Below are 461,373 nucleotides of genomic sequence, written 5' to 3' on the forward strand. Positions count from 1 at the left end.
ACATTTGATTTTGCTCAACATTCCTCTAATCGGTGGTCTGATTGCAGATATTGTACGTATCGTTGAAACTAAAAACGGCATATAAATCTGAATAGATTGATGGGAGGACTACAATGATTAATAAAGATTAACAAACCGGACGCAATTTGAAGTGCGTTCGGTTTTATTCTTTGCAGTACCATAAGTAGTTGTCTTTCTCGATAAGTGAAGGATTTTGTTTATTTATGTATAACTTATATTAAAAAATTTCAGTTTGGGATATGCTTATTTTAGTTGTTATATCCTGATAGCGCTTAAAGGGGAAGGCTTAATGGAAAAACCGGAAACCCAGCAACCGTTTTTATATTACATAAAATTAAGTGTTTTGGTTCTAATAATAGCTTTTTACCTATATTTACCCGGAGTACAAAACTTCGTCACCAGCGGAATTTTTTACTTACATCACAGGGATTTTGATGGTTTGCGCCTATTTATTCTGTCTTACGGCATTTGGGCGCCTGTTACAAGTGTTGCCTTAATGACTTTACAATCCATTGTGCCGTTAGTACCAGGATTGATTATTACCCTTACCAACGCTTGGATTTTTGGCTGGAAATTTGGCGCCCTCTATTCGTGGGCAGGTGCTTTGTTAGGAGCCACGCTGGATTTCGGAGTAGCCCGCTGGTATGGTCGCCCAGTGGTTGAGCATTTTCTTAATATAAAATACCTTAAATACCTTGACTGGATGGACACTTTTTTCAAGCGCCATGGAGTATTAACGATATTCATTACCAGACTTACTCCGGTCGTACCTTTTAAAGTTATCAGTTACGGTGCAGGTCTTACTGCCATATCCTTGCCTCAGTTTAGCATTGCTACGGCGGTTGGACAAACTCCGGCGATCGTACTATACTCAATACTTGGCCAAAACTTAACTCATAATGTATTTTCGTTAATTACCGTCACATCTTTACTCATCATCGCCGGCGCTGTGGCTTTTTATTATCGCAAAACGATCGAGCGGTATTTATTAAGTAATAAAGGCGGCAAGTAAAATGCTTCTTTACCCTATTTACCCTCGGGTAAAAATCAGGTAATATGTATGATATACTTAATTTACTTACTTTCGGGACAGGAGGAACAAGGATGTCTATGTTCTTAGTAGCGCTTATAACAATTACTACGATAATCATCGACCAAACTGTGAAATATTATGTTCAGTCACAAATGCTGCCTGGTCAGTCAATTCCGGTAATAGAGGGCATTTTTCACATTACATATATTCTCAATCCTGGTGCAGCCTTCGGGGTTTTAGAAAACCAAACTATTTTTTTTGTTACGGTTGCTTTTTTAATGCTGGGAATTAGCATCTACTTTTTTTCCCAAATACCACAGCACTATCGGTTGATGCGTTTCGGCCTCAGTTTGATGGCTGGTGGAGCAGTCGGCAATGTCATTGATCGAGTTAAAGCAGGCGTTGTAGTAGATTTTTTTGATTTTCGTATTTGGCCCGTGTTTAATATAGCCGATATGGCAATCGTAACGGGAGTCAGTTGTATCATTTATTCAATTATATTTTTAATCCCGCGTAGTGAGTTAAAGGAAAAAAACGGATAAGGAGCGTGTTTCAAAAAACACGCAACCATAATGTAGGTAAGGGTGGTTCAAAATGCCTAGTGGCCTGTCTACATTGAAAGCGTAAATGAATTCGCGGGAATTTTTTCGCAAGGCGAGGCGGAGGAAGCGCACATATCGGACATATGTAAGCTGACGACAACGAAGCATGGCGGAAAAAGGCCCGCGAAGTAATTATGATTTCAGTGTAGACAGACCACTAGATGCTAGGCGCGATGAGGACGTGAGCGGAACAGTACAAGTAAGTACGTGAAGCGATCGCCCGCAAGGAGCAACAACGCAGATGGGCGTTTTGAAACAGCCTTGATAAGGAGCGAGCTTACCTAGTGCATGAAAACTGGTCGGATTTTAATGCCACATATCGGTTCGAAGCAGCTCACGCTGAAAAAGGAACCAGACTTGATGTGTTTATCGCAGCCAAAATACCTTCTCTATCCCGATCTCATATTCAAAGGTTGATAGCCGCAGAATGCGTATGGGTCAATAGTAAAACGGTAAAAGCAAACTATAAAGTACAAATAAATGATAAGATTGAGATAACCATCCCTGAAGTTGAGCCGATTGATGTAATCCCGGAAAGCATTCCGCTGGATATATTATATGAAGATCAAGATATTATTGTTATCAATAAGCCGCGCGGTATGGTAGTACATCCGGCAGCCGGCAACTACAGAGGAACTTTGGTAAATGCTCTGTTGGAACACTGTAAAGATTTATCCGGAATTAATGGCGTCATTCGTCCCGGGATAGTACATCGCCTGGACAAAGATACTTCCGGCGTTATTGTGGCTGCCAAGACAGATCGCGCCCATCTTAACCTGGCCGAACAAATCAAATCCCGGGTCGCCAGCCGTAAATATTTGGCGATTGTTCATGGAAATATCATAGAAGAGCAGGGAGTTATTAACGCCCCTATCGGCAGACATCCGTCGGACCGGAAAAAAATGGCTGTTACTTTTAGCAACAGCAAAGAAGCGGTAACCCGCTTTCGGGTGCTGGAACGATTCGGTAATTATACATTGGTAGAATGTAAATTACTTACCGGACGCACACACCAAATCAGAGTACATATGAGTTATATTGGTCATCCGGTAGCCGGTGATCCCAAATATGGTCCTGAACGCCGGCATTTTGATATTGCAGGTCAAGCGCTGCATTCCGCCGAACTATCCATAATACATCCGGTCACCGGTCGGCCAATGAGCTTTAGCGCCCCTTGTCCCCAAGATATGACGAATATTATGTCAATATTACATAAGAATAATAACAATTAATTATGGGAGGAAATTAGATTATGCGCAAAACAATTGTTGATAAAACTATCATCATGGATGCTCAGGCAATCAGAAGAGCGCTAATCCGGGTTGCACACGAATTAGCTGAAAAAAACAGGGGTGTGGCAAATTTGGTGCTTGTAGGTATACGAACCCGCGGTGTACCTATTGCCTACAGCTTGGCAGAAGAAATAAAAAAAATTGAAGGGATAGAGGTTCCGGTCGGCATTTTAGATATTACACTTTACCGTGACGATTTATCGACTCTAGATTATCAGCCGATCGTCCACGAAACGCAAATTCCATTTGACATTAATGGGAAAATAGTGGTTCTGGTGGATGACGTATTATTCACCGGCAGAACAGCACGGGCAGCTTTGGACGCAATTATTGATATCGGACGCCCGGCGGCAATCCAGCTTGCAGTACTTATTGACCGCGGTCACCGCGAGCTTCCTATTCGAGCCGATTACGTAGGTAAAAATGTTCCGACCTCCCGTAAAGAAATTGTTAGTGTACAAATAAACTCTATTGATGGGGCGGAGCAGGTTATGATCAAAGAAATAATCGACTAGACAGTATTGACGGCGTTAAGTGGGGAACTGCTTAGAAACCGCCATCTGCGTTGTTGTTCCTGCGGTCCTCACTACAGCGTACGACCAGTACGCTTCCGTTCCGGTCCTCGTCTCGCCTAGCATCTGGCAGTTTCTAAGCAGTTCGTGGCATTTAATAAACTGGGCAAAGGCAAGTAACGTTTAGTTTAATTATTGTTAATAAGTGCGGTTACAGCGGTTTCATCAGGTGTAACGAAAATAGTGGTTTGGTTTTCGTAGTAGACAAATCCCGGTTTGGCGCCGGAAGGTTTACGGACATGTTTGCGGCGGGTATAGTCTACCGGCACGGTGGCGGAATGTCTGGCTTTGCTGTAATAGGCGGCCAACAGAGCTGCCTCTGACAGCGCCTGGTCTGACACCTGCTTGTTCTCGGTCCGTAAGATTACGTGGGAGCCGGGGATATCTTTGGTGTGCAGCCAGATGTCGTGGGGGGAGCTATGTTTAAAAGTGACCAAATCATTCTGGCGGTTGTTTTTTCCTATCAGGATGGAGAAACCGTCCGTGGTCTTAACTGTTAAAGGTTGCGATGCGGCAGCGGGTAAGCGGCGCTTACCTGCTTCTTTTATGTATCCGGCTGAAATAAGTTCTTGGCGAATGTCTGATACCTCCGCCGAGTTTTCGGCGTTTTCCAGGGCTGCGGCGATACTTTCCAGATAGAGGATGTCATCCCGGCACAGTCCAAGCTGGATTTCCAGCGTTTCCCGGGCCCGTTTGGCTTTATTATATTTATGATAATAGTTTTGGGCGTTTTCCAGCGGTGAGCAAGACGGCTCCAGGGGGATTACGATTTCTGCGTTCTCTGTAGCACAATCGGGAGAATCATTGTAAAAGTCGTATAGAGTAACCGTGTCTATTCCCGGCGGAATGTTATATAAATTGGCCATTAATATATCGGCATATTTCTTTAACAGGTGGCTTTGTTCCGCTTCCGCTATTTCCTGAGTCAATATACCTTGTTTTTTGGTGAGGCGCGTCAATTCAGTTGTAAGCAGTTTTTTTAAAATATCCCTGTCAGCAATGACAGGGCGTCCTTTTGTCCGGGAAAAGAATTCAACCGCTGCACTCATAGTATCAAAACGGTGAGTAGTGTATTGCTTGAGATGCTCAATTAAAAAGGCGGCTATGCCTATAGCCCGGCCTGAATCCATCACTACATTGGGAACCATCCCGCTCCCTGATTGCATCGGCTCTATCACACTTAAAACAGCTTCATGCAAAGCAGCCATATCGGCTTCATCCAGGTCGTTAACCTTTATATCGGCGGAAAATCCGGCCCGCCAGGCAATTTCTTTAGCAGTCAGGGGACCCAAACCGACTGCCGTATTCATAATTGCTTTGGCTAATGAATTGCCGGAATTAGATTGTACCATATGTTGTACAAACTGATTTACGGGTGTGGAGAATAAATTGATTCTGTCCTGCCCGGGCGGGTAAACATATTCTCTGCCGGGCAAAACCTGGCGATACCGGCTGGTATTAAAGCCGACCCGCTTGATGGAATCTATTATTAGATTATCTTGCAGCAATATAATATTGCTATGTTTGCCCATTAACTCAACAACCAACTGCTTTGTTACGATCACGCCCCGCTCTCCCAGCACATCCACCGCGATAACAACAATCCGGTCAAGACTGTGTTGGCATACTCCCGCTACCCGGCCGTCTTCCAGATGCTTTCTGAGCAACATGCAAAAATTCGGCGGAGTAGCCGGGTTTTCTGGTAAAGTCTCAGTCAGATGAATTTCAGAGCGCTCCGGGTTGACCGATATCATTAGGCGGAGGCTGGCCCCGGGCTGTCGCAGCCACAGCAAAAGTGAATGGGGTTCAGGCTGAAAAATCTTTTCCACCCGTCCGCCGGCCAATTTATTATGTATTTCCGCCACCAGCGGCGCCAGCGACAATCCATCCAAACTCATAATATCCTCCATCATCAGTATTTACCCAGATCATCGATTATCAATTTGGCACTAGTATACCATCACGCCACCATGCGGTCAAACCGGTCTAATTCCCAACTGTCAAGAATAACATGATTAATAAGTAATAAGCTTGTATTCGCTAGCTTACCAACTGCCCCGAACTGCTTAGAAATCGCCAGATGCTAGGCGTGACGAGGAGCACAGCGGAGGCGTACTGGGATGTACGTTGGAGCGAGCACCGCAGGAACAACGACGCAGATGGCGGTTTATAAGCAGTTCCCAACTTTAAGTGAACAATCATTATATATTGCGAGGTGGCGGCATGGATAAAGAAAAGTGGTATGCTCGTTCTGCAGATGAGGTTGTTGCTTTTTGGCAGACCTGTTTTAATGATGGATTGTCGTCGGCAGCAGTAAAAAATCGTCTAAGCAAATTCGGCTATAATGAAATTGCTGAAAAATCAAAGGAGCCTTGGTGGAAAAGGTTTTTGTCACAATTTCAGGATTTTATGGTCTTGATTCTTTTAGCCGCCACGTTAATTTCAGGTTTTTTAGGTGAATATGCGGATGCAATAACAATCTTAGCCATCGTATTACTCAATGCCCTATTAGGTTTTTTTCAAGAATACCGGGCCGAGCAATCCCTTAATGCTTTAAAAAAACTATCGGCGCCGACGGCGCGAGTGATTCGCAACGGTATAATCCAACAAATCCCGGCACGTGAACTGGTTCCGGGCGATATTTTGGTTCTTGAAGCAGGAGACAAACTGGCAGCGGATGGCCGTTTACTCAGTGTTCATAATTTGGAAGTTGAAGAAGCTGCCCTCACCGGTGAATCATTACCTGTCAGAAAGGTTGCCGACAAAAAATTTTCTGAAAATGCACCGTTAGGAGACAGGAAAAATATGATTTTTGCCGGTACAAGTATTTGTCGCGGCAGAGGGAAAGCAGTGGTCTGCGCAACTGGTATGTCAACCGAAGTTGGACACATTGCCAATATGATCCAAGCCGCTGCGGTTGAGCCAACACCTTTGGAAAAACGCCTGGAACATTTGGGACGCTGGCTAGTCTGGGGTTGTCTCGCCATATGTATGATAGTTGTCATTACAGGCATAATGAAGGGTGAATCCCTGTTTCTTATGTGCATGACCGGTATTAGCCTGGCAGTGGCGGCTATACCGGAAGGACTGCCGGCTATTGTAACAGTGGCCTTAGCGCTTGGCGTTCAGCGAATGATCAGACAACACGCCATTATCCGCAAGTTGCCGGCAGTGGAAACTTTAGGCTGCACAACTGTAATATGTTCCGACAAAACAGGTACCTTAACCCAGAACGCTATGACAGTACGTCAGGTCTTCGCCGGCAATGATATTTTTGAAGTAACCGGATTAGGTTACGATATAAAGGGATCATTTTTGTTAAATAACCAGCCGGTCTCCGCAAACAAACACCCGTCATTGCTTCAGTGCTTAAAGATTGGGGCTTTATGCAACAATAGTTCATTAAAGCAAAATAATGTTATCATTAGCGGGACATGGCGAAAAAATGAGGTAAGCGGTCTTTCAGTTGAAGGTGACCCAACGGAAGGCGCTATTACGGTAGCAGCCGCGAAAGCAGCCGTATGGCGGCAAGATTTTGAAAAAAACAGTGACCGGGTAGGGGAAATACCTTTTGAATCTGAACGTCGCCGTATGTCGGTTGTTTATCATGATAAAGACACCGATACACATTGGCTCTATGCCAAAGGAGCTCCCGATACAATTATTGACTTATGCCGGCACTGTCTAACTGAAAGCGGAATTATTCCTCTTAACCAAGAAATCATAAAAAAAATTTCTGCTGTTAATGAATCAATGGCAGGCAAAGCACTCCGGGTACTGGCTGTTGCCTACCGCCCCTTTGATAAAAATCAAGTAGAATTATTGAATGAAAACCATGAAAACAATCTTATATTTGTCGGCTTACTAGGCATGATCGATCCGCCGCGGGAAGAAGCTAAAAAATCTATCACTTTATGTCTTCAGGCCGGCATTAAAACTGTAATGATTACCGGCGACCACCGGGATACGGCGGTTGCTATCGCGCGTGAGCTTCAAATTTATCAAGAAGGTAAACATAAGGCGCTAACCGGCCATGACCTCGACACCATGAGTGACAAGGACCTGGCGGCGGTTGTAAATGAGATCACGGTTTATGCCAGAGTGTCACCGGCGCACAAACTAAGAATTGTTAAGGCCTTAAAACGGCGCGGTCATATTGTTGCCATGACGGGAGACGGCGTTAACGACGCCCCAGCCATAAAAGAAGCCGATATCGGAGTAGCAATGGGGTTAACCGGAACTGATGTATCCAAAGAAGCCTCGGCAATGATATTGGCTGACGACAACTTCGCCACTATTGTAGCAGCAGTGGAAGAAGGCAGAGGCATATATGACAATATTCGAAAATTCATCCGCTATTTGCTGGCATGTAATATTGGGGAAGTACTCACCATGTTTTTGGCTGCTTTGTCGGGACTGCCCATGCCGCTGCTTCCGGTTCAAATATTGTGGGTCAACTTAGTAACCGATGGATTGCCTGCCATGGCCCTGGGTGTTGACCCAAATGATCCTCATATTATGCAACGCCCGCCCCGCCATCCGAAAGAAAGTGTATTTTCCAGAGGCTTAATCCGAAAAATTATCAGCCGGGGATTTCAAATCGGTTTAAGCACACTTTTGGTGTTTAGTGTGGTATACTATCTTAAAAACGATTTACCTCTGGCCCGGACGGCGGCATTTACCACCCTGGTATTCTGCCAGTTATTCCACGTTTTCGATTGCCGCTCGGAAATCTTGACTATATTCGAATTAAAGTTTACTACTAATAAATATCTGCTGGGAGCTGTCTTTTTTTCCACTGTCATGGAGTTAGCCGTAATATACGTGCCAAGTTTACGATCAATATTTTCGACTGTTCCACTGTCATTATCTGATTGGACACTTGTCCTGATTGCTTCAGGCTGGTCACTCATCCTGAACGGGGTTAAACATGTTTTTAGACAGCGACGGCTGGCGAATCGTCCGGCATTTAATAAAGTCCGCTAAATAATTAACAAACCATAATTAACAAAGCACAATCTGGAGGAATGAAAATGGAATTTAGTAAGTGGCATGGCTTAGGTAATGATTTTATTTTGGTTAATGGTTCTAAAGAAACGATTTCCAATTATCAGCAATTGGCGACACAACTTTGTAACCGCCATTTCGGAGTTGGCGCCGACGGGTTAGTCATCGTTTCTCCAGGCGATTCAGCCGATTTCAACATGCGCATATTTAACTCAGACGGCAGTGAAGCAGACATGTGCGGCAATGCTACCCGCTGTGTTGCCAGATATGTATATGAAAACGGTATGACAGATAAAACCACAATAACGTTAAGTACTTTAGCCGGAATTATTACACCGGAGTTACTCTTCCGGGATGCTGTTCTCGAAACTGTTAAAGTTGATATGGGTGAGCCGCGTTTGACCAGAAAAAAGATTCCGATGACGGGAAATCCGGACGAGCAAGTCATCAATATCCCAATAACTGTGAACAACAGCGTTTATAACGTCACTGCAGTATCCATGGGTAATCCCCACTGCATTATTTTTGTCGATGATGTAGAATCTATCAATTTAACAGTTATAGGACCGCTCCTTGAAACTCATTCCTTTTTCCCCAGAAAAACGAATGTAGAATTTGTTCAAGTGATAGATCGAAACACAGTCCGAATGCGGGTTTGGGAGCGAGGGGCGGGAATAACCCAAGCATGCGGCACCGGGGCTTGCGCAACATTAGTGGCAAGCGTTCTGAACGGACATACCGAGCGTCAGGCTGTAATTAAGCTTGACGGCGGCGATTTGTATGTGGAATGGGGTGCTGATAACCATCTGAGCATGTCCGGTCCTGCTGTTGAAGTATTCCGTGGCAAATTCCTTCTTTGATCTTGGTACCCGGCTACCGCTGGCCGGGTTTTTTCTTTTGGATAAAGGAATTTTATCGCAAACAGCGTAATATAATTACGCCAGAAAGTTTTGGGAAGGTATTAAACTTCGGAGGTGTTAAGGTGAAAATTAAAAGCTGCATCGTCATCTCTTTGTTCATCCTGCTGATTGGCCATAATATGTCTTGGGCAATATCGCCAATTAACCAAACCGTGATTAAAGATGCTCAGAAATATGGAATGTCAAATATCCAGAAGCCTCTTACGGATTTTTTGTTGCCATGGGTTGCATACGAAGAACAAGCGAATATATTAAACGCAACGACTGAAAGCGCTTATCTATATACTCCTTATCTACTGATTGCAGCAGATGCCAGGGATAAAGCATTAAATCAGCAAACTGTCAAACTTACCGATACCGAAAAAATTTTGTCAGATTATGCCGGTTATTTGGTATTTAGTGTTACTTTATACAGCGACGGGCCATCTTTCATGGATGATTACCAAATAATTTTACGGCAGGAAAAAACCACACTAAAACCCTATCAATCCTTAACTAATCCAGTTGTAAAATCACCCTGGCACCCTCAGAATCCTCAATTTATGTCCCAGTGTTACTTCTATTTTTCGCAAAAGACTGTCAACTTAACTAAAGTGGTATCTTTGATCCTTATTACCGGCGACAAACGGGAACATAGATTTCATTTTGACCTGTCAAAAATCAAATAATTAATTTTGAATGGGGCTTAGCCCCATTTTATATTGTTATCATATCGTCGAAAAAAGGATTTAGGATGAGAAAAGCGAAGTAAAGGATATATATTAAAAAAATACGGGTTAAATTTGCCGTTATAGTCAATAATAACATACGCAAAGGAAGGTGCTCTATTCGTGCTAAAAAGTATGACCGGCTTTGGTAGGAGCGAGTACATAGATTCGACTCACCGTTTTATTGTTGAAATTAAAGCCGTAAACCACCGCTATAATGAAATTGTAATTCGTATGCCTAAAAACTTAGGCAGCTTGGAAGATAAAATCCGCCGTAGCGTTGCCAACACATTGCTTAGAGGGAGAATAGACGTATATGTCACTGTTGACGAATATGGGGAAAAGAAACGAACTATCAGGGTTGACAAAGAATTGGCAATCGCTTACCATAATGCAATAAGAGAATTAGCCAGTCTGCTGGCAACCACTACTGTCGATAATGTTTATCATATAGCGAAATATCCTGATATTTTAAAGGTTGAAGATGTTTCCGACGATATAATGGAGCTTTGGCCCAAACTATCCGAAGCAATAAACGGAGCCGTGGCTAACTTGATGTCCATGCGTCTTGCTGAAGGTGCCAGCATTGAAAAAGATTTATTAGGCCGCATTGAAAAACTAAACGGTTGGATAGCCACCATATCTGAACAGGCACCCCAACTGTTGGTCGACTACCGGGAAAAACTTTTAGGCAGAATGCGTGATCTTTTATCTGCAGTCGGTATGGAACCGGATGAAACAAGAATAATACAGGAAACCGCCCTGTATGCTGATCGTATTAATTTTACCGAAGAACTAGTCCGCTTGCAAAGCCATCTGGACCAATTTCGTGCTACCCTGAACTCAGATGGTGCAGTCGGCCGAAAACTTGACTTCATCATTCAGGAAATCAATCGTGAAACGAATACAATTGCTTCCAAGGCCAACGATTTTACCATTGCCAATGTAGTTGTGGAAATTAAAAGTGAAATAGAGAAGATCAGAGAGCAAATCCAAAACATAGAGTAATATAGGAAGATCAATTAGTGACGACTTGTAGCATGACAAAAATACTGTAATTTCAGTTATGTATAGAATTCATATTACAGGAGGAATGATTATGGAAATCAAACTTATCAATATTGGCTTTGGCAATATCGTTTCTGCTAACCGGATTATTTCAATTGTCAGCCCTGAATCAGCGCCGATTAAACGGATTATTCAGGAAGCCCGGGATCGTGGCATGCTTATAGATGCTACATATGGCCGCCGCACCCGCGCGGTTATTATTACGGATAGCGATCATGTCATATTATCTGCGGTCCAGCCCGAAACGGTCGCTCATCGTCTGACCAATAAAGAAACAACCGATGAACCCGCTGAGTAATCCTGGGAAGGGAGATATGCGAACCAATATGACGCAGCAAGGAATTTTGATAGTTCTCTCCGGCCCATCCGGTGCCGGTAAAGGAACCATTTGCCGGGAATTGCTGCGTAGCAATCCTAATTTACAGTACTCAATATCAGCAACCACCCGCCAGCCTCGCGCCGGAGAAGCTAATGGAATAAATTATTGGTTTCTCTCAAAACATGAGTTTGAATCAATGGCCGAACAGAATGATTTACTGGAGTGGGCAGAAGTTTACGGAAATTACTATGGAACTCCCCGCCGCTATGTAGCAGAGCAATTAGAAAGTGGTAAGGATGTTGTACTGGAGATTGATATTCAGGGTGCTATGCGGGTCAAAGAAAAATTTCCTGAGGGAGTATATATTTATATAATTCCTCCTTCTTCCGATGAGTTGGCAGAGCGTATAAATAAACGCGGTACGGATAGCCCGGATTCAATAAAAAAACGGCTTGGTTGCGCCAGTGAAGAATTATCATGCGTTTATAATTATCATTACTTAGTTGTTAACGATAAAATAGCTTCTGCCGTAAGGAATATTGAAGCCATTATTGCAGCAGAAAAATGTAAAGTGCAGCGCAATCACAACTTAATTGAGAATTTTTTCCGCCACAGTTGTGTGAGAAAAGAAGATTTATAGTTTAAAACAGGGGGGAACTCCGTGATTCATCCTTCGCTAGATATTCTTGTAGGAAAAGTGGATAGCAAATATACGCTAGTGGTTCTTGCTGCCAAGAGAGCCCGTGAAATCATGGACGGACAGTCACCGCTTGTTGAAAGCAAATCAAATAAGCCGGTAACCATCGCTCTTGAAGAAGTATCTCATGGAAGAATTACATACGAACGTACCAAAACAGGTATAAAGTAGGAGGCAAGAATGTCTCAGTACAAAAATGTTGTTATGGGAGTAACGGGCGGAATTGCTGTATATAAATGCGTAGAGGTTGTCAGCCGGCTTAAAAAAGCCGGCTGCCGGGTACATGTCATAATGACGAAAGCGGCAACTCATTTTGTGACGCCTTTAACGTTTAGAGAAATTAGCGGTAATCCAGTTGTGGAAGACATGTGGGAAGATCCGAAAACGTGGAATATTGAACATATTGCTTTGGCAACGCTAGCCGATATATTTCTAATCGCTCCGGCTACCGCTAATATCATTGGCAAGATTGCCAACGGTATCGCCGATGACATGCTTACCACTACAGTAATGGCTACGAAGGCGCCGGTTTTGCTGGCCCCGGCTATGAACGTCAACATGTATTTAAATCCGATTACACAGCATAACTTGTCCAAGCTACGCAATTTAGGTTATCAAGTGATGGAACCTGATTCGGGAATGCTGGCTTGCGGCGTGGAAGGACTAGGACGTTTACCGGAGCCGTCGGTAATAGTTGACAAAACACTGGGTTTACTTAATACAGGGAACAACTTTACAGGTAAGCGAATCTTGATCACCGCCGGCGGAACTCGTGAGCCGGTCGACCCGGTTCGCTATATAGGAAACCGTTCCAGCGGCAAGATGGGTTATGCGCTGGCGCAGGCTGCAAAATCCCGGGGGGCAGAAGTAATCTTAATTTCAGGGCCAGTAAGCCTTTCTCCGCCTGCGGGGGTTGAATTTGTTAAAGTTGAAACAACTCAGGAAATGCGCGAAGCCGTCCTGGCTAATTTTAATCAAGTGGATATTGTAATCAAGGCGGCGGCTGTTGCCGATTATCGCCCCCTCGAACCGCAAGAACAAAAGATTAAAAAAACCGGTGAAATAGTAACCTTACAGCTTGCCAAAAACCCGGATATATTAAAAGAATTGGGAACGTTGAAAAAACATCAGTTATTAATTGGTTTTGCAGCCGAAACAGAAGAGTTAATTGCCAATGCTGCAGAAAAAATTAGACTTAAGAAGCTTGATATGATAATAGCCAATGACGTTACTCTACCAGGCGCCGGGTTTGACGCCGATACTAATATTGTTAAACTCCTTTACCCCAGCGGAAGGGTGGAGGAGCTTCCCCAAATGTCGAAAACCGAGCTTTCAGCTGTCATTTTAGATAAAATCTATAATTTAATGATAAATTTAACTTGATTTTTATGCGGATATAAATTAAAATTTTTATGGTGTAAATTACATATTCAATTCTCATCAAGAGTTGGTGGAGGGACTGGCCCGATGAAACCGCGGCAACCCTTGGGCGGCAAATTGCCCAAAACGGTGCCAATTCCTGCGGATTTCCGCAAGATGGGAGAGTGACAAAATCACCTCCCTTCGGGAGTTTTTTTATTCTTTTTTTGATACGATAAGGAGGTAATATGTTTAAATGACCAAAAAAAGTGTACTTTTCACCTCAGAATCTGTAACCGAAGGACATCCTGATAAGATTGCCGACCAAATTTCCGACAGTGTACTTGACGCTATCATTGCACAGGATCCTATGGGTCGCGTGGCTTGCGAAACATTAATAACAACCGGATTAGTCCACGTTGTTGGTGAAATCACTACAAATTGCTATGTTGATATCCCGAAAATTGTACGTGAAACAGTAAAAAGCATTGGTTATACCAGGGCTAAATTCGGGTTTGACGCTGAAACCTGCGGCGTGCTCACTTCAATTGATGAGCAATCTTTAGATATTGCGCTTGGTGTAGATAGAGCACTGGAAGCCAAACAGGGAGAAATGGATGCCATTGAAGCGATCGGCGCCGGTGACCAGGGAATGATGTTTGGTTATGCAACAAACGAGACGCCGGAATATATGCCTCTGCCGATTTCGTTGGCGCATAAGCTAGCCCGCCGCCTCTCCGAAGTTCGTAAAAACGGCGATTTAGCTTACCTTCGTCCCGATGGAAAGACGCAAGTCACTGTAGAATACGTAGACGGAAAACCGGTTAGAATCGACACCATCATTGTGTCTACACAACATAGTCCGGATGTTGACCAAAAGACCATTGAGCAGGATCTGATCACCAAAGTGATTACTCCCATTGTGCCCCATGAACTTCTTGACGCCCAAACAAAATATTATATTAATCCTACCGGCAGATTTGTAGTGGGTGGACCTCAAGGTGATGCCGGTCTTACCGGCCGTAAAATCATTGTAGACACATACGGTGGTATGGCCCGCCATGGCGGCGGAGCATTTTCCGGTAAAGATCCAACAAAAGTAGACCGCTCCGCAGCTTATGCCGCCCGTTATGTGGCAAAAAACGTTGTTGCTGCCGGTCTGGCTGATAAATGTGAAATACAACTTGCTTATGCCATTGGTATCGCCCGTCCTGTTTCTGTTATGGTAGAAACTTTCGGGACGGCCAAAATTGATGAAGACCAAATTGTAGAATTAATTAATAAGCACTTTGATTTAAGACCAGCAGGCATCATTCAATCCTTGGATCTTCGGCGCCCAATCTATAGGCAAACAGCGGCGTACGGCCATTTTGGCCGTACAGACGTTGATTTACCGTGGGAGCGTACTAATAAAGCTGAAATTCTACGCAAAGAAGCCAATATCTAAGAGCTAACATATTTCATAACAGTCTATGGTAATACTAAGATTGCTAGGTGAACAAGCGTCATCAAAGGAGGTACTACCATTGGCTGATCAAAATACCTTAAACCGTTCAGTGTTCCGCGTCGGCGGCCTAAAAGGCGATCATTGCCGCGAGCGCATAGAACATACCCTATCCCATTTACACGGCGTTGTATCAGTAAAGATTGATCTAACTGGTAAACAAGTCTCTGTCGATTATGACTCATCTGTAACGCCCAGCGGCTACATTGAAGAAACCCTACAATCCCTTGGCTACTCGATTCAAGAATAACATGTCTCGAATGCGACTTCATTTTTCCCCTTTGGGCCTGGGTAAACGCAGATTAAAGCGGTTTTACAAACGATTAGAGATGGATACCGGTATGGAATGGGATATTGTGTCCACTACTTTCACCGAAGCTAAAAAAGCAGGTATTTGACTTTACAACGCGAATATAATTATTGAGTTGACATGAAAGGGGACTTTAAAAAGTCCCCTCTCTTTATAGCTCTTTCCAACCATAAAACTTATATAAACTTATAACTTAAGTGGTGTAAAATGAAAAAGATTGCCCAAGTCATAGTCAATATACCTACACGCAATATTGATAAAGCGTTTTCTTACATCATTCCGGATCATTATGCTTATATTGATATAGGTTGGCGGGTCATAGTACCATTCGGTCAACGCACTGTGGAAGGGTTTATAATTAATATATCGGATATATCGGAAAGGGATGAAACTGCTTTAAAACCGATCACTGACATTCTGGACGATTTCGCCTGGTTTGGCAATCACATGCTTAAAACTGCCGAATGGTTGGCCGAGTATTATTTAACTTCTTTAGCTGAATCTTATAGAATGTTTATTCCTGGAAAAGCAGGGGTAAAGACTCAGGAGTTGTACAAGATTGCCGACAGTGTCAGTGAAGTACAACTGGCTGAACTTAAGGAGGCAAGCAAGGATAATGATAATAAGGATAATTTTAAGATAATTGAACACATATATAAAAAAGGACCGCTGAAATTATCGGAATTAAGAAAGGAATTTAGGCACACAATCAGCGATTCTTCTTTAGAAGATATAATTAAATCTTTACTGCGCCAGAAAATACTCTGTAAACACAGTAAAATATATAAATCCGGTCTTCCGCGCCTTACCACGGTATACTCACTTGCTGTAGATGCGGCAACAGCTATTAATACCATTAACGCCACTTCAAAAAGAAAGCCGGCTCAACTCCGGTTAATTGAAGAGCTCCTTAAGTACAACAGCCTTGACAGCAGTCAATTGCGTCAATTAAGCATCACCCTTGATACTGTCAAAAGACTGGTCAAATTAGGACTGATCCATACCAAGCAAGTCCAGATAATCCGTGATAGTTATGCAGACAGAGAATTTTCCGCGCCCAAACTTAAGCCCACCCAAGACCAGGAACAGGTCCTGGGCCAAATAATACCCGCTATATTAGAAAAAAAATTTAAATCATTTCTTCTTCGCGGCGTCACAGGCAGCGGGAAAACACAAGTGTATATAGAAGCAGTACGTACTGCCAGAAACTTAGGAAGGCAAGCAATTGTTCTTGTTCCGGAAATTGCCTTAACCAGTCAAATTGTCTCCCGTTTTAAGGCAGCCTTTAATAATGATGTTGTCGTTATTCACAGTAGATTATCCCTGGGGGAAAGATATGATGCCTGGCAACGGTTGCGATGTAATCAAGCCGGTATTGTAATTGGAGCAAGATCCGCCATATTTACACCGGCAGACAATTTGGGCTTAATCGTTATTGACGAAGAACACGAATTTACATACAAACAAGAAGAAGCACCCAGATACCATGCCAAAGAGGTGGCTTTAACCCGGGCGAAGTTTTCAGAAGCTGTAGTGATCTTAGGAAGTGCCACTCCTTCAGTAGAAACATATTTTCAAGCATTGCAAGGTGAGCATAGTCTTGTTTGTCTAACCAGAAGAATTGACAGCGTTCCCCTCCCACCCGTTACGGTTGTAGACATGCGAAATGAATTAGCGCAAGGAAGGCGGGGAGTTATCTCGCCGGCCATGCAAGATATGCTTAGTGAAACATTTTCCAAGGGTGAGCAAGCTGTAATTCTTCTTAATCGCCGCGGCTATTCCACTTTCATTATGTGTCGTGAATGCGGTCACGTCATTAAATGTCACCACTGTGATATCGCCATGGTGTATCACGCAGCAAATACTTCCTTACGTTGCCATTACTGCCAGGAACGTCAGGCAATCCCTGACTGCTGCCCGGTATGCGGCAGTCGATATATTCGCTATTTCGGCACTGGTACCCAAAAAGTTGAAGAGACTCTAACCCAATTGTTCCCCCAGGCGAAAATAGCAAGAATGGATCAGGATACGACCAGCGGCAAGACGTCTCATGAAAAAATACTCAGTGACTTTGCAAAAGGAAGCTATGACATCTTATTAGGAACCCAAATGGTAGCCAAAGGACATGATATAAAAAATGTTACAGCAGTTGGTATCATATCGGCAGACACTGCTCTCAATCTACCTGACTTTAGAGCCGCTGAAAGAACTTTTTCGCTTATCACACAAGCCGCCGGCAGAGCGGGAAGAGGCAATAGACCGGGTAAAGTGGTTTTGCAAACATATAACCCGGAACATTTCGGGATTCTATCTGCATCCACACATGATTATGAAACTTTTTTCAGATCAGAAATTAAACTGCGTGAACAGCTTGATTACCCGCCATTCACACAGTTGATAAATATATGTGTTCTTTCTAAAGACAATACTGAGGCGGACTCTCAGGCTAAAGCAATTGTTGCTGAACTTAAATGCACATTACGTGGTTTAAATCATACGTCAATAATTGGCCCTTTTCCTGCTCCTATAAGTAAAAAGAAAGATGTTTACCGAATCAATATTCTGCTAAAGACCAGGCAATTGAGTGAAGTTAGAAACCGGTTGTCAGAACTCAAGCTACACACGCGAAAAGGTATAATTATTGATGTTGATCCATTAAATGTATTGTAATGTCATGACAGGGAGGAATATTAATGGCAATAATGGATATTAAAAAAGCCGGAGACAGCGTTCTGAAAAATGTTTCAGCTCCGGTTGGCAAAATTGATAAAAAAATTAAGCAGCTTCTCGATGATATGGGCAAAACAATGTATGAGGCGGACGGAGTAGGCCTAGCTGCTCCCCAAGTAGGGATATCCCTTCGTCTAATTGTAATTGACGTCGGCGAGGGTATCCTCGAACTTATTAATCCCGAAATCCTTGAGTATGAAGGAAGCAACTTAGGAACCGAAGGATGCTTAAGTATTCCCGGAATGTACGGAGAAGTAGAAAGATATGCTAAAGTTACGGTTGAGGCACTAGACCGGAGCGGCAAAAAAGTTAGAATCAGTGGTGACGGTTTATTGGCTCGCGCTCTGCAACACGAAATTGATCACCTTAACGGCATCCTGTTTATTGAACGTGCCAAGAGCGTATTTAAGGAGAAAGATAAGGAGCAAAGCTAATGGCGGCCTTACGAACCGTATTCATGGGTACTCCCGATTTTGCCGTTCCCTGCCTTAATATGTTGGTAAATGAAAATTACGATATTGCGTCAGTGGTTACGCAACCTGACCGGCCAAAGGGAAGAGGGCAGAAACTAGCCTTTTCCCCTGTGAAAGAAGCGGCTTTAGCATACAATTTAACACTCTGGCAACCCGCAAAGATTAAATCTGATGAATTTATCCGCCAACTGGAAGAGGCGAGGCCGGATGTCATCGTCGTCGTAGCCTTTGGTCAATTGCTGCCGAAAAAAATCCTGGCTTTACCTCCTCTTGGCTGCATCAACGTCCATGCTTCATTGCTGCCTGAGTACCGTGGGGCAGCCCCGATTCATTGGGCGGTGATCAATGGTGAAACACAGTCCGGAATAACTACCATGTATATGGACGCAGGCTTAGACACAGGTGATATGATTCTAAAGGCGGAAATCCCAATTGCTCCTGACGACACTACAGGCAGATTGCATGACAAACTGAAGGAGTTAGGAGCCAAGCTGCTTTCCGAAACGCTGAAACTCATGGCATTAGGCAAGGTCCCGCGCCAGGCCCAGGACAACAGCAAGGCGACTTATGCCCCCTTATTAACTCGCGAAATTGAAAAAATCAATTGGCAAATGCCTGCACCATCAATTCATAATTTAGTCCGCGGATTAAACCCCTGGCCAGGGGCTTATTGCTGCCATAATGAAAAAAAGCTAAAAGTCTGGCAGACAAAAGTTGCCAATACCGATTCAATGTGCTCAATGCCAGGGCGAATTGCAGCACTCGGCAGTGAAGGAATTATTGTGGAAACAGGCAAGGGTTTGTTGGAACTTGTTGAAGTACAGCCTGAATCCAAGCGTAAAATGAAAGCATGGGAATGCGTTCGTGGTTATTGTTTAGATGTGGGAACCTTTTTAGGGTAATTTGAGGTGAATTAAAGTGATAGAAGCAGTTCCGCGCCCCAAAAAAAGATTATTTCTGACCTTAATTTTGCTGAGTTTATTCTTAGCTGCTTTGTCAACTTACGGCCTTTGGATTGTGAGTTCTCCCGGTTTGTCTAACATTAGCGCCTATCTCCCCTTAATTCTCGGTACATTGCTCGCGGTAGCAATTTTAGCTATTGCCAGCGGAGTTGTGGGTATAATATTGGCAATTCTCGGATTTCCCACATTAGGGATCTTCCAGGGTTTGGCCTGGTCGGCCATTAATCTCCTCTTCCCGTTAGCTATCCGTATTGGAAAAGTTTTTGAAGTGGATAAAGAGCGGGTCGAAAGATCATTCATTGAGGTAAGCAATCATCTCGTACTGAAAAAACAGATTAAAGTGACGCCGGACAGACTTTTGCTTCTCACGCCTCATTGTATTCAGCAAGAAACATGCCCCCACAAAATTACTCGTAATGTGGCGAATTGCCATCACTGCGGTCAATGTCAAGTCGGTGACTTATCTGAAATGGCTAAATCATACGGAGTTAACTTAGCAGTCGTAACCGGCGGAACGTTAGCCCGCAAAATCATTAAGTCATTACGCCCCAAGGCTGTGCTGGCCATTGCTTGCGAGCGTGACCTAACCAGCGGCATACAAGACGTTTTTCCGCTACCGGTCATTGGCGTTTTAAACGAGCGTCCTTATGGTCCCTGTTGCAATACGCGGGTGGATTTAAAAAAAGTGGAGAAGGCAATACAGAGTTTTTTGGCAGAAAAACAATAAAAATAATATGGTGATTAGTCATGTCTTGGAAAAATAGTAAAAATGGAAGAAAAGTTGATGCACGGGAAGTAGCTCTCCGGGTTATTAATGCCGTTGATATTGAAGGCGCATATGCTAATATTGCTTTGGCCCAGGAGATTAACCGGCTAACCAAAACCGGCGAGTTGAACAACCAGGATCGTAAGTTTCTCACCGAACTGGTTTACGGCACAATTAAAGCCGGTAATACGCTGGATTGGCTACTGGAGCATTACCTCAGCCGGCCGCTTAATAAAATCACTCCCATAATACGTAACATTTTACGACTCGGGATGTATCAGCTGTTCTTTTTGACCAAGGTACCACCATCTGCCGCCTGTAACCAGTCGGTAGAACTGGCTAAAAAGTACGGTCATGCCGGAACGGTAAAGCTTGTTAACGCAGTTTTAAGAAATGCCGCCCGAAACCCGGAAAAGGCGGTTTATCCCAACAAAGATGAAATGCCGGTAGAATATCTGGCGTTAAAATATTTTCATCCTGATTGGCTAGTAAAAAGATGGCTTGATCGCCTGGGATTTGAAAGTTGTGAAGATCTCTGCAAGACAAATAACTGCAACCCGCCTTTGTCAATTCGCACCAATACAACCAGGATCGGACGCGAAACGCTGTTAGCCCGCTTAGAAAACGAAGGTGTGGTTGCCGAGCCTTCAGCTTGGACGCCGGAAGGAATTGTCTGCCATGAATACCCGGCGCTAATGTCTCTTAGCTCTCTGCAAGCAGGACTATTTCAAGTGCAAGATGAAAGCTCAATGCTGGTGGGACACATTCTCGACCCTAAAGCAGGTGAATTTATTATTGACGCCTGTGGCGCTCCCGGGGGGAAAAGTACTCATATTGCTTCCCTCATGTCCAATCAAGGCCGGGTGCTTTCTACCGATATCTACCCGCATAAGCTTGCGATTACCGAAGAGAACGCTAAGCGGCTCGGTCTGACAATTATCGAAACACAAACACTGGATGCAACTAATTTAGGTACAACATTTCCGGCACAAGCAGACCGCGTCCTTGTCGACGTTCCGTGTTCGGGACTAGGCGTCTTACGGCGCAAACCTGATTCCCGTTGGCGAAAATCGGAAAGTATGCTAAAGGAACTACCCAAATTGCAAACTGCAATATTGAGCAGCTGTGCCCAATGCGTTAAGCCTGGCGGCATATTAGTGTATAGTACTTGTACAACTGAACCGGAAGAAAACTCACAGGTTATTAATTCTTTTTTACATACTCATCCGGAATTTGCACTGGAAAAAACCGGGCGGTATCTTCCCATCCAGAAGCGTTCTGATGACATGGTTCAATTATGGCCGCATATTGATGGTATTGACGGCTTTTTTATCGCGCGCATGACCCGACTTAAGTAAGTAGGACTATTCACTTTAAGCAGGGAACTGCTTAATAAACCGCCATCTGCGTCGTTACTCCTGTGGTCCTCACTCCGACGTACAACCAGTACGCCTCCTTTCCGGTCCTCGTCGTGCCTAGCATCTGACGATTTCTAAACAGTTCGCGGCCTTTGATAGCTGAGCAATATAAAGGGATGGGGGTATGCTATGGTGCCTGATAAATCTGATCTATTCGGCCTGTTTGCCGACGAAATCGCAGCTAAAATAAAGCCTTTGGGGTTAGAAAAATACCGGGGACAGCAAATTGCCGAATGGATGTATTTACGCGGTGTAAATACATTTGCGGATATGACGAATATACCAAAGGCTAAACGATTATTATTAGACAGTAACTTCATTATTGGCAGCGTATCGGTCATAGCCGAACAACACTCGGCCGACGGTCTTACAAGCAAATTCCTGCTGTCATTTGCTGATGATCTGGCTGTTGAAACTGTACTTATGCGGCAACCATATGGGAATAGTGTGTGTGTCTCCTCGCAGGTGGGGTGCGCTATGGGATGTACGTTTTGCGCTTCAACATTGTCAGGAGTAGCCAGAAATTTATCAGGAGGAGAAATACTTTCTCAGGTTTTGTATGTAAACCATTTGCTCGCCCAGCAGCAAGAAAAAGTTGATTCAATAGTGATAATGGGTGCAGGAGAACCTCTGGCCAACTATGACAATGTCCTCCGCTTCATCCGATTATTGCATGAAAAATATTGCTTAAATCTAAGTTACCGTAGTATCACACTATCTACAGCGGGTCTTACTCCGGAAATAGACCGCCTGGGTAATGAAGGTCTGCCAATAACTTTATCAATATCACTGCACGCACCCAATAATAAACTTCGTTCTCAGCTTATGCCAATAAATAACAGATATCCGATTGAATCTTTGCTTGCCGCAGCCGACAGATATGTAAACAGGACTGGAAGACGCATAACATATGAGTACATACTTATTAAAGGTGTAAATGATCGCCCTGGGCACGCCAGAGATTTAGCCCGCATTTTAAAAGGGAAACTAGCCAATGTAAATCTTATACCTGTCAATCCAGTTCCCGAGCGCGGCTTACTCCGTCCCTATGCAAGTGAAATAACGTGTTTCGAGCAAATACTGCAAGAGAAATATATTAACGTTTCAATTCGAAAAGAAATGGGAAAAGAGATTGACGCGGCTTGCGGACAACTTAGACGCAAAGTACTAGGGGATTAAACGAAAAGCAGTTCGTAGCAGTTGATAAACTGAGCCGATACAAAAATCTTTCAGGGACATATTTCTAAAAAATATACTGTTTTTTGACTATAAGAAAAAGATAACGTATAATTAATTTTAGGCATTCCGGGCAAATCCCAATATTTATTTTACCATTTATTATTTTATTATTTTTTGGAGTGTTAACATTGAAATTTGTCCGTAATCTGGAAAATTTTTTTGAAAAATACATAGAAGGATTTTTTAATAAGTATATGTCAAGCGGTTTACAACCGGTTGAAATTGCCAGAGAACTCATACGCCGTATGGAAGATGACCGGATGGTAGGGGTGTCCCACATCTTTGTTCCAAATTACTATGCTGTTTACGTAAGTGCTGAAGAATACAAGCGCATTGAATCTTACCTCCAAACAGTTTGCCAGGAACTAACTGAGTATTTATATGCGGAAGCCGGATCAAAAGGCTATACATTTGTTGGTAATCCCCAAGTTGAGATACTTGTGGAAGAGCTTTTGGAAAAGCATTCGTTTTCAGTTGTCACCAAATTTACCGAGGCTTTGCCAATCGATAACGAAAGCTGTAGCTGTAAGGTAAAAAAAAGTGAAGGCAAAGAAGATACGCGCATATTTAATAAATTCGACCTGCCACTTGCTGATTTTACCAAAAAAACTTTATTACATGGAGTGCTTACGGTATCCGAAGGCCTCGATACCGGCCTTTCAGTAGACATAACTGCTGGCCGGGTGAATATTGGCCGCCGTGAATCAAACGAATTGCCTTTAAGTGATATGAATACATCTCGTTTACATGCTTACGTCATATATGAAGACAACCATCATATCATACTTGATGCTAAAAGTCTTAACGGTACTTATGTTAATAACCATCGTGTCTACCGCAAAACTTTAAAAGATGGCGATAGAATCAAAGTAGGCAATACCGTCATTGTTTATGGGGTGAAGTGAGTTGCCTAACAGGATACAATTTTTATCAATCGTCGGTATTATGATGCAGTACGGTTTAGTGATGTTGCTTTATTACTTCCTTTACCGGGTACTAAAGGTTGTCTCACTAGATATCTTAAAAGGTTATAATAATTATAATCAATCAACTACAGAAAGTAATGCCCAGCCAGCTAAAATTGTTGTGGTAGAAGACGCTCAAAAAAAACTGTCACAACCGGTCTTTGATCTTACAGATAGTATGACGATTGGCCGCGGCGCTTATAATGACATAGTTATTAATGATTCTTTTGTTTCCCATGAACACGCTTGTATTTCCAGATTGAGAGACCAATACTTATTGACTGACTTGAATAGTACAAATGGCACACTGCTTAATGGACGAAAAGTGGAAGAAGATATCGTGCTTTTGAGTGGCGACCAAATTAAAATCGGAGCAGTTATTTTTAAATTCGTGAGGTGATTACGATTGCTGGCATATGCAGGAACAGACATTGGGCTGTTGAGAAAGACCAATGAAGATAGTTATATTTATTCCCCGCCACATTTATTTGTGGTTGCTGACGGTATGGGTGGGCATGTCGCAGGTGAAATCGCCAGCAATTTAGGTGCTAATACGATAAACGAGTATATAAAAAAATGTTCTAACATATCGGAGTGGGAACAGGTACTTCTGTCAGCCATTGCCCATGCCAACATGATGATTTATCAAATGGCACAGTGTAAAATTGAGTGTTCCGGCATGGGAACAACAATCACGTCAATTTATATTGATAATAAGGATGTATATTGGGGCCATGTTGGAGATAGCCGCCTATATTTCATTCGTAATAACCGGCTGCAACAAATTACAACCGACCATTCTCTGGTATGGGAATTAGTACAAAGCGGCAGTATCACAAATGAAGAGGCTCAAGTTCATCCTCACCGTAACATACTCACCCGGGCAGTCGGCACCAGTGAAGAAATCCGTATAGATACGGGTAAGCTGGAGTGGCGGCAAGGCGATAGCTTGCTTCTTTGCACCGACGGACTTACAAACATGGTAAGTGAAAATACGATTCAAGAGACAATAAACATGCATCCGGCGGATGCCGAGGCAGTCGTTAACGCTCTTATCCAACGCGCCAATCTATCAGGCGGCCATGATAATATTACGGTTATTTATATTTATTATGAGAAATAAAAATAGTGATACAATAAAGCAAGAGCGCACTTTGTTGATAATAGCAAGTATAATCCTTTTTTTGGGTTGGCTGGTGATCAGCCTTTCTCAGGGAAAAATCCAGGCACCTGTCACAATTGCTGTTTCGGGATTAATCGTTACTTGGTTTTTAGTTCATTTTATTATCCGGTATCTACTCAAGTTATACGGGGACCCGTTATTATTGCCGCTTGGCATATTTCTTTCTGCTATTGGTTTAACGATGATTTTGCGTCTCAAACCCGATCTATTTATAATGCAAGTCTTGTGGCAAGCAATTGGCTTATTGGGATTTGTTATATTTTCATTTGTTTTCCGGCAAGCCGAACCACTCGCAAAATATAAATACACAAGCGGAATGATTGGCATAGGTCTTCTCTTAGCTACAATATTGTTTGGCACTGATATTGGGGGTAACAAAAACTGGATCATCTTAGGACCCGTCATGTTTCAGCCAGCAGAATTTGCTAAGTTGTTTGTTATTATTTTTTTAGCTGCATATTTGAGCGAGCGCCGTCAATTACTTTCTTACGCAACTAGACACTATGGGCCGTTCATCCTGCCACACCCCCGCTTTATTGCTCCTTTAATCGCTCTTTGGGGGTTAGCAATGCTGATGTTGGTAACCCAAAGAGATCTTGGGTCCGCACTATTGTTTTTTGGAACAACAATTATCATGACTTATATTGCCAGCGGCCGGCTTTTATACATAGTTCTGGCAGCAATTTTATTTATCATAGGTTCATTTGCTTGTTATAAGTTATACCCCCACGTGCAGGTTCGTATAGATATATGGCTTAACCCTTGGGTTGACCCTACCGGGAGAGCTTATCAGATTGTCCAATCTTTATTTGCTCTTGGGTCAGGAAATGTTTTAGGAAGTGGGTTAACCTACGGCTTCCCGCAGTTCATACCGGCAGTTCATACCGACTTTATTTTCGCAGCAATTGCTGAAGAATTGGGTTTTGCCGGAAGTTCAGCAGTAATACTAGCATACATCTTTATGGTCTACCGCGGGTTCAAAATTGCCTCCCTGGCCCGAACGCCGTATACTATTATTCTCGCCAGCGGGCTTTCGGTCCTGCTTGCAATGCAAGTATTTATTATTATAGCCGGCGTAACTAAGTTCCTGCCGCTCACAGGCATAACCCTGCCGTTAATAAGTTATGGCGGCAGTTCGACAGTATCGAGTTTCATTTTATTAGGCATGCTGTTTGCCTTGTCAGAAGTGAGGCCAGACTATGCTCAGTAACCATTCGCCGGATAGTCACGACAATATTTATGACAATATTCGCCGCAACGTTCGTTTTACAGGCTTATGTTTAATTGTGCTGTTGACTTTGCTATTTATCTACGTTTCATATCTGCAGGTCGTACAAAGCGAATATCTAGCCTTTCATCCTTTAAATCGCCGTTTCGCTGAAGCATCCCGTAAAATTGAAAGAGGAAAAATTTTGGATGCTAAACATAATGTGTTGGCATATAGTAAAATTATCAACAATAATAATGATAATAATGAATACGGACGCCAATATCCTTATGGCGCTATGTATGCTCCCGTTATTGGCTATGATAGTATAAAATATGGTAAAAGCGGCATTGAAAGCGCTGGAGATATTTACCTATCCGGACGAAATACCCCTGAATATCGGCTTGGTCCAATAAACCGTCTGTTTGGCAGCAAACCTGGAAATACCGTACTGTTAACGGTTGATTCCAACTTGCAGGAAACTGCTTACCGCGCCTTAGGAAGTTCACAGGGAGCAGTCGTTGTGCTGGAGCCACACACAGGCGCGATCTTAGCATTAGTGAGTAAGCCAAGCTTTGACCCGGATTCTATTGACAGCAACTGGGCAAATATATCGCAAGCACAGAACAGTCCATTGCTCAATAGAGCTACTCAAGGGCTATATCCTCCCGGTTCTATTATCAAAGTACTGATTGCGGAATTGGCATTAAGTGCGAACATAGCTGACAAGGATACCCGTTTCAACTGTTCCGGCTCGCTAAAAATAGGCCCGGACTATGTTCTGAATGAAACAAATTCTCAGGCTCACGGAAGAGTTTCTCTGGAACAGGCCTTGGCTGTTTCGTGTAATGTTACCTTTGGAAGTTTAGCACTGGAATTGGGAAGAAATAAAATAGCACAGGGATTCGAGAGCTTTGGATTCAGTCGACTATTGGACGGAGAATTTATAGAATCTCCCGTTCATTTGCCTGAATTTGATCGGTTAAGCGATGGTGATTTGGCGCAAATAGGTATTGGTCAAGGCAGCTTGCTTGTAACACCGCTCAGAATGGCGATGCTAGCGGCGACAATAGCCAATAACGGCACAACTATGAAACCTTTTCTGATTCAGAAAGTTATAACCCTTGACGGAACAGTGATCAAAGGACACGTTCCGGAAAAATGGCTGTCGCCTGTGAGTCCTAAATTGTCCGACTCCTTGTCTAAAATGATGGTCAAGGTCGTCCAAGAGGGAACGGGAACTTCTGCTAATATATCCGGCATTACAATAGCCGGAAAAACGGGTACGGCGGAAAATCCCCATGGCGCAGCCCATGCATGGTTTATCGGTTTTGCGCCGGCTGACAATCCTAGGGTTGCTATGGCAGTAATCGTTGAAAATGGTGGTTCCGGCGGCAGCGTTGCTGCGCCAATTGCCCGCCAAATCTTTGAACAAGCATTACGTTAAGGGGGTGAATACTTTGCTTAATCGTACACTGGATAATCGCTATACAATTATAGAACGAATCGGCGGCGGGGGAATGGCTGACGTTTACCGGGCGCACGACAAATTGCTTGACCGGTCGGTTGCGGTAAAAGTTCTGCGCGCGCAGTTCACCGATGATGATGAATTCGTAAGCCGGTTTCGCAGAGAAGCCCAGGCCGCAGCCAAACTTTCCCACCCAAATATTGTAAATATCTATGACGTTGGTTACGAAGAAAACACCTACTATATCGTCATGGAATACATTTCAGGTGAAACTCTGAAAGACAAGATTGAGCGGGAAGCGCCTCTTCCGGTGGAAACGGCAGTCCGTATTGCTATAGAAATAGCGGAAGCGCTTGAACATGCCCATCAAAACAACCTGGTGCATTGTGATATAAAACCGCATAATATCTTAATGACTCGTGCAGGAAGAATAAAAGTTACCGATTTTGGAATTGCCAGGGCCGTGACGTCGGCCACAATGACCCAATCGGGTACAATAATCGGCTCTGTACACTACTTTTCACCCGAACAGGCCAAAGGCTCGGCAGTTGGCGCCAAATCCGATATTTACTCACTGGGAGTCGTTTTATACGAGATGCTGACAGGCACTGTGCCTTTCTCCGGCGAAACGCCAATTAGCATTGCTCTTAAACACCTCCAGGAAGAACCACGTCCTATCCGGGAATTCAACCCCGATATACCACCTTTAATTGAGGCTACCGTAGTTAAATCCATGTCTAAGGATCCAATTAACCGGTTTACCGACATCAGTGAGATGATCACCGACCTTAAAATGTCCCAAAACTATTTGCAGGATGATCGTACCAGAAGACTCTCCCGAACGGATTTTCCCACTCAGGTTTTGCCGCAGATCCCGCCAACAGCCGCTGACGCTGATATTCCCGCAGGAAAAAGGCAGAATGACGTTCTGGCTGAAACTTCACCTAAAAATAAAAAAGTAAAACCCTGGCTGTTAGGTCTTGCTCTGTTGCTGCTGGTATCCGCCGTGGCAGCTTATCTGGGTTTTGGCAAGTTCTGGAGCCTTAATGAAGTGGTTGTACCGGATGTAGTCGGCAAACAAGTAGATACAGCCCGCAATATTTTATTGAGTCAAAACTTAAGAGTAGTAGTTTCGGATTCTTTTAGCGATAAAGTCCCGGCCGGGTACGTGATTTCTCAACAACCGGAAGCCGGCACAACTGTAAAAGAACAACGCGCCGTTACGCTCATTATAAGCAAAGGCGGCGAAACTACCGTTGTTCCTGATCTGAGAGGAATAAACCGCCGGGACGCCGAACTGCAACTACAAAACGCCGGGTTAAAACTGGGAAGAGTAGATGAGCAGTTTAGTTCCGATGTTGCCCAGGATACAGTAATAAGTCAAAATCCCAGGCCGCCGGCGCAAGTATCCAAAGGTACTGCAATTGACATAGTCATCAGTAAGGGAGCCGGTCCTCGGAAAATCGTGCTGCCGGATTTCCAAGGCTCCTCTCTTAATACCGTTACTACCCAGTTAGACAGCCTGAAATTAAAACTGGGAAAAGTAACTGAAACTCCTAACGATAAGTATCCACCCGGTACTATCATCGGGCAAAATCCACTCCCGGCATCGGAGGTAACAGAAGGTTCTGCCATTGATTTTTCAGTTGCGAAAGGAATATCTGGCGCCGTCAGGCGGGCGTCCGTTCAAGTCACCATTCCGAATGGATCGCCGAAACAGTCGCTTCAAATCGTAGTTACTGATTCCAACGGCCGCCGAATTGTATATGAAGGCGCGCATAAACCTGGCGAAAAAGTGGAAAAAACCGTTGAAGGTGTTGGCCAAGTTCGGGTTCAAGTCTACATTAACGATAAACTGTTGCAAGAACAAACAATTTAGCAGGAGGCGTTCAAGTGCTTAATGGTGTTGTAGTAAAAGCTTATAATAGTTATTACTATATACAAACAGGCGATAAACTCATTTCCTGCTCACTTCGCGGCCGCATCAAAAAAGAACGTTTCTCCCTGTTGGTCGGAGACGAAGTAACTTACTCTTTAGTCGGTCCGGAAAAAGGAGTAATTGAAGAAATATTACCCCGGCGCAACATGCTTAAACGGCCAATGCTGGCCAACGTCGACCAGGTAATTCTTACTTTTGCGGCAGTAAATCCCGACATAAATCCTAGTCTTATCGACCGTTTTCTGGTGATTGCCGAACATTCGCAACTGGATATTATTATCTGTATCAACAAATTGGATCTTGCCGATGGGGATACGATTACCGAACTGCTTGATCGTTACCGGAGTATTGGCTATCCAATATTGACCGTATCGGCTAAAACCGGGCAGAATATTAACGCCCTTCGCGCCCTGCTTTTTGACAAAATATCCGTTTTGGCCGGTCCTTCAGGAGCAGGAAAATCAACTATTTTAAATGCGGTGCAGCCCGGTCTGGAACTAGTGACAGGAGAGGTGAGCTCAAAAATTGGCCGCGGCAAGCATACTACCCGCTTTGCGGAATTACTTCCTTTAGCCGGCGGTGGGTTTGTTGTAGACACACCCGGGTTCAGTTATACTGAATTTCAAGAGCTGCCGTCGCCGGAACTGGCATTTTGTTTCCCTGAAATTGTTCAATATGCTTCCGGGTGCAAGTTTACTACCTGTTTGCATTTTAAAGAACCCCAATGCGCAGTTAAACAAGCTGTGGACGATGGCAAAATTCATACCGACCGTTACCAATCCTATATAGAAATTTTAACTGAAATTAACGAGAATAAGAAGGGATTTTAAATCATGAATCAGCCCGTTAAAATTGCGCCGTCACTCTTATCTGCTGATTTTTCATGCTTGGCAGACGAAATTGGTAAAGTTGAAAAAGCCGGGGCCGACATGCTACACCTTGATATCATGGATGGTCACTTCGTACCTAATCTTACTTTTGGTCCACCTGTTATCTCAGCTATCCGAAAAGTAACCAAGCTACCGTTTGATGTGCATCTTATGATTACCAATCCGGAAGATTTAATTGATCCTTTTATTAAAGCCGGCGCTGATCTGATAACTGTGCATGTAGAAACTGCGCCCCACCTAAACCGCCTCGTTCAAAATATAAAAGAATACGGTATTCGCGCCGGGGTGTCGCTCAACCCGTCTACGCCCCTTGTCATGATTGAGGAATTATTGGCTGACGTCGATATGATCCTCCTTATGAGCGTAAATCCAGGATTTGGGGGACAACAGTTCATTCCGGGAGTAATTGACAAGATTGCCCGCCTAAAAAAGATGATTAGTAAGCTAAACGTTGATGTAGATATTGAAGTAGACGGTGGCATTAATCCGAATACAGCGAGACAAGCAATAGCCGCAGGCGCAAATATACTGGTTGCCGGATCGGCAGTTTACGGCTCGCCCGACGCGAAAGAGGCGATTCGCTTGCTCAGAGGGACTTGATTTTCAAAGACGATAATGGTAACATATATTATATACACAGATTTATTTTATCAAATGAAAATTTTATACGAGCCTTTGGGGCAAGGTGAAAAAGAGTAATCTTTTATATACTCAGATCATGGATTGTCTCGAACTGCTCAAAAATTGTCAGATGCTAGGCGCGACGAGTACTGGAATGCAAGCGTACTGGACGTACGCTGGAATGAAGCACGCAGGAGCAACGACGCAGATGACGGTTTTTCAGCAGTTCCAATCTTTAAGCTGAGTAGTTACATCTTTTGATTCCTGACCGGCGGTATAGCCCGCGAGCCGTTATGGCTGATCCGGTTGAATTCCGGAGCCGACAGTATAGTCTGGATGGAAAAAGGCTAGTATTGAGAGCCATAGCGGCTTCAATACTTTTATTGCCTAAAATCCAGCTGCTGACAGCCCTAAAAGCGTCAGCAGTTTTTTATTTCCGTTTAACTATAGGCTTAAAGTAGGGAACTGCTTATAAACCGCCATCTGCGTTGTTGCTCCTGCGTGCTTCATTCCAGCGTACGTCCAGTACGCTTACATTCCAGTACTCGTCGCGCCTAGCATCTGACGATTTCTAAGCAGTTCGTGGCAATGCAGGTACATTTCTTCAAACATATTAGGGAGGCTGTTATGGACGAATACTATATGCGGCAGGCCTTGACCATAGCCCAATATGCGCTGGGACGTACCACTCCCAATCCTTTAGTTGGGGCGATCGTCGTAAAAGACGGTAGAATCGTCGGCCAGGGTTGGCACAGAAAAGCAGGGACCGCTCACGCGGAAATTCACGCTTTAAACCATGCCGGCGAGTTGGCGCGTGACGCTACTCTGTATGTAACCCTGGAACCATGTTCACACTGTGGCCTGACGGGTCCTTGCACCGATGCAGTCATTCAGTCCGGCGTAAAAAAAGTTGTTGTGGCCATGGCAGACCCCAATCCTTTGGTTGCGGGTAAAGGAATTGCTCTGCTGCGTAACGCTGGCATCGAGGTAACAGAAGGTGTGTTAGCGCAGGATGCCGCCAAGCTAAATGAAGTGTTCATCAAATGGATCTCCTGCGGCCTGCCTTTTGGCGTTCTAAAAACTGCAATGTCCCTTGATGGAAAAATTGCTTGCCACACTGGCTGTTCCAAATGGATAACGGGTACAGAGGCAAGATCCTATGTCCACAGGTTAAGAGACCGTTATGACGGTATTATGGTGGGGATTGGCACCATTCTTGCCGATGATCCTGAACTTACAGTCAGATTGCCGGCGGGAGGGCGAAACCCGGTCCGCATTATTGTCGACAGCTATGCTCGCACCCCGCTTACGGCCAAAGTGGTAACTGATCGGAAGGCGCCCACCATTATTGCCGTTACTCCCGGGGCGCCAGCGTCGCAAGTCGCATCACTGCAGGACGCCGGCGTGGAAGTATTGACAATAGAGCCCGGGCCAAACGGAGTGAACTTGCATGCCTTATTCCAATCACTGGGTTGTCGTAAAATAACCAGTGTATTGGTAGAGGGCGGCGCCCAAATTAATGCTTCGGCCTTAGCCGCAAACATTGTGGACAAACTATATTGTTTTATTGCCCCGAAACTTATCGGCGGAGTTAATGCTCCCGGCCCGATAGGCGGCTGTGGAGCCGCAATAATGGATCATGCCATCTCTCTTGAAGACATTGAATATGAGCACATCGGCGAAGACATACTGGTTATTGCCAATATTTTTAAGCGGGAGGGAAGAAATGTTTACCGGACTTGTGGAAGAATTGGGTAAAGTCAAGAATATTAGCAGCGGGGCTAAATCAGCTCGCCTTACGGTCAATGCCCATAAAGTGTTGCTCGATATCAAACTAGGAGATAGCATAGCTGTAAACGGTACCTGTCTCACAGTAGTTGCCATCGGTGATTCCTGGTTTACAGCCGACGTCATGCCGGAAACCGTTGAGCGAACCGCGCTGTCAGGACTGAAAGCGGGAGATACGGTTAATCTTGAACGGACTCTCAGAGTTGGCGACCGTCTTGGCGGTCATATTGTAAGCGGCCATATTGACGGCGTTGGCAAAATTGTGAGCAAAGAACAAGATGATAATGCGTTTGTCATACGCATTCAGGCAGGACTGGAAGTGATGAAATATATCATTCGCAAAGGCTCAATCGCCATTGACGGAATTAGTTTAACGGTTGTAGAGTATGGCAGGGACTGGTTTACCGTGTCCTTAATACCCCATACCGCCGCTCTGACAACACTGGGAATAAAAAAGACCGGTGATCCGGTTAATTTAGAAGCCGATGTAATCGGCAAGTATGTGGAGAAACTGCTGGACAACGCAAGCGAGAATCAGGTGAAGCAGGGATTTACCGCAGATTTTTTGGCAGAACATGGCTTTACTTTATAATATCAGGTGACTTATATAGACAGGAGGGTCCAAAATGAAATTTAATACCATTGAGGAAGCTGTTGAAGACATTAAAAATGGTAAAATAATTGTGGTTGTTGACGACGAGGACCGGGAAAACGAAGGAGACCTCTTAATGGCTGCAGAAAAAGTAACTCCTGAAGCCATAAACTTTATGGCGACTTATGGTCGTGGTCTAATCTGTATGCCCGTTATCGGCGCCAGACTCGACCAGTTGGAAGTTGGGGCAATGGTTACAGATAATACCGATGCACTCTGTACGGCTTTTACCGTATCAATTGATGCCAAAAATGTGACCACCGGTATTTCCGCCCATGAACGGGCTGCTACTATCAAAGCCGTTTTAGATCCTGATACCAAATCTGAAGATCTGCGCCGCCCCGGACATGTTTTTCCGCTTCGTTCCAGCGAAGGCGGCGTATTACGCCGGGCCGGGCACACAGAAGCTGCTGTTGATTTAACTAAATTAGCAGGCTTATATCCCGCGGGCGTCATTTGTGAAATTATGAATGAAGACGGTACAATGGCCCGTGTTCCGCAGCTTTTGGAATTTGTCCACAAACATAATCTTAAGATTATTACAATCGCCGAGCTTATTAACTATCGCAAAAAGCATGAGAAATTCGTCACCCGGGCAGCCGAAGCCAAGATGCCTACAAAATACGGAACGTTTAAAATAATTGCTTATGAAAATTCACTGGACAATCAATGCCATATAGCTCTTGTCAAAGGCAATATCGAAGGTAAACAAGACGTCCTGGTGCGGGTGCATTCCGAATGCTTAACCGGGGACGCACTAGGTTCGCTGCGCTGTGACTGCGGCGAGCAGTTGGGCAATGCTTTAAAACGTATCGAAAAAGAAGGTACAGGAGTTCTGTTATACATGCGCCAGGAAGGCCGGGGAATAGGCCTTGCCAACAAGATTAAAGCCTACGCCTTGCAGGATAAGGGTAAAGACACTGTTGAAGCTAATGAAATTTTAGGCTTTCCTGCCGATATAAGGGATTACGGCATTGGCGCACAAATACTGGTTGATTTAGGTTTGACAAGCATCCGGCTGCTTACGAATAATCCACGCAAATTAGCTGGATTGGACGGATACGGTTTGAAAATTAAAGAGCGAGTTCCCTTGGAAATAATAGCTAATCAATATAACCGCCGTTATTTATCGGTGAAAAAAGTAAAACTAGGCCATTTACTTAAACAATATGAGGAGGCAAAGTAGCATGGATGTAAAAGTGCATGAAGGAAAACTGGTAGCTGAAGGGCTAAAGTTTGGTATTGTAGCAGCAAGGTTCAACGAATTTATTACGAGTAAATTGGTAGGAGGAGCCCTCGATGCCTTAAGTCGTCATGGTGCTGACCCGGCGAACATCGAAATAGCCTGGGTGCCTGGAGCTTTTGAAATTCCAATGGTTGCTAAAAAAATGGCCTTCAGTAAAAAATATGACGCTGTAATCTGTCTGGGTACTGTCATCAGAGGAAGCACTTCCCATTATGATTATGTATGTGCCGAAGTATCCAAAGGTATTGCTCATGTAGGTTTGGATAGCGGTATACCAACCATATTCGGGGTATTAACTACTGATACGATTGAACAAGCTGTTGAACGCGCCGGCACCAAGGCAGGCAACAAGGGTTTTGATGCTGCCGTGTCAGCAATTGAAATGGCAAATCTGCTGAAAACGATCTGAATCGCAATACAATTATTTCCAGGAAATAATTGGGAGGTGACTTAATAATGAAGGTAGGTATCATCAGTGATACACACGGATGTTGTGAAACTTGGCAGAAAGTTTTTAGCAAGTATTTTCATGATGTCGATCTGATTATTCATGCAGGCGATGTATTGTATCATGGACCACGCAATACTATCCCCCCAGAGTATGATCCTAAGCAATTAGCCGAGATCATCAACAACTGTCCGGTACCTATCGTGACAGCGTGCGGCAACTGCGATGCGGCAGTTGATCAAATGGTGCTTAAAATACCTATTCAATCACCCTATGCGTATATTGTACTTAATAATATCCGAATCGTTGTTACCCACGGCCATGAGCTTACGGACACTGCAAAATCAGAACTGGCAAAACAATTTAAAGCAGATTTATTCATCACTGGCCATAGCCATCTCCCGGCTCTCACCAAAGCCGATGATATTGTATATCTGAATCCAGGTTCGCCTGGGATGTCTAAACGCAGTGACGGACATGGTACAATCGCTCTGCTAACGAAAAATATTGTACAAGTATTGGATATTACTAATGAGAAAGTATTATTCTCAGAAATCATCGATTAATTGATTAATTATGGAGGGAACTTATGGCTGATCATCTCATGCGGGCAACTGTTCCCGGCGCCCGTGGTTTTGCCGCAGTAACGACCACCCTTGTGGAAGAAGCCCGCAAAAGGCATAATTGCTCACCGGTAGCAGCCGCCGCTCTTGGCCGAACCTTGACTGGCGCAATACTTCTGGCAGCAAACCTTAAAACAGCGGAAGCATTGACAATCCGTATTGCAGGAAGCGGACCACTGGGTGAAATTGTTGCTGACGCTTACTCGAATGGCAGTGCCCGCGGTTATGTACGTAATCCATATGTTGATCTGCCGTTAAAAAATGGAAAATTAGATGTGGGAGGAGCAGTCGGGGCCGGCTTCATCCATATCACCCGGTTTACCCAGTTAAAGCATCCGTTTACCGGAAGCTCTGAGCTAGTTTCCGGTGAGATTGCCGAAGACATTACTCATTACCTTACTGTTTCAGAACAGACGCCTTCAAGCGTTGCTCTGGGAGTTCTTATTGCACCTGACACAACCGTAGCGGCTGCAGGAGGTTTTTTTATCCAGGCCCTGCCCGGGATAACAGATGACATTCTTACATTGCTGGAAAACAATATATCTCAAATCCCACCGGTCTCCCAACTTGTAAGTGAAGGCTATAATGCCAAATCTATCTTAGAAACAGTGTTTAAAGGCATACCTATTACTCTTTATGAGGAAACTCCGGTAGTATTTGACTGCCAATGCGACAGAGAGCGAGTAAGCAATATGCTGCAAAACCTTGGTCAAAAAGAATTGGAAGCTATGATAGAAGAAGAGGGACAGGCTGAAGTTACCTGTCATTTCTGTAACGAAAAATACCATTTTGACAAAGCAGAATTAGCGGCACTGTACGCAAAAGCAAAGTAGAATCCAGACAAACAGGGGAGCAATAGGCTGTTGCTATTGCTCCCCTGTATTTTTAAGCTTATATAATTATTTTAAAATAACAAAAAGGACTGGGTAATTTACCAGCCTTTTTACCAATCATACCGCCCGTTGAACTTTACCGGAACGTAAACACCGGGTACAAACATTCATTGTTTTGGTTTCACCCTCAACTACCGCTTTGACTTTCTGTATGTTAGGTTTCCAGGTACGCTTGGTTTTCAGATGTGAGTGGCTGACATTAAAACCGCTGCGCTCACCTTTACCGCAAACTTGACAAACATTTGCCATCTGTTCCACCTCCTCATGCAGGACAACTATTTAATTAAGTACTTAACATGCATATTTTATCAAATTCACTTATAGGATGCAAGGCCTAAATGAATCTTATTATTTATTCACTATATATTCACTATACTGTAAGTAAAATTGAAGTCACCCACGTATAAATTAGCTAAATAGTCACACAAATAGAGGAATTTCCGCATATAATATTGAAGTGATGCTTTAAATCAACAAACGAGGGGGGACGTATTATGATCACCAAGAACACTCCTATTATAGAGGTATTACGTTCACATCCCCAAGCCCGAGAAATTTTTGCAAAACATGGTATGAGATGCATCAGATGCATGGGATCGTCAACTGAAACGATAGAAACCAGTGCCAGGATGCATGATATTGACATTGAATCGTTGCTAGACGAGTTAAATTATCTATTGCAGCCTATATAGGAAAAGTATACTCCGCTTTGCTTGTTTAGAGTGGGGTTGGCGATAAACAGAAGGTGGTTTAACTGAAAAATTTATTGTCTACTAACATAAAATTTCTCAAAGGTGTAGGTCCCGCCAACGCCGTACGATTATCGAAACTTAATATCTTTACTGTCGGTGATCTGCTTACCCACTTTCCCCGCCGCTATGAAGACAGAAGCCAAATCAAACTGGTTGGCAAGCTTACCGATGGAGAATATGCAACAATCCACACTATAGTTATAAACGTTCGCGAATTGAAACCTAATCGCAGGTTAACCATCATCAAACTATCCGTAAGAGATGAATCCGGTATGGCGTTTGTCACATGGTTTAACCAATCTTATATGAAAAACAAATTTAAACCGGGAATGGAGCTGATTATCTCCGGCAAAGTTCAAAAAAAACAGTTTGGCGTGGAATTTAATAAGCCGGAAGTAGAATTAGCTGCAGATTTTTTTCAACAGCCAGGGCACATTATCCCGGTATATCCTGCAACGGAAAATATCTCACAATGGCAGCTGCGTTCCCTCATCCGTCAAACGCTGAATCTGCTGACAAGTTTATCTGAATCAAGCCAGGATTCCCTGCCACGAGAGATAACGGCTCAATTTAATATTATCGATCCTATTTCCGCCCTCAACAATATTCACTTTCCTGCAGATCACAATGCACTGGCTCAAGCCAGACGTCGCATCGTTTTTGAAGAGCTTTATCTGCTGCAATGCGGGCTATCTTATTTAAAATATAGAAATAAACATGAATCCATTGGTATTAAGCACGCCCCGGATGGCGATTTGACAGCTGCAATCGAAAAAAATTTGCCCTTTGAACTAACTAAGGACCAACTTATAGCAGTACAAGAGATTAAGTCCGATATGGAGGAAGCCGTCCCCATGCAACGCCTGGTGCAGGGAGATGTGGGCTCCGGAAAAACGGTCGTTGCTGCAATCGCCTTAACCAAAACTGTGGAAAACGGGTTCCAAGGAGCAATGATGGCTCCGACAGAAATACTGGCAGAACAACATTATCATAGTCTCGCCCGCCTATTGGCGCCTCACGGGGTCCGGTTGTCCTTGCTAACCGGGAGCTTGACCGGCCGCACCCGGGAAAAAATATTGTTCCATATCCGCGAAGGCCTCATAGACATAGTCGTCGGCACTCATGCTTTAATCCAGGATGATGTTGTGTTTAAGCATTTAGGTTTAGTCGTCACAGATGAACAACATCGTTTTGGCGTTCGTCAGCGAGCCTGCCTGCAAGCCAAAGGTTCGAAGCCCGATGTGCTTGTAATGACGGCAACACCCATACCACGTACAATGGCATTGACTGTGTACGGTGATCTGGATGTCTCAATAATCCGGCAAATGCCCCCGGGACGGAAGCCGGTTGCCACCTATGTACGATCATCTGATCGCCGGGAAAAGGTATACCGATTTGCAACAGATCAAATTAAAGCAGGCCGGCAAGTATACGTTGTTTGTCCTTTAGTGGAGGAATCGGAAAAGCTGGAAGGCAAATCGGCCGTCACGCTGTATGAGGAGTTGTCTAATTCCTTTTTTCGCGGTATCCCTTGCGGCTTAGTGCACGGCAAAATGAAATCCGCTGACAAAGAAAAGGTAATGACAGACTTTTACCACGGTAACCTTAAAGCTTTGATTTCCACTACAGTAATCGAGGTAGGGGTTAATGTACCAAATGCCACCGTTATGATTATTGAAAATGCAGACCGGTTTGGCTTAGCACAGCTGCACCAATTGCGCGGACGCGTAGGCAGAGGAGAAGATCAGTCTTACTGTATATTATTGTCGGACGGCAGAAGTGCCGAAACTCGTGAACGCCTGAATCTCATGGTTCAAGTTGCCGATGGCTTTAAACTGGCGGAACAGGATCTGATAATACGGGGTCCAGGTCAGTTTTTCGGGACAAACCAGCACGGTTTGCCTGACTTGAAAGCCGCGAATATTGTTAAAGATGTAGATATATTGCTTGAGGCCCGACGGGCAGCAGAATTAACTATCAAAAAACCGGAACTGTTCATGCAGCTGAAAGAACCGTTATCTCAATTGTACAAAAATAATTTTGATTTATATATGTCGCATTAAAGATAAGTTAAGCTGCAAATAAGCAAAAAAAGGGGCGGCTACTGCCGCCAATTATGGGAGAGGAGAAAATTTACATTACTAATATGTTCAAATCTTGAAAGGTTTATACTCTAATTTCCCAATTTTTTTTAAATTTATTTAATTTTTTTATTAATTTTTTTACTCCGCGCGCACACTATATATGTCACATTAAAGAATTGACGAATTGACATCCGGGTATTAGGATAAGCTGAGGTTAAGCGCTAGCGTCGAAGCGTTCTTTAATTCATTCCATATAGTAAAAAGTACTAGGAAAGTGAGGGCAGCATGTCAAAATATACTGAAAAGCAATTGGAAAGCATTGCAGCCGAATGCCAGGAATTCGAACATATCATTAACGCCATGGGATATGGGTATTCTTTGCTCAACGTTTCACCGGACAAGTATATACGGCGATGCACGGACTGCGTACATTGGTTTGACGGATCTTGTGGTATATTTCAGAAAGAAATTGCTCTTACAAACTCTTAAAAAATAGATTGGATTAACGACCATTAAAATACGCTATAGTGATTATAACGTATGATTTATTTTTTTGAACATATATTCACGGCAGGGATTATAACTTTTGATAGCGAAGGAAGATAAAGGTAATAGAAGGTAAAGGTAATAGTAAGTAAAAATATAACAAAATAATGGAGGGAAGCAAGAAATGCCAATCGTTCAGATTGATATGTTGGAAGGACGTACTGTTGAACAAAAACGAGAAATGGTAAAAAGGATTACAGCCGCTATATGTGAAACAACTTCATGTCCGGCCGAAGCTGTAACGGTTATTGTCCGGGAAGCATCCAAACAGCATATTGCCAAAGCCGGCGTTCTGATGGGCGATAAATAAGCAAACCATTTCGCTACCCGCAATGGTCTCATTTTTATAAATTTGTATAAAAATGAAAGGAGAAACTCTATGCTGCCAATGAAATTCGCAGTTCTTTTAGAAAAAAGCATTAACAAAAACTTGGAAAAAGTGCGACTAGATGTCAGTGCTGAACTTCAGCCAATCGTAACCCTAATCCAGCAAACCCAGTCTCTAATATTTGACTTATTGCAGGAAACATCTGATGTTAATATAGATTATGCCAAGCTGCCGGAAGTCAACCTCACCGTTTTGATAGCAGCGGATGATCTATGGCAGAAGGCCGTTAGCAGTTATACAGACGCTCCCCCTATAAATACTGATGATTTAATCCAAATGTGGACTATTTATGCATCAATCGAAAAATCCGCGCAATACTATCAACAAGCGTCACTTAACAGCCCGCATCCGGCCACCAGATTATTCCTAAGCTCACTGAGTGAAATCAAAAATATACTTAGGAGACGTGTATCCGGCGTGCTACGAATGATTTACAACGATGTATGGTCAGAAGTGGGCTTTGCTCCTTTTGTACTAGGAAAAGAATAATTTTAACCATGCATATAATTGACGCCGTGCCCACCGTTCGGGTAGGAAAATCCAATATTATTCCCAGGACATATTAAACGACAGGCCCCACACTCCACACATTGTTTATATAGAACCATTATTTCAGTTCCTATCTCATAGTTCCACTGAAAAACGCGGGTTGGGCAAACCGTAAGACAGGGCCTAGTACGACACTGATTACAGGCTCCCTGGTCAACAATTGCAACATGTTGGTGATTATGATCGGGCCTAATACTTATCAGCGAAATTTTATCAGTCAATTCATCCTTCATCTATATCATTCCTTATCGTCATCACCTTATCACCTTATCACCTTTAACGTTTTCCAGACATCTTTACATATCTTGAGCAGCGGCTGCATGCTTGTCACTTTTTTAAAAATGAGCACCCGTTTAGCCCGCTTGGGCATTGTAGGTACTTTCGCTACTTGATATGCCGTTTCATTGGCAATACGAGTGTACAAATCAAACGCATAGGGAATATCCTGCATAAGCCTGGCTGTACCGGCATTTGCTTTTAAATCCTGCATTATAAAGCTTTCATCAAGCAAAGTTTTATATAGATACAACTTTTTAACCGAATAATCCCCGCTGACTTTCGCGGCATATGCGGCCTGCGCTGCGAAATATCCCGACCACATTGCTAAATTAAATCCATGAGTACCATTTACCAATGACGCGGCATCTCCGACAATCAAAAGTCCCGGATGCACCAATTGGGGTATAGCGTTATACCCTCCCTCAGGAATCATTGCACCGCCATATTCTAATGTAACGCCCCCGGTTAATAAAGGATACATATGGGGGTGTTTTTTTATGCGCTCTAATAAGTCATTGGGACTGAGTCCGGCTTGAGCCAAACAGGCTAACGACATGCCAACACTAAGATTAATACTCTCACGGAAGATATGAAGGGACGCTGTGCCATTAAAACCGGCTGTAGGATAACCAATTAATCTAATAATACTTCCGTTGCCAGGCGGAAGATTAAATCGCTCCTCGATCACTTTTGAAGGTAAGGCAATTGATTCTTTCACATACAAAGAAGTATCCTGGGGAGATATTCTTGGTATAAGACCGCTCCGTTCTGCTAATAACGAATTTACACCATCCGCCAAGACAATAATATCAGCCCAAAAACAATATTTCTGCGGGGGAGAAATTTGGACGCCTACCGCTTGCGCCTGGGACTGACACTCATCAAACAAAACTTCGTTTACATAATGATCAAGTAACAAAGTTGCTCCGGCATTTACGGCTTTGTTTGCTAACCATTTATAGAGGCTGGAACGTTTAATGGAAAAACGGTTGTAGGGGGCAGCTGCAAGTTTAGTGCTGCGAAATCTGACCGATAGTACAGAATCATCCGTTAACCACCAATATGCATGGTCGGTAATCAATCGCTCACATTCTACTTCGTCCCAAAAATTTGGAAATAGTTTATGAGTATGTTCAGCAATTATGGAAGAACCGCCACAATTCTTTGCTCCGGGATATGGTCCCCGTTCCAATAAAACTACATTCAGGCCTTGTTTCGCCATAAAATATGCTGCTGAAGATCCGGCTGGTCCTGCTCCAACAACAATGACGTCATATTTTTTTATTTCCGATTCTAAGGGAAAGGGAATTTTCTTGGTATTAAAAAATTGCTTACCGGGCTTAATGGTTATCTTCTTGGGTTTAGTCATTTGCTACCTTCTTTAAGCATCTATTCTTACTTTATATTTATTATATTTATTCTTTACTATCCTATGGTAATTCATGCTGCGAAACAAAAATCTTCATTTGGTAGCAAACAGGAGTATAAGCCAGTATTGTTTACATAAAAAATAATATTTAATATTATTCCGTTTATACGGAATTTGCATCTATCCTTACAAACATGTATAGTAAGGTACATGCCTAATTTCCGGCCATACTTCGGAAAACGGAGGAACCAACAGTGGGGTGAATCCGCATTGCGGTAGGGGCGTCCCTTTGCTCCGAACCCGTCAGCTAACTTCGTAGGCATTTAGAAAGGGGAAATTTAAAATGAAAAATATTAAACAAATTCTCTTCAGTGTAGTAACGATTGCTGCTCTGGCACTAGCTGTGTGGACACCGATAGCCTCTGCCGGAGTTAACTCGCAGCAAGGTATAAGCCACAACTCTCCGGAAAACTATAAGAATGTTCTGAACGCGGTAGCTACCGCTTACGCACCGGGACCTCATGATAACGGAAAATGGGGTAATCTAACTCACATCGGTACGCAAGTACGTCCTGGGGTTATTGCTGTAGATCCCCGTGTTATTCCCCTCGGCACCAAGCTCTATATTGAGTTTGCAAATGGTCAAGGCATGTATGGTGTGGCTGAAGATACCGGCGGTGCAATTAAAGGGAACCGTATTGATATCGCCATGTGGACGGTAAAAGAGGCGTATAAGTTTGGTATCCAAGATGTCAAAGTGTATGTTCTTAAGTAACATCCAGAACACCCGGAATTATCCGGGTGTTTTTTCATAATTGAGTGATTATACTATTTTTAAGTAATCACATAAAAAGTGGTAGATTTGGCCAGTTTATTTATGTTATTATAATTGAAATACATACGCACTTTATTATCAAATTACGAAAGGAGTTTAATAATGTGTTTGACAATAAATTCGGTCCGGAAGGATTAACTTTTGACGACGTACTTTTAGTGCCGGCTAAATCTGATGTTCTACCCCGTGATGTGAATGTTAACACTAATCTTACAAAAAATGTCAAGCTTAATATACCACTTATTAGCTCGGGTATGGATACAGTTACTGAGGCGAGAATGGCGATTGCGATGGCCCGTGAAGGAGGGTTGGGCGTAATACATAAAAATATGCCCATTGAACGTCAGGCTAATGAAATTGATAAGGTAAAACGTTCTGAGCATGGTATTATTGTTGACCCCATATTCTTATCGCCAACCAACACCTTGCAAGATGCCCATAAATTGATGGAAAAATACCGAATATCCGGGGTACCGGTCACAGAGAACGGCAAACTTGTCGGCATACTAACGAATCGGGATTTGCGATTTGAAACCGATCTTACTCGCAAGATTAGCGAGTGCATGACCCGGGAGCACTTAATAACTGCCGCCGTAGGCACTTCGTTAACAGAGGCCAAAGAAATCCTGCATCAGCATCGAATCGAAAAACTGCCACTTGTGGATTCCAATGGCTATTTAAAAGGCTTAATTACTATTAAAGATATCGAAAAGGCTCAAAAGTATCCTAATTCGGCAAAAGATGCGAAAGGAAGATTATTAGTTGCTGCTGCCATTGGTGTCGGGGCAGATTCAATGGACCGTGTTGAGGCCATAGTGGCGGCTAAAGTCGATGTAATTGTTTTGGATACTGCTCACGGCCATTCCCGCGGAGTAATTGAAGCCGTTAAAAAAATTAAAGCTGCGTTTCCTCATATTGATCTTATTGCCGGCAATGTAGCCACAGGCGAAGCCACCTTTGATCTCATCGAAGCTGGCGCTGACGCAGTTAAAGTCGGTATTGGCCCAGGTTCAATTTGTACTACACGTATTATTGCCGGTATTGGGGTTCCGCAAATCACTGCTGTCTATAATTGTGCCCAAGTAGGTAAACGTTTTGATGTGCCAATTATCGCCGACGGCGGCATCAAATATTCCGGCGATATTGCTAAAGCCATTGCCGCCGGAGCCAATGTAGTCATGGTTGGCAATTTATTGGCAGGCACCGAGGAAAGCCCGGGTGAAATGATCATCTATCAAGGACGCAGTTATAAAGTTTACCGGGGAATGGGATCTCTTGGCGCTATGGCCCAGGGCAGCAAAGACCGTTACTTCCAGGAAAACATGGATAAGCTGGTCCCGGAAGGCATAGAGGGAAGAGTTCCATATAAAGGATCGGTAGCCGATACCGTTTTTCAGTTAATTGGCGGATTAAGAGCAGGAATGGGATACTGTGGAGTACGCAATATCGATGAATTAATTAATAAGACTCAATTTATAAAAATTACTGGTGCCGGATTAAAAGAAAGTCATCCCCACGATGTCAGCATTACCAAAGAAGCACCAAATTACAGCTTATAAATCAGTAAACCGTTCTGGATTTTCCAGAGCGGTTTTGTCTCACTAAATAGGTAACTTAGAAATCTGCACTCTTATATGTAAAAGTTTAGTAACCTTGGGAGATACTATTTGTATTAGAGGAGTGTGGAACAAATGCGCAAGTATGCTACTCGCTGTATTGTAATATTATTAATATGTATGATTTATTTACCACTCAATATAACCTACGCATTCTTCGGTTTACCGGATACAGATAATCTTGAAAATTTGCAGCATGCTGCAGCCACCCAGGTTTTTGATATAAATGGACAGCTTATATCAAAATTATTTTTTGAAAACCGTATTGTAGTAAGTATAAATAATATTTCCCCTTATATACAACAAGCTATCATCGCCAATGAAGACAGTCGTTTTTATAGTCATTGGGGTATAGATCCGGTCGGAATCGTGCGGGCAATATGGGTAGATATCCGTCAAGGCAGTTTTATCGAAGGCGGTAGTACGATCACTCAGCAACTGGCCAAAAATATGTTTTTGACCCAAGAACGGACGTTTACCCGTAAGTTGAAAGAAATATTACTTGCCCTGGTAATTGAAAGAAAGTTTTCCAAGCAGGAAATACTGCAAGCTTATTTAAATCAGGTATATTTTGGTGAAGGTGCCTATGGAGCGGAAGCTGCAGCCCAAGTTTATTTTGGCAAGCGCGCCAAAGATCTTACCTTGGCAGAAAGTGCTTTAATCGCCGGTCTACCCCGGGGTCCTAATATTTACTCACCTTATGTTGATACCAAAGCCGCATTACAGCGTCGCTCTGAGGTGTTAACAGGAATGGTAAAAGAGGGATACATCACACCTGAGCAAGCACAGCGTTCGCAAACCGAACCCATAGTTTTAGCAGGCAAAAAAAAACGGGTAGTCCAAGCTTCTTACTTTCTTGACTTTTTATCGCAGGAACTAGTTGGACGTTATGGCGCCAATCGTGTATATAAGGGTGGACTAAAAGTTTATACAACACTAGATATCAAACAGCAACAAGCTGCCGAGGCCGTTCTCGGTCAATACCAGGGAGCGGTATTGGCCCTTGATCCCCGGAATGGGTATATTAAAGCTATGGTTGGGGGAAGAAACTACGAAGAAAGTCAAATTAACCGGGTAATAGCGGAAATACGCCAGCCAGGTTCGGCCTTCAAACCCTTTCTTTACGCGGCTGCTCTTAATCAAGGCTTAACAGCAAGCTCTGTTATCGTAGATGAACCGATCAATATCAATGGTTATAAGCCACAAAATTATGATAAAAAAAACCGGGGACCAATAACTTTAAAAAAAGCATTACGCTGGTCTGTCAATGTAGCCGCGGTTAAATTAGGACAACAAGTTGGAATGGATCAAGTATTAAATTTGGCAAGAACTATGGGTATTTCAACGTTGACTGCCGAAGATAACAACTTGGCTGCAGCCTTAGGTGGATTGACGCAAGGGGTTAACCTCTTTGAGCTAACGGCTGCTTATACGGCGTTTGCTAATTCAGGTATCCTATCCAAACCTATTGGAATAATAAAGGTTCTTGATGAAAAGGATCAGGTGCTTGAAGAAACGCGCCTGTCGCAACAGGCGGTTTTAAAACCGGAAACCGCATATATATTAACCGACATGTTAAAAGGTGTTATCGCAAACGGGACTGGTACCACAGCTAATATTGGACGTCCGGCAGCAGGAAAAACAGGAACAACCGATAACTATGAAACAGCATGGTTCATTGGTTATACTCCCGATTTATTATTGGGAATCTACGTTGGCAATGATGATCGGAAACCGGTAGGTATCTCCGGAACTGAAGTTGCCGGCATGTGGAACAAGATGATGAGTCAAGTTACCGCCGGCACCCCATCTAGCGACTTTGCCATTCCTCCCAATGTAATATCAGGTATAGCCATTTGTGCCGATACGGGAAAACTCGCAACCAAAGCCTGTCCAGAGATCGAATATAGTGCATTTGTCAAAGGCACACAACCAACAACTTTTGATACCCGTCCATCACTAGTCCCAATCCCTAAAGAGCAACCCAGCACGCCTGCACCGGAACGTAAACCGTTTTGGAAACTTCCTTGGCGATTGCCGGGACTATAAAGTTATGGTACAATGTGCTAGGAAGTTATATTTATTATTACTCAATGATTTCTAAACAGTTCGTGAATATTCTGATAAGCTGGGCCAATACCAATACTGTGATAACCATGATATTGGATAAAGGAGACTTTTGAGTAGTGAGCAATCAAGCTACCGTGCTTGACGTAAAGATTGATTCAGTAACAATGAATAGTGCTTTGTCAATTGCAGAACGCTTCATCGCAGAAAAGAAACCTCATATGATTGCAACAGCCAATGCGGAAATGGTAATGCTTGCCCACCAAGACAGTGAGTTAGCCGGGATTCTTGGGCAATCCGACTTGGTACTTCCTGACGGAGCAGGGGTTGTATGGGCTGCACGTTATCTAGGATATACTATGCCTGAACGGGTTGCCGGTTATGACTTTACACAGCAACTTTTGGCTCGCTCTGCCGAAAAAGGCTATCGAGTATATATGTTTGGCAGCAAGCCGGAAATTATTGAAAAGGCAAGGGAAAATGCAATCACCCGCTACCCTGGTTTAAACATTGTAGGAGTACGTCATGGATACTATACCGCTGCGGACGAGCAGGCCATCATCGATGATGTTATAGCAAAAAATCCGGATATTTTGCTTGTTGCGCTGGGCATTCCCAAACAGGAAAAATGGATTGCCAAAAATATGTATACCTTAAAAATACCAATAAATATAGGAGTTGGCGGAACATTTGATGGTATGGCGGGTGTAGTAAAACGGGCGCCACTTTGGATGCAGCAAGCCAACTTAGAATGGCTGTTTCGCCTCCTTCTCCAACCTCAACGTATTGTTCGCATGCGGGCACTACCTGAATTTGCTCTCCGAGTTATGTTATCAGGCAAAAAGTGTTAGACAAAGTAAATTATGTGTATTATACTGATATATTAGAGTGGAATGGTTATGTAGATATATAGCAAGTTTCTACTTGCTTTTTGTTTTGATTACAGTGAGGGAGGTTTTGTGCAGGGAGGTGTGAGGTATATAGATGGTAAAAACTCCTATTGTTAAAGAAGGGTACATTTACATTGCAATTCTTGGCTTGATAACAGCCCTAGTAGCGTTGGCAGTTAACCCATATTGGAGTATTATCCCGGGAGTTCTAATGACATTTGTTACCTTCTTTTTCCGCAATCCAAATCGAAAAGCACCGGATGATGACTCATTAATACTTTCTCCGGCAGACGGCAAAGTAATGAGTGTATGTGAAGTATACGACGATCAGTTTCTAAATGATGTTGGCTATAAAGTAACAATTTTCTTGTCTGTTTTTGACGTGCATATAAATAGAAGTCCCATATCAGGCGAAATAATATTTCAGCAATATACATGCGGTCGATTCCGTCCTGCTTATAAGGAATCCGCAGGTTGTGAAAATGAACGTCATGCAATTGGATTAGAAAACGAAAAAATGAAGGTGTTAGTTACTCAAATTGCTGGCATTCTTGCCCGCCGCATTGTATCATGGGTTACCCTTGGTAGCATACTTAAACGGGGCGAAAGGTATGGTCTTATCAAATTTGGCTCTTGTACCGAGTTAATCGTGCCCAAAAACGTGGATATATTAGTAAAAAAGGGGGACAGGGTAAAAGGCGGCAAGACAGTGATAGGGAGGTTGCTGCAGTAGTGAGAAATATTATTCCTAACATGCTGACTGCATTTAACTTAATATTAGGTGTTTTTGCGATTATTGCTTCTTTCCATAATAATTTTTTTTATGCGGCGCTGCTGATAGTTGCCGCTATGGTAGCTGATGGGTTGGATGGCAGAGTTGCGCGACACTTCCAGGCTAGCAGCGATTTCGGCAAAGAATTGGATTCTTTATGTGATTTGGTTTCTTTCGGCGTAGCACCCGCTGTACTTGCTTATGTTTTTATGCTAAAGGACTTTGGACTGGCAGGCTGGATTATTGTTGCTCTTTTTGCGACTTGCGGCGCTTTACGCTTGGCTCGCTTCAATGTCGATGCTACAAAAATCAAAGGTTATTTTATGGGCTTGCCTATTCCAGCTGCCGGTTGCGTTGTAGCTACTTTTGTAATGCTTGATATTAAACCATCCGGGTGGTTATTCCCAGTTATGATTACGCTGTTTGGATATTTGATGATAAGTACTGTAAAATACCCGGATTTTAAGGGAAAAGGTGAAAAACTTAGATTCGTTCCTGCTACCATAACTTTAGTTGTCGCAGGCTACATCCTTTATTTGATTCCCCAGAGTATATTATTTGTTTCCTTTTTTGCTTATGCCTTATTTGGAATTTTGAATACACTGTTTTCCTTGTTTGACTAAGTTTGACTAAGAAATCAACTGTCTAAACCTTGGGCTTTCTAAACAAAGTTTGTTTTGTATAGTATAAATTACGTCCTTTAACCTCATAGTAAACATTTTAATTCATAATTAATATTAATAATTAATTACCTTGATTATCTTTGATTATTCTTTGATTAATTACCTTGAGGCAAGAAGCATATTATATTATCGTTACAAGCTTTTTAAAGAAATACCAATAAAAAATCCTGAAATTCTGTAATATAATAAAGTATAATGGAAACCGCAATCAGGATTTTTACAAGGAGCATATTAACTCATGAACTATATTTTTGACTACATAATGGTTCCAATACAACTTATAATCGTATTTTTTACATTATATTATTTTATTCTATCCTTATTTGGCATATTTAAATTTAAAGAGAAAAAGATCCTAACCCCTAGGAATACTTTTGCTATCATTGTTGCTGCTCATAATGAGGAACAGGTAATTGGTCAATTGATCGAAAATCTGCATGTTTTAAATTATCCCCGCGAGTTATATGATGTTTACGTGATAGCAGATAACTGTAAGGACCAGACAGCGCAGATTGCCCGTTCGGCTGGCGCATTAGTCTACGAGCGTTTCAACACCGAGTTCAAAGGTAAAGGTTATGCATTGGAGTGGATGTTTGAAAAACTTTTCCAATCGAAACGCCAGTACGAGGCTGTTGTTATTTTTGATGCCGATAATCTCGTTGATCCTAACTTTTTGCTGGAAATGAATAGCCGTCTATGTAAAGGGGAAAGAGTAATTCAAGGTTACCTGGATGCGAAAAATCCAAATGACACCTGGATTTCCGCAACTTTCGCGCTTTCATTTTGGGTAGTTAACCATATCTGGCATTTAGCAAAATATAATATAGGTTTATCCAGTGTACTTGGTGGTACAGGTATGTGTATCGCCACGGATGTTTTGAAAGAATACGGTTGGGGTGCAACTTGCCTTACTGAAGATATGGAATTCACCATGAAAGTGCTTCTCAAAGGAATAAGAACAACCTGGGCTCATGATGCCATTGTTTATGACGAGAAACCGCTGACATTTCGGCAGTCTTGGAATCAGCGTAAACGGTGGGCCCAAGGTCATTTCGATGTTGCGGGACGTTATATTCCCCGCCTTTTGGTTGAAGGATTCAAACGGCGTGATATCCGAATTTTAGACGGTGTTCTTCACCTGCTGCAACCGCATTTTCTGCTTCTGTCCACTACATTTTTGCTATTTAGTTACTTGTACCATATCGCACCTTTTTACACTAATATTTTGTATATGATATTGCCGGTCGAGGTTTGGACTATTATCGCCATTGGGCAGTATATTTTTCCTGTCATTGTTTTATTCAAAATACGTGCCCATTGGAAATCCTGGTTTTATATGCTGTTTTATCCCTTATTTGTTTATAGCTGGATACCAATAACCTTTTTTGGATTTTTGCACCGGAACAACAGGGTCTGGAGCCATACACAACATACTCGCGGTCTCAGCTACCAGGACATTTTGTTAAGCAATTCTGATGAATTCTCTAAGGAAAATCCCTTCTAAGCAGGCAGGCTATCAAAAGAGGTGAGTTTCTCTAACTCATCTCTTTTTGTAACTATTCGCCTTAGTAATTACTTTTTTTGTCCTATAGGGGATGCTTTGAATATTTACAGGCAGGGTGTTAAACTATATTGCCAAGGAAAGGTGGATATCTATGTATGAATTGACAATAATAGCAGAATTTGAGGCTGCTCATCGTCTTCCTGAATATCCGGGTAAATGCTGCCGCTTGCATGGCCATAACTGGAAAGTTGAAGTTACCATTGCAGGTACGAAACTAAATAAACAAGGTATGGTAATAGATTTCCGGGAATTTAAATCAGCGGTAGGTAAAGTAATTGATCAATTGGACCATTATTACCTTAACGAGCTTGAGGCTTTCCAAGAAGTGTATCCAACCGCCGAAAACATCGCCAAATATATTTATGATAAATTAAATGACCATCCTTCCTTCACCGATGCCAGTGATTTAAACGTTCGCTGCATAACCGTGTGGGAATCGCCCCGTTCCGCCGTGAAATATTGCCCTGGAGAATAATAATGACGGAAAAACATATGACTGGTAATAATACAATTAATCTAGTCGAAGTTTTCTCTTCCATTCAAGGAGAAGGTCTGTATGTTGGCTGTAGACAGCTTTTTGTCCGCTTGGCGGGATGCAATTTGGCATGTTCCTATTGCGATACCCAGGACTCCAAAATTATGCCGCAACAGGCAAAATTTGAACAATTCCCGGGGAAACGCAATTTCCGGGCTGTTAATAATCCGCTGAACATTGAAAAACTGGCGGAGCATCTCAATTGCTTGCTTCGTCTGCCGCATCACTCCGTTAGTATAACCGGAGGAGAACCGCTATGCCAGCCGGTTGCCATTTCGCAATTGTTACCTTTACTAAAGGCGCCTATATATTTGGAGACGAATGGGACTCTGACCGACAATTTGGCCTTGATCTTGCCCTATATTAGAATAATCAGCATGGATATAAAACTGCCAAGTTCAACCGGCAAATCCTATTGGCAAGAACATTCTTCTTTTCTTGAAATAGCAAAACAGCGTGAAGTCTTCGTCAAAATTGTGATTACATCTGCAACCATGCAGTCTGAAATGGAACAGGCAGTAGATTTAATTGCATCTATTGACTACAGTATACCTCTAGTTTTACAGCCGGTAACTCCATATAACGGCTATGAAGCTATATCACCTGACGATATGCTTTTTTTTCAAGAAAAAGCATTATCAAAACTTGCCGATGTACGTGTAATTCCGCAAACTCATAAATTTATAGGACAAATGTAATTCCTCTTTAGGAGTGATGATTCTTTTGCATATTTTGCTAACGAATGATGATGGTATCAACGCCCCGGGTATCCAAACTTTATGGCAGGAATTATCCAAAATAGCGAATATCACCGTCGTCGCTCCTGACAGTGAGCGTAGTGCCTCCAGTCAGGCAATCACTGTCCACCACCCAATTCGCGTTGACCGTCACTGTGTTGAAGAACCGCCAATTTGCGCTTGGCAAGTGGGCGGAACGCCCACTGATTGTGTTAAAATAGCTTTAGATGCGTTGCTGACTGAACCACCGGATGTTGTCGTTTCGGGTATCAATCAAGGTTCCAACTTGGGAACTGACGTACTATACTCTGGAACCGTGAGTGCAGCAATCGAAGGAGCATTGCACGGGATTCCTGCCGTAGCTGTATCTTTAGACAGTTGGCATCCTTTTGATTTTGGCCCCGCGGCCAAAATTACATCAAAAATTGTTTTGTCTTTAATCGAAAAAAAGCTGCCGCCGAATACATTATTAAATGTTAACATTCCAGCACTGCCAGAAAGCCAACTGGGCCAAATCTCGATTACAAAACTCGGGTCGCGAAACTACGAAAACACCTTTGAACGCCGTGAAGATCCACGGGGAAGAATATATTATTGGATGGGTGGCAGAATAGTTGACAGTGATAACGATCCTGATACCGATATTATAGCAATCAAGCAAGGTAAAATTTCTGTGACGCCGATCCATTTTGACTTGACAAATTACAGGATTATGAATTTATTAGCGACCTGGGAAATGTAAATCGTAAATCGATCTGTCTGGCATATTATTAAAAATTCTGCATAATATTTACAGTAGAATGCTATTAGGAGGGAGTAGCGTGGCTAAAATCTCCCGGCGTATGCACAACTACTCTGATACCCCAAGATCAGTAAGCATTCCCCTGGCTATATTCAAAGGAGTCATCGTCAGTATTACCTCATCTCTAGTTTTTGCCCTTTTTTTTGCTTTAATCAGCATGGTATCGGATTCTAACTATATAGATAAATATTTGGAGTATATCGTGGTTGCAATTACTTTGACCAGTATTTTTATTGGCAGCGTCTACGCCACTCAGCAAATAGAATCTAAGGGTCTCATTATTGGAATTACTGTTGGTCTGATTTATGTGCTTTTTTCTGTAGGAATTGGGATGGAATTAGGGCAGGAGCCGGTTTCGCTTCTGGTTCTTGGAAATAAGCTTGCTGCCGGAATCCTCGCTGGGGCACTCGGGGGATTTATCGGAGTAAATTTATAAATTTTGCTTTATTTTTATATTCTCAAGGTATCCAAACAGTTTATTGCGTCCCGGGAGAGACGCATAAGTACAATCTAAATGTGTAACTGAACAAACAGGAGCTGAACGGCTCCTGTTTGTTCAGTTACACACATTATACTCTAATGGCGATAGTTTGAAACATCTGTTAACATCTGTTATACAGATGTTAACATTCAACAAATAAAATAAATTCTGCAGGGAATGAAGAACCTCATGACGAATATTATTTTTTCGGGTAACGTCGCCCAAAACTTGGGTATTGTCATCTATGCACTGAAAGTCCCCGTTTGGGAACCCCGGCTGAAATCTCCATGTTTTCCAAAATTGGTGGAGACCTGGTTGGTATGACAAATGTTCCGGAGGTGATCATTGCCCATGAAGCCGAAATGTGTTACGCTACCGTTTCTGATTCTGAATACCTTAAAAAATAAGTGGTGATATTAGCTTGAACACTATGGTATGGTCAAACAATTGTCTGAAATTATTGGATCAAACACTTTTGCCCGGGCAGGTTGAATATATTTATTGTCACAGTTGGGAAAGGATAGCAGAAGCGATAAAGAAATTGGAAGTAAGAGGAGCGCCGGCAATCGGAGCGGCAGCCGCCTTTGCTATGGTCTTTGGCGCCCGCGAGGCGGCGGCGGCAAATTCCTGGAACGCTTTCAAAACTGCTTTGTTGTCTGTTTCAAAGCAACTTGCGCAAACTCGCCCTACCGCAGTAAATCTTTTCTGGGCATTAAAACGCATGGAAGAAGTAGTCGAGCGCTTCGATGAGAACAGTAGTCCTGGCGAAGTATTGACTGCTTTGGAACAAGAAGCTATTGCCATAGCGGAAGAAGATAAAGCAGTTAACCAAAAGATATCTAAATACGGCGCATCACTATTCACCGCACCCCAAGCCGTCTTAACCCATTGTAACGCCGGCGCCCTGGCAACTGTTGCTCTGGGGACGGCCCTGGGAGTCATCCGTGAGGCGAAAGCACAAGGGAATATTACCAAAGTATTTGTTGACGAAACAAGACCTTTACTTCAGGGAGCCAGGCTGACAGCCTGGGAACTTCACCAGGATGGAATCCCGGTGACATTAATAACGGACAATACGGCAGGCTGGGTTATGAAGAATAAAATGGTACAGTCGGTAATCGTTGGAGCGGACCGAATTGCCCGTAACGGAGATGTTGCCAACAAAATTGGCACTTACAGTGTGGCCGTTCTGGCTAGAGAACACGGAATTCCGTTTTACGTAGCCGCGCCTGTCTCAACTTTTGATTTTTCCATCAAAACCGGCAACGATATTCCCATTGAAGAACGCTGTGCCAATGAAGTTAAATCTTTTGGGGGATGCTGCATTGCTCCGGAAGGCATTTCCGTTTTTAATCCAGCATTTGATGTCACTCTGAATTCTCTCGTCACGGCTATTATTACCGAACACGGTGTATTACGTGCGCCGTATGAACAAGCCATTGAAAAATTGTATCAAATAAGCAAGAAATCTAAATAAGTAAAAGAAAGGTGGTAATATTATGGAATCCCTTATCCGCGATCTTTCTCTAGCTCCTCAAGGTCAGGACAAAATTAACTGGGTAAAAGAATTTATGCCTGTGTTGAATGTATTAAATGATGAACTATCTCAAACCAAGCCTTTAGCAGGGAAAAATATGGTTATTACCATGCATTTGGAGGCTAAAACAGCTTATTTGGCACTCGTTATGAAGAATGCCGGGGCCAATGTCACGGTAACCGGCAGTAATCCGCTTTCTACGCAAGACGATGTTGCCGCAGCGCTTGCCTCCCAAGGTGTTAAAGTATTTGCCTGGTATAACTGTACCGCGGAAGAATATGAAAACTTCCTGCACAAGGCCCTTGACACTAAACCGGAGATTATCATTGACGACGGCGGTGACTTGGTTTCTCTGCTTCACGGGGAACGCAGCGATTTGGCGGCAAATATTTTAGGTGGCTCGGAAGAAACTACTACCGGCGTCCTGCGTCTCAGAGCCCTTGCGGCAGCCGGTCGCCTCAAGTTTCCCATGATTGCGGTGAATGACGCCTATTGCAAATACCTTTTCGATAATCGTTACGGTACCGGTCAATCAACCTGGGATGGCATTATGAGAACTACCAATCTTACCGTTACCGGCAAGACAGTCGTTATCGCCGGCTACGGGTGGTGCGGCAAAGGGGTATCGATGCGCGCCAAGGGATTGGGAGCCAATGTGATCGTTACTGAAATCGATCCCATCAAAGCCATTGAGGCGGTATTTGACGGTTTTATCGTTCTGCCGATGCAGGAAGCAGCTTCCCGCGGCGATATTTTTGTAACTTTGACCGGCTGTAAAGACGTAATTCGCCGCGAGCACATGGAAGTGATGAAATCCGGCGCCGTTATGGCCAATGCCGGCCACTTTGATGTGGAAATTAATAAACACGACCTTGCCGCTCTGTCAAAGTCCCGCCGAGTTGTGCGTAAAAACATAGAAGAGTTTGCCATGACCGACGGTCGTAAGCTATATCTGTTAGCCGAGGGACGCTTGGTCAATTTAGCTGCCGGCGATGGTCATCCTACTGAAATTATGGATCTCTCCTTTGCCATGCAAGCCTTGGCTGCGCTTCATATAGTTGAGAACCATAAACAGATGGACAAATCCCTCTATACTGTGACTCCGGAAATGGATAATCGCGTTGCGGCGCTAAAACTAAAAGCAATGGGGGTTTCAATTGACAATTTGACGGAAGAACAGGCCGCATACCTAAGTCAAGCCTAACATGATGAAACAGGTCATTCAGGATAGTCTGGATAGTGTGGAATATGCACAAAAAGAAGTATTGGCCATAGGCTGTATGCTGCTGGATAAAGGTCTTGTATCAGGAACGTGGGGAAATGTCAGTACTCGCATTCCTGATGCGGACTGTATCGCTGTCACTCCGTCAGGAAAGCCCTATCACGAACTTAAGTTTGAAAATATTGTTATTGTCGATAAAACAGGTAATGTTATTCGCGGTGACTTCAAACCAACATCCGAATTATCTTTACATCTCACCATTTATAAAGCCAGACCAGATATAAAAGCCATCGTCCACACTCATAGCGTATTTGCCAGTGCTTGTGCTGTGGCACATCGATCTATTCCGCCGATTATTGAAGATTTGGTACAACTTGCAGGCGGAAGTATTGATGTAGCCCCTTATGCGCTGCCGGGGACCGCCGAACTTGCGCTTAATGCGGTAAATACCTTGGGAAATAAGCAAGCTGTGCTATTAGCAAATCATGGTGTGGTTGGCTGCGGCCGATCGCTGCCGGAAGCATTCATAGCCTGCGAACTAGTCGAGAAAGCCGCGCAAATATATATCCATGCAAACATTTTGGGCGGGGCAAAAACATTAAGCCCCGCGGACGTAAAAGTAATGCATGACCTATACCTCAACAGTTATCAAAAGCACCCGTAGACTGAATCTTGGAGGGTCTTAAATGACAAAGCTACTGCTTAAAGGTGGAGAAGTATTATGCGCCGACGGTCAAATTCGAACCGTCGACGTTGCAATTGCAGACTCTGTCGTTGCCCAGGTGGGCAACGTAGACAGTACATGGATGGCGGAACAAATAATTGACTGTAAGGACAAGCTGATACTTCCGGGTTTTGTTAATACCCATACTCACGCCGCCATGACTCTTTTGCGTAGCTACGCAGATGATATGAAGCTAATGGACTGGCTTGAAAACAGAATTTGGCCGGCTGAAGATAACCTCACTGGTGAAGATGTCTATTGGGGCACAATGCTGGCAATAGCGGAAATGATTAAAACAGGCACTACCACTTTTGCGGATATGTATTTCTTTATGCCGGAAGTAGCAAAAGCCGTCTCTGAAAGCGGTATCCGAGCCGTTCTGGCAAGAGGAATGGTGGGAGTAGCTCCTACTGCCGACAAGTCATTGACCGAAAGCGAAGAGTTCTATAACGAATGGAATAACGCCTGTGACGGTAGAATAACCGTTATGCTCGGCCCGCATGCTCCTTATACCTGTCCGCCGGAGTATCTTAAAAAAGTAATTTCATTGGCGGAACGCTTAGGCGCGGAAATTCATATTCATCTGGCTGAAACAGCAGGCGAAGTGGCTGAGTGTATTAAACAATACGGTATGTCTCCCATTGCGCTGATGAAAAAAGTTGGATTGTTTGATTTTGGTACACTCGCTGCTCACTGTGTACATATCTCACCCGAAGATATTTCTATTCTGCGGGAAAAAGGAGTGCGGGTTGCTCATAACCCGGGAAGCAATATGAAGCTAGCCAGCGGAGTAGCTCCTGTACCGGACATGCTGGAAGCAAAGATTTGTGTCGGTCTGGGAACAGATGGCGCCGCAAGCAATAATAATCTCGACATGTTGGAAGAAATTCGTCTGGCAGCTATGCTTCACAAAGTTCATCGACTTGATCCTTTAGCTGTTCCGGCGGCAACAGCCATTGATATGGCCACAGTACAAGGTATACAAGCATTAAATCTCGACAAACTAGGTAAAATTGAGGTTGGCTATAAAGCCGATATCACCGTTTTTGATATGCAAAATCCACACTGGTACCCCAGACACGATCGTCTTTCACTTCTGGTGTACGCGGCGCAAGGAAATGATGTACACACTGTCATAGTTAACGGTAAAATACTACTTAATAATCGCCAACTCACAATGATTGATGAAGAACGCTTGTTCCGGGAGTTACAAATCAGAGGAATGAAACTGGTAAGCAATATCAATAAGTAAAATAAGTAAAATGCAATTAAGAAAAATTGCTTGACTATTCATTTGTTAACAGGAATTTAAGCTTAGGCATGGAATATACCTACTATTCGTTTGTCCAGATAGGCTCAAACCAAATGACCGGAGGAAATGGAATGTTTGAACAGGCTGACCGAATGCAGGGTTTGTCTTCAGCAATTTTTTCGCAAGTAGATGACTTACGAAAATCCGAAACTGCCGCCGGCAAAGATGTAATTACGCTCAGTATAGGCAGCCCCGACATGTCGCCAGCGCCTCATATAATTGCAGCCTTAAAGCAATCCGCTGATTGTTGCTTCAATTACGGGTACACACTGACTAAAGGTTCTACCGACTTGCTGCAGGCAATAACGGCTTGGTATGAAAATAAATTTGGCGTAATATTAGACCCGCAAACTGAAGTTCACTCACTGATCGGATCACAAGAAGGATTGGCTCATATTTCCTTATGCCTCATAAATCCCGGTGATGTGGTCTTGATACCTGACCCTGGCTATCCCATTTACAGTGCCGGACCTCTGATTGCGGGGGCAGAATTATATCGCCTGCCGCTCACGGCAGCTAACAACTACTTGCCTGATTTGTCTGCCATTGATCCTTCAGTACTCCGCAGAGCGAAAATGATGATCTTAAACTATCCCAATAACCCATTAGCCGCGACAGCGCCGCGTGAATTCTTGCAGGAAGTCGTTCACTTTGCCAGGCGCTACGAAATATTGGTCTGTTATGATTTTGCCTACAGTGATCTGGTTTTTGACAATTACCGTCCCGACAGTTTTTTATCCCTCCCGGGAGCAAAAGATATCGCCATTGAGTTTAATTCACTTTCCAAAACCTATAGTATGGCAGGTTGCCGGGTTGGGTATGCAGTAGGAAATAGCAAGGTATTATCCTTACTGGGACGGCTAAAATCGAACTTTGATTATGGCATCTTTTATCCCCTGCAGCAAGCAGCCGTTGCAGCATTAACCGGTCCTCAGGATTGTATTATTGCAACGGCCGCCTGCTATCAGCGAAGAAGAGATATCATTGTGGACGGTCTCAACTCTATGGGTTGGAAAGTTTCCCGCCCGAAAGCCTCTATGTATGTTTGGGCGCCTGTTCCTACAAAGGAATCTTCATTTAATTTTACCGTATCTTTACTAAAAAACACAGGAGTTGCTGTCATCCCAGGCAGCGCCTTTGGCAACTGCGGCGAGGGATACGTCCGAATTGCACTGGTCCAGCCGGAACATCGTCTGGAAGAAGCAGTTCTCCGGATAAAAAAATGGTTCAACACTCTCAAATAGGAGGATTTGGTAATGCGGGCATTGAATTTCTATTCATCAAACTATCATAGTCAGCTAGTTTGCCGACGTAAAGCCTGTACCATCCGGTTGGGTGATAAAACCAATAAATATTCGGAAGGGGATATAGTCTGGATAACCGTTGGTAAGCGGTTTTCACAAAAGAAAAGAATATATACCGCAGTTATAGACCGTATACTCGTCAAGCCTATCTCGCAATTAACCATGGATGACTTGCACGGAGAGAACCCGGATATTGCCAGCATCGATGATTTAATGGTCTTTCTCCAATCAATTTATGATAAGACACTTACATGTGGTGACATTGTTACTGTCGTGTATTTTTCAGAAATCATCGAATAGCGAGTGTAATATAAAATCATAATAATAAAGGGGTGTATTTCGTTGTCGAAACAAATTCCAGTTGGTATTTCAGCCCGCCACGTACATGTAACCCGTGAGCATCTTGATATTCTGTTTGGCGAAGGATATCAACTTACAGTGAAAAAAGATCTCTCCCAGCCTGGCCAATATGCTGCCAATGAACAAGTGGATATCGTAACTGAAAAAGGCACTTTCAAGAATGTTCGCATTCTTGGACCCGAACGCAAACAAACTCAGGTAGAAATCGCTTTAACTGACGCCCTGAAACTGGGAGTTAATCCCCCGGTACGCGACTCAGGTGATCTAAAAGGATCCGTCGGAGTCACTGTTATCGGACCTAAAGGTCAAGTCAAAATTGAAGAGGGCGTTATTGTAGCCTGTCGGCATATTCACATGACGCCTGCCGATGCCGCAGAATTCGGAGTTAAAGACAAGGAAATTGTCAAAGTTTGTGTCGGCGGTGATCGCGGTTTAATTTTTGACAATGTTCTGGTCAGAGTGAACGATAATTTCAAGCTTGAACTGCACCTTGACACAGATGAAGGAAATGCAGCCAAAGTTTCTACCGGCAGCACGGTCGCTATTGTTAAATAATTGTTGTCTATCCAAAACCCCGTGTTGAACAAACATGGGGTTTCCATTTTATCCCCATCCTTAACATTTATGACATTTAGGACATTTAGGAGGTAATGTCATGCCGAGACCCGTCTTCAACGAAGAAAGATGTAAAGGCTGCGAACTATGCACGGTAGTATGCCCCCATAAAATTGTAGTGATCGCCAACCATTTTAACAGCAAAGGCTATCGTCCCGCCACCTGTGAAGACGAATCGAAGTGTGTAGGCTGTGCTTTATGTGCGAAAACTTGTCCGGATGTAGCTATTGAAATCCATAAAACCGAAAGTAAAGATTCGCTTTAAGCAGGGAACTGCTTAGAAGCCGTCATCTGCGTCGTTGCTCCTGCGGTTCTCACTACAGCGTACAACCAGTACGCTTCCGTTCCGGTCCTCGTCACGCCTAGCATCTAACGACTTCTAAGCAGTTCGTGGCACTTGATCACTGGTTACAACTTAAGCATATTAGAATAAAGGTGTGATTTTGTGGCAGAAAAAATTTTAATGAAGGGCAATGAAGCAATCGGTGAAGCAGCTATCGTTGCGGGGTGCCGCCACTACTTTGGTTACCCCATTACCCCGCAAACCGAGCTTACTGAATACCTGTCGAAAAGAATGCCCCAAATTAATGGTGTATTTGTTCAGGCCGAAAGTGAAATAGCAGCTATTAATATGGTCTTTGGCGCTGCCGGCGCCGGGGCCCGGGCCATGACCTCTTCATCAAGCCCGGGCATTAGTTTAAAACAAGAGGGTATCTCGTACATCGCCGGTGCGGAACTGCCTTGTGTTATTGTTAATATGGTGCGAGGCGGCCCTGGTCTTGGCGGTATACAACCGGCGCAATCCGACTATTTTCAAGCTACTAAAGGAGGAGGCCATGGGGATTATCGGACCATCGTATTGGCACCTAATTCTGTACAAGAACTTGTCGACATTACAATTCTTTCCTTTGACCTGGCCGACAAATACCGCAACCCGGTATTGATTTTAGGCGACGGAGCATTGGGGCAAATGATGGAGCCGGTGGAGTTTACCGGCATTGACAGCAAGCCTATGGAAAAACCGTGGGCGGCAACAGGACTGAGAGGACGGACCGAGCCCAATATCATTACCTCCCTGCATTTACAGCCGGAGAAATTGGAACAGCATAATATTCACCTGCAAGAAAAATATGCGAAAATTAGAGAGAACGAAATCCGTTATGAAGAGTTATATACCGAAGATGCGGAGCTAATATTGGTTGCTTATGGCATTACTTCCAGGATTGCCTGTTCGGCAATGGAAAAGGCAAGATCAGAAGGATTGAAAGTCGGTATGCTGCGTCCTATCACTTTGTGGCCTTTTCCTGATTTACCGTTGGCCCGGTTGGCCAAAACCACCAACGCTTTTCTGGTACTTGAATTGTGCGCCGGTCAAATGATCGAAGATGTACGTCTTGCGGTCAATGGCCTTAAACCGGTCTACTTTTACGGGCGCATGGGCGGAATGATGCCAAGTCCCAAAGCCATATACAACCAAGCTGCAAATATTCTTGCCGGTAAGGAGGGAAAGTAAGAATGGAGGAAAAAATAGAAAAAATATTTGCCAGACCTCACGGTTTAAAAGACCTGCCTTTTCATTATTGCCCTGGTTGTCACCATGGTATCATACAACGCCTGGTGGCTGAAGTAATTGATGAATTAGGAGTTCATGCTAAAGCCATTGCTGTAGCTCCGGTCGGATGCTCGGTTCTTTTATATGAATATTTCAGCTTTGACGCCTGTGGAGCTGCTCACGGCCGAGCTCCGGCCGTAGCAACCGGCGTAAAGCGGGTACATCCTGATGCCGTCGTTTTTACCTATCAAGGGGACGGCGACCTTGCCGCCATTGGCTGCGCTGAAATCATACATGCGGCCGCCCGCGGCGAAAAGATTACAACGATATATGTAAATAATGCCATTTACGGTATGACCGGCGGTCAAATGGCACCTACAACCTTAGTCGGGCAAGTAACCACTACATCACCCTATGGCAGAAACGCCGAAACTGCCGGTCACCCTGTTAAAGTCGCGGAAATGCTTGCTACTCTGGATGGAGCTAAATTTATCGCCCGGGCAGCCGTCAACACCCCTGCAAATATGACTAAAGCCAAGCTGGCAATTAAAAAGGCTTTTGAAGTTCAATTGAACGGTGAAGGGTTCTCTCTAGTAGAATTATTATCAACTTGTCCGACAAATTGGGGGATGTCGCCCATTGAAGCGTCAAAATGGCTCCAGGATAAAATGATACCCTACTACCCTCTCGGAATATACAAAACTGTCAACGGGGTGGGAAAATGATCTATGAAATAATTATGGCTGGGTTCGGCGGCCAGGGTGTTATGTTAATGGGACAACTATTAACCTATGCCGGGATGCTTGAGGATAAAAAAGTTTCTTGGATTCCGTCCTACGGACCGGAGATGCGCGGTGGAACAGCAAACTGTTCGGTAATCATTTCCGATGAACCTATTGGATCTCCGATCGTGACCGAGCCTACTTTGGTTGTAGCAATGAATCTGCCCTCAATGGATAAATTTGAATCTGCTTTGCAGTCAGGGGGCGTACTCATCATAAACAGTTCATTGATTGAGAGGGAAGTTAGGCGAGATGACATAAAAGTTTTTAAAGTTCCGGCTAATGATATAGCAGCTGAGTTAGGTAATATAAAAACTGCTAATATGGTAATCGTTGGCGCTCTTATCGGCGCAACCGGCATAGTGGCGGCAGAAGCCGTACTTAAGGCTTTTGCAAAAATGTTTGCAAAAAAACCTGAATTGCTTGCTATTAATGAACAGGCAATAAAGCGAGGTATGCAGTTTATACAAAAATAGCAAGCAATAAGTAACTACCTTGCAGCTTAGCTGATGGGGGCAGTTACTTATTGCTTGCTCAGTTAACTTAACAAATATTAACAAATAAAGAAATAAAGGAGGATTTTTAGCCCAAATAACGAAATCCTTATACTTATACAGTAAGCTTTTGGTATTTGATAGTTTAAGCTTCTTAGTTAAAGTTTAATATTGGTGGTGTCAATAGTGGCTCATGATTTACTAGGTGATTTCAAAGCGTATTCTTTAGCCGGAACAGAACGAGAAGTGCGCTTTATTACCAGTGTATTGAATTTGCCAACAGGAGCAGCAATCTTAGACCTATATTGCGGTTACGGACGACACGCTATCGAACTGGCCAAATTAGGATATCAAATTAAAGGAGTAGATGGCACTCAAGATTTTTTGGATATTGCCTTACAAAAAGCAAAAGAAGCTCACGTCGACATTGATTTTTTACAATGCGATATGCGCTTACTAAGTTTTTACCAGCAGTTCGATGCTGTAATCAATATGTTTGCTGCCTTTGGATACTTTAGTGATCAGGAAAATGCTGATGTTATTAAACTCGTTGCCCAATCTTTACGACCTAGCGGATTATTTTTGATCGACTTGCTAAACCGAGACTGGATGGTTCGTAATAATCTTAACCGTTATTGGCGTCACCCAAATGGTGAATATGTACTTTCGTATAAGGTTGAACTGCAAAATGGTATTGCTACAATGAAACGTCAATTAATCAATCAGGTCACCGGTAATAAAATTCAGTATGAATTTGTTTTACGGGCCTACTCTCTACCGGAAATGACCAATATTTTAGCCAACAGTGGTTTCAAGATCCTTGCGGCATATGGCGGTTTTGACGGCCGGACCTATAGTGCCGAAACCCCGCGTATGATTATATTGGCAGAGAAGGAATAACCTGCAAAATAAAGTTAAAGTCCTGAAGATCAGATAGAGACTATTGGGTCTCTATTTTTTTGTATCCTTGCTTATGAGATTGAGTCACCCTCCCGGGTTGTTTATTCATAACATAAGAAAGGAGGGAAACGAGGTGGGATAAATGATAATCACTATAAATAACCATAAACGACAAGCACATAGGAAAAAAATAGGGGTAGCTCTAAGTGGCGGCAGCATCCGCGGTTCAGCTCATATTGGAGTATTACAGGCACTCAATGATCATAACATTCCTGTAGACTTTATTGCTGGTTCCAGTGCGGGAGCGATAGTGGCCAGTCTATACGCCTGCGGCTATAGTCCCATACAAATGAAAAAACTTCTTCAATCGCTTCAGGTACAGGAATTAATCGACTTAAAAGTAACAACAGCAGATCTCTTCAAACACGGACTTAAATGGATGCTTAGCGGCAAAGTCCATTTTTGGTCTGTATTTCCTACCGGTCTTATCAAAGGGGAAAAAATTGAACGTTATTTAGCGGACTTGCTCCAGCAACGTACCATAAGAGATACAAAGATCCCGCTTGCCATTACAGCTGTGGATATTATTTCTGGAGATACCGTATTTTTTACCTCACCACTCCCAAATAACAGAACAATACTAAACGCCAGATACTACCATAATGCGCTTCTTTATGAGGCGATTAGGGCAAGTATTTCCATTCCCGGTATTTTTTTTCCCAAAAAATACCGTAATATGGCATTGGTAGATGGAGGCGTCAAAAATAATCTGCCAACTGATATTTTAAAATATATGGGGGCGGACGTAATTATCGGCGTTGATCTTGGCTACAACGGTCAACAGAACTATGAAATAGAAAAAATGGGCGAAGTATTGCTCCGTTGTATAGAGATCATGGGAAGAGAAGTTACATTATTAAAAGGCCAGCAATATGCAGACATAATGATTCGCCCGCAGACGATTGAAGTCAGTTTTAAAGACATGAAACAAGCGTTAAATTGTATATATCATGGCGAATTAGCAACTTTAGAAAAAATTCCGGAAATAAAAAAATTATTATAAGCGGGGTTTCCGAACATACACCCTTTGATATACTTTGGTTCAGAAAAGTTTAAGCTTTTATTGTCGACGTTACTTCCCTTTGTTCTAATGCATATCATAAAGTAAATTTTCTAATGGTATTAAAACGAGGGGTGGAAGAATGAAAAAGCTGGACATTCCACTGTTATTTCGCGAATTAGTAAAGCAGGATCAAGATGAGAATATTGTAGGTGCCGGATTAGGGCATAAATATATGCGGGGAAAAGATACAGGAGAAAATGCCGTAACTGTTCTTGTTAGAAAAAAAGTACCAAGAAACGAATTAAAACGAGGTTCAATCATTTCAAGAAAAATCGGGAATCTTCCGACAGATGTTATTGAAGTGGGTGACATCCAACTGCAAAACGACCGTGACGACCACAATGATCGTACAAAAGCATTACGTCCGGCCCAACCCGGGGTGAGTATCGGACATTATAAGGTATCGGCAGGAACTTTTGGCGCAGTTGTACGAGATAGAAGTACAGGTGAAATACTCATCTTATCAAATAACCATGTACTTGCTAACTTGACTAACGGCACAGATGGGCGCGCCATAAAAGGGGATCCGGTTTTGCAGCCTGGTTTATATGATGGAGGAGAAAAGGAATCATCTACGATAGCCTACTTGCATCGTTTTATTCCGTTATATCGTGATATAAACCGTCCAAACTGTAAAATTGCTCACATGTTTGAATCATTTTTAAATGCCGGTATCCGATATTTTCAACCTCATTATCGAGTGCAAATATTGAGAGAAAGCGAAAAACTAAATCGAGTTGACTGCGCGGTTGCAGTTCCGGTACATCCGGATGCAATAAATCCAGAAATTCTAGAACTGGGATTAATCAAAGGAGTAAAAGAACCGCAAATCGGAATGAAAATAAAAAAAAGTGGCCGCAGTACGGGAATTACCTCAAGTCATGTAATTGCCACCGATGTAACTTTCAAGGTTGGAATAAGCCAACATGAATATGGGATATTTACCGACCAAGTGCTGGCAGGTCCAATGAGTATGCCTGGCGATAGCGGGTCAATCATACTAACTGACGACAACTACGCTGTGGGACTTTTATTCGCCGGTTCCGAACAAGCTACGATGCTTAATAAAATTGCCAACGTATTGGATAGTCTAAATATTATATTTTAGTTGATAATCAATTAAAATTACTGATTATGAACTAAAAAACCAGGAAACTAATCCTGGTTTTTTATTAGAATTGAATTGATTTTGTTTTTGCTTTATTCATGATAGATTTTTTACGATTTTGTAGGAACTTTTGTTTTCTGGTTTCATTATTATTTTCATTATTATATTGATCTGTATTATATTGATCTGTTTGCTTGCTTGATGGATTATACCAGTCACGTTGCTGCATAGCCTGAAATAAGGTAAAGGCGTTATCATGCTCATCACGCTGCATATCTTCCATAAAATTGTAAACATGAGAGTGTGTTGATTCCATAATCGCATGTTCATATAGATGCGAAATATGTTTTTCAGTATTTATCAGATCGGCTAACATGTCCCGATCGGATAAGCGGTTTTGACGACTCTCACTGCTATAATATCGTCTCATATAAGACATTTATATCACCTCTTTATAATCTTTTGATTTAGGCTTGGTAATCCTAACATTTGTTTTATTTTATCCGCATGCTGGCGTTTATTTTTAGCTATGCTGAAAAGCATATTCTTTAATTCCCGATCTTCGCATTGATCGGCATAAACACTATATTTCGTTAATATTAGATTTTCCATCTGAAGCGCATCTTCAAGGTAGGTTTTTTCTTTTTGTGAAAGCTGTTGAAATGCAATTCCCTGAGACATTCTAATCACCTCATTTATATTCTAGATATGTACTTTCCTGAACCCATTTTAGTATCTGGCTAACTTCCAAAAGATATACAGGTAAATTTCGGTGATATCGGTAATTATAGCCAAGTTTTATTTTATTAGTCCACAAGTATAGCTTAGGAATCCCCTTCATAATATTGTAAAATTCAACAAAAAGTATGATATAATTATTGCATACAGCCTAATTGGGGGATTTATAATGAGCAATATAATCGATTTTGACAGCAGAAAGAAAATTCAAAATGAAGCTAAAGCCGCGCAAACTCTTCAATTAACATGCCCATGTCGTAACAATACATTTACATTTTCACTCCTTAATCTCAAAACCAGAAGATTTGTCTTACAATGTACAAGATGCAGTCAAATAATCGATGTTGGAGAAATGCTAAAAGAAATATTGAATCAAGATAAAAACCAAACGTATTAAGCGAAGATTGAAGACAAGAATAAGTAAAAGAGATTAATTGCGAGTTAGATATGCTAATGAGCATGGCTTATGATGTCTGGACTTATGGAACTTCAGCAATTCAACATACGTGAAAATTGCCAAACCGGGCTTTGACTGAATGAAAATATTTCGTTTAATGTGGTGCAATTTTATGGCGGTTTTGGAACTTCATATATAGCGAGTCCCCTCTCTTGCTCTATTTTACATAATAGATATTATCGGACGTATTTTCAAGAATACCTCAAGGGCATTATTGAGCTACCTGTATTTAATTTCATATTGGATCGTTACTTGAATCGTTATTATACACATTTTGTTTTACGGTTTTAAAACCATCCGATGGCTTAACTGGTATTTTTAGAACCTGCCCAGGAAAAACCTGAGCAGTATGATTCAATTGATTAATCTTAATAATTGTATTAACTACCTGACGAATATCATCCTGTTTCGATATATAGTTTCCGGCAATAGTCCACACAGAGTCACCAAATTTAACCTGAACGGTCCGATACTGATATTCCGCTGATCCTGAATTAAAACCGAAACCATAATTATGTACGGCTAAAGCATCAGAGTAACCGCTGCCAAAAAATAATAAGGCTAATATACCGATCACAAATTTAAAGACTGATTGGATTCTTTGGTTTCTTCGCCCATATTTCATAGAAATACCGCCTCCAGAACATATGTTTGTAACTATTATAACACGCACATATGTTCTGGTCAACAAAATACGAACGAATGTTTGCAATATGAGATTATGATGCTATAATATATAATATAAATAATAGTAATAGATAAGAATAGGCGGTGCAAAAAGAGTGAGTGTTAATAATAAAGAATTTCTACTAAATACTCGCCAGAAACAAATATTAACATATATTAAAGATACACTACGCGCTAAAGGGTACCCCCCCTCGGTACGGGAGATTGGTGAAGCTGTCGGATTAAGTTCCAGTTCAACAGTACATAGCTATTTATCAAAATTAGAGGAAATGGGCTTTATTCGTCGCGACCCTACCAAGCCCCGTGCTATTGATGTCTTGGATGAAGCCCCATGGCGCTATAAGCGAATGGTACCGGTACCGCTTGTCGGGCGTATTACTGCCGGCGAACCAATATTAGCGGTTGAGAATATTGAAGAAACATATCCGTTACCTACAGAATTAATTGGGAATGATGAGAATATTTTTATGCTGACTGTTCAAGGAAACAGCATGGTTGATGCGGGCATTTTAGATGGCGACTATGTTCTGGTAAGGGAACAAAACGTAGCTAGAAACGGTGAGATAGTCGTTGCGCTTGTAGACAGAGAAGAAGCTACTGTCAAGCGTTTTTATAAAGAAAAGGACTATGTTCGGCTACAACCTGAAAATGCTGCTTTTCAGCCTATTTTCTCCCGTGATGTCACTATTTTGGGTAAAGTTGTTGGGATATTTCGCAAATTATAAAAAATTTATAAATATGTTAAATTATATATTTATAAATATAAATATATAAATATATAATTAGGATAATAAAAAGCGGGTCTTATCCAGACGCGCTTTTTATTATCAATTAAAAGAACAATTAATAATTATTATTTAATTTTAGTGCCCATACGTACTACTCTGTCTACTGGTGGAAATTCATCTATAGCCAGTAGTTCTTGCTTAACAACTTTACCGTCAATTTTCTTGATCCGATATGTGGTAACGCAAAGGCCCTTTTCTCCTTCATCTTCAACAATTTCTTTTCCGTATTCCAAATTAGAATCCTGTCTAATAACCGTATTGGGTTCGACCACTTTTTGGTCGGCAGCAATTATTTGTATTTGCGGAGGATCAGTGATTCGTTTTCCGTATATATTTATAGTCAAATGATTACCCATAACTTCACTTGTAATATATATATTGTGCGGTGAGTTATTTTTAAATTTAAAATCCAGCAGATTATCAGCAACTGTAGCATCTTGTCCAATGGGTACGTACGCAGGTGGACGAAAGTGGGCCGTACGTTCTTCAATGTCATAATCTGCCAGTAGTATTGCATTATACAGGGTACTGCTCACCTGACACACCCCGCCGCCCCAGTCGGGAACTAGTTTACCGTCAATATAAACAGGAGCTTCTTTATATCCATGCCGGGCTAAACGAAGTCCTACCGTATTATTGAAAGAAAATATTTCTCCAGCTCTAACCAGAATATCACTAACACTTTTAGCCGCCAATAGTATATTTTGAGTCCGGTTTTGATCTGCCGGGTTAAAATATGTCGTGTAAGATGAGACCAAGCCGTCAATTTCAGTTAAATCCTTTGCACAAACCGCCGGAACAATTTCCTCTACAGTTAAGTTAAGATTTAAAAAAGGGCGAGTATTTAAATTGGCAGCTGCCTCTGCCATGCTTTTTGCTAAATCAACTTTATAACCGACAACTTCCGGAACAACCTCAATTGTTTTTCCGACTCCTGTAACTTTTAGTTTCGCATCTTTTGCTTCGCGGTCAACGGTCCGCGCAATCGTTCGAAATATACTATATAGTTTGTCTTGGTTATAAGTTAAAGCCAGCTGCAATTGGTGGCCCTGGTTAATACTCAAATACCTTTCTTTGAATCTCGTAAAGGTGCTCCCTGTTCTACCAACTAGATAAGCTTCTTTTGCCAGTTTGGCTGCATCAATGTTAAGATCAATGTCCTGAGCCGATATAGATCGGACATTATCTTGAAAGATCACCTGAATATACGGTCTCTCAAATTTGACCTTAAAAAATGCTAATATCTTTTGTTCAGCTTGTTGTACCGACAAGCCGCCAACATTAATATCGCCAACGGTAACACCCTGGTATATCTCGTCGGTGACTAAAAAAGCAGTACTAGCTGCCAACACACTGACTGAACTAAAAAGCAGAATAATATTCAAAAAGATTATTATATTTACTCTTTTCGATGTTATCGCCTGCGCAGACACAATTAATATTCCTTTCAGCAGATTAATTCAGCTAATCTTTAGTATAGAAAGTCATGCTCGTATTGTATGCTCATTGAAAGTTCAACAAGCTTACCTGCTACTTTTGCCTTTTGGAGTACTTCTTCCGTAACGTCTTCTCCCCGGTCGATAATTAATGTTCCGTTGTCAGCTTCAACCGGCCGACTTGCTTTTTTACCCAGCAAGAACTTGCGGTGTTTGTCATCAAAACGTTTTGCAGAATCATCAGCAGAATGCTCTTCAGATTGCTCTTCGCCAGCAGAAGGAGTCACAGTTGGAACAGCTGCTGTTGTTTCCATTACAGACTGTTGCACTCTAATCTCTGTAATTGGCTCGGATATATGAGTAGGCTTACTCTCAATTATAGATTGATCTGTGACACCAGCAATGTCGTTTTCCTCCACGATAATCAATACGTCCTTACCAAATGTCAAAACTCGTTCAGCAGGTATATGGACTATTTCTCCGTCGTCTTTCACCATCTCGCATATGCTGATTTTCCCGGTAGGATCAACAAAAACTTCCGTTATTTTTCCTAAAATTTGGCCACCCTTAGTAAGAACTTTAGTATCTATTACCTTAATATCAGCTAAAAGAAGCTTTTCTAGCTCTTCCTGTTCTGTTACGGGTAACAAATCACTGCTATTATCAATGGTTACGGCATATTCCCCGATCCCATTAATCACTTCAAATGGCAACAGCTTCGCACCAAAATACCATTTTCCATCGTCAATTACCAAAGCAGCAACCGTACCGTGAGTGTGGTCAATCAGAATATCTTTTACCCTACCGCATTCCTTGCCTTCAGTAATGCTTACGACTGACAAACCAACAATTTCAGCACTTTTTTTCATCTTTATATTCCCTCCCGTTACTATATAACGTATGACCATATGGCAATTGACAATGGAAAACGGAAAATTCCTAAGTTAATTTTCTCCATTCGCGAAACTCTTCGTCAATTTCATATCGAATTGATTCGGGAATCAAACTATAGGGGATTGAACCTAAGCAATGTTGAACTAATACATTTTTTATTATTCTCAGATAAGCAATGGTGCTGATAAACTCTTGTTCAAGTAATACGTCGTTTTTTAATTGGGGTAAATTTCGTCCTTCTATAAAAATACTGATTGCTTCGTCGTATGCTCCTCTATGTTTAAACAAGTCCCCAACTTCCACCACTAAAAACGGAGCCGCTTCACTCCCTGGATAAAGCTTCAAAGCTTTCTGAAAAGCGCTTAGTGCCGAATCAAAATATCGCCTTTCTTTGTGCCAAAAAGCATAGTCAAGTAAATCATCCAAAGAATCAGAAGCAGGCTTAGTATCGTTTAATGGTCCATCCGCTATTGTTGCCGGCTGTTCATTTTCCACTATATTGGGATTATCCTCTCCCTCTGCTTGGCTAAAATTACCTTCACGGGATACGCCGCTGGTATTATTTTTGTTTTCGCCACAAGTGACAGCAACTTCTTTAGCTTTATTACTTTGATCACTTGTGATTTCATTGACTGCAACAGCATAAATTGAACCGTCAGTAATGGTACGAATCTTAACTTGCGCCGAAATATGTTTTTCATCTTTAATTTCAAAATCTCTATCTGTAACTGCAGCGGAAAGCTCACCTAAATCAGACAACGGGATGTGTATTCGTAAATCATCTGAATGATTTTGCAGATTAGTTTTCTCATGTTGCTCAACTAAATTCCCATCATAATAGGCAACAAAATAGGCAAAAAATAAGGCAAACACAGCTAACAAGGCCAAGGTACCTGTGAGGCCGGCAAAACCTACAACCATGTGCGGCAGAATAAGGCTTAATATCATAGAAAAACCAGCGCACAAAATCAACGGGCGCAGCCGCAGGTTAATACCTAATATGCAATTAGCTAATTTGTAAACAATAAGCGTTGTAGCCAAAATTGCCACTAAACCGATTATTACATATTCCACGCCAATACCACCAACAAACAAATCTGATAGCCTTTTTGTCGATATATGCCTTATATCGTCATATTATTTTTACATTCGACATTAGCGATTATTTTCCTGTCTAAATATTTACATCTAACGAGAAATATGTTGTAAAATAAATCGTTTACAGTTTAAGAACGGCGCTTGCCGCTCCTAGCACTCCTATTACTGTATGTTCAAAAGTAAGGCCCCCCTGAATATAAACGGTGTATGGACTGCGTAGAGGTCCATCGGCACTTAATTCTATTGATGAACCTTGCACAAACGTCCCCCCTGCCATAATCACTTGATCGCTATAACCCGGCATTGGACTAGGCACAGGGCAAACATGAGCATCCACCGGTGAGTAACGTTGTAACCCTTGGCAAAAAGCAATCATTTTTTGAGGTGAACCTAACTCAATAGCCTGAATAATATCACTTCGTCGGTCATTCGGCCGGGGAAGTGTACGATAGCCTATCTGGGTGAATAAGGACGCTGCAAATATAGCTCCCTTCAGAGCTTGGGCCACAATATGGGGAGCTAAGAATAAACCTTGAAACAATAAGCGGGGTTCAATCAGCGAAGCTCCAATCTCACCGCCAAGGCCAGGAGCTGTTAAACGATAACCTGCCAATTCAACCAGTTCTGTACGTCCCGCTATATATCCACCCGCGGGAGCTATACCGCCACCTGGATTTTTGATTAAAGAACCTGCCAGGATATCAGCGCCGCCTGCGGTGGGTTCTATCGTTTCCACAAATTCACCATAGCAATTGTCAACAAAGCAAATACAGTCAGCCTTTATGCTTTTAACAGCGTTACAAATCTCGCCAATTTCTTCAATACTTAATGGCTTACGCATACTGTAACCACGGGAACGTTGAATTAGGACCATTTTGGTCTTTTTATTGATATATTTCGCTAAGCTTGCAATATCCACGCCATTTTCTACCATTGGAAGTTCGGCGTAACTTACACCTTGCTCTTTCAATGACCCGGGGACATGTTTTTTGTTGCCGATAACAGTTTGCATGGTGTCATAGGGAGCGCCTGTAACAGCTAACAATTCATCTCCTGGGCGTAATATCCCAAATAGGACACATGTCAAAGCATGTGTTCCAGAGGCAAATTGAGTTCTTACCAATGCTTTTTCGGTTCCGCATAAATCCGCCCATACTTCATCTAATTTACTGCGGCCGGCATCGCCATATCCATAACCGGTGGTAGTACGAAAATGATAATCAGAAATCTGATGTTTGCGAAACGCTTGTAATACCTTGGCAGTATTTTGTTCAGCAATTTCTTCAACAGAGGTAAATGTTGCCTTAACCTGTTCTAATGCTTCGTGCCGCATCTTCATTAACTCTCGCGAAAATTCATACGAAAATTCATACATTGTACTCATCTCCTGCCACATATGTTTCATAACGCCCCCTTGTCTCAATAGGTAAGGAGGCAAAAACAAGAATACCTTCCGGTCTGTATTCCGTGCGATTAACAATTGCCGTCTCATAAAGCTCCGCCACAAGACCACTTTCAGCATAAGGAATTAGCAGCACTGCGTCCCTGCTATACCTCTTTGTACCAATTTCAAGCATATCCAGTAATTTATCCAGATTTTCACCGGTCAGGGCCGAAACAGCAACACTACTTGGTTCACGAAGCATCCGTTCAATCACGGCGGGGTTGTCTTGCTTATCTATTTTATTGAACACAGTAAAAATAGGTTTCTTACCAACATTAACAGCATTAACAGCATTAACAGCATTAACAGCATTAACAGCATTAACAGCATTAACAGCATTAAGTTCTTTCAAGACTTCATAAACTGCATCGCTTTGCTGCTGATATTGAGGATGACTTGCATCAATTACATGCAACAATAAATCAGCCTGAACTACTTCTTCTAAGGTTCCGCGAAAAGCGGCAATCAACTGATGAGGCAGTTTTTGGATAAACCCCACAGTATCACTAAGTAACGCCTCTTTTCCATTAGGCAGCCTAATTTTCCGGGTAGTTGGGTCCAAAGTCGCAAATAGCTTGTCCTCAGCCAAAACGCTCGCGTCGGTCAGTTTATTTAATAAAGTAGACTTACCGGCATTCGTATAACCCACTAGCGCTATTGTAGGAATACGTGATTCCTGTCGTCGTTCCCTATGCAATTTGCGGTGCTTCTTATGGGTTTCGATTTCTCTTTGAATTTCAGTAATTCGGGTCCGTATACGCCTGCGATCAACTTCAAGCTTTGTTTCCCCCGGTCCCCTGGTTCCAATGCCACCTCCTAAACGAGATAACACAAGTCCTTGTCCACCTAAACGAGGCAAATTATACTTCAATTGCGCCAGTTCAACCTGCAGCTTTCCTTCATGTGACCGTGCGCGCTGAGCAAAAATGTCCAAAATTAGTGCGGTACGATCGATAACTTTTGAACCAAGCGCTTGTTCCAAATTTCTCTGCTGGGCCGGGGAAAGTTCATCATCAAAAACAATGATATCCGCGCCTTTCGCCTGCCTTAGCAGGTTAATCTCCTGCACCTTGCCCTTTCCAATATAAAAGGCCGGGTCAGGCTGACTACGTTTCTGCCAAACAGAGCCTGCAACTTCGGCACCGGCCGTCTCAGCGAGTTGGCCTAATTCTGTTAAAGAATCATGAATATCCCAATCTCCTTGTCTCTCAATTCCGACAGTAAGAGCTCGTTCAGTCTCCAATAGTTCCGAAGCTTTTTCCCTGTTTTCCAATTGACGTTCAATCTGGCTAACCAAGTAATTAAAATCTGCCTGAATGAAGTCATTAATGTCTAACGGGCCAACCGTCTGAATTTCATAACTGTCTTGTTTGTAACCGCTAATGTAGCCGAAGCTTACCTCACGTATTTCGTTTTTCCCCACTCCTAAGGCAACCATCAAATCAAACCGCATTTCCTTGAGGGAAGCCGCATCCACTGAACTGAGACGGCTGTCTCCTCCCGGATGGGTATGAATGCAACGAATGCCGCTCAAGCGGTTTAGAGCCCTTCGCCCTTCCGGGTCAGCCAGTGATACCGTACGGGCGTCTCCCACCGTTATCCGTATAATTAAGCCACGTCTGTTAATGTAAACGGCGATTTCACGCTTCAATAAAGTAGTGAATTCGGCAAGAGCGCCGGCTAGTTCGAGACTTATCGTTTGTCCGTGTGGTACCGACATATCATATATCCTTTCCAAAGTACTAATAATACTTTGTTTTATGCCGTGCGTTTCGCCGTAAATTTCCGTCACTGGCAACACTCCTTATCTCCCTATAGTTCATCTTTTATTACTATTAGTCGCGGGTTGAGCTTTCCCTGCAATGCAAGCTATTTGAATAATCAGCAAAAAGTTCTTGGCAAATTAGGCAGCGTCCGGATTCTAATGATTTTTGCCGCATTAACAGCGGTAATTCAGCTGCCGCTTCTTTTCTTCCAATTACGCGGCCCTGATACTTTCCGGCTATATATCCCAAAAGGAAAGCAGCAATAACAGCGATAATCAGCTCCAAATTCATGAGCGTCCTCCTTGCTGGCGCATTGACCACATGTAAACAGAGGCAGTGCCAATAAACGTAGGAATGATTAAACTTTCAGCGGCAACCCATGCCAGTAAAAAGCCGAGGAGGGCTGTAAGCATACATTCAGTCTTCCCAAAATGATTGGCCATATTTCTTTGTCCGGTTAAGCGGTCGGTATAGGCATCTATACAATCATCAATAAGTTGAACTGCAAAAACGAAACATAGGGAAAAAAACATCATTCGCCAGCCAAGCAGTATCATCCCAAGTACCACTGCTAATACCGACTCGTAGAAGCCGGTAAGACGGCTGGGATACAAAGTATTAAGATCGTTGAACATACCGACAACATAACTTCCAATAAACAATGACAGACTCAACTTAGCATTAATTCCTGCTGCTATTGCCAAGAACAGCATCGCATACACCATCGTTCCCGGACCAAGTCTCTCTGCCCAGTTAACTTGACCGCCAGTCAAATCAGAAACCCTGTCAAGATAATCATCCGCCAATTTCACAGCAATTGAGCAACATACAACTGCAAAAAAGATTGAACCAAAATCAAATATTTCTTGCCACACAAAGTTTCACCTCTTTAAAACCTTGTCCGTATAGAGAAGAAACCGGAATAATACTGGCATGAGGAAAAGCAGCTGACAACTTGCCGAGGTTCTCTTTGGCTGCCGGCAAATCAACTTTATTAGCCAGCAGGATATACGCGTTCTTACTTATTCCATAATTGTAAAAATCCTGGTCCACATTAGTATGGTCTGCGTATTTTGGGAATATTGATAAATCCACAATATGGATAATAAAATCGGCATAGCGGAGCAAGCCGATGGTTTGAGCCATCCCCTTACGAATGCCTTCATCCTGATGAATATGCTCAACTATGCCGCAAGTATCAGTTAGTTTAAAGTTTACGGCTGTTTTACCAACAGCTATTTTTAAAACCATCGACTGGAGGCAACGAGTTTTGTGTTTGGTTGATGAGCATAATTCACGCTTCGCTTCGTCAATGGAATAATGGCGGCAGGTCGTAAGTCCGTCATAGGTTCGAAAAGTAACGTCCACATTTTTACTGCCAAGATATCCTGCAAAATTTAAAGCAAACATTGTTTTGCCGGAGTTAGGTTTACCAACGATTACACACTCTCGCATTGTCCCACCTCCGCAAGATCACCCGGCTCAATTAGCATTAGTTCTTCTCTACTGATATGCTGTTTCGAAATCAAACGAACTGCTTGCCGTCTAATGGCTTTTTCAATTATATTTCGTACCGTTCTAGCATTACCGAAATTTTCTTCAGCACCTTTCTCTGACAAATTTAGAACTTTTATTAGGGCTGCTTTTGTTTGACTGGTCAGTTGATATTGCCGTTTTAGGCACATTTGTTCAGCTATCTGCATTAATTCGGGTTCGTGATAATCGGGAAAATTAATATGGATAGGAAATCTCGATTTGAGGCCTGGGTTGGTCTGTAAAAAATTCTCCATTTCTTTTTGATAACCAGCTAAAATGAGGATCAATTCATCCTTATGATCCTCCATTGCTTTCACCATACAATCTATAGCCTCTTTACCAAAATCTTTTTCTCCCCCCCGTGCTAAGGAGTAGGCTTCATCAATAAACAGAATACCGCCGTAAGCTTTTTTTAACTGTTCTCTGGTTTTTTGAGCAGTATGGCCTATATACTCGCCTACCAAATCGGCCCGCTCTACTTCGATCAAATGCCCACGGGATAATACACCCATTTCGTTGAATATTTTGCCTAGAATACGGGCAACGGTAGTTTTTCCTGTTCCCGGATTTCCTTTAAATATCATGTGCAAGACCAAAGGCTCGGTATTGAGTTTTTCTTTTTCCCGCCGCTTTTGTATCTCAATGAACGCATATATTTCCCGCACCAATTTTTTTACTTCCGTAAGACCTATCAAATTATCTAATTCATGCAAAATGTTATCAATTCGTTGGGCTTGCGAATACTGAGCGCCAGCCGAATCGGCACGCGGGACGATATTATCCATCTCCTGCAATATGCGAAAGGCTTCTGACGGAGAAATCTCTCCGGATTTTATAGCCGACAGCACATCCTGGGGCCACGGATATGTCATCACTTTCACCTCACTGTGGCAAGGTGTATCGTGATATACATTATACGCAGAGCATCTGAAAAAGTGCCAAAAAAAAAGCGAAAGGTTTTTAAGCAAGAAGAAACAGGCCTGCTTCTCGATTCGAAACCGACAAAAGTACCCCAGGTAAAATTACCTGGGGTACTTTCATACTGTTTGAATTAATAGTTTAACCAAATTCGAAGACCCCCAAACTTCGCTGGAGGCAGACTCCCCCCACCGCAACCTCGAAGTTAGCTGAGCTAAAACGGGTTCACTTATCCACCTTTACGAGATCTTCTTTTTTCTCATGGATACTGGCAGATAGCGGACGAAAGGGAGTAATGGTTGAAATTGCATGTTTATATACCAATTGCTGCTTACTATCGTTTTCGATTATAACAGTAAAATTATCGAATCCCTTTACTGCGCCACGCAATTGAAAACCGTTAACCAAATATATAATGACGGGAACATTTTCTTTGCGTACTTGATTGAGGAAACTATCCTGAAGATTAATTACTTTATTGGTCAAAAGAAACCCCTCCGATATAATATTTACCTGTTGTTATTCTACCCTATACCATACTTTTCCGCAATATAATTGTAAACTATTTCCAATATTTTATCGTACTCATCAAATTTGCCAAGATCAATCCACTCTATGTAGGGCATCTTCCGGTACCAGGTCAACTGTCTTTTAGCAAAGTTTCTGGTAGCTTTTTTAATGTTCTCAATAGCAACGGCCAAATCCACTTGTCCCGCAAGATACTCGACTATCTCTTTGTAGCCAATGCCTTGCATAGCCTGAGACTCACTGGGTACACCCCTATTTAATAAATTGGCTACTTCCTCCACCAAGCCTTGAGAAATCATACAGTCGACGCGTGTGTGTATTCTTTCATAAAGAATCGACCGGTCAATATTGAAACCTAAAACTAGAGCATCGTAAAGAAGTCCTGTTTCCGGAAGTTTATTTTGAGATATTTTTTCGCCCCCTAGGTAATATACTTCTAAAGCCCTGATAACTCGTCGGACATCGTTGGGATGAAGACGATTAGCCACTTCCGGCAATACTTCTTTAAGTATATTATGGAGGTACGGATTTCCCCGTTCTTTCGCGATAGATGCCAGCTTGCCACGCAATTCTTCATTGCCATTCGCATGACTAAACTGATAATCTTCAATAAGAGCTTTAACGTATAGCCCGGTTCCACCTGCCAAAATCGGGATTAGCTGTCGATCATTAATATCAGAAATAAGCTTTCTTGCCCGTTGTTGAAACTCTACAACACTAAATTCCTCATAAGGCTCTAGAATGTCAATCAGATGATGGGAAATACCTGCGCGTTCCCTAAGGTCGGGTTTGGCAGTTCCAACATTCAGCCCACGATAGACTAACATCGAGTCGCCAGAGATGATTTCAGTTTTTAATAATTTCGCCAAATCTATACTAATCTTGGTTTTTCCAACGGCTGTAGGCCCGATGATGGCTATTAGGCGTTCCATCTCTCAGCCTCCCTAACCTTTTGCCCTAGAGATGACTGATCGCAATGAATGATCCCGTATTTGATGCGGCTGTATTTGCCTCCGAAAAAACGGTTAATACCTAATTTGGCAAATTGCTCACTATCCCGCCCATCTTTAATGACTACCCGTTTTTTTGCTATTCGCATAGCTTCCTCAACCGCATCGACGGTAACCGGCTGCTTGTCTGTCAAATACCTTAACGGTTTCATGCAGGAACTTCTATAAACAGGCTGACGAAACATTGGGTCAAAATAAACTATGTCAAAACTATTATCCGGAAGAGAATGAAAATAGTCCATGTAGTCTATATTTTTAACTTCAATTCGCCGCAAAGATTCAGTAATCTTAAGTTCATCATTTGCAAGTATAAAGCGACTGAGCCCGCTACCGGTGACTAGAGCAATAACAGGGGAACTTTCCAATCCAACAACACGACCTTTGCTTCCTGCCACAAAATTTGCAACTATGGCGTCGGTGGCTAAACCTAAAGTACAGTCAAGCACCGAATTGCCAAAGGCCAATTCCATTGCGTCTATCATATGGTCATGTTTTCCAATTATGATATTTTTTATTCGCAATTCAGCCATGCTTAAATGAAAAAAATACTCTCCCCCTGGTGTGTGCACTACCGGTCCGTTACTGGTAGCCACCAATACCATGTCTGCATGAAATTGATCTTTGAGATTGTTGAGAGAAGTCCGTCCCCGTGGAGTAAAAGGAACAGCCAATTTTTTCGCAATCTCCCGCCCGCAATCGATTATTTCCCAAGACGGCTCTTGTATGGTAGTAACTACAATATCCATATAACCACCTATTAAAGCGTGTTTCAAAAAACACGCAACCTTAATTTAAGGAGGCTGGTTCAAAATGTTCAGATGCTAGGCGTGACGAGGACGCGAGCGGAACAGTACAGTTAAGTACGTGCAGTGAGCGCCCGCAGGAGCAACAACGCAGATGGGCGTTTTGAACCAGCCTCCTCAGGTACGTTTAAACATTTTAGCCAGCTCCGCGAAGCTCACTCTTATCGTGGTAGGTCGTCCATGCGGGCACGTATAGGGAAATTGTATACTTCCCAGTTCAGTAAGCAGGGCTTGCATCTGACGCATATTCAAAAGATCTCCGGCTTTAATCGCAGCCCGGCAGGCGGCAATTTGCAGATAGGAATGGCGCAGTGTTTCCGGAGTTGGCTGGTGCATGTTTTGCATTAAACTTAATACTTGTCGAATTATAGGCTCAGCTTCATCTACCGGAATGTCGGCAGGGGTTTCTTCTAACCGCATTGTATCAGGCCCCGTTTGTTCTAACGTAAACCCCAAGTCATAAAAGAGAGGTTTATGTTCAGCGATGATATCACAATCAGATGAAGAAAATTCAAGAAAGACAGGAACCAATAGTTGTTGCGAGGGTATTCGTCCTGCCGCTCTGCCTAATCGTTCATACATTATTCTCTCATGGGCGGCGTGCTGATCAATAATATAAAGGCCGTCATCACCTTGCGCGATAATGTAACAAGAGTCAATTTGCCCCAGAGGCACAAGTTGGAGCGATGCTGCACCGGTTTCGGGCATGGGGTCCTGGTGCCCATAGTCTTTCTCCTGCCTGATTATGTCCCTGGCTTCTGCGAACGAGAGTTTGTCAGGATTATCCTGCCACAATAGCTGCGGTTTTGGCAGAGTATGAAAATATGTTTTTCCTGCTGTATTGGGAGAAGAGATTCCCTGATCATGAAAAAAGTTATTATGAGTCGGTGCAACAGTGGCTGCTGCTATACTTCCTTCTTTTGCATCCTTATCCGGCAATTTATTGGCAAGGGCTTCTAAAATCGCTTTATAGACGATTCGGTATATTTGCTGTTCATCACTGAATTTAACTTCCTTCTTCTGAGGATGGACATTTACATCAATACTGTTCAGAGGAATCATTACGTCTAAAACAACTAACGGATTACCATTTTTGGGAACCAGCGAAAAATAGCCATTGTCTAATGCTTTTACAAGCATTCGATTGTTTACTACCCGTTTATTTACAATGAACGTTTGCCATTGTCTACCGCTTTTTAATAAAGCCGGTTTCCCCACAAATCCCGCTATGGTGATCTCATCTTGAAAATACTGAACAGGAATAAGATCCGGCGCTACCTTATGTCCGTACATACAGGCGATTACATCTTGTAGCTTTCCATTTCCGGTAGTCAGCAGTACTATTTTCTTATTATTTATAAATTTAAAAGCAATATTGGGGTTCGATAAAGCCAGCTTGCCAATAATATCGCTGATATGGCCACTTTCAGCAGTAACTGATTTCAAAAACTTTCGTCTGGCAGGTGTGTTAAAGAAAAGGTCTTCGACGACTACCGAAGTACCAATCCCGGCGCCGACTTCCTGAATAGGTTCGACTATGCCGCCGTTCAATGCCACTTGTGCAGCCAGATCGTCTCCCATCTGCCGGGTAGTCAGAGTAAACTTGGAAACCGCTCCAATACTGGGAAGGGCTTCACCGCGAAAACCTAACGTAGAAATAGCCGTAAGATCAGCAGCATTTTTAATTTTACTGGTAGCGTGCCGCAGGATGGATAACTCGGCATCTTGACGACTCATACCTATTCCATCATCAGTAACCCTGATATAACTGGTGCCACCCTCGGCAATTTCAACCTCAATGCTCTTACTGCCGGCATCAATAGAGTTTTCAACCAGTTCTTTGACAACCGCCGCCGGACGCTCAACCACTTCACCGGCGGCTATCTTATTCGCAGTATTTTCATCAAGTACCTTTATTCTTGCGATCATATACTACCGGTTTCCTTTCTTGCCTTATTCTGCAGACGATAAAGAATGTTTAAAGCCTCTAACGGAGTTGTTGACAGTATATCAATTGTCAATATTTCGTCGGCAACGCTGGAAGAAAACAGCGATACAGGCGTGATAGTGCTTGTAGCAGCTATTTGCTCCCTGCTTTGCTGCGAAACCGACACTATACTCTTACTGGCCTCTAATTCCTGCAATACCTGTTGGGCCCGTTCAATAATACGTTTTGGCAGACCGGCAAGTTGGGCTACGTGAATACCGTAGCTTTTGTCAGCTCCGCCAGGGACGATGCGTCGTAAAAAAACAATATCACTGCCACGCTCTTTTACCGCAATGGAATAATTCTTTATTACCCTGCTGGTGTCAGCCAAGTCCGTAAGTTCGTGGTAATGAGTTGCAAACAACGTTTTCGCTCCGACTTTGTCCCGGATATATTCAACTACCGCCCTAGCAATACTCATTCCATCAAAGGTGCTGGTTCCCCTGCCGATTTCATCAAGAATGATTAAACTTCTGGCTGATGCATATTTTACAATTTGCGCTACTTCATTCATCTCTACCATGAATGTGCTTTGACCTGTAGCCAAATCATCACTTGCGCCCACACGGGTAAAGATTCTATCCACGGTGCAGATTGAAGCTTCACGGACAGGTATAAAGCTGCCGGTTTGTGCCATAAGGGTTAATAACGCCACCTGACGCATGTAAGTCGATTTACCTGCCATATTAGGCCCTGTAATGATCATAATTTCGCTGTCATTATGATTCAAGGTTGTGTCATTGGGTACAAACATTTCACGTTTTAGAAGACGCTCCACTACCGGATGACGGCCATCTTTAACAATAATTTCCGAGTTATGATTTAATTGCGGTCGAACATAATTATAGCGGGCAGCCGCTTCAGCCAAGCCTGTGATTACATCAAGTTGGGCAATTTGTCTTGCTGTCAGTTGAATGTCCTGTAGACGTTCTTTTATATAATCGCGAATGGTGAGAAAGAGCTGATACTCAATATTGACAATTTTCTCTTGCGCACCTAAAATTTTAGTTTCAAAATCCTTTAATTCCGGCGTAATATACCGCTCTGCATTTACCAGTGTCTGCTTACGTACATAGTTGGGGGGTACTGCCGCGGAATTGGCGTGAGTTACCTCAATGTAATAACCAAATATTTTATTGTAGCCAACCTTTAAAGACTTGATGCCGGTAATTTCCCGCTCCTTTGCTTCCATTTCCTGAATTAATTGTTTGCTATCCCGGGCCAAGCTACGCAGTTCATCTAACTCCAGATCATAGCCCTGTCTGATAATATTGCCCTCCCGAACTGACAGAGGCGGGTTATCCACAATGGCTGCAGCAATCATATTAACAACATTGGCATGAGTGTTAAGGGAAAGATTTATGTCTAGCCAAAATTTCGCTCCACAACTGTTGAGACGCTCTTTAATTGCCGGCAGTACCGCAAGGGAAGCTTTCAACGACACTAAATCCCTGGCGCTGGCCGTCCCCACTTCGATTCTGGTCATGATCCGTTCGAAGTCGTATATTTTCCCCAATTCTTCAATCATCTGTTCCCGCAGGGTAGGCTTTTGCACAAACTCCTCGATTGCATCCTGGCGTCGGATAATTTGTAAGGGATTAATCAGGGGAAATTCCATCCATTTTTTCAGAAGACGTCCGCCCATGGCTGTTTTAGTGAAATCCAGCACTGATAATAAAGTGTCTTTTCGTCCTCCATCCCGCATGTTTCTAGTAATCTCAAGATTGCGTAAAGTAGCGGCATCCAAAACCAGGTATTCCTTAGTGTCCAAATTAATGAGCCGATTAATATGGGATAGGTCATTCTTAACTGTATAGTGGAGATAATAAAGCAAATACCCCAGCGAAGATAACACACAAGGGTTTCCGGGTAACTCTTCCGGTGAGAAATGCCGTTGAGGAAGTTGCTCCGCCTGGGTGACATCATCTACAACCAATGTGGTTTGGGCACAACTGGGAATCCGCTGGGAAACAAAAGAACTAATAGTATCTAAACTATGTATCTTGCCAACAGTCACTAATTCAGACGGCATCAGGCGGAATAATTGATCACAAACTGCCGTCAAACGGGAGTTCCCGGCAAATAAAGTCCATAGGCACTCCCCTGTCGATATGTCGGCAGCGGATAAACTGATAGTATCATCTTCTTCATATAGAAGGACAAGATAATTGTTCCCTGTTTCTGAGAGTAAAAGTTCGGATAGAATAGTACCGGGTGTAATGATTTTGATAACTTCCCTGCGTACAATTCCTTTTGTTTGTTTGGGATCCTCAACTTGTTCGCAGATGGCAACTTTATAACCTTTATTAATCAGCTTGGTAATGTAACTCTCAACCGCGTGATAAGGAACACCGCACATCGGAACCCGGATGTTATGCCCTCCCTCCCGGGAAGTCAAAGTAATTTCCAGCTCTCTCGCAGCCAATTCAGCATCTTCAAAAAACATCTCATAAAAGTCACCCAGCCGGAAAAACAATATTTCATTGGGATGTTTACTTTTAATATCCCGATATTGCTCCATCATGGGAGTATAACTTGCCGTCATGAATCAATTCTCCTCTTCCCTGTCGTTAAAAGTCAGGCGTCCTTTTAATAGCCAGGTCTGCGCACTTGTAACATTTATATTCACCAACTGGCCAATCTTTTCCGGACCGCCTTTTTCCCAAATAACGATTTTGTTGGTTCTCGTTCGTCCCATCAATTTTGACTCATCGGTTTTACTAAAACCTTCGACAAGAACTTCAACAGTTCTATGTATCAATTGCTTATTGATTGTCAGACTTACTTGATTTTGCATATCCATAAGCTGTTTCAGGCGAGCCTTTTTTACCGCCAGTGGAATTTGATCTTCATATTGAGCGGCGGGAGTACCGGAACGCTGAGAGTATAAAAAGGTATAGGCAGCATCAAAACCAATTAATTTTACAAATTCTAGCGTTTCTTGAAACATTTCATCCGTCTCCCCTGGGAAGCCGACAATAATGTCCGTCGTTATACTCGAACCCGGGATCAAATCGCGTATTTTTTTAACTAACTGGCAATAATATTCTGTCGTGTATCCCCGATTCATTCGGTCCAGTATTTTGTCGCTTCCCGCTTGGATCGGCAAATGAAAATGTTCGCAGATTTTTCTGCTGTCTTGAATGACCTTTATTACTTTATCATTCATATCTCGCGGATGGGAAGTCATATAGCGGATTCTTGCAATGGATTGTATACTGTCGCTTTCTTTAAGCAAATCGGCAAAATCGGCCCCTTCTTCACTATCTTTACCATAAGAATTGACGTTTTGGCCAAGAAGGGTTATCTCCTTAAATCCTTCTTTCCCCAATTGTTCAATTTCTGAAATTATGTCTGCCAGCGGTCGGCTTCTTTCCCGTCCACGCACGTAAGGAACGATGCAGTATGTACAAAAATTATTACAGCCATACATTATAGGAACCCAGGCTGATATCTGGCCTTTACGCACTGTAGGTACATCAGGAGCTAAACGCTCCGCCTGGTCCCATACCGCCAGAACCTTTTCTCGCTTTGCCTCCACCGTCTGTACCAATTCTGCTAATTGGTGAATATTGTGGGTGCCAATAACTATGTCCAAATGAGAAAATTTTTTTAGAAGTTTTTCCCGCTCTTTCTGAGCCATACACCCGGCTATAACAATAATTATATTAGGATTTAAAGCCTTATAACGTTTTAATTCACCAATTTTTCCATGTATCTTTTTTTCGGCGCTTTCCCTGACGCAGCACGTGTTAATCACTATAAGATCGGCTTTCTCCAATTCTGTTGTCGAGTGATACCCCAGCCTTTTTAGTTGACCTGCAAATCGTTCGGAATCATTCTCGTTCATCTGACAGCCGTATGTCAGAACTATATAGTATTGGTCGCCAAACTTATTTGAATCCCGGTCTGGTTCAATCGATATATGCGTATTGACTTCCCTGACTATCACTGATTATCACTCCGATAATTCTAATGTTCTATGGATGATATTATAGCCTAAATATGGATGTTATACAAATAATACCCGCCCGGCTTCCACCAGACAGGTATCCGTCAAACTTCTTTATTGTAAACCGCCCAATAAGCTGTCTAATTAGGGAAGTCATTCCAGCAAGCATACTTTTTTATGAAATGAGCAAGATATCACGTACTTGTAAAATACAGCAAGATATCAATGTAGGAGGAGTTTAGCATGTATGTACAAGCACTAACAACGCTTCTCAACCTTAATGAAAAATGGGACTATCTTAGTGATCAGGAAAAACGAGTGACCTTAGAAATAGCTATTGAAGAGTTAAATCAATTTATACTTGACTATGATTGTACTGCCACTGGAAATGCTCCCGTCAAGAGCGAGGAGTAAGTTCCAGTATATAAAACTCCACCTCTAGGTATTATCGATACTTAACCTCTTGACAGCAATGTTAACTTCTCTGACTATCATTCCGGTCATATATTCGACCATATCTTTAATTCGATGCTGGGCATCGTGAACTACATTCCAGATAGATTGCCCATACTTGATGGTTACATCCAAAGATATGGAAATCCCTTTTTCTCGTTCATGAGAATTTTTGATTGTTATTTGGTTGGTTTTAGTAATTAACAGGTCGCCGGTAGCCACATGATCAACAATAGCCGCGATTGCCGCATCTGAGATGAGTAACTTGCCATAATAGCTGAATGTGGGTCGCACAATAGATTTTTCACCCAGTTTTCGCCGTTTGTTTTGAGGTTTTTTAAAAAAAATTTCCAAAGGATCGATTAAATAACCGGAAAAATGCGGTTTTAGTTCTATTGTCGGCACAGGAATTATATGTTTTCCTTCTTTTACCCTGCTTTCTCTGGCCTTTGCAATTTCGGTTCTGGTGGCAATATCTTCGATTCTAATAACCTTACTAATTTTAGGTAAATTGAGTACGTCTACTATTTTTTGTACCATATTGTTTGAAGTGCCGAGAATTAAAATTCGCTCAGGCTTTACTTCTGCAATTGCTTTTCGCACTTCTTCAGCATGATCCTGATGCATAAATATGGCACGTTTTACAGCCTGTATCTTGCTGGGTTCCTTTTTAGCGGAATAACCGGCAATAATTTTGCTGCCTTTTATTAACAAACCGTCGTCAATGATTGTATCTATATTATGTTCATGGGCTACAATAAGGGCACGGTGGCTTTTACCGGTACCACTAGGTCCTACCAAGGCGATGACGTCCATAAAAGACAGCCTCCCGCTAGAGTATTAAATAGATTCTGTCTTCAAACTATTTACTAAATTTCCTGGTATGGTAAATACCCCAAGGCGCTCTGGAAATCGGCCCGTTATAGCGTGAAAATCGGAACCTCCAGTTATTTTTAATTGATATCTTTCGGCCAATACCAGATATTTTTGGAGCATCTTATTATCGTGTTTCGGGTGATATACCTCTAACCCGTCAATACCCGCATTAATAATATCAAATATGATTTGGTCGTCCCCAATTAATCCCGGATGAGCAAGTATCGCAATTCCGCCGGCATGATGTATTAAGTCAATAACTGTCTTGGGGAGAAGCTTATAATGCGGAACATAGGCAGGGCCGTTTTTGCGTAGAAGAGCTTCAAATACTGCTGAAATGTCGGAGAAATATTTTTTTTCTACAAGCGCTTGGGCAATATGCGGCCGCCCAAGCGAGGTAGCTTGTCCGGCAATCTCCATTACCCGCTCATATTCTATATGAAATCCCAGTTTTACCAGTTTACTAATCATTCTTTGCATCCGTAATACCCGGTCTTCAGCAATGGCAGATAATTGGGCCCGCAATTCATTGTTATCAACATCAATAAAGTATCCCAGTATATGGACTTCACTATAAAACATGTCTGTGCTGAATTCAATGCCGGGAATTATTGTAATATTATCATCGCAATTGGCAAGGTAACCGGCACTGCGTAACATGATATATCCATCGACAGTGTCGTGGTCGGTAATTGCAATATAACGCAAACCTGCTGCTTTGGCTTGATCTACAATTTCCAAAGGGTTAAGTCTTCCATCTGAGAAAGTAGTATGAATATGGAGATCAGCGGTATTCATTTTACTGCTCCAAATCAAAGGCCAACTGAACCAAGGAGCGAATTCCGACACCAGTTCCGCCTTTTCGGTTGTAACCTTTATCTTTATCAGTCTCGGCAGTACCCGCAATATCAATATGGACCAAAGGAGTCTTATCGGCAAATTGCTCTAGGAACAAGCCCGCAGTTATGGCACCGGCCGGACGTCCGCCACTGTTTTTCAGATCAGCAATGCTGCTCTTAATTTGTTCGGTATACTCAGGAAAACTGGGCAATTCCCACATTTTCTCGCCGGTTTTTGTTGCCGCTTTCAGCACCATTTGGCACCATTCCTGATCATTGGCGATGACAGCCGAAGTAACTGTACCCAGAGCAATAACACAAGCACCTGTTAGGGTAGCCAAATCAACAATACGGGTAGCACCAAGCTTTTTGGCATAAGTTATAGCATCAGCAAGTATTAGTCTTCCTTCCGCATCAGTGGTTATAATTTCGATGGTTTTACCGCTCATAGCCGTGATGATATCACCTGGTCTAAAAGCACCTCCTGAAGGCATGTTTTCTACGCAAGGAATAATACCGACAATATTTGATTTGGGTTTAAGCCGGCCTATTGCCATCATAGCCCCCAAAACAGCAGCCCCGCCAGCCATATCACGTTTCATCTCATCCATATTTTGACTGGGTTTAAGTGATATGCCGCCGCTATCAAAGGTAACTCCCTTGCCCACAAAAGCCGTCAAATCTTGACTAGTAGGGTTTCCAATATACTTCAGTATGATTATCTTGGGTTGCTCCACGCTCCCTTGGGCCACTGCCAAAAGGGCACCCATTCCATGACACTGCATCTCCTCCCTGCTCAAACATAAATATTCGATATCCAGCCTTTTTGCCAATTCACATGCTAATGATGCCATCTTGGAAGGAGTCATGTAGTGAGCCGGGTGATTGATCATATCTCTAGCATAATTGACACTTTCGGCAATTATACGGGCGGTATTGATGATTGCAGTTAATTCATTAGGTTGTCCTTCCGCACCAATAATGGTAAATGTTTCAATGGCCGTTTGATTATTGCGCTCAGATTTGTAATAGTCGAAGTCATAAGTACCTAAAATTGCTCCCTCAACCATGGCATGAATAGCCTGGTGTGCCGTTATTCCTGCAACCCCAATACCATAAATAGTGGAAGCAACTGACCGTGAACATATTTTTTGCGCTGTTCTCATTACTAATGCTGTTAGTGACCGTATCCTATCTATGGTTAAATCTTCCTTTTTCCCTAAACCAAGCAATATAATTTTTTTCGTTTTTAATTTGCCAAGTGTATGAATAACGGTTGTTTCTCCATACTTGCCACAGCAAGGCATTTCCTGTATGACCTCACTAAATTGGTCATTTAACACTGTATCTAGAGTATCTAAAGTATCTAAAATTTTAGTTGTTTCATTAGCAGCCAACTCGCCTTCGAATATGTTTAAGATCAATGTGTCACATACCACATCCGTTCCTGGCCCTATATCAATGGCAATATTCATTATCTCATGCTCCTTCTTAATACATTTATTAATACTTATTATGCCATAAATTAAATTAGTTTACAAAAACAATAAAACCTGTTCAATCAAGAACAGGTTTTTTTCTTAAATTAACGTCAAAATATTTTGTAAAGTTCTTATCTGGGCTCTACAATCAGCTTGATCGCAGTTCTTTCTTCTCCATCTATCAATATATCAGTAAAGGCAGGGATACAAATCAAATCTACACCGTGAGGCGCAACGAACCCTCTTGCAATTGCAACTGCCTTTACCGCCTGGTTGAGCGCTCCGGCACCGATCGCCTGTATCTCGGCGCCTCCTCGCTCTCTAAGCACACCAGCCAAAGCTCCGGCTACAGAGTTAGGATTGGATTTTGCTGATACTTTTAAAACATCCACGTTTTGTGCCCTCCTTCGATTAAAAGCCTCATAAAATTAGATCTACAAATTAGATATTCGTTGCTCCCCAAAAAATTCCTTTTTTATATCCAAAAAAATCTAACAATTTCAACAAATTTCATTATATCGTAAAATCGTGAAAATGCGCTATTTGTTAAATACAAACACTCTTCCGTCTTCGCGGATACCAATTAAGCTATTATGGCCATTATTCTCTTGCCGCATATTTTCCAGCATATCCTCTATCAGTTCATCCTGCATCAGAAGATCTTCTTCCAGCATGGCGTCATTCCGGTCTGCTACCAACCGGTCTATAAACTGCTCCCGCAATAATTTTATAGCCAAAGCGATTTCTCCGCGGGAGAGAGTATGTACATCCCGTAAAATCGTCAGGATTGTCACCTGCCTGTAAGAGCTAATTTCAACATCAATATGGCTATTTCTCAATCCTACAAGCATATGATAGGCCAAAGCGCTGTCTGTAAGCATCTTTTTCGTCGCTTTATAATCTTTATCAGATAATATGCCGGAGATCATAAACGTTAGCTTAAGTGAATTGGAATCAGGTTCAAAATTAATAGTACCAATTTCAGGATATCGAACCAGCATTGAAATTAAGAGATTTACACCGTCAGAAACCTGCTGGTCTTCGTGAGAAAACTCAGGCATGAAATTCACCGTCCAAATTTTCAATTCGATCTGATTAAGTATTCTCTAGAAGCTATATAATTCCTGCTTTTAAATATTGGAAGACTCAAACTGGTTTTAGAAATAAAAACGACCTTGCAACTAACGATAAGCAAAGTCGTTTTTAAGCCGGCTCACGTATTATTTTGCGTAATCTACGGCGCGGGTTTCACGAATAACTGTTACTTTAATCTGGCCAGGATATTCAAGTTCACTTTCGATTTTCTTTACTATATCGCGAACCAAACGAACGGCAGACAAGTCATCGATTTTTTCCGGTTTTACCATGATGCGAATTTCCCGTCCTGCCTGGATTGCAAATGATTTTTCAACACCTTCGAATGACTCGGCAATTTCTTCCAATCGTGTCAATCGCTTTAAATAACTTTCTAGAGTTTCCCGACGAGCTCCCGGTCTAGCAGCCGATACGGCATCTGCCGCGGCCACTAATACGGCTTGGATTGTTTTTGGTTCTTCGTCGCCGTGATGAGCACCAATAGCATTAATAATTTCCGGGGCTTCCCGATATTTCTTAGCTAAATCAGCTCCAATAGTAACATGCGGTCCCTCAACTTCATGGTCAACCGCTTTACCAATATCGTGGAGTAATCCAGCCCGTTTAGCCATCATAACATCTACTCCGAGCTCGGCAGCCATAACTCCCGCGAGATGGGCAACTTCTATAGAGTGCTTCAGTACATTTTGGCCGTAGCTCGTGCGGAACCTGAGTCTTCCAAGAAGTTTTATCAGTTCAGGATGTAACCCATGAACTCCGGTTTCAAAAGTAGCCTGCTCACCAGCTTCTTTAATTTTCTGTTCAACTTCTTTTTGAGCTTTTTCCACCATTTCTTCAATACGGGCAGGATGAATACGTCCGTCAGTAATAAGTTTCTCCAGCGCAATTCTGGCAACTTCCCGTCGTACCGGGTCAAACCCCGACAGGATAACTGCTTCAGGCGTGTCATCAATGATAAGATCGATACCGGTAAGAGTCTCCAAAGTACGGATATTGCGACCTTCCCGCCCAATAATCCGACCTTTCATTTCATCGTTCGGTAAAGCTACTACCGATACGGTAGTTTCAGCCACATGGTCTGCAGCGCAACGTTGTATAGCCAAAGAAATAATTTCTCTTGCTTTTTTATCTGCCTCTTCCTTAGCTTGCTGTTCAAGGTCTTTGATCAACATTGCGGTTTCATGTTTTACTTCTTCCTCAACATTAGCTAGTAACAAATTTCGCGCATCATCAGAAGTTAATCCTGATAAACGCTCTAATTCCGTTAGTTGCTTGGCATACAATTCATCAATTTTTTCTTGACTTTTATCTAGCTCGGTCTCTTTTCGACTAAGAATCTCTTCCTTTTTTTCAAGGGAATCGATTTTGCGGTCAAGATTTTCTTCTTTTTGTACTAACCGGCGTTCCAAACGCTGCAGTTCAGTGCGACGCTCTTTCGTTTCGCGCTCCAGTTCACTCCTGAGCTTGTGTATTTCTTCTTTGGCTTCTACCAGTGCTTCCTTTTTCTTGGCTTCGCCGTGTTTTTCCGCATCGTCAAGAATTTTTCTTGCAGCGTCCTCTGCTGATGCAATTTTAGCTTCAGCAATATTTTTTCTTATCCAGTACCCAATGCCAGCCCCAGTTAATCCGACGATAATTGCTGTAATTATAAACTCGAGTATACATTCCACCTCCTTTTCTTAATAACTGATATTACGGGTAAAGCCGAGTATAACTCGGCTTTTAAAAGCAACTTAACTGATTGCTTTTCCTTACAGCGCTCAGGCTCTTCTAAAAGTTGTTTTTACTGCGGTATCGGGTTACACGATTGGTTAATTTTATTGTAAATGTTTTTCAAAGGAGTGTCAAGGTAACCTCTCCAGTCACTGCCATTGTTAGCCTGCTATAATCATTCTGCCAATTTTTCTCTTACTTTTGAATTTTTTGAAGTTCCGTCAGTACTCTGACTATAGTTGCACGAGTAAATCCTTTTGCTGCTAGATAACGGCATACTTTGGACAAGTCGCTTGCATGTTTCAACTTTTTCTCAACAAGACGCAATGCATGTTTGTATTCGATATATTCGATATCAATATCGGCGATATCCATATCGAAACGTTTCACTGCCGCGGTAATATAAATATCCGGTATACCTCGCTGTTTGACTCTGGCAACGGCACCACGCAAGCTATAATTTCCATTAACATAATATTTATTTAGCAACAAATCACAAAGCGCGGCATCATTAAGATAGCCGCGCTTAGACAAATGGTTTACTATCTTATCAATATCTTCCTGGGTATAGCCGCCCTTTTTCAGTCTATGGCACAACTCTTGCACACTATATGATTTACCTGCTAACCACCGAACGGCTGTATTCAACGCATCTGAGTCTTTATTATTGGTCATTTTTACCCCTCGAATGCGTCATCTATTATGTCTGCATCACTTGCTCTGGCACTTATTTTTACTTCGCCCACAGTTAGAGTCTCCCGAATTTTTCTCTCTATCTCGTCAGCTATAGCAGAATTTTCTTTCAGGAATTCTTTTACGTTTTCTCGTCCCTGACCCAATCTTTGCTCCCCGAATGAATACCACGTACCGCTTTTGCTTAAAATATCAAGCTCAGTACCGATATCAACCAGACTTCCCTCGCGAGAAATTCCTTCGCCGTACATGATGTCAAACTCAGCCTGTTTGAAGGGAGGAGCAACTTTATTTTTAACAATCTTTACCCTAGTCCTGCTGCCAACTACTTCATTGCCTTGTTTTATGCTGTCTGCCTTGCGCACGTCCAAGCGAACCGAAGCATAAAACTTTAACGCTCTGCCGCCGGTAGTTGTTTCAGGGTTGCCAAACATAACTCCTACCTTTTCGCGAATCTGGTTAATAAAAATTACCGTAGTCCTGGATTTACTGATAATACCCGTTAGTTTACGCAAGGCCTGTGACATTAAACGGGCATGAAGACCTACGTGAGAATCTCCCATTTCCCCTTCAATCTCAGCCTTCGGTACCAATGCGGCGACTGAATCAATAACAATTACATCTATGGCGGCGCTGCGTACCAATGCTTCGGCAATTTCTAAAGCTTGCTCACCATTATCGGGTTGGGAAATAAGCAGATTATCGATGTCAACTCCCAGTTTTCTGGCATAAACCGGGTCCAGCGCATGTTCAGCGTCAATAAAAGCGGCAAATCCTCCCATTTTTTGCGCTTCAGCGACTATATGTAAGGCGACAGTGGTTTTACCGGAAGATTCCGGCCCAAAGATTTCAACTGCCCTTCCCCTCGGTATTCCACCTACCCCCAGTGCGGCATCCAATGACAACGCGCCGGTGGGAATAATCTCAACATTCATTTTCGCTGCAGCTTCCCCAAGTTTCATAATGGCGCCTTTGCCAAAATCCTTTTCTATCTGACGCATCGCGTTTTCCAGCGCTTTGAGCTTGTCCATCAATCTTTTCCCTCCCTTAAACTACTAGCCTTAAGTCTGACTATGTCTACCCTGTGACATATAAATCGGCGGTTCGCAATAAGTTAAAACTATACAACTATATTGGCGCCACAGGGATGAAAATGGAGAACGTTTTACCGCAGAGGGATTGATTATTTATGTTTTTTAACGCTCTTCGTTATCTTTTCTCTGTGTCCCTCTGTGTCCTCAGCGTCTCTGTGGTTCCGGTTCCTTTGTCTTATGACGTTTTAGATTTTCAGGATAGTTCGTGGCATTTGTAAGCTAAGCAGATACAAGTCTACCTCAATTGTACAAACGTTTGTTCGCTTTGTCAATATAGGAAACGCATTAAAGAATTGAAATTATATCCGGTATTAGGAACGCTTCGACGCTGTCGCTTAACTTCAGCTTATCCTAATACCCGGACCCGAATGTCAATTCTTTAATGCGAATAATAGGGCAGGAAGTTATCTGCCTTTAGCCGGCTCAATATTAATCCGGTAACCTTTTATGGTATTCTTGTTCATAACGGACAAAACACGCTCGGCAACATCTTCCGGAACCTCTACGAAGGTAAATTTGTCATAGATATTGATTGCCCCGATAACGCTACCTTCAATATCAGCTTCTTCGGCAATTGTGCGCACAATATCCTGGGGCTGAATTTTTTGTATCCGGCCGGCATTAATAAATAAGCGCACCATCCCGGGTTCAGCTCCGGTATTGCCAAAAGAAACTCGCTCTTCCGGCGATTGCGATTTTTCTTTAAAGCCTTCTTGGAACAGCTTCAACGCTGCGGACGCAATATCAATTGGATCATAGTCTTCCGCCATATCCGCAATTAGATTGCTATAGGCCTCAAAGCCGCCTTGGGCAATAGTCCTAGCCAATTGTTCCTTAATTACTTCTATCTGACGTTCCAGGATATCGGCAGGTGAAGGTAATTGCTTACGGATAATTCGGGTTTTAATTTGTTTCTCGATCAGTTTGAGTTGCCGGTATTCACGCGGCTGAATAAAGGTTATTGCCACACCTTTTTTCCCGGCTCTACCGGTACGGCCGATACGATGGACATAAGACTCGGGATCTTGCGGAATATCAAAATTGATAACATGGGTAACTTGGTCAATGTCCAGCCCTCTGGCCGCCACATCAGTGGCAATCAATATATCCAGTTTTCCATCCCGGAACCTTTTCATCACACGGTCTCTTTGCGCTTGGCTCAAATCGCCGTGCAACCCGTCAGAAATATATCCGCGGGCGGATAGTGAAGCAACCAAGTCATCCACACCTTTTTTCGTGCGGCAAAAAATAATCAGGCGACCAAATGCTTCGGTATCAAGCACCCGGCACAATCCTTCCAGCTTGTCGCGAGTTTCATAATAAATCTGATCAATCAAAGGAACGGTCAGTTGTTCTTTACTAATCGTTACGGTTACCCGGTCGTGCATATATCTGTCTGCCAGCGCCATGATTTCCGTCGGCATAGTAGCAGAAAATAGTAACGTTTGCCGTTCTTTAGGAACATGTTCCAAAATACTCTCAATATCTTCAATAAATCCCATATCCAGCATCTCATCAGCTTCATCAAGTACTAAAATGTTAACATGATCAAGTTTTATGGTGCCGCGGCGAATGTGATCAAGCAATCGTCCGGGTGTCCCAATGACTACTTGCACTCCCGATTTCAAAGTTCTAATCTGCCGGTCAATCGCTTGCCCACCATATATTGGTAATGTTTTAATTTTTTTAAATTTACCTATTTTGGCTAATTCCTCCGATACTTGTATGGCGAGCTCACGGGTAGGAGTCAGTACAAGGGCCTGTACTTGCCGGAGTTCAGAAATCTTCTCCATAATAGGAATGCCAAACGCTGCCGTTTTTCCGGTTCCTGTTTGCGCCTGGCCAAGCACATCGTTTCCGGCTATAACCAAAGGAATGGTTTTACTCTGAATGGGGGAAGGTTCTTCAAATCCCATTTGCGTAATGGCCGATATAGTTTTTTTGCTAAGCGGAATATCGCCAAATGTAGCTGAATCTTTAAACATATATAATCCTCAATCCTCCTAAAGTGAAAGCAAGTATTTTCGCAATTCATTCAATGCGGTTAAAGCTGTACGATTCTTAATATCTAAGCGGCTACCGTTGAAAAAATGTTCATGAAGGGCCGTACCTTTGGGGCCGGAAACAGCTATGTAGACAAGGCCTACCGGTTTATTGGGCGTAGCTCCGCCAGGACCGGCAATACCGGTAATTCCTATTCCAATATCAGCTGAAAACTTACGTTGAATTCCCTCAGCCATAGATAAAGCCGTTTCTTGGCTGACTGCCCCGAATTTTTCCAATATTGCGGCGGAAACTCCTACTTCTTCAATTTTAATATGATTACTATAACAAACAACTGAACCTGTAAAATAATTGGAACTGCCCGGAATATCAGTTAATCGACTGGATACCAGCCCGCCGGTACATGATTCCGCCAGCGCAATGGTAAAGTTCTTTGCCGCTAACAAACGCCCGGTAATGTATTCCAGTGTTTCACCATCAAAACCAAAAATATAATCACTGATATAAGGATATATTTTATTTTCTAAATCGGTGATCAATTTTTGCGCCTCAGCATGGCTTTCCCCTTTGGCCGTTAATCGGACGTGAATTTCACCACCCTTAGCAAGTAAAGCAATAGTGGGATTACCCTGGGCTAAAATAAACTGGTGTATACGCTCTTCCAGCAACGGTTCTCCCAAACCATAGGTACGAAGAACTTTGGAGACAATCGACCCTTGAACGCCAAAACGCCGATTAAGATAAGGAATGACCGATTGATCAAACATTACTGTAAGTTCTCTTGGCGGCCCGGGTAAATGAATAATAACTTTACCGTTTGCCAGTTCCAAAATTACCCCCGGCGCCGTACCACAAGTATTATCAACAACAATTGCCCCTTCCGGCATCATAGCTTGGCGCAAGTTGCTATGCGCCATACCTAAGTGACGCTGAGCAAAAAAACGCTTAATGCGCTCGACACTTGCTTCATGTAGGTACATAGACAAATTTAACACAGATGCCGTTACTTCTTTGGTAATATCCCCCTGAGTTGGTCCTAATCCCCCACTGGTAATGACTATATCAGACCGTGACAGGGCAGTCTGAATAACTTGGGACATGCGCTCCCGGTTATCTCCCACAGTGGACTGAAACAATACACTATATCCCAGTTCATTTAATCTTTTGGCTAAATATGGAGCATCCGTATTTATTTGCCCGAGCAACAATTCAGTTCCGGTACTAATAATTTCAACAATCATACTCTTTTACCCCCCAACTATGCATTTATGCATTCGTCATAAAAGTTACCAAATCCTCTACGATATAATAAAGCTCAATTATTCAAAAAAAATTTACAATTAGCTAACATCTAACTAACACGTAGCTAACACCATGGATTGAAGAAAAAATAGTAGGACTGAAAGTCTCTACTATTTTTTCTTCAATCCGTATATCTATTCAGGACGGCAACTTTTCCCCTAGCAAGTCATAGGTAAACCCTTGAACAATCTCCACCGTAATTATATCCCCCGGTTGGGCTTCAGTTGCTCCTTCAACATAAACTTTGCCATCTACATCAGGAGCTTCGCGATAAGATCGTCCGAATCCTACTTCTGGTTGTTCGCTACTACGACCTTCGATAAGAATATCCAGTTTCCTACCTTCCATCTGTTGGTTTAGTTCTTCAGATATTTGACATTGTAACGCCATTAACTGATGATACCGTTCTTCTTTCACTTCATCAGAAACCTGCTGGATCATGGAAGCGGCCGGAGTTCCTTCTTCTTGCGAATAGGTAAATATGCCCATTCTTTCGAACTTATGTTTCATAACAAACTGTTTTAATGCGGCAAAATGTTCCTCTGTTTCCCCAGGAAAACCTACAATAAACGAAGTACGTAATACAACTCCGGGAATATTCATTCTTAATTTCATAAGTAATGTTTCGATATCGCTTTTTCTATCGCGCCGATTCATCGCCAATAGTATATCATCATGACAGTGTTGTAATGGCAAATCAACGTATTTACAAATTTTAGGCTCAGCTGCAATCATTTCGATTAATTTGTCCGTAAAGTATTTAGGATAACAATACAATAACCGAATCCATGTTATATCTTCAATCTGAACGAGTTCTTGGAGTAATTTTGTTAAGCAAGGTTGACCATAAAGATCTCTTCCATAACTGGTTGTATCCTGTGCTATCAGATTAATTTCCTTTACTCCCCTGCGTACAAGATCTTTTACTTCTTTTACAATAGACTCCATATGGCGGCTGCGAAAATTCCCCCTAATGGCTGGAATCACACAATAAGAACAACAGTTACTGCACCCTTCGGCAATTTTAACATAAGCACTATACGGTGGCATAGTATTTATTCTTGGCATGTTCTCATCATATATTACATCCAATTTGCTTGTTAGTACGACCCGCTGCCCGGCAAGCGTAGCCTGAATTGCCTCCATTATCCGGGGCCAAGCACCTGTCCCTACAATGGCTGATACTTCCGGTAACTCATCTAATAGCTCCTGCTGATAACGCTGCCCCAAACATCCGGCAACTATGATTCCCCGGCACTTGCCATTTTGCTTATACTCAGCCATTTGCAATACGGTAGAAATCGACTCTTCCTTGGCGGAATCGATAAAACTGCAGGTATTAATAATTATAATATCTGCTTCCCATGGGTCAGCGGTAATTGCAAAGCTATTTTCAAGCAAAATTCCAAGCATGACTTCGGTATCAACAAGGTTTTTGGCGCAACCCAAACTTACGAAACCGATTTTTAACATGTTCCCCCCTAATTCGGCTACTACTGCTATTTAAGCCCCAAACGAACAGTTTGAACCCATTTATCTAATAATTTCTGCTGCTGTTCGTTTGATAATGCATCATTATAATCAATCAGCTTGATATTCTTCTCTGAATATTCCTGATACGTTACAGTTTCCGGGTTTGTAGGAATAAAGTAAAATTTGTTCTTAATCAATACTTCCTGGGCACGATCCTGAGTCAGCCATTCGATAAAGGCTTTGGCCTCTATATTGTGGGGAGATCCTTTAACCAGAGCAGCGGCAGTCAGAATATAGGACGTCCCCTCTTCAGGATAAAATATTTTTACAGGAAATCCGTCATTAACATAACGTTTCGCTTCACTTTGTACCGTAATACCCAGGTGAACTTCACCTAAAGAGACCATCCGCGCCGGTGTAACCAAAAATTTAGAGTATTGAACAATTTGGGGATGAATTTTTTTTAAGTAAGCTAGTGTCTGTTCTTCTCCCTGAACGGAAACCAATGAGTACAATAAATTGGCAGATGCTTCAGCTGCCAGAAAATCGGTAATGGCCAGACGCAGTTTGTCATTTTGATAGAGCTCAGACCATTTGAGCGGAACTCGCCCGTTATTCTTTATGTAATCTTGATTAACGGCAAAAATAACCGGATCATACCAGATACCTGTCCAATAGCTTTCACTATCGCGGAAGCGTGAAGGTATAATATCCAACTGTTCCGAAGCATAGGACTCCAATAAATTGTATTTTCGCGCCTGCTTTACTATAAAACGGTTAGTAATAATTACATCGGCCTGAAACTGCCCATCACCTTGAAGCCTTTGAAGTAATTCCCGTTCTGTCAATGGCGTCACATTTACCTTGACATTCATGGTTCTCCCATACTCTTCCGCTAAGACTGCAATCTGTTCGACAGGTAAAGTTGTATATAAGTTAACGTTTTTTATCTCCTGCTCCGGCTGTCTACCAGCATAGCCGGCCAGAAAAGTAGTTACGGAGAAAGCTAATATTGTTAAGAAAAAAGACATTAACAACGGTAGATAACGGCGCATTAATCATGACCTCCACCGCAAAAGTATAATTTTTATACACTGTCTTAAAATTACTTTTTCGTTACGCAAGTCCAAAATCCTACTAAAAGTAATTATAGTAATTATGATAATTACTTTAAAATGCTATCCCTCACCCTCATATAGTAAATCTGACTGTAAAAACGGCTCAATACGCTATACGCTCCTCATCCATGCTATTTCCTCCCTAGAGGCTAGATGGTTATTCTTTGTAGTATGACAGCTTGAATGCGAAGTTATGCTGAAAAGTTTATAAATTATGATACAATGTACGATGCATCGCTACGTGTCAGGTTAGCCCTTTTGTCATTTATTTCGCGCTGCCGGCAAACGCCGTTGTTTATCCGGTTTTTTCTTTTGCGACGCTACGGGATAATCCTGATTTTTAGGCGGCCGGATCAAGCATTTCGGACTATAGCCTATTAAATCCTTTCTTCCGTCTTTTATCAAAGCCTCGTATACTAAATGATAATTTTTAGGATCCCGATACTGGATCAGTGCCCGTTGAAGTCTCTTATCGTGAGCCGACTTAGCAACAAAGACCTGTTCCCCTGTTAGCGGGTTCACCCCTGTATAATACATGCAAGTTGAAAGACTGCCGGGAGTGGGAATAAAATCCTGAACCTGCTCGGGATGATAACCTAAATCTCTGACAAATTCCGCTAATTCAATTGCTTCTTTGAGTCCAGCCCCGGGGTGGCTTGACATAAAATACGGAACAAGATACTGTTCTTTCCCCAGTTTATTATTGGTTTCCTGGTAGACACGCGCAAATTTTTTAAATACATCAATGCCTGCTTTTCCCATTAAAGCAGTTACATGAGGCGATACATGCTCAGGCGCTACTTTAAGTTGCCCGCTTATATGGTGCTCGCATAATTCCCTCAGAAAATTGGAATCGTTGGCAGCCATTAAATAATCATAACGTAATCCCGACCGAACAAATACTTTTTTTATTCCCGGAAGTTGTCTGAGTTTTTGCAGGAGTATCAGATAATCGTCATGATTTTTATTCAAGTTATTACATGGTGTAGGATATAAGCATTGTTTTCCTTTGCATGTGCCACGATCAGCTTGGTAATGACAGGCCGGCACCCGAAAGTTTGCCGTGGGGCCGCCAACATCGTGAATATACCCTTTAAAATCGGGTAGTTTGGTGAGATTGATTGCTTCTTTTATGATTGACTCGTGACTGCGGCTTTGTATTATTCTTCCTTGATGAGCGTACAACGCACAAAACGAACAGCTTCCATAACAGCCGCGGTGACTTACCAGGCTAAATTTCACTTCCTGAATAGCTGGAACACCACCGGCCTGTTCGTACACCGGATGATATGTTCGCTGATACGGCAATTCGTAAATTTCATCCATTTCCGCCGCAGTTAAAGGAAATAAGGGTGCATTTTGCACAACATAGGCCGCACCATGCCTCTGAACAACTATTTTCCCACGAATAGGATCTTGTTCGTAATATTGAATTGCAAATGCATCGGCAAAATCTTTCTTACTGGTGCTTACCGCCTCATAACCTGGCATTTCTATAAATTCCCACAGGTGGTCAAGAGATTCGGCAATATAGCATGTCCCTCGTACAGTTCGGATATCTGATACATTAATACCATTGGCTAGTTGTGAAGCAATGTCCTTTACCGGTTTTTCACCCATGCCATATATTAAAAGATCAGCTTTACTATCAATTAATATTGAGCGGCGGACAGTATCCGACCAGTAGTCGTAGTGCGCAAATCTTCGCAGGCTGGCTTCAATCCCGCCGATAATAAGCGGGACGTTTTTCCAAAGTTCCCTAACACGGTTGCAGTACACAATGGTGGCCCGTTCCGGCCGAAGCCCGGTTTTGCCGCCAGGAGAATAACTATCGCTGCTGCGTATTTTTTTGGCGGCGGTATATTTATTCAGCATGGAGTCAAGATTGCCAGCAGAAACCAATACACCTAAGCGAGGCTTGCCAAGTCTTTTAAAATCCTGGGTTGATCTCCAATCGGGTTGAGGCAGGATGCCAACCCTGAAACCGCAGCTTTCCAATAAGCGGCAAATAATAGCCGGACCAAAACTGGAATGATCAACATACGCATCGCCGCTTATACATAAAAAATCCAGTTGATCCCAGCCTCTGTCAGCCATATCCTGCTTGCTTATTGGTAAGAAACCGTCCATAGTCACTGTTCCTTTTGGAGGGTGGCTCAAAACGCCCATCTGCGCTGCTGTCATCTGAACATTTTGAACCACCCTCCCTAAATTAGGGTGTAACTGAATTGGCAGTAAATGTTTTGTCAATCACTTCACCGTTCGTTCCGGGGGTTCCTATTTGTTTCCCATTATATATCAAATTAACGGCACCCGCGTTACCCAATTTCATTGTGATTTTATTGTCAGCTTCCCACGTTAACGTCTCACCCGGCTTGGGAATGCCTTCATATATTTCTCTGCCGTCGGCAGTCACTAAAGTCCAACAATCATTCGAGAACTTGGCCGTTACAACCACAGGTTTAGCATTAGCGGGTTTAGCAGGAGTTGTAACTTGGGGTTGAGAGGTAGAAGGTGTAGTAGGTTGGGGAGAATTTTGAGTTGGGTTTATTTGCTGAGCAGTAGGAGGCGGTGGTGTAGGAGCCGGTTGCTTGACATTTGAAGACCACCATGCATAACCTGCAACTCCTCCGGCCACAAGAGCAACGATCAACCACTTGGCAATCGAGTAGTTCCACGACTTTTCCGCCGCTGAAGTTGCCCCTTGTTTTTTGAGACGGGATTCCTCTATAACAGAAGCAGATGTAACTGTTGCAGGCTTTTCTTTACTCTGGCGATATACTGCCATTATCTGCTGCACATCTAATCCCAAAAAGTTGGCATAGTTCCGAATAAAACCCTTTAAATAAACTTCACCGGGAATGATAGAATAGTTACCTTCCTCAATAGCATTCAGATAAAGCGCTCTAATACTGATTTCTCGCTCAACATCCTTGATGGAAAAACCTTTTTTTTCCCGCTCACTTCTCAATATTTCCCCTACTGTCGGCATAACAAGTACCTCCCAACTGATTTAAATATTCGATAATTTTCTCTGCAGCATTATGTAGGTCATCAGCAAAAATCGTTTGGTCAAAATATGACGCCGCAGCGCCCTCGTAACCATACAACGGATCATAATATTTCACAAGCAGAGTTCTAACAACCTCCCGCACGTGACCCTGTCTAAAATCATCCAGCAACCGTTCTGTCTTCTTATTGCCTAATCGCTTGCGCAAAGTTTCAATACAAGCCAGTATCTCCGGCTGATTTTTATCGTATGTGTCCAGGTATTCTTCCATGAGTCGCGATATACGCGTCTCTATATCGGTAATTAATAACAGCTTTTTACCTTGCTTGATCGCATCATAGAGAAAATCAGGAAGATACACCTTACCGACTCGTTTACTCTCACATTCTACAACAATAAAAGGCCTGTCATTATAACGCTCTAATTCGTCTAATAACGCCACATCAAAATTTGGGGCTGTAGTTGCGGAACCCAAACCAATCTGCCCAAAAACTGATCCGCGGTGATTAGCCAATTTCTCAAGATTAATGACCGGAATACCTTTACTGCCTAACAACTCCAAAACAGCAGTTTTTCCGGTTCCGGTTGATCCACATAAAACAACCACTTGGGGGTTGAGACTAAAGGCGCCTAGTTTATCTAAGATATGACGCCTGTATGCTTTATATCCGCCTAACAGCTGATAAGCCGCTATTCCCATAATATCTAAAATGCCTACCACTGATCTTGATCTCATCCCGCCGCGCCAGCAGTAGACTACAACTGTACTGCCTTTTTGGGATATGGTCCTGATTTGTTGGACAATAGCCGGTAATTTGCCGGATACGATTTCAAGGCCTTGCTGTTTAGCATCCTCTGCTCCAACCGACTTATATGTCGTTCCTACCAATACCCTCTCCTCGTTGCTAAAAAGAGGAATATTAACCGCGCCTTTAATACTTCCTATCTGAAATTCGGAAGGTGATCGCATATCGACAAATATTGGATCCTCTAATTGTAGTGCATTTGCAACTGTTATTATTTTATGCAACCTGTTCACCAACACATTATAAAAATCAGCAATTTAGTTTTCCCTTATTGCCTAAGTTTATTTTACTAAAAAACATTCCATCTGACTTACTAACTTACTGACTTATTTTATAAAATATCTCGCATAGATCTGATCCGATGTCATGATAATATCACGGGCTTTGCTTCCCAAATTAGGACCCACTATCTTCATTTCTTCCATTGTATCAATGAGTCTTGCCGCCCGTGTATACCCAATGCGGAACTTCCGCTGCAACATAGATACAGAAGCCTGCCCAGTCTCAAGTACCATTTTGACTGCTTCTTCCAACAACTCGTCTTCAAAATGTTGTTCAGTGTTTTCGCTGGTGCTTTCAGCCGCAGTAACCCCTTCATTATATTCCGGTTCAGCTTGTTGTCTAATAAATTCCACAAGCTCTTCTACTTCGCTGTCACTGATAAATGCACCCTGAACTCGTAAAGGTTTCGCCGCCCCTACCGGGTAAAACAGCATGTCCCCTTTTCCTAATAGCTTCTCAGCCCCTGCCATATCGAGTATTGTGCGCGAATCAACCTGCGACGAGACAGCAAAGGAAATCCGGGAGGGAACATTCGCTTTGATAGTTCCGGTAATCACATCGACTGATGGACGCTGCGTAGCCAATACTAAATGCAGTCCGGCTGCCCTGGCTTTTTGGGCTAATCTGCATATGGCATCCTCAACATCAACCGGCGCTACCATCATTAAATCGGCCAACTCATCAATGATAATAACAATAAAGGGTAGTCTTCCCTCAAGATTAACCTCATTGTACCTTGTAATATCCCGCACGCCTCCAGTTGCAAAAAGGGCGTACCGGCGTTCCATCTCCTGTACAGCCCAATTCAATGCCGATGCTGCTTTTTTGGAATCGGTTACAACTGGACTTAATAAGTGCGGTATACCGTTATAGTTGGTTAGCTCAACCATTTTAGGATCGATTAGCACCAGTTTCACTTCATCCGGTTTGGCTTTAAACAGAATACTGGTTATCAGTGTATTGATACAAACACTCTTCCCTGATCCCGTTGCTCCCGCAACCAGCAAATGGGGCATTTTGGTCAATTCGGCAGTGACCGGTTGACCAGCAATATCTTTTCCGAGAGCAACAGTGAGTCGGGACGAAGATCGTTGAAAGTCATCACTTTCCAACACCTCTCGCAACATCACTCCGGCCAATTCTTTATTGGGAACCTCAATGCCGATGGCGGCCTTTCCGGGAATAGGAGCTTCAATTCTAACACCGGAGGATGCCAGTTTTAACGCCAAATCGTCTGCTAAGTTCACAATTTTACTCACCTTGACGCCAGGAGCAGGTTCTAACTCGTATCTTGTTACAGTAGGCCCCTGACAGGTATTAATCACCTTGGCACTGACCCCAAAGCTCTCCAGTGTTTGTTCCAGTATCCGCGCGTTATCCGAAATCTCTTTGGGCAATTTTGATGATCGCGGTTTGTTTGGTTTGTTTAATAACGCTAAAGATGGCAATTTATAAGCAGAATTAGTATCATTTTGTATTTTATGTAATACCTCAGTTGGTTTTTCTCCATGAATCTGAAATTCCTCTGCCCCCGTTTTCTGATAAGGCATGCTGGGTTCCGGTTCACTATGACCATCGTTTTCGTTAGAAATAAATGAAGCTGAATCCTGTTGCTGATCGTAAAACTTGGTAGAATGCTTGTCACATCCCATTTCTTCGGTAGCAGACGCTATTGCCTCACGTGCCTCCATAATGCTCTCTATCGCCTTTTGCTTTGCGGTCAACAGAGTCTGAGCCAGTGACCAGGTAGTCGCCATCAAAACAGCGCAAATCGATAAAGCAACCAAAACTACCATTGAACCGTCCACCCCTAAAAGTTTTCGGAGTGTAAACAGGATCATTCCGCCGACAAGCCCGCCGCCTGGAGCCAAGCTATCCGGCATGATTTCTTGCCCCGGAATTGTTTTAATGTGATGAAAGATTGACAAAAGCAAGAAGTATAACAGCAGTATTCCCCAAAATTTCACGGAGTAGACAATTTCCCGCTTTGTCATAATATAACGCAAACCAATGATGATCAGTACAATAGGCATCAGTAATGCGCCGATGCCAAAAGTATACTTAAGCAGTTTGGTAAAAAATAGTCCCATAGGTCCCACGTTTAACCCTAATAAACTGATAATCGCCAAAATGCCACTGGTTATTAATATTACTCCTAAGATTTCAAACTTTAACTCCGGAGATAATTGAGCAAACCATCTAGGCAAACAAAATCACCTCTAACTTTATACTGTTCTATATAATAATTGGAAATCCTTTATTTTAAGTCAGCAAAAAATTTACAGAACTAATAATAAAAATTAACGCTCTCATTTAGTTTGAGAGCGTTTGAAATAACTTTTTGGCAACAATGATTGTACCGGGCTGAAGATCTTGCTGCAAGTATTTTGCAGGATCAGTCGTTAATAAGCGAAGAATTTTGTACTGGTCGTCTGAAACTTTGGTGACCTGTACCTGGCAACCCCCAAAGTCGACTTCTTCTATTTCTTCGCATTTTCGGTTTTCTGTTAAATCTGAGACGGGGAAAATCATCTCTTCTGGTATAATTGTCCAAAGAAGCATTATTGTTTCAGCCCCTTATTCTCATTTTGGGCTTTTTGGGCCGCAATAAGTTCTTTCAATTTGCTGATGGCTTGAGCAACTCCACCCACTTGATCAATAATTCCAAATTTTACTGCGTCTTTGCCACCAACAGATGTTCCGATATCTCTGGATAGCTCTCCTGTCTTAAATAATAGTTCCTTCCACTTTTTCTCAGTCACATTAGAATTCGTAACGACAAACTTATTCACCCGTTCCTGCATTTTTTCGAGGTAATCAAACGAACTGGGCGCGCCAATCACCAATCCGGTAAGGCGAATAGGGTGAATGGTCATAGTTGCACTTTCAACGATGTAGGAGTAGTTGGCGGAAACAGCTATCGGCACGCCAATACTATGCCCGCCTCCTAAAACTATCGAAACTGAAGGCTTAGACATACTGGAGACCATTTCGGCAATAGCCAATCCGGCCTCAACATCGCCGCCAACGGTATTGATGACTAATAACAGTCCTTCAATTTCATCGGCTTGCTCAATAGCCACTAATTGCGGCAATAAATGCTCATACTTTGTCGTCTTATTCTGAGGCGGCAGCACCATATGGCCTTCAATTTGACCAATAATAGTCATAACGTGAATATTCGTTTTGGCCATAGGTACTTCTGTTGACCCTAGTTCCTGGATATTGTCGGTAACAGAAGCAGCCTTGCGGGCCTGCTTGGTTCTTTTCGCAGGAGCCGGTGACGGCATAGTTTGCGGCTGTTCCGGGTTTGTCCCGGGAGGAGCTACTACCGGATTATCATTATTAAGCATTTCGAAATTCCCCCAGCGCTAAAATGTCAGATACATGAGCTTACATTTATAGTATTGGCGTGGGTGGAAATTTCATTCTGTTAAACTTCCATAATTATCGGTAATATCATCGGCCGCCGGCGCGTTCTCTCATAGAGATATTTACCTAACGTATCGCGAACATTCGATTTAATGGCGGACCACTCAGTCACTCCGCCAAGCTCACATTTTTCAAGTGCCTGTTTAACCCGTTCTTTGGCTTCTTCCATCAACTGCTCAGATTCCCGCACGTAAACAAATCCCCTTGATACAATATCCGGGCCAGCCACGGCTGAGCCACGCTGCTTATCCATCGTTACCACAACAATCAAGATTCCGTCTTGGGACAACTGTCTGCGATCACGAAGAACAATATTGCCGACATCACCCACTCCCAGACCATCGACAAGGACGTTGCCGGATGTAACCTTACCGACAATACCGCCTTTTTCAGCAGTAAATTCTAAAACTTGGCCATTCTCGGCAACAAAAATATTTTCTTTAGCCATTCCAAGGGCCTGAGCCAGTTTGGCGTGTTTAATCAAGTGCCTGTACTCGCCGTGTACCGGTATAAAAAATTTCGGACGAATAAGGTTATGAATGAGTTTTAACTCCTCTTGGCTGGCATGCCCGGAGACGTGAATACCCGACGTGGATTCATACACGACCTCAGCGCCTTGACGGAAAAGATAGTCTATGGTTCTCGATACCAGCTTTTCATTGCCCGGTATCGGGGTCGCCGATATAATAACCGTATCCCCCGGGACGATTTCCACTTTTTTGTGATCAGACATTGCCATTCTGGTTAAAGCCGACATTGGTTCTCCCTGACTGCCTGTGGTTAGAATTACTATTCCCGCTGCAGGGTAATTGTTAATTTCATCAATATCAATTATTACACCTTCCGGTACAGTCAGGTATCCTAATTCTAAAGCAATATTTACAACATTAACCATACTGCGGCCCAAAACAGCCACTTTTCGTTTGTGCTTGCAGGCTGTATCTATGGCCTGCTGAATTCTATGGATGTTGGATGAAAATGAAGCAATAATGATACGTTCATGGGCATTGCGAAAAGCTTCATCAAAGGTAGCTCCAACCGACTTTTCGCTTAACGTATAACCTGGTCTTTCAGCATTTGTACTGTCTGCAAGTAAAACTAACACTCCTTGATCGCCAAGTTCGGCAAACCTATGAAAATCAGTTACCTTTCCATCCACAGGCGTCTGGTCAAGCTTGAAGTCGCCAGTATGAACAATGGTTCCGATCGGGGTCTTAATCCACAGAGCAACTGAATCGGCAATGGAGTGACTAACTCGAATAAATCCGACTTTTAATGCACCGATTTGTATCTGATCGCCGGCCTTAATCGCATGTAAGTTATTCGCCGATACATTGTTTTCTTTCAGGCGTCCTTCTAATATTCCCAGAGTAAGCCTTGTACCATAAACCGGCACATTCAATTGCTTAAGAACGTAAGGTAATGCACCGATGTGATCTTCATGTCCGTGGGTGAGTACGATAGCCTTAACCAAATCACGATTGTCAAGTAAGTAGGTAATATCCGGAATGACTAAATCTATACCTAGCATATCGTCTTCCGGGAACATCAAACCAGAGTCAATAATGATAATTTCATCCCCATAGCGGACTATTGTCATATTCTTGCCGATTTCTCCCAGTCCCCCAAGAGGAATGATTTGTATTTTGTTTGATTGTTTTGCCAAAAAAAAGTACACCTCCAAATATACAATTATTTACAGTTATTAGTGAGAGACGTGCCGCTTCTTTAATCTGATATAAGGTTGATTCGAAACGTTCATATGCGAGGCGCAACGAGAACGCCAGCGTGGCTGTACATGGTGGTACGTAAGAGATTGTCGCCATAGAATGCGCTATGTGAGATGCGTCTATCATGCTAAGAAAAGCTTGCATACTAGACCGGGCCCGCAAGAGCAATGAAGCAGAGGGGCGTTTACAAGCAGACTTGATACTGCAAGAAAAACCAAACGAGTTTTTAAGCAGGAAAAAAGTAAACTACTTTCCGGCTCCATGGAAGCAAAGTGCCTTGGATAAATCCCGAAAAGTTATACTTTCTGGCGCCGCACGTAAGACCCGCAGGGTCTTTAAGCAGAAAGAATAAATTTTTCGATTAGGAAGATTGGGAAAACAATTATACTGTTTTTCACCTTCCCGAAAAGCCATAAAGTCCGAACTATTGGGAAAATCTCCGAAAAGTGAAACTCTGATACTGAAAAAAACAAATTGTATTCAGTTTTTTACCGCTCGCTCATAATAAACTAGATAATTAGTTCAAAAAACCAGCCGTACCGTCCACTTATAATTATTATACCCGATTTGAAAGATGACAACAAGTGGCAAGCTCTTTCCGTCTAAATATTATATGCAAATCTTGGTATTTAATACAAAAATCCCGGCGGTATACCGCCGGGACTTATTAATTATTGTAAGATACCCAGACTTTGCATAACTTTTTTGATTTGATTGGATTCTGTTTCCATTGGCGGAACTAAAGGCAATCTTACCTGTCCTGCCTTAAATCCGGTCAGATTGAGGGCTTCTTTTATAGGTATCGGATTGGTTGTTATAAATATGACTTTAAAGAACGGCAATAACTCCAAATGAATTGCCTGAGCTTTGGAAATATTGCCGGCGAAAAAGGCAGTTACCATTTCCTGCATCCTATTGCCGACAATGTGGGCAGCAACACTTATGATCCCTACACCGCCAAGAGCAAGAAGAGGCAATGTGAAACCGTCGTCACCGCTATATACCAAAAATTCGTCAGGGGTGGTTCTGATTATTTCAGATACTTGCTCAAGGCTGCCGCTAGCTTCCTTAATAGCGACAATATTTTTGATTTCAGCCAATCTGGCGATAGTCGGCGGCAAAATATTAGAGGCGGTACGCCCTGGAATGTTGTAGAGGATAAGTGGTAGTCCCGTTGACTCGGCAATGGCTTTAAAGTGTTGGTAATATCCTTCTTGTGGCGGTTTATTATAATATGGACCGACCGCCATAGCTCCATGGACGCCGGCTTTTTCAGCTTCCTGCGTTAGAGCAATTGATGCCCGGGTATCATTGGACCCGGTACCGGCGATCACAGTAGCTTTATCGCCAACTGCGTCAAGCACAGCTGCAAATAGCTTTACCTTCTCTTCTTTCGTTAATGTGGCTGATTCGCCGGTACTACCGGCAAGCACAAGTCCGTCGGATCCGTTTTGTACAAGATATTCGGCAAGTCTGGCAGCTTCGCGATAGTTTACAGATTGATCATCATTAAACGGCGTGACCATAGCGGTAAGAACCCGCCCGAAATTTTTCATTCTTCCCCCTCCAATCTAATTACACAAGCCAAACTTCTCGTGTAAAGCTTTAACGGCGGCTTCTACATCACCTTTTTGGACAAGCACTGAAATGGAAGTATGAGAATCTACTGTTTGTAGAATGGCAATCTTCTTCTTTGACAGAGCCTCAATAAAATTAGCCATAACACCGGGAACCTCTCTCATACCACCACCAACGACAGATACTTTAGCACAGCTTTCAACCATTTCCACGTCATAACCCTGCCGCTTGAGTTTCGCTATTGCCCTCTCAGCAAAATCAGAATCAATGGTAAACATGATTTCACCGGGATGGACATTGATTAGATCGACACTAATGCCGCTGTCGGCCATGGTTTTAAATACTTTGTAGCTGTCATCGCTGGAAATATCCTCATCCAAATGAATTTTTATCTGAACAATATTTCCCAAATAAGTGACTCCAGTTGCCACCCGGTCCGTTACTGTAGTCCCGTCAGCATCCTCTTTCCCTATGTTTGTTATCAGAGTACCGGGCGCATCAGAAAATGTAGATTTAACAACTAACGGAATATTTTTTTGCATCGCTATTTCTACCGCCCTCGGATGTATTACTTTAGCCCCTTGGTGCGCGAGTTGGCAAACTTCCCCATAACTAATACAATCCAGTATTTTGGCATTGGCAACAATTCTCGGATCAGCTGTCATAATGCCGTCAACATCAGTATATATTTCCACCAACTCAGCATTTAAAGCGGCGCCTAATGCCGCTGCCGTAGTATCACTGCCGCCACGTCCTAATGTAGTAAATTCTCCCTCGGAAGTCATTCCCTGAAAACCGCATACTACAGGTATTTTTCCTGCCTTTGTCAGCCCAAAAAGGCGGGTAGGGTCGCATTTTAATATACGCGCATGATTAAAGCTTCCATCGGTTATGATACCGGCCTGCCCACCGGTAAGCATGATTGCATCCATACCGGCAGCTTGAAGAGTTCCCGCCATTACCACAGCCGATATCATTTCTCCACAGTACATGATATGGTCCAGTTCTCGTGGCGCAATGTATTTATATGTGTCCCGGGCCATGTTAATAAAGGTATCGGTCGCATAACAATCGCCCCTTCGTCCCATGGCTGATACGACAACTACCGGATGGAACTCTTGTTCACGCGCTTTTTCTATTTTTTTTAATACAAGCTCCCGAACCTCAGGTGAGGCAACTGAGGTTCCCCCAAACTTTTGGACAATTATTCGCATTTGCCACACCTCAAATTAAATTTTGATGAATCATGTACTCCGCTATTTGTACAGCATTAAGGGCTGCACCTTTTCTAATTTGATCACCAACTACCCACATATTAAGTCCGTGTTTTACAGACTTATCTTCGCGAATTCTCCCCACAAACACTTCATCATGACCAGATGCCAACAGCGGCATTGGGTAAATCATTTCAGCCGGATTATCTTGTACAATAACTCCTGGGAATTTAGCCAAAAGTTCTTTGGCTTCCGGCGGCGATAACGGACCGTCAAGTTCCAGATTTATGGATTCCGAATGGGCGCGGTATACCGGCACCCTGACCGTTGTGGCCGAAATGCCGATGCTAGGATCGTTTAATATTTTATGCGTCTCATTAACCATCTTCATCTCTTCTTTTGTATAGTCTCCATCTACAAATATATCGATATGCGGAATGAGATTAAATGCGATTTGATAGTGCTTGTCAAGGCTCGCACTTGGCAATACACGCGCTTTTACCGGACGTTCTTCCATGACGGCTTCAACCTGATCCGTCAATTCGTCAATTGCTTCTTTACCCGCTCCTGATACTGCCTGATAGGTTGAAACTACCACTCGTTTGATTTTTACACTGTCATATATGGGTTTCAAAGCCATAACCATAATGATTGTTGAACAGTTGGGATTGGCAATTATGCCCCGGTGCTGCTTAATAGCTTCCGGATTGACTTCAGGCACAACCAAAGGCACTTCGGGATCCATGCGAAAAGCACTGGAGTTGTCGATTACTACAGCACCAAACTTAACAGCTTCCGGCGCAAGTGTCTTGCTAATAGATCCCCCGGCAAACAAAGCAATCTGTATTTCTTTAAATGAATCAGGCCGGGCTTCCTCTACAGTATACTTTTTGCCTGCAACTTCAATCTCTTTACCCGCTGAACGTTCCGAGGCCAGTAACTTAAGTTCATTGTACGGAAAATTCCGTTCTTCGATTAATTTAATAAATTCGCGGCCAACAGCTCCAGTAGCGCCTAAAATTGCCACATTATACTTTTTCATATGCGACACCCTCTCTATAATAATATATATATAACTAGTTCGTTTCGGCCTCTTCCCGCCTTAATCCAGAATGTTCTCCAGCCCGTAAACCAGGCCGTCAATTGTTAGAATCCGCTTACAGGCCAGCGTTACACCAGGCATAAATGATTCTCTGGAGATTGAGTCGTGACGAATGGTTAACGTTTGACCCAGACCGCCAAAAATAACTTCCTGATGGGCCACATAGCCAGGAAGCCGGACACTGTGAACCCTAATGCCGGCTAGCTCGCTCCCTCTTGCGCCGGCCAGTTTTTCAAATTCATCCGGATGTCCTTGGCGTAAAGTTCCCCGAACCTGAGCGATTAATTCCGCCGTTCTCAAGGCAGTTCCAGACGGCGCATCCAGTTTTTGATCATGATGAAGTTCAATAATCTCGACTTGGGGCAGATATTTTACCGCCTCTTGCGCCAATCTCATCATTAGTATGGCCCCAATTGAAAAATTAGGCGAAATAATAGCATTTACTTTTGTATATTCGCATAAGTCACGCACTTCTTGAAGATCTTCTTCCGATAGTCCGGTAGTCCCAACCACCGGACACACGCCGTTATTGATTGCGATTCTGATATTATTCATAACAGCCTCCGGATTGGTAAAATCAACCATAACTTGGGGTTTCGTTTCATTGATTACCATACTCAAGTCATTGCCGACAATAACCCCGGTTTTCCCCGCACCTATAATATCCCCAACATCGTTAAAATCAGATTTTAAATCGACAGCGCCAACAATGCTTAAATGTTCATCTTTATGTACGGCTTTCAACACTTCCCGTCCCATTTTTCCGTAGGCGCCGCACACTAACACTCGTATCACAACAATACCACCTCTTTTAACAAATAAAATAACAGCCGGTGAGTGCTGTTCTCACCCGCTGTAAAATACAGCCTTACGGCATAGGAAAATATTTATATCTTCCCTTGCCAGACGAGATAGCTCTCCACCAATAATTTTTGGTGACAGTCTTAAACTTATTCAGTATAAGACCAGCAAGAAAAACGCCGGTAGTTCTTCCCACTTCGGCGGTTGACCCTTTCCCTTCAGATCATTGGTACCACTCTCCCTGAAAGTACTTTTGACTCCCGCACCTCTACTTCATCCTGCCCAGGATGTTGCTTATTCATTTTACGTTCATTGTATAATAAAGGTTCCTAAAGTGTCAACAATAATAAAAATTAATAAAAAAATTAAAAACCGGGAATTCATCCCGGTTTAAGCTACCTTGAATTAGCGGAATTAGCGAATTAACCTTTGAATAACTGATTTAACTTTTAAAACTATTTGATCGAATGAGTTTCAACATCCTTGGCGCCGTATTGGCGAAGAACTTGCGCCGCCTGCTGAACTTTGTTCTCACTGGTACGGATGACGGTCAATATTCCTCCTTTGGCCACTTGTTCTTCATAATGCTTACCTGCTTCGGCCGGAATTCCCCAGTCGATCAGTCCGCCAGCAATTCCGCCGGCGACTGCGCCGCTTAGGGCTGCTGCAATAGGACCTGCGGCCAAAACCGGACCAACTCCCGGGATTGCTAAAGCCCCTGCTCCTAAAAGCAGTCCTCCTATCCCGCCAAGAGTACCGCCTGTCAAGGCACCATCAGTCACATCGTCCTCAAAATATTGATTTTCCCGGTTGCGGGTACTTTTATTTTTTGAGACGATATTAATTTCCTCAATACCGAATCCTTGTGATCTTAACGCATTAACAGCTTTTTCCGCGTCATCATGGGAATTAAATATCCCCACAACAGTTTTCACACCCTGCCCGACATTCTGCCCCCCTGATAAAGTCTGCTGAACTGCCGAACTTTGCGAATTAGAATAGCCGGTGACCAAAGAGTCGTTTTCAATGTGAGTATTTCCAGTTGCTGTGCTATTGGAATTGTATGTAGCCATGATTTTACCTCCTAACTTAGAATAGATTTTGTGATGCAATGTTAGTTTATCCCGCTAAGCAAGTCATATACCATAGAATCAACGAACTTCGGCACCAAATTCCAGTATTATTATCCCAATATACGTTCGTACGATTCGTACGAATTATTTAAATCAACGATAATTACTTCCTCTCCAATTCGTTTAATTGCTTGCCATGGAACAACAGTGCTTTGTAGATCCGCCAAAAAATTTAACAGATTTTTTCTTTTGGGCAATATAATTCCTAAAATTTGGCCTGTCTGGCTATCAATAGACAGTTCACATTCATTAATTATTCCTAAACGCGCCCCATCCCCAAGATTGATTACCTCTTTTCCTGTAAACTCACTAATCCGCACTACCTCTCCCCCCATTACTAACTGATATTGTCTATGACTCTTGCGACCAAAGGCTGAACAATCGCCAAGCTAATTGCTGTAACAGCAAGAGGATCAAAAGAAAACTCACCCAGGCCAATAATATTAGGAATATTCAATTTTAAAAATGATACAATCATGACCAGTGATATATATATGCCACCAGCGGTAGCTACTAAATCTTGCACTGCTGTTGACAAAGGTGTGGGCTTTGGTTCTATCCCTGATGGCAATCCACCTGAATTAACCCGCGAACGACAGATTCGCAGCCATATTGACCAGACACTTAGCAGACATACAGCCAATAACGCTCCCCATGTATACATAAGGATCTCCTCCCCAGTCAACATCTATGATATGTATATGAAAGAAAAATAGTAACTATTCAGGAGTCCTAATCCAGGGATTTAGAAAAAAAGACAGGAAAACCCTGTCCAAAATTATATTATTCTATTCGTTGCCCGTGCTTCCGAATCCCCCGCTGCGAGATTCATTAGCATCATCGTTATCTGCCAGTAAATATTTATAAAAAACGCCTTGCGCTATACGTTCACCTTTTTGAATGTGTACCGAACTAGAACTGTGATTATATAAGGCAATCATAATATGGCCTTCATTTTCCGGATTATTATAGTAATCCGAATCAATAATACCTTGTCCGTTGATGAGACTCAGACCACGCTTGACAGAAAGTCCTGATCGGATATGAATTCCCAGATATTCGTCAGGTTGCATGTACGCTTTTAAGCCGGTAGGTACCAATATTATTTGGCTGGGAGGAACAACAACATCCTCGGCGGCAGCCAGGTCGTAACCGGCGCTTTGCTTTGTCTTGCGCCCAGGTAGGGAAATGCTTTTATGTTCATATGTGCTAATCTTCTCAAAACCACGCATCATTATATCCTAATCTCCTATCATCAATTCCGGCAAAGTATTTATTCCCGAGGCTTGCGAACATCAGGAATAGAATCTGACTGAATCGGACCGAGAGCTGTGAGGCAAAGTGACTCAGAAACAAACATTTTTTTTATCATTCGCCAAATATCTTCTTCCGCAACGCGTTCGATCTTGTCAACAACTTCATCTAGGGAAATGTATCTACCCAAAGTAATTTCCATTTTGCCAATGCGGGACATGCGGCTACTGGAACTTTCTAATCCAAGTAAAAGATTCCCTTTAATTTGCTCTTTCGCTTTAATAAATTCTTCTTTGGTTACGCCGCCTGCTTGCAGATCCATGATATTTTTCATGATCAGTTCCACGACCTGGCCGATATTATTGGGGCGGGTGCCTGCGTAGACTGTAAAAAGTCCTGCATCCCTGTAATTTGCCTGATATGAATAGACAGAGTATGCCAGCCCCCGTTCTTCCCGGATTGATTGAAACAAACGCGAACTAATTCCGCCACCCAGTATATTATTGATTATATGGGTAGGGTAAATATCAGGAGAACTTTGCGATACACTGGCGGTACCCAAACATAAATGCACTTGTTCAGTCTCTTTGGAGTGAATTAATCGTGTAGGAGTATACTGCGGCGGATGTACAAGAGCATCTTTTTTGTTTCCCGAAAAACCGCCAAAATGTTTTCCGGCCAATTCAACCAGCGCCTCGTGCTCCAAATTGCCTGCCGCCGCAACAACTATATTATCCGCAGTATAATGCGAGTGGTAAAAGTCCAAGACTAATCTGCGATCAAATCCCTCTATTGACTCTTCCGCCCCCAGAATATTTCTTCCCAATGGATGTCCGGGCCAAACCGCATCAAGATAGATATCATGAACTAATTCATCAGGGGAATCCTCATACATGTGAACTTCTTCCAAAACGACCTGACGTTCGCGCTCAATATCTTCAGCTGCGAACTTAGAATTTAACAGCATATCACTCAGTATATCCATTGCTAGTTCCCGGTGAACATCCAATACTTTGATGTAATAGCAGGTATACTCTTTGGCGGTAAAAGCGTTTAACTGCCCGCCAACCGCGTCGATGGCTTCGGCGATGTCTTTAGCTGAACGCCTGCCGGTTCCCTTGAACATAAGATGTTCGAGAAAGTGTGAAATACCGTGACTCTTCTCATCCTCAAAGCGGGACCCCGTTCCTATCCATACGCCTAAGGTAACTGATTTCACATAGGGAATTGTTTCCGACACTATCCGGATTCCATTAGGTAATACCGATTTACAATACATATATTGCCCCTTTTCTTAAAATGAATATAATTAATTCATCTATATGAACCGCATTAAAGAATTGAAATTATATCCGGGTATTAGGAACGCTTCGACGCTGTCGCTTAACCTCAGCTTATCCTAATACCCGGATGTCATTCTTTAATGCGACATATATAATACAATGTATTAACATTATTATACCGAAATACTATCCGAAAACAAAGAAAAAAACAGAGACTGAGTAACTCCCGAGTCTCTGTTTGATTTTTTAATGGTTGTTGAAATACCTTACTATGCCGTTATAGATTCCCTGAGCAAGCTTCGTACGGTATCCCTCGTCCTGCAGCCTGGCAGATTCTGCTTTGTTGGTGACAAAACCCATCTCGACCAAAATACTTGGCATGGATGTGTTCCGAAGCACATAATAAGTTGCAGGGGATACGCCTTTATCAACAGTGGCGGTTTCCTGAATTAAAGCACTCTGTATGCTGCGTGCGAGCTCAGACGATCTACCGCTAGGGTAGAAAGTCATAGCGCCAGCAATAGTTGGGTCAGTATTATAATTGGAATGAACACTGACAAACATATCAGCATGATTTGATTCAGCAATATCAACTCTGGCAGCAAGTTCTTGACCAAGCGTGCCGCCTTCAGCCGCAACAGTGCGGTCGGTTTCCCGCGTCATGATTACAACCGCCCCGGCTTTTGCAAGTTTATCTCTTAATTTCAAGCTTACTGCTAAGTTGTTATCTGATTCACGAGTACCGTAAGCCATGGCGCCGGGGTTGCTGCCTCCGTGCCCTGGATCAACAACAATCACTTTTCCTCGCAGTACACCGTTGTCTACAACCTGTCCATAATTTCCTTTCGACGGCAGGGGAGTAACTTTTATCAAAGGGTCGACCGGATTGGCAGCGGATTTTCCCCCACCAATAATATTTAATATCGGCCCTAAAATTTTATCAAACAGTAAACTAAAAACCTGCTCAAAAAAACTCGTGCCGCTAATATTGCCATCAGTTCCTGACTGATTCGGCATTGTAGGAGAGGTTAAAGCATTCATTGTACTGCTAAGTCCATTTCCAGATGCAGCATATGCAACCGGCACCGATCCCAAAATGTTAAGCAACATCAGTAACGCCAGAATATATGACATTAGTTTTTTGTTATGCACTATAACCTCCTAAACTCCTGAAAGTGTCGGGAACTTTTACTTGTCATCTGATTCTATTAAATTATGTTATGTTAACAATATTATCATAGAAATGCAATTATAGCAATAAAAAAAGCAGGCTATTGCCTGCCTTTTTTTGTTATTGAAGTATATCACTCACCTTAACGACTGTATATCCTTTATTTTTTATTTCCCTTAGAAGTTCAGGTAAAGCTTCTGCAGTTGGTGCCGTCGGATGCATCAAAATGATTGCTCCATTGTGCAGTTTACTTATCACCCTATTTTTTATTACCTGTGCCGGAGGGCGTTTCCAGTCAATGGTATCGATACTCCACATAATGGTCCTGTAGTCTAACTCGTGCGCCGCCATGAGAACGGTATTATTATATTCACCGTAAGGAGGAGCATAAAGATTAGTTTTGATTCCAGTAATGCTATGTACCAATTCCTCTGTTTTAATAATTTGCTCTTGATTTTTCTCTTTACTCAAATTATTGGGATGGGGGTGACTATAGGTATGATTGCCAAGTTCATGTCCGCCATCAGCTATGGTCTTAACCATCTCCGGATATTTTTTCGCCCAACTCCCGCCAATAAAGAACGTAATCTTTGCATCCTGTTGCGCAAGCGTATCAAGCATTTGGGGCAAAAACTCCTCGCCCCAAAACACATTACAGGCCAAAGCCACTTTAGGTTCCGCCGTGTTTCCCTGAGAAATCGGCTGCAAGCCGGTATGCAAAAAATTATTTGTGTACCAAGGCTGCAAATTCCCGGATAGCATGGCAACAAATAGACAGAAGGCCGCCGAAAATAGTACATACCAAGCAGGAATTTTTCGTATAACTATCGTATTCCATTTCCGCCGCATTGAATCAACCCCCGTCCAGCTACTAAATGTATTATTACAATTTATTAACCGGACTCAAAAATTATGTACGTACCTGTCGTTTTATTTTATGCGGAACGGATTAAAGAAAAAAACATAACCAAATCTGATTATGTTTTTTTTATCAAAATCGCTATTTTCTTATTCTGAAGTTTTGTCCCGATCATGTTGTTCAGCTTTCAGCAATTCTTTACGTGAAAGATTAATTCGTCCCTGACGATCAATTTCTGTTACTTTTACAAGAATTTCATCACCAGGCTTTACAACATCCTCAACCTTTGCTACCCGCTCTCTAGCTAACTGGGAGATATGGACAAGACCTTCCTTGCCCGGCAAAATTTCAACAAATGCACCAAAGTTCATTAAGCGGGTAACCTTACCCATGTATACACCGCCAACTTCCACGTCTCGCACCAATGTTTCTATGATGCGCACAGCCTTTTGTCCAGCTTCAACGTCAACTGCGGCAATAAAGACCTTGCCGTCGTCTTCAATGTCAATAGAGACACCCGTATCTTCGATTATCTTCTTGATCGTCTTACCGCCTGGTCCAATAACATCGCGGATTTTATCAGGATCAATCTCCATCGTGATGATGCGCGGAGCATACGGAGACAATTCGGCTTTCGGTTCACTAATCACCTCAAGCATTTTACTAAGAATATGCATGCGGCCCCGTTTAGCCTGCGCCAAAGCATCCTGCAGTATTCCCTTGCTGATACCGGCGATTTTAATATCCATCTGTACCGCTGTAACTCCGTTAACAGTGCCGGCAACCTTAAAGTCCATATCACCTAAAGCGTCTTCCATTCCTTGAATGTCTGTTAAAATGGTGTAATGGTCTCCTTCTTTAACTAAACCCATCGCTACGCCGGATACAGGCGCCTTTATCGGCACCCCTGCATCCATTAAGGATAAAGTACTGCCGCAAACACTTCCCATGGATGTAGATCCGTTAGACTCCAGCACCTCCGAAACCAGGCGGATAGTATAGGGGAACTCGCTTTCAGGAGGAATAACCGGTACCAAAGCACGCTCGGCCAGGGCACCATGCCCAATTTCCCGTCTTCCGGGTCCCCGCGACGGGCGGGTCTCCCCCACACTGAAGGCAGGAAAATTGTAATGGTGCATATATCGTTTAGATTCCTCAACTCCCAAACCATCCAGTATTTGCTCATCGCCGATAGCCCCAAGAGTAGTGATGGTAAGTACCTGCGTTTGTCCGCGGGTGAACAAGCCCGAGCCATGAGTACGGGCCAGCAATCCAGTTTCGCATGTAATTGGCCTGACTTCCTCCACTTGCCGGCCATCAGGACGAATCTTATCAATTGTAATCATCCTTCTGACAATTTCTTTGAGAATTTTTTGTATCATGTAGGAAACATCTTTTTCGTTTTCAAGGAAAATAGCAGAAAAATGCTCCGCTGTTTGGTTCTTTATTTCTTTTATCTTTTCTTCCCGTTCCAGTTTATCCGGGTTTGATACCGCCACTTGCAATTTGTCAGTGACAAACTCTCTTACAGCAGTGTCTATTTCTGCCGGAACTTCATAAAGCGGTTTTTCTTTCTTTTGTTTTCCTACTTTAGTAATAATATCTTCTTGGAAATTAACGATTTGGCGAATGATATCATGCCCAAACATAATTGCATCTAAAACAGTTTCTTCCGGCAGCTCGTTGGCACCGGCTTCGACCATAAGCACGGCATCTTCGGTGCCGGCTACAACCAGATTAAGTTCACTGCAGCCCTGTTGGGAAACAGTAGGATTTACAACAAATTGATTATTAATAAGTCCAATACGTACCCCGCCAATTGGGCCGCCAAAAATAATGTCCGATATGCCTAAAGCGCAAGAAGCGCCAATCATTGCCGGAATATCAGGGGGATTATCCTGATCAACAGATAATACCGTCGCCACGATTTGAACATCATTACGTAAACCATCAGCAAACAAAGGTCGAATCGGACGGTCAATCAACCTGCCGGCTAATATTGCCGATTCACTGGGTCTGCCTTCACGCTTAATAAAGCCACCGGGAATTTTACCTACCGAATACAGTCTTTCTTCATAGTCAACGGTTAAGGGAAAGAAATCTATACCAAGCCTGGGTTCCGCCGACTGAGTGGCAGTAACCAGTACTGCCGTGTCACCGTATCGGACTAGCACTGCTCCATTTGCCTGTTTAGCCATCTTGCCCGATTCAATAGTCAAAGCACGACCGCCTATCTCCAATTGAAATACTTCCATATTTTGTTTTCCTCCTCTTATACCCCTTTTCTTTTTCACAAAGAATTCAACTTCGACATTTTTCTTATTATTCCCTTTTTTATTTTGGTTTAACCTGTAAATAAATAAAAAAGCGGCAGACCGCTTTTTTATTTTCTGAGATTGAGTTTTTCGAGAATTGTGCGATAGCGCTCAATATCGTTGTCACGCAGATAATTCAACAATCCTCTGCGTTGACCAACCATCTTCAAAAGACCGCGCCGTGAATGATGATCTTTCTTATGCTCTTTCAAATGCCCGGTCAAATAGTTGATTCTTTCGGTCAGAATTGCAATCTGTACTTCAGGCGATCCTGTATCGTTAGGGTGCATACGATATTTTTCAATGAGCTGTTGTTTATTTTCCGGCGTCAACATGTGGTCACCTCCTCTTCCTCTAATCCCCTCTAGCCAAGACAATCGCCGGAGAATCGACTATCCTCGCCATGGTTCATGATGTATCTAGTGCTATGCTATGCACTGAAGTAAATATTACCACAAACATGTAGTCAATGCAAATATTATTTGTTGCTTTTTAGGAATTCAGAATTCAGAATTCAGAATTCTGAATTCGGTAGTCAGAATCTGATTGCTTTGAGACGACCGTTCTCTTTTCTCGACTCCTGACTCCTGACTCCTGACTCCTAACTCCTAAATAATTACATTTGTCTGGAAAAGATCCGGTTTTGGGCCACAGAAATATCGCTGGCAATTTGCGTCGTCAGTTGCTCTACACTGCTAAAAGCAATTTCGTCCCGAATTCTATCTACAAACTCAACCAGCAAAAATCGGCCGTAAAGGTCACCGGAATAATCCAAAATATACACTTCGATTCGCCGATCACTGCCAGTAAAGGTGGGATTGGCACCAATATTGGCAATTGCATTACGTCTTATACCTTCAATTAAAACTCTTACGGCATACACACCATCTTTGGGAACCAGCAAACCAGTTGGAATGGAGAGATTAGCAGTAGGATATCCCAATGTACGCCCGCGGCCATCGCCCTTTATTACTTGTGCTTCAATGGTTAGAACTCGGCCTAATAATTTGGACGCAAGTTTGATGTCACCAGCGGCGATTAATTGCCGAACCGCAGTACTGCTCACTGGCAGGCCGTCTACACATACAGTATCAATTATCTCTACTTTAAAACCATGCTTAATACCTGCTTCGCATAAAGTTTCAGCAGTACCGGCGCCGCGAAAACCGTATGTATAATTAGATCCAATAATGACGTACCTCAGATCAAAGTATTTAAGAAGCAAGGAAATAAAATTATCCGGGCTCAAATGTAGCATTTGTTCCGTGAACGGGATATTGAGAAAGATGTTAATTGACAAAGCCTCAATAAGACGTGCTTTTTCTTGCGCTGTAATAATTTGCGAGGGACAGCGCTCAGGATCAATAATACAAAGTGGATGATTGCTGAAAGTGAAAACCACACTCGTACCGAAAATAACTCTGGCTAACTCTGCCGTATGAGAAATAATTCTTTTGTGTCCCACATGCACGCCATCAAATGTACCAAGTGCCATTACCGTTTGATTGAGTCTAAAAATATCACAAATATCACGAATATCACTAAGGTGAGTAAATACTTTCATAAAGCAAAATACTCCTAAAATATCAGTTTGACAACTTAATTTAAAACTTTTACCGGACTAAGAACGTGCTGTCCTTCCGTCTTCTTAAAAAGCAGTCCAATTCCAATGAACGTATTAGACTGATCATATATTTTGACACTTTGTTTCAAAACTTGAATCTCATGATTATAAGCATAGGGAACGCTCCGGCCGTTGCAAATGGCTTTAGCCTCATCAGGTGTCAACACTACGGAGGGTATTGTTAAAACACGGTCGGCCGGCAGTATAGCTTCTTCTTTCGCGGCGGCAATTTCTTCGATAGTCCAAGAGTTTTCTAGAAAAAACTGGCCGACACGCGTCCTCACCAAAAAAGACATAACGGCCGGACACCCGAGTTTTTTACCAATATCAACGCATAGGGAGCGTATGTAAGTACCTTTAGAACACGTGACATCAAATAAAAGTTTATGGTAATTGGCTTTGACCAATGAAATATCATAAATTATAATATTTCTTGGCTTTGGCTCAACATCCACTCCCGCCCGCGCAAGTTCATAAAGCTTTTTACCACCAACTTTGATAGCAGAATATATAGGTGGAATCTGCGTAATTTCGCCTAAGAATGAAACAAGCACCTGTTCGATCCGACTCGGCTCAGGAACAGCGCAATCAATAGCAGTATAAGTGATCCTGCCGGTGTCGTCTGCGGTATCCGTTTCATAACCGAAAGTCACTTCGGCCCGGTAGCTCTTGTCATCATTCGTCGTGTATTCAATTAACCTGGTGGCATTGCCGATAAATACCGGCAATACTCCGGCCGCAGCAGGATCAAGGGTTCCGGCATGCCCAACCCGTTTAATCCCATAGATCCGGCGAATGAAAGACACAACGTCATGAGAGGTCATGCCTGGCGGTTTGAGAATATTGAGTACCCCTGAGATCATTATCCTGATCTCCCATCATTTTTCGACAGTTTCTCAATAGCAGAAATAAGTTGATCTTTCACCAGGTCCACCGGTCCATTAATTGTGCAACCGGCGGCGCGAGCGTGCCCACCGCCGCCAAATGTAAGGGCAACACGACTAACATCAGTAATTTTTGATCGCAAGCTGACTCTAATTACATTATCATTAACCACTTTTAATAATACGGCAATTTCCACACCGGCAATGTTTCGCGGATAATTAATAAGCCCCTCAGTATCGTCATTTAGTTCTTGAAGAAGTGACGGCATAACTGTTAGAAAAGCAACCTGTCCGGTTGCGCTCAATTCGCGAATTTCAAGCGTCTCTAAAATTTTCGGTAAGACCTTAATTGCGGCTAGCGGTCTTGTATCAAGACACTCCGCAATTTTACTCGGCTTGGCTCCGTACTCTACCAAATCCGCTGCATAACGGAGAGCATTGGGCGAGGTATTGGCATAACGGAAGAAACCACAATCAGTAGCTATTGCTGTAAATAGACATGTTGCCATTTCCTTAGTGATTGAGGCTTTCTCCAGTTCTAATAGCTGCATAATAATCTCGCCTGTAGCCGCTGCAGCGCTATCGAGGTATAAGTAGTCCGCATATTTGGTGTTGGAAATATGGTGATCAATATTGAGAATCGGCGCCTTTACCATATGTTTAACCTTGCCTATTCTCTCGGCATCGCTTGCATCCAAGACAACAAGCAAATCAGCAGTTTCGGGGGTTTCAGGCAGCTTTTGAATCTCTTCGGTGCCAGGTAAAAAAGCTAGCGAGGCTGGTATATCATCATCTAATAACAAACGAATACATTTTCCTGTGGACACTAAATAGAAATACAGCGCCAATAATGACCCTAGGGCATCGCCGTCAGGATGAATATGAGTGGTTAGCACAATATTAAACGCTTTACGCAGTAATTGGGCACTAACTGCGAGTGATATCTCCATAACGCTACTAACCGCCTTCTTCCTGCTTAATTTTAAGCAATAGTTCTTGAATTCTGGCACTATGATCAAGAGACTCGTCAAGATGCAGTGACAACTCGGGAGTAAAGCGCATGCGGATTCTCTTGCCTATTTCCGTACGTAAAAAACCTAAAGACGATTGTAATCCTTGCCATGTTACCAGTTTCTGATCTTCGTTTCCCATTAAGCTAAGATATACTTTTGCGCTGCGCAAATCGCCGCTTGCCTCTACCCGGGTTACCGTGACAAAACCGATCCGGGGATCCTTCAATTCACTTAATATAATCTGACTGATTTCTTGTTTTATAAACTCTTGTACCTTCTCTACCCGCAGTTGACCCATGATATCCCTCCAAGCAGAAACCCTAGCTGGGCTTTTGCGCGACTTCTTCCATGGAAAAAGCTTCCATGATATCGCCTTCTTTAATATCCCGGTATTTCTCAAGGGAAATACCGCATTCATATCCTTGTGCAATTTCTTTTACATCATCTTTAAAACGACGCAAAGACTCAACTTTACCTTCATGTACTACAATTCCGTTACGAATCAGCCGAATCTGAGAAGTACCGGTAATTTTGCCTTCCAGAACATAAGAACCTGCTACCACTGCCTTAGGCACATTAAACACCTGCCGTACTTCCGCCCGGCCATGAATCACTTCTTTCAATTCCGGCGCCAGCATACCGTTGATCGCAGCTTCCACATCGTTAATAGCATCATAGATTACCCGATACGTTCTGATGTCAATATTTTCGTTTTCAGCAGCTTTCCGGGCATTGCCATCAGGGCGAACATTAAAGCCGATAATCAAACCATTAGACGTTGAAGCCAGCATGACGTCGGATTCATTAATAGCTCCAACACCGGCATGAATAATATTTACCCGCACTTCCTTATTTTGTAAGTTAACCAAAGATTGTTGCAATGCTTCAATCGATCCTTGAACATCAGCCTTTACAATGATATTCAAGTCTTTTAAGTTACCTTCCTGAATTTGCTTAAACAATTCATCCAGAGATACTTTTTGCGATTGCTTTTGTTCTTCCGTGCGTTTTTTAGCCAGACGTTTCTCGGCAACTATGCGGGCCGTTTTCTCGTCAACAGCTACTAAATTATCGCCGGCCTGAGGTACCTCAGCTAAACCTAACACCTCTACCGGTGCTGATGGCTCAGCTTTTTTCACTTTCTCGCTGCGGTCGTTGATCATCGCCCGTACTTTGCCAAAAGCAGTCCCGGCAATAATCGAATCCCCAATTCTAAGCGTTCCTTTTTGTACCAGAACTGTAGCTACAACACCCCGGCCTTTGTCTAATTTGGCTTCAATGATGGTACCATAGGCCGCCCGGTTAGGGTTGGCTTTCAGGTCCAGCATTTCAGCAACTAATAGTACCATCTCCAATAATTCATTCAAACCTGTCTTTTTATGAGCAGAAACCGGAACCATGATGGTATCTCCCCCCCAGTCCTCGGGGATAAGTCCATGTTCCGAGAGTTGTTGTTTAACCCGGTCGGGATTGGCGCCCTCCCGGTCTATCTTATTAATCGCCACGATAATCGGCACTTGGGCCGACTTAGCATGGTTGATGGCTTCAATGGTCTGCGGCATAACGCCGTCATCAGCCGCTACTACTAAAATAGCAATATCGGTGACCTGAGCGCCCCGTGCCCGCATAGCTGTGAAGGCCTCATGTCCGGGAGTGTCCAAAAATACAATTTTTTTGCCTTGGCACATCACTTGATAAGCGCCGATATGTTGCGTAATTCCACCGGCTTCTTGGGCAGTAACATTAGTTTGCCGTATTGTATCAAGTAAAGAAGTTTTCCCGTGATCGACATGACCCATTACAGTCACCACCGGGTGCCTGTAGACAAGGTCTTTAGGATCATCTTCGATTTCCGGAATTTCCGTAGGATCCTCTTCCGGCGGCAACTCTTCAACGGAAGTTCCAAACTCACTGGCCAAAATGCTTGCTGTTTCAAAATCCACCTCTTGGTTTATACTGGCCATTATACCTAACAACATGAGCTTTTTAATTACTTCGCTAACTTCACGTCCTAGCTTACTCGCCAAATCCTTTACTGAAATAGATTCCCCCAGTTTGATAACTTTTGGTTTAGGCGGCTCGGCTTTAGCAGGAGCCGGTATATTAGCCTGCGGGTTACGGGAATTTTGTATGTGGCGGTTTTGGTGCTGATTCTGTCTACCCCCTTGCCCCCCCGTACCAGAGGACTTAGGACCAGAACTATGGGGAGTCATAGGACGACGGCCTTGCGAATGTTGCCCTTGCTGTTTATCCGTCCGCACGTTGCTTGGACGATTATTGTGCGCCGTCTGCTGAATTTGAGAAACTCCGGCTGTAGATGCAACAGGACGGTTTTGTCCTGGGCGATCTTGATTTTGATTTGACCATTGTGGACGCTGCTGGTTGAGCCTATTCGCTTGAGCTTGAGGATTCGAACGATAGTTATTATTCTGTTGTCCCCCGCTAAAACCTTGATTGTTTTGCTGGGAACGCTGTTGATTTGGACGGTCGGTCGGATATTGTTGACGTTGTTGTGGTGACTGGTTTTGTGGTGACTGGTTTTGGCGTTGAAATGGTCGTTGCTGCTGAGGTAGCCCCCCATTCTGCCCGCGGGGTTGATATTGTTTATTGGAGAACTGCTGTCGCTGTACATTTTGTCTGTCTGACTGATGGTGTTGAAGTTGCTGTACTTGAACTTGTGGTGTTGACTGTTGCGATTGTTGTGACTGGTGTGGCCGTTGCCGCTGATTGTCGACAGGTTGATTGACTTGGGCATTAATAGGTTGTTTTTCAGACTTATTCTCTTCAACCGGACCTGTTTTTCTCGCAAACGTGTGTTCTATCACCTGTTTCGCGTCTTCATCAACACTACTCATGTGGTTTTTGGCGGTGACGCTGTGTCTACCCAAGATATCTATAATAACCTTACTGGAAGTATTAAATTCTTTAGCCAATTCATATACTCTGTATTTTGACATTGATCCACCCCCCAATTTTCTTTCTCTCCCCTGGCGGTATCTAACCCATATGATTAGAGCAATGAAACGATTGATTTTGCAAAACCGTCATCAATAATTGCTATCGCCGCTCGTCGAGCTTTTCCGATACATCGACCTAAATGATCCTTGGATGACGCTTCATAAGAAGCAATTTTATAGTATGCAGCTTGATCACGATAGGTCTGCTTGGTACTTTCCGATGCGTCAGAAGCAATCAGTAGAAGCCTGGCTTTTCCTGATTTTATAGCTCCTTGAACAGCGAATTCCCCGGATGCCAGTTTCCCTGCTTTTTGGGCTAGGCCAAGAATTGACATAAGTTTCTGCTCATTCATTTGTTATACCTGAGCGTAACAACTCGTAAACCTCCGCCTCAATAGTTTGTTTAAGTGCGCGTTCCAGTCGCTTCTCTTTAAATGCTTTCGCAAAGCATTGCTCGCTACGGCAAACATATGCTCCTCGTCCGGCTTTTTTTCCTGTCGAGTCTAAGATAACTTCGCCGTTAGGAGTACGTACAACTCTTAATAATTCCTTCTTGTTTTTCATTTCCTGGCAACCAACGCACATTCTTTGGGGTATCTTTCGCGGTTTCACACCAGTTCCTCCTCAGCAAGCAGAGGATCCTGCCCAGATGAATTCCCTAATTGTGCAGCCTGAGATTCACTTTTGATATCAATTTTCCACCCTGTTAATTTGGCAGCCAGCCTGGCATTCTGTCCTTCCTTACCAATTGCAAGCGACAATTGGTAATCAGGCACAATAACCCGGGACATTTTATCGTTTTCCTGCACATCCACAGATACTACTTTGGCAGGGCTTAACGCATTGGCTATATATTTGGCTGGATCAACATTCCACTTAACAATATCAATTTTTTCACCTTTTAATTCATTGACAATAGTCTGGACGCGCATTCCTTTGTGACCGACGCAGGCGCCTACAGGGTCAACAGTTTCGTCGCGGGAATGGACAGCTATTTTAGATCGTAGTCCGGGCTCGCGCGCCACGGATTTGATTTCCACTATACCGTCATGGATTTCCGGCACTTCTAATTCAAACAACCGTTTTAACAGGCCGGGATGAGTGCGCGAAACCAGAATCTGCGGCCCTTTGGTAGTTTTTTTAACCTCAATGATATATGTTTTCAGCCGATCACCATGTTTATAGCTCTCATCAGGCATTTGCTCGGAGGGACCCAAAATGGCTTCGGCTTTGCCTAGGTCTATGTATACATTCTTTTGCTCCATACGTTGGACAATGCCAGTAACAATATCACTTTCACGGTTAGAAAACTCTTCGTAAATCATACCCCGTTCAGCTTCCCGTATACGTTGTACAACTACCTGCTTGGCTGTCTGTGCTGCTATTCTGCCAAAATTCTTGGGAGTAACTTCAAGTTCGACAACATCTTCCAGCTCGTAGCGAGGATCCATAGCTTTGGCTTCATTTAAATTGATTTCGAGACGAGAATCGGCCACGTTATCAACAACAGTTTTACGAGCATATACGTGGATTTCACCAGTAATACGGTCTAAAGACACACGTACATTTTGGGCAGAGCCGAAATTTCTTTTATAGGCTGATATCAAGGCGGCTTCAATGGCATCAAACAGAACTTCCGGCGTAATCCCCTTCTCTCTACCTAATTGCTCAAAAGCTTGCATAAATTCAGCATTCACCAATATTCCCCCTATTCAATTTTCTTGATTTAAAAGTCGATATGGAGTCTGACCTGCGCCACTTTTTCTTTAGGAAGGTGTACTTCGGCCCCGCCGATATTAATTGTAATAATGTCGTCAATCAAATCTACCAGCGTTCCGATAAGAACTTTCTGTCCATCTACAGGTTCATAGGTCTTTATCTCCACTTTGTCCCCTTTATGGCGAACATAATCGCGATTTTTTTTGAGAGGACGATCCAAACCTGGCGAAGAGACCTCTAAATAATATCTTTCTTTAATAATGTCAAGTTCATCCAATTTGGCTTCCACCCGCTCACTTACCCACTGGCAGTCATCTAATTCAATACCTTTTTCTTTATCTAAAAAAATCCTTAAGTACCATTCTCGTTCCTTTATGTACTCAACATCCACAACCTCAAGCCCGGTTCCAGCAATAATATCATTGACGATTTTTTCTACAGCTTCTTCAATTTTTTCTCTGGCCAAAATACCACACCCCCAATATTAAAGTGATTCAGCGAAACGCTACATATCCGGTATCTTTATTGTAACCTATTGCTATGTATGCTTATACCCTGATATTGGAAATGGCGAAATACAGCAATAAGATGAAAGAGTGGGCTTTTCACCCACTCTTGAAACAGTTAAAACTTTAATTCTACAATATTATAACACCTAGAAACAAATAACACAACAAATTTAACGTAAATTTTGCCTATTAGGAAAATCATGCAAACAACATAATTTGGTCTGTTTCATCCATATCGTGCAAACAGCCATGTTCTTTCAGTATGTCGATGACTGCCCTCGATATTCGGGCCCGTGAACGTAAATCTTCCAAAGATGAAAAAGGTTTTTTCCGCCGGGCTTCAGCGATATTGTGAGCCGCCGCATCTCCAAGTCCCTGCAGTGACGCAAGCGGCGGCAAAAGCCCATCATCAGCTATGATGAACTTTGTTGCGTCTGAGGTATATAAGTCTACTCGCCGGAATGTATAACCCCTTAAATACATCTCAAGTGCCATCTCCACAATTGTCTGCAGACCTTTTTCCTTAGCCGTCATAGCATTGCCTTTTTGCTCAAATTCCAATAACTTAGCCCTTAAGGCACCTTCACCTTGAATAATAAGGCCGGCGTCAAATTCCGTTGCCCGAACGGTAAAATAGGAAGCATAAAAAGCAAGCGGGTAGTGGACCTTGCAATAAGCAATACGAAATGCCATCATAACATAAGCAACGGCATGGGCTTTGGGAAACATATATTTAATTTTTTGGCAGGACTCAATGTACCACTCCGGAACATTTTTAGCCCGCATCTTTTCTACATCGTCCGGTTTGACTCCTTTTCCTTTGCGTACGCCCTCCATTATTTTAAAAGCAGTTTGCGGTTCTACACCTTTATGAATGAGATAAACCATAATATCATCACGGGTAGAAATGGCCTCGGAAAGCCTGACCGTACCACTCTTTATCAAATCCTGAGCATTATTCAGCCAAACATCTGTACCATGGGAAAAACCACTAATACGAACTAGCTCACTGAATGTTTTCGGTTTAGTATCTTCAAGCATTTGACGGACAAATTTAGTGCCAAATTCGGGAATCCCAAAGGTCCCCACCGTACTGCCCAGTTGCTCCGCTGTAAGCTTTAGCACCTCAGTCGATGAAAATAAACTCATTGTTTCCCTATCGTCAAACGGCAGTGATTTTGCATCAATGCCGGTCAGATCTTCCAGCATTTTTATTACCGTAGGATCGTCATGTCCTAAAATGTCCAATTTAACTAACCTGCTGCTAATAGAATGATAATCGAAGTGCGTCGTGATGGTAGATGAATTCTTATCGTCGGCAGGAAATTGAATAGGAGTAAAATGGTGCACGTCCATATCTCTCGGAACAACCATAATCCCCCCCGGATGCTGACCGGTTGTACGTTTTACCCCTGTGCAGCCTGCGACCAATCGGTCAATATGTGCGTTTCTAGCTACAATCCCCTTTTCGGCGCAATAGTTTTTAACAAAGCCATACGCGGTTTTTTCCGCAATAGTCGCGATAGTTCCAGCTCTAAATACGTTATCTTTTCCAAACAATTCTTCTGTATATTTGTGGGCAACCGGTTGATAATCCCCGGAAAAATTGAGGTCAATATCAGGTACTTTGTCGCCATGAAATCCCATAAATACCGCAAAAGGAATGTTATGCCCGTTTTTTACCATCAGAGTTTGACACTTTGAACACACCTTATCAGGCAAATCAAAGCCGCCGCCGTAACTGCCATCGGTGATAAATTCACTGTTCTTACAGTTAGGACAGCGCCAGTGTGGCGGTAAAGGATTTACTTCCGTGATGCCGGTCATGGTAGCAACAAAGGATGAACCGACAGAACCCCGGGAACCAACCAGATAACCATCATCCATTGATTTCTTTACCAGTTTGTGAGCGATTAGATATAAAACCGCAAAACCGTTATTAATAATTGAGTTCAATTCATACTCCAAACGCTCAGCCACTATTGCCGGCAGGGGACTGCCGTACAAAGCCTCGGCGTTTTGGTAAGACATGGACTTTATTTCCTCTTCCGCGCCTGGTATCTGGGGCGAATAAAGTTCGTCCGGAATGGGTTTAATGGATTCCACCATATCATTAATTAGACGGGGGTTTTCCACTACAGCCTGAAATGCCAATTGGGTCCCAAGATAGCTGAACTCTTCAAGCATCTCTTGCGTTGTCCGAAAATAAAGCGGCGGCTGATTATCGGCGTCATCAAATCCTTGGCCTGCCATTAGAATTCGGCGATAAATCTCATCTTCAGGATTCAAAAAATGAACATCACAGGTTGCCACTACCGGTTTATTCAATCTAGCTGCCAATTCACAAACTTTTATATTGATTTGCCGCAAACCATCTTGATTGGCAATTTTTCCTTTGCGAACTAAAAATTCATTATTTTTAATAGGTTGGATTTCCAGATAATCATAAAAGCCGGCTATCGCCAGCAAGTGTTCGTCCGGTGCACCGTTTACAATGGCCTGTATTAATTCGCCGGCTTCACAGGCAGATCCCAAAATGAGTCCCTCCCGGTACTCGTTTAAGACTGCCCTGGGAATGCGGGGAGTGCGATGCAGATATCTTAAATGGGATATAGAAACCAGTCGATATAAGTTGCGCAAGCCAATATTATTTCTCGCTAAGATTACAATATGCCGGGCTTGATTAATATCTTCATCAAAAAGGTAACCTTCCATACCATAAATAATTTTAATCCCAGCTTCAATCGCTTCTTCGTGGGCTTCCGGAAAGGCTTGAACTACCCCGTGGTCAGTAATGGCTACAGCCGGATGGCCCCACTTAGCCGCTGTTTTGATTAAACTTTTGATAGATACTACGGCGTCCAAAGTGCTCATCCTAGTGTGCGCATGAAGTTCGATCCGCGGGGTTTCACAGGTATCCTCTCTCTCCACCCGTTCTACCCGGCACATGCTGTCTGTAAACAAAACAAGTTCATTGGAAAACTTATCAAACTGAACGGTTCCCTTCACTTTTACGTATAGTCCGTTTTTGATAACTGCCGATACTTTTTTAAATTGCTCTTCATTGTCAAAAAATACTTTATTGCTTATACCGTCAGTATTATCAATAAGATCATAAGTAAGTAAGAAGCGGCCTGAGCGTAGCTCTTTCCCTTCCAAATTCATAATCTGGCCTACAATAACCACATTGCGGACTTCATCCTGAATTGAACTGATTGTTTGTTGTCCGGCATCACTAATGTTGCGGATATTACGCCCAAAGATGACCGGACTGTCATTATTCCTCACTTTATTCGGAGCGGAATTTTCAGATAAAGCCTCCACATATTCGGGAGTCATGAGAGAAGACTCACAATCATCAGGAATTTCGGCCAGTCCTGAGTTGGTAAAACGTATTTCACAAATGCGACCATACTCACGCAGGATAAAGGATTTTATGGTATGATCAATGCCACGGTCGGCCACAATTGCTGCCGATAAATTACCAACTGTTTCAATTGACAAAATTTCGCCGTCAAAGCTGAATGAGGCATTTAACAAAATATGTCGCACAGCCGGATTATCTTGAGATACTTGACCGACAAACTCAGTCCAGCATTGAGACAGATACGCCGCTAAATCCCCAAGTTGTTGAACGAATGCTACTTTTGACAATCCACAACGACTGCAAAGGTATTTTTCTGCCGGCGCTAAAATCGAATCCGGAATATTTTTTTGAACATTAAGAAAAATCTTCCATGATCCTGAACTGCCATATTCCGTATTGATTTCAACCTTACTGATTCTGGCAGACCGTAAGGCCTCGTACCCCGAATCTACAATATTAAGTTCAAGTCCTGCGATAAATTGATATAAATTCGATATTCCTTCAGGAATTACACAATAGCTAGACATACTCGTCTCCCTACTAAGTATCACGCCTTTTTAAAATTTAAAGTCCGGACATCAATTGGGTAATGCTTCCAATATAATCTTCGGCTTTAAAAAAGGAGGTTTCACCAGTACGGCGTATTTTGACTTCGATCAGGCCTTCGCTTAAAGCTTTCGGTCCAACCGTTATGCGTAAAGGATAGCCAATTAGGTCGGCGTCCTTAAATTTAACGCCCGGTCGTTCATTACGATCATCCAACACTGTTTCGATGCTGTTACCGTTAAGCTCTGAATATATCTTTTCCGCTAAGGACATCTGCGCTTCATCTTTTGCGTTAACAGGCACTACTACCGCCTGGTAAGGAGCAATAGGTACCGGCCAAATAATGCCGTTCTCATCGTAATTCTGTTCAATAGCAGCAGCCATTGTCCGGCTGACCCCAACCCCGTAACACCCCATGACCATCGGCTTTTCTATGCCATTCTCGTCGATGAATGTCGCCTGAAGCGCCTTACTGTATTTAGTGTATAATTTAAATACCTGACCGACTTCAATCCCTCTGGTAGTTTTAACCTTGATGCCACAGCGGGGACAAGGATCATTTTCCCGGATTAAACGAATATCAGCAACAAGAAACGGGCTGAAGTCACGCTTCGGATTAACGTTAATGTAATGCCGCTCCGGTTGGTTGGCTCCACACACCGCGTTGTACATGTTCATAACAGAGTGATCAGCCACGATTGCAACTTTTTCTGAATTTTGAACACCGACGGGTCCCAGATATCCTACCGTACTGCCGGTTATTCTGGTAATGACATCTTCCGTAGCTAAATCAATACGCAAACATTTCAACTTATTTAACAACTTAATTTCATTAACTTCATGATCCCCGCGAACAAGCGCAAAAATCAGCTGTTCCCCGTCGGTAATGTAGGCAAGAGTCTTTATAGTTCTCGCGGGAGCAACACCTAAATATTTGCTAACAGCCGCGATAGTTTTTGTACCAGGAGTGTCTGTTATTGTTAATGGTAACAATTCTTCGTCAGCGTGAATAATTGGATGTAATTCAGCTTTTTCCACGTTGGCGGTATACTCACAGGATGGACAATAAACAATTGCTGCTTCACCGGAATCAGCAATTACCATAAATTCATGGGAACCACTGCCGCCAATAGCGCCTGAATCGGCTTCAACGGCCCTAAACGTAAGTCCGCAGCGGCTAAAGATTTTTGTATAAGCATCATACATTTTATCATAACTTTCATCAAGACCAGCTTCATCCTTGTCGAATGAATATAAATCTTTCATAATAAATTCGCGCCCCCGCATCAGACCAAATCTAGGCCGGATTTCATCACGATATTTATTTTGAATTTGATACAAGCGAAGGGGTAATTGACGATAAGAACGAACATCTCCTCTTACAAGAGTAGTAATCATTTCCTCGTGAGTCGGACCTAAACAGAAGTCACGATTATGGCGGTCTTTTAAGCGAAACATTTCATCGCCGTATACGCTCCAACGCCCTGTCTCCATCCACATTTCCGCCGGCTGAATAACAGGCATGAAGAGTTCCTGCCCCCCCTTCGCGTCCATTTCTTCCCGTACAATATTTTCGATTTTCCGCAGAACCCGCCACGCTAGCGGCAGATAGGAGTATATACCTCCAGCTGCTTTTCTGATAAAACCGGCTCGCAGCATCAATTGATGACTAATTACTTCGGCTTCGGCAGGAGTTTCCCGCAGAGTCGGAGCATAGAGTTGTGAAGCTCGCATCGTTATATATCCTCCCTAATGATTGCATCGATTTCCTCAAATAATGAATTGACAAGTTCCGTTTCGGAAACTTTTCTTATGATTTGTCCTTTGCGAAATATAAGGCCCTGTTCTGTGCCGCCGGCAATGCCAACATCTGCTTCTTTGGCCTCGCCCGGTCCATTGACCACACACCCCATTACAGCGACTTTTATGGGTTTACGTATTGCAGTGAGCCGCTGTTCTACCGCTTCCGCGATGGATTGCAAATTAATCCTGCAGCGTCCGCAGGTAGGGCAGGAAATTAGAGTTGGTCCATATTCCCTAAGCCCTAAAGATTTTAAAATTTCACTGCCTACTCTGACTTCTTCCACCGGATCGCCAGTAAGAGAAACCCTTATAGTGTCGCCTACACCCTCTGCCAGCAGCGCCCCCAGGCCTACGGCGGATTTTATTACTCCTGATTTGACGGTTCCCGCTTCGGTAATTCCCAAATGAAGCGGGTAGTCTACAGTTTCCGACATCATACGGTAGGCCTGAACAGTAAGCGGTACATCGTGGGCTTTTAATGATATTTTTATATCATGAAAGCCTAATCTTTCCAATATATTCACATGTCCCATAGCGCTTTCAACCATGGCGTCAGCAGTTGGTCTCCCCCCGTACTTGGCTAGTATGCTTTGCTCTAATGAACCGGCATTTACGCCAATCCGGATAGGAATTCTACTCTTTTTTGCTTGTTTGACAACAGCCGCAACATGATCTGCAGCCTGAATATTACCTGGATTAAGGCGTAAAGCATCTATCCCGCGCTCCATCACGGCAATCGCCAAACGAAAATCAAAATGAATATCAGCAACTAAAGGCACTTTCGTTGCTTTTTTTATTTGCTCAACAGCTTGTGCCGCAGCCATATCAGGTATCGCAATTCTCACAATGTCGCAGCCGGCAGTTTGTAACTGTTCTATTTGTTTCACAGTCGCATCAACATCATCGGTCCTGGTATTGGTCATAGACTGGACGGATATTGGAGCTTCACCGCCCACTGTAATATCGCCGATACGGATCGGGCGCGTTTTTTTTCTTTGCATAGTTATCACGTTATCAACCATCAACCGACACCACCATAAACCAATAGTTTCAACCCAATTTCTCCAGCCATCTTGATATATCCTTAAATGTTGCAACAATCATGAGCAGCAATAATAAGGCAAAGCCAATCATCTGAATAAATTGCATATGATTTTTGTTTAACGGTTTACGCCGGATGCCTTCTACCGCTAAAGTTACTACATGTCCGCCGTCTAAAACAGGGACAGGCAGCAAATTAATTAGCCCCAGGTTAATGCTTAAGAATGCGGCAAATTGCAATAGCGGAATTATGCCCAGCTGAGCAACTTCGCCTGCCATTTGAGCGACTCCGATTGGACCGGCAACGTCTGCCGGAGCTTTACCTGTAAGCATTTCACCAATGCCAACCAGCATACTGCCGCCGATACTATACGTCTGTTTGAATGCAAGTCCTAATGACTCAAATGCTTCGGGTTGATCATGAATAATTAGGGGAGTAATTCCGATAATACCTCGTTTAGCTTTGGTATCGTATTCAGGAGTTACTGTGATTGTTTGAAATTCCTTCGCCCCGCTTCGCTCGATATTTACAACCAGCTTGCTGCCTGAATTGCTTTGAATTACCTGAACAAATTGACGCCAGGAATCAATTTTTGCGCCATTAACGGCTATGATACGGTCTCCGGCAACTAAACCGGCAAGCATTGCGGGCCTATCATGAAACACTGTACCAATAATTGGTTGATCAGAGGGGGTGTCTACACCTGCACTTACGAATACGATAAAAAATAAAATGACCGGCAAGACAAAGTTCATCGCTGATCCCGCTACGATTACAAGCATTCTGGCCCAAACCGGTTTAGTATTAAAAGACCTTTCATCCTGCTCTTCGTCTGGATCCATCCCGGCAATTTTATTAAAACCGCCAAGGGGCACAATGCGGATGGAGTATATTGTTTCACCAACTTGACGGCTAACCAGTTTGGGGCCAAAGCCGATAGCGAATTCGTCAACCCGCATACCGACAAGCTTAGCGGTTATAAAATGACCAAGTTCATGGAACAAAATTAACAGCCCGAAGACAAAGATAGCGGCAATTATAGGAATTATGGTAGCAATCAACATTGATAACAGACATTCCACAACCTTTCATTAATTAATCGTAAATTAATCGTACTTTTCTCAGGAGTCAGACTTCCATGCTGTCTGCAACGGCACCAGCAAAGAAGATAAAAGAAGATAAAAGAAGATAAAAATAGTCATTTTTATAGAACAATCAACATTGCTTTATTGCTTTCGCCATATGCTCGATCATTTGACATGCGGATTGTCTTGCCCACGAATCACAGGAAATAATCGCAGTTATATCCGGGTTCATAACGCTCTGATGCTGGGACATGGTATCTTTTATAACCCGTGGAATGTCCAGATAGCTAATTTTTCCGTTTAAAAAGGCGTATACTGCTACTTCATTTGCGGCATTATACACGCACGGTAAAGTACCGCCGCTACGTCCTGCAAGGTAAGCCAGGTTTAAGGCTGAAAAAGTATTAATATCTGGAGATTCAAATGTTAAGGCGCCAATTGATGTAAAATCCAGTTTGGGGAAATCAGTCACCAGTCGTTCGGGATAGGTAAGAGCATACTGGATGGGAACACGCATGTCTGGTTGGCCTAGCTGAGCTAAAACGCTCCCATCAATAAATTCTACCATCGAATGAATGATGCTTTGCGGGTGAATCGTCACTTCAATTTGATCATAATCAACGCCAAAAAGCCACCTGGCTTCAATTACTTCTAATCCTTTATTCGCTAAAGTAGATGAGTCTATGGTAATTTTTCTCCCCATAGACCAATTAGGATGGTGCAGACAATCGGCTACGTTTACGGAAACCAACTGCGCCGCTGTGAAGCCACGAAAAGGTCCCCCGGATGCGGTTAAAATTATTCTGCGAATTTTTTCTGTATTTTCTCCCTGCAAACATTGGAAAATGGCGCTATGCTCGCTATCTACCGGCAATATACGAACATTATAACGCTTAGCGAGCTTCATAACAAGTTCGCCTGCCGCCACCAAAGTTTCTTTATTAGCAAATGCAATATCTTTCCCGTTTTCTATGGCTGCTATCGTCGGCTTCAGGCCGGCAAAGCCCACTAATGCCGTCAATACTATATGAGTAGATTTTTCCGTAGCCGCCGCCAGCAACCCTTCCTCACCGGTTAGTATCAGGGTAGAGCCACGATACCTGCGAACAAGACGGTCCGCTGCCTGTTTGTCTACCAATACAGCTATTGCGGGTTTAAAATACTCAATCTGTTCCTCAAGCATTTGATCATTGTGGTAAGCTGCCAAAGCACTGATAGAAAGCGTTGCTGGGTTCTTGGAGATAACTGTCAAAGCTTGGGTTCCGATTGAACCTGTACTTCCTAAAATTGAAACATATCTCATGCTGCCAATGTCTCCTATGTCTCCTATTTCCCCTATTAAAAATAAAAATCAGTAAAACTGCGCGCTTCCCAAACAAGAACTTATAAACTTAATGGAGAACGAAAAAATTTATGTAATAAAATACTGCGGGAACTGTTATCATCATAGCATCAAACCGGTCAAGAATGCCCCCATGTCCCGGTAAGATGTTTCCTGAATCTTTTACGCCAGCATATCTTTTTAAAGCGGACTCAACTAAGTCGCCTAGAGGCGCGGCAATTCCAATCAATAACCCAATTAATACTAAATGGATATACGGAAGATAAGCTAGGGATCCAAATGCCAAGACTCCTGTCAGACTACCGATGAATCCCCCAATAACTCCTTCATATGTTTTGCCGGGGCTAACAGCCGGACAAAGCCTGTGTCTGCCAAGCTTGGAACCAATAAAAAAAGCAAACGTATCGCTAGCCCAAGTACCTATGAATGCCAGCCATACGTAAATAGCACCAACTGATAATTCTCCCATGTTTGTATTGATATATTGGGATTGCTCAGTAAACCGTAACATAAGAAGATGGGCAAAAGTTAAACCAATATAACAAATTCCCAAAACAGTAAAAGCCGCGTCAGCAATGGAAAAATGAGAATACGAAAAAACAGTTCCGGCCAGCACATAAATAATAAGTAGCATGATAACCAGAATAGTTTCGTCAGCATTTCCTAGCCAGGAACAACCAACAAAAAAAACAATTATTATCATACCCGGGTAATACCCAACATTTATCTCTTTTTTCTTCATCATTGTTGAGTACTCATGCCAAGCAATCAGCGCCAGCAACATTACGGCGATCGCAAACACCCATTGTCCGTAATTAATGGCATATATTATAATCGGTATTCCAACAATTGCCGTTAGTATTCTTTTGCCAAGCATCGAGCCACCTGCCAACCTTCATTTATTTTTGGTTAAACCGCCAAATCTTCTGTCGCGTTGTTGATAGTCAATAATTGCTTGAATCAAGTGCTCCGGTTTAAAGTCAGGCCAGTTCGTATTAGTAAACCAAAACTCGGAATAGGCTAATTGCCAAAGCAAATAATTGCTTATCCGGCAGTCACCGCTAGGTCGGATTAATAGATCAGGGTCTGGTAAATCTGCAGTATATAAATATGCCTGAATGGTAGATTCCTTTATCTCATCAAACGCTAACTCACCGTTGTGCACTTTTTGTGCAATTTTCTTTACAGCACGTGTAATTTCGGCACGACCACCGTAATTTACAGCAAGATTTAATGTTAATCCATTATTGTCGGCTGTATGCGTCTGAGCTTTTTCAATTTTCTTTTGCAGGTTAAATGTTAATTCTTCAACTTTTCCGATAAATCGGATCTGTACATTATTTTCATGTAATTCCTCGATTTCATTGTCGAGGTATTCTGACAAAAGTGTCATAAGGATATTAACTTCTTCAGCGGGCCGCTTCCAGTTTTCCGTAGAAAACGCATAAGCAGTTAAAACTTGTAAACCGATTTCAGATGACGCCTTAACAATTTCCCGTAATGTTTCCGCGCCGGCGCGATGTCCAAATGTACGCGGTAAACCACGCTTTTGTGCCCAGCGTCCATTACCGTCCATAATTACAGCAATATGTTTTGGCAGCCTATTTTTGTCAATCAGATCATAATTAGATATTTTTCCCTCTGAACTGTTTTTATTACGGCCAAGCCACTTTTTCCACACCCTATAGCCCTCCAGCCATGTTAAAAAAAAACTGGTCAAATTAGTGGTCTGTAATGATTGACTATATTTTGGCACAACCGAGTTAAATTTAAACCCCCTCTCGCGAGGGGGGTTTAAATTATTCTGGAGCTTTAATTGCACCAGTAGGGCAAACCGCCTCACAGGCACCACATTCAACACACTCATCTGTAATCACATAAGTTGGTTCCCCTTCTTGGATCGCACCAACCGGGCAAGTGGCCGCACAAGAACCGCATGCAACACACTCTTCAGTAATTTTGTATGCCATGATTTAGAAACACCTCCTTTCCCATTTTAGCAGCAGCTATCAAACAAATAGTACCATCAGCATTTAATCGTTGCTGAATAACGTAGAAAGTATCTGAGTCAAGACAGAAATGTTTACGGGCGGGTGAAGTATATTGAACAATGTATTTAGTGTTCGCTGCATCTAGATCCTGAATCGCATCTGATAAATGTTGACCAATATAATTCACTCATTACACTTCCATAATTTCTTTTTCTTTCCCTGTCATCACTTGATCAATTTCTTTAATAAATTTATCAGTCAATTTCTGAATATCATCCTGAGCCTTTTTAGTATCATCTTCAGAAATCGTTTTGTCTTTTTCAAGTTTTTTAATAGTATCGTTAGCGTCCCGACGTAAATTTCGAATAGCTACCCGGGTTTCTTCGGCTTTTTTGTGTACAACCTTTACAAGCTCCGTACGACGCTGCTGGGTTAGCTGTGGTATGGTCAATCTTATCACAGAGCCGTCGCTATTGGGAGTTAAACCTAAATCCGATTTCTGTATGGCTTTGTCAATTGCCGCCAGCATATTCTTTTCCCAAGGCTGGATCACGATCATTCTCGGTTCTGGAACTGATACATTGGCGACCTGATTAATTGGTGTCGGTGTACCGTAATAGTCAACTACTATCTTTTCTAAAAGTGCCGGCGTGGCCCTGCCTGCTCGTAAGGTACCATACTCTTTACGCAAGGCATCCATTGCTTTTTTCATTTTATCTTCATGACTTTCAAAGATATCCTTAACTGTCACTCTTTTCTCCCCCCACAATAGTTCCGATATCCTTGCCGAGAGCCGCTTTTAAGATATTACCCGGCTCGTCAATACTAAATACCAGAATGGGTATCTTATTATCCATACACAGCGAGGTTGCCGTAGAATCCATTACGCCTAATCCTCGCATTAATATCTCAATATGATCAAGTTCTTTAAATTTTTTGGCTTCAGGATTATAGCGGGGGTCAGAATCATAAACTCCATCTGCATTTTTCTTAGCCATAAGTATAACGTCGGCTTCTATTTCAGCAGCTCGGAGCGCCGCAGCAGTATCTGTCGAAAAATAAGGATTCCCGGTACCGGCAGCAAATATAACAACGCGCCCTTTTTCCATATGCCGTATGGCCCTCCGCCTGATGTAGGGCTCGGCAACCTGCTGCATATTAATCGCACTTTGCACCCTGGAATCAACACCACAATGCTCCAAGGCATCCTGTAAAGCCAACGCATTCATTACTGTGGCTAACATACCCATGTAGTCGGCTGTAGCTCTATCCATTCCTTTGGCACTTCCAGCCAAACCACGCCAGATGTTTCCACCGCCAACAACTATGGCAATGTCCAGTCCATAGGATTTAACTTCTTTTATTTCTTTCGCAATTAAATCAACAACAATAGGATCTATACCATAGCCTTGCGTTCCAGCCAAAGCTTCACCACTTAATTTTAAGACTACGCGCTTGTATGTAACTGTAGTCAAGAGGGGAAACCTCCTTTAGAAAAGTATTTTCTACAGGTAAATTAATAATCCTTTATGTTAGTGTATATTTAGTGTAATTTTTTTAGAAAAAAGAGAACACACTGTGTTCTCTTACTTCTTAACTGCAGCCATAACTTCGGCGGCAAAATCGTTAGATTTTTTCTCAAGTCCTTCACCCAGCTGAAATCTGGCAAATCTACGGACTGAAATATTTTCACCTATTTTAGCAATGCTTTCTGTAATAAGCTGTTGGAGAGTTTTATCAGGATCTTTAATATAAGGCTGTTCCAATAAACATACTTCCTTATAAAATTTCTCCAAACGACCTTCAATCATTTTCTCAACAATATGAGCAGGTTTTCCTTCATTGAGAGCTTGGGCTCGCAAAATCTCCCGCTCGTGATTGAGAATAGCTTCAGATACTTCCTGCCTTGCTACATAAGTTGGATTAGCGGCAGCAATCTGCATAGCGATATCACGGACTAGAGCTTTAAAATCGTCCGTCTTGGCTACAAAGTCAGTTTCGCAATTAACCTCCAACAATACCCCTATTCGTCCGCCGCCGTGTATATAAGACTCAACAAGTCCTTCGGATGCAATCCGACTGGATTTTTTGGCAGCAGCAGCCAAGCCTTTTTCTCTTAAAAAATCTATCGCTTTATCTAAGTCTCCATTTGTTTCAGTAAGAGCTTTTTTACAATCCATCATACCAGCGCCGGTACGCTCACGCAGTTCCTTAACCATTTCAGCCGTTACCATATGCCAATCCTCCCATTATATCCTTTTCTACTGTCAAAAAGGTAAGGAGGCAAAAATGTCATCCCCCCTACCTTTCAATAATTTATTCAGTCATTTGTTCGCCTTGGCGCCCTTCGAGTACAGCGTCAGCCATTTTTGCGGTTAATAGCTTAACCGCCCGGATTGCGTCGTCATTCCCCGGGATAATATAATCAATTTCATCCGGGTCACAGTTGGTATCAACTATCCCGATAATTGGAATGCTTAACTTGCGCGCTTCGGCCACCGCGATGCGCTCTTTGCGGGGATCAATAACAAACAAAGCGCCGGGAAGCTTTTGCATACTTTTTATACCACCAAGAAATTTCTGTAATCTTTCCATTTCATGGCGAAGTGTAATCACTTCTTTTTTGGGAAGTACTTCAAAAACACCTTTGATTTCCATGTCTTCCAATTCTCGCAGACGATTAATGCGTCTTTGAATGGTTTGGAAATTAGTAAGCATTCCGCCAAGCCATCTTTCATTCACATAAAACATTTCACATTTGATGGCCTCTTCTTTTACCGCGTCTTGTGCTTGCTTTTTTGTACCAACAAACAAAATTGTCTGACCTTGAGCCGCGATATCCCGCACAAAGTTGTATGCATCCTCTACCTTTTTAACGGTCTTTTGCAGATCAATAATGTAGATACCGTTACGCTCCGTAAAAATGTACGGAGCCATTTTGGGATTCCATCTTCTGGTTTGATGTCCGAAATGAACACCAGCCTCCAAAAGCTGTTTCATAGAAATAACTGACAAAAAAACACCCCCTGTTAATTTACCGCCGCCAATCGCATTTTTTGCCGCCACCTATAAGAAGGCACAGGAGACAAAATTGATTTGCGTGTGGAATTGCACCGAAAAGTAGTATATCATATCTTTTTAAAGATAACAAGACATTCTATACTATATTCTATACTATATTTTCTCATAATTTTACTGTTCTTATACCAAACTATAGTTTCTGATACTGAAAAATGCTATTTCTTACCCAACTGTAAGAATAGCATTATTTCTCCCTTTGCCATCCCGGTAGCTTTAGCGATCTCTGTGACATTATACCCTTGCGCGGACATACTTAGGACCAATCTCTGTCTATCATTGTTAGCCAAATCTTTATTGGAATGTTTCAAATACTCGTTAATCGCTAAAGTGTCGGGAACGGCACTGATTTGTATAGAATTTTTTCCATTTGTTTCATCTATTTGCGAACAACAGTCTAAGTACTCTGTATTATTTTCTTCTTCCTCGCGGTCTTTGATTTCTCGGCTTTTCATCGCCAATAATATGTATTCCGCTTGCTTTAATTGCTCATTAAGTAAATTCGATTTTGTTTGTGCCTCTTCCAGCAGGAATTCGAGATGAACAATTTTATCTTCCAACTGTTTGATAATCGTATCGGCAGTGCTCTCCAACTGCTGTTGTAGTTGAGTGGTCGGGTTGGTAAGATCAATGGAAAGCATTTTAATAAACACATCTTTTTTATATATGATAAGGAAAACAAAAAATAATAATAAAGTAAACGTAAAAATAACTCCTGTCAGCACAATTACACCTCTGGATTTTAGGTTTTGATGTCAATGATGTGACCCCTTACCGGATCAATTTGTATATCGGTTTCCGCGTCCGTCTTCGTTGTTGTATCTGAGTCATCAGAATCTGATGGCTTCATCTGAGAATTGTGTTGAGATTTTCCTTGCTTTTCCTTGGAAGCATTCTCTCTCTTTATTTTGCCGCCTTCACTCTTAGTGGCATTTTCTACTTGGCTCTGACGTTCCGCAGATACTTTTTGCATTTGTTCTGCAAACTGTTGCTGCTGAAGTGATGTTTGGTTTTCCATATGTTGCTGGCTTCTCCCCACGTCGGTTGAACGTGGAATGACGACTTGCATATCAATGGGTCGAATGCTCATACAATCACCACCGCTTTGACCTGATGCCGAAGAAGAATGAATCTATTGATACGAACCAACTTTTACTTCCCCGTCCTCGGCGTAAAATGACGCAAACTTTACAAGTTCCCGTATTGGCTTAACTAGAGTTCCTACAACAACCTTCACTCCCGGAAATACACTGTCAGCCACCTTTATTCGTCCATGGCGCATTTCCTCAAGTTGCAGTTCGATTTCGGTAATCCGGTTACGCATCGTTTCCAGCTGGCCCATTAGATGAAATTGCGCCTTAGTTAACTTCAGCAGCATCTCGCGTTTATCCGGAGGCAAGGTGGCTTGGTTCATAGAACGAAGTAAATTTAAGGCTTTCTGAGTTTGCTCCAGGCTTAGTTCAACCTTTTTTACCTCTTTACGAATCTGCTGATATTCTTCTCGCAAAGCAGGATTGACGCCAACTTCCAAATCAGTATTGGTAGCCAGGTTGGTTCCAACCACTTTAGCCTTGATCTCTTCGCCGGCACTGACATGACCCCCAACAATCAAGCCACGTTTGCCAAGGACGGTAACGTGCTTGCCGGCACTAATCCGGCTATGTAAAACAACGTCATCGACAATAGCATCTTTGCCGGCAATTATTGTTGCATTCTCGGCAAACTTAGCAACAACATTTTCGCCGGCTTTAACATAACCGCGATTCATCCCTTGAATTCCCATTCTTATGATAATATTCTTTCCTTCAACAATGCCGCCGCAAACGTTCCCCCCGATCTCCACATCCCCCTCAGCTTTCACACTAAATCCAGTTTGAACAGAACCGCGAATAACTACGCTGCCGACAAATTCAACATTTCCCGTCGATAAATCTACGTCCTCTTTGATTTCAATGACTGGGATCACGTGTATTTTATTGCCCTGAACCACCACTTGCCCCGCCTGCCCAGCCACAATACTATACTTATCAATAGCGACGACATTTTTGCCCAGAGGTAATACTACGTCTTTGCCGGGCTTGGCGACAACTTCATTGCCTAATACGTCTGTGCCGGATTCTCCCGGGGTTGCGGGAATTTTTGCCGCCAGTAACTGATCTTTCTCAACAGTAATAAACATATTTAAATTCTTGTAGTCCACTCTGCCGTCTTCCAGCTCAACCGGACGCCCTTTATTCTCAAAATCAATGGCATATTTGATGCTTGCATTAGTACCATTCTCTTGTTTTTTCCCCTGGGCAAAAACCACCATAACGCCGGGTTTTTCGAAAGCTCGTTGAATGATAGCCTGATCAATCCCGAAAACGACGCCCGCCTTTTGAATTTTTTCCATTACCTCTTCCATGGATACCTGACGGCGGCATCCCTTAGGGATGACAATATTTAAAGAGGCTTCCATCCGGTCCCGTGAAACTACTACTTCAATATCAGGTTCAGCTTCAACGGGTTTCTCCCCGAATTTAACCGGAGTTCCGGCAGCCTCTTTTACGGTACGAATGAGTAGTGCATTGTCAACTTTATCAATTCCCAAGTTTGAAAAAGCGTCAAGGATAGCCTGTGACTTAACCGGTTTGCCAGAACCTTGAGGAGGAAAAACTGCTAAAAATATCCCCTGCTCATCAGTCGTTATATTGAAGTATCCATCCAGAGTGTCAATTTCATTTTCTGCCTGTTCCAGCAGGCGCTCTTCTGTATCACTCATGCCTAAATTCCTCCTAAGGGTAAAAACGTCGCTTTACTACAATAAACTGGATTTAATTCTTGACAGCGCGCCTCGCAGTCGAAAAATAGCTTTTGTATGAAGCTGAGAGATGCGGGCTTCCGATAGTTTTAAAATAAGACTGATCTCTTTCAGGGTCATCCCCTCATAATAGTAAAGGCTCACAACCAAACGTTCCCTCGCCGGCAGCTTATCAATCGCTTTTACAAGCGTTTCCTTAACCTCTTCTTCTTCTATATGCGCGGAAGGGCTGTTGGTATGACCTGATGCGGTTTCTGTCCTGGTAAACTCCTCTAAAGGAATCAGCGTACTTGTATTAAGATGATTAATTAGGGCATGAAGTTCTCTTAGCGTAATCCCCATTGCTTGAGCTATTTCTTCGTCGGTAGAAGACCGCCCGAACTGATGCTCTAAGTCTGCTACTATTTGCTCATACTGACGCGCTTTTTGCCTTATCGTGGCCGGTATCCAGTCTTGAGCTCTTAGAGAATCAATAATTGCTCCTCGAATCCGTACTGCCGCATAAGTTTCAAATTTGACTCCCCGGGTTGGGTCAAATCTTTCAATCGACTCCAACAACCCAAAAAAACCATTGCTAACTAAATCATCTTTATCTACATGCTGCGGCAAACTAACAGCTACCCTTCCCGCTACCAGCTTTACCAGAGGTAAATAGTATTCAATTATCTTATCTTTTAATTCTATTTTATGATAAGTATAATATTCTACCCACAAGCTATTAGCTTCCCCAGTCCTTTGCTCCTCCCTGGGCGTCATGCCGGATTACCCCCTACGTCACTGTTGAATTTTTCTTTATATTTTCAAAGTTGTCAGGAGTCAAAGGTTGAAATTGTGGGCTCTCAGCAGTATGCTTGGTGGTTTTGCCGGTTTCATCATATGTATTGTCACTTAATATATCGACAATATTTCCTTTTTTAGTAATATCGTCCCTCAACTGATGCTGAAAAAACCGCTCAATAATTTCTCCCAAAACATAACCGAATACTGCAAACAAAACCATCGAAACAGTGGTACGGTATAAAATCGTAGATAATCGTCCATCATTTATAATACCGATGAGTAAAGTCAAACTGCTGGTGATCAATGATAATAAAAAACTTAGGCGTAGTTTAAACATCATGCCAATCCCTCTTATCCCTCTTATCCCTCTTATCCCTCTTTTGGATGCTAAAATTATTGGGATGCTAATTTTAAAACTCTTTTTCACCTTTATCTATCGTCTTTACCCGAAATATTCCATTATCCAGTTTTAATTCAACCGTACGTCCATAGTTGCCGCCGGTATCTTCAGCCAGCAGCCGGATTTCCATTTTTTTTAAAATCATGCGCACAGCTTCTGCATTTCGTTCCCCAACCCGCATAATATCAGTTGCATTCGCAAAAGTAAACATTTGAGCTCCGCCGGCAATTTTTGCGACAATTCTAGACTTTACACCACCTAGTTTTATGATTTCATCAAACATAAAAGGTAAAGCCGTATCTGCAAATTTGGCGGGATTCTCATTTGAGCGGGCCTGAGTACTATCAGGAAGCATAATATGAGCTAACCCCCCAACTTTTGTACTCGGATCATAAAGCGCTATTCCGACGCACGATCCCAGTCCATAACTAATTAAACTGGACGGACTGTGCCCGACTTTGTAATCCGCCATTCCCACCTTGATAAGTTCTTCCATTAGTCCTTCACCCCGATTGCCGCCATAATTATTGCTAAAGAACCGGGGTCGGGAATAAGGAAGAAATGACCTTTTACGCCATCAAACTCAGTGGTAAACTCAGTTTCAATGACTAAAGCGTGATCACCCATTTGGCCTAGTTGGATAAGAATTACACTTAAAATTGCTCCGGCCATGTCAATTGCTAAAGCAGGAATAGACGGCAGCAAAGTAAGTTTTGTAAAATGAGATAGTGCATTTAAATAGGCACCTGCCAGAATATTGCCAATTTCCATTAAAGCTGATTCATCCATGGAATTAAGCAGCTGCGTATCACCGTGGTTACGTCCCATAAGCATGTCTACTAAATAAAAAGCACTGTCCCGCGGCAACAGAAATAAAATGCTTCCGGGAGCAGGACCAAAAACTCGCAAATAAACTCCGGCGACCATGGCGTCTGGTCCCCCCACTACGTCGGGAACATCTCCAAGCGGCAGAATGGATACCTGGGGAACAGTCATGTCAATTTTTCGGTTGATGATTTGTGATAATGCCGTAGCAGCATTACCTGCGCCCACGTTGCCAATTTCCCGTAAAGCATCTAACTGTAGAGCCGATAGTTTCAATATATCTTCTGACAAAATATCCACTCCTCCAGTGTCAAGCTGCCTAAGCTTAGCCAGCCTTAACGGTATCCGCCCCAATCCCAATCCCGATGATAGCTTCTACGTTTAATAAAATTAATAAGCGATTTTCAGCTTTCCCTACGCCGGTAAGATAATCAGCTGCAATCCCGCCAACTACAGTTTGGGGAGGTTCGATATGATCGCTGTCCACCGCAGCAACCTCGGAGACAGCGTCAACTATCATACCTACTGTGATATCTTCGACTTTTACAATGATAATCCTAGTGTCATCGGTATAGTCTTGAGGTGGCAGACTTAGTCTTTTCTTCAGATCAATAACGGGCAATACACTACCGCGTAAATTCATTACCCCTTTAATATATTCAGGGGTATGGGGTACCCGGGTAATGTCCGTCATTCGTTTAATCTCCTGTACTTGAAGAATGCCGATCCCGTATTCTTCCCGGCCAAGCTTAAAAACAACCAGTTGTATTTCGTTGCTGGAAAAATTCTTCTCTGACATTTACGCCGTCCTCCTCATTACTGCTTTAGTGACCCAACATCAAGAATCAATGCTACCTGTCCATTACCCAGGATAGTGGCTCCAGCTATTACTTTAATTCCAGCTAATAGCTTACCGAGTGACTTGATCACGATTTCTTGTTGACCAATCAGGGTATCAACGATAATCCCCGCACGGCTTTCTCCCATATGTACGATAACCACGAATAATTCTTCTTGATTGTTCAAACAAGCCGCAGGAACATCCAAGACAGTCGATAGTCGGACAATCGGGATAATCTGCCCTCGTAATAAGATAACTTCTTGATTTTGAATGGTTTTTATATCATCAGGCGTAATATTAATAGTACTGTCGATAGAACCTAACGGAATTGCATATATTTCTTCGCCCACTTTTACGAGTAAAGCTTGAATAATTGCCAAAGTCAAAGGTAAACGAATCTTAAATTTACTTCCCCCGTTAATTTTAGTTTCAACGTCTACCATACCGCCCAGTGATTCAATTTTAGTTTTAACCGCATCCATACCAACACCACGGCCGGAAACGTCCGTTACTGTGTCAGCGGTTGAAAATCCTGGCATAAAAATTAAGCGAACGGCTTCGGATTGATCCATCTTTTCCGCTTCGACAGCAGTAATTAATCCTTTCTCTAAAGCTTTTTGTTTGATAACCTCATGATTAATACCTTTTCCATCATCTTCCACCATTATGATGACATTGTTTCCTTCATGATGGGCAATCAAACGAATTTCGCCAAGGGGATTCTTGCCCTTGGCTTGTCTTTCATTTGGTTGCTCAATTCCGTGGTCAATGGAATTTCTCAGCAAATGTACCAAAGGATCGCCGATTTCATCAATTACCGTACGGTCCAGTTCAGTCTCTTCCCCTTGGATAATAAGATTTACCTCTTTATTTAATTCACGGGACAAATCCCGCACCATCCGGGGGAAGCGATTAAATACCTGTCCCACGGGAACCATTCGGACTTTCATCACAACAGCCTGCAAATCAGTAGTAACTCGATCCATCTGCTCAATTGTTTCCACCAAATCAGTCAGCCGGTGGGTAATCCCAATTTGTTCCAATCTGGTTTTGTTAATAACCAATTCACCGACAAGATTTAACAGGGAATCTAATTTATCAATATCTACACGCACAGACTGACCGCTTTTAAGTTTTTTATCAGCAGTAGTATTATTTGCCTCACCTGTAGATTTCTGGGAATTGTCAACAGATTCCCGGATGGTTTTTTTGGGATCTAAAGCAGCAGGATTCTCACGTTTATTATTGGCTGCAACTGGAAAACTTTCAGTCACTGCAATTGGCAATACAGTGACTTTTTCAATTTCCGAAATTGAAGTAAGAGCATCTTCAATTCTCTCGGGTTCAATCCCGGTTACTATCACTGCCTGAAAACTGAGGTCAAAGTTTTCTTTTTCCAGATCCTCTACTGACGGAATGCTCTTAATAATTTCGCCAAATTCATCCAAAGCGCTCATCACCATATACGCCCGGGCGGATTTAAGTAAACATCCTTCTCTTAAATTTATGTTTACTTCGTAAGTCTGCATACCTTGATCTTTAGCCGACTTTACTACATGAATTTCTGTATCGGTAAGCTGAACCGCTACTTCCGTACCGGTTTCCTTTACCAAACATACGGTAGTGTCAGTTGCCGCCGCAAGTTTCGCGGGCTGGTTTTCTCCTTTGGCGATTGCATGCAATCTAGCAACTAACGGCTTAATGTCAAACGATGTATCACCGTTTGTAGCAACTGCCTCAATCAACTGTTCTAAAGTATCAACGCATTTGAACAGGGTGTCAATTACATCATTATCAGCTTTTAACACTGCTTTACGCAGCAAGTCCAGTACATTCTCCATCTCATGTGTCAGTTCAGCGATAGTAGTAAATCCCATGGTCGCTGACATTCCTTTAATGGTGTGAGCGCTGCGAAAAATTTCATCAAGTACAGATAGATTATTAGGGTCGTTTTCTAAATCTAATAAACAAGTGTTCAGTGCCTGCAGATGCTCCCGTGATTCCTCTAAAAACATTGCCAAATACTGATTTACATCCATCTTTTTGCACCTCCATATTAATAATTATATTCTTCGTTAATTAGTTACTGCCTTAACAATCTCCGCCGCAATACCGGTAACAGGTGCAATTTTATCAACAACACCCAATTCAATAGCTGCTTTGGGCATTCCAAAGACAACTGCAGTTGACTGATCTTCGGCAATGGTATACCCATGTTGGTCCTTAATGGCTCGCAATCCTTTTGATCCATCATGCCCCATGCCAGTTAGGATTACTCCTATTGCCTTGTTACCAAAAACTTGGGCAACTGATTCCAGCATCGGATCAACAGCGGGACGATGTCCGCCGATTGGTGGATTTTGATTCAGTTTTATTATCGGCTTACCCCTTTCACGTGTAAGCGTCATATGATAATCGCCAGGGGCTATCAATACCAATCCGGGAAGAACAATATCATTATCCTCTGCTTCCTTTACGGCTAACGCAGATAAGCTATTTAAACGTTCCGCTAAGGATTTGGTAAATCCAGGCGGCATATGTTGAACGACAAGTATACCGCAAGGCAGGTTGCCTGGTAAGTTGGTGATAATATCTTGTAACGCGCGCGGTCCGCCGGTTGAAGCGCCGATAGCAACTATTTTTCCCGCGATTAACGAATCGGAAAGAGTAGCGAGTGAAGAAACAGCCGGCTTAGAATGACTGCTAAAAGTTGGCGGATAGGGCCGTTGTATCAAGCGCTTTATATTTACTTTCGCAGCCGCCCTGCACTTCATTAAAATTTCATTCTTAACATTGCTGATATTGGCTATCGGACCTTTGGCTTTAGCGACAAAGTCAACTGCTCCAAGCTCCAATGCCTTAAGTGTCGCCTCAGCCCCCGTCTGGGTCAAACTGCTGATCATGACCACTGGCGTAGGATTTTCCCGCATTATAGTTTCTAAAGCCTGAATACCATTTAAAACCGGCATTTCAACATCCAATGTAATTACATCAGGCTTTACCCACCTTATCTTGTCAATAGCCTCCCTGCCGTTACGGGCAGTATCAACGACGAGATAATCAGACTCCTCAGCAAATAAATCCGTTAACAACTTACGCATAAACACTGAATCATCTACTATCAAAACTCGTATCATGAATTCACCTACCAATTGAGATATGCCGGTCACAGTTCTTTGCGGCGTTGCTCCAATTGCTTTTTGAAAATATATTTTATAATTATGTTACGATCCTTTTCGTCAATATCCACAAAATTTACCGCCGTCCAAAATACGGGCTTGTCAGGCTGAGGTTGCTGCACCCGAATAATTTGACCGGTGACGCAAATGGAACCTAGCCCGGGAAAGTCGATTGCAATCTTTAATTTTGCACCCGCAGGAAGCTGTTGCTTAACCACCAGTTGCACTCCGCCGCCGCTGATATCTTTGGTCAAGGCATCCAGGAACGCACTATCAGCCTTATTGTCATTGCCATCGTCGAGTATTTTAACCCGTACAGGAATCATGGCTTCATAACGTACAAAAGATCTTTGCTGAATTTTGGTTATATCGGTCGGTAAAGTTACAATCCATAAAGGTATTGGATTCATTAGTTTGTTAATAAATGTGCTGGTGAACTTGTAAATAACGCCGTCACTTACCGTTTGTCCGTAAAAAGATTCACCCCGCACCAAGAATACCGGCGCACCTTTTTTCATTGGCATGGCAATCGCTATACGCTGCGAATTTATCTCCTCGACTCTGGACCGATACTGCTCAAAAGTGCCATCTTTTCCGGGTAAGATAACATCCATTAACTGGTTAATTCTCAGAATAGATTCGTTTTTTTTGATACAGAATCCCTCCCCTCATTAAAATTTATCGCCTGAAATTGAAAATTTTTTCCAAAAAAACCCTTATACCAGAAGGCTGTGCAGTTTTTTCTCCTTTCAATAACCGGCTGGCAATGCCCTGTATACAACGGGAGGCTATACTTTGGGGAAAAGAAATCAAGAGAGGAGTTTGCATCTTAACTGCCTTAACCATATTACGATCCTCAAAAACGAACCCCAGATTATTAACAGGCAATGTGAGAAAGCGTAAAGATACCTGGGTTAGTTTGTCAACAACCATTTGACCTTCAGCTAATTCAGTAATTCGATTTACAACCAATCGCAACGGGGCATAACCTTGATTACCGGCATAGACTTTCATCATTGCATAAGCATCGGTAATTGCTGTAGGTTCAGGAGTTGTAATAACGATTACCTCATCGGCGGCCATTACAAAGTTAAGAACATTTTTACTCAGCCCCGCCCCGGTATCAATTAAAATAAAATCAGCCCAATCATCAAAAAAGGAAATTTGTCGAATAATATACTGTAATTGTATTTCGCTTAAATTAGCCAGATGATACATACCCGATCCCCCGGCTATAAACTTGATACCTCTGGGACCGTCAGATACAATGTCACCCATGGTTTTGCTGTCTTCAAGCAAGTTTAATAAGCTGTAGGGAGTGGAACACCCTAACACTACCCCTATATTAGCCATGCCTAAATCAGCATCAATTACCAATACGTTTTGCTTTAAATCTGCCAGGGCGAGAGCCAAATTGATGGTAAAGTTAGTTTTACCTACCCCGCCTTTACCGCTTGTGACGGTAATGACTCTGCTATTGTTGCTATGGCAGTTTTTTTTTATGATTGTTCCTTTGGTAATTGCATTGGAGCTTAAAGCCAATTGTCGCAATTTTTCAGCCTGGTCATGCATCATAAATCCCTCAAAATCATATTCGCCAGGCAGTTAGAGTCAACCAATTCTATATCCGTCGGTACATTTTGTCCGGTGGTTATATAAGATAAGGCAGTCGGAAAGTGATATAAAAGATTCAATATTGTACCTAGGTTGCTGGACTCGTCAATTTTGGTAAATAAAAATTTCTGGGGAGAACAAAGAGAAAACTTATTAACGATCTCGACAGCATCTTTATATTTCGTATTTGCGCTTAATACAAGGTGAGTCTCAATACAAGAATCAACCGCCAGCAATTCCTTAAGTTCTTCCAATTGCTGAGAATTGCCGGGACTCCGGCCGGCAGTATCAATCAATACTAATTGTTTGTCTCCATGCCGATATAGAGCAGCTTTAAGGTCATCAGGAGTGTAAACAATTTCTAAAGGTATGCCGATTATATCAGCGTAGGTTTTCAATTGTTCCACGGCAGCAATACGGTACGTGTCAGCCGTCACCAGGGCAACCTTGTAACCTTCTTTTATGGCAAAATTAGCGGCCAATTTGGCAATGGTTGTAGTTTTTCCGACACCGGTAGGACCAATAAAAGCCACAATTTTTTTACCTGCCGGCGGAATAGTAATTCCATCTATGTTTTGAAGATAACTCATGATTCGTTCAATTAGTAACTTACGTCCATTATTTTTATTGCTTACTAAACTATTCTTCTCATTGGGAATACCATTAATTAAGTCAGCGGCAATCAATGGCTCAACATCATTTTTTACAAGAAGTTCCATTAAGGGGGAACTAGCTGTATCGCCAACAGGCAACTGATAGAGCATACGCTCAACCATTTTGCGCATATGGCCCATTTCAAACTGAATTGCCGATAATCTCGCTTCATTTTGGCTGGGAATATCTACGGAGGTATTTGCCGGCGCCATCCCTTTTTCCGCAGCTTGCATCTTAGGAGCAGTCTCAAGGGCAGCCATGACTTCCACCATGTCTTTGGCAAAAAAGCCGAAAAATCCACCTTTACGCAAGCGGCGAGTATGCAGTATAACAGCATCCCGGCCTAAATCATGTTTTACCTGGGCCATTGCTTCATTCATCGTCTGGGCAGTAAACAGTTTCACTTTCAAGTTACAATTTCACCATCCCTAATGCTTGCACTTCAATTTTAGATTCCAGTTCAGCGTAAGATAAGACTGTTAGATTTGGCGCTGCCCGTTCCGTCAGTTTACGAAAATATAGCCTGACGCCAGGACTGGTGAGAACAATCGGCTGGTAACCCAAGTTTGTTATTTTAGACAGTTCGTTGGTAAGACTGTTCATAAGCGATTGTACAGTTTGCGGCTCAAGCGCGACGTAGGATCCCTGCTCAGTTCGTTGAACCGCGTTTGTTATTGTATTTTCAAGTTGAGGATCAACAGTTACGCAGGTGAGAACGTTATTTATAACGTACTGTCGTGATATTTGACGGGCAAGGGAATGCCGAACGTATTCCGTCAAAAATTCCGTATCTTTCGTGATCGGGGCGTAGTCGGCCATAGTTTCTAAAATAGTTACCATGTCACGTATGGAAATTCGTTCGCGTAATAAGTTCGCCAACACTTTTTGTATCTCTCCCAATGATAATAGGTTTGGTACCAATTCATCCACTATAACCGCATTATTTTGCCTAACTGCGTCAATAAGGGTCTGAACCTCCTGACGCCCAAGAATTTCTGCAGCGTGGGACTTGATAATTTCCGTCAAGTGAGTCGCCAATACTGAAACGGGATCAACTACTGTATAGCCGGAAAGTTCGGCTTGCTCACGATAAGAGTCTTGAATCCATAGTGCCGGTAGTCCAAAAGCCGGTTCAACTGTATCAATACCGGGCACCGGTTCCGAAATAGTACCGGAATCCATAGCCAGATAATGGTCCAACAGCAGCTCTCCTCTTGCAATTTCAATACCGCGCAGTTTAATAACATAGACATTAGGTTTTAACTGTATATTATCCCGAATGCGGATTGTAGGTACAATTAACCCCAATTCTAATGCACATTGTCTCCGAATCATCACAACGCGATCAAGGAGATCGCCGCCTTGACTCACATCAACCATTGGGATCAAACTATAACCAATCTCAAGTTCCATAGGATCCACTTGCAATAAGGAAACCACATTCTCCGGCTTCCTAACTTCCGCTTTCTCCTTTTCTTCCGCTTGCGAAATTTCCATTTGAACTTCCGTCTGGGCGCTTCTATACAAAGTATAGCCAATGATGAATACCAAACCGCTTAGTATAAAAAAGGGAATACCCGGCAACCCAGGCACCAGTCCCAACAAGGCGAGAACCCCGGCAGCAATAAAGAAAACCCTCGGATTCCTAACAAGTTGGCCGATCAGGTCCTGGCCCAGATTGGCTTCCGACGCAGCCCGCGTAACGATAATACCAGTCGCCGTTGATATAAGCAGGGCTGGAATCTGGTTTACCAGGCCTTCACCAACTGTCAGCAGGGTATACGTCTGAAGCGCCTGCATAATATCCATATCGCGCTGCAACATACCGATAGTAAAACCGCCTACAATATTAATAATAATGATGATTATGGCGGCAATTGCATCCCCTTTAACAAACTTACTGGCCCCATCCATAGCACCATAAAAGTCAGCTTCCCGCTGGATTTTCTTCCGCCGCTGCCTAGCTTCGGCATCGCTGATAAGTCCGGCATTTAGGTCGGCATCAATACTCATCTGTTTTCCCGGCATCGCATCCAAAGTAAATCTTGCTGCGACTTCTGCAACCCGTTCAGCCCCGCGAGTAATTACAATAAATTGAATGATTATTAAAATTACAAATACTATAAAACCGACAATAGCGTTACCGCCAACTACGAAATTGCCAAAGGCAGTAATAACTTCGCCGGCATACCCGTCCAGCAAGATAAGTCTTGTGGAGGAAACGTTTAAAGCCAGTCGAAATAGGGTGGTAATAAGCAACAGCGAAGGGAAAACAGAAAATTCCAAGGTATCAACATTATAAATGGATACCATTACTATTATTAAGGCAATTGTAACATTGGAGGTTAAAAATAAATCCAGCAAGAATGGTGGCAAAGGTATAATCATCATTATCACAATAGTAATAATCGCTACAGCCACCATTATATCGCTATATTTGGATATACCGGCAAACACTGATTGTTGTACAGCCATTGAATTCGCTCCTCAGCTTAAACTAAGACAAACGTTTTTTTAGACGGTATACGTGAGCCAATACTTCCGCAACTGCCTGGTACAACTCCGGCGGTATAGGTTCGCCAATTTCCACCACTGGGTACAAAGCCCGGGCTAACGGTTTGTTTTCCACAATTACTACCCGATTCTCCCTGGCAATATCTTTAATCCGCTGAGCTAAAAAATCTTGCCCTTTCGCCACAACGACCGGCGCCGTCATGGTTTTATCATACTGTAAGGCAATAGCCAGGTGTACCGGATTGGTAATAACCACATCGGCCTGAGGCACCTGTTGCATCATTCGCCGCATCGCTAACGCGCGCTGCTTTTCTTTGATTTTTCCTTTTATTTGCGGGTTGCCTTCGGTCTGTTTGTATTCCTCTTTCACCTCTTGTTTGGACATTTTTAAGCTTTGATTATGTTCCCACCATTGGTACAAAAAATCGAGAACAGCTAAGACAAACATAACGGCGATAATTTGAAAAACCAAGTCAACAATAAGAGTTGAGGCTAATTTTAGTGAATCTATCAACTCAAAACTAATTAACTTAGGAATTTGGGCAGCATTTATCAAGGCGAAACGATAAATAAAATATCCAATGACGGCTACTTTGCATATAGATTTAACCAGCTCGGCCAAAGAACGCTTGGAAAAAAGCCGTTGAAAACCGGATATAGGATTAAGTTTGCTAAGATCCGGCATAAGGATTTGCGGCGAAAAAATAAAGCCAACCTGCATAAAGTTAACGGCCAAAGCTATTACAGAAATCGCGAACATCAGCGGCAAAATTGTTTTGGCAATAACCCAGCTTAAATCAAAAAACAGGATTTGTACTGCCTGGATAGTAAGATCACTTTTTACCAGATTGGAAAAAATAAGCACCATATACTCTTCCAGCTGTGAATATATAACCGGCCCTAACATTTTCAGAGTAAAAAAAGCGGCCAGAATAACAAAAACTGCGTTAATCTCTATGCTTTTGGCAACTTGTCCTTTTTTACGGGCCTCCTGTTTGCGTTTTGGGGTAGCATCTTCCGTTTTTTCACCGCTAAAAAGTTGCAAATCAAAGTTATTGAAAACCCAGGCCCTGGATCCAGATAGTCTAAAATCAGCTTTCGTATGGTTATAATCTTCCCATACTGGCCATGAGGTGGTAAATATTGCGGAACATATCATTAAAAACCACCTCCAGAAACATAATATAAAATGGTAACGCTAAAGATAGCACAAAAATGCCGACAATTATTTTGCCTGGCATGCCAACTATAAAAATATTCATTTGCGGCATAGTCCGGGACAATATTCCTAAAGCCACATCTGTAAGCAACAGGGAAACCAGAACCGGCAGGCTGATTTTTAACGCGATTACGAAGATGCCAACTACCATATTAACTATAATATCAGATATACTCGGATGATAGACGGCTTTTGTAACCGGTATCAGCTGGAAACTGGAAAACAAAGCAGACAGCAACAGATGATGACTATTAGTGGTTAAAAAAATCACTAGCGCCAAAATGTATTTAAAGTTGCCAATCAAAGGGGTCTGCTGTCCAAACTGAGGATCCAAAACATTAACAATGCCAAAACCAATTTGGGTATCAATGATTGAACCGGCCATCTGTATAGCATTAAAGGCCATAGAAGCTGCAAATGCAATAATCAAACCAACTAAGAACTCACTGATAACCAATAAAATGTAAGCAAATAATGCATTAGGAATGGTAAAATCGGGATACGCAAGGAGAGGTACTAATATGTAGGTTAACAATAAAGACATCCCTGCTTTAACAGCTAAGGGAATATTGCGGGAACCAAAAATCGGAGCGACGGAAAATATTCCACTTATACGGGCAAAAACAAGTAAAAATAATCCAAACTGATTTTGCATAATAGCATACAAGTCCAAATAACAGTCTACCACCTATCGTAGAATATCCGCAATTCTAACTCAAATCGGTCCTAGTACCTTGTTACATTTAAAACAACTTTCTATTTAATTAAGTTCGGTAAGCTAATAAATATATCACGAGTATAATCGGTGAGTATCTTCAGCATCCAGGGCCCGAAAATTAATACGGCAAAAAAAACAGCAATTATTTTCGGGATAAATGCAAGTGACTGTTCTTGAATCTGAGTTGTAGCTTGAAAAATACTTACCAGCACCCCTACTATCAATCCTAGCCCGAGCATCGGTGCAGAAACCAACATGACCATGGCTAAAGCGTCGCGACCAATTTGAATAGCCATATCTCCTGACATATGAGAACTCCTCTGTCATCGTTAATTGAAACTTGTAACCAACGATCTAATAATTAAGTGCCAGCCGTCCACCAATATAAACAATAGAATTTTAAACGGCAGCGATATCATAACCGGCGGCACCATCATCATACCCATTGCCATTAAGGTGCTAGCCACAACCATATCGATTACAATAAAAGGTATATAAATCAGAAAACCAATTTGAAAGGCCGTTTTTAGCTCGCTAATAATAAATGCTGGAATCAGCACACTTGCGGGTACATCTTCCGGCGAATTCGGGCGTTCTTTGTCAGATAAATTAACAAATAAAGCCAAGTCATTTTCACGGGTCTGTTTAAGCATAAATTCCCGCATTGGTTTCATCCCCTGGGTCATAGCGCTTTCCTGATCCATCGTTCCAGCCAAATAAGGCTGCAAGGCATTATTATTTATTTGTTCAAAATAAGGAGACATGGTAAAGAATGTTAAGAATAAAGCTAACCCAATCAAAATCTGGTTGGGAGGAACCTGTTGCGTTGCGAGAGCACTGCGTATAAATGATAGAACGATTATGATCCGGGTAAAGGAAGTCATCATGATAAGAATTGACGGCGCCAAAGACAGCACAGTTAACGTAAATAATATCTGTAAACTTAACGCGACATCCTGGGGATTATTCGCGGCCTCAACTCCAATATTTAGATTTGGCACGGGGATAAGAGGCGCAGCTAATGCCGAATGGGGGATAACCAAAACGAACATAAGCGCAAAAATAGCAAGAACAATCTTTATACGCGTCACCACATCTTTTTACCTCTTCTCCCGTTCGTTTTCATTTCCCCTCTTATTCTCCGGGTATAAGTAAGACCCAAAAACAGAAGGAAACTTATTCGACATTTGTTGTAGAGAGGCAAGGTGCCGATGAAACATAGTGCTAAATTCACCACTTGGCAAATGGGAAACATGATTCGTTTTAAGTTGCTCAATCTCTTCTACAGCAGTTATCTCTTTCAGCAAGGTTATACTATGGTCAGTCACACCCAGAATTAGGTATTTTCCAGCAATCTCTACCACATAAATCCCACGATTTGGTCCCATAGAAAGGGAAGCATATATTTTGCTTTCCCCCGTTCCGAAACCAGTACCTAATTTATTTGCCAATAATCGGGAAGTAAGATAGGCAAGTCCAACTACAAGCAAAAATGTAAGAAAAAGTGAGCCTACATAGGCGCTGGTATTAAACCACGAGATTGTGGTTGATTGAGGTGCCTGATAATTAAGATAATGATTGCTTTGATCATCTGCAAATACCTGACCGGTCAACACCAAAAACGGTAACATCCAGACAAGCATATTGCCAAATAAATGGGTAATGTTCATTTACGTCGTTCTTACCCAACGGCCTTACGGACAGCCTCTAATACCCGGTCAGGTTGAAACGGTTTTACTATAAAGTCTCGCGCGCCTGATTGAATTGCTTCTATTACCATAGCCTGTTGACCCATGGCGCTACACATAATTATTTTGGCGTTGGCATCAATGTTTTTAATTTGTTTGACAGCAGTAATACCATCCATTTCAGGCATCGTAATATCCATAGTTGTTAAATCAGGGCGCAATTCTTGAAATTTTTCAACAGCTTTAAGTCCATTTTCAGCTTCACCTGCAATTTCATAACCGTTTTTGGATAAAATATCTTTAATCATCATTCTCATAAATGCTGCATCGTCAACAATCAAGACCTTTATAGCCATTAGCAGACCTCTCCTTATTCGATAATAATACTGATTGAGTTATAAACCGGCAGAATTATATCCATTCCTATTTATTGCAGATTGTTTACCCGATCAATTTGGCTCACAATATCTGTAATACGAACACCAAAATTTTCGTCGATGACAACTACTTCACCTTTGGCAATCATCTTGCCGTTAACAAGAATATCAACCGGTTCACCTGCAAGTTTATCTAGTTCAACAACTGAGCCCGGAGCAAGTTCAAGAATCTCGCGAATCAATTTCCGGGTACGGCCAAGCTCAACCGTGACCTGTAAAGGTACGTCAAGTATAAGCCCGATATTAGTATCGCTCATCGCAACGGAAGGTTTAAGGGGAGCAAACTGTACGGGCTGAACAGTGACGCTTTGAACCGGCTGAGCTTTTGGCACGGAGAGAGATGGCGCCGGCGCAATCGGCTGCTGCTGTTGAGCTGGCGCAACGGTTGCTTGCGGTGCAGCTGGGTTCTGCGGCGCACCTGGCTGTTGTTTCACAGCTTCCATAAGGTTATTCACCATCTCTTTCGCCACTTTGATAGGAATGATTTGCATCAATTCGCTATCGATAATATCCTCTACTTCCATACGGAAGGCAACTCTGACAATAGGTTCCTGGTCGGAAATTAAGTCCGAGATAGCCGGATTGTTTGAGAAATCGAGCAAATTTACCTTAGGCGGAGCAATATCTACTTTTTTCTTAAAGATAGTCGAAATCGATGTGGCTGTTGATCCCATCATTTGGTTCATTGCTTCGGTAACGGCACTCATGTATAGTTCATTTATCTCTGTAGGCGGGTTTGTCCCATCGCCCCCCATCATCAGATCAGCAATAATCAAGGCGTCCTGCTCTTTCATTGCTAAAATGTTACTTCCGAGAACCCCCTGGGTATAACCGACCTCAATAACCAGATATGGCAAGGGATACTGCTTTTTTATCTCTTCAATGGAAGAAATACATACTCTCGGGGTAGTAATCGACACGCGTCTTCCCAGCAATACCGAGAGGGTAGTCGCGGCAGTGCCCATGGATATGTTCCCGATTTCCCCCAAAGCATCATTTTCCATATCATTGAGATTGGGTATTTCCGGAGATGCGGGAGATTCAGATGCAGCTGAAGTTGCCGGTGCGGCAGGCTCCCCTCTCAGTAAAGCGTCGATTTCTTCTTGCGACAAGAATCCATCACTCATCATTATCATCTCCCTGGGAAATTATTTGTGTAATCTGCACGGCTGTCCTATTTCCTGAAACACCTGGTTTACATTTAAACTTTTCGCGAGTACCGATGATTACACTTAAATCATCATTAGTCCTCGAATTCAGCTGCAGAACGTCACCGACAGCTAAATTCAGCAATTCCTGGACTGTTATGCTGACTTGTCCTAACTCCACAATTGCGGGAATCCGGGTTTTTTCAAGCTTACGCTGCAAAACACTCATCATTTCCGGCGACGACTGCTTAGCCATGGATGATGCCACCCAAAAAGTAGTGGTCAGTTTAGACATAATAGGTTCAAGCATCAAATAAGGGATACATATACTAATAAATCCTTCCGCCTGACCAATTTTAGCCTGTAAAGTGACAAGCACAACCATATCGTTCGGCGGTACAATCTGCGTAAACTGAGGATTGGTTTCAATTGCATCCAATCTGGGTTCGATTACAAAAACCTGCTTCCATGCTTCCTGCATACTTTCCAGCGCTTTGTTAATAACTCGACGAACAATTACTTCCTCAATATCCGTAAGCGGTCTAGGTTTAGCGGGTGATAATCCGGGTCCGCCAAACAGCCTGTCAATGAGAGCCAATATAATATTGGGATTAATTTCCAATATGGCATTACCTTTTAAGGGTCTCATCTGAAAAATACTGATAACGCTAGGGTTTGGCAAAGACCTGATAAATTCCTCATAAGTTAATTGGTCAACTGATGCAACATCAACGTGCACGATAGTCCGCAGATGCGCCGAAAGATAAGTATTGATCAACCGGGCAAAATTCTCATGCAACATGTAAATAGTGCGAATTTGATCTTTGGAAAACTTGTCCGGCCGCTTAAAATCGTAAATCTTAATCTTGCGTTGCCTTTGTTCGGTTTTAATTTCTTCGGCGGAAACAACACCAGTTGATAGTGCGGATAACAGGTCATCTATTTCCGACTGGGACAATACATCTGACCCGGCCAATAACTCCCCCTCCTTCCAAGCCACTTTAAAATGATAATATTCGTCATTTTTTTCCTTGTATAAGTTTATTATACTAAAAGAAACTATTGGATTCTACTGTAAAACGAAATTAGTAATATAGACTTCTGCTACCCAGTCGTCACCAAGATTCTTATTAATTTCGTTTTTTAACAATTCCTTCAGTTGTTCTTGCTTGGCTGGATCAAAGCCTTCCAGTTTTTGTGAACGCAGTACATATACGGTTGTATCAAGAATTCTCACTTCCTCCGGCGATGGCATTTTGCCCTCCCGGAGGGTAACCTTCTTGTCCGGCCTTAACCCGACGATTAAACCGATCTTTAAATACCGGCCGCTATTTACACCCCCAATATTTAAAACAAGACCATCCTTGGCATCGCCAAGTCTGATTAAATCCCCGAGTTCATGCTGGCCTTTGCGATCAACCGACTTATCCGCAACAACCTTGGTGGCTATCAGATACGAAATACCTCCGGCTAATATTAGACCTATTACAATGAGAGTGACGACCAGCGTCATCGACATCTTTTTTCCGTTTTCTTCCTCGGCCACTATCGCACCTCCAATGCTAATTCGGCATACTGTCTATCGCAGATTGCGATACAAAGCCCTTCGATAATCCATAACCCTATGTACGATTTCATCCATGGACTCTTCCACAATCAATTTTTTCCCATTCGTCAGCGTTATCACGGTATCAGGAGTTTCTTCAATGGTCTCAATCAACTCGGCGTTCAGCACCAACTCTCTGTCCTGTGATTTTAAGCGGGTGACTTTTATCATGCTTTTCTCCTCCAAGTCTTTAATCAGACTTTTTAAAAATCAAGGGCGGGAGGGAGGTTGTCCTCCCGCCAAAAATAAACTAACAAAATTATATCTATATATTTGCTATTTACCGTTTAAGATTAGTGAGATCCTGCAGCATTTCATCCGTAGTGGTAATAATTCGGGAATTTGCCTGGAAACCGCGCTGGGTAATAATCATATTACTAAACTCTTCAGCTAAATTCACATTGGACATTTCCAAGGATTCTGGCCTAAAGGATCCGCGGCCACCGGTGTTGGCAATGCCAATTCTCGGTTCACCCGAATTGTTTGACTTAGAAAATAAAGTATCAGCTTCTTTAACAAGACCACCAGGATTATTGAAGGTAGCCATTGCTATTTGGGCCAAATCCATTGACATACCGTTAGAGAAGCGTCCGGTAATAACCCCGTCGGTACTGATCGTTTTGTTCAAAAGTGACCCAGCCGCGTACCCGGTCTGTGTAACGGAGTTAGCTGTACTTTCTCCACCGAACTGAGTTAAAGCGGAAAAATCAGGATTAAACGTAAATGCGGGTGCTCCAATCGGTGCAACTGGTGTTACCGTAATCGCACCAATAACTGTAGCACCTTCGTAAGTACTTGTCGTAGTATCGAAGCATCTGCCAGTAGCGGCATCGAATACTATTGTTGAAGCACCAGCGACCGTTGCCCCGGTATCCGCCGTTGCATTAGGGGTCCAAGTCCAAGTATTCGCACCTGTTTTAGCAAATGTACCACCAATCTTATGTGCGTTCCCCTGGGCGTCATAAACGGTTATTGTGGTATTTGTGAGGGAAGCATTGGGATCAACCGCAGTAGTTTCTACGTCTGCCGCTAAGTTGCCTTGAAAAGTTACGCCACCCTTGGGAAAACTGGCCGGAACTGGATCGCTTGTTGCTTTTGCCGGCATGGCCTGGCCCACAGGAATGGTAATTCCTGTCAGCGGTGTGCTAGTGTCTATCACACCGTTTGCATCCGCCATCCAGCCCTGAACTTTCAGACCGTTACCTTGCATAGTGTAATTGCCCAATGTGTCATAGTCAAAATTCCCCGCCCGGGTATAGTACTGATTGTTGCCGTCAGCCAAAATAAACAAGCCATTGCCCTGAATGGCCAGGTCTTCCTGCTTGCCTGTCGGTTGAAAGCTGCTTTCGGTGAAGAGAGTGTCGATACTGGCGACACCCACGCCAAGACCGACCTGCATCGGGTTGCTGCCGCCCCGGTCGCCTTGCGGCGCTGAAGCGCCCTGCATGGTTTGGCTTAACACATCCTGGAAGGTAACGCGGGAAGCCTTGAAGCCAACGGTATTGACGTTGGCAATGTTATTGCCGATAACGTCCATCCGGGTTTGATGATTTTTCAAGCCGGCAACGCCGGAAAACAATGAGCGCATCATAGTTGAAAACGACCTCCTCAAATAATAAACATGTGCCACTGCGTCTGTCATTCGGCAGTGAAAGACTCCCTCGCCAGAGGTCCAGCCTTAAATAATTACCGCACTGTCGATATTGGTAAAAACGTTATCCTTAATATTGGCGCCATCCACAGCAGTAATAACCGTTCGGTTTTTTACGCTTACCACCAAGGCCAAAGCACTGTCCATAAGAATCAGAGCTTCCTTAGCCCCTTTCTGCGCCGCTTTATCCACAGCTTGATTCAACTTGTTCATTTGATCGTTATCCAGTTGAATTTTACGGCTCTCCATCCGTTGCAGCGCATGCTGGGAAAATTTTACCCCCAGTTCCTGGGTAAGAAGCTGATTAAAGGTTGCACTATTGGCATTAACTTTGTTCGCGTTATTGGCATTCTGAGGTTTAGTTGCAGGTGCAACCGGCTGCAGTGGCTGTATGGACTGGTACTTGAAATTATCTGTCATGGCACCTTACCTCCTCACGCGACAGATAGCGGCCTAGGCAATTGCTGTCACATTCTCCAATTTAACGACCTGATCACCAACCTGAAGTTGCGGCGTACCATTAACAATCTTAACCAGGCTAACGGTCCCGGTTTGCAAATAACCGTCAGCATCGGTCCAGCTGATATCTTTTCCGATTAAGGCCGTCGCCTGTGTAGTCAGCATACTGCTATTCATGTTCTGCATTTGTTCCAGACTGGAAAACTGGGCCATTTGCGCGATAAAGTCCTTGTCTTCCATCGGACTCATAGGATCTTGGTACTGCAACTGGGTAATCAGCAACTTTAGGAAGTCGTTCTTTCCCAATTCATCATTTGCCTTTGCAGTTGTTGGGGTAGTACTGTTATTTGTTGAGTTATCAGTATTAACATAAATTGAACTCATCATTTCACCTCCTAAAACTGAAACTGTGCAAAAATATTTTATACCCGGTAGTCAATACCGGCATCCGGACTGCTGGGCCCACTGGAAACTATTCCAGATTCTACGGTTTCAACAAGCTCATCAGCCTGTTTTTTCCCCAGTGGCTGAAAAGTAAATTGTTGCTGGGCATAACTTCTGCCATTATTGGGCAAAAACTCGTTAAGGCCTGCGTACACACTAACATTATCCACTTTTAAACCGCTGTTGGCCAAATCTTGCTTAAGCTGAGGCAGAGATGACTCAATAATACTGCGAACTTCAGCGTTATTTGAGTGGAAACTGGCAGTTACAACCCCGCTGTCAACCGAAATCTTTAATATCAATTCGCCAAGATGTTCAGGCTTAAGTTTAATAATCATTTCCGGATTGTTAGGCCGATTGATCAACTTCGCTTGCTGTACAATTTGGTTCATGACCTGATAGTCGTCTTTGGTTGTCGGTTTAACAACCGAATTTTCAGCCGATGCTGCCGTTTCGCTGACATAATTTTGCAGCGTAGCTTCAAAACTAAAGGTGTGAGGATTTTGCGGACTTACTGCATCTGAACCATCCGCATTTGGTAAAGCTAAAGACAAGCCCAATGTGTCTTGAAAACCACCATGATTCTCTTTAGCCGCCGCAATAATTGGCGTAATTTTTTCATTCACTGACATTGCAGCAGGTTCAACGGCGAGCTTCTCGCCTGCATCACTATTCTTAAGATCCAGAGTGGGTTGGGGATTGATAGCAGCAGCGGAAGCGGAAGCGGCATTTATCGAAAGACTATTCCCTTGATTAAGCAAACTGTTACTAACGTTTGTTGGTGCAGCAAGATTAACCGGTTGCTTAGAACTCCGGGGTTGATTCTGCTCATCCGGATTTGTCTGGCCCAGGCCGGCAACAATCTTTACAGGCTGCTGATTCTGTGTCAATGCGGCTTGTAAAATTTCTCCCGCAGCAACGGCTGCCTGTGAAGCGGTTTGCGAAACGGTTGCCTGTGGTATGATTTGGCCGCCTGTTGTCGCCGAACCTGACAATTCGCCGGCAGCATCAGCCAAACTCTGGGCGAAGGCCTGGTCAAATTCCTTAGAAGGATTGACCGGCATCACGCCATTACCTGCCGCATTGATTTGATTATTAGGTACTGTGCCTGCATTCAACTGAACTGAACCGGCACTATCCGCAGATCCCAATTCAACCGTAAAAGCCGCCGATAACCCGGCTGGAATTTGAGCCGCCAATTGTAAGGCCAAAGGATTGATTCCGGCCGGATTGGCCTGGTCGGAACTATTGTTGTTTTCTTTCGCGTCACCATCGGCGCCTTGTTGTTTCTCTGCGTTGGCCTGTTCAGAATTTGATTTAGTTTCGGTCACAACTTTTTCTTCCGGTTTATTATTGACAGCCTGCTGTTGTCCGGAATTTGCAGCATTATTGGCTGTCTCGGCATTAGACGGTTGACCTTGCTCTTTCGCTGCAGTGGGAGTATTTTGCTGGGAAGCATTTGTAACTGCGTGGTTAAGTCTTTCTGAAAAACTATCTTGGGGATTGGATTGGTACCTACTGCGGCTGTTATTGTTATTTGTGGCGGCAACGGGTGCCTGCATTCCGGGAAACTGAACGGTAGCCATATATTTTTCACCTCCTTTCCCTAATGATTAGATAGTCAAGGCTCAAGGGGCTGTTTTTGACCTTTAAGCATCTCACGGGTTAAATCAGCAGCCTTGGCGGGATCAAAAAGCGCTAAAATTTTCGCTACTTGCTCGTCTTCCATTTTATTTAAAATAGCCGTAACAGTATTATCATCCAGCTGTTTCAGGATTGCAGCGGCCTCTGCCGGTTTCATACTGTCATAAAGGCGAGCCATCTTGGACCACCTTTTGGCTTCTTCCTGTTGTTTTTGTTTTGTTTCTTTTTGAATATCTTCCAAAGTGAGAACATTGGCCTGGTTGGGATCAAGCCCGGCCGGAATATTGTCCGGCGTTAATACCCTGGGATTGGGAACAACCGTATTGGTACTGGTTTTATCGTCCAAGTCGACCGGTTCAAAATTGGTCTGCGGCTTTGCAAAATACCTGCCAACAACCGGATATTCATGGAGCTTCATGTCATCAGCGATTTTTTGCATGTCAATAAGCCTTAAATATATTCCCACCGCAAAGCCAACCCCGACTACCATAATAAGTAAAAGTGAAACAGCGATAATTTTAAAGAGTCTGCCTCGTTTCTTATTTGACGGTGACTGCTCAACTGGGCTATCCCGCCTGGTTTGGGAATCTAATCCTTTTTCAGCCATGTTAGTTCATGACACCCCTATTTTGCCAGCATACTTACTCTGGCAACGTATTCCTGTGTCTCTCTGTAAGGAGGTATACCACCATACTGCTTAACAGCTTGCGGTCCGGCATTATAAGCTGCCACAGCCTTATTGACGTCCCCATTGAAAATATTTAACATTTGCTTTAGGTATCGTACCCCGCCATCAATATTTTCCCGGGGGTCGGCGATGTTTTGAATTCCTAGTTCGCTGGCAGTTTCAGGCATTAATTGCATAACGCCTGCCGCTCCTGCCGGCGATACAGCGTCAGGCGCCAGATTGGATTCGGTTTTGGCAACAGCCAAGGCTAGCATAGGATTAACACCATATTTTAAAGCAGCAGAATGCACTATCGATGCAATATCACTGTTCATTGTGCTGTCCCCGGATATTGCAGTTGTTTTCGGGGAGCTTTTTTGTGCCGCCTCAAAAAGCGAGGCAAAATTCAGTGAATGATTTGCAGCCTTTGCATGCGGCCCAAAGCGATTTTCTATATTCCTTATTTTTTCAATAACCTGGTTAACACCGTTCATCTAGATCACACTCTCTTTGTCCCGTACACTTATTTGCGTTCCAATCTCGTCAAGATATTTTTGCTCCTCGTGCAGGAGTTCTTCCCGGTATTGCTCTAACCGTTTATTCCGTAGATTATCTACTATTTTTCTTTTCTTCATAGCATCTTCCAATACCTGAAGGCAATCTTGACGGCAACTAGTCGCTTGATTTACTTTTTCAGTCTGAACAACAAGGTCCTGTTTAACCTTATTAATAAAATTGTCGGTCATCTGAAGGATTTCTATTTTGGGATAACTTAGCTGTTGGGTGGTTTGCAGTTTCATCACCCTGAGCATGCTGGCCTCCAAATTATTTAACAGTTCCTGTTCGGCGTTCAACCTGTTGCTAGCTTCAGCCAGCTTGATTTGTGCCTTTTCTTCCTGTATCCGCCGGAATCTGAGCAGGGTTTCCAGCCGGAATTGAAATATTTTCATTCAAAATGACACTCCAAGTTCTGTTAAACTCAATTTGTCGGTAACTCAACCGACTTTAATCGCTGCAGTGTTTCCGCCAGGGAAGTGCAGTCATAAACGTCCTGCCGTAAAAAATCTTTGATAGCTTGAATACAGGTAATGGCCTGATCAATATTAGAATTGCTTCCGCTTACGTAGGCGCCAATATTAATAAGATCCTCAGCCTCTTTATAAACTGCCAGCAGTGTTCTAAGGCGTTGGGCTGAACGCAAATGCTCCTCATCTGCTATCTCCGCCATAATCCTGCTTACACTGGCAAGTACATCAACGGCAGGATAGTGGTTCCGGGCCGCCAGATTGCGGGATAGGACAATATGTCCGTCAAGAATGCTGCGAACAGCATCAGCGATCGGTTCATTCATATCATCGCCATCAACAAGGACCGTATAAATGCCGGTTATTGAGCCGGTATCACCGGTTCCGGAACGTTCAAGAAGTTTAGGTAACATGGCAAAAACAGAAGGTGTATAGCCTCTTGTAGCAGGAGGTTCGCCGACAGTCAGCCCAACTTCGCGCTGGGCGGAAGCAAACCGGGTAACGGAATCCATCATCAAAATAACATCTAATCCTTGGTCGCGGAAGAACTCGGCAACTGCAGTTGCGGTCAGTGCCCCCTTAATCCTGACCAAAGCCGGCTGGTCCGAAGTTGCAACAATCACAACCGAACGCCGTAAGCCTTCTTCGCCTAAATCCCGTTCAATAAACTCTCTAACTTCTCGGCCGCGTTCCCCAACTAGCGCGATTACACTAACGTCAGCCTCAGTATTTCTGGCGATCATGCCAAGCAGGGTGCTCTTACCGACTCCGCTACCGGCCATAATACCTATTCTCTGGCCACGCCCTATGGTAAGCAAACCATCAATCGATCGAATGCCAACCGATAATTTTTCCGTTATGCGTCGGCGGGTTAAGGGAGGCGGCGGTAAAGTATGAAGGGGATATTGTATATTGGTATACAATGGCCCCTGCCCGTCAATCGGGTTGCCAAGACCATCCAGAATTCTACCCAGCAACTGACGGCCAACGTTTACTTTTAGGGTTCTATGCCCGGAAATCACTTCACAGCCGGGTCCAATGCCCTGGATTTCGCCAATAGGCATTAGCAGCACCCGACCTTGTCTAAAACCAACAACCTCTGCCGGGATGGGCAAACTATTACCCCGCGGATAAATATAACACAGTTCGCCCAGATTGACGTTTGGCCCTTGCGATTCTATTACCAGGCCAATTATTTGCGTTATCCGGCCATTCAATTTAAGGGAGTCAGCATTGTGAATTGCCGACAAATATTTATCGGCGCTGAATTTTGCGATCACGGCGACACATCCTGAATGGCTTTGTGTATCATTTCAAATTTAGTGTCCAACCTTGCGTCCACTGTGCCGAAAGCTGTATCGACAACACAGCCGCCGGCAGCGACGGTCTGATCTGATACAATGGAAACGGCTTGCTCGTTTCCCATCATCATTTGCAGATCGCCCTTGGCCATGAGCACCATTTCAAAGTCTTCCGGATTAACACGAACAGTGACGCTTTCCTGATCACGAACTTTATTCAGCGCTTCCTTAACTATAGGTAAAATCGCAGTTGGGTTTTCTTCAAGTTCCCGCGCCACAATTTTACGGGCAATGGCTACCGCCATATCTATGATTTTTCGTTCGGCATCTGTAATCATATTTACTGCTTCTTGCTCGGCGGTGGAAATAATTTTTTGCGCCTTCTCGGCTGCAGTGTGAATTGCCTGCTTCATTTCTTCACGGGCCTCGAGATTGCCGTTTTCATAGCCCTCTTGCTTACCCAAGTCATAGGATTCCTTATACGCCTGTTGTTTTATCGCTTCTGCCTGTATTTGGGTTTCATCCATTAAATGTTGCGCTTTCTCTTCTGCCGCGGCGACTATTCTCTGCGCTTCAATTTTAGCCTCATTAATACATAGCTCCATTTCTTCCCTAGCGGCGGCGTAATCAAATTCCGGTTCCAATTTCGGCTCAGGCTCAGAATCATTTTCAGGTCCCTGTTCGGGAAATACAATACTTTCAATAATAACCGGAGTATGATTTACTGATACAATTTTAAACAAGTTAGACAATTATTTCGTCCCCTTTACCACGTGAAACAATTATCTCGCCGGATTCTTCGAGACGCCGGATATTATTAACGATTTTTTGCTGGGCCTCTTCCACATCCCTGATGCGGACAGGTCCCATATATTCAATCTCGTCGCGCAACATTTCACCGGCGCGTTTGGAAATATTTTTATAGATCTTACTGGATACGTCCTCGGAAGAAGCTTTTAAAGCCAATGCCAAATCCTTGTTGTCAATCTCCCGCAGTACCAGTTGCAGCGAACGGTCGTCAAGCAAGACAATATCTTCAAAGACGAACATCCGTTTCTTGATCTCTTCGGCTAATTCCGGATTTTGAACTTCCAGGTTTTCGATGATAGTCCGTTCTGTACTGCGGTCAACTCTGTTTAATACCTCAACAATGGAGTCCACCCCGCCGGCTGCGGTAAAATCCTGGGTTACTAAGGACGAAAGCTTTCGCTCTAAGATTCTCTCCACGTCTTTAATTACATCCGGTGACGTACGGTCCATGGTAGCAATACGCTTAGCCACATCAACCTGTCTTTCCGGCGGTAACGCAGAAATGATAGCTGCCGCTTGTTCAGGCTGAAGATATGCCATAATCAAGGCAATAGTCTGCGGGTGTTCATTCTGAATAAAATTTAATAGTTGCGCCGGGTCAGTCTTGCGGGCGAAATCAAAGGGTCGAATTTGCAAACTGGTTGTTAAGCGGTTTATGATATTTACCGCTTTTTCCGCCCCTAAAGCCTTTTCCAATATTTCGCGGGCATAGTCAAGTCCACCGGTCGTGATATATTCTTTAGCCAAACACATTTGGTGAAACTCGTTTAGCACTTTATCCTTTACTTCCTGGGAAAGTTTTCGTTGGTTGGCTATCTCAAGGGTCAATTTTTCAATTTCCTCTTCACGCATGTGCTTAAGCACCTGGGCGGATATATCAGGTCCTAAAGCAATCAAAAGAATTGCCGCCTTCTGTTTGCCGGTCAATTCATTTGATTGATACATTATGTTACCCCCCATCTACTATTCCTCGGCCAGCCAAGCTTTTAAGAGCTGAGCAACTTCTTCCGGTCTGGATTTAGCTAATTTCTCGATGGATCGACGCGTCTCATCTCTTTCTTCTGATTGGGAAATAAACGCTTCATCTTCGGCCGCAGCCAACTCATCCAATGTCTGCGACTCGAAAGCCGCAGCTTTTGCTTCTTCTTTTTGACGACGTTGTACGTACAGTCGCAGTAAGTACAGAGCAACAAGGATGGCCAGCACAACCAAGCCTGCTTTTAACAAAAATGCTTGCTGTTGCTGTTTAGCCAGCTCTTCTTCGTCTTTTCGCTGCTTGTCCAATACATCGTTGCCGAAGGGGATGCTTTCCACAGCAATCGTATCGCCCCGGCTGGCATTAATGCCAATAGCAGACGCTACGGTTCTCGCAATGCTGTCCTGCTGCGGCCTTGGTACAGCGGTATCGACTAAAACGGCAACAGTAAGCCGTTTAATTGTTCCCGGGGCACTGACCACTTTTTCCTTAGTTTCATTAATTTCATAATTACGGGTAACTTCTTTTTTCTCATAATTGGATTGAGTATTATTGCTTGTTACATAGCCAGGAATATTTGTTGTCGTACCCGGCACTCCCCCCACCGGATTAGGAGTGGTTCCATTATAATTTTCAGCTAATTCCTGTGAGCTTCGTATAATGCCTTTGTCATCAACCACTGGCTCAAAAGTCTGTTTGTCAAAAGTACGCTGATCGAAATTCAATTCCACATTTACTCGCGCCGCCGACCGTCCAACCCCGATGGTTTGGTCCAGCAAAGACTGCACATTCTTTTGCAATTCATCTTGTATTTTTTTTGTCAAATCAAATTGGGTCAGCGTTTGCGGTCCGGCTGATTGCGGCGAATCGCCCTGGTCATTTAAAACTCTGGCATAATTGTCAACAACAGTAATGTTTTCCGGTTTCAGCCCCTGCACGCTGTGAGCAACCAAATTCACGATTCCCTTTATTTGATCATGAGTAAGTTGGGCCGAGGGGCGTAATTTTAACATAATAGAAGCGGTAGCGGGTTTTTCATTCTTTTTATACAGGCTGTCTTCAGGCATTACAATATGTACCCTAGCTTTCTCAACCTCGTCCATCTGCTCAATGGTCCGAGTCAACTCTCCCTGAATAGCCTGTAATAGATTGACTTTATTCTGAAATTCGGTAGCCCCAAACTTATTTTGGTCAAACAATTCGAATCCCTTATTTCCCCGCGGTAAACCTTGTCGGGCCAGTTCCAATCGAACCTTATGCACGTCTTTGGAGGAAACCAGAATGGCAGACCCATTATTCCCGATTTCATAAGGGATTTTCATTTCTTTTAGCTTAGCAGCGACTTCACCTGCATCCTTAGCGTCTAAATTAGTAAATAAGGGCACATTGTCAGGCCTGCCGCCCCACCAATAGCTCCAAACTAAAATCGCCAAAAAAATAAATACCGCTGAGCCAATGATAAAGTATCGCTGTTTTTTGCTTAGATTTTGCCACAGTCGCAGAGACTGTTCCTTCCACTCGGCCATGGTCTCCACCCTTTCAATTCAGGAAAAGTATCCAGAATAGTTGTGACTGTTTTGTTCGAGTAGGTATGTCGCGTAATTCAACAATTATCATACCTGCATTCTCATTACTTCCTGGTAAGCGTCAATTATCTTGCTGCGTACCTGCATGGTAAGTTGTAAAGCTACGGATGCCTTCTCGGCCGCAATTGTTACTTCTGAAATATCCTGAATTTTACCCAGGGCCAAATTCAAAGAGGCTTGTCGTGATTGCTGTTGCAAGTTATTAACTTCACTTAATGCTTCAGATAAGAATTGTGTAAATGGCTTTTCAGGTTTTTCTGTACTAACAGCAGTATTAATTTCGGGAGCAATTCTGCCGGTTACCGGTTGTAGCGCCAACTGCTCAATCCCCACTTAGTTCCCCCCTTATTTACCAATTTCCAAAGCCTTGGCAGCCATACTCTTGGCAGCATTAACGGTTGCAACATTCGCTTCATAAGCCCGCGTAGCGGTAATCATATCCACCATTTCTGCAACTATATTTACGTTCGGCATTTCTACATAACCATCACGGTTTGCATCAGGATGATTAGGATCAAAAACCAGTTTAGGCGGAGAATCATCTTTGCTAATTTCCACTACCCGTACGCCGGACCCTACTGTCTCCATGTTGTTAGATAACATCTCTCCAAATGACATCTGCCCCTCTCGCGGTTCGAAAACTACCATTTGCCGCCGGTAAGGCCCGCCGGCAGCAGTCCGAGTGGTATTAACGTTAGCAATATTGTTGGAAATAACATCCATTCGAAGACGCTCGGCAGTCATTCCGGATGCTGCGCAGTCAATAGCCCGGAACATATTCATTACTATCGCCTCCCTTCATTAATAGCCGATTTAATTCCGGAAAAATAGCGATTCATTTGCTGGGCTAAAGCGTCGTAATATATACTGTTCTTTGCAAGACTTGCCATTTCAATATCAATATCAACATTATTCCCGTCGTTTCTGAGTGATGTATTCGTTATTGTTTGAATTTCCGGCGCAATATCGGTACCTTGCAGTGGTAGAGGCAAGTGGCGTCCATTCGTTCTAACCAAAGGCAATTTCTTTTCATTATTCACACCGATTGCCTTATTCAGCTGATCTTCAAAACTAACCTCACTTTTCTTGAAACCCGGTGTATCCACATTCGCAATATTGTTACTAATAACCCGCTGACGGAATGATGACGCATTCAAAGCCTGCTCCAGCACTTTAACTTGAGTCGACCCTACAAGCGAATTTAGCACCTGCAAACCCCCCATAATTATCTCCCAGAATAATAACCAATTTTGTGGAATTATGATGTATTTTGTAAAATTCAATTCCAATCTTATGCATAGTTCTCCATTTCTCGCAAAAATCCTTTCTGATATTGTTATGTATTCATTAACTTGGCATAGGTCTTTTGTCTTATTTTGTTGTAATTCAACAAAAAACGGCCGTTTTTTTATAAACGGCCGCCAAATTTCGACAAAAATTGTTGCTTGCTTGTCATTTATTGTTGTTTTTGAGCTTCTTAAGCTCATCAAGCAAACGCTCGTTCAACACCTTTATATACGTGCCTTTCATCCCCAAGGATTTAGACTCAATGACACCGGCACTTTCAAATTTCCGTAAAGCATTTACGATTACAGAACGGGTTATACCGACCCGATCGGCAATCTTACTTGCAACAAGCAGCCCTTCATTGCCTTCCAGTTCACTTAGTATATGCATCACAGCTTCCAGCTCGGAATAAGACAAAGTCCCCAAAGCAACTTGTACGGTAGCTTTCTTACGAGCCTCTTCCTCAATCTTTCCACTGCGGTCTCTTAATATTTCCATCCCGACGACAGTTGCCCCGTATTCTGCCAGGATTAAGTCATCATCTGTAAATTGATTATGAAATTTGGCCACGATCAAGGTGGCAATTCTCTCGCCAACCCCATGAATTGGCACAATTGTAGTAAATTTGTCATTGAACAGGCATTGAACGCCACTGCTAAAAGTGCACTCCCCAGCTTCAAGAGGAAGATTGGGAGACGTCTGATCAATTTTTAGCAACCATTCTACATAACGTTCAGGAAACAGACCTTTTTGCAATACCTTATCTTTCATGACATCACATTCAAAATCATCGAGAAGAGCATAGCCTAATATAGTTCCATCCTTGTTTACAATATAAACGTTTGCGGCCATAACATCGCTTAGTACGTGAGAAATCTCGCCATATTCCACATTCTCCGACTTTTGAAGCAGTTTGTTAATCGCACGAGTACGTTCCAATAACAACGACATTTAATTCCCGCCTTTCGACATCAATCTCATAATATAAAATGACTTAAGTCTTGGTTCACAACAATAGGATCCAATTTTTGTTTTACATATAACCGATCAATTGTTACCGTTTTTTCCTTTACATCGGGCGCCTCATACGCCAGATCTTCCAATAATTTTTCCAATATGGTATGTAGCCTTCGAGCGCCGATATTTTCTGTTTGAGCATTTACCTTAGATGCCGTCTCAGCCAATTCATCGATAGCATCCTCGGAAAATGAAATTGCTATCCCTTCTGTTTCCAAAAGGCTTACATACTGCTTAATTAAGGCATTTGCAGGTTCTGTCAGTATTTGTTTAAAATCTTCTTTCGATAGGTTGGTTAATTCGACCCGAATCGGAAATCTTCCTTGAAGCTCAGGTATAAGATCAGATGGCTTAGATACATGGAAAGCTCCCGCCGCGATAAACAATATATGGTCCGTTTTTACAGGACCGTATTTTGTCACCACAGTTGACCCTTCGACTATCGGCAGAATATCACGCTGTACACCCTCCCGCGAAACATCAGGGCCTGAAGAATGTCCTCGTCCTGCTATTTTATCAATTTCATCAAGAAAAATTATACCAGAGTTTTCAGCTATAGCGACAGCTTGCATAGTCACTTCATCCATGTCAATAAGTTTTTGAGCTTCTTCCTGGATAAAGATTTTACGCGCATTTGCCACACTTACTTTTCGCCTTTTTTGTTTCTTGGGTAACAAATTCCCTAACATGTCCTGAATATTGATACCCATCTCCTCAATGCCCGAGCCGGCAAACATCCCCATAACAGGTTGCGAATTATCCTCAACCGTTATTTCAATCAGTTCCTCCTCCAATTCACCGCTCTCAAGACGTGTTCTCCACCATTTACGTCCCGTTTCAAGGGCGGGTTCTTCTTCAGAGCCTTCCTGTTTGGACGGATTAGCTGCTGTGCCGCCGGCAAACAGAATCTCAAAAGGATTCCGCGGACTTTCTTTTTTGCCAGACGGCACAAAATACTCAACTATACGCTCGTTAGCAAGCTCTCTTGCCTTATCCATAACCTCCGTCATTTTATCCTGTTTTACCATACGAATAGAAGTTTCAACCAGATCACGAACCATAGATTCGACATCACGGCCAACATAACCAATTTCAGTAAATTTAGTAGCTTCAACTTTCACAAAGGGAGCATTGACCAGCTTTGCTAAACGCCTGGCAATTTCTGTCTTACCTACTCCGGTAGGTCCTATCATTAATATATTTTTGGGAATAATTTCTTCCTTTATCGCATCAGGAAGTCTTTTACTCCGCCATCGATTCCTTAATGCTATAGCCACCGATTTTTTAGCTTGCCGCTGACCGATAATAAACTTGTCAAGTTCGGCAACGATTTGTTTAGGCGTTAGTTCTTGCAAACTCATCCCCCCTAAAAATTCAAAGTTCTTCCACAGTAATATGGTTGTTAGTGTACACGCAGATTCCGGCAGCAATTTCCAGTGCGTTATAGACAATCTCCGCCACTGTCAGTGTTGAATATTTTAATAAGGCCCGGGCTGCCGCCAGTGCATATGGTCCTCCCGAACCGATGGCGGTTATGCCGTCGTCGGGCTCTATGACCTCGCCATTTCCTGAGATGATCAGTAAATGCTCCGAATCTACAACAATCAATAAAGCTTCCAGCCTTCTTAAAACCCGATCCATCCGCCACTCTTTCGCCAGCTCAACAGCAGCGCGCATCATATTTCCATTATATTCATCGAGCTTTCCCTCAAATTTAGTAAACAATGTAAAAGCGTCAGCTACAGATCCGGCAAATCCTGCCAAAACTTTCCCATTATAAAGACGGCGAACTTTTTTTGCATTATGTTTCATAACAGTGTTACCACCAAAGGTAACCTGTCCGTCGCCGCCAATGGCGGTTCGTCCCTCGTGCCGAACCGCAACAATCGTAGTTGCGTGAAACATGGTAACACCTCCGTTTCAGAATTTTCATGCCCGTGGGTGAGCTCCTTTATACGCAGCTTTTAATCTTGCAGTTGTAACGTGGGTGTAAAGTTGAGTGGTTGAAAGATTCACATGGCCCAGTAATTCTTGGACAGTCCTTAAATCAGCCCCGTTGTCAAGCAGGTGTGTTGCAAAGGTATGGCGAATGGTATGCGGACTTACTTTTTTGGCTATAGCCAATATATGGACATATTTCGAAACTATCCTTCTTATACTCCGATCTGTCAATGCTCCTCCCTTATTATTCACAAAAAAAGTATCATGCTCGCGAATAGACGTCAAATTTCTATTGCAGTAAAAATGCGGGCGGGATTGGAGTAAATATTGCTCCAGAGCTGCCGCGGCCGATCTTCCCATTAAAACGATACGTTCTTTTGATCCTTTGCCCGAGACCAGAACACAGCGGCTAACTAAATCGACGTCCTTTAAAGTAAGTCCGGCAACTTCACTTACCCGAACACCGGTTGCATACAAAAATTCCAGTAAAGCCTTGTCACGAATGCCGAATGGGTCCCCGGCCGGTAATTGAAGTAAATCTTCCATTTCTATTGCATCTAAAAATTCCGGCAGTTTTTTTTCTAGCTTCGGAGTACGTATCGAATTACATGGGTTTTCTATGAGAATGTTTTCTCGGCACAGGTAGCGAAAAAAAGATCTTAAAGCTGCAATCTTCCGCATTATAGTAGATCTGGCGTAGTTTTCGCCTTTCAGATTCGCCAGGTAACTTCGGATATGTATAGGAGAAATGTCAGGAAAAAGAAGATATGCAGTACTACCCGATGTTTCGGCAAAGGTAAGGAAATGCAGCAAGTCTGCTTGGTAATTTTTTACAGTATGAGGTGATGCGTTTTTTTCAACTTTTAAATAAAAAATAAATTTATCCAATAACCTATATGCTTGTTCCAGTTTATCAGAATTAGTCATAGCTTCCTGCCCAAAACAAAATTTAAATTTTTAAAATTTTGTTAAATTTTTATCCATAAGAATTAATTACTAATACAATACCACTAGCACAACACAATACTAACACAATAGGATAAATTGCGCAACCAATATTGTCATATTATTCAATAAACTCTTTCAGGGCATCCAACGACCGGATAGAAATCATATTATTTTTTTGTTTTTTATCTTTGATCTTCTGTTGTAAAGGCGGCAAAAGGCCAAAGTTTATATTCATCGGTTGAAAATTTTCCGGATTGGCCGTTGTTATATAATAACATAATGATCCGTGAGCTGTATCCCTTGGGAAAACCCGCGGGGTTAAGCCTTGACACAGGCGGGCGGCATTCATTCCAGCTACCAAACCGACGGCGGCAGATTCTACATATCCTTCCACCCCTGTTATCTGCCCGGCGAACAGAATTCCTGGCTCCTTGACTATTTGCAGCGTCGGCTGCAAAATCCGCGGCGAGTTTATGAAGGTATTGCGATGCATAACACCAAACCTGACAAACTCTGCCTTCTCCAGCCCGGGAATCATTCGAAAAACTCGCTGCTGCTCGGACCACTTTAAATGAGTCTGGAAACCAACCAAATTATAAAGCGTACCGTCAAAATTATCCTGCCGCAGTTGAACAACGGCAAAAGGTAATTCTCCCGTTGCGGGATGCCTTAGACCTACGGGTTTTAAAGGCCCGTAACGCATGGTATCAATACCTCTGGCTGCCATTGCCTCAATCGGCATACATCCTTCAAAAAATATAGCCTTCTCAAATTCTTTGATCGGCGCTGCCTCCGCATGCGTCAATTCAAACCAAAATTGTTCATATTGTTCTTTATTCAGCGGGCAGTTTAAATAGTCCGCATCACCCTTGTCATAACGGGAAGCTCGATAAATTTTTTGCCAGTTTAGGGAATCGGAACTTACTATGGGTGCGGCTGCATCGTAGAAATATAAGTATTCGCATCCAGTCAGTTTGCCAATGGCTTTCGAAAAAGCGGGGGACGTAAGGGGACCAGTGGCAATAACCAGCGGACGGCCGGTAGGAATATCCGTAATTTCATTATAAAAAATTTTTACTTTATTGTGATTAACCAGCGAATTTGTTATATAGCTGCTAAACGCCTGGCGATCCACCGCCAAAGCGCCACCGGCGGGAACACTCGTAAGATCAGCCGCTTTCATTACAAGTGAATCCAACCGACGCATTTCTTCCTTGAGGAGTCCCACGGCGTTATTTAGCCCGGCCGCCCGCAATGAGTTGCTGCATACTAACTCTGCAAACATGCCGGTATGATGAGCCGGAGTCATTACTCCCGGACGCATCTCATATAATTCCACTTCAATTCCAGCCTGAGCAATCTGCCAGGCTGCTTCGCTTCCTGCCAGGCCTGCCCCAATTACTGTTACCTTAGACACTCTTTTTCCCCCGCTTGACCTTTGTTGACTTTTCTTCGTCATTCCTCATGGCCGCCTGATTCCCTGGACAAGCGGCATTGGAACAGCGGGATGTAACTCCACCATTTTTGAATCTATGACGTACCATGAAGGAACCGCATTGCGGACATTTTTCCGCCAGCGGAGTGTCCCAGGTAGTAAAGTCGCATGCGGGATAATTTTCACACCCATAGAATGTTTTCCCCCGTTTAGTCCTGCGCTCAACTACAGCGCCTTGACATTTAGGACATTTTGCTCCGGTTTCCTTTACTAAGGGCTTTGTATTCCGGCATTCCGGAAAACCAGGACAGGCAAGGAAATCTCCATACCGCCCCTGCTTAATTACCATCATTCTGCCACAATTTTCGCATTTCACGTCCGACACTTGTACCGGAAGCTCAACATGTCCAATAGCTTCTTCGGCGTGGACTAAATCTTTGTTAAACGGTTCGTAAAACTGTCGCAGTACTTCCAGCCAGGATATATCTCCATCGGCAATATCATCTAACTGGTCTTCCATACCGGCGGTAAACTCCACGTCGACTATTTTTTTAAAATAGTCTTTTAGTAAATCAACAACCACAAAACCAAGTTCTGTGGGTTCAAATTTTTTTTCAACCCGTCTTACGTAACCGCGAGTAACAATGGTCTCTATTGTCGGTGCATAGGTGCTTGGCCGGCCAATGCCTTTTTCCTCCAAAATTTTTACTAAAGAGGCTTCCGTATAGCGCGGCGGGGGTTCAGTAAAGTGTTGAGCAGGCAATAATTTAGCCAGCTTTAATTTTTGCCCGACAGTTAATTCCGGCAACAGATTATCTTTATCCAACTCGGATATGCTGCTGTCTTCGTTTGTTTCCCCGCTGCCGGCACCGCCCTTGCCCGTATGGGAAAATGCCGCCAAAAATCCGGGGAATTTTAGTTGCGAGCCGGTTGCCCGAAATTTGTACCGGCCAGCCATTATTTCAATGGTCATAGTATCGTAGACGGCTGCCGTCATTTGGCTGGCGATAAACCGCTCCCAAATTAGGGTGTACAACTTCAACTGATCTTTGGTAAGATGCGATATCAATGCCTCCGGCGGAAGTTCAACACTAGTTGGCCTAATGGCTTCATGCGCATCCTGTGACCTTTTATTGGCGTAAACCGGCGGCTTCTCAGGCAAATAACTTGTTCCATGCTTACCGGCGATATATTGACGGGCATCCTGCTGCGCCAATTCCGACACCCGAGTTGAATCTGTTCGCATGTAGGTAATGAGACCAACATGCCCGGAACTGCCGATATCCAGCCCTTCATACAGTTGTTGGGCTACTGTCATGGTTTTGCGGGAAGTAAAGCCAATCCGGCGCGCCGCTTCTTGCTGAAGGCTGCTAGTAATAAATGGCGCGTAAGGATTACGTTTTCGCTCACGTTTTTTGACATCGGCAACTGAATATTCTGCCTGGCTTAATTCCGTCACCGCTGCGGAAGCTTGCGTTTCATCCTGTATTGAAATTTTTTGCCCGTCAATGGATACAAGTTCAGCGTCAAACGGTTTGCTGCTGGATTTTTCTTTTAGTTTTGCTGTTATTGTCCAGTATTCTTCCGGGACAAAGTTCTGAATTTCTTTTTCTCTATCACAAATAAGGCGAACGGCAACTGACTGGACCCGGCCGGCGCTTAAACCCTTACGAACCTTACGCCAGAGTAAAGGGCTCAATTTATAGCCGACGATTCGATCCAGTATTCTTCTTGCTTGTTGAGCAAACACGCGGGATAAATCAATGGGCCGCGGTTTTTTTACCGCCTGCTGGATAGCAGGTTTGGTAATTTCGTTAAATTCGATACGGCAAGCATTGACTACCGGAATATTAAGCAAGTGAGCCAAATGCCAGGCAATGGCTTCCCCTTCACGGTCGGGGTCTGTTGCCAGGTATATAGAACCAGCATTTTTGGCTGCTTCTTTCAAACTCTTGATAAGATCTCCTTTACCTCTGATATTGATATATTTAGGCTCAAAGTTATTTTCAATATCAACACCAAATTGACTTTTGGGCAAGTCCCTGAGATGCCCCATTGAAGCTTTAACAGTATAGTTTTTACCCAGAAATTTCTCAATCGTTTTGGCTTTGGCTGGTGACTCTACTACGACTAAAGCCTTACTCACCTAATTCCCTCCCTGGCGGCACGAATATAGCGTTGCCCGCTATGTTCAACCGTCAATCCGCGTAGTCCCAATTGCATTAATATATATGCAACCGTTGACGGCGATAATTTCGTCTTTATCACTATTTCTTCAATTCCCATAGGTAATTCAAAGTTTAACAAAGAGTAAACAATCTTCTCTTCCTCTAAAAGCTCCGGCGGCTTAGAGAAATTATCATCATCCTGTTCTTCATCCCACCCATACTCTTTCAACACATCTCCGGCAGTATCCACCAGTTTTGCCCCTTGTTTAATCAACCAGTGGGTGCCCCGGCTAGTTTCCGAGAAAACGCTGCCTGGTACGGCAAAAACGTCACGACCTTCTTCCAGGGCAAAGTCGGCAGTAATCAAAGCTCCACTTCTTTCAGCAGCTTCTACTATAATAACACCAAGGGCCATGCCGTTAATAATCCGATTGCGGGCCGGAAAGTGACCTGGGCTCGCCTTTGTTCCCGGAGCATATTCCGACACAACGGCGCCGCGCTCTTCGATCCTGGCTATCATTTTAGCATTTTCAGGCGGGTAGCATATATCCACTCCGGATCCCAGCACTGCCACCGTATAACCTTTCTCCAACGCCCCCTGGTGCGCTGAAGAATCAATTCCCCGGGCCGCGCCGCTTACAATGCCAACGCCGCTGCCAGCCAGCTCCGCCGCAAGCAGGCGTGCAATATTCTTGCCATACGCCGATGCCCGCCGTGACCCTACAACAGCAATCATTTTATCGTTGGCGGGCAATGTCCCCCGATAAAATAAAACCTGAGGCGGGTTAAAAGTATTTCGTAGTAGCGCGGGATAGTTATCATCTTTGAGACTGCATATTTTTATTCCTTGTTTGTCCCATTGGTCAGCTAAATGGTATATATCTATCTTATCCCGATATCCAATCAGATTATTACAAATATTGTTATCCAAGCACTTGGATAAAAATAAATCGCGCCGGTCAGCCAGCCAAGCTTGCCGGGCGCTACCAAAATAATCTTCCAGTGATTTAATTCGTGAGCTGCCAATACCTGGAACCATCTGCAAGGCAGCCAGATATAAATTCTCCATACGCTTTGTCCTCCGTGGGTGAGAGCTGCGAAAACTAAGATAAATATAATTATTAATTATATTAATTATCATTAGTTAATTGCAATACTTTGCAATATTATAACTGGCAAAAAAAGCAGGCGTCAAGAGCCGGACGTCCTAATTTGTATAATTTTTTGAACTTTTTACATGAAAATAATTTTTTGCAATATCATCCACTATGCTATAAGCAGCGTTTGGTTTCGCCATATTGAGAGCCTGCCGGCTGATAATGCCAAGCTGTTCCGGATTATTGATCAATAGCCTGTGCAGAATTAATTTTAGATCAGCAAGAGAGTCGGCGCAAACCGCAACTCCGTTCTTAGTAAGAAAGCGGGTGTTTGCTTCTTCTTGACCCGGTATAGGCCGAAATATTATCAATGGCAACCCGGTTGCCATAGCCTCGGCAGCACTCATCCCACCCGGTTTCGAGACGAAAATATCGGCAGCCGCCATTAACTCGTACACGTTATCAACATAACCATATATATGGGCCGGACGCCGCAGTGTATTTTTTAATTTGTTTAATTTATCATAAAGAGTCGTATTCTTTCCTGTAACCAGGACTAACTGCAAGGAAACGTCCAGGTTATTACATAAAGATAGGATTTGTTCCATGGGTAGTACGCCGGCGCCTCCACCCATAATTAAAATAGTTTTAAGGTCTTCTTTAAGTCCTAACTTTTTACGGGTTTGTTGTTTATTCAGTTTTTGCGTAAAGACAGGCAACACCGGAATACCGGTAATTCCTATTGACGACGGTTCAACTCCCTGCTGAATCATTGAGTCGCGTAACAATATGTCGGCCACATAATATCGTGCAATTTCCCGATATATCCATAACCGGTGCACGACGTAATCAGTAATAACAGCCGCAGCGGGAATGTTTATCTTACCTTGCCTTACAAGCCAGGCCACAAGACCCGCAGGTGTAGCATGAGTGCATACGATTACTGTCGGTTGGTAATCGGCTATGAATTTAAACATCCTCCCTGCAAGATAGCGGCTTAGCAAATCCCGGCTGTAAAGCGCCATACCGCTCGCATTTCCCCAGTCATACATCCTCCCGTAAGCTTGAGGATAATATTCCAGTATTTTTAAATACCCTTTCAGCAACAGCTCCCCGAATTGCGGACTAAAAAAATCAAAAACATTACAAATACAAGTTTCCACATCTGGATAGTGGTCAATTATAACGTCTGAAACAGCTTGCGCTGCCCGGGTATGCCCTGCACCGATAGGTGCGCTGATAAACAGAACTTTATTGGGGGCCATCTGCGTTCCTTTGCCCAGAAAAATTTAGTGGACCATAGAAAGTTATAGCCGTATGATCCGGGGTCTTCCTTAATAATTCGTCCACTGTCAGTCCTTTATACACCGGCTCATTACCAGCGATTTCCCGTAAGGGTATCAATACAAAACGCCTTTCAGGAACTCGCGGATGGGGCAGTTCCAGCGTGTTGGTTATAATTTGGATGTCGTCATACACCAAAAGGTCAATATCTATGTTGCGTGGTCCCCAGCGCACCTCTCTAATACGTCCCATTTGTTTTTCAATATCTAAACAGACGTTGAGCAGTTCTTCCGGGGCTAATGAAGTCATAATACTAACAGCCGCATTGAGGAAATTGGGCTGTTCCTTTAAACCTACCGGCTCAGTTTCATATAAAGATGATATTTGCTTGACTTTTATTTGAGGATGCTGGTCCAGCAATTCAATAGCATGGGCAATGTTTTGTTCGCGTGTTCGGCCAAGGGTATCAAGGTTGGAACCCAGTCCCAGTGCGATCATCGCTGTTGTCTCCGGGTGGCTTCAACTTCCACATAATCAAGCGCCGCAGCAATAGGCACCGAGGGCTTGCGCACCCGGACGGTTACTGTCTCTATTCTGGAATCCAAAGATAGTATTGCTTCCGCTAAATGGGAAGTAAGCGCTTCGAGAAGTTGGAAACGGTGGTTTTCAACCAAATCTTTGGTTTTATTGTATACATTTACATAATCAATTGTATGATTTAATTGGTCCGTATGACCTGCTTGCTCCAAATTAGAAGTCATTTCCACATCTACGTAAAATCTTTGGCCTAATTCCCTTTCATATTCATATACCCCGTGGAAACCATAAAAAACCATATTTTTTAAAGAAATTTTGTCACTCATCAGATACCCTCCTACTTAAAAAGCTACATTGATCATAGCATCTGTCATTTTTGCAATACGTACCATAGCTTTTACATCATGGACTCTAACAATATTTGCCCCTTTACTAATACCAAGAGCTACAGTTGCTCCTGTCCCCTCCATCCGATCATCCGGCGGCAGGCCTAGCGTCTCGCCAATGAATCGTTTGCGGGAGCTGCCCAGCAGAATAGGACAGCCTAAAGAACACAACTCATTCAATCTGGACATTACGATCAGATTATCTGCCGGTTTTTTGCCAAATCCTATTCCAGGATCGATGATGACCCTGTTGGGCTCTATCCCTGCTGTTGTACCAATCTCAATGCTATAACGTAAAAACTCACAAATGTGCGACATAATATCTCGTTCATATTCCACATGATTTTGGTTATGCATGATTACAATCGGAACGTCATATTGGGCGACAATTTTTGCCATCTCCGGATCATACTGTAATCCCCAAACGTCATTAATGATATGAGCCCCGGCCTTCAGTGCTTCCCCGGCAACACTTGCCTTGTATGTATCAACTGAAACCGGTATGGAAAAAGTATCAAGTACTTTTTCTAAGACAGGCAACAGTCTGTCCATTTCCTCAGCAGCTGATACTTTCTCTGATCCATAAGGCCTGGTGGATTCCGCGCCAATATCAAGAATGTCGGCCCCTTCCTCTATCATTTGCTCGGCATGCCGCAAAGCCGCGTCGATGCTAAAGTATCTGCCGCCATCCGAAAAAGAGTCCGGCGTAATATTCAGAATCCCCATCACCAAAGTATGTCCAGGTTCAATGGCTAATTTACATTTTTCCCAAGAAAACTCCCGGTATGGAAACTCCTCAGTGGCTAAGATTACAGTCTCAATCTCTGCTGCAAGTTTAGCAAGGCCCCATGGCTGCATTTTCAGTTGCGAAATGGCTTGGCGATACTGTTTTATGGTACCGCTTAATAATACATCAGTATATTCCAGGGTAAAGTCTGCCGCCCCCCGTGTAATCGACGCTTCCCCCCCTTTTGACAAAAAAGTTTGTTTCAATATATTGGCTGCCTTACTTTGCACTTTTTCTACCTTTATTGTTTTAAAAGTCGCTTTGGCTGACATAATGTTTGCCCCGGCTGCTTCACATTTAATTTTTTTCAGTTCGTTTCGAGCCTGCTCCTGGGTCTTAATATTAATAATGCGTGGATTATATATCATTATTATTTCACTCCTCCCTATTGCGGCAAAATATATTTTTATTGTATCATAAAATATTATAGAATAAAGATAATTATACATTTCTTAGAAAAAAAGGCTTAATTCGATAATATAGGAGGCTCATTAATGAGACAGCGTCTAACGCCGGATTCCTTTGCCCTTCCAGTCGAAGCAATAAAACAAGGCTACTATAGTGACAGTTATTTTTTGAGGACCAGTGAAATTTTAAACAAGGACAACCATCATCCCCGGGTACTGATGCAAATTTTTCAACGCCAGTCCGCAGTACTTTGCGGAATGGATGAAGCCATTGCCGTGCTGAAAAAATGCGCACATCAGCCGGAAGAGCTGACAATTCACGCTTTATATGACGGTGACCCTATTGATCCTTGGGAAACCGTTATGACGATTGAAGGTGACTTGGCAAACTTTTCCCACTTGGAAACAGTCTATCTTGGTGTAATATCCCGCCAAACAAAGATTGCTACTAACGTTCAGCGTGTAGTTAAGGCAGCAAACGGGAAACCCGTTCTCTTTTTCCCTTCCCGTTTTGATCATTATAGTGTACAAGCTAGCGACGGGTATGCTGCCCATATCGGCGGAATATACGGAGTGTCAACCCCTGCCAATGGGTCACTTTGGGGAGCCCCGGCGCTTGGTACAATTCCCCATGCCCTAATTGCCGCTTACGAAGGCAATACTGTTGCTGCTACCAATGCCTTTGACAAATATATTGACCCCTCAATTAACCGGGTCGCTCTGGTAGACTTCGACAATGACTGCGTAAGCACCGCTTTGGCCGTTGCCAAAGAACTAGGTGACAAGTTGTCGGCAGTACGTCTGGACACCGCCGACAATCTTGTGGATGTATCAGTTATTCCCCAAATGGGGCATTTTAAACCCACGGGCGTATGTCACCAGCTTGTAACCAATGTACGGGAAGCCTTAGACCGGGAAGGATTTGGTCACGTTGGCATAATGGTTTCGGGCGGCTTCACTGCGGAAAAAATCACCCAGTTTGAAGCATTAAACATTCCGGTAGATGTTTATGCAGTTGGAAGCAGCCTTTTTAATGATAACATAAATTTTACTGCGGATATCGTCATGGTGAATGGCCAGCCTTGTTCAAAAGTAGGTCGTAGCTATCGCCCCAACCCTAGACTAGCTTTAGTAAAATAGAATGACTAATACTGTAGAAAAAATTACCCGCCGAAAAAAGGCGGGTAATTTCATATCGATTCATCTCATCGATTACCATTATAAAGGATTCTTTCCCTTTTTATAGAAATGGATAAGTAATTTACCGATTCAGCGAAGAGAGGTGAATATCATGACCCAGCGCATGCCGGTTCTTTTCATCGGACACGGATCGCCGCTGAACGCGATAGCAGACAATGATTATACCCGTAGCCTCGGTAAAATTGCCAAATCAGTCCCAAAACCCAATGCCGTCATGGTAGTTTCAGCCCATTGGCTTACTGACCATACCTATGTTTCGTGTACTAAAAAGCCGAAAATTATTTATGACTTTTTTGGTTTTCCACCGGCGCTTTACGAACTGACCTACCCCTGCGCGGGAGCACCCGAATCTGCCCGGTCCGTCCCTTCTCTGGTGACGCATACTAATGTACAATGCAATGATACCTGGGGAATCGATCATGCTGCCTGGGCAGTACTGCGCCACATGTATCCTGCAGCGGACATACCGGTATTCGAAATGAGTATCGCTTATAAAAAGCCTGCCGAATACCATTATCAATTGGCACAGCAGCTTCTGCCTTTGCGTGATCAAGGTATTCTTATTATTGGCAGCGGCAATGTCGTTCATAATCTTAGGCTAGCTGACTTTCATAATATGGATGCCAAACCGCTTCCATGGGCGGAAGAATTTGACACCCAGATAAAGAGATATCTTGGCAACAAAGATCATGAAAGTTTGATACACTATACCAGGCTGACAGGATCATCATTGGCAATTCCGACTAATGATCACTACTTACCTTTAATGTATCTCATTGGTCTACAGCAAAACAACGAAAATGTACATTTTATTTTTGAGGGCATCCAAAACGCTTCTGTTTCCATGCTCAGTCTAATATGCGGGCCCCATTAATATTTAATCTGATATTTATAATCGGTTTTTATATTCTCGGGTTAATATATTTTACCAGTACCCATCCATGCTTGTCTTTATGTTGAATTTCCCAAAAATCTTCATCAGGCGACTTGCCTACCACTTTTACAAAATCCCCAAGTTTCAATTCTTCAATAACGCTGTCTGTCGTAGAAGGAGAGGAATACACTTTCACCCTATCGGAATTAGCATAACCAATAAAAGTAAACGATGCTTCAGCAATACCCAAGAAAGCCAGGGTCACAGTTATGATCAATAAGGCGCCAAGTATTCCAGGTAATTTGCGTCTCAAAATTATTCACTCCTTTTAGCTATCTATTATCTATTATTATCTATTATTATCTATGGCTTTCAAATTATTACGATAATGAATAGCTTCAGCAACATGTTGTCCGCTGATTTTTTCACTTCCGGCCAAATCAGCAATAGTGCGGGCGACTTTTATGATACGGTCATAGCCTCTGCCGCTTAAGTTCATCTTGGTAAATGCCTGTTTTAATAATCCCTGAGCATCATCAGTCATGGGACAAGCAGATTTTAAATGTTTATGACTCATTTGTGCATTGCAAAACAAGCTATGGTTTTTCAGACGTTCCCATTGTATTGCCCTGGCATTCTCCACACGCTGTCTGATTGTCGCTGAAGATTCGGCAGGAGCAGTATTAGTAAGTTCATTGTATTCCAGACGGGGAACATTAATATGAAGATCTATACGGTCAAGTAACGGGCCTGAAATCTTTTTTACATAACGGCGGATTTCATTTGGGGAACAAGAACAAGAGTGGCTGACATCGCCTAAATAGCCGCACGGACACGGGTTCATCGACGCGATAAGCATGGACTTAGCAGGGAATGTCAGTGAAGCGTTTACGCGTGAAATAGTAACCTGTCCATCCTCCAAAGGCTGTCGCAGCACTTCTAATACAAGTCTCGGGAATTCAGGAAGTTCATCTAAAAATAGTACGCCATTATGACTTAATGTGACTTCACCAGGTCGTGGCATACTGCCACCACCTATCATGCCTGCGGTAGAAATCGTGTGATGCGGATTTCTAAATGGTCTGACAGTTATTAAGCCCGAGTTGTTTTTTAATAACCCGGCTACACTGTAAATTTTGGTAACTTCCAACGCTTCCTGATTAGACATGGCAGGTAAAATTGAAGGAATACGTTTAGCTAGCATTGTTTTACCTGAACCGGGGGGACCAATCATGATTACATTATGTCCACCAGCCGCTGCAATTTCCAATGCTCGTTTGGCAACAACCTGGCCCTGTACATCGGCAAAATCATCGCCAATGGCGGCGGTCGTCTCATCACTGTCAACAGGCTCAACAGGCAGAATTGTTTCTTCCCCGCGAAGATGTTTTACAATCTGCATCAGATTATCAGGGGCATATACTGTAAGCTTTTCTGCCAACAGGGCTTCCTTTGCATTATCCATGGCAACAATTACATTTGGTAATCCATGTTCTGCGCAGTGGATGACCATCGGCAAGATGCCCGAAATGCCACGCAATTTGCCTTCTAAAGACAGTTCACTGGCGAAAGCGTAGTTCTGGCAACTTTCTTTAGGAATTTGCCCACTTGCTGCCAAAATCCCGACGGCTATAGGCAAATCTAAGCCTGAACTATCTTTTTTTATGTCGGCAGGGGCTAAACTCACTGTAATTCGGCGATTGGGGAATTTGAAACCGGCGTTATTTATCGCCGCCCGCACCCGTTCTTTCGATTCGCGAACGGCAGTGTCTGCCAAACCGACAATATCAAGCCCGGGAATGCGGTTGGCTATGTCTATTTCAACACTGATTAAAATACCATTTATTCCCAAAGTAGTGGACCCATAGGTTTGCGCAAACACAAGATACCCCCGAAACGAATTAGTAACAGTCAAAAGCACCGATGATATGGTTAAAATTCACTGAATGGCTATACCAATAGATTTCAATAACATCAAAGCGGCAGGCAACATCCGTCAGGCCGTTTTGATTCATATAGATAAGGGCAGTATTCATTATCTTTCGCTGCTTTTTATAGCCAACGGCCTCTGCAGGCACACCGTATAATGTGGAGCGTCTTGTTTTCACTTCAACAAATACCACGCAATCATCGTTCTTATCTCGGGCAACAATATCTATTTCGCCTGTTTTGGCACGATACTTCGTCGCAAGTATACGATAGCCATGATTAATTAAATAATCAGTTGCAGCCTGCTCTCCCGTCTCGCCAAGACGCAAATGTCTCATCTTGCTATTCCTTCATTTGCCTTAATATTGATCCCCAATTTGGCCTTTTCCCCACCTTCTGGTCGACATAATATATGTATGCAAGTACTTCCGCGACGGCTTGATAGAGTTCCGGCGGTATTTCACGGTCCAGTTCAACCGCCATCAGCATACCCGTCAGGGTTTTATTCTGATAAACCGGGATAGCATTTTGCTTGGCCGCATCCAAGATTTGCTCAGCAATAAATCCTGCACCTTTGGCAATTACTCTGGGCGCCCGTTCTTGGTCTTCCTTATAGCGTATAGCTATCGCTTTTTTGGGTTGTTCGGTGTTATTGTCACTCACGCTGCCTCTCCTTACATCAAAATAGAGACATTTCCGGCGAATCGTTATTTTTAACAGGGGCAAAGCTCTTGCGGTGAACCGGGCAAGGCCCATATCGTCGCAAAGCATTAAGGTGGTCCTGGGTAGCATATCCTTTGTGGCGGTTAAACCCGTATTCGGGATATTGCCGGTGGAGTTCTTCCATAATTCTGTCCCGTTCAACTTTGGCAACGATTGAAGCGGCAGCAATGGATGCACTAACCCCGTCGCCGCCTATAATTGATAGCGCCGGCATAGGCAAATCAGACAGGGGCACAGCGTCAATAAGTACGGCCTGAGGCTTGGGTAACAGCCCGTTGATAGCGGTATACATACCTATTTTTGTTGCCTGATAAATATTAACTTTATCAATTTGCTCTACATCAATTACAGAGTGATAAACGGCAACAGCCTCACATTTGATGATTCGATATATTTCATCCCGTTGAGCAGCTGATAATTTTTTTGAGTCGTTAAGATAAGAAATATGATAGGCAACAGGTAAAATAACTGCTGCAACTACCACCGGCCCGGCCAAAGGACCTCTACCGGCCTCGTCAACGCCGGCGACGAATTTACAGCCTTGCTCGTAAAAATTACGCTCATGCTCGTATAAAGCTCGGACTCTGGCGAATTCACGATTTACTTTTTCAAACCGCAGTTCCCATTTATGTACAAGGCGTTGAACTGAGACACGAGGATCCCTTTTTAGTAAATCTACGGTATCTTGCGAAACATCTTGGTGCTCCAATAATAAAGCAACATCCTTAATATGTTTTAGCATATTACGCAAACATTCCCTCCATAGGGTATAGGGGATAAGGTCAAAATTGGGGATAAATCGTAAGTATTATTTATACTTAGTATTCTTGACAGAAAAATTAAATCCTGCAATTATGAAAACCATCTTGAAGAAAACTTAACTCTTGCTAAATCTCCACTACCGAGTGCGGTTATGAGGTTATAAATAAACGGCTAAACCCAGTAGGTTAGCCGTTGACATTTCGGAATGAATTAATTGTTGCTCATACCATCTAATTCAGTATTTGGCCGGTCCAATGTAAAGCCGCCAAGTTTACCTGAGCGAAATTCGTTGAGTACAATTCTCCCTGCTTTATCGTAATCCACTATCCCGCCACTACGCAAACAGCCACGCCGCGCCGCAATAAGTCCTAATAGTTCTGAGTCGTCGGCAGGCAAGGGCAAAGGCAGATTGTAACGGGTAATAAGTCTTTCGCTGTAGTCGTCCCGTAATAATCCGACAAGCTTTAATATCACTTTTTCCGCATCATAGACGTCATCTTTAATTGCGCCGGTAGCTGCCAACTTAAAGGCTATTTCCTGATCATCCAGTTTGGGCCATAATACGCCGGGAGTATCGAGAAGTTCCAAATTCTTTCCAACTTTGATCCATTGTTGTCCACGGGTAACTCCCGGCTTATCCCCTGTGCGTACGGTAGCGCTTCCCAGCAAACGGTTAATCAGAGAGGACTTTCCTACATTAGGTATACCTAAAATCATTGCCCGTACAGCTCTTGGTTTAATCCCTTTTGCCGCTAACTTAGCTAATTTATCACCGGCAATTTTTTCAACCTGCCCAATCAGGTTTTTCATCCCATTCCCACTGGCTGCGTCTAACGCAACTACGGAAAAATTCATATTTTGAAAATGAGACATCCATTGTTTCGTTAGCTCCGGTTCTGCCAAATCGATCTTATTCAGCGCTACCACGTGCGGTTTTTCGCCAATAATCTCGCTAATGACGGGATTGGCACTGCTATATGGAATTCTGGCATCTAGCAATTCAATCACTACATCAATTAATTTAAGCTGTTCGCGAATCATACGCTGCGCTTTAGCCATGTGCCCGGGAAACCAATGAATGTGCATGCATTGCACCTCGCTTAATTTGAGAAGTCAGAATTCAGGAGTAAGGACTCAGAAGTGAATAGAAGCATTCTGTCCAAAAAATGACCATTTCATTCCTCTGTTGGCGCCGCCGTAGCGGCACGAGGCTCCAGAATATCTGGATAAATAATCATGGCAAGGTTTTTATGTGATCAAGCGGCCAAAATACAGTAACTGCTTTTCCTTTTAATAATTCCACCGGGACAAATCCAACGTTCTTAGACCGGCTATCCTCCGAATTATTACGATTATCCCCCATCACGAAAATTTGTCCTTCCGGTACAGTAGCCAGGGGATAAGGATCTCGAGTGCGTTCAAGAATATATGTTTCATTTTGTAATTGTCCGTTAACAAAAACACGACCATCTTTAATTTCGATGGTGTCACCGGGTATGGCAATCACTCTTTTGATAAAATCCCGGCTGGGATCGCGAGGATAGCGGAATACTACAACTTCACCTTTTCCCGGCGACTTAAACCGATATATAAATTTGTTGACGATTAAACGCTCACCATTTACCAGGGTAGGTCGCATGGAAGGTCCTTCAACCATATATAGTTCCACGATATAGTATCTGATAAAAAAAGCCAGCACTACAGCAATCAGAATGGATATAACCCAATCTTTTATTTCGTCGCCCAAACTTTTATCGTCGCTCTCTTTCTCAGTTCTTTCTTTTACTGTTTTACTCTCTTCTTCCATATTTTTTATACCTTACCCCCTTTCCCGGATGGGAAATGAAGAAAAGGGACTGGTATCAGTCCCTGCCCTTTAAGTCTTGTCTATTAGCGTTTTTCTTTAATACGGGCGGCCTTACCGGTGAGGTTACGCAAGTAGTACAGCTTAGCCCTGCGAACAATACCCCGGCGAACTACTTCAATCTTTTCGATCCGGGGAGAATGTATCGGAAAGGTACGTTCCACTCCGACCCCATAAGTAACACGTCTAACAGTGAACGTTTCACGCACGCCGCCGCTTTTACGATTAATAACCACACCTTCAAAAACCTGAATCCGCTCACGGCTGCCCTCTACGACCTTTACGTGAACTTTAACCGTATCTCCAGGCTTAAAGGATGGGATATCTTGCCGCAATTGTTCCTGTTCCAAAATCTCAATGATATTCATAAAATATTTCCTCCTTAATTCCAGACGTTCATGACTTGTATTGTTCAGATATTCAGAATTCAGGAGTCAGAATTCAGAATGTTTAAAGACGACTCCCAAATAGTATACTTTATCAAGCAGAGGACCGTCCATACTGCACGAAAGATATTATACCATACCTACATGTGAAACTCAAGAAATTAGGTCCGTAGTTTCAAGTCTATTATATTGCGCAGATGACCATATGCCACGAACTGCTTAGAAGTCGTCAGATGCTAGGCGCGACAAGGACCGGAACGGAAGCGTACTGGGATGTCCGCACAGACTACTTAGGAAAGGGATGACTAGGCCAGAACGGTTGAAGTGAGGACCGGAGGAGCAACGACGCAGATGGCGGCTTATAAGCAGTTCCCTACTTTAAGGCAATTAGTTATTCCCACCAGGTTTCTCCTAATAGCCTATCCAGAATTATAGCAACAGCTGCCCGAACCGGAAGATGATTATAAGGGCCGGGTCCGTAAATTGGTTCCAGGATGTAGTCAAACTGCCGCATCACAGAGCTTTCTATTCCCCAGCCTGTGCCAAACAATAATAGACAGGGTACATCGCCACTTGCTATGACTTTCCGAAGGCCGGAATAGGAAATCATATTATCAAATTTCCGCGCATCTGTTGTGACAACAATTGGGGTTCTCCCGGTCTCAGCAGTTATGCGCTCAATGACTCCGGCAATGTCTGTTGAAATATCCACAATACTCAGAGCATCCTTACGGTCCGGATTGTATACCCCCCCATATCCTTGCTGCCAATATGCAATAATTTCTTCTGCTAAAGCTTTTTGGCTGTCAAGTGGATGAATAATGAAATAGCGGTTAATTTCATAAGTACGGGCAGTACGGGCAATATCATGTATATCAAAATTTGTAATCGCGGTGGTAATGACTTCATTTTTTTTATTATATATCGGGTAATGTACCAACCCAAGATATATTGGTAATGCCATATTACCCTCCGGTATTTTCTTCCGCTAAAATTTCAGCTAACAATTTAGCGTCATTGGAGTTGAGCTTAATCTTATCAAATAAATCCGGACGACGTTCTAATGTATTTTTAAGCGACTGTTTGCGTCGCCATCTTTCAATTTTGGCATGATCACCGGATAGTAGAATCTCCGGAACTGCGAGTCCATTGAAGTCACGCGGTCGTGTATATTGAGGATACTCTAGGAGACCATTATAAAAAGAGTCATATGCGGCGGCATCACACGCCCCAAGAACTCCCGGCAACATACGCGCCACTGCGTCAACCACCACCATAGCCGGTAATTCTCCTCCGGTCAAAACATAATCCCCGATGGAAATGGCCTCGTCTATTAAATACTGCCGGACCCGCTCATCAATACCTTCATAATGGCCGCATATGAGAACAAGCTGTTCATAGTTGGCAAATTGTTTAGCCTTATCCTGATTAAACGGTGTGCCGCCAGGACACATCAATACAATTAAACGGTTTGCACTACCGCCGGACAACACGTTTTCTACTGCCCGAAATATGGGCTCCGGCTTCATAACCATGCCGGAACCACCGCCAAAAGGGTAGTCGTCAACGATTTTGTGTTTATCCGTCGTAAAATCCCGTGGATTTGTAACGTTAATCGTCAACAATCCAGCCTCTTGCGCCCGTTTAATAATACTGTGACCAAACGGCCCAACAAACATATCAGGAAACAAAGAGAGAATGTCAATCTTCATAGCAAACCCCGTATCAACTCAGCTTATCAACTGCCACGAACTGCTTAGAAATCGCCAGATGCTCCCGTTGCATATGAAATAAACTTATTGATTATTAATTTGGTAACCATATATTAATAATCATAGTCAGACCGGGCGCACCGACGATTCTGATTTCGCTTGCTTAGCATAATAGTTTGTGCGGGGACCGGAACGTAAGCGTACTGGGGGTCCGCACAGACTACTTAGAAAAAGGTTAACTAGGCCAGAACGGCTGGAGTGAGGACCGCAGGAGCACGATTCTGATTTCGTTAGTGTTATCAACGCCAGTTAACTGGTCGCAGATGACAGCAACGCAGATGGTGCGGCGCCGCAGATGGCGGTTTATAAGCAGTTCCCCCGCTTTAGGTGCATAGTTTTTAAACCCCGGCTATTCCCATTCCTCTTGTAACGCGACTATCATCTGCTTACCGGCGATATCGATCCTTTTGACTACTTTTTTTAACGCCGGTATAAGAATGGGTTTCTGGTTCTCTTCTTTTTCAATAACGTAAACATCGTTACTGCCGGTTTCCAGAACATCTGTTATTGTGCCCAGATAATCACCGGATTCTTCATAAACTTTTAGCCCGATGATGTCAAACACGTAATAGTGTCCTGCAGGCAAAATCATTAATTCTTCCCGCGGTACTTTGAGGAGTTTGCCGCGAAATTGTTCTACGTCATTCATGGTGTTATACCCAACAAACTTCAGTAGAATAAATTGTTTATGATATCTCACACTTTTTACTTCTACTTTGCGGGTACTGTCTTCAACATAAACTGTTTTGAGATCTTGAAATCGTTCCGGAAAGTCGGTTAAAGGAATAATACGGACGTCACCCCGCACACCGTGCGGGGCAACTATTTTTCCGATGGAATATAACTCTTGATCAGCCATTATAACCAGAAATTAGCTGCGGAAAGCAATTATCTTGCCGTCTTCCAACAAAATCTCAGTAGCCATAATTTTATGAAGATCATCACCTACATTGATGGTGACCATTCTATCCATTGTTCCCTGAACGATCTCTGAACCAATCTCAAGTTGAGCGGTTTCTTTCAGTTTCTCCAGCATATGATTTTTGAAATCTATACGTTTTTGTTTCTCGGCATCAATTTGCTGACGGATGGCCACCAAACCTTGTGCATCAACTTTCGCTTGTTCGGCCATCATACGTTTGGCGTGAAATTCAATTTGCTGAAGCTCCATGTCCGTCTTTTTAACAGCGTCCTGAATTTCAGCTGCAAGTTGAGTCTTTAAGTCTTCTGTTACTTTGGCTTTGACGGTAACCGGACACTTAATCGTCATGTTATCTATGCTAGCCACACAAATCCCACCTTTCCAAACTGATTCAGGTAACCTGAATAGTTATATTATTTCTACCATAACTTTTTTATTCTCACGGGTGGCGGCAGCCTTTACTACAGTACGAATGGCCTTGGCGATACGTCCCTGTTTGCCGATGATTTTCCCCATATCTTCCGGAGCAACCCTCAATTCATAGACAGTACCTGAATGATCGACTGATTCTGTAACATTGACTTGATCCGGGTTCTTAACTAACGCTTTAGCGATAACTTCAACTAACTCTTTCATTAGTTATCAAGCCTCGTTTCTAAGTTTCTTAGGCTTCTTTTTTGGTACGTTTTATTTCATCCCATTTTTTCAGGATGCCGGTTTTGCTGAACAAATTTTTAACAGTATCCGTCGGTTGAGCCCCTTTTTGTAGCCAATTGATGGCTTTTTCCTCGTCAATTTTGATAACTGCCGGTTCGATAGTAGAATCATAATGACCAAGGGTCTCTATGAAACGACCGTCCCGCGGCGAACGGGAGTCAGCTACTACCACACGGTAAAACGGACTCTTTTTAGCACCCATACGTTTTAAACGAATTTTTACTGCCATTTTTCAAATCACCCCCTTTACTAAATTTCTTAATTTAAAAAATAAACTATTTAGGTTATTAAATGCCTCGAACTGCTTAGAAATCGTTAGATACCGTTGCATATGAAAAAAACTTATTGCAACGAGTTTGGTAATTACGGTTCTACTATCATAGTCAGACCGTCTAGGCGCGATGACGATTCTGATTTCGTTTGCTTAGCATAATAGCTTGTGCGGGGACCGGAACGCAAGCGTACTGGGATGTACGCTGGAGTGAGGACCGCAGGAGCACGATTCTGAGTTCGTTAGTGTTATCAACGCGAGTTAACTTGTCGCAGATGACAGCAACGCAGATGGTGCGGCGCCGCAGATGACGGTTTATAAGCAGTTCCCTACTTATGGCGTATAAGTTAAAGAATGATCAGCGCATAAAGGGTAACTTAAACCCGCCGCCCTTTTTACCGCTCTTTTGCATTTCCTGCAGACGCTTCATCATCTTTTTCGCTTCACTGAATTGCTTAAGGAGTCTATTCACATCCTGCACTCTCGTACCGCTGCCCAAAGCAATGCGTTTGCGCCTGCTGCCGTTGATAATGGAAGGATCACGGCGTTCTTTGGCAGTCATTGACCGGATAATAGCAATAATGTGCTTAATCTCCTTTTCATCAAAATCCATACCCTGCAATTGTTTTATTTTCCCCATACCGGGGAGCATGCCCAAGATTTGATCAAGGGGGCCAAGCTTGCGCACTTGCTCAATTTGATCAAGAAAATCATTAAGGGTAAATTCCTCTTTGCGCAGCTTTTTCTGCAATTCCTGCGCTTTTTCCAAACTTAGGTTTGACTCTGCTTTTTCAATGAGACTAAGGACGTCACCCATTCCCAGAATACGGGAAGCCATCCTGTCGGGATGAAAGGGTTCCAGGGCATCCAATTTTTCTCCCATACCGGCAAATTTAATTGGCTTGCCGGTAACCGCCTTGACTGATAGTGCCGCGCCGCCACGGGCATCACCGTCTAGTTTGGTCAGAATAATACCGTCAATACCCAGATCATTATTAAATGCTTCCGCAACGGTAACGGCATCCTGACCGGTCATTGCGTCAACAACAAGTAAGATTTCATGGGGCCTTACGGTTTGCTTAATGGATTTTAGTTCCTGCATGAGTTCTTCGTTGATATGCAAACGGCCCGCAGTATCAATAATTATGATATCCCTTGCCATTGATAAAGCCTGTTCAACCGCTTTCTTGGCAATGTCAACCGGCCTTTCTTTATCGCCCAAAGTGAATACCGGGATATCAAGCTGCTCACCTAATACTTGGAGTTGTTTAATCGCCGCCGGACGGTAAATGTCACCGGCAACCAAAAGCGGGCGTTTGCCTTGCCGTTTTAAGTGATTGGCCAGTTTACCCGCAGTTGTTGTCTTTCCTGCCCCCTGCAGGCCTACCAGCATAACAACGGTTGGCGGCTTAGAGGCAATCACAATGCGGCTTTGTGTACCGCCCATCAAATTGGCTAACTCTTCATTTACAATCTTGATTACATGCTGGGCAGGCGTAAGACTCTCAAGCACTTCTTGCCCGATGGCCCGCTCTTTGATTTTGGCAATCAAATCTTTTACAACTTTAAAATTAACATCGGCTTCCAGCAATGCCAAGCGCACTTCTTTTAGCGCATCGGCTACATCGCCTTCCGATAGTTTACCGCGTCCACGGAGTTTCTTAAATGTTTGCTGCAATTTATCAGCTAAACTTTCAAAAACCAAATATATTACACCTCCCGGGCATCATCTAGCAAATACTGAAGTTTTTCCAAAACAAGATTGATTTCCGGCAGTTTACGCGCCGGTTCCGGGAAATTGCTGACCATCTTGTATATTTCATCTATAATAAGACGTTCTTTCCTGTAACGGCTAACAAGCCCCAACTTCTCTTCGTACTCTTCCAGCATCAGTTCGGCCCGCCGCAATATGTCATGTACCGCTTGACGCGAAACACCAAATTCTTCGGCGATTTCAGCCAAGGAAAAATCCTGCAGGTAATGCATGTTTAGGCATTGCTGTTGTTTATCTGTTAATAGCGCATTATAAAAGTCATAAAGCTGCCCGATACGTAATACTTTATTGAGGGAATCAGTCATAATTTCACCTATTCACATACGGTATTATATAAAAACGCAAGCTCTATGTCAAGTATTTTTACTTGTCAGCAAATAATGCGGCGGCAAACTCTGCCGCCGCAAACGGCCGCAAGTCATTCACACCTTCGCCAACTCCTACCCATTTAACCGGAATACCCAATTCATTCCCAATTGCAACGATTACTCCGCCCTTAGCGGTACCGTCCAATTTTGTAAGAACAACACCGGATACAAAAACTGTGTCACTAAAAAATTTAGCCTGACTGATAGCATTCTGGCCGGTAGTGGCATCAAGTACCAGTAACGTTTCATGAGGGGCGCCGGGTATCTCGCGATTAGCTACCCGGCTGATTTTTTTCAATTCTTCCATGAGATTTGTTTTTGTATGCAACCGACCGGCGGTATCGATAATTAGAACATCGGCTTTGCGAGCCTTAGCTGCCTGCACGGCATCAAAAGCCACTGCCGCCGGATCTGACCCTTCAGAGTGTTTAATCACATCAACCCCAACCCGATTACCCCAGATTTCCAGTTGATCAATAGCAGCAGCCCGAAACGTATCGGCAGCGGCAACTATTACATTATGTCCTTCTTGCCGATAATAATTTGCCAGTTTGCCGATTGTCGTAGTTTTGCCAACACCGTTGACACCTACAACCAATATTACCGTTGGTGGCTGCTCAGTTAAAGTTAATACACCTGATCCATTTTGCAGCATGTCGCTTATTTTAGTACGCAAAAACGGCCTTAAATCATCCGGCGAGTTGATTTCTTTGCCTTTAATGCCTTTTCGTATGTCATTGAGCAGCACTGATGTGGTAGGTACTCCCACATCGGCAGAAAGTAGAACTGCTTCCAAATCATCCAACAATTCGTCATCAATTTTAGCATATCCAACGACTAACTGTTCAATTTTCTCGGTAAAATTTTTCCTGGTTTTTTCCAATCCGGCTTTCAGCTTATCAAAAAAGCCCATTGTTTTCCCCCCTAATTTACCCTGTTTTGTAATTGCTCAGATTTACATCTGCCACGAACTGCTTAGAAATCGTCAGATGCTAGGCACGACGAGGACCGGAACGCAAGCGTACTGGCTGGTACGCTGGAGTGAGGACCACAGGAGTAACGACGCAGATGGCGGTTTCTAAGCAGTTCCCTGCTTAATGGCCCACAGCCTACTACCCCGTTTTGTCCATTAGCTTTATCGATACCAGCCTAGATATTCCTGATTCTTCCATAGTAATACCATGCAGAACATCTGCTGCTTCCATCGTGCCTTTACGATGAGTAACGACAATAAATTGCGTATGTTGTGCATAATCCCGTAAAAACTCACTAAATCTCTGGACATTTGCCTCATCCAGCGCCGCATCGATTTCATCCACAACACAAAATGGTGCTGGACGGTAGGTCAAAAAGGCAAATAACAGGGCTATTACGGTCAATGCTCGTTCTCCGCCCGACAATAAAGTTAGATTCTGAAGTTTTTTCCCCGGCGGCTGGACAATTATATCAATACCGCTTTCCAGTATATTCTCCGGTTCCAATAACTGGATTTTGGCCAAACCTCCGCCAAAAAGGCGGCAAAAGACCTCGCCAAAATGCTGATTGATAGTTATAAAAGAATCCGTAAACTGCTTAGACATAGTATTGTCCATATCTTTGATTAGCGAGGCAAGATATTCTCTGGCGGTAATTAAATCGTGACTTTGATGATTAAGAAAATCATATCTTTCCTGCAAGCGTGAGTATTCCTCAACTGCAGCCGGGTTAACAGGTCCTAAGTCTGCTATTTTTTGTTCAAATTCGGCCACCATGGCCAAGAGTAACTCAATGCTTTCATCCCGGCGCATTCTCTGTGCCTCTTCTACAGCTACGGCATAAACTTCAGTTAATTGTTCACGGCAATGTTGAACTTCAAATTGATATTTCGTCATTATGAGCTCGGCTTCATGTACCCTGGCTTGAACTTCGTTAGCCTTACGCCGTAAATCCCGAATTTCTTTGTCCAATTTCTGCATAACAGACAGCAGCTCTAACTTTTGAGCATATCCTTTTGTTTTTTCCTGTTCCGCCTGTTCTTTTCGCTTGAGCAAAGACTCGCGAACTTGTTCTAAATCTAGAATTTCCCGTCTGGCGTTAGTAATTTCCACTGTAATATTCTTTTTATCCGCTTCAATATGTTCCATCTGTCTGGCAGCTAATATACGTGCGTGTTCATTCTGTTGGCATTGAGATCGAAGGGAAGCAATTTCTTGATTGATGGAAGATGCTTGTATCTTTAACTCGGTAAGTTCGGTGTGAAAATTTTCCTGATTGTTTTTTAAGTCCGTTAATTGCTGGTGTAGGCTTGCCAAAAGCGATTTTTGCTCTAGATCCCGGTTTTCGCACGCTAGTATATTATTTTTGCTTTCTACAATTTTCGCCTCATAATACTCTTTTTCTGATTTATATGCTTGCAATTCCGCCTGGACGGTATCTAAAGCCAAGGTAATTCGCTTAATTTCAGACTGGGCTTTTTCTTTGTGGATGGCATGTTCGGCAATTTTAAGTTCAGTCTCCTGCCGCAAATTGGCCAACAGGCTAACCTCTTCATCTATCTTGGCTATCTTTTGGTGTAAATTGTTCTTTTTTTGTTGAAAAGAATCAACTTCTTCATCTAATGCGGCTATTGTTTTCTTCAATGTTTCAATTTCTGAACTTCGGGCTAAATAGCCTGCATCCCGGCGGCCGTTGCTGCCTCCGCTCATTGAACCGCCCGGATTGATCAATTCTCCTTCCAGAGTTACTACTCTGACTGAAAAAGAAGACTGTTTGGCTATCTTTAAAGCGGCATCGACATCCGTAGCGACAACGGTGCGACCAAGTAAGAATTCAACTATTGGACGAAAGCGCATATCAGCAGTGACAAAATCGGAAGCCAAACCAACCGCACCCTCTATTTTAGCTGCCACCACTTCGCTATTTTTGGGTTTCGATACCCGTATCGTATTCAGCGGCAAGAATGTAGCTCGCCCCAAGTTATGTTTTTTTAGAAATTGTATTGCCTGTTTGGCTATCTGCTCATCCTCGGTTACAATATTCTGGAGTGCGCCGCCAAGAGCGGTTTCAATCGCCATTACGTATTGCTTCGGCACAGTTAATAATTCAGCAACCGCGCCGCAAACGCCGGCCCGCCACCCGGCTTTATTCTGTAAAACACTTTTTATCGCCCGGCTAAACCCTTCATATTCGTCTTGCATGCTTTTGAGCACATCAAGTCGTGACGATGCCTCATTATTCTTTTTAATTGTCTGCTGTCCTTGCTCATTAAGCTGATAGAGACTTAATTCCAACCTTTGCTTTTCTTCAATAATTCTTTGTGTATTTTTATTGATGTCAATCTGCTTCTCTTTCAATATTGACAATTGCGCGGCAAGATCATCTAACAATTTTTCATTTTCAGTCGATTGCTGCGAATAGTCATTATACTCCTTCTCCAGATTCGCTTGCCGCGTTTTAAGGTTGAAGAGATCCTTCTCGCTGCTGCGTAATGTATTACGTTCATCAACAAGTTGCTGCAAATGTTGAAAGGTTTCTTCATTACCATTTTTAATTTCTGCCTCAATTGTTCTAATGGTTGAGCATAAGTTGTCATATTCACTGTCTATGACCGATAACTTACTATTAACTTCCGATAAAGAAGTCAGTTTTTCATTTAGTAGGAACCCAAGGGTTTCAAAACTTTGTTTGTTTTCCGTTACTTGTACGCTAACCCGATTCATCTCTTCAAGAATCCGTTCTTCAGCCCGAATTCCTTGCTCAATCCGTTCGGTCAGAACGGCGTTCTTGCCTGCAACCCTCTCCAATTCCGTATCTGTTTGATTGATAGTCTGGCTTACAACAGTTAACTCTTCTTCCCGGGATGAAAGTTCAGCCATAATCCTTTCTTTATCTGCTTCACAAACTGACAGCTTAGTAGTAAAATCAATGTCCTGATCTTTAAGCGTTGTCTGTTCCAGTTCGGCACTGATAACCATCTTCTCAGCTTTAACAAGCCTGTTTAACAATATTGTCACTTGACAAGCCTTGAGTTCGGTATTATAGGCGTTAAATTGGTCTGTCCGGGCCGCACTTTCGCTAAGAGGCCCCAACTGACTTTCAAGCTCGGATATAATATCTTTTATCCGAATTAGATTTTGTTCAGTCACTTCAAGTTTCCGTAACGCTTCCCGCTTACGTAATTTATACTTGGATATTCCCGCGGCTTCCTCAAACAATAATCGTCTTTCCTCCGGCTTGCTGCTTAATATCTCGTCTATTTTATTCTGACTAATTACAGTCATGGAATCACGTCCTATGCCTGTATCCAGCAAAAGATCATGAATATCTTTTAGCCTGCACCCCGTCTTATTAATGTAATATTCACTATCTCCTGAACGAAACACCCGGCGGGTAATAATGACCTCGTTATAGTCAAGCGGTAATTGCCCGTCCTGGTTATCGAAAACCAGCGATACTTCTGCAACCCCCGCTGCCCTTCTCTTGATGCTGCCGGCAAAAATAACGTCTTCCATCTTAGCCCCGCGTAGACTTCGAATACTTTGCTCCCCCAATGCCCAGCGGATGGCATCGGAAATATTGCTCTTTCCACTGCCGTTTGGACCTACAATTGCAGTTACGCCGCGTCCAAACTCCAGTTGCGTTTTTTCAGCAAAAGATTTGAATCCATAAGCTTCTAATCTGCGTAACAGCAACTTCCATCCCCTCGTCTCGTACTCAATCATCAAGATTGTACCATGTAGCCGGTATTTGTACAAGTTACCAGTTAATTGTGTTACCCCTCACGACAGGACGAGTAGGCTTGGATTAAAAAACCTGTTTGCCCTAAAGCAAACAGGTTTTTCATAATTACTTTTCTATTCAGAAGAACCTTTATCGCGGTTCAACAATAAACCGGATAGCTGTGCGTTCTTCCCCATCGATAGCTATTTCGGCAAATGCAGGTATAGTGATAAGGTCAATTCCATTCGGGGCAACAAAGCCTCGGGAAATTGCAATTGCTTTAATAGCCTGATTTACTGCCCCTGCGCCGACTGCCTGCACTTCTGCAGATCCTTTTTCTCTCAGTACTGCAGCCAGAGCACCTGCTACGGATTTGGGATTTGATTGTGCAGATACTTTCAGCACTTCCATTTTAGCTCATCCTCCTTGAAATTCAGGGCTTATACTAAAATGATATTCTGTGCTTTTCCTAAAAATTCCTTCTTTTACAAAGTTTTAAATATAATTTAACATATTTTTGTTAATGCTTATACTTAACCCATGAAAGTCAATTACAAGTTCTCCCAAAGTATGATGATCTGGTTTTAATATAATTGATGAAAGTTTGTAAGTTTTCTTGAGTCTCCTGATGTTCTCGCCGGAAACTCCCCGTAGTTTGGAACTATCCTTCGGGTGATGATGAATAGTCATTTCCCCTTCGCAAGCAGAGTATGACAAGATTTCAATACAATGAGCCGCCATTAGGAAAAAAAGGAATGAGTCTACCAATTCACCAAAAGCAGGATGATACGGTCCCGCCAATACAACATGCGCTTTAGATAATTCCGCAGTGGCCTGTAAACCCGTCCGAATCACTTTAATACCTTGCTGTTCGAATGTTAGTTTTATATAAGCCGATTTTGCCACAGCCTCGGGTATCGTCAGCGGCTTATATCTATTATCATAATATAAATTAGCCAGCGGCGTACCGGCAATTACTAAAGTGGGATAAACCCGGGCAAAATCCGGTCGAAGCCCAATAATTTTTGTTACCGTGCAAATAAGGCTGGACCAATTTTCACCTGGTAATCCCGGCATTAACTGTACACCGCACGCCAGGCCTGCGTTTTTAATAAGTGAAGTTGCATTGGACACATCTTTCGCGGTATGTCCTCTATTTGCTCCTGCCAGTACGGCGTCATCCATGGACTGAACACCCAATTCAACGGTACGTACTCCTAACATCGCTAAATTCTTGACAATAACCGGATTAATACAATCCGGCCGGGTGGAGATGCGAATTGAGTGAATCAAGTTTCGTTGCAAGGCCTGATATGCAGGCTGCAGTAATTCATATTGGCAATCAAGAGAAAGGGCCGTAAAACTGCCACCGTAAAAGGCCAACTCCACCTGTCGCCGTCCAGTGATTTTTACCAAGGATTCCTCGATAATTTCACTTACTTGCTCAGCTGTAACAGGGGTCTCTTGCCCTGTTATTTTCCGCTGGTTACAAAACACACATTGATGACTGCAACCAAAATGGGGTATAAATATAGGTATGATGCAATATTTCGTCGTATTCATATTAAAAAATAAAAGGCGACCCCATGGCCGCCTTCCCTTTACCCTTCTGAAATTATGTTTAGCTTAATCAAAGCCTTTTTTGCAGCTTGCTGTTCAGCTTCTTTTTTGCTTTTCCCCCAACCTGTGCCAAGTCGTTCGCCGTTGACGGTAACAGCTTCTTCAAAAGATTTATCATGGTCGGGACCTTGCTCATCAATTACTTCATAAACGATTTTACTATCGGTGCTTTTCTGAACAACTTCCTGTAACCAGGTTTTATAATCCTTGAGATAATCGCCTTGCTCAACAAGCGCCAATTCTTCCCCCAACTGCCGTAAAACATATTTGGCGGCATTTTTAAAACCTAAATCCAAATACACTGCACCGATAATAGCCTCGAAGGCATCCGCCAGGATGGAAATACGTTCCCGTCCGCCGGACAATGCCTCCCCTTTGCCTAATAAGAGATAGTCTCCAATGCCAAGTTCCAAAGCCCTCTTGGCCAACGTATGCTCGCAAACTACCTGGGCCCTGGCCTTAGTAAGTTCCCCTTCGGGTAAATGTGGACATTTGCTGAATAAATACGAACTTATAATAAGATCAAGCACTGCATCCCCCAAAAACTCCAGCCGTTCATTATGTTTAACCCTGGGGCTTTTAGTTTCATTAGCATATGAAGTGTGAGTGAGGGCTTGATGCAAGAGCTTGTAATCATAGAATTCTACTCCCAAAGTTTGGCAAAAAGCTGTTAATGCCTGCACGCGACTATTGTCTATAATACTTTTTCTTTCTTTCATGTCACGAAATGGGCTGCTTACGCTTGGTATTTCTTCACCAAAATAGTGGCGTTATGTCCGCCGAAACCAAAGGAGTTGGATAAAGCAACATTAACAACTTGTTCGCGAGCCTTATTGGGAACATAGTCCAAATCAAGTTCCGGATCCGGGTGTTCAAGGTTAATTGTCGGTGGAATCAGGTTGTTGGCAACAGTAATTACTGTTGCGATGCATTCAATGCCTCCAGCCGCACCTAATAAATGTCCCGTCATAGATTTGATTGAGCTGACAGCCAGCTTCTTAACGGCATGTTCGCCAAATAATGCCTTGATTGCCAGACTCTCATTTTTATCATTAAGTGGCGTAGAAGTACCGTGAGCATTAATATAATCTATGTCTGAAGGTTGAAGGCCAGCGTCCTTTATGGCCAGTTCCATACATTTAGCGGCTTGGGTACCTTCGGGGGCGGGAGCGGTAATATGGTAAGCGTCGGCATTAAATCCATAGCCGGCAATCTCGGCATAAATTTTTGCCCCTCTAGCTTGAGCATGTTCAAGAGTCTCCAAAATCAAAACCCCGGACCCCTCACCCAGAACAAAACCATCGCGGTCTTGGTCAAAGGGGCGGGATGCTTTTTCAGGCTCATCATTGCGGGTGGACATGGCTTTCATGGCGCTAAAACCCGCTATGGCCGCGGGAGAGATAGCGGCTTCAGTTCCACCGGCTACCATAACGTCGGCATCGCCGCGCTGCAGAATTTTAAAGGCGTCGCCGATAGCGTTTGTGCCGGTGGCGCAGGCAGTAACAACGCAACTGCTTGGACCTTGTAAACCAAAAGTGATGGAAGTTTGACCTGTCGCCATATTGGCAATCATCATTGGCACGAAGAATGGGCTAATACGGCCTGGCCCTTTTTCAAACAAAATCTTAAACTGATCATGCAAAGTTTCCATGCCGCCAATACCGGTCCCAATTAATGTGCCAATGCGGCTGCGGTCTTCTTGGTCCAAATCAATGTCCGAGTCTTCAAATGCCATTTTCGTAGCGGCAATGGCAAACTGGACAACACGGTCCATACGTTTTGCTTCTTTTTTGTCTATGTACAACAAAGGATCGAAATCCTTAACTTCACCGGCAATCTGAGTGCTGTATTCACTTGGATCAAACCGGGTAATCCTAGTGATTCCCGATTTACCGGCAATAAGCCCTTGCCAAAATGTATCTTTACCAATACCGATGGGTGTCACCGCACCAAGACCTGTAACGACAACCCGCTTTTTCAAGGATAAACACCTCTTTTAATTAATTGATTTCTTCGACTTCTTTTATGAGTCTTGCAAATATTTCTTTAACAGGCAATATCTCATGTATTTTATGAACGTACTCACCGGTAAACACTAATCCTGTATCAACATCGCCTTGCTGAGCTCGAATCAAAGCGTCGATAATGCAAAAATTCTGCGTACAATGCTTTAAGCAGGCAATGCAGTTATCAGATTTATCGGTAGTACTCTCAAGAATTTTCTCAGCAAATGGATTTTTTATCGCGCGCGCCGGCATACCAACCGGGCTCTTAATTAACACCACATCTTCAGGGCGAGCTTTTAAGTAATATTCTTTTAAGGCTGGAGCGGCATTGGATTCTTCACTTGCAGCAAATCTCGTTCCCATTTGAACGCCATCCGCCCCCAGTTTCATAACTTCCGCAATATCTTGTCCGTTCATGATGCCGCCGGCTGCAATTACCGGGATATTGACGGCTTTCTTAACATCAGGTATTAATGCTTTTATTGACTTATCTGTACCCAAATGCCCACCTGCTTCTCCACCTTCAACGATAATGGCAGATGCGCCCAATGATTCAGAAATTTTGGCCAATTTAGCAGTAGAAACTATAGGAACGATAGGAGTACCAGACTCTTTTCCCATCCCAAACATATCTCGCGAAAAACCTGCGCCTGCAACTACCAGATCAATACCTTCTTGAATGGCTGTTTTTACCAGTCCGGCGAATTGCCTGGCGGCAACCATTGCATTGATACCGATAATTCCTTTGGTTAAGGAGCGAGCCAAACAAATCTCATGGCGTAGTTCATCAAACGTCATACCCGATGCAGCAATCAGTCCAATTCCTCCGGCCTCCGCAACAGCAGCAGCCAAGCGGGCTGTAGAAAGACGTATAGCCATCCCGCCCTGAATAATCGGTATCTTGGCCACATGCTGGCCTATCTTAAGTTCTGGAAGCTTCAAGTAACAACTCCTCCAATCAATCAAAGCACATCCTGCACCGCGTAATTACCTTTAAGAAAGTCCCGCGAAAAAGCATCATTACAATTCACGCCATTCACGGGACTTTCTACCATTCCGGTAAGGTAATCAATCTTACATTAGACGCTGACAAATTGTAGATTAACCCTGTTTTTCTTTGTCTATGTACTCCACAGCGTCCTTAACCGTTTTAATTCTTTCTGCCACTTCATCAGGAATTTCAATACTGAATTCCTCTTCGAAGGCCATAATTAATTCAACAATATCCAGGGAGTCAGCGCCAAGGTCATCAATAAATGTGGAATTCATAGTAACATCAGCTTCATCTACACCAAGTTGTTCAACTACAATCTCTTTAACTTTATCAAAAGTTGTCATGATGTTCACCTCCTTCCAAGAGAAATATAAATATCTTCTATTATATTTACATTACCATACCACCGTCAATGTTTATTGTCTGCCCAGTAATGTAATTTGCCGAGTCGGAGGCTAGAAACACTACAGCCGCGGCAACGTCCTCCGGTGCCCCCAGTTTTCCCAAAGGAATTTTGGCAGATAGATCACTTTTCACTTGCTCCGATAATCCATGGGTCATATCCGTGCCAATGAAACCGGGAGCAATAGCATTTACTGTGATGTTACGGGAAGCCAGTTCTCTGGCCATAGACTTGGTAAAACCGATAACCCCGGCTTTGGCAGCCGCATAATTGGCTTGCCCAATATTTCCCATCAGGCCAACGACAGAGGTTATATTGATAATTTTGCCGCTTTTTTGCTTCATCATAATCCGGGAAACAGCTTTTGTGCAATAGTATATACCTTTTAGGTTCGTATTCATTACTGCATCCCAATCTTCGTCCTTCATCCGCATAAGTAAATTATCACGGGTAATTCCCGCATTGTTGACCAATATATCAATTTTACGGAAAGTATCCATAGTTTGCTTTACCATGGCCTCAACAGCCTCGCCTTTAGAGATATCTGCCTGAATGGTAATCGCTTGGCCACCATTTTGCGTAATGATGGCCTCCACTTCTTGGGCGGCCGCGACATTACCGGCATAATTAATGACTACCTTAGCACCGACTTTAGCAAGCATAATAGCTGTCGCCCGGCCAATCCCCCGGGACGCTCCGGTAACAATTGCCACTTTGCCATCTAAATGCATTTTAACGAACCTCCTTGAAATAATCAAGGGCTTTTTCCAAGGAAATAAGATCTTCAATATTCAACTTACCCATGCTAGATAACCTCCATCCATAATAACCAGTAGTGGTTAACGACCCACAAGCCTATTTAAATCGGCAATAATTTTAGGTACGTTCTGAACTATGTCTTGAACGATGTCATCAACAGGTCTTATGTCGTTAATCATTCCGGCCACCTGGCCAACCATGACGGAACCATATTCCGTGTCCCCGTTGCAAACTGCGGCTTGCAGTTTCCCTGCGCCTAACCGATCAAGCTCTTCGGCAGAAGCCCCTTGCCTTTCCAGTTCTTCGAACTCACGCGTCAATTTGTTGGCAATAACTCTTACCGGATGTCCGGTTGATATTCCAGTAACTATTGTTGATCTTTCTTTCGCTTTCAATATTGCTTCCTTATAGTTGCCATGGGCTGTACACTCTTTCGAAGCAGCAAATAATGTTCCCAATTGTACGCCTTGTGCGCCTAAAGTAAGAGCGGCAATTACCCCCCGGGCATCGCCAATTCCTCCGGCTGCAATTACTGGAACGCTTACTGCGTCAACAACTTGTGGCACCAAAGCCATTGTAGTCACCATCCCGACATGCCCGCCGCTTTCCATACCTTCGGCAATTACAGCGTCCACACCTACGCGTTCTAATCGTTTGGCCAAAGCAACCGATGCAACAACAGGAATTACCTTGGTTCCAATACTTTTTAAAGTCGGGATATATTCACCCGGATTTCCGGCGCCGGTAGTCACTACTGGTACTCTTTCATCTACAACTACTTGCATTACTTCCTTCACAAAAGGAGATCTCAGCATAATATTTACGCCAAAAGGCTTTGCCGTTAATTCTTTTACTTGTCTAATTTCATTCTGCAGGGCGTCAGGCGGCATATGCCCGGCACCAATCACGCCTAATCCTCCGGCCTTAGACACCGCCGCTGCCAATTCAGCTGTTGCAACCCAGGCCATTCCCCCTTGTAAAATGGGATATTCAATATTTAATAATTGGCACAGTTTTGTTTCAAACAATAGTGTCGGCCTCCTTACACCATTTTATTACACATGATGCCCAGGTGAGCCCAGCACCAAACCCAACCAGTACTACGATGTCGCCATCTTTAACCTTACCCGCACGTACGGCTTCCTCCATAGCAATAGGGATAGATGCTGCTGAAGTGTTACCATACCTGTCGACATTGACAATAACTTTATCCATCGTCAGCTTTAGACGCTTGGCGGCCGATTGAATAATCCGGATGTTGGCTTGATGCGGTATAAAACAATTTACATCTTCGGGGTGCAATCCCGCGTTTTCTAATGCCTTCAAAGCCGCCGCCCCCATGATTTTTACAGCAAATTTAAACACTTCGTTGCCATTCATATGAATAAAGTGCATTTTCGAGGCTACTGTTTCAGCAGTAGAAGGATTACGTGAACCACCGGCAGGAAGCTTCAAAAGATCGCCACCGGTTCCGTCTGCCCCAAGATGAATTCCTAATATTCCGCAACCCGGCATTGTTTCTCCCAGTACTGCGGCACCGGCGCCATCACCAAACAAAACGCAAGTATTACGGTCAGTCCAGTCCATAATTTTCGACAAAGTTTCGGCCCCTATAACCAGCACCCTGCGGTACAAACCGGTTTTAACAAATTGAGCGCCAGCAGTCAATGCGTATACAAAACCTGAACAGCCGGCAGCCAAGTCAAAAGCAGCAGCCTTAATCGCCTTGATGTTGTCTTGAACTAAACAGGCAACTGAAGGAAAAAACATATCAGGTGTAGCTGTCGCTACAATAATTAGATCTATATCGGCAGCGCTCAACCCGGCATCAGCCAGAGCCCTCTCTGCTGCCCGGGTCGCCAAATCGGATGTAGCGGTATGGACAGCAGCGACGCGACGTTCCTTAATACCTGTGCGCTCAACAATCCACTCGTCGGAAGTATCAACGATTTTCTCCAGATCTTTATTCGTTAACACTTTATCCGGTACATAACTCCCGATACCAAGTATTCCAACTGCTATTTCATTCTCTTTCAATGATAATGTCCTCCTCCTCCTCAATGTTTTCGCGAATATGTTCTACAACTTTTTGTTCTGTAAATTCGTAAGCTACACGAATAGCATTCTTAACTGCTTTAGCTTTGGAACTACCATGACAGATAATAAAACCGCCTTTTACTCCTAGAAGCGGTGCCCCCCCATACTCTGCGTCATCCAGCTTCTTCATGAGTCCTTTCAAGGCGGGAATTACTAACATGGAGGCTATCTTAGTAAAAAAACCACTTGCTTTTATTGACTCCTTGACTAATTGCATAATCATACTGGCTAAACCTTCCCCAACTTTTAAAACAATATTCCCGACAAAACCATCACAAACAACCACATTAACCGTTCCTGTCGGAATATCTCTTCCTTCTACATTGCCGACAAAGTTAATTGTATGGAGTTGTTTAAGTAAAGGATAGGTTGCCAGCACCTGCTCATTACCCTTAGTTTCTTCTTCGCCGATATTTAACAACCCAACGCGCGGATTTGGAATATTTAGAACATATTCAGCATAAATGGAGCCCATAATTGCGCCTTGTACCAAATGTTTAGGTTTGCTGTCCACATTTGCGCCTGAATCTAAAAGCACGGTAGTTGTCCCGATAAGATTTGGAATTGGTGTAGCGATGGCAGGACGCTCAATACCGGGAATGCGCCCCAATATGAATAATGCCGCAGCAACCGCTGCTCCTGTGCTACCAGCCGAGATGACCACATCACATACACGCTCTGCTACAAGACGGGTTGCAACTACAACAGAAGCATCTTTCTTTTTTCGGATGGCAACCCCGGGGTGCTCGTTCATTTCTATGACTTCACTGGCATGGTGCACAGCAATGTTTAAGTCCTTGCCGCCATGCTGTTCAAGAGCCCGAACAATTTTATCCTTCTCACCAACCAACACAATTTCAAGATTAATTTCGGAGTAATCTTTTGCGGCTTGGATTGCCCCCTTAACAATTTCGTCAGGAGCAAAATCGCCCCCCATAGCATCTATGGCAACCCTCATTAATAATCTCCCTTCGCACACCGGTTTACGACAAGCCGAGTTAGCGCACTTGTTAAAAGACGCTAACAATCCTGAGATACCATTATAAATTTAGCCCGAAACACTTCCTGAACTTCATTTCTAGTCTTTACCCAAATAAAAGATTTATTGCCTCTTTTTTTAACGATTTCCGCTTTGGCTACCAGTTTTTCTCCTTCACGAACCGGAACTTTATACTTAATATTGGCTATTCCTGTAACTGCAAGCGATGCGTCGATAATCGCCAAAGCAAGTGAATTAGCTTGGGCAAATATGTAATGACCGCGAGCAATCTTCGTTTTTTCAAACACCATGTCAGACGTTACAACCATCAGCGAGATTCCGGACTTACCCAGTTCCAAATCAATAATATCTCCCACAACATCGGCACTGGCAATTGTTTTTAGTTTATCCCGGGCTTCCTCTGCCATTTGTTTGGTCCGCTCCCGAACTTCGGGAATACCTAATTCCAGCCGGTCTAACCTAATGGTTTGAATGCTTACTCCTAGGCATACCGCCAATTCCTCATCAGTATAAAACGGAGAATCATGAAGTTTTTCTTTCAGCAACTCTTGTCTTATTTTCTTGTGAACCCGCACTATAGCATCACCTAGTTTTAGCAGTAAGTAATATAACCAATTTATAGTATTTATTATAGCCAGTAACTACTATAAAATCAAGAAAAAAAGAGAGCAAGATAAAAGTCCGCACCTGCTATCTTGCTCACCTAAAATGATATTATTCAGCTTGAATTACAACTTTACCATTATAATGACCACATTCTGAGCATACGCGATGTGGCATTTTCATTTCATGACACTGGGGACATTCAACCAACCCTGGGACGGTTAATTTCCAATTAGCACGACGCTTATCCCGACGTGACTTCGACATTTTACGCTTAGGTACCGCCATCTATTTCCACCTCCTTAACTGCATCAAAAAAGCATAGGCAATAACAAGCTGCTATCCCTAGTGAACTGTCTACTCTGAAATCATAATTACTTCACGGGCCTTTTTCCGTAATGCTTCGTTGTCGTCAGCTTACATATATCCGATATGCGCGCCTCCTCCGCCTCGCCTTGCGAAAAAATTCCCGCGAATTCTTTTACGCTTTCAAAGTAAACAGACCACTAGTCAAATAATTTACCTAATGCCAAAAAGCGCGGATCTATTTTATTTTCCCGGCAATTACAGGTTGTAAAATTCAAATTTACACCACAATCCGGACATAATCCCAAACAATCTTCGCTGCATAAAATTTTTAAAGGCTCAGATAACAGAAGAGTTTCCCAAATTAGTTCGGTTATGTCAATTTCGTCGTCGGAAAAAAAATATATATCTTTATTATCAGTAGTATCATAGACATCTGCAGCATTAGAGTCTGCTTCTCTATAATCTGCAACAAATGGCAAATCTAAATTAACTGTTACCTGTTCAAGACATCTACTACAACACTGGTTAACGGTGGCGAAAACCATTCCTTGTACTTCAAAAAGCGAGCCCGCTCCTTTGTTAGTAACGAAACCTTCAACCTTTACATGCCCGCTCGCCCAAAAAGAATCCCTGCTTTCTTTGGCAAGTACAGATTCAATTGGGGCGTCAAAAGAAAAAGGTTGACTGCTGCTGGCGCTGCTCTTTATGGGCAAAATCTTAATTTTCATCAAATTCCACCTCAACCTTCATCTATTATAGCGATAGCACTATGCTTTGTCAAGCCGATAAGCACGGGGTAAATTTATTTCGCCGGGTTGGGAAACAAAAAAGAAACAGCGCAGGGAACGCCCAGTCGTTCCCTGCGCTAAACTAAAAAGATTTGAATTATATTTAGGCAAGATTGCTGCAGATTTCTTTAGTATCCCGGGCAATAACCAACTCTTCGTTGGTCGGTATTACGAATATTTTTACTTTCGCGCCATCCACATTAATTTCCTGTTCTTTACCACGAATGTTGTTTTTCACAGGGTCAATACTGGTCCCCAGGAACTCTAAACCATTGCAAATTTTTTCCCGCATAGAAATCGAATTCTCGCCCAAGCCTGCGGTAAATACAATAACATCTACACCGCCCATAGCTGCGGCATAGGAACCAATATACTTACGAACCCTGTAAGCGAACATTTCTAAGGCCAGTTCCGCCCGTTCATTGCCATTATTAGCGGCAGTCTCAACATCCCGGAAGTCGCTGGATACCCCGGATACACCCAGTACACCCGATTTTTTATTCATATAATTATCCATTTGTTCTGCCGTCATGTTCTCTTTTTTCATGAGGAAAGGTATAATAGCAGGATCCATGTCGCCGGAACGGGTGCCCATCACCAAGCCTTCAAGAGGGGTTAACCCCATGCTGGTATCAATGCATTCGCCATATTTAACGGCTGCAACACTAGCGCCATTGCCAAGGTGACAAGTAATGATCCGAAGATTGGAAATAGACTCGTTCAACAGTTCGGCTACCCGTTGGGATACATATCTATGAGATGTGCCATGGAAGCCATATCTTCTGACGCTATATTTCTCATATGCTTCATAAGGAATAGCATACAGGTAGGCATATTGGGGCATAGTTTGATGGAAACCGGTATCAAATACAGTCACCTGCGGCACACCAGGCATTAATTCGCCACAGGCATTAATGCCTATAATATTAGCCGGATTATGAAGTGGACCCAATTCAATACATTCTTCCACTGCCTTCATTACAGGCGGAGAAACGAGCACGGAAGCGGAAAATTTCTCTCCGCCATGGAGGACACGGTGTCCAACTGCTTTGATTTCTTTCATGCTGGCGATAACGCCATGTTTAGTATCGGTAAGCGCTTCCAACACCAGTTGAATGCCGATACTATGGTTTTTTATGTCGGTATTGGTAACTACTTTATCTTTGCCCCTGGGTTGATGGGTCCAGACAGAACCTTCAAGGCCAATACGTTCAACCAAACCACTAGCCAAAACAGATTCGTCCGCCATATCAAAAAGCTTATACTTAATTGACGAGCTACCACAATTGAATACTAAAATTTTCAAACAGAAAACCTCCCTAAAAATTAAAATGTATACGGTTTTCAGAAATAATTTACTGTCGTAATGTTAAAATACAACTAAATAAGTAAATAATTTTTGAATTCCATATAGGTGCAGACAGTTCAGACTACAAGCCCATGGCCTGAACTATTGTACTTTTTATGTTCCGAATACTGTATTTTCGACAAACGCTTTGTTTTCCCTTCAAAGTAAATGTGTTATTAGTAAATAATTTCACAACTCTATAATCTTATATATGTTGACATTATAGGCCATATAGACAGTACAATACAAATAGGTGATGAAAAATATGATTATTGTGGGTATAATTGCTGAATACAACCCTTTTCATAACGGACACCTATGGCATATAAACCAGGTACGGAAAAATTTGCGAGCAGATTATATTATTGCCGGAATAAGCGGTAATTTTGTTCAGCGTGGCGAACCCGCTATTTTTGACAAGTGGTCCAGAGCAGAAATGGCAATTAAATGCGGCGTTGATCTCGTCGTCGAGCTTCCTTTTGTTTTCGCAGTACGCAGTGCCCAGTATTTTGCCGGCGGCGGTGTTCGCCTTCTGGCCAGCCTCGGCATAAATCATCTCTCTTTTGGTGCGGAGTGTGCGGACTTAAAACTCCTTAGCTCAGTTGTCAAGCAAACAGACCACCCGGATGTTTTAAAAAAAGTAAAGGTTAATTTAAAAGCCGGCCATCAGTATGCCGCTGCCCTTACAACTGCGATCGCTGACCAAGCAGGAATCAGTATGGACGTATTAAATAAGCCCAACAATATTTTAGCGATTGAATATATCAAGGCAATAAAAAAATATGCTCCTACTATTATGCCTGTCCCAATTCAAAGATATCTGGCTAATCATCACGGCGAGACAATCAACTCCGCGATTGCCAGTGCAACAGCACTGCGGCAGTCTTTGCTGAAACAAGCAGCGACCATTTCCGACAATAGCGTTAAGACAGCGCTTCCGCCTACCAGTACAGAATGTATCGAGCAACTATTGCGCTCAGGCAGCGGACCTGTCCAATTAGATAGCTTTTCGACTATAATATTATCTTTACTTCGCAACAAGAGCCTTACCCAAATTGCAGAGATTCCGGAAGTGGGCGAGGGGCTTCACAATCGTATTAAGAACTCCGCTATCCGAGCAAAAAATGCGACGGAATTGCTCATCTGGCTTAAAAGCAAGCGCTACCCCCAAACCCGGCTCCAAAGGATACTAATACATACATTAGTTGGAACAACCAAAAGCCAAATTGAATGTTTCGACCATAGCGGCCCTTTATACGGGCGTATCCTAGGCTTTAACACGAAAGGACGGCAGTTCATTAAAGAAATTGGCAAACAATGCTCTATTCCCTTAGTAACCAAAACCAGCCATTTTCTTAATTCAAAAGAGCGCAGTCTTGATTCACTGGAACCCCATAAGACTATGCTTGCTATCGACACTCTGGCCACAGATGTGTATACTTTAGGGTTACCTAACGAAAAATGGCGCTCAGGCGGCTGGGATTTTTTACGCTCCCCGGTTTTTATTCCGAATTAGTCAGCATATGCTGAATATCCGGAATTACGCTCAGTGCCGCTTGCGCGCCGAGTTCTACACATTCATCCATTGAGTCAAACGAGCTTGGTGAGATATGAGCAATAGCGGGCTGAATCAGAATATCACAATCGTCCTCTCTTTGTTTAAATAAAGCCTTCTCCATAATATCTATGGCCTGGACAATGACATCGAACATATTGTTAATATTCCCAACAGTTCCTGCATGAGCCAAATCGACGGCAATTACTATATCAGCTCCCATCCGGCGGGCTACATCGATGGGTGTTGGATTGAGTACTGCACCGTCTACCAATAGCAATCCATCCATTTCATATGGGTTAAAGATTCCCGGTACAGATATGCTTGCCCTGACGGCTTTAGCCACATCCCCCTCAGTAAAAATATATTCTTTGCCGGATATAAGGTCAGTAGCAACCACTGCTAAAGGGATATTTAACTGATCAAAACTTTTTTGCCTTGTTAGCAGTTTGATTGTTGCCATCGCCCGTTCCCCAGATATAATTCCCATTTGGGGAATGACAAAATCAATCCAATGACGTCTTCTTAGATTTTTCCCTAACTTAATGATTGTATCCGGGTCTAGGCCGGCGGAATACAAAGCCCCGATCAGGCTGCCAATGCTGCATCCTGCTATATAATCTATCGGTATATTGTTTTCTTCTAAGACCTTTATAACCCCCACATGAGTCAAACCTCTAAGACCACCTGACCCTAGTGCTAGACCAACTTTGGGACGCAAGGAACTCCCTCCTTATGGTTCTGTGTTTTTTTCTCCACCGCAAACAGTTATATTACCTCTGCCTGTTCAATATATATATTATCAAACCGCTCGGGTCGGAGGAGGAGATTATTTTATGCAAATATGGGGCAGAGGCAGGCGTTACCGTTCCCGCCTTCTGGCATATTTTATGGCTTTCAGCGCTGTATTTATTACAGTTTCAATGGTAACGTATCCAAAAGATGCCTTTGACTCAGCTATACAAGGGTTAAACTTATGGTGGAATGTAGTGTTTCCTTCCTTATTGCCCTTTTTTATTTTATCTGAAATTCTTATGGGATTAGGCGTTGTCCATTTTATCGGTGTATTGTTAGAACCCTTAATGCGACCAATATTTAATGTGCCGGGAATAGGGGCGTTTGCTATGTCTATGGGGTTGGCATCAGGATATCCTATGGATGCGGTAATAACTTGTAAATTTCGCAAAAATCAGATGTGTACAGCAGTTGAAGCCGAGCGATTATTATCATTTACTAATACGGCCGATCCATTGTTTATGTTTGGCGCTGTAGCTGTTGGCATGTTTGGCATGCCTGAACTTGGCGCAGCTATTGCTTTAGCACACTATTTATCCAGTTTCTTGGTCGGAGTAATTTTTCGCTTTCATGGCCGAAGCCGCGACTCCTATAACAAAGAAGTTATCCCTAAAGGCAATATCTTAGCCAGGGCCTTTCGGGCACTGTACAGAGCCCGCCAAGAAGATAAACGTTCTCCTGGTCAGTTGTTAGGTGACTCAGTGAAATCATCAATGAATACAATTCTTTTAATCGGTGGTTTCATCATTCTTTTTTCAGTGTTTCTGCGGATCTTATCAGTGCTTGGTATTACAGACATAACAGCCATCATATCCTCCGCTGCATTAGGGTTGATAGGTTTTAGTCCAAACCTGTCCTCTGCTGTAGTCAGCGGTTTTTTTTGAAATCGATATTGGCGCCTTGGCTGCAAGTCAGGCGAATGCCCCTCTCCTGCAAAAAGTCGCGATTACCAGCGCAATTATCGCTTGGAGCGGCCTTTCGGTTCACGGGCAAGTAGCAAGTATTGTAATCGAATCCGGCATCCGAATGGGACCGTATATGGTTGCAAGGTTATTACATGCAATTTTAGCTATGGGAATTACTATACTGCTGCTAGGTCCAGCCTACAATGTAACTAAATTATTGTCTATTCCGGTGACATTGAATCTCGCTCAGACAAATAGCCTAAGTTTTTGGCTCGTTAGAATGGAACAAGTCGGTTATCAAATCTGTGTCTTGCTGGCAATTTTATTGACCTTATCAATCGCTTTCCATATTGCCAGAGGCCTGTATAGCTATATAAGCAGATAACGCAGATTATAACATACCCTTCTTAAATAAATAAGGCTTGCACCTGTTCTATGCGAACGGCGTAAGCCCGCCTTTAAAATCTATGTTTGATTTCTTTTGGATTGCTGCAACTCTCGCTGCCCCTGCCGAATTACTTCTAATGACCTTTCCACATTGTCAGCTAAATGCTTAAATACATCTTCAGCATATGTCAGGGCATCATTTGAAAGATTCTGGGCTGCTTGGTGAGCCTTAAACATTATTTCATTTGCTTGTTCTTGGGCTTGCTTAGTAATAATATTTTCATCTGTAAGTTTTATAACATAACTTTTTGCCTGTTCCATAATCATTTGGGCCTCTTTTTGGGCTTCATCTATTACTCTTTGCCGCTCTTCGACAATACGCTTGGCCTCAATGATTTCTTTAGGAAGCTGTTCGCGGATTTCATCCAAAAACCTAGCTATTTCGTCTTCTTCGATAATCCGCTTATTGGTAAAGGGTACCCGCGCAGCTTCCAACAGTATGTTTTCCATATCTTCCAGTAAGTTTTCTATGCTCATACTCCACTCCCTTTCTCTCTACATCCCTAACTCTCGTGTATTCTCTGGATAATCCGTTCCTTTAAGCAGGTTGGAACAAGCCCGTCGATTGGTCCGCCGAATTTGGCCAACTCTTTAATACCGCTGGAGCTTACAAAAGAAAATTCGTTACTTGTCATCATGAAAATTGTTTCTATCATGGGATCAATTTTTTTTATTAATAATGCCCGCTGAAATTCATATTCAAAATCGCTTAAAGCCCGTAAACCTCTCACGATTACATTACTATTCTGCTTTTTTACATAATCACTTAGTAAACCGGAAAAATAATCGACTTTGATGTTAGGAATGTCTTGGGTGGCAATAGTGAGCATCTCTACTCTTTCTTGCATAGAAAATAACGGCTTTTTATTCGGATTGTGGAATACTGCGACAATTAACAACTCAACCATTTTACTCGCTCGAAAAAAAATATCCAAATGGCCATTTGTAACAGGATCAAAACTACCTGGACAAACTGCGATACGCATGTTATTTTCCTCCTGAGCAGATTATTTCTTGGGCTTGAATAATAAACTAATGCTTGTTTCGCCAAATCGTTCTGCGCGTAATAACTCTAGATTGTCCCATATTGCTTCAACAGGTTCGTGTTTCGAATGTTCTACGACAATAACCCCTCCCTCTCTAAGTACGGCGATGGAGTCTAGTTTACGCAACACCTTGTTAACTAATCCTCTATTATATGGGGGATCGACAAATATCATATCGAAGGTCTTTCCTATATTTAACAGTTTGTCTAGGGTCTTCAAAGCTTCTCTGTGCATAGTCTCCGAATAATCACTAAGTTTAGTGAGAGCTATGTTTTCCTTCACCACTGCCAAACTGGCCGGATTATTGTCGACAAATAAAGCATATTCTGCTCCACGGCTGAGTGCTTCCAATCCTAAATTTCCAGTACCGGCAAAAAGATCAAGTACGTGAGAGTCAGTCAAAATGCCTTCAAATTGACCAATGTTCAGAATTTCTAATATGTTAAAAAGAGACTCCTTAACCCGGTCTGCAGTAGGGCGGACGTCAAGTCCTTTTGGCACCTTTAGTTTGGTTCCTTTGGCACGTCCGGTAATTATTCTCATTATTAAACCTCAAACCTCTATAAGCTAAAACATATAAAGCGCACTGCTGATAAAAGTTATTCGACTTTATTAATTTTAACATATCTCAACAATATATTTACAGTTTTTTAGAAAAATCATAATATATCCATAGAAAAAATCAAAAAAAATTAGTACTTTCTGTACTGATAAAAAAACCGGGCTTTTTTACCCGTCGGTCATTAGCCTGTTACACGCGATAAGCACCCCAAAATCTGGCTTGATAATACGGCAATTAATTCGACATATATTCCAAAACTCCTGTATAAGTTTATGAATAATGCTAAATAATACCTTTATGCTAAGGAATCAATGCCTATACTGCCGTAGTTGTGTACATTGCTGATTATTGACAATCCGCTTTTGAATGTGTATACTTAGTAAATGTGAGTGCGGGGCGTAGCGCAGTTTGGTAGCGCGCTTGGTTCGGGACCAAGAGGCCGCAGGTTCGAATCCTGTCGCCCCGACCAGCTACGGAGGGATTCCCGAGCGGCCAAAGGGAGCAGACTGTAAATCTGCCGGTTATACCTTCGGTGGTTCGAATCCACCTCCCTCCACCAAATTTAGGGGCGTAGCCAAGTCGGTAAGGCAACGGACTTTGACTCCGTCATGCGTTGGTTCGAGTCCAGCCGCCCCTGCCATACCGATTATGTTGAGTTGAGACAAATGTCTCAGCTTTTTTTAAAATATAGAAGATCCCATGCAAAAGATTCGTTGGAGGATTCTCCTCCGCCGAGCTATAAAGTGGACTGCTACTTATGAAGTAGCAGTCTTCGAATTAGATCAATCACACACGCCACAACGTTTGCAGCCTGCCTTACATGGGGCTGTGAACTGACTTTCCTGTGCTTTTCCATATTCTGCAATAAGGTATGATCGATCAAACCCCATATCCAAGTTGTCCCAAGGGAAAACTTCATCAGCATCCCGCTTTCGGTATAAATAAAATGCTTCATCCAAATTATTTTCTTTCGCGGCCCGACGCCAACCGATTCCAGATTCCTTTATTACCGCGTCAAACAATACCTTTCCCAGCCGTCTGTCACCACGGGACAAAACTCCTTGAATATAGGCCTCCTTGGGCGATTCAATTAACACTTCGATGCCTTTGATTGATTTGAGAGATGCTTGAATGTGTTTTAAGTGAGATGTCACTAAATCCATATAAGCCATCGGCAGCCACTGAAAAGGAGTAAAAGGCTTAGGAATAAACGGATTGATACTTAGAGTAAGGGTTCCTTTGCTACCCAGCTTTCTCATATTTTCTTTTATATTAACCGCCATATGAATGATAGCCTGAATATCTTCTTCGGTCTCACCAGGTAACCCTACCATCACATATAACCGGACGTTGGGAATACCTGCAGCTATAGCAGCAGCAACTGCCGCATACAACTCCTCATCCGTTATCTGTTTGTTAATTATTCTACGCATCTTTTCACTTCCCGCTTCAGGAGCCAGGGTAATTGTCCTATGACCGCTGGCCGCAAGTGCTTGCGCCAGTCCGCTAGTTAGAGTATCGGCTCTTAAAGATGCAACCGACAATGTCATCCCGTCAGCCAGAATGCTCTTACACAATTTGTCAATTTGCGGATAGTCCGAAATGGCCGCCCCCATAAGTCCAACTTTGTTACAATACCGTTTCGCTCTGTTTACAGCCTGAAGAATACTTTCCAAAGACCGCACTCTTGGCTGCCGGAAGCAGTACCCCGCCATGCAAAAGCGACAATGCCTCCCACAACCTCTTGCCACTTCAATTAAATACATATCCTTAAACTCGGTATCTGCGGCGACAACAACTGTTTCAGCCGGATATCTCTCTAAATTTTTAACGTACCGGCGTTTTACTTTAAGCGGAGCATGAGTTGACCGTTTGTAACCGGCAATCGTTCCATCAGGATTGTACAAAGGTTTATAAAGACTTGGTATATAAAGGCCTTCAATCTGCGCCAGATTAAGCAAAGTTCCCTCACGCGTTACGTTTTGCTGCCGTGAAAGGTAATACGTATCCAGCAGTTCATGTATGACTTCTTCCCCTTCTCCAACTATGCATACATCCACAAAATCCGCCAGAGGTTCGGGATTGAAAGTTGCGCAAGGACCGCCGATGATGACCAAAGGATCTTCTTCGCCTCTCTCGGAATCATATATAGGAACTTTTCCAAGTGCCAACATACTTAGCATATTAAAATAATCCATCTCAAATGAGACCGCAAAGGCAATCAGCGGAAATTCATATAAAGGTAGCTGATTTTCCAGGCTGAGTAACGGTGTCTTCGTCCTCATATACTCCTGCGCAACTTTTTTTTCCGGAAGGAAGAAACGTTCACAGCGAGTATCGCCACGACCGTTGATTTGTTCGTAAATAATATGCAGCCCCAAATTAGACATACCCACATGATAACTATTAGGATATATCAACGCCATAGGTTGACGGAATCCTGGTGAACTGATAATTGTTCCCCGCTCCGACGCTACAGTTTTCTTCAGTTGTTCTCTTAGATTCCAAGACATATAACCACTCCAATTAACAACTGAAATCTACGCCCTCATCTGATTCGCCGGATCTTCCCATAAAACAGCCTGACCATGAGCTAAAGAGCAAGGCACATCAATCAATCGTTGATTGCAAGAACCACGGAACGCAAGTCGTAAATCTTTTTCTTCCTGGCGGTATAGCCCATCAACCAAAATGTCAGTTAGAGATAGTAATTGTCTGACGCCGGGGTGAATAACCCCCAGCCCCAGCAATTGTTCAAATGTATATCCTGTATATGTAACAATATTTAGGCCACGTTTTTTTAAAAGTTTAGCTAAATGGGCAAACGAAAGATATTGCAGGAAAGGATCCCCGCCTGAAAAAGTAATGCCGTGTATTAGTCGATTCCGGTTAAGCGCCTGTTCAATGACTCCATAAAGATCAGTCACACTCATTGCCTGTCCGCCATTAGGGTCGTGGGTATCCGGATTATGACAACCTATACAACGGTGAGGGCAACCTTGAGCAAAAACTACCAGACGAATGCCCGGACCATCCACAACGCTTTCTTTTGTAATACCTGCGATTCGTATTTCCATGCTATGGCTATGCCTCCCCGCTTATATGTGATACACTCTGTTACCCAATTCTGTACGTTTGGCGTCGTTAAATCGGTCAACCGTGCTTAAATATCCGGTAATGCGTCTAACCCGTCTAATGCTGGTCATACCGCAGGAAGGACATTTATCATCAGCAATAACACCTATATAACCGCATTCTTCACAAAAATCTACCGGGAAATTAAAACCTGCATAGCCGAAATCATTCTGCCGCATATAGCGAATGAGCTCCTCCAGAGCACCTAAGTTGTTGATTGGCGGTGAGCTAAACTCAACATAACTGATGTGACCGGCATTGGTATACTTGTGATATATACCTTCCAATTTGATTTTATCATAAGCGCTAATTGGGTAATCGACAGGTATATGGAAAGAATTAGTATAATACTCTTTATCCGTAACTCCGGGAATGATTCCAAAATCTTTACGATCAATCTTTACAAAGCGCCCGGATAAGCCCTCTGCCGGTGTCGCTAATAAAGTATAATTCAGGTTGTAATACTCGGCTGCCCGATCTACTTTATCTCTCATGAAAGCAACAATTTCTTCGCCTAATATTTGGGCCTCGTCATTTTCGCCGTGATGACTTCCTGTAAGAGCAGTAAGAGTTTCCGCCAAGCCGATAAATCCAACAGATAAAGTTCCGTGCTTGATTACGGACTCGATTGTATCTTCCAAAGCAAGCTTGTCGGAATCCAAATATAACCCTTGTCCCATTAAAAAGGGCATATCTTTTACTTTAAGTTTAGCCTGAATCTGATAACGATGATTTAACTGCTCGCAAGTCAAATCAATCAGATCAGCCAAACTTTGATAAAACTTCATAAAGTTACGTTCTGCTTTAATTGCCAGCCGCGGCAAATTAATCGTAGTAAAACTAAGATTACCACGCCCGTCCGATACTTCAGGACCGCATCTGTTCGCCATAACCCGCGTACGGCATCCCATATATCCGACTTGATCTCCGTAAGACTTATTAAAGGAAGAGTCCATAAAACTAAATGTAGGGTTGAGACGTTGGGCAGCCACTCTAATAGCCAATTTTAATAAATCATAATTCGGGTCGCCAGGATTAAAATTTATCCCCTCTTTAAGCCGGAAGATTATATTGGGGAAAATTGGATTCTCTCCCCGCCCTAAACCCTTTTCATAGGCCAGTAACAAATTTTTAGTCACTGCCCGTCCGGCTGGAGAAGTATCTGTACCCAAATTTAGACTGGAAAAAGGAACTTGAGCGCCAGCGCGGGAGTGCATACTGTTTAGATTGAAAATAAGGGCTTCCATTGCTTGATACAATTCATCATCGTTTGATTTTTCCACAAAAGGAGCCATATCTCGATCAAAAAAAGCAAATGATTGACCCCCATGCATGTCATTTTGTGAACTTTGTAAAATGATGGCTGCCAACGCGGTAGCCGAAGCCGGTCGTTTAGGCGAACGGATATGACCGTGTCCAGTGTTAAAACCATTTTGTAACAGTTTTCCCAAGGGAATCTGAATACATGTTAAGGTCTTTCCATAAAAGTCTAAATCATGTATATGAAAATCGCCGCGCATATGGGCTTGCGAGATTTTGTCCGGAATAAGTCGGGTCAAATAGTATGCTTTGCTGGCCGCACTAGCGATTTGCAGCATTTTAGCGGATGGGGAATTAGACACATTGGCGTTTTCTTTACTAGTTTCAACTAATATTTCTGCTACGGCATCCATGAGTTCCGACTTGGCCTCTCTCATCCGGGTTCGCTTGTCCCTGTACAATATATAAGCTTTTGCAGTTCGGGCATGCCCTGTTTCAATTAGTATTTTTTCTACGGCATCTTGAATGTCTTCCACGCCAAATAGCCCGCCGTTGTATTTTTGCTTTAAATATTTTAAAACTTCCAAAGTGAGTTCTAAAGCTAATTGTCGGTCTGCTCCGCCTACAGCTTTAGCCGCCTTATAGATTGCTTCGGTAATTTTGGTTTCGTCAAAAGCTACTTCGCGTCCATCTCTTTTTTTTATTTTTACAAACATCGTCGCGTCCCTCACTTAAATCTAGACTTTTTTTTGAGTCTTCATCAAAGATTCCAATTCCTGCATAAAGTTATTAATATCAGCAAACTGACGATACACTGAAGCGAACCGCACATAAGCGACTTGATCTATTTCACTCAAATGCTGCATGACTGCTTCACCAATTTGACGACTGGACACTTCCCGCTCCATGCTGTTGCGAAGCTCTTTTTCAATTTTGTCAATGGACTCTTCGATTACCCCAATCGGGACAGGGCGTTTTTCGCAGGCCCGTAATACCCCGTTTAATAATTTACGGCGATCATACATCTCGCGGCGTCCGTCCTTCTTAATTATTATTAAAGGAATTTCTTCTACGGCTTCGTAAGTAGTAAACCGCTTAATGCAACCTAGGCATTCCCGACGCCGTCTGATTGAAGCGCCTTCTTCGGCTGCGCGTGAATCAATTACCTTACTCTCAGCATATCCACAAAACGGACATCGCATATATTTCGAAACCTCCTGCCATCTTGTAGTTCTTTGCTTGCTCTGCCTGATAGGATATAATTTTTAATTTACGAAAAAAGCGTTGAACACTATATATTGTATCTGTCCTTTAAATTATACGCCATATATTGTATAATTCCTGCCATGAACAGAAAGTATTTCATAAGAAAAAGGTAAAAAATCTCTAACCCTAAGGCTAGAGATTTTTGTCCCAATACCAATCAATCATGTTTTAATTCAGAAAAACCACTAGCTTCAACTAATATAACATCCATACCGATCTTGTTAATCTTATCCCAGGAAATAACTATATCTTCATTTCGCCCAAACAGTCCCAAAAACCTGCCGGGGCCTGGAACGACGATGGCGGTTAGTCGTCCGCTCTCAGTATCAATCTCTATATCAGTGATATTTCCCATTCGTTTACCATCGACAACGTTAATTACTTCCTTTAGCTTAAGATCACTTGTTTTCAACACGTATCATCCCTCCTTACGGACATCAATTTTCTGCTTCTCTGATCTCTACAATAAGTATATGAAGGACAAGGGGTAAGAGTGACTAGTGTGATCATGAATATTTTTTAATGCTTACCCATACCCGGTTTTTCTCCATTCCTGTGCTTCTATATGCAAACAAAATCATTAGTTTTTAAAGCTAACTGTCTCAAAAATTGTCCCAATTTGAGGAACAACTAGGGCAAAACCTTCGGTTTATTACGGCTGCAAAGGGATAGAATACCGGTAAATTATATGAAACTGCTATTAAAAGAAAAACACCGGCATTGGCCGGTCTATAATGCTTTGCGTAGCTCACGTATTTCATTATCATGTTTGGCGTTGCGCTTTAGGAGGTAATTAATATCGTCCGCTATGGCGTCTATTTGCTCTGCCTTACGGTAAGTCTTTTCCACTATATCCAGGATTGCATCGTCAGCCTCTTTAAGGTGTTTGATATCTTCCTTAGTGGATGTATGTTTTGCTTGATAGTAATAATATCTTCTAAGGTGCTTGACATCCTTGACATCTTCCCTGGTGGCCTTAATTTCGCTAAGGATCTCCTGTAAAAATTTCTCCACGGTATCACGCCCCTGTTTTTTATTCTATTATAGCATAAAGGGGAAGGTATTCATAAAGCAAAAAATGCTGCCACCATCTCAACAACCGTTGTTGTGTCTCCCGGTAAAAGGTGCCCATATGACTTAATTTGTTATATTCCGTCGCCATACTCATTCCCCTTTTGGAATTAGTATACCCAATTTTTATGGCTCAAAGCGTATACCGCCTAAAGGCGGTAGGTTTGAACCCCGCGAATGGAAACTAAATTATGTAATATTTTATACCTTGTTAACATATTATAAATTAGTAAGAAATAGGAGGTTCCAATATGAAAAGATGTTGTTATATACCACCGCCCCTTTGTTGGGCATGTCCATGCAGGTTCTGTCTGTGTTGTAGCAATAATCCAAATGATGACCCTGGACCTGGAAATGAATTTATATTTTTCCCGGAACTTGTTGTTGAAACTTCCCTACCTACTCTTTTTCCAGAACTTTATTTCTATCCATAGAAAAGTCAAGGCTCTTTTCCTTTAATAAGCCCTTGACGCTACTTTCCAGACAAGCATCGTTCTAGCCACGCCACGGGCTTTTTTATGACCTCCTACCCAATACTTTTTCCGCAACCTCTGCCACACTTCCCCGTCAAGATATTTCCGGCCTTGCCATTAACTCTTGCTTGATAACCACAGGTAACAACCTTATTAAACGCAATAATATAAGACACAGCCATTTGGACTGTGTCTTATATTATAAGTTATCTGAGAGTTTTATTTACTCAAGGAAGATAATAATTCAGTAATTTTCCAGCGTATTTCAATTTTTGGCTGCTTATCGTTGTTATCATCACTTGTACCGGATATAGGAGCAGTTGCAACTTTAGACCCGTCAATAAAACATAGTGGGGGAAATAACACACACCACCAGTTTTGCCCCTCGGCCTTTCCTATCAGTATACGTACAGCTTGATATTGTCCTGCCGGCAGAGTTAAGTTTCCATATGATTTAACCGGAAAATTGAATTGTCCAATTTGAACCGTTACAGGATACTCTACATCGTAAACGCTAACTACCTGTTTTGCTACTTTAATAATGTCACCCTGGTGCGCCAAAATGATACTATTAGCATCCTCAGCGCTTTTAACGTTTTTCACTAACGGCGTAAGATATGCAATCACTGCATCTCGAACTTTTAGCTTCATTTGTTGATCCGCCAGACTATCACTGTTGGCCAGTATATGTAAACGAACATAATCGTTTCTGTTGGGAGTAGTAATAGTGCTTCGACTCTCATACAACGCCAGCATTCCCCATCCGCCGGCTACAAATAAAAATAATAATCCTAACAAAAAAATTTTGGACATTTTAATTAAGCTCAATTTTCTTCCCATTTTATATTTTTATGCCCTCCACAAAATCTATATATATTTACGCATATGCCCTAAAGCAGCTTTTTCCAACCGTGAAACTTGGGCTTGTGATATTCCTATCTCTTCAGCTACTTCCATTTGCGTTTTGCCTTCAAAAAAGCGCAGAGTCAGAATATGCTTTTCCCGCTCACTTAGTTTGCGTAACGCTTCTTTAATAGCAACCCCTTCTAACCAGCTTAAGTCCAGATTTTTGTCATCGCTTATTTGATCCATTACAAAAATTGGATCTCCGCCATCGTGATAAATCGGCTCAAACAATGATATCGGTTCTTGAATGGCATCTAAGGCAAATATGATTTCTTCCCTTGGGATTTTTAATTCTTCGGCAATTTCGTTGATAGATGGCTCGCGTGAATACTTGCTCACCAGACTGTCTCGTATTTGTAAAGCTTTATATGCTATATCCCGCATAGACCTGCTTACTCTGATAGGATTGTTGTCACGTAAATACCTGCGTATCTCCCCAATAATCATCGGTACCGCATAAGTGGAAAACTTGACATTTTGCGAAAGATCAAAATTGTCGATTGCTTTCATCAAACCGATGCATCCCACTTGGAACAGATCATCTACATATTCACCACGATTATTGAACCTCTGGATGACACTCAGAACCAACCGCAGGTTACTGTAGATCAACTGTTCACGCGCTGAATGCTCCCCTCGTTGCATGATTTCGAACAGTTCACGCATTTTAGTGGCAGAAAGCACCGGGAGCTTTGCCGTATTTACACCGCATATTTCAACTTTGTTTACAATCATGCATGTACCTCCCCTGTTTCCCCAATGCAATATTGATATTACATTTGCTACCAATATTTGCAATCACTGTATCCACTATAAGCATTATTGCCATGCCATGCATGTTTTATACTCAATTCCAGGAAAGATATATATAATAAAACGTCTTGTTTTTATGTAAAATTAATTAATAAAAAAATATAGGAGAACCGCCTCAAGCACTGGCTCTCCTGTCATTCCATACGACTTATTTCCTTTCTCAGCCGCTTAATAATTCGTTTTTCCAAGCGAGAAATATAAGACTGGGAAATTCCAAGTAAATCAGCAACCTCTTTTTGTGTCCGTTCCGCACCGTCACCATTAAGCCCAAATCTTAATTCCATAATTTTTTGCTCGCGTCCCGAAAGTTTACTCATTGCCGTATAAAGTAAAGTGCGATCCACTTCTTCTTCTACCGATTTATAAATAATATCATTGTCAGTCCCTAAGACATCGGACAGTAATAATTCATTACCATCCCAGTCTATGTTTAATGGCTCGTCAAAAGAGACTTCCGAGCGGGTTTTACTGTTTCTTCGCAAGTACATGAGAATTTCGTTTTCAATACACCGTGACGCGTATGTAGCTAACTTGATTTTTTTTACGGGATCGAAAGTATTGACTGCTTTGATTAATCCAATCGTTCCAATGCTGACCAAATCTTCCACACTTACTCCGGTATTTTCAAATTTCCGGGCGATATATACTACCAGTCGCAGATTACGTTCAATAAAGACACTCTTGACTGATTTGTCACCTTTTTGTAAACGCGTCAGTAAAAAAACTTCTTCATCATTTGATAGTGGCGGCGGAAGAACTTCCGCACTCCCTACATAAAAGACCTCATCTGCCTCTAACCAGCCAATTTTTTGAAGCAATGCGATTATTTTTAACTTGATATATAGTTTTACTACCGGCCAAGTTATGCGCATATATCTTCCCCCTTTTCCGAATTCATTCGATTAATAAGCGCCGGATGCAATAACGCGTCGCATTCTATATCTTTGCTAAAAGTCCCGGCATAAATCCCGATTACCACTTTAGAAGTGGATATAATGCCGTTTTCAGTCGCTATGCTGATCTTATCAGGCCTAAATCCAAGCAACATGCTGCATTTGCCGACAGATACATAGGGAACAGGCTCAATTCTTGATAGCCAAGCCTCATCTTCACAAGTATAGATTTCTGATATCCAAGTATCCGGATCATGATTTTGCAAAAAGCTTGCGACTGAGTGGCTAAGGATTCCTAAAATTGACTGATAACTAGCTAGCACAACCGGGTTGTGCCCCGACACTGAAAACAAGCTATTTCCTGTATCAACAAGCCCGTTAATATTTGTTTCCATTCCGTTATAGTTCACAGTTACTTGATACAAAGTTTGTTTTCGATATATTCGGGCCAATAATTGCTTTACAAGTAAAGTGATTAGCCCAATTCCCATACTGCCGCCTACGGCTAAATGCTGCCATGATAAACTGCCGAATTCCGTTACTATTGATTTACTTTCCGATAATACCGATAACGCTGAAGTCTGGAGAAAATATAGCCAGCCGATAACCGCTCCGCCCAAAATGAAAGACACAAGGAAAAAAGCACACCAGAGCACGCATAGTACCTTTACCGGCTTTTTACCAAAAGCGATGATAATGATGACAAGCGATGCCACAAGCTTAGCTGGAGCGGTATAAAAAAATAAAACTTCCTTCCAAATACTGCCTAGTGAATATATACTACTGACCATGGCCGCAAAAAAAATTCGTTGCCACCTGAAGCTGATTCCGGCGCCATAGGCTGTAAGTAATAAAATAATGCTGTTCATAACAAAGTTAATTGTTATGACTACATCTGCATATACATACATATTACAATCCGCCCGTTACATGATTTTGGTTCAAGCATTGGCAACCTACCATTCATGACAATCTATGAATCAGTCTTTAAAGCTATTCCAATTATATCAAACCTATTAACTAAAAATTGTAATTCTTTGCATGATTCATGTGTGATAAATGGTATAGTTTCGACGAAGTTTGTAAAAATAAAAACCCGGCTACGAATAGCCAGGTTCCGCATACACTTATTCCGATTTACCACGAACTGCTTAGAAATGGTCAGATGCCAGGCGCGACGCGGACCGGAACGTAAGCGTACTGGTTGTACGCTGGAGTGAGGACCATAGGAGCAACGACGCAGATGACGGTTTCTAAGCAGTTCCCCACTTTAAGCAACCAAACTACGACCGTCGCATCCATGCAGGTATATCCAGATCTCGTCCTTTAAATGGTTCGATTACAGGGGTCTCGGTTTTGCTCCCTTCTATTTTTCCTGGTCTTGGATCAAAACCCGTTGCAATAACGGTAACCCGAACTTCATCATTAAATCTTTCATCAATCGTAGCGCCAAAAATGATCGTAGCTTCCGGATCAGCGGCTTTTGCAATAATATCAGCGGCCTCATTTACTTCAAACAAGGTAGTGTTGGGTCCGCCAGTGAAATTAAGCAAGACACCTTTTGCCCCATCTATCGACATTTCTAAAAGCGGACTCTTAATTGCCCCTTCTACCGCCGCGATGGCCCGATTCTCTCCCGACCCAATGCCAATTCCCATCAGAGCAGAACCAGCTTCGCTCATAATCGTTTTTACATCGGCAAAGTCTAAATTTATCAGAGCAGGAACAGCAATTAAGTCAGAAATACCTTGTACACCTTGCCTCAGTACATCGTCAACAATATGGAACGCGTCGACGATAGACGTCTTTTTATCTACAACCTGCAGGAGTCTGTCATTGGGAATGGTAATCAAGGTATCCACTTTTTCTTTTAGTTTGGCAATTCCACGTTCTGCCTGCGACTGACGACGACGGCCTTCAAAAGTAAATGGCCGAGTAACAACACCAACCGTAAGCGCTCCTACTTCTTTGGCACATTCGGCAACAATTGGAGCTGCTCCCGTACCGGTTCCTCCACCCATTCCGGCGGTAATAAACACCATATCCGATCCTTTAAGGGTTTTAATTATTTCTTCACGGCTTTCCTGTGCTGCTTTTTCACCAATATCAGGATTAGCACCGGCACCCAGCCCTTTGGTTAATTTCTCACCGATTTGAATACGAAATGGAGCTTGAGACAATATGAGCGCCTGTGCGTCGGTATTAACGGTGATGAATTCCACTCCTTGTAAGCCGGAGCCAATCATGCGATTAACAGCATTATTGCCTCCGCCTCCGACCCCGATAACCTTAATTGATGCAAACTCCTCTAAATCCATATCATATTCAAGCATTGGAAATAAATCCTCCTTAAATTCTTTTAGAGTACTGACAAATATTGTGACATAGCAGTGTAAATTACATTTTAAACATTTTTTTTATATTTCGAACTACCGCTTGCCACGAACTAAGGTTATTGATTCTTTCCTTTGGCACAAATTGGGCAGCATGCCTTAAAATACCAATACATGCCATATTATCCGGGTAAGCATATTCCAAAGGCATCATGTCCAAATGGACTATCTCGGGTTCAACACCAAATATTTTCCTTAAGTTATCTTTAAAACTAGGTAAAGCGCTGCATCCACCTGCTAAATATATTTTATCAACAAACGGTTTTCTTTCTGATACCATGTGATTGTCCACAAAATAATCATACGCTAAAGAAACGATTTCTTCCACCCTGCATTCAACGATATCATAAAGAAAATCAAACGGAATTTGTTTGTCTGTTGTTCCGTAATCGTTACAGTCCAACAAAATATTTTGACCACGTAAATCTTTATTTAATTTAGAATAATAGCGCTTAATTTCTTCCGCGTGAGGGCGACTGACGCTAAGCCCCTGCATCAAATCATTGGTAATATAATCGCCACCTAATGGCAGGGATGCTACTAAACAGGGTTTCTTTTTACCCCGGTAATAAACAATATCTGTTGTTCCTGCGCCTATATCTAAAAAAACATAGCTCTCAACATCACTTGGGGGGGTAAAAGCCTCTGCAGCGACAATCGCATTCGCAAAAAAGCCGATTGGATGAATATCATGTGTTTCAAGAGCTATTGTAAGATCACCCAGTATAGTTTGGGGTAAAGTTATGATATAGGCATCTACTTCAACTTTTGCGCCAACAGAATTATCTGACCCCTTGTCATTTACAGCCGAAATATTAATAGGCATCACTTGCAGCACATGTTGATCATCAGCTATTGACCCAAGGACAGCTGCCCTGCAGGCTCGCTCAACATCCTCATTTGTTATAGTACCGACCGCTAGGGGAGCAACGCTACCGACGCAAATTTGTCCATGTATGGCAGTCCCGCCTAGACCCAGGTAAACATTTTTGCTTTTCTCGCAGTTAGCTGCCATGACAACGCAATCGAATGCTTGCCTAATTGAATACGCTAGAGCAGCGACGTCAGTAATAACTCCCTTGGTATAGCCGGCTGTGGGGGCTGAACCGCTGCCAATTATTTCAATGTATCCATCAGTTCCAACTTTCCCCGCCAACACTTTGATCGTGCCTGTGCCGATATCAATCCCAATTATATTAGCACTCATCCCTGTCCCTCTCAGCACAGCGTTATGTTTCTTCCCAAGTATTTTCAACATAACTATCATTTTCCCTTTTTTTTTGGGTAAAAAATATCTTGGATACATTTCCCAAAAATATCAGAAAGCTACTTTTTTAAAAAATAACGGCGAATAATGGCTAAATTTTGAAAAATTCTTAGCCCAAAAGCTAATAATGATACATAATACAAATCAATTCCCAAACGTTCACCGGTATAGACTAGTCCGGCGGCTAAGAGAGCATTCGTGAAAAATCCGGTAATAAAAATCGTATTATCAAACTTTTCCTCAATCCCGGCCCTTAAACCACCAAACACTGAATCAAGAGAAGCTAAAAGCGCCACTGACATAAATTTTGCATATTCGACCGGAACTGTAATTGGAAAAGAGATGCCGATAATAAGTCCAATAATTAGTCCTGTAATCGGTAAAGCCATTACTGCCCACCCTCTTTGCTTTCTGTAATCGGTTTTGCAAACTCAAACCTGAAAGCCCCTTTAAAGGCGGGAACCCGTACAATTTCCTGTTTCTTAATGGCAACTTGAATGCCCCAAAATTGCAACGTTTCTACTACTCCACCCCGCATTTTAAGCGCGTTTTCCAAAGTTTGCGGATCGCCGATGGCTCGTAACTCATATGGAGGCGAGTATCGAGTATTGTTAACAGATAAAGTGGGGCCAGCACAACGAATTTCCGAGTTTGCAATCAATCTTTGCTCATTTATGGAGATTGCCTCTGCTCCCGCAGCCCACATTTCATTGATAACTTTTAAAATATCATCATCATGAATAAGATATAAGTTCGGATTTTCCCCAGGTTTTGACGGGCGTTTGCTATCATCAATGGTGACGATAATCCCAGGTCCCTCCACCGCCACCACCCCGGCCCCCATCTTCACCGTCTCCATTTCACGCGAAACAGCTTGCAGTCCGGAAGACTTTTTTAGTTCCTCTACCTGTTTAACCAGCACGTCCCGTTCCTTTTCTGTTTGACTAAGGCGTTGCGACAAATCCTCTATCCGCTGAAAAGGAATGCTAGATCTGATATCTTGCGTAGTACGAAACTGTACCGCCAGCATAACTCCCAACACAACACACACTAAGGCAATGGAAATTTGCCCCTGCTTAATAGGAAGCAAATGTATCTTCTCCTTTCTAAAATACGTGACTAACAACATATTTATATGCAGTTACGAAGTCACTATGAACAAACCGACAAATTCATCACTCCCGCATCTTTATTATGGGTGACGTGTAGTTTAAATCAACATATTCGACAATCAATTTTTTCTCCTTGATCTCACGTAAAATGTCTCCTGTTAACTTCGCCTTATCAACTAACCGGTCGGGAGAACCTAACCGTATACTGGTTGCACTGACAGTATATACGATTAGTTCATTAGCTGATTTTATATTGACCTCTGACAGTTGATTCAGTGTTTCCTCATCAAGTGCGGTCAGATAGGTTAATACACTTTGAAGTTCACCAGTACTTACTTGATCGCCAACATAAACGTTACCCAGGCGAATACCGGTGATAATTGGCGCCTTGGTTTGCTTTAAGTTTTTTAAAGCGGCAAGCACTATCCCTTGCTTATCAATCTCAACAAATCCATATTGGCTGGCCACAAAGGCCAAAGGTTGCCTTTCTTTAATAGAAATTACTACCGTAGCCGGAAATCTTCTATTAACGTCAGCCTCCGCTATCCGCAGATCATTAACCAGCCGATTCTTTATTTCAGCAGTATTTAGCCGAAAGATATTTACCCGTTCGGGTATATTGGCGATGCGAAGAACTTCTTCTGATGCTATATACTTACTGCCTTCAACTTGAACAACTCCAACGAAAAAATAGGAAGAATTAATAAACAAAAAAATGGTGATTAAGACAGCGAAAATGGCCAACCAAACTGCCAGCACCACCCTACGCCGATCCTTCGCAGCTTTAAGCCGTTCTGCAGTTTGCATCACATCACTCCCGTGGCGACCTTATGCCTGTTATTATACATCTAATTGATCTACAAATAAATAAGAAAAACGCTACGCGGCCTTAAAATATCATAACCATAAGGGCAGAAATAATGCCCTTGCAAGAAGTGAAATTGGCGGGGAGATAAAACAAAAAAAAGGGACGGTAGTAAATATACCGCCCTACACAGTTGCACTCAGCAGTTTCCCTAGTCGCACTTTACCCGAACAATTTGAGCGCCAAGACCGTAGAGTTTTGTTTCAAAGTTTTCGTAACCGCGGTCAATATGGTATACATGTTCAATATCCGAATTTCCTTCAGCTGATAAAGCAGCCAGGACCAAGGCACTTCCCGCTCTTAGGTCCGGAGCGGAAACAATAGCTCCGGTCAATTTGGGAACGCCGCGAATAATTGCTGTGCGCCCTTCCACCTTGATCTTGGCACCCATTCGCGTAAGTTCATCCACATGTTTGAATCGGTTTTCAAAGATAGTTTCTGTTATAATACTAGTGCCTTTCGCAATAGTTACCAAAGATAGAATTGGTGCTTGCAGATCAGTTGGGAATCCTGGGTATGGAAGCGTCTTAACATCAACGCCCCGCAGTTCCCCTGCTTTAATCCTAACATAGTTGGTGCCGCTAATGACCTGCGCGCCAATTTCCTGAAGTTTGTCTATCACTGAAAATAAACACTCGGGAATCACGTTTTCCACAATTACATCGCCGTGGGTGATTGCGCCGGCTATCAGTAATGTTCCGGCCTCAATTCGATCAAACATGACGCTATGCTCTGCAGGAAATAATTGATTAACCCCGTCAATTCTTATTGTGTCGGTACCAGCGCCGGAAATTTTTGCTCCCATTTTATTCAGAAAGGTCTGCAAGTCACATATTTCGGGTTCTCTGGCCGCATTCCGGATAACGGTAATACCATTTGCCAATACTGCAGCCATAATTGCGTTTTCAGTAGCCCCTACACTAGGAAAATCAAAATGAATTTCAGCTCCCTTTAATTGTTCTGCTTCCGCATCAATATAACCAAAGCTTTCCTGAACCCGAGTCCCGATTTTTTCAAGCGCTTTGATATGTAAGTTGATGGGTCTAGGTCCAATTGCGCACCCGCCAGGGTATGAAAGCCGAACCTTTCTAAACCTCCCTAAAAGAGGTCCCATAAGAAAAACTGAAGCGCGCATTTCTCGCATCAGATGCTCAGGTATTTCAGCCTTACATACGTTTGTCGTATCAACAATTAGAGTTTTTCCTTCCCTGACAATTTTCGCGCCAAGTAAAGCTAATATTTCCTTCATAACCTGAATATCGCGCAAATTAGGCACATCATGAATCACACTAATACCCGAACAAAGAAGCGTTGCCGCCATAATTGGCAATGTAGCGTTTTTAGCTCCGCTTACTCGTACATTACCAGTCAGTTGTACTTCTCCTTTGACGATAAATTTCTCCATCGTCTTCCCTCCCAGAAAAGTACAATCACCCTCCACAACGAATGCTCATTTACTCTATTTTACTCTTTCTTTCATTAAGCTTAGTAATTATTGACTTTGCATCAATTTCTCTACCAGTTCCTCACTTGTTTGGAATATATTTCCTGCCCCCATTGTTATAACCAAATCCCCCGGTTCAACAACTTGCGCAAGATATCTAGCAATTTTCTCCTTGTCCGGAATGTAAATAACCCGTTGTTGTGTCTGCTTCTCGACCTCTTCTTTGATAGTCTCGCCGCTAATCCCGGGGATGGGTTGTTCACCAGCCGGATATATATTTGTTAAAATCAATACGTCAGCAAAAGTAAATGCGCCGCCGAACTCCACCTGTAGTAATTTGGTACGCGTATACCTGTGCGGTTGGAAGACACAGATCAATCTTTTCGGATCCGTTTGACGTGCGCCAAGCAAGGTAGCAGAAATTTCAGTTGGATGATGGGCATAGTCATCTACAACCCAAACTCCGTTAACTCTTCCCTTTGTCTGAAAACGTCGTTTAGCACCTTGAAAAGCAGCTAACCCATTAACGATTTGTTCGAAGCTAAGCCCCACATGGACACCAACGGCAATGGCCGCAAGAGAATTAGATACATTGTGCCGTCCCGGAATACTGAGTTTCACAGCACCAAGCCAGTCTCCCTTATGATAGGCATCGTATATAGTGTACGGACCATGAGTTCGAATATCTTTTGCCATGTAATCCGCTTCTCCATCTAGAGCATACGAAACATAAGTCCGCCTCAGCCGCGAAGCGATATCTTTTACATATAGGTTGTCAAAACAAAGAACAGCCAGCCCATTGTCAGTCGGCAATCTATTTAAAAAATCATCAAAAGTCCTTAGAATATTTTCCATCGTACCGTAATAATCCATATGATCATTTTCAATATTGGTTACAATGGCTATACGTGGCGATAGTTTAAGAAACGATCCGTCACTTTCGTCGGCTTCCGCTATCAAAAATTTACCTTTACCAAGCTTGGCGCTGCCACCAATGGGTTCAAGTTCACCGCCGATGATTATCGTTGGATCTAATCCATTTTTTTCCAACATTAAAGCAACCATCGAAGTTGTTGTAGTTTTTCCATGCGCCCCCGCAACTGCAATCCCGGTCCATTGTTCCATTAAAAAGGCTAAGACTTCTGCCCGATGAAAAACTGGAATATTTTGTTCTTTAGCGTTTTTCAACTCAGGATTTGTATCAGGTATAGCCGTTGACACCACCACGGCCTCTACTCCGTCAATATTGTCCGGTTGATGCCCAATACAAACCCTACAGCCTGCCTGTTCCAGTTTCTTGGTTATTCCCGACTCGTGTATATCAGATCCTGACACAATGAATCCCATATCCAGCATTATTTTTGCGATTGAACTCATTCCCGAGCCGCCAATGCCAATAAAATGAATCCTTTTAATATTGTCTAAATTATCTAACAATAATGATACTCTCCTTTCTTGCGCATTCAGCAGCCCGGTACATCCTTAATTTACATTTCTTTAATGCCTTGCTTATTCCCGCTTAGCATATCTTATTGTATGCATCCCTTACGGGCGGTGTTACTTACACTGCTAATGCCTATTGCCTATTGTAGGTTGCCAATGAAAGAACCAGCCTAGCTATTGCTTGAGCTGCCTGGGAGCGTCCTAACTTTTTACTGTTTACACCCATTCTATCCAGTTTTTCTCTAACATTAAGCAAGTTTTCAATTGCTCCCAAAAGTTTGCTGCCGTCCAGCTCGGAATCATTAATGGTGATCGCTGCTCCTTGTTTCTCCAGCACTCTGGCATTATATTCCTGATGGTTTTCCGACGCATATGGATAAGGAATCAATATAGCCGGAATGCCGCGCGCGGTAATTTCCGCCAGGCCAACGGCGCCCGCCCGAAATACCGCTAAGTCTGCTGCGGCCAAAGCTTGCGGCATATTATAAATATATGGCTTTATGATAATATTTCCAGTTGAAGAAAGGTCTATTCCTGCTTGTTCAATACTGTTAACTATGTTATTATACTCGTTTTGCCCGGTAACATGCAATATTTGGACATGAGGATTATTGGCAAAATGTTTATGTACCTGCAGCATAGCCGTGTTGATGCTGCGGGCGCCTTGACTACCGCCAACAACCAGGAGAGTAAGCTTATCGGGATCTAGCCCAAATACCGCTTGTCCTTCCGAGCGAGTGGCCGACATGACTTCCGGCCGAATAGGATTGCCGGTAAATACAACCTTCCGCTGTGCATATTTAAAATGTATTGCGGCCTCTTGGTAACCTACTGCAATACGGTCAACGAAACGCGCAAGTATCCTATTTGTTATACCCGGAATAACATTTTGCTCCTGAATAACTGTTGGTATTTTCAAAATACTGGCCGCCAATAAGACCGGACCGCAGACATACCCACCTGTTCCTACCACCACGGACGGCCTAAAAGAACGGATAATAGCAAGTGACTGCCATAAACTTGACACAGTCTTTATTATAGTTTGAACATTGCGGAAAGATAAGCGACGCTCAAGACCTCGGACCTCTATTGTTTGGAAGGAAAACCCTTCTTTGGGTATTATGTCTGCTTCAAGACCGCCCTTAGTACCGATAAATAACACTTGGCAGGAACCAGTCATTTTCACAATTTCTTTGGCTATAGTAACGGCGGGGTAGATGTGTCCACCTGTTCCCCCGCCGGAAATTATCACTCGCATAATAATAACTCCCCCTCCAATCTTACCTTAGACTATATGTGCTCAGCTTTCTAATACCACGAACTACTTAGAAATCGTCAGGTACCGTTGCATATGAAAAAAACTTATTGGAATGAAATTTGCTGATTACAGTTCGATTACCATAGTCAGACCGCCGAGGCGCGACGACGATTCTGATTTCGTTTGGCTTAGTATAGCAGTTTGTGCGGGGACCTCACGTAGGTGTACTGGAGGTACTCCGGAGTGAGGACCGCAGAAGCAACGAAGCAGATGGCGGTTTATAAGTAGTTCCCACCTAGATTGAATCATTTTAGACTAACGTAGCGTGAAATATTTAATAATATGCCGACCCCCGCTAAGGTAAAAATTAACGCCGAACCGCCAAAACTTATAAACGGCAGTGGTATACCTGTAACCGGCATTGAAGCTGTTACCACAGCAATATTCATGAGTGCCTGCAAAATGATCATGCTGGTAATTCCGGCAGCTAGCATGCTGCCATAAATATCCGGAGCGGAAATTGCAACCCTATATCCCCGCCATGCAAATAGAAAAAAAAGGATGACAACTGCTGCCGTTCCGATAAAACCGAGTTCTTCTCCCAGAATTGCAAATATAAAATCTGTATGCGGTTCAGGCAGATACAAAAATTTCTCCCGGCTCCGCCCCAGGCCTACGCCAAAAAGTCCGCCAGACCCGATAGCGTAAAGAGATTGAATGATGTGATAGCCACTGTTGAGCGGGTCAGCCCAAGGGTCGCTGAATGCCAGCAGTCGTTTTAAACGATAGGGCTCTACGATAATCGCCGCAACCACACCTGCAATCCCTACAGCTCCTAAAGAAGCTAAGTGCGATATCTTCGCCCCTGCCGCAAACAAAAGTACAAAGACTGTTCCCCCAATGACCAGTGCCGTTCCTAAATCCGGTTCTTTCAATATTAAGCCGAACACAATCAGAAGTACCAAGAGCTGGGGCATAACGCCTTTGATAAAATTTCCAATTTTATCTTGTGAACAAGCTAAGCTGTTTGCCGCGAACAAAGCCATTCCCAATTTTGCAATTTCGGACGGTTGTATATACAGAGCCCCGAAACCAATCCATCGTCGTGCTCCATTTACCACTTTCCCCAAACCCGGGACAAGTACCAACACCAACAGGATCAAAGTGCCAAAGAGTACAGGCTTGGCTAGTTTCTGCCACACATGATATTCAATATTCATGGTCAACAACATGGCTAATATGCCTAGTACGGCCCAGATTATCTGCCGCTTTAAAAAATAGAAGCTATCGTTATAATTCACATAGGCTGAGACTGCGCTGGAACTGAATACCATGATAATACCGAATCCAAGCAGGGCAATGATGGTAAAAAATATTGCAAAATCAGGTGATTTGGGTCTCCCCACCAAATTCGCTCCCCTCCTTAGCCTAAGCGATGTACAAGATCTTTAAATATTCTCCCCCGTTCTTCATAGTTATTAAACATGTCGTAACTGGCACAGGCCGGTGACAATAATACTACCTGTGGCGGTTCAGACAATTTATGGGCTAAGATAACTGAATCCTCAAAAGTATTAATTCTGTAAATATTGGAAATTCCGTTTTTAATCGCCTCGCTTGCAAACCGGTCCTTTGCTTCACCTAACAAGATGAGGTAATCTACCCGCTCCTTAACAAGTTTCATAAATTCAGTCAAATCGGTATTTTTATCCTTGCCGCCGGCAATCAAAATGATATGTCCTGGAAAAGCCTCCAAAGCTTTCATAGCTGACTCCGGATTAGTGGCTTTGGAATCATTGTAATACGAAACGCCGTTAATTATTCCTACAGGCTCAATGCGGTGTTCAACTCCGGGAAAACTTTTCAACACCTGAGCCATATCTTCAGGCTTTACTCCACTAAAGTAGCACACACCGCAGGCGGCCAAAGCGTTCTCTATATTATGCGCACCTTTTATTTTTATCTCTTCAATTTTGCAGACGTCTAAGATGTTTCCTTGCCAAGAAATCCGAATGGTATCATCCTGCACAAATATTCCGGAAGACAAACGTTGTTTCCGGCTGAAATACACAGCTTGCCCAGGTACCCTGACTGCCATGTCCCGAACTATTGGATCGTCATAATTTAATATTGTATAATCCTCTGCTTGTTGCTGTGAAAAAATTCGTTCTTTCATCTTCTGGTAGATCTCTATAGTGTGATGCCGATCAAGATGATCCGGAGTTAGATTCAAGATTGCGGCAATATGCGGACGAAAATAAGCAGCCCCTTCCATTTGAAAACTGGATATCTCGGCAACAACCAGGCTATTTTCCGCAATGTCGAGTACTTGCTCCGACAGCGCCGCCCCTATATTGCCCCCCACCACCACCGGCCGTTCTGTTTTTTTGAGCATTTCTCCCACAAGTGTAGTTGTAGTCGTTTTTCCGTTGGTCCCTGTAATGGCAATAATAGGTACCCGGCTTAAACGATAAGCTACTTCAATCTCGCTGCAAACGGCAATTCCCCGTTCCTGCGCAGCCTTTACCAATGGTATATAAATTGAAATGCCAGGAGACAAAATTAAATAATTTAAATCCGCTAGCAATGTTTCGTCTTGAGCCCCCAAGGCTAGTGAAATTCCGGCACTTGCAAGGGCGCTAAAGTCTTTATTGATTTCCTCGGCGGGTTTGCTGTCACTCAAGGTAACGATTGCACCTAACCGGTTGAGGATCCGGGCAACAGATATTCCACTGACTCCCGCTCCCAATACTAATACTTTCTTGCCACGAAATTGGTTATCCATTTACTATATACCTCCTGAATAACTGGTTGCCATTATGCCAAGTGCCACTGCAGCAAATACGATACCGGCCAGCCAAAAAACATTCACAACCTTTGTCTCCGGCCAGCCTGACAGTTCAAAGTGATGATGGATAGGACTCATACGAAAGATTCTTTTTCCCGTTGACTTAAATGATATTACCTGAATGATCACCGATAAAGCCTCAATAATGAAAACACCACCTACGATCACAAGCAACAGTTCGGTTTTGGTCATTACCGCCACTGAAGCCAAAGCGCCGCCAAGGGACAGTGATCCGGTATCTCCCATGAATACTTGGGCCGGATGAGCGTTATATTTCAGAAAACCTAAACAGGCCCCAGCCAGGGCCACGCAAAAAACTGCCAACTCTGGTTTGGAAAAAACTATTGCGATTACCGCATACGCCAATGCCGCCACAATCGTAGTTCCCGCTGCCAAGCCGTCCAAGCCGTCGGTAAGATTAACAGCGTTGGAAAAACCAACGACAAGAACCAGGAAAAATGCAATATAGTATAAAGGCCCAAAGTCAAAACTTATCCCCAGAAAAGGAATCCACAAGTCGGTTCCCCTTCCCAAATATACATTGGCAAAATACCCCAGCATCAGCGCTATAATGATTTGCCCGCTCAGTTTTTGTTTGGCTTTTAGTCCCATGGATCGTTTCAACACGACTTTGATAAAGTCATCGAGAAAGCCGATAAATCCATGTCCCAAAGTTATAAATAGTGCCAGAATTATTTCCGGCCCCCTGCTGGTAAACATTAGTGTCGGTATAACTAAACCCAACAAAATAATAACTCCACCCATGGTTGGAGTTCCGGCTTTGGCATAATGTCTTTCCGGGCCTTCCTGTCTGATGCTTTGCCCGAATTTTAGCCGCCGTAGTAGGGGAATGAGCAAGGGTCCAGCCGCTAATGCAATGAGAAAAGCCATTCCGGCGGCATATAGCAGATCTTGCATGATAAACCTCCCAATGGTGTTGTAGCAGAGCTACATTTGTAATTTTGATGAAAACCAGTGCCATTATTCAAATAGTGTCAAAAACCTCCAAAACCTTTTCCATCTTCATACCGCGAGAACCTTTAAATAAAATTGAATCACCAGATTTTACAATTCCTTTTAGCAATGCTTTTGCTTCTTCATGATTTGAACATACCATTACGTTCTTTACACCATGGAGCTGGGCCGTGTCGGCAATGTAACGAGCAAAATCGCCAACAGTGACAATAATATCAACCCCCTTCTCGGCTGCAAATTCGCCGACTAATCGATGGGCTTCTGCTGCCACGTGTCCCAGTTCCAGCATATCGCCTAACACGGCTATCTTACGCCCTTCAGCAACGTCTGCCAGTGTCTCAATTGCCGCTTTCATCGACAGGGGACTGGCATTATACACATCATTGATCACTACAAAGTTACCGCGCCTAGTAATTGCCTGACGCATCTCAGTGGGGTAAAAGGAAGCAATACCACTTTTAATTTCATTTGGTTTTAAGCCTAGCTCCCAGCCCACGGCAATTGCTGCCAAAGCATTATACACGTTATGCTTACCTACAGTATGCAAAATTATCGGGAAAGATCCCCGGGGACTTACGCAGTCAAAAGTTGTAACCGTTTCTTCACCCGCATGCATTTGAATGTTTTCCGCCCGAACAAAAGCCCCGGACGTAAGTCCATAAAGAACTACCCGTGCTGTTGTCTTGTCTTGCATCCTTCGTACATGATCATCATCAGCATTAAGAACTACAAGATCCTTTTGCTTAATAGATTCAACAAGTTCAGCTTTAGCTAACGCTATATTTTCTATAGATCCTAAAATTTCAATATGAGTTTGACCGACATTGGTAACCACTCCCACAGTAGGCAGAGCAATTTCAGTCAGTTCACGTATCTCGCCCCGTGCTCTCATCCCCATTTCCACTACTGCCGCTTCATGAGAAGGCGTAAGATTGAGCAAAGTAAGCGGGAGGCCTATTTCATTATTATAATTCGCCTCAGTTTTTAGGACTTTAAACCGGCTGGATAACACCGCTGCCAACATTTCTTTGGTAGTTGTTTTTCCATTGGAACCGCTAACAGCAACAACAGGAATGGGGAAGCGTTGCCGGTGGAATCTGGCAAGACTCTGCAGAGCCTTCCGTGTATCATTTACCAGGATGACCGATACATTTTGGGGAATATCAACATCAGGACGGGAAACCAGCAGGCCGGCTGCCCCTTTTTCCAGCGCCGGAATAACAAATTCATGCCCGTCAAATCGTTCACCTCTTAAAGCAATGAATAAGTTGCCCGGTTTAATCGTCCGCGTATCAGTGGAAACTCCGGTAAACAGGCTGCCACCGGGTTTATGAATCAGTTTCCCGCCAGTCGCCTTTAATACTTCACGCGCGGTAAATTCCGCCATCATCTCATCTCCCCAATAATTTCCCGGGCAATCTCCCTATCATCGAAGTCAATGGTTCTATCTTTGAGGATTTGATAAGTCTCATGTCCCTTACCGGCAATAAGAATGATATCTTGCTCCCGAGCCAATTTAAGTGCGTATTGGATTGCCTGCCGGCGGTCAACAATAATTTCATATTGTTTAGTGTCGCCAAAACTAGCCATAGCCTCTTTAATCCCAACCTCAACATCTTTAAGAATATCCTCTGGGTTTTCAGTTCGCGGATTATCCGAAGTGGCTATAATAATATCAGCGTATTTCACCGCAGTTTTACCCATAATCGGACGTTTGGTCCGGTCGCGGTCCCCGCCACAGCCGAATACGACTAAAACCTTATTCCGGGCAAACTGTTTAGCGGTTTTGAGTACATTTTCCAAACCATCCGGGGTATGGGCATAGTCCACAATAACTGTGTAAGGCTGGCCTGCCTGAACCAGTTCAAAGCGTCCCGGTACACTCTCAAAACTTTCTAATGCCGGCATGATTATCGCTTTATCTATTCCTTCGGCAACGGCTGCGCCAATGGCTCCCAGCACATTATAAACATTAAACATACCGGTAATTTTCAAGTTAAGTGGTATTCTGCCATGGGAACCGGCGATTTCAAAACTCGCGCCATTTGCTTTTACTTTAATCTCCCGGGCCATGAGTTCCGCCGGGTGTTCGACCCCATAGCTAATAACACTGCAGGCAGTGCTCTTGAGCATAATCTCACCGGCAGCGTCATCCAGGTTGATAACAGCAGTTTTTCTATATTTTGAACTATCAGGAGAACCTAAACTTCGAAAAAGCTTTGCTTTTGCCTCGATGTAGTTGTCGAAGTTTTCATGGAAGTCAAGATGATCTTGCGTTATGTTTGTGAAAACACCAACATCAAATTCACAGCCTGCAACCCGATTTAACGCTAATGCATGGGAAGAGACTTCCATAACCGCATAATCCATCCCCTGGGTTACCATATCGGCTAATATTGACTGCAAATCGATAACGTCAGGAGTAGTATTTTTCACAGGTAAAACCTGTTCCCCAATTATTGTCTGTATCGTTCCAATCAAGCCAACTTTATATCCGGCTTGCATTAATATTTGTCTGATTAAATAAGTTGTGGTTGTCTTGCCGTTTGTACCGGTTATGCCAATGATTCTGAGCTTGCGCCCCGGGTAGTCAAAAAAGTAGGGTGCAATTTGCTGCATGGCTGCACGAGTGCTGGCAACCTTTATAACGGTAAGGCCTTCTATGGTTTGCGGGAAATTCTTTTCAACAAGAACGGCAACAGCACCTTTGTCATAGGCATCAATAATGTAGTTATGACCATCAACTTTATTACCTGTCAAACAGATAAAAAGCGCTCCAGGTGTAACCCGTCTTGAATCATAGGTTATGCTTTCTATTATGCGGTCTGGGCTTCCTGTTACGGTGACATCAGGTAATAACTCGATTAATTTTTGTAATTGCTTAGACATACGTTGGGTCCTCCCGGAAATTTTGTTATTATTCGGTATTCAGAAATAATTGCCTTATATTTTATATTTTTTCCAAAAATATCACTTTTAAAGGCTTAAATCCTGTTTTTCTTAATGCAAATGGAACAACATTGAGCGCAACAGTTTCGGTTATGTGCCCGAATCACCAAAATAAACGGTGACACTGGTACCAGGTATTACTTTATTGCCAGGAGGTGGATCTTGTTTCATTGCCTTTTCCCCTTTACCCACCGGGGTCACGCCAATCCCCAAATCTGCAAGAATGTCGGCCACCTCACGCGGTGAATGGCCCGTTAAGTCCGGAATTGTGACTTCACCGGCAGTATAACGGGGCGTCAAAGTATATAACAGTACATTTGTTCCCAATGGAACCCTGCTGCCCGGCTTCGGAATTTGATCGGCAATCCTATCCCCGCTCTCTTCGACTCGTGCGCCAAGCCCCGCCTTCTGCAGTTCTTTCACCGCATCGTTCACATTCAAATTGATAACGCTGGGAACTACGAGATGGGTTTCAGAACCTTCTTTACTCTTATTCTGAACGTTACTTATTGGAGAAACTTTAAGATACTGAAGAACGTCCTTCATCACTGCGCCAAACACCGGGGCAGCTATTTGGCCCCCGTAATATAATCCTACCGGCTCGTCAATTACTACCAGCAATGCCACCTGGGGATTATCAGCAGGTGCAAAACCTGCAAATGATGCAACATATTTATCCGGCAAATAACCCCCGGCCCCCACTTTTTGCGCTGTTCCCGTTTTTCCGGCAATACGAAAACCTTCAACATAGGCATTTCTCCCGGTTCCTTCTTCGACAACTTTTTCCAAAATTCCTTTTACTTCTTTGGCGATTGCCGGATCAATCACTTGCCTGACTACATCCGGTTGAAAGCCACGAATGATTTGCCCGCTTTTGTCCCGGACTTCCCTGACTATTTGCGGTCTAAGCAATTGACCATCATTGGCCACCGCTGCCACCGCTGTTACCAGTTGCATCGGGGTTACGGCAATGCTCTGGCCAATGGACATTGTTGCCAGATTAATAGGTTTAGCTTGCGCTCTGTCTATAGTAATTCCCTTAGCTTCACCAGGCAAATCAACCCCGGTAGGCTTCCCAAAACCAAAAGAGTCAATATATGAGTAAAATGCATCGCGTCCTAACCGAAGGCCAACATTGACAAAACCAACATTGCACGAATTCTCTACTACCTCAATGAAACTTTGACTGCCATGTCCGCCATGTTTCCAGCAATGGATAGTGCGCCCTTGCACTTCTACTCCGCCTGGGTCAAAAAAACGCTCTTCCGGTTTAACTACATGCTCTCCCAGTGCGGCAGAAGTAGTAATAATTTTAAACGTCGAACCAGGCTCATAGGCGTTGGAAACGGCAACATTGCGCCAAAGCTTGGGAGAATAATCGGCAAACCGGTTTGGATTATAATCGGGCCGGTTGGCCAAAGCCAGAATACTGCCGTCTCTCGGATCAAGGGCAATAATGGTCGCAGCTTTTGGCTGAGTTTCCTTCATCACCCGGTCAAGTTCACGTTCTGCAATTTGCTGTATTACGCTATCAATTGTCAAAACAAGATTATATCCATCTATCGGCGCGGCAAATTTATGAGTAGCATAAGGTATTTCCTTGCCTCTGGCGTCATATTCAACAACAATGCTGCCCGGGCGCCCCTTAAGATAGCTGTCAAAAGTAAGTTCAACACCATCAAGCCCTTGACTGTCAATACCGTTAAAGCCCAGGACATGAGCTGCCAGATTGTCATTGGGATAGAGCCTTTGGTTTTCCTGTGTCAATCCAATTCCCGGCAAATTCAGCATCTGGATTTGCCGGGAAGTATCTGCGTCAATCTTTCGTTTTATCCAAATGAAAGCTTGACGTTTTTTTAATTTGTTTTTTAAATTAGTCTCATCTAACGCCAAAATAGCAGCCAAGTTGGCTGCTGTTTCTTCAGGATTACGTATTTCGGCTGGTATAGCATAAACAGATTCAGCACTTACGCTTACAGCCAGTTCCCGTCCGTTACGGTCATAAATAATGCCTCGTTTGGCCTCGACAGGTATATCCCTAATCCGTTGATCAACTGCACTTTCCGCCAGCCAGGTACTTTTATAACACTGGAGATAAAGTAAGCGTCCAATAAGCCCTAACATCATAACTGATATAAAAAGAAATAGGCAAGCAACCCTTTTTCTGATGGTAATATGCGTAGCAGATGCCACTTATCTATCTCCCCCATCATTAGATTACCGCCCCTTGCTCGCCTCCGCCCTGTTCGCTTTTAGCAGGCTAAACATTTTCTCTGCTATGCTGGTGTCGTGAGTTGCAACAGGTTCCAGTTGCTTAGCAGCATTAACGTCAACGCTGGCAACGGAAGCATAGTACGCATTTTGCGGAACGATCATACCCATTTCCCGTGATGCGATTTGTTCAATACGCTGTGGCGATTTTAGTTTGGCGATTTCCAAACGCAAAAGCTCGTTATTCTTCTCCATTAATGTAATTTGACTCTTGATTTTAACAACATCATAGCCGGACTGCACAATTGCAGCACTTTGCACTGTAACAATCATTGCCATGATAGTCAAAGCAACAATTAACACGAAGCATTTTGAGCGAAAATGGACGTTGGTTTTTTCCACGGGCGTAACGGCAGGCGACGCGGCTTCTTCCTGATTTTCATACCATACTTGCTTTTTCTGTACTAACATTTTTATTTGCCCTCCCTACATTTTAGAACACAGACTTGTGGTTATTGTAACTATCAGAGCTTTTCGGCCACTCTGAGTTTGGCACTGCGAGCGCGGGGATTTTGTTTGAGCTCTTCAGCTGACGGGATTATCGCTTTACCTAAAATTTTCACCTTAGGTTTATTATTGCAAACGCAGATGGGTAATTGGGGCGGACATACACAAGATTTTGCCATTTCTTGTAAAGTCCGCTTGGCGATACGGTCTTCCAATGAATGAAAGGTAATAATGGCTACACGCCCACCTGTTTTTAGACAGTTTACCGCAGTTATGAATGCATCACATAATATTCCAAGTTCATTATTAACCTCAATACGAATTGCCTGAAAGGTACGCTTGGCAGGATGCGGACCTTCACGGCGAGCCCCTGCCGGTATTGCCTTCTTTATAATATCGACCAACCGGCCGGTGGTATCGATCTTTTGTGTGTTTCGCGAATCAACAATAAACCTCGCTATACGCTTGGCCCATCGTTCTTCACCGTAATCGGCTATAAGCCGGGTCAGTTGCGGCTCGGAATAGAAGTTGACCACATCGTATGCTGACATTTCTGCGTCTGGATTCATTCGCATATCCAACGGCGCATCCTGCATGTAAGAAAAACCTCTTTCGGCAACATCCAATTGATGTGAGGAAACCCCCAAATCAAAGAGGATTCCATTTACTTCCTCAATATTAAGTCTGCATAAAATATTATCCAAGTTACTAAAATTATCCCGTACGATACTGACCCGGCAAATTGCATCTTTAAGATGATCCCTGCCGGCGCAGATTGCGGCAGGGTCCTGGTCAATCCCAATAAGCCAGCCCTTTCTGGACAAATGTTGGGCCAAATAAAAAGAGTGTCCCGCACCGCCTAATGTGCAATCGATGTATATTCCTTCAGGATCTGTAAGTACAGCGTCTACTGTTTCCTTTAAAAGTACGCTTGTATGCCCAAATTGATTATTCGTTTCCATGTTTTCTAACACTCTCTTCAGTCTTTGGCCATGGCCCTTTAAATGCCTAGATCAGCCAAATTCTCAGCGATTTGAGCTACTGTTGGACTAACTTCTTCATTATATTTATCCCAAACTGTCTCGTCCCATATCTCTATACGATTGGATACGCCTATGACGACTACGTCTTTTTCCAATGTGGCATATTCCCGCAAATTATTTGGCAACAAGACTCTGCCTTGCTTATCACATTCCAACTCGGCGGCGCCGGAGAAGAAAAATCTCACGAATGCCCGGGCTTCGGGTTTGGCCAAAGGTAACTTTTTAAGTTTCTCTTCTAGGATAGCCCACTCGTTTTTGGTATATACAAACAAACAGTTATCGAGTCCTTTAGTGGCAATAAATACTTCGCCCAGTTCATCCCGGAACTTGGCAGGTAAGATGAGTCGCCCTTTATTGTCGATGGTATGTTGATATTCCCCCATGAACATAGCCACTCACCACCAAACAGATCTATCAGAGGCTGTTTCAAAACGCCCATCTGCGTCGTTGCTCCTGCGAGCGCTCACTTCACGTACTTCCTTGTACTGTTCCGTTCACGTCCCCGTACAAACTAATGCCGGGAGTATGATCTGCACAGAATCGTCGTCGCGCCTACCACCTGGACATTTGAACCACCCTCACCACATTATGGTTGCGTGTTTTTTTTAACACGCTTTATCATCCACTTTACACCACTATTCACCACTTTATATATTCTATTCTAGGCCAATAAAAAAAATCCTGCAATTTATGCAGGATTTAGCAAATTTACCCTTAAGTCCTAGTTTACTAGTTTCTAATCCCAAAGCGTTCCAAAATAGGAGCGGCCTTAAGTCTAACCAAAAAACTGTAAAAAGTCTGCGATTGCCGAAAGATCGGGATACGTTCCAGTGCATATGGCTCACTTCCCGGTCCGACTTGACCGTAGCGGATGGTAAATGCAGCTTTATAGCCGGCCTGTTTTACTAATTCTTCAATCTCCAGATTGTAAGCGCCGGTTGGATACGCAAAATATTTAGGATTTTGGCCTAACTGACGCTCAATTTCCTTACGGGACTCTGTCAGTTCCTCCATAATTTTTTCACGGGGGAGTCTTGTCAAGGGCGTATGAGTAACGGTATGAGAGCCAAAGATAAAGCCGGCTTTCTCCATTTCACGCACTTGTTCCCAATTCATAAATCTTTCATCCTTCCCCACCAAATCCGTAACTAAGAATATCGTAGCGATAAAACCATATTTTTTTAATACGGGATACGCATTGGTGTAATTATCCAGATAACCATCGTCAAATGTGATCATTACCGGTTTTTTAGGTAAAGGTTTTCCCAGATTTAGATAATTCATTAATTGATCCGGTCTTATTGAAGTATAACCATTGTCGTGAAGATAAGCCATTTGTTGTTTAAATTCTTCAGGTGAAATTGATAAAGAATGATTTAAACTATCAATTTTGTGATAGTTCAATATAGGAACATCCCCCAGTTCAAACGGAATATGGGAGAGCAGGTGGTTGTGTCCGGCTACAACCGCTGTTGTCCTAACCACCAAAGAAGATAACATGATAAGTATAATTAATCCTCCCAAAAATAACCAAATCTTACGAATAATCATTTTTCTCCCCTTTGAAGGCCGATTTAGCCGACGGAACAAACATCAATTATCCGGGCACCGGTTAGCTCCTCCAGTCGCTTAGGAGAAATAGGCAAGGCTGAATTTGCGGTTCCGGCAGCAGTGTAAACAACGTCAAAAGCGTATAGGCTTTTATCAAGATAAATGGGAATGGGTTGAATTGCTCCCAACGGCGATACTCCCCCAGGCGGAAATCCAGTCAGATTCATCACCGTATCCGCATCGGCAAACTTCACTTTGTGAACCCCCAAGACTTTTTTGAGCAACTTTGTATTTACCCTTCTGTCACCACAAGTTACCACCAGAGCCGCTTGATCATCCGTCGTGAACAGCAAAGTTTTAGCAATCTGAGCAGGTAAAACACCTAAAGCCTGCGCTGCCAATTCTGAAGTATGAGTGCTTTCCTCAAATAAAATAATTTTTAATTCCGGATAGGATGCAATTACTTTTCTAACCCGCTCTAACGGCATAATTTCTATCACTCCATGTCCTAAAGAATACTAACCGAAGTTTTTGAGATTTGAAAGACCAAAAGTCTATGAAGCGTATATTAAAAACCAAATAGGTGATAATACTAATGTAAAGGGTTCGTAATGGTTGAGCCAAGACTGGTGTCGGATCTAAGCGGGTTCGGCATTGGTCGGCCAAAGATTAATGTCAGATCCCAGGGTTTGGCATTAGTCGGCGGGAAGATCACTATGTGTCTTGTAAGGCTGTACGGTAGCCCAACTGTTATTGTGTGGTCAAAAGGGATGTATAGTGGTCGAGCTAAGACTGCCAAGGGTACCGCAGATTTCTCCGGGGAAATCTCTCGAGAGGTCTGTTGCAGTCGGGAGATTGTAGCAGGTTTCGTAGGTATTTTTGGTAGTCGAACAAAGGTCAGTGCCGGTTGTGTAATGCTTGTGCGTAGTCGAAAGATTGCGTATAGGTATGTAATGATCGACATTGGCTGTAGTGTAGATCATTACGGGCTCTTTATTATTATTATTTTAACAACTTTCAGAAGATATCTGCCAAATTGTGATATTTTATATAAATTCATAATAAAGTCATGACAATATTTCGTCAAGTGTGATATAATAAATAAGCTTACCATCATATTCCTTTCTAGACTAAAAAGGAGGCTTAAAGATGACAATTACAAAAGGAATGAGTATTGTTGATGTTGTTCAAAATTATCCCCAAACCGTTGAGGTTTTCCGCAACTACGGCATGGGATGTTTAGGCTGCGCTGCCGCTCGTTTTGAAAACATCGAACAAGGTGCTGTAGCCCATGGCATAGACACCGACGCTTTGATTGTAGCCTTAAACAAAGTAGTAGGGAAAGACAACTAAAAACTCATGAATAAAAACAGGGTGACTCACCCTGTTTTTTTTAATTCTTTAATTACCTGCTTTATATTCTGCTTTATATTTTTTGAGCTTTTTGAACAACGTTGTCTACTATAATTCCTTTGACAGCGGCCAAGTCTAATGCGACCTGGGTATAACCCACCTTAAAAATATAAGCTGGAAATATTTGCAGCACCTCAATCTCTGTCCCCGGTAAGATACCAAAGGCAGCTAACTTACGGAGCGAACCTTCGTCAGACCCCAGTATTTGCACTATTGTGGCTTTATCCCCGGGTTTCAGCCTCATGACAGGCAGACTATTACAGATCATAAATAGTCCCTCCTCATGCGAATAAGGAAAAAGTGTTTAAAAAATTGTGCATAATAAAGGCCGCTACAAAAGCGATAAAAACAATAACGGTAGCCATTCCGGCAGCAGCAATTATTCCTCTTTCCTTAACGATTACTGCAAATTGCGCCACACAGGGTACAAACAAGGTTAGAGCAGTCGCAGCTGTTAACAACTGAGCATCATTTAATCTGCCGGTCATTGCCAGATTATATAAGCCGGCTGCACCATAATCCCGGCGAAAAAAGCCAAGAATAAACGCCTGAGCGCCTTCCGCAGGCAATCCCAGCAGAAACATCACCGGTGTCATGAAATCAATAATATACGACAACAGTCCATACTGATCCCCTACCCACATTAGCAAACTGGTTACAACAAACACCGGCAGTATCTCCATGAAATACCATGACATTCTGGTATAGGCCTTTTTAAAAACATTAATCAATACCGGTACACGCAGAGGGGGAAGCTCCATATAAAACGGACTCCTGCTACCTGGTATTATCTTATTTGTCAGCCACCCAAAGAATGAGAAAACCATTGTCATATACAGCGTCCAGATGATTAAAGTCCAAACATTATGGGACAGTAGCGCCAACACTACTCCCAATTGGGCAGAACAGGGAATTGTCAGCGCCAGTAAAAAAGAGGCCAATAACCTCTCACGTTTTGTTTCCAGAGTTCGGGTTACAACAACAGCCATTGTACCGCAACCCAAACCCAAAGTGAGTGGAATGACTGCCCTGCCGTTGAGCCCTATATGCTTAAAGACCAGATCAACAAGCATAGCCAACCGCGGCAAGTATCCACTGTCTTCTAAAAGGGAAAACGCCAGAAAAAATGTCCCAACGATCGGCAGAATAATGGCTATTGCATAGCGGAAACCAAGAGTAATCACGCCATATTCTCCCATGAGCAGGGAACGTAGCCAATCCCATTCTATATATTGAGTTACGATGGTCCCGGCAACAGGACTAATTATCTCAGAAAAAATTGTATTGTTAATATAATCAACCAAAAAACCGGCTCCAAACCTACCGACAAATTGATAAAGGCCAAAATATAACACCAGCATTAAAATAGGTATACCTGTCAGCGGTTCACGTGTTAAACGCTCCAATCTATAGCCTAGCCGCCTTATTGCATTAATATCGGACGACACTTTATTAATAATATTTTCTAATATAATATCAACGATTTTTTGCCGTGCCAGGATTATTGAATAATCGAGTCTTTTCTGAAGTTGCCGAGCTATTCTTATTTCCTTGGAAACCTCATGCCAGTAACCATCTCTCTGAATAAGTTTGGTAAGTATGACATCTCCTTGTAAAAGCAGCAGGCTGACGGCACGATAGGTAAATCCATATTCGGCGCGTAATCTCATCGTTATTTTATCAATCACCATTTCAATGTCAACAGGATATTCAGGATATTTTAGTTTAGAGTACTGTTGATAGGCATATGTCACAATGGCTTTTTTTAAATCATCCATACCGCTACCACTACCGCTACCGTTCTTTTTCGTAGCTGAGGTTGGTATAACCGGGATGTTTAATCTTCTGGCCAACTGTTCCGCATCTATTATTAATCCTAAATTCTCGGCCTCATCCATAATATTAAGATTAAGTATGACCGGCAACCCGGCCTCCAGTAGTTGAATTGTCAGGTTAAGCATACGGCGCAAGTTCTTGGCATCTACCACATGTATGACAGCATCCGGCTTTTCTTCCGCAAGTAGCAGCCGGGTAACCCGCTCCTCATCGGTTATCGGCAACAGGGAATATATTCCGGGGGTATCCATTACCTCATATTTAACATTACCGTATTTAAAAAAGCCTCGTGCTATGTCAACCGTTGTGCCTGGATAGTTGGAAACTGTAACATAGCTACCGGTGAGATAGTTAAAAATTACACTTTTCCCGACATTTGGCGACCCCACTAAAGCCACTTTTCGTTTTATTTGAAGTATGTTATTATCCCCCTTTCCTTCCGTTTCAGAATCAAGAAATTTGGTGCATCTAGTGGTCTGTAAACCCTAATCCTATAGTGTTCTTACGAGAGGTTTCCCGTCCTGCTTTGTTGTCGTCGGCTTACATATTCCCGATATGCTCGCCTCCTCCGCCTCGCAGGACGAAAAACCTCTCGCAATTCATCCTATAGTTTTAGAGTTTACAGACCACTAGTATTTCATATTCGGAAGAAGACGGGGATATGCGAACAACCGCCCTGCCGATTTTAAGTCAGGACGGTTGTTAACTGACATAATTTAATTTATATGTGTGGTGAAAGTTTAGCACTAATATTGGCTTTTGGCATAAAACCCATTATTTTCTCTACTTGTTCGCTGCCTTTAAAGACAATCATTGTCGGCAAACTCATTACGCCGTATCTTTGTGCCAGTGCCCGGTTTTCATCTACGTTTACTTTAACGATCTTGATTTTCTCACCAACTTCACCGGCCAGTTCGTCTAATACAGGCGCTAATCTTGTGCAGTATCCGCACCATGGTGCCCAAAAATCAACCAAAACAGGCACTTTTGCCTCCAAGACTTCCTCTTGGAAACTCGCTTCATTGGTATTTACCACACTTGCCATTTGAACTTCCTCCTTTTTAACTGTTGTTACTTTCTAAGTTCAACCAAAATACAATTTTGGTCCACAACACTTAGACCTAGTTCTTTAGCAGTGTTGACCACACTCTCAGCGTTGGCTCCCGGTTGCAGCCAGACATTCGTAATACCAATTTGAGCGCACTCTTTCATAATCTGTTCACCCACTCTGGGCGGAACAACTACATTTACCACTTCGGGCTTTATAGGCAAATCTTTCAACGTCGGATAGCATTTGTCGCCCAGTATATCATCGACCCCAGGATTGACAGGATATACGTTGTATCCGGCTCCTTTTAGAGCCTTGTATATTTTATAACCAAACTTTTCGCAATTGTCAGTTGCGCCCACTACGGCCCACTTTTTACACTGGAGCATAGATTCAACGTTATTCATCAACCTGCCCCCTAACGTATTTTACTAGATTAAGCTCAAAATCATTCCTGAACATCCTGAACAATTGTAACCTTTTTCATAATGTCGCCCTGTTCAATCTTATCCACTGCATCCATACCTTCAATTACCTTGCCAAACACGGTATGCAATCCATCCAGATGGGGCTGGGGCTCGTACACAATAAAAAATTGACTTCCGCCTGTATTGGGTCCCCGATGAGCCATAGAAAGCGCACCCCGTTCATGACGGTTAGGATTGCCCTGTGTTTCGCAGGGAATGGTATATCCTGGGCCGCCTGTCCCGGTTCCATGCGGGCATCCGCCTTGTGCAACAAAGCCTTTAATAACTCTATGAAATTTCAAACCGTCATAAAATCCTTCGTTAATTAATTTTTCGAAGTTTGCTACTGTTTTTGGCGCATCCTTATCAAACAGTTCAATTACTATTTTTCCTTGATCCATTTCAATAATCGCTTTTTTCAATGATATCCCCCACTTCATATCTACTCAGCTTTATTATACCACGGGCGAACCATTATTACCAAAAATTTCTGTAAAAATTAAAATCTATAATAAATTCAGCCCCTTTAACTCGCTGCTGGTTTTCGGCATAAAAAAATACTCCTTCTACGCGAAAGAGTTTCTTTAGCTGAGTAATATATCAGCCCATGGTACCGTTCCTCTATATGTTCATACCCGCTTCCCAGCAGGTGGGCACCTTTAAAGCATGCTTTTGCCTTCCACTGTCATAAGGAGGCCTGGCAGCCACATAGCATCGGGTTCCCCAAGTTAATGAGTAGGTTGAACATAAAAGAGGTTGTCGAACACCTCAGGCATGTTTCCATATTAAAAATTAATTCGTTGCATAATTGTTAAAATCTTTACCCCCGGCAGAATTTATTATAAGATAAAACTTCAGAAAAATCAATAGTTTATGTACATTTCTTTTATAAGTCCCAGTCCCGTACCCTTTCAGATTTTACCTAAAATTCCACATTTCTTGTCACCGGACCGCCATTACCGGGTTTTAGCCATAAGCGGAAGTCAAGTAACACGGTGGAGCGTTGGCTAAGACCCGGTAATGGCGCCTCTAAGCCGATAAATAAACGCAAGGACCGTCTCGCATTTCAGTATTTCACACCTGGCGGCTAGTCCAATTTCATTCTTCTATATCCAAATGATCCAAATGATGTATATCATTAACCAAAGCAACAACTGGCCGGCCATGGAGGTAATCAATAATGTTGACCGCCGTATTGTCTTGCCTTATGCTCCATATGTTATTCAGATGTATATCCAGTATTGCGCACAAGATAGTTCTTATTGTACCGCCATGGGAAACAACAACTACAGTTTCTTCCGGATGGGCGGCAACAATTCTCTGCATGGCGGCATGAGCCCGGGCCTTAAGCTGGCGAAAGGTTTCTCCGCCAGGTATCTCCACTTCATCGGGACAAGCCCATAACTTTCCCATGATATGCGGCCATTTCAGCATGATCTGATCATAAGTGAGGCCTTCCCATTCACCGAATTTAATTTCCCTTAATTCCGGTACTGAAATAACCTGCAAGCCACGTAGCGCAGCAATAAATTCTGCAGTTTTGTAGGCTCTTGACAAATCACTGGCATATACCGCATCAATTTCTTCCTTGGTTAACCCCTCAGCCACTTGTCGGGCCTGATGCAATCCGGTTTCAGTGAGTCCTATATCGGAGTGTCCCTGATACTTTTTTTCCACATTCCAAATGGTCTGACCATGACGCACCAGTATAATCCTGGTCATAACGCACCACCCGTAATAACCTGCCGCAGAGTGTCGAGCAGAATTTTATTAGTTGCCGGCAGTTTTACCGCCACTCGAATATAATCCTGAGATAACCCCGGGTAATTGCTGCAATCGCGGATTAAAATTTTCCGTTCCGCCATCTTGCTGCAAAGCTTTGCAGCAGTAATCCCTGTTTGTTCAATATTAACAAGCACGTAATTAGCTGCCGGAGGATAAGGGCGGCATCCCGGCAATTCTGTTAAACCAGAAAAAAGCTCCTTTTTGGCTTGATTAACTATCTCTTTTGATTTTGCTTGATAATCCCGATCAGCCAGTGCGGCCACTCCGGCAGCTTGGGCCAAAGTATTAACGTTCCAAGGATCCTTAGCTGCTTGCAGTCTTGCCGCCAGATCCGGCGCCGTCAAAGCAAAGCCTAACCGCAAACCGGGAATGGCATAAAATTTGGTAAGAGAATGAATGATGATCAAATTAGGGTACTCTTTTAGTAACGAACGGGAAGTATAAAGACTATCGTCCGTAATAAAATCCATAAATGATTCGTCCACTACCACCAATGTATTATATTCTCTAGCCTTGCGAAGCATAAATGCTATTTCCGTCCGGGCAATCAGTGTACCTGTCGGGTTATTGGGATTGCCGAAAAACAGGATATCTGCGCCATCCAGTTCGGCAGATATCTTTTCCACATCAAAAACAAAGCCGTTAGCAGCAGACAGCATATAATACTGAATTTTCGCACCGGCGGCACGGGATGCCCGCTCATATTCGCTAAATGACGGAGCCGGAATCAGCACCCGGCCCGGTTTGGTAATATGACAGAGTATGTATAAAAGCTCAACAGCGCCGTTACCCATAGTAATTCTTGCAGCTTCAACATTATAAAAATTACTGATAGACCGTTTCAGTTCGTAAGCATCGGCGTCAGGATAGTGAATTATATTATGGATTGATTGGTTAATTGCATCCTGCACGCTGTCGGCAAGGCCCAGTGGATTAATATTCGCACTATAGTCCAATAATTCAGCAAGAACTCCGCCTTTTCCCCGGGCTAAGGCATAGACATTTCCCCCATGCCGGAAATTATCAGCTTTGGCGCCGCTACGCATATCCATACCTTTTTTCCCTTCCTGAAATTTCTGTAACGCCAATAATCTCTAACCCGCCGGCAATTAGTTCTACAGTCTTGAGATAGGTAACTTCCTTACATATAGAGCATATTGCATTTACACATTCAGTATGCCTCTTCATTTTACCGGCATCAAACAGGACGCCAATAACGGTTCCGCTGTGAGCGGCACACACTCCTACCGCTCCAAAAGATTCGGCCAGATGAATGAGAGTCTCTAGGCAAGGTTTATACAGAATGGACTGGTTGGCTAAAGCGCTGATGGTTGCACCTTTACCGACTAAGCTTGCGTCACCCGTCCGTATGCCGCGAATAACCAAATCGGCAGCCTGGGATACACGCGCCGCTTTTTCCTGATTCAGCCGGGCTAAATCCTGTCTGTTGTTGAATGCTAAAGTATCAACCTCTCCCCCAGCGTCGAAGACGGCAATATAAATAGGAGGCGGCTGTCCCAAAACACGGCGGATTGTCCCTTTAATATGGTCAATCATCGTGATTCCGGGGAAAAAAATTCCGTCCGTCGGCTCAATGTCAAGAGCAATATCGGCCACCTCATCACAGGTTAGCATTCTCCCGGTAACTGCAATCGCAGTTGCTTGACAAGCAGCGCTTATATCTGCGCTACTTGATGCCATCCCTTTGCCTTCAGGTAAATCCGATGTGATGTTTATGCCTATCGACAAGGAACTCCCCAGGTATTGTAAAGTTTGATTTACTGCCTTGACGACTTTAGGTTTACTGACGGGTGTATCAGTTCCGCCAATTGATGCTTCGGCCTCAGAGTACCAATTAATGGGACAGGTAATGAGAAAATTTACTCCGCCCAAGGTCCCTTGTACCAGTTCACCGCATGAACCTGGCGCTCTTACTTTAATATTCATCGGCTTATCTGCCTTTCGATTAAATCATGATATATGCTATTATACCAAATACAGCTAAAGTGACAAGCTCACCAAGCTCGGTGATGGCTCCATATACATCGCCTGTAAGACCACCTAAAATGGAGGTAACGTAACGCGCAACGACCATACAACATAGAACGCTTGCAGTTAAACTAATTATAGCCAATTTCCCCAATGGGACAATAAGAATGAATGAGAAAAAAAACGCCAAATACAGGGCGGGACGTCCGGCATATTGGGCAAAAGCTTTTCCCATACCATCCGGTCTGGCATAAGGAAAAGAGGTAATCCCGATAACCATTGCCAATCTCGCGGCCACAGGTGCAACGAAAAGGGCCGTAGATAATATGGCAGTATTCATATCAAGAATGAGCGACCACTTTAGCAGGATAAAGAGGCCAAAAACCACGACGCCATTGGCGCCCACTCGGCTGTCTTTCATAATCTCCAGCATGCGCTCCCGGGAACGGCCGGAAAAAATACCGTCCGCCGTATCCATTAATCCGTCACAGTGAAGTCCGCCGGTAATTACAATTCCAGCCAATACAATTATTGCAGCTAGTATGTGGGGCGGCAAATAGTCATGCAGCAGGTAGTTGACGCCGGCTAAACTGACACCAATTACTGCCCCGATAACAGGAAAGAATTTGACGCTGCGGCCAAAACTTGCCGGCGACCAGTCAGATTGTTTCACCATACGAAAGCGGGTCAAAAACTGAAGCCCTGTAAAAAAATCCTGAAAAACTGTCATTAATATCACCAGCCGACAGGCAGCCAAGCCACCCCAAATCGTTGCAGTCCGAAACATAATACTGCAAATAAAACGGTAACCAAATACATAATCCGTATAGCCTGGTCGATATGCCGGGGAGTTAATTGATTTTTCGCTTCACCCATATACGCCCGGTGGGAGGAAACGCCGCCATAGTAATTAAGCCCCCCTAAACGTACTCCTAAAGCACCGGCCACCCCCGCTTCTGCAATACCGCTATTGGGGCTTGGATGCTTGGCCGCATCATGCCGGATAGATCTGGCCGCCCCGTAAGCATCATACCGCAGTATGAAAGCAGCAATCACAATTAAGGGCCCGGTGACACGGGCAGGTATATAATTAAAAATGTCGTCAACCCGGGCGGCAACCATGCCAAAATCCCGGTATTTATCATTTTTATAGCCCACCATTGAGTCCAGGGTGTTAACCGCCCTATACAAAAACGCCAGTGGTACTCCGCCAATAGCTGCATAGAACAAAGGTGAAATAATTCCGTCCACAATATTCTCTGCTATTGTTTCTACCGTAGCCCGGGTAACTTCGCCGGTGTCGAGCCGCTCGGTATCCCTGCCGACAATCCAACCTACTTTATATCGCGCTTCTACCATATTTCCTGCAAGCAAATAGCCCTTAATTTCTTGCCCCGCTTCCGCCAGGCTGCGGGGCGAAATGGTGAAAGATAATAAAACGATTCCACCGATCAGCGCAACTGCTGAGTGGATACTATAAAACAGGAACATAACCAGCCAAACGAGACCGTACACAATTCCCAGTACACCAACAACCAATAGTGCGCCGGCAGTCTTTTTGCGGCTAGAGGAATAATCAGGCTTTAATAATAGCCTTTCCAAAATGCTGATAAGATTGCCAATCATCGCCACCGGATGTAAGGATGTACGTGGATCGCCAATGAAGCGGTCAGCAATAACCGCACCTATCACTAAGTATTTTTCCATTATCAACCTCGGGGGAAATCGTTCATAATCGAATAAACTAAGTTCATGTTAAGGCTCTCCCGCACTACCTGAGCCAAACGGTCATAACTAGCTTCTTTTCGTGCCTGAGTGTCTGTGGTCATATTAAGAGGGGCTAAATCCTTGCGAACACGAAGGGCATTTAGCACGGCGCGCCGGTATTGGTCGTTATCAAAAATACCGTGAATATAGGTTCCCATGACCAAACCGTTGTCGGATACCGCTCCGTCAGCGGAATTGATTGCTTCACCCGACCGGTTGGTTATAACAAACGCGGGATTCACAGGAGTTGAAAATTGAGTACGCCCCATATGTATTTCATAGCCCTTTAAGTCACCACCGCTGAAATTCAATCCAAGAAAACCATGGTTGTTACAGCAGGCTGATATTTGATGAGTTAACTTGTTGGCTTCAAAAATCGTAACACTGTTAATAAGTCCCAAACCCGGAACTTTTTCGTAGTCGGATTCGGTATGCTCCGGGTCTTGTATCTCTTCTCCCAGCATCTGGTAACCGCCGCAGATACCAACAATCGGCGTTCCATTGGCTGCTAAAGCTAATATTTCCCGTTCATACCCGTTATCTCTTAAGTACAACAAATCTTCAGTCGTATTTTTACTGCCGGGTAAAATGATGAGATCAGGCTGGCCAATACTTTCGCCCTGACGTACATATCTGACTGAAACATCCGGCTCATTGGCAAGAGCATCGAAATCGGTGAAATTCGAAATCTTCGGTATCCTGATGACGGCGATATCCAGGTCTTTTTTCCCGCCATCGCGTTTATCCTCCAAAGAGACGGAATCCTCATCGTCAATTCCTAATTGTTCAAGATGCGGCACCACCCCAATAACCGGTTTGCCTGTTTTCTTTTCCAGAAATTCAAGAGCAGGTGTTAAAAGATTAATATCGCCGCGGAACTTATTGATAATGATGCCTTTTACCAGATCCCGCTCTTCCGGTTCTAAGAGTTCCAGTGTACCTACGATAGACGCCAACGCTCCCCCCCGGTCAATGTCGGCAATTAAAAGCACAGGAGCCGAAGCCATCTTGGCAATACGCATATTTACAATATCATTGTCTTTCAAATTGACTTCGGCCGGACTGCCCGCGCCCTCAATAACAATGGTATCAAACCGTCGCTGAAGCGTATTCAGGCACTCCTTCACCGTAGCCAAAGCATTTAAACTATATCCTTCATGATACTCCTGGGCCGACATGTTACCAACCGGGTGTCCAAGTATGATTACCTGGGAACAGGAGTTACCGGTCGGTTTAAGCAAGACCGGATTCATTTCGACCGTTGGGTCAAGGCCGGCAGCTTCCGCTTGAGCGACTTGCGCCCGCCCCATTTCCCCACCGGACTTGGTGACATAGGAGTTGAGCGCCATATTCTGAGCTTTAAAAGGAACAACCTTATGCCCGTCTTGTTTAAATATGCGGCAAAAAGCCGTAGTAATGATACTTTTACCTACATGGGAGCTGGTCCCCTGCAGCATAATGGTTTTAGCCATTGGCATCCTCCTTGCCCCAGTTGGCAGCCAGTTTCTTGATATCAACCGCCAGGCCGCTGACAACCAGGTATACTTGGTCGGCGTATTGGGTCGCCATTTGATTTACTGATCCTGCCGCATCGCGGTACTCTCTTGCCAGAGCGTTTTCCGGAACTATGCCCATACCTACTTCATTAGTCACAAATATGACGGAAGCCGGGCCGCTTTTTGCCCTGGCAAACAGCTTGTTCATAGCATCCATGATATAGTGAAAACGCAGTTCTTTGTCCTGGGGGGCATCCGGCGCCAAAAGCAGGTTGCTGGTATAAAGAGTAAGACAGTCGAATAATACGGCTCCGGCTTCCTCTACAGCTACCGTCATAGCTTGTTCAGCATTATAAGGCGCCTCATAAGTTCGCCAGTTTTGTGGTCGACGACTGCGATGCAAAGCAACACGGTCTTTCATCTCGTCATCATAAATCTGGGCAGTTGCGATATAAGCGACCCTACCATCTCCTATACGTTCTGCCAGTTTCTCGGCAAACAAGCTTTTTCCGCTTCTTGCACCGCCCGTGACTAAAATAAATTTTCCCGCCATCTTCAGCTCACTCCACATAAACCTATATTCAAACAAAACCTCTATGCCCTCAGCGTCTCTGCGGTTCCGTTTTTTTATTTTCCGTGATTCTATACTGCCGGCACATTTTGGTGAATTGGTGAGCGGCTTGTTCATTGCCGGCAAAATGCATATGGAGGTAAGATGCCAAAACATTCCGTTTGGCATAGCCGCCACGATAGACCGCACCAGTCCTCATTTTGCAAAATTGAAAGGCCCAGGGAAATAATTCCTCCGGTATATCCGGGATCATCCTGGAAAAATGGAATTCATGACCACGCAGCGTATCTCCTTTTTTCCCCAAAACATTGTCCTGTAACGTGGTTACCTCTACATAGCCGACTGTCTCTAATTGGGACTGCATTCGGCATACTGCCGGTATGGCACCTACCATATCATGCAAATTGCCGCTAAAATCGGCAATTTGCCTTGATAAATACATAAGACCTCCACATTCGGCGTAAACAGGCATGCCATCACTGATAACAGTTTGGATGGCTTGCCGCATTGCGGAATTGGCTGCGAGCTGTTCCACAAACATCTCGGGGAACCCTCCTCCTAATATTAAGCCATCCACTTCCGGCAGCCGGTCGTCCTTTAGCGGACTGAACGGAACCAATTCCGCCCCGTAATTCTCCAGAACATCCAGACTGGCTGGATAGTAGAAAGTAAATACGTCATCCTGAGCCACGCCAATACGAACATGTTCAGGCTCAGCAGCTAATTTCACAGTCTCGCCTATTTCCAGAACCGGCGCCGCTTGAGCCAGTTCAATCAGCTGTTCAATATTAACCTCACCGGCGATTTGTCCGGCCATTTCCGCAACTATGGCTTGAGCATCATGCTCGGTGACAGGGGTTAAACCTAAATGCCGCTCTGGCGCCGATAAATTCGTATTGCGGAAAACACAGCCCAGAATAGGTATTTGAATACGTTCAAGCGCCTCACAAACAAGAGTTTTATGAGTTTCCGATCCCAACCGGTTCACAATTACTCCCGCCAGGTTTACTTCAGAATCGTACATTTTATAACCCAGGACGGTAGCCGCCACACTTTCACCCATAGACTTGGCATCGACCACCAATACAACGGGAGCCCTCAGCAGTTTAGCAATGGCAGCTGTACTGCTGACCCCGGAACGGCCGCCGTCATATAAACCCATGACCCCTTCCACAATGGCCAGATCATTATTTACCGCCGTTTTGGCGAAAATACCGGCAATCATTTCCGGCGGAACTAGCCAGGTATCCAGATTGTGGGCGCACTTGCCGCTAGCCAGGCGATGATATCCGGGATCAATATAGTCGGGACCCACTTTGTATGACTGGACAGCAAATCCCCGCCGGCGTAAAGCCGCCAGCAAACCGGTAACAATAGTGGTTTTACCCACACCGCTATGTGTGCCCGCTATGATTATGCGAGGAATAGTAATTTGTGCCACCTGCATCCCCCATTACTAATCTTATAGACCTTCCCTTGTACCGCTGCCTGAACCGCCAATCCCGCGGCGGATGGTCGTACCGATATGGTCAAATTCTAACATGTCAATCTATTTCTCAAGCATATATAACAGGGCGTTGACCGATGCGGCGGCAATCGGGCTGCCGCCTTTATTTCCCAGTACCGTTATATAAGGCACAGGTGAGGTACTAAAGAGTAAGTCTTTTGATTCGCTGGCTCCCACAAAACCTACGGGAACACCGATAATTAAAGCAGGACGCACTTCACTTTCCTGCATGATCTTCATGACTTCCACCAGTGCCGTAGGAGCGTTGCCGATGGCCAACACCGCCCCGTCCAGTTTTTGGCCAAATTCCCGCATGGCGGCCATAGCCCGGGTAATCCCGGACTCCCTAGCTTTTACGGCTATTTTTTCATCGCCGATCATACAATGCACTTGTCCCCCGAATTCCGCAAGGCGACGGCGATTAATACCAGTCCGGACCATTTCAACATCGCAATAGATATCACACCCGCTCTTCAAAGAATTTAAACCTGCTGCTATGGCTGCCGGGTGAATTCGTATCACGTCTTTATAATCAGGATCGCCCGCTGCATGGATGATACGGGAATAAACCTTTATTGCCTTCTCATCCAAGTTCAGTCTTGAAAGATAAGGGGCGATAATCTCCATGCTGCGGGCTTCAATTGCATGTGGCTCAGTGATAAATTCCATTGTTTTACTACCTCCAGGCGCTGCCGTTTAAGCAATATGAAAGAATTTCTTCAACGGTGCGAAATATACAGGTATACTCGATAACGGGACGGTCAATCACAACTAGCGTCAATCCCAATGCAATAGCCGCGGTAAACTTAGCATCAGTACCGCCAATTTCGCCACTGTTTTTGGTTACTATGACATTAGCGTTATATTCTGTAAACAAGGCTACGTTCAGCTCATATGAAAAAGGTCCTTGCATAGCAATAATATCTTTGGGACTAAACCCCATTTCTAAGCACTCTGACAACACATTTGGCTGCGGCAGTACCCTTGCGACCAACCTGTGTTCACGCAGAGCAGGGGTATTTTTAAAAGTTATTAAACTGCGACTGCCGATAGTAAGGAAAATGACCCTGCCGCAACCGGCCGCAGCCTCTGCCGCTGCTTTAGCATCCGGGACTACAATCAGGCGTTCATACGCGGGTAAATGCGTTTTTTCCCGTTCAAACCGTATATATTGAATACCTGTGGCCAAAGAGGCCTGCATGGCATTGCGTGATGCATTTACCGCGTAAGGATGGCTGGCGTCAATAACCAGTTTTATATCCCTTTGGCCAATAAATTCGGCTAATTCATAGGCGCTAAGTTGTCCGGTATTAACTTGCATTTTTCCCAACTCAGCCAGACTTCGGCCATAGTCACTTACAACCGATACAATTACCGGCAAACCGCATCCGGCTATTTGAGCTGCCAATTCACGTCCGTCCTGGGTACCGGCCAGTACCAGGATCATACCTGATAACCCCGGGGCGTAATCATCTGCCCGCCGGCAATATAGGTTTGGCTGTTACCGATAATCACCAGTGAAAACATATCTATATGCTCCCGGGTAAAGTTCTCCAAATTGGATAGTACCATCTGTTCCTTAGTCCGGCTGACATGATGGACAATCCCTACCGGAGTAGAAGAGTGACGGTATTTCAGGGCAATTTCCCTTACTGCTTCAATTTGCATTGTGCGGCGGGTACTCTTGGGATTATAAATGGCAATGACGAAATCTCCTGCTGCCGCCATCTCAATTCGCTTTTCGATCACCTCCCAAGGTGTCAAAAGATCACTTAGGCTAATGACAGCGAAATCATGCATTAACGGCGCCCCTAAAATGGCGGCGGCAGCTCCGACGGCGCTGATGCCGGGGATCACCCTGACTGCCGGCTGAACACTTTCAGGATATTTTAAAGTCAGTTCCAGCACCAGCCCGGCCATCCCATACACTCCCGGATCACCGCTGGATATTACGGCTACATCGTAACCGCCCAAAGCTTCCTCAACCGCAGCCTGACAGCGGTCAATCTCCTGCATCATGCCGGTGCCGATAACTTTTTTCTTGCCAAGTAAATCTTTGATAAGTTCCAAGTAAGTATCATAACCTGCAATCACCTGCGCCGATTCAATAGCCTCACGGGCTCGCGGCGTCATGTCCTCTAAACTGCCTGGTCCTATTCCCACCACCGATATTTGACCGGAGCGATAGCTACAGTTACTTTGGCATATTTTGTCTTGGGCAGTAGCAGCCTGTCCGATTGTCCCGCCAGAATTGCTGCTGGTTCGCATACATTTCCCACTCCTATCTGTTGCTCTACAAAGCTTGATGATATATAATTCTTCTCGGCAATGCATAACCGCAGTTGCTCATTGGAAAAAAATTCCACAGGAACATCCAGTTGCTGCCCTAAGGCCAGCAAACCGATCTCGTCCTGCTTTACCACGGAACTCCCAAGTACAGCTACACTTTGCCAGCTTTTGCCGATTTTACGGCAAGCATCACTGATTGCCCCAAATAATTCTGCATCGGTGGTACCACGGCGACACCCAATGCCAAGCGCCAAGCTTCCCGGACGGAGAAAGAGGCAAGGCTTTGCCGTATCATACTCCTGATCCGTTATGATAACAGCGGCATCATAGTGATCAATCTCTTCCAATTCACCTGCATCTTGCAATATTATGCCGTATTCCGCGGCCAAATGAAGGTAGTGTTCATAATCGGCCAGCGACTTGTCGATAAAAAAAACTACTCTGTCCCCATTTGCAATAGCGGCATTAATTACCTTCAACCGCGGGAAAGGCTCAATCAGAAGATTTAGTTTTACTGCCAGCACGTCTGCGGCTGGCAATTGGGCAACATCGGTGGCGGTTGTAATGACAGGCGAAGCACCGATCGCCTCACTCACTGCCAAAGTAAGATCATTGGCGCCGCCAATATGCCCGGAAAGCAGGCTTATAGCGTGCTTTCCGCCATCATCCACCACTACTACGGCCGGGTCAAACCTTTTGTCCCGTATATGGTGAGCGATAATTCGGACAACGATGCCAGCGGCCATGATAAACACGAAACCGTCGTATTTGTGAAAAATTGTATCCACTAATTGACTCAAACAATCATACGTACGCGAAGTACCTGTAACATTATCTCGGCCCTCTTTGGCATAAACATCAACATCAGGACCGAGAAAAGGAACCAACCTCTCAGCAAGTGCCGCCCCTTTTCTGGTAACAGAGATTAGCGCCAGTTTCACTGCTTGCTATCCTCCCGGGCCGGTCTGAACAGATGGCCGAACTCGGGAGCGTACAAGCGGGACAGGGCGTATTCCGTATCGAGAACCTTCCCTACTACGATCATGGCTGTACGATCTACGCCGCCATCTAAAGCAATTTTCCCAATTGTATTGAGTGTTCCGCGGAAAATCTTCTGTTCCGGCCAAGATGCTTTTTGAACAATGGCAACCGGTGTATCGGGGGAATAACCGCCGTCAATGAGCTCTTGCATCACACTGTCCAGCATATGCACGCTTAAAAATATGCACATAGTGGCTTCGTGGCTGGCAAGACTTTGCAGTTTTTCCTTCTCCGGCACGGGAGTCCTGCCTTCCATGCGGGTAATAATCACTGTTTGGGATATCTCAGGCAAAGTATATTCCCGTTTCAGTGCCGCCGCCGTGGCTAAAAAGGAACTTACACCCGGAATTACTTCATATTGAATGCCGCTTTTATCCAGAGCATCCATCTGTTCCTGAATGGCGCCATAGATACTGGGGTCTCCTGTGTGCAGACGAACAACCGTCTTCCCCTCTGCCACCGCTTTTTTCATTACAGCAATGACTTCATCCAGCGTCATGGAAGCACTATTATAAATGGCAGCTCCGCTTTGAGCCAATGATAATAAAGCCGGATTTACCAGGGAGCCGGCATAAATGATTACATCTGCCCGGCTCAGCAACCGTTGACCTTTGACTGTAATCAGTTCGGGATCTCCCGGACCGGCGCCGACAAAATAAACTTGCACGTGTATTCCTCCCGAAGTTCTTTATGGTTTTTTAGTACAAGTAACTATATAGATAGGGTTTAATGCTTGAAACATATTATTTGACCCAACAGACTGTATGCGGGTAATTTGGGCGCCAACGGCCTCCACGGAATAGTCTATACGCTGCCGCATTGCCAATAAAGAGCCACTCAAAGTTTCTACAGTAACGGCTGTTATTACCAACCGGCCGCCAGGCTTCAAGATTTTATCGCATTTTGCCAGTATTTCCGGCAAACGTCCGCCACTGCCGCCAACTAAGATAACATCAGCTTCTTTATGTCCGCTAAGAGCCTCAGGGGCTTCCCCCAATACCGGCTCAAGGTTTTCAACTCCAAAGCGGACGGCATTGGCTTTAATCAGTTTGATTCCTTCTTCTTTTCTCTCAATGGCAGTAACATGCCCTTGTGGCGCCATTAAAGCCGCCTCCACCGATAATGAGCCTGTACCTGCCCCAATATCAATGATGATATCACTGTACCTGATTTTAGCTTTAGATAATGTAAGTATCCTTATCTCCGCTTTAGTCATAGGAATATCGCCCCGAATAAAATCATCATCGGCAATACCGGGATTGTATACTCTCATCCTCTCACCACCATTACACAGTGGTCAAACCCACTAATATCAACTGTATCTTCCAAAGATAGAGCCAATACTTTTTCCTCCGGATAAGACAGAGCGGCGCAAAGCCACACCAAGCTAGCCGGCGGCCAGCCGCCGGTCAGCAGTACGTTGGCAATATAACTTGGATTATGCTTTTGATCTGTAAGTATTCCAAGCTTTTTCCCCTGGCGGTAGGATAGTTTTTCATCTTCCGGCAGGCGTCCATGCATACTAATTAAGTCTGCATCCTGCCATAACTCACCAATGCGGGCGAATGCCAGCTGAACCGAGCTGATCCCGGGAACGACCTGAATTCTGGGTTCCGGGAACTCCTGTTTTAGTGCCGCCAGCAAACTATAAAATCCCGGGTCGCCGGATACCATGACCACCACATCCGTGGCAGCAAGCTTTGCCGCAATAAAAGAGAGCACCCCTCCTATGTCTTTATCAATTTGCCGGGTTTCTTGACCATTTTTTTTCGCGAAAGTAGCGAGGGCCCGATTACTTCCCACTAGCACTGCGGCGTTATTGATTATCCTGCTTGCTACAGGCAGCACATAGTCCGGCGCTCCCGGACCAATGCCCACTACTATTACCCTGTGGTTAGCTCTGTCATGTTCCAACCTAGTGTTCCTCCAATGTCCCGAGCTGCTTGATCAAGCCCCAATATTTTGCCTTTAAGTGTCACAACTGCCGTCCCTACCGTCAGATCGCTGAAAACATACCGCTCGGCCCGTAAACTTGCCCGCGTGGCCAGTAGATTGTAAACCGCGTTAAAATTATATCGCTCTATAATCGGCATAGCAGCCTCTGTAGTCGTACATTCCATAATCTCTTTTATCACAGCTTGCGGGGCGCCTTCAACCGCCAGATAAGCGGCAATGGTTTCCAGCCTCGCGTCCGCCATGCGATTATGAGTATGAAATATACCGGCAGATACTTTTACGATTTTTCCTAAATGCCCGAACAACAACACCCTTTTCACACCCAGCTTGGCAGCATTTTCCAGCATATGGCCGATAAAATTGCTGGTTTGAACAATGGCTTCTTCCGGCAAACCGTATTGATTAACAGCTATATCTTGTCCGATTTTTCCCGGTACAAAGACTATATCCTGATATCCCAATGCTTTTACCACACTTATTTGGGGCACCAGCGAGTTTTTGAAAGCTTCTTCCGACATGGGCTCAACAATACCGGTTGTGCCGATAATGGATAACCCCCCGGCAATTCCCAATACCGGATTTAAGGTTCTTTTCGCCAGTTCTTCACCGCCTGGAATGGATATAGTGACTATGGCGCCTTTATCCCTTGGTAGTACGTCTCTTATGGCAGTTATAATCATTTTTTTAGGTCCTTCATTCACCGCAGGCAGCCCTACCGGCACGGATAACCCTGGTTTTGTTACTACTCCCACCCCTTCGCCGGCCTGAATTATGATGTCCGGGCAGTCGGAAATCCTAACTTGAACGTCAATTCTCACGCCGTTGGTAATGTCAGGATCGTCGCCGGCATCCTTTATTACACTGGCTAAGCCTCCCCCGGGCATCGCCAGGCTTTTCTCAATGGCAACCCGAATCAATTTTTCCTGCGGTGTTTTGACCTCAACGTGAGTATCAAGTCTCCCTTGCCAAGCCAAAACAGCTGCCTTGGCTGCCGCCGCCGCACAAGTGCCGGTTGTTATACCCGGACGCATTGTTTTATCTGACAACAAAAAACCCCCTATAGCAGGGGGTTATGTAAATAAACTCAACAAATCACATTTCACATTTGTCTGATTATTCTCCCCACACCTGCCTATCTTCCGTAGGTTCCGGTAATCCGCCAAGTCTAAACATTTGACGGACTACTAGCGGCGTGTCGTAGAACAGGCAGGTCTCCTGACTCTGGTTCATCAATTGCCTAAGCCTTCCCAGTCATCCCAGTGGCATATATAAGGCATCATCCCCATTACAGTGGCGGGACCGCGCCGGTTTTGCACCGGACTTCCCTATTAAGCGCAAAGCACCTATTCCCTTACACATATCAACTTTTATAACATACTTATATTCCATCTTAATTACTAATTTCCTGCTGGTGTCTGCAATTAATGCGAAATTTGTTTTCAACAATTCTATATTTCATCCTTTTTGCGGTAAAGAGTCATATTGCCATGACTGGCAACAGGAACAAAATTGGCAAAAGATGCCGAGTCTTTAATTTGTGACAAATCCTTTGATTTTACTAAAATAAAAATTGGGGAATCACCGCTATTCCGGGCGACAAAGCTGTCCAAATGCTCGGTGGGCATGGTATATTTACCAGACCAAGTCCCCCGTTGTGCCAATTCTTGTTCATCAACAACCAGGCGAGGCATAATATGTCCACTGTAAAAAACCATGGAAGTGGCATATTCTCCCAATGAGCCAATGATTGCGTTCCTAGGTAAAATATAAGCTAACGGTTTGGCTGATTTGGAATTAGCCAAAGAACTTAGACCCGTTCCGATCGCCACGCAGCTTATTGTAATCACGGCTACAGCTACCGTTAGCGGCAACCGGCAGATATTTCCCTTTGTTTGAACCCAAATAACGCTGATTATGCTCACGCAAACGGCAACATACAACGGCAGCCAATTCTTTTCCGGCGGCAATAGAGTTGTGCCATACACAACCGCACCGAACAGTACTATTGCCGGTACGGAAAGCCAGAGCCAAGTCCGCCTGTTTTTTCTCTGATGCAAAGATTGCAAATAACTGGCTATTAGTACTGCAACGGGAAATAACGCTGGAAATACATAGGTAGGATATTTTGTTGCCATGGCGGTATAAAAAACTAAAATTACCGCCGGCCAAATGTATAAATAGCTTTCCACCGGTGACCTTAAAGACCTTTTTGCCTTCCCCAGCATTAGGAAGAATATGCCGGTCCATGGCATTAGGCTAACGGGGAATAATACAAAATAATAGTAAAGTACATTATCTTTCGGGTGCTCCGCCACAGTAGCCCTTATATAATTATGGAGTCCCAAAAATGTATCTATGAATTGTTGCCCATGGAGCAGGTACATTGTGAAATACCACGGGGCCGCCACAGCCAACAACACGCCTATACCGGCAAAAATATGCATATGTCGAAGTTGCTGCCATTGATTCCGGACAAAGATATACATTAAGACTATAAGTGCCGGCAAAACGATACCAACCGGACCTTTTGTCAGTGCCGCGAATCCCATTGACGCATAGGCCATCAGGTACCATTTGGTTCTTTTTTCTGTCATACCAAAAAAGAATGTAGACATGGCTGCACTGGTAAAGAAAAATAGTACCGCATCAGTAATAATCATATGCGCCAATACCCAAAATTCAAGGGATGTGGCTAAAACCAGCGCCGCCAATAAACCTATTTGACGATTCTGGTAAATTTTCACTGAAAACCAGTATACCAAGCTGACACTGGCGGCACTGAAAACTGCGGCTGGGAAACGAGCCGCAAATTCTCCTACGCCAAATACTTTATAACTTAAGGCAATAAGCCAGTAAATCAATATGGGCTTATCAAACCAGTACTGACCATATATTTGCGGTGACAGCCAGTTATTACTTTCCACCATTTCCTTGGCAGTAAGGGCATAATTCGACTCCACCGGATCGGTGATCGGTACATTGCCATTAAAAATGATATAAGAACATAGCGCCAGAAAGAAAATTAACGTCTTGTAATAGCTGCTTGGCATCTCTGACTCGTTCCCCACCTTCCATTATTTTTTCATAAGCACCATTTTTTCATCCGTTTGAGCCATAATAGACAGCACTTGCTGTTCATTTGCCGGTAACCGCAAATATTCTGGCTGTCTCACGATAAAATAAGCCTTACCGGGAAAGTTCAGCGCTTCTGACAGCTCACCGCCGTCTTTGATTTCCCGCCCGTAAATACCGGCATAAAAAGTAAATCCCGGATGTAAAAATTTAGTGATATAAACCGGCGATTGTCCGTCATAAGCCATGGCAAATTCTCGGGCAATGTTTTTGGTTGCAAATCTTGGCGCTGCGGCAGAGAACACCACGGTTATCAAGACAATCGAAAATAACGTCATCCCGATAACCTGTGTTTTTAAAGCCCGTCCATAATTCCCCTGCCAAATAAATGAAACGGAAACAATGGTCATAATACCGAATAGAATTGCCGAAACAATTATTCCAGTGGTTAGTTCCGGCATAAGCCTGATAACCAAAAACATTCCGGTACTAAGTAGCAGGTACAAAGCCGCCAGGAGGATGGCCCAACCTGTGTTTCGTTCCCACCAATGCGCCCATAAGGTATCTATATACCAACCGACGATAAGAGCTAATGGTGGAAACATCGGCAATATGTAGGAAATCAATTTGGTCCGGGAAACAGAAAAAAACAAAAAGATAGAGGCGGTCCAGATAATAAGAAAGATTAATTTCGTCCGCTGTTCATAATTGCTTTTCGTTAAAGATGCCCAAATTGACTGGACCAAAATGGCTGTCCAGGGAAAAAAACCAATAATAAGTACCGGAACGAAATAATACCACAACATTCCCTCGGGGTGCTCAGGCGAAGTAAACCGGATTACATTGTTAAGTCCCAGAAAAGTTTCAATAAAAGCGTTGCCGTGAATCTGATACATGGCTATGTACCATGGTAAAGCAACGACACTGCATATAATAATGCCGGCGGAAAGCTTCATATCGCCTAATTTCCGGAAACTCCGGTTACAAAGCAGGTACAGAAAGATGATTATTCCCGGAAACAGTAATCCTATAGGTCCCTTGGTAACTGTAGCCAATCCGGCAAATATATAAAACAAATAATATCTTTTGGTAATAAAAGATAGCAAGGATACCATTAAACAAAAATTAAAAGTAATATCGGTTACGGCTGCCTTTCCTAAATAAAAATATTCGATGCTTGTCGCCAAAACAAGTGCTCCGGTCATCGCCGCCCGCCGGGAAAATAACTCCCGGCCGAATAGATACAGTACCAATACTCCGGCCACGGCGAGGAAAGCAGAAGGAAACCGGGCGGAAAACTCGTTGATGCCAAAGATATTATATGCTGCCGCCACCAGCCAGTAATACATAGGGGGCTTATCATACCAGTATTCACCAAAAATTTGGGGAGAAATATAGTCGTTATATTGTATCATCTCTTTAGAAGTCTGAGCATATACCGGCTCATCAGGGTCAAGCAACGGCGTCCCGCCTAAATTGGTAAACATGATGACAGACGAAACAATTGCTAGGATCAGAATATCCGTTCCTGTATACCTGAACACAGTCAAGCCTCCGATCTTTTAGGCAGCTATAGGGAACGTATTAAAGAATTGAAATTATCCTCAGTTTATCCTAATACCCGGATGTCAATTCAATGCGGCATATGTAAATAGTTTTTTTTAATTTTTACTCATTTTACCTATTTTACTCAGATAAGTTCTGTGCAAGCCTGCCGCCAGACTCAATTTCGGCTTCCAGCCAAGATTGTACAACGCAGCGCTATTGTCAAGCATCGAATGGTAAATATCGCCATCCCGCGGCGGACCATAAACTTTTTTAACAGTCTTCCCCGAAGCTTGCGACAGTATTTCTACCAGGGTATTCACAGACGTTTGGGTTTGCGTACTGATATTGTATACCCGGTTGAGACACATTTGCGGGTTAATAAGTGCCAGATATATAGCTTCGGCAACATCACCGGCGTAAATGAAATCACGCGTCTGACCTCCGTCCCCAAAAATATTTACCGGCTCATTTTGTTGAATTTTTCTGATAAAAATGCTGATGACGCCGCCTTCTCCCCTATCGCCTTGGCGTTCTCCGTAAACATTCGCGAAGCGCAAAGCAGCATAATTCAGGCCATAAAACCGATGGTAAAGACTTAGGTAACACTCAACAGTCCATTTACTCAAGCCGTAAAAAGAGCTAGGCTGAATTGGCGCATTTTCCGTAATTGGCAGTTGGGTAGTGTCGCCATACACGGCGGCACTGGATGCAAATACAACCCGGCGGACTTGAGTTTTACGGCAAGCTTCTAAAATTTGTACCGTACCGGCTATATTGATATTACAATCTTCATCTGGATGTTCAAGGGAATAAGCTACAGTCGTCTGTGCAGCCAAATGTATTACGTGATCAAACTTTTCCTGTTGGAAAACATTAAGGATTTGATCAGATAAAATATCCATTTCAATAAATTTTGCCCTGTTATTTATGTTTTCGCGCAAACCTGTACTTAAATTATCAATAATGACTACCTGACAACCCTTAGAAAGCAAGATATCAATAACATGTGAGCCTATAAAACCTGCTCCGCCGGTAACTAGTACTTTCATACTACTATCGACTCCTCCTCTGATTATGTTAAATCCTTAAATGATATCAATTCAATATTTTGTCCGCTTAAAATTTGCTTAACCTGGCTGCTCATAGCAGCGCCTAATTCCGCCTGCCAGCTAAAATTCCAATCATAAGCATCATTGAGTATCGCGTCGCAAGCGCCAGGATGAATCATAATTTCAGTAACCCCGTTGGAAGGCAGAGCCTTTAGAATATTGACCAACAGTTTCTCCTCCATCTTGCCGCCTGCCAGCATACCAAAAAAATAATCCGGTGAAATAATTCCGGCTTTTCTTACCTTTCTTCGGGCCAGGAGCGATAAAAAAGACAGGCCTGTACGTCCTATTATCCTACCTGCAGAAGACTTATAGCCACCAAAAAACCAAACTGGTTCTGCCGGGATCCGTATGGCAGGAATATTGAACTCCTTGGCGATATCAATGACAACTTCAATAATTCCCGGCACAACGTGCATGTGTTGATGGCTATCCAGATGCGTTATATTAACACCATAGTTTAAAACTTTGGCTACCTGTGCAGTCAACTCACGATAAATGTCCTTTATCTTAATTTTTCCTGCTAGATATTGCTTCAAAAACACAGGATATTTTTCTGCCATCCGCCCTTTTTGATTAACGAGTGAAGGTATCAGGTAACTAGGCGCAACAGGATATTCCGCCACTAAAGTTAGATGAACGCCTACACCAAGTTTGGGATAACGGGAAGTTAAAGATACAGCATGTTCAAACGCCGCGCCGCAAGCCATTATCGACGTGCTTGATATAGAACCGGAAGTATGGCCCAAAATAACGGCTTCATTTACACATTCATGCAGGCCGAAGTCATCTGCATTTATAATTATCCGTTTCATGAAAGCAGTTTCCTCTTATTGAAAGACTTGGATTTTCCCATCCTGGGTAAAAAATCCCTCGTATCAGTAGGTCAATTCTTTGTGATAATAATATTGGTCGATAGCCTGAATTCTATTAAAATACTAGGAGGTAGAAAGAATGGCAAACAGCAAACAAAACAATCCGCAAGCCACAGGCGCCGGAACACTGACTGCTCAATACGATGCCAATGGGGATTATTCAACATCTGCAACGTCGGCGACTTCCACAACAAATACTTCTGCAGACTTGTCCAAATTAAGCCAATTGGCCAAACAGTCTACTCAATCCAGCCAACCATCTGGTCAAGCAACCGCAAATACTGCTGCCAGCCTGGCAAACCAAACTTTAACTGCCAAAAAGGACGCGAACGCAGACTATAACAGCTAATCTACAAACAGATGAATTGATTGTATTATAAGCATAACAGCAACGCCGGAAAAACAAATTTTTCCGGCGTTGCTCATTTTCCTCACACTACTTCAGTGTTTCCACATGAGCAGCGTAAGCACTGTGATTATGAATAGACTCGTAGTTTTCACATTCCACTTCAAACCACTGAGCGCCTTCTACTTTGCGAAGACTGAGTACCAAGTCCCGCAACACATCTTCAACAAATTTTGGATTTTCATAAGCTTTTTCCGTCACATATTTTTCGTCTTCCCGCTTTAACAAAGGATAAACCTGGCAACTTCCTTCAGCTTCCATTAACTCCGCCAAATCTTCGATCCAGATGAAGCTGCCGGGCTGGTGCTTAATTTTGACTCGCATTATACCCCGCTGGTTGTGCGCTCCATAACATGAAATTTCTTTACTACAAGGACATAATGAGGTAAAAGGGACCTTAAGACCCAGAACAAAATTCAAATGCTGCCCCCTGGTCAAACTGCCGGAAAAAGCGCAGTCATAATCTAACATACTTGTAAAACCACTGACCGGAGCGGTCTTTTCAATAAAATATTTAAAGTTGATATCAATGGCTGCACTTTGGGCGTGAAGCCGATCAATAGTATCAATTAAGATATATTCCATCTCTTTAGCTGAAACCGGCTTCTGGCTCCAATCACTCAAGACCTCGATAAATCGGCTCATGTGCGTACCTTTAAATTCCTGCGGCAAATTGACAGTAAGTTTGATTTTGGCCAGTACGGATTGAAACGATCCGTTTTTTGTCTGAATCAGGAAAGGCAGGTGTACGTCACTTACACCTACTTTTTGAATGGCAATACCTCTCTCATCACAAGAATTTTGGACATCTTTTATGTTGTTTTTCGTTTCCTGAGATTTTAGTTTCAATTTATTCACTCCTATCATCGTACAAGATGGGATCGGTTAGGCCTGCTTCGGCAAATCCTTTAAGCCGCAGCAAGCAACTGTCGCATTGGCCGCAAGCTGCCTCTCCCCCCTGATAACAACTAGTTGTAAGTTGGAGCGGCGCCTTAAGTTGGTGACCTAATAGTACAATATCTTTTTTGGTAAAATTGATTAACGGCGTTTCTATGACAATACGCCGACCGTCTTGAGTCGTCGCTTTTGTGGAATAATCAGCCAGTTGCTGAAACATTCGAATAAATTCGGGACGACAATCAGGATATCCTGAATAATCAAGGGCATTTACACCAATGAAGATACGGTTTGAGCCGCTGACTTCCGCGTACCCTAATGCATAACTTAAGAATATCAAATTGCGCGCCGGTACATATGTTATGGGAATATCGTCCCGTTCTATATTACCTGCAGGTACGCTCATGTCATCATCCGTAAGAGCGCTACCGCCGATTGACTCCATATTGGTTTCAATCACCAGATGTTTAGACACATCAAAATACGCAGCTACCTTGGCCGCCGCTTCAAGTTCCCGCTTGTGGCGCTGGTGATAGTTAAAACTCAGTGGCAGAAGCTCGAACCCCAGGTTTTTGGCTACCGCCATGCATACAGTTGAATCTAACCCGCCTGATAGCAAAATTACTGCTTTTTCTTTCATGTCTTATGCAGTTCCTCCTGCAACAAAGAAATAATTGCTTGTCCTATCTTACTATGCCCGCACAAGGCGTATAATACTGACATCTTTTCGCTTCTCCAAATCAATACTTTCTCCGTCCTGCGCATAAACCACGGGGCGAGAAGCCAAATATTGTCCCAGATAGATGACCTCAGCTTCCCGGCCGTCACTTAATTCGACGATATTGCCAATAAAATAATCCCTTACATTATTGAGAAACACTGTGCATATAGCCGGATCAAGCTTGCCGTACATTTCATCAAACAACATCTCCGCCACGGCAAAAGGAGTTGCTTTACGATGATACACCCGGTCTGAAGTCATAGCATCGTAAATATCAGCAATAGCAATTACTTTGGCATAAGCATGAATTTGAATATCTTTGACTCTGAACGGATATCCTGTTCCGTCGGCTTTTTCGTGATGTTGAAGTATACCATAACCCACTCCCGGTGGAATATTAGAAATTTCTCTCACCATCTGATATCCACGGGTAGTATGTAATTTCATAGTTTCCATTTCTTCCGGAGAAAGTTTACCCGGTTTATTTAGTATCTCTACCGGAATTTGCGTTTTACCAACATCGTGCAGTAACCCGGCCAGTATTAAGTCTTTCAACTCTTGGCCGGAATAACCCAGCCATTTACCCAGCACCCCACAAATTATAGATACATTTACCGAATGATGAAATGTGTAGTCATCTTGGCGACGTACCATGTGTAAATGGTTTAGTACGCCGATTGAGGAAATCAAAGGATCTATTGACTGATCGGCCAACTCTTGCATTGCTGCTAGCGGAACTTCTTTAAAAAACCTCATTTTAGAAAAAGAATCTTTTATAACGCTAACAGTATCTTCATAGCCTTGATAGAATTTTTTCTGGCTCTCGGTCGCAGGGATAGCAAAGTTAACAGACGGTGCTTTCAAGAGTTCCTCGCGAATACACACTTCTGTAATTTCCCAGAAGTTCAACCCTTCGATCATGCTCTGGGTCAAAACAGTGCCTTCACTTAATATAACCTTGTTATCATCAGTGAGTACAAGTTTACCAATTTCCATTCCAGGCAATAGATCTTCAAGAAGATAATTTTTCAGTCGATACTTAGCCATAATATTTCTTCTCCTCAATTCTCTTAGACGTTGTCACCAATATCCAGAGCGACATCATCAAAGGGGCTGTATCCTGTCTAGCTTGTTGCCGGCAAATGGACTAAGAAAAAAGAAAAACAAAAATGTTATAAAATTAATATATATTTTTAAATTTTACATTTATCTGTTTTTTCCTGCAAAGAACGGACAGAAAATGTGAATATAATAGCTTAATCCCGCTTTTAAAACGCGTTTCGCGTCTAAATTTGTTCGTACGTTCTAAAATGAGTCTTGCATACTTCAGTGAGTGCATCTTTTCCGTATTTTTTAACAAATAATCTTGCAGCATCAAGAACGTTCGTCGCCCCTTTAGGGAAAGACAGATTATATTTTTCCGATAGGTCTTTCATTCGATTTAGAAAACGGTCACGAGCTAAAACAGATGCCGCAGCAACGGCTATATTACGTTCCGCCCGATGAGTTTGTATTAGAGTAATTTGTTTCCCGCGAGTCAATAGTTGTCCTTCGGTATAATGAGGATTAGCGAATTGGTCGGCCAACGCGTAGTTACAAGTTTCTTTTTCCAGTAAATTTTCCAACACCTGGGCATGCGCCCAGGCTAAAAGATGATTTAGATTCTTACCCTCATTTTTGCATTGAGAATAAAGATTATTATATTGAACTGGAATAAGCTCAAGCTCAATATATCGATTGGCACATTCTTCCCGGATTCGATTAGCAAACGCTTTGCTTTTTTCGTCTGTTAGGGTTTTGCAGTCTTTAACCCCCAGCAAAGCTAAACGCTCGGCCGTAGCCTGATCAACAAGAACGGCCGCGGCCACCAGCGGTCCAAAGAAATCCCCTTTGCCGGATTCATCGATACCAATCCATTTGCCGTCAAAATCGGGCAAATGCTCAAACCCATAGGGACGATTCAAGCTTGAGTCAGCAGGCGTATTAAACAGTTCGACCTGCTCGCCTTTAATTACTGCGGAAATTTTCTGTTTTAAAAGATTTTCCGCCCCCCCGACAGTAACAGTGATACCCTTTTTCCCAGAATAAATATTGACGGGAATGGTTGTAGTGCCGTCGGATATTTGAATTTGGATACCATAATTTATGATCTTTTCCCCTACTACTTGAAGATTCAGCTGCCTAAAATCCAAAGTCAATGAATCTATACGTTTACGTATTTTATCATTATCCATTTCTTTTTTTCACCTACAGTTCCAGTCCGATATAAATAACTGACTATCTGACAAAAGGCATAGCCTCTTTAAGTGCAATATGTTGTACTACCTTAAGCGGCACACCCCGTTCAGTTGCTAGTTTACGGCAATCTTCGTATTCCGGAGCCACATTAATTATTTTGCCTTGATAGGAGCTGATTTTAACCCGCACTTGGCCCCACGGCGTAATAACAGGTAGAAATTCCCGATCAGCTACCAATCGGCCTGCTTCATAAAAGCGAACGCCGATGGAAGAAGTTTCCGTTAAAATGATCTCAGCCGCCTTAGTCTTATTTGTGCCTTCAACCAAGGCCGAAAGCTTGACAGCGGGGCGTCCCTTTTTCATAATAATGGGAGTAATCCAGGCATCCAAGGCTCCGGCCGCCAATAATTTGTCCAACACAAAAGGATAAACCTGCGGATTTAAATCGTCGATATTGGCCTCAATTACCGTTACCGAACCAGAAGCTGCCTGTTCATCCTTGTTATATTGTTCAAGATTAGGATCAATACCTACAATTTCGCCAATATAAAGTCGCAAAATATTGGGGATGGGAAGATTCCATGTGCCGGCTCCATACCCTACTTTTTTACTTACAAAAGCTTCCGGCATAGAGCCAAAACCTTGGCCTAAGGATGCTACTATCGCCGCACCGGTTGGAGTAACCAGTTCTTTCTTAATATCTCCCTGATAATACGGAATTCCAATTAATAACTCTACAGTTGCCGGCGCGGGGACAGGAATAGTTCCATGACAACACTCAGTAAAGCCGCTTCCTACATGAAGCTTTGATGTGTACAGCGCTTCAATACCCATATATTCAAGACCCCAAATTGTCCCTACTACATCGATAATAGCGTCCACAGCGCCTACCTCATGAAAATGAACTTCTTGCAGCGCTACTCCGTGAACCTTGGCCTCTGCTTCAGCTAAACGCCGAAAGACAGAAGTACTTTTCTCTTTAACCGCATCGGATAAAGTCGAGTTTTCGATAATATCCAAAATGTCGGACAGATGGCGGTGCTGCTGATCTTGTCCAACGATAACATCAACATGCACCGCGCTTATGCCGCACTTATCCACGCGGGCGGTTTTGATTTCGTAGCCATGTACCGGAAGCTTGGCAAGTTCTTTTTTTAATTTCTCCTCCGGCAGGCCTATATCAATCAAAGCTCCCAACATCATATTGCCGCTGATTCCTGCGAAACAATCACAAAAAGCAGCCTTAGTTTTTATAGCTGTACCGTTTGCATTCATTTTCCCATCACCTCATGTGATTGATAATACTTGCCAGCCGACCCGCTCCGAATCCATTGTCAATATTGACCACGCCCACACCGGCGGCGCAACTGTTCAACATACTGAGCAATGCCGCCAAACCGCCAAAGCTGGCGCCATATCCTACACTGGTTGGAACGGCAATTACCGGTTTTGCTACCATACCGCCGACTACACTTGCCAAGGCTCCTTCCATTCCGGCAACAACAACAACAACATTAGCTTGTTCAATTAACGAACGCTGGTCAAAAAGGCGGTGTATCCCGGCAACACCAACATCAAATACCCGCTTTACCAAATTACCCATGATTTCCGCTGTGACGGCAGCTTCTTCCGCTACCGGAATATCACTGGTTCCGGCGGTTATTACAAGAATGAACCGCTCTTCATCTCTAGGCAAACACTTCCGTTCAATAACAATCAATTTGGGTAAAACATGATATTGAGCATCAGGTATTAATTCATGCACAGCATTAAACATTTCTTGGCTGGCTCTGGTTGCGAGTAGGTTGTCGCTGTGTTCGCCCAACCGTTTTATGATAGTTACCACCTGATCAATAGTCTTTCCTTCGCAAAATACAACCTCTGCGAATCCCTGCCGGAGGGAGCGGTGATGATCCAGCTTCGCAAATTCAAGGTTTTCGTAAGGTAATATCCTTAACTTGTTTAAAGCCTCTTCTAAAGACACATGCCCATCGCGAAACGCCTGCAGTATGCTTGCCATATTGCCGATATCCACTTGTCCACCTCATTCCTGAGTAATTTTAATGCGTTCCCTATAGTAATAGTAAACGAAAAATAGAAAGACATAACTTCCGGCAGGAATATTATGTCTTAATGTCTGACATTGCTAATCTGCTTACTGACAAAAAGAACCACGGACGACAACAAATATAAGGCAGTGAACAAAAAGTAATAATATATTAAGTGTAATTATTTAACACAAAATTAAAAACTCCTGTTCATTTTGGAAAAACGTTTATCATCCTCCTTAATTTTGCAGAATCTTGGCTGAGCGGTGATGTTCCAACATAGATTCCAGACTTTCTATGATTTTAAGTTGAGTTTCTTCCAGTTGAAATATCCCCTGATTCAGCAACAAAATTTGTGGATTTACTCGGATATAAGGTTCCCTTATTGCTGATTCCAAGTGGCTGATTGCCATCTCCATCTGTTCTGCCGCCGCCAGGATCTGAGTATCAAGCAGTCTTTCCAGCAATATGTATCGATACGCTTGTACCGATTCAGTTGCTTGACTGTACCCTTCGCTATTATAATGACAGCGGGAAAACTCCTCAAAATGAAATATAAATTCCTGATATTCAGAATTGTTGGTCAGAGATAAATCAGTTGCCAAACTTAAGATTATGATATTCATTTGGTGTATATTCGTATTTTGAATTTTTAATAATGCCAATAAGGTATTTAGCTCATCTCCCCAGCTAATCACTGCATCACCCCGCAACACAATCAGGCTTATCGTACTGTATAGTATTCAGTTACATCTTATTATGTCACGTTCGGGGACAATGAAGATTAAGAATTAGCGTAGGTCAATTCAAAGAGTCGTTCCAGGTGTGTTAAATTATTGCTCTTAATGTCTGATGCACAATGTTTGCCGGGACGGTATTGCAAATTTGAACATGACCGATTTTGTTAAGCAAGATCCAGCTTATTTTTCCGCCGTCTGACTTTTTATCTCTACTCAAAAATGCTTCCAATTCCTCAACAGAACAGCCCTCCGCTCTGATCGGCAATCCAAAACGTTGCAGCAAATCTTTCAAGCGGTCGACATCTGCTGTTTCACACTGCCCCACGTACTGACTTATAAGAGCAGCGGCATGCATCCCTATGGCTACACCTTCCCCGTGATTGTAACGCGAAAAGCCCGTGGCGGCTTCGATAGCGTGCCCTACTGTGTGGCCGAAATTCAATGTCATACGTAAGTTCGCTTCCCGTTCATCCTTCTCAACTACCTCAGCCTTGATTCGACAATTACGACTGATTACATCGGTCAGAACATTGGCATCTTGCGCCAAAATGCGCTCAACGTTTTCAAATAAAAAATTAAACATTTGTTCGTCGGCAATGACTCCGTGTTTTATGACTTCGGCAATACCGGCCAGCAATTCCCGTTCCGGCAGAGTATTTAATACCAGCGGATCAATCTGAACCAGCTTGGGTTGGTAGAACGCTCCAATCATGTTCTTCCCCAACGGATGGTTGACTGCTGTTTTGCCGCCCACACTGGAGTCCACTTGTGCCAAAAGAGTAGTGGGAACTTGAATAAAAGGAACTCCTCGAAGATAGGTCGCGGCTGCAAAGCCGGTTAAATCGCCTACGACTCCACCACCTAACGCGATAATCGGGGATTTGCGATCCAACCCCATGGCAATAGCTTTTGTATATATTTCTTCCATAACTTTTATGGATTTGGAACTCTCACCAGGACGGACATACATAATTTCTCTTGTGTAACCTGCTCCAGTCAATGAATCCAACACATCTTTGCCATATAAAGCGCCCACTGTGTCGTCTGTTACCACCAATGCTTTCCGTGTAAACGGCATCCTATTCAGCGACTTTCCTATTTGACTGATAGAACCGGGAATAATTTCAATGAGGTAAGAATCATTACCTAAATTAACTGTTACTTCGGCCACGTAAATAACCCCCTTGTCGCAAAAAGTCAATAATTTTCTCAGCAACATCATGCGGTGAACAATCTGATGTGTCTACCATAAAGTCGGCTCTCCGATAATACGGATCTCGTTCATTCAATAGCTTCACAACTGTGTCTCTCCGGTCGTCAGCATCCAACAGCGGCCGGACTCCTGGGCGGAACGTCCGTTCCAATATAGCTTCAACTGATGCATTAAGAGCAATAATAACCCCGTTGGTTTTAAGACGCACCATGTTTTCAGGAAAAAGTACCGCTCCGCCGCCGGTAGCGATTACAGTATTGGTGTGGCGGGATACCCGAAAAATAGCCTCCTTTTCCAATTGACGAAAATGAGTCTCACCGTATATTTGGAATATTTCGCTGATACTCATACTGCTTTCCTGCTCAATCTTTTTATCTATGTCAATAAACGGCCGCTTGAGTCTGCCGGCCAGCAAGCGACCGGTACTGGTCTTTCCCGTACCCATAAAACCGATTAGCACTACATTTCTCATTCACGCATTCCTCCGGTAATTCCGCTGTTAGAGCATGTTTCAAAAAACACGCAACCTTAATTTAAGGAGTCTGGTTCAAAGTGTGAGGACGTGAGCGAAACAGTACAGAGAAGTACGTGCAGCGAACGCCCGCAGGAGTAACAACGCAGATGGGCGTTTTGAACCAGACTCTGTTATTTGACAATTCTTGCTGTTAGGAAGATCACCACTTCTGTATCGCTTTTACTATGTGTTGAATTCTTGAACAGCCAGCCGATAAGAGGCAAATCGCACAAATACGGGACAGATTTTTTCGTTTCTGTCTCAGTCGAACCGATTAAGCCGCCAATAACCATTGTTTCCCCGTCTTTCATCCGCACGTTTGTTTCAGCTTCCCTGGTCGTAATGCGATAGGCTTTTATTTCCGGAACAAGACTGGGGCTGCTAACCTCGGTACGAACAGCGGCAGTAATCAATGAGTCGGTATTAATACGGGGCGTAAACGTCAGTTTTATGCCGGCGTCAATATACTCGACGGAAGTGGAAGTTTGGCCGTTCTCGGTTTTTTCTACCAGCACCGGAATTCGATCCCCTATCAGTATTCTAGCCTGCTGCCCATTAAGAGTGGTTATTTTGGGTTTGGCCAAAACTCTGGCGTTTCCATTACTTATTAATGCGTTAAGCTGAGCTTGAAAGTAAAATTCGTAAGGGTGCCCTTCCGGGGTCTTGCCGTATTGAATGATGCCGCTATTTGTACGGCGAGTCACCTTACCCGGGTCAGAAACATAGTAACCTGTAGTGTTTCCGTCTTGGTCTTGTATGGGAGAGAGCTTCGGAGCATCATATTCAGCGTATTGAGGAGTTTTTTCCCACATCCACTCTATTCCCAGTTCTTTAACCTTGTCTTTGGCGACAGCAATTACCTGAGCTTCCAGAGATACTTGCTGGTAAGCAACATCCAAGTGATCTAATATTTGACGGACTTGTTCCGCTTCCCGCGGAGTTCCATAAAATATAATGGCATTCATGGAATCGTTCACTACAAACCGCTCACTTTCTCTGTTGGTGCCGCTACTTTTGGCCGAACTGCTTCCGGCAATTGTAGCTGACTGAGTCTCAGTTGTACTTTTTCCGTTTAGCTTAACCTGCACCCCGCTTTCGCCGGAATTAAACTGTGCTTGCTTACCTGACAGCATAAGAGACAGCACATTTACTATATCGTGGGGATTGGCATACTTAAGCTGAAAATAATGAATAGAGCCAAAATTTTTGCCCAAACGCTGAGAATCAGCAACAACAATAACACTGCCAATCTTTTGGTACGCCAGTCCTTTTGTCCTGGCAATTAAATCCAAGGCGGTTTCGAAAGGAACATCCTGCAGCTTTATTGTAACAGTCCCCGCTACCGAGTCATCTACTACGATGTTGACCTGCCCGACACTTGCCAAAGCTGTCAGAACATCTCTTACTTCCCCGTTGATGACATTCATACTTACCGGTGAAGCAGCACCCGCAATACCAGGCGGAGAATTCGAAATTAGGACAAATATCAAGCTAAGACCTACTATATATCGCATGCCCTGTTACCTTTCAAACGTTATCTCGTACGTGCCGCCACGGCCACTAAGCATAACTGTAGCATCCCTAATTTCGACCACCTGGAAGGCTCCAATCCGGTCTTGCAGTTGATAAGAACGGCTAACCCCCTCAAATTTGAGAATAGCAGCTTTACTGTCGCCCTGGCTGATCACCCCAACCAATATTGGTAATTTTTTTGCAAAAACCTGTTCAGCCTTGGTGGTAACATCTGTAGCACCGGAATTGTTAGGGGTTGATGCAACCGGAACAGGTTTGTCTGTATCGCCTGTATCGCCTTTGAAGTTAGCTGCAAGAGCAAAGGGATCGCGAAGGCTCATATCCGGGCGGTATCCTTTTGGCATGACAGGTTGAGTCTGTAATTCGACAGTCGGCGCCTGCTTCTTGCTAACTGCATTTGCCTGCAGCATTTCCGCTGAAAATGTAATTTTAAGAAAGGCGACAGAAATTATCAATAATAGTAGGGTACTAATAAAAACCGGCACCCGTTTGCCCAATAATGATCTTTCCATGTTAGTTTCCTGCATGAAATAAGTGGCTATAGCCGGATTCTTTGACGGTAAGCGTCCACGGATTGAAGAAAGTCGTCAATACTATCACCGCCAAATTTTTCAAGAATCGCCCCCGCTAACACGATAGCAGCCATAGTCTCGCCAACAACTGCGGCTGCTGTAACGGCACACACATCACTCCGTTCCGTATTGGCTTTAATCGGAGCTTTTGAACAAATATCCACCGACAACAGTGGCGTCATTAAAGTCGGAATGGGTTTCATCACCGCCCGGACAACAATATCCTGCCCGTTACTAATACCCCCTTCAATGCCGCCAGCGTGGTTAGTTTTACGATAATATCCTGTGCCCTGCTGATAAAAAATCTCGTCGTGCGCCTTACTGCCGGGCATACCGGCATAACCAAATCCGTCGCCAATTTCAACACCTTTAACGGCCTGAATCGACATGAGCGCTCCGGCAAGACGGCTATCTAAACGCCGATCCCAGTGAATATGGCTGCCTAATCCCGGGAATACTCCGGTGACAATTACTTCGAAAATACCCCCCAAGGAATTTCCTTCGTCGCGGGCATTACGTATAGCCTCTTTCATAGAATTCTCCGCCTGAGGATCAATACAGGCCAGTTCAGAAGATTGTATTAACGACATAATATCGCTGGCATTAGTCCTTTGCAACAAGTCTGCCGCTACACTCACGCCGCCAATGTTTGTGACATGGGAAACAACTTGAATACCAACAAGGGCGAGTACTTGCTTGGCCACCGCTCCTACAGCCACTCTGGCGGCAGTTTCCCTGGCACTGGCCCGCTCCAATATATCCCGGATATCCTCCCGCTGGTATTTTAACATTCCGGGTAAATCGGCATGACCCGGTCTGGGAGCAGTGACCTTTTCTCCTCTGGGTTCTCCAACCGGGGCCATGCGGTCCTGCCAATTAGCCCAATCCCGGTTGTGAATAACAAAAGTTACGGGACTTCCTATTGTTTTGCCAAAACGAATCCCGGAATAAGCTTCAACCCTGTCGCATTCAATTTTCATTCTGCCGCCACGTCCATATCCCTTTTGACGCCGTGCCAAATCGGCATTGATTAAATCTATGTCCAGTGAAAGACCGGCCGGCAGTCCTTCTATAACTGCGGTTAAAGCTGGTCCGTGCGATTCGCCTGTGGTTATAAATTTAAACATATTTTCACTCCGTTCTTCAGTCTTGATGGGTCAAATCCTGCTTCACAGATAATTTGCCTGAAAATAGTTACCCAATTGTATTCTACCCGTCATAAGTATAGACGACAAGTAGTAATTTGCACTCAAGCAGGTCGTCTGATTCCGGAATTCCACTCACCGTCCGAACCGTAACGTTAGTCATAGAATTGAACCGTTGCATGTTTTCCAGCCTTTTCAGGAAAGCAAGCATTTGCCAATAACTTCCCCTGGCTGTTATCTCTAACGGAATTTCTCTGTACTCAGACTTTTTAACTATGGATAAAGGTTTTGTTTCTATCAATCGAACCCCGCTGCTGTCAGCCGCTGCTTCTACCGCTGTCATAAAGGCGCCGATTGCAGGCTGGCGGGGAAGCATCTCATCAAGCTGAGTCAATTTTTTATCCAGCTCTTTTAAATAATGATCCGCATCAGGATGCTTGCGGGCATAGGCTTCTATATTTAGCACTTTCTGCTGCTCCAAATTGTGTGTCAACTTAAGCTCATTTATCTTTTTCTGTTGCGGTATGATGATCGCTAAGCACAAGAAAACTATTACCGACAATATTCCTGACCCAGCCAGGACAAATTTGTATTGGGGGGAAAGGGTCAATAACATATTTTTCACTTTCACAGCCCTTTAAGCTTAATATTTAATTCAAATTTAGTTGCTATAGAAGAAATTGAAGAAGTTGTAGTATCTGTTTCTGCTTTTATTAAAATAGGCTGGATGAATATATTGCTTTCATTCTGTTCCATTAACTGCATGAATTTGGCTAAGTCAGGATATTTCTCCGCGATTCCCTTGATAAGGATAACATCTTTACCAAGAGTCTCCATTCCCGTCAACTTTATTTCGGGAGGAACAATCGTACCCAGACCGGCTAGTATTGCATAGCAAGACTTACGTTCATTGGTTAGTTTTAGTAGCAGTGTTTTCCTTTTATCAATTTCCGCAAGTTTCAGGCTGGCCAATTCCATCTTGTCCTGAGTGGGCCGAAGCAGCGAGTATTGTTGCCGGGTAGCTTTCAACTGATTACTCCAAATCCATATACTATACAGATTATGACTGTATAGTGATGAGAAAAAAACGAATAATATGCCGATAATAATCAGCAATAAACGGCGCCACGGCCATCGCACTAAACGTTCGGAAGGCGGAAGCAGATTAATCTTAATCATAACAGCCACGCAAAGCCAGCCCAATGGCTACTGTTAACTGTGATGCAACACTTTGAATATATTTCTCATCAAGACAAGAAGATACCTTAATACTTTTGAGAGGATCGTGAACTGTTACCTGGGTATCACCAACATATTCTGCAATAGTATCATAGAATTGAGACAATCTTGCTCCGCCCCCGGTTAAATATATCTCTTCGCGATTGGTTTCCCGAATGTGAGTCCGGTAATATTCGTATGTGCGTCGCGCTTCGCGAACTAATTCTTCGGCTATCAGTCTCATACCTTTTTCCATGGGATTTCGACCTGGCATATATTCCGTTGTTTGGGATAATTCCGAGCGGATGTATTGGTTTTCAGCAGCCCCTGGATCTGGATATAATGCCTGGCCAATAGGATTTGTAAAATTTTGTCCACCAAGAGGAATGCTTCTTGAAATAACCGGAACAGCCCTATCAAAAATGGTAAGCTGGGAAACTCTGTCACCAATATCTATAACCAGGGAGTGGTTTAATTGGGGAAGTGTTCGTACAACGGCAAGAGGTTCTATGTCGACGGCAAGAATCCGGCAACCTGCATCCTTTAAGATTGGAACAAGATTATCAACTATTTCCCGCGGCGCCGCTACTATCAGTACATTTATTTCAATTGCGTCGTTCCCCGGGCCAAGAAGTACATAATCATAATAATAACTTCCCGTTTCATAAGGGACATACTTCTCCATATCCCATTTAATTGCTTCTTTTAATTCCTCCTTGCTCATCATCGGCAGAGCAACTTCCCGGACAAATATAGAGCGCCCGCTTGCCGCAACGACTGCCTCCCTGGCCGCTATGCCGCTACTTAAAAGCAATTGTTTTATTGAATCGGAAAGTAGCCTTTGTTGCCGGCGATGTCCCGCCCCAATGGTTTCATCAGGCAGCTTAGCAATACCGGCGGCTTTAAGAACCGGCTCAGGCTCAGTAAAAGATACCTCCGCCGCCTTAATGAAACCTGACCCGATATCAATACCGACTATAGACGCCGGCGGGGGGATTATCCAGTGTCTGATTCTGCGGATTATTCCCTGTAGACTATCGAGATTCATTGAGGTTCATGGTGCGGCTTATTCGAAACAATTTGTATCGCATGAGATAAAGCCGTAATAATATCGATGCGGAACTGTTGCTCAAGAGCATTTACTTTCGTATAAGTTTCGCCTTTGCTAGTAACTATATAACGAGGCGGCAGGAAATTCAGAGCTAAGGCAACGATATCCAAACGGCAATTTTCACAAGTACAAATATTTTTATGTCTCGAAGCAACTTCATCAAAATATTGCCAGACTAAGTCTTCCATATAGTTTTTTAGCTTCATAATTCTCTCAGCTCCTTTCATGCTCCGAATAAAATATTTAGCTATTATTCGACCTCTCCCGCAAAAATCCTGTACAACCTTCGATCTCCTCTATTTCCAGTTCCAGTTGTAGGCCTCGGTGTTCATCCCCGCGGCGCCTACTTTTACCATAACATTGACAATTCGCAGGGTGTTGTGGTATTTCCCTTTAGCTATAATTTGATAGGTCCCTCCTGCTACTGGCGAACTCCCATATGTCAACTCCGGTTCCACTCCGGTAGAATTAATTTCAATGTTATATACAGCCGCTGAGGCTCCGGACACGGCAATATCAGTTTTCAGCCATGTCCAGTTGGTCTGGTTTTGAGCTAAAGAAATAATAGCCCTGTTTGCTCCTGCTTCAGCCGCGTATTGAGCTGTTATGCCGTCACCATAATTGACGGCTGCTGTAAATTCAGTACGGGTAATAGTGAAAAAACCTGCTCCGATTGTCAGTAGAAGAGCCATAGTAATGACGGCCAATAAAGCGGCTGATCCGCTTTGTATGTTGACCAAGCGAGATATATTCACCGCAACCACCTATCACCTGTCAGATTTATGTTTTATCATAGATTCATGCAAACCACTTGCGTCCGAACTGTTTCACTAATTGCCGACATTCTATTTTTTAGAGTAATAGTTATTTTCAGCGTCCGGGATCCTTCAAGCAAAAACATCGGTGTATTATCGGCGTTTACAGTAACAATGATTTTACCTTCCTGACGGTCTGTTCCATCACCGGCGAACGGCTCCAAAGGACCGCCGTTTATTGATTCTCCCAGTGCGTTAGTAACCGGATTGATCTTGAAAATCATATTCTGGTTATCGGCATTGACTAGGGTCAAAATGCTGCCGTCAGCATTAACACTTATACTTTTGCAATATTGTGCTTCCCGGACTATTACATCAACCGCAATCCTGGCGGTTTGCTGCATCTCGTTTCTCACTTTACCGGTATGCCATATGCGTAATGAAGCAGTTAACAAGTTTGCAACACCAGCTAGAATTATGCCGGTAACCATCATCCAAACAAGCAATTCTACCAAAGTAAACCCACCTTGATTATCAGCTTGATTATCAGCCTGATTGATAATAATCCCCCCTTAACAGCATGACAAACTATAAAGGTAATAAGTATGTCGTCAATGTAATTTCCTGATGTTGTCCATGGTTATTCCAATCTACGGTTACTGCCAATTCGTACAGCCTATTACTGCTATCAAGATCACTCCGCAGATTAATCCTGGTATTTCTCTGATAAGCTTTTCCATTCAAATTGACAGACTCTGAAGGAAAACTCGCGCTTCCATCCCAGTTTGCCTTTAAATCTTCAATTCTCTCTCTAGCTATATTTGCCGCCACAGTATAATCTGACGCACTAACATTAAGATCAATAGACTGAATAAACATTCCGGCAATTGCGGTTAGTGCTATTGATAGAATGATTGTTGCCAATAACGTATCCATCAACAGGTAGCCATACTGCCAATATCCGTCCTTATTACTCCTATGTACTGGTTTGAACATCAGTTATCCTCACCCGGCCTGTAAATGGAGCAAGCATAATGTAAAGGGATTTGCCCGTAGTGCTGCGTAACTGGATTGTCTGCGCTGCTCCTGCCTCTGGTATACCTTTAATGCCAAATCGAATTGTGCTTGGTACATTAGACCAGCATACCGACTTGGGTAGATAAATTTGCTTTATCATCTTTTGTCCGTCATGAATCCAGTAATACGGATTACTGTCAGGCATAAAATAAATAGTATACCGTAACGCGCCGGAACCGTAACCGGCATTAATGCTAAACTGTTGCACCAAGCGAATATCCGCCGCCAACTCCTGCGCGGCAATATCTAATTCTTGCAAGGCAACCGAGTTGGCTATTTTGGGTACCAGAATGCCCGCTAAAACACTCAGTATTGCAATAACAATCACTATTTCAATAAGGGTACCGCCTTTCCGCATCCTTATCACCTCAAAACCGCAGTTCCAGATACCATCTTATAATAGAATGTCCGTACAACATGCTTACAAGCGCCCCGATGGCAATAAATGGTCCAAAGGGGATAAAGTCTTTACGGGATTTTATCCTGAATATCATCAATAGGCCGCCGGCACTACCTCCTAAAAGAAAAGATAAAAATAGTGTTAGCAGAATCAAACTTGAATCCAGCCAAACTCCTAAAGCGGCAATAAATTTCACATCGCCTCCTCCCATATCGCCATGGGTTACTGCGGCAATCAGCAGCATCAAGCCGCCACCGGTTAAAACGGCCGCTACTGAATCATTAAAACCCAAATTCCCGAATACATTATTAACGAATATACCCGTTGCAGCAAACCACAGCAGAACCTTATTTAATATTAGATGATGATCATAGTCGATTACGGAAATTACTATTAAATAACTTGCAAAAAGCAACACCATGATTAATTGAAGCTGTGGGCCTATTACCAAGGAAATAAACAAAAACAAACTTGCCGTCAATAATTCAATAAATATATATCTTCGAGAAATCGAAGTATTGCAATAGCGGCAGCGCCCTCTTAACAAAAGCCAGCTTAGCACGGGAACCAAATCCAGGACTTTAATATTTTGGCCGCATACCGGACACCGGGAAGGCGGCCGGATAACCGATTTGGCTTGAGGGAGACGGTAAATACAAACATTAAGAAAGCTGCCTACAAAGAGACCAATGAGCCCAATGAGGCCAATTGCGAAAACAAATGTTTCAAACAAGACAACCCTTCTTCCCCAAAATTTTTCTCATTCCAAATATTTCAGCAACCGGAATGAAAGTATGAAACCCATAACATTGCCGCATCGGCAAAGGCCAGCTTACTTTGCCAGGTACTAGGGCGTCGTGGACGGGTTCCTTCCATCGGAATAATAAGTCACGCCTTTAAAATTATAAGAAGCAACCCCGCTGGAGTATTGATAGTTTTGGCCCGGCTCAGGTGAAGGTACGGCTGCTAACCACGGGCCCTTGCCGTTTACTAGGTTCGCTAAGTTACTTAAACTGTTGCCGGCAGGATAAGAGCCGGTATCTGCCCGGTAAATCTCCAAAGCCCCGCCAATGACGCGCAAATCCGCCTGAATTTTGGCAACTTTAGCCGCATCTGCGGCAACAGATAATTTAGGTATCGCGATTGTCACTAATATCCCGATAATCGACACGACAATGATTAATTCTATTAATGTAAATCCTTTTTGGCTTTTGATTTTGATTTTGATTTCATCTGCTTTAAGCTTTAAAAACAAGTTTTCACCGCCTTAATTAAACATGCAGATTCAAGTTTGTTATTACATCAAATATGGGCAGTATTACGGAAACAACAATAAGTCCGATAACAATTCCGACTGTCCCGATAAGTACAGGTTCCAGCAAACTGCTAAACCGGGTCACCATATCGTCAACATCACTTTCAAAAAAATCCGCCAGCTTCTCCAGCATTGCGTCAAGTTCACCCGTTTCCTCACCAACAGCCACCATTTGTACCACCATAGGCGGAAAAACTGAGCTTTTCTGTAAAGAAGAAGCAATCCCAACCCCTTCGCGAAGATCTTTTTGAACTTTTGTGAGGGCCTGTACTATACTTAGATTTCCGCTCGTCTTCATCACTACTTCCAAAGCAGTCACGATTGGTATGCCACCGCGGACAAGAGTGGATAAAGTACGGCTAAACCTGGCAATTGCCGCTTTGCGCCACAAAATACCAAAAACAGGTATCTGAAAAACGACTAGATCCAATACTAGACGATATCGTTCTTTTTTTAGTGCCAAACCAATACTGGTACCAACAGCTAACAGTACCAGCAAAATCAGCATTCCATAGTTAAGCATAATATCGCTTGCACTGAGTAAAAAACGGGTGGGCAAAGGTAAATCAACATTGACAATTTTGTATAGGATTGTAAATGTTGGTATAACAAAAGTTAACATGAACAATAAAGAGACCATCGCCATTGCCATAAGTACGGTGGGATAGACCATGGCTGATTTTAATCGCTCATTTAACTTATTTTCTTTTTCAAAATGAGTGGCCAATCTTGCCATAACATCATCAAGAACCCCACCCGTTTCACCAGCTTCCGTCATATTAATCACGATTTTGGGAAATACATTGCCCTGAGCTTGCATAGCCTTGGATAAGCTGTCTCCAGCCTGGACGCTGCGATAAATATCCCTTATAGCCTGTCTCAGCCTTGAATTATTCGTCTGCTCGATTAAGATATTTAGACATGAAGTTAAAGGAAGCCCTGCATCAATCATCACTGACATTTGCCGGCAAAACACTGCCAAATCTTTTGTGCCTACCCACTGAAAACCGCTTATGATATTAACAAGCAAAGCATGATCTTTCTTTTCTTCGATTTTAGTTACATAACAACCAAGCTCACGAATATAAGCGGCGACGGCAGCCTCATTTTCTGCAACAACACTTCCTTTCAGGGCTTGGCCCTTAGAATCCCTGGCCCTATATGCAAATGTTTTGCCCAACCGTTTAACTCACCCCCTAACAGTCTTTATCATTGATTGTCCGGATAAATCCTTCTTGATCCACAGCCCTTGACAGCGCCTCATCATAGGTGATAATTCCACGGTGATAAAGATTTTTGAGTGACATATCCATAGCCTGCATCCCCATTTTTGCCCCGGTTTGAATAACAGACGCCAATTGATGCGTCTTGCCTTCCCGGATCAGATTACGCACTGCCGGAGTTGCCACCAGGACTTCCAGGGCTGCCACCCTATCGTAATTATCGCAACGTGGAATTAACTGCTGGGCGATAACTCCCTGTAAAGTTAAAGACAACTGAATACGTACTTGCCGGTGTTGGTGCGGCGGAAAAACATCCACAATCCGGTCAACAGTTTGCACAGCATCGCCGGTGTGTAGAGTTGCAAATACCAGATGCCCGGTTTCGGCAGCGGTTAAAGCAATGCCAATGGTTTCAACATCACGCATCTCCCCGATCATAATCACGTCAGGGTCTTCCCGCAGCACTGCCCGCAGGGCACTGGCAAAGGAAATAGTGTCAGTGTTTATTTCTCTCTGGTTAACTATGCTCTTCTTATGGTGATGCAAATATTCGATTGGATCTTCCAAGGTAATAATATGGCAGGACCGTTCATTATTTATAAGATCAAGCATGGCAGCCAAGGTAGTAGATTTGCCGCACCCTGTCGGTCCGGTAACCAAGACCAGTCCACGAGATTTACGGGTAAAAGTCCTGAGAATCTCAGGGTATCCCAGTTCCTTTAAAGCAGGTATCCTCTCAGCCACTACCCGAACGGCTATCGCTATAGTTCCTCTTTGTTTAAAGGCATTTACTCTAAAGCGGCTTATGCCTGATAACGCATAAGAAAAATCCAACTCACCCAGTTGGTGAAATCGGGATTGCTGATCCGTATCGGCTATCTGGGAAAATAGTGCTTCCATGTCTTCACCGGTAAGTACCGGATGCTCTATTGGCGTCAAGCTGCCTTTAAGCCTGGCAATAGGCGGGATGCCTACCGTAAAGTGGATATCGGAAGCCTGTAGTAATACCGCCTGTTTTAACAAAGAATTCATATCCATATCCGTCTTATTCCCCCATTATGCTTCCGAATAAGCTTGCCTCATAATTTCCGCGACAGTAGTCCACCCTTCACAGACTTTGTTAATACCATCCTCGTACATGGTCAGCATCCCTTCCTTAACAGCTATGTCTCTGACAATATCACTGGAGGAGCGTTTATTGATGGCCGCACGGATGGCTGGAGTAACTGGCATTATCTCATGAATGGACATTCTCCCTCTGTATCCTGTTTGTCCACAAAGGAGGCATCCTTCCCCGCTATACAAATAAGTTATATCATCGATGCGAGAACCTAATAGTTTATTTTCCGGTAAGGATAAATTCGGCGTATAAGGTTGTTTACAATTCGGGCAGATCATTCTCACCAACCGTTGGGCAATTACCCCCAGTACTGAAGATGCGATCAGAAACGGCTCTATTCCCATGTCAACCAGTCTGGTTATGGCACTGGGAGCGTCATTAGTGTGTAATGTGCTCAAAACCAAGTGTCCGGTTAACGCCGCCCGGATGGCAATATCGGCTGTTTCCGTGTCCCTTATTTCACCTACCATTACAATATTGGGGTCCTGTCGTAAAATTGACCTGAGCCCACTGGCAAAAGTAAGTCCGGCTTTAGGGTTTACCTGCACCTGGTTTACGCCATCAAGCCGGTATTCAACCGGATCTTCCACTGTAATGACATTTTTCGCCGGCGTATTTATTTCTAATAAAGTGGAATATAATGTAGTCGTTTTTCCTGATCCTGTCGGGCCGGTAACAAGTATCATCCCGTACGGCTTAGAATAAAGCTCCCGGTACTTTGTTAAGTTAACTGATGAGAATCCCAACCCAGTCACATTTAGAATTACCGTTTCCGGGTCAAGGATGCGAATAACGATTTTTTCGCCGGTAATTGTTGGTAAAGTGGAGACCCTAAGATCAATTTCCCTTTCAGCCTCCAATATTACGACACGCCCATCCTGAGGTAAACGTTTCTCGGCAATATCCAATTCGCTCATAATCTTGATCCGGGATACAAGGGCGGCATGGATTTGACGCGGGAAATACGCCACTTCCCGCAACACACCGTCAATACGGTACCTTACCCTAAGCTGTTTATCCATCGGTTCAATATGAATATCACTGGCTCTCTCTTTTATAGCTCTACTGATAACAGAGTTTACGATATTTACAATTGGAGTATCATCTACCACGGGAGTTTCCGCCAGTCCGGCGATATCCTCACTTTTGAGCTTGTTAACTGCTTTTTCGACTAAATCTTTTACGCCATAAAATTGGTTAATTGCTTTCCTGATATCCTTTTCTGTCGCAATAACCGGAATTATCTCACATCCAGAAACCAGTCTAACAGCGTCAAGAGCAAAAAAGTTGGTTGGATCAGCTATTGCCAAGGTTAGTGTCCTACCCTCTTTTTTAATTGGCATCACCCGATAACGTTCAGCAATGGAAATCGGTACCAGCGTTATAGTTTCCTTAACAATGTTAAAACTGGATAAGTCGATTTGGGAAAATCCGGGTTGATGTTCAAGCACAGCTAACATTCCTTTTCTAAATAGGTATCCTGATATTAATAAAAAACAACCGCCACTGCCGCAAAATAATTATATTTTTGCATGGTGATCAGTTGTTGGTCATTACACCTCCGGCAGTAAATACAATCTAACTTTTGGTGTAGTTATATTCGCATTAAATTCCAAAATCCCTGCGAAATTAGCAGAATTTTACACTTTTTTTACTTATTTTTATTTAATTTTTCTTCTACCGCCTGATACATCACGTCTTTTAGCGGGCTGATTCCGGTCCAGAGATGAAAAGCTATTGCTCCTTGTTCAACAAGCATTCCTGCGCCGCCAACCGTCTTCATGCCATGTCTGCCGGCTTCCGTCATAAACCGGGTAATTAAAGGATTATAAACTACATCATAGACAACTGTAGCCGGGGGAATACATTCCCAGCATACCGGCGGCATAACCTCCACATTGGGAAACATGCCTGTTGGCGTACTGTTGATCAAAATATCGGCTTCATGTAATGATGCATTCCAGCAGGCATCGTTCCACTCAACGCCCCGTACTTTACTTGGATCAAACCTTTGAGCCAGTTCCTCGGCCTTTTGCCGGTCTCGCGCTCCGATAATAACTGTGGCAGCGCCATGTTGAAGCAAACCTGCCACGACAGCCCGCGCCGCGCCGCCTGCCCCCAAGATAGCAGCGTTTTGACCCGCGACTTTCACACCATTGGCATACAATGAATTAATAAATCCTTCGGCATCTGTATTATATCCGACAGAGTTGCCGTCACAGATAACAATGGTATTGACTGCCCCAACCATTTCTGCACTCTCATCAAGGGCATCCAAATATTTCATAATCGCTACCTTGTGAGGAATGGTAACATTAACACCAACAAAACCCAAGGCTTTTAATCCTGCGACGGCCTGCGGCAAAACGTCAGGTTCAACAGGCAGGGGCAGATAAATATAGTCAATATTAGCCGCGCGAAATGCGGCATTTTGTATATGTGGCGACACAGAATGACCCAATGGCCATCCCAACAATCCTACTTTCCTTGTTTCTCCTGTAATCTCCCATAATTCCATATTCACTCACCCAACTGCCATTACGGCTAATATTTAACTGACTTTTTATATATGTCGCATTAAAAAATTGACACATCCGGAATATTCTCAATTCTTTAATGCGTTCCATATAGTCTATTTCTCAATGACTCCAGGGAAGCAACAAGATTAGATTCCAGCCTCATTTCCAGCTCGTTCAGACTCTTAGCGTCAAAAGCAGTTGTCATCAGAGGAGTTTTACGAATGCGAAATTCACCAAAAAACTCATCCCGGAAAATATTATAGTAAACCATTAGATTGCTTTGCGCCAAAAAGTCGCAGTAGTCAATTATGATATAAGAGCCGTTAATTACTTTCACTGGTGCCTTAGGGTGTATATACAGCTCAAACCCAGCCAGCAATTTGGGCAATTTCTCAATATAGGGCCACTCAATAATCTTCTTTTGCCTAAATTGGGTACATATAAAATTCGGGTCGGATTCGTTGAGACCGCTAATGGTTTTTTCCATTCGCTCGCGCAATAGCTTTTCCAGCCCTTCCAAGCTACTCGTTATAAAAGTGATATCACAAAACTCCGTCAACCCAACAATGATTCGCACCATATATTCCTTGGTAGCCTTATCATATAGTACGGAAAAACTGCGGCAACGCTCAGAATTTTGATATGTAAAGATCCGGTACTGAGTTTCGCAGGCCATACAATCGGTTATTAATACAAATCCATGAATGGATTCAGGCAGTTGGCGCAAAAATTCCCACTGTTTGACTTGGTCTATTATTTTTTCCATGTGGCTGGTTACCTCTTCAGCAAAGTATTAATTTTTATCCATATTCTTTATGCATCTGAAAAAACCTGCAAAGTTGTGACCGGAACCAAGGAGTATGAATATTATGAAGTAATTCTAAAGCAATTGATCTTAAGGAGGGGAAAACATGAGAAAACTCCTCGGAGTGCTGGCCGTGCTACTCGCAATTGTCATACTGATTGCAGTCTGCGCGCAAACCCCGCCAATTCAAAAATCCCCTGCCGCCGGCCTGGGGTGGGCGCCGTTGTTAAGTCCGCTGCGGCAGGAAACGGTAGTAAAAGTCGGTATGAAACAAGTGGTATCCGACGCTGGCATTCTCATCGGTATGGCCAAAGGATATTACCAGAATCTGGGTATTAAAATTGAACCTGTCCAATTTAATTCCGGTCAGGAAATGATCAATCAGTTGGCCGCCGGCCAGTTGGATGTGGGGGCTACTGTAACGGCATCAGGTCTCTTGAATGCCATGTCCCGGGATATTCCCGTTAAAATTGTAGCTGATAAAGGAGTCAACGTCCCGGGCCAAGGTTACTATCGCCTGGTAATTAGGAAAGACTTAGTTGACACTGTTAAAGATTATTCCGATCTTCGCGGCAGAAAAATTGCGATAGTCGGCGCCGCATCCCTTGATGAAATCTGTGCCGTACGTATCCTCAATAAAGGCGGCCTTACGGCCAAAGACGTTGATATGCAAGTTATCCGCGCTTTTCCCGACATGCTGGTTGCTCTGGGCAATAAGAGTATCGATGCAGCAATGGTCATTGAACCTTTTGTAACGCAAGGCATGGCTAAAGGGGTACTGGACCCTTGGAAAGATCCTGCCGAATACGACCCGGATGCCCAAATCGCCCTGCTGGTCTACGGTACCAGTATGACTAAAAATGAGGACGTAGCCAACAGATTTATGACCGCTTACGTCAAATCGCTCCGCGACTACAATGACGCTTTCTTTAAAAACAAGGGAAAGTCGGAGATCATTGAAATACTTTGTAAGTATTCAGTGATTAAAGACCCGGCTCTTTACGAAAAAATGTATCCTACCGGACTGAACCCGGATGGATACCTGAGAATTAACGGCCTGGCCGCCGACTTGACGTGGTACAAAGAAAACGGTTTATTAAAATCGGACATTAAATTGGAAGATACCTACGATCATAAATACGTCGACTTCGCCAACGAAGCGTTGGGTAAATATCAATAAGGCAGTTAGATTAGGGAGTTGATGCTTATGCGAACTTTAGTCTCGGTGCTATCGCCGGTAACGCTGCTGCTCATTTGGGAAGCAGGCGCCCGCACCGGCTTAGTCGACACCAGGCTGCTATCAAGTCCTACCCTGATATTACACTCTTTCTTGCCGTTGCTTCTGTCCGGTGAACTGCTATACAACACAGCTGTCAGTGTGCAACGTGTAATCTGGGGATTTCTGGCCGGAGCCATTCCCGGTATCCTGCTTGGCATGTCAATGGGGTTATCGCCGTGGGTGCGCTCGGCAATTGAACCGACAATTGCCGCTACATATCCGATACCCAAACTAGCCATCATGCCATTAATTCTCCTCATATTTGGGCTGGGAGAAACATCCAAAATTTTCACCTTGGCAATTGGGGTATTTTACCTAGTTGTCATTAACACCATGGCCGGTGTGCTCAACATTGACAAGATTTATCTGGAAGTGGCGAAAAACTTCGGCGCCAGCCGGAAAGACTTCTATCTGACAGTAGCCCTGCCGGGAGCTTTGCCGATGATCTTCGCCGGGCTTAAATTAGGTATGGGCATGGCATTAATATTAATCGTTGCCGCTGAATTATCGGCCGCCAAAGCCGGTGTCGGCTGGATGATTTGGCGGGCTTACGATATGTTTGATATTGAACGAATGTTTGTCGCACTTATCACCTTGTCGGTGCTTGGTTATATCTTCTCCCTTATTCTTGACTGGCTGGAGCAGGCTGTATTGCCGTGGAAACAGTCCAATTAAAGGGAGGAGAAATTGATGATGGCTAGAGAACATAGCATTGTTTTAAAAGAAGTCGGTAAAGTATTTCGCAGCCAACATAGCTCCGTAACAGCCCTGCATAATATAAATCTTGAAATTGGCAGCGGCGAATTTTTTTCCATTGTTGGTCCGAGCGGCTGTGGCAAAACCACTCTGCTTCGCATATTGGCCGGGCTTGAAACCGCCTCCGGCGGCGGCATTGAAATCAACGTGACGTCCAAAGACAGGCCGGTAAATTCAATGGTGTTTCAGGAACAATCAGTTTTCCCCTGGATGACTGTAATTGATAATGTTGCCTACGGTCTTCGTTTGCGGGGAGTACCAAAAAAAGAGCGAAATACCATTGCTACCCACTACATTAAAATGATTGGCTTGACTAATTTCGCTGCTGCTTACCCGCACCAGTTGTCCGGCGGAATGAAGCAGCGGGTGAGTGTAGCCCGGGCCTTTGCCAATAATCCGGAGATTCTTTTAATGGATGAACCCTTTGGCTCCTTAGATGAACAGAACCGCATCATACTGCAGCAGGAACTGCTGAAAATATGGGACATGTCGAAAAAGACAACCGTTTTTATCACCCACAGCATTGACGAAGCTTTGTGCCTAAGTGACAGAATCATGATTATGACCGCTCATCCCGGCACGGTAAAAACCATTATTGACATCGACTTGCCCCGGCCACGTGATATCTCTACCATCCGTACCTCAGGACGGTATAATGAGCTATACCAGAAGATTTGGCTGACACTGCAGGAAGAAGTACTGGGAAATAAGTAAAGTTCATTGTTGCAAGATAGAGTCAAGAGTCACAACCACCCGTAAAACGGGTGGCTCCTTGTTTCTCATTCTATCAAATCTTCTTTGATTCGCAAAGTAAAAACAGACAAAGTGGCTGCCGAAGAATTAGCTCGGGTCTTTTTTCTTCGACCATTACAGGAGTTTGTTAAAAAAGAACCGCATGTTGCGGTTCTTTTCTTGTACATCTTCAGACTGTCGATTAACCTTCGGTTTTGACTTAGCTAAAGTCGAAGGCTACCATGTTTTATTCAGATTTTCCTAAAGAAACTCCTTACCTGTACTTTGGTTTCCTTTTTCAACAGTGCCTACTTTACCAATACATTTTAATATTTAGTATGTGCTCCGAAGCATTACTGCTTATTTCAAATGTACCGCTTGGGTTTTCACCGGAAGCGCGGGTAGTCTCTGCCGGCACTGGCGACGCATATGTACGTCCATCCCCTATCAATACGGTGTATTGAGGCATGCTAGAGTAGTATACGTAAATATTAGCTGTACAGGCAATGCTGTCGGTAGTAAAGTTACCGACTGCCATGCTTGTTGCTGCCTGAACATTTGCTATAGTTACTGCGAAAGTAGTGCCCGGACCCGAGTTGTGTATCGTTATTGTTTTTATTTTGACAATTGGGAATGAACAACCAACGTTAGTCTGGACATTGCCGGATACTACAGCCAAGGTACTACTATTAACGGCCGTACCCTGGGTATCGTACAATGTAACTTCGTACTGACCAGAAAACAAGTCATCAAACGTTGCAGTACCAGAAGCGTCGGTAGTCTTCGTGACGGTCAAGCTACTGTTTGTGGTATTAGCCAACTTCATTTGCAGTGCTGGCAAAGTCGCTCCGTCTGCTTGGCTCACCGCCGTGATTTTAACACCTCCCGTTTGTCTGGTCAGCGTTACGCTGCCCGCGTTTACTGTTTCCGTTCCGCTTGGCGTTACCGATAATGCTGCACTGCTGTCATAATTGGCGGCGCTGCAGGTGATACTATGCGCTACGTTTGCCGCCAGGCCAGTCAGGGTGTACACGCCTGGGCTTGTACTGGTCGGCGTTGTCGATACGGTGACATTGGCATAGGGCGTCGTCGAGCCGTCTACATAGAAGCTCGGCGTTACATTGGTCGCTCCGTCACTAAAGGTGACCGTGATTTGCGCATTGCCGGTTTGTCTGATCAGGGTAACCGCACCGGTTGCCGGGGTTGTGCCGGTCGGCGTCAACGTCAAGGGTGTAGTTGCCGTCGTGCTGGAGTAATTGGCGGCGCTGCAGGTGATACTATGCGCTATGTTTGCCGTCAGACCGGTCAGGGTGTACACGCCCGGGCTTGTACTGGTCGGCGCTGTCGTCATGGCGACATTGGCATAGGGCGTCGTTGAACCGTCTACATAGAAGCTCGGCGTTACATTGGTCGCTCCGTCGCTAAAGGTGACTGTGATTTGCGCATTGCCGGTTTGTCGGGTCAGGGTAACCGCACCGGTTGCCGGGGTTGTGCCGGTCGGCGTCAACGTTAAAGGGGTGGTTGCCGTCGTACTGGAGTAATTCGCGGCGCTGCACGTGATACTATGCGCTGCGTTTGCCGTCAGACCGGTCAGGGTGTACACGCCCGGGCTTGTACTGGTCGGCGTTGTCGATACGGTGACATTGGCGTATGGCATCGTCGAACCATCTACATAGAAGCTCGGCGTTACATTAGTCGCCCCATCACTAAAGGTGACCGTGATTTGTGCATTGCCTGTTTGCCTGGTCAAGGTAACCGCACCCGTAGCTGGTGTTGTACTGGTCGGCGTCAACGTCAAGGGGGTAGTTGCCGTCGTACTGGAGTAATTCGCGGCGCTGCACGTGATACTATGCGCTGCGTTTGCCGTCAGACCGGTCAGGGTGTACACGCCCGGGCTTGTACTGGTCGGCGTTGTCGATACGGTGACATTGGCATAGGGCGTCGTCGAGCCGTCTACATAGAAGCTCGGCGTTACATTGGTCGCTCCGTCGCTAAAGGTAACCGTGATTTGCGCATTGCCGGTTTGTCGGGTCAGGGTAACCGCACCGGTTGCCGGGGTTGTGCCGGTCGGCGTCAACGTTAAGGGGGTGGTTGCCGTCGTACTGGAGTAATTCGCGGCGCTGCACGTGATACTATGCGCTGCATTTGCCGTCAGACCGGTCAGGGTGTACACGCCCGGGTTCGTGTTGGTCGGCGTTGTCGATACGGTGACATTGGCGTAGGGCGTCGTCGAGCCGTCTACATAGAAGCTCGGCGTTACATTGGTCGCTCCGTCGCTAAAGGTGACTGTGATTTGCGCATTGCCGGTTTGTCGGGTCAGGGTAACTGTACCCGTAGCCGGGGTTGTACTGGTCGGCGTCACCGTCAAGGGAGTAGTTGCCGTCGTACTGGAGTAATTGGCGGCGCTGCAGGTGATACTATGCGCTATGTTTGCCGTCAGACCGGTCAGGGTGTACACGCCCGGGCTTGTACTGGTCGGCGTTGTCGTCATGGAGACATTGGCATAGGGCGTCGTTGAACCGTCTACATAGAAGCTCGGCGTTACATTGGTCGCTCCGTCGCTAAAGGTGACTGTGATTTGCGCATTGCCGGTTTGTCGGGTCAATGTCACTATAGCGCTGGCTGTTTGACCTTCTATTACATTCACATTGGGCAACTCATAACTTGTATATCCCGTTTTCGCAGCCGATATCGTATAACTCCCGGCTGCTATACCGCCAATAACAGCTACCCCATTGCTGTCGGTTGTGCAGGTTGCCACTGCGGTCGTACCGGAAAGTACATGAACGGTAGCGCCACTGATTGCCGTGCCGCTGCTATCTTTGACAACAGCCTGAATATTGCCGCCGCTTGTCGGTAGTATCACTGTGATATTGTTGGAGCCGCTTGTAGCTATCTCAACTCCTTGGCTCATAATCGTGTGCCCGTTGTGACTGACAGTAAATACATAGGTTCCCGACGGTAAATTCGTAAACTCGGCTGTCCCATTAGCATCCGCATTCACTGTAACATTGAAGAGTGCTGTAGCGGCATAAGCAGTTTGAACTCCCAATACCCGATCGAACCAGCTTTTTTCCGCCTGCGCCACGGTAGTACCGCTCAAGGTCGCCGTGACACTGGCTCCACTGACAGGCTGTGACTGTCCGTCGAGGACTGTGATTCTGGTGCTGCCGCCCCGCACGGCCAGATTCACTGCCGCTGCCGTGGTTTGATCTTTGACGACGGTAACGTTCGTTGTGGCGCTGATGGTGCTATAGATTACCTGGACGGTGTAGTTTCCGACTGTCAGACCGTTAATAAGGGCTTTACCACTGATATCAGTTGCAACTGCAGGGCCTGCCGCCACCCCGTTTTGATAGGCCTGCACGGTTGCGCCAACTATGGGCGTGGAATTAAGACTGTTGTTCACCGTAACTTGAATACTTCCCGTATAGGCGACAAAACGGGTATAGGTTTCGGTTTTGATGTCGTTATCCCGTTCTACCGGCTGCAGCAGCTTGTAGCTAAGGTCGCTATTGTCGCCGGTCTTTTTATCATCCTTGACGGATGGCGAAAGTATATCGGCCAGTTGGTATTTGAAGGTTGCGTAAGGCTCGTGGCTCAAATTGGAATAACGATAACCCAGTTCGAGCCGGAACCGGGGTGATATTTGCATGGTTGTACGCAATTGATAACCCAACTCGTCGTCGTTGTGTTTGTTGTCGTAGAAGTAGCCTTTGAGATACCATTTCATCCACTGGGCATGGGGCAAGGATGTGCCCATTTCCAAATCAAGTCCGTCTACGGCCCGGATGTAAGAATACAAGGTCCCGGTATCGCGATAACTTACATTGGTTTGCCTGTCGCCGGATACGGGATGATACACATTGAACCGGTATTCGGCCTGTTTGTTGAAGTATTCGCCGCCAAGACCGACCCGGGCGAGGTTGTATTGAAAACCATAGTCGTAAAACAGATTGTAGCCGACCATGCTGTGTTTATCGGCGGAAAGTTTGCGCCAGCCCAGACCAATGTTGGCGGTGGAAGCGTCACCACCGTGCGCATAACGGCCTTGCCAGAACCAAAGGGAAGCGCGACCGTCTACCTCGCCGAACGGCTGGATGGTTTCGAAGGAATAGACCGGTTTAAAGTCTTCGCTGACGAAGAAGTTCAGGGATGTGGTTTTCAGCCATCGCGGCCCATGGTTCTTTCCTTGATTGAGATAGTAGGATAACAGGCTGTTGCCAAAACGAAAGGCTTTATCCTTGGTTGTCGGCTGATTACTAAGCTGACCGTCGCCGTCTGCAAAGCCGGTGGCTAATTGAACAGCAGGTTGCCGATTTGCTGATTTGTCCACTGTATACACGGTATCCGTAACGGACTGAGTTGGAGAGCCCTGTGCCGTTGCCGTTTGCCGCTCTTTTGCCGCTGTTTGTTCCGCAGCATTCACGGCTTGTACCGCCGGAATAACCACCGGATTGGTCAGCAGCATTAGCCCTATCAACAGATTGGCTAGTATTTTTCGTGCTTTTCTTCCTTGAAGCAAAGGGAATTCCTCCTTGCAAAAATGCTTTTTAGAAAATTAAAATCTATCCGTTTCATGTCCGCATACTGCAAAATTACCCACGCCAGTTCTTCCACTGATACGTTCCAAGGCGCTCTGTCAGCAACTACCACAAGCGAATCATAATCCGATTCATGCTTTCATCCCTTCTCTGATATTGCGGAGCCCCCAAATCTTCTTTTATACAATTATACAATTTAACAAAATATGTGAGGAATCACACTAGACGAAAGTATAGTTTCCCATAAAAAAAAGTATAGTTTTCCTATACTTTTTCTAAAAGAGTCCTCCATGCCACATATCCCATTGGTGAAGATATATTCGGGCCGGACTAAAAGACTATATTTTATCGCATGGCAGCGTACATAAGTATTTCGTTATTCAACAAAAGGCTACACTGCTCAAAGCTTTTCGCCCAGGTTGTGTAATTTATCCAGTAGCTGCTCGGTCATCGGCTCAAACCACATGGGCATGCCGCCGTGCTCAAATTTCGTTTCCGCGAATGGACGCATGACATCATAGTCAATAGGAACTAACCAAATTGGCGAGTGTTCCTGTTCAACCTTCCTATCGAATGATATATCCAGGTTTACGCCTGATAAGCACATTTGCCGTGTAGGATCATCGCCAGGCGCATAAACAACTAAACAATCAGGGGGCTTGCCTGATTTTGTGTTTTGAAGCTCCCAACTAGGTTCGTTATATGGCTCCTTCGGCACAATATGAACTCGGTCACTCCAATCTTTTATTATATTTGCTGTAATTTCCCATTCGCCGTCCCAATACGAATAAGCCATCCCAAGCGATACATATGTTTTAAAACGTTCGTACCCATACCTTTCCCCGGGAAAATAGGTTAAAGTCCCGGCAGTTATTACTTCACTACCATCCCGTCGATATGTTCCCATCCATGCAAAAAAAGGGTCTCCGTTTTTGTCCTTTGAAATAATGGGATAAAACCTTAACGCATCTTTAGATACAACAAGCTGACCAATGGACGGCGATTGGGGAGCAGTTTCAATTTTTTCTTGAAGTTTAGGTCCATACGGCTGGTAATACAAAGCGTTACCGTAGGGAACGACGGGCACTGCACCGAACGGCACGCGCTTCAACCATTCGTAGTTGTTCTTAATTAATTCGTAATACGGAAAGAAGTCGAAGCCATTACGCACCAGAATGTCTTGAAATTCTGATTCAAGCTTCTGCAATACCAATGACGGATCCCACCAGTCAGACTGCGGGTCTCTGAGTTCGGTAACGATTTGTTCCGACATTTTCTGGATAGACAGCACGTAGGCATTCGCAGCGATATCAGTTCCTTCCGGAACAAGCACCTCATAGCGTGAGCAGTACTTCAGATATTGCCCCATCGTTCTCCTAATTGAAAGCCACACAAGCGCAAGTCCTAAACAAACCTGACTGCCTGTAATTGCTTCCTCAATGCTTTTCAAGAAGGGAAGAACTTCACTCCACGGTTTATAATCAAAGCCTGTCACTGCGTATCCGCCGAAGTCGATTTGACCGCTTATGCCTGCGGGAGGCTGAAAATATCCGGGATGCACTCGACTGCCTCTAGAATTCACTTTTGCATTTACTGGAGGAAGAATACCTAAATTAATTTGGTTCATAGTTGCTAACGAAACTCCCCGAAGCTCATCAAGATAGTTAGAATAGTCATTAGGTGAAGGATCGTGACCATTATTTCTCTTATAATCGTCTGCAAATACATCAAGCTGCATCTTCCGAATTGCTCCTTCAATATCTTCCACCCTGCCTGCAGGTATTGTTGGAATAGGTTCGGGATTAGGCGGTTTCGGCTTCAAATTCGGCGGAGTAGGGGCGGGAATATTCATATTGAAAGCCGCACTCCATGCATTCAAATCTGCCAGCTTTTGCAGTTGTGTCCCGGCAAATGCATTCATATATCCGTCAGCCCACTGCTCGGAAGCCGAGCCTACTGGTACTCCAAACGAGTGCGCTTCAAAATTCCCAGTAGCATTTTGTGCAATATTCTTTTTAGCAAATTCCACCGCTGCATTTGCTCCGCCTTTAAATCCGCTTACTGACAAGCTTCCGCCTAAATCAAGCCGGTCCTCGACCGAACTAGATGAATATTGAGCCGAACCCTCGAACACGCCGATCGCCCCAAGCTCCAGCTTGGAAATAAAGCCAGTGCCATACACACGGTAAAACTCGTTAACTGCCCTCAATACTTTGCCAGGGTCGATGGTAGCTTCGCTGACAGCGCTGATAATCGCGTCAATGGCTTCACGAAACCCATTTGTTCCGCATTGATAAATTTGTGTTTGATTAGGATTACCTACAAGCGTAATCCCGGCCTTCTGCTTCGACCAGGCCAATATGTATTGGGCCGCAGAACCATTAGAAATATTTTCCTGAACAGCCCAATGAAATTCCGCTGTGATATCTAGAAAGCTACCTTGGTAGCCGCCCGACACTGCTCCACTTGTACCCCAAGCAGCTTGGGCTTTCTGATCAAAACCACCGCCCTGAATATTCTTTTCACTTGTCTTATTTGAATCAACGAGAAGCAGACCTGCTGCTTCGAGCATCTCCATATCTAAAGCGGATGCATACACGTTGGGTCTGCCAATATCGACATTGACAGGGGTACCGATCCGCAAGTATCCGAAAGAATCTGGATAGGGATTATTAAATCTGTCACCTGTTTTTTTTGCGGTTAGGCGCAACCTCAACTGTGTCTGAAATCGAATTATTCATCTCTGACATTTCTCCTTTCATATTTAAGGGTATCGAAACGCTAGTAAAAGGACATTTGGGCGCAAAAGACTACCATTCCCTTTGTATCCATAACAACCGCCGATTTTGTTCCCATTACTTTGGCAATTTTCAGTTCGTCCCAACTTGTATTCCCGTAATGGTACAAAACGGTAAGCGCAGCAGCCGGACCTCAAGTTATTTCTGTCGTCCCACCATATATGAATTAGTTTTTGATTACTGTTTAGTGCAACTATGTCGCCGTACCCGTCACTTCTTTCCGGTTTACGATTACCCTTTCTTCGATTTCTCAGAGTTTTTAGTATTTCTGTATACAATTTACCAGAATGTAGGAAAAACCACACTAGACGAAAGTATAGTCTTCCATAAAAAAAAAGTATAGTTTTCCTATACTTTTTCTGAGAAAGGCCTTACATCATATGCTCTTTTTAAATTCCGTTCGCTGTTTTTTCCTTATCTGTGATTTAGCTTTAATCCCAGTACTAAAGGTAAAAGAATAAAAGTTGTAAAAAAAATACCACGACTTGCCAATTGGTAAGTTTATAGTACTTTCTCTTTCGGGGCGTTATTTCCTGCGAAATTTTACAAAAATTACTCCAGCTTCATGCTGATATCAGCCGCTTTTACCGAGTGAGTCAATGCGCCGCTGGAGATGATGTCCACACCGGCGGCAGCCAGGTCGCCTATCCGTTCCAGAGTTACGTTGCCGGAAACCTCAATCAGCGCCCGGCCGCGAATCATGTCAACAGCCTCCTTGATTACGGCAATCGGCATGTTGTCCAGCATAATGACATCCACTCCGGCAGCTACAGCCTCCCGTACCTGCTCTAAGGTCTCCGTCTCAACCTCAATCTTAATAAACGGACTTACTCGCTCCCTTATCTGGTTTATCGCAGCGGAAATGCCGCCTGCCGCCTTGATGTGGTTGTCTTTAATCATTACCATTGAGTCCAAACCAAAACGGTGATTGCTGCCGCCACCCACGGCAACGGCGTATTTTTCCAGCATTCTTAACCCCGGCGTGGTCTTGCGGGTATCGGTGATAATCGCCCCATACCCCCTGGCCGCGGCAACATACCGGCTGGTCTGAGTCGCAATCCCGGCTAAGCGCTGCATAAAATTCAATGCCACCCGTTCTCCCATCAATAAAGCCCGGGTCGGCCCTTCCAAAGCTGCAAACTTCTCACCTTCAGATACCCGGTCACCATCTACATACCGGGATGAAACTTTTATCCGGTCATCCAGCAGCACAAAAACCCGGGTAAATACTTCCATTCCCGCCAGCACCAAATCTTCTTTGGCCAAAAGATACCCCCGGGAATAGTGTCCTTCGGCAAAAATGGCTTCGCTGGTAAGGTCCCCGAAGCCGATATCTTCCTGGAGCGCTCGACGCAATATATCGTCAACAGTCAGCTGATTCATCGCCATATCGCCTGCCTTTCCCATTGTTGCTCAATATGTTTTTGATAATGCATATCATCTCTTTCCGGATAGTCGGAACGATAATGAGTCCCCCGGCTTTCCCGCCGCAAAATTGCCGCTTCCAAAACTAATTTCGCCAATTGGTAAGCATTACAACTTTGGAATGCTTCGACATTTTTTAACGGCCGGGAATTTTGTGGCAGCGCCGCCAGCAGCCTGCCCATGTCCTCCTCCCGCCGGACAACGCCGGCATCCCTATCCAAAGCCGCTCTTAAGAGCTCAAGATCGGCGCAACATTCGTTCCGGCCGGCCTCAATTCCCGTAATGCTGTGATGAAATAAGGGCGAGGACAACCCGCCATCAATGGCTAAAGCCGCTCTACGGCCAAAAACTATGCCCTCCAGCAAAGAATTGCTGGCCAGCCGGTTGGCGCCATGCACCCCTGTTGCCGCCGTTTCACCGCAGGCATATAGCTGAGGTACGGATGTTTGTCCCCACAAATCCGTCCACACGCCGCCAATGGTGTAATGGGCCGCCGGTGCAACCGGAATCAAGTCTGTTTCCATCCTAAGATCATTGTCCACCAATGTCGAATATACCTGTCTAAACCGGCTGGACAAATAGTTTTTATCCAGGCTGGTAGCATCCAGGTAAACGTATGAGCCATGCTCCCGCCGCATCTCCCTGCGCATCGCCCGCGACACCGTGTCACGGGGCGCCAGTTCTCCATCGGCATGATAGTCAAGCATAAACCTATTACCTTCACTGTTACGCAATACCGCCCCCTCGCCGCGTAACGCTTCAGTCAGTAAAAACACCTCACCCGACTGGGTGGTAAAAGCAGTAGGATGAAACTGAACGAATTCCATATCGGCAAGTACCGCCCCCGCCCGATAGGCGGCGGCAATCCCGTCACCGCTGGCAGAAGCGGCATTGGTAGACCGGGCGTACAACCCGCTGTATCCGCCGGTGGCAATCACCACGGCAGCAGCCTCAAGCACTACCATTCGCCCTGAATACCAGACAATACAGCCACAGCAATATCCATTTTCGGTAGTCAGGATATCAAGAAGATAAGCCTTGTCCAGCCGCTCAATGTTTTCCTTGCCGTGGAGTACCCTCACCATGGTTTCGGCAATATGACGCCCGGTATAATCGTAATAGTGAATAATCCGATTACAGGAATGCCCGGCTTCCCGGGTCAGGTACAGACCGCCGGTTGACGAGCGGTTGAATTTCGCTCCCCATGATTCCAAAAAATCCAGAGCGGCAGGCCCCTCCTCAGTCATAACCTGAACCGCATCTTGCCGGCATAAACCCTGCCCAACTTTGAGAGTATCCGCCATATGTCTTTCCCAGGTGTCGTCAGCCCCGACCGCCACCGCCATACCCCCTTGCGCTTTGTAAGTACTGCAATCGGTCACTGCTGTCTTGCTTACCAGCAATACTCGCAGCCGGGAATTCAATGTCAAGGCCACACTCATCCCGGCAATGCCTGAGCCGATAATTACGACATCGAATGCTTTTCTGTCCAATTCATCCAGTTTGGCGGCTATAATATATTCCCTGTTCTTCATCACGCCAGCTCCAGCATCCTGGTCAACGCCCGCTTGGCTGCGGTGGCAAGCCGTTCTTCCACCGTAATTTCATGCTGGAAATGAACTAAAGCTTCATATACGCTTTCCAGTCTGGTTTTTTTCATGTTAGGACATACCAAGCCGGTATGCAGCAAAAAGAACTGCTTATCCGGGTTATCGGCTCTAAGCTTATATAGCACGCCCATCTCGGTGCCGATGATAAAGGTTTTGGCCTCGGACTTCCCGGCGTAGCTAATAATCGCCGAAGTACTGCCCACAAAGTCGGCAAGTTCAACCACCGCCGGCTCGCATTCCGGATGTACCAAAACCACTGCTCCCAGATATTTGTCTCTGACAGTTGCCACATCTGCCGGTTTGACTTTCGCATGAGTTATACAACACCCTTGCCACAAAATAAGTTGCTTATCCGGCACTTGTCCGGCCACCCAGTGGCCGAGATGCTCGTCAGGCACAAATATAACTTTGTTGTCAGGCAGTGAGGAGACAACCTTCACTGCATTTGCCGATGTACAGCATACATCGCTTTCGGCCTTCACCTCAGCCGGTGAATTCACATAGCATACCACCGGTACACCAGGATATCTGGCCTTAAGCTCTCGCAGGCCGCCAGCGGTAATCATGTCCGCCAGCGGACAACCGGCATCTTTCTCCGGTAATAACACTGTTTTATCCGGTGACAATATTTTGGCTGTTTCCGCCATAAAGTGAACACCGCAAAACACGATAACATCGCTATTGGTATTGGCAGCCGTCTTACTTAGATAGAATGAATCTCCGACATAGTCAGCTACTTCCTGGACTTCATCCAACTGGTAGTTATGAGCTAAGATGACGGCATTACGCTCCTTCTTGAGCCGCTGAACTTCCGGCTTTAAATCCTTCATTAGGGTTCACTCCTTCCTCCCATTAATCTCATTAGCCGTAAAAACACAGTGAATAGCTAAAATTTCCTCCCATCGCCGGGGGACACCTAAATACTTGCAAACATTTATAGTGTTTCTGGGTTCAGCGAGAATATGTGAAAAATACAACTATCCTTTGTAAGCTCTTATCCGGTTCTGTCTTTACAATTGTCTTGTTAATTGCAATTACAATTATACACCGGTGACAGAATAGTGTCCAGGGAAGGTAACCAAAGCCAGACTCCCGCTAAGGTGCGGAAATCCTGACTGTTGTATTTACGCAAGGCTTTCTCATCAGACGTTTAACACTGTTTGCAGGTATATAAAATTATTTGGAGAACGAGGAAATTAAAATTGAGTAGTTTCATTTTCTAACTAAAAGGAGATATTGGCGATGAATCAGCACCACCCGTCTAACGGGTGGTTTGCTCGCCCCTATAAGGGGCAGTTACCAGCCAGCGCCTAAAGACGCTGGCTAAAAAAAAACACCAAGCCCAAAAGCTTTGGTGTTTTCTCCTTACGTCCAGGAATATATACCATATTTTCCCACATCCTATGAACCCAGATACTTCCTGGTTTCATGGGCTGTGTTTTCTTTTCATTAGAACACAACACTCCACATGTTATTTGATAGAAACATGATACTGATACGCGAAATTGGAATTTTGCAGAAAGGTTCGACTCCACTGAGTTTGGTACATCCGTCGAAAAAATTTACTCCTCAGCATACCCCGCCACCTTTCTTTTTTGCTTGTGGCTTTTTTATAAAACGGTTGTAACCGCCGGCCCTTTTCAAAGCCAACAGCTATTTTTACTCATGCAGACTTAACCCTTTAGTCAAGCGGTCGACATGATTTTTTTTGCCTACCATTCCGATACCCACCAAATTAAGGTTGTTGGTATCAAACTCGGCAACCTTTGCCCGGTTGTCAGCGTCATTGTATGTATTGAACAGTTCTTCGGTATAAATTGCCATATTTACTTCTTTGTTCAGCGCTTTCAGCAGTAATTCTTTTAATTGTTCGCCATTTGCAGCGTATATCATGATTGGCTGTTTCGACATCGGCAGATAAGTATTGCCGGTGCCGTCCACGTATGGTTCGCCGAGTACATCCTGCCGTCCGCCGATCCCACTCATGATAAACGCAGTTACATTAAGCTTCTGCCACATCAAAAGGTCTTCCCGCAGTATTGCTACAATTTTATTGTCAAACCTCATCAATAACCCTCTCCTCTAGGTATCAGCTTCAAGTATTCGTTGGCTGTAACGCTATAAACGCTTTTAAACTGTCGACTTAGGTGAGTGATCGACAAAACCGCACGTCACAACCGTCGAATAGACATCTCGTGTCTTTTCGATGATTTTTCGCGCCCGCGCTATCTTACAACTCAGATAGTAGAAGCAGCATAGTACATTATTGCAGCGATTCATCTTTCCATTTGGCGCGAATCGGACAGCAAGCTCGCAAAATTTGGCGATTGCGTCTCCTCATCGAAGAAGGTTACACGGTTTGCAAAATCAGAAGTTTGCGGGGGAAAAACCACTTTTTGATTCCGCCATATTACCCAATTTTCTTACAAGTTTAAATACTCTCTAATTCAAATGTGACTTATATTCAAACGCTGTTATTCCATAGATTCTTTTAAAATGCTTATTTAAGTGAGATAAGTCAACAAATCCACATTCTGCTACAGCCGAGTAAATATCTTTGTTTTTTTCTAGTAACTGCTTAGCACGATTTACCTTGCAAAATATAAAATACTGATATGGTGAAATTCCGACATTAGCTTTAAATAACCTGATAAACTGGTACTTTGAGATAGAAAGCTCTTTGCATATTTCATCAAGACTCATTACATCATCTAATTTAGAATAAATCATTTCCTTTGCTTTATGAATTAGATTATTATCTCTTTTATAATAATCTATAAAAATATTAGTTGGATTAAAGTTGTCTACGAGGGATAGGAGCAGTTCACTACACAAGACTTCATCTTCTTCACTCTGAATTGCATTTGAAAGATTTAAGATACTATTCCTAAGAGCCTGATTATAGACAACTGGAGATGCAAAACGAACCATATCCTTTTTTCCTAGTATATCCAAAAACAGTCTCGGTTCAATATATAGCATAACATAATCAAGACCTGAACTATCATGTGCCCTACCATCATGTATCTGTTCAGGATTGAAAAGCATAACCCCATTCTCATATGACGCATGGAAACTGCCATCTAAATTATACTCTTGAATGCCACGCAGGGTCACACCTAATGCATATTCCTCATGACAATGCTTCTTATATGTGAAATCTGTAAAACTAGCTGATAACGCAGTGATATCTGATGATTTTTTATATATGAATCTTTCCATGTCCGTCATCTCCCAATAAGCTCAACCAATCCTGAGCCCATTATAGCAGAATATATCAGAAAAAGTGACATACTTACATTAACCAGTTTTTGATACTTCATCAAGATTTCCTTGAAAATCGCCCCGAAAAGCACCCAAGTGACAAATGCTAAAAAGCCAATAGCAGTAATAATCGCAACAAATATTGCTAATAAACGGGGGTCAGTATAGTATGGCATAACAAAACTGGGGATTACCGTCATTGTAAACAACACTACCTTGGGATTTACAAACTGCATGATAAATCCCGACCTAAACGTTGTAACTTGTTTTTCAGTTGACCCTGATGTATCCATTTTGTATATCTGATATGCTAAATACAAAATATAAAGGGTTCCTATTATCTGCATTACAATCAATATTTTCGGTATTACGGCCACAAGCATGGTATTTAATATGGCAGAGATGGCAAGTAAGGCCCCAAAGGCAATTGTTGCTCCATACGAGTATCCCATAGCTTTTTTTATTCCAAACCCCTGCACCGTAGACAATATAACAATATTGGTAGGTCCAGGTGTAAATGTTACAATAACGCAGTATATTAAAAAAGATGTAATATTCATGTATAAGCTCCTCGGAAGTTAATATCATAAATTATACATCAAGAAAAATAGATGCAGATAGTATATTATTGCAAGGCTGCAAATTAATCAATATCAGTCCGGCAAAATGCACTTATGAAAAATGCCCGCTACCTTCCTGGCAACAGGCGTTAAATATAATCTCGCTTTAGTGGCTCTCTACTTCCCGGTCGGCCCGTTGTTCGATTTCCACCAGCCGGCCGGCCGCGTCGTAGCGGTAGCGCAGGAGCTGATGGGTGTTGTCGTTGATTTTCCGCTTTTCATAGGTTCGCTGGTTGAGGCAGTTGTAGCCGTATTCGATGACCGCGCCGGTGTTGTTTTTGACTTCGGTGAGCCGGTTTTGCTTGTCGTAGGCAAAGCGGAGGCTGAAGACCCGGCCGTTGGCGCTGGTTTCGTCCTGTTCGTCCAGGTGTCTTCTCTCTTCGATGACATTGCCGGCGTTGTCGTAGGTACACTACGTCGTTTCGCTCTGTTTAGTATGAGTCACAGAACCGTCCCTTGACTCTTTCACTGAAAACATGCAAAAAAAATTATTCTCAAATGTTTCTTTCAATATTGACAACTCCAATTGACTAGGAGGTAAACCTTTGTCTAAAGAAACGCCCACATTATTGATTAATACATCCAATGAATCATATTCTTGCTCAATATGCTTAGCTGCCGCTCCAATTGTATTAGGATGTACCGGGGATAAACCGCTCAGTAGTCCCACCCCGGAATACAAATCGTCAGGTTTTACTCCTTTTATACCCAGATCCCCAGATCGTTGAAGTGCCCAGTTATAAAGAAAGTTCCTTTAATCAAGAAAGAAGCTCCACCAGAGCAATGCTCTTTTAGAGCTTCTCAATTATGAGGAGATGTTTGGAGCTAATGGGATTCTTTATCGGATAACAAAATTCCGCCAACGCCCACATTATCATGGTCACTCTCTTTAATTAGGACTGTGAAACATTCTTCTGGAAGTTGGATAATACCACTAGCAGTTTTAGTAATTTCTCCAACAAGTTTCCGCTTCTGATCCTTACTTATTTGCGGACCTTCTATTGTAATAATAGGCATAAGATCATCTCCTTTTTTCTATTGCCATTTATAAAATACATTAGTTATTGCGCTGAATGCGCTCAGCGATTTTCTTCCATTCATGCTTATCAAGAAAACTGCCTGGCACATTGCCTTCCATCTCTTGAAACATGGCATACGGCATACTGAACGACAGTAAATCGGCGTCGATATGAGGACGTGCCGAAATATCCGTCATGCCTATCACAGCCCGTGGGCGTTCCTTGGATACCTCATCCCAGGCCAGCAAACAGGCACTCATACAACCTGACGCAAAAGGTGCAATAACATTATCATAGCCAGGACGACCATAATTGGCTAAAACAATGAGCGCAGTCAATTGGTCAGGATTGGCGTAAAACACAACCAATTTCGGTTCTTCTTCGGCAGCATCTACTTCTGTTAGCGATGTAAATACAACGTATTGCTCCGGTATGCTAACAAGCGGAAGTGACCCCATCCAGTCTCTTGCCAGTTCAGGATTCTTTTTGAAAGCCTCTGGCTCGGGTATTCCCTCTACCGGGGGTAATCCCTCTTTTCCTGTAGACAGAAAATACTCGAATCCCTCCGAAAACTGCTTTAACAGTCCTAAGCCGATTCCGCCACCTTCACAGCCAAAAGTCTTACGGCTAAAAACGACCCGGCGCCCCTTGGCAGCCGCTGTTAACATGGCAGCAACACAACCCCAGCGCCCTTCCTTAAATTCCAGAGCACCTTCAGGTTTCTCGTTGGTAAATAAAATAGCTATAGGGGGATACTTGAGTTTTAGCCTCTGCGCAATTTCACTCTGCATAATGGATTGCCTCCTTTTTTAGTTGACAGATTTTCTACGAATCAAACATTTGTTTGAGTTCATCCCACCTCCTTTTTGTGAAATTGTAAAAACCGGCATATTGACCCCGGTCAATCATAGGGTAAAAAAAGATGCATAGTTCTTACACAACTCTATAGCGGGTCAATGATATTTTGAATGCGCCTTCCTCATACAATAGAAGAAAGCAATAGTTTCTTTCGGGTAGACCACCCGCATGGGTTCTCCCTGATTTCCCTTGCTACTAAAGATAAAGAGAAGCTGAAATATTTAGTAGCAACACATCATTGACCCAGGTCAATTCAATTTTACAAAATTATTATGTCTAATGTCAAGAAAAAAAATACCAAATGAGCACACAGTTGGTATCGATTCTGTGTCGCCTTGAAATTGAGGGTAGTCTTTTTCCTGCCAGTCATTCCGCCGTGTCCTTGCTGCCAACAGGCCCGTCGCACGGGTGCGGCGCGACGTGGTTTTGGCCACGAGGCCGGACGAACCTTACTTGACCATGAATACAAAATGGATTTATGATATGCGGCCACACGGTTTTGGTGGCTGCTCATAGTAAGCTGTCTAATAAACTGGTATCGTCTGGTTCCGCTGCCGTCTTAGTACCTCCCAGTGAGAAAAAGGTCCTGCCGTGTACCCCCTAAAATATTGGGCCGCTCCTTAAGGGGGCAACATTTTTTCTTAAATTGATATATTATTTTATTTATGATAAGATTAAATCACCTGACCGCAGTCAGGTGATTTAATTGTTGGGGAGGCTTTATGTCCGAACGCAACTTAGTAAAAATAGCGATTCAGCATTTTCTAAAATTCGGCTATGAAGGAACAAAACTGTCTCATATTGCCCAAGAGTCTGGCATGAAAAAGCAGTCGCTCTATTTCCACTTCAAGGACAAAGATGATTTATTCTTACAAGTCAACAAAATAGTAATTGAAGAAGAAATCAATTTTTTGCAGTATTTTTTCGACAGAAATGCAACTTTGCCCTTAAAGGATACGCTATATTCTTTATTGCTTGAATATAAAAGCCGCTATCTTGACAATGACAACAACGGTTTCATGTTCTTATTAACCTTTATTCCCCCTGCCCATCTACAGAACCATTTTTTGCAAAATTATCACTTGTTTCTTACCCATTTAAAGAATTCATTAAAACCGAAATTTCGGGAAGAACCAGATTTACGCATCAATCCGGATGAGGGGCCAGCTTCTTTCATTACATTATTGGACGGCTTACTGATACAACTCATTTTTGAGACTCCAAAGGACTTCGATAATTCCCTCCGCATATTCTGGGACATTTATTGGCATGGGATTATCAAAAAAAAGTAACCAAAGAAGGCTGATTACTATGCACGATACTAATAATGCAGTGAGGCAAAGTTTATGGAACAAAGACTTTATTATTTTAGCCTTATCTAATTTATTGCTATTTATGGTTTTTGATATGTTAATGCCGACATTGCCGGTATTCATAGCCAAGAATGGCGGAATCAGTTCACAAGTCGGTCTTATTATGGGATCTTTTACATTCTCAGCGATATTTATCCGCGTGATAACCGGCAATTTGGGGCCTGCCATTAATAAAAAAAACCTGCTCGTTTTAGGAGTTACAGGTTGCATGCTGGCTACCGCCTGTTATTATTGGAGCACCTCCAGTCTGGGCACATTTGCTATCCGCCTGCTTCATGGCTTAGGATTTGGCGTGGCCACCACTCTCTACGCGACCTTTGCTGCTGCCTTCATCCCGTCAAGACGGCGCGGCGAAGGGCTTGGTTATTTCGGGGTAGGCGAAACCATCGGTATCTCAGTCGGGCCTTTTCTGGGTATCTGGCTCATGGATCAGCATGGTTTTGGCAGCGTCTTCGGAGTTGGCACACTTATCTTGCTATTTGCCGTTTTCATTACTTTGGCAGTCGCTAGTCCCCTGATAACCGAAGAAGAAACAAAACCTTTCCAGCAGGAAATCCAGAAAAAGAATTCGCTGCTTGAACTATTCATAGAAAAACGCGTATTTCTGCAGTCTGGCCTAGCCTTATTATTTGGCATGCCATTCGGGGGCATCCTGTCTTTTATTGCCTTACATGCCCGGGAAGCTGGAATCCCCAATGTTGCCTATTTCTTTTTTGTGAATGCTATAGCAGTATTACTTGTACGCATTGCCGCGGGGCAGATATTTGATCGTAAAGGACCGGGAATTCTGATCGGCGCTTCTGCCATTCTTTGTAGTATCGGCACTTTTTTGCTGGCTATGGCTTCGACCACGACTGCCCTCATTATCACCGCCGCTTTCTATGGAACCGGTATGGGGGCCGCATTTCCTGCCTTACAAGCCTGGTGCATCAACGTTGTGCCGGTGGATCGGCGCGAACACGCAATGGGCACTTTTTTAAATTCTTTTGATTTAGGAATTGGGTTAGGAACTATTTTGCTGGGAGCCATAGCGGCGATGTCCGGTTATTCACTCATGTATATATCGTCGATCTTGTTTCTCATCCTCTATTGGCTTCTGTATCAAATTTTCGGTAAGCGGCAAGATTTCTGCCGAAAGGGTAAACAATGAACAGCAGAACCATTAAAGTGTGGTACCAAATTCATAAATGCACAAGCCTCGTCTGCGCTGTCTTTGTTCTCTTGCTTTGCCTCACTGGACTGCCATTGATTTTTGAAACGGAAGAAACAGCGTCAAATACGGGTATTCAGAAAATGGCAATTCTTCCGGCCGATACACCGCCGGTGAGCTTAGACACAATTGCTGCTATTAGCTATAAGATATACCCAGGTCACTCCATCCAATCTATTCGTTTTGCCGACGACGAACCACTGGTCTACGTCCAAATGACCGCCGTAGACGCCCGGCGGGGTCACTGGCTTACCTTTGATAACCGCACTGCTCAGATGCTGGAGGAAGACGAACCCTCTAATCAACGCGGCATGACGTTTATGGATCTCATGCGCGGTTTGCACTGCAATCTCTTCGCCGGTCAAAGCGGAGAATTTCTGCTGGGCTTCATGTGCCTTTTGTTTTTGGGCGCTTTGGCCTCAGGCGTAATACTTTATGGTCCGTTTATGAAAAACCAGGCTTTTGGCAAGGTGCGCGTTGGCCCGCCGCGTCGTGTTTGGCTGGACTGGCATAAAATGTTAGGTATAATTGCACTCGTGTGGGCCGTGGTAGTAAGCTTAACCGGCGCCTTGCTGGTGGTGTCCGGTCCCCTGCAAAAAAGCTGGGAGAAGACAATATATAACCAGTCACTGGTCGCTGATCAGAACCAGCCGCAATCTGAAAAAACAACCTCGGTTCAACAGGCGGCCGATAGGGTGCAAAATGCACTGCCTGACTGGAAGGTTTTTATGATCGAATACCCTTCCGTAATGTCTGGAAGCCCAAGGCATTATTTGATTTGGGTTAAAGGGACTACCGATTTTACCTCCTATCTCAGTATGCCGATACTCATCGAAACCGTCACGGGTGAGTTAACAGAAGCGCCATGGTATCTCAAAGCACTGGGTATTGCCAGGCCGCTGCATCTTAACAATTACAACACTCTGCCTCTCAAAATACTCTGGGCGTTGCTGGATATCATCGCCATTGGCATGCTGGTAAGCGGTATTTATGCCTGGCTGCTGAAACATCGGAAGCACCATGCTCGTACAGTCAATTTGCCCGAGCGCCAACATGTTTCTACAACTGCATCCCACCAGTCACCTCACCAGATTTGGAGTATCCCGATTATTCTTGGAGCGCTAACACTATTCGCACTGGTTGTTCCCCTGCTGGGTCCAGGCATCTGGCAGTGGCTATCCGCAGTGGCACTAGCCATCTTGCTTGCTGTGATATGCTACTGGCGGTATGCTCATCAAAATGCCGGCAAATGATAATCCTGCCTCTAAATAACGCATAATAAATTATTTAGAAGGATAGGCGGCATATAAATCCGGTTGCACCATCCACCCGCTCCGCTCCCTGCAGCCGCTGGCCCGTCTTCATCTACCGTTCGCAATACACTTATTTGTGCTTGAAACTATTTAATTTCTTTAACTAAGGAGGATACCCCATGAACGGATACGTTTTATTAGGCATAGCAATTGCCCTCGAAGTATTTTCCACGTCTATGCTTAAAGCCTCAACAGGCTTTACCAAGCTTGTGCCCAGCCTTGCTTTTATAGTAGGAATGGGAACTTCATTTTATGCAATCTCCCAAGCCATGACTGTTATTTCACTAAACATCGCATATGCTATCTGGTCGGGATTAGGAACGGTTTTGACTGCATTGGTTGCCATTTTGATTTGGAAAGAGTCTTTCAACATTTACACTGGTATAGGGATAGCATTAATCATCGGCGGCGTAGTATTACTCAACTTAAAGGGTCCGGGCCATTAAAATATTCACAAAAGAATAATCACAAAGTTGAGCAACCCCTTGCCCTGCTGGTTACTTTCTCTATAACAGGCGATGCCTTAAAATTTTATGAGAAATCGCAGATACGCTCGTCAGTTAAACCCATGCCCAAGCCGTGGGGTTCGCTTGCATTAGCCAGATTATGCCGAACTAATGCAGGCCAAAAACACGTCAATAACGTACCTCTTCAACTGAATACCAAATTTTCTTGACAATACGTACAGAATTTTTTTATAATCATAATTGACCCCGGTCAACTGTTTTTACGTTAGGACCTAAATACGTTTTCTTATCCCAGCAATAATGGTCATAAACAAATTAAGGGGTGTTTAACATTACCAGAGTTATTAAAGAACCGGAAGTCCGGCGGGCTGAACTGATTGATGCAGCACTGGGACTATTTCGTTCCGGCGGTTATCAAAAAACGATGATCATTGATATTACCAAAAAAGCCGGTGCCGCTAAAGGCACCTTTTATCACTATTTTCCTTCCAAAGAAGCTATCTTGGAAGCAATTTGCAACGGTTGGGCAACCAAAATAGCCACCTCCTTCGAGTTGGAAAGCCGTCAGCTAACTGCCTTACCCAAACTGCAGTTGTTTATTGAATGCCTGTTTCTTCCTAATCAGCTGAATATTCTTTTCAAACGGCTATGGGACGAAGAACAACTCAACTTATATTACACAGCCTGGAAGAACCTGGTCGAAGACGTCTTTAACCCGCTTCTCGCCGACATAATTCAACAGGGGAATCAGGAGGGAACCATGCGTGTGACTTGCCCGAAAGAAACGATTGCTTTTTTCTGGAGTACCTTGCATTGTATATGGGAAACCCTTTTTTTTCAAGAACCTCCTGAAGTCGTTGACACTAAAATAAAAATGGCCGAATCCCTATTGGAACGAGTCTTGGGAATCGAGGAAGGCGCATTAAAAATATCATTGACCAGCTATAGAATCGTGTAAGAACAATGCATCTTTTTTTACCTCATGATTGACCCGAGTCAATCATGGCGATTCCTGCAATTTTACAGAAGAGTAGGGAGCATGAACCCAAACAAAACCTTGATTTTATGTAGCATAACCCTTATTTCCTTCAGCGTCCCAGCCTGGCACTCACGCATAAAAAGCCACTCAACATTTTTAGAAACAAAGACGACTATTCACAAAAATTATAGATAGTCGTCAATTGTCAAATAGCCCGCCTCATGGTTTGCCCGAAGCGGGATATTGGCCTTCCCCTTAGCCCGACTTACTACTACTTACTACTCTATCTAAGGAGGAATAGTTCGTGTCACAACCTGTTCTCGATCGTCAACAAATATTAACTATAGCCTTGGCTGCATTCAATCAATATGGAGATGCCTTTACTCTGGACCGGTTAGCAGTTCGCCTGTCTGTCCCGCCCAGTAGCCTGTATCCATATTTCAGCAGCAAACCGGAGTTGATCAGGCAGCTTGTCAGTTTCACACTGGACGGTATCAGACAAACCAACCCCAAACCGCCTCAACGTTCTCTGGCGGTCGAATTCCAGTATTTGTTTGCAACATACCAGAAAGCACTCACCTCTTTCAGCCAGACAGCCCTGCTCGACTTAAAGCTTCATTACCCGGAAGAATGGGCTATAATAAGGCAGTTCCGTGAGAACCATTGGCAAAAGATTGCCGATATACTGCAGGTAAACATCACCAGCGGCCGCCTGCGCCCCATTAATATTGTCTTATTACAAGGCATGGTCGACGGAATGCTCCAGGAACCCTTTCTCCTGGAAGCATCGACTTGGTGCAGTGAGGCAATGCCTCTCAGCCTGCCGGAACTGGTGGATATTTTTCTGTTTGGCATCGTCCGGCGTGCACCGTAAATTCTATTTCAAGGGAAACAGCATTTTATGCGACAAGGAGTGTTTCTATGTTCAACATGCGACTTAAGCTCAGCCGAAAAAAACGCTACTATGCCCTGACCGCCCTAGCGATAGGCTGCATACTTGCCGGGTTCATGGCAAAAACACATTTCTCAAAAACAACAATAAAGCCCGAAAGCCTCACCGTTGTCCGCACACATGTCATCCAGGCGGCAAACACCGGACAGGGTTACACCTATGCCGGTGAAGTACGCGGCCGCTATGAAAGCCAGTTAGCCTTCCAGGTCACCGGCAAAATCATTAAGCGAAATGTCGAACTGGGCAGCGTAGTCAGTGCCGACGAGGTGCTGATGCAGATTGACGCCAAAGACATTCAACAAACCGTAAACAGCAGTTCCGCCCAGGTACACTCCGCTGAGTCGCAGTTGCGGTTAGCGGAAAGCAACCTCAAACGCTACCGGCAATTACTGGACAACGGCGCAGTCAGCCGCGCCCAGTATGACCAGTATGCGAATGCCTATGATGCAGCCGTTGCCGGGGTACGGCAAGCCTCGGCCCAATACGAACAAGGCGCCAACCAGTTAGATTACAGCCTCTTGAAGGCTGATAAAGCAGGTGTCATATCCAGTATCGCCGCCGAAGCCGGCCAGGTAGTCAGTGCCGGACAGACTGTCATTACCGTTGTCCAGGACGGTGAGCGGGAAATCGACATCAACGTCCCTGAAAATCGACTGGAGGAACTCAAAACTGCCGGACAGCTCAAAGTTACCTTCTGGGCATTGCCGAATATGATACTGGACGGCAAAGTGAGAGAAATCGCTCCCATGGCCGACCAGACCACCCGTACCTTTAAAGTGCGCATCAGTCTAATCAATCCGCCACCGAGTATTAAGCTGGGCATGACGGCCGCCGTTGCCTTGGCCGGCGGCGATACCCGCTCTTCGTTTACCATCCCGCTGGCTGCGCTGTATCAGACAGGGGATACCCCCGCTGTATGGGTTGTGAACAATAACATTCTTACACTGCGCCCCATCAAAACCGGCTCCTTCGGCAACGGCACCATTCAGGTACTGGATGGGTTGCAGCCTGATGATCAGATTGTTAGCGCCGGTGTTCATAAATTGAAAGAAGGGCAGAGGGTAAAAACGACCGGTGATGCTCCATGAACCATTTTAACCTTACTACCTGGGCGCTAAATCATAAACAATTCATCTATTTCCTTGTCTTTATTTTCTTTGCGGCCGGCCTCTTCGCCTATCAGAATCTGGGACGCATGGAAGACCCTGACTTTACCATTAAACAAATGGTTGTCAGCATTGCCTGGCCGGGAGCCACCGCTCGCCAGATGGAAGAACAGGTTACGGATAAAATCGAAAAAAAACTGCAGGACCTGCCCGGACTTGACTATCTAAAAAGTTACTCCGCACCGGGGCAAACGGTGATTTACGTCAATCTCAACGAGCAAGTCCCCCCCAAGGAGATCCGGGCCAGATGGCTGGAAGCCCGTAATATGGTGAATGATGTAAAGGGCTCCCTCCCCGCAGGCGTTCTGGAGCCTAACTTTAATGACCGGTTTGATGAAGTATACGGTGTAGTTTACACTCTGACCGGCGATGGCTACAGTTATGAAGAAATGCGGGAAAAAGCCGAAAAAATCCGCCGTATTCTCCTGGGCATTCCCAGTGTGCGAAAAGTCCAGCTCTTGGGGGTACAAACCGAAAAAATTTATATTGAAATAGAAAATAGCAAACTGGCCCGGTTAGGCATTGACCCAACCGCAATTACGGCCACTCTGCAGGCGCAAAATGCCATGGCCGCCGCCGGCATGCTGGAAAGCTCATCCGACAATGTGTATTTACGGATTACCGGTATGTTCGAAAATCTGGAAGACATCCGCGCTACGCCCATTCAGGCCAATGGCCGCACCTTCCGACTAGGGGATATTGCCAAGGTCACTCGCGCCTATGCCGAGCCGGCCGACCCGAAAATGTTCTTTAACAGTCAGCCTGCCATTGGCATTTCCCTGGCGATGGAGCCCGGCGGCAACATACTGGCACTGGGTAAAAAACTCGATGCCACCATCGCGCAAATTAAACAGGAGCTGCCGGCCGGGCTAGAAATGAATCAAACTGTCAATCAGCCAAAAGTCGTGGAATCATCCATTGATGAATTTCTTGAATCCCTGGCCGAAGCCATTGTCATTGTCTTATTAGTAAGCTTTGCCAGCCTGGGTATGCGGTCCGGCGTGGTCGTGGCCCTAACCATTCCTCTGGTCATTGCCATTACCTTTACTTTGATGTACCTGACGGGCATCGACCTGCAGAGCATCTCTCTGGGCGCTCTCATTATCGCGCTGGGTCTGTTAGTCGACGATGCCATTATTACCATTGAAATGATGATCGTCAAGCTGGAGCAAGGCTGGAACCGGTTTGACGCTGCTTGTTTTTCCTATACCTCCACAGCCTATCCCCGCTTGACCGGCGCGTTGGTTACCTGCGCCGGGTTTATCCCCATCGCTTTTTCCAAAGGGTCTGCCTCCGAGTTTTGCAGCACTCTCTTTTGGGTCGTATTCTTTGCACTCATTTCTTCCTGGCTGGTTGCAGGAGCGGTTACGCCACTGCTCGGCTATCTGCTTATCAAACTAAAACCCACTGGTCAATCGGCCAGCGAAAGCCATGAACACCATAAACTCTATGATACCCCGTTTTATCGCCGCTTCAAACTCATTTTACAGTGGTGCATGCATCACCGCAAAACGGTACTAACCTGCTACTGCCGCCATATTCATCGGGTCCATTTTTCTCCTGGGATTAGTCAGACAAGAATTCTTCCCTGCCTCCAACCGTCCAGAAGTAATCATCCAGCTCAAATTACAGGAAGGAGCATCCCTGACCAACGCAGAGGAAGTAGCTCGCCAGTTTGCTGAAAAACTGAACGGCGATCCTAATATTTCCTATTACACCTATCACGTGGGTGAAGGAGCCCCCCGGTTTGTGCTAAGTTTTGAACCGACGTTCCATAAATCGAATTTCGCTGAATTTATTGTGGTGGCCAAAGATGTCAAAGCCCGTAATGAACTGGCCCAAAAAGCGGAACAGCTATTAAACACGGAATTTACCAGCGTTCAGGGGCATGTCAAGGTATTATTCGGTGGACCGTCAGCCGATTATGCGGTGATGCTGCGTGTCAAAGGCCCTGACCATGAACGGGTCCGCGAAATTGCCGAACAAATCCGCACAATCATGACTGCCCATCCGGCTACTCAAAATGTAAACCTCAACTGGAGCGAAAAAAGCAAAGTTATGCATCTGGAGATTGACCAGGCGAAAGCAAGAGCCTTGGGCATCAGTTCTCAGCAACTGTCTGCCTCGCTCCAGGCCCAGTTGTCCGGAGCAACCATTGCCGAATTCCGTGAACGTGATAAAACCGTCAGTATGGTCTTCCGGTTTGCTGAGCAGGACCGGAATAACCCTGAACGCATAAAAGACCTCAACATCCACATTGGCAACGGCAAATATGTTCCGCTTGACCAAATCGCCACCATCCGTTATGACGCCGAGGAAGGCTTAATTTACCGTCGCGATCTGCTGCCCATGATTATTGTGCAGGCGGAACTGAATCCCGCGTCCGGTTTGACCGGCACTGACGTGACCACCCAAGTTTACGACAGTCTCCAGGAACTGAGCAGCAGTCTGCCTGCAGGCTATCGCATCGAGTTTGACGGTGCAACGGAAAACAGTATTAAAAGTGGAAAATTCCTGGCAGAACCCATTCCGGCCGTGATGCTCATCATTATGATTCTGCTTATGATGCAACTGCAAAACATACCGAAAATGCTGCTAACCCTCTTAACAGCTCCCCTTGGCATTATCGGTGTATCCGTCAGTCTCTTGCTTACAGGAAGTCCCATGGGTTTTGTGGTCCAGTTGGGCATTCTGGCACTGTCCGGTATCATTATGCGCAACTCGGTAATCCTGGCGGACCAGATTGAACAACATCTGGCAGCCGGTGACTCGCTGTGGGACGCCATTGTGAATTCGACGATCAGCCGCTTCCGCCCCATTATGCTAACAGCCGCAGCCGCTATCTTAGCCATGATTCCGCTGGTATTTAGTGTTTTTTGGGGCCCAATGGCGGTTGCTATCGGTGGTGGCCTGCTGGGAGCAACCCTATTGACACTGCTGGTATTACCAGTCATGTATGCCACCTGGTATAAAGCACAGCCGGATACCGGCGCAAAAAACATTCTCTTAAATGATGACGGAAAGCCAATTAATCAATAAACGTCGCCTAAGGCCCCTGGCCACCACTTCCGTCACTTCTTTCTCTGATCGTCCGGGCCCTCAAACTGCCGGGCACGCTGCCTTCCTTCAATAGCGGTTGCTCCTGGTCTTGCTGTGAAAAGCAGTAAACCAAGCCTGAACTCAAATCAAGTCTTGGTTTACTGTTTTCATATGTGTTTACTCATCCTATATAGTTCTTTAAACCTCTTTGCATTATCATACGAATAAGTATTAATTTTCTGGTAGAAGGCCCTATGCTGAAGCACTTTCGTGCCCCTCAAGTTACTCCATCGACGCAGTTCCGGAAAAACGGAAACCGAGTGTCCGGAACTGGGAAACCGCTTTGTGCGAGCTTATTCGCTTTGTGACTTATCCAGTCCATACACCTCACGCATGGATACATCCTTTGCAGGATCAATGCTTTCAATGTTGATTCTGTAGGCATCATGCGCAATACGATCCAGAATGGCATCAGCCAGAGGACTCGCATCACCGCCAAGCTGCTCATACCATCCATCAGGACGGTATTGGGAGCAGAAGATGGTAGAGGATTTCCTGCGTCTTCTATGAAGCAATTCAAAGATATCCTTTTGCTCATTCTCCGATGGTTTCAGCAGAAGCCATTCATCAATAATGAGTAGAACTGGGTTCGCATACTTTGCCATGACCTTTTTGTAGGTACCCTCACCCCTGGCCATCTCAAGATCAATGAGCAACTCCGGGAGACGCACATACTTGGTATTAAGATACTGCTTGCAGGCTTCCATTCCAAAGGCACAAGCCATGTAGCTCTTCCCCCTGCCTGTTGCTCCGGTAATGAATAAATTCCGGTGTTCCGAGATATATTCGCAAGTTGACAATCTCTGAATCAGCGACCTGTTCAGCCACCGTTATGTATCACGGCAGTTTTACAGTTGTCCGGCACCAGAATCTTAGCCACACCGCCGAAGAATTCATACATGTGAACGTGGGCTGTAATCCATGCCCGCTGTTTCTCATTAATGAATGCTTCGACAAAGGCATACTGGCTGTAAGTCATTACACCGACAAAGAGGTAGGCATTAATGATTTCACCAGTATCCGGATCAATGATTTGTGCCGGGTCGCCAGCCCAGTCGACCTCAACCTGTTCTCCAGGCTTACGGTTGATATGCATGGTTGCACGGCGTTTCTGCTCATCTTGTTGGATATAATAGCAGAATTGTGAATACATAAGGGGAGCTTCGCCTGACTGGCGACAGTCTTCCCATGTATTCCGTCCACAGGAGTTTTTTGCTTACACCATTGCGGAGAAGCTCCTTGCGAATGTAGGCGAAGTCAGGCATCCGCTTTGTGAATGTGTCTGAATACTTGCCTTTTGCCGGAAACAGAATCCCGGCAAGCACTTCATCTGTCTGGCTGTCATCAAGTGGCTAAGAGATATTTTTCTCTTTTGCCTTTTTCAGGACGATGTTCACCGTCTTCTTAGAGACACTGCAACTGTATGCAATGTTCTGCTGACTGAATCCTAAGCTAGGTAGCCTAAGGATTTCACGATACTTGGTCATAGATCATGACCTCCTTATAATGTATTTACACCATTTGGTGCATGGTTACATTATAAGGAAATATATTTAAACGGTTTCCAACACCGGATGGTTGGTTCCTTTTAAACCGGAATGACGGTTTCCAGTGACCGGACAGGTGGGGTAATCAGCTCCGGATTATTCATACTGTGTAAAAAAGGCCTATGGAACCTTATAGATCAAGGGTTCATAAGCTCTTTCCACTTCTATCCTTCCGAGTCGGTTTTCATAGTGTTTAATACGTAAAACGGTAACCTCAAAAACCTAATGTTTTCTAACCACGTCTCAGGAAACATATACCATCTTTTCCCACACCCCTTGAAGCCTTGAAATAAATTTGCAACAGCGTTTTCAGTAGCCGTTTTCTGCTTTTCCGACCATATCGCTCAGTAACTTGGTTCTTCTGTCATTATTAGTTTTTCAAGAGTTCGATAAATATTATCAAATAAATTATAGTAGTCAAAGCAGTAATACTGGCCATTGATGCATATAAAAGGCTTTTTTGATATTGGCATCTCAACTGTCGGCCATCCAGTATAAAGAGGTCGACCAAAAAAACAATCGCACTCACCAATGGTCCAAGATAATTTTTTCAAAAAATCCAATGGCCAGCTTGTTAGTTTAGAAAGATTAAATAAATCATTCCCAAAGAGCATGCCCATACCTTTATCAGCATAGTCTTTAAGGTCTTGATTTTCTTCTAGTATTTTGAAGATTGAATTATCGTCTTCTCTCCTTTCTGAGATAATCCTTTCATACTCTGTCATTGCTTTCTCTAAACAAGAAAGCGCTTCTCTAATTCCAACAGTCAAGGATAGTCTTATCTTATTCAACCCATCCAAAAAGTCATTGATACTAACATTAAATAATTTCATAAAAACATCGTTATGCGGTGAACAAAATTCTTTCAAATGATCAATTTCATATATTGAATAACGTTCTCCTCTATAAAAGCGTGAAAGTTGTGCTTCAAAAATAAACTCTGCCAGTTCTTCGTCAATACCAGCGTTTGCTCTTTTGTTCGCTATGAAATATATGAAATATTGTTGAACTAAACTATATAGTTTATGAATCTTTTCTGAAATCAATAAAAAAGCTTCAGTTGGATCGTTTTCATGCTCAGATAATTTCTCAATTTGCGTTGATGCGATAACGCTTAATATATACTCTAATTCACGTCCAGCAAGAACATCCTCATGTGATAATTGAACTTCGGACGTATTATTAATTATAGATAGGAAGAAATTTTGGTATGCATAACATAATAAACTTAAGGGGTAACAGTTTGATACCAATCCCCTTATTTCAACTATCAATTCATCTATCTCATTCTTTTTTTGTTCATGACTTTGAACTAATTTATTCAATAATTCTTTATGACCAGCTTCTGTCATATTACTCCTCAAAGAAATTACATTTCCAAACCTAGCCATTTCAATTGGCCCCAGCTGAAAATACTCGTCTGGTTTAGAGGATACTTTTCGCGTTTTCTTTCTCTTTTTCATAATACGCTCCTTGTTTAGGCACTCATCGACTATTATCTCGGATTCTGATTTAGCTATGCAAGTATTAAAACATATACTTCTTTTGTGTCCACCAGTGTAAAAATGATGCCTTCAATATCACTATTCTTTTCTTAAGGGATTAAAAAGTCCGATAATAGCGCATATGTAAAAAACATATATTTATTTGGTAGCCTATGCCGGAATTCTATTCTTCCTCATCTGTTACGTCATCGGTAACACCCATAAAATACCATCCCTGATGTTCTACAAAGCGAATAAACCTATGCCAAAAATCATCATGTGTCATAAACGGCTGGATAGTTATGCACCCATCAACTTTTATAATCCGCTCGCCTTTTAATCCAGAGCTCATCGGCAAAACATCATATATTCTTTCAACGGCTCTGCTATACTTTTCAATTCGAGCCTTGTCTTCATCGGTAGGATCACTAATCCTTGACAAATCCATATTGTCATGTAAATCAGCAAGCTTGACTAAACATGCGGTTTTATTTTCAAGAATTCTGCTGATAAAATCATCGTAGTTTTCTCCATAACGTTTTGTTAAGCAATCTAAAACCGCCAGTACTTCTTCCGAGAAACCTTCTTTTTGCAGAAACTCCAAAGTAATGTCACTATCTTCAATGGTATCGTGCAGAACCCCACATATACATTCAATTTCACTCTTGCCTGCCATCATCACCCTAAGAGGATGAAATATGTATGGTGCCCCAGCTTTATCAAATTGCCCGTCATGTGCGGTAGTCGCTATTTTTATGGCTTTATTTAACATGTTAAATCCTCCAGTCATTCTTACCAGAGATTATAATCTCTTCCATATGCTTGTTCTACTTCTTTCAAAATAATCCCTACGTCTGCAACATGAATTTTGTAACGCCGCCATTAATAACCCTGCTGCTATTGCTAGAATCATCACCGTATCATCCTACTATATCTACAATGATAGCGCCAATAATATTTATCTCCTGCCCCCGCGCTTTTTGAAGTCCTCTTCTATGCGGTCTTTCCAATTCTCTGTTATGGGGCGGCTGGCTCGCAAGCAACTTACTGTTTCGCTTACTACGGCATAGTTTAACAATGTTCCCTCACTGTCTGCATTATAATTTGTCGCCCTGTCTTTACTAATCCCAAAACGCTCTGCGGTAGCAACAGCGTCAATGTTTGCACCAAGAAAGATAAACTCCCACCCGTACTTGCTTTTTTGATGTTCAATCATTTCGCGCACTTTTTCATAGCTGAATTCACGGCTCGCGTTTTCCATGCCGTCAGTAGTAATCACAAACATCACATGCTCAGCGCATTCCTCTTCGGCAGTGTGTTTCTGGACATTTCCTATCTTGTTGATTGTTTTACCCACTGCGTCCAGCAACGCAGTATTACCGCGCACATAATACTCCTTGTCCGTTATGGGTGCAATGCCCCGTAGGTTAATGCGGTCATGCAGCAATTCGTACTTGTCATCAAACAAAACTGTGGTTATGACAGCCTCTCCGGGCTCCTTTTTTTGTTTCTCCAACATGGCGTTATAGCCGCCGATAGTGTCGCTTTCAAGCCCACTCATCGATCCGCTTCTGTCAAGAATAAATACCAGTTCAGTCAAACCTTTTTTCATATCGTTATCCTCCAAATCATCATTTATCGTGATTTGAGGATAACATTTTGGATCTGCAGATTGGTCGCATGGCAAGCGACAAATTGCCTAGACTTGGCAATCGTGCTAATTCCCCAGCAGGTTTTGGTCAAAGGCAAACAAGGTTTCGTTAATTTCGAAAATATTGTATTTGCCATCTTCAATAAAGTACTGAATGATAACATCGAACTTGCTGCTATTGGAAAGGGCAAAGCCGGCCTTGAGCAGCAAATCCCTGGTTTCATCAAGATTCAGACTGAGTGCTATCGCAAAGGCAATGGCGGTAGGTTTGCTCGGTTTGTAATATAAGTCATTCCGGATTTTTGAAAACAGCTTTCGGTCAATATTCGCCTTTTTATAGGTTTCCGCATCTGTCATGCCCCTTTCGTCAATCAAGCGCAATAGCATCTGGGAGAAAGTTTCATCCATCTGCTTTACTACATCATCAAGACTACGTTTGCGCTTTGCTACGGGCGCAGGTGCTTCGATAGACGAAAGCCAAGGCTCTTCTAGACAATATTCTTTCAGCAGACGCCTTTCTTTAAGCCTGTTGTAGCTAGCGACCGGATGTTCTTCTATATAATTATCGTCAATGTATTGCGCAATTGATGAAAATAATTTTTCGGACAGCGCAAAAGACGCCTTGTCAAACACTACCAGATAGACCGTCATTTCATTGTCCAGAAGGAAGTCGCCAATTACAGAAATCGCTACTTTCAATGCTTTATCCTTGGGATACCCAAAAGTACCGGAGGAGATCAGTGGAAAGGCAATACTCTCAAAATTATGTTCTCTGGCCAATGCAAGTGAGTTCATATAACAATCAGCCAGCAGTTTTTCTTCGTGATTTTTACCACCGTGCCAAACCGGCCCTACAGTGTGTATTACATACTTTGCAGGCAGCTTATATCCTTTTGTTATCTTGGCTTGTCCAACTTGGCACCCACCAAGGGTGCGGCACTCTGCAAGCAATTCCGGTCCTGCGGCTCGATGTATTGCTCCATCAACCCCTCCGCCACCAAGCAAGGATGAATTTGCCGCATTGACAATAGCATCAGCATAGACTTTCGTTATATCATTACGTATTATTTCAAGTGGCATAAGTTCCCCTCCACTTTCTATTTCAAGCTAGGCGGCCACCGCTAATGAAATTACCCCATTTTATTTATTCTTTGTCCAATTATAAATTATTGTTTCATCTGAATTCTCTTCACTTTGATTTTTAGAAAAACAAAAACTTAAATTTGTCTCATCTTTGAGCCTTTGATATAAAGTTGGCCGTAAAATTTTAGTTTTATTATCGTTGAATTTACTTCTTTGACATAAAGACCCATCTGGTTTATTAGGATTCCTTCTTACTTTGTAACAATAAATTTTATCAGGGTCTTCTGCATCACTTATACTTAATGATTTAGTCATTGCTCTTTTTTGAACTTCAGTTTTATTATCAATAACTTCTGTCGGAATAAATGATGCAAAATGCTTGTTAAATTGTTGAAGAATATCTCCGAGATTTTCGCTGTACTGAATATTAAAATATTCTCTTAGAGTTTTAGCATCAACAAAAAGTTTTAGTGAATTTGCTGGAACTAGCAGACTATCATCATGATTTTCCCGCTTTAAGAATTCTATTTTTAAAAGAGCATAATCAGGTTTCTCTTCATTCTCTGTATACAATTTAATTAATACTATATAAACTTGTTGGTTATAGTTAAACAGAAAAGAATCGATCCACCATCCTTTATCCTCCATATCTTTTTTTAAAAGTTTTAGATTGCCAAATATATTGCTGATTGCCAAAAAATACCTTTCTTATTCTCGTTTGCATCATGTCCGATGGACGGATAATGACACTTGAGTGTAACCACCTCCGTGCCTCTGACAGCCGTATCGTGTAGACCTACTGAATTTAATCGTTCTCTGCCTTGATTAACACTAATATGAAACATAATAGTCTTTCGTAGCTTCCTCCATAATATCAACACAGTCTAACTTTAATATAACCGGCCCAATCACCAATATTGTCCAATTTTTTTAATCCCCTTCTCGCCCAAGCTTTTTTCATGCTCCCGTTCACCAAAAAACTCATCATCTCTGGCCACTATTGGATCAAACCAGTCAGCTTTCTTCATTGCCCATTCAATCCAAGCCGCTGTTTCATCATCTATTTCGTCTGAACCACAGGAAGTCGCGACCGCTTTGACATAAGCTCGGATTCTACACGCAGTCTCATAGTCAAGTGCTTCATTTTCCAATGCCATTGTCCGCTCAACTTCTATATTATATCTTTTTCTCCGTTCTTCCTTCCGGCGTTCTGCTTCTGCCTGTTTACGAGCCGCTTCCTCTCTAGCTTCTCGGTCAAGGCGAACCGCTTCAGCTTCCTCATAGAGTTCGATTAGGATTTCTCCCAACCTTGATTCCACATTGACTTTATCCATGTCTCTGAAATATCTCCCCTGACGAACGCTTATTCTCAGCCTTCCATTGAATACATAGTCATACTTGCGAATCTGAGGTTCTGATGGAGTGCAGGTACTGCTGCATATCATCTTGCGCATAATCATCGTCCCGGGAAAGCGAAAACGCGTATTCAAACAGTCTTATATCGCCTACTCCACGCTTTCGCTTAATATAAAAAGCAGGTCCTTTTTCACTTCCTCGAACTTAGAAATGATAGTTTCCAGGTTTTTTCAATGTTTTGAACTTGAACGTTTGTTATTTTCCCATGCTTATACGCAATCAGCCGCTCGTCAATAATGTGATAACTCCAGCTTTCGGAGAATCTGTCTTCATTCTTGATAGCAAATCCGATCGGCAGTAAATCGTTTCTCATGCCAATACTGACGGCCATAGGAGAAATTCCCAGGTAATCCGCTGCTATTTTGCATGTGATTTTCTTGCAGTTCCTTATTTCATCATCTGAATGTTAATTTGCAAAATAAATCATCCGTGATATAGCAGAATAAAAGAGCCGGAAATTTGGTCTAATTTACAAACCAAGAGGAATCATGCAGCAGAGCAAAAAGCGGTTTTGCAAATTGATACAACGTGAGTTTGCCCATTCATTCATCCGCAGAAAAAAGCCCGCAACAACGTGGTTGCGGGAAAATAGAGAAGTAAAATCACAATCCGGATTCCGAAGCGACTGCGAAAACGGCCTCGTCATCAATTAATTCAAGTTTTTTGGCACAGCCGTAAAGCAAGCAATTGGTTGCCAGATTGTTAATCAAGCGAGGAAACCCACGAGAACGTGAAGTAATGGCCTCAATGGCCTGGGGAGAAAAAATATCATGAAGAGCGCCAGCCAACTTAAGCTGATGCAGGATGTAGTGCCTGACCTCATCTTTCGAAAGGGAATTCATCTGATAACGCATCACCACCCGTTGGGCCAGGGGCTGATTGTGACTTAACCGTAACCGTTCCATAAAATGAGGAAGGCCAACCATAATCAGTATAAACGGATTGGCAGAATCCATCGCAAAATTGAACAACAAGCTAATGTCGTTTAAAAACTGATTGGAGACCATTTGCATCTCATCCAGAATGAAAACCGGTGTCATCTTTTGGTTGTGAAACAGATGAAGCGTGGCCTGCTGGATTTGAGCAAACAGGTCGACCTTGCGAAACTTCGGCTCCTGTCCTAACCCTACGGTCAACCCCCTGTAAAAGTCAGATACGGTGACAGTAGACAAGGGAAAGTAGATGGCCTTAAACAACGAAGGATTGAGCGAGGCAGCGAAATTTCTCATCAGCGAAGTTTTTCCTGCGCCAGCCTCGCCAATCACAACGCCCATACCGCGAGTCGACTTTAAATATTCCAGTCTGGCCGTGCCTTCGGAGAATCCTTGCGAGGAAAAGAAGTGTTTGGTTTCAAGCTCTTTGCGAAAGGGCACCGACGAGAGAGAATAAAAGGATTGGAACATCACACATCCTCCTTTTGGCAGGCCAGTAAACTGCCAAAAGAAATCGCAGTCTCTTTGGGAAAGTCCCTGCGTTCCCGTTTGACTTGGGAGTTGTCCCGAAACGATACCGGCGCAGCCACACCTACCTGGATGTCATTGTCATAGATATAGACTTGCTCGGGCGACTCCGGATCATAGCGTACTTCAATCCGTTGCCCGACTAGCTTGGCCGGGACTTCAAACAAACGGTTTGACAGCGTGATCGTTGCGTCGTGCTTCACCTTACGGTATTCCCGCTTAAAAAAGAGTCGTTCCAAAGCATAGGGATCCGTATATAATCGGACAGAAGACGGCTGTGACAAAAATAAGTCAAAAGGAGACATGTCCAGTGCGGAATGCGGTTTGCGATTGTAATCGCTCTCCAGCCACTTCCAAAACTGAGCATTTAAATCATCCAGGGATTTAGGCATATTGTTGGCAAGGAGCGGGTAAAAACGACGGCGCACTGTGCCGAAAAAACGCTCAATTTTTCCTTTGCTCTGCGGATCATAAGGCTGAGTATGAGTCAGCGTAATACCAAGAGCGGCGCAAGCTAAATGAAGCTCCCTGGCATGATACACCTTGCCGTTGTCAACATAAATCATCTTCGGGACACCCCGGCGGAGAATGGACTCTTTGAGCACCGCTTTCATGGGACTAAACTTCTCCGTAAACGAGAACTGAGCAAAAGGAACCAGCCGGGAGCAGTCGTCAATAAAGGCGAACAAATGAGTTTTGAGCTTCTTGCCGCCAATCGTAAGGTAAGGGCCAATGGACATATCGCCCTGCCACAGAATATTCACCTTATCATAACTAAAGCGTTTGCGTTCCTTTAATGCTTTCTCCTCCGGCCATAAAAGCTGTTGTGATTTTAAGAGCCGGTAAACGCTGTGGTAAGACACTTTGTCAGGAGCCAACACCGTGTTCTTAACCAGCTTTTCATAAAACAGCACAACAGAAAGCTCCCTGTTTTTCTGACGCGAAGCAATAATCTGCTCCTTTAGCTCTGGTGAGATCACCCGGCTTCTCCCGCGGTCAGAACGGCCTTTGGGTTTTAAGGCCACAAATCCGCCGCGGCGATAATCGCGGAGCCAGCCCTCCAGAGTTTTCGGTGCAAATTCTTTGCGGCCATAATAGGGGACCTCATGGAACTTGGCGCAGATTTCGGACAGGTAGTCTTGTTTAGAATCGACTTGATCATTCAAAAGCGGGGCGATCAGCCCATAACGAAATAGAGCGACTTGCTCGCGATCTTCATTTGTCAATGAACACACCTCCGGTAAATGGGGAGGCTAGCCGGCTAACCTTGTACAAAAGCCATCATACCGCAACTTTCTGACCTTCGCCAGCGAAAAGTTATGTGGGAACGCACTGGTTTACGCTCAGATAGAACCTATGGTACAATGAATGTGCCATAAAAGTATGTTTGTAGTGTTGATGAAACCTTTGCGAAAGGGTTTCGGCTGTGGGGACAGTTAACATACAAACCATTTTTGTGGCTTTTTCTTTTACATCTTGCGGAGTGACTTCAGGCCAGCCCTGGTCGCGGAAAAACATCTCCAGAAATAGCAAGTTGCCATGGAATCGTCTTCGATAAAAGCGCAGTAGGGCTGAACAAATTCTTGACGTGGTTGCCTTGGCAAGAAAGATTTGTTGCAACGCGGTCACAATGAACTCCAGTGAATACTGGAAATAGGGCAGTGCAAAGGAAGGCAGCATCGATATCGTCAGTTTGCACGTTTTGCAGTAGAACCTGGCTACCGGAATCCGTTTTTCCCATTGCTCATTCAAGATATTGCGCCAATAGCTGCCATGCCGATGAATCGAGTGAACGGCTCCGCAGACGGGACACTTTTCCGGTCGAACAATTTCTAATGCCTGAAATCGGGTAATGTATTGCGTAATAGTTTCTTTAACTGTAATCAGAATCTGCAAAAAATCCGCTCCCGTTGCTGTTGTAATGTGCAATATATTATAGCAAATTGGAACGGATCTGAAAAAACGCTTCGTCCGTATGATTCTGCAATATTTTCCCCGGCCAAGGATTAGATTTTTTGCAAGCTAACAATCTGAATACTTGCCCATGCTTTTTCATCTCCGACGTTTTCCAGTATCAACTTCATTATATAATTCAAACAAACAATCATCTACAAAATATTCCATAAATCTGTTTCAACATGACAAAAAGCCGGCCAAGGTGATAAACCTCACCCCGACCGGCCCCTTTTCTGTTTCTATTCAATTATACATTCGACTTCTGTACCGTCAAGCAAACCCACCATCAATCTGTCATCGTCATATGCTACTACTTTTTCCATTAATGCAAAATATAGGTCCGTATCAAATTCATTTATTGGCTCAGCTTCAGTTATGATTTTTGAAAACTGCTTTGCTTTATAGCGCCGAAGCGGATTATCGCTTTCCCGAAGTTTTTGCCATTTGCCGAGAAAATAATCCTTGTTTTCGACCAGCGTATTAAATACATCAACAAAAGCCTGATACAAAACCCCATCGTCAATATGCCTGCTTTCGCAGCCCTTTTCCCCCTTCACCAGATATTTGCCATTGCATCTCCAGATAATTCTTCTAAGCCTTTCATCGTTTGAGTTCCATACCTTCCTGCCGAAAATCTGGCCGCAAGAGCCGCAGATGACTCTGCCTGCAAAGGGGTTGCTGGTTGTAGCATGACATACTTATCGGACGTTGATTACAACCCGTTGCTTTCCAATGATTTGGAGGACGGAGATATACCAAATCGTAAATCTGACGTATCAATGTTTTCCATTTTTTTCGTAATTTCTGGAGGATAGTCTCTATCATAGTCCCTATTATTCTCAGTATTAATTACTGCAGGAATATATTACATAGTAGAGAATATGGAATAATTGATAAAAAATGTATCGGAGGGTTGTTAATGTTTCCTGTCCGCCGACTAATGGCGCAGATATGTCTATCTCTAATTATCCTCTTGGCAATAAGTTCAGTAGTTCACGCCGAGGAATCTGCGCAGGACTTAATTCAAAAGGGTGATACTTATTTTCGCAGCAACAGCGCTGACCAAGCTATAGCCTCCTACAGTGAAGCAATCAGTGTTGCTCCTAACTCCCCCACAGCTTATTCCAAAAGAGGCATCACGTATCTACTAGCAAAGCATGACCCTGAAAGCGCCTTATCAGACCTGTCAAAATCGATAGAATTGGGATCGACTTCTGCATTCACCTACTTCTATCGAGGCACTCTATATTTCCAACGAGAATTCTTTGATCCGGCAATCAAGGATTTTACTAAGGCCATTGAGTATAAACCAGATTTCGCTGATGCTTACTCTTACCGCGGGCTGACATACTTACGCAAAGGCACACCTGCTTTGGCTGTTACTGACCTGACTAAATCAATTGAACTTAATACATATGACCCTTACGCAGATTACATCAACCGAGGAGCCGCATATAAATCTTTGGGGCTTATTGACCTTGCAATAGCGGACTTTTCCAAAGCAATCCAGATGAAACCGCAAGGGGCCGAAGGATATATTTCTCGAGGAAATAGCTACATGCTTGCCGGTAAACCACTTTCGGCTGCAGATGATTACAATTACGTGATAAGACTAAAACCCAACGAGCCATCCACTTATAATTATCTGTCTTATGCTTTTGAAGATGCAGACTGTTTTGACAAAGCTATTGAGGCAAATGATAATTATCTCAATAAAGTATCTTCACTGAACAATCCTTCCGTCAACGATGCCAATACTCGGGTGAAATATTTACAAGATCTAAAAGCCGCGCTGACGTCTGCTAAAGAAAAAAAAACGAAGCTTCCCCCAAGCACAACTGCAGTTGATGGTAGCGTTGTAAACAGTATAGAAAGACAAGCCATTGTCAGTGGCGTCTCACTCATGGAAGCCTATAACTCCAAAGATTTGAATAAGGTTCGAGCTGTGCAATTGGAGACACGATACCTTCCAGACGACCAGATAAATAAATTTTTAGGCAATTCCAAGGACTGGACCCTGCAGGCTGTTGAAGTTCTCTCATCTACGGAGACAAGGATCACCGCCAGAATGGTTTTCTCCAGGGAAACAAGCAACCAAAACTACCTTGGCAGAAACTTTTCTTACACTATACACCTCGCCACACTATGTTTTATGGATGGGCAGTGGCGGTTCATTCGTTTACCAAAGGAAAGGGGTCTGGATCTCTTTTCGACAATGCAAGTAGCTGAAAAATCAGCCAAACGATTCGGTGTTGATGACCTATCTAAGTGGACTGGTCTATCAAAATAATTTATACGTGATCTCAATGGCAGCATTGGGATCACTAGGAAAACCCTAAATCCGACGAAATGTGTTATCTTACGGACATTAATTTCTATATCTTCAATATCTTCCAATCTCGGACTAACGTAAATTAACCTATTGCTAATAAGATTTCACCATTATGGAGCACCTCGACCCGATTCATAACGTTGATTTGTAGCGACACAATGGCAACCGCATTAGCATCAAAATTAATATTGGCAATAAGCTCAACGTTACAGTATTCGCAAAGAGCCAAGTGACCGCTATAGTCGCCTAAATTCGATAAGTGAAAGGAATTTATAAATACAACCCAGTGCAAATTATCTTCACCGTCAAAATAGGCGTCGCGGCCGCTAATCCCATCGTCATAGGGCAGGGTAACATCATGTCACTCCCAAGCCCCGTTTTGCAAAATGCGAATGACTGCCGCCCCTGCTCCCGGGAAAGATAGCAGGCAAAATTTATTCTGACTGTACACAAGGAACGTATCGCGGGAATTGTTGAGGAAGAAGTCATCAGGCGCATTGTATTCAGCTATAATTGTCAACCCGGCGTTTCTAACATCCCTAATTCTGTAGAAGGTATTGGCGGCATTATTTTCGTCACCAACTACTTCCACAATAACCTCTTCCTTGTTTCATTGATCGGCGCTTCGCCGGCAATCGTCCTGGCTTTTATCCAAAATAAGTGGTATTAATAGGGGCAGCAATTGTCATGGCGGCTCCCCAAGCGCCGAAGGTCCCCGCGCTGCCGGCGTTGTCGGGAGCCAGCGTCCACTTGTCATAATTTTTTATCGCGACGATTTCCTCGGTACTGTGGTCGGAACTAAGGCCGGACGTAATAGTATCATATCGCGAAAGTATACAGTATTGCGTCTTTCGGTCATGGCAGCCTTCGTTTTATGGTTTTTCAATATCCGCATACTTGATTTGGATGCTATCCCGCAGGAGAAACACATCATTTGCCGAACGTGTCTGCTCAATGTAGCGTTTCGCAATAACGTCGGCGTACTTTTCATCCAGCTCAAGGCAATAACAAATCCGGTTCGTTTGCTCACAGGCGATCAAGGTGGAGCCGCTGCCTCCGAAAGGATCAAGAATGATGCAGCCTAAGCTTATAGATGTCTTCTTTTTGAGTAGGTGTCATGATGCAGCCCCTTTCTCATTCGCGATTACCGCTAAACCGGTTCGCAAAATAAAAAAACACGTTGGAACCATGTACTTACAAGGTCCGCGTGCTAAAAAACGACGGGTATTCGTATCCCCCGGCCTATTTATTATGCGAAATTTTGCGTGATGGTGGGCGGCGGTCTGGAAGGGGTAAGGTTGTAGAGATTTTACCCCCTTACCCCCTGGGCTGACAGGCGTTTTTTCGTGTATTTGTTGGCGCTGTTTGCTATACTTTTACACTTAATAGTGGTAGGAGGGGTGTCGGTCACTCGCCTGGGTTTTGACGTCATGGCATTTCTTACATAGCGGCTGCCAGTTTGTCTCGTCCCAAAAAAGAGTTTGATTTCCACGATGGGGTTTGATGTGATCCACCACGGTGCCTGCTGTTGTCTTACCTTCTCTTTGGCACTGTACGCACAGTGGATTCGCTTTCAAGAATTCTTTTCTGGCCTTTTGCCATTGGCTGCTGTAGCCACGCTCATGGGCGCTCGCCCTGTCACTGGTGTGCAGTTTAGCGTGAAGATCACAATAGTCGTTATCGGTCATCAGGGGACAGCCCGGATGTTTGCATGGTTTCTTGGGTTTCATTGGCATAAACATTAGCCACCTTTGCGTAAAGAAAAGCCCTCAAAGCTTGCTGCTCCAAGGACTTTCCTCGTTTTGATTATTCTCCCATGATATAATCTTACACCCTAATAACACCTCAAAACGGACATTGGCGGACATTTTATAATTATTTATTTTTGCAGCACAGAAAACCCATGACCATATAAGATTTTGTTCTTCCCCGCGGCCCGGCTAATGACCAGTCATCTGACCAAACACGATTCACCTTCAGTCAAATTTATTGCATTTTCTTGATTTCTTTGTTATTATTATTTCAGGGATTATTATCTCTGTCCCTGCATATTCTATAATGGAGATGACTATTATGTTGGCAAAAACTATGGAGCGTGATCATATGGATAGAAAAATCATCAGCGTTTCGCCAAAGCGCCAGATAACTATCCCGCTTAAATATTTTAAACAACTTGCTCTCGAAACCGAAGTCGAATGCTTTGTGCAAAATAATTCGCTTGTTATTCGCCCCATTCGTAACGACCAAGCTGAATTTTCCGTGGAAATCTTAAAAGACCTTGTAGCTCAAGGTCTATCTGGTGATGAGCTTATTCGTCAATTCGAAGTTGAAAATAAGAAGATAAAGAAGGCTATCGGCATCATGGTAGAGGAATCGGAACGCATCGCTTCTGGCGAAATTCCAGCGGCTTCTTTTGACGACGTGTTTGGCAAGGAGAACTAACTATGTACGAAATGCTGTTCAGTCCCGCCGCAGAACGCTATTTCAAGAAACTTAAAGACAAGCAATTGCTCACAAAATTTAAGGGCGCCTTACTCCTCATTAAAGAAAACCCGTATATTGGTCAAGCCAAGCGTGGGGATTTATCCGGTATTTATGGTTATGATGTTTACTACGACAAGACCAACTACGAAATTGCGTACTCCATTTTTGAAATCGATGGCAAAAAAGTAGTTGTCTTACTTGCCGGCACTCGCCAAAATTTCTATGAAGAACTTAAGCGCTTAATAAAAACTGATACCAAGAGATAAAAAGTCCTTAAAGCTTGTTTGCTCTAAGGACTTTTCTCATTTTGATTATTTTCCCATGATACAATTCTACACCCTGAAAACACCCCAAAACGGACATTGGCGGACATTTTACAAATAATTTAGTTCAGCCGCCACAGAGTAGACGATGTACTGCTTCCAGCGCCGGATTGTCCGCTCATCCACACCCAACTTATAGGCAAGCCCGGCGGTTGTATACCGGCTTTGCCAATACTCTTCCATGATGGACTGCTTGTCGTGACATAACCGATGATAGGTTTTTTCAATCGCTTTTTGGATTTTCTCAAGTTCAATAATTTTTCGATCCATACTGATTTTGACTGCTTTACTGGCCGTACTGTTGCCGACGGAATTGCTCCGGCCTTCCTGCTTTTCCGGCGTTTCCAGGATAATATCGTTTTTCAGCCGGCTGAGCTCTTTCAGGTTATTTTTATACTGGCGAATTTCCTGCTCGACGTACTTGAACGTGTTTTTACTCAACCGATGCTTTTTGATGCACACAGCCACATATTCCTCATGGCAAAGTTGCGAAACGTCTATCCTAACCTGATGCGCTTGGAGTACGACAACAGGCGCACACAGGCAGCGAGTTCTCTCGAAACCGTAGCGTCCACGGAAAAGAAAACGCCCTCTCAGCTATTCGGGGAACTGTTCGAAATGCAAAACGGGCAGCCGATGAGCGAAGAGCAATCGAAATACGTTACAAACCTGTTCAACGAAATCTGGGAGGTGGTGGCGAACTCATGAGACCTCTCAAACTGACGATGTCCGCCTTTGGCTGTTATGCAGACAAATAAACTGTTGATTTTGAAACGCTTGGCAATGAGGGGCTATACCTCATCACCGGCGATACTGGAGCGGGAAAGACAACGATATTCGATGCCATCACCTTCGCTCTCTACGGAGAAACGAGCGGAGATAACAGGAAAGCAGAGATGCTTACAAAACCTTTCAAGACCGGGTTAAGAAGGACGCGAACGGACTCGTCGCGGAAATTAAAGAGCAAAGGCGCAGCTATGAATATACCCTTGGTAATGTCCAAGTAGATGCGAGTGACTATGAAAGCACGCAAAAGCTGTCCGATGCCAGGTCGGGGCTTGTATTGGCGGAAGATGTCATCGAGTGGCTGACACAGATTATTTCTGCCGACAATGAAGCGTTCGCTGCAAATGAGAAACTGCTGGAAGAAGTCGGTGTTAAGCTGGCTGAAATAAACCAGAGGGTCGGACAAGCGGAGCAAGATAAGAAAGCGCGTGACACTTTGAAAGCGGCGCAAGACCGTCTCCCGTCAGAGACGCTGGGTCTGAACGAGGCTGAATCAGCTTTGAATGCAGGGAAAGCAAAACTGCCCGAATGTGAGGTCGTAAAATCGCAAATTGCTGAAATAGAACGATCGTTGCCTAAGTATCAGGAACTGCAAAATCTTATCGATACGATTAAGGCAAACGTGGAAAAGCTATCTGTCGAAAAGCAAAATGTTGAAGACTTACAAAAGCAGCAAATCTCCGATACATCTGCCCTTGAGGCCGCAAAGGCGGAACTCAAGTCTTTAGCGGATGCCGAAGTCAAAGCCGAAACATTGCGTAGCCAACAAGAAAAACTGACCGCAAAGCAGAGCAGCCTTGGCGCGTTTACCGCTTCGCTCGATGGTTATAGCAGAATACGCTCTGAACTCAAAGCGGCACACGACGACTATACTGCAAAGTCTACAATTGCAAAGACTAAGCGGGATGAATATGAAACTCTGAACAAGGCTTACCTGGACGAGCAAGCTGGGATATTGGCGGTAGAACTAATAGATGGGCAACCCTGCCCAGTTTGCGGCTCAATCGAACAATCCTACACCTGCGGTTTTATCCGTCAAGGCTCCTACAAAGGCGGTGCTTGATAATGCAAAGAAAGCCGCAGAAACCCGCAGAATCAGAAGCAACTACTGCCAGCGGCTTGGCAAGCAATTTGAAAGGGCAAAGCGGCACAAAGCGAGATGAAATCACCGCCACAGCAACAACACTATTGGGAGACACTTCGTTCGACGAGATACCGCAGGTTTTGGAGAGCGCGCTAACTGAGATTAAAACAGAACTTGTGGGAATCATCGAACAACTCGCTGAACAGGAGAAAAGAACGGCTCGTAAAAAGGAACTTGACAAAGCGATACCTGCTTCTGAGAGTAACCTTGTCAAAATCGGTGAGGCGCTGGGCAAGTCCAAGGAGCAAGTCGCTGCTCTGACCACACAGATAGACTCCGACGACAAAGCAAGAGAAAAGCAGGCTGCGGAACTCAAATTCAAGAATGAGGCCGATGCCAAAGCGGAAATCTCCACGCTCAATGGAAAGAAAAAAGGCTACGAGGATGCCCTCCAATCATTACCAGACCACATATGATACAGCAAAAATGAAGGCAGACGGCACGGCAACGGAGATACAGACGTTACAAGCACAGCTTGCCGATTCGCAGCCGCTGGATTTAGATGCGCTAAAACAAGAAAAGGACTCCACCGAAAGCGCACAGCGTAGCTTGAGCGAAAGTAACCGTGTTGTCAGCACTCGTAAGTCCGCTAACCAAACCGCGCTGAATGCCATTAACAAAACGGCAAAAACTATCATCGAACTCGAAGCCCGTTACAAGTGGTTGAAAGAAATCTCCGACACGGCAAACGGAGATATTAGCGGCAAGGAAAAAATCAAACTGGAAACCTATATCCAAGCTGCGTACTTCGACAGGATAATTGCACGGGCGAATCTTCGACTACTGCAGATGTCAAACAGCCAGTTCGAGTTAAAGCGGCGGGATGTAAGCGGCAAGCAGGGACAAAGCGGGTTAGACTTGAATGTTATCGACCACTACAACGGTACGGAGCGTGATGCTAAAACACTCTCAGGTGGTGAGTCGTTCATCGCCGCACTGTCGCTTGCACTCGGCCTTTCCGACGAGATACAGAACAATGCCGGAGGCATACGGCTTGACTCGATGTTCGTTGATGAGGGCTTTGATTCATTAGACGATACAAAGCTGTCGCAAGCAATGCAGGCGTTGATGAATATATCGCAGACCAACCGCCTCATCGGGATAATATCCCACGTTTTCGGGCTTGATGAGAAAATCGGACGCAGAATCGCCGTGACCAAAGATCGCACGGGAGGAAGCAGAGCCGAGATTATCCTGAACTGATGGTGAACCATAGAATGCCTACAAACCCTATAAGAATCTCCGGCATCGGCAAGAATTTGGCTCATTTTATACGTCGGTACAATTTATTTTACCATTTACAAAACGTCATACGCCGTATTCTGGAATACTATTTTATGCAGCTTTGCGGCTATGACGGCGTAAACATCCGCAAAGGAGTTTTGGCAGATAACGATAATTTTGTGAGCAATTTATAATTATCCATTGGGAAGGGTGGCTATGACCATAAAATCAGAAGAATTCAAGACCGCGATGTCCGCCGTCCGTGAGCGGATAGCTGCCGCGAAGCGGCGCGGAACACATAGCGGCTTTATTGATTACCACGGCTGCACCTCCGTGTGCAACGAACTTATAGCCATTCTTGAAGACGCAGGGAAAGCCGCCGAGCGTGGCGACTGCGCGTACGCCTATTCCGTTGCCGCCCTTGTTCTCGTCAACTGCGCCAAACTTGCCGGCTCTGCCGATGACAGCGCGGGCGGCATTACCGATACGCGAAGTTATGTTGAGGGCGTTTTGAAAAAAGCTTGCTCCGGCGTGGAACGCGGCTCTGCCGAAGCTGAATTCATATTTCTCCAGTCCCTGAAAGACAGCCGGAACAAGGCGTTTGACGGTTGGGACGAATTCGCCTACGACCTGCTCCTGCCAACTGCCGAACTGGCAACTGCCAAGAATGTCAATAAGTTGTACGCTGTCCTAGATGAGTTTGACGCAAAGCTCTCTCAGAAAGAGTATTCTTCCTGGCACCAGGAAAGCGACTGTCTCGTCCGCCTTACGGCGATTACAGCGATTGACGGAGAGCAAGCCGCCGAAAAGTTCGTATCCGACAATATTCAATACGACGGCATACGCCGTATCGCTATCTGCAACGCTCTGGATAAGAGCGATTTTCACCGTGCGGAAAGGTTGTGCCGCGACAAAATCAACTCTACTGACCGCGCCTATCACTGGACACGGGAATGGTACGATATACTTTTCGAGGTGTACTCCAAGTCCGGCGACAAAGAGCGGCGAGCAGAACTTGCGGAAGACCTGCTACTCGGCAAGCACGATACGAAATATTACACCATTCTTAAACAACTGCTTTCCGAAAAAGGCGTATGGACAACGGAGTACCCGTCGATTTTAGCAAAGCTTGCCCAGAACCTGCCATACAATATGTACATGGGCATTCTGTCCAAAGAAGGTGAAACCCGGCGATTGCTTGAACAACTTATAATCCACCCGTCCGAGATTTTCACATATGGTAAGCAACTGTCCACAGATTTTCCGGCAGAAACCTATGACCTCTGCCTTAACGAAATCCGCAAACAAGCTGCCGAAGCTGACAACCGTATAAAGTACAAGCAGGTCTGCGGTAATATAAAGAAGCTGTTTGATTATGGTGGCAATAATGAGGTGAGCCGCATCATTGAAGAGCTAAAAGCAAAGTATCCCCGGCGCCCTGCGATGATCGAGGAATTGGATGGATCGGCGGTAAGGCTGGCGAAGAAGAGATAACTTTTCCGCGAAACTTCTATGTTGTAAAATATTTTTACTCCCTCCAAAAATTCCTTGTACTAACTGTTCTGCAATGGCTCTTAAATACCAAAAGTGCTTCGGCCCATATCCTCTCATGAACCGAAGCACTTTTTTAATTCTCTCCAGTGTAAAACTATTGACCGGCAAGCCCAAACTGCCAAGCTATATATTTCCACCACTATACCCCCACCCCCTCGGCGGGGCTAATTTCGTGTAGGGGGTGCCGACCCTCAACAAGTGTTCGCCCCCGTTTTGTACGTCCACGAGAACATAAAACACACTTATTAAAATTTCCCGAAATCCGCGAACCCCTAATATCTATGGGCTTTTCGCCTCTATCACCGCGACTGACTCCACATGATAAGTGTGTGGAAACATAGCCACAGCCTGAATTCCCAAGTAACAAAATCTCCTTAGGACAATACCGCCAAATCCCTGGCGAAGGAAGCGTGTGATTGCAGGAAACAAACATACACTATGCTGCGGTTCCATGCGCATAAATGTCTCCAGAACCCAGCAGTCGCAGCCGGTGCGGGGAGAGCTTACAACGGCAGGAACCTCCCGGTTTTGATGACATTTATATGTTGATACTTCTTTCTTCAGCAGTTCAGTGTTATTCATCTCTATTGGCATTTACCTGACGAATTCTCGTTTCGCCCTTTCCATAACACTCACGAAACCAAAAAAAGCCCCGCAGGCAACAAACCCGCGAAGCTTCTTGGTTTCCTGGCAGGGGCAGTAGGACTTGAACCCACAACCAACGGTTTTGGAGACCGCTACTCTACCAATTGAGCTATACCCCTATGATTGGAGCGGAAAACGAGATTCGAACTCGCGACCCTCGCCTTGGCAAGGCGATGCTCTACCGCTGAGCTACTTCCGCATTTAATGGCGACCCTGAACGGATTTGAACCGTCGATCTCCGCCGTGACAGGGCGGCATGTTAGACCGCTACACCACAGGGCCGCTTGGCCGATATGTCCTCGACGGAATATAATATTATCATGCTTTCTGTATAATTTCAAGACCTTTGATCGGCTATTGTTCAAAAATATTATCATATTACTCAGGATACTTCTTTGTTTTGAAGACATGCTATATAAGTGATACCCAAAACTTCTTGGCGACAGGTAATTTATACCGATAGATGATCTGGGACTGCGAAAAACTTTACACACCCTAAGTGAACTACCAAGCAAAGTAATGCTAAAACATATTGCGGCGAAATGGCGTCCTTACCGGACGATTGCCAGTTGGTATTTTTCTATATTTTCCGGCTGCCGCGTTTGGTGATGGGGATGCCTTTCCGGCAAAGGGGGCAGTCGTCGGATTGATAGGTTGGAACGGTGAGATTAAGCAGTGCTTTGGCCAGGATGCCAAAGTCAGCTTTACCACCGCTGCGGTTTACCAACATACCTACGCCAACCGGCACCCCGCCGTGCTCCCGTACTACATCCAGAACTTCCTGAACCGAGCCCCCGGTAGTTACAATGTCCTCTACAATGAGTACCCGCTCTCCGGGTTTAATCACAAAACCACGCCGCAGCGTCATTTTGCCATTTTCCCGCTCGGTGAAAATGGCCCGGGTGCCAAGGGATTTTCCCACCTCATGAGCGAGAATAATGCCCCCTGTCACAGGGCCTACCACCAACTCCACATTGTCGTTTCGATACAGTTCAGCCAGTTGCCGGCATAGCTTTTCAGTATGTTGAGGATACTGAAGAACTTGAAATTTCTCCACATATAAGGGACTATGGAGTCCCGAAGTTAATAAAAAATGTCCTTCCAAGATTGCGCCGGTATCTATAAATAGCTGGCGCACTTCATTTTCGTCCACTTACTTAGCCCCCATTTCCTGTAAAATAGCCATTGCCGCCGTTCGTGGATCATCAGCCGCCGTGATTGGCCGTCCCACTACCAGGTAATGTGCGCCGGCTGCAAGAGCAGCCGCCGGTGTTGCCACCCGGCTTTGATCATTCAACGCCGCTCCCTGTGGTCTTACACCCGGAGTAACAATTATGAACTCTTTGCCGCAAACTTTTCGTATTTGCTCCGCTTCCTGCGGTGAAGCCACCACTCCGTCCAATCCCGCCTGCCGCGCCAGTTGCGCCAGGTGAATCACCTGATCCCGAATACTCCGCTGGTAACCAAGAGCTGCCCATTCCGCGCCGCTAATGCTGGTCAACACCGTGACAGCTATTAATTTGGGTCTGGTCACATTCAACTGTGCCGCCGTCTCGCTTACCGCTTTCGCCGCCGCTTGCATCATCGACAGGCCGCCAACCGCATGGACATTAAACATAGAGACGCCCAACCCGGTCAGCGCCGCGGCGCTTTGCGCCACCGTATTAGGAATGTCATGAAGCTTCAGATCCAAAAATACATCCTTGCCCTGCCTGCGCAAATAATCAACCGCCGCCGTCCCCACGTTATAAAAGAGCTGCATTCCCACTTTATAGTATCCTACAGCATCCCCCAGTAATTCAACAAGTCGCTCAACGTCATCAAGCTTGTCATAATCCAGAGCAACGATCAATCGTTTATCCATATACTTTCACATCCTATATACCGGTTAGTTACAGTATACCTAATTGCTCAGACTTTCTAGGGCCGCGAACTGCTTAGAAATCGTTAGATACCGTTGCATATGAAAAAAATTTATTGCAACGAGTTTGCTAATTACGGTTCTACTATCATAGTCAGACCGTCTAGGCGTGACGAGTACTGGAACGCAAGTGTACTGGGATGTACGCTGGAGTGAAGCACGCAGGAACAACAACGCAGATGACGGTTTATAAGCAGTTCCCTACTTTACCGACGATTTCCCCCACATGTGTAAGGCCGCGTTCCATTAGATAATCCCGTATGCCTTCGGCAACGTTCACCGCCGCATAAGGATTAATGAAATTTGCCGTTCCAACTGACACCGCGCTCGCCCCGGCCAGAAGAAATTCAATGGCATCGGCGGCAGTCATGATCCCGCCCATACCGATAACCGGCACATGGACTGCCTGGGCTACTTGCCATACCATTCTGACCGCTACCGGCTTGACTGCCGGACCGGATAGGCCGCCAACGGTATTCCCCAGCACCGGCTGCCAGGAATGAATATCGATAGCCATACCAAGAAGAGTATTAATAAGGGATATGGCATCTGCACCGGCAGCCTCCACCGCTTTGGCCATAACAACAATGTCGGTGACATTAGGCGAAAGCTTGGCAATCACCGGTTTATTGGTCTTCACTCTTACTGCCCCAACTACCTGGGCGGCGCTGTCCGGGCAGGTGCCGAAGGCAATACCGCCTTGTTTCACATTGGGACAAGAGATATTGATTTCCAGACCGGCAACGTCCGGCAGGTTTAACCTGGCAGCCAATTCACCATATTCTTCCACAGTGTTGCCGGCTATGTTCACAATAACGGGAACCTGGGATTGCGCCAATTGGGGCAGAATCTGATTGACAAATTCTTCGACGCCGGGATTTTCCAAGCCAATGGAGTTCAACATCCCGGCCGGGGTTTCGGCAATTCGCCGCCCGCTGTTACCGGCTCTCGGAACTAAAGTAGTGCCTTTTACCACAATAGCACCTACTTGCTTTAAATCTATAAAATCAATAAATTCCAGTCCAAAGCCAAACGTCCCGGATGCCGTCATAACCGGTGTCTTCATTTTTATGCCGGCGATCTCCACAGCAAGCATATCCTTAGCGCAGCTCACCAAATCACCTCCCCGGCCCAAAAAACCGGTCCGTCAGTACACACCTTGCGGCGTTTTCCTCCCTGAACGGCACAAGTACAGGAAAGACACGCGCCTATACCGCAAGCCATATATTCTTCCAACGACACCTGGCAGGGTATATCAAATTCCCGGGCGATTTTAACCACACCGCTTAACATGGCCTGAGGCCCGCAGGCGTAAATTATATCGTATTTTACTTTAGTCAATAGTTCCGGCAGCAGATCGGTTGTAAATCCCCGCCGGCCAATACTGCCGTCATCCGTAGTGATATGTGTATGTTGGCATACATTATTGAAAATATCAGGCCAGAACAGTTCTTGTTCGTTACGGCCTCCCATCAACACTTCCACAGGCCGGGGACAGAGGGTCCGCGCCAGCATAACCAGCGGTGCAAGTCCCATACCGCCCCCGACTAACAGCGGTTTCTCTCCCTGGATACTAAAGCCGGTTCCCAAAGGGCCCATGCAATCAACAAAATCCTCGCAATCAAGTCGGGCCAGCAAAGCAGTTCCCTGACCGACAATCCTATAAATCAGCGTTATTGTTCCGGCAGCGGCATCAGCATCGGCAATACTAAACGGCCGCCGTAAAAGCGGATAGAAACTGTCAGCCACTCGCAGATGTACAAACTGTCCGGCCTGAACCTCCCTGGCAATTTCGGGGACTGACAGCTCCAGTTTCTTTACCATTCCGGTAATACTTTCCTGCCGTACAACGCTAGCCAGAACAACGGTTTTAGACACGGGTCTCGCCTCCGGCCACGTAGTCTTGTAAAGCCAGCACATAGATAAAACGGCCCTGGCGCATGATATTAAGTATGTCCAGTACGGCCCAGGCTGTATCCATTGAAGTCAGGCACGGCAGTGAGTGCTCGACTGTTGCCCGGCGGATTTTAAACCCGTCGCTTTCGGCATCCCGCCCTTTGGTGAGAGTATTGATTACCATGTTGATTTTCCCGGCCTTAATAAGCTCAATGATCTGCGGCTGCTGCTCGTGAATTTTAGGCACCATCGCCACATTCAGGCCAATGGAGCGCAGATACTCGGCGGTACCGCTGGTGGCAATCAGTTCGTATCCCATTTTGGCAAACTCCGCGGCAATCTCACCTGCTTCCGTTTTATCCTTGTCCGCTGCCGTAAATAGTATGGACCCGTTTTGCGGCACATTCATGCCCGCGCCAATGATACCTTTATACAAGGCTCGGGAGTATTCATAGTCGATACCCATTACCTCGCCGGTGGACTTCATTTCCGGTCCGAGTGAAATATCTACCTGCAGCATTTTCGCAAAAGAGAAGACAGGCACTTTTACCGCCACATACGGTTTTGCCGGCAGCAACCCTGAACAGTACCCCAGCGAGGACAGGCTCTGTCCCATGGCAACACGGGTGGCGACATTCACCATTGGAATATCCGTCACTTTGCTCAGAAAAGGAATGGTCCGGCTGGACCTCGGGTTTACTTCCAGTACGTAAACTTCTTCGTCAACGACAACGTATTGAATATTGATAAGTCCTTTAACTTTAAGGCTACGAGCCAAACGGCCGGTGTAATCCACAATAGTGTCAATCACTTTGGGTGAAAGGGTTTGCGGCGGATATACGGCAATACTGTCGCCGGAATGAACGCCCGCCCGCTCCACGTGTTCCATGATACCGGGAATCAATACATCTACCCCATCGGCAATGGCGTCAACTTCCACTTCAGTCCCCTGCATGTACCGGTCAACCAGTACAGGATGCTCCGGCGATGCTTTTACCGCCCGTTCCATGTAGTTGATCAATTCATCTTTATTATAGACGATTTCCATGGCCCGTCCCCCCAAAACATACGACGGGCGAACGACTACCGGATAACCGACACCGGCGGCCGCCTCTACCGCCTGGGAAGCATCGGTTACAGTCACCCCTAACGGTCGGGGAATATTCAATTGTTCTAAGAGTTCATCAAATTTCTCCCGGTCTTCCGCCCGGTCAATGTCTTCTACGCCGGTGCCAAAAACCCGGACTCCCGCTTCTGCCAGCGGCCCCGCCAAATTAATCGCCGTTTGGCCGCCAAACTGAACTATAACACCCGCCGGTTTCTCTTTATCAATAATATTTAATACATCCTCGGTTGTCAGCGGTTCAAAGTAAAGACGGTCCGAAGTGTCAAAGTCGGTACTGACTGTTTCCGGATTATTGTTTACGATAACGGACTCGATACCCATGTCCCGCAGCGCCCATACAGAATGGACCGAGCAATAGTCGAACTCAATGCCTTGTCCGATTCGAATCGGCCCCGAACCAAGCACCATTACTTTGCGTTCCCCGCTTGCCTCAACCTCGTCTTCTTGCGCGTAAGTCGAGTAGTAATATGGAGTCTCGGCGGCAAATTCCGCCGCACAGGTATCAACCATTTTATAGGCGGGCAAAATACCGTTCGCTTTGCGCAACTCCCGGATTTCAAAGACATTTTTGCCGGTCAGTTCAGCAATCTTCCGGTCGGCAAACCCTAGCTTCTTGGCTGCCGACAACACACTGGGGGTTATCGTTTCAATAATTTGTTTTTCCATTTCAACAATATTTAATATCTTGGTAAGAAAGAACCGGTCGATAGCCGTAACCTGGTAAATCTCGTCGATAGTAATACCGCGCCTCAGCGCTTCAGCAATCACAAAAGCCCGCTCGTCATTTGCCAGAGTAAGCTTTTCCCTGACTTCGTCCGTAGCCAGCTTGGCCAATTCCGGAATTTGAAGATGGTAAAGGCCAATTTCCAGCGAACGTATTGCCTTTAACAGAGCACCCTCCAAGGTGCGGTCAATGGCCATAACCTCGCCGGTGGCCTTCATTTGGGTGCCTAAAATACGGTCGGCGAAACTAAATTTATCAAACGGCCAGCGGGGAAACTTGACCACAACATAATCGAGCGTAGGTTCATGACAGGCCTTGGTTTCACCGGTGACAGCATTAGTAATTTCATCCAAGGTATACCCGATGGCGATTTTGCTGGCTACTTTCGCGATGGGATACCCGGTTGCCTTGGAAGCTAAAGCACTGGACCGGCTTACCCGGGGATTTACTTCAATAACATAGTATTTGGCGCTCTTGGTGTCTAAAGCATATTGCACATTGCAGCCGCCCTCAATGCCGAGAGCCCGGATTATCTTGAGGGAAGCGCTACGGAGCATCTGATATTCATAGTCGGTAAGCGTCTGGGATGGTGCTACGACAATACTGTCGCCGGTATGAACGCCAACCGGATCAAAGTTTTCCATGTTGCAAACAGTGATGCAGTTATCCGCCGCATCCCGCAGAACCTCATATTCCACCTCTTTCCAGCCGGCAACACTGCGTTCAATCAGCGCCTGCCCGATTAAACTGTATTTGAGTCCACGGTTGGTGATATCCCTAAGTTCGTCGTCGTTATGAGCAATCCCGCCGCCGGTGCCGCCCAGGGTATACGCCGGACGGACAATAAGCGGGTAACCGATTTCTTGCGCAAACTTAAGAGCGCTGTCTATATCTTCAACAATGGCACTCTCCGGCACGGGTTGCCCGATCAGTTCCATAGTGGCTTTGAAAAGTTCCCTGTCTTCCGCCTTTTTGATAGCTTCCAGGGGAGTACCCAGAAGTTCAACCCTGTATTTATCAAGCACTCCTCTTGCTGCTAGTTCCACCGCCAAATTGAGTCCGGCCTGGCCGCCTAATGTGGCCAACAAACCGGCCGGCCGCTCTTTGGCAATGATTTCCGTAAGGTATTCCGGCGTTAAGGGTTCAATATAGACCCAGTCGGCAATATTGGCATCCGTCATAATTGTGGCCGGATTGCTGTTGACTAATACTACTTCCAGTCCTTCTTCCTTTAAGGACCGGCAGGCCTGAGTGCCGGCATAATCAAATTCCGCCGCCTGACCAATGACGATGGGGCCTGACCCGATAACCATAACCTTGCGCAAATTCTTCTTGATTGGCACCGTTAGTTCCCCCCCGCCTGGTTCATTTCTTTATTTAAAAGCATCATAAATTCTTTAAACAAATATGTATTGTCGTCAGGACCGGGAGCAGCTTCCGGGTGATACTGCACGGAAAAGATCGGCAGGCCCTTGTGGCGCATCCCTTCCACCGTACCGTCATTAACAGCCCGGTGAGTTATAGTCACGTCTAATCCTGCCAATGACTCTTCTTCAACCGCATAACCATGGTTCTGGGAAGAAATATATACGCGTCCGGTAGCTAAATCTTTTACCGGATGATTGGCTCCCCGGTGGCCGAATTTGAGTTTGTATGTATTGCCGCCAAGAGCTAGCGCCAACAACTGGTGGCCCAAACAGATTCCGAAAATGGGCTTTTTACCAATTAGCTCCCGTACTGTATTTACTTCTGCCGCCAAGTCTTTCGGATCTCCGGGTCCATTGGACAGAAATATTCCCACAGGATTTAAAGCCAAAATTTCCTGCGCGCTTGTATGAGCAGGAACAACAGTTAAATCGCAGCCTGCTTTAGCTAAAGAATTGAGTATATTGCGCTTAATGCCATAATCGACAACCACCACGTGGGGTCCCTGACCGGCGATGCGGTAAATCTCCTTCGTGGTGACTTCTTTCACTACTTCGATCTCTGGCGGTGTGCCAAACAACTTGTCAATCTCGGTCTGAGTGGCGCCTGCCGGCACAATTACGCCCCGCATGGTGCCGTGGGACCGGATTCGCCGGGTGATAGCCCGGGTATCAACCCCATAGATGCAAGGAATATTACGGGACCTAAGATAACTTACCAGCGAATCTTCCGCTTGCCAACTGCTGGGGTTACCGCAGATTTCACTGATAACAAAGCCCCGGACAAAAGATTGCCCGGCTTGGTCAAAAACTTTGGCCACACCGTAATTACCAATCAGCGGATATGTCATCGTGACAATTTGCCCGCAATAAGACGGGTCGGTCAGCACTTCCTGGTAACCGGTCATGCCGGTATTGAACACTACCTCGCCCTTGCCGACGGCACTGTTTTCTGAAATAAGGTTGCCATGAAAAACACTGCCGTCTTCCAAAATCAGTTTGCCTTTCATTCTAATACCTTCCCATTTTTCATGATAATTTTACCGTTTACTATTGTTGTCACTGCTTTTCCTTTTAATTTTTTGCCATCGAACGGGGTATGTCTGCCCCGGGTGTAAAACTTGCTGCTATCCACAGTCCATTCCAGTTCGGTGTCAATTATGGTAATATCCGCCGGCGCTCCCGGCTCGATTTTACCGGCTGCCAGCCCCAATATACGCGCCGGGGCGCAGGACATCCTATCGATAATTTCCGTCAGTGTGAATTGACCGCTGTGATATAACCCGGTGAGTATAATCCCTATCGCCGTTTCCAGCCCGGCAAAACCGCTTGGCGCATACCGAAATTCCACATCCTTGTCTTCAAAAGCATGGGGAGCGTGGTCAGTAGCAATTACATCAATTGTACCATCTTTTACCCCTGCCAACAACGCTTCCACGTGTTCGTCGGACCTAAGGGGCGGATTCACCTTCGCCGCAGTATTGAAATGAGTTAGCGCGGCATCGGTCAGGGTAAGATGATGCGGCGTAGCTTCAGCCGTTACATTGACACCGCGCCGTTTGGCTTGGCGTATCAGTTCCACCGCGCCCTTGGTGCTTACATGAGCAATATGAAGGGGAGATCCCGTATATTCTGCCAGCAAAATATCCCTGGCTACCGCGATATCCTCGGCTACTGCCGGCCGCCCTTTCAGTCCCAGCATGGCCGACACCGCGCCCTCATGCATAAATCCTTCCCCCGCCAGAGCTTCATCTTCGGCATGGGAAATAATCCGACAGCCAAACATGCCGGTATATTCAAGCCCCGTGCGCAGGATTTTTGCACTGTTAACATAATGTCCGTCATCCGAAATGGCGACGGCGCCGACTTGAATCATGTCACCGATTTCGGCCAGTTCTTTGCCTTCCTGGCCTTTAGTCAGCGCCCCGATGACTTTTAGATTTACAACTCCTTCCGTTTGTCCCCGTTGGATCAAACCCGCCACCAGGATGGCGTTATCCACCACCGGCTTGGTGTTGGGCATACAGGCAATTGTAGTAAATCCGCCGGCCGCCGCCGCCCTTGTACCCGAACCTACATCCTCTTTGGCTTCCAGCCCAGGTTCCCGCAAATGAACATGCATATCAACCAGACCGGGTACTACCACTAGTCCGGAAGCGTCATAAATTTCGGCTTCTTCACCGGAAAGATTTTTATCAACGGCAACTATTTTACTATTTTCTATCAAAATATCGCTGACTGTGTCCACCCGATCAGCAGGGCTAACAACCCGTCCGCCTTTAATTAGCAGTTTCAATGTTTTTCCCTCCCATCAACACCAAATAGAGCAGCGCCATTCTAACCGCCAAACCGTTCTTTACCTGTTCCTGAATGGCCGACTGTTCACTGTAGGCTATGTCCGGAGCAATCTCCAAGCCTCTATTCATCGGGCCCGGATGCATCAAGAGGGCATCGGGTTGGGCAAGAGCCAGGCGTTGGGCATTAATCCCGAATATCCGGGCATATTCCCTGGCTGAGGGAAACAAACCCTTTTGCTGGCGCTCCCGCTGAATACGGAGCACATTTACCACATCCGCCCCGGCAAGGGCTTCTTCAACCCTGTTATGTACTTTTACTCCTACTTTGTCCATGTCCCGTGGAAGTAACGTCTGAGGTCCGGCAACATGGACCTGGGCGCCTGTTTTCAGTAATCCCCAGATATTGGAGCGGGCTACCCGACTATGAAGAATGTCGCCGATAATTGCCACTTTAAGTCCCTGAAGACGCCCTTTATACTGCTTGATCGTAAACATATCAAGCAAACCTTGCGTTGGGTGCTCATGAGCGCCGTCCCCGGCGTTAATAATTACCGGCCGGACGGCATTGGCTGCAAACAGCGACGAACCTTCAGCTTCGTGGCGCATAACGATAATATCAACCCCCATCGCCTCCACGGTAAGCAGGGTGTCCCGCAAGCTTTCCCCTTTCATCACGCTGCTGGCGCTGGTGGATATGTTTACTACGTCGGCACCCAGATATTTTCCGGCCAGTTCAAAAGATGTGCGGGTACGAGTACTGGCTTCAAAGAAAAGATTTACGATGGATTTTCCTCTTAAAGTGGGCACTTTTTTAATATCCCTGTCGATAATGTTTTTCATTTCCCTGGCAGTATCCAACACTAACTCAATCTCCGGCACCGACATGTGCTCAAGTCCTAAAATGTCCTTATTCCTAAGTGAAGCCGGGCTTTTAGTCATGACTGCTCCCCCCTTGTATAAATATAAAACTCCTTGCCTGCACAGCAAGGAGTTTATAAATGAGCCCATGCCAATACGTCCTACTCTGTGTCAGCACGTAAGTTCATTCTAAAGCAGGCATATTGCCTTCAATCCTTGCTGACCTCGCGGGATCAACTTAAAGGATAGTATTTGTAGTTCATAGACATAATAAAAGCCTCCACGGCTGCAAAGCACGCAAGAAGGCGTAATACTTTCTATCGTCCCCTTACCAGCCTCGCAGGACTAGTTTAAAAGGCTTGTTATTATTATCGTAATCATACCAGGATCAGCAAATCATGTCAATAGATTTGTGGAAATTAGACAAAAAGGTAGAACAACAGAAAATTTTGATACTCCCAACGAGATAGTGTTCTTAGTATTACAAAAAAGCTTCCGGACTGTCCGGAAGCCTTCATTCACTGTGGTGCGGTTGGTGAGATTTGAACTCACACGGGTCGCCCCGCCACCCCCTCAAGATGGTGTGTCTGCCAGTTCCACCACAACCGCATTTCGATTGTTAAATTTTCCTGTGTTCCAACTTGTAGGAATTTGCGAACTGCAAATTCCCCTATCTAGATTCGACTCTCGAACCTCAATTCCCGAACTTCGAGTTTGGTGCGGTCGAGTGGATTTGAACCACCACGAGGTTGCCCCCACTAGCTCCTGAGGCTAGCGCGTCTGCCGTTCCGCCACGACCGCGTCAATTATTTTTGTTAGCCGCTCATCAGCGACATAGTTATATTACCATAAGGCAAAAGTAACGTCAAGCATTTTTGTAACTATTCACCTTAAGTTGGGAACTGCTTAGTTTTTCAGGATAGTTCGAGGCATTTGATAACCTAAATAGATACCATTTTTTACTGATTTACTGACTGGAGACAAACCCCCACTGCCATGCATTCCATAAGCTTCCAGCAGGAGAAGGACCAGGCTGATAGTTTGCCACCGTCTCTTGCACCGCGTCTATGTTGACGTGAAAATACAGCGGTATTACAGGTACTTCCTCCCTAATCAGGTCCTGAATACGAAAATAGATTTCTTTTCTGGCGCCAACATCAACAATTTTGGCGCCTTGGTCAGTAAGTTTGTCCACTTCCGGATTACGCCAACCGGCATAATTTTGCCCCTCGTAGTTGTTACCTGCAAAAGGTATTTTCCGGGAATGCCACAAATCAAGGTTGTCAGGGTCCAAACCAGCCACCCAACCGAACAAAGCGGTCTCAAAGCGGCGATTTTTCAGAACATCGCTGAAAAAGGCCGGTGCGTCTATTGGCCTTACTTCCGCCAGAATGCCTGCTTCCTTAAGCTGTGCAGCAATTGCGGCAGCCACTTGTTCCCTTTCTTTGTTTCCGGCCGGAATTGCCAATGAAAAAGACAGTTTGCGCCCTTCCCTGGCAAATATCTCATCCGGACCCAGCTGCCAACCGGCTTTAATTAGCAGTTCTTTTGCCCCGTTAATACTCCTGGCAGCAGAATATTGCGTCGGATTGTACGCCCACGATAAAGGCGATTGGTCGCCAACGGCAGGCACGGCCATTCCCTTAAATACATTAGTTACTATAGCTTGACGATCAATAGCTAAGGCAACAGCCTTGCGAACCTGAATATCCTGAAATAAGGCATTGTCTAAATTAAAATCAAAATGCTCCCAGACCATGGTAGGAGTAGTAACTGTTCGCACACCCGGAATTGCTTTTACTTGCTCATACTGAGCAAAGTTAACGTTGCTGACTATATCTACTTCATTGGCTTTAAGCTGAGAAATCGCCATAGTGGAATCGGGAATGACCTTGAAAATAATTCCGTCTAAATTGGGCTTGCCGCGAAAATAACTGGTGTTAGCATCCAGAAAGAGAGCTTCCCCATACCGCCATTCCTTAAATTTAAACGGACCGGTGCCCACTGGTTCGCGGTTGAATGGCGCCTTATTCATATCAACGGCGTTTTCTAATTTATGCTTGGGCAAAATCGTCGCAAAAAGGGTCAGAAAAGGGGCGTAATATTCCCTAAATTTAACAACTGCGGTATAGGGGTTAGGAACATCGACAGTGACAATTTTGTCGTAACCCTCCCGTGACATGACGTTTGCCTGGCGATTCATTATAAATTGCCAGGTATACGTAACATCCTCAGCGGTGAAAGGGATTCCATCATGCCAGGCAACTCCCTGTTTTAAACGATATGTTACGGTTAATCCGTCAGAGCTTACTCCACCGTTGGCAACGGCAGGCACCTCCATTGCCAGATCGGGAATCCATTCCCCTTTATCGTTAGTAGTAACCAGTCCACTGAAGATCAATTTTCCAAATTCAGCGGTTGCAAGTAAATCCGACATTAACGGATTCAAGGTGTTTGGTTCCTGCAGGCTTCCATATCGTAACTGTCCGCCAGGCTTAATAACAGTTTTTGGGGCCGGCGGAGCCGGAGATTCGTTCTTGTTGAATGTACAAGCCGTATTGATGCTTAATAATATTATAATCACAACAACGAGCAAACGCTTCGTTACCTGTTGCATTTACGACATTCCCCTCATAGTTCCGTGGTAATGACTCTGACTACCTACCATACAATTCTTGATATCGTTTCTTGTTATACAACACTTTTTTTACATATTCTCTGGTTTCCATAAAAGGTATTTGCTCAATATCAGAAAAATCATTTGTCCATCCGTATTGCCGCATCCACTGTTTTACGTTTCCCCTACCGCCATTGTAAGCAGCCAGAAACAACACCTCATTGCCCTGGAATTCTTTTTTGAGAGAGGACAAGTACCAGGAACCGAACCAAATGTTAACCAGCGGATCGTTAAGAATGACATCCGAGTATTCCCTGTAACCTTGCTGTTCGGCTACCCAATGACCTGTTTCCGGCATAATTTGCATTAAACCTACCGCTCCCTTATGTGACCGTGCTTCAGCAATGAACCTACTCTCTGTCCGAATTACCCCGGCAACCAGAAAAGGATTGAGATCGTATTCTAAAGCATAGTGGTATACAATATCCTGATAGTTAAAAGGAAATAAATATTTTTTCTGAAACCGGTCACTTTTGAATACAGTATAACTGCATACGGCAGTTAAGATAATGAAGATTATCAGGACTTTTAGCCAAGTCCGTACTCCCAAATAGATCACTCCGAATTTTATTGTTCACTTGTTAGAGACTGTTGAAAAATACATTGCACAGTTAAACAGTCTTCAGTAAAAAGTATGTTACGTTAAAAAAATTATGCTCCTCATGACTGATTTCTCACTCATGCTTAATATCCCGCCATGCTGACATCACCTGGGCAAGAGTATTATCCAGGCCTTTACTGTTATCAATTACTACATCTGCATAATTAATCTTTTCTTTTAAGGGCATTTGGGCACGGATGCGTGTTAAGGCTGCCGCCAAAGATATCTTATCCCGCTCCAGCAAGCGGGTAATTTGGGTATTTTCATCAACATAAACCACCCAAACTGTTTGCACCATTTTTTCCCATCCCGCTTCAATAAGGAGGGGAGCATCGATAACAATAACTTTGTATCCATCCGCCTTCGCCTTCTCAATTTCTGCATAAGCCGCTTCCTTTATACGGGGATGCGTGATATTTTCCAACTCTTTCCGCAAGACTTCATCGGCAAAAACCATCTGCCCCAGCCGCTTCCGGTCAATTTCTCCGTTAGGGTCCAGAATACCATCACCAAATCGATTAACAATCTCCCGCCAAGTTGGTTTACCCTTGGCCGCGATTTCTCTTGCTAACTTATCGGCGTCAACGATATAAGCCCCCATATCTTTAAGCATACCGCTCACAGTACTTTTGCCGCTTGCGATGCCGCCCGTCAATCCCAAAATAACCATACGTCAGCCCTTCCCGTCATTTTCGTATCTATGCAGGTTATCATCTGCCCCGAACTGCTTAGAAGTCGTCAGATGCTTTCGTTGCATATGAAAAAAACTTATTGAAAATCAATTAGATAATGCTTATGAATCAGCATAGTCACACCGGGCGCGATGACGATTCTGATTTCGTTAGCTTTGCATAATAGTTTGTGCGGGGACCTCACTACGGCGTACTGGGATGTACGCCGTAGTGAGGACCACAGGAGCACGATTCTGATTTCGTTAGTGTTATCAACGCGATTTAACTTGTCGCAGATGACAGCAACGCAGATTGTGCGGCGCCGCAGATGGCGGCTTCTAAGCAGTTCCCCTCTTTAAGCTGAATGATCACTTCTGGCAATTTGGGCAATAGTGCGTCCCCCTGCCGGCGACTTCCTTTCTGGCGATCATGCTTCCACACTTTCGACAAGGTTGATTGGCCCTGCCGTAAACGTAAAGATACTGCTGATGACTGCCGCTATGCCCTTCGCCATCCCGGTAGTCCCGGAATGTGGTGCCCCCATGTTCGATTCCGTCGGCAATCACCCTATTGATCGCAGAGTAAAGCCGTTCAACCTCATTTTTATTTAAAGAACTGGCAATTCGTTCGGGATCAACTCCTGCGATAGCCAGAGATTCGTCGGCGTATATATTGCCTAATCCGCCGATAAGCTGCTGATTTAATAGCAAGGACTTAATTTTAGCTTTCCGCTTCGCAAGAAGACTTTCCAGGTAATCCAGAGTGAATTCCGGTGACAAAGGCTCAGGCCCCATGGATGTCAATCCTGAAATGCGGCAAATTTCCTGGGACGGTAAAACGTATAATGTTCCCAAAGTGCGGCTGTCTGCATATAACAAGGCATCACTGTTATCAAAGAAAAAAGCAACATGGGTATATTTATCATGTTCTGTACCAGGTGTCACGTAATATAATCGGCCTGTCATCCTAAGGTGAATAACTATGACTATATTATTGTCCAAATAAAACAGCAAGTATTTCCCCCGGCGATCAAGCCCGGCAATAGTACGGCCCATAATTAACGCCTGGAATTCATGGGGGGATGGCCATTTAATTAAACGGGATAGTCCGATATCTACGCGCATAATTTTCCTTCCACGCACTCTATCGGCAAGGGTACGGCGGATAGTCTCCACCTCAGGCATTTCCGGCATATAAACACTCCTTATTTGGCTTGTGCCCAATTCTTCCCGATCTTTATATCGGCAACGAGGGGAACAATCAGTTTTCCTGCCTGCTCCATAGCATGTTTAACAATAGACTGCACCTTTGCCAATTCGGCTTCAGCAACTTCAATCACCAATTCATCATGAACCTGCAAAAGCAAGCGACTGCGTAAACCTTCTTCTTTAAGAGCGCAATAGACCTTAATCATAGCAATTTTGATAATGTCGGCAGCAGTTCCTTGAATTGGGGTATTCATAGCGGTACGTTCTGCAAAAGACCGTTGGTTAAAATTGCTGCTATTGATATCCGGCAAGTAGCGCCGCCGTCCAAACATAGTAGTAACATAGCCATTTTGGCGGGCATTAGCAACCAAAGCCTCAATATAATTTTTTACGCCCCGGTATCGGTTGAAATAACTATCAATATAGAACCCCGCTTCTTTTCGGCTCACACCAATATCCCGAGCGAGCCCGTAGTCGCTGATCCCGTAAACAATACCGAAATTGACAGCTTTGGCTCTTGCTCTCATTTCCGGAGTTACATCGGACATATTCACACCAAATACTTCCGCTGCCGTACGTGTATGAATATCCTGATTATTGCGAAATGCCTCGACCAGGCTGTCATCCCCGGCCATGTGGGCCAAAATTCTGAGTTCGATCTGCGAATAGTCGGCTGACATTAAGTAGGAGTACCCTTCACCGGGAACAAATAATTCACGTATTTTCCGACCGATTTCAGTACGAATGGGGATATTCTGCAGATTTGGCTCAGAACTGCTTAGCCGTCCGGTTGCAGTCACCGTTTGGTTGAAAGAAGTATGTATTCTTCCTGTTTGTTGATCAATGAGCGGCAGCATGCCGTCAAGATAGGTTGATTTCAGCTTCGTTAATGTACGGTATTCCAGCAGCTTGTCCACCAGTGGATGTTGCCCGGCTAGTTTTTCCAGTACTTCAGCGTCAGTGGAATATCCTGTCTTCGTCTTTTTGATAACAGGAAGTTTAATCTTTTCAAATAAAATAACTCCCAGCTGTTTAGTCGAATTAACATTGAACTCCGCCTCCGCCAACCGGTAAATTTCTCCCAGCAGATTTTCAATTTTAATGTTAATCTCTTCCGCCATGCGCATTAAGTAGCCTCTGTCTACTTTGATACCGCTAAGTTCCATTGATGATAATACCTCAACCAGCGGCAATTCAATATCCAGATAAAGTTTAAGAAGACCGGTCTGAGATAGTTTGCTTTCCAGTGCAGATTTAAAATGGTCAATGATTTTACTTGCCCAACCGGCATACTCCGGCGTTTCTTCCCGTGATATATTGTACCGGCATTGCGACACCATATATTTTTCCGCTAACTCCGCCAATGGATACGTAGCAGCAGTGGGGTCAAGAAGATACGCGGCCAACACGCTGTCAAAGGCGATACCGCGAATGTCGAATCCATTGGCGTAACAGGCATTCAATAGTTTTTTCGCATCATGAGTATATTTTAAAATGCTATTATCAGCCAATAATCCAGTTAAATTTTCCCAGCCATCGCACCTTGCAGAAAAATATACTGTTTTATTCAGGATAGTTACTGACAAACCTTCCAGTTTAGTTGAAGGAAGATGACCGGTAGTGAGCGCATAACAGGCAAGGTATCCTGCCTTCTTAGCCAAAGCAATGATTTCTTTTGCTGTCTCAGAGTTATTTACTCTTTCGACCTGGGGCAGTTCGCAAACTTCTTCTGCGACAGGGTCGGCATTTCTTCTATCTGCTCCTGCTGCTCCCGGCAAAATAGTATCAATTTTGGCCAGCAAACTCTTAAATTCAAATTTCAGGAATAAATCCCGAAGCATTTTGCTGTCTGGAGTAATCTTATAGTTACCGACAGTAAATTCCAAAGGCATGTCCCGCACAATTGTAGCCAGTTTTTTCGATAGTATGGCCTGGTCAACGTTGCAACGCAGCGCTTCCTGCACTCTTTTCCCGGCTACATTGTCGATGTTCTCAAGTATTTTTTCCAATGAGCCAAATTCATTAAGCAATTTACAGGCCGTTTTTTCACCTATTCCCGGAACGCCTGGAATATTATCCGACTTATCACCCATCAGACCCTTTAAATCAATTAATTGTTCGGGAGACAAGCCGTATTTATCTTTTAGGGCAGCGGTATCAAATACATCCAGGTCGGATATGCCCTTTTTGGTAAGCAAAACTTTTATATTGGGTTGAATAAGCTGCAGCGCATCACGGTCACCGGTAACAATAAACACATCCAGGCCTTCATCTTCCGCTTTGGCCGCCAAGGTACCGATAATATCGTCCGCTTCATAACCCGCTTCTTCCATCGTCGCAATACCAAAGGCCTGACAAAGCTCCCTAACAAGTGGAAACTGCTCCGCAAGCTCAGGCGGAGTTGCCTGGCGGTTAGCTTTATACCGGTCATAGGACTCGTTGCGGAAGGTTATGCGCCCTTTATCGAAAGCCACTACCAAGTAGTCAGGCCTATATTCTGCCAATAGTTTGACCAGCATTGTAGTAAATCCATAAACTGCATTGGTATAAATGCCGGTGGCGGTACGAAGCATCGGCAACGCATGAAAAGCCCTGTGCACTAAACTACTGCCATCGATAATTATAAACTTTTGGGACATTGGCCCACCACCTTATGTGTTTTTCTTTAATCTAAACTTTTATTAGCTGTTTAAACCAAAATCCCTTCCTATTTTATTATTTAGTTGGTACTCTTATGTAAGAATTGAGTATATAAACGAAGCAAAGCCGCAGTTGACGGCTTTGCTTATTACTTATTGTATTATGGCGCCGGATAGGTTAACTCGATGGTATTCGCCGGTTCGTTCCAATATACGTGGACATTATAAAACTCATTGATATTAGTGAGATAAACGTAAGGTTCAGACCCGATGAGTTTGATAGGAACTTGCCGCATTTCTTTTTTGCCAATAAGCAAGAAAATCTGTTTGCTTAAATCCCAGTTTGATGAATACCCTAATATATCAGCCAATGCGCCGGCTGATACAGCAAGTGCGCCGTCGATCTTTTTTACTTTAAGATCAATTTGCTTATTATTAAGATGAACAGCCAATTTAGAAAACGTCCAACAGTTGTCTTCACTATGCCATACTGAATAACCATCAAGCAGTACCTCAGCATTAGCCTCAGACACATATATTATTTTCCCGTTAATAACTCCGGGAAAGGATCTTGTTCCAACTTGTATTGTCTTAGTTGGATCATCCCATGTTATCGACATTCTTAAATACTCTGCGATAGATGAAATCGGAATATACCGGGTACCTTCAACAGCGATACCCTTTTCTCTGAGTGTCTGATCATTTATTACCACCGAGAATAATCTCGCAACCACAGCAGCCTTATCTGTAGATTCGTCAATTACTTTGGGCAGGATTTCGTTAGATACGAAACCGTTTAGGTGATAAAGACCGAGTTGCCTTCTGATGTCCGCGTTTGTTACGATGCTGCCAAGATGATAAATATCAGGATATATGCGTACTACCGCCTGTCCTTGATTATCTATTTTAACCTTAACCCGATCATAGGTCACTTTGACCGGAGTCCCATAATCTACTAATTCAAATAATTCCTCCACATCGGGTTCATACATGCGTATACACCCGTTAGAAACTGCCGATCCAATCGACCAGGGCGCGTTTGTACCATGAATACCATAAGTAGTGGACCATATTCCCAGCCACCTATATCCCAAAGGGTTTTCAGGCCCTGACGGCACTACTCTTCCATTTTGATCTGGAGGATACCAATCTGGGTTCACTTCTTTGCTAATAATTGAATAATTACCCAGCGGCGTAGGAGTTGTTGATTTTCCCACAGCAACAGGATATTCCTTAAATAGTTGATCAGCGGAATAAAGCTCAAGCGTGCGGCTGGGAACATTAATGACGATACCTGGAGAAACTACCGCCGCCGGGGTTTGCTTCGCCAAGCTGAAAGTAACTGGTGAAAACAATAAGACAATAGTAAAAATAATAATCCTAATCAGTGGCAAGTGTATCCCTTCTTCACTTTAGTATAGTATAACAATAAGTTATATGAAGGGACACCTGATGTGTATACCTTACACCAAGAAAATTTGTGTTTCATTGAAATACCTCGGATCATTTTGCGCAAGTGTCAGTTACTGAAGATTCAATATTTGTTGATGGACCACTTGTAAGTGCCGGCGGCGATCATTAACAATTGGCAAGTAGATGTGAACCTTGGTCCCACTCTTTTTCCCGCTATTTGATGAGTTGATATTAATAAACCCGCCATGCTCACTTACGATGCGGTGGGCCACAGGCAAGCCAAGACCCATGTGATCGAGCTTGGTAGTATAAAATGGCTCAAATACTCGCGGCAAAATTTCCGGAGTTACTCCCGGTCCGCTATCGGTAATGGCAATTACTAACATATTTAATTCGGCATTAAGCCAGGTGCGCACCAATAATATCCCTTCGTCCGGCATTGCTTCTATAGCATTCTGCATCACGTTTACCAACGATTGTTTAATTAAATTACTGTCAATATTAAGAGGGGGCAAGGTTTCTGTTAATTGTTTGTCAATCGCAATTTTTTCGCCGCCCATCTGCTTAAAAGTAAGCAGCAAGGCTTCTTCAATAACTCGATTGACATTAACTCCCTCTTCTTTGCAAATCGGGGGCTTTGCAAACATTATAAGCTCTTTGACTACATTGTTGATGCAAGATACCTCGTCCAACATCATTTCAAGCACTTGTCTGTTTACTGTATACTGGTCGCCTTCCAATCGGCTTAGCATAACCTGTAAGTATCCGCTGATGGTGGTAAGAGGACTTCGCACATGGTGAGCCACCCCGGCTGCCAGTTCACCGAGAGACATCAGCATTTGGGTTATTTGAATCTGGTTTATTGCGGCTTTCACCGCGGAAAGATCCTGCATGACAACAATCATGCCGCTGACTTCACCGGCAGAGTCTCTCAGCTTTAGAGTGTCAGCGTGGACATAGACATATTGTTCTTTCACCTTCATTTTGAGATTGGCAGTATACAAGTCATCAAAATCCGAAATTCGGAATATCCGCAGAAACTTTTCGCCATAGTGCTTAAACACGTCATCGACTTTTTTCCCAATCACCTTGGTCCGGTCAATGCAACATATTTTTTCCGCTTCCCGGTTTAAGTTTTTTAGACGTAGATTAGCGTCAACAAGAATAATACCAGTGGTTGTTTCAAATGAATCTTGAGATTCATCTCCCTGGTGGAAATACACCACATTGTTATTAACAATCGCCTCAGCTACAGACACCATTTCTCTCTCCTTTTTCAATTGCTATTCAATTCGTGAAGTAATCATTCTTGTAAAATATTGTATTTCCTGCTAATTTAGTCCAATTACTTTTCGTAAAATTACGACAATTATTTAAAAATTATATTGTAATAATGTCGAAATAAGACTTACGCATTCTGTTAACATCGGTAACTCCTGACTTTATCCATAAACATTATTTCGACATATTAGATATGGATAAGAATTAATTTACATATTTAGCATTCCATGAATTTCCATTAATTCCCACAGACCACTCTTTAATTCCATTTATTTGTAATTAATACCATATATTTACATTCGATATCTTGATTTTACAAGGCTTATATAGGCATGAGGTGATGGAAGGCCTTATAATAGATACTTGCCAAATTATGTTCATGCCCCATTATCCATTGTCCTATAATTTATAGTAAAATAAATTAGGACAATAGTAAAATTGCCGAAACGGGCAGATAATACAATGCACCGCGAATATACGCCGGGAGGGAATATCATGTTGCTAACCCTGTTATTATTTCTATTAGGTCTAAGTGTCGGCGCAGTCGGTACCTTAATCGGCGTCGGCGGCGGATTCATTCTGGTGCCTGTATTTTTGCTGGCGCTGCATTACTCGCCGCAGCACGCTGTCGGCACCTCGCTGGCTATTGTTTTATTGAATGCTGTATCCGGGACAATCAGTTATATCAAACAAAAAAAAGTATATTATGACGCCGCTATCCGGTTTAGTCTCGCAACCCTGCCGGGAGCCGTGCTTGGCAGTTATACGGCCCATAATTTCACCAGCCGCGGTTTTTATATCAGTTTCGGTATTTTTTTGATTACTATTTCAATTTTGCTTTATTTACAATCCAAACATAAACCGGAACCTTCAGCTTCTGATCTGATTCCCTTTGAATATAACCGCTTGCTGGGAACATTGCTTAGTGTACTGGTCGGCTTTCTCTCCAGCACTTTCGGCATCGGCGGCGGTATTGTCCATGTTCCGGCCATGATTGGCTTACTAGGATTCCCGACGCATATCGCCACCGCCACCTCCCATTTTGTCCTGGCGGTTTCCGCTTTTTTCGGCGTTATATCCCATTATCTTCTCGGCAATATCCTGACTGTCCCGGCGCTGGTCATTGGCAGCGGCGCAGTATTCGGCGCCCAGTTGGGCGCTTATATCGCACCGAAAACAAAATCACAGTCGATTAGGCTCCTGCTTTGCCTGGCCCTATTCATCTTAGGCATGCGGATGATGGTTGGCCAGTAGCCGGTTATGACCCGTCTGTTAAGTGGCATCCCGCAAACTGAACTCCGCAGGATGAGACATTCCAATAATGATCGGCTTCAAAGACTTTGGCAATTAACTCATTCCTATCGTCATCTGTACGGACACAACCTCTCTCTTTACTTAACTTTTCTTCTCCATCTGCCAATCTCGCCGCAGTTAGTTTGCAAATCTTCCGTCATCTTTGGTAACTGAAAGTTTATGCACGTTTTTTTCAAACCAGCCAATCTTCCCTCCTTCTCTAACATCAAATTCGGCTACATACGGCTTTATATCCAAAACAGGAGTTTCGTCTATAATATCTACATCCTGGACATGGAGTTTGTTCTGTTCAACCCTAGTAAGACGCACTACCGAAAAACCGATTGAGTTCGGCCTGCTGGGAGACCGGGTGGCAAAAATACCGTGTGCCTCATTATCCAGAAACGGGTTCACTAATAAAGCCGACTCCTTTGCCAAATGAAAGTGATAAATCAGAATAAGGTAAGAAAATCCTTCAATATCTTTCAATCCGTCCATGTACTCGGGGTATATTTCAATGACACCGGCAATGCCTTTGGCCGCAGTTGGTTGAATAGGTGTTCCCTTCGGCTCTTTAAACGGTGATTTAATGATGCCGATTGGCTTGTAACTGATCATAATACCACCCCCTTAACTAATGTTGGGAGATTGCCTTTAACATACACAACTAACATACACAACCTTTTCCTCAATTATTATATTACCATTTTTTTCTGGATTTGTATGCCATTAAGGCATGCTTGGAGAGGATATTCATTATATTCACTGGAAAATACATAAGCCAGGGTGTCCATAGGACTTACCCTGGCCCTTGAATTCATGATAATCAGCCTGAATGCAATATAGTATGGGAAATATGAATGGCAAAATCACGCAGTCGCTCCCACAAGTTTTCTCGCAATCCTTACCGCATCGGCAGCGTTGACAGCGTAGGCGTCGGCCCCAATCTTATCAGCGAAGCTCTGGGAAATGGGAGCGCCACCAATGACTACTTTATAGTTTTCTTTTATATTCTCTTCCTTTAAAATCTGGATAATTGTGTTCATACCCTCCATAGTGGTGGTCATCAGTGTTGCGACGGCAATAATGTCCGCCTTGACTTCTTTGGCCTTATTAACGAATTCCTGCGGCGGAATATCCCTGCCCAGGTCGATAACTTCAAAACCGGAAGTCTCCAGCATTATTTTTACCAGGTTTTTGCCAATGTCATGGGTATCTCCTTCCACAACCCCGATTACAATTTTTCGTTTTTCCCCTTGGTCCTCGGATTTGAGATGCAGCTTTAACACATCCAGCCCCGCGTACATTGCATCGGAGCACAGTAGGAGTTCCGGAATGAAATACTCCTCTTCCTCAAATAGTTTCCCAGCTCTTTCCATTCCGTCGGAAAGGCCCTGCTCAATGGCCTCGTAAGCATCAATCTGTTGTGACACAATTTCTTTGGCAATGATTACAGCCTCTTCCTCATTCATATCCACAACAGCATCCGATAGTTTCTTAAATAATTCTTCCTTTTTTCCCGACATTTCAAATCCTCCTTATATTTTAAAAATACGAAAATTAACAGTTAACAAATTCCGAAAAGTTTCTCTTCTATAACTGTAAAAGGTGAGACATGGATAAAATCGTCTTCGTCCCAAGGACCGTTTACAATCTTGCGAATATAAGCATTATCCCCCTGTACTGTATCATGGCGTAAATTAAGCAATTGAGCTATCTGGTGCGATTGCTCCAGATTAACGGCTTCGTCCGCGCAGCCTGTATGGATGAAGAGTACTCTTCGATAACTGTCATACATCCGGGAAAGAATGCTAAAAGCTTTTTTCTCCCCATACTTGGCAAGAATCCGTTGATGCTCCGAAAGTATATTCTTCTCCGTAATCATCCAGCCGCAGGACAAATAAAATGTCCCTCTTTCTTCGTTACTGAAGTGTTCATACTTTTCCCTGGAACCGAGAAGAACGGGAATACAATCATGAACTTTGGGAATGATCAGGGGAGTGGCGGATGCTTTTAAATTTTTTGCCGCCCCGCCGCAAAGACCAAAGGTGAGAATAATCTTGGAATAACCCAAGGACCGGTCCAGAATATTCTGCAGTTCCCGGTGCAGCTTTTTAGGATGCAAATGAAGCCCCATGGAGATGAACTCATATTCTACTTGTCCATCTGGTTGTATAGAAAGCAGTTCCTCCCGCATAACCTCACAGGCGATAATTTTAACAGTCATGAAACTTCCGTACAACTGTGACGGCCTGCGTCAATAAACGCCAGAACATTGGCCAAAGGCACACCGGCTGGTATATCGCAGCCCGGCATCAGCACATAGTTGGCCGCCCGGCCGGCTTGCCGGATGCACTCTTTAACCGTCTGAGCGATTTGACTTGGTGCGGCATCTTTCAGTAATACCGGGTTTACGTTGCCGGCTACCGCTGTTTTGCCGTCCAAAATAAGCTGGGCAGTTGCCAAATCCACTTTATAATCAAGTGACAGCAAATCGACGTGCAGATCGGGAATCAAATGCAGCCGGTTTTTGATATTGCCACAGATGTGCAGAGTGGTATAAGCCCCTTTATCTTTCAGACGCTTAGCAACTTTTCCTATATAAGGGGCGACGAATTCCTCAAAATGTCTGAGAGAGATAAGATCCCCTGAGGCGGTAGGTTCGGCGATGGATTCGATTGCCGCCCCCTGTTCAATCAAGGGTTCCAGATAGACGGTGCATAGTTCGGTCATTGCCTCCAGCAGTGCGTGCACCCCTTGTTTATCTTTATACAAGCCGGTCATTAGCTTTTCAACTCCCAAAAACTGCCCGGCCAGGGTAAAAGGTCCCCAACTCGAAGTCCCAACCAGGACCCTGTCGCCGATTTGAGAGTGAACCTGAGAAATAATCGAGCGGATAGCGGCAATCCACTCATGGCTATTCAATCGTCCAGGTTGCAGACGGTCAACTTCCCTTGTTGTTGTCAACAGCGGTTCCAGCACATCAATATTGCCCTGCGGCCGGAACTTGATCTTGCCGCCCAAAATGTGGACCAATATATTATGATAACCGGACCCGGGCCACACAATATCCGACTGTACGGTTTCATTGATTTCAAGGATAGCCGGCGCACCCAGCTCCGGCCGGTCGAGTACATCTTTCAGCGTCAGCCCTTTCTGCCGAAAAGTCCACGTCCCCCCCGACAGCAACGCCACCGGCAACCGCGGCTGGGTGGACACGCCCCGGTTTTTCGCGCGAATGGCCTGCAAAATAATGTCTTTTGATGACATTACACATCCCCCATTTGAATTAAAAATTATCTACCTAAGAAATACTCAGGCAATCAAATGCCACGAACTGCTTAGAAATCGGCAGGTGCTAGGCGCGACGAGGACCGGAACGTAAGCGTACTGGGGGTCCGCACAGACTACTTAGAAAAAGGTTAACTAGGCCAGAACGGCTGGAGTGAGGACCGCAGAAGCACGATTCTGATTTCGTTAATGTTATCAACGCAAGTTAACTTGTCGCAGATAACAGCAACGCAGTTGGTACGGCGCCGCAGATGGCGGTTTATAAGCAGTTCCCTACTTTAAGCCAAAAAGTTTATCTGCCGGTGATGATTGAACTGATTAAATCCTCAATCAGTGTTAAGCCGCCGTCGTACCCGGTATAGCCCCGGTTAATGACGGCCCGGTTGGCTACCGGAAAACTGACGCTAAGATGGGCAGCTCCCAGGTCCTTGGCCAGTTCCCGGTCAAGGGAACTGCCAACAACGAAGGCCGGGCTTAAAGAATGGATGTACTTACCTGTTTCGGAACGGCGCTGCGCCCAATGCTCAACTACCTGCCGCCGGATCTCCCCGCCGTCAGTGTGAAAGATGAGCTTGGGAGTCAGACCGCTTTCAAGAGCAGTCAGCCTTCCTGCCAGACGTTCTTGCTGGCATTCATCCAAAATATCGGTAATAGCGGCGACCTCCGGCAGCCAGCCTAAATCCTCGCTTAAAAACCGGGTTATCCCGATGGTGTAGTTGGCGTCCCCGATAACAACAACGTACCGTTGCAAATCCATGTCGTTAAAGCAATCGGTAAGCGGTTCCAGCAGCTTATAGTACCGCTGATTTTCCTTATAAATTAATTCTTCAACCAGCGGGGAGTCGATCTTCAGGGCACCACCCACATGCCGGAGGAAACTGTCCGTAGCTGTCGGCCCGATCGGCAACGGCGAAGCTATAAAGGGGGTACCATGAATTTGTTGCCCCATTTCGGCTGCTCCCTGGCCAAACACATCGGAAACCACGATATTAAGTTCAGCGCTGCCGGCGCGGCGAATTTCGTCAATGCTGTCACGATCTGTAAAAAAGCTGTTTACTGTCAGTCCCAGCTTCTCCAGCAGCGTTCGTATCGCCGTCAGATTACCGCGCCAAAACGGGTCGATATTGGGAGTAACGCCCCACAGGTTAACGAGTCCGGGTTGTTTATGGTCAGTCTTGGGTGCAAAATCCCGCAGCACACTCTTAAGTACCTGATCATAGCCTTCATAAGAATTTCCCCGGAAACCACCTGTCTCGGCAAAGATAATCGGAGTGCCGCCTTCCTGCAGGGGTCTGACTACCGCGCCGACATCGTCGCCGATAACTTCCGTGACGCAACTGGTCAAAACCACATAAATGTCGCCTTGCATGATATCCAGGGTATTTTTAATTTCTTCCTCCAGGCGGTCGGCGCCGCCGAAAACTACTTCCCGTTCCTGTACATTGGAGCCGGGCATACTGAGTCCGCCGCAATATCCCCCGACTTGCAGACCACAGCCACCAGCCTGGGTCCAGGCGAAATTGCCGGCGCAGCCTGGCGGCGCATGTACAATTGGAATGCCTTGCGGCAAGGCGGTTACCGTGGCCATGGCTCCGCCCAACGCACAGGTATACCGCGGTCTTTCAATAAAGCTGCGATCATTCATCCGTTTCACCCCCGGCAACCTTGATGTATTTGAACGGGTTTTCCTTATACCAGGACTCCTGATAGGGCAGATGGGTAAACCGGCTAAGGCTACGGTTAAAGCGGGGGTTACTTAGTTGACGGTAGAGACGACGGGCCAATTCATAGGCGCCCCGGTAACCTACATACTGCAGCCCCACATTATAGATAACATGGGTGGTGATGCCCAGTTTGGCTGCTGTCCCGTTACCGTTCAGATGGCCCAAAAACACATCGGGTTTTAGCCGCTTAAGCAGGTTGGCTTCCTCAAATGGCTGGCAGTTGGCAATATTGAGGGGATAATCTTTACCGGTGAGGCGAATCAGTTTTTCATATTCCACAACGGCAAATTCATCGTGATGGAATGCCCGGATCCCTGCCACTTCGAAGCCCAGTTCGGCCAGCAATATGGCTGTTGACAGCGCCCGGAACTCACCGGCGCTGACAAATGCTTTTTTGCCGGCAAACATTGGCTTAAGCGGCTCCAGTGCGGCATAGAGTTCCGCTTCTTCCGCCGCGATGAGTTCTTCTGCCTGGTCGCCGATATTGAAAAACCCGGCTACATCCCTTAACCATTTACCTGTGTTTTCGATACCGATAGGCATATGCCTGATAATAAACGGAATACCATATTTTTCTTGCAAGTGGTTCAACATGTAATCATCGTGAGTCGGGCAAGTGCTTACCGACAGGTCCGCCTGGGTCATGCGCCGCATGTTCTCAGGATCGGCAAACACGGGAAACACATTTACATCCAGCTTAAGGGCTTTGAGAAGCCGCTCAAGCTCCACTTCATCCCCCCGCCCCATCGACGACATATTCATTAGATTGACGGTGTGTACCGACTTTTCCGCATCATTTTTTTCTGCTGCCGCCGGCAATAGCGTTCGGCCAATGGCATGATAAACAGCATCATATGCTGTAGCCCATATTTTTGTCTTAAAACCTTCGCAATGCACCGGCAATATTTTCGCCTGAACCTCAGACCGGACCTGCTCGGCTATACTTTCCACATCGTCACCGATAATTCCCGGCACACAACTGGCCACTACAAAAATAACGGCCGGTTTATATCGCCGGTCGGCTTCGATAATAGCGGCAGCCAATTTCGTCTCGCCACCGCCGATAACGTCAGTTTCTGTAAGTCCGGTTGACAGCCAGGTGCCGTCTTTGACCACGCCCCAACGTTGATTGTTGCCGGCGCGGACTGCCGCATTGCCGCCATGGCTTGAGGAGCCGCATCCCAGTCCCCCGTGCATGAGCACCACACTGTTTGGTATACTGTTCATTGTACCTAAAGCAGGTAAAAGCAGACAAATGGAGTTCTGGGTAAAGGTCCGTTCCCCGTCAGGCTGACAACATCGCATTCGGCGGCAGGCCAATTCTCCCAATGCCGCCCCGTCGGCAATGCAGGCTTTTAGCCGGTCTTCCCGCCTGGGGGGCTCTTTTAGCTCAAAAAAACTCATAGGTAAGACATCCTTTCTCACTGACATGGCGTTATATTGTAGTTTTGTAGTTACGAAGCTTTAAAGCCGAACTCGGCCAGTTTCTTTTCCAAAGCGCACCAGGACCGTTTTGCGTAGACTAGCGGGATTTCTTGCGCTTTAGCCTGATTTTTTATTACCTTTGCCATGTTGTGATTCACATAGTCGGTAAACACTAATATAAATTTCGCCGCTTTCGGAATATTTAATCTCTTGATTTTTCCGGGATTGCGCCCGTCAACATGGGTAATCTCAGTAACGCCTAACTCGCGCAGTTTTTCTTCTATTGTCCCTAAATAATCCGCGCCAATGACCATCACCATCATTCCCATTCTCTCCTTTCATTAAATATTCCGGTACCGACCATAGCAAGTAAAAAAAGGCAACCGTTTCCTTCAAGAAAAACGGTTGCCTCTGGTTAACCAGTCAGCCGACTTAATTCCTTTTCAATTACTCAGGTTAGCAAATGCCACAAAAGGTTTAGCAAAAAGATAGAGAAATAGCATTTTCCATAAACTTGTATCCGCTATCTAGGAACTGCCACGAACTGCTTAGAAATCGTTAGATGCTTCCGTTGCATATGAAAAAGACTTATTGAAAACTAGCTTAATAATTACTTGTGAATAAGCATAGTCAGACCGGGCGCGACGACGATTCTAATTTTGTTAGCTTAGCATAATAGTCTGTGCGGGGACCTCACTCCAGCGTATTGGTTGTACGCTGGAGTGAGGACCGCAGGAGCAACGACGCAGATGACGGTTTATAAGCAGTTCCCCACTTTAAGCCGATAATTTATTCTTCTTCAAACAACGGGGTTGATAGATACCGTTCACCGGTATCCGGCAGTATCACCACAATATTTTTCCCTTTGTTTTCCGGTCTCAGGGCCAGTTGCGTCGCTGCGAACAAGGCAGCACCGCTGGATATTCCGACTAGTAAGCCTTCTACTTTAGCCACTGTCCTGGCTGCCGCAAAAGCCTCTTCATTTTGCACTTTATAGATTTCGTCAAGGACGTCACGGTTCAGAACTTCCGGCACAAACCCCGCGCCAATTCCCTGAATTTTATGAGGGCCCGGATTGCCGCCGGAAAGTACCGGCGAATCCGCCGGCTCTACGGCTATAACCTTCACGCTGGGTTTACGCTGTTTCAACACTTCGCCCACGCCGGTAATCGTTCCGCCGGTACCTACTCCGCCTATAACTATATCAACTTCACCATCGGTGTCATTCCAGATTTCCTCGGCGGTAGTTTTGCGGTGAATTTCCGGGTTGGCCGGATTTTTAAACTGCTGGGGAATAAAAGAGTTGGGAGTTTCCTTTGCCAGTTCCTCAGCCCGTTCGATGGCCCCTTTCATTCCTTTCGCCCCGGGAGTAAGTTCCAGTTCGGCGCCCAGTGCTTTAAGCAACTTGCGCCGCTCAATGCTCATAGTCTCCGGCATAGTAAGAATCAGTCTGTAACCCCGGGCCGCTGCTACGAAGGCCAAACCGACACCGGTGTTACCGCTGGTAGGTTCGATAATTACGGAATTCTTGTTAATCAACCCTTTGTCTTCCGCAGCTTTGATCATGGCAAGACCAATCCGGTCTTTAACACTGCTCAGCGGGTTAAAGTATTCCAGCTTGGCAATGACCTTGGCGCCTACATTTTTGGCAGCATTATAGTTTTTCAATTCCAACAGGGGAGTATTTCCGATTAACTCAGTTAAATTTCCGGCAATTTTAGCCATACTAGTCATCCCTTTCTTAAATAAGCTCGTAGCTATTCACCCTCGAGCTATTATGCCAGTTATCTTCTGTCAGGAAACAGCAAGAGGCAATCGTGGCTGTTAAAACAACCGCCGACTGCCTCCGGTTTTCCGGTCAGCAAGAATTTAATTAACTTTAAAGTAACACATAAATTATATTTTGTCAAGCAAAAACTTACCAGCGGCCTTGGTCTTTTTCATGCATCATACAACAATCGTCATACAACAAACCAAACTTTTTAAATATTTATCTTGACACTTACATCCGTCTATGGCAAAATAAAATGCAATAAACTTAAATAAATAACTTATCAAGAGTGGTCGAGGGACTGGCCCAATGACACCCGGCAACCGGCATATTGCAAGGTGCTAATTCCAGCGGAGCAATCCGAAAGATGAGTTTTCGTGCGCAAGCCACGGTTCTTCTTTCGGGAAGAACCGTTTTTCTGTAGGCGAAAACCAAAACAAGCCAAAACAAGTAGGGAGGATATCTATTCATGAAGTTTGCCACCAGAGTAGTTCAGGCCGGTCTAGTTACGGATAAATCCACCGGCGCCATCAGCACCCCTATATATCAAACAGCCACCTTTCGTCATCCGGCTTTAGGCCAAAGTACGGGTTTCGATTACTCCCGCACGCAAAACCCAACACGAAAAGCAGTAGAGGAAGCAGTGGCCAATCTGGAAGAAGGACATGCGGGATTTGCTTTCGCGTCAGGCATGGCCGCCATTACGGCAATTCTTATGTTATATCGCCCCGGCGACCATATTATTCTCACTGAAGACTGCTACGGCGGAACCTACCGGATCCTCGACCAACTCTTTACCCAATTGGGCCTTGCTGCAACATTCGTAGATACAGCCAACCTTGAAGAAGTCCGCAGTGCCATCCGCGCCAACACCAGGGCAATCCTTGTTGAAACCCCCACGAATCCGCTCATGAAGATTGCGGATATCCGGTCTATTGTTTCGATAGCCCGCGAAAACTTCTCACACCCTTTGGATATCATCGTCGACAATACCTTTTTGTCCCCTTATTTTCAGCGTCCGCTCACTTTGGGCGCCGACATGGTGATACACAGCGGCTCCAAATATCTCTCCGGACACAATGACGTAGTCTGCGGCATTGTGGTCACCGGCAAACCCTGTCTGTCGGAACGAATCGGGTTTATACAGAATGCTACGGGATCAATTCTTGGTCCGCAAGACAGCTGGCTGTTGTTAAGAGGTCTGAAAACGTTGGCGCTACGTATGCGCGAACACCAGGAAAATGCTGCTAAAGTAGCCAACTGGCTAAAAAAGCATCCCCATGTGACCGCTGTTTATTATCCCGGTCTGCCGGAGCACCCCGGCAAAGATATTCAGGAAGCTCAGGCATCGGGCTATGGCGGCATGCTTTCGTTTGCAATTGATCATCCCGGTCTGCCACAGCAAATCCTGCGTAAGGTTAAAGTATTTCAATTTGCCGAAAGCCTGGGAGGAGTAGAATCACTCATAACCTTTCCCTCGGTTCAGACCCATGCCGATATGCCTTATGAAATGAGGAAACGGCTGGGGATCAATGAATGCCTGCTGCGAGTATCCGTAGGTATTGAAGACGCCGACGACTTAATCGCCGACTTGGAACAAGCTCTAAGTAAATAGTAAATAATTTTTTTAAAAAACGAGGGATTGCCCAGCGGGCAATCCCTTCTTATATTCCGTCGCCGTTGACTCCGGTCATCTTAGTAAATCTATACTTTTCCGTTTTCTCAACTTGCGTAATTTCTCCGGCTTGAACCTGGATGGTGGCTTTACCGTATTCAAGCCCTCTTACCGCCGACAAGATACGCATTCTTAAGTCTGTAGTATTACCGGGAGACTTAATCCAGTCCTTGTTTGTTTCAGAATACGTCACCATATCACATACCCGAATCTTTTCGATTTTTTCAATTTGAATGACTCTTGAATCCTGAACGACCAAGGTGACTGAGCCAAAGTTAATGTCGGTTATGGCTTTTTCAATAAGGGTAAGTACATTGGAAGGCAAGGTTTTATCTGCTACCTGTTTCACTTTTGCTTCCCTTTGCATCAATTGTATTCCCCTCCCTAAGATTGCAATACATCTCTCTAAGCAAGCATATATCTGTTTATTTCAACAAAAAAATACAGGCGAAGCCAGTAAACAAGCCGCATCTTTTCCGTAATATTTGTAAAAGGAAAATCCCCTCATCCGAGGGGATAACATCCCATTCATCCTTCGATTCCCAGGATTGATATCCTGTTGGGTTTACACCGCTGCATTTATAACTTCGCTTACCGGGTGTCATCGAGCCATTCCCTCAATCGCTTTTGACAAAAATCCAGTTAGCTATATGTTTTATTGACTACAATGATATCCAAATCCCATTTGTTTGTCAATACAAAGTTAAAGGCTAAGGATTGGCGATAAAATCCTTAGCCTTTTATGTTTTCAGCCCGGAATACTGCCGCTCGGTCCCCCCTGATTTAAAGCCGTCCGGAGCTGACTTATGACTTATGCTTTTGGAAGAATGGCTCAAAAAACTCTGGGGTCATGCCTGTTTCCGAATACAATTTTTCGCAAAGTGCCATGATCGGCTCATAGGATTGGGGTTCGGATAACAACACCATATGATTGGAAGCATCCACATCCATCATATAGAAATGGGGCATCTCCCGTTCCCATTCTTTCCAGTAGTTTGTATGGGTTAATGAATTTAATGAAGTTTCGGCAGCGGAAAGATAAGGTTCTAATGCTCCGTAAAATAACCCATTCCTATTACGGAAATAGTAGCACTTTACCGTTTGCGCATCAGGCAGCGGCCACACCGAAAAGCTACCCATTTCATAAGCCCTGCGAATGGCCAAATCTTTTTGACTCATGGCGTACAGCTGCGTTTCTGTTTTTTTCAAGCCCCGCTTTTGGGCAAGCTTAACAACTTGCTTGACCAGTTCTTCCTTATCATCCCCAGTCAAAATTAGTTCATCCCGGTGAATAAATGTTTGGGCAAATTTTTCCGGCTCCTGCAAAATTGTGTTCATTAACGCGATATTAACTGTCTGCAAAAGTATATCCCGGTCACTAAAGCTAAATTTGCTCAACCCGCTGCCGTCAAATGCATCTAACATGACAAGCGTGGCAACGGCTTCTCCCATTTCCTGCAATTGCCGCGTGATTTCATATGCTATGGCACCGCCAAGTGAATATCCACCCAAATCATAAGGGCCTGACGGTTGTACCGAACGTATTATATTGACATAATACGCCGCCGTCGCTTGAATACCATTTAATGGAACCCTGTCGGTCATCCAGCCCCGGGCTTGAATACCATAAAACGGCCGTTGGATTTTCCTCGCAATTCCCTGATATGTTTCTACCCCGCCTATTGCTCCATGAATCCAGAACACGGGCCGCCCCTTAAAATTCTCATTGAGATGAATGAGTTCAGGAAATTTTGACCAGTCTTTAGGAATAAACTCGCTGGCTGCCAGAACAGAAACAACGGCTTGCTGTCCCGGCGCTGCCGGTTTGTCTCCCTTTTCGGGCCGTAAAACAGCAATAATATCCTGAGCGGTTTTAGTTTCCCGCAGTTTATCCAAGGTAAGTGATAAATCTATCTGGGATTGCAACCGCTGAAATAATGAAATAAATTGAATTGAATCAAGTCCATATTGATCTAACGGTTTATTAAGATTTAATTCTGCCGCCGTCATTCCCAGCAAATTGGCTATGATATTAGCTACCTGGTTATCAAGGTTATCAATGCCGGTGTATTGGGTTCCGGCCGCATTTGGCATACTTGCCGGTTCCTCATTCTCATTTATCACCTTGTGTACCTCTTGGGAAGGAATAACTTCAGCAGCCGCGGGGCTGGCAAAGGTGAATTGCTGCCCTGGTGACGGAGGTTTATGGGGTTCAAGCCAACAGCGCCGTTTTTCGAAAGGATAAGTGGGTAGGGATATTCTCCGGACTTTTTCGCCTGCATGCAGTGATTCCCAGGGAATCTTTCCTCCCTTTACCCAATACAACGCCAGTTTGTTGAGATCTTTTTCCACCAGAAATACTTGCAGCAACGTCTCGCCGGCTATTCCCGACAGCAAGCTTCTTATCTCCGAATGATCTTCTTCCGTGTTGCCGCTGAAAACAGGCACAGATGCGGGCAGTTCTTGTCCTGCTTTGATCGCCGCCAGATACTCCCTCATTCCCCGGACCAGTTCCTGCCGGCTATTTGCCATCATTGCCACCCGGTATTCCATTGCTTCCCGCCCCAACTGGAGTGTATAAGCCAGATCCGGTAAGGAAATATCCTTTTGGACTTCTATAAAATGAAGCATTTTTTCAATAACTGCCTGTAGCCGTTCAGGGTTTCTCGCCGAGAAGACAATGAGCTGCGGCTTCATTGCCGGAGTATTTTGAATGGGGACGGGTTCTTCCTGCGGCGGCACGTATTCTTCGATAATCAGATGGGCATTTGATCCTCCCGCCCCAAATGAACTTACAGTTGCCCGCCGGGGAAATTCCCGTTCTGCTCCGTTTATTTTTACCAGCGGCCGTTGCCACTCCTGCAGTTCCCGTTGCAGGTAAAAGGGGGTATTATTAAAATCTATGTTGGGATTTGGCGGTTCCGCCTTGATTGAAGGCACTAAACGCCGATGCTGCAATTGTAAAATAACCTTAGTCAACTGAGTAATTCCCGAAGCGGCTTCGGCGTGGCCGATATTGGATTTTACCGACCCAATCGGGCAAAATTGTTGATCGGTTGTAAATTTCTGAAAAGCTTTATTCAACGCCGTAATCTCTATCGCATCCCCTAAAGCGGATCCATTGGCGGCCGCTTCCACATAACTGATAGTCCGGGGATCAATCCCTGATTTTATAAAATTGTCTTCAATCAGTTTTGCCTGGGCATTGGGATTGGGAACGGTAATTCCGCTGGTGTGTCCGCCATGATTAGTGGCTGTGGATTTAATAACAGCTAAAATGGTATCCCCGTCCTGGATTGCCTCAAGGAGGGGTTTCAATAATACGGCGCCAACGCATTCCGCCGGCAGATAGCCGTCGCCATCACCAAAACTTCGGCTATTGACATGACTGCCAATCATTTGTCTTTGGCTTAACCCAATGTACTTTTTCGGATGAATGGAAAGGTTTACGCCGCCGGCTATCACTATCCGGCTCTCCCGCCGCATCAGGCTTTCACAAGCCATATGTATCGCAATGGTAGAAGAAGAACACATGGTATCGATAGCTATACTGGGGCCCTGGAAATTAAAATAATGGGAAACTCTGTTGGCGATAGAACTGTAGGAAGACAGAGAAATTGCCGCTTCTTTAACCATATCCGAATCAAAAGCGTGATACTGTTGATACATGGCGCCGACATAGACGCCAACCTTGGCTTCATACTGGCGTTGCAAAGCCTCACGGGTATAGCCCGTGCTTTCCAGCAGATTCCAAACAGTCTCCAGGAAAAGACGGTCCATAGGTTCCATTATTTCCGCCTCGCGGGGCGAAATGTTGAAGAACAGGGGATCAAATTGATCCACTTCCTCTAAAAAGCCACCCCACTTGCAATAAGTTTTTTCCGGTGTGTTCTTATTTTCATCAAAAAATAATCTGTGATTCCAGCGCTCCTGGGGAATTTCGGTGATACAGTCCCTGCCGGCTTGAAGATTTCCCCAAAATTCTTGTATGGTTGCTCCCCCGGGATACCGTCCGGCAAGACCAATGATTGCGATATCCCATGCGTCTGTTGCTTTCCGGGCCGGGACTTCAATCTGAATTGAGGCAAAACGCGGACGTTCACGACGCTCGCTGACCGGTACCGCCGCCGGCGTCAAACCGGTGTCCTGGGAAGCATCGGCGCTTGCCGCCGTTGTTGCCGCCATTCCCAGAACTTCCAGCAGTTTGCCGCGGTAGGTTGCCAGGAAATATTCCGCCAAGGCTTGAATGTTTTGGTATTCGAACAGCAAAGTCTTCGATAGCGGGCCGAATATATTTTCTAATTGATTGGTCAATTCCATGGCCATGATTGAGTCCACGCCATATTTTTCCAGCGAGGCGTCCGCCGCAATCTTCTGCTCCGGCAGCTTAATAACGGCAGAAAACTGCTTTTTGAGGTAATTTATTGCCTTTTGCCGCAGTAGATCTTTTTCGATTACCTGCACTCCTGGGATTGCTGCCGGGGGCGAGCTTACCTCCCTCTCCCCTGCCAAAACCCTTAATGACAACCCTTTCAGCCGCACCTTGATATTGCCTTGATCATCGTACAAATCAATATCGATCTTCGCAACATTGCCGCCTGCTTGGCTGCCGTGGCTGTAGCGAAGCAGGGCCCACATTACGGCGGTACATTTGCCGACTATCTCGATTTTTTGCAAAGCGAACGGCAAAAACGGCTGGGGGCGAGCTTCACCGCCGGAGGGTATTGCATTACCGGACCCCGGCATTAAGCCGATTGACGCTTGCAGGGCCGAATCCAGCAAACTGGGATGCAGGATGAATTGCTCCTTGGTATCGGCAACGGCTGCAGGCAAAGACAGCTTTGCCAACACTTGCCCGTGTCCCGCCCATATCTTCTCCACGCCTTGGTGTGACGGGCCATAGTCAATGCCGACGGCGCGGAAAGCCTCATAGCATTGACCGGCTGAGAAGATCGCCTGATTGCACTTAGACTGCAAAGATTCTATGTCCAAATTTGGCCCTGCGTCAACTGAGCTAAGGCCGGCCCGGCCTTGGCTGTGCAATACCGGCTCTGAGTCAGACTTTTCAGGCCGGCTGTAAATTTCATAAACTATCTCCCCGTTGGGCTCAGCAAAAAGTTCAACGTGTACCTGCACTGGCTCAGCCACGATAATAGGCCGTGTCCACACAACGTTTTTAAGTTGAATGCTTTTTTCCTGCCGGACTCCTGCCGAGTACGCCACCGCCGTTCGCGCCATCTCCAGATAGGCCGCCCCGGGTAAAACCCGCTGTTCTTTTACAATGTGGTCGGCCAAAAAGAACTCCTGTCCCGTAAAAATGGTGCTAAATCGCTGCTTTGAGAGGTCGGAGGTATTCTGATGCAGCAACGGATGCAGGTACGCAGGCCTGTCAGGTTGCCGGCAATTGAGCGAATTGTCCGATTGAACATTGCGCGGCCAAGACACGCCGGCCGTTTCCTCCCGGTTGGTTTGGTTGGTTTGGTCGGTTTGGTTGTTGCTTGCGGGAATCCAATAGCGTTCCCTGGCAAAGGGATAGGTTGGGAGACTAATGCGGCGAGGCTTAATGTCTCCGTATAACCTGTTCCAGTCCAAGTTCCAACCGTCAGTCCAGCGTTCCAGCAGTTTGGCATAATCCCGTTTCGTTATCCAAGCATCAATTGTCGCCGCTGTGTCTGCGCCGGCCGCCACAGCACCAACGTCTTCTTTACTGCCTTTAATCTGTCCCCGGTATAAATCCGGAATATCATCCTGTCCGTTTAAATAAGCCTGCAGTTTCTCCTCAAGTTCTTGTCCGGATCCCGCCATCAAGCCCAGGCGTTCCTCCATGGCCTCGCGCCCCACTTGAAGCGTGTAAGCCACATCGGCTAAGCCGGCATCGGACAATTGCCGCTCCTTAACAGCAGTCAATAACTGCTGTGCCTGGGCGTAGAGCCGTTCCTCATTTTTTGCCGACAATATGATAATGGCCGGCTCCTGAACGGTAACCGCAATTTGCGGCCGCTCCTGCTGCCGGGAGACATATTCCTCAATCACCACATGGGCGTTGACACCGCCAAATCCGAAAGAACTCACACCGGCCCGCCGCGGCAGATCCTGGCCGTAACTATCTTGCAAAGCCTTCCATTCTTTCGTTTCCTGGACGATGTAGAACGGACTGTCCTGAAGCTGAATATAAGGATTAAGGGTACTGCAGTGCAGGCTTCTGGCAAGGGTTTTATGTTTAAGTTGCAATAAGACTTTGATCACACCGGCGATGCCGGCGGCAACTTCCAAATGCCCAATGTTGCTTTTTACCGAACCCACCCCGCAGTGGCTGCCGGCAACCCTCGAATTCCCCGCGGCCTGATAGAGATCCTTAAAAGCCGACTTCAGCGCGTTGATTTCAATGGGGTCGCCAAGTTCCGTACCTGTTCCGTGGGCTTCAATGTAACTGACGGTCCGCGGATCAATCCCCGCCTTTGCATATGCTGCTTTCAACACTGCCGCCTGCGCTTTTGGATTGGGCGCCGTCAGGGAATTGGCCCGGCCGCCGTGATTCTCGGCTGAGCCGCGGATTACCCCGTAAATATGATCCCCGGCTTTTTCCGCAGCTTGCAATTTTTTCAGGAGAATCATCCCGGCCCCTTCGCCGCGCACGTAGCCGTCGGCTTGATTGGAAAAAGGCTTGCACTTGCCATCTTCACAGAGCATGCCGGCTTTGTTGAAACTAATATAGCTTTCCGGGCTTACCAATATATTAACACCACCGGCAATCGCCATTTCACAGTTCCCGTTCTCAATGGCGTTCACGGCCCGGTGGATGGCCACCAGCGCACTGGAACAGGCGGTTTCAATGGGTTCGCTGGGTCCGTGAATATTGAGAAAATAGCTCATTCGATTTGGTCCCACGGAAGGGACCATCCCAGGGTTAAAATATCCTTCAATAGCTGCATTCGCCTGGCAGATCAAGCCGCTATACCCACTATATATTGTTCCCGCAAAAATGCCGGTATTGGTCCCTGACAAGCTTTGGGGCGAATAGCCCGCATCTTCAACGGCCTTCCAGACATAGGTCATCAACAGGCGCTGCTGCGGATCCATGAATTGGGCTTCTTTAGGTGAAATGCCAAAAAACAGGGGATCAAACTTATCGGCTTCGTCAATAAACGCCCCCCATTTGATATTTGTTTTATTCGTCTCCTTTCTGGGATCACCGTAATATTGCCGCCAATCCCAGCGGCCGGGGGGAATTTCGGTAATACAGGCTTTCCCCTCGGCAAGGTTTCGCCAAAATTCATCTAAATCCCGGGCCTGGGGAAATATACCGCTCATTCCCACAATCGCAATGGGTTCAGGCATTGCTGCATCCGGTTTTGGCAGGAACGCTGCCGGCAGTCTCGCCAACCGCGGCTGCCGCCTTTCAGCTGACAAGTTCACACCCGTTCCCTCTTCCATGGCTTGCCGGGGTATGGGTATTTCAAGTCCGGCTGATATTGTATGCCGTACTGCAACAGCTGCCTGATGTTCCGCCAGCAAATAGCTGGTGAAATCATGGAGGGTTGAATGTTCGAAAAATATGGTGGGGGCCAGCTCAAGCCTGTATTCTTTATTAAGCTCATTGGCAAATTCAGTAAAGGTAATGGAATCAAATCCATATTCGCTCAGTTTGGTGTCGGCCTCGATACTATTGGGCTTAACCTTGAGTAATTTGGATACAATTTGCCTCAAGGCCAGCTGTACTTTGTCCGGCAAGCCGGCTGCAGCCGTCCCCGTTAGCGTGGCGGCAGCCGGGGATTGGTTAGGCTCCGGTGCGGCAACCGCTGTTTGGACCAGCAATTTTTGCTTGATGCGGGCAGGATTGCCGGCCACCACCATTATCTGGTTGCTGCCGGCGGCTAAGCTTTGATACAACGCGTTAATGCCGGTTGAAGTCCGGAGGGGAATGATGCCAAAATTTTGCTGCATCAGCTTTTCGGTTTCCCCATCAACATGCATCCCGCCCTCTTGCCACAGCGGCCAATTGATTGACAGGGTTTGACCCTGGCGCTGTTTCGCCGCCACCAGTTCGTTGCGATAGCCGGCATAAGCATCCATAAAAGAATTGGCCGTGGCGTAATCGGCCTGGCCCGGATTGCCTAAGCTTGCTGCTATCGAGGAAAAAAGAATAAAAAAATCAAGACTTAGATCCTTGCTGGCCTGATCCAGATTTACCAGCCCGGTGACCTTAGGCGCCAGGACTTCCTGCAATTCCGCCTCGCTTTTCCTGAGGATAAAGTTGTCGCGAATTATCCCGGCGCCATGAACGATGCCGTTGAGGCTCCCGTAGTCCCCTTGAATGCTTTGGATCAGGCCGGCAACCGCCTTCTTGTCGGTTACATCCACTTGCCGGTATTCGATCCGGGCGCCTAAATCCCGCAGTTTCGCAAGTTGGGCTTGCTTGTTTTTATTAAGGGGCGATCGCCCGGTAAGGATTAGGGTCACATTCTTAGCCTTGGCTGCTATTTCGCCGGCAAAAATAAGCCCCAGGCCGCCGGCGCCGCCGGTAAGCAGATATATTCCCTGATCCCGCCAGGGAATGCCCGTCCCTTGCCGGTAATTTTCAACTTGCCCCCAGCCGCTGACCCACCTTTTTCCATTTTGATATCGAATGTGATTATTACGGGGACTTTTGCTGTTTTCCTTTATTTTTTCGATAATTCCTGCCGGATCTTCCCCCGGTTCCACTTCGATCAGTTGTCCGATAAGTTTTGGGTTTTCAAGTTGAGCGGTTTTCAATAGTCCGGCAAGTCCGCGCCAGAGTTGCCGTTCGCTCCGGGTAGAAACTACAATCTGCAGCAACACCTTGCCCATGGGTTTACTTTTAATGATGCTTTGGATTTCGTTAAATACCTGGGTTGCGCAGGTCTGAAATCCTTCCGCAATATCTGCAATATCTTCCGGATTGGATTGCAGGGTAAGGCAGCGAACTTCGTTTAGCCGGCTTTCAATGCTGTCTTGAGTATTTTTATCCGCCTCGCAGAGGATTACCAAATGCTGATAGTAGTCAGGCACTGTGGCTCCCTGGATAGTTCCCTGTTCCTGCCAGCAAGGCTGAACCATCAGGACCCCCTCGGTTGCCGCCAATGCCAGGGAACTTTCTTCCCTCTCCAGCACTTTATACGACAGCCCTTTCAGCCGCACGCAAATCTTTCCCTGCTGGTCGCATAAATCAATATCGAATTTATGCACTTTATCCCCGGCTGTGTTGTCGTCACTGTAGCGAAGCAGCGACCACATTGTCGCCGTAAAATCCCCGAGGATTTCCAGTTCCTGCAAGGCAAACGGCAACATGGGACTGCTATGGCGACCCATGCTTAAACCCAGGGGCGACTGCACGGCGCCGTCTATCAGGCTGGGATGCAGGACATATTGATCTTTCAGGCCGGCGACGGCAGCGGGCAATGACAGTTTCGTCAATACCCGGCCCGCCCCCACGTATATCCTGTCGATTCCCTGGAGTCCCGGACCAAGGTTGACCCCTATGGCCCGAAAGGCTTCATAAAATTGAGCAGCCGAAAAAGTGTTTTGGCTGCACTCCGCCTGTAAAGCCTTAATATCTAAGTCTGGAATTTGGGGAACTTCTTCCGCCGTACTCAGTACGGCCCTGCCCCGGCTGTGTATTACCGGCGCTGCGCCCGCTGCCGGCGGCTCGCTATAAATTTCATAGTCAATTTCACCGCTGTCTTTGGGATAAAGGCTGATGTGCGTCTCAACCGGCTGATCCAATACAACAATAGGGCGGGTCCAAACCACATTTTTAAGGCGAATTCCCGGCCGGCCTTCTTTCAATGCCCCGCCCGCCATTTCTACTGCGGCGCGGGCAATTTCAAGATAAGCCACTCCCGGCAGGATCCGCTGACCTTTTATGATATGATCCGCCAGAAAGAACTCCTGCCCGGTAAAGGTCGAACTAAACCGCTGCACGAACAAATCGGAAGTGTTTTGCTGCAGCAGCGGATGAATTGCCGGGCTGAGGCGATTCATTTCCTTCCTGGCTCTGATATTATCCCTTGGCGGCAGCCAATAGCGTTCTTTGGCAAAAGGATAGGCAGGCAGACTGATGCGGCGGGGCTTGCGGTTGCCGTACAGTTGGTTCCAGTCAGGATTCAAGCCTTTCACCCATAATTCCGCCACTTTATTAAGTTTCTTTTTTTGTAGCCAGGTTTGCAGCAGGAATGCAGCGTCTTCGTCGTCTGCCAGGGCCATGACTCCCGCCTGGCTTTTTGGCGCCTGCCCGGTTAGTACTCCCGCCGCCGGCTTGTTGTCAATAAACCCCGTTAGTGCTTTAAGCAAGGCCTCCCGCGAATCTGCCGGGAATGCCAGACGATTATTCATGGCCTCCCTGCCTACCTGTAAGGTGTAGGCCATATCCGCCAAGTTGAGATCTTCCTGTGATTCAATCCAGTTCCTCATACATTCGGCATAGGCTATCAACTGCTCCGGCCTTTTTGCCGATAGTACAAACAGTATGGGATTATCGGCGCCGGTTAGTATCGGGGTTATAGCCGCATCAGGTCCGGGTTGATATTCTTCAATAACAATATGGGCATTAGTCCCGCTGAAGCCGAAGGAACTCACGCAAGCCCGCCGGGGAATGCCGGGGGAAACTTCCCATGGCTGCAGTTGGGTATTGATATAAAACGGACTATTTTCTAAAAATATATGTTCATTTAAGGCGGCAAAATTAATTGTGGGCGGCAGCATCCGGCGCCGCAAGGCCAATAATATTTTAATCACTCCGGATATTCCCGCCGCTGTCAGTAAATGCCCGATATTACTTTTCACCGATCCCAGGGCGCAATAGTTCTTTTTGTCGGTAAAGGACCGGAATGCGGCGATAAGTGCTTCCACTTCAATGGGATCACCCAGCTTTGTCCCCGTTCCGTGAGCTTCCGCCAGGGAAATTGTAGCCGGATTAATGCCAAAATTCCGGTACACCTCCTGCTCCAGGAGAACTTGCGAATTCGCGCTGGGAGCGGTCATACCATTCGTCTTGCCGTCCTGATTAATCCCCCAGCCGCGAATTACTCCGTAAATTGGGTCCTGATCCCGTACCGCCTCCGAGAACCGTTTTAATAAAATAACTCCAACCCCTTCGCCGGGAACAAACCCATTGGCGCGATTGTCAAAAGTGAAGCATTTGCCATCCGGGGATAACATGCCTGATTTACTGGTCTTGATATGCATGGCCGGCCCTGCCGCCACATATACGCCGCCCGCTAACGCCAAATCACTGGTCTGTAATATCAGACTGTTGCAAGCTTCCGCTACCGCCACCAACGAGGATGAGCAAGCAGTGTCAATAGCCAAACACGGCCCTTTTAAATTTAACAGGTAGGAAATCCGGGCGCTTAGAATGGAAATGGCTTCGCCCATAAAGCTTTGCAGGCTTAGTTGTTCCTGATCTATGAATTGCCCGTAGTCGCCGGCGCCGCAACCTACAAAAACCCCGCAACGGCTTCCCGATAATGAAGCAAAACTCAGACCGGCATCTTCAAAACAATGCCAGCAGTTTTCCAAAAATAGCCGTTGCTGCGGATCCATCAATTCAGCTTCCGCCGGCGATATATTGAAAAACAGCGGATCAAACTTATCCGCATCCTCCAAGGCCCCCATCCATTTGGAGGAGGTTTTTCCGGGAACTTTCGGATCCGGATCATAGTACTCGTCTATAGACCACCGGGCGACGGGAATTTCGGAAATACAATCCCTGCCCTGAACCAGGTTGTCCCAAAATTCGGCTAAGTTTTTTGCCCGGGGAAATTGCCCCGACATGCCGATAACGGCAATAGAATCGGGAGGCGGGAGTTCCGCTTTAGCCGCTTGGGCAGGGGTGGAATCCCTCGCCGGAATTTCCGTGTCCGGTTTTAGCCGTAAGGGTTCACCCTGGTTTACTGACTGATTGTATAATGATTGAATTCTTTCTTTTACTTCCGGTTGGTTCACAAATGTTATTGCATGCATCTTCAGTTCCTTGTCAATTTTATCAGCTAACCGGCTTTTAATAGCTTCCGTCATATTATCCTTTAATGCTATTAACGATTCCCGGGGTGACTCGGCTAACTTGCGGGCTAATTGTACCGCATACGGCAATACTTCTTTTCTTGGTAAAACCGGAAACGGCACTCCTTTTGCCTCCAGCTCTGCTCCGCGAAAATTTCTGCCTGTAAATAATATTTCCTGGGCTAAACTAATCCCGAATTTTTCCGGGAAAATTAAGGTGGCGCCGGCGCCGGGAGTAAAACCGTAACTCATATAGTTGCTGGCATAAAAACTTTCCCGGCTCATTATTATGAAATCACAAAACATTCCCATAGACCAGCCGGCGCCGATTCCGTGGCCTTGCATCGCGGCAATTACCGGGATCTTGCAGTCCAATGCCAGGCTGTGGATGTTGCTGTCGGTAAATTTTGTCCTGCCTTCGTAGATGGACAGTAATGACTCCCGGGTCCCGCCGGCGGCAAAATAGCTGTCGTATCCGGTCAGAATCACAGCCTTGTAACCTGGATTGGATTGGATTAATTCAAATGAATGGATCAGGCCGCGGATCAATTCCTGGGAAAATGTATTTTTATTGATCCGGTCCTGCATTGTTAATTGAACAATGCAAGGTTCAATTTCCTGTAAATCAACCACCGGGGTTTTTCCGGACAACTCCAACGAAGGAAGGCTTGATGCTTGCTTCTGTTTATCAACGAGCACTTTTGATAATTCTCTCTCAGCATCTTCCGAACTTAGTTCTCCGGCTTGCAGGGCTCGGAAAATCTCGTCTGAATTCATATTAACCTCCTGCTAATAATGTCATTATCAGTTATGAGTTTCATATAGCTGAATCGTTTGGAATATGTGGTTAGCCTTCTCAATATTTATATCCCCCTGCCGCACCAGTTGTACCAATTCTTGCAGGGAAGGAACCGGGCTTGATTCCGACGGAGCTTGATCCAACCTTTGTCCGGCTTTATTTAATTCTTTTTCCAGGAAACCGGCAAATTCACGAACAGTTGGATAATCATAGACCTTAGTTGCTATAATTGAGGTGCCGAATCGGGTATTAATCTCCTGAATCCATTCCACACCCACAATTGAATCCAGTCCTATATCAATGAATTTTGCATCTATATCCACATCACTGGGCTTCAGGTCCAAAACCCTGGCCAGGATTGTTGTCAGCTCTGCCTGTAATGACTCAGCCGCAAATGACTCAGCCGCAATGGAAGCAACGGATGAATGAAACTGCCCTGGGCGCTCATTTGCTTCCGGAAGTGGAGCCACCGCCTCTTTTTCCGGTGCTGGTAATGGTAATGGGATGGATTCAAGGGTAATTTTCGCGGGAATCCGGTTTGGGTTTGAAATCGCCGGATTGCTTAAAGTTTGTTTGTCCAACTCCACGGCTCCCGCTTCCAGAAGCGGGAGTTCCACTTTGGCCGTTTTGGCGGGGGTAAAATTCGCCGCCGAAGTCTCCATGTCCGGCTTTAGACGGTCGGGTTCACTTGCTTCTTGCTGCAGAAAGCCGGCAAATTCACGAATTGTTGGATAGTCATAAACCTTGGTTGCCGCAATGGAAGTACTGTACTTTGCATTGATCTCCCGAATCCATTCCACACCGACAATTGAATCCAGTCCCATATCAATAAATTTTTCGTCTATATCAATATCGCTCACCTTCATGGCTAAAGTCGCGGCCAGGCTTGTTGCCAGTTCTGCCTGGAATAATTCCGCCGACTTAGCCGGCGGAACACGAGTCATGGGTATAGATTCAGCCTTATCGCCGGACCGGGGCGATGAGACGCCGGGCAACGACAAGGTTATTGATTGCTGAATTCGACCCGCGGATTCACTTGCAGGCTTATCCAGGGCGGCAACAGCCGGGCTTGCGGTTGTGTTGCCGGCGGCTTTGCTCTCAGTCATAGGCGCCCAGTAGCGTTCTCGGGCAAAAGGATAAGTGGGCAGGCTGATTCGCCGGGGCTTGATGCCGCCGTAGAGTTTATTCCAATCAATATTCAAACCCCTGACCCACATATCTATAAGTCCCGTATAGTTTCCCTTAGCCATCCAGGTATCAACTGTTGCCGCCAGCATTTTTACCATATCTTCATTATCTTCATTGGCAATAAAAACAGCAAAAGCCTCTTTATTGCGCTTTACCTGCCCCCGGTACAGTTCTTCAACACCATCAGGGCTGTTCCCCAGGCCGTTCAAAAAGTTGTTCAATTTTTCTCTGAGTTCTTTGATGGATTTGACGATCATACCCAATCGTTCGTCCATAGCTTCTCTTCCCACCTGAAGGGTGTACGCCGCATCGGCCAGGTTGACATCGGTAAGTTGCTGCCCGTCGATAGCGGCTAACATATTCCGCGCCTGGGCATAGAGCTGATCCTCATTCTTTGCTGATAACACAATTATTGCCGGCGTCTGGGTGGTGATTGCAATTGAAGGCCGCTGTTCATCTTCAGTTATGTATTCTTCGATCACCACATGAGCGTTTGACCCGCCGGCGCCAAAGCTGCTCACACCTGCCCGCCGGGGAATTTCCCGGCCATTGATTAATGGCCGTTGCCATTCCGCATATTCTTGCTGGACGACAAAGGGAGTATTACTGAAATCAATGTTGGGATTTAAGGTCTGAGAATGGAGTGAAGGCGCCAGTTGTTGGTACTTTAACTGCAACAATACTTTCGTTACTCCCGAAATGCCTGCCGCACTCTCACAATGTCCGATATTCGACTTGACCGATCCGATAGCGCAGAACTGTTTGTCTTGGGTGTATTGCCGGAAGGTTTTCGTCAAACCGGCGATTTCGATTGGATCGCCAAGAGATGTACCGGTGCCATGGGCCTCCAGATAACTAATTGTCCTGGGATCAATCCCCGCCTTGGCAAAAGCTCTGCCAATAACACTGGCCTGGGCGTTGGGATTGGGCACCGTGTAGCCGTTGGTTTTTCCCCCATGATTGATGGCCGTTCCTTTGATGACGCCATAAATGTGATCCCCGTCGGCAACAGCTTTTGACAGCGGTTTTAAGAGTACCGCGCCTACGCCTTCTCCCGGTACATAGCCGTCGCCCCCTTGCCCAAAACTTTCGCAGCGCCCTTTGCTCGATATAAACCGGCCCTGGGCCAGATATAGATATTTGTTAGGATGTATTGAAACATTCACGCCGCCGGCAATGGCCAGCCCGCATTCCCCTTGCCTCAGGCTTTGGCATGCCAGGTGAATCGCGGTCAAAGAGGAGGAACACATGGTATCCACAGCCATACTGGGTCCATGGAAATCAAAAAAATAGGAGACCCGGTTAGCTATTGATGCTGGACTCCCTGCTAAAGCAACCGGCCTGCCCCGGCTCTGTTCCTGAGCCCCGTAAAGCTGGTATTCCTCGTACATTACCCCCGCATAGACCCCTACATTGCCTTCCAGATCAAAACCCCGGCACTGTCCGAGAGTGCCGCGGGTATAGCCGGCATCTTCCAAAGTTTCGTAGACGCATTCCAAGAACAAACGTTCCTGCGGATCCATAATTTTTGCTTCCCGGGGCGAAATATTAAAGAAGCGAGGATCAAACCGGTCCATACCTTCTAAGAAGCCGCCCCATTTGCTATAGCTTTTCCCGGCCTTGCCCCTGTCGGCATCGAAGTACAAACCGTAGTCCCAGCGGTCTTGAGGAATTTCAGTGATACAGTCCCTGCCGTCCCGCAGGTTGTGCCAGAATTCCTGCATATTTTGCGCCCCGGGATATCGTCCGGCCAGACCAATTATGGCGATATCCAAGGCCCTTATTTCCTGTTCCGCCGCCGCAGCAATGGGCGGGGCCGGGAAACGGAGTCGCCGCCGGCCCCGGAAGGCCAATTTTTCGACTTCCGTCGCAGCCGCGGGCTCCGGGACATTCCGCCGGGATGCCGCCGCTTTTTCCTCAATTCCCAGAATATTTATCAGTTGTTCCCGATAGTTTTCGGTAAAATATCTGCTCAGTTCCTGAATATTTTGGTATTCAAAAAGCAGCGTCCTGGGTAGTGTCCCGAAAGTCTTTTCCAGTTGACCGGTTAATTGAAGGACCATAACCGAATCAACTCCATACTTTTCGAGGGGAGCATCCGCTTCAATTTGCCGGGCGGACAGCTTAATAACCGCTGCCAGCAGTGTCTTTAAATAACTTGTGGTCCTTGCCCGGAGCAAATCTTCGCCAACTTCCGGCACTGCCTGCTCTTCCCCGGGGACAGAAGAAGATTGGGAAATGATTTTCTGTTTGCGCTGAGCCTCAAGGAACATAAATTGTTTGGCAGCATCCTGGTGATTTATCTTTCCTGCTTTTATTTGCTCACATAATATTTTTATTTGATTATCCATTCTGCCCCCCTAATTTAAAGCCAAAACTATTCTTTCGACTTCGGCATCGGATACTTCGCCATTTGATATTCTTGCTGCAAGCCGTAGATAAAAATCATAAGAATCCCCGTTAAATTCTGCAGCTTCATCCTTTGCCATAACATTACCAAATTCCCCGAACGCCATTGAATTGGAATTGGAAATCGAATTCGATTTCAATCCCATAAAATTTCTTAATTGCATCACGTTGCCTTCCATCACCAGCACCTGCTCCTTGCCGGCGGCAAAGCCCTGGTATAATGCCTGGATACCGGCGGCGGTCTGCATGGCAACCATCCCTGTGGTTTGTTGCATCAGCTTTGCCCTTTCCGTATCCACATGCATCCCGCCCTCTTGCCACAGCGGCCAATTGATGGAAAGCGTCCGGCCCCGCCGTTGGTTCTCCGCTACTAATGCATTGCGATAGCGGACGTAGGCGTCCATGAAGGCGTTGGCCGCGGCATAATCGGCTTGGCCGATATTGCCGAAGCTGCCGGCCAGTGAGGAAAAGACGATAAAGAAGTCCAGGTTCAGGTCCCGGCCGGCTTCATCCAGGTTTACCAGTCCCGCCACCTTCGGCACCAGGACTTCCAGGAACTGCTCCCGGGTCTTTTTTATAATAAAGTTATCACGGATTATGCCTGCACTGTGAATGATCCCATGGATATCCCCGAATTCCCCTTTAATGCTTTTAATTAAGCCGGCAACGGCCTGCCGGTCGGCCACATCAGCCTGCCGGTAGGCGACCCTGGCGCCCAATGCCGCCAATTCCTTCAGCTTGCCTTGTTTCTCCTCGCTCAACGGGGACCGGCCGGTGAGGATCAGGGCCGCATCCTTGGTTTTATGCGCAATTTCGGCGGCAAATATCAGTCCCAGGCCGCCGGCGCCGCCGGTAATTAAATAAACCCCCTGATCTTTCCAGGGGAGGCTCACTGCTGCCTGGGAAACTTCCACTTCGCTCCACCCGGCCAGCAAACGTTGGCCGTCCTGGTAGCGAATGTGGCTGTCATTGGGGCTCCGGCTGTTCGCCTCCAGTTTCGCTATGATTGCTGCCGGGCCCTCCCCGGGCTCTATTTCAATCAACTGCCCGATAAGTTTAGGATTTTCCAGCCGGGCTGTTTTCAATAGACCGGCCAGGCCGGCGAAAAGCCGCTGTTCGTCCCGGCTGCCAACGACAATCTGAACCAATACGTTGCCCTGGGGTTTAGCTGTTAGAATTCTTTGGATTTGGGCAAATGCTTGCACGGCGCAGGCCTGGAACCGTTCCTTCAGGCCTTTCTGCCCGGACTCCAGAGTGAGGCAACGCACCCCGTTCGTTTGGGCTTCCAAGATTTCCTGGATTTCCCGGGAAATTTTATCCGATTCACAGAGAATTACCAAATGTCCGGCATAATCCGGGGCTACGGTTCCTTCCCCCGTAGCCTCCTGCCAACTTGGGCTGAGCAGCAGGGTTCCGGCGGAATCCGCCTCACTTTCCAGTATTCTTGCTATAAACCCTTTCAATTTTACGCAAACGTTGCCTTGCTCATCGCATAAATCGATATCAAGGCTTGGTACCCTGTCTTCCGCCTTGCTGCCTTCACTGTACCGGACCAGCGCCCACATTACCGCCGGACATGCACCGAATATCGCCAGTTCCTGCAAGGCAAAAGGCAGCGCCGGCTGGGGAGGGACTTTACCTCTTTTATCGCCGGCGGCCATCACTAAACCCAGTGACGCCTGGAGGGCTGAATCCAGCAAACCGGGATGCAGGATAAACCGGTCTTTAGTATCCATGACGGCAGCCGGCAGGGACAGTTTGGCCAATACCTGCTCCTGTCCCGCATACACCATCTCAATTCCCCGGTGTCCGGGGCCGTAGTCGATCCCCATCGCCCTAAATGCCTCATAGCATTCACCGGCCACAAGAATGCTTTCACTGCATTGAGCTTGCAAGACCTTAATGTCCCGGACCGGTACTGCCGCAAGCGGGCTTAGCGCCGCACTGCCCTGGCTGTGTACTATTGGTTCGGCGTCGGCATTTTCCGGCTCACTGTAGATTTCATAGGCAATTTCGCCGTTGTCTTCCGGATAGAGGCTGATATGCACCGGCACTGGCTGCTCCCCTACGGCCAGGGGACGAACCCAGACTACGTTTTGCAGCCGTATCCCGGTCCGTCCTGGTTGGAAGTCCTCTACCGCCTGTTCCACTGCCGCCCGGGCCATTTCCAGATAAGCTGCTCCTGGCAAAACCCGCCGGCCTTTTATGATATGATCCGCCAGGAAAAACTCCTGCCCGGTAAAGGTTGAACTGAACCGCTGCCCTGAGAAGGTCGAGGTATTTCGCTGCACCAGGGGATGGAGCACCGTTTCGATGGTTGGAGCTGTAAGGGCCCCGCCGGCCTTAGTGTCAATCGCCGGCAGCCAGTAGCGTTCCCGGGCAAAAGGATAAGTGGGCAAACTGATACGGCGGGGTTTGGTCTCGCCGTAAAGCTTATGCCAATCCACGTTCAACCCCTTGACCCACAGATCAAGTATTTTGGCATATTTCCCTTTGGCCACCCAGGTTTCCACCGTTTTCATCATATCTTCATCCGCCGTCATACTGTCCAACATCCCTCTATTGGCCTTCACCTGACCCTGATACAGGTCCTCCCTCCCGTCTTGACCCGCCAGAAAAGCCCCCAGTTTCCTTGCCGCTTCTTCCATCGAGCCCGCCACCAGGCCCAGCCGTTCTTCCATGGCCTCCCGCCCCACCTGGAGGGTATAGGCCATATCAGCCAGGTCGCCATCGGTCAATGGCCGCTCCTGAATCGCCGCCAGCAATTGCCTCGCCTGCTCCTGCAGCCGCTCTTTATCCTTGGCCGACAATACAATGACCGCCGGTTTCCGGGGCGTTATCTCGATTACCGGCCGCTCGGCGCCCCGGTATTCTTCCAGCACGACATGGGCGTTGGCTCCTCCCGCCCCAAAGGATGAGATCCCGGCAATCCGCGGATATTCCCTGCTTTCCCCGTTGCTTTCCACCACCGGCCGTTTCCATTCCCCCAGTTCCTGCTGCACTACAAACGGGGTTTGGGCAAAATTGATATTCGGATTCAGTTCCCGGGCATGCAAACTGGGCACCAGTTTTTGCTGCTGCATTTGCAGCACAATTTTGGTGATGCCGGCAATCCCCGCCGCCGCTTCCCCATGGCCGATATTGGATTTTACCGACCCGATGGCGCAGTATCCCGTATCCTGGGTATCCTGGCGAAACGCCTGGGTAAGTCCGGTGATTTCAATGGGATCCCCCAGTTTGGTCCCCGTGCCGTGGGCCTCGATATAGCTGACGGCCCGCGCGTTTACCCCCGCTTTGTCCAGGGTCGCCCGGATGAGCTCCCCCTGGGCCTTGGGATTGGGCACCGTATAGCCGTTGGTTTTCCCGCCGTGATTAATCCCTGTCCCCCGGATCAGCGCATATATCCGGTCCCCGTCGGCAATGGCCCGGGCCAGCGGTTTTAGGATCACCGCCCCCACGCCTTCTCCCGGCACGAATCCGTCGCCTCCCTGGCCAAAGCTCTGGCATTGCCCGCTGGCGGACAGCATTTGCTGCCCACATAATCCCACATAGCTGGAGGGATGGAGATACAGGTTCACACCCCCGGCAATCGCCATTTCACATTCTCCCCGGTACAGATGTTCGCAGGCTTCATGAATGGCGGTCAGGGAGGAGGAACACATGGTATCCACCGGCATGCTCGGCCCTTGTAAATTGAACAGATAGGAAATGCGATTGGCCACCGAGCTGAAGGACGTGTAGGGGAAGATTTGTTCCCCCTGTTTCCATAGCTCCGGGCCGTATAAATTAAAGCCGGTCTTGGTTATGCCGGCAAAAACCCCCACCCGCCGGTTGCAGGTCACAGCCAGTTGCTCCCGGGTATAGCCCGCATCCTCCAGCGCTTCCCAGCAGCTTTCAATGAACAGTCGCTCTTGCGGATCCATATTGAGGGCTTCCCGCGGCGACATATTGAAAAAGAGCGGATCAAATTCGGCGAATCCGGTCACAAAGCCGCCCCATTTGCTGTAGCTTCTGCCCTGCGCCGGGGCTGCCTGGGAATCAGGCAGATAGAATCCTTCCAAAGGCCAACGCTCATTGGGAATTTCGGTGATGCAATCCCGGCCGTTTTGCAAATTCTCCCAATATTCCCGCAGCGTTCCGGCTTGAGGATACCGCCCGCTGATGCCAATAATGGCAATAGGTTCCCGGCTTTCCCGTCCGGGAGCCGTAACGGCAAAACCCCATACTTTTTTCTTCCTTGTCTTTGTTTTTCCGGCCAGGGAGGTCAGCACCGGCACTTGGCCGGCGCCGGGCAGTCCCGGGGCGGACTCCGCCGCCGGCAGGGACGCCCCCGGCTCCTCCAGTCCGGTCCACTGCCGGCAAGCTTGCGGATGGTTGGTGCTTAAATATTCGGCTAAGGCCGCCAGCGTCTGGTATTCATAAAACAGGGTTTTCGACAATTCGCCGAAGACAGCGGCCAGTTTCTGATTGAGACGGGTGATCATCAGCGAATCAATTCCATAGGCTTCCAACGGTTCATCGGCGTCGATCTGCCCCAATCCCAGCTTGGTGACTTCTCCCAATACCCCTTTGAGTTGATGCAGGGTTTTTTCCCGCAGCGGTTCCGGCTCCACCGGCGGCAGCGGTTCCCGGCTTGGTTGCCCGTGAGTTTGGGAAAATTCCTGCAGCCCTGCTTCGCCTGCCGGCACCCGGAATGAAAATCCCTTCATCCGTACACATACATTTCCCTGCTCACCGCATAAATCAATATCGAATCTCCCCCTGCCGTCTGCCGCCCCGTCGGCGCTGCGGCGAATTACGGCCCACGCGGCGGGGACGTCATGACTAAATATTTCAAGCTCCCGCAAAGCAAGAGGCAGCAGCGTTTTGCCATCGCCGGCGCCGGTCATAAAATTTGTCAACGCTTGCAAAGCGGCGCCCATCAAACCCGGATGCAAAACAAATTGACCTTGCGTCTCCGGAACATAAGCCGGCAGGCATAGCTTGGCCAACACTTGATCTGGCCCCACATACACCTTCTCAAACGTCCCGCATTCCGGTCCATGGTCAGGCTCCATTACTTGAGGACCTTCGCAGCCTTGCCCGGCTGAAAGGATACTTTGGTTGCACTGAGCTTGCAAGGCCCTGAGATCCAGGGCTGGAACTTCCTTGGCCGAACTTAGCGCCGCAGTGCCTTGGCTGTGGATGATAAGTTCCGTGTCAACCTCTCCGGACTCGCTGTAAATTTCATAGGCAATTTCTCCATTGTCTCCGGGAAAAAGGCTAATGTGTACCGGTCCCGGCCGCTCTTCGACAGTAATGGGCCGGTCCCAAACCACCTGCTTGAGCCGGATGCCCGTTTCCCTTTCTCCCGGAACGCCCGCCGCCCGTTCCACCGCCGCCCGGGCCATCTCCAGACAGGCTACCGCCGGCAAGACCCGCCGGCCCGTCATGCCATGATCCGCCAAGAAAAATTCCCGGCCCGTAAAGGTCGAGGTAAACCGCTGCCCGGAAAGGTCGGAAGTGTTTTGATGCAGCAGCGGATGAAGCGCAGTTGTCAGCATGGCTGTGTTGTCAGCCTTGCTATCGGGTTTGCCCACCCAATAGCGTTCTTTCGCAAAAGGATAGGTGGGCAGGCTTATGCGCGAGGGTCTGACATCCCCGTAAAGTTTATCCCAATCAAGACTTAGTCCCTTAACCCAAAAGTCAAGAATTTTCTCATATTTTCCCTTGCCTATCCAGACATCAATTATGTTTGCCATATCTTCATCCGCTGCAAACTTAGCCAACGTTTCCCTGTCGCGTTTGGCTTGCCCGCGGTACAGATCTGCCACACCTTCCCGGCCTGCCGCAAAAGCCTGCAATTTGTCCGCCAGTTCCCGGACGGATTCTACAATTACCCCCAGGCGTTCTTCCATGGCGTCCCGCCCCACCTGCAGCGTGTATGCTATGTCGGCTAAACTTATCCCGGCAAATTCTTCTTTCCTGATTGTAGCCAGTAATTGCTGCGCCTGCTCGACAAGCCGCTCTTCATTCTTCGCCGACAGCACGATAATGGCCGGTTTCCCGGCAGGGACCGGGATGGGCGGCCGGTTTTGCCCCTTCGGCGTATATTCCTCGATCACCACATGGGCGTTGACGCCGCCAAAACCAAAGGAGCTTACGCCGGCCCGCCGGGGAATGTCCCGGCCTGCCGCATTTTGCAAAGGCTTCCATTCCTTCGTTTCCCGCAAGATGTAAAACGGACTGTCCTGCAGCCGGATGTACGGATTCACCGTGTCGCAATGCAGGCTTTTGACCAGGGTTTTATGCTTAAGCTGCAGTAAGACTTTGATTACACCGGCAATCCCGGCCGCCAGTTCCAGGTGCCCAATATTGGTCTTCACCGATCCCAAGCCGCAATGGGCCTCGGCAACCAGGCTGCCGCCGGCAGCCTGGTACAGTTCTTTAAAAGCGGTCTTCAACCCGTTGATTTCAATGGGGTCGCCCAGTTCCGTGCCGGTTCCGTGGGCCTCAATGTAACTAACGGTCCGTGGATCGATGCCGGCTTTGGTATACGCATCTTTCAGCAGTTCCGCCTGGGCTTTCGGGTTAGGCGCCGTCAGGGAGTTGGCGCGGCCCCCGTGGTTCTCGGCCGTGGCGCGAATCACGCCGTAGATATGGTCCCCGGCCGCTTCCGCATCCTTTAGCCGCCGGAGGAAAATCATTCCTACTCCTTCGCCGCGCCCATAGCCGTTGGCTTGATCCGAGAAGGTTTTGCACCGTCCATCTTCGCTAAGCATGCCGGCTTTGTTAAAGCTGATGTGAAAATCCGGCGTCAGGATGGTATTGACGCCGCCGGCGATCGCCATCTCGCAGCTGCCGTTTTCCAGGGCGCTCACCGCCCGGTGAATGGCTACCAGGGAACTGGAACAGGCGGTTTCAATGGGTTCGCTGGGTCCGTGAATATTGAGGAAATAGCTCATCCGGTTCGGTCCCACCGAAGGCACCGTACCGGTGGATGTGTAACCTTCAATCCCGTCGGCCTGGGAAACCAAGACACGATAGTCGCTGCTCATTGTTCCCGTAAAAATACCGGTCTTCGTTCCCGCCAGGCTTCGCGCCGCATAACCGGCATCTTCCATCGCCTTCCAAACATAGGTCATCAACAGCCGTTGCTGCGGGTCCATGAGCTGGGCTTCCCGGGGGGAAATGCCGAAGAATAACGGATCGAACTCCGCGACGCCGTCAATAAAACCGCCCCATTTGACGTTAGTTTTATTTGCCTCGGTTGCCGGATCGCCGTAATACTCCCGCCAATCCCAGCGGTCTGGGGGAATTTCCGTGATGCAATCCCGGCCGGCAACGAGATTTTCCCAGAATTCGTTCAGGTCTCCGGCCAGCGGGAATTTTCCGCTCATGCCGATAATCGCTATGGGTTCGGAAACGGTTGCAGCCGGTTGTGCTGCGGCTAACGCCATCATTTTGTCAAAACGGGAGCACTGTTTCTTGCCGGCCGGCTTTGCTGCTTTCTCTGCTGCAGTTTCTGTGGCGGCAACAGGAAATTCGGCCGTGGTTTGTGTTTGCAGCCCAAATTGAGCGGCAAACACAGCCTGGTATTCTTCAATTAAATAGGCAACAAAACTATTGAGCTGCGGATGTTCAAAAAATATGATGGGAGTCAGCTCAAGTTTATATTCTTCGTTAATTTGATTGGCAAATTCAGTAAAGGTGATCGAATCAAAGCCATACTCCTTCAGTTCGGTACCGGCATCAATATCTTCAGGCTTTACTTTAAGTAATTCCGATACACTTTGCAGCAGAGCAGCCTGTACTTTGTCCTGCAGGCTGCCGGTATCAATCCGGCTTGGAGAAGCGGCCGCCGCCGTCGTCGAGAGCAGTTTCTGCTTCATCCGGGCAAGGTTGCCTTCCATCACCATCACCTGGTCCTTGCCGGAGGCCAGGCCTTGGTACAAAGCCCGGATGCCGGTTGCGGTCCCCATGACGGCCATACCCATGCTTTGCAGCAGCATCTTTTCCGTCCCGGCGTCAACTTGCATCCCGCCCTCTTGCCATAACGGCCAGTTAATGGACAGCGTTTGGCCGCAACGCTGGTTTGCCGCCGCCAGCGAATTTCGATAGCCGGCATAGGTGTCCATAAAAGCGTTGGCGGCGGCGTAATCGGCTTGCCCCATATTGCCGACGGCTCCCGCCACCGAGGAAAAACAGATGAAGAAATCCAACGGCAAATCCCGGCTGGCCTGATCCAAATTGACCAGTCCGCTGACCTTGGGCGCCAGCACTGCCTGCATTTCTTCCCTGCTTTTCTTCAGAATGAAGTTGTCGCGGATTACTCCCGCGCTGTGGATAATGCCGTTGAGACTGCCGAATTCCTCCCCGATGCTCCGGATTAAGCCGGCAACTTCCTGCTCCCGCGTCACATCCGCTTGCCGGTAGACAATCTGGGCGCCCGCTGCCGCCAATTGTTTCAGTTGCGCCTCTTTATCCTCATTCAGCGCCGATCTTCCTGTAAGGATCAAGGTTGCATCCTTAACCTGCCCCGCAATTTCTTTGGCAAAAATAAGTCCCAGACCGCCGGTGCCGCCGCTGATTAAATAGATACCCCCATCTTTCCAGGGGATCTTCACCCGTTCCTCACCGGTTTCCACTTCCCGCCAGCCGGCAACCCAGCGTTTGCCGTCCTGATAGCGAATCCGGTTATCAAGCGGGCTGCGGCTATTCTCTTGCAGTTTCGCAATGATTCCCGCGGCGTCGTCACCAGCTTCTATTTCAATTAGCTGTCCGATGAGTTTGGGATTTTCCAGCCGCGCGGTTTGCAACAGCCCGGCAAGGCCGGAAAAAAGTTGGGGAACAACAATCTGAATCAGCACCTTTCCCAAGGGTTTTTCCCGGAGAAGGCGCCGGATTTCTTCCAATGCCTGAATAGCATAGGTTTGAAACCGTTCCGCCATGCCTTTTGGCGGCGATTCCAGGGTAAGGCAGCGCACCCCGGTCATCGCGGTTTCAATGCTTTCCCGGAAAACAGAAGCCCCTTCGCCGAGTATCACCAAATGCTGATCATAACCGGGAAGTATGGCTGCCGGGGCGGCAGATTGCTCTTGCCAGCAAGGATGGAGCAGCAGGGTGCCGGTATTTGTCCCGGTCTCTGCCGCGCCGGCTTCGTCTGCCAGCCCACGCAAGGATAGTCCTTTCAGCCGTACGCAAATATTCCCTTGCCCGTCGCATAAATCTATATCAAGCTTTGGTGCCTTATCCCCGGCTTGGCTGCCGCCGCTGTACCGAACCACGGCCCACATTGCGGCAGGGCATTTGCCGAAGATTTCAAGCTTTTGCAAGGCAAAAGGCAGGGCCGGCTTGACCTCACCGGGATTCAGCATCAAAGACGCCTGCAAGGCCGCATCCAGCAAGCTGGGATGCAGGACGAATCGGTCCTTGGTATCAGCTAAGGCCGCAGGCAAAGACAGCCTGGCCAATACTTGGCCCTGTCCCGCATATACTTTTTCAATCCCCTGTAGTCCCGGACCATAAGCGAACCCCACCGTTTTAAAGGCCTCATAGCATTGGCTGGAACTGAAACTGTTTTGACTGCACTCCGCCAGTAAAGCTTTAAGATCCAAGGCGGGAGCTTCCGCCGGCGGACTCAGCGCCGCACTGCCCCGGCTGTACACTACCGGCTCGGCGTCAGCCGTTTCGGGCCGGCTATAGACTTCATAGGCAATATCGCCGTTGTCTTCGGGGCAAAGTCCGATGTGGACCGTAAGCGGTTGTTCCCTTATGGCAACCGGTCTGACCCAAACTGTGTTTTTGAGCTGCAGCCCGGCCTGCTCTTCTCTTAATTCGCCGGCTGCCTGTTCCACTGCTGCCCGGACCATTTCCAGATAAGCCACTCCCGGTAATATCCTCTGCCCGTTTATGACATGATCGGCCAGGAAAAACTCCCGCCCGGTAAAAGTGGAACTGAACCGCTGGACGGAGAAGTCCGAAGTATTTTGCTGCAATAAAGGATGAATTGCGGCTGGGGCTAATGCTGCCCCAACGCTGCCGGCAGATTTGGGTCCGGTTTCAGCTACCCAGTAGCGTTCCCTGGCAAAGGGATAGGTGGGCAGGCTGATGCGTCGGGGTTTGCTGTCGCCATAAAGCTTGCTCCAGTCAAAAATCAAACCTTTAACCCAGAGAGCCAGAAGTTTCTCATATTTTCCTTTGCCAATCCAGACATCAATTGTCGTTTGTAAATCTTCATCCCCGGCAAAAACGGCCAGGGTTTCTTTATTATGTTTGGCCTGCCCGCGGTACAGACCTGCCACACCTTCCCGGCCGGCCACAAAAGCCTGCAATTTTTCCGCCAGTTCCCCGACGGATTCTACAATTACCCCCAGGCGTTCTTCCATGGCGTCCCGCCCCACCTGCAGCGTGTATGCTATGTCGGCTAAACTTATCCCGGCAAATTCTTCTTTCCTGATTGCAGCCAGTAATTGCTGCGCCTGCTCGACAAGCCGCTCTTCATTCTTCGCCGACAGCACGATAATGGCCGGTTTCCCGGCAGGGACCGGGATGGGCGGCCAGTTTTGCCCCTTCGGCGTATATTCCTCGATCACCACATGGGCGTTGACGCCGCCAAAGCCAAAGGAGCTTACGCCGGCCCGCCGGGGAATGTCCCGGCCTGCCGCATTTTGCAAAGGCTTCCATTCCTTCGTTTCCCCCACGATGTAAAACGGACTGTCCTGCAGCCGGATGTACGGATTCACCGTGTCGCAATGCAGGCTTTTGACCAGGGTTTTATGCTTAAGCTGCAATAAGACTTTGATTACACCGGCAATCCCGGCCGCCAGTTCCAGGTGCCCAATATTGGTCTTTACCGATCCCAAGCCGCAATGGGCCTCGGCAACCAGGCTGCCGCCGGCAGCCTGGTACAGTTCTTTAAAAGCGGTCTTCAACCCGTTGATTTCAATGGGGTCGCCCAGTTCCGTGCCTGTCCCGTGGGCCTCAATGTAACTAACGGTCCGCGGATCGATGCCGGCTTTGGTATACGCATCTTTCAGCAGTTCCGCCTGGGCTTTCGGGTTAGGCGCCGTCAAAGAGTTGGCGCGGCCCCCGTGGTTCTCGGCCGTAGCGCGAATCACGCCGTAGATATGGTCCCCGGCCGCTTCCGCATCCTGCAGCCGCCGGAGAAAGATCATTCCCACGCCTTCGCCGCGCCCATAGCCGTTGGCTTGATCCGAGAAGGTTTTGCACCGTCCATCTTCGCTAAGCATGCCGGCTTTGTTAAAGCTGATGTGAAAATCCGGCGTCAGGATGGTATTGACGCCGCCGGCGATCGCCATCTCGCAGCTGCCGTTCTCCAGGGCGCTCACCGCCCGGTGAATGGCTACCAGGGAACTGGAACAGGCGGTTTCAATGGGTTCGCTGGGTCCGTGAATATTGAGGAAATAGCTCATCCGGTTCGGTCCCACCGAAGGCACCGTACCGGTGGATGTGTAACCTTCAATCCCGTCGGCCTGGGAAACCAAGACACGATAGTCGCTGCTCATTGTTCCCGTAAAAATACCGGTCTTCGTTCCCGCCAGGCTTCGCGCCGCATAACCGGCATCTTCCATCGCCTTCCAAACATAGGTCATCAACAGCCGCTGCTGCGGGTCCATGAGCTGGGCTTCCCGGGGGGAAATGCCGAAGAATAACGGATCGAACTCCGCGACGCCGTCAATAAAACCGCCCCATTTGACGTTGGTTTTATTTGCCTCGGTTGCCGGATCGCCGTAATACTCCCGCCAATCCCAGCGGTCTGGGGGAATTTCCGTGATGCAATCCCGGCCGGCAACGAGATTTTCCCAGAATTCGCCCAGGTCTCCAGCCAGCGGGAATTTTCCGCTCATGCCGATAATCGCTATGGGTTCGGAAACGGTTGCAGCCGGTTGTGCCGGGAATAACGCCACCCTGCCGGCCAAACGGGAGCGCTGTTTCTTGTCGGCCGGCTTTTCTATTTCCTCTGCTTCCTCTTCTCCGGCCGGCACAGGAGTGTCCCCTCCGGCCGATACCACGAATTGGACGGCTAGTACAGCCTGATATTCTTCCGTCAGATATTTGGCAAAACTATTGAGATGGGGATGTTCAAAAAATATGGCGGGAGTCAGCTCAAGTTTATATTCTTCGTTAATTTGATTGGCAAATTCAGTAAAGGTGATCGAATCAAATCCATACTCCTTCAGTTCGGTACCGGCATCAATATCTTCAGGCTTTACTTTAAGTAATTCCGATACATTTTGCAGCAGAGCAGCCTGTACTTTGTCCTGCAGGCTGCCGGTATCAATCCGGCTTGGAGAAGCGGCCGCCGCCGTCGTCGAGAGCAGTTTCTGCTTCATCCGGGCAAGGTTGCCTTCCATCACCATCACCTGGTCCTTGCCGGCGGCCAGGCCTTGATACAAAGCCCGGATGCCGGTTGCGGTCCCCATGGCGGCCATACCCATGCTTTGCAGCAGCATCTTTTCCGTCCCGGCGTCAACTTGCATCCCGCCCTCTTGCCATAACGGCCAGTTAATGGACAGCGTTTGGCCGCAACGCTGGTTTGCCGCCGCCAGTGAATTTCGATAGCCGGCATAAGCGTCCATAAAAGCGTTGGCGGCGGCGTAATCGGCTTGCCCCATATTGCCGACGGCTCCCGCCACCGAGGAAAAGCAGATGAAGAAATCCAGCGGCAAATCCCGGCTGGCCTGATCCAAATTGACCAGTCCGCTGACCTTGGGCGCCAGCACTGCCTGCATTTCTTCCCTGCTTTTCTTCAGAATGAAGTTGTCGCGGATTACTCCTGCACTGTGGATAATGCCGTTGAGACTGCCGAATTCCTTCCCGATGCTCCGGATTAAGCCGGCAACTTCCTGCTCCCGGGTCACATCCGCTTGCCGGTAGACAATCCGTGCGCCCGCTGCCGCCAATGGTTTCAGTTGCGCCTCTTTATCCTCATTCAGCGCCGATCTTCCCGTAAGGATCAAGGTTGCATCCTTAGCCTGCCTCGCAATTTCTCTGGCAAAAATGAGTCCCAGACCGCCGGCGCCGCCGCTGATTAAATAGATACCCCCATCTTTCCAGGGGATCTTCACCCGTTCCGCAGCCTCCACTTCCCGCCAGCCGGCAACCCAGCGTTTGCCGTCCTGATAGCGAATCCGGTTATCAAGCGGGCTGCGGCTATTCTCCTGCAGTTTCGCGATGATTCTTTCGGCATCGTCATCAGCTTCTATTTCAATTAGCTGTCCGATGAGTTTGGGATTTTCCAGCCGCGCGGTTTGCAACAGCCCGATAAAACCGCTGAACAGTTGTTGTTCCGCCCGTATGGGAACTACTACTTGAATCAATACCCTGTCAAGAGGTTTATCTTTAAAAACACTTTGAATTTCCGCAAAAATCTCAACCGCGTAGTTTTGAAAACGTTCTTCTATACCGTTTTGTTTGGATTGTAAGATAATACAACGCACTCCGTTCATACGGTTTTCGATATTTTTCCGGAGAGTTTCATTGGTCTCACAGAGCATCACCAGGTGCTTGACATAGCCGGGGACCGTGGCGTTCTGATCAATGGCCCGCTCTTGCCAGACAGGCGCAAGCATCAATGTGCCCAATGTCGCCGGCGATTCTGCCGCGCCGGCTTCACCTGCCAGCCGGAGTAAGGATAATCCTTTCAGCCGTACATAAACATTCCCTTGCCCGTCGCATAAATCGATATCGAGTTTTTGCACCTTATCCCCGGCTTGGCTGCCGTCACTGCCGCGAACCACGGCCCACATCGCGGCGGCGCTGCTGCTGAAGATTTCAAGTTCGTCCAGGGCGAAAGGCAACATCGGCTTGAGGGGAATTTTACCGGTCATAGCATCAGGGCCTGGCAGAAGAGCCAGCGATGCCTGCAAGGCTGCATCCAGCAAGCTGGGATGCAAGACGAATTGGTCCTTAGTATAGGAGACGGAAGCAGGCAGGGACAATTTCGCCAGCACCTGACGCAGACCTATATGTACCGTCTCAACCCCCTGGTGTCCCGGACCATAGTCGATTCCCATCGCCTTAAAAGCCTCGTAGCATTGGCCGGAGGTCAGGCTGCTTTGGCTGCACTCAGCCTGTAAGACCTTGAGGTCCAAGGCAGGGATTTCCCCCGGTGAGCTAATTACCGCGCTGCCCTGGCTGTGTAAAAGGGGTTCTGCAGTACCTCCCACCGGTTTGCCATAGATTTCATAGGCGACCTCGCCGTTGTCCTCCGGGAAAAGTCCGATCTGCACCTCAACCGGCTGTTCCCCTACGGCAATGGGCCGGACCCATGTCACATTTTTGAGCCGTATTCTGGTCTGCTCCGCTTTTAAAATCCCCGTAGCCCGCGCCACTGCCGCCCGGGCCATTTCCAGATAAGCCACTCCGGGCAATATCCTCTGCCCGTTTATGACATGATCGGCCAGGAAAAACTCCCGCCCGGTAAAAGTGGAACTGAACCGCTGGACGGAGAAGTCCGAAGTATTTTGCTGCAATAAAGGATGAATTGCGGCTGGGGCTAATGCTGCCCCAACGCTGCCGGCAGATTTGGGTCCGGTTTCAGCTACCCAGTAGTGTTCCCTGGCGAAGGGATAGGTGGGCAGGCTGATGCGTCGGGGTTTGCTGTCGCCATAAAGCTTGCTCCAGTCAAAAATCAAACCTTTAACCCAGAGAGCCAGAAGTTTCTCATATTTTCCTTTGCCAATCCAGACATCAATTGTCGTTTGTAAATCTTCATCCCCGGCAAAAACGGCCAGGGTTTCTTTATTATGTTTGGCCTGCCCGCGGTACAGACCTGCCACACCTTCCCGGCCGGCCACAAAAGCCTGCAATTTGTCCGCCAGTTCCCGGACGGATCCTACAATTACCCCCAGGCGTTCTTCCATGGCGTCCCGCCCCACCTGCAGCGTGTATGCTATGTCGGCTAAGCTTATCCCGGCAAATTCTTCTTCCTCGATTGCAGCCAGTAATTGCTGCGCCTGCTCGACAAGCCGCTCTTCATTCTTCGCCGACAGCACGATAATGGCCGGTTTCCCGGCAGGGACCGGGATGGGCGGCCGCCCTTGCTCTCTCGATATATATTCCTCGATCACCACATGGGCGTTGACGCCGCCAAAGCCAAAGGAGTTTACGCCGGCCCGCCGGGGAATGTCCCGGCCTGCCGCATTTTGCAAAGGCTTCCATTCCTTCGTTTCCCCCACGATGTAAAACGGACTGTCTTGCAGCCGGATGTACGGATTCACCGTGTCGCAATGCAGGCTTTTGACCAGGGTTTTATGCTTAAGCTGCAGTAAGACTTTGATTACACCGGCAATTCCGGCTGCAAATTCCAGGTGCCCAATATTGGTCTTCACTGATCCCAAGCCGCAGTGGCTGCCGGCAACCTGACTGTCGCCGGCAGCCTGGTACAGTTCTGTAAAAGCGGTCTTCAATCCGTTGATTTCAATGGGGTCGCCCAGTTTAGTGCCTGTCCCGTGGGCCTCAATGTAACTAACGGTCCGCGGATCGATGCCGGCTTTGGTATACGCGGCTTTCAGCAGCTCCGCCTGAGCTTTCGGGTTAGGGGCTGTCAGGGAAGTGGCGCGGCCCCCGTGGTTCTCGGCCGTAGCGCGAATCACGCCGTAGATATGGTCCCCGGCCGCTTCCGCATCCTTTAGCCGCCGGAGGAAAATCATTCCTACTCCTTCGCCGCGTCCATAGCCGTTGGCTTGATCCGAGAAGGTTTTGCACCGTCCATCTTCGCTAAGCATGCCGGCTTTGTTAAAGCTGATGTGAAAATCCGGCGTCAGAATGGTATTGACGCCGCCGGCGATCGCCATCTCGCAGCTGCCGTTTTCCAGGGCGCTCACCGCCCGGTGAATGGCTACCAGGGAACTGGAACAGGCGGTTTCAATGGGTTCGCTGGGTCCGTGAATATTGAGGAAATAGCTCATCCGGTTCGGTCCCACCGAAGGCACCGTGCCGGTGGACGTGTAACCTTCAATCGCAATATTGGCTTGCGCAATCAAGCCACTGTAACCACTGCCGATGGTCCCCACAAAGATACCCGTTTGAGTTCCCGCCAGGCTTCGCGCCGCATAACCGGCATCTTCCATCGCCTTCCAAACATAGGTCATCAACAGCCGCTGCTGCGGGTCCATGAGCTGGGCTTCCCGGGGGGAAATGCCGAAGAATAACGGATCGAACTCCGCGACGCCGTCAATAAAACCGCCCCATTTGACGTTGGTTTTATTTGCCTCGGTTGCCGGATCGCCGTAATACTCCCGCCAATCCCAGCGGTCTGGGGGAATTTCCGTGATGCAATCCCGGCCGGCAACGAGATTTTCCCAGAATTCGTCCAGGTCTCCGGCCAGCGGGAATTTTCCGCTCATGCCAATAATCGCTATGGGTTCGGAAACGGTTGCAGCCGGTTGTGCTGCGGCTAACGCCACCCTGCCGGCCAAACGGGAACGCTGTTTCTTACCGGCCGGCTTTTCTATTTCCTCTGCTTCCTCTTCTCCGGCCGGTACCGTGAATTGGACGGCTAGTACAGTCTGATATTCTTCTGTCAGATATTTGGCAAAACTATTGAGATTCGAATGTTCAAAAAATATGGTGGGTGCCAGCTCAAGTTTATATTCTTCGTTAATTTGATTGGCAAATTCAGTAAAGGTGATCGAATCAAATCCATACTCCTTCAGTTCGGTGTCAACATCAATACTTTCGGGCTTAACTTTGAGTAATTTGGCTACAGTTTGCATCAGGGCAGCTTCTATTTTGTTCAATAAGCTGCCGGTATTGATCTTGGTTGGCGAACCGGCTATTTCAGAATCCCGGGGAGATTGTAAAGCAGCAGGTGGCGTCGTCTGGGAGAACAGTTTCTGCTTCATCCGGGCAAGGTTGCCTTCCATCACCATCACCTGGTCCTTGCCGGCGGCCAGGCCTTGATACAAAGCCCGGATACCGGTTGCGGTCCCCATAGCGGCCATACCCATGCTTTGCAGCAGCATCTTTTCTGTCCCGGCGTCAACTTGCATCCCGCCCTCTTGCCATAACGGCCAGTTAATGGACAGCGTTTGGCCGTAACGCTGGTTTGCCGCCGCCAGTGAATTTCGATAGCCGGCATAAGCGTCCATAAAAGCGTTGGCGGCGGCGTAATCGGCTTGCCCCATATTGCCGACGGCTCCCGCCACCGAGGAAAAGCAGATGAAGAAATCCAGCGGCAAATCCCGGCTGGCCTGATCCAAATTGACCAGTCCGCTGACCTTGGGCGCCAGCACTGCCTGCATTTCTTCCCTGCTTTTCTTCAGAATGAAGTTGTCGCGGATTACTCCTGCGCTGTGGATAATGCCGTTGAGACTGCCGAATTCCTTCCCGATGCTCCGGATTAAGCCGGCAACTTCCTGCTCCCGGGTCACATCCGCTTGCCGGTAGACAATCCGTGCGCCCGCTGCCGCCAATGGTTTCAGTTGCGCCTCTTTATCCTCATTCAGCGCCGATCTTCCCGTAAGGATCAAGGTTGCATCCTTAACCTGCCTCGCAATTTCTCTGACAAAAATGAGTCCCAGACCGCCGGCGCCGCCGCTGATTAAATAGATACCCCCATCTTTCCAGGGGATCTTCACCCGTTCCGCAGCCGTTTCCACTTCCCGCCAGCCGGCAACCCAGCGTTTGCCGTCCTGATAGCGAATCCGGTTATCAAGCGGGCTGCGGCTATTCTCTTGCAGTTTCGCGATGATTCCCGCGGCATCGTCATCAGCTTCTATTTCAATTAGCTGTCCGATGAGTTTGGGATTTTCCAGCCGCGCGGTTTGCAACAGCCCGATAAAACCGCTGAACAGTTGTTGTTCCGCCCGTATGGGAACTACTATTTGAATCAATACCCTGTCAAGAGGTTTATCTTTAAAAACACTTCGAATTTCCTCAAAAATCTCAACCGCGTAGTTTTGAAAACGTTCTTCTATACCGTTTTGTTTGGATTGTAAGGTAATACAACGCACTCCGTTCATACGGTTTTCGATATTTTCCCGGAGAGTTTCACTGGTCTCACAGAGCATCACCAGGTGCTTGACATAGCCGGGGACCGCGGCGTTCTGATCAATGGCCCGCTCTTGCCACACAGGCGCAAGCATCAATATTCCCAGTGTCGCCGACGATTCTGCCGCGCCGGCTTCGCCTGCCGGCCCGCGCAAGGATAATCCTTTCAGCCGCACGCAAACATGCCCTTGCCCGTCGCATAAATCGATATCAAGCTTTGGTGCCTTATCCCCGGCTTGGCTACCGCCGCTGTACCGAACCACGGCCCACATTGCGGCAGGGCATTTGCCGAAGATTTCAAGCTTTTGCAAGGCAAAAGGCAGGGCCGGCTTGACCTCACCGGGATTCAGCATCAAAGACGCCTGCAAGGCCGCATCCAGCAAGCTGGGATGCAGGACGAATCGCTCCTTAGTATCAGCTAAGGCCGCAGGCAAAGACAGCTTGGCCAATACTTGGCCCTGTCCCGCATATACTTTTTCAATCCCCTGCAGTCCCGGACCATAAGCGAACCCCACCGTTTTAAAGGCCTCATAGCATTGGCTGGAACTGAAACTGTTTTGACTGCACTCCGCCAGTAAAGCTTTAAGATCCAAGGCGGGAGCTTCCGCCGGCGGACTCAGCGCCGCACTGCCCCGGCTGTACACTACCGGCTCGGCGTCAGCCGTTTCGGGCCGGCTATAGACTTCATAGGCAATATCGCCGTTGTCTTCGGGGCAAAGTCCGATGTGGACCGTAAGCGGTTGTTCCCTTATGGCAACCGGTCGGACCCAAACTACGTTTTTGAGCTGCAGTCCGGCCTGCTCTTCTCTTAATTCGCCGGCTGCCTGTTCCACTGCTGCCCGGACCATTTCCAGATAAGCCACTCCCGGTAATATCCTCTGCCCGTTTATGACATGATCGGCCAGAAAAAACTCCTGTCCGGTAAAGGTAGGACTGAACCGCTGTTCCCAGAAGTCGGATGTATTTTGCTGCAATAAGGGATGAAGGACGGCCGGTGTACCGCATCCTGTCAGCGGGCCGCACGTCTCAGTGCCGTTGCCGGACAGCCAGTAACGCTCTCTGGCAAAAGGATAGGTTGGGAGGTTGACCCGCCGGATATTGTTTTCAGGAAAAAGCATCTTCCAGTCCGGATTATATCCATTGGCATATAATTCTGCCAGGGCCATGAGTTTATTGCCGTATTCCTGCTCACCCTTCAATTTATTTGTACGTAACTCTTTGATAATCTTCTTGCCTAACTCGGTCAGGAGAGGCCGTATTTGTTTCCCTTTTCCCATATCACTTTTGGTAAAATATCCTTCAGCTTCCCCTTTTTCGAGAACTTGTTTTATTTTTTCCCGGAGTTCCTGCACATCTGTAACCACAAAAGCCGACCTTATCTGAAAATGCTCCCGGCCCATAAGCAAGGTCGCACTCATATCTATAAGCTTATACTCTTGTCCTTTCTCTTCCAGCCAGTGTTGCAGGTCTTTTTCCTTCTGCCGCAATATTGCTTCGGTTTTGGCCGATAAACATATTAAATAATAAGGAAGCTCCTGACCGGCATGTCCGGCAATGACAGGCGCTTCTTCCAGAACCACATGGGAGTTGGTGCCGCCGAAGCCGAAAGAGCTTACACCTGCTCTTCGCGGAATAGGTTGACTGTTTTTATCTTCCGGCGTTTTCCACGCTTGTAACTGATTTATAAAATAAAACGGGCTGTTCTCACTTGTAATACGATGATTTAGCTGTGTGAAATTTTGCAACCCGGGTAACTGTTGGTGCTTCATGGACAATAATACTTTGATTACCCCGGCAATGCCGGCGGCAGCTTCCAAATGACCTATATTGGTTTTTGCCGATCCCAAACCGCAATAGTTTTTTCTTGCCTTGGGCTCCGCCTGGGAAGAAAAAGCGGCGAATGCCTTTAACAATCCCTGAAACTCAATGGGATCTCCTTTTGGAGTGCCGGTTCCGTGAGCCTCAATATAGCTGATGCTTTCAGGGGCAACTCTTGCTTGCCGCTGGGCTTCAACAATTACATCGGCCTGAGCATCGGGATTGGGGTAAGTTAAGGTATGGGTTTTCCCATTGTGATTAACGGCGCTTCCTTTCAGAATCCCGCAAATAGGATCTCTATCCTCAATAGCCTTGGCTAAAGGTTTGAGCAAGATTATGCCCGCGCCTTCACTGCGGACATAGCCGTCGGCATTTTCATCAAAGGTTTTACACGAACCGGAGGGAGACAACATGCCTGTTTTAGAAAAAGAGATATGGCGGGTGGGAGTCAATAACAGATTAATCCCCCCCGCCAGCGCCATGCTGCATTCGCCTAAACGTATGGATTGCATGGCCAAATGAATGGCATTAAGCGAACCGGAACAAGCGGCGTCTATGGGAATGCTCGGTCCTTTAAAATTGAAATAATGGGAAATGCGATTAGCAATTACCACTGCCGCAGTGCCGGTGGAATAATAAGTTTCAATTGGGCGAAATTGTCTCTCTTGCAACTCTTTATAGTCAAAATTAAAGACTCCTAAGTAAACGCCAACTTTTCTTCCTGATAGGCAGGAAGGAACCATCCCCGCATCCTCCAGACACGCCCAGGCAAGTTCCAGCATGATCCTTTGCTGCGGATCCATGACTTCGGCTTCGCGGGGAGAAAAACTGAAAAAATCCGCATCAAAAGCATCAACATCCGCAATAAATCCTCCCCATTTACTGTTACTCTTATTGATTTCACGCGGATCCCCCCAAAAACGCTCCCACTCCCAACGCTCCCGGGGAATTTCCTGAATGCTTGATCGTCCCTGTCTGAGATTGCACCAAAACTCTTCGTAATTTAAGGCCCCGGGAAAGCGACAGGCCATACCGATAACGGCTATATCAGTTTGTTCCGCCTTCTGCATCTCTTCCTGGTCTTTTCCAGGATAAGCTTGAGTTTCGTTAGCTTCCATAAACTTCTCCTTGTCTGTAATATAGTACATTCTTGCAAGCGCATGATATTATTAAATAGATAGGAACCCCTCTGTTTATGAAAAAACCTTAAACAGAGAGGTCCCTCGCTAACCCAGATAAAATCCTTTGGCCAAGGATCAAGAAAATCGTTACGATTGACTTTTTAAATACAAAAGCTGTCCTTATAAAAGGATAAAAAGGCAAACAGAAACTGTTGAGACAGAAATACCTCAACTATATCGCCTTATGACTTTTCCTGAGTCTTTCCCTGCGCCTCCGCAATTGAAATTTCAGAAAAAGTTATAATTCATCCCTGTTGGAGCCCGTTAGCATACATCCCCTATCTTTTGATAGGCTTGTATATATTTTACCATCTGGATTATGTTTTTTTGTAAAATTATTGTTATAATAATTAGAATTTATAGCCTGCATGGCTATTATGCAGCCAAGTACCCTGGAGAGCAATCTCCAGGGTACTTGGATTTGGCTGGATTCGGAATTTTGATATGCTGCTATCCTTTTTGCAATTTCCAGCGCAGCAGATATTGCGCCAAACGGTTATAAAAAATCATGAGCACAAATACGACTGCGCCCATAACCAATATCCCGGCAACTACCCGGTGATAATCGGCAAAATCCGCAAAATATTTGATATACCACCCCAACCCGCTGGTAGCGCCTATCATTTCAGCCGCAGCCAACAGGATAAAGGCCATAACCAGACTGATCGTACCGCCGGTAAGAATATGCGGCATAGCGCCGGGCAGCAAAATGCGCAGCAACATGGTAGAGTAACCGACTCCCAGCGTCCGGGCCGAATTAATTATTCCCTGCTCCACAGCCTGTACGCCGGATACCGTGTTAATAAACAACGGCCAGAAGGCGCCGACAAAAATGATAAAAGCGGAAGACATTTTAAAGGTCGGCAGTATGGCCACGGCATAAGGGATATAGACAATAGGCGGTATAGGCCCGAGAATGTTCATTACCGGTTCAATAAGGGAATAGAGGCGCCTGTTCCACCCCACTATTAATCCTAATGGAATTGCAGTAACCAGCGCCAGCAGACAACCGTAAAACAGAAGATTAAACGAGCTAACCAAACTTTTCGTAAAAACGTCCCGGTCTTCAATAATCAGCTTGAAAACTGTTTGCGGCGAAGGATAAAGCAGAGGATCCAGCAGCTTAAGACCAGTAATGAGTTCCCATAAAGCCAGCACCAGGCCCAATAAGATCAGACGGTCTCTCATTTTTTCCGTCATATTCCCTCCCCTCCTTCCACCTTAGCCAATTCTCCAATCAGGTCATCCTGCAGTAAGGACAAGATATCGTTGCGCAGTTCCTGGTATTTTTTATCATGAACAAGGTAGTTGCGTTTGCGGGGACGGTCAAACGGGACTTCCAGTATTCGCCGCACCTTTCCCGGTCCGGGGGTAAAGATGACAATCCGGTCTGCCAGGTAAATAGCCTCATCGATATCATGGGTAACCAGAAACACTGTTTTCTTCCCGCCGCCTTCCTGCCATAGCCGCAGCAGCAAGTCCTGCAAGTAGATACGGTTTTTGGCGTCAACCGCCCCGAAGGGTTCATCCATGAGGTAAACCGGCGCCCCCAGGGCAAAAGCCCTGGCAATGGCTACCCGTTGTTTCATTCCTCCCGACAGTTCACCGGGATATTTGTGGGCGGCATCGGCGACACCCACCAGTTTCAGATAATCCAAAGCCTGCTTTTTCCCTGCGGCCCCTGCCCGCTTTAGGGCAAATTTAATGTTATCCAGCGCCGTCATCCAGGGAAACAGGGAATAATCCTGGAATACTACCGCCCGGTCCGGGCCCGGCCCGTGAATTGGTTTACCGTCAAGAAGGACCGTCCCGCTACTGGGCTCAATCAGCCCGGCCAGCAATGCAATAGTAGAACTTTTACCGCAGCCGCTTGGTCCCACAACAGCAATGAACTCCCCTTCCTGTATTGTCAAAGAGACGTTATCCAAAGCGGGGCGATTACTTTCCCTAGAGTAACTGAGCGATATTCCTTCCAGAGTTAATAGAGCCATCAAGCTCCCCCCTTATAATCTGTTTTTCACCTTAAACGGGGAACTTGCTTATAAACGCCATTCCGATGTCCTTGCGGCATGTTTACTTCAACCAAGTGCCCATACGAATGTCTCGTAGGCGACGGAAGCATCTGACGATTCTAAGCAAACCCCATGCCGCTAATGCGGCACATCAAAAGAACGAAAATTGGTTTATGTCGAATTCCGAATTTGCTGGCGAGGGTAGGTTGGGTCAACTTGGTGCTTCAAGCCTGCTCATATTATTTTTGGGGAAAACAAAAAGAGGCAGTCAGGGGCTATAAAAACAGCCACCGACTGCCTCCGGTTTTCCGGTCAGCAAAACTCCTAATTGTTTTTACGATAACATATGAGTTTCATCCTGTCAAGCAAGAACTTATTATCGCGCCTTTTCCTGTTCCTGCTCACTAATCGATAAATTTTTTTAATGTTTATATTAACACTTGTTCTAACGATATGCGTTTACAGCTTATGCACGGCGCCAAAAATAGTCCTAACAGAAAAGTCAAATTCATTCCCAGATGTCTTTTTTACTGCCAATATAATATCTTTTCGGCAATTTTGGAGTTACTTAATATCAAGCGTCTTTATAATGCATGAACTGTTTGTTATGCTCCTTATCCATATTGGGATTCACTTTGAACCATGCCGCATACATAGTTGGTAAAACCAACAGCGTCAATAGAGTGGCACCAAATAAGCCGCCGGCAATGGCGACTGCCATCGGGCCCCAGAAGTTACTCAACGCCAAGGGAACCATCCCGAATATGGCCGCTGCTGCGGTGAGCATAATTGGACGAAATCTTAATATTGCCGAGTCGATGATGGCATCCCACGGCTTTTCTCCGGCTTTGATATGCTGCTCAATCTGGTCTATCAAGATAACTGAGTTCCGTATAATCATGCCACTAAGCGCCAAAATACCAAGCTGAGATACGAAACCCATTGGCCGTTGAGTCAAGAGCATGGTTATACTAACTCCAATAATGCCAAGCGGCGCAGTCAACACTGTCAAAATCATGAGCGATATTTTCTGAAGCTGAAGTATTAGCAAGGTGAGAATAATGATAATCATGATTGGCACAGGCTGGAGCAGAAATTCAATGGATGAACTACTTCTTTCGAGTGAACCTGCAATATCAATACTACAGCCTGAAGGTAAGCTTTTACGCATATCGTTGAGAGCTTCGTATATTTGCTTTGTTGCATCAACGCCGGTGATTCCCGGCACCACATCGGCCTGTACTGTTATCACCGGTTTAAGATTACGTCGCCAAATTAAGCCTTCTTCCGCCTCATAGCTTATTTTGGCAATTTGATCCAATGGTACAAATCTTCCATCACCGATGTGAATGGGAAGATCTTTTACGTCCGTTAGATCTTTCCGGTTTTGATAGTCCATACGAAACACAATGTCAACCGTCTTATCTTTTGCCCGAAATTGTGCCACCGGCGCACCAGAAAGCTGAGTTTGCAGAGCAAATGCCAAAGTCTGACTGTTTATTCCAAGCATTCGTGCTTTGTTCTGATCAACATCCAAAAGCATGACTTTATTTTTTTCGTTCCAGTCAAAATTTATATTGAGGAACTTTGGATCGGCCGCCATAGCGTCACTGACTTGTCTGGCAATTGCTTTGACTTGTTCATGATCGTCTCCGGATACTCTGAGCATGACAGGATAAGGAGCATCAGGGCCGGTCTGTATTAATTTGACATGTCCACGTATCGCGGCAAATTTTTCAGCTAACAGTGTATTTATTCGCTGAGTCAATTCTACCCGCGTTTTTACATCTTTGGCCACAATAATAAACTGGGCAAAATTGGTGGCCGGAAGTCTAGGTTCGAGAGTCAATACAAAACGGGGAGCGCCTTGGCCAACATAGTAGCTATAATTTTCAATGTTGGGATCGCCATCAAGATACCCGGCAAATTTTTGAGCTTCCTGTTCAGTCGCTTGGAGGGAAGCCCCTTCCGGCAACGTCATTTCAACAATGAGTTCCGGACGAGTAGACAGAGGGAAAAATTCTTGTCTTACAAATTGCATTAAACCGATAGCTCCGAGAAAACACGCCATCGTTATACCAAGTACCAGTTTCTGATGACACAAACACCAAGTAAGCACCTGTCGAAAAAGTCGGTAGAATTGGGAATCATATACGTTATGCCCCTGTTTTATTTCAGACTTCGTCTTAATCAGTTTATATCCCAGTACGGGAACTACCAAAATGGATACTAACCATGATATCAGCAAGGCAATGGTAACCACTGTAAAAATACTACCGGTAAAATCCGCAGTGTCGCCCTTAGCTAGCCATATAGGAATGAAGCCGGCACACGTAATAAGCGTTCCGGTCAGCATAGGAAAAGCAGTAGCTGTATAGGCATAACAGGCAGCTTTAAACCGGTCCCAGCCTTGCTCAATTTTTACGGACATCATTTCTATGGCAATAATAGCATCGTCTACCAATAATCCTAAGGCAATAATTAATGCTCCCAATGAAACCTTATGCAAATCCGTTCCTGTCAGTCTCATGCAGGCAAATGTGCCAACAATAACTAGCGGAATGCATAAGGCGACAACAAGTCCCGAACGCATGCCAAGGCTTAAAAAACTTACAGCAAGGACAATGATTACAGCCTCGCCCAGGGTCTTAATAAATTCGTTGATCGATTCCTCAACCACCTTAGGCTGGTTGGACACTTGGTTAATCGTTAAGCCAAGAGGCAGGTCCTTTTTAACCTGTTCCATAGTCTTTACCAGATCTTCGCCCAACGTTATGATATTACCGCCTTTTTCCATCGAAACTGTAAGTCCGATTGCTGGCTGACCATTGAAATACATCTTAGGTCCGATTGGATCAACATAACTTCGCTCTATCTTGGCAATATCAGCTAGCCTGAAAGTACGGTCATTGGCACGAATAGGTAAGTTGCGGATATTTTCAATGTCTTCAAACATTCCGGTAACGCGTAAGTAAACATTATCAGCTGCTGTTTCGATCATTCCGGAGGCATTCATAGCATTTTGCGTTTGTACCGTGTTTACGATTACATTGGGATCAATTCCAAGCTGCGCCAACTTGCTGCTTTCCATTTCAATATAGATTTTTTCTGTTTGAACACCAATAAGATCAACCTTCCTAACATTTTTTACACCTAACAAAACCCGCCGTATTTTCTCTGCCCTTTCTCGCATTTCCTCATAGGTAAATCCGTCGGCAGTCAGTGCATAGATACTGCCAAAAACATCATCGAACCGGTCATTGAAGTATGGCCCGACAACGCCTTGGGGCAGCGTCTGATTGATATCATTTACCATGTTGCGTACTTCAAGCCAGGTCGCCCGGACATCCTTAGGATTTACGGTTTCCTTTAGAGTAGCATAGATTAAGGATTGCCCTGGCTGGGAAAAACTTCTGAGGTAGTCTAACCCCGGTGTATCCTGCAGTCTTTTTTCAATTTTATCGGTGACTTGTTCCTCTATCTGGCGAGCGCTGGCTCCTGGCCAAGCTACGGAAACAGTCATTGTGCGGATTACAAAATCCGGGTCCTCCATGCGTCCCAATTGAAAATAGGAAATACTGCCTATTAGCAGCGTGACCACCATGAAATAATATACCAGTTGTTTATGATTAAGCGCCCATTCGGTTAAATTGATATGTTTCATTGAACATCACCCACGATACGCACTCGTTGTCCTTCGCGCAACTTGTGCACTCCTGACGTAACGATAACATCTCCTGCCAGCAGTCCTTGAAGGACCTGAACTTTCCCGTCACCGAAAGTCCCGATTTTAATGGGTCTTAAGGTAACCGCTTCGTTCGTAATGACCCAAACGCCAGGTTGTTCCCCTGTCTGATAAATCGCCGCCAGTGGAATATATAACTTTTCTTGACTGTTGGGATCTTCAATCGTTACATTAGCAGTCATACCCAGCTTAATGTCCTGTGGAGGGTCCACCAAGCTGATACGGGTTTTATATGTACGGGATACCTTATCGGCCACAGGCGAAATTTCTCTAACTTTTCCGTCCAACACGGTATTCGGTAAAGCCCAAAACGCGACATGAATTTGTTGCGCATTACGAAGTTCTTTAACACGATTTTCCGGAATATTGATTTCCACTTCCCGTTCACCGTCCTTAACGAGCGTAATAACGGACTGGCCGGCACTTACTATCTGGCCGATTTCAGCATTGACGCTGGAAATTACTCCGGCACTATCTGCAAGAAGCACGCTGTAATTCAGTTGATTAGAGCCTTGGGCATATTGGGCCGAAGCCTGACGAAGAGCGGCTACGGCAACATCATAAGCATTTTCATACTGCTCATACTGGGCCCGGCTGACAGCGTTCTGTTCGTATAACTGACGGTAGCGGTTGAGGTTACTTTCCGCAAGTCTTAATTGTGAGTCAGCAGAGTATACCTGAGCTGAATTAATATTCACAGTCTGTTGAATATCTTTAGGGTCAATTTTCATCAGAACATCACCACGGTTGACTACACTACCCAGGTCCACATTGCGTTTAATAATCTTCCCACCAATCTGAAAACCCAACTGGCTTTCGAACCGTCCCCGTACCTCACCGGAATAGCCACTATTTGCCTCATGCAAATCTTCTTTTACAACTTGTGTGCGCACTAACGGTATTTCTTCCGTCACAGTCTGTGTTTTAGAACAGCCAATAATAATCATACATGTTAACAAAAACAGGCAAATATATGCTTTCGCTATGTTCTTTGATATTTTACCTCCGGATACTTTCAAACAAATCACCTCAGCAATGTATTTTTCATAAACTTAGAGGATTTTTTCGTTTTTGAATGCGTAAAAAATGAACGTCCGGCTATGCCGGACATCAAGATTTCGATATTAAGTTTATTACCTGTTACAGAGCGCAGGCCTTGTTCAAACCGCATTGTTTGCTTCCCGTAAACGTCTCGCTTGGACTGTCACGTTTTCTAATAGTCGATGGTGGTTTGTTGATAACCAGGGTCCTTCCAATTCCAGACCGACAAAAGGAATATCGTATCGATGGGCTAAAGCTCGAATGACAGCTTGCGCGTTTATTGAGTTTTGACAGGTAAATACTGCTACATGGACTAATCCGTCGAAAACTCCCGTTTGCATCGTTTTTAAATACTTCCCTACCGGTATATCAGCTTCATTAAATATATTGGGGTTTATAAACTGGTGGCCATCTTTCAGAAGACTTGCCAAAGATACATGTTTATCAAAAAGAAGACCCGATCCTTGAAGTGCTTTTCGAAACCGGTGATTCAAAAAATTAGCAAGATCTAAAGTCAGACGTGAGGACATGGCAAGTTTTAATTCCCGCAGGTTCAATTGGGAATTAAATAATGACATGATCAGCGATCCCCAATCCAAGTGTTGGTCTAAATTATCATATCCCCTCTTAAATCCGTAGCGCCTTGCGTATTCGGAAAAAATAGTCAGCAAAAATTCATGAAACTCCACAATCTTGGGAATAACCCCTTGTTGATAACAATATTCGTTTATAGGTTCCTTTATAAATGGCAAGACCCCCCCCCCAAATATCAAAATCTTAGGAGTCTCCTCCACCGTAGCTTTCAACGGAATTTTCCTTATATTATTGGCCCATTCTTTTAAGGACCTCTCAATCGCCAATATTCCCTTATGAAAATTGGAGACTACTTTCATCATTTCTTTATTGAATATTTTTAATGCTTCTTCCTTATTTAGCGCGAGGCATCTTAAAGTGCATTCTGCTTCATCGAATAAATCGCCCAGAATGATTGCACTTAGTACTTGTCTGCCAAACATCATTCCTTGCCCAAGGTAATTATTTTTTAAAGTAAGATTTACCGAATAAATAGCATTAGAGATTCCTAACCTTTCCGTAAGGACCTTCCAAACATCAGGCCAAGCGCCACACTGGCAAGGGCCTTCCTGCTCAATCCCCCAATAGACCAATATATCATCCTTGTCATAATTTTCCATGATATCTGTATAGTATATTCCTGCCAGGAAATTAAACGACAGGCATTCTCTGCCACTACTCAATTTTTTTACATTATGCAATATTTCATGGGTGTATGGTTTGCAAAGTCTGATACGCCAACCCTTTTTTTCATGGATGCTTTTAACAAAAGGGGTTGAATTATTTGTAAGCGGCCAGATAAATACCACCCTCCGGTCGTCAGTCTTAATTTTATTACTGCAAGCATCAATAACATAGGTAAAATCCTCGGAAAAAGCAGCACTTTTAAAACTTTGCTCAATCATTTTATTTCTCTCTCCAATCTGAATTTTAGCTGACTCCAGCCATTTGCCGCTCTTTAAGTTCGACAATATCCAAAAAAGCACCAACACGGGTTTCAAAGCCGGCATGAGCAGTTTGTGAATCGATTTCCAAATAGCAAAATATTTCGCCTGCCATTTCGCGGCGGAATATATGATACATACTGGCATCAGGTACGCAAGAAAAACAGGATACCATGCAAATATAAACGTTAGGGTGTTTTTTTACGTAAGCAACCGCATTTTCGATCTGTTGGGTAAAACGCCAAACATTACCGTGGTAATATCCTTTATTTTCTAATTGCGGCAGCATATCAACGGGGATTACATTATATCCCCTGCTGGTTATTTTCCGCGGTAACGCCAAATTGGCTTCAGCGGAACCAAATATATAAGGTCTTCCAGCGAGTATTACCGTCGGCTCTGCAAGTATTTCGTGCAAATTTTCCCTACTAAATTGCATAAATTCCCTTTTGTAAGATTCATAGTGAGTAAACGCACGTTCACCAATTTTTAAAGCGTTTCTTTTATTGAACCCCAACTGTTCCCCCAACTTTTGGATCTGTTTAAGTGATGTTTCCTTAAGTTCATCGGAAAAACCGATCACGGGATGCAATAGCCTGCCACTGTCAATATTAAAAGCAATGCGGATCAAATCCGGGATGACTGTCGCAGAAGGGCAAATATAGCTATGCAAGCTATAATCCGGGTTACCTCCGTCAACGACATGCGGTAAAAAGATATAATCGACACCTTGATTCAATAAATCATAAACTGCACCGTGTGCGATTTCACACGGATAGCAGATTGATCCTCTAGTTTTTGAATTTCCTTCTTTCGAAATTTTAGATAAAACGACATTAAAGCCCAATTCGTTGATTAGTTTGGCGTAAAAAGGGTAGAGTTCAAACGTACTTAAAGCTTGAGGAATGCCTATCGTGCCGCGAGGATGCAATAATGTTTCGGCTCCATACTTTTCAAACATCATTTGATTACGAATCACAGTTAAATCCTGGCCTTCATTCTTGAACTGCTTTTGCCTGTGCTTCACCTCATACTTGGAACAAAGCCCGCCAAAGGGGATTTCCTTGCCCCGGACTTTAATCTTCTTAATTTCGCATATATTTTCGCAAGCAGGGCATTTAAATGTTCCCTTGACTTCCATAGTACCTTTGAATAACTCTTTCAAGTCATAGGTTTTTGGCAAGAGATAACCTTCGTTGATCATATCTTGTGCCATTAGACAGCTACCGACACATCCCATTAACTCCGGGTATTTAGGTACAACTACTTTCCGTTGAGTTAAAGCCGCTATCGCTAATGCAACCGATTTGTTCAGAGCGACTCCACCTTGAAATAACAATTTGTCTCCTACTGCTCTCACACCGACTATACGTGAAATATAATTCCTGATAATTGAGTAAACAAGGCCTGCGATAACGTCCTCCTGCGGCACTCCATGTTGCAAGGCATTTCGCAAATCAGTATTAATGAAAGCAGCACACCTTTCTCCGAAACCGACTGGCTGAAGGCTACTCTCGGCCCTATTACTGATTTCGCTAACAGAAATTCCCATATCCACAGAAACTGACTCCTCAAGAAAGCTACCCGTTCCGGCAGAACAGCCGTCGTTCATTGCGTAGTCAACCGGGATTCCTTTTAAAAACGAAATAAACTTCGAATCCTGCCCGCCAATTTCAAACACAGTATCCACATCCGGCACTTCCATAACAGCGGCCCTGGCATGAGCTAAAATCTCATTGAAACTTGGACAGTTTTCAAAAAATACCGAAACAATTCCTCTGCCTGACCCTGTAACCGCAATTTGAACAACATTGATTTCTTTGTCGTCAACCTGCTCAATCAATTTTTGAAGGCAATTCTTCACCGCCGTCACGGGATTTCCATGCGTCCGCAAATAGCAGCCTGCATCAACTGTTCCACGTGATTGATTAAAAAGAATTGCCTTAGTAGTAGTCGAGCCGGCGTCGATTCCCATAATATAATCAGCCCCTGCTATTATTTCCTGGGAATGACGGCCCATTGCCCTATAATCAAGTAGTTTTTCTGCTTCTCGTAAAGGATTCAAAATTCCATAGGGCTCTATGGCCTCTTTAAAACCGATGCTTGAATAGTAAACAGCTTCCTGGGGAGAGAGACCGGCAGCGAAAAGAGACGCTCCAAAAGCCTCAAAACAAGGACTTTCATCCAAAACTTTCAGCTCTGAATCCTTAAATAACTCGCCTAAGTGCTCAATAAATGGCTCATTTAATGTAAGTCCTCCTATAACAACAATAGACTTAGATTCCCATTGCGCCAATTCAACCATTTTATAAACTTTTTTAGCCAGATCATTAATAAGTGATTTGGCGATGTCTGAACGGCTGCATTCTCCTTTATTAAGTTTATGGGTGGCATCCGATTTACAGTAAACGGAACAACGGGTAGCCAAGTCGACTAATTTCCCTTTACGGCTCTCCTGAATTCCGCTTTCTAATGTCAAATCCATCCTTTGGAACTGTTGGACTATAAACTCTCCTGTTCCCGCAGCACATTTTGATGATGGAATGATATTTCGAATTCGCCCGTTTTTTAATGTGTAAATACTAAACACCTCTCCACCGAGTGAAAGTAAAATATCTGGCTTTAAAGCAAAATGCGCCAATGCTTTTTCTAAACATTCCGTTTCAGAACGGTACGGCAAATCAAGAACTTCCTTTGCAGCTTGACCGGTGACCACCATTTTGACCTTTTCTTCAGTAGAGTAGAGCTTAAAAATCTCTTGGACTTTTTCTTTCGGATTTCCTTCATGTCGTGTTATCCCCATAAAGTGTTTTCCCGAACTTGTCCTGCGGACCCATTTTACCGACACAGAACCTATCTCCAAACCCTCAAAGAAATTCTCTCTTGTAATATTTTCCATCATATTCCTCCTTTTTTACTCAGCAATACTGGGAAAAAGGACTGGTAGTATTGTTGCCAATTATTTTTTCAACAAAATCATAATTTGTAATATGCCAGTTCCAAAAAGTATTGGGACTAATACTATTTTCGAGATAACCAATCTTGATGCAATAATCTAAATAGGTCGCAATTAATTTTTCATCAATTTTGGGGCAATTTATCCCCCCTTGGGCCAATACTTCCGCAGTATAGGTGGTATCGGCGCATGAATTTCCACCTGCTGGTCTCATCGCAGGGTTAAACAACATCAAATCTGTTGTAATGGAACGATAATGATTGCTTTCACTGCGTAAAAAGTTCATGTATTCTTCAATACTGACAAATCTTAGCGGATAACCCAACTTGCTAATGATAGTGCCAATGTCTTTTAGCGTCGGATAGTCGGGATTTGACAAATGGTATGTTTGATACAAGTCCTTCAAGGATGTAGCAAGCCATACCATGCTCCGGCTAACATAATCAATAGGCGTTATATCATAATACCAAGAACTATCTACAACCATTTCTAAATCAATTACTGTTTTTAAAAAATCATAGTATATGCCGGGAACTCCGGTGATATTAAAAGGATAATATCCCTTCTCGCTATCCCCCATAATATAACCGGACCGCATGATTGTCCATTTTAAACCCTGGGTGGAACGGACTATTTGTTCCGCTTCAAACTTTGACTTTGCATAGCCTAGGTTTTCGAATTTTTGTCCCAAATCAAAATCTTTTTCTTTAAAAGTTTCACCTGCTTTATACTGGCGATCACCCATAACGGCAATGGTGGAGACGTGAATAAAATATTTTTGTTGGGTTCTTAATGTAAAGTTAATCATGTTTTTTGTCCCATCGACATTCACCTCTTTCACTTCACTATATAATCCGTGAAGACTTGTCTTTCCGGCACTATGAACAACCATGTCGATTATTCTGGTCAATTCTTCATATAGTGCCGGTTGCATTCCCAAAAGAGATTGAGTTATATCCCCCAAGACCGGGATTACGCGACTGTCAAATTCTGATAATAAGCTATGGTCCGGGTCATGAACCTCCAGCATAGTTTGAATCCGGTGCCTTGCTTGTTCAAGATCTTTCGCCCTTACCAGACAATAGAGCATACTATCGGTCATTTCCAGGAAATCTCGAATCAGTCTCCCGCCCAAAACACCGGTAACACCGTTTAATAGTATGTTTTTGGTCTTAAGTGCAATAGTTTTATCCGGAAATTTGGCAGCTTGATTTGTTATAGAATTTAATTTTTCTTCATTGTTTTGACCTATTTCTTCCTCTTCGTTTCTCATTATCGTTTTATCAACGACACGACCGGCCCGGTCAATTTTTCCTATAATATACTCCGCCAGTTTTTTAACTGTATTTTGTTCAAAAAAGTCTGTAAGGGAGATTATATCGCCAAATTTTTTTTGCAGATCATTAATTATTCGCATTTGACTCAAGGAGTCGAGACCATAGTCAGCAAAATCAGCTTCTATATTCAAATCATTTAGTTCCATGCCTAAATTTTGCGCAATAACCAACCTGATTAAGTCTTGAACTTCGCGAACACTGGTAGTAGTTTTCTTTTCCATAGCGTATTCCGTAACCGGTACACGCGGCAATGATTTTTCGTCATTCAGTGATCTTGCCATAACATCCGGCTTAAGTTTTTCATCCTTTTTTGTTTCGCCGGCAATCCAATAAACTTTCCGTTCAAATGGATATGTAGGTAGTGAAATGCGCCGCACCGCATTCCCATAATGAAGCTTTTCCCATGGTACTGTAATACCTTCAACCCATAAAGTGGCTAATCTTCTTAAATCGCGTTGCTGGAGCAGGCGGTCAAGGACTTCATCCCCGAACTGATCTTTAAATAGTAGTGATGGTGCTCCGGTTACGCATCCATAAAAGATGGTATCCTGATCAGATGAAGTCTTCGGGCTATTTAAAAATTTTGTTAAGCCATCAATAAAATCCGCCAAGTTCTTGCCGATAATGGCCATCCTTTCATCCATAGCTTCTCGACCGATTTGCAATGTGTACGCCATGTCTGCGAAATCCAGTTTTTCTTTTCCCTCTTCACCAATTACGCTGGAACTATTGCAAAAATTGAGTATTCGCCTTGCGTATTCATACAAGCAATCCTTTGTCCGGGCTGAAAGCACCATAATTTGTGAAAAAGTGTGTTGAAGTTTATCTGCTTTTATTACACTTTTATACTCTTCCAGTATCATGTGAGCGTTTGCTCCCCCGGCGCCAAAAGAACTCATGGCAGCTCTTAGGGGAAGCTTTCTGGCAATGCCATTTTCAATTTTTTCTAAGGGACTCCATTCGGCCAACTCTTGCTGTACATAAAACGGTGTGTTAACAAAATCAATATTCGGATTAAGTTTCCCAGCGTGTAATGAGGGTGCAATTTGTTTATGTTTTAATTGCAGTAGTATTTTGGTTAGACCTGCAATCCCCGCGGCTGGTTCTAAGTGCCCAATATTGGATTTCACAGATCCGACTGCGCAATATTGCTTATCTTGGGTATATTTACTATAGGCCTTGGTTAAACCATTAATTTCAATGGGATCACCCAGTGCTGTACCAGTACCGTGTGTCTCAATATAAGTAACCGTACCGGAGTCAATTTTAGCTTTTTCCAGGCACTCGGCTATAAGATCGGCTTGGGCATTCAAATTAGGGACTGTATATCCATTGGTCTTGCCGCCATGATTGACAGAAATGTTTTTAATAACAGCATAAATTTGATCTTGATCCACAATAGCTTTTGCTAATGGTTTTAACAGAACAGCTCCCACACCCTCACCCGGCACGTACCCATCCCCGCCTTCGCCAAAGCTACGGCAACGACCGTCACCGGACAAAAATCTGTTCAGACTTAACTGGACATATTTATTCGGATGTAATGAAAGGTTAACTCCGCCTGCCATCGCCATCTCGCAATCGCCACGGCAAATACTGTTGCAGGCTAAATAAATTGCTGTCAACGAAGATGAGCACATTGTATCTAAAGCAATACTCGGACCATGGAAATTGTAAAAATATGAAACGCGATTAGCAATCGAGGCAAATGATTGAGCCGGCGGTACAAAATTTTCCCGGATGCCGTCTCCCAGGAGCTGATATTCGCCCCACATAACCCCCACAAACACGCCAACCTTAGCACTCCTTCCCATTCGGGTCCGGGTATAGCCGGCATCCTCCATAGTCTCCCATACAGTCTCTAAAAAAATCCTTTCCTGAGGATCAATCCCCTGGGCATCTCGGGGGGCAATATTAAAAAGTAGTGGATCAAACTTATCAATATCATCCAAGAAACCGCCCCACTTGCTATAGGTCTTGCCGGGCTTGTTTTTATCTTCATCAAAATATAAGCTATGGTCCCAACGGTCTTGGGGGATTTCCGTAATTGAGTCCTTGCCGTCCCGTAAGTTTTTCCAAAATTCCCGGATATTCATCGCCCCGGGATAGCGGCCGGAAACACCGATGATGGCAATATCCAAGGCCGTTTTTTCCTCCTGGGGTCCGATACGAAGGGATGCAAAACGGGAACGCCTGCGGCTCTTGACGTTTGATTTATAAGATCCCGCCACAACTGACAAATCTTCAGAAATTTTGGCAGTTGCGGCTGCTTTTTCTTGTTTAATGCCCAGTAATGCTATCAGTTGGTCCTGATAGCGTTCAACAAAGTAGCCGGTTAGTTCTTGGATAGTTTGGTATTCAAAAAATAACGTTTTAGGCAATGATCCAAATGTTTTTTCCAATTGATCAGTCAATTGCATGACCATGACCGAATCTATCCCATATTTTTCCATAGGCGTATCCGCTTCGATGCGCTGTACCGGTAGCTTAATGACTGATGAAAGTAACATTTTCAAGTAATGGGTTGCTTTTTCCCGCAGTATATCTTCTCCAATAGCGGAAACTGTTTTGTTTTCTTCACTGCTAGAAAGCGCTTTTACGGCTTCTATACCGGCTGCTTGTCCCAAAAGGGCCGCCTGAAGCCGTTGGCGGTCCCCCTCCACCACCATGACCTGGTCCTGGCCGGAGGCTAAGCTTTGATACAAGGCGTAGATGCCGGTCTTGGTCCTCATGGCGATTATGCCCTTGTTTTGCATGATTGTCCTTTCAGTTTCCTGGTCTATATGCATGCCGCCTTCTTGCCACAGCGGCCAGTTGATTGAGAGCGTTTGACCCTGGCGTTGGTTTGCAGCCGCCAGAGTATTTCGATACTTAGCATAAGCGTCCATAAACGCATTGGCAGTGGCGTAGTCGGCCTGACCCACATTGCCCATTGCCCCGGCAAAAGAAGAAAACAGGATGAAGAAGTCAAGGGGTATGTCCTTGCTGGCCTGATCCAGATTTATCATTCCGGTGACCTTGGGTGCCAGGACTTTTTCCCATTCCTCCTTGGTTTTCTTGATAAGAAAGTTGTCTTTAATCACTCCCGCGGCATGGATTATGCCGTGAAGGCTCCCGAATTCCTCCCGGATATTCTGGATTAAGTCGGTAACCGCTTCCTTTTGGGTTACATCCATTTGCCGGTATTCTATCCTGGGGCCCATGGCCGCCAGTTCCTTCAATTGCTCTTGTTTGTCCTCCCTTAGCGGCGACCGGCCGGTAAGGATCAAAGTTGCATCTTTGACTTTATGCGCAATTTCTTTGGAAAAAATTAGTCCCAGACCGCCGGCGCCGCCGGTAATTAAATAGACCCCCCGCTCTTTCCAGGGAATTTTCATTGCTTCCCCGACAGTTTCCACTTCGCTCCAGCCCGCAACATACCGTTTGCCGTCCTGGTAGCGTATCCGGTTATCCAGGGAGTTTCGGCTATTGTCTTTTAGGTTCTCTATAATTTCTTCTGTATCTTCACCTGCTTCCACTTCAATCAATTGCCCTATTAGTAAAGGGTTTTCCAATTGAGCTGTTTGCAGGAGTCCGGATAGTCCGGCGAAGAGTTGCTGTTTGTCCTGGGCGGAAACCACAACCTGGATCAGCACCTTGCCCTTAGGTTTACCTTTAAGAATGCTTTGGATTTCCTCAAAGGCCTGGATGGCATAGGCCCGGAACCGTTCCGCCAGGCCTTTCTCTTCGGATTGCAGGTTTAAGCAAAGTACTCCGTTCATACGACTTTCGATGCTTTCCCGGGAAATTCCACCTTGTTCACAAAGCATCACCAACTGCCGGTAATAGTCAGGGGCTGTGGCTTCTTGGGGAATGGCCCGTTCCTGCCAGCAAGGGGTAAGCAGCAACGTTTCAAGAGCGGCCGGGACGCCTACCGCATCCATTTCGTCTGCCGGCACCCGCACTGAAAAGCCCTTCATCTTCACACATACATTCCCCTGTTCGTCACAGAGGTCGATATCGAGTTTTCGCACCTTATCCCCGGTTTGACTGCCCTCGCTATACCGGACCAGCGCCCACATGACGGGAGTACATTTATTCAGGACTGTGAGTTCTTGCAGTGCGAAGGGTAGCGCCGGCTTGCGGGGCGCTATGCCGCCTGTATTACTGATATCCATCATTAAACCTATTGATGCCTGCAAGGCTGAATCCATCAAACTGGGATGGAGGATAAACCGGTCTTGCGTACCGGAGACAGATGAAGGTAAAGACAACTTAGCCAACACTTGATCATAACCCACATACACCTTCTCAATTCCTTGGTATGCCGGACCATAATCCATCGCCATGGTCTTAAAGGCCTCGTAACATTGAACGGACGAAAGGATCTTGCGGCTGCACTGAGCCTGCAAGGCCTGAAGGTCCAAGGCCGGGACTTCGTCAACCGCACTGGTCACAGCACTGCCCTGACTGTAAACTACAGTTTCTGCGTCAGCATCTTCTGACCGGCTATAGATTTCATAGGCAACCTCTCCGCTGTCTTCCGGAAATAGGCCAATGTGTACCTGTACCGGTTGATCTGCTACAGCAATAGGTCGGGCCCAAATCACATTTTTAAGACATACCCGGGTCTGGTTCTCTTTCAAAGGCTCGGCTGCCTGTGCCACAGCTGCGCGGGCCATTTCCAGACAGGCCACTCCTGGCAATATTCGCTGTCCTCGCACTACATGATCCTTCAGGAAAAATTCCTGCCCTGTAAAATTTGAACTGTAGCGTTGCTCGGAAAGGTCGGAGGTGTTTTGCTGAAGCAGGGGATGAAGAAAATAAGACTTATCGGAAACAATTTTAGTATGAAATTGACGTATCAAATCTATCGCATCTGTTTTCGGTAGTCGTTCACTTTTTATCTCACCCAAAATATATTCTAGAAAATCCTTCATATCATTATCCTCCCAAATATATTTATGAGATCTCCCGTTTTATAGTTTTATATTGCAAACACATTTTTCGCCTTTTGAACGGCAACATCAATACTTATAATGTCATTCATTATTTCATCAATTAGTTTGTCATAAAACGTGACGTCAAATTGAACATTACTTTGAGGAGATAAACAAGTATTCTCTTGTTGGGGGCGATCTTCAGACTTGGCGGGAAGAGTGGCGTCAAATAACCAATACCGTTCTTTGGCAAAAGGATAGGTAGGCATGCTGATGCGGCGCGGCTTGACGTCTCCGTACAGCCGGTTCCAGTCAACAATGAGGCCTTTGACCCAAAGGTCGATAAGCTTTGCATACTTTCCTTTGGTAATCCAGGCAGCGACTGTTTTGGCCATATCTTCATCCGCGGCGAAAACATCCAGGGTTTCTTTATTGCGCTTTACCTGTCCCCGGTACACTTCCCCGCCGCCATCCCGGCCATCGGCATAACTTTTCAGTTTTTCCGCAAGTTCCCTGACGGATCCCGCCAATACCGCCAGGCGCTCTTCCATGGCCTCCCGGCCTACCTGGAAGGTGTAAGCCACATCGGCTAAATCATTATCCGTGAATTGCCGCTCCTCAATCGCCGCCAGCAATTGCCGCACCTGCTCCCGCAGCCGTTCTTCATTCTTTGCCGACAGCACGATAATGGCCGGATTCCCCGCGTTGACCGCAATCGGCGGCCGGGCCGGGTCCCGGGCTATATATTCTTCGATAACGATGTGAGCGTTTGCCCCGCCCGCCCCAAAGGACGAGATGCCGGCAATCCGCGGATATTCTTTGCTTTCGCCGCCTTTTTCAACCACCGGCCGCTTCCATTCCGCCAGTTCCTGCTGGACCACGAAAGGAGTATTATTAAAATCAATGTTGGGATTTAAGGTCTGAGAATGGAATGAAGGCGCCAGTTGCTGATACTTTAACTGCAGCAGTATTTTCGTTACCCCGGCAATGCCGGCTGCGCTCTCGCAATGGCCGATGTTGGACTTGGCCGAGCCGATGGCGCAGAACTGCTTGTCCTGGGTGTATGCCTGGAAGGTTTTTGTCAGGCCGGTGATTTCAATGGGGTCCCCCAGGGAAGTGCCGGTGCCGTGGGCCTCAATATAACTGATGGTCCGGGGATCAATCCCGGCTTCTTGAAAGGCCCGGCCAATGACACTGGCCTGGGCATTGGGATTGGGAACGGTGTAGCCGTTGGTTTTTCCCCCATGATTGAGGGCGGTCCCTTTGATGATGCCATAGATGTGGTCGCCGTCGGCAACGGCTTTCGCCAGCGGTTTTAGGAGCACGGCTCCCACGCCTTCTCCCGGCACATAGCCGTCGCCGCCCTGGCCGAAGCTTTCGCAGCGGCCTTTGCTGGAGGCGAACTTGCCCTGGCTAAGCATCAAGTATTTGTTGGGATGAATGGAAACATTGACGCCGCCCGCAATCGCCGCTTCGCAGTTACCCCGCTGCAGGCTCTGACAGGCCAGATGGATGGCGGTCAGAGAAGAGGAGCACATGGTATCCACCGCCAGGCTGGGTCCATGGAAGTTGCAGAAATAGGATACCCGGTTGGCGATGGACGACGGGTTGCCGGACGCGGCGACCGGCCGGCCCTGGATTTGTTCCTGGGCGCCGTAGAGCTGGTACTCTTCGTACATCACCCCGACATATACCCCCACATTGCCCCCCAGGCCAAAGTCCTGACGCAGGCCCAGGGTTTCCCGGGTATAGCCCGCGTCCTCCAGGGTTTCATAGACACACTGCAGGAACAACCGCTCCTGGGGATCCATGATTTGGGCTTCCCGCGGTGAAATATTGAAAAACAGCGGATCGAACTGATCCACGCCGTTAATAAAGCCGCCCCACTTGCTGTAGGCTTTGCCGGGCTTATTTTTATCGGCGTCAAAGTACAGGCTGTGGTCCCAGCGCTCTTTAGGGATTTCGGTGATGCAGTCCTTGCCGTCCCGCAGGTTTTGCCAGAATTGCCGGATATTATCCGCCTGGGGATAGCGGCCGGCGACCCCAATGACGGCAATGTCCAAGGCCGCTGTTTCTTCCCGCTTCTCCGGCCGCAGCGAGGCAAAGCGCAGACGCCGGCGGCTGCCGGCGGTCAGTTCCTCGGCCTCGGCCTCGGTCACAGCCGCTAAATTCCGGTAACTGCCGGCGGGCGCCGCCGCTATATCCTCAATTCCCACTAATTCTGTCAGTTGGCCGCGATAGTTTTCCAGGAAATAGCCGGTTAAATCTTTAATGTTTTGGTATTCAAAAAATAATGTTTTCGGCAATAAACCGAATATCTTTTCCAATTGATTGGTCAATTGCATGACCATCATGGAATCAATTCCGTATTTCTCCAGCGGCGCAGCCGCTTCAATGCGGTGCGCCGGCAGCTTAATGGCGGTGGCAAGCAGTCTTTTGAAGTAATTTACGGCTTTTTCCTGGAATGAATTTTGGTCAATGGCTGGTACGGCTTTGTTTTCTTCTCTGGTATGAGGGGCATTGGGCGCGTTTATGGCTGCCGTTCCCGTCTGTTCCCCGAGGAATGCCGCCCGCAGCCGCTTAAGTTCCCCTTCCATCACCAGGACCTGATCCTGGCCGGAGGCCAGGCCCTGATACAGGGCCCGGATGCCGGTTGCTGTCCCCATGGCGACCATACCGGTGGTTTGCCGCAGCATCTTTTCGGTTTCCGCATCCACACGCATCCCGCCCTCCTGCCACAACGGCCAGTTGACCGACAGGGTTTGACCGCGGCGTTGCTGTGAGGCCACCAGCGTATTGCGATATCTGGCATAGGCGTCCATAAAGGCGTTGGCGGCTGCATAGTCGGCCTGGCCCGCATTGCCGAAAACTCCCGTTCCGGATGAAAAGAGGATGAAAAAGTCCAGCGGCTGATGCTGGCTGGCCTGATCCAGATGCACCAGGCCGGTGACCTTGGGCGCCAGCACTTCCAAGACTTCAGCTTTCGTCTTTTTAATAATGAAGTTGTCCTTAATCACACCGGCGCTGTGAATGATGCCATTGAGGCCGCCAAAGTCGGTCTGGATGCTTTGGATTAAGTCGGCGACTGCTTTCTCCCGGGTCACATCGACTTGCCGGTAGACAATCCGGGCGCCCTGGGCTTCCGCCTGCTTAAGCTTGGCTTGCCTGTCGGCAGTGAGCGGGGAGCGGCCGGTGAGGATCAGGGTGGTATCCTTGACTTTTTGTGCAATTTCCCGGGCAAAAAGGAGTCCCAGGCCGCCGGCGCCGCCGGTAATTAAATAGACTCCCTGATCTTTCCAGGGAATTCTTCCTGCTGCCGGTGAGGCTTCCATTTCGCTCAAGGCGGCAACATAGCGCTTGCCGTCCTGGTAGCGAACCTGACTATTTATGATGCTTCGGCTGTCCGCCTGCAATTTCTCTATGATTCCTGCCGGATCTTCATCCGGTTCCACTTCAATCAACTGCCCGATAATTTGGGGATTTTCCCACCGGGCTGTTTTCAGAAATCCGGCCAGGCCGGTGAACAATTGCTGTTCCTCCCGGTTGGGAACAACGATCTGGAGCAGCACCTTGCCCGCAGGTTTGCTTTTAAGAATGCTTTGGATTTCTTCAAATACCTGGGCGGCATAGTCGGGAAATTTCTCAATGCCGTCCTGTTCGGACGCCAGCGTGAGGCAACGCACCCCGCTCATCCGGGATTCGATGGTTTCCCGGGAAATGTTATTGGGCTCGCAGAGCATCACCACCTGCTGAACATAGGCAGGGGCTGCAGCTTCTTGGGCAACGGCTTGTTCTTTCCAGCCGGGATAGAGCATCAGCGTGCCGGGAGTCGCCGCCTTCCCTGCCGGACCTACCTCGCCTTCCAGCCCTCGGGACGAGAATCCCTTGATCCGCACACAAACATTTCCTTGAGCGTCATAGAGGTCAATATCCAGTTTCTGCACTTTATCCCCGGCTTTACCGCCGTCACTGCGGCGGATCAGCGCCCACATGGCGGCAGTACAGCCGGCGTGGATTTCAAGCGCCGTAAGCGCAAATGGCAGGAACGGCTTGAGGGCGGCTTTACCTTTTGGATCACCGGCGCCCAGCAGGAAACCGATTGACGTCTGCAAGGCGGAATCCAGCAAACCGGGGTGCAGGACAAAGTGTTCCAGGGTATCGGCAACAGCGGCCGGCAAAGACAATTTCGCCAACACCTGGTCCGCTCCCGCATACAGCATCTCAATCCCCTGGTGTCCCGGGCCATATTGCAGGCCCATGGCTTGAAACGCCTGGTAACATTGACTGGCGGAAAAAGTGCTTTGGCTGCATTGAGCCTGTAAGGCCGGCAGATCCGCCGGGGGAATTTTTTCAACCGGACTCAGCACGGCGCTGCCCTGGCTGTGCACTACCGGTCCGGCGCCGGCCGCTTCCGTATATATTTCAAAAGCAATCTTACCGTTATCTTCCGGGAAGAGCCCAATGTGTACCTGAACTGGCTGTTCGCCCACGGCAAGGGGCCGGACCCATACTACATTTTCCAGTCGGATCCCGCTCTGACCGGCTTGGAAACTTCCTGTCGCCTGCGCCACTGCCGCCCGGGCCATTTCCAGATAGGCTACCCCGGGTAAAACCGGCTGCCCCTTTACTACATGATCGGCCAGGAAAAACTCCTGCCCGGTAAAGGTGGAGCTGAACCGCTGCTCCGAAAGATCGGAGGTGTTTTGATGCAGCAGCGGGTGAAGGGCTGCTGCCGTGACTGCGGCTGCGGCCGAACTGTTGCCGGGTTGAGCGCCGCTGGGGGATACCCAGTAGTGTTCCCTGGCGAAGGGATAGGTGGGCAAGCTGATGCGCCGGGGTTTGCTGTCGCCATAAAGCTTGCTCCAGTCAAAAATCAAACCTTTAACCCAGAGAGCCAGAAGTTTCTCATATTTTCCTTTGCCTATCCAGCCATCAATTGCCGTTTGTAAATCTTCCTCCCCGGCAAAAACGGCCAGGGTTTCTTTATTATGTTTGGCCTGCCCGCGGTACAGACCTGCCACACCTTCCCGGCCGGCCACAAAAGCCTGCAATTTGTCCGCCAGTTCCCGGACGGATCCTACAATTACCCCCAGGCGTTCTTCCATGGCGTCCCGCCCCACCTGCAGCGTGTATGCTATGTCGGCTAAGCTTATCCCGGCAAATTCTTCTTCCTCGATTGCAGCCAGTAATTGCTGCGCCTGCTCGACAAGCCGCTCTTCATTCTTCGCCGACAGCACGATAATGGCCGGTTTCCCGGCAGGGACCGGGATGGGCGGCCAGTTTTGCCCCTTCGGCGTATATTCCTCGATCACCACATGGGCGTTGACGCCGCCAAAACCAAAGGAGCTTACGCCGGCCCGCCGGGGAATGTCCCGGCCTGCCGCATTTTGCAAAGGTTTCCATTCCTTCGTTTCCCCCACGATGTAAAACGGACTGTCCTGCAGCCGGATGTACGGATTCACCGTGTCGCAATGCAGGCTTTTGACCAGGGTTTTATGCTTAAGCTGCAATAAGACTTTGATTACACCGGCAATCCCGGCCGCCAGTTCCAGGTGCCCAATATTGGTCTTTACCGATCCCAAGCCGCAATGGGCCTCGGCAACCAGGCTGCCGCCGGCAGCCTGGTACAGTTCTGTAAAAGCGGTCTTCAATCCGTTGATTTCAATGGGGTCGCCCAGTTCCGTGCCTGTCCCGTGGGCCTCAATGTAACTAACGGTCCGCGGATCGATGCCGGCTTTGGTATACACATCTTTCAGCAGTTCCGCCTGGGCTTTCGGGTTAGGCGCCGTCAAAGAGTTGGCGCGGCCCCCGTGGTTCTCGGCCGTAGCGCGAATCACGCCGTAGATATGGTCCCCGGCCGCTTCCGCATCCTTTAGCCGCCTGAGGAAAATCATTCCTACTCCTTCGCCGCGTCCATAGCCGTTGGCTTGATCCGAGAAGGTTTTGCACCGTCCATCTTCGCTAAGCATGCCGGCTTTGTTAAAGCTGATGTGAAAATCCGGCGTCAGAATGGTATTGACGCCGCCGGCGATCGCCATCTCGCAGCTGCCGTTTTCCAGGGCGCTCACCGCCCGGTGAATGGCTACCAGGGAACTGGAACAGGCGGTTTCAATGGGTTCGCTGGGTCCGTGAATATTGAGGAAATAGCTCATCCGGTTCGGTCCCACCGAAGGCACCGTGCCGGTGGATGTGTAACCTTCAATCCCGTCGGCCTGGGAAACCAAGACCCGATAGTCGCTGCTCATTGTTCCCGTAAAAATACCGGTCTTCGTTCCCGCCAGGCTTCGCGCCGCATAACCGGCATCTTCCATCGCCTTCCAAACATAGGTCATCAACAGCCGCTGCTGCGGGTCCATGAGCTGGGCTTCCCGGGGGGAAATGCCGAAGAATAACGGATCGAACTCCGCGACGCCGTCAATAAAACCGCCCCATTTGACGTTGGTTTTATTTGCCTCGGTTGCCGGATCGCCGTAATACTCCCGCCAATCCCAGCGGTCTGGGGGAATTTCCATGATGCAATCCCGGCCGGCAACGAGATTTTCCCAGAATTCGTCCAGGTCTCCGGCCAGCGGGAATTTTCCACTCATGCCGATAATCGCTATGGGTTCGGAAACGGTTGCAGCCGGTTGTGCTGCGGCTAACGCCACCCTGCCGGCCAAACGGGAACGCTGTTTCTTACCGGCCGGCTTTTCTATTTCCTTTGCTTCCTCTTCTCCGGCCGGTACCGTGAATTGGACGGCTAGTACAGTCTGATATTCTTCTGTCAGATATTTGGCAAAACTATTGAGATTCGAATGTTCAAAAAATATGGTGGGTGCCAGCTCAAGTTTATATTCTTCGTTAATTCGATTGGAAAATTCAGTAAAGGTGATCGAATCAAATCCATACTCCTTCAGTTCGGTGTCGACATCAATACTTTCGGGCTTAACTTTGAGTAATTTGGCTACAGTTTGCATCAGGGCAGCTTCTATTTTGTTCAATAAGCTGCCGGTATTGATCTTGGTTGGCGAACCGGCTATTTCAGAATCCCGGGGAGATTGTAAAGCAGCAGGTGGCGTCGTCTGGGAGAGCAACTCCTGCTTCATCCGGGCAAGGTTGCCTTCCATCACCATCACCTGGTCCTTGCCGGCGGCCAGGCCTTGGTACAAAGCCTGGATGCCGGTTGCGGTCCCCATGACGGCCATACCCATGCTTTGCAGCAGCATCTTTTCCGTCCCGGCGTCAACTTGCATCCCGCCCTCTTGCCATAACGGCCAGTTAATGGACAGCGTTTGGCCGCAACGCTGGTTTGCCGCCGCCAGTGAATTTCGATAGCCGGCATAAGCGTCCATAAAAGCGTTGGCGGCGGCGTAATCGGCTTGGCCCATATTGCCGACGGCTCCCGCCACCGAGGAAAAGCAGATGAAGAAATCCAGCGGCAAATCCCGGCTGGCCTGATCCAAATTGACCAGTCCGCTGACCTTGGGCGCCAGCACTGCCTGCATTTCTTCCCTGCTTTTCTTCAGAATGAAGTTGTCGCGGATTACTCCTGCACTGTGGATAATGCCGTTGAGACTGCCGAATTCCTTCCCGATGCTCCGGATTAAGCCGGCAACTTCCTGCTCCCGGGTCACATCCGCTTGCCGGTAGACAATCCGTGCGCCCGCTGCCGCCAATGGTTTCAGTTGCGCCTCTTTATCCTCATTCAGCGCCGATCTTCCTGTAAGGATCAAGGTTGCATCCTTAACCTGCCCCGCAATTTCTTCGGCAAAAATGAGTCCCAGACCGCCGGCGCCGCCGCTGATTAAATAGATACCCCCATCTTTCCAGGGGATCTTCACCCGTTCCGCAGCCGTTTCCACTTCCCGCCAGCCGGCAACCCAGCGTTTGCCGTCCTGATAGCGAATCCGGTTATCAAGCGGGCTGCGGCTATTCTCTTGCAGTTTCGCGATGATTCCCGCGGCATCGTCATCAGCTTCTATTTCAATTAGCTGTCCGATGAGTTTGGGATTTTCCAGCCGCGCGGTTTGCAACAGCCCGGCAAGGCCGGAAAAAAGTTGGGGAACAACAATCTGAATCAGCACCTTCCCCAAGGGTTTTTCCCGGAGAAGGCGCCGGATTTCTTCCAATGCCTGAATAGCATAGGTTTGAAACCGTTCCGCCATGCCTTTTGACGGCGATTCCAGGGTAAGGCAGCGCACCCCGGTCATTGCGGTTTCAATGCTTTCCCGGAAAACAGAAGCCCCTTCGCCGAGCAGCACTAAATGCTGATCATAACCGGGAAGTATGGCTGCCGGGGCGGCAGATTGCTCTTGCCAGCAAGGATGGAGCAGCAGGGTGCCGGTATTTGTCCCGGTCTCTGCCGCGTCGGCTTCGTCTGCCAGTCCACGCAAGGATAATCCTTTCAGCCGTACGCAAATATTCCCTTGCCCGTCGCATAAATCGATATCAAGCTTTGGTGCCTTGTCCCCGGCTTGGTTGCCGCCGCTGTACCGAACCAAGGCCCACATTGCGGCGGTGCATTTGCCGAAGATTTCAAGCTTTTGCAAGGCAAAAGGCAGGGCCGGCTTGACCTCACCGGGATTCAGCATCAAAGACGCCTGCAAGGCCGCATCCAGCAAGCTGGGATGCAGGACGAATCGGTCCTTGGTATCGGCTAGGGCCGCAGGCAAAGACAGCCTGGCCAATACTTGGCCCTGCCCCGCATATACTTTTTCAATCCCCTGCAGTCCCGGACCATAGGCGAACCCCACCCTTTTAAAGGCCTCATAGCATTGGCTGGAACTGAAACTGTTTTGACCGCACTCTGCCAGTAAAGCTTTAAGATCCAAGGCGGGAGCTTCCGCCGGCGGAATCAGCGCCGCACTGCCCCGGCTGTACACTACCGGCTCGGCATCAGCCGTTTCGGGCCGGCTATAGACTTCATAGGCAATATCGCCGTCGTCTTCGGGGCAAAGTCCGATGTGGACCGTAAGCGGTTGTTCCCTTATGGCAACCGGTCTGACCCAAACTGTGTTTTTGAGCTGCAGCCCGGCCTGCTCTTCTCTTAATTCGCCGGCTGCCTGTTCCACTGCTGCCCGGACCATTTCCAGATAAGCCACTCCCGGTAATATCCTCTGCCCGTTTATGACATGATCGGCCAGGAAAAACTCCCGCCCGGTAAAGGTGGAACTGAACCGCTGTTCCCAGAAGTCCGAAGTATTCTGCTGCAATAAAGGATGGATGAAAGCAGTTCTTGTTGCGGTTGCAGTTGCACTGCCCATAGAATTACTCTCAACCTTGGGCACCCAATAGCGTTCCCTGGCAAAGGGATAAGTAGGCAAACTGATACGGCGGGGCTTGCTATCACCATAAAGACTGGTCCAATCAAGGATCAGACCCTTGACCCAAAGGTCTAACAATTTCCCATACTTTCTTTTGTTTATCCAGGCCCTGATAGCCTGGTTCATATCTTCATCAGCCGCAAATACCGCCAGCGTCTCGTTACTCCGCTTAACCTGACCCCGATGGAAATCTTCTACTCTTTCCCAGCCTTCCAGAAAACCTTGCAGTTTTTCGGCGAGCTCCCCGACTGAGCTTACAATCATTCCCAGACGTTCTTCCATAGCTTCCCGCCCCACTTGGAGGGTGTAGGCCATATCAGCTAACCTGGCATCGGCGAATTGCCACTCCTCGATCGCGACCAACAGTTGCTGCGCCTGCTCTTTTAGACGCTCCTCATTTTTGGCCGATAGTACAATAATTGCCGGGTGTTGAGGAGTGCTAGCAATTTGAGAGTGCTTTGAATTTTGCATAATTTTAATTCCCCCTCCTTTTAAGAATTGCTAATACCGTTTTCAATCATAAGCGACGAATAAACCCCACCTTGTAAACAAGGCAGGGTATCAATTATGATTTATTGGATACTTTGATACTGATTGTTCGAGATTTAAATAGAACCATATCAAAAGGAAGTATGCAGCATAAGCGTAGTACATGGAAAAGTTGTGAATTATTGAACACAAAACCGCTATCAACAGGAATATTCCTCTAAAATAATCTGTTTTAGAATTTTGGGCCGTTTTAGATACAACTCATGCTTCAAATAATGTTTGCCATTCACGCTCATATAACTTGAGTTTATTTCGATTTCATCTTCCAGGAAAAATGCCTTCTTTATTGATAGCCATAATTTCCAATTTTTATAATTTTTCTTTGTACTTAATTCGTCCGGGATAATTACTTTACCCTGCAAACCTAATTCCTTAATAAGTTCTCTCCTTGCAATTCCAATTAATGGAGTTAAATAGTTCATAAAAGCTGCCATATAACCATATTCGCAATAATCTTCGACCATGGTATGTTTGGTTGTAACATTTCCAATCCATTCACCTTCCGATTCAAGAAGATTGATAATAGATTGTGTATTTTCCACAATACTTTCTTCCGCTTCCGGTAAAATATCCGCCAACTCCTTTATTATTTGGGGAGTATCTGTGAATTCACCCAATACCCAATCATTCGGGTCATTATGCACGCATTCAGCACCCAAACAGGAACATGTTGCAATTACATCAAATGGATAAACAGATTTATAAATATCTATCTTTATCTGCAGCATACTTCTGTTATTAATAGTCCACGCCCGTGTCTCAAAAATTAACCTTCGCTCATCTAAAAAATTTAAATCTTTATTCAAGATAGTAAAATTTATTAATGGAATTTCATAAGTTACCTTTTTATCCTGTATTCTATTAAAAATATTCCAATAATAATGCCCCAGATGCCTTTGGTGCACATCACAACAATGCCGTACAATCGCACGAGGTAATAATGAATTGTCACAGAAATCCCAGGGAGTTAACTCAATAATTTCCGAATATGGCTTTACCCTATTAACTAATAGCGTTTCTTTCATATAAATAATTTCCCTTTCTTTTCGTACTGCACGCAATGCAATTGTCATTAATTGAAATTTTAAACTTTTTAAAACTCATTTGGGCGCCATCCCAAACTAATAATTTATTTGTAATATTCTCACCAATTTTAGTTAAATATTTTATAGTTTCCATGGCTTGTAAAGAGCCAATTACCGATGCTGTAGCACCTAGTATTGGAAAAGTTTCTTTCGCGGGAGCTTCTTCGAAAATACATTGCAAACAAGGCGTTTCCGGATAATGTATAAATGTCAATCTTCCATCATAGCCCCATACACTTCCATAAACAACAGGTATCCTTTTATTAAGAGCATATTCATTGACTATATACCGAGTATCAAAGTTGTCCAAGCAGTCCACTATTATGTCTACATTTTCTGCAATATCTTTAATATTGTCTGAAGTCAATTTTTCTGGTATAGCTGTAATTTTAACATTCTCATTATACGCTTCTAATGTCTGTTTTGCCGAAAGGGCTTTTTTCATACCAATTCGCTGTTTATTGTGCAGTAATTGCCTGTTTAAATTAGACATCTCTATAACGTCAAAATCACAGATTCGAATTTCCCCGACTCCGGCAACTGTCAAATTAATGGACACCGGAGAACCTAAACCACCGGCTCCTATAACAAGAACAGTCTTTGATTTCAGCAAAAGTTGTTTTTCTTTTCCCCAGCCGCTTAACATCATCTGCCGTTTGTACATTTCCAATTCATCATTTATTAAATTAAACATATTAGCCTCCTACCCCGACGTGCCCAATGAATGTCCCGTTGGACACACAAAAGTATATAACATACTTTCCTTATAGGGTTAATCTTTTTTAGCGCCTGCCATTGTTTTTCTCCGAAATACAGGCAATGTTCATCATACTGTCATACTATTGTATAAAAATTTTCTGTAATCATTAACCACCGGCAATAGTAGGGATAAAAGAAACCTCATCGCCATCCTTCAAAGGAGTGTCCTCGCCCGCTAAAGAACGAATATCATCATCATTTACATAAATATTAATAACTTTTTTTATTCCACCTGTGGAATCATAAATAATATCTTTGAACGATTGAAAACGGTGACAAATCCTTTCGTTAATCTCTTTAACTGTTTTACCCTCTAAAATCAGCTTATTATTATTCTCAGTAGCTTTTAAAAGCGGTGTGGAAAAATGAACAGTAATCGCCATTTCTATCTCTCCTCGTATAATTTTTTATCAACAGGCTTTTTACGCCTGATTTGAATTAAAAGTATTTGTTTTTCTTTCTTTCAGTGCCTTATCCATTAACAACGACACTTTCAGGCCGAAACTTCTTAATGAATGAACAGTAAGCCGGGGTTGATTCATTATGCCAATCCGGGTACCATATTTTCTAAGTGTTTTTTTATTTATTTTAAAACCAAGTCCCGGCGCTGTTGGTGTCTCTATAGTACTTTTCTTATGATAAAAAGGTTCTTCCAAAATCTGGTCGCGAGCTTCAACTGTCCAGCCTGGGGGAGCATAAGGATATTCAATTTCTTCCGTATCCGCATATCCGCTTGCAGCCATTATTTGAAGATTAATTGCAAAACTAATTCCATTTAACCAGGTATGGCCGCTGAATCTTAAATTATGTTTTTTCAGCAGTTGTATAACATTCCAAACCTGGGCAACTCCACCGCAAAAAACGGCGTCAGGTGTAAAAATGGAATAACATTTTCGTTCAATCATCATTTTAAGTTCGGGATACCCATAAGAATGTAATTCACCTCCGGCAACAGGAATTTTACTATATTTCGTTAGTTCACAAAGAGAATCATAATCATCCATTGCAAGAGGTTCTTCCAACGATTTAACCCCGGCTGCTGCACAAACATCTGAAAAACGTTTAGCTCTTTCTAAGTCCCATAACGGAGCGTTCGAAATCATTGCTACACGCCATCCCTGATTTGCATCAACATGTAGGTCAATCTTTCCGTCCATAGCTTTTGCTGTTCCTTGAACCTGTTCATTATCCATTTTTTCATCCATATGATGAATTTTTAATTTGATTGATGTAAATCCTTCGTTATACCGCTGCTCTACTTCCTTTATCCGTTGGGTTGAGTTTTTCAGTTCCCCAGTTGATGCATACAATTTTACAGTGCGCGGTTTGCCGCCTAATAATTCACATAAGGATTTTCCTTCTACCTTGCCTTTAATATCCCAAAAGGCAGGTTCAATCCAAAAATTACGCCAGCCTATATAAGATACTTCCCTGATTCTCTGTTGTATTGTCTCAATATCTGTTGCATCTTCACCAATCAAATATGGTCCAATTAAATTGGCAAGAGTTGCATGTTCCTTACCGATTACCGGTCCGGTACTCCACCCTTCAATCCCATCTTCAGTTAAAACTCTGATCAACGCAAACCGATTTTCATTTTGCGGAAAACCCGGTATCCAGGCAGGATAAAATATTGTTGGTAATGGAATCGATACATAATAAATTTCAATTTGCTTAATTTTACTCATAATAATTAATACCCGTCCCTATCATTTATTTTTCCATTGCACTTCTTATCAGCGAAGTATATACTTTTAGCGGCAACATTTTACGGATATAAACCATTTCTTTTGAATTCCCGGTAGGATAGCGTAATTTTGTATTATTATCCGTAGCTGCCTTATAAATAGTTTTGGCAACTCCATCCGGGCTAGAGCCTTTTTCTCCGTTTTTAAAAATATTTTTTACAACTTTTTGAGAATATAATTCATATTCTGTCAGTTTATCATCCTGCAACATAGTCATGGAGCTGCCTAAAAAATTGGTTTTAATGACACCAGGTTCAATAATTTTTACGCGAATATTAAACGGCCGCAATTCGAATTGCAATGATTCAGAAAAACCTTCAACTCCCCATTTAGTCGCATGATACAAAGTTTGCAACGGGATAGAAATGATTCCGGCAATAGAAGATAAATTGATAATAGTTCCGGATTTTTGTTTCCTGAAATGAGGGATCATTTCTTTGGTAACTTCAATTAGTCCAAATAAATTAGTATCAATTTGCCGTTTTATCTGTTCATGTGTTGCAGCTTCAAATGGCCCAAGGATATAATATCCGGCATTATTAACAAGAACATCAATGTTGCCAAAAGCTTTTATGCTCTCATTTACTGCAGTTTTAATACTATTTTGATCTGTTACATCACACTGTAATACTTTTACATTTTTTAATTTTATCAATTCTTCTTCTGCCTGGGGATTGCGCATGGTAGCAACAACATTCCATCCCTTTGCCTGAAACAATTTAGCCGTTTCCTTACCAATACCTGAAGAGGAACCTGTAATAAACATTGTCTTCAACTCAAAACCTCCCTTTAAAATTCTGTTTTTTCTTTCAAAATAGTACTCCTACATCCTAGTTTTTTTACTCGCCAGGAAACAATAAGCAATGGTTTTCACCTATATTCCCTTAGAATTTTTTATTGTCGAATTTTATAACTATCGAAATATAAGGATAAAAATTTTCCCATTATCCTTTACTCAGTTGATCGGCAAAAACTCATTCACTTCCGCCAAGGTGTCCCCCTTTACTTTGGCTGTCAGATATTTTCCTTTGCTTTCAGTGGTACTATAAATTAATTTAACAATTTGATAATTGTCAAATTAATAATAGTCAATTTTGCACTCTCTTGTCAAGATATTATTTCCAATCAACTAATCCAATGATCATTGTTGTTTGGAAAAAGTCTTAAAAGCTGCAAATATAAAGCTCACATCAGTTCTTTTATAAAGCAATAAGATCCCTAAAGTTATCAATTAAAAAATCCGGCTGTTCATTCACAATTTCATTATAATTACCATAACCATGCGTTACACATATTGTAGTAATACCGGCATTCTTCCCTGTTTGTATATCATAAATTGAATCTCCAATAAAAACAGTATGATCAGCCGATGCTCCTGCTTGCTCAATAGCATAAAACACCATCTGCGGATTCGGTTTCTTTTCTGCTATTAAATCCGGCCCGCATATTAATTTAAAGTAATCACAATATTTCATTTCAGTCAATATTTTCTTAACAAAGTAACTGTATTTATTCGAAATGACTGCCATTATTTTATTTTTAACTTTTAATTCATTTAATATTTCAATAACACCCGGATAAAAAGTGGAAAAACGGGCTGAATTCTCCTGATAATATTTACTGTAAATTTCCTCTGCTTCATTAAAATCAATATTTATACCGTCGGTAATAGCTTGATTGATTGTATATGCCTGACCTCTGCCAATTATACTTTCGGTTTCTTTTAATGTGAAGTCCCGCAAACCATATTTTTTTCGCATATAATTAACAGCGGCTTGTACATCAGGTGCAGTATTTATAAGAGTCCCGTCAAAGTCAAATAAAAACAAATCTTTTTTGTCAAATAAACTCATATATAACATTCCTTTTATATATTCATACAAGCGTATTTTAAATTTTCCAATTATTCAAGAAACTATATAGTACTATAATTTTTAATTAATGGAAAAAATTCTGTGCCCACTTTAGCGACGTTATTAGAGGAACGCAAAAAGTAAGCAAGATTGGTAAGTGACTCCCATGTTATATTGACACCATGGTCCGGTTCAATATGAATATCACCGCAATATTCATGATCTTGTTGAGATAATATATGTTTCATCATTGCTTTTGATTTTCCAATAAATCCATATGCGGCAGCCTGCTGTGCAGAACACATAAAAACAGGAAAATTACCACCGTATATCTCCCAGCCGCGTGGAATATAGTCGGGATTAAAATAACCATGCCAATGCCCCAGGGCAATACCATTAGTTTCTAACAAATTCGGATAAGCTGCAGCAGGATTTACATATTTTAGTATACTTGCAAATAAAGATGTTGCCACAGCATTTGATAAAATTACTTTTGTATCAAACGATGGACGAACATTACTTTTAACAGGATCTACACTTTCTTCAAATTGTAAGGTCATTTTACCGTTATTTAAACCCATTTTGACAATATCCTTATACTGCATATTGACTTTATCTGCGCCGGAAATGCTTGTAAGAGTGTGTATTTCCGGAACTTTTAAACATATTTCAGCATTATTTAACATTAGCTTAATATACAATTCATCATTATGAAATGTATAATCTTTATCTCCAAATGCAATTCCAATTTCCTTTTCAGCTTCAGGCAGCAGGTAAACGCTGGAAAGACATGTTGGTAATTGTCTGGAAATATATCCAAAGTGAACACTCGTTCGATTATCAAGCATTATCGTATATAGTTTACGATAGGCATCTTTTTTAAAGGGTACATCATTTGCCGTAAAACGATAACTCATTAATCCTGTATCCATAAATAGCTTACTGCCTTTTACCAAATCATCCAGATAGGGTTTAATTTGCGGGTCAGTACCCGAGAATCCTTCTTTACTTATTTTAAAATCGGACAGTGGCAGAGGATTTATAGGAGCATACAATTTGGAGATTAATGTTTTCAAAATATCATTATTAAAGCTGCCGGCATAATCAGTCTTATAAACATCATTAAGACCGGTTGATCCATATGGAATCCAATGATCCTTGTCCACTCCTACAACAAAATTGGAAAAATGCCAGGTGATTAGGGCCAGGCCATAATCTGCTTGTTCTTTAAAGCCTTTTTGTATAAAATTTTCGGCAATATATTTATTATCATCTATTACAGTAAGAATCAAATTATCTCGGTAAGAAGTTAAATATTCAATGGGCATATTATCAACGCTTTGTTCTCCTAATACAATTAAGTGTATGCCCTTTTTAATTGCTTTTTGATCTTTTTTGATAAGGGCTTCTTCAAAGGGAACAATAGTAACACCGTAATGTATAAATGCTTCTTTTAATTTTGCATAAAACCTACGCGTATGCTCGCAAACATTACCTTCATAAGGGAAAAATGTTACTTTAAGCCTTTTTCCCATTTCTTCATGATCAATAATTAAATTATCATCAAGCCCAACAATTTTACATATTGCCTCCAAACTTAATAAATTATTGTGTTTCATAGTTTCCTCCCTAAAATTTCTTTCCATAAAAAAATTCCTCCTTATTTTATTCTTTTCTTAATTTTTTTTATTAAAATAAATTTCAAATTCCTGGTGATAATCATTCGCTAATTTTATCGAAAGCGCTTCTAATGTTGAGTATTCCAGCAAAAGCAAAGGACTGATACTGATATTTAGTTTGTCCTGAAAATGAACAAGTAGTGAATTCAATGAAATCGAATCCAATCCCAGATC

At 44.7% G+C, this 461,373-nt stretch carries 410 protein-coding genes, 8 tRNA genes, 1 other RNA gene, 8 pseudogenes and 6 riboswitches (2 of these 433 only partly in view); of the genes and pseudogenes, 105 read left to right on the forward strand and 322 right to left on the reverse strand.

The window, feature by feature from the left end; all coding sequences use genetic code 11:
• The 5 genes from MAMMFC1_RS18335 to pyrR form a co-directional block, all read left to right on the forward strand.
• Positions 1–85, forward strand: partial view of a DUF5665 domain-containing protein gene (locus MAMMFC1_RS18335; RefSeq protein WP_126309895.1) — the end only. The gene continues 245 nt to the left of window position 1, outside the view; only the last 85 of its 330 coding nucleotides appear in the window; the start codon falls outside the window, past its left edge; it ends in the stop codon at positions 83–85.
• Between the two features lie 225 nt (positions 86–310).
• Positions 311–1,033, forward strand: coding sequence for a TVP38/TMEM64 family protein (locus MAMMFC1_RS18340; protein ID WP_126309896.1), 723 nt, complete (start codon positions 311–313; stop codon positions 1,031–1,033).
• Positions 1,034–1,125: 92 nt separating this feature from the next.
• Complete coding sequence (gene lspA / locus MAMMFC1_RS18345; RefSeq protein WP_232035532.1) at positions 1,126–1,596, forward strand: signal peptidase II; 471 nt, start codon at positions 1,126–1,128, stop codon at positions 1,594–1,596.
• A gap of 344 nt (positions 1,597–1,940) precedes the next feature.
• The gene (locus tag MAMMFC1_RS18350) at positions 1,941–2,888 is read left to right on the forward strand and encodes an RluA family pseudouridine synthase (RefSeq protein ID WP_126309897.1); all 948 of its coding nucleotides are present in this window, start codon (positions 1,941–1,943) and stop codon (positions 2,886–2,888) included.
• 20 nt (positions 2,889–2,908) lie between these two features.
• Positions 2,909–3,463 carry a bifunctional pyr operon transcriptional regulator/uracil phosphoribosyltransferase PyrR gene (gene pyrR, locus MAMMFC1_RS18355; RefSeq protein WP_162499708.1) on the forward strand — a complete coding sequence of 185 codons (555 nt, stop codon included), beginning with the start codon at positions 2,909–2,911 and terminating at the stop codon, positions 3,461–3,463.
• Positions 3,464–3,648: 185 nt separating this feature from the next.
• Here the strand turns inward: pyrR and MAMMFC1_RS18360 are convergent, their stop codons facing one another.
• Positions 3,649–5,418, reverse strand: coding sequence for an Rqc2 family fibronectin-binding protein (locus tag MAMMFC1_RS18360; RefSeq protein WP_126309898.1), 1,770 nt, complete (start codon positions 5,416–5,418; stop codon positions 3,649–3,651).
• A gap of 325 nt (positions 5,419–5,743) precedes the next feature.
• Between MAMMFC1_RS18360 and MAMMFC1_RS18365 the strand changes: the two genes are divergently transcribed.
• The 31 genes from MAMMFC1_RS18365 to hslO all read left to right on the forward strand — a co-directional run bounded on the left by MAMMFC1_RS18365 (position 5,744) and on the right by hslO (position 36,862).
• Positions 5,744–8,506, forward strand: coding sequence for a calcium-translocating P-type ATPase, SERCA-type (locus MAMMFC1_RS18365; protein WP_126309899.1), 2,763 nt, complete (start codon positions 5,744–5,746; stop codon positions 8,504–8,506).
• A 41-nt stretch (positions 8,507–8,547) separates the two neighbouring features.
• Entirely contained in the window at positions 8,548–9,387 is an 840-nt protein-coding gene (dapF, locus tag MAMMFC1_RS18370) for a diaminopimelate epimerase (protein ID WP_126309900.1), read from the forward strand.
• A 122-nt stretch (positions 9,388–9,509) separates the two neighbouring features.
• Complete coding sequence (locus MAMMFC1_RS18375) at positions 9,510–10,115, forward strand: hypothetical protein (RefSeq protein WP_126309901.1); 606 nt, start codon at positions 9,510–9,512, stop codon at positions 10,113–10,115.
• Positions 10,116–10,277: 162 nt separating this feature from the next.
• On the forward strand, positions 10,278–11,162 hold the full coding sequence (locus MAMMFC1_RS18380) for a YicC/YloC family endoribonuclease (protein WP_126309902.1): 885 nt from the start codon (positions 10,278–10,280) through the stop codon (positions 11,160–11,162).
• Between the two features lie 91 nt (positions 11,163–11,253).
• A complete protein-coding gene (remA, locus tag MAMMFC1_RS18385) occupies positions 11,254–11,520 on the forward strand; it encodes an extracellular matrix/biofilm regulator RemA (RefSeq protein ID WP_126309903.1) in 267 nt (88 codons plus the stop codon).
• Positions 11,521–11,548: 28 nt separating this feature from the next.
• Positions 11,549–12,181: a guanylate kinase gene (gene gmk / locus MAMMFC1_RS18390; protein ID WP_126310753.1), complete on the forward strand. Its 633-nt coding sequence runs from the start codon at positions 11,549–11,551 to the stop codon at positions 12,179–12,181.
• A 21-nt stretch (positions 12,182–12,202) separates the two neighbouring features.
• Positions 12,203–12,409 (forward strand): DNA-directed RNA polymerase subunit omega, encoded by a 207-nt coding sequence (gene rpoZ / locus MAMMFC1_RS18395; protein WP_126309904.1) that lies wholly within the window; start codon positions 12,203–12,205, stop codon positions 12,407–12,409.
• A gap of 9 nt (positions 12,410–12,418) precedes the next feature.
• Complete coding sequence (gene coaBC, locus MAMMFC1_RS18400) at positions 12,419–13,621, forward strand: bifunctional phosphopantothenoylcysteine decarboxylase/phosphopantothenate--cysteine ligase CoaBC (protein ID WP_126309905.1); 1,203 nt, start codon at positions 12,419–12,421, stop codon at positions 13,619–13,621.
• Between the two features lie 51 nt (positions 13,622–13,672).
• A riboswitch (SAM riboswitch) is annotated at positions 13,673–13,781 on the forward strand.
• A gap of 72 nt (positions 13,782–13,853) precedes the next feature.
• Positions 13,854–15,044 carry a methionine adenosyltransferase gene (gene metK, locus MAMMFC1_RS18405; protein ID WP_126309906.1) on the forward strand — a complete coding sequence of 397 codons (1,191 nt, stop codon included), beginning with the start codon at positions 13,854–13,856 and terminating at the stop codon, positions 15,042–15,044.
• 79 nt (positions 15,045–15,123) lie between these two features.
• Positions 15,124–15,351 carry a heavy-metal-associated domain-containing protein gene (locus MAMMFC1_RS18410; RefSeq protein ID WP_158618816.1) on the forward strand — a complete coding sequence of 76 codons (228 nt, stop codon included), beginning with the start codon at positions 15,124–15,126 and terminating at the stop codon, positions 15,349–15,351.
• A 1-nt stretch (position 15,352) separates the two neighbouring features.
• On the forward strand, positions 15,353–15,499 hold the full coding sequence (locus MAMMFC1_RS21625) for a hypothetical protein (RefSeq protein WP_158618817.1): 147 nt from the start codon (positions 15,353–15,355) through the stop codon (positions 15,497–15,499).
• Positions 15,500–15,618: 119 nt separating this feature from the next.
• A complete protein-coding gene (gene priA / locus MAMMFC1_RS18415; protein ID WP_126309908.1) occupies positions 15,619–18,081 on the forward strand; it encodes a primosomal protein N' in 2,463 nt (820 codons plus the stop codon).
• A gap of 23 nt (positions 18,082–18,104) precedes the next feature.
• Positions 18,105–18,575 (forward strand): peptide deformylase, encoded by a 471-nt coding sequence (def, locus tag MAMMFC1_RS18420; RefSeq protein WP_126309909.1) that lies wholly within the window; start codon positions 18,105–18,107, stop codon positions 18,573–18,575.
• On the forward strand, positions 18,575–19,516 hold the full coding sequence (gene fmt, locus MAMMFC1_RS18425) for a methionyl-tRNA formyltransferase (RefSeq protein ID WP_126309910.1): 942 nt from the start codon (positions 18,575–18,577) through the stop codon (positions 19,514–19,516). Before def ends, fmt begins: the two co-directional genes overlap by 1 nt.
• Positions 19,517–19,532: 16 nt before the next feature.
• Positions 19,533–20,303, forward strand: a complete 771-nt coding sequence (locus MAMMFC1_RS18430) for a DUF116 domain-containing protein (RefSeq protein ID WP_126309911.1) — start codon at positions 19,533–19,535, stop codon at positions 20,301–20,303.
• Positions 20,304–20,323: 20 nt separating this feature from the next.
• Entirely contained in the window at positions 20,324–21,700 is a 1,377-nt protein-coding gene (gene rsmB / locus MAMMFC1_RS18435) for a 16S rRNA (cytosine(967)-C(5))-methyltransferase RsmB (RefSeq protein WP_126309912.1), read from the forward strand.
• 189 nt (positions 21,701–21,889) lie between these two features.
• The gene (gene rlmN, locus MAMMFC1_RS18440) at positions 21,890–22,939 is read left to right on the forward strand and encodes a 23S rRNA (adenine(2503)-C(2))-methyltransferase RlmN (RefSeq protein ID WP_126309913.1); all 1,050 of its coding nucleotides are present in this window, start codon (positions 21,890–21,892) and stop codon (positions 22,937–22,939) included.
• Between the two features lie 188 nt (positions 22,940–23,127).
• Entirely contained in the window at positions 23,128–23,904 is a 777-nt protein-coding gene (locus tag MAMMFC1_RS18445) for an FhaA domain-containing protein (protein ID WP_126309914.1), read from the forward strand.
• 40 nt (positions 23,905–23,944) lie between these two features.
• A complete protein-coding gene (locus MAMMFC1_RS18450) occupies positions 23,945–24,364 on the forward strand; it encodes an FHA domain-containing protein (protein ID WP_145987655.1) in 420 nt (139 codons plus the stop codon).
• Positions 24,365–24,370: 6 nt separating this feature from the next.
• Positions 24,371–25,087 carry a Stp1/IreP family PP2C-type Ser/Thr phosphatase gene (locus MAMMFC1_RS18455; protein ID WP_126309916.1) on the forward strand — a complete coding sequence of 239 codons (717 nt, stop codon included), beginning with the start codon at positions 24,371–24,373 and terminating at the stop codon, positions 25,085–25,087.
• A complete protein-coding gene (locus MAMMFC1_RS18460; RefSeq protein ID WP_126309917.1) occupies positions 25,077–26,357 on the forward strand; it encodes an FtsW/RodA/SpoVE family cell cycle protein in 1,281 nt (426 codons plus the stop codon). Before MAMMFC1_RS18455 ends, MAMMFC1_RS18460 begins: the two co-directional genes overlap by 11 nt.
• Positions 26,347–27,801 carry a peptidoglycan D,D-transpeptidase FtsI family protein gene (locus MAMMFC1_RS18465; RefSeq protein WP_126309918.1) on the forward strand — a complete coding sequence of 485 codons (1,455 nt, stop codon included), beginning with the start codon at positions 26,347–26,349 and terminating at the stop codon, positions 27,799–27,801. Before MAMMFC1_RS18460 ends, MAMMFC1_RS18465 begins: the two co-directional genes overlap by 11 nt.
• 13 nt (positions 27,802–27,814) lie before the next feature.
• Complete coding sequence (gene pknB, locus MAMMFC1_RS18470) at positions 27,815–29,701, forward strand: Stk1 family PASTA domain-containing Ser/Thr kinase (protein WP_126309919.1); 1,887 nt, start codon at positions 27,815–27,817, stop codon at positions 29,699–29,701.
• Positions 29,702–29,715: 14 nt separating this feature from the next.
• Entirely contained in the window at positions 29,716–30,591 is an 876-nt protein-coding gene (gene rsgA, locus MAMMFC1_RS18475) for a ribosome small subunit-dependent GTPase A (protein WP_126309920.1), read from the forward strand.
• A gap of 3 nt (positions 30,592–30,594) precedes the next feature.
• On the forward strand, positions 30,595–31,251 hold the full coding sequence (rpe, locus tag MAMMFC1_RS18480; RefSeq protein ID WP_126309921.1) for a ribulose-phosphate 3-epimerase: 657 nt from the start codon (positions 30,595–30,597) through the stop codon (positions 31,249–31,251).
• Positions 31,252–31,499: 248 nt separating this feature from the next.
• Positions 31,500–31,624: riboswitch (FMN riboswitch) on the forward strand.
• 275 nt (positions 31,625–31,899) lie between these two features.
• The gene (ribD, locus tag MAMMFC1_RS18485) at positions 31,900–33,030 is read left to right on the forward strand and encodes a bifunctional diaminohydroxyphosphoribosylaminopyrimidine deaminase/5-amino-6-(5-phosphoribosylamino)uracil reductase RibD (protein WP_126309922.1); all 1,131 of its coding nucleotides are present in this window, start codon (positions 31,900–31,902) and stop codon (positions 33,028–33,030) included.
• Positions 32,999–33,652 (forward strand): riboflavin synthase, encoded by a 654-nt coding sequence (locus MAMMFC1_RS18490; RefSeq protein ID WP_126309923.1) that lies wholly within the window; start codon positions 32,999–33,001, stop codon positions 33,650–33,652. The genes ribD and MAMMFC1_RS18490 overlap by 32 nt, the downstream gene beginning before the upstream one ends.
• Positions 33,653–33,686: 34 nt before the next feature.
• Entirely contained in the window at positions 33,687–34,898 is a 1,212-nt protein-coding gene (locus MAMMFC1_RS18495) for a bifunctional 3,4-dihydroxy-2-butanone-4-phosphate synthase/GTP cyclohydrolase II (RefSeq protein WP_126309924.1), read from the forward strand.
• Between the two features lies 1 nt (position 34,899).
• Complete coding sequence (gene ribH, locus MAMMFC1_RS18500) at positions 34,900–35,367, forward strand: 6,7-dimethyl-8-ribityllumazine synthase (RefSeq protein ID WP_126309925.1); 468 nt, start codon at positions 34,900–34,902, stop codon at positions 35,365–35,367.
• Positions 35,368–35,414: 47 nt separating this feature from the next.
• Positions 35,415–35,972, forward strand: coding sequence for a phosphodiesterase (gene yfcE, locus MAMMFC1_RS18505; RefSeq protein ID WP_126309926.1), 558 nt, complete (start codon positions 35,415–35,417; stop codon positions 35,970–35,972).
• 23 nt (positions 35,973–35,995) lie between these two features.
• On the forward strand, positions 35,996–36,862 hold the full coding sequence (hslO, locus tag MAMMFC1_RS18510; protein WP_126309927.1) for an Hsp33 family molecular chaperone HslO: 867 nt from the start codon (positions 35,996–35,998) through the stop codon (positions 36,860–36,862).
• Between the two features lie 117 nt (positions 36,863–36,979).
• Here the strand turns inward: hslO and rpmB are convergent, their stop codons facing one another.
• The gene (gene rpmB / locus MAMMFC1_RS18515) at positions 36,980–37,171 is read right to left on the reverse strand and encodes a 50S ribosomal protein L28 (protein ID WP_126309928.1); all 192 of its coding nucleotides are present in this window, start codon (positions 37,169–37,171) and stop codon (positions 36,980–36,982) included.
• A gap of 245 nt (positions 37,172–37,416) precedes the next feature.
• Between rpmB and MAMMFC1_RS18520 the strand changes: the two genes are divergently transcribed.
• From MAMMFC1_RS18520 to MAMMFC1_RS18540, 5 genes are all read left to right on the forward strand, one after another.
• Positions 37,417–37,614 carry a DUF1858 domain-containing protein gene (locus tag MAMMFC1_RS18520; protein WP_126309929.1) on the forward strand — a complete coding sequence of 66 codons (198 nt, stop codon included), beginning with the start codon at positions 37,417–37,419 and terminating at the stop codon, positions 37,612–37,614.
• 62 nt (positions 37,615–37,676) lie between these two features.
• Entirely contained in the window at positions 37,677–39,737 is a 2,061-nt protein-coding gene (gene recG, locus MAMMFC1_RS18525; protein ID WP_126309930.1) for an ATP-dependent DNA helicase RecG, read from the forward strand.
• Positions 39,738–40,043: 306 nt separating this feature from the next.
• Positions 40,044–40,247: a hypothetical protein gene (locus tag MAMMFC1_RS18530; protein ID WP_126309931.1), complete on the forward strand. Its 204-nt coding sequence runs from the start codon at positions 40,044–40,046 to the stop codon at positions 40,245–40,247.
• A 181-nt stretch (positions 40,248–40,428) separates the two neighbouring features.
• Positions 40,429–40,614, forward strand: a complete 186-nt coding sequence (locus MAMMFC1_RS18535) for a 2-hydroxymuconate tautomerase (RefSeq protein ID WP_126309932.1) — start codon at positions 40,429–40,431, stop codon at positions 40,612–40,614.
• Between the two features lie 69 nt (positions 40,615–40,683).
• Positions 40,684–41,181, forward strand: coding sequence for a hypothetical protein (locus MAMMFC1_RS18540; RefSeq protein ID WP_126309933.1), 498 nt, complete (start codon positions 40,684–40,686; stop codon positions 41,179–41,181).
• Positions 41,182–41,183: 2 nt separating this feature from the next.
• On the opposite strand, the gene MAMMFC1_RS22985 is transcribed toward MAMMFC1_RS18540, so the two are convergent.
• The gene (locus MAMMFC1_RS22985; protein ID WP_126309934.1) at positions 41,184–41,474 is read right to left on the reverse strand and encodes a ferredoxin family protein; all 291 of its coding nucleotides are present in this window, start codon (positions 41,472–41,474) and stop codon (positions 41,184–41,186) included.
• 29 nt (positions 41,475–41,503) lie between these two features.
• Positions 41,504–42,889, reverse strand: coding sequence for an FAD-dependent oxidoreductase (locus MAMMFC1_RS18550; protein ID WP_126309935.1), 1,386 nt, complete (start codon positions 42,887–42,889; stop codon positions 41,504–41,506).
• A 201-nt stretch (positions 42,890–43,090) separates the two neighbouring features.
• Positions 43,091–43,227: riboswitch (cyclic di-AMP (ydaO/yuaA leader) on the forward strand.
• 5 nt (positions 43,228–43,232) lie between these two features.
• Between MAMMFC1_RS18550 and MAMMFC1_RS21875 the strand changes: the two genes are divergently transcribed.
• The 26 genes and pseudogenes from MAMMFC1_RS21875 to MAMMFC1_RS18680 all read left to right on the forward strand — a co-directional run bounded on the left by MAMMFC1_RS21875 (position 43,233) and on the right by MAMMFC1_RS18680 (position 66,904).
• Positions 43,233–43,664 carry a 3D domain-containing protein gene (locus MAMMFC1_RS21875; RefSeq protein ID WP_126309936.1) on the forward strand — a complete coding sequence of 144 codons (432 nt, stop codon included), beginning with the start codon at positions 43,233–43,235 and terminating at the stop codon, positions 43,662–43,664.
• A 164-nt stretch (positions 43,665–43,828) separates the two neighbouring features.
• Positions 43,829–45,283 carry an IMP dehydrogenase gene (gene guaB / locus MAMMFC1_RS18560; protein ID WP_126309937.1) on the forward strand — a complete coding sequence of 485 codons (1,455 nt, stop codon included), beginning with the start codon at positions 43,829–43,831 and terminating at the stop codon, positions 45,281–45,283.
• Positions 45,284–45,415: 132 nt separating this feature from the next.
• Positions 45,416–47,389, forward strand: a complete 1,974-nt coding sequence (locus tag MAMMFC1_RS18565; protein ID WP_126309938.1) for a transglycosylase domain-containing protein — start codon at positions 45,416–45,418, stop codon at positions 47,387–47,389.
• Positions 47,390–47,526: 137 nt separating this feature from the next.
• Positions 47,527–48,258: a WecB/TagA/CpsF family glycosyltransferase gene (locus tag MAMMFC1_RS18570; protein ID WP_174234387.1), complete on the forward strand. Its 732-nt coding sequence runs from the start codon at positions 47,527–47,529 to the stop codon at positions 48,256–48,258.
• A 133-nt stretch (positions 48,259–48,391) separates the two neighbouring features.
• Positions 48,392–49,030 (forward strand): phosphatidylserine decarboxylase family protein, encoded by a 639-nt coding sequence (locus MAMMFC1_RS18575; RefSeq protein ID WP_126309939.1) that lies wholly within the window; start codon positions 48,392–48,394, stop codon positions 49,028–49,030.
• Positions 49,030–49,692 (forward strand): CDP-diacylglycerol--serine O-phosphatidyltransferase, encoded by a 663-nt coding sequence (pssA, locus tag MAMMFC1_RS18580; RefSeq protein ID WP_126309940.1) that lies wholly within the window; start codon positions 49,030–49,032, stop codon positions 49,690–49,692. Before MAMMFC1_RS18575 ends, pssA begins: the two co-directional genes overlap by 1 nt.
• Positions 49,693–49,990: 298 nt before the next feature.
• The gene (locus tag MAMMFC1_RS18585; RefSeq protein WP_126309941.1) at positions 49,991–51,256 is read left to right on the forward strand and encodes a glycosyltransferase family 2 protein; all 1,266 of its coding nucleotides are present in this window, start codon (positions 49,991–49,993) and stop codon (positions 51,254–51,256) included.
• Positions 51,257–51,407: 151 nt separating this feature from the next.
• Positions 51,408–51,791, forward strand: coding sequence for a 6-carboxytetrahydropterin synthase QueD (queD, locus tag MAMMFC1_RS18590; protein WP_126309942.1), 384 nt, complete (start codon positions 51,408–51,410; stop codon positions 51,789–51,791).
• A gap of 2 nt (positions 51,792–51,793) precedes the next feature.
• Positions 51,794–52,549, forward strand: a complete 756-nt coding sequence (locus MAMMFC1_RS18595) for a 7-carboxy-7-deazaguanine synthase QueE (protein WP_232035534.1) — start codon at positions 51,794–51,796, stop codon at positions 52,547–52,549.
• 16 nt (positions 52,550–52,565) lie between these two features.
• Positions 52,566–53,330 carry a 5'/3'-nucleotidase SurE gene (surE, locus tag MAMMFC1_RS18600; protein WP_232035535.1) on the forward strand — a complete coding sequence of 255 codons (765 nt, stop codon included), beginning with the start codon at positions 52,566–52,568 and terminating at the stop codon, positions 53,328–53,330.
• 79 nt (positions 53,331–53,409) lie between these two features.
• Positions 53,410–53,826, forward strand: coding sequence for a TIGR04086 family membrane protein (locus MAMMFC1_RS18605; RefSeq protein WP_232035536.1), 417 nt, complete (start codon positions 53,410–53,412; stop codon positions 53,824–53,826).
• A gap of 299 nt (positions 53,827–54,125) precedes the next feature.
• A pseudogene (locus MAMMFC1_RS18610) lies at positions 54,126–54,278 on the forward strand (phosphorylase family protein); the annotation flags it as partial.
• A gap of 23 nt (positions 54,279–54,301) precedes the next feature.
• Positions 54,302–55,348 (forward strand): S-methyl-5-thioribose-1-phosphate isomerase, encoded by a 1,047-nt coding sequence (gene mtnA, locus MAMMFC1_RS18615; RefSeq protein WP_126310761.1) that lies wholly within the window; start codon positions 54,302–54,304, stop codon positions 55,346–55,348.
• A gap of 22 nt (positions 55,349–55,370) precedes the next feature.
• A complete protein-coding gene (locus MAMMFC1_RS18620) occupies positions 55,371–56,612 on the forward strand; it encodes an adenosylhomocysteinase (RefSeq protein WP_126309945.1) in 1,242 nt (413 codons plus the stop codon).
• A gap of 4 nt (positions 56,613–56,616) precedes the next feature.
• Positions 56,617–57,294, forward strand: a complete 678-nt coding sequence (locus MAMMFC1_RS18625; protein WP_126310763.1) for a class II aldolase/adducin family protein — start codon at positions 56,617–56,619, stop codon at positions 57,292–57,294.
• A 22-nt stretch (positions 57,295–57,316) separates the two neighbouring features.
• Entirely contained in the window at positions 57,317–58,606 is a 1,290-nt protein-coding gene (locus tag MAMMFC1_RS18630; RefSeq protein WP_126309946.1) for an amidohydrolase, read from the forward strand.
• 131 nt (positions 58,607–58,737) lie between these two features.
• Positions 58,738–59,910 carry an aminotransferase class I/II-fold pyridoxal phosphate-dependent enzyme gene (locus tag MAMMFC1_RS18635; protein WP_126309947.1) on the forward strand — a complete coding sequence of 391 codons (1,173 nt, stop codon included), beginning with the start codon at positions 58,738–58,740 and terminating at the stop codon, positions 59,908–59,910.
• A 12-nt stretch (positions 59,911–59,922) separates the two neighbouring features.
• Positions 59,923–60,270 carry an ASCH domain-containing protein gene (locus MAMMFC1_RS18640; RefSeq protein WP_126309948.1) on the forward strand — a complete coding sequence of 116 codons (348 nt, stop codon included), beginning with the start codon at positions 59,923–59,925 and terminating at the stop codon, positions 60,268–60,270.
• A 42-nt stretch (positions 60,271–60,312) separates the two neighbouring features.
• Positions 60,313–60,885: a phosphate propanoyltransferase gene (gene pduL, locus MAMMFC1_RS18645; protein ID WP_197723851.1), complete on the forward strand. Its 573-nt coding sequence runs from the start codon at positions 60,313–60,315 to the stop codon at positions 60,883–60,885.
• Positions 60,886–60,985: 100 nt separating this feature from the next.
• Positions 60,986–61,210, forward strand: coding sequence for a 4Fe-4S binding protein (locus MAMMFC1_RS18650; RefSeq protein WP_126309950.1), 225 nt, complete (start codon positions 60,986–60,988; stop codon positions 61,208–61,210).
• 180 nt (positions 61,211–61,390) lie between these two features.
• Positions 61,391–62,458, forward strand: coding sequence for a 3-methyl-2-oxobutanoate dehydrogenase subunit VorB (locus MAMMFC1_RS18655; RefSeq protein WP_126309951.1), 1,068 nt, complete (start codon positions 61,391–61,393; stop codon positions 62,456–62,458).
• Between the two features lie 2 nt (positions 62,459–62,460).
• Entirely contained in the window at positions 62,461–63,222 is a 762-nt protein-coding gene (locus MAMMFC1_RS18660; protein WP_126309952.1) for a thiamine pyrophosphate-dependent enzyme, read from the forward strand.
• Entirely contained in the window at positions 63,219–63,755 is a 537-nt protein-coding gene (locus MAMMFC1_RS18665) for a 2-oxoacid:acceptor oxidoreductase family protein (RefSeq protein ID WP_126309953.1), read from the forward strand. The genes MAMMFC1_RS18660 and MAMMFC1_RS18665 overlap by 4 nt, the downstream gene beginning before the upstream one ends.
• A gap of 204 nt (positions 63,756–63,959) precedes the next feature.
• Entirely contained in the window at positions 63,960–64,673 is a 714-nt protein-coding gene (locus tag MAMMFC1_RS18670) for a class I SAM-dependent methyltransferase (RefSeq protein ID WP_126309954.1), read from the forward strand.
• A gap of 142 nt (positions 64,674–64,815) precedes the next feature.
• Positions 64,816–65,736 (forward strand): patatin-like phospholipase family protein, encoded by a 921-nt coding sequence (locus tag MAMMFC1_RS18675; RefSeq protein WP_126309955.1) that lies wholly within the window; start codon positions 64,816–64,818, stop codon positions 65,734–65,736.
• Positions 65,737–65,875: 139 nt separating this feature from the next.
• A complete protein-coding gene (locus MAMMFC1_RS18680) occupies positions 65,876–66,904 on the forward strand; it encodes a chymotrypsin family serine protease (RefSeq protein ID WP_126309956.1) in 1,029 nt (342 codons plus the stop codon).
• A gap of 64 nt (positions 66,905–66,968) precedes the next feature.
• Here the strand turns inward: MAMMFC1_RS18680 and MAMMFC1_RS18685 are convergent, their stop codons facing one another.
• Positions 66,969–67,343, reverse strand: a complete 375-nt coding sequence (locus MAMMFC1_RS18685) for a spore coat protein (protein ID WP_126309957.1) — start codon at positions 67,341–67,343, stop codon at positions 66,969–66,971.
• Between the two features lie 5 nt (positions 67,344–67,348).
• Complete coding sequence (locus tag MAMMFC1_RS18690; RefSeq protein ID WP_126309958.1) at positions 67,349–67,585, reverse strand: ferritin-like domain-containing protein; 237 nt, start codon at positions 67,583–67,585, stop codon at positions 67,349–67,351.
• Positions 67,586–67,811: 226 nt separating this feature from the next.
• On the opposite strand from MAMMFC1_RS18690, the gene MAMMFC1_RS18695 reads away from it, so the two are divergent.
• A complete protein-coding gene (locus MAMMFC1_RS18695; RefSeq protein WP_126309959.1) occupies positions 67,812–68,039 on the forward strand; it encodes a hypothetical protein in 228 nt (75 codons plus the stop codon).
• A gap of 295 nt (positions 68,040–68,334) precedes the next feature.
• On the opposite strand, the gene MAMMFC1_RS18700 is transcribed toward MAMMFC1_RS18695, so the two are convergent.
• Positions 68,335–68,724 carry a LysM peptidoglycan-binding domain-containing protein gene (locus MAMMFC1_RS18700; protein ID WP_126309960.1) on the reverse strand — a complete coding sequence of 130 codons (390 nt, stop codon included), beginning with the start codon at positions 68,722–68,724 and terminating at the stop codon, positions 68,335–68,337.
• A gap of 157 nt (positions 68,725–68,881) precedes the next feature.
• Between MAMMFC1_RS18700 and lexA the strand changes: the two genes are divergently transcribed.
• The gene (gene lexA / locus MAMMFC1_RS18705) at positions 68,882–69,511 is read left to right on the forward strand and encodes a transcriptional repressor LexA (protein WP_126309961.1); all 630 of its coding nucleotides are present in this window, start codon (positions 68,882–68,884) and stop codon (positions 69,509–69,511) included.
• 128 nt (positions 69,512–69,639) lie between these two features.
• Here lexA and MAMMFC1_RS18710 read toward each other — a convergent pair whose 3' ends face one another.
• The 15 genes from MAMMFC1_RS18710 to miaB form a co-directional block, all read right to left on the reverse strand.
• Complete coding sequence (locus MAMMFC1_RS18710) at positions 69,640–70,959, reverse strand: VanW family protein (protein ID WP_232035539.1); 1,320 nt, start codon at positions 70,957–70,959, stop codon at positions 69,640–69,642.
• 86 nt (positions 70,960–71,045) lie between these two features.
• The gene (locus tag MAMMFC1_RS18715; RefSeq protein ID WP_126309962.1) at positions 71,046–71,879 is read right to left on the reverse strand and encodes a PRC-barrel domain-containing protein; all 834 of its coding nucleotides are present in this window, start codon (positions 71,877–71,879) and stop codon (positions 71,046–71,048) included.
• A 70-nt stretch (positions 71,880–71,949) separates the two neighbouring features.
• The gene (locus MAMMFC1_RS18720) at positions 71,950–72,999 is read right to left on the reverse strand and encodes a tetratricopeptide repeat protein (protein ID WP_145987656.1); all 1,050 of its coding nucleotides are present in this window, start codon (positions 72,997–72,999) and stop codon (positions 71,950–71,952) included.
• A 124-nt stretch (positions 73,000–73,123) separates the two neighbouring features.
• Positions 73,124–74,407, reverse strand: a complete 1,284-nt coding sequence (locus tag MAMMFC1_RS18725; protein WP_232035540.1) for a methionine gamma-lyase family protein — start codon at positions 74,405–74,407, stop codon at positions 73,124–73,126.
• Positions 74,370–76,238 carry a GTPase HflX gene (gene hflX, locus MAMMFC1_RS18730; protein WP_126309964.1) on the reverse strand — a complete coding sequence of 623 codons (1,869 nt, stop codon included), beginning with the start codon at positions 76,236–76,238 and terminating at the stop codon, positions 74,370–74,372. The genes MAMMFC1_RS18725 and hflX overlap by 38 nt, the downstream gene beginning before the upstream one ends.
• A 43-nt stretch (positions 76,239–76,281) precedes the next feature.
• Positions 76,282–76,503, reverse strand: a complete 222-nt coding sequence (locus MAMMFC1_RS18735; RefSeq protein ID WP_126309965.1) for a hypothetical protein — start codon at positions 76,501–76,503, stop codon at positions 76,282–76,284.
• Positions 76,500–77,087, reverse strand: a complete 588-nt coding sequence (locus MAMMFC1_RS18740; RefSeq protein ID WP_126309966.1) for a hypothetical protein — start codon at positions 77,085–77,087, stop codon at positions 76,500–76,502. Before MAMMFC1_RS18740 ends, MAMMFC1_RS18735 begins: the two co-directional genes overlap by 4 nt.
• On the reverse strand, positions 77,068–77,667 hold the full coding sequence (locus tag MAMMFC1_RS18745) for a GTPase domain-containing protein (RefSeq protein ID WP_126309967.1): 600 nt from the start codon (positions 77,665–77,667) through the stop codon (positions 77,068–77,070). Before MAMMFC1_RS18745 ends, MAMMFC1_RS18740 begins: the two co-directional genes overlap by 20 nt.
• Positions 77,652–78,620: a stage V sporulation protein K gene (gene spoVK, locus MAMMFC1_RS18750; protein WP_126309968.1), complete on the reverse strand. Its 969-nt coding sequence runs from the start codon at positions 78,618–78,620 to the stop codon at positions 77,652–77,654. The genes MAMMFC1_RS18745 and spoVK overlap by 16 nt, the downstream gene beginning before the upstream one ends.
• 271 nt (positions 78,621–78,891) lie before the next feature.
• The gene (gene hfq, locus MAMMFC1_RS18755) at positions 78,892–79,152 is read right to left on the reverse strand and encodes an RNA chaperone Hfq (protein ID WP_126309969.1); all 261 of its coding nucleotides are present in this window, start codon (positions 79,150–79,152) and stop codon (positions 78,892–78,894) included.
• A 38-nt stretch (positions 79,153–79,190) separates the two neighbouring features.
• A complete protein-coding gene (gene miaA / locus MAMMFC1_RS18760; protein WP_126309970.1) occupies positions 79,191–80,126 on the reverse strand; it encodes a tRNA (adenosine(37)-N6)-dimethylallyltransferase MiaA in 936 nt (311 codons plus the stop codon).
• Positions 80,114–80,950, reverse strand: a complete 837-nt coding sequence (locus MAMMFC1_RS18765; RefSeq protein ID WP_126309971.1) for a class I SAM-dependent methyltransferase — start codon at positions 80,948–80,950, stop codon at positions 80,114–80,116. The genes miaA and MAMMFC1_RS18765 overlap by 13 nt, the downstream gene beginning before the upstream one ends.
• Positions 80,951–81,124: 174 nt before the next feature.
• Positions 81,125–82,933, reverse strand: a complete 1,809-nt coding sequence (gene mutL / locus MAMMFC1_RS18770; protein WP_126310769.1) for a DNA mismatch repair endonuclease MutL — start codon at positions 82,931–82,933, stop codon at positions 81,125–81,127.
• Positions 82,933–85,539, reverse strand: a complete 2,607-nt coding sequence (mutS, locus tag MAMMFC1_RS18775; RefSeq protein ID WP_126309972.1) for a DNA mismatch repair protein MutS — start codon at positions 85,537–85,539, stop codon at positions 82,933–82,935. The genes mutL and mutS overlap by 1 nt, the downstream gene beginning before the upstream one ends.
• 3 nt (positions 85,540–85,542) lie before the next feature.
• Positions 85,543–86,913, reverse strand: a complete 1,371-nt coding sequence (gene miaB, locus MAMMFC1_RS18780) for a tRNA (N6-isopentenyl adenosine(37)-C2)-methylthiotransferase MiaB (RefSeq protein WP_269471898.1) — start codon at positions 86,911–86,913, stop codon at positions 85,543–85,545.
• A 276-nt stretch (positions 86,914–87,189) separates the two neighbouring features.
• On the opposite strand from miaB, the gene MAMMFC1_RS21630 reads away from it, so the two are divergent.
• Complete coding sequence (locus MAMMFC1_RS21630; protein ID WP_158618818.1) at positions 87,190–87,360, forward strand: hypothetical protein; 171 nt, start codon at positions 87,190–87,192, stop codon at positions 87,358–87,360.
• 24 nt (positions 87,361–87,384) lie between these two features.
• On the opposite strand, the gene MAMMFC1_RS18785 is transcribed toward MAMMFC1_RS21630, so the two are convergent.
• From MAMMFC1_RS18785 to infB, 37 genes and pseudogenes are all read right to left on the reverse strand, one after another.
• Complete coding sequence (locus tag MAMMFC1_RS18785) at positions 87,385–88,215, reverse strand: Asp23/Gls24 family envelope stress response protein (RefSeq protein ID WP_126309973.1); 831 nt, start codon at positions 88,213–88,215, stop codon at positions 87,385–87,387.
• A gap of 24 nt (positions 88,216–88,239) precedes the next feature.
• The gene (locus tag MAMMFC1_RS18790; protein WP_126309974.1) at positions 88,240–89,073 is read right to left on the reverse strand and encodes a PHP domain-containing protein; all 834 of its coding nucleotides are present in this window, start codon (positions 89,071–89,073) and stop codon (positions 88,240–88,242) included.
• A 1-nt stretch (position 89,074) separates the two neighbouring features.
• Positions 89,075–90,589, reverse strand: a complete 1,515-nt coding sequence (locus MAMMFC1_RS18795; protein WP_126309975.1) for a leucyl aminopeptidase — start codon at positions 90,587–90,589, stop codon at positions 89,075–89,077.
• Between the two features lie 137 nt (positions 90,590–90,726).
• Positions 90,727–90,987, reverse strand: a complete 261-nt coding sequence (locus MAMMFC1_RS18800; RefSeq protein ID WP_075755210.1) for a stage V sporulation protein S — start codon at positions 90,985–90,987, stop codon at positions 90,727–90,729.
• A 147-nt stretch (positions 90,988–91,134) separates the two neighbouring features.
• On the reverse strand, positions 91,135–91,656 hold the full coding sequence (locus MAMMFC1_RS18805; protein ID WP_126309976.1) for a hypothetical protein: 522 nt from the start codon (positions 91,654–91,656) through the stop codon (positions 91,135–91,137).
• 159 nt (positions 91,657–91,815) lie between these two features.
• On the reverse strand, positions 91,816–93,360 hold the full coding sequence (gene rny, locus MAMMFC1_RS18810) for a ribonuclease Y (RefSeq protein ID WP_126309977.1): 1,545 nt from the start codon (positions 93,358–93,360) through the stop codon (positions 91,816–91,818).
• Positions 93,361–93,598: 238 nt separating this feature from the next.
• Positions 93,599–94,078 carry a regulatory protein RecX gene (locus MAMMFC1_RS18815; protein WP_126309978.1) on the reverse strand — a complete coding sequence of 160 codons (480 nt, stop codon included), beginning with the start codon at positions 94,076–94,078 and terminating at the stop codon, positions 93,599–93,601.
• A 2-nt stretch (positions 94,079–94,080) separates the two neighbouring features.
• Positions 94,081–95,127, reverse strand: a complete 1,047-nt coding sequence (gene recA / locus MAMMFC1_RS18820) for a recombinase RecA (RefSeq protein ID WP_126309979.1) — start codon at positions 95,125–95,127, stop codon at positions 94,081–94,083.
• Between the two features lie 467 nt (positions 95,128–95,594).
• Positions 95,595–97,175, reverse strand: coding sequence for a DEAD/DEAH box helicase (locus tag MAMMFC1_RS18825; RefSeq protein WP_126309980.1), 1,581 nt, complete (start codon positions 97,173–97,175; stop codon positions 95,595–95,597).
• 18 nt (positions 97,176–97,193) lie between these two features.
• Positions 97,194–98,435: a competence/damage-inducible protein A gene (locus MAMMFC1_RS18830; protein WP_126309981.1), complete on the reverse strand. Its 1,242-nt coding sequence runs from the start codon at positions 98,433–98,435 to the stop codon at positions 97,194–97,196.
• Positions 98,436–98,634: 199 nt separating this feature from the next.
• Positions 98,635–99,969: a 30S ribosomal protein S12 methylthiotransferase RimO gene (rimO, locus tag MAMMFC1_RS18835; protein WP_126309982.1), complete on the reverse strand. Its 1,335-nt coding sequence runs from the start codon at positions 99,967–99,969 to the stop codon at positions 98,635–98,637.
• Between the two features lie 26 nt (positions 99,970–99,995).
• The gene (locus MAMMFC1_RS18840; protein WP_126309983.1) at positions 99,996–101,024 is read right to left on the reverse strand and encodes an extracellular solute-binding protein; all 1,029 of its coding nucleotides are present in this window, start codon (positions 101,022–101,024) and stop codon (positions 99,996–99,998) included.
• A 324-nt stretch (positions 101,025–101,348) separates the two neighbouring features.
• Entirely contained in the window at positions 101,349–103,217 is a 1,869-nt protein-coding gene (locus MAMMFC1_RS18845; protein ID WP_126310773.1) for a YgiQ family radical SAM protein, read from the reverse strand.
• An 82-nt stretch (positions 103,218–103,299) separates the two neighbouring features.
• Entirely contained in the window at positions 103,300–104,079 is a 780-nt protein-coding gene (locus MAMMFC1_RS18850) for a helix-turn-helix domain-containing protein (RefSeq protein WP_126309984.1), read from the reverse strand.
• Positions 104,048–105,142, reverse strand: coding sequence for a tRNA 2-selenouridine(34) synthase MnmH (gene mnmH / locus MAMMFC1_RS18855; RefSeq protein ID WP_331852775.1), 1,095 nt, complete (start codon positions 105,140–105,142; stop codon positions 104,048–104,050). The genes MAMMFC1_RS18850 and mnmH overlap by 32 nt, the downstream gene beginning before the upstream one ends.
• 87 nt (positions 105,143–105,229) lie before the next feature.
• Complete coding sequence (locus tag MAMMFC1_RS18860; protein WP_416338591.1) at positions 105,230–107,392, reverse strand: FtsK/SpoIIIE family DNA translocase; 2,163 nt, start codon at positions 107,390–107,392, stop codon at positions 105,230–105,232.
• 106 nt (positions 107,393–107,498) lie between these two features.
• The gene (locus tag MAMMFC1_RS18865; protein WP_126309986.1) at positions 107,499–107,747 is read right to left on the reverse strand and encodes a YlzJ-like family protein; all 249 of its coding nucleotides are present in this window, start codon (positions 107,745–107,747) and stop codon (positions 107,499–107,501) included.
• Positions 107,747–108,538 (reverse strand): ClpP family protease, encoded by a 792-nt coding sequence (locus MAMMFC1_RS18870; RefSeq protein ID WP_126309987.1) that lies wholly within the window; start codon positions 108,536–108,538, stop codon positions 107,747–107,749. The genes MAMMFC1_RS18865 and MAMMFC1_RS18870 overlap by 1 nt, the downstream gene beginning before the upstream one ends.
• 80 nt (positions 108,539–108,618) lie before the next feature.
• On the reverse strand, positions 108,619–110,217 hold the full coding sequence (locus MAMMFC1_RS18875) for a ribonuclease J (protein ID WP_416338594.1): 1,599 nt from the start codon (positions 110,215–110,217) through the stop codon (positions 108,619–108,621).
• Between the two features lie 801 nt (positions 110,218–111,018).
• A complete protein-coding gene (dapA, locus tag MAMMFC1_RS18880; RefSeq protein ID WP_126309989.1) occupies positions 111,019–111,903 on the reverse strand; it encodes a 4-hydroxy-tetrahydrodipicolinate synthase in 885 nt (294 codons plus the stop codon).
• A gap of 15 nt (positions 111,904–111,918) precedes the next feature.
• The gene (gene dapG / locus MAMMFC1_RS18885; protein ID WP_126309990.1) at positions 111,919–113,139 is read right to left on the reverse strand and encodes an aspartate kinase; all 1,221 of its coding nucleotides are present in this window, start codon (positions 113,137–113,139) and stop codon (positions 111,919–111,921) included.
• Between the two features lie 10 nt (positions 113,140–113,149).
• Positions 113,150–114,181, reverse strand: coding sequence for an aspartate-semialdehyde dehydrogenase (locus MAMMFC1_RS18890; RefSeq protein ID WP_126309991.1), 1,032 nt, complete (start codon positions 114,179–114,181; stop codon positions 113,150–113,152).
• A gap of 60 nt (positions 114,182–114,241) precedes the next feature.
• Entirely contained in the window at positions 114,242–115,036 is a 795-nt protein-coding gene (gene dapB / locus MAMMFC1_RS18895; RefSeq protein WP_126309992.1) for a 4-hydroxy-tetrahydrodipicolinate reductase, read from the reverse strand.
• Positions 115,037–115,145: 109 nt separating this feature from the next.
• Positions 115,146–115,321, reverse strand: a riboswitch (Lysine riboswitch).
• 176 nt (positions 115,322–115,497) lie between these two features.
• Positions 115,498–116,115, reverse strand: coding sequence for a general stress protein (locus MAMMFC1_RS18900; protein ID WP_126309993.1), 618 nt, complete (start codon positions 116,113–116,115; stop codon positions 115,498–115,500).
• A gap of 110 nt (positions 116,116–116,225) precedes the next feature.
• Positions 116,226–116,495, reverse strand: coding sequence for a YlmC/YmxH family sporulation protein (locus MAMMFC1_RS18905; RefSeq protein WP_126309994.1), 270 nt, complete (start codon positions 116,493–116,495; stop codon positions 116,226–116,228).
• A gap of 17 nt (positions 116,496–116,512) precedes the next feature.
• The gene (locus tag MAMMFC1_RS18910; protein WP_126309995.1) at positions 116,513–116,839 is read right to left on the reverse strand and encodes a hypothetical protein; all 327 of its coding nucleotides are present in this window, start codon (positions 116,837–116,839) and stop codon (positions 116,513–116,515) included.
• Positions 116,840–116,963: 124 nt separating this feature from the next.
• Positions 116,964–117,413 (reverse strand): dUTP diphosphatase, encoded by a 450-nt coding sequence (gene dut / locus MAMMFC1_RS18915; protein WP_126309996.1) that lies wholly within the window; start codon positions 117,411–117,413, stop codon positions 116,964–116,966.
• A gap of 35 nt (positions 117,414–117,448) precedes the next feature.
• Positions 117,449–118,648 carry a M16 family metallopeptidase gene (locus MAMMFC1_RS18920; RefSeq protein ID WP_232035544.1) on the reverse strand — a complete coding sequence of 400 codons (1,200 nt, stop codon included), beginning with the start codon at positions 118,646–118,648 and terminating at the stop codon, positions 117,449–117,451.
• Positions 118,649–118,958: 310 nt separating this feature from the next.
• A complete protein-coding gene (locus MAMMFC1_RS18925) occupies positions 118,959–119,864 on the reverse strand; it encodes an N-acetylmuramoyl-L-alanine amidase family protein (RefSeq protein ID WP_126309998.1) in 906 nt (301 codons plus the stop codon).
• Positions 119,865–120,003: 139 nt separating this feature from the next.
• Complete coding sequence (locus tag MAMMFC1_RS18930; RefSeq protein WP_126309999.1) at positions 120,004–120,732, reverse strand: polysaccharide deacetylase family protein; 729 nt, start codon at positions 120,730–120,732, stop codon at positions 120,004–120,006.
• Positions 120,733–120,891: 159 nt separating this feature from the next.
• Complete coding sequence (locus tag MAMMFC1_RS18935) at positions 120,892–122,997, reverse strand: polyribonucleotide nucleotidyltransferase (protein ID WP_126310000.1); 2,106 nt, start codon at positions 122,995–122,997, stop codon at positions 120,892–120,894.
• A 128-nt stretch (positions 122,998–123,125) separates the two neighbouring features.
• Complete coding sequence (rpsO, locus tag MAMMFC1_RS18940) at positions 123,126–123,392, reverse strand: 30S ribosomal protein S15 (protein WP_126310001.1); 267 nt, start codon at positions 123,390–123,392, stop codon at positions 123,126–123,128.
• Positions 123,393–123,673: 281 nt separating this feature from the next.
• Positions 123,674–124,621 (reverse strand): bifunctional riboflavin kinase/FAD synthetase, encoded by a 948-nt coding sequence (locus MAMMFC1_RS18945; protein ID WP_126310002.1) that lies wholly within the window; start codon positions 124,619–124,621, stop codon positions 123,674–123,676.
• A 35-nt stretch (positions 124,622–124,656) separates the two neighbouring features.
• Complete coding sequence (gene truB / locus MAMMFC1_RS18950; RefSeq protein ID WP_126310003.1) at positions 124,657–125,544, reverse strand: tRNA pseudouridine(55) synthase TruB; 888 nt, start codon at positions 125,542–125,544, stop codon at positions 124,657–124,659.
• The gene (locus MAMMFC1_RS18955) at positions 125,544–126,515 is read right to left on the reverse strand and encodes a DHH family phosphoesterase (protein WP_126310004.1); all 972 of its coding nucleotides are present in this window, start codon (positions 126,513–126,515) and stop codon (positions 125,544–125,546) included. The genes truB and MAMMFC1_RS18955 overlap by 1 nt, the downstream gene beginning before the upstream one ends.
• A 7-nt stretch (positions 126,516–126,522) precedes the next feature.
• Positions 126,523–126,876, reverse strand: a complete 354-nt coding sequence (gene rbfA / locus MAMMFC1_RS18960) for a 30S ribosome-binding factor RbfA (protein WP_126310005.1) — start codon at positions 126,874–126,876, stop codon at positions 126,523–126,525.
• Between the two features lie 22 nt (positions 126,877–126,898).
• Positions 126,899–128,680: pseudogene (gene infB / locus MAMMFC1_RS18965) on the reverse strand (translation initiation factor IF-2); the annotation flags it as partial.
• A gap of 377 nt (positions 128,681–129,057) precedes the next feature.
• On the opposite strand from infB, the gene MAMMFC1_RS22990 reads away from it, so the two are divergent.
• Positions 129,058–129,324 carry a hypothetical protein gene (locus tag MAMMFC1_RS22990; protein ID WP_408631255.1) on the forward strand — a complete coding sequence of 89 codons (267 nt, stop codon included), beginning with the start codon at positions 129,058–129,060 and terminating at the stop codon, positions 129,322–129,324.
• Between the two features lie 124 nt (positions 129,325–129,448).
• Here MAMMFC1_RS22990 and MAMMFC1_RS22995 read toward each other — a convergent pair.
• The 67 genes and pseudogenes from MAMMFC1_RS22995 to folP all read right to left on the reverse strand — a co-directional run.
• Positions 129,449–129,535, reverse strand: a pseudogene (locus MAMMFC1_RS22995) (translation initiation factor IF-2 N-terminal domain-containing protein); the annotation flags it as partial.
• A gap of 53 nt (positions 129,536–129,588) precedes the next feature.
• Positions 129,589–129,888, reverse strand: coding sequence for a L7Ae/L30e/S12e/Gadd45 family ribosomal protein (locus MAMMFC1_RS18970; RefSeq protein ID WP_126310007.1), 300 nt, complete (start codon positions 129,886–129,888; stop codon positions 129,589–129,591).
• Positions 129,881–130,147, reverse strand: a complete 267-nt coding sequence (gene rnpM / locus MAMMFC1_RS18975) for an RNase P modulator RnpM (protein ID WP_408631220.1) — start codon at positions 130,145–130,147, stop codon at positions 129,881–129,883. The genes MAMMFC1_RS18970 and rnpM overlap by 8 nt, the downstream gene beginning before the upstream one ends.
• Positions 130,144–131,232 (reverse strand): transcription termination factor NusA, encoded by a 1,089-nt coding sequence (gene nusA / locus MAMMFC1_RS18980; RefSeq protein WP_126310008.1) that lies wholly within the window; start codon positions 131,230–131,232, stop codon positions 130,144–130,146. Before nusA ends, rnpM begins: the two co-directional genes overlap by 4 nt.
• A 29-nt stretch (positions 131,233–131,261) precedes the next feature.
• Positions 131,262–131,720, reverse strand: coding sequence for a ribosome maturation factor RimP (locus MAMMFC1_RS18985; RefSeq protein ID WP_126310009.1), 459 nt, complete (start codon positions 131,718–131,720; stop codon positions 131,262–131,264).
• A gap of 241 nt (positions 131,721–131,961) precedes the next feature.
• Entirely contained in the window at positions 131,962–135,657 is a 3,696-nt protein-coding gene (locus MAMMFC1_RS18990) for a PolC-type DNA polymerase III (RefSeq protein ID WP_126310010.1), read from the reverse strand.
• A 37-nt stretch (positions 135,658–135,694) separates the two neighbouring features.
• Entirely contained in the window at positions 135,695–137,410 is a 1,716-nt protein-coding gene (locus MAMMFC1_RS18995; RefSeq protein ID WP_126310011.1) for a proline--tRNA ligase, read from the reverse strand.
• Between the two features lie 2 nt (positions 137,411–137,412).
• Positions 137,413–138,480 carry a flavodoxin-dependent (E)-4-hydroxy-3-methylbut-2-enyl-diphosphate synthase gene (gene ispG, locus MAMMFC1_RS19000; RefSeq protein WP_126310779.1) on the reverse strand — a complete coding sequence of 356 codons (1,068 nt, stop codon included), beginning with the start codon at positions 138,478–138,480 and terminating at the stop codon, positions 137,413–137,415.
• 49 nt (positions 138,481–138,529) lie between these two features.
• On the reverse strand, positions 138,530–139,585 hold the full coding sequence (gene rseP, locus MAMMFC1_RS19005; protein ID WP_126310012.1) for an RIP metalloprotease RseP: 1,056 nt from the start codon (positions 139,583–139,585) through the stop codon (positions 138,530–138,532).
• A gap of 151 nt (positions 139,586–139,736) precedes the next feature.
• On the reverse strand, positions 139,737–140,909 hold the full coding sequence (locus MAMMFC1_RS19010) for a 1-deoxy-D-xylulose-5-phosphate reductoisomerase (RefSeq protein WP_126310013.1): 1,173 nt from the start codon (positions 140,907–140,909) through the stop codon (positions 139,737–139,739).
• A gap of 88 nt (positions 140,910–140,997) precedes the next feature.
• Positions 140,998–141,825, reverse strand: coding sequence for a phosphatidate cytidylyltransferase (locus MAMMFC1_RS19015; RefSeq protein WP_126310014.1), 828 nt, complete (start codon positions 141,823–141,825; stop codon positions 140,998–141,000).
• Positions 141,826–141,843: 18 nt separating this feature from the next.
• Complete coding sequence (locus MAMMFC1_RS19020; RefSeq protein ID WP_232035548.1) at positions 141,844–142,629, reverse strand: isoprenyl transferase; 786 nt, start codon at positions 142,627–142,629, stop codon at positions 141,844–141,846.
• 118 nt (positions 142,630–142,747) lie between these two features.
• Complete coding sequence (locus MAMMFC1_RS19025) at positions 142,748–142,918, reverse strand: DUF362 domain-containing protein (RefSeq protein WP_126310016.1); 171 nt, start codon at positions 142,916–142,918, stop codon at positions 142,748–142,750.
• Positions 142,899–143,126: a hypothetical protein gene (locus MAMMFC1_RS21690; protein WP_162499703.1), complete on the reverse strand. Its 228-nt coding sequence runs from the start codon at positions 143,124–143,126 to the stop codon at positions 142,899–142,901. Before MAMMFC1_RS21690 ends, MAMMFC1_RS19025 begins: the two co-directional genes overlap by 20 nt.
• A 3-nt stretch (positions 143,127–143,129) precedes the next feature.
• Entirely contained in the window at positions 143,130–143,651 is a 522-nt protein-coding gene (frr, locus tag MAMMFC1_RS19030) for a ribosome recycling factor (RefSeq protein ID WP_232035837.1), read from the reverse strand.
• Between the two features lie 28 nt (positions 143,652–143,679).
• A complete protein-coding gene (gene pyrH / locus MAMMFC1_RS19035) occupies positions 143,680–144,414 on the reverse strand; it encodes a UMP kinase (protein ID WP_126310018.1) in 735 nt (244 codons plus the stop codon).
• Positions 144,415–144,525: 111 nt separating this feature from the next.
• Positions 144,526–145,173, reverse strand: a complete 648-nt coding sequence (gene tsf / locus MAMMFC1_RS19040) for a translation elongation factor Ts (RefSeq protein ID WP_126310019.1) — start codon at positions 145,171–145,173, stop codon at positions 144,526–144,528.
• 82 nt (positions 145,174–145,255) lie between these two features.
• On the reverse strand, positions 145,256–145,954 hold the full coding sequence (gene rpsB / locus MAMMFC1_RS19045) for a 30S ribosomal protein S2 (protein ID WP_126310020.1): 699 nt from the start codon (positions 145,952–145,954) through the stop codon (positions 145,256–145,258).
• 221 nt (positions 145,955–146,175) lie between these two features.
• Positions 146,176–146,742, reverse strand: coding sequence for a hypothetical protein (locus MAMMFC1_RS19050; RefSeq protein WP_126310021.1), 567 nt, complete (start codon positions 146,740–146,742; stop codon positions 146,176–146,178).
• A 17-nt stretch (positions 146,743–146,759) separates the two neighbouring features.
• Positions 146,760–147,107, reverse strand: a complete 348-nt coding sequence (locus MAMMFC1_RS19055) for a hypothetical protein (protein WP_158618819.1) — start codon at positions 147,105–147,107, stop codon at positions 146,760–146,762.
• A 42-nt stretch (positions 147,108–147,149) separates the two neighbouring features.
• Entirely contained in the window at positions 147,150–148,778 is a 1,629-nt protein-coding gene (locus tag MAMMFC1_RS19060) for a FapA family protein (RefSeq protein ID WP_126310023.1), read from the reverse strand.
• 36 nt (positions 148,779–148,814) lie between these two features.
• A complete protein-coding gene (locus MAMMFC1_RS19065) occupies positions 148,815–149,573 on the reverse strand; it encodes a FliA/WhiG family RNA polymerase sigma factor (RefSeq protein WP_126310024.1) in 759 nt (252 codons plus the stop codon).
• Between the two features lie 13 nt (positions 149,574–149,586).
• On the reverse strand, positions 149,587–149,937 hold the full coding sequence (locus MAMMFC1_RS19070) for a hypothetical protein (protein ID WP_126310025.1): 351 nt from the start codon (positions 149,935–149,937) through the stop codon (positions 149,587–149,589).
• 70 nt (positions 149,938–150,007) lie between these two features.
• A complete protein-coding gene (locus MAMMFC1_RS19075; protein WP_126310026.1) occupies positions 150,008–150,493 on the reverse strand; it encodes a chemotaxis protein CheD in 486 nt (161 codons plus the stop codon).
• The gene (locus MAMMFC1_RS19080; RefSeq protein ID WP_126310027.1) at positions 150,493–151,113 is read right to left on the reverse strand and encodes a chemotaxis protein CheC; all 621 of its coding nucleotides are present in this window, start codon (positions 151,111–151,113) and stop codon (positions 150,493–150,495) included. The genes MAMMFC1_RS19075 and MAMMFC1_RS19080 overlap by 1 nt, the downstream gene beginning before the upstream one ends.
• 34 nt (positions 151,114–151,147) lie before the next feature.
• Positions 151,148–151,621, reverse strand: coding sequence for a chemotaxis protein CheW (locus MAMMFC1_RS19085; protein WP_126310028.1), 474 nt, complete (start codon positions 151,619–151,621; stop codon positions 151,148–151,150).
• 17 nt (positions 151,622–151,638) lie between these two features.
• Positions 151,639–153,702 carry a chemotaxis protein CheA gene (locus MAMMFC1_RS19090; protein ID WP_126310029.1) on the reverse strand — a complete coding sequence of 688 codons (2,064 nt, stop codon included), beginning with the start codon at positions 153,700–153,702 and terminating at the stop codon, positions 151,639–151,641.
• Between the two features lie 36 nt (positions 153,703–153,738).
• The gene (locus MAMMFC1_RS19095; protein WP_126310030.1) at positions 153,739–154,800 is read right to left on the reverse strand and encodes a protein-glutamate methylesterase/protein-glutamine glutaminase; all 1,062 of its coding nucleotides are present in this window, start codon (positions 154,798–154,800) and stop codon (positions 153,739–153,741) included.
• Positions 154,801–154,829: 29 nt separating this feature from the next.
• Entirely contained in the window at positions 154,830–155,456 is a 627-nt protein-coding gene (locus MAMMFC1_RS19100; protein WP_126310031.1) for a flagellar brake protein, read from the reverse strand.
• A gap of 64 nt (positions 155,457–155,520) precedes the next feature.
• Entirely contained in the window at positions 155,521–156,417 is an 897-nt protein-coding gene (locus tag MAMMFC1_RS19105) for a MinD/ParA family protein (RefSeq protein ID WP_126310032.1), read from the reverse strand.
• Positions 156,414–157,514, reverse strand: coding sequence for a flagellar biosynthesis protein FlhF (gene flhF, locus MAMMFC1_RS19110; protein WP_232035838.1), 1,101 nt, complete (start codon positions 157,512–157,514; stop codon positions 156,414–156,416). Before flhF ends, MAMMFC1_RS19105 begins: the two co-directional genes overlap by 4 nt.
• Positions 157,515–157,521: 7 nt before the next feature.
• The gene (flhA, locus tag MAMMFC1_RS19115; protein WP_126310034.1) at positions 157,522–159,585 is read right to left on the reverse strand and encodes a flagellar biosynthesis protein FlhA; all 2,064 of its coding nucleotides are present in this window, start codon (positions 159,583–159,585) and stop codon (positions 157,522–157,524) included.
• 22 nt (positions 159,586–159,607) lie between these two features.
• Positions 159,608–160,669 (reverse strand): flagellar biosynthesis protein FlhB, encoded by a 1,062-nt coding sequence (gene flhB, locus MAMMFC1_RS19120; protein WP_232035549.1) that lies wholly within the window; start codon positions 160,667–160,669, stop codon positions 159,608–159,610.
• A 61-nt stretch (positions 160,670–160,730) separates the two neighbouring features.
• Positions 160,731–161,498, reverse strand: coding sequence for a flagellar biosynthetic protein FliR (gene fliR / locus MAMMFC1_RS19125; RefSeq protein ID WP_232035551.1), 768 nt, complete (start codon positions 161,496–161,498; stop codon positions 160,731–160,733).
• Positions 161,499–161,599: 101 nt separating this feature from the next.
• Entirely contained in the window at positions 161,600–161,869 is a 270-nt protein-coding gene (gene fliQ / locus MAMMFC1_RS19130) for a flagellar biosynthesis protein FliQ (protein ID WP_126310037.1), read from the reverse strand.
• Between the two features lie 21 nt (positions 161,870–161,890).
• Positions 161,891–162,613, reverse strand: coding sequence for a flagellar type III secretion system pore protein FliP (fliP, locus tag MAMMFC1_RS19135; protein WP_197724017.1), 723 nt, complete (start codon positions 162,611–162,613; stop codon positions 161,891–161,893).
• A gap of 48 nt (positions 162,614–162,661) precedes the next feature.
• Positions 162,662–163,231 (reverse strand): flagellar biosynthetic protein FliO, encoded by a 570-nt coding sequence (gene fliO, locus MAMMFC1_RS19140; RefSeq protein ID WP_126310038.1) that lies wholly within the window; start codon positions 163,229–163,231, stop codon positions 162,662–162,664.
• Between the two features lie 11 nt (positions 163,232–163,242).
• A complete protein-coding gene (locus MAMMFC1_RS19145; protein WP_126310039.1) occupies positions 163,243–163,605 on the reverse strand; it encodes a response regulator in 363 nt (120 codons plus the stop codon).
• Positions 163,606–163,676: 71 nt separating this feature from the next.
• Positions 163,677–164,813: a flagellar motor switch phosphatase FliY gene (fliY, locus tag MAMMFC1_RS19150; RefSeq protein ID WP_126310040.1), complete on the reverse strand. Its 1,137-nt coding sequence runs from the start codon at positions 164,811–164,813 to the stop codon at positions 163,677–163,679.
• A complete protein-coding gene (gene fliM / locus MAMMFC1_RS19155; protein WP_126310041.1) occupies positions 164,806–165,810 on the reverse strand; it encodes a flagellar motor switch protein FliM in 1,005 nt (334 codons plus the stop codon). The genes fliY and fliM overlap by 8 nt, the downstream gene beginning before the upstream one ends.
• Positions 165,811–165,903: 93 nt before the next feature.
• Positions 165,904–166,380, reverse strand: a complete 477-nt coding sequence (locus MAMMFC1_RS19160; protein WP_232035553.1) for a flagellar basal body-associated FliL family protein — start codon at positions 166,378–166,380, stop codon at positions 165,904–165,906.
• A 33-nt stretch (positions 166,381–166,413) separates the two neighbouring features.
• Positions 166,414–166,611: a flagellar FlbD family protein gene (locus MAMMFC1_RS19165; protein ID WP_126310042.1), complete on the reverse strand. Its 198-nt coding sequence runs from the start codon at positions 166,609–166,611 to the stop codon at positions 166,414–166,416.
• A gap of 109 nt (positions 166,612–166,720) precedes the next feature.
• A complete protein-coding gene (locus tag MAMMFC1_RS19170) occupies positions 166,721–168,031 on the reverse strand; it encodes a flagellar hook protein FlgE (RefSeq protein ID WP_126310043.1) in 1,311 nt (436 codons plus the stop codon).
• Between the two features lie 87 nt (positions 168,032–168,118).
• On the reverse strand, positions 168,119–168,511 hold the full coding sequence (locus MAMMFC1_RS19175; protein ID WP_126310044.1) for a TIGR02530 family flagellar biosynthesis protein: 393 nt from the start codon (positions 168,509–168,511) through the stop codon (positions 168,119–168,121).
• 33 nt (positions 168,512–168,544) lie between these two features.
• Complete coding sequence (gene flgD / locus MAMMFC1_RS19180; protein WP_126310785.1) at positions 168,545–168,934, reverse strand: flagellar hook assembly protein FlgD; 390 nt, start codon at positions 168,932–168,934, stop codon at positions 168,545–168,547.
• Positions 168,935–168,972: 38 nt separating this feature from the next.
• Positions 168,973–170,580: a flagellar hook-length control protein FliK gene (locus tag MAMMFC1_RS19185; RefSeq protein WP_126310045.1), complete on the reverse strand. Its 1,608-nt coding sequence runs from the start codon at positions 170,578–170,580 to the stop codon at positions 168,973–168,975.
• 35 nt (positions 170,581–170,615) lie between these two features.
• Positions 170,616–171,245 (reverse strand): MotE family protein, encoded by a 630-nt coding sequence (locus MAMMFC1_RS19190; RefSeq protein WP_126310046.1) that lies wholly within the window; start codon positions 171,243–171,245, stop codon positions 170,616–170,618.
• 17 nt (positions 171,246–171,262) lie between these two features.
• Positions 171,263–171,640: a lytic transglycosylase domain-containing protein gene (locus MAMMFC1_RS19195; RefSeq protein ID WP_232035554.1), complete on the reverse strand. Its 378-nt coding sequence runs from the start codon at positions 171,638–171,640 to the stop codon at positions 171,263–171,265.
• A gap of 159 nt (positions 171,641–171,799) precedes the next feature.
• Positions 171,800–172,255, reverse strand: coding sequence for a flagellar export protein FliJ (gene fliJ, locus MAMMFC1_RS19200; RefSeq protein WP_126310048.1), 456 nt, complete (start codon positions 172,253–172,255; stop codon positions 171,800–171,802).
• A 29-nt stretch (positions 172,256–172,284) separates the two neighbouring features.
• Entirely contained in the window at positions 172,285–173,607 is a 1,323-nt protein-coding gene (fliI, locus tag MAMMFC1_RS19205) for a flagellar protein export ATPase FliI (protein ID WP_126310787.1), read from the reverse strand.
• On the reverse strand, positions 173,607–174,383 hold the full coding sequence (locus tag MAMMFC1_RS19210; protein WP_126310049.1) for a FliH/SctL family protein: 777 nt from the start codon (positions 174,381–174,383) through the stop codon (positions 173,607–173,609). Before MAMMFC1_RS19210 ends, fliI begins: the two co-directional genes overlap by 1 nt.
• Positions 174,376–175,386: a flagellar motor switch protein FliG gene (gene fliG, locus MAMMFC1_RS19215; RefSeq protein WP_126310050.1), complete on the reverse strand. Its 1,011-nt coding sequence runs from the start codon at positions 175,384–175,386 to the stop codon at positions 174,376–174,378. The genes MAMMFC1_RS19210 and fliG overlap by 8 nt, the downstream gene beginning before the upstream one ends.
• An 18-nt stretch (positions 175,387–175,404) precedes the next feature.
• A complete protein-coding gene (fliF, locus tag MAMMFC1_RS19220; protein ID WP_126310051.1) occupies positions 175,405–176,943 on the reverse strand; it encodes a flagellar basal-body MS-ring/collar protein FliF in 1,539 nt (512 codons plus the stop codon).
• An 87-nt stretch (positions 176,944–177,030) separates the two neighbouring features.
• Complete coding sequence (gene fliE / locus MAMMFC1_RS19225; RefSeq protein ID WP_126310052.1) at positions 177,031–177,336, reverse strand: flagellar hook-basal body complex protein FliE; 306 nt, start codon at positions 177,334–177,336, stop codon at positions 177,031–177,033.
• Positions 177,337–177,348: 12 nt separating this feature from the next.
• On the reverse strand, positions 177,349–177,786 hold the full coding sequence (gene flgC, locus MAMMFC1_RS19230) for a flagellar basal body rod protein FlgC (RefSeq protein ID WP_126310053.1): 438 nt from the start codon (positions 177,784–177,786) through the stop codon (positions 177,349–177,351).
• Positions 177,787–177,788: 2 nt separating this feature from the next.
• Positions 177,789–178,490 carry a flagellar basal body rod protein FlgB gene (gene flgB, locus MAMMFC1_RS22490; protein ID WP_232035555.1) on the reverse strand — a complete coding sequence of 234 codons (702 nt, stop codon included), beginning with the start codon at positions 178,488–178,490 and terminating at the stop codon, positions 177,789–177,791.
• The gene (gene codY, locus MAMMFC1_RS19240; protein WP_126310054.1) at positions 178,456–179,241 is read right to left on the reverse strand and encodes a GTP-sensing pleiotropic transcriptional regulator CodY; all 786 of its coding nucleotides are present in this window, start codon (positions 179,239–179,241) and stop codon (positions 178,456–178,458) included. Before codY ends, flgB begins: the two co-directional genes overlap by 35 nt.
• A 26-nt stretch (positions 179,242–179,267) precedes the next feature.
• Positions 179,268–180,662, reverse strand: coding sequence for an ATP-dependent protease ATPase subunit HslU (hslU, locus tag MAMMFC1_RS19245; RefSeq protein ID WP_126310791.1), 1,395 nt, complete (start codon positions 180,660–180,662; stop codon positions 179,268–179,270).
• Positions 180,663–180,681: 19 nt separating this feature from the next.
• A complete protein-coding gene (gene hslV / locus MAMMFC1_RS19250) occupies positions 180,682–181,212 on the reverse strand; it encodes an ATP-dependent protease subunit HslV (RefSeq protein ID WP_126310055.1) in 531 nt (176 codons plus the stop codon).
• A 24-nt stretch (positions 181,213–181,236) separates the two neighbouring features.
• Complete coding sequence (xerC, locus tag MAMMFC1_RS19255) at positions 181,237–182,175, reverse strand: tyrosine recombinase XerC (protein ID WP_126310056.1); 939 nt, start codon at positions 182,173–182,175, stop codon at positions 181,237–181,239.
• Positions 182,176–182,314: 139 nt separating this feature from the next.
• The gene (gene trmFO / locus MAMMFC1_RS19260; RefSeq protein ID WP_126310057.1) at positions 182,315–183,613 is read right to left on the reverse strand and encodes a methylenetetrahydrofolate--tRNA-(uracil(54)-C(5))-methyltransferase (FADH(2)-oxidizing) TrmFO; all 1,299 of its coding nucleotides are present in this window, start codon (positions 183,611–183,613) and stop codon (positions 182,315–182,317) included.
• The gene (gene topA / locus MAMMFC1_RS19265) at positions 183,606–185,777 is read right to left on the reverse strand and encodes a type I DNA topoisomerase (protein WP_126310058.1); all 2,172 of its coding nucleotides are present in this window, start codon (positions 185,775–185,777) and stop codon (positions 183,606–183,608) included. Before topA ends, trmFO begins: the two co-directional genes overlap by 8 nt.
• Positions 185,774–186,868, reverse strand: a complete 1,095-nt coding sequence (gene dprA, locus MAMMFC1_RS19270) for a DNA-processing protein DprA (RefSeq protein ID WP_126310059.1) — start codon at positions 186,866–186,868, stop codon at positions 185,774–185,776. Before dprA ends, topA begins: the two co-directional genes overlap by 4 nt.
• A gap of 138 nt (positions 186,869–187,006) precedes the next feature.
• Positions 187,007–188,161 carry an MGDG synthase family glycosyltransferase gene (locus MAMMFC1_RS19275; RefSeq protein ID WP_126310060.1) on the reverse strand — a complete coding sequence of 385 codons (1,155 nt, stop codon included), beginning with the start codon at positions 188,159–188,161 and terminating at the stop codon, positions 187,007–187,009.
• Positions 188,148–188,678 (reverse strand): 2-amino-4-hydroxy-6-hydroxymethyldihydropteridine diphosphokinase, encoded by a 531-nt coding sequence (folK, locus tag MAMMFC1_RS19280; RefSeq protein WP_126310061.1) that lies wholly within the window; start codon positions 188,676–188,678, stop codon positions 188,148–188,150. The genes MAMMFC1_RS19275 and folK overlap by 14 nt, the downstream gene beginning before the upstream one ends.
• Entirely contained in the window at positions 188,675–189,043 is a 369-nt protein-coding gene (gene folB / locus MAMMFC1_RS19285; protein WP_126310062.1) for a dihydroneopterin aldolase, read from the reverse strand. The genes folK and folB overlap by 4 nt, the downstream gene beginning before the upstream one ends.
• Before the next feature lie 15 nt (positions 189,044–189,058).
• Complete coding sequence (gene folP, locus MAMMFC1_RS19290; protein ID WP_126310063.1) at positions 189,059–190,258, reverse strand: dihydropteroate synthase; 1,200 nt, start codon at positions 190,256–190,258, stop codon at positions 189,059–189,061.
• 126 nt (positions 190,259–190,384) lie between these two features.
• On the opposite strand from folP, the gene MAMMFC1_RS19295 reads away from it, so the two are divergent.
• A complete protein-coding gene (locus MAMMFC1_RS19295) occupies positions 190,385–191,437 on the forward strand; it encodes a nicotinate phosphoribosyltransferase (RefSeq protein WP_126310064.1) in 1,053 nt (350 codons plus the stop codon).
• Between the two features lie 151 nt (positions 191,438–191,588).
• Positions 191,589–192,371: a 4,5-DOPA-extradiol-dioxygenase gene (gene ygiD / locus MAMMFC1_RS19300; protein WP_197723852.1), complete on the forward strand. Its 783-nt coding sequence runs from the start codon at positions 191,589–191,591 to the stop codon at positions 192,369–192,371.
• 28 nt (positions 192,372–192,399) lie between these two features.
• On the opposite strand, the gene MAMMFC1_RS19305 is transcribed toward ygiD, so the two are convergent.
• From MAMMFC1_RS19305 to MAMMFC1_RS19460, 32 genes are all read right to left on the reverse strand, one after another.
• Positions 192,400–192,684: an SH3 domain-containing protein gene (locus MAMMFC1_RS19305; RefSeq protein WP_158618820.1), complete on the reverse strand. Its 285-nt coding sequence runs from the start codon at positions 192,682–192,684 to the stop codon at positions 192,400–192,402.
• Positions 192,685–192,720: 36 nt separating this feature from the next.
• Positions 192,721–194,253, reverse strand: coding sequence for a YifB family Mg chelatase-like AAA ATPase (locus tag MAMMFC1_RS19310; RefSeq protein WP_126310066.1), 1,533 nt, complete (start codon positions 194,251–194,253; stop codon positions 192,721–192,723).
• A gap of 19 nt (positions 194,254–194,272) precedes the next feature.
• A complete protein-coding gene (locus MAMMFC1_RS19315) occupies positions 194,273–194,638 on the reverse strand; it encodes a YraN family protein (protein WP_126310067.1) in 366 nt (121 codons plus the stop codon).
• A gap of 4 nt (positions 194,639–194,642) precedes the next feature.
• Positions 194,643–194,963: an EscU/YscU/HrcU family type III secretion system export apparatus switch protein gene (locus MAMMFC1_RS19320; protein ID WP_232035556.1), complete on the reverse strand. Its 321-nt coding sequence runs from the start codon at positions 194,961–194,963 to the stop codon at positions 194,643–194,645.
• 16 nt (positions 194,964–194,979) lie between these two features.
• Entirely contained in the window at positions 194,980–195,765 is a 786-nt protein-coding gene (locus MAMMFC1_RS19325; protein WP_126310797.1) for a ribonuclease HII, read from the reverse strand.
• 230 nt (positions 195,766–195,995) lie between these two features.
• Positions 195,996–196,880 (reverse strand): ribosome biogenesis GTPase YlqF, encoded by an 885-nt coding sequence (gene ylqF / locus MAMMFC1_RS19330; RefSeq protein ID WP_126310068.1) that lies wholly within the window; start codon positions 196,878–196,880, stop codon positions 195,996–195,998.
• 139 nt (positions 196,881–197,019) lie between these two features.
• On the reverse strand, positions 197,020–197,592 hold the full coding sequence (gene lepB / locus MAMMFC1_RS19335) for a signal peptidase I (protein WP_126310069.1): 573 nt from the start codon (positions 197,590–197,592) through the stop codon (positions 197,020–197,022).
• An 83-nt stretch (positions 197,593–197,675) separates the two neighbouring features.
• Complete coding sequence (gene rplS / locus MAMMFC1_RS19340; RefSeq protein WP_126310070.1) at positions 197,676–198,017, reverse strand: 50S ribosomal protein L19; 342 nt, start codon at positions 198,015–198,017, stop codon at positions 197,676–197,678.
• A gap of 409 nt (positions 198,018–198,426) precedes the next feature.
• Positions 198,427–198,999, reverse strand: a complete 573-nt coding sequence (locus tag MAMMFC1_RS19345) for an RNA methyltransferase (RefSeq protein ID WP_126310071.1) — start codon at positions 198,997–198,999, stop codon at positions 198,427–198,429.
• A 1-nt stretch (position 199,000) separates the two neighbouring features.
• Entirely contained in the window at positions 199,001–199,747 is a 747-nt protein-coding gene (gene trmD, locus MAMMFC1_RS19350) for a tRNA (guanosine(37)-N1)-methyltransferase TrmD (RefSeq protein WP_126310072.1), read from the reverse strand.
• 409 nt (positions 199,748–200,156) lie between these two features.
• The gene (rimM, locus tag MAMMFC1_RS19355; protein ID WP_126310073.1) at positions 200,157–200,666 is read right to left on the reverse strand and encodes a ribosome maturation factor RimM; all 510 of its coding nucleotides are present in this window, start codon (positions 200,664–200,666) and stop codon (positions 200,157–200,159) included.
• A 12-nt stretch (positions 200,667–200,678) separates the two neighbouring features.
• Positions 200,679–201,095 (reverse strand): YlqD family protein, encoded by a 417-nt coding sequence (locus tag MAMMFC1_RS19360; RefSeq protein ID WP_232035557.1) that lies wholly within the window; start codon positions 201,093–201,095, stop codon positions 200,679–200,681.
• A 42-nt stretch (positions 201,096–201,137) separates the two neighbouring features.
• On the reverse strand, positions 201,138–201,365 hold the full coding sequence (locus MAMMFC1_RS19365; protein WP_126310074.1) for a KH domain-containing protein: 228 nt from the start codon (positions 201,363–201,365) through the stop codon (positions 201,138–201,140).
• Between the two features lie 28 nt (positions 201,366–201,393).
• Positions 201,394–201,675, reverse strand: a complete 282-nt coding sequence (gene rpsP, locus MAMMFC1_RS19370; protein WP_126310075.1) for a 30S ribosomal protein S16 — start codon at positions 201,673–201,675, stop codon at positions 201,394–201,396.
• A 400-nt stretch (positions 201,676–202,075) separates the two neighbouring features.
• Positions 202,076–203,422: a signal recognition particle protein gene (gene ffh, locus MAMMFC1_RS19375; protein ID WP_126310076.1), complete on the reverse strand. Its 1,347-nt coding sequence runs from the start codon at positions 203,420–203,422 to the stop codon at positions 202,076–202,078.
• Between the two features lie 5 nt (positions 203,423–203,427).
• A complete protein-coding gene (gene ylxM, locus MAMMFC1_RS19380; RefSeq protein WP_126310077.1) occupies positions 203,428–203,796 on the reverse strand; it encodes a YlxM family DNA-binding protein in 369 nt (122 codons plus the stop codon).
• A gap of 58 nt (positions 203,797–203,854) precedes the next feature.
• Positions 203,855–204,772, reverse strand: a complete 918-nt coding sequence (gene ftsY, locus MAMMFC1_RS19385) for a signal recognition particle-docking protein FtsY (RefSeq protein WP_126310078.1) — start codon at positions 204,770–204,772, stop codon at positions 203,855–203,857.
• 199 nt (positions 204,773–204,971) lie between these two features.
• Complete coding sequence (gene smc, locus MAMMFC1_RS19390) at positions 204,972–208,529, reverse strand: chromosome segregation protein SMC (RefSeq protein WP_126310079.1); 3,558 nt, start codon at positions 208,527–208,529, stop codon at positions 204,972–204,974.
• Positions 208,530–208,707: 178 nt separating this feature from the next.
• Positions 208,708–208,968, reverse strand: coding sequence for a stage V sporulation protein S (locus MAMMFC1_RS19395; protein ID WP_126310080.1), 261 nt, complete (start codon positions 208,966–208,968; stop codon positions 208,708–208,710).
• 84 nt (positions 208,969–209,052) lie between these two features.
• A complete protein-coding gene (locus tag MAMMFC1_RS19400) occupies positions 209,053–210,120 on the reverse strand; it encodes an elongator complex protein 3 (protein WP_126310081.1) in 1,068 nt (355 codons plus the stop codon).
• Positions 210,121–210,158: 38 nt separating this feature from the next.
• Positions 210,159–210,896 carry a ribonuclease III gene (gene rnc / locus MAMMFC1_RS19405; RefSeq protein WP_126310082.1) on the reverse strand — a complete coding sequence of 246 codons (738 nt, stop codon included), beginning with the start codon at positions 210,894–210,896 and terminating at the stop codon, positions 210,159–210,161.
• Between the two features lie 17 nt (positions 210,897–210,913).
• Positions 210,914–212,158 (reverse strand): beta-ketoacyl-ACP synthase II, encoded by a 1,245-nt coding sequence (gene fabF / locus MAMMFC1_RS19410; RefSeq protein ID WP_126310083.1) that lies wholly within the window; start codon positions 212,156–212,158, stop codon positions 210,914–210,916.
• A gap of 19 nt (positions 212,159–212,177) precedes the next feature.
• Positions 212,178–213,125: an NAD(P)H-dependent flavin oxidoreductase gene (locus MAMMFC1_RS19415; protein ID WP_126310084.1), complete on the reverse strand. Its 948-nt coding sequence runs from the start codon at positions 213,123–213,125 to the stop codon at positions 212,178–212,180.
• A 159-nt stretch (positions 213,126–213,284) separates the two neighbouring features.
• Positions 213,285–213,521, reverse strand: coding sequence for an acyl carrier protein (locus MAMMFC1_RS19420; RefSeq protein WP_126310085.1), 237 nt, complete (start codon positions 213,519–213,521; stop codon positions 213,285–213,287).
• Between the two features lie 46 nt (positions 213,522–213,567).
• A complete protein-coding gene (gene fabG, locus MAMMFC1_RS19425) occupies positions 213,568–214,311 on the reverse strand; it encodes a 3-oxoacyl-[acyl-carrier-protein] reductase (protein ID WP_126310086.1) in 744 nt (247 codons plus the stop codon).
• Positions 214,312–214,419: 108 nt separating this feature from the next.
• The gene (locus tag MAMMFC1_RS19430; protein ID WP_408631254.1) at positions 214,420–215,307 is read right to left on the reverse strand and encodes a DUF561 domain-containing protein; all 888 of its coding nucleotides are present in this window, start codon (positions 215,305–215,307) and stop codon (positions 214,420–214,422) included.
• A gap of 52 nt (positions 215,308–215,359) precedes the next feature.
• Entirely contained in the window at positions 215,360–216,376 is a 1,017-nt protein-coding gene (locus MAMMFC1_RS19435; protein WP_269471849.1) for a beta-ketoacyl-ACP synthase III, read from the reverse strand.
• A complete protein-coding gene (gene plsX, locus MAMMFC1_RS19440) occupies positions 216,363–217,394 on the reverse strand; it encodes a phosphate acyltransferase PlsX (RefSeq protein ID WP_126310088.1) in 1,032 nt (343 codons plus the stop codon). The genes MAMMFC1_RS19435 and plsX overlap by 14 nt, the downstream gene beginning before the upstream one ends.
• Before the next feature lie 62 nt (positions 217,395–217,456).
• Complete coding sequence (gene fapR / locus MAMMFC1_RS19445; protein ID WP_126310089.1) at positions 217,457–218,014, reverse strand: transcription factor FapR; 558 nt, start codon at positions 218,012–218,014, stop codon at positions 217,457–217,459.
• 136 nt (positions 218,015–218,150) lie between these two features.
• On the reverse strand, positions 218,151–218,327 hold the full coding sequence (rpmF, locus tag MAMMFC1_RS19450) for a 50S ribosomal protein L32 (RefSeq protein ID WP_126310090.1): 177 nt from the start codon (positions 218,325–218,327) through the stop codon (positions 218,151–218,153).
• A gap of 218 nt (positions 218,328–218,545) precedes the next feature.
• Positions 218,546–219,076: a YceD family protein gene (locus MAMMFC1_RS19455; RefSeq protein ID WP_126310091.1), complete on the reverse strand. Its 531-nt coding sequence runs from the start codon at positions 219,074–219,076 to the stop codon at positions 218,546–218,548.
• Between the two features lie 163 nt (positions 219,077–219,239).
• Complete coding sequence (locus MAMMFC1_RS19460; RefSeq protein ID WP_126310092.1) at positions 219,240–220,442, reverse strand: acetate/propionate family kinase; 1,203 nt, start codon at positions 220,440–220,442, stop codon at positions 219,240–219,242.
• Between the two features lie 298 nt (positions 220,443–220,740).
• Here MAMMFC1_RS19460 and MAMMFC1_RS19465 point away from each other — a divergent pair, with 298 nt between their 5' ends.
• A complete protein-coding gene (locus MAMMFC1_RS19465; protein ID WP_232035840.1) occupies positions 220,741–222,000 on the forward strand; it encodes a nucleotidyltransferase in 1,260 nt (419 codons plus the stop codon).
• On the opposite strand, the gene MAMMFC1_RS19470 is transcribed toward MAMMFC1_RS19465, so the two are convergent.
• A complete protein-coding gene (locus tag MAMMFC1_RS19470; RefSeq protein WP_126310094.1) occupies positions 221,987–222,760 on the reverse strand; it encodes a patatin-like phospholipase family protein in 774 nt (257 codons plus the stop codon). The genes MAMMFC1_RS19465 and MAMMFC1_RS19470 overlap by 14 nt on opposite strands.
• A gap of 115 nt (positions 222,761–222,875) precedes the next feature.
• On the opposite strand from MAMMFC1_RS19470, the gene MAMMFC1_RS19475 reads away from it, so the two are divergent.
• Positions 222,876–223,718: a nucleoside recognition domain-containing protein gene (locus MAMMFC1_RS19475; RefSeq protein WP_232035558.1), complete on the forward strand. Its 843-nt coding sequence runs from the start codon at positions 222,876–222,878 to the stop codon at positions 223,716–223,718.
• 16 nt (positions 223,719–223,734) lie between these two features.
• Entirely contained in the window at positions 223,735–224,124 is a 390-nt protein-coding gene (locus MAMMFC1_RS22495; protein ID WP_232035561.1) for a hypothetical protein, read from the forward strand.
• Between the two features lie 80 nt (positions 224,125–224,204).
• Here the strand turns inward: MAMMFC1_RS22495 and MAMMFC1_RS19480 are convergent, their stop codons facing one another.
• From MAMMFC1_RS19480 to rsmD, 3 genes are read right to left on the reverse strand one after another with little or no spacing between them, the layout of a single operon-like run.
• Positions 224,205–224,663 carry an ATP synthase subunit B family protein gene (locus MAMMFC1_RS19480; protein WP_126310095.1) on the reverse strand — a complete coding sequence of 153 codons (459 nt, stop codon included), beginning with the start codon at positions 224,661–224,663 and terminating at the stop codon, positions 224,205–224,207.
• A gap of 26 nt (positions 224,664–224,689) precedes the next feature.
• Complete coding sequence (gene coaD / locus MAMMFC1_RS19485) at positions 224,690–225,172, reverse strand: pantetheine-phosphate adenylyltransferase (RefSeq protein WP_126310096.1); 483 nt, start codon at positions 225,170–225,172, stop codon at positions 224,690–224,692.
• A 21-nt stretch (positions 225,173–225,193) separates the two neighbouring features.
• Entirely contained in the window at positions 225,194–225,775 is a 582-nt protein-coding gene (rsmD, locus tag MAMMFC1_RS19490) for a 16S rRNA (guanine(966)-N(2))-methyltransferase RsmD (RefSeq protein WP_126310097.1), read from the reverse strand.
• Between the two features lie 411 nt (positions 225,776–226,186).
• On the opposite strand from rsmD, the gene MAMMFC1_RS19495 reads away from it, so the two are divergent.
• The 3 genes from MAMMFC1_RS19495 (at position 226,187) to MAMMFC1_RS19505 (ending at position 226,434) form a co-directional block, all read left to right on the forward strand.
• Positions 226,187–226,263: transfer RNA gene (locus tag MAMMFC1_RS19495), tRNA-Pro, on the forward strand.
• A 5-nt stretch (positions 226,264–226,268) separates the two neighbouring features.
• Positions 226,269–226,353: transfer RNA gene (locus MAMMFC1_RS19500), tRNA-Tyr, on the forward strand.
• Positions 226,354–226,358: 5 nt separating this feature from the next.
• Positions 226,359–226,434, forward strand: a tRNA-Gln gene (locus MAMMFC1_RS19505).
• 142 nt (positions 226,435–226,576) lie between these two features.
• Here MAMMFC1_RS19505 and MAMMFC1_RS19510 read toward each other — a convergent pair.
• The 29 genes from MAMMFC1_RS19510 to MAMMFC1_RS19650 all read right to left on the reverse strand — a co-directional run bounded on the left by MAMMFC1_RS19510 (position 226,577) and on the right by MAMMFC1_RS19650 (position 257,965).
• A complete protein-coding gene (locus tag MAMMFC1_RS19510) occupies positions 226,577–228,307 on the reverse strand; it encodes a TIGR03960 family B12-binding radical SAM protein (protein WP_126310098.1) in 1,731 nt (576 codons plus the stop codon).
• A gap of 27 nt (positions 228,308–228,334) precedes the next feature.
• Positions 228,335–228,871: an anaerobic ribonucleoside-triphosphate reductase activating protein gene (gene nrdG / locus MAMMFC1_RS19515; RefSeq protein WP_126310099.1), complete on the reverse strand. Its 537-nt coding sequence runs from the start codon at positions 228,869–228,871 to the stop codon at positions 228,335–228,337.
• A gap of 21 nt (positions 228,872–228,892) precedes the next feature.
• Entirely contained in the window at positions 228,893–230,905 is a 2,013-nt protein-coding gene (gene nrdD, locus MAMMFC1_RS19520) for an anaerobic ribonucleoside-triphosphate reductase (RefSeq protein ID WP_126310100.1), read from the reverse strand.
• Positions 230,906–230,926: 21 nt separating this feature from the next.
• Complete coding sequence (nrdR, locus tag MAMMFC1_RS19525; protein ID WP_126310101.1) at positions 230,927–231,391, reverse strand: transcriptional regulator NrdR; 465 nt, start codon at positions 231,389–231,391, stop codon at positions 230,927–230,929.
• Positions 231,392–231,612: 221 nt separating this feature from the next.
• Positions 231,613–231,870 (reverse strand): YlmC/YmxH family sporulation protein, encoded by a 258-nt coding sequence (locus MAMMFC1_RS19530; protein ID WP_126310102.1) that lies wholly within the window; start codon positions 231,868–231,870, stop codon positions 231,613–231,615.
• A 314-nt stretch (positions 231,871–232,184) separates the two neighbouring features.
• Positions 232,185–232,469 carry a hypothetical protein gene (locus tag MAMMFC1_RS19535; RefSeq protein ID WP_126310103.1) on the reverse strand — a complete coding sequence of 95 codons (285 nt, stop codon included), beginning with the start codon at positions 232,467–232,469 and terminating at the stop codon, positions 232,185–232,187.
• A 749-nt stretch (positions 232,470–233,218) separates the two neighbouring features.
• On the reverse strand, positions 233,219–233,839 hold the full coding sequence (gene spoIIR, locus MAMMFC1_RS19540; protein WP_232035562.1) for a stage II sporulation protein R: 621 nt from the start codon (positions 233,837–233,839) through the stop codon (positions 233,219–233,221).
• A 27-nt stretch (positions 233,840–233,866) separates the two neighbouring features.
• Positions 233,867–234,640 carry an RNA polymerase sporulation sigma factor SigG gene (gene sigG, locus MAMMFC1_RS19545; protein ID WP_126310104.1) on the reverse strand — a complete coding sequence of 258 codons (774 nt, stop codon included), beginning with the start codon at positions 234,638–234,640 and terminating at the stop codon, positions 233,867–233,869.
• Positions 234,641–234,852: 212 nt separating this feature from the next.
• A complete protein-coding gene (gene sigE / locus MAMMFC1_RS19550; RefSeq protein WP_126310105.1) occupies positions 234,853–235,590 on the reverse strand; it encodes an RNA polymerase sporulation sigma factor SigE in 738 nt (245 codons plus the stop codon).
• On the reverse strand, positions 235,581–236,522 hold the full coding sequence (locus MAMMFC1_RS19555; protein ID WP_126310106.1) for a sigma-E processing peptidase SpoIIGA: 942 nt from the start codon (positions 236,520–236,522) through the stop codon (positions 235,581–235,583). Before MAMMFC1_RS19555 ends, sigE begins: the two co-directional genes overlap by 10 nt.
• Before the next feature lie 372 nt (positions 236,523–236,894).
• Positions 236,895–237,944, reverse strand: a complete 1,050-nt coding sequence (ftsZ, locus tag MAMMFC1_RS19560) for a cell division protein FtsZ (RefSeq protein WP_126310107.1) — start codon at positions 237,942–237,944, stop codon at positions 236,895–236,897.
• Between the two features lie 64 nt (positions 237,945–238,008).
• A complete protein-coding gene (locus tag MAMMFC1_RS19565; protein WP_158618821.1) occupies positions 238,009–239,211 on the reverse strand; it encodes a cell division protein FtsA in 1,203 nt (400 codons plus the stop codon).
• A 119-nt stretch (positions 239,212–239,330) separates the two neighbouring features.
• Positions 239,331–239,660: a small basic family protein gene (locus tag MAMMFC1_RS19570; RefSeq protein ID WP_126310109.1), complete on the reverse strand. Its 330-nt coding sequence runs from the start codon at positions 239,658–239,660 to the stop codon at positions 239,331–239,333.
• Positions 239,660–240,361, reverse strand: coding sequence for a DUF881 domain-containing protein (locus tag MAMMFC1_RS19575; protein WP_126310110.1), 702 nt, complete (start codon positions 240,359–240,361; stop codon positions 239,660–239,662). The genes MAMMFC1_RS19570 and MAMMFC1_RS19575 overlap by 1 nt, the downstream gene beginning before the upstream one ends.
• 85 nt (positions 240,362–240,446) lie before the next feature.
• Positions 240,447–241,190: a cell division protein FtsQ/DivIB gene (locus MAMMFC1_RS19580; protein WP_126310111.1), complete on the reverse strand. Its 744-nt coding sequence runs from the start codon at positions 241,188–241,190 to the stop codon at positions 240,447–240,449.
• Between the two features lie 209 nt (positions 241,191–241,399).
• Complete coding sequence (gene murA / locus MAMMFC1_RS19585) at positions 241,400–242,653, reverse strand: UDP-N-acetylglucosamine 1-carboxyvinyltransferase (RefSeq protein WP_126310112.1); 1,254 nt, start codon at positions 242,651–242,653, stop codon at positions 241,400–241,402.
• An 87-nt stretch (positions 242,654–242,740) separates the two neighbouring features.
• Positions 242,741–244,129, reverse strand: coding sequence for a UDP-N-acetylmuramate--L-alanine ligase (murC, locus tag MAMMFC1_RS19590; protein ID WP_126310113.1), 1,389 nt, complete (start codon positions 244,127–244,129; stop codon positions 242,741–242,743).
• A 139-nt stretch (positions 244,130–244,268) separates the two neighbouring features.
• Positions 244,269–245,393, reverse strand: coding sequence for an undecaprenyldiphospho-muramoylpentapeptide beta-N-acetylglucosaminyltransferase (murG, locus tag MAMMFC1_RS19595; protein WP_126310114.1), 1,125 nt, complete (start codon positions 245,391–245,393; stop codon positions 244,269–244,271).
• 305 nt (positions 245,394–245,698) lie between these two features.
• A complete protein-coding gene (gene spoVE, locus MAMMFC1_RS19600) occupies positions 245,699–246,799 on the reverse strand; it encodes a stage V sporulation protein E (RefSeq protein WP_232035563.1) in 1,101 nt (366 codons plus the stop codon).
• Between the two features lie 17 nt (positions 246,800–246,816).
• Positions 246,817–248,178 (reverse strand): UDP-N-acetylmuramoyl-L-alanine--D-glutamate ligase, encoded by a 1,362-nt coding sequence (gene murD, locus MAMMFC1_RS19605; RefSeq protein WP_126310116.1) that lies wholly within the window; start codon positions 248,176–248,178, stop codon positions 246,817–246,819.
• A 3-nt stretch (positions 248,179–248,181) separates the two neighbouring features.
• The gene (gene mraY / locus MAMMFC1_RS19610; protein ID WP_126310117.1) at positions 248,182–249,159 is read right to left on the reverse strand and encodes a phospho-N-acetylmuramoyl-pentapeptide-transferase; all 978 of its coding nucleotides are present in this window, start codon (positions 249,157–249,159) and stop codon (positions 248,182–248,184) included.
• 67 nt (positions 249,160–249,226) lie between these two features.
• A complete protein-coding gene (locus MAMMFC1_RS19615) occupies positions 249,227–250,603 on the reverse strand; it encodes a UDP-N-acetylmuramoyl-tripeptide--D-alanyl-D-alanine ligase (protein WP_126310118.1) in 1,377 nt (458 codons plus the stop codon).
• A complete protein-coding gene (locus tag MAMMFC1_RS19620; protein ID WP_126310119.1) occupies positions 250,603–252,105 on the reverse strand; it encodes a UDP-N-acetylmuramoyl-L-alanyl-D-glutamate--2,6-diaminopimelate ligase in 1,503 nt (500 codons plus the stop codon). The genes MAMMFC1_RS19615 and MAMMFC1_RS19620 overlap by 1 nt, the downstream gene beginning before the upstream one ends.
• Positions 252,106–252,255: 150 nt before the next feature.
• Positions 252,256–254,358, reverse strand: coding sequence for a stage V sporulation protein D (locus MAMMFC1_RS19625; RefSeq protein WP_126310120.1), 2,103 nt, complete (start codon positions 254,356–254,358; stop codon positions 252,256–252,258).
• Between the two features lie 24 nt (positions 254,359–254,382).
• Positions 254,383–254,847: an FtsB/FtsL family cell division protein gene (locus tag MAMMFC1_RS19630; RefSeq protein WP_126310121.1), complete on the reverse strand. Its 465-nt coding sequence runs from the start codon at positions 254,845–254,847 to the stop codon at positions 254,383–254,385.
• Positions 254,848–254,900: 53 nt separating this feature from the next.
• A complete protein-coding gene (gene rsmH, locus MAMMFC1_RS19635; RefSeq protein ID WP_126310122.1) occupies positions 254,901–255,845 on the reverse strand; it encodes a 16S rRNA (cytosine(1402)-N(4))-methyltransferase RsmH in 945 nt (314 codons plus the stop codon).
• Positions 255,846–255,883: 38 nt separating this feature from the next.
• Positions 255,884–256,315: a division/cell wall cluster transcriptional repressor MraZ gene (gene mraZ, locus MAMMFC1_RS19640; protein ID WP_126310123.1), complete on the reverse strand. Its 432-nt coding sequence runs from the start codon at positions 256,313–256,315 to the stop codon at positions 255,884–255,886.
• Positions 256,316–256,655: 340 nt separating this feature from the next.
• Entirely contained in the window at positions 256,656–257,477 is an 822-nt protein-coding gene (locus tag MAMMFC1_RS19645; RefSeq protein WP_126310124.1) for a polysaccharide deacetylase family protein, read from the reverse strand.
• A 23-nt stretch (positions 257,478–257,500) separates the two neighbouring features.
• Complete coding sequence (locus MAMMFC1_RS19650) at positions 257,501–257,965, reverse strand: YbaK/EbsC family protein (protein WP_126310125.1); 465 nt, start codon at positions 257,963–257,965, stop codon at positions 257,501–257,503.
• A gap of 661 nt (positions 257,966–258,626) precedes the next feature.
• Here MAMMFC1_RS19650 and MAMMFC1_RS19660 point away from each other — a divergent pair.
• Positions 258,627–258,830 carry a DUF1858 domain-containing protein gene (locus MAMMFC1_RS19660; RefSeq protein WP_126310126.1) on the forward strand — a complete coding sequence of 68 codons (204 nt, stop codon included), beginning with the start codon at positions 258,627–258,629 and terminating at the stop codon, positions 258,828–258,830.
• A gap of 73 nt (positions 258,831–258,903) precedes the next feature.
• Here MAMMFC1_RS19660 and MAMMFC1_RS19665 read toward each other — a convergent pair whose 3' ends face one another.
• The 26 genes from MAMMFC1_RS19665 to MAMMFC1_RS19790 all read right to left on the reverse strand — a co-directional run bounded on the left by MAMMFC1_RS19665 (position 258,904) and on the right by MAMMFC1_RS19790 (position 283,186).
• Positions 258,904–259,158, reverse strand: coding sequence for a FeoA family protein (locus MAMMFC1_RS19665; RefSeq protein ID WP_232035565.1), 255 nt, complete (start codon positions 259,156–259,158; stop codon positions 258,904–258,906).
• A gap of 13 nt (positions 259,159–259,171) precedes the next feature.
• On the reverse strand, positions 259,172–261,124 hold the full coding sequence (gene feoB / locus MAMMFC1_RS19670) for a ferrous iron transport protein B (protein WP_232035566.1): 1,953 nt from the start codon (positions 261,122–261,124) through the stop codon (positions 259,172–259,174).
• A gap of 323 nt (positions 261,125–261,447) precedes the next feature.
• Complete coding sequence (trxA, locus tag MAMMFC1_RS19675) at positions 261,448–261,771, reverse strand: thioredoxin (RefSeq protein WP_126310128.1); 324 nt, start codon at positions 261,769–261,771, stop codon at positions 261,448–261,450.
• A gap of 26 nt (positions 261,772–261,797) precedes the next feature.
• Positions 261,798–262,181, reverse strand: a complete 384-nt coding sequence (locus MAMMFC1_RS19680; RefSeq protein ID WP_126310129.1) for a CoA-binding protein — start codon at positions 262,179–262,181, stop codon at positions 261,798–261,800.
• A 41-nt stretch (positions 262,182–262,222) separates the two neighbouring features.
• Positions 262,223–262,663, reverse strand: a complete 441-nt coding sequence (locus MAMMFC1_RS19685; protein WP_126310130.1) for a peptidylprolyl isomerase — start codon at positions 262,661–262,663, stop codon at positions 262,223–262,225.
• Between the two features lie 177 nt (positions 262,664–262,840).
• A non-coding RNA gene (ssrS, locus tag MAMMFC1_RS19690) (6S RNA) lies at positions 262,841–263,019 on the reverse strand.
• A gap of 320 nt (positions 263,020–263,339) precedes the next feature.
• A complete protein-coding gene (gene cobC, locus MAMMFC1_RS19695) occupies positions 263,340–263,963 on the reverse strand; it encodes an alpha-ribazole phosphatase (RefSeq protein ID WP_126310131.1) in 624 nt (207 codons plus the stop codon).
• Positions 263,960–265,078, reverse strand: a complete 1,119-nt coding sequence (gene cobD / locus MAMMFC1_RS19700) for a threonine-phosphate decarboxylase CobD (protein ID WP_232035567.1) — start codon at positions 265,076–265,078, stop codon at positions 263,960–263,962. Before cobD ends, cobC begins: the two co-directional genes overlap by 4 nt.
• On the reverse strand, positions 265,065–265,973 hold the full coding sequence (locus tag MAMMFC1_RS19705) for a GHMP family kinase ATP-binding protein (protein ID WP_126310132.1): 909 nt from the start codon (positions 265,971–265,973) through the stop codon (positions 265,065–265,067). Before MAMMFC1_RS19705 ends, cobD begins: the two co-directional genes overlap by 14 nt.
• Positions 265,974–265,992: 19 nt before the next feature.
• Complete coding sequence (cobS, locus tag MAMMFC1_RS19710; protein WP_126310133.1) at positions 265,993–266,745, reverse strand: adenosylcobinamide-GDP ribazoletransferase; 753 nt, start codon at positions 266,743–266,745, stop codon at positions 265,993–265,995.
• A 5-nt stretch (positions 266,746–266,750) separates the two neighbouring features.
• A complete protein-coding gene (cbiB, locus tag MAMMFC1_RS19715; protein WP_126310134.1) occupies positions 266,751–267,722 on the reverse strand; it encodes an adenosylcobinamide-phosphate synthase CbiB in 972 nt (323 codons plus the stop codon).
• Between the two features lie 2 nt (positions 267,723–267,724).
• Positions 267,725–269,254, reverse strand: coding sequence for a cobyric acid synthase (locus MAMMFC1_RS19720; RefSeq protein ID WP_126310135.1), 1,530 nt, complete (start codon positions 269,252–269,254; stop codon positions 267,725–267,727).
• A complete protein-coding gene (cobU, locus tag MAMMFC1_RS19725; RefSeq protein WP_126310136.1) occupies positions 269,247–269,831 on the reverse strand; it encodes a bifunctional adenosylcobinamide kinase/adenosylcobinamide-phosphate guanylyltransferase in 585 nt (194 codons plus the stop codon). The genes MAMMFC1_RS19720 and cobU overlap by 8 nt, the downstream gene beginning before the upstream one ends.
• Positions 269,832–269,880: 49 nt before the next feature.
• Complete coding sequence (locus tag MAMMFC1_RS19730; RefSeq protein ID WP_126310137.1) at positions 269,881–271,290, reverse strand: cobyrinate a,c-diamide synthase; 1,410 nt, start codon at positions 271,288–271,290, stop codon at positions 269,881–269,883.
• 108 nt (positions 271,291–271,398) lie between these two features.
• Positions 271,399–272,025 carry a precorrin-8X methylmutase gene (locus MAMMFC1_RS19735; RefSeq protein ID WP_126310138.1) on the reverse strand — a complete coding sequence of 209 codons (627 nt, stop codon included), beginning with the start codon at positions 272,023–272,025 and terminating at the stop codon, positions 271,399–271,401.
• A gap of 7 nt (positions 272,026–272,032) precedes the next feature.
• Positions 272,033–272,803, reverse strand: a complete 771-nt coding sequence (gene cobK, locus MAMMFC1_RS19740; RefSeq protein ID WP_126310139.1) for a precorrin-6A reductase — start codon at positions 272,801–272,803, stop codon at positions 272,033–272,035.
• A complete protein-coding gene (gene cobJ, locus MAMMFC1_RS19745) occupies positions 272,800–273,489 on the reverse strand; it encodes a precorrin-3B C(17)-methyltransferase (protein WP_232035568.1) in 690 nt (229 codons plus the stop codon). Before cobJ ends, cobK begins: the two co-directional genes overlap by 4 nt.
• Positions 273,490–273,509: 20 nt before the next feature.
• Complete coding sequence (locus MAMMFC1_RS19750; RefSeq protein WP_126310141.1) at positions 273,510–274,586, reverse strand: cobalt-precorrin 5A hydrolase; 1,077 nt, start codon at positions 274,584–274,586, stop codon at positions 273,510–273,512.
• The gene (gene cobM / locus MAMMFC1_RS19755) at positions 274,583–275,353 is read right to left on the reverse strand and encodes a precorrin-4 C(11)-methyltransferase (RefSeq protein WP_126310142.1); all 771 of its coding nucleotides are present in this window, start codon (positions 275,351–275,353) and stop codon (positions 274,583–274,585) included. The genes MAMMFC1_RS19750 and cobM overlap by 4 nt, the downstream gene beginning before the upstream one ends.
• Positions 275,354–275,374: 21 nt before the next feature.
• The gene (gene cbiT, locus MAMMFC1_RS19760; RefSeq protein WP_126310143.1) at positions 275,375–275,959 is read right to left on the reverse strand and encodes a precorrin-6Y C5,15-methyltransferase (decarboxylating) subunit CbiT; all 585 of its coding nucleotides are present in this window, start codon (positions 275,957–275,959) and stop codon (positions 275,375–275,377) included.
• Positions 275,956–276,600 (reverse strand): precorrin-6y C5,15-methyltransferase (decarboxylating) subunit CbiE, encoded by a 645-nt coding sequence (cbiE, locus tag MAMMFC1_RS19765; RefSeq protein ID WP_126310144.1) that lies wholly within the window; start codon positions 276,598–276,600, stop codon positions 275,956–275,958. The genes cbiT and cbiE overlap by 4 nt, the downstream gene beginning before the upstream one ends.
• The gene (cbiD, locus tag MAMMFC1_RS19770; protein WP_126310808.1) at positions 276,570–277,673 is read right to left on the reverse strand and encodes a cobalt-precorrin-5B (C(1))-methyltransferase CbiD; all 1,104 of its coding nucleotides are present in this window, start codon (positions 277,671–277,673) and stop codon (positions 276,570–276,572) included. The genes cbiE and cbiD overlap by 31 nt, the downstream gene beginning before the upstream one ends.
• 157 nt (positions 277,674–277,830) lie before the next feature.
• Positions 277,831–278,004: riboswitch (cobalamin riboswitch) on the reverse strand.
• 86 nt (positions 278,005–278,090) lie between these two features.
• Complete coding sequence (locus MAMMFC1_RS19775) at positions 278,091–279,710, reverse strand: ArnT family glycosyltransferase (protein WP_145987658.1); 1,620 nt, start codon at positions 279,708–279,710, stop codon at positions 278,091–278,093.
• Between the two features lie 6 nt (positions 279,711–279,716).
• On the reverse strand, positions 279,717–281,258 hold the full coding sequence (locus MAMMFC1_RS19780) for an ArnT family glycosyltransferase (RefSeq protein ID WP_232035569.1): 1,542 nt from the start codon (positions 281,256–281,258) through the stop codon (positions 279,717–279,719).
• Between the two features lie 117 nt (positions 281,259–281,375).
• The gene (locus MAMMFC1_RS19785; protein ID WP_126310146.1) at positions 281,376–282,311 is read right to left on the reverse strand and encodes an NAD-dependent epimerase/dehydratase family protein; all 936 of its coding nucleotides are present in this window, start codon (positions 282,309–282,311) and stop codon (positions 281,376–281,378) included.
• A 23-nt stretch (positions 282,312–282,334) separates the two neighbouring features.
• Complete coding sequence (locus tag MAMMFC1_RS19790; protein ID WP_126310147.1) at positions 282,335–283,186, reverse strand: ChbG/HpnK family deacetylase; 852 nt, start codon at positions 283,184–283,186, stop codon at positions 282,335–282,337.
• 139 nt (positions 283,187–283,325) lie between these two features.
• On the opposite strand from MAMMFC1_RS19790, the gene MAMMFC1_RS19795 reads away from it, so the two are divergent.
• Positions 283,326–283,595, forward strand: a complete 270-nt coding sequence (locus tag MAMMFC1_RS19795) for a hypothetical protein (RefSeq protein WP_126310148.1) — start codon at positions 283,326–283,328, stop codon at positions 283,593–283,595.
• A gap of 87 nt (positions 283,596–283,682) precedes the next feature.
• Here MAMMFC1_RS19795 and folE2 read toward each other — a convergent pair whose 3' ends face one another.
• From folE2 to MAMMFC1_RS19930, 27 genes are all read right to left on the reverse strand, one after another.
• A complete protein-coding gene (gene folE2, locus MAMMFC1_RS19800; RefSeq protein WP_126310812.1) occupies positions 283,683–284,468 on the reverse strand; it encodes a GTP cyclohydrolase FolE2 in 786 nt (261 codons plus the stop codon).
• 34 nt (positions 284,469–284,502) lie between these two features.
• Positions 284,503–285,189: a 7-cyano-7-deazaguanine synthase QueC gene (gene queC, locus MAMMFC1_RS19805; protein ID WP_126310149.1), complete on the reverse strand. Its 687-nt coding sequence runs from the start codon at positions 285,187–285,189 to the stop codon at positions 284,503–284,505.
• Between the two features lie 51 nt (positions 285,190–285,240).
• A complete protein-coding gene (locus tag MAMMFC1_RS19810) occupies positions 285,241–286,317 on the reverse strand; it encodes an HD-GYP domain-containing protein (protein ID WP_126310150.1) in 1,077 nt (358 codons plus the stop codon).
• 239 nt (positions 286,318–286,556) lie between these two features.
• Complete coding sequence (gene rnhC / locus MAMMFC1_RS19815) at positions 286,557–287,504, reverse strand: ribonuclease HIII (RefSeq protein ID WP_126310151.1); 948 nt, start codon at positions 287,502–287,504, stop codon at positions 286,557–286,559.
• Between the two features lie 43 nt (positions 287,505–287,547).
• A complete protein-coding gene (gene larC, locus MAMMFC1_RS19820) occupies positions 287,548–288,783 on the reverse strand; it encodes a nickel pincer cofactor biosynthesis protein LarC (RefSeq protein WP_126310152.1) in 1,236 nt (411 codons plus the stop codon).
• A 7-nt stretch (positions 288,784–288,790) separates the two neighbouring features.
• Positions 288,791–289,543 (reverse strand): nickel pincer cofactor biosynthesis protein LarB, encoded by a 753-nt coding sequence (gene larB, locus MAMMFC1_RS19825; RefSeq protein ID WP_126310153.1) that lies wholly within the window; start codon positions 289,541–289,543, stop codon positions 288,791–288,793.
• Between the two features lie 252 nt (positions 289,544–289,795).
• The gene (locus tag MAMMFC1_RS19830) at positions 289,796–290,182 is read right to left on the reverse strand and encodes a hypothetical protein (protein WP_145987659.1); all 387 of its coding nucleotides are present in this window, start codon (positions 290,180–290,182) and stop codon (positions 289,796–289,798) included.
• Positions 290,183–290,384: 202 nt separating this feature from the next.
• Entirely contained in the window at positions 290,385–291,467 is a 1,083-nt protein-coding gene (gene aroB / locus MAMMFC1_RS19835; protein WP_174234389.1) for a 3-dehydroquinate synthase, read from the reverse strand.
• A complete protein-coding gene (locus MAMMFC1_RS19840) occupies positions 291,448–291,981 on the reverse strand; it encodes a shikimate kinase (RefSeq protein ID WP_126310155.1) in 534 nt (177 codons plus the stop codon). Before MAMMFC1_RS19840 ends, aroB begins: the two co-directional genes overlap by 20 nt.
• Positions 291,982–292,154: 173 nt before the next feature.
• The gene (locus MAMMFC1_RS19845; protein ID WP_126310156.1) at positions 292,155–293,537 is read right to left on the reverse strand and encodes a secretin N-terminal domain-containing protein; all 1,383 of its coding nucleotides are present in this window, start codon (positions 293,535–293,537) and stop codon (positions 292,155–292,157) included.
• A gap of 6 nt (positions 293,538–293,543) precedes the next feature.
• On the reverse strand, positions 293,544–294,083 hold the full coding sequence (locus tag MAMMFC1_RS19850) for a hypothetical protein (RefSeq protein WP_145987660.1): 540 nt from the start codon (positions 294,081–294,083) through the stop codon (positions 293,544–293,546).
• A gap of 11 nt (positions 294,084–294,094) precedes the next feature.
• Positions 294,095–295,255, reverse strand: a complete 1,161-nt coding sequence (gene aroC, locus MAMMFC1_RS19855) for a chorismate synthase (RefSeq protein WP_126310158.1) — start codon at positions 295,253–295,255, stop codon at positions 294,095–294,097.
• An 82-nt stretch (positions 295,256–295,337) separates the two neighbouring features.
• Positions 295,338–295,889: a type IV pilus inner membrane component PilO gene (locus MAMMFC1_RS19860; protein WP_232035842.1), complete on the reverse strand. Its 552-nt coding sequence runs from the start codon at positions 295,887–295,889 to the stop codon at positions 295,338–295,340.
• 11 nt (positions 295,890–295,900) lie between these two features.
• Entirely contained in the window at positions 295,901–296,251 is a 351-nt protein-coding gene (locus MAMMFC1_RS21635; RefSeq protein WP_158618823.1) for a PilN domain-containing protein, read from the reverse strand.
• Between the two features lie 193 nt (positions 296,252–296,444).
• The gene (gene pilM / locus MAMMFC1_RS19870) at positions 296,445–297,539 is read right to left on the reverse strand and encodes a type IV pilus assembly protein PilM (protein ID WP_126310161.1); all 1,095 of its coding nucleotides are present in this window, start codon (positions 297,537–297,539) and stop codon (positions 296,445–296,447) included.
• Positions 297,536–297,829, reverse strand: a complete 294-nt coding sequence (locus MAMMFC1_RS19875) for a late competence development ComFB family protein (RefSeq protein ID WP_126310162.1) — start codon at positions 297,827–297,829, stop codon at positions 297,536–297,538. Before MAMMFC1_RS19875 ends, pilM begins: the two co-directional genes overlap by 4 nt.
• Positions 297,830–297,898: 69 nt before the next feature.
• Complete coding sequence (locus tag MAMMFC1_RS19880; protein ID WP_126310163.1) at positions 297,899–298,357, reverse strand: hypothetical protein; 459 nt, start codon at positions 298,355–298,357, stop codon at positions 297,899–297,901.
• Positions 298,358–298,392: 35 nt separating this feature from the next.
• On the reverse strand, positions 298,393–298,923 hold the full coding sequence (locus MAMMFC1_RS19885) for a PilW family protein (protein WP_126310164.1): 531 nt from the start codon (positions 298,921–298,923) through the stop codon (positions 298,393–298,395).
• A 22-nt stretch (positions 298,924–298,945) separates the two neighbouring features.
• The gene (locus MAMMFC1_RS19890; RefSeq protein ID WP_145987662.1) at positions 298,946–299,293 is read right to left on the reverse strand and encodes a hypothetical protein; all 348 of its coding nucleotides are present in this window, start codon (positions 299,291–299,293) and stop codon (positions 298,946–298,948) included.
• Positions 299,294–299,333: 40 nt separating this feature from the next.
• The gene (locus tag MAMMFC1_RS19895) at positions 299,334–299,792 is read right to left on the reverse strand and encodes a type II secretion system protein (RefSeq protein ID WP_126310166.1); all 459 of its coding nucleotides are present in this window, start codon (positions 299,790–299,792) and stop codon (positions 299,334–299,336) included.
• Positions 299,793–299,802: 10 nt separating this feature from the next.
• Positions 299,803–300,567, reverse strand: a complete 765-nt coding sequence (locus tag MAMMFC1_RS19900; RefSeq protein ID WP_126310167.1) for a prepilin peptidase — start codon at positions 300,565–300,567, stop codon at positions 299,803–299,805.
• A 114-nt stretch (positions 300,568–300,681) separates the two neighbouring features.
• On the reverse strand, positions 300,682–301,089 hold the full coding sequence (locus MAMMFC1_RS19905) for a type II secretion system protein (protein ID WP_197723853.1): 408 nt from the start codon (positions 301,087–301,089) through the stop codon (positions 300,682–300,684).
• A 16-nt stretch (positions 301,090–301,105) separates the two neighbouring features.
• Positions 301,106–302,329, reverse strand: a complete 1,224-nt coding sequence (locus tag MAMMFC1_RS19910; protein ID WP_126310168.1) for a type II secretion system F family protein — start codon at positions 302,327–302,329, stop codon at positions 301,106–301,108.
• Positions 302,330–302,345: 16 nt separating this feature from the next.
• On the reverse strand, positions 302,346–303,404 hold the full coding sequence (locus MAMMFC1_RS19915) for a type IV pilus twitching motility protein PilT (protein WP_126310817.1): 1,059 nt from the start codon (positions 303,402–303,404) through the stop codon (positions 302,346–302,348).
• A 24-nt stretch (positions 303,405–303,428) separates the two neighbouring features.
• Positions 303,429–304,952, reverse strand: coding sequence for a GspE/PulE family protein (locus MAMMFC1_RS19920; RefSeq protein WP_126310169.1), 1,524 nt, complete (start codon positions 304,950–304,952; stop codon positions 303,429–303,431).
• Between the two features lie 191 nt (positions 304,953–305,143).
• The gene (locus MAMMFC1_RS19925; RefSeq protein ID WP_126310170.1) at positions 305,144–306,010 is read right to left on the reverse strand and encodes a shikimate dehydrogenase; all 867 of its coding nucleotides are present in this window, start codon (positions 306,008–306,010) and stop codon (positions 305,144–305,146) included.
• A 95-nt stretch (positions 306,011–306,105) separates the two neighbouring features.
• A complete protein-coding gene (locus MAMMFC1_RS19930) occupies positions 306,106–306,777 on the reverse strand; it encodes a hypothetical protein (RefSeq protein ID WP_126310171.1) in 672 nt (223 codons plus the stop codon).
• A 145-nt stretch (positions 306,778–306,922) separates the two neighbouring features.
• On the opposite strand from MAMMFC1_RS19930, the gene MAMMFC1_RS19935 reads away from it, so the two are divergent.
• Genes MAMMFC1_RS19935 through MAMMFC1_RS19945 form a run of 3 tightly spaced genes read left to right on the forward strand, consistent with a single transcriptional unit; the run spans position 306,923 to position 309,565 of the window.
• Positions 306,923–307,996: an ABC transporter substrate-binding protein gene (locus tag MAMMFC1_RS19935; protein WP_126310172.1), complete on the forward strand. Its 1,074-nt coding sequence runs from the start codon at positions 306,923–306,925 to the stop codon at positions 307,994–307,996.
• 27 nt (positions 307,997–308,023) lie between these two features.
• Positions 308,024–308,770 (forward strand): ABC transporter permease, encoded by a 747-nt coding sequence (locus tag MAMMFC1_RS19940; RefSeq protein ID WP_232035570.1) that lies wholly within the window; start codon positions 308,024–308,026, stop codon positions 308,768–308,770.
• A 15-nt stretch (positions 308,771–308,785) separates the two neighbouring features.
• A complete protein-coding gene (locus tag MAMMFC1_RS19945) occupies positions 308,786–309,565 on the forward strand; it encodes an ABC transporter ATP-binding protein (RefSeq protein ID WP_126310174.1) in 780 nt (259 codons plus the stop codon).
• A gap of 331 nt (positions 309,566–309,896) precedes the next feature.
• On the opposite strand, the gene MAMMFC1_RS19950 is transcribed toward MAMMFC1_RS19945, so the two are convergent.
• From MAMMFC1_RS19950 to MAMMFC1_RS19985, 8 genes are all read right to left on the reverse strand, one after another.
• Positions 309,897–314,108: a carboxypeptidase regulatory-like domain-containing protein gene (locus MAMMFC1_RS19950; RefSeq protein WP_126310175.1), complete on the reverse strand. Its 4,212-nt coding sequence runs from the start codon at positions 314,106–314,108 to the stop codon at positions 309,897–309,899.
• Between the two features lie 419 nt (positions 314,109–314,527).
• Positions 314,528–316,771, reverse strand: a complete 2,244-nt coding sequence (locus MAMMFC1_RS19955; protein WP_232035571.1) for a hypothetical protein — start codon at positions 316,769–316,771, stop codon at positions 314,528–314,530.
• A 706-nt stretch (positions 316,772–317,477) separates the two neighbouring features.
• The gene (nadC, locus tag MAMMFC1_RS19960; protein WP_232035572.1) at positions 317,478–318,314 is read right to left on the reverse strand and encodes a carboxylating nicotinate-nucleotide diphosphorylase; all 837 of its coding nucleotides are present in this window, start codon (positions 318,312–318,314) and stop codon (positions 317,478–317,480) included.
• Positions 318,305–319,885, reverse strand: a complete 1,581-nt coding sequence (gene nadB, locus MAMMFC1_RS19965; protein ID WP_126310178.1) for an L-aspartate oxidase — start codon at positions 319,883–319,885, stop codon at positions 318,305–318,307. Before nadB ends, nadC begins: the two co-directional genes overlap by 10 nt.
• Positions 319,885–320,790, reverse strand: coding sequence for a quinolinate synthase NadA (gene nadA / locus MAMMFC1_RS19970; RefSeq protein WP_126310179.1), 906 nt, complete (start codon positions 320,788–320,790; stop codon positions 319,885–319,887). Before nadA ends, nadB begins: the two co-directional genes overlap by 1 nt.
• A gap of 829 nt (positions 320,791–321,619) precedes the next feature.
• Positions 321,620–322,027, reverse strand: coding sequence for a DUF2000 domain-containing protein (locus tag MAMMFC1_RS19975; RefSeq protein ID WP_126310180.1), 408 nt, complete (start codon positions 322,025–322,027; stop codon positions 321,620–321,622).
• A gap of 375 nt (positions 322,028–322,402) precedes the next feature.
• Complete coding sequence (locus MAMMFC1_RS19980) at positions 322,403–323,182, reverse strand: AraC family transcriptional regulator (protein ID WP_126310181.1); 780 nt, start codon at positions 323,180–323,182, stop codon at positions 322,403–322,405.
• Positions 323,183–323,187: 5 nt separating this feature from the next.
• Positions 323,188–323,784, reverse strand: a complete 597-nt coding sequence (locus MAMMFC1_RS19985) for a LysE family translocator (RefSeq protein ID WP_126310182.1) — start codon at positions 323,782–323,784, stop codon at positions 323,188–323,190.
• A gap of 121 nt (positions 323,785–323,905) precedes the next feature.
• On the opposite strand from MAMMFC1_RS19985, the gene MAMMFC1_RS22505 reads away from it, so the two are divergent.
• The gene (locus MAMMFC1_RS22505) at positions 323,906–324,304 is read left to right on the forward strand and encodes a hypothetical protein (RefSeq protein ID WP_232035573.1); all 399 of its coding nucleotides are present in this window, start codon (positions 323,906–323,908) and stop codon (positions 324,302–324,304) included.
• 365 nt (positions 324,305–324,669) lie between these two features.
• Here MAMMFC1_RS22505 and dmpI read toward each other — a convergent pair whose 3' ends face one another.
• Together dmpI and MAMMFC1_RS20000 are read right to left on the reverse strand one after the other, a co-directional pair.
• Complete coding sequence (gene dmpI / locus MAMMFC1_RS19995; RefSeq protein WP_126310183.1) at positions 324,670–324,861, reverse strand: 4-oxalocrotonate tautomerase DmpI; 192 nt, start codon at positions 324,859–324,861, stop codon at positions 324,670–324,672.
• 40 nt (positions 324,862–324,901) lie between these two features.
• Positions 324,902–325,654: a DUF169 domain-containing protein gene (locus tag MAMMFC1_RS20000; protein WP_126310184.1), complete on the reverse strand. Its 753-nt coding sequence runs from the start codon at positions 325,652–325,654 to the stop codon at positions 324,902–324,904.
• 789 nt (positions 325,655–326,443) lie between these two features.
• On the opposite strand from MAMMFC1_RS20000, the gene MAMMFC1_RS20005 reads away from it, so the two are divergent.
• The 8 genes and pseudogenes from MAMMFC1_RS20005 (at position 326,444) to MAMMFC1_RS20040 (ending at position 336,220) form a co-directional block, all read left to right on the forward strand.
• Complete coding sequence (locus MAMMFC1_RS20005; protein ID WP_126310185.1) at positions 326,444–327,013, forward strand: TetR/AcrR family transcriptional regulator; 570 nt, start codon at positions 326,444–326,446, stop codon at positions 327,011–327,013.
• A 19-nt stretch (positions 327,014–327,032) separates the two neighbouring features.
• The gene (locus MAMMFC1_RS20010; RefSeq protein WP_158618825.1) at positions 327,033–328,244 is read left to right on the forward strand and encodes an MFS transporter; all 1,212 of its coding nucleotides are present in this window, start codon (positions 327,033–327,035) and stop codon (positions 328,242–328,244) included.
• On the forward strand, positions 328,241–329,557 hold the full coding sequence (locus tag MAMMFC1_RS20015) for a PepSY-associated TM helix domain-containing protein (protein WP_126310187.1): 1,317 nt from the start codon (positions 328,241–328,243) through the stop codon (positions 329,555–329,557). Before MAMMFC1_RS20010 ends, MAMMFC1_RS20015 begins: the two co-directional genes overlap by 4 nt.
• 179 nt (positions 329,558–329,736) lie before the next feature.
• Positions 329,737–330,063 (forward strand): DMT family transporter, encoded by a 327-nt coding sequence (locus MAMMFC1_RS20020; RefSeq protein ID WP_126310188.1) that lies wholly within the window; start codon positions 329,737–329,739, stop codon positions 330,061–330,063.
• A gap of 343 nt (positions 330,064–330,406) precedes the next feature.
• Positions 330,407–331,042 (forward strand): TetR/AcrR family transcriptional regulator, encoded by a 636-nt coding sequence (locus tag MAMMFC1_RS20025; RefSeq protein WP_126310189.1) that lies wholly within the window; start codon positions 330,407–330,409, stop codon positions 331,040–331,042.
• 325 nt (positions 331,043–331,367) lie between these two features.
• On the forward strand, positions 331,368–331,937 hold the full coding sequence (locus tag MAMMFC1_RS20030; RefSeq protein WP_126310190.1) for a TetR/AcrR family transcriptional regulator: 570 nt from the start codon (positions 331,368–331,370) through the stop codon (positions 331,935–331,937).
• 47 nt (positions 331,938–331,984) lie between these two features.
• Positions 331,985–333,103, forward strand: a complete 1,119-nt coding sequence (locus MAMMFC1_RS20035) for an efflux RND transporter periplasmic adaptor subunit (RefSeq protein WP_126310191.1) — start codon at positions 331,985–331,987, stop codon at positions 333,101–333,103.
• Positions 333,100–336,220 (forward strand): annotated as a pseudogene (locus MAMMFC1_RS20040) (efflux RND transporter permease subunit). The gene MAMMFC1_RS20035 and the pseudogene MAMMFC1_RS20040 overlap by 4 nt, the downstream one beginning before the upstream one ends.
• Before the next feature lie 353 nt (positions 336,221–336,573).
• Here MAMMFC1_RS20040 and MAMMFC1_RS20045 read toward each other — a convergent pair.
• The 13 genes and pseudogenes from MAMMFC1_RS20045 to MAMMFC1_RS20105 all read right to left on the reverse strand — a co-directional run.
• On the reverse strand, positions 336,574–337,104 hold the full coding sequence (locus MAMMFC1_RS20045) for an ATP-binding protein (RefSeq protein ID WP_197724018.1): 531 nt from the start codon (positions 337,102–337,104) through the stop codon (positions 336,574–336,576).
• Positions 337,101–337,376, reverse strand: coding sequence for a DDE-type integrase/transposase/recombinase (locus MAMMFC1_RS22510; protein ID WP_232035575.1), 276 nt, complete (start codon positions 337,374–337,376; stop codon positions 337,101–337,103). The genes MAMMFC1_RS20045 and MAMMFC1_RS22510 overlap by 4 nt, the downstream gene beginning before the upstream one ends.
• Positions 337,377–337,632: 256 nt before the next feature.
• On the reverse strand, positions 337,633–337,767 hold the full coding sequence (locus MAMMFC1_RS23000) for a LuxR C-terminal-related transcriptional regulator (protein WP_408631221.1): 135 nt from the start codon (positions 337,765–337,767) through the stop codon (positions 337,633–337,635).
• A gap of 404 nt (positions 337,768–338,171) precedes the next feature.
• On the reverse strand, positions 338,172–339,290 hold the full coding sequence (locus MAMMFC1_RS20055; RefSeq protein WP_126310192.1) for a hypothetical protein: 1,119 nt from the start codon (positions 339,288–339,290) through the stop codon (positions 338,172–338,174).
• Between the two features lie 205 nt (positions 339,291–339,495).
• Positions 339,496–340,083: a bifunctional (p)ppGpp synthetase/guanosine-3',5'-bis(diphosphate) 3'-pyrophosphohydrolase gene (locus MAMMFC1_RS20060; protein WP_197723854.1), complete on the reverse strand. Its 588-nt coding sequence runs from the start codon at positions 340,081–340,083 to the stop codon at positions 339,496–339,498.
• Positions 340,084–340,269: 186 nt separating this feature from the next.
• Complete coding sequence (locus tag MAMMFC1_RS20065) at positions 340,270–340,923, reverse strand: vWA domain-containing protein (RefSeq protein ID WP_126310193.1); 654 nt, start codon at positions 340,921–340,923, stop codon at positions 340,270–340,272.
• 105 nt (positions 340,924–341,028) lie between these two features.
• Positions 341,029–342,042, reverse strand: coding sequence for an O-acetyl-ADP-ribose deacetylase (locus MAMMFC1_RS20070; protein WP_126310194.1), 1,014 nt, complete (start codon positions 342,040–342,042; stop codon positions 341,029–341,031).
• A gap of 60 nt (positions 342,043–342,102) precedes the next feature.
• A complete protein-coding gene (locus MAMMFC1_RS20075) occupies positions 342,103–342,741 on the reverse strand; it encodes a DUF6037 family protein (RefSeq protein WP_232035576.1) in 639 nt (212 codons plus the stop codon).
• Between the two features lie 212 nt (positions 342,742–342,953).
• Positions 342,954–343,379 (reverse strand): hypothetical protein, encoded by a 426-nt coding sequence (locus tag MAMMFC1_RS20080; RefSeq protein WP_126310195.1) that lies wholly within the window; start codon positions 343,377–343,379, stop codon positions 342,954–342,956.
• 684 nt (positions 343,380–344,063) lie between these two features.
• Positions 344,064–344,864, reverse strand: a complete 801-nt coding sequence (locus MAMMFC1_RS20090; RefSeq protein WP_126305554.1) for an ExeA family protein — start codon at positions 344,862–344,864, stop codon at positions 344,064–344,066.
• On the reverse strand, positions 344,864–346,147 hold the full coding sequence (locus MAMMFC1_RS20095) for a DDE-type integrase/transposase/recombinase (protein ID WP_126305553.1): 1,284 nt from the start codon (positions 346,145–346,147) through the stop codon (positions 344,864–344,866). The genes MAMMFC1_RS20090 and MAMMFC1_RS20095 overlap by 1 nt, the downstream gene beginning before the upstream one ends.
• Before the next feature lie 91 nt (positions 346,148–346,238).
• On the reverse strand, positions 346,239–346,817 hold the full coding sequence (locus MAMMFC1_RS20100; RefSeq protein ID WP_126305552.1) for a DUF6431 domain-containing protein: 579 nt from the start codon (positions 346,815–346,817) through the stop codon (positions 346,239–346,241).
• Between the two features lie 299 nt (positions 346,818–347,116).
• Positions 347,117–347,539, reverse strand: a pseudogene (locus MAMMFC1_RS20105) (zinc ribbon domain-containing protein); the annotation flags it as partial.
• 257 nt (positions 347,540–347,796) lie between these two features.
• Here MAMMFC1_RS20105 and MAMMFC1_RS20110 point away from each other — a divergent pair.
• Positions 347,797–349,167 (forward strand): tetratricopeptide repeat protein, encoded by a 1,371-nt coding sequence (locus MAMMFC1_RS20110; RefSeq protein ID WP_126310196.1) that lies wholly within the window; start codon positions 347,797–347,799, stop codon positions 349,165–349,167.
• Positions 349,168–349,570: 403 nt separating this feature from the next.
• Here MAMMFC1_RS20110 and MAMMFC1_RS20115 read toward each other — a convergent pair whose 3' ends face one another.
• The 3 genes from MAMMFC1_RS20115 to MAMMFC1_RS20125 form a co-directional block, all read right to left on the reverse strand.
• On the reverse strand, positions 349,571–349,801 hold the full coding sequence (locus tag MAMMFC1_RS20115) for a hypothetical protein (protein ID WP_126310197.1): 231 nt from the start codon (positions 349,799–349,801) through the stop codon (positions 349,571–349,573).
• Between the two features lie 280 nt (positions 349,802–350,081).
• Positions 350,082–350,249: a hypothetical protein gene (locus MAMMFC1_RS22795; RefSeq protein WP_324332437.1), complete on the reverse strand. Its 168-nt coding sequence runs from the start codon at positions 350,247–350,249 to the stop codon at positions 350,082–350,084.
• A gap of 342 nt (positions 350,250–350,591) precedes the next feature.
• On the reverse strand, positions 350,592–350,945 hold the full coding sequence (locus MAMMFC1_RS20125; RefSeq protein WP_126310199.1) for an HNH endonuclease: 354 nt from the start codon (positions 350,943–350,945) through the stop codon (positions 350,592–350,594).
• A 337-nt stretch (positions 350,946–351,282) separates the two neighbouring features.
• Between MAMMFC1_RS20125 and MAMMFC1_RS20130 the strand changes: the two genes are divergently transcribed.
• Both MAMMFC1_RS20130 and MAMMFC1_RS20135 read left to right on the forward strand, forming a co-directional pair.
• Positions 351,283–351,651: an AbrB/MazE/SpoVT family DNA-binding domain-containing protein gene (locus tag MAMMFC1_RS20130; protein ID WP_126310200.1), complete on the forward strand. Its 369-nt coding sequence runs from the start codon at positions 351,283–351,285 to the stop codon at positions 351,649–351,651.
• Between the two features lie 2 nt (positions 351,652–351,653).
• Positions 351,654–351,959 carry a type II toxin-antitoxin system RelE/ParE family toxin gene (locus MAMMFC1_RS20135; RefSeq protein WP_126310201.1) on the forward strand — a complete coding sequence of 102 codons (306 nt, stop codon included), beginning with the start codon at positions 351,654–351,656 and terminating at the stop codon, positions 351,957–351,959.
• Between the two features lie 108 nt (positions 351,960–352,067).
• Here MAMMFC1_RS20135 and MAMMFC1_RS20140 read toward each other — a convergent pair whose 3' ends face one another.
• Entirely contained in the window at positions 352,068–352,457 is a 390-nt protein-coding gene (locus tag MAMMFC1_RS20140) for a hypothetical protein (protein WP_158618826.1), read from the reverse strand.
• A 36-nt stretch (positions 352,458–352,493) separates the two neighbouring features.
• Here MAMMFC1_RS20140 and MAMMFC1_RS21640 point away from each other — a divergent pair, with 36 nt between their 5' ends.
• The 7 genes and pseudogenes from MAMMFC1_RS21640 (at position 352,494) to MAMMFC1_RS20170 (ending at position 356,664) form a co-directional block, all read left to right on the forward strand.
• A complete protein-coding gene (locus MAMMFC1_RS21640) occupies positions 352,494–352,724 on the forward strand; it encodes an exonuclease SbcCD subunit D C-terminal domain-containing protein (RefSeq protein ID WP_158618827.1) in 231 nt (76 codons plus the stop codon).
• A 62-nt stretch (positions 352,725–352,786) separates the two neighbouring features.
• Positions 352,787–353,023 (forward strand): annotated as a pseudogene (locus MAMMFC1_RS20145) (AAA family ATPase); the annotation flags it as partial.
• 56 nt (positions 353,024–353,079) lie between these two features.
• A complete protein-coding gene (locus MAMMFC1_RS20150) occupies positions 353,080–353,865 on the forward strand; it encodes a hypothetical protein (protein WP_126310203.1) in 786 nt (261 codons plus the stop codon).
• A gap of 2 nt (positions 353,866–353,867) precedes the next feature.
• Entirely contained in the window at positions 353,868–354,362 is a 495-nt protein-coding gene (locus MAMMFC1_RS20155) for a hypothetical protein (protein ID WP_126310204.1), read from the forward strand.
• Entirely contained in the window at positions 354,307–355,149 is an 843-nt protein-coding gene (locus tag MAMMFC1_RS20160; protein ID WP_197723856.1) for an SbcC/MukB-like Walker B domain-containing protein, read from the forward strand. Before MAMMFC1_RS20155 ends, MAMMFC1_RS20160 begins: the two co-directional genes overlap by 56 nt.
• A gap of 14 nt (positions 355,150–355,163) precedes the next feature.
• Complete coding sequence (locus tag MAMMFC1_RS20165; RefSeq protein WP_126310206.1) at positions 355,164–355,364, forward strand: hypothetical protein; 201 nt, start codon at positions 355,164–355,166, stop codon at positions 355,362–355,364.
• 22 nt (positions 355,365–355,386) lie between these two features.
• The gene (locus MAMMFC1_RS20170; RefSeq protein WP_126310207.1) at positions 355,387–356,664 is read left to right on the forward strand and encodes a hypothetical protein; all 1,278 of its coding nucleotides are present in this window, start codon (positions 355,387–355,389) and stop codon (positions 356,662–356,664) included.
• A gap of 339 nt (positions 356,665–357,003) precedes the next feature.
• On the opposite strand, the gene MAMMFC1_RS21185 is transcribed toward MAMMFC1_RS20170, so the two are convergent.
• The 21 genes from MAMMFC1_RS21185 to MAMMFC1_RS20270 form a co-directional block, all read right to left on the reverse strand.
• Positions 357,004–357,306 carry a hypothetical protein gene (locus MAMMFC1_RS21185; protein WP_158618828.1) on the reverse strand — a complete coding sequence of 101 codons (303 nt, stop codon included), beginning with the start codon at positions 357,304–357,306 and terminating at the stop codon, positions 357,004–357,006.
• Positions 357,307–357,412: 106 nt separating this feature from the next.
• A tRNA-Trp gene (locus MAMMFC1_RS20175) sits at positions 357,413–357,488 on the reverse strand.
• A gap of 5 nt (positions 357,489–357,493) precedes the next feature.
• Positions 357,494–357,568: transfer RNA gene (locus MAMMFC1_RS20180), tRNA-Gly, on the reverse strand.
• A 6-nt stretch (positions 357,569–357,574) separates the two neighbouring features.
• Positions 357,575–357,651: transfer RNA gene (locus MAMMFC1_RS20185), tRNA-Asp, on the reverse strand.
• A gap of 298 nt (positions 357,652–357,949) precedes the next feature.
• Positions 357,950–358,522, reverse strand: a complete 573-nt coding sequence (gene pyrE, locus MAMMFC1_RS20190) for an orotate phosphoribosyltransferase (protein ID WP_126310208.1) — start codon at positions 358,520–358,522, stop codon at positions 357,950–357,952.
• Positions 358,523–359,233 (reverse strand): orotidine-5'-phosphate decarboxylase, encoded by a 711-nt coding sequence (gene pyrF, locus MAMMFC1_RS20195; RefSeq protein WP_126310209.1) that lies wholly within the window; start codon positions 359,231–359,233, stop codon positions 358,523–358,525.
• Between the two features lie 244 nt (positions 359,234–359,477).
• Positions 359,478–360,386, reverse strand: a complete 909-nt coding sequence (locus MAMMFC1_RS20200; protein WP_126310823.1) for a dihydroorotate dehydrogenase — start codon at positions 360,384–360,386, stop codon at positions 359,478–359,480.
• Between the two features lie 14 nt (positions 360,387–360,400).
• Positions 360,401–361,168, reverse strand: a complete 768-nt coding sequence (locus MAMMFC1_RS20205) for a dihydroorotate dehydrogenase electron transfer subunit (RefSeq protein ID WP_269471850.1) — start codon at positions 361,166–361,168, stop codon at positions 360,401–360,403.
• Positions 361,161–364,379 (reverse strand): carbamoyl-phosphate synthase large subunit, encoded by a 3,219-nt coding sequence (gene carB, locus MAMMFC1_RS20210; RefSeq protein WP_126310211.1) that lies wholly within the window; start codon positions 364,377–364,379, stop codon positions 361,161–361,163. Before carB ends, MAMMFC1_RS20205 begins: the two co-directional genes overlap by 8 nt.
• A 2-nt stretch (positions 364,380–364,381) precedes the next feature.
• The gene (gene carA / locus MAMMFC1_RS20215) at positions 364,382–365,470 is read right to left on the reverse strand and encodes a glutamine-hydrolyzing carbamoyl-phosphate synthase small subunit (protein ID WP_126310212.1); all 1,089 of its coding nucleotides are present in this window, start codon (positions 365,468–365,470) and stop codon (positions 364,382–364,384) included.
• Entirely contained in the window at positions 365,467–366,756 is a 1,290-nt protein-coding gene (locus tag MAMMFC1_RS20220) for a dihydroorotase (protein ID WP_126310213.1), read from the reverse strand. Before MAMMFC1_RS20220 ends, carA begins: the two co-directional genes overlap by 4 nt.
• Positions 366,740–367,696, reverse strand: a complete 957-nt coding sequence (locus MAMMFC1_RS20225) for an aspartate carbamoyltransferase catalytic subunit (protein WP_126310214.1) — start codon at positions 367,694–367,696, stop codon at positions 366,740–366,742. The genes MAMMFC1_RS20220 and MAMMFC1_RS20225 overlap by 17 nt, the downstream gene beginning before the upstream one ends.
• A 443-nt stretch (positions 367,697–368,139) precedes the next feature.
• A tRNA-Leu gene (locus tag MAMMFC1_RS20230) sits at positions 368,140–368,224 on the reverse strand.
• 106 nt (positions 368,225–368,330) lie between these two features.
• Positions 368,331–368,416 (reverse strand) — tRNA-Leu (locus MAMMFC1_RS20235).
• A gap of 166 nt (positions 368,417–368,582) precedes the next feature.
• Complete coding sequence (locus tag MAMMFC1_RS20240; RefSeq protein WP_126310215.1) at positions 368,583–370,232, reverse strand: peptide ABC transporter substrate-binding protein; 1,650 nt, start codon at positions 370,230–370,232, stop codon at positions 368,583–368,585.
• Between the two features lie 40 nt (positions 370,233–370,272).
• Positions 370,273–370,842, reverse strand: a complete 570-nt coding sequence (locus tag MAMMFC1_RS20245; RefSeq protein WP_126310216.1) for a lytic transglycosylase domain-containing protein — start codon at positions 370,840–370,842, stop codon at positions 370,273–370,275.
• A gap of 124 nt (positions 370,843–370,966) precedes the next feature.
• Positions 370,967–371,563 carry a dephospho-CoA kinase gene (gene coaE, locus MAMMFC1_RS20250; protein ID WP_126310217.1) on the reverse strand — a complete coding sequence of 199 codons (597 nt, stop codon included), beginning with the start codon at positions 371,561–371,563 and terminating at the stop codon, positions 370,967–370,969.
• A gap of 369 nt (positions 371,564–371,932) precedes the next feature.
• Entirely contained in the window at positions 371,933–372,757 is an 825-nt protein-coding gene (gene mutM, locus MAMMFC1_RS20255) for a DNA-formamidopyrimidine glycosylase (RefSeq protein ID WP_126310218.1), read from the reverse strand.
• Positions 372,758–372,768: 11 nt separating this feature from the next.
• On the reverse strand, positions 372,769–375,411 hold the full coding sequence (gene polA / locus MAMMFC1_RS20260) for a DNA polymerase I (RefSeq protein ID WP_126310219.1): 2,643 nt from the start codon (positions 375,409–375,411) through the stop codon (positions 372,769–372,771).
• A 161-nt stretch (positions 375,412–375,572) separates the two neighbouring features.
• On the reverse strand, positions 375,573–376,805 hold the full coding sequence (locus tag MAMMFC1_RS22520; RefSeq protein WP_126310220.1) for a L,D-transpeptidase family protein: 1,233 nt from the start codon (positions 376,803–376,805) through the stop codon (positions 375,573–375,575).
• A gap of 129 nt (positions 376,806–376,934) precedes the next feature.
• Positions 376,935–378,083 (reverse strand): two-component system sensor histidine kinase NtrB, encoded by a 1,149-nt coding sequence (locus tag MAMMFC1_RS20270; RefSeq protein ID WP_232035578.1) that lies wholly within the window; start codon positions 378,081–378,083, stop codon positions 376,935–376,937.
• A gap of 517 nt (positions 378,084–378,600) precedes the next feature.
• Between MAMMFC1_RS20270 and MAMMFC1_RS20275 the strand changes: the two genes are divergently transcribed.
• Positions 378,601–379,359, forward strand: coding sequence for a sulfite exporter TauE/SafE family protein (locus tag MAMMFC1_RS20275; RefSeq protein ID WP_126310222.1), 759 nt, complete (start codon positions 378,601–378,603; stop codon positions 379,357–379,359).
• A gap of 177 nt (positions 379,360–379,536) precedes the next feature.
• Here the strand turns inward: MAMMFC1_RS20275 and tsaA are convergent, their stop codons facing one another.
• The 8 genes from tsaA to cysK all read right to left on the reverse strand — a co-directional run bounded on the left by tsaA (position 379,537) and on the right by cysK (position 387,563).
• On the reverse strand, positions 379,537–380,016 hold the full coding sequence (gene tsaA / locus MAMMFC1_RS20280) for a tRNA (N6-threonylcarbamoyladenosine(37)-N6)-methyltransferase TrmO (protein WP_126310223.1): 480 nt from the start codon (positions 380,014–380,016) through the stop codon (positions 379,537–379,539).
• 251 nt (positions 380,017–380,267) lie between these two features.
• Positions 380,268–380,924: a corrinoid protein gene (locus MAMMFC1_RS20285; protein WP_126310224.1), complete on the reverse strand. Its 657-nt coding sequence runs from the start codon at positions 380,922–380,924 to the stop codon at positions 380,268–380,270.
• Between the two features lie 41 nt (positions 380,925–380,965).
• Positions 380,966–381,625: a DUF1638 domain-containing protein gene (locus MAMMFC1_RS20290; protein WP_126310225.1), complete on the reverse strand. Its 660-nt coding sequence runs from the start codon at positions 381,623–381,625 to the stop codon at positions 380,966–380,968.
• Entirely contained in the window at positions 381,622–382,668 is a 1,047-nt protein-coding gene (locus MAMMFC1_RS20295; protein ID WP_126310226.1) for a uroporphyrinogen decarboxylase family protein, read from the reverse strand. The genes MAMMFC1_RS20290 and MAMMFC1_RS20295 overlap by 4 nt, the downstream gene beginning before the upstream one ends.
• Positions 382,669–382,981: 313 nt before the next feature.
• Positions 382,982–384,334, reverse strand: coding sequence for a nitrogenase component 1 (locus MAMMFC1_RS20300; RefSeq protein ID WP_126310227.1), 1,353 nt, complete (start codon positions 384,332–384,334; stop codon positions 382,982–382,984).
• Complete coding sequence (locus MAMMFC1_RS20305; protein ID WP_126310228.1) at positions 384,327–385,817, reverse strand: nitrogenase component 1; 1,491 nt, start codon at positions 385,815–385,817, stop codon at positions 384,327–384,329. Before MAMMFC1_RS20305 ends, MAMMFC1_RS20300 begins: the two co-directional genes overlap by 8 nt.
• Before the next feature lie 50 nt (positions 385,818–385,867).
• Positions 385,868–386,161: a DUF2325 domain-containing protein gene (locus tag MAMMFC1_RS20310; protein WP_126310229.1), complete on the reverse strand. Its 294-nt coding sequence runs from the start codon at positions 386,159–386,161 to the stop codon at positions 385,868–385,870.
• Positions 386,162–386,627: 466 nt separating this feature from the next.
• Complete coding sequence (cysK, locus tag MAMMFC1_RS20315; RefSeq protein WP_126310230.1) at positions 386,628–387,563, reverse strand: cysteine synthase A; 936 nt, start codon at positions 387,561–387,563, stop codon at positions 386,628–386,630.
• A 323-nt stretch (positions 387,564–387,886) separates the two neighbouring features.
• Positions 387,887–387,983: riboswitch (SAM riboswitch) on the forward strand.
• 95 nt (positions 387,984–388,078) lie between these two features.
• On the opposite strand from cysK, the gene MAMMFC1_RS20320 reads away from it, so the two are divergent.
• Positions 388,079–389,224, forward strand: coding sequence for a trans-sulfuration enzyme family protein (locus MAMMFC1_RS20320; protein WP_126310231.1), 1,146 nt, complete (start codon positions 388,079–388,081; stop codon positions 389,222–389,224).
• A 49-nt stretch (positions 389,225–389,273) separates the two neighbouring features.
• On the opposite strand, the gene MAMMFC1_RS22060 is transcribed toward MAMMFC1_RS20320, so the two are convergent.
• The 22 genes and pseudogenes from MAMMFC1_RS22060 to MAMMFC1_RS20425 all read right to left on the reverse strand — a co-directional run.
• Complete coding sequence (locus tag MAMMFC1_RS22060; RefSeq protein ID WP_232035847.1) at positions 389,274–389,651, reverse strand: YezD family protein; 378 nt, start codon at positions 389,649–389,651, stop codon at positions 389,274–389,276.
• A gap of 437 nt (positions 389,652–390,088) precedes the next feature.
• Entirely contained in the window at positions 390,089–394,972 is a 4,884-nt protein-coding gene (locus MAMMFC1_RS23025; RefSeq protein ID WP_456299291.1) for a beta-ketoacyl synthase N-terminal-like domain-containing protein, read from the reverse strand.
• Between the two features lie 75 nt (positions 394,973–395,047).
• Positions 395,048–395,482: pseudogene (locus MAMMFC1_RS23030) on the reverse strand (KS-MAT linker domain-containing protein); the annotation flags it as partial.
• Between the two features lie 3 nt (positions 395,483–395,485).
• Positions 395,486–402,082, reverse strand: a pseudogene (locus MAMMFC1_RS23035) (SDR family NAD(P)-dependent oxidoreductase); the annotation flags it as partial.
• A 27-nt stretch (positions 402,083–402,109) separates the two neighbouring features.
• The gene (locus MAMMFC1_RS20340; protein WP_197723858.1) at positions 402,110–405,643 is read right to left on the reverse strand and encodes a beta-ketoacyl synthase N-terminal-like domain-containing protein; all 3,534 of its coding nucleotides are present in this window, start codon (positions 405,641–405,643) and stop codon (positions 402,110–402,112) included.
• A 9-nt stretch (positions 405,644–405,652) separates the two neighbouring features.
• Positions 405,653–426,634, reverse strand: coding sequence for an SDR family NAD(P)-dependent oxidoreductase (locus MAMMFC1_RS20345; RefSeq protein WP_158618829.1), 20,982 nt, complete (start codon positions 426,632–426,634; stop codon positions 405,653–405,655).
• A gap of 513 nt (positions 426,635–427,147) precedes the next feature.
• On the reverse strand, positions 427,148–427,897 hold the full coding sequence (locus MAMMFC1_RS20350; protein ID WP_126310234.1) for an ABC transporter permease: 750 nt from the start codon (positions 427,895–427,897) through the stop codon (positions 427,148–427,150).
• On the reverse strand, positions 427,894–428,688 hold the full coding sequence (locus MAMMFC1_RS20355; RefSeq protein WP_126310235.1) for an ABC transporter ATP-binding protein: 795 nt from the start codon (positions 428,686–428,688) through the stop codon (positions 427,894–427,896). Before MAMMFC1_RS20355 ends, MAMMFC1_RS20350 begins: the two co-directional genes overlap by 4 nt.
• A 595-nt stretch (positions 428,689–429,283) precedes the next feature.
• Positions 429,284–432,373 carry an efflux RND transporter permease subunit gene (locus MAMMFC1_RS20360; RefSeq protein ID WP_126310236.1) on the reverse strand — a complete coding sequence of 1,030 codons (3,090 nt, stop codon included), beginning with the start codon at positions 432,371–432,373 and terminating at the stop codon, positions 429,284–429,286.
• On the reverse strand, positions 432,370–433,401 hold the full coding sequence (locus tag MAMMFC1_RS20365; protein WP_126310826.1) for an efflux RND transporter periplasmic adaptor subunit: 1,032 nt from the start codon (positions 433,399–433,401) through the stop codon (positions 432,370–432,372). The genes MAMMFC1_RS20360 and MAMMFC1_RS20365 overlap by 4 nt, the downstream gene beginning before the upstream one ends.
• Positions 433,402–433,614: 213 nt before the next feature.
• Positions 433,615–435,039, reverse strand: coding sequence for a hypothetical protein (locus tag MAMMFC1_RS20370; protein WP_158618830.1), 1,425 nt, complete (start codon positions 435,037–435,039; stop codon positions 433,615–433,617).
• Positions 434,999–437,911, reverse strand: coding sequence for an acyl-CoA dehydratase activase (locus MAMMFC1_RS20375; protein ID WP_158618831.1), 2,913 nt, complete (start codon positions 437,909–437,911; stop codon positions 434,999–435,001). Before MAMMFC1_RS20375 ends, MAMMFC1_RS20370 begins: the two co-directional genes overlap by 41 nt.
• Positions 437,912–437,930: 19 nt before the next feature.
• Positions 437,931–444,224: an SDR family NAD(P)-dependent oxidoreductase gene (locus MAMMFC1_RS20380; RefSeq protein ID WP_126310239.1), complete on the reverse strand. Its 6,294-nt coding sequence runs from the start codon at positions 444,222–444,224 to the stop codon at positions 437,931–437,933.
• 47 nt (positions 444,225–444,271) lie between these two features.
• Positions 444,272–453,997, reverse strand: a complete 9,726-nt coding sequence (locus MAMMFC1_RS20385; protein ID WP_126310240.1) for an SDR family NAD(P)-dependent oxidoreductase — start codon at positions 453,995–453,997, stop codon at positions 444,272–444,274.
• Between the two features lie 218 nt (positions 453,998–454,215).
• Positions 454,216–455,100: a hypothetical protein gene (locus MAMMFC1_RS20390; RefSeq protein ID WP_126310241.1), complete on the reverse strand. Its 885-nt coding sequence runs from the start codon at positions 455,098–455,100 to the stop codon at positions 454,216–454,218.
• Positions 455,078–455,854, reverse strand: coding sequence for a HesA/MoeB/ThiF family protein (locus tag MAMMFC1_RS20395; RefSeq protein ID WP_197723859.1), 777 nt, complete (start codon positions 455,852–455,854; stop codon positions 455,078–455,080). The genes MAMMFC1_RS20390 and MAMMFC1_RS20395 overlap by 23 nt, the downstream gene beginning before the upstream one ends.
• A gap of 172 nt (positions 455,855–456,026) precedes the next feature.
• On the reverse strand, positions 456,027–456,302 hold the full coding sequence (locus MAMMFC1_RS20400; RefSeq protein WP_126310242.1) for a MoaD/ThiS family protein: 276 nt from the start codon (positions 456,300–456,302) through the stop codon (positions 456,027–456,029).
• A gap of 39 nt (positions 456,303–456,341) precedes the next feature.
• Positions 456,342–457,607 carry a mandelate racemase/muconate lactonizing enzyme family protein gene (locus tag MAMMFC1_RS20405; RefSeq protein WP_126310243.1) on the reverse strand — a complete coding sequence of 422 codons (1,266 nt, stop codon included), beginning with the start codon at positions 457,605–457,607 and terminating at the stop codon, positions 456,342–456,344.
• 25 nt (positions 457,608–457,632) lie between these two features.
• Complete coding sequence (locus MAMMFC1_RS20410) at positions 457,633–458,433, reverse strand: SDR family oxidoreductase (protein WP_126310830.1); 801 nt, start codon at positions 458,431–458,433, stop codon at positions 457,633–457,635.
• Between the two features lie 433 nt (positions 458,434–458,866).
• Positions 458,867–459,520: an HAD family hydrolase gene (locus MAMMFC1_RS20415; protein WP_158618832.1), complete on the reverse strand. Its 654-nt coding sequence runs from the start codon at positions 459,518–459,520 to the stop codon at positions 458,867–458,869.
• Between the two features lie 62 nt (positions 459,521–459,582).
• On the reverse strand, positions 459,583–461,166 hold the full coding sequence (locus MAMMFC1_RS20420; protein ID WP_126310245.1) for a hypothetical protein: 1,584 nt from the start codon (positions 461,164–461,166) through the stop codon (positions 459,583–459,585).
• A gap of 30 nt (positions 461,167–461,196) precedes the next feature.
• A protein-coding gene (locus MAMMFC1_RS20425; protein ID WP_126310246.1) for an SDR family NAD(P)-dependent oxidoreductase crosses the window boundary here: on the reverse strand, positions 461,197–461,373 show its 3' portion. It continues 11,388 nt past the right edge of the window; only the last 177 of its 11,565 coding nucleotides appear in the window; its start codon lies beyond the right edge, outside the window; the stop codon is at positions 461,197–461,199.

The sequence above is a fragment of the Methylomusa anaerophila genome (genome assembly GCF_003966895.1).
In the GTDB taxonomy this organism is placed as follows: Bacteria; Bacillota; Negativicutes; order Sporomusales; family Sporomusaceae; genus Methylomusa; species Methylomusa anaerophila.

Coding starts and splice junctions, on each gene's coding strand:
- MAMMFC1_RS18340 (WP_126309896.1), top strand. CDS start 311: ATGGAAAAACCGGAAACCCAGCAACCGTTTTTATATTACATAAAATTA.
- lspA (WP_232035532.1), top strand. CDS start 1,126: ATGTCTATGTTCTTAGTAGCGCTTATAACAATTACTACGATAATCATC.
- pyrR (WP_162499708.1), top strand. CDS start 2,909: ATGCGCAAAACAATTGTTGATAAAACTATCATCATGGATGCTCAGGCA.
- MAMMFC1_RS18360 (WP_126309898.1), bottom strand. CDS start 5,418: ATGAGTTTGGATGGATTGTCGCTGGCGCCGCTGGTGGCGGAAATACAT.
- MAMMFC1_RS18365 (WP_126309899.1), top strand. CDS start 5,744: ATGGATAAAGAAAAGTGGTATGCTCGTTCTGCAGATGAGGTTGTTGCT.
- dapF (WP_126309900.1), top strand. CDS start 8,548: ATGAAAATGGAATTTAGTAAGTGGCATGGCTTAGGTAATGATTTTATT.
- remA (WP_126309903.1), top strand. CDS start 11,254: ATGGAAATCAAACTTATCAATATTGGCTTTGGCAATATCGTTTCTGCT.
- gmk (WP_126310753.1), top strand. CDS start 11,549: ATGACGCAGCAAGGAATTTTGATAGTTCTCTCCGGCCCATCCGGTGCC.
- coaBC (WP_126309905.1), top strand. CDS start 12,419: ATGTCTCAGTACAAAAATGTTGTTATGGGAGTAACGGGCGGAATTGCT.
- metK (WP_126309906.1), top strand. CDS start 13,854: ATGACCAAAAAAAGTGTACTTTTCACCTCAGAATCTGTAACCGAAGGA.
- MAMMFC1_RS21625 (WP_158618817.1), top strand. CDS start 15,353: ATGTCTCGAATGCGACTTCATTTTTCCCCTTTGGGCCTGGGTAAACGC.
- priA (WP_126309908.1), top strand. CDS start 15,619: ATGAAAAAGATTGCCCAAGTCATAGTCAATATACCTACACGCAATATT.
- def (WP_126309909.1), top strand. CDS start 18,105: ATGGCAATAATGGATATTAAAAAAGCCGGAGACAGCGTTCTGAAAAAT.
- fmt (WP_126309910.1), top strand. CDS start 18,575: ATGGCGGCCTTACGAACCGTATTCATGGGTACTCCCGATTTTGCCGTT.
- rsmB (WP_126309912.1), top strand. CDS start 20,324: ATGTCTTGGAAAAATAGTAAAAATGGAAGAAAAGTTGATGCACGGGAA.
- rlmN (WP_126309913.1), top strand. CDS start 21,890: ATGGTGCCTGATAAATCTGATCTATTCGGCCTGTTTGCCGACGAAATC.
- MAMMFC1_RS18450 (WP_145987655.1), top strand. CDS start 23,945: ATGATGCAGTACGGTTTAGTGATGTTGCTTTATTACTTCCTTTACCGG.
- MAMMFC1_RS18460 (WP_126309917.1), top strand. CDS start 25,077: ATGAGAAATAAAAATAGTGATACAATAAAGCAAGAGCGCACTTTGTTG.
- MAMMFC1_RS18465 (WP_126309918.1), top strand. CDS start 26,347: ATGCTCAGTAACCATTCGCCGGATAGTCACGACAATATTTATGACAAT.
- rpe (WP_126309921.1), top strand. CDS start 30,595: ATGAATCAGCCCGTTAAAATTGCGCCGTCACTCTTATCTGCTGATTTT.
- ribD (WP_126309922.1), top strand. CDS start 31,900: ATGGACGAATACTATATGCGGCAGGCCTTGACCATAGCCCAATATGCG.
- MAMMFC1_RS18490 (WP_126309923.1), top strand. CDS start 32,999: ATGTTTACCGGACTTGTGGAAGAATTGGGTAAAGTCAAGAATATTAGC.
- MAMMFC1_RS18495 (WP_126309924.1), top strand. CDS start 33,687: ATGAAATTTAATACCATTGAGGAAGCTGTTGAAGACATTAAAAATGGT.
- ribH (WP_126309925.1), top strand. CDS start 34,900: ATGGATGTAAAAGTGCATGAAGGAAAACTGGTAGCTGAAGGGCTAAAG.
- yfcE (WP_126309926.1), top strand. CDS start 35,415: ATGAAGGTAGGTATCATCAGTGATACACACGGATGTTGTGAAACTTGG.
- hslO (WP_126309927.1), top strand. CDS start 35,996: ATGGCTGATCATCTCATGCGGGCAACTGTTCCCGGCGCCCGTGGTTTT.
- rpmB (WP_126309928.1), bottom strand. CDS start 37,171: ATGGCAAATGTTTGTCAAGTTTGCGGTAAAGGTGAGCGCAGCGGTTTT.
- MAMMFC1_RS18520 (WP_126309929.1), top strand. CDS start 37,417: ATGATCACCAAGAACACTCCTATTATAGAGGTATTACGTTCACATCCC.
- MAMMFC1_RS18530 (WP_126309931.1), top strand. CDS start 40,044: ATGTCAAAATATACTGAAAAGCAATTGGAAAGCATTGCAGCCGAATGC.
- MAMMFC1_RS18535 (WP_126309932.1), top strand. CDS start 40,429: ATGCCAATCGTTCAGATTGATATGTTGGAAGGACGTACTGTTGAACAA.
- MAMMFC1_RS18540 (WP_126309933.1), top strand. CDS start 40,684: ATGCTGCCAATGAAATTCGCAGTTCTTTTAGAAAAAAGCATTAACAAA.
- MAMMFC1_RS22985 (WP_126309934.1), bottom strand. CDS start 41,474: ATGAAGGATGAATTGACTGATAAAATTTCGCTGATAAGTATTAGGCCC.
- MAMMFC1_RS18550 (WP_126309935.1), bottom strand. CDS start 42,889: ATGACTAAACCCAAGAAGATAACCATTAAGCCCGGTAAGCAATTTTTT.
- MAMMFC1_RS21875 (WP_126309936.1), top strand. CDS start 43,233: ATGAAAAATATTAAACAAATTCTCTTCAGTGTAGTAACGATTGCTGCT.
- MAMMFC1_RS18565 (WP_126309938.1), top strand. CDS start 45,416: ATGCGCAAGTATGCTACTCGCTGTATTGTAATATTATTAATATGTATG.
- MAMMFC1_RS18575 (WP_126309939.1), top strand. CDS start 48,392: ATGGTAAAAACTCCTATTGTTAAAGAAGGGTACATTTACATTGCAATT.
- MAMMFC1_RS18585 (WP_126309941.1), top strand. CDS start 49,991: ATGAACTATATTTTTGACTACATAATGGTTCCAATACAACTTATAATC.
- queD (WP_126309942.1), top strand. CDS start 51,408: ATGTATGAATTGACAATAATAGCAGAATTTGAGGCTGCTCATCGTCTT.
- MAMMFC1_RS18595 (WP_232035534.1), top strand. CDS start 51,794: ATGACGGAAAAACATATGACTGGTAATAATACAATTAATCTAGTCGAA.
- surE (WP_232035535.1), top strand. CDS start 52,566: ATGATTCTTTTGCATATTTTGCTAACGAATGATGATGGTATCAACGCC.
- mtnA (WP_126310761.1), top strand. CDS start 54,302: ATGGTATGGTCAAACAATTGTCTGAAATTATTGGATCAAACACTTTTG.
- MAMMFC1_RS18620 (WP_126309945.1), top strand. CDS start 55,371: ATGGAATCCCTTATCCGCGATCTTTCTCTAGCTCCTCAAGGTCAGGAC.
- MAMMFC1_RS18625 (WP_126310763.1), top strand. CDS start 56,617: ATGAAACAGGTCATTCAGGATAGTCTGGATAGTGTGGAATATGCACAA.
- MAMMFC1_RS18630 (WP_126309946.1), top strand. CDS start 57,317: ATGACAAAGCTACTGCTTAAAGGTGGAGAAGTATTATGCGCCGACGGT.
- MAMMFC1_RS18635 (WP_126309947.1), top strand. CDS start 58,738: ATGTTTGAACAGGCTGACCGAATGCAGGGTTTGTCTTCAGCAATTTTT.
- MAMMFC1_RS18640 (WP_126309948.1), top strand. CDS start 59,923: ATGCGGGCATTGAATTTCTATTCATCAAACTATCATAGTCAGCTAGTT.
- MAMMFC1_RS18650 (WP_126309950.1), top strand. CDS start 60,986: ATGCCGAGACCCGTCTTCAACGAAGAAAGATGTAAAGGCTGCGAACTA.
- MAMMFC1_RS18660 (WP_126309952.1), top strand. CDS start 62,461: ATGGAGGAAAAAATAGAAAAAATATTTGCCAGACCTCACGGTTTAAAA.
- MAMMFC1_RS18665 (WP_126309953.1), top strand. CDS start 63,219: ATGATCTATGAAATAATTATGGCTGGGTTCGGCGGCCAGGGTGTTATG.
- MAMMFC1_RS18675 (WP_126309955.1), top strand. CDS start 64,816: ATGATAATCACTATAAATAACCATAAACGACAAGCACATAGGAAAAAA.
- MAMMFC1_RS18680 (WP_126309956.1), top strand. CDS start 65,876: ATGAAAAAGCTGGACATTCCACTGTTATTTCGCGAATTAGTAAAGCAG.
- MAMMFC1_RS18685 (WP_126309957.1), bottom strand. CDS start 67,343: ATGTCTTATATGAGACGATATTATAGCAGTGAGAGTCGTCAAAACCGC.
- MAMMFC1_RS18690 (WP_126309958.1), bottom strand. CDS start 67,585: ATGTCTCAGGGAATTGCATTTCAACAGCTTTCACAAAAAGAAAAAACC.
- MAMMFC1_RS18695 (WP_126309959.1), top strand. CDS start 67,812: ATGAGCAATATAATCGATTTTGACAGCAGAAAGAAAATTCAAAATGAA.
- MAMMFC1_RS18700 (WP_126309960.1), bottom strand. CDS start 68,724: ATGAAATATGGGCGAAGAAACCAAAGAATCCAATCAGTCTTTAAATTT.
- MAMMFC1_RS18715 (WP_126309962.1), bottom strand. CDS start 71,879: ATGAAAAAAAGTGCTGAAATTGTTGGTTTGTCAGTCGTAAGCATTACT.
- MAMMFC1_RS18725 (WP_232035540.1), bottom strand. CDS start 74,407: ATGAAACATATGTGGCAGGAGATGAGTACAATGTATGAATTTTCGTAT.
- MAMMFC1_RS18735 (WP_126309965.1), bottom strand. CDS start 76,503: ATGAATTTGGAGCTGATTATCGCTGTTATTGCTGCTTTCCTTTTGGGA.
- MAMMFC1_RS18745 (WP_126309967.1), bottom strand. CDS start 77,667: ATGCGAGAGTGTGTAATCGTTGGTAAACCTAACTCCGGCAAAACAATG.
- spoVK (WP_126309968.1), bottom strand. CDS start 78,620: ATGACATATCCGTGGCCCCAGGATGTGCTGTCGGCTATAAAATCCGGA.
- miaA (WP_126309970.1), bottom strand. CDS start 80,126: ATGGAACGCCTAATAGCCATCATCGGGCCTACAGCCGTTGGAAAAACC.
- MAMMFC1_RS18765 (WP_126309971.1), bottom strand. CDS start 80,950: ATGGATATTGTAGTTACTACCATACAAGAGCCGTCTTGGGAAATAATC.
- mutS (WP_126309972.1), bottom strand. CDS start 85,539: ATGACGGCAAGTTATACTCCCATGATGGAGCAATATCGGGATATTAAA.
- MAMMFC1_RS21630 (WP_158618818.1), top strand. CDS start 87,190: ATGTATGTACAAGCACTAACAACGCTTCTCAACCTTAATGAAAAATGG.
- MAMMFC1_RS18785 (WP_126309973.1), bottom strand. CDS start 88,215: ATGGACGTCATCGCCTTGGTAGGACCTAGTGGTACCGGTAAAAGCCAC.
- MAMMFC1_RS18790 (WP_126309974.1), bottom strand. CDS start 89,073: ATGAATACCGCTGATCTCCATATTCATACTACTTTCTCAGATGGAAGA.
- MAMMFC1_RS18795 (WP_126309975.1), bottom strand. CDS start 90,589: ATGAATATTGCCATTGATATAGGGCCAGGAACGGATGTGGTATGTGAC.
- MAMMFC1_RS18805 (WP_126309976.1), bottom strand. CDS start 91,656: ATGCCTGAGTTTTCTCACGAAGACCAGCAGGTTTCTGACGGTGTAAAT.
- MAMMFC1_RS18815 (WP_126309978.1), bottom strand. CDS start 94,078: ATGACCAATAATAAAGACTCAGATGCGTTGAATACAGCCGTTCGGTGG.
- recA (WP_126309979.1), bottom strand. CDS start 95,127: ATGGACAAGCTCAAAGCGCTGGAAAACGCGATGCGTCAGATAGAAAAG.
- MAMMFC1_RS18825 (WP_126309980.1), bottom strand. CDS start 97,175: ATGTTTAAAGATTCAGCTACATTTGGCGATATTCCGCTTAGCAAAAAA.
- MAMMFC1_RS18830 (WP_126309981.1), bottom strand. CDS start 98,435: ATGATTGTTGAAATTATTAGTACCGGAACTGAATTGTTGCTCGGGCAA.
- rimO (WP_126309982.1), bottom strand. CDS start 99,969: ATGTTAAAAATCGGTTTCGTAAGTTTGGGTTGCGCCAAAAACCTTGTT.
- MAMMFC1_RS18840 (WP_126309983.1), bottom strand. CDS start 101,024: ATGCGCCGTTATCTACCGTTGTTAATGTCTTTTTTCTTAACAATATTA.
- MAMMFC1_RS18845 (WP_126310773.1), bottom strand. CDS start 103,217: ATGGACGGTTTCTTACCAATAAGCAAGCAGGATATGGCTGACAGAGGC.
- MAMMFC1_RS18850 (WP_126309984.1), bottom strand. CDS start 104,079: ATGCCGACAGTAGGGGAAATATTGAGAAGTGAGCGGGAAAAAAAAGGT.
- MAMMFC1_RS18865 (WP_126309986.1), bottom strand. CDS start 107,747: ATGCTTCTTTGGACAATTATACCAGAAGAGATGATTTTCCCCGTCTCA.
- MAMMFC1_RS18870 (WP_126309987.1), bottom strand. CDS start 108,538: ATGCTTAATAATGATAATCCGGTAGTAGCTCCTCCCGGGACAAACCCG.
- MAMMFC1_RS18875 (WP_416338594.1), bottom strand. CDS start 110,217: ATGACAATAGTCCGCTATGGGGATGAAATTATCATTATTGACTCTGGT.
- dapA (WP_126309989.1), bottom strand. CDS start 111,903: ATGAAAAATTTCGGGCGGGTTCTTACCGCTATGGTCACGCCGTTTAAT.
- dapG (WP_126309990.1), bottom strand. CDS start 113,139: ATGCGAATAATTGTCCAAAAGTTTGGGGGAACCTCAGTTGCCTCACCT.
- MAMMFC1_RS18890 (WP_126309991.1), bottom strand. CDS start 114,181: ATGAAAAAGTATAATGTGGCAATTTTAGGCGCTACTGGAGCTGTTGGC.
- MAMMFC1_RS18900 (WP_126309993.1), bottom strand. CDS start 116,115: ATGGCTACATACAATTCCAATAGCACAGCAACTGGAAATACTCACATT.
- MAMMFC1_RS18910 (WP_126309995.1), bottom strand. CDS start 116,839: ATGTATACATGGGGAGCGTTATTGGCTGTATGTCTGCTAAGTGTCTGG.
- MAMMFC1_RS18930 (WP_126309999.1), bottom strand. CDS start 120,732: ATGCGGCGGAAATGGAATACGATAGTTATACGAAAAATTCCTGCTTGG.
- MAMMFC1_RS18935 (WP_126310000.1), bottom strand. CDS start 122,997: ATGGAAGTATTTCAATTGGAGATAGGCGGTCGTGCTTTGACTATTGAA.
- rpsO (WP_126310001.1), bottom strand. CDS start 123,392: ATGTTGACGCCGGAAAATAAACAACAGCTCATTGAAAAATATCGTATG.
- MAMMFC1_RS18945 (WP_126310002.1), bottom strand. CDS start 124,621: ATGAAAGTATTTACTCACCTTAGTGATATTCGTGATATTTGTGATATT.
- truB (WP_126310003.1), bottom strand. CDS start 125,544: ATGATCTCAGGGGTACTCAATATTCTCAAACCGCCAGGCATGACCTCT.
- MAMMFC1_RS18955 (WP_126310004.1), bottom strand. CDS start 126,515: ATGGAGATATCACTCGCAGTTAGTGCCCAATTACTGCGTAAAGCGTTT.
- rbfA (WP_126310005.1), bottom strand. CDS start 126,876: ATGGGTCAACTGCGGGTAGAGAAGGTACAAGAGTTTATAAAACAAGAA.
- MAMMFC1_RS18970 (WP_126310007.1), bottom strand. CDS start 129,888: ATGAATGAGCAGAAACTTATGTCAATTCTTGGCCTAGCCCAAAAAGCA.
- MAMMFC1_RS18990 (WP_126310010.1), bottom strand. CDS start 135,657: ATGTCTAGCTATTGTGTAATTCCTGAAGGAATATCGAATTTATATCAA.
- MAMMFC1_RS18995 (WP_126310011.1), bottom strand. CDS start 137,410: ATGCGAGCTTCACAACTCTATGCTCCGACTCTGCGGGAAACTCCTGCC.
- ispG (WP_126310779.1), bottom strand. CDS start 138,480: ATGCAAAGAAAAAAAACGCGCCCGATCCGTATCGGCGATATTACAGTG.
- rseP (WP_126310012.1), bottom strand. CDS start 139,585: ATGTTGATTGCTACCATAATTCCTATAATTGCCGCTATCTTTGTCTTC.
- MAMMFC1_RS19010 (WP_126310013.1), bottom strand. CDS start 140,909: ATGAGATATGTTTCAATTTTAGGAAGTACAGGTTCAATCGGAACCCAA.
- MAMMFC1_RS19015 (WP_126310014.1), bottom strand. CDS start 141,825: ATGCTTGGCAAAAGAATACTAACGGCAATTGTTGGAATACCGATTATA.
- MAMMFC1_RS19025 (WP_126310016.1), bottom strand. CDS start 142,918: ATGGCATACAAAATTACTGAAGAGTGTGTTGCATGCGGTTCTTGTGCG.
- frr (WP_232035837.1), bottom strand. CDS start 143,651: ATGAAAAAAGCAATGGATGCCTTGCGTAAAGAGTATGGTACCTTACGA.
- tsf (WP_126310019.1), bottom strand. CDS start 145,173: ATGGTAACGGCTGAAATGGTTAAGGAACTGCGTGAGCGTACCGGCGCT.
- MAMMFC1_RS19055 (WP_158618819.1), bottom strand. CDS start 147,107: ATGAGCATTCGACCCATTGATATGCAAGTCGTCATTCCACGTTCAACC.
- MAMMFC1_RS19060 (WP_126310023.1), bottom strand. CDS start 148,778: ATGAGTGATACAGAAGAGCGCCTGCTGGAACAGGCAGAAAATGAAATT.
- MAMMFC1_RS19065 (WP_126310024.1), bottom strand. CDS start 149,573: ATGACGCCCAGGGAGGAGCAAAGGACTGGGGAAGCTAATAGCTTGTGG.
- MAMMFC1_RS19070 (WP_126310025.1), bottom strand. CDS start 149,937: ATGATGTTTAAACTACGCCTAAGTTTTTTATTATCATTGATCACCAGC.
- MAMMFC1_RS19075 (WP_126310026.1), bottom strand. CDS start 150,493: ATGGAAGAACTTATCAAGGTGGGAATGGCGGATTACAAAGTCGGGCAC.
- MAMMFC1_RS19085 (WP_126310028.1), bottom strand. CDS start 151,621: ATGTCAGAGAAGAATTTTTCCAGCAACGAAATACAACTGGTTGTTTTT.
- MAMMFC1_RS19090 (WP_126310029.1), bottom strand. CDS start 153,702: ATGGATGTAAATCAGTATTTGGCAATGTTTTTAGAGGAATCACGGGAG.
- MAMMFC1_RS19095 (WP_126310030.1), bottom strand. CDS start 154,800: ATGATACGAGTTTTGATAGTAGATGATTCAGTGTTTATGCGTAAGTTG.
- MAMMFC1_RS19100 (WP_126310031.1), bottom strand. CDS start 155,456: ATGGATGTTATCTTACCCGGAAAAGATGGCACTTTTGAGCAGTATCGG.
- MAMMFC1_RS19105 (WP_126310032.1), bottom strand. CDS start 156,417: ATGATGCATGACCAGGCTGAAAAATTGCGACAATTGGCTTTAAGCTCC.
- flhA (WP_126310034.1), bottom strand. CDS start 159,585: ATGGCTGTACAACAATCAGTGTTTGCCGGTATATCCAAATATAGCGAT.
- fliR (WP_232035551.1), bottom strand. CDS start 161,498: ATGCAAAATCAGTTTGGATTATTTTTACTTGTTTTTGCCCGTATAAGT.
- fliQ (WP_126310037.1), bottom strand. CDS start 161,869: ATGTCAGGAGATATGGCTATTCAAATTGGTCGCGACGCTTTAGCCATG.
- fliP (WP_197724017.1), bottom strand. CDS start 162,613: ATGTTCGTTTTGGTTATCCCCCATTCGGCATTAGCTGCGCCTCTTATC.
- fliO (WP_126310038.1), bottom strand. CDS start 163,231: ATGAACATTACCCATTTATTTGGCAATATGCTTGTCTGGATGTTACCG.
- MAMMFC1_RS19145 (WP_126310039.1), bottom strand. CDS start 163,605: ATGGCTATAAAGGTCTTGATTGTTGACGATGCAGCATTTATGAGAATG.
- fliY (WP_126310040.1), bottom strand. CDS start 164,813: ATGAGTGATGGATTCTTGTCGCAAGAAGAAATCGACGCTTTACTGAGA.
- MAMMFC1_RS19165 (WP_126310042.1), bottom strand. CDS start 166,611: ATGATAAAAGTCACCCGCTTAAAATCACAGGACAGAGAGTTGGTGCTG.
- MAMMFC1_RS19170 (WP_126310043.1), bottom strand. CDS start 168,031: ATGATGCGCTCATTGTTTTCCGGCGTTGCCGGCTTGAAAAATCATCAA.
- MAMMFC1_RS19175 (WP_126310044.1), bottom strand. CDS start 168,511: ATGACAGATAATTTCAAGTACCAGTCCATACAGCCACTGCAGCCGGTT.
- flgD (WP_126310785.1), bottom strand. CDS start 168,934: ATGAGTTCAATTTATGTTAATACTGATAACTCAACAAATAACAGTACT.
- MAMMFC1_RS19185 (WP_126310045.1), bottom strand. CDS start 170,580: ATGGCTACCGTTCAGTTTCCCGGAATGCAGGCACCCGTTGCCGCCACA.
- MAMMFC1_RS19190 (WP_126310046.1), bottom strand. CDS start 171,245: ATGGCTGAAAAAGGATTAGATTCCCAAACCAGGCGGGATAGCCCAGTT.
- MAMMFC1_RS19195 (WP_232035554.1), bottom strand. CDS start 171,640: ATGAACAGTGATATTGCATCGATAGTGCATTCTGCTGCTTTAAAATAT.
- fliJ (WP_126310048.1), bottom strand. CDS start 172,255: ATGAAAATATTTCAATTCCGGCTGGAAACCCTGCTCAGATTCCGGCGG.
- fliG (WP_126310050.1), bottom strand. CDS start 175,386: ATGTATCAATCAAATGAATTGACCGGCAAACAGAAGGCGGCAATTCTT.
- fliF (WP_126310051.1), bottom strand. CDS start 176,943: ATGGCCGAGTGGAAGGAACAGTCTCTGCGACTGTGGCAAAATCTAAGC.
- flgC (WP_126310053.1), bottom strand. CDS start 177,786: ATGAATATGTTCCGGGCTATTGACTGCGCAGCATCCGGAATGACTGCC.
- flgB (WP_232035555.1), bottom strand. CDS start 178,490: ATGAGCTTAAGAAGCTCAAAAACAACAATAAATGACAAGCAAGCAACA.
- codY (WP_126310054.1), bottom strand. CDS start 179,241: ATGTCGTTGTTATTGGAACGTACTCGTGCGATTAACAAACTGCTTCAA.
- hslV (WP_126310055.1), bottom strand. CDS start 181,212: ATGTTTCACGCAACTACGATTGTTGCGGTTCGGCACGAGGGACGAACC.
- xerC (WP_126310056.1), bottom strand. CDS start 182,175: ATGACTAATTCTGATAAACTGGAACAAGCATATAGGTTATTGGATAAA.
- dprA (WP_126310059.1), bottom strand. CDS start 186,868: ATGGAGAATTTATATCTGGCTGCCTTGCAGATGGTTCCAGGTATTGGC.
- MAMMFC1_RS19275 (WP_126310060.1), bottom strand. CDS start 188,161: ATGGCCCCCAATAAAGTTCTGTTTATCAGCGCACCTATCGGTGCAGGG.
- folK (WP_126310061.1), bottom strand. CDS start 188,678: ATGATCGCACTGGGACTGGGTTCCAACCTTGATACCCTTGGCCGAACA.
- folB (WP_126310062.1), bottom strand. CDS start 189,043: ATGAGTGACAAAATTTCTTTAAAAAATATGGTTTTTTATGGTTTCCAC.
- folP (WP_126310063.1), bottom strand. CDS start 190,258: ATGATATATAATCCACGCATTATTAATATTAAGACCCAGGAGCAGGCT.
- MAMMFC1_RS19295 (WP_126310064.1), top strand. CDS start 190,385: ATGAGACAGCGTCTAACGCCGGATTCCTTTGCCCTTCCAGTCGAAGCA.
- ygiD (WP_197723852.1), top strand. CDS start 191,589: ATGACCCAGCGCATGCCGGTTCTTTTCATCGGACACGGATCGCCGCTG.
- MAMMFC1_RS19315 (WP_126310067.1), bottom strand. CDS start 194,638: ATGAGACATTTGCGTCTTGGCGAGACGGGAGAGCAGGCTGCAACTGAT.
- MAMMFC1_RS19325 (WP_126310797.1), bottom strand. CDS start 195,765: ATGCTAAAACATATTAAGGATGTTGCTTTATTATTGGAGCACCAAGAT.
- lepB (WP_126310069.1), bottom strand. CDS start 197,592: ATGGAAGAAGAGAGTAAAACAGTAAAAGAAAGAACTGAGAAAGAGAGC.
- rplS (WP_126310070.1), bottom strand. CDS start 198,017: ATGAATATCATTGAGATTTTGGAACAGGAACAATTGCGGCAAGATATC.
- MAMMFC1_RS19345 (WP_126310071.1), bottom strand. CDS start 198,999: ATGGCATTACCAATATATCTTGGGTTGGTACATTACCCGATATATAAT.
- trmD (WP_126310072.1), bottom strand. CDS start 199,747: ATGAAGATTGACATTCTCTCTTTGTTTCCTGATATGTTTGTTGGGCCG.
- rimM (WP_126310073.1), bottom strand. CDS start 200,666: ATGGCTGATCAAGAGTTATATTCCATCGGAAAAATAGTTGCCCCGCAC.
- MAMMFC1_RS19365 (WP_126310074.1), bottom strand. CDS start 201,365: ATGAAAGAGTTAGTTGAAGTTATCGCTAAAGCGTTAGTTAAGAACCCG.
- rpsP (WP_126310075.1), bottom strand. CDS start 201,675: ATGGCAGTAAAAATTCGTTTAAAACGTATGGGTGCTAAAAAGAGTCCG.
- ylxM (WP_126310077.1), bottom strand. CDS start 203,796: ATGACTGATTCCCTCAATAAAGTATTACGTATCGGGCAGCTTTATGAC.
- ftsY (WP_126310078.1), bottom strand. CDS start 204,772: ATGGGCTTTTTTGATAAGCTGAAAGCCGGATTGGAAAAAACCAGGAAA.
- MAMMFC1_RS19395 (WP_126310080.1), bottom strand. CDS start 208,968: ATGGAAGTGCTGAAAGTATCTGCACAATCAAATCCCAAATCCGTAGCA.
- MAMMFC1_RS19400 (WP_126310081.1), bottom strand. CDS start 210,120: ATGAATACGACGAAATATTGCATCATACCTATATTTATACCCCATTTT.
- rnc (WP_126310082.1), bottom strand. CDS start 210,896: ATGAAAGAAAGAAAAAGTATTATAGACAATAGTCGCGTGCAGGCATTA.
- MAMMFC1_RS19420 (WP_126310085.1), bottom strand. CDS start 213,521: ATGACAACTTTTGATAAAGTTAAAGAGATTGTAGTTGAACAACTTGGT.
- fabG (WP_126310086.1), bottom strand. CDS start 214,311: ATGCATTTAGATGGCAAAGTGGCAATTGTTACCGGAGCGTCCCGGGGG.
- MAMMFC1_RS19430 (WP_408631254.1), bottom strand. CDS start 215,307: ATGGCCTGGGTTGCAACAGCTGAATTGGCAGCGGCGGTGTCTAAGGCC.
- plsX (WP_126310088.1), bottom strand. CDS start 217,394: ATGAGGGTTGCCATAGATGCTATGGGGGGCGATTTTGCTCCTGACGAA.
- rpmF (WP_126310090.1), bottom strand. CDS start 218,327: ATGGCGGTACCTAAGCGTAAAATGTCGAAGTCACGTCGGGATAAGCGT.
- MAMMFC1_RS19455 (WP_126310091.1), bottom strand. CDS start 219,076: ATGAAAATTAAGATTTTGCCCATAAAGAGCAGCGCCAGCAGCAGTCAA.
- MAMMFC1_RS19465 (WP_232035840.1), top strand. CDS start 220,741: ATGAAAAATATGATTATTGTGGGTATAATTGCTGAATACAACCCTTTT.
- MAMMFC1_RS19475 (WP_232035558.1), top strand. CDS start 222,876: ATGCAAATATGGGGCAGAGGCAGGCGTTACCGTTCCCGCCTTCTGGCA.
- MAMMFC1_RS19480 (WP_126310095.1), bottom strand. CDS start 224,663: ATGAGCATAGAAAACTTACTGGAAGATATGGAAAACATACTGTTGGAA.
- coaD (WP_126310096.1), bottom strand. CDS start 225,172: ATGCGTATCGCAGTTTGTCCAGGTAGTTTTGATCCTGTTACAAATGGC.
- rsmD (WP_126310097.1), bottom strand. CDS start 225,775: ATGAGAATAATTACCGGACGTGCCAAAGGAACCAAACTAAAGGTGCCA.
- MAMMFC1_RS19510 (WP_126310098.1), bottom strand. CDS start 228,307: ATGTCTTGGAATCTAAGAGAACAACTGAAGAAAACTGTAGCGTCGGAG.
- nrdG (WP_126310099.1), bottom strand. CDS start 228,871: ATGGAAATACGAATCGCAGGTATTACAAAAGAAAGCGTTGTGGATGGT.
- nrdD (WP_126310100.1), bottom strand. CDS start 230,905: ATGTTTGTAAAAATAAAAAAAAGAGATGGACGCGAAGTAGCTTTTGAC.
- nrdR (WP_126310101.1), bottom strand. CDS start 231,391: ATGCGATGTCCGTTTTGTGGATATGCTGAGAGTAAGGTAATTGATTCA.
- spoIIR (WP_232035562.1), bottom strand. CDS start 233,839: ATGGGAAGAAAATTGAGCTTAATTAAAATGTCCAAAATTTTTTTGTTA.
- sigG (WP_126310104.1), bottom strand. CDS start 234,640: ATGATTGTAAACAAAGTTGAAATATGCGGTGTAAATACGGCAAAGCTC.
- sigE (WP_126310105.1), bottom strand. CDS start 235,590: ATGCGCATAACTTGGCCGGTAGTAAAACTATATATCAAGTTAAAAATA.
- MAMMFC1_RS19555 (WP_126310106.1), bottom strand. CDS start 236,522: ATGTATGTATATGCAGATGTAGTCATAACAATTAACTTTGTTATGAAC.
- ftsZ (WP_126310107.1), bottom strand. CDS start 237,944: ATGCTTGAATATGATATGGATTTAGAGGAGTTTGCATCAATTAAGGTT.
- MAMMFC1_RS19565 (WP_158618821.1), bottom strand. CDS start 239,211: ATGAGTGCTAATATAATTGGGATTGATATCGGCACAGGCACGATCAAA.
- MAMMFC1_RS19570 (WP_126310109.1), bottom strand. CDS start 239,660: ATGGCTTTACCGATTACAGGACTAATTATTGGACTTATTATCGGCATC.
- MAMMFC1_RS19580 (WP_126310111.1), bottom strand. CDS start 241,190: ATGCAAACTGCAGAACGGCTTAAAGCTGCGAAGGATCGGCGTAGGGTG.
- murA (WP_126310112.1), bottom strand. CDS start 242,653: ATGGAGAAATTTATCGTCAAAGGAGAAGTACAACTGACTGGTAATGTA.
- murG (WP_126310114.1), bottom strand. CDS start 245,393: ATGCGAGTGATAATTTCCGGCGGGGGAACAGGTGGACACATCTACCCC.
- murD (WP_126310116.1), bottom strand. CDS start 248,178: ATGGATAACCAATTTCGTGGCAAGAAAGTATTAGTATTGGGAGCGGGA.
- mraY (WP_126310117.1), bottom strand. CDS start 249,159: ATGCAAGATCTGCTATATGCCGCCGGAATGGCTTTTCTCATTGCATTA.
- MAMMFC1_RS19615 (WP_126310118.1), bottom strand. CDS start 250,603: ATGGCGGAATTTACCGCGCGTGAAGTATTAAAGGCGACTGGCGGGAAA.
- MAMMFC1_RS19620 (WP_126310119.1), bottom strand. CDS start 252,105: ATGTCTAAGCAATTACAAAAATTAATCGAGTTATTACCTGATGTCACC.
- MAMMFC1_RS19630 (WP_126310121.1), bottom strand. CDS start 254,847: ATGTTAGTACAGAAAAAGCAAGTATGGTATGAAAATCAGGAAGAAGCC.
- rsmH (WP_126310122.1), bottom strand. CDS start 255,845: ATGGAAACGAATAATCAATTTGGGCATACAAGCGTACTTTTAAAGGAA.
- mraZ (WP_126310123.1), bottom strand. CDS start 256,315: ATGTTCATGGGGGAATATCAACATACCATCGACAATAAAGGGCGACTC.
- MAMMFC1_RS19645 (WP_126310124.1), bottom strand. CDS start 257,477: ATGATTATTCGTAAGATTTGGTTATTTTTGGGAGGATTAATTATACTT.
- MAMMFC1_RS19650 (WP_126310125.1), bottom strand. CDS start 257,965: ATGCCGTTAGAGCGGGTTAGAAAAGTAATTGCATCCTATCCGGAATTA.
- MAMMFC1_RS19660 (WP_126310126.1), top strand. CDS start 258,627: ATGACAATTACAAAAGGAATGAGTATTGTTGATGTTGTTCAAAATTAT.
- MAMMFC1_RS19665 (WP_232035565.1), bottom strand. CDS start 259,158: ATGATCTGTAATAGTCTGCCTGTCATGAGGCTGAAACCCGGGGATAAA.
- trxA (WP_126310128.1), bottom strand. CDS start 261,771: ATGGCAAGTGTGGTAAATACCAATGAAGCGAGTTTCCAAGAGGAAGTC.
- MAMMFC1_RS19680 (WP_126310129.1), bottom strand. CDS start 262,181: ATGAATAACGTTGAATCTATGCTCCAGTGTAAAAAGTGGGCCGTAGTG.
- cobC (WP_126310131.1), bottom strand. CDS start 263,963: ATGACCAGGATTATACTGGTGCGTCATGGTCAGACCATTTGGAATGTG.
- cobD (WP_232035567.1), bottom strand. CDS start 265,078: ATGGATATGCGTAGCGGCGCCAAAGCTGATAATTTCCGGCATGGGGGA.
- MAMMFC1_RS19705 (WP_126310132.1), bottom strand. CDS start 265,973: ATGAATATTAAAGTAAGAGCGCCAGGTTCATGCGGTGAACTGGTACAA.
- cobS (WP_126310133.1), bottom strand. CDS start 266,745: ATGACAGTTTTTCAGGATTTTTTTACAGGGCTTCAGTTTTTGACCCGC.
- cbiB (WP_126310134.1), bottom strand. CDS start 267,722: ATGGAAAAATACTTAGTGATAGGTGCGGTTATTGCTGACCGCTTCATT.
- MAMMFC1_RS19720 (WP_126310135.1), bottom strand. CDS start 269,254: ATGGCTAAAACCATTATGCTGCAGGGGACCAGCTCCCATGTAGGTAAA.
- cobU (WP_126310136.1), bottom strand. CDS start 269,831: ATGGCGGGAAAATTTATTTTAGTCACGGGCGGTGCAAGAAGCGGAAAA.
- MAMMFC1_RS19735 (WP_126310138.1), bottom strand. CDS start 272,025: ATGGAATTTATCACTGAGCCACATGCAATTGAAGCCCGCAGCATGGAG.
- cobK (WP_126310139.1), bottom strand. CDS start 272,803: ATGATCCTGGTACTGGCCGGTACCCAGGACGGACGTGAATTGGCAGCT.
- cobJ (WP_232035568.1), bottom strand. CDS start 273,489: ATGACGCCGCGAGCCCGTGAGGCTATTGAATCGGCGCAGGTGATTGCA.
- cbiT (WP_126310143.1), bottom strand. CDS start 275,959: ATGAGAGTATACAATCCCGGTATTGCCGATGATGATTTTATTCGGGGC.
- cbiD (WP_126310808.1), bottom strand. CDS start 277,673: ATGCGTCCGGGTATAACAACCGGCACTTGTGCGGCGGCGGCAGCCAAG.
- MAMMFC1_RS19785 (WP_126310146.1), bottom strand. CDS start 282,311: ATGAAAGTACTAGTTACCGGCGGAGCAGGTTTTATAGGCTCACATGTT.
- MAMMFC1_RS19790 (WP_126310147.1), bottom strand. CDS start 283,186: ATGAAACGGATAATTATAAATGCAGATGACTTCGGCCTGCATGAATGT.
- MAMMFC1_RS19795 (WP_126310148.1), top strand. CDS start 283,326: ATGGCAAACAGCAAACAAAACAATCCGCAAGCCACAGGCGCCGGAACA.
- queC (WP_126310149.1), bottom strand. CDS start 285,189: ATGAAAGAAAAAGCAGTAATTTTGCTATCAGGCGGGTTAGATTCAACT.
- MAMMFC1_RS19810 (WP_126310150.1), bottom strand. CDS start 286,317: ATGGCTAAGTATCGACTGAAAAATTATCTTCTTGAAGATCTATTGCCT.
- rnhC (WP_126310151.1), bottom strand. CDS start 287,504: ATGGATAATGATAAAATACGTAAACGTATAGATTCATTGACTTTGGAT.
- larC (WP_126310152.1), bottom strand. CDS start 288,783: ATGAATGCAAACGGTACAGCTATAAAAACTAAGGCTGCTTTTTGTGAT.
- MAMMFC1_RS19830 (WP_145987659.1), bottom strand. CDS start 290,182: ATGAATATCATAATCTTAAGTTTGGCAACTGATTTATCTCTGACCAAC.
- MAMMFC1_RS19840 (WP_126310155.1), bottom strand. CDS start 291,981: ATGAGAAATGTAGTGCTAATCGGTTTTATGGGTACGGGAAAGACCAGT.
- MAMMFC1_RS19845 (WP_126310156.1), bottom strand. CDS start 293,537: ATGCGATATATAGTAGGTCTTAGCTTGATATTTGTCCTAATTTCGAAT.
- MAMMFC1_RS19850 (WP_145987660.1), bottom strand. CDS start 294,083: ATGCAGGAAACTAACATGGAAAGATCATTATTGGGCAAACGGGTGCCG.
- aroC (WP_126310158.1), bottom strand. CDS start 295,255: ATGTTTAAATTTATAACCACAGGCGAATCGCACGGACCAGCTTTAACC.
- MAMMFC1_RS19860 (WP_232035842.1), bottom strand. CDS start 295,889: ATGTTATTGACCCTTTCCCCCCAATACAAATTTGTCCTGGCTGGGTCA.
- MAMMFC1_RS21635 (WP_158618823.1), bottom strand. CDS start 296,251: ATGGAATTGGCCAGCCTGAAACTTGCGGAAATTGATAAAAGGAAAACA.
- pilM (WP_126310161.1), bottom strand. CDS start 297,539: ATGAATCTCGATAGTCTACAGGGAATAATCCGCAGAATCAGACACTGG.
- MAMMFC1_RS19875 (WP_126310162.1), bottom strand. CDS start 297,829: ATGAAAGGAGCTGAGAGAATTATGAAGCTAAAAAACTATATGGAAGAC.
- MAMMFC1_RS19890 (WP_145987662.1), bottom strand. CDS start 299,293: ATGGATACGTTATTGGCAACAATCATTCTATCAATAGCACTAACCGCA.
- MAMMFC1_RS19895 (WP_126310166.1), bottom strand. CDS start 299,792: ATGCGGAAAGGCGGTACCCTTATTGAAATAGTGATTGTTATTGCAATA.
- MAMMFC1_RS19915 (WP_126310817.1), bottom strand. CDS start 303,404: ATGAATTCTTTGTTAAAACAGGCGGTATTACTACAGGCTTCCGATATC.
- MAMMFC1_RS19920 (WP_126310169.1), bottom strand. CDS start 304,952: ATGTTAGCTGTGCTTGAACATCAACCCGGATTTTCCCAAATCGACTTA.
- MAMMFC1_RS19925 (WP_126310170.1), bottom strand. CDS start 306,010: ATGGAATTATGGGAGATTACAGGAGAAACAAGGAAAGTAGGATTGTTG.
- MAMMFC1_RS19930 (WP_126310171.1), bottom strand. CDS start 306,777: ATGGAAAAAATAATAGACCAAGTCAAACAGTGGGAATTTTTGCGCCAA.
- MAMMFC1_RS19935 (WP_126310172.1), top strand. CDS start 306,923: ATGAGAAAACTCCTCGGAGTGCTGGCCGTGCTACTCGCAATTGTCATA.
- MAMMFC1_RS19940 (WP_232035570.1), top strand. CDS start 308,024: ATGCGAACTTTAGTCTCGGTGCTATCGCCGGTAACGCTGCTGCTCATT.
- MAMMFC1_RS19945 (WP_126310174.1), top strand. CDS start 308,786: ATGATGGCTAGAGAACATAGCATTGTTTTAAAAGAAGTCGGTAAAGTA.
- nadC (WP_232035572.1), bottom strand. CDS start 318,314: ATGGCGATGAATCAGCTGACTGTTGACGATATATTGCGTCGAGCGCTC.
- nadB (WP_126310178.1), bottom strand. CDS start 319,885: ATGAAGAACAGGGAATATATTATAGCCGCCAAACTGGATGAATTGGAC.
- nadA (WP_126310179.1), bottom strand. CDS start 320,790: ATGAAGGATTTAAAGCCGGAAGTTCAGCGGCTCAAGAAGGAGCGTAAT.
- MAMMFC1_RS19975 (WP_126310180.1), bottom strand. CDS start 322,027: ATGAGGTTTGACAATAAAATTGTAGCAATACTGCGGGAAGACCTTTTG.
- MAMMFC1_RS19980 (WP_126310181.1), bottom strand. CDS start 323,182: ATGGAAAGATTCATATATAAAAAATCATCAGATATCACTGCGTTATCA.
- MAMMFC1_RS19985 (WP_126310182.1), bottom strand. CDS start 323,784: ATGAATATTACATCTTTTTTAATATACTGCGTTATTGTAACATTTACA.
- MAMMFC1_RS22505 (WP_232035573.1), top strand. CDS start 323,906: ATGCCCGCTACCTTCCTGGCAACAGGCGTTAAATATAATCTCGCTTTA.
- dmpI (WP_126310183.1), bottom strand. CDS start 324,861: ATGCCTATTATTACAATAGAAGGTCCGCAAATAAGTAAGGATCAGAAG.
- MAMMFC1_RS20000 (WP_126310184.1), bottom strand. CDS start 325,654: ATGCAGAGTGAAATTGCGCAGAGGCTAAAACTCAAGTATCCCCCTATA.
- MAMMFC1_RS20005 (WP_126310185.1), top strand. CDS start 326,444: ATGTCCGAACGCAACTTAGTAAAAATAGCGATTCAGCATTTTCTAAAA.
- MAMMFC1_RS20010 (WP_158618825.1), top strand. CDS start 327,033: ATGCACGATACTAATAATGCAGTGAGGCAAAGTTTATGGAACAAAGAC.
- MAMMFC1_RS20015 (WP_126310187.1), top strand. CDS start 328,241: ATGAACAGCAGAACCATTAAAGTGTGGTACCAAATTCATAAATGCACA.
- MAMMFC1_RS20020 (WP_126310188.1), top strand. CDS start 329,737: ATGAACGGATACGTTTTATTAGGCATAGCAATTGCCCTCGAAGTATTT.
- MAMMFC1_RS20035 (WP_126310191.1), top strand. CDS start 331,985: ATGTTCAACATGCGACTTAAGCTCAGCCGAAAAAAACGCTACTATGCC.
- MAMMFC1_RS22510 (WP_232035575.1), bottom strand. CDS start 337,376: ATGCATATCAACCGTAAGCCTGGAGAACAGGTTGAGGTCGACTGGGCT.
- MAMMFC1_RS23000 (WP_408631221.1), bottom strand. CDS start 337,767: ATGACCAAGTATCGTGAAATCCTTAGGCTACCTAGCTTAGGATTCAGT.
- MAMMFC1_RS20055 (WP_126310192.1), bottom strand. CDS start 339,290: ATGAAAAAGAGAAAGAAAACGCGAAAAGTATCCTCTAAACCAGACGAG.
- MAMMFC1_RS20060 (WP_197723854.1), bottom strand. CDS start 340,083: ATGTTAAATAAAGCCATAAAAATAGCGACTACCGCACATGACGGGCAA.
- MAMMFC1_RS20065 (WP_126310193.1), bottom strand. CDS start 340,923: ATGAAAAAAGGTTTGACTGAACTGGTATTTATTCTTGACAGAAGCGGA.
- MAMMFC1_RS20070 (WP_126310194.1), bottom strand. CDS start 342,042: ATGCCACTTGAAATAATACGTAATGATATAACGAAAGTCTATGCTGAT.
- MAMMFC1_RS20080 (WP_126310195.1), bottom strand. CDS start 343,379: ATGGATAAAGTCAATGTGGAATCAAGGTTGGGAGAAATCCTAATCGAA.
- MAMMFC1_RS20090 (WP_126305554.1), bottom strand. CDS start 344,864: ATGTTCCAATCCTTTTATTCTCTCTCGTCGGTGCCCTTTCGCAAAGAG.
- MAMMFC1_RS20110 (WP_126310196.1), top strand. CDS start 347,797: ATGTTTCCTGTCCGCCGACTAATGGCGCAGATATGTCTATCTCTAATT.
- MAMMFC1_RS20125 (WP_126310199.1), bottom strand. CDS start 350,945: ATGCCAATGAAACCCAAGAAACCATGCAAACATCCGGGCTGTCCCCTG.
- MAMMFC1_RS20130 (WP_126310200.1), top strand. CDS start 351,283: ATGTTGGCAAAAACTATGGAGCGTGATCATATGGATAGAAAAATCATC.
- MAMMFC1_RS20135 (WP_126310201.1), top strand. CDS start 351,654: ATGTACGAAATGCTGTTCAGTCCCGCCGCAGAACGCTATTTCAAGAAA.
- MAMMFC1_RS21640 (WP_158618827.1), top strand. CDS start 352,494: ATGGCAAAGTTGCGAAACGTCTATCCTAACCTGATGCGCTTGGAGTAC.
- MAMMFC1_RS20155 (WP_126310204.1), top strand. CDS start 353,868: ATGCAAAGAAAGCCGCAGAAACCCGCAGAATCAGAAGCAACTACTGCC.
- MAMMFC1_RS20160 (WP_197723856.1), top strand. CDS start 354,307: ATGGAAAGAAAAAAGGCTACGAGGATGCCCTCCAATCATTACCAGACC.
- MAMMFC1_RS20165 (WP_126310206.1), top strand. CDS start 355,164: ATGCCTACAAACCCTATAAGAATCTCCGGCATCGGCAAGAATTTGGCT.
- MAMMFC1_RS20170 (WP_126310207.1), top strand. CDS start 355,387: ATGACCATAAAATCAGAAGAATTCAAGACCGCGATGTCCGCCGTCCGT.
- MAMMFC1_RS21185 (WP_158618828.1), bottom strand. CDS start 357,306: ATGAATAACACTGAACTGCTGAAGAAAGAAGTATCAACATATAAATGT.
- pyrF (WP_126310209.1), bottom strand. CDS start 359,233: ATGGATAAACGATTGATCGTTGCTCTGGATTATGACAAGCTTGATGAC.
- MAMMFC1_RS20200 (WP_126310823.1), bottom strand. CDS start 360,386: ATGCTTGCTGTGGAGATCGCCGGCATAAAAATGAAGACACCGGTTATG.
- carA (WP_126310212.1), bottom strand. CDS start 365,470: ATGAAAGGCAAACTGATTTTGGAAGACGGCAGTGTTTTTCATGGCAAC.
- MAMMFC1_RS20225 (WP_126310214.1), bottom strand. CDS start 367,696: ATGACTAAAAGCCCGGCTTCACTTAGGAATAAGGACATTTTAGGACTT.
- MAMMFC1_RS20240 (WP_126310215.1), bottom strand. CDS start 370,232: ATGCAACAGGTAACGAAGCGTTTGCTCGTTGTTGTGATTATAATATTA.
- coaE (WP_126310217.1), bottom strand. CDS start 371,563: ATGGTTATTTTGGGATTGACGGGCGGCATCGCAAGCGGCAAAAGTACT.
- mutM (WP_126310218.1), bottom strand. CDS start 372,757: ATGCCGGAAATGCCTGAGGTGGAGACTATCCGCCGTACCCTTGCCGAT.
- polA (WP_126310219.1), bottom strand. CDS start 375,411: ATGTCCCAAAAGTTTATAATTATCGATGGCAGTAGTTTAGTGCACAGG.
- MAMMFC1_RS20275 (WP_126310222.1), top strand. CDS start 378,601: ATGTTGCTAACCCTGTTATTATTTCTATTAGGTCTAAGTGTCGGCGCA.
- tsaA (WP_126310223.1), bottom strand. CDS start 380,016: ATGATCAGTTACAAGCCAATCGGCATCATTAAATCACCGTTTAAAGAG.
- MAMMFC1_RS20285 (WP_126310224.1), bottom strand. CDS start 380,924: ATGTCGGGAAAAAAGGAAGAATTATTTAAGAAACTATCGGATGCTGTT.
- MAMMFC1_RS20290 (WP_126310225.1), bottom strand. CDS start 381,625: ATGACTGTTAAAATTATCGCCTGTGAGGTTATGCGGGAGGAACTGCTT.
- MAMMFC1_RS20295 (WP_126310226.1), bottom strand. CDS start 382,668: ATGTCATCAAAAGACATTATTTTGCAGGCCATTCGCGCGAAAAACCGG.
- MAMMFC1_RS20300 (WP_126310227.1), bottom strand. CDS start 384,334: ATGAATGATCGCAGCTTTATTGAAAGACCGCGGTATACCTGTGCGTTG.
- MAMMFC1_RS20305 (WP_126310228.1), bottom strand. CDS start 385,817: ATGAGTTTTTTTGAGCTAAAAGAGCCCCCCAGGCGGGAAGACCGGCTA.
- MAMMFC1_RS20310 (WP_126310229.1), bottom strand. CDS start 386,161: ATGATGGTGATGGTCATTGGCGCGGATTATTTAGGGACAATAGAAGAA.
- cysK (WP_126310230.1), bottom strand. CDS start 387,563: ATGGCTAAAATTGCCGGAAATTTAACTGAGTTAATCGGAAATACTCCC.
- MAMMFC1_RS20320 (WP_126310231.1), top strand. CDS start 388,079: ATGAAGTTTGCCACCAGAGTAGTTCAGGCCGGTCTAGTTACGGATAAA.
- MAMMFC1_RS22060 (WP_232035847.1), bottom strand. CDS start 389,651: ATGCAAAGGGAAGCAAAAGTGAAACAGGTAGCAGATAAAACCTTGCCT.
- MAMMFC1_RS20340 (WP_197723858.1), bottom strand. CDS start 405,643: ATGGATAATCAAATAAAAATATTATGTGAGCAAATAAAAGCAGGAAAG.
- MAMMFC1_RS20345 (WP_158618829.1), bottom strand. CDS start 426,634: ATGGAAGCTAACGAAACTCAAGCTTATCCTGGAAAAGACCAGGAAGAG.
- MAMMFC1_RS20350 (WP_126310234.1), bottom strand. CDS start 427,897: ATGACGGAAAAAATGAGAGACCGTCTGATCTTATTGGGCCTGGTGCTG.
- MAMMFC1_RS20355 (WP_126310235.1), bottom strand. CDS start 428,688: ATGGCTCTATTAACTCTGGAAGGAATATCGCTCAGTTACTCTAGGGAA.
- MAMMFC1_RS20360 (WP_126310236.1), bottom strand. CDS start 432,373: ATGAAACATATCAATTTAACCGAATGGGCGCTTAATCATAAACAACTG.
- MAMMFC1_RS20365 (WP_126310826.1), bottom strand. CDS start 433,401: ATGATTATTATTGGCTGTTCTAAAACACAGACTGTGACGGAAGAAATA.
- MAMMFC1_RS20375 (WP_158618831.1), bottom strand. CDS start 437,911: ATGGAAAATATTACAAGAGAGAATTTCTTTGAGGGTTTGGAGATAGGT.
- MAMMFC1_RS20380 (WP_126310239.1), bottom strand. CDS start 444,224: ATGAAGGATTTTCTAGAATATATTTTGGGTGAGATAAAAAGTGAACGA.
- MAMMFC1_RS20385 (WP_126310240.1), bottom strand. CDS start 453,997: ATGCAAAATTCAAAGCACTCTCAAATTGCTAGCACTCCTCAACACCCG.
- MAMMFC1_RS20390 (WP_126310241.1), bottom strand. CDS start 455,100: ATGAAAGAAACGCTATTAGTTAATAGGGTAAAGCCATATTCGGAAATT.
- MAMMFC1_RS20395 (WP_197723859.1), bottom strand. CDS start 455,854: ATGTTTAATTTAATAAATGATGAATTGGAAATGTACAAACGGCAGATG.
- MAMMFC1_RS20400 (WP_126310242.1), bottom strand. CDS start 456,302: ATGGCGATTACTGTTCATTTTTCCACACCGCTTTTAAAAGCTACTGAG.
- MAMMFC1_RS20405 (WP_126310243.1), bottom strand. CDS start 457,607: ATGAGTAAAATTAAGCAAATTGAAATTTATTATGTATCGATTCCATTA.
- MAMMFC1_RS20410 (WP_126310830.1), bottom strand. CDS start 458,433: ATGTTTATTACAGGTTCCTCTTCAGGTATTGGTAAGGAAACGGCTAAA.
- MAMMFC1_RS20415 (WP_158618832.1), bottom strand. CDS start 459,520: ATGAGTTTATTTGACAAAAAAGATTTGTTTTTATTTGACTTTGACGGG.
- MAMMFC1_RS20420 (WP_126310245.1), bottom strand. CDS start 461,166: ATGGAAAGAAATTTTAGGGAGGAAACTATGAAACACAATAATTTATTA.